This is a genomic window from Micromonospora sp. WMMD735, from assembly GCF_049178995.1.
GTDB classification, from domain to species: Bacteria; Actinomycetota; Actinomycetes; order Mycobacteriales; family Micromonosporaceae; genus Micromonospora; species Micromonospora wenchangensis.
In genome coordinates this window covers 3058308-3519680 of record NZ_JBMHMJ010000002.1, presented here as the reverse complement: position 1 = coordinate 3519680, position 461373 = coordinate 3058308, and the positions used below count along the sequence as shown (strand labels likewise).

Sequence of the window (461373 nt, the reverse complement as noted above, 5' to 3'; positions counted from 1 at the left end):
GGTTCATCAGCGGCGAGCTGAGCGCGTTGAAGGCCACCGTCCTCGCCGTGGTCACCAAGACCGACCTGGTGGACAAGCGGCGGCTGGCCGAGCAGTTGCTCGCGGTCAGCGAGTTGGCTGACTTCGCCGCCGTGGTGCCGGTCAGCGCGGTCTCCGGACACCAGGTGGACACCCTGGTCGACGTGATGACGGGCCACCTGCCGCCGTCGCCGCAGCTCTACCCGGACGACATGCTCACCGACGAGCCGGAGCAGGTGCTGGTCGCCGAGCTGATCCGGGAGGCGGCGTTGGAGGGGGTCCGCGACGAGCTGCCGCACTCGATCGCCGTGGTGGTGGAGGAGATGATCCCCGAGGGTCAGCTCATGAAGATCTACGCCGACGTCTACGTCGAGCGGCCCAGCCAGAAGGCGATCGTGCTCGGCCACCGGGCCAGTCGGCTCAAGGAGGTCGGCACCACCGCCCGCAAGCAGATCGAGGAGCTGCTCGGCACCCGGGTCTACCTGGACCTGCACGTCCGGGTCGCCAAGGAGTGGCAGCGCGATCCGAAGCAGTTGCGCAAGCTGGGTTTCTGATCCCGTACGCCCGGTGGAATTCCGACCCTGATATGGGAAGTTTCACGTCAGGCACCGATTAGCAGCTGTTTCACAGGTCGGGTGCGCAGGGTAGGGGACGTTCATCCCGCCCCCCACATAGATGCAGCCTGATGCGTAACCGATATCTGGATCTGCTCCGGTTCCTGGCCATCGTCCGGGTCGTGGTCTACCACGTCACCGGGCTGGCCTCACTGACGCTGGTCTTCCCGGCCATGTCGGTCATGTTCGCCCTGGCCGGGTCGCTGATGGCGGCGTCGCTGGACCGCTCCGGCGTGCCCGCCGTCGGGCGTCGGCTGCGCCGGCTGCTGCCCTCGCTGTGGGTGGTGGCGGCGGTCTTCGTCCCGGCGATGCTGCTGACCGGGCTGGTGTTCACCCCCCGGGTGGTGCTGTGGCTGTTTCCCATCACCGACCCGCCGGCCAACTACTGGGGTGGGCTCGCGCTCAGCCCGATCTGGTACCTGCGGGACTACCTGTGGTTCGTGCTCGCCTCCCCGGTGGCACTGTGGTTGTTCCGCCGGGCCCCGCTGCCCACCCTGGCCGCCCCCTACCTGCTGTTGATCGCGATCGAGGCGGGCCTGCTGACCACCACCTCGGCGGTGCCGCACCACTTCGGCCTGTACTTCGGTGCCTGGCTGCTCGGCTTCGCCCACCACGACGGGTTGCTGCGCCGGCTGGCCGGCCGGGTGCTGGTGCCGGCGGCGCTGCTGCTGGCCGGGGCCGGCGCCGGCTGGATCCTCACCCACCCCGGGCCACGCGGCTACGACCTCAACGACATCCCGCTGGGCAACGCCCTGTGGTCGGCGGCGTTCATCCTGGTCGTCATCGGCCGGGCCCCGACCGCTGCCGCCTGGGTGGACCGTAACCGGATCGTCGGCCGGCTGGTGACGATCGCGAACCGACGCGCGTTGACCATCTACCTGTGGCACATGCCCTTCGTGGTGGCGCTCACCCCGCTGGTCGGGCTGGTCGGCTGGTCCCCCCGCGACCCGTGGGGGCTGGCGATCCGGGTGGTGCTGGTCTTCCTCCTGGTCGGTGTGGTGACCCTGCTGGTCGGCTGGGTCGAGGACGTGGCGGCCCGCCGCCGTCCCGAGCTGGTCCCCGGCCGGCGGCCGCCCCGACAGGTGCCGGCGACGCCCGTCGTCCCGGCACCCCGGGCGGCCGGGGCCGACGCCGCCGGGGCCAGGGCCCGGTGAGGTACGCCGGGACGCCTCAGCGTTGTACGACCGTCACGTTCCCGCTGCCGGTCTCGAGGTCGAGCACCAGCGACGCCGCCGGATCGTTGGTGACCCCGATCTCGGCCTCCCCCGAGCCGACGTTCGACTTCACCCGGTAGCGGCCCGCCGGCACCGTCAGCTCGACGTCCCCGCTGCCGGCGTGGGCCCGTGCCGAGGCCGCGGCGCTCAGCAGGAGCGTGATGTTGCCGGAGTCGGTCTCGGCGAAGACGTCGCCACCGAGCCGGGTGCCGGTGACGTCGCCGGAGGACGCCCGCAGGTCGACCGGGCCGGTGACGTTGAGCACCTCGATGTTGCCCGAGCCGGTCTCGGCCCGCACCGGGCCGCTGGCGTCGGCGATCCGCAGGTTGCCCGAGCCCAGGGAGAAGTCGACCGACCCGATCCTGGCCAGCTCGACGTCACCGGAGCCGGTCTCGCCCTGCACCCGCACCCCGGGCGGGGCGGTCACCTCGTACGACACCGAGCAGCGGGGGCCGCAGCCGGTGTCCAGCACCAGTTCGTCGCCGGTGACCTGGTACGTGGTGTCGGGCTGGTCACCCTGGTAGCGGAGCACCCGCTTGACGCGTACCCCGGTGGCGGGGCCGGTGGCCCGCACCACGACGTCCCCGGAACCGGGCCGGACGGTGATCCGGGCGATCGTCGCCGCCTCGGTGGTGTCGAAGTCCAGCCGCCGGAACGCCAGTGTGTCGCACCCGGTGACGAGGATGAGGGCGGCGGTCGCGCCCAGGGCGACCACGCTGCGGGGAAGTGCCATGACCAGCAACCTACGACCGCCGCACCCCGGCGCACATCCGGGGCGCAGCGCCCACCCACCCCGATCCGACCCTGATTTCCCACCCCGAGAGAGAATGACCCGATGGCCGGGTACCGCCGACAGCTCTACCGCGACGACGCGGTGGTGCTGCGTGTGCAGAAGCTGGGCGAGTCCGACCGGATTATCACGCTGCTGACCCGCCGGCACGGCCGGCTACGCGCGGTGGCCCGGGGGGTACGCCGTACCACCAGCAAGTTCGGTGCCCGGCTGGAACCGTTCGGGCACGTCGACCTCCAGCTCGCCGGTGACCCGAAGGGCAACACCGGCAGTTCGCTGCACAGCGTCAGCCAGGTCGAGGGCATCGACCTGTACGGCAGGCGCTTCCTCGGGGACTACCCCCGGTACACGGCGGCGAGCGCGATCGCGGAGACGGCCGAACGCCTCACCCCCGTGGAGCGGGAACCGTCGCTGCGGCTGTTCCAGCTCACCCTCGGCGCGCTCAAGGCGCTGTCCCTGGGGGAGCACGCCACCACGCTGGTGCTCGACGCCTACCTGCTGCGCGGGATGAGCCTCGCCGGGTGGGCGCCGGCACTGACCGCCTGTGCGGTCTGCGGCACCCCGGGACGGCACCGGGCGTTCTCCGTACCGGCGGGCGGCGCGGTCTGCCCGGACTGCCGGCCGCCCGGCGCGGCCCACCCCGCGCCGGCCACCATCGACCTGATGTCCGCCCTCACCAGCGGCGACTGGCAGGTCGCCGACGCCACCGCCACCGGGGTACGCCGGGAGTGCAGCGGCCTGGTCGCGGCGCACCTGCAGTGGCACCTGGAGCGCGCGCTACGCTCGCTGCCGCTGGTCGACCGGGGTGGCCCGCCGACCGGTGCGCCGGACACCGGCCCGGTGGCCGGTGTAGCGGTGGGCGGTGCAGCGGTGGGCGGTGCAGCGGTGGGCGGTGGTCCGACCGATGACGACGGCGGTGCGCCGGGTGGCCGGGTGCTGCCGCCCCGGGTCGGTGTGGAGGGTGTGGACAGGGAGATGACCGAGTGATCCGATCGTTGAGGTCCGGCCGGCGGGAGCCGGTGCCGCCGACCCCGCACCCGTCGGGGGCACGTCCACCGGCGTTGCCCGCCGAGGCGCTGCCGAAGCACGTCGCGGTGGTGATGGACGGCAACGGCCGCTGGGCCAAGGAGCGCGGCCTGCCCCGCACCAAGGGCCACGAGCAGGGCGAGTTCAGCCTCTTCGACACCGTGGAAGGGGCGATCGAGCTGGGCGTGCCCTACCTGTCGGCGTACGCCTTCTCCACCGAGAACTGGCGGCGTTCGCCGGACGAGGTCCGGTTCCTGATGGGCTTCAACCGGGACGTCATCCGCCGCCGCCGCGACCAGCTCGTCGACCTGGGCGTCCGGGTGGTCTGGTCGGGGCGGGCGGGCCGGCTGTGGAAGAGCGTCATCGCCGAGTTGCAGACCGCCGAGGAGATGTCCCGGGGCAACTCGACGCTGACCCTGCAGTTCTGCGTCAACTACGGCGGCCAGGCCGAGATCGCCGACGCCGCCGCCGCGATCGCCCGGGAGGTGGCCGCCGGTCGGCTCGACCCGGACAGGATCACCGAGAAGACCGTGGCGAAGTACCTCTACCACCCGGAGGTCCCCGAGGTCGACCTCTTCCTGCGCCCCTCCGGCGAGGAACGGATCTCCAACTTCATGCTCTGGCAGTCGGCGTACGCGGAGCTGGTGTTCCTGGACACCCTCTGGCCGGACTTCGACCGCCGCCACCTGTGGTACGCGTGCGAGCTGTACGCCCAGCGGGACCGCCGGTTCGGCGGCGCGCTGCCCAACCCGGTCGCCCCGCCGCGCTGACCGGCCACGGTTGGTGATCTCCCCGTCGGGGTATCCCCTGGTGAGCAGCCAATCGCGGAGGTGAGCACTCATGATTCAGAAGCGGATCGCACAGTGGGCGGTCATGGCGGTCGCCGTGCCGCTGGCCGCGGCGGGCGCCCGCCGGCTGAGCCACACCCTGGAGGCCCGTCGCGGCCCCAGCGGGGTGAGCCGGATGCTGAGCCGGGGCGCCGACGTGCTGCGCCCGCAGAAGGCCCGCCGTCGCCGGTTCTGGTGACGGTCGGCCGGTCGCGCGCCCGCCGCTGAGCCCCGGCGACGGGCCCGGCGGAAACGCCGAACCCGCCGCTCACCGGTCGGCCCGGAGCATCGTGGACCCGTGCCGGCCCCGGTCGTGAGAAGCGCCCCGCCGTTCCGGTCTGCACCGGAACGGCGGGGCGCTCGTCATGCCTTTACGGCCCCGGGCGGACCGGCCGCCCGGGTGCGGTGCGGTGTGGACACCGCACCGGCATCGACAGGCCGGTCAGCCGGCCACTTCGGAGCGGTCGGCGGTAGCCCACAGGGTGTGGAACGCGCCCTCCCGGTCGATCCGGTGGTAGGTGTGCGCGCCGAAGTTGTCCCGCAGGCCCTGGATCAGGGCCGCCGGCAGCCGCTCCGCGCGCAGCGCGTCGAAGTAGGCGAGCGACGAGGAGAAGGCCGGGGTGGGCACGCCGGCCCGTGCCGAGTCCGCCACCACCCGACGCCAGCTCGGCACGCCGTCGCTCACCGCGTCGGCGAAGTACGGCGCGACCAGCAGCGTCGGCAGCTCCGGCTGCGAGTCGTACGCCTCCCGGATGCGGTCCAGGAAGCGCGCCCGGATGATGCAGCCGCCCCGCCAGATGGTGGCGGTGCCGCCCAGGTCGATGTCCCAGTGGTACTCGCGGCTGCCGGCCCGGATCTGGTCGAAGCCCTGCGCGTACGCGACGATCTTGCTGGCCAGCAGTGCCCGGCGGACGTCCTCGACGAACGCGTCCCGGTCCTCGACCTGCCACTTCTCGCCCGCGTCGCCGAAGGTGCGGCGGGCCGCCTCGCGCTGGCCGGCGTGCCCGGACAGCGACCGGGCGAAGGTCGCCTCGGCGATGCCGGTGATCGGGATGCCCAGGTCGAGGGCGATCTGCACCGTCCAGCGGCCGGTGCCCTTCTGCTCGGCCTGGTCGAGCACCACGTCGACGAACGCCTTGCCGGTGGCGGCGTCGGTGTGCGCCAGCACGTCGGCGGTGATCTCGATGAGGAACGACTCCAGCTCGCCGGTGTTCCACTCCCGGAAGATCTCCGCGATCTCCGCCGGGGTCGCCCCCAGCCCGGCCCGCAGCAGGTCGTACGCCTCGGCGATGAGCTGCATGTCGGCGTACTCGATGCCGTTGTGGACCATCTTGACGAAGTGGCCGGCACCGTCGGGGCCGACGTGCTGGCAGCAGGGGACACCGTCCACCTGCGCGGCGATCTTCTCGAACATCGGCCCGAGCTTCTGGTAGGACTCCGCCGAGCCGCCGGGCATGATGCTCGGCCCGAGCAGCGCGCCCTCCTCGCCACCGGAGACGCCGGTGCCGACGAAGTGCAGCCCGTGCTCGCGCAGCGTCTCCTCCCGGCGGCGGGTGTCGGCGAAGTGGGCGTTGCCGGCGTCGACGACGATGTCGCCCTCCTCCAGCAGCGGCACCAGTTCGTCGATGACGGCGTCGGTGGGGGCGCCCGCCTTGACCATGACGATCACCGCGCGGGGCCGCTCCAGCGAACCGACGAAGTCGGCCAGGGACTCCGACGGCACGAAGGTGCCCTCGTCGCCGTGCTCGGCGACCAGGCTGCGGGTGCGCTCCGGGGAGCGGTTGTGCACCGCCACGGTGAACCCGTTCCGGGCCAGGTTGCGGGCCAGGTTGCGACCCATCACCGCCAGCCCGGTCACGCCGATCTGCGCCGTCGCCTGTTGCGTCATCTCGTACCCGCCACCTCTCACGTCACCTGTGTGCTGCGACCGTATCGCGCGCCCGCGAGGGCCGGCAGGCCGCCGTCCACCCAGTGTCACAGGGTGGTCGCGGCCGTCCGACGGGGGCCGCCGTAGTCGGGCGCGACAGGGACTGCCGCGACGGTTTCGGCCGCGATGGGGCCCGGCCGCGACGGGTTCGGCCGCGATGGGGTCGGAAAAACCGGGTGCGCCGGGTGTGGGGGTGGGTTAGCGTGACGGCATGCGCATCTGACGCCTTCTCTCCAGAGCCGACCCGCCGCCGTGGCCGCGGGTCCGCGTGCTCGGGCGTCCGCGTATCCCACTCCTCCCCGCAGCGGGATGACCCGTGGCCGGCCGTCCGGAGCCGATCCCGTCCGTCGACCGCCCGCCCGCCGTCCGCGCGGCAGGGCGGCCCTCCGCACCTCGTCAGGAGGCAGCGTATGCCCGCCAAGCGCAGTCCGAAGAAGTCCCGTCGTCCCGTACCGTCCCCGGTGGAGGTGGACCCGACGGCGCTCGCGGCACTCACCGTGACGCCCGCGCACCCGGTTCCCCTCGCCGTCGCGTCGTCCCACCCGGACGCCGCCGCCCGGCCGACGCCGCCCCCACCGCCGTCGCGGTCGGGCCGGTCGGTCCGGGCCGGCTCCACCACCGCCCAGGGCCAGAACCGGCGGTACGCCTTCCGCCGCAGCTGATCCGCCTCGGCCGGGGTCCCGCCTCGGCCGGGGTCCCGTTACGCCAGATTGCCGAAACAGCGGTATCCGAGCCCTCGGATACCGCTGTTTCGGCTCAATTGCACCGGCGGCCTGCCGCTCCGGCGGGCCGGGTGGGCGGTCGGGTGGGGCGGGAATCCGGGTGGGTGGGTCAGCCGATCAGGGGGCGGAAGGTGCCGAGGGCGACGCTGACCGCGAGGGCGCTGCCGGCCAGGGCGGCCGCTCCGGCGACGAGCAGCCAGTCGGCCGGGCGGAACACCTGGCGGCGGGCCACCGTACGCGGGGTGCCGGCGTCGAAGCCCCGGGCGTCCATCGCCACCGCCAGCCGGCTGCCGCGCCGGATAGCCCCCACCAGCAGGGCGAACGCCGTGGCGGCGAAGAGCCGCAGCCGGGCCAGCGGGTTACGGCCGGCGTCCACCCCCCGGGCCCGGCGCGCCATGGTCAACATCTGCCACTCCTGACCGAGCAGCGGCACCAGCCGGAACGCGGCCAGCGCGCCGATGGCGAAGCGGGCCGGGGCCTTCGCGTTCTGCACCAGCGCGTCGGCCAGGTCGGTCGGGTCGGTGGTGGCGAAGACGATCACCCCGGGCAGGGCGACCGCGAGCATCCGCAACACCAGTCCCAACGCGGTGACCAGCACCCCCGAGGTGACCAGCAGCGGTCCGGCCTCCCAGAGCACCCGGCCGGAACGGTCGGCGGCGAACAGCACCAGGGTGACCAGGATGCCGACGGCACCGGTCAGCAGCGGCCACGCCCGCCGGGCCAGCACCCGGTAGCGGATGCCGAACAGCGGCAGCAGCGCCAGTTCCATGGCGATCGCCACTGCGGGCGCGACCGGGTCGAGGCTGGCCACCAGCAGGAACGAGAAGACCAGCCCGGCCGCGAGCTTCGCCACCGGGTTGCGCCGGGCCAGTGGCGCACCGGGCGTCGCGACGGGTTCCAGCCCGATCATGCCCGCCTCCGCCGCCCGGCGTGCGGCACCGGCCCACCCACGGTCGCTCCGCGTGGGATGGCCGCAGTGGGATGGCCCACCGTCGTCCCGAGCGGGATTCGGCCGACCCCGTCGGGTGCGGCCGGGTGGCCCACGGCCGCCGCCGGCGCGGTGCGGGGGAGCGGGGCGGTCACGGCTGCTCCCGGGCGGGGCGCAGGGTGACCGTCCGGTCGGCGAGCGCGGCGACGAAGTCCCCGTCGTGGGTGACGGTGACCACGCCGTGTCCGGCGTCGCGCAGGTCGGCGAAGAGGTCGACCAGCTCACCCCAGGTGCGGCGGTCCTGGCCGAAGGTGGGTTCGTCGCAGATCAGCAGCCGGGGCGCGGTGGCCAGGGCGGTCGCCACGCTGAGCCGCCGGGCCTCCCCACCCGAGAGGGTGTACGGGTTGGCCCCGGCGAGCCGGGTCAGCCGCAGCCGCTCCAGCAGCTCGTCCACGGTGGCCCGGACGGCCGGTTCGGGGCGACCCGTCCGGCGCGGGCCGAGGGCCAGTTCGTCGTGGACGGTACGGGTGACGAACTGGTGCTCCGGGTCCTGGAAGACCGAACCGATCCGGCCGGCCAGGGCGGGGGCCCGCCACCGGTGCGGGGGCGTACGGGTGTCCCCGTCGGCCAGGGCGGCGGTGGCGGTCAGCCGGCCGGCCCCGGGGCGGAGCAGGCCGCCGAGCAGCAGCGCGAGGGTGGACTTGCCGGCCCCGTTCGGGCCGAGGACGGCGAGCGCCTCGCCGGCGCGTACGGCCAGGTCGGTGGGGGCCAGTCGGGGCGGCAGGCCGAGCCGGTCGGCGGTGAGCAACTCCGCGTCGGGCGGCCCGGCGGCCCGCCGGGTCACCGTGGGGTGGCCGGGCACCCACACCCCTTCGGCGGCGAGCGTGGCCCCGTGCGCGGCGAATACCGCCTCCGGGGTCCCGTCGGCCCGGACCCCACCACCGGGGGTGAGCACCACCACCCGGTCGACCAGGGGGAGGGCGTCGGCGACCCGGTGTTCGACCAGGACCAGGGTGGTGTCGGGGTCCAACGCGCCGGCCACCGCCGTGCGGACCAGGTCCGCGCCGGCCGGGTCGAGGTTGGCGGTGGGCTCGTCGAGCAGCAGCAGCCCCGGCCGCAGCGCCAGCACGCCGGCCAGGGCGAGCCGCTGCTGCTCGCCGCCGGACAGCGCCGCGGTGGGCCGGTCCCGGTGGTACGGGAAACCGACCCGACGCAGCGCCTCGTCCACCCGGGGCCAGATCTCGTCGCCGGGTACCCCCCGGTTCTCCAGGCCGAACGCGACGTCGTCGCCGCAGCGGGCCATCACGAGCTGGGACTGCGGGTCCTGGAAGACGGTGCCGACCCGCTCACGGGCCTTGGTCGGGTCGAGGCCGTCGATCTCGACGGTGCCCTCCTGCTCGCCGGAGTCCGCCGGCAGCAGCCCGGCCAGTGCGGCGAGCAGGGTGCTCTTGCCGGCCCCGGACGGCCCCAGCAGCAGCACCCGTTCCCCGTGGTCGATGCGCAGGTCGACCCCGCGTACCGCCCAGGCCCGCCGCCCGGCGTGCCGCCAGCCGAAGCCGACCAGCCTCACCCCGGCCACGCCACCGACCCCTCCCCGCTCGCCACCGCGGGGTCAGACGAGCTTGCGGTCGCGGGCGGCGGGGAACCGGTCGAGCACCCCGGTCTCGGCGAGCGCCCGGGTCAGGTACCAGCCGCCGACCCCGGCGACGACGGCGGCGCTGAGCACGGTCAGTGCCGCGTACGGCAGGCGGTAGCTGACCAGGGCGTACTCGGCGTTCCAGACGAAGAAGTCGAACAGGGCGGCGCTCAGCCCGGTCATCGCCCCGGCGAGCACCGCCACCGGCAGCCGGTACGTCCGGTAGCGGAACGCGGCGAAGGCCAGTTCCGCGCCGAGGCCCTGGATCAGGCCCTGGACGATGGTGACGCCACCCCACTCCGCACCGAGCAGCGCGGAGACGGTGGCGGCGACCGCCTCGCAGAACAGGGCCGCCCCCGGCTTGCGGATCACCAGGCCGCCGAGCACGGCCGGGACGAGCCACACCCCGTACATCACGGCCTGGCTGGCCGGTGCGGCGGCGAATACCGGGTCGACGGCCTTCCAGACCAGGCCCCAGGCCCAGAAGATGACCCCGAAGGCCACGGCGATCACGGCGGCGACCACGATGTCGATCGTGCGCCACCGGTTGGTGGTGGTGTGCTGCATGTCGGTGCTCCCAGTCCAGCGATCGAACCAGGAGAAGACGCACGCCGCGCCCGGCGGCAGCCGGACGGCGGCGCGGCTGGAGGTCGACCGAACTCCCTGCGCTGGCATTACCCAGATCAGGTTCGAGGGTCTGCGGGCGGTGCCCGCACTCTCAGCGCTGTGCGCTCCCCTGTCGGATGTGAAGTTGTCTCGGCAGACGCTAGCACCGACCTGCGGCAACGGCCCAGCAGGTCATGGTTCCCGGCATTCGACGCCCGGGCGGGGGTCCGGGTCGCTGGGTAGGCTGACGATCATGCGGGTGGCGGCGCGGGGACTGACGTTCGACGTACGGGCCGGTGGCCCGGAGGGCGGCAACGTGGTGCTGCTGCTGCACGGCTTCCCCCAGCACGGTGGGGAGTGGGACGCGGTGGTGCCCGCCCTGCACGCCGCCGGGCTGCGCACGTACGCACCCGACCAGCGGGGTTACTCGCCCGGTGCCCGCCCGACGGAGGTGGCCGACTACCGGCTGCCGGAGCTGGTCGCCGACGCGGTGGCGGTGCTGGACGCGCTGGACGTCGAGGCCGCGCACGTGGTGGGGCACGACTGGGGCGCGGTCGTCGCCTGGGCGTTGGCCGCAGGGCACCCGGAGCGGGTGCGTACCCTCACCGCGGTCTCGGTGCCGCATCCGGCCGCCTTCGGGTACGCGCTGGCCACCGACCGCCGGCAGCGGGCGCGCTCGGCGTACATGGCGTTGTTCCGCCGGGCGGGCCTGGCGGAGAAGGTGCTGCTGGCCGGGCGGGGGGTGGTGCTGCGCCGGCTGCTGTCCGGCGTCGGCGACCCGGCCCGGGTGGCCGGGTACGCCGGGCCGCTGCGGACCCCCGGCGCGTTGACCGGGGCCCTGAACTGGTACCGGGCGATGTCGGGGCGGGACATGAAGGCGGTCGGTCCGGTGGGCGTGCCGACCAGCTACGTGTGGAGTGACCGGGACGTGGCGATCGGGCGGGCCGCCGCGCAGGCGTGCGTCCGGCACGTGTCGGGGGAGTACCGGTTCGTGGTGCTTCCCGGGGTGACCCACTGGATTCCCGACGAGGCGCCGGGCCCGTTGGCCGAGGCGATCCTGGCCCGGGTGCGCGGGTCGGCCTGACGCTGTCGGCGGAGCGGCCCGATCGGGGTTCGTGAATCGGTTTCGGGCGGTTGCGGATCGGGCACAGGCGTTGCTGCCGACGGGGGGTGCCCCCGTCGGTCGTACCGTCTGAACCGGAGGTAACGCGTGTCGAAGGAATCCGAGAAGCAGCGATGGCAACGCAACTTCGCCGATCTGCTCCAGGAACTGCGGGTCGCCCAGACCGGCGTGCAGATCCTCTTCGCCTTCCTGCTGACCCTGCCGTTCAGTAACGGGTTCACCCGGACCAGCGAGTTCCAGCGGGACGTCTACATCCTGGCCCTGCTGTCCGCCGCCGCGGCCACCGCGATGATCATCTCGCCGGTCGCCTTCCACCGGGCGCTGTTCCGCCAGGGCCGCAAGCCGGAACTGGTCCGCTTCGCCCACCGGATGGCCTCCGGTGGGTTGGCCTTCATGCTGGTCGCGATGGTGAGCGCGGTCCTGCTGATCGCCGACTTCGTGCTCGACACCGGCATCGCCGTGGTGCTCACCGTGATCACCGGCCTGTGGTTCCTGACCTTCTGGGTGATCCTGCCGTTCGCCCGGCGCAACTGGGGCGAGGACGACATCGACGACGACGATGACGACCCGGTGGTGCTGAGCGGCGACTGATCCCGTTCGTCGGGTGGTGCGACGAGTGCGGTGGGCCGGGGGTCCACCCGGGCCGACGGCGGCCGGGGTGGACCCCCGGCCCCGCTGCCGCCGGCGGGTCAGCGGGCGATGGCCCAGGCCAGCACGGCCGCCAGGATGAGCCCGTTGAGCAGCGCCAGTACCAGGTACGCCTGCGGCGGGATCTTGCGGCCGCGCCGGACGAAGCTGACCAGCACGGCGGCGTACGCCAGCAGCAGCACGGCGATCACGATCAGGAAGTAGAGCACCGCACCACCCTAGACGAGCCGGTCGTGGTGCCCGACGACCGAGCACGGCCGGCTACGGCCGGGTGCGGCTGGGCGCGGCCCCACCCGGTGTGCCGGTCCGGCCGGGCGGAGGTGGGAGAGCAGTTTGATATCGAGTAACATCGATTTTTGCCTCCTCTCGTCCCGGGTGCGGCCATCGTCGCGGGGCTCGGGCGGCCGTCCAGATGGGGGCGGGCGACGCCGGCCCGGCACCGGCGACTAGGAGCAGATCATGAGAGCAGCGCGGCGACGGATCGCCGGACTCGGCGCGATCACACTGGCGGTCCTCGCGGGCGGCGTGGCGGTCGCGGCGGGCAACGCCACCGCGGCGGCCACCGGCTGCCGGGTCGACTACAAGGTCACCAGCGAGTGGCAGGGCGGCTTCGGCGCGGACGTCACCATCACCAACCTCGGTGACCCGCTCACCGGCTGGACGCTCACCTGGGCATTCGCCAGCGGGCAGCGGGTCAGCCAGGCGTGGAACGCCACCGTCACCCAGAGTGGGACGGCGGTCAGCGCCACGGACGTCGGCTACAACGCCACCATCGGGAACGGTGCCGGCGTCAGCTTCGGCTTCAACGGCGCGTGGACCACCGCCAACCCGGTGCCCACCGCGTTCGCGCTCAACGGGGTCTCCTGCACCGGCGCGACCCCGACCGTCACCCCCTGCCCGCCGCCGTCCACCCCGCCCACCCCGACGCCCACCCCCACGCCCACCCTCACCCCGTCCCCGACCCGGACGCCGACCCCCACCCCGACGCCCACGACGCAGCCGCGGGTCACCGTGTGGCTGGCGGGGGACTCCACGGTCGCCAACCCGTCGTCCAGCGGGGCCTGCCCGGTGGGCTGGGGCAACCAGTTCGGCCAGTACCTCAACGGCAACGCCACCGTGGTCAACAGCGCGGTCGGCGGGCGCAGCATCCAGACCTGGCTGTACGACCCCAACGTCACCACCACGATGAACGCGGCCGGCGAGTGCGTGGTCAACCCGCAGACCTACTCGACCCGCTGGCAGGCGATGCTCAACGCCAACGGCGGGATGAAGGCCGGCGACTACCTGTTCATCCAGTTCGGCATCAACGACGGCAGCACCACCTGCAACCGGCACGTCGGCTCGGCCCGCTACAAGGAACTGCTCGGCGTGATGGCCCGCGCGGCCCAGCAGCGCGGCGCGTACCCGGTCTTCCTCACCCCGGCCGCCGCGATCACCTGCTCGGGTAGCACCGCCGTGGGCAACCGGGGCTTCCTCACCGAGACCTTCGACGCGGGTCGGGCCAACAACGTCCCCGTCATCGACCTGCACAAGCTGAGCTACACGCTCTACAACACGCTGAAGCTGTGCCCGAACAACGGTGACTACAACTCGGGCGCGGTGGGCGCGTTCTTCTGCGCCGACCACACCCACTTCGAGACGGCCGGGGCCCGGCAGATCGCCGGCGTGGTCGCCACCGCCCTGCGTAACCAGCAGCTCGGCCTCGCGGCCTACCTGCGCTGACGGCGTACGGTCGGGCGACCCCGGGCCGGGGCCGCCCGACCGGGGTCAGGACGGCGTGCAGGCGGTGCCGTTGAGGGTGAAGCCGGCGGGCCGGTTGTTCGCACCGGTGGCGTCGGCGAGGAAACCGAAGCTCGTCGTCGCGCCGGCCGCGATCGTGCCGTTCCAGCTGACGTTGGTCGCGCGGACGGTGCCGCCGCTCTGCGTGTAGCCCGCGTTCCAGGCCTGGCTGATCCGCTGGCCGTCGGCGAAGCTCCACTGCAGCGTCCAGCCGTCGACCGGGGCCGTGCCGGTGTTGCGGATCGTCACCTCACCCTGGAAGCCGCCCTGCCACTGCCCGGTGACCGCGTACCCGACGGCGCATCCGGTCCCGCCGGCCGGCGGCGTGGTCACCGGCGGCGCGGTGGTGGCCGGCGGCGTGGTCGTCGGGGGTGCGGTGGTGGCCGGCGGCGTGGTCGTCGGGGGTGCGGTGGTGGGGGTGGGCGTCGGCGTGGTGGACAGCTTCGCCGCGACGACCGGGGCGAGCCGGGCCGCGATCGCCCGGTGCCCGGCGTCGTTCGGGTGCACCGAGTCGCTCAGCCCGTCGGCCGGCAGCCAACCGGTGGTGTCCACGTAGAACACGTTGCGGTCGCCGCCGCCGGTGACCGTGCTGACGGCGGCGGCGGTCTCCGCGGCGTACCGGCCGCTGAAGGTGCGCAGCGCGAAGATCGCCGCGCGCGGGTACTTGCCCCGCACGGTACGGATGAACGTGGCGTACTGGTTCTGGAAGTCCGCACCGCCCACCCCGTGACTGCGGTCGTTGGTGCCCAGGTTGATCACCACGGCGTCGGCCTGGTAGCGGCTGAAGTCCCAGGCGGGGCTGCTCGCCGCGTACCCGGTGCGGAGGAACTGGCTGGCGACGCTGACGCAGCCGTCGGCGGTGGCGACCAGGCAGCCCCCGCCGTAGCCGAGCTGGGTGTGCTCGGTGCCGAGCTGCTCCCCGGTCAGCCAGCCGTACGCGGTGAGCGCGGTGCGGGACGAGGTGGTGCCGAGGGTGATGGAGTCGCCGACGAACTCGATCAGCCGGGGCCGGACCGCCGCCGGCAGGGTACGCGCGCCCGAGTCGAGGGTGAGCCCCTGGAACACCGCGTCCCCGGTGTACGAGCCGGCGACCACCCGGTACGACACCACCAGCGTGTGGTTGCCGGCGCGCAGCGGGGTCGGGGTCAGGTTGACCGTGCCGCTGACGTTGGTCAGGTAGCGGAAGTCGGCCCCGTCGATGCTGTAGTAGAGGTCGATGGTGCGGCGTTGCCGCAGCTTGACAGTGGTGCCGGTGAACCCGGTCTTCAGGTAGGCGCCGGCCCAGTTCGGCACGTACGCGCTGCTGTTGCTGCGGTCCCAGCGGCCGACGAAGGCGATGTTCGCGTCGGTGGGGGAGCCGTCACCGGTGGCGGCGCTGGCCGGGGGCAGGCCGATGAGGGTGGCGGCCAGCACCGCCACCACCCCGGCGGCTCCCGCCGCGAGGATCGACCGACTGCGGGACACGGGCATGGGGACGCTCCCTCTCCGGGCCGTCCGTGCCGACGCACGCCGACGGCCTGCAGGCGTAAGACATTCACCATCATCTAAGCCTGCGGGCCGGCGGGACACAACAGGCGACGGTGCCTACCGGCCGCCGCGCAGGCCGAGTCGGCGCAGCTCCAGGGCGGCGAGCGCGTCGACGGTGGCGTCGTCGCCCCGCCGCCACGCCTGTGCCACGTCGGGGTCGATCCGGGTCAGCCGGCGCAGCGGCTGACTGGTCAGCGCGCGCAGCGCCAGCAGGTCCCGGCCGGCCGGCCCGGCGGCGAGGGCCTTCGCCGACGCGGCCCGGCGCATCCACCGCAGCCGCAGGGGCAACCAGCCGAACAGCACCAGCCCGAGCGGGAAGACCAGCACCGCGATGGCCAACGCCCACGCGAGCTGACCGACCAGGTCCTGCTGGTCGCGGCCGGCCTCGGCCACCGCGCGGGCGGCGTCGGCGGCCTTGCTGAACGGGCCGGTCAGCTCGTCGCCGACCAGCGGCACCCGGCCCACCTTGCCGCCGGCCTCGGCCAGGTTGTCGGCGAGGCCGCCGCCGGCCCCCTCCAGCTTGCGCCCCGGTACGGCCAGCTTCTCCACCAGGTCGTACAGCCACATCGCGAAGCGGATCGCCGCGTAGACCCAGGCGACGACGAGGAGATCGGTGAGGAGCTGACGGAGGGCGACCGGAAAACGGTCAGCGTAGATCTTCACGGCCGACAGCGTGCCACGACGCGGGCCGCCCGGCACCCCCCGCGCGCCCGGTGGCCGGTGCCCCGGCGGGCGACGGCCCCTCCCCGGCGTGGCTGACCGCGTCGGCGACGATGTGCGCGACGTGCTCGTCGACCAGGGCGTAGGCGATCTCCCGGCCGCGCCGGGAACCCCGCACCACCCCCGCGCCGCGCAGCACCCGCAGGTGCTGGGAGACCAGCGGCTGCGGTGCGCCGAGCTGCTCGACCAGCTCGTGCACGCACCGCTCGCCCTGGGCCAGCTCGCTCACGATCGCCAGCCGGATCGGCGCGGACAGCGCCCGGAGCAGCTCGCCCGCGCCCTCGAAGGCGTCGTAGCCGTGGGTGCCGGTCACCCCGTAACGGTAACCAATACCAGTGACGGTACGCCGGCCGGCGTCACCGCAGCACCACCTCGTGCGGCTCCGGCACGCTGACCACGGCCGGGGTGCCCCGGCGGCGCAGCACCCGCCGGGCGGCGGCGGCCAGCGCCACCACGAGGAACGACGCGATCGCCAGCAACACCACCGAGGCGCCGGGGGCGGTGTCGGCGGTGGCCGCCACCCACACCCCCGCCCCGGCGGCGAACAGGCCGAGCGCCATGGCCGCCGTCATGGTGCTGCGGAAACCCCGGGTGACCTGCTGCGCGGTGGCCACCGGTACCACCATCAGCGCGCTGATCAGCAGGACCCCGACGGCCCGCATGGCGATGGTGACGGTGACCGCGGTGGCGACCGCCAGCAGCATGTTCAACGCCCGCACGGGCAGCCCGGCGACCCGGGCGTACTCCTCGTCGTGGCAGACCGCGAACAGCGCCGGGCGCAACGCCAGCATGAGCACCGCGATGCTCGCGCCGAGCACCGCGATGGTGGTCAGGTCGGCGGGGGAGGTGGTGGTGAGCGAACCGAACAGGTAGGCGTTGAGGTTGGCGCTGCTGGCGTCGGAGAGGCCGACCAGCATCACCCCACCGGCGATGCCGCCGTAGAACAGCAGGGCCAGCGCCAGGTCGCCGGAGGTGCGGCCCCGGGCCCGGACCAGCTCGATGGTGACCGCCCCGAGGATCGCGGCGACCACCGCCACCAGCACCGGGGACCGGTTGAGCAGCAGGCCCGCCCCGACGCCGGTGAGCGCGACGTGGCCGATGCCGTCACCGATCAGGGCCAGCCGCCGCTGCACCAGGTAGATGCCGAGGGCGGGGGCGGCCAGCCCGATCACCAGGGCGCCGACCAGCGCCCGCTGCATGAAGTCGTACTGGAAGAGGTCCATCGTTCAGCTGCTCCACAGCCCGGCGGGCTCCTCGGGACCGTGCGGGTGCACGTGGTCGTGGTCGGGCTCGGCGTGGTGGCCGGCCGGTTCGGGCACCGGGCCGTCGTGGCAGACGCCGCCCTGGTGCACCACCACCGCCCGGCTGATCAGCGGGCGCAGCGGCCCCAGCTCGTGGGCGACCAGCAGCACGGTGCCCCCGGTGCCGAGGAAGTCGTGCAGCGCCCCGGCGAACGCCTCCTGGCTGGCCGCGTCGACCCCGGCGGTCGGCTCGTCGAGCACCAGCAGCTCCGGCCCGCCGGCCAGGGCGCGGGCGATCAGGGTGCGCTGCTGCTGGCCGCCGGAGAGGGTGGCCACCGGGTCCCGGGCCCGGTCGGCGAGCCCCACCGCGCGCAGCGCCGCGTCCACCGCGGCCCGGTCGGCCCGGCCCGGCGGGCGCAGCACACCCCGGCGGGCCAGCCGTCCCGAGGCCACCACCTCACCGACGGTCGCCGGCACGCCGCTGCCGGCCCCGAGGCGCTGCGGGACGTACCCGATCCGGTGCCACTGCCGGAACCGGCGCTGCGGGACGCCGAACAGCTCGACGGTGCCGGTGCCCAGCGGGACCAGCCCGAGCACCGCCCGGATCAGGGTGGACTTGCCAGAGCCGTTGGCGCCGAGCACCGCCACCACCTCGCCGGCGGTGACGGTCAGCGAGACGTCCCGCAGCACCGGCCGGCCGTCGTAACCGGCGGTGGCGTGCGCGACCTGGATGACGGGAGCGGTCACGAGCACCCCAGGGCGGTACGGAGCGTGGTCAGGTTGGTGCGCATCACCGAAAGGTAGTCCCCACCCCCGTCAGCGGAGAGCCCTTCGATCGGGTCGAGCACCGCGGTCTTCGCGCCGACCTCGGCGGCGATCGTCTCGGCGACCTTCGGGCTGACCAGCGTCTCGAAGAAGATCGTGGTGGCGCGGTGCTCGCGGGCCTCGCGGGCGACCTCGGCCAGCCGCTGCGGGGCGGGCTCGGTGTCCGGGGTGAGCCCGGTGAGGCCGATCTGCTCCAGTTGGTAACGCTCGGCGAGGTAGCCGAAGGCGGCGTGGCTGACCACGATCTCCCGGCGCTGGCAGGTCTTCAGGCCGGCGGCGTACTCGGTGTCGAGTTTCTCCAGCTCGCCGCGCAGCGTCCGGGCCCGGGTCGTGTAGTCGGCGGCCCGGTCCGGGTCGACGCTGGCGAGCCGTTCGGCGAGCCTGTCGGCGACGGTGGCCAGCCGGGTCGGATCGAGCCAGAGGTGCGGGTCCTTGCCGCCGCTCTCCTCGGCGTGACCGTCCTCACCCTCGTGCTCGTGCCCGTCGGCTGACGCGTCGCGCAGCGGCGCGACGGTCGTCACGTCGAAGGCCCGGTCGGCGGCGTTCTGCGCGACGGCCTCGTCCACCGCCGGTTGGAAGCCCTTGAGGTAGAAGACCAGCTCGGCCTCGCTGACCTGGCCGACCTGGCGCGGGTTGAGTTCCAGGTCGTGCGGCTCGGCACCCGGCTTGGCCAGGTTGGTGACGGTGACCGCGTCCCCGCCGACCCGTTCGGCGACGAACTGGAGGGGGTAGAAGGCGGCGACCACGTCCACCCGGTCCGGGTCGGCCCCGGCCCCCTCGGTCGAGCAGGCGGTGAGCCCGCTCAGGGCGAGCAGGGCGGTGGCGGCGGTCAGGGCGCGCAAGCGGGTGCGGGTGGTCATGTCGGCAACTGTCCGTGAAAACGAGAATGATTGTCAAAAACGCATGGGTGCATGTCAGAAGAGCTTGACCAGGGCCATCGCCACCAGCAGCGTCAGCATCACCAGCCGGATCAGCCGGGTCTGCGGCGCCTGCACCGGCCAGGTGACCGTCAGCAGGTAGGCCAGCCCGGCGGCCAGCGCCAGCAGCAGCAGCCCACCCACCGGGCCGGGCGCGAAGAGGGCCACCAGCACCAGCGCCAGGGTGGCGAGGAACACCGACGTCGGGTTCGCCCGGGCCAACCGGGCCAGCAGAGGGCGCTGCGTAGGCTGCATCCCACAGACTCTACGAGGAGGAACCCGGTGCTGGTCACCAACCGGTTCGTGGTCGCCGTCGAGGCGGCGGACGACTTCACCGCCCGGGCGCACGCCGCGCTGGCCGCGCTCGCCGCCCGTCCCGGTTACCTGCGCGGTGAACTGCTGCGGGCCCTCGACGACCCCCGGCACTGGTGCCTGCTCACCGAGTGGGAGTCGGTCGGGACGTACCGGCGGGCGCTGGGCGGGTTCGACGTCAAGATCACCGCCGTGCCGCTGCTCGCCGAGTCGGTCGACGAACCCTCGGCGTACGAGACGCTGGCCGGCGCGGCCCCCGACGGCGAGGTGGTGGCGGTCGACAGCGACCGGGCCGCGCGCCCGCACCGCTGACCCGCATCCGGCCGCGTGTCCGGTAGCAGCGGGCCCGATCGGGCCGCGCGTCCGCACTGCTGAGCCGGGGGGCACTACCCTGCTCCTATGACCGCTCCCGGCCCGGCAGCCCCACCGCCGTACCCCGCGACACCCGGCCCGGACGGCGCACCGCCGCCCGCCGCCCCGGGTGGCCCGGGAACCCCCACCCCGCCGGGTGCCCCGGGCGTGCCCACCCCGCCGCCGGACCCGGGGGTGCCCCCGCCGCCCCCGGGGCCCGGGGTCGCCCCGCCGTTCGCCGCCCCGCCCACCGAGGGCAGCCGCAAGCGGCTCTGGCTGGGCCTCGGCGTCGGCGCACTGGCCCTGCTGATCTGCTGCGGCGGCGGAGGCGCGGCAGCCGTCGGGCTGGTGGTCAGCAACGTGCAGGCCATCGAGGAGCAGGGCCAGGCGGTCACCGAGGACTACTACCGCGCCCTGGTCGCCAAGGAGTACGGCAAGGCCTACGACACACTCTGCGAGGATGCACGGCGGCGGGAGTCGCGGGGCGAGTTCACCCGCCGGGTCGCCGAGGAGCCGGCGGTCGCCAGCTACCGGGTGGGCGACGTCGACCCGCAGACCCTGACCGTGCCGGTCGACGTCACCTTCAGCGGCGGCGGGCAGGACACCCAGCAGGTCACCCTCGCCGCCGACCAGCAGAGCGGCGGCATGGAGGTCTGCGGGGTCAACTGAGCCGACCCCGGTATTCTGCAGGGCCCGGGGCGCTGCTGGTCGTACCGTTGTCCCGGGCCGTCCGGTCCCACCCGTCTTCATGGCCACGCCGACCGCCAGCCGGCGTAGGAGGAAACATGCCAGCCGACCGTATCGACGCCGTCGTCAGCCTCGCCAAGCGCCGAGGCTTCGTCTTCCCCTCCAGCGAGATCTACGGAGGCACCCGCTCGGCGTGGGACTACGGTCCGCTCGGCGTGGAGCTGAAGGAGAACGTCCGCCGGCAGTGGTGGAAGGCGATGGTCCAGCAGCGCGACGACGTCGTCGGCCTCGACTCGGCGGTCATCCTCGCCCGCAAGGTCTGGGAGGCCAGCGGCCACCTCGCCGAGTTCGTCGACCCGCTCACCGAGTGCCAGTCCTGCCACAAGCGGTTCCGCGCCGACCACCTGGAGGAGGCGTACGCCGAGAAGCACGGCAAGCCGCTGACCTCGTTGCAGGAGCTGAACTGCCCCAACTGCGGCAACAAGGGCACCTTCACCGAGCCGAAGATGTTCAACGGCCTGATGAAGACCTACCTCGGCCCGGTGGAGAGCGACGAGGGCCTGCACTACCTGCGCCCGGAGACCGCCCAGGGCATCTTCGTCAACTACAACAACGTGGCGACCGCCGCCCGCAAGAAGCCGCCGTTCGGCATCGCGCAGACCGGCAAGTCGTTCCGCAACGAGATCACCCCGGGCAACTTCATCTTCCGCACCCGCGAGTTCGAGCAGATGGAGATGGAGTTCTTCGTCGAGCCCGGCTCCGACGAGCAGTGGCACGAGTACTGGTTGCAGGAGCGCTGGAACTGGTACCTCGACCTCGGACTGTCCGAGGAGAACCTGCGCTTCTACGAGCACCCCAAGGAGAAGCTCTCCCACTACTCCAAGCGCACCGTCGACATCGAGTACCGGTTCCGGTTCGGCGGCACCGAGTTCGCGGAGCTGGAGGGGGTGGCCAACCGCACCGACTTCGACCTGGCCACGCACAGCAGGCACTCCGGCGTGGACCTGTCGTACTTCGACCAGACCCGCAACGAGCGCTGGGTGCCGTACGTCATCGAGCCGGCCGCCGGCCTCACCCGCGCGGTGCTGGCGTTCCTGCTGGAGGCGTACGACGAGGACGAGGCCCCGAACACCAAGGGCGGCGTCGACAAGCGCACCGTGATGCGCTTCGACCCCCGGCTGGCCCCGGTGAAGGTGGCGGTGCTGCCGCTGTCGCGCAACGAGGCGCTCTCGCCGAAGGCCAAGGGGCTCGCCGCCCAGCTCCGCAAGCGCTGGGTGGTCGAGTTCGACGACTCGCAGGCGATCGGCCGCCGCTACCGCCGGCAGGACGAGATCGGCACCCCCTTCTGCGTCACCGTCGACTTCGACACCCTCGACGACGACGCGGTGACCGTGCGGAACCGGGACACCATGGCCCAGGAGCGGGTCGCCCTGGACCAGGTCGAGCGCTACCTGATCGAGCGCCTGCCCGGCTGCTGACCACGACCGCCGTCGTACCGGCCCCGCCCCCGACCGGGGGCGGGGCCGGTCCGTTCTCCGGCATCGGTGCGGAGCCCTGTCCGTCCGCTCCTTGAGCCGGTGGGTGGGACGTGCCAGCATTCCCCGTGCTGAATGTCGACACGGGGGTGGGAATGACGCACGAGCCGCAACCCGACCATGATCATGTTCCGGAGCGTCGCCGCCTGCTGCGCCGGGCCGCCGCGGTCGCCGCGACCACGGCCGGCGCGGGTGTCGCCGCCGCCGTCGGCCTGCCCGGCACCGCCCGCGCCGCCCCGGGCGACCACCTCACCATGGGTACGACCAACGACGCCGGGCCGGCGACCACCACGCTCAGCGTCGGCTACGCCGGGCTCACCCTGAGGAACACCGCGGGTGCGCCGCTGCGGCTGGTGCCCGGCGAGCAGGTCTACCCGCAGGTGCTGGACTCCCCGGTCGGCACCGTCGCGGTGGACCCGCTCGGCGACCTGTTCGTCCAGGCGGGTCGGCCCGGCGACGAGGTCAACAGTTGGCTGTGGACGAGCGAGTGGGCGACCACCTCGGTCCCGGTGCGGCCGACCCGGGTGCTGGACAGCCGGGACCCGGACCTGCGCCGCACCATCGTCGCGGGCGCCTCGACGCTCGACCCGACGGGACGGCTCACCCCCGGTAACCCCATCGTGCTGAGCCTGGACCACCTGGTCCGCGACGGCTACGCCCTCAAGGGCAACGTGACAGTGGTCGGCATGACCGGTCCGGGCTTCCTGACGGCCTGGGGCAGTGGCACCAGGCCGACCGTGTCGACGGTGAACTGGTCGGCCGCCGGTCAGATCCTGTCGAACTTCCTCTTCGCCGAGCTGGGCACCCTCGGCGGGTACCGCAGCGTGCTGACGGTGCAGGTCTCCGCGCCGACCCACGTGATCGTCGACCTGACCAGCCTGCTGGTCGGCCACCCGAGCCAGGTCGTCGCGGTCGGCGGTGGTGCCGCCCCGGCGAGCGCCGTCGATCCGGCCGCGCCCCCGGCGAGCGCCGCCGATCCGGCCGCGCCCCCGGTGGAGCCCGCCCCGGCGGCGGCCGCCCCCGGTGAGCCGGTCGTCCTCGGCCAGCGGAACAGCCCCGGCGTCACCACGGTGACCAGCGCCGCCCCGGACGGTGCCGCCACCCTGGCGCTGCGGAACCCGAACGGGGCGACGCTGGAGCTGACCCACAGCGACCTGCACGTGGCAAGTGATCTCGCCGTGGGCACCCTCGGAGTCGGCGTGTACGGGCTGGAGATCGGCAACGGCACTTCCGTGGGACGAATCTCGGACGCGGCGTTCAGCACGTCGAACGCGACCATGCTGGTGCCGGTCCCGCCGACCCGGCTCCTCGACACCCGCAGCGCCGCCGGCCGGGCCCGGCTGCTGGAGGGCGTCGGCCGGATCGACGCCCGGGGGCGGGTGCTGGCCGAGACACTGCTGATCGTGCACCTGCGCGACATCGTCGAGTACGGCGACGGGATGCTGGGCAACATCACCGTGGCCGACACCACCCAGGGCGGCTTCGCCACGGTGTGGGGGACCGGCAGCCTGCCCACCGCCTCCACCATCAACTGGTGGACCGCCGGCCAACTGCTCTCCAACGGGGTGATCACGCAGCTCGGCGGTTACGAGACGGTCGGCGGCGACTACTACCCGGACGTGGTCGCCATCTACCTGCGCAAGAGCGCGGCGGCGGTGATCCTGGACGCGACCGGCCTGCTGGTGCGCCACCCGGATTCCGCGGTCGTCAATGCCCCGACGTCGACCCGTACCGCCGCCGGCTCCGCCGGCCGTCGGGCCCGGGCGCGGGCGATCAGGCGGGCCGCCGAGCGCGGCGACCGGGCGGTGCGGGCCGATGCGTGACCACGGAACCGGGAAGCGGGACATGAGCACCGACGAGACCCCGTCCACCACCCGCCGTACGGTCATCCGGGCCGGGGTGGCCGTCGGCGTCGGTGTCGGCGCGACGGCGCTGGCCGGCACGCCGGCCGACGCCGCGCCCGGTGCACCGGTGATCGGCGGCCAGCTCAACGACGCGGGCGAGGCCGGGACGGTGCTGGTCGGTGGCTCGTCGGCGAACCCGACGCTGGCGCTGGCCGGCACCGACCCGATGCTGCGGCTGTTCCCGACGCCGGACGACGCCATCCCGGCGGAGCTGCCGACCGGTTCGCTCGCCGTCACCCCCACCGCCGAGCTGGTGGTCGGCGGTCGGGACGGTCGTCGGGCGTACGTCAACACGTCGCGCTGGGCCAACCGCATCGTCGCCGTCCCGCCGGTGCGGCTGCTGGACACCCGGGCGCTGGCCAGCTATTCCGCCAACGTCCTCGCCGGCGCCGACGGGGTGGTGTCGGGCCGGTTGCAGGCGGGCCGGACGCTGTACCTCACCGTGGGCCAGGTCGTGCCGGCGTCCCGCTACGGGCCGGTCGGTGCCTACCTCAACATCACGGTGGCGGACACGGTCTCCGGTGGAGTGCTCACCGCCTTCGCGGCCGGGGCCGCCAGGCCGGACACCTCCTCGGTGAACTGGTGGGGGCCGAACCAGATCCTCTCCAACCTGGTGGAGGTGCCGCTGGGTGCCCACGAGCGTGGCGCGGCCGCGTTCGCCCTGCACGTCCGCGCGGCGGCCACGGTGGTGGTGGACGTCTCGGCCCTGATCCTGAGCCTGCCGGGTTAGGGCTGCCGCCCACCGCGGTGGGCGGGCCGCCGCCGGCATGGGATTCTGGGGTACGTGACCAGTCCCGCTCCGGTTCTGCGCCCGCTCACCATCGGCCCCCACCAGGTGTGGCCGCCGGTGGTGCTCGCCCCGATGGCCGGCATCACCAACGTCGGCTTCCGGCAGCTCTGCCGGGAGCAGGGCGGTGGCATCTACGTCTGCGAGATGATCACCACGGTCGCGCTGGTGCAGCGGAACCCGAAGACCCTGCGCATGATCGCCTTCGGTGCCGACGAACGGCCACGCAGCCTCCAGCTCTACGGCACCGACCCGGAGACCACCGCCCAGGCGGTGCGGATCGTGGTGGAACGCGACCTGGCCGACCACATCGACCTGAACTTCGGCTGCCCGGTGCCCAAGGTGACCCGCCGGGGCGGCGGGTCGGCCCTGCCGTGGCGGCGGCGGCTGTTCGCCAGGCTGGTGCGGGCCGCGGTGGACGCCGCGTCACCCGCCGGGGTACCGGTCACTGTCAAGATGCGCAAGGGCATCGACGACGACCACCTGACGTACGTCGAGGCGGGGCTGGCCGCCCAGGACGCCGGGGTGGCGGCGGTGGCCCTGCACGGGCGGACGGCCGCGCAGCGGTACTCCGGCACCGCCGACTGGGACGCCATCGCCACCCTCAAGCAGGCGCTCGACGTGCCGGTGCTCGGCAACGGCGACATCTGGGAGGCCGACGACGCGCTGCGGATGGTGGCCCACACCGGGGTGGACGGGGTGGTCGTCGGCCGGGGCTGCCTGGGGCGGCCGTGGCTCTTCGCCGACCTGCAGGCCGCGTTCGAGGGCCAGCCGGAGCGTCGGCTGCCGACCCTCGGCGAGGTGGCGGTGACCATGCGGCGGCACGCCGAACTGCTGGTCGACCAGTTCACCGCCGGCTCGCGTACCCCGGCCCGGGGCGAGCGGGACGGCTGCACCGACTTCCGCAAGCACGTCGCCTGGTATCTGAAGGGCTTCCCGGTCGGCAGCGAGCTGCGCCGGGACCTCGCCATGATCGAGAGCCTGGCCCAGCTCGACGACCTGCTCGGCAAGCTCGACGCGGCCGAACCGTTCCCGGTGGCCGCCCTCGGTCAGCCGCGCGGCCGGACGAACTCTCCCGGCAAGGTCTTCCTGCCGGAGGGCTGGCTGGACAGCCGGGACGACGACACCGTCCCCGAGGGCGCCGAGCTGGACGACTCCGGCGGCTGAGGCACCGACCGCGCCCGTCGCCGTCTGCCGGTCGGGGCGTCCGCCGCCCGGCGGTGCCGACGGCGCAGGGCCGACCCCCGAGGGGGCCGGCCCTGCGCGTGACCGACGGGACGGGTCAGGAGGCGTAGCCGCGGCTGGCGATCCAGTGGGCCAGCTCACCGACGTCGATCCGGTAGGAGGCGGTGTCCGGGTTGGCGGAGTCCGCGATCGTCACGACCCGCCCGCCGTCGCGGTAGCCGACGACGCTGATGTAGTGCCCGCCCTCGAAGGAATGGGTGTTGCCGTCGGTGTCGGTGGCGGTACCGGCGATGTTGGCGACCACGGCGCGGCCGTCGTCCACCGCCCGGACGATGTCCGCGCGCAGCTTGTCGATCCGCCTGCCGTCGACCTTGCCGGCCGGGATCTCGGTGCTGCGGTACGCGTCCTTGCGGCCGATCTCCTTGTTCAGGATCGGGGTGATGTCGTTGATGCTGTCGGTGCCGTTCTCGGTGGTGCCCATCTCCTTGGCCATCGCGTCCACGTCGATGTTCTTGCCCTGCACGCTCAGCGCGTTGCGGGCGGCGGCCGGGCCGCAGTAGTAGAAGTTGGGCTGCGCGGCGTAGTCGACCTTCAGCTCACGCTCACCGGCGGGCTTGCGGTCGGTCTGCACGACGGCGGCGGGCCGGGTGGTCTCGGCGGCCTGAGCGGCAAGCGCGGGGCCGGCGATGCCACCGGCGGTGACGGCCAGGCCGGCGGCGGTCAGCACGGTCCTACGCAGGATGTCGGTACGCATGATGGGGTGCTCCTCTGCATCTCGGGGGTGCCACGGCGCGTCCCGCAGGGGGTGCGGCGACGTGGTAGTGCCACTTCGGCAGGTGAAGAGGAAGATCGGACCGGCGATCGCGGGACGCCGGTCGGGGAGGCACAACCGGTTCGCCGGTTCAGGCATTCCACGGTCATCGACCGGGTGGTGGGGGTGACGTGCGTCGCGGGTCACGTCCGGGAGCCGCGCGGGCCTGGGCGGGCCGTGCCGGACCGGGTGGCTCGGCTCTGCCGGCCGGGTGCCGGATGGCGCAACGCCGCCCCGCTGGTCCGGACCGGACCGGGCCGGCGACCGGCCGGGGCGATCGCGGATACCAGGTGTAACGACCCCGGCCGGCCCACGATTCCGCCCCACGGGTGGCCCCCGTCACCCGCCGGTGGGCCGATCCGTCATCGCAACTCCGCTACCGACGACACCCGTCGGCAACCCACCGCCCGGTCACTCAAAGTCACAATCCACCCTCCATGCCACGTACCCCTCCACACGCTTTGCTCTGCTGCCCTCTCCGCGACAGTCACTCCGTGTGCCCGGCGCGTATGGAGCAGCAGAGCAAAGCGTGCGAGGGAGGTATGTGGTGGTTGCTGGGGGGTGGCGAGAATGGGCAGCTCAGGGCTGGTTGGGGTGGGTGGGGTGCAGGTGGTCTCTGATCATGGTCCGAAGATGGTTACTCTGTGTGATGTCTGTGGCTGTTCGGGTCGGGAGTTACTGACGGTGATCGGAGGTGGGGCGGCGGAGGGTCGGCCGGCGCTCCTCCGGCAGGTCGGGTCAACGCGTGGCGGGTGTGGTGGTGTCCCGGCCCGGTGCGGGCTGGTCGGGGGCGGGATTCCGGTGCGTACCTGCGGCGTCGGGGAGATGCGGCCCGGCCGGCGCGGTGGGCCAGGGGATCTCCGGGGACGGGTGGAAGGTGATGCCGGCGGCGTGCCAGCGCGGGCCGTGCCCGGCCAGCCGCTCCCGGAAGCCGGTCCAGCTCCGGGTGGACGGCGCGGACCAGGCCACCTCGGCGAGGGCGGGCAGGCGCGGGAAGACCATGAACTCGATCTCGGCCAGCGAGGTCACCGACTCGGTCCAGAGCGGGGCCTCCACGCCCAGCACCGCCTCGGCGGGGACACCGGTCAGATGGGTCGCCGGGTCCCAGTGGTACGCCCGGTGCACGTCGATCAGGCCGGCCCAGTCGTGCCCGATGGGGGTGTCCGGGGCGTACTTCATGTCCAGGTAGGCGTGGTTGCCGGGGGAGAGGATCACCCGGGCGCCCCGGCGTACCGCCTCGGCCACCGTGGGGTCGTCGCCGTCGGTGCCCCACCACTGCAACACCCGGCCGTCGACCTGCCCGGCGGGGGCGATCTGGTGCCAGCCGATCACGGTCCGGCCGAGCCCGGCGACGATCCGCTGCGCCCGCTCCACGAAACCGGTGTACGCCGTCCCCTTGACCTTGTACGCCTCGTCCCCGCCGATGTGCAGCCACGGCCCCGGGGTCAACGCGGCCACCTCGCCGAGCACGTCGGCGACGAAGTCGTACGTGCGCTCGTCGGTGGGGTCGACGTAGCTGAAGCCCACCTCGGTGCCGGTGTACGGCGGTGGCGCGACCCTGTCCGGGGCCAGCTCGGGGTAGGCGACCAGGGCCGCGTTGGTGTGGCCGGGCAGGTCCACCTCGGGAACCACGGTGACGTGCCGCCGGGCGGCGTGGCCGACGATGCGCCGGTAGTCGGCGGCGGTGTACCAGCCGCCGGGGCCGCCGCCCACCGCGGTGCTCCCGCCGACCGTGGCCAGCCGGGGCCAGGAGTCGACGGCGATCCGCCAGCCCTGGTCGTCGGTGAGGTGCAGATGCAGGTGGTTGAGCTTGTACCGGGCCAGGTGGTCGATCACCCGGCAGACGTCCTCGACGCTGAAGAAGTGCCGGGCCACGTCGAGCATCACCCCCCGGTATGCCAAGCGGGGCCGGTCGACGATCGTGCCGCCCGGCACCACCCAGTGCTGCGCCACCGGGGTCCGGCTCTCCACCGCCGCCGGCAGCAGTTGTCGCAGCGTCTGCACGCCGTGGAACAGGCCGGTGGCGGTGCCGGCGGTGATCCGTACCGCGTCGGGGTCGACGTCGAGCCGGTAGCCCTCGGCGTCGTCGGACACCGTCGCCGCCGGGCCGCGCGGCGCGGCAGCGGCGAGGGTGAGCTGGAGCGGGCCCGGGGTGGGCGGCAGGTCGGCGACCGGGAGCGGGTAGCCGGTGGCGGGGCGGAGCAGTTCGGCGAGGTGCCCGGCGACCTCCCGGGCGGCCGGATCGGCGCTGACCCGTACCGCCGCGTCGGCGGGGAGGACGAAGTCGGCGGCCGGCCGCGGCCGGACCGACGCGGGCGCCGGCACCACGTCACCCAGGCCGACGGTGGGGCGGGTGAGCAGTCGCCCGGCGGCCTGCGCGGCGCTGCGCGCCAGCGTGCCCGCGGTAGGCGCGACCGTGGGCGGGGCGGCCGGGGTGGGACCGGCGTCAGGGCGCGACGGCTGCTCGGGGACGGGGACGACGCCGGTACGTGGGGTGCGCGACACGGGGCGGCTCCGGAGGGTGTATTCGCGAGGGATATGGCAAAGGTCAGGTTTGGCGCAACGGGTGACGTCAAGAGTACGAGGAGGAACCGGAATTGCGTGATCGTGCTCGTGGAAGCGTTCCCAGAAACCGGCGTGAACGCGGATAGTCGTGACGGCTGTGCCTATTGTCACCGAACGGTCCCAGCCCGCCCGATGTTCGCTTAACCTTCGCCCACCGAACGCTGACCTGGCCGGATGGCTGGTGGTCGGCCCCGGGGTAAGTCAGAACTGAACCTTCGTTAAGTGTCAATTCCGGCGCGCGTGGGAGGCTTCTGGTGACAACGCACGAGACGGACAAGTACGTCTACGACTTCGCCGAGGGCAACAAGGATCTCAAGGACCTGCTCGGTGGAAAGGGTGCCAATCTCGCCGAGATGACCAATCTCGGCCTGCCGGTGCCACCGGGCTTCACCATCACCACCGGGGCGTGCCAGGCGTACCTGGCGACCGGGCGGGAGCCGGACGGGCTGGCCGGACAGATCGAGGCCCACCTGGCGGCGTTGGAACGCGCGATGGGCCGCCGCCTCGGCGATCCGCAGGACCCGCTGCTGGTCTCGGTACGCTCCGGCGCCCGGTTCTCGATGCCCGGCATGATGGAGACCGTCCTCAACGTCGGGCTCAACGACCGCAGCGTCGTAGGACTGAGCGACCAGGCAGGGCAGAACGACCGGTTCGCCTGGGACTCCTACCGCCGGCTGATCCAGATGTTCGGCAAGACCGTCTGCGAGGTGCCGGGCGAGGAGTTCGAACACGCCCTCGACGAGGCCAAGCGCGCCAAGGGCACCCACGACGACCTCGACCTCGACGCCGACGACCTGCGCGGGCTGGTGGAGACGTACAAGAAGATCTTCGCCAAGCACACCGGGCGGGAGTTCCCGCAGGAGCCGCGCGAACAGCTCGACCTGGCCATCCGGGCGGTCTTCGCGTCGTGGAACGCCGAGCGGGCGATCCTCTACCGCCGTCAGGAGCGCATCCCCGCCGACCTGGGCACCGCCGTCAACGTGGTGGCGATGGTCTTCGGCAACCTCGGCCCCGACTCGGGCACCGGCGTCGCCTTCACCCGCGACCCGGGCAGCGGCGCGCAGGGCATCTACGGCGACTACCTGGCCAACGCCCAGGGCGAGGACGTCGTCGCCGGCATCCGCAACACCGTGCCGTTGCAGGAACTGGAACGGCTCGACAAGACCTCCTACGACCAGCTGCTCGACATCATGGCCCGACTGGAGGGGCACTACCAGGACCTCTGCGACATCGAGTTCACCATCGAGCGCGGCAAACTCTGGATGCTCCAGACCCGGGTGGGCAAGCGCACCGCCGCCGCCGCGTTCGTGATCGCCGGCCAGCTCGTCGACGAGGGCCTGATCGACCTCGACGAGGCGCTGCACCGGGTCAACGGCGCGCAGCTCGCCCAGCTCATGTTCCCCCGCTTCCAGCTCGACCACGAGTTCGAGGCGGTCGCCCAGGGCATCGGCGCCTCCCCGGGGGCCGCCTCCGGCGCGGTGGTCTTCACCTCCGCCCGCGCGGTCGAGCTGGCCGCCGAGGGGAAGTCGGTGATCCTGGTCCGCCGGGAGACCAACCCCGACGACCTCAACGGCATGATCGCCGCCCAGGGCATCCTCACCTCGCGCGGCGGCAAGACCAGCCACGCCGCCGTGGTGGCCCGGGGCATGGGCAAGACCTGCGTCTCCGGGGCCGACGGGATCGAGGTCAACGTGCCGGCCAAGCGGTTCACCGTCGGCGGGCGCACCGTCTCCGAGGGCGACGTCGTCTCCATCGACGGCACCACCGGCAAGGTCTACCTGGGCGAGGTGCCGGTCACGCCGTCGGAGGTGGTGCAGTACTTCGAGGGCACCCTCGACCCGGAGCGGACCGACGACGCGCTCGTCCGGGCCGTACACCGGATCATGACGCACGCCGACGCGCGGCGGCGGCTGGCCGTGCGGACGAACGCCGACACCGGGGCGGACGCGGCCCGCGCCAGGCGCTTCGGCGCCGAGGGCATCGGCCTGTGCCGCACCGAGCACATGTTCCTCGGTGACCGGCGGGAACTGGTCGAACGCCTGATCCTCGCCGCCACCGACGCCGAGCGCACCGACGCGCTCGCCGCTCTGCTGCCCCTGCAACGCCAGGACTTCGTGGAGATCTTCCGCGAGATGGCCGGGCTGCCCGTCACCGTCCGGTTGATCGACCCGCCGCTGCACGAGTTCCTGCCCCCGCTGGAGCAGCTCGCGGTCAACGTCGCCGTCGCCCAGGAACGCGGCGAGGACGTCGCCAAGGAGGAGGCGCTGCTCGCCGCCGTCCGGCGGATGCACGAGGAGAACCCGATGCTCGGCCTGCGCGGCGTGCGCCTCGGCCTGGTCATCCCCGGCCTGTTCGCGATGCAGGTCCGCGCCATCGCCGAGGCCGCCGTCGCGGTCACCCGCGACGGGGGCACGGCCTGCCCGGAGATCATGGTGCCGCTGGTCGGCGCGGTCCAGGAGCTGGAGACGGTACGTGCCGAAGCCGAGAAGATCATCGCCGAGGTGGTCGGGGACAGCGGGGTCGAGGTGCTGATCGGCACCATGATCGAGGTACCCCGGGCGGCGCTGACCGCCGGGCAGATCGCCGAGGCGGCGCAGTTCTTCTCCTTCGGCACCAACGACCTCACCCAGATGGGCTGGGGCTTCTCCCGCGACGACGTCGAGGGCGCGTTCTTCTGGCGCTACCTGGAACTGGGCATCTTCGGCATCTCCCCGTTCGAGTCGATCGACCGCGACGGCGTCGGCCGGCTGATCCGGATCGCCGCCGAGGAGGGTCGGGCCGCCCGCCCCGGGCTGAAGCTCGGCGTCTGCGGCGAACACGGCGGCGACCCCGACTCGGTGCACTTCTTCCACGAGGTGGGGCTGGACTACGTCTCCTGCTCGCCGTTCCGGGTGCCGGTCGCCCGGCTGGAGGCCGGCCGGGCCGCCATCGAGACGGCCGGCTCCGACAGCCGCTGACCGCCCGCGACGCCCACCGGCCCGCCGCCGGTGGGCGTCGCGCGGCGTCGGTGCCCGGCCGGGTCGCGGGTTCCCGGTGCGCGCGCCCTCCGGCGCGGCGCGGCGTAACCTGGGCTCCCGCGACCATGGGGTACGACCGTGAAGGGGAGGCCGGATGGTGGCATCGCCCGCCCGACCACCCGGCGTCGACGGGAACCCGGCCGACGCGCGACGGTGGGTCGAGGAGACGCCCAAGGACACCGGCCACGGCCGGTCCCCGTACGAGCGGGACCGGGCCCGGGTGCTGCACTCGGCGGCGTTCCGCCGGCTCGCCGCGAAGACCCAGGTGCACGTCGCCGGGACCGACGACTTCCTGCGTACCCGGCTCACCCACTCGCTGGAGGTGGCGCAGATCGCCCGGGAGATGGGTGCCCGGCTCGGCTGCGACCCCGACCTGGTGGACACCGCCGGGCTGGCCCATGACCTCGGGCATCCGCCGTTCGGGCACAACGGCGAGGACACCCTCGACGGGCTCGCCGCGTCCTGCGGCGGCTTCGAGGGCAACGCGCAGACGCTGCGGGTGCTCACCCGGCTGGAGGCGAAGGTGCTCGCCCCGGACGGCAGTCCGGCCGGGCTCAACCTCACCCGGGCCGCGCTCGACGCGGTCAGCAAGTACCCGTGGCCCCGCCGCCCCGGGCTGCGCAAGTTCGGCGTGTACGGCGACGACCGCCCGGTCTTCGACTGGCTGCGCGCCGGCAGCCCCGCCCCGACCGCCGTCCCCGATCCGGCCGGTGGGGCCGTCGACCCCGATCCGGCCGGTGGGGCCCGCCGCTGCCTGGAGGCGCAGGTGATGGACTGGGCCGACGACGTGGCGTACTCGGTGCACGACGTCGAGGACGGCATCCACGGCGGGTACGTCTCGTTGCGTCCCCTCCTGAACGACCCCGACGAACGCGCCGCGCTCTGCGTCGACGTGGCCGCCGTCTACTCCGGGGAGTCCCCGGACGACCTCGGCGGGGTGCTCGTCGAGCTGCTCGCCGACCCGGTGCTCACCCCGCTGGCCGGGTACGACGGCAGTCACCGGGCGCAGGTCGCCCTCAAGGCCACCACCAGCGTGCTCACCGGCCGGTTCGTGGCGACCGTGGTCGGGGCGACCAGGGACCGCTTCGGTCCCGGCCCGCACCGCCGCTACGCCGCCGACCTGGTCGTGCCGCGCCGGATCAGGGCGCAGTGTGCCCTGCTGAAGGGCATCGCCTGGCGGTACGTGATGTGCCGTCCGGACGCCCGCACCCGCTACGACCGTCAGCGGGAGGTGCTCACCGAACTGGTCACCGTGCTCGCCGACCGCGCCCCGGACGCCCTCGACCCGGTCTTCGCCCCGCTGTGGCGGCAGGCCGGAGACGACCCCGCCCGGCTGCGCGTCGTCATCGACCAGGTCGCCTCCCTCACCGACCCCGCCGCCCTGACCTGGCACACCCACCTCACCTGAAAACCGGCCCTGCCGCTCTCCGCTACCTCCCGGCCGTCCTTGTCCGACCGCCCCGTCCCGCCGGGCTGCTCGCCCCTGCCACGCCGCTCGCCCCCGCTCCCGCCCCTCTGCTCCGCTGCGCTCCGCCCGGGTGACGCTCCGGGTGATCAAGAGGTTTGCGTCAGTTGATCAAGAGGTTTGCGTCAAAGTTGATCGCTGGATTGACGCAAGCCTCTTGATCGCCGGGGAGGTTGACGCGAACCTCTTGATCACCGGAGCCGAGCGGAGCCGAGGGGCGGGGCGGGAGCGGGGGCGAGGGGGAGGGGGAGGGGTTGGGGAGTTAGGGTAGCCTTAGTTCTATGGCGGAGCGCTCCAAGATGGTTACTGCGGCGCGGGTGGTACGTACCGAACGGCCCACCCCGCACCTGGTCCGACTCGTTCTCGGTGGAGAGGAGCTGACCGGGCTGCCGGTGGGGGAGTTCACCGACCACTACGTCAAGCTGGTCTTCCCGCCCGACGGGGTGGAGCTGCCGAGGCCGCTGGACCTGACGGCGGTCAAGCGGGAGCTGCCCCGGGAGCAGTGGCCCCGGCTGCGCGCGTACACGGTGCGGGCCTGGGACGCGGCGGCCGGGGAGATGACCATCGACGTGGTGCACCACGGCGACGAGGGGTTGGCCGGTCCATGGGCGGCCCGGCTGCGCCCCGGCGACGAGGTGCTGTTCGTCGGCCCCGGCGGGGCGTACGCGCCGGACCCGACGGCCGACTGGCACCTGCTGGTGGGCGACGAGAGCGCCCTGCCGGCGATCGGCGCGGCGTTGGAGCGGCTGCCCGAGGGCGCCCCGGCGGTCGTCCTCGTCGAGATCGCCGACCCGGCCGACGAGCAGTCGTTGCCCAGCCCCGGCGCGGTGGCGTTGACCTGGCTGCACCGGGGCGGCCGACCGGTCGGCGAGGCGCTGGTCGTGGCCGTACGGGAGCTGGAGTTCCCGCCCGGCCGGGTGCACGCCTTCGTGCACGGGGAGGCCACCTTCGTCAAGGAGCTGCGCCGGCTGCTGCGGGTCGAGCGGTCGGTGCCCCGGGAGGCGCTGTCGATCTCCGGCTACTGGCGGCAGGGCATGGACGACGAGGGCTGGCGCTCCACCAAGCCCGACTGGAACCGCCAGGTGGAGGCCGAGGAGGCAGCCGCCGTCGGCTGAGCGGGGTGACCCGGATCGGTCGTCGCCGCGTGCGGCCCACGACCTCGGCCGTCCACGGGGCGTGGAAATGGGCGGAAAGCGCCCGCTGCCGCGCCCGCCGGCCGGGACGATGTGGCCATGGCTGAGCGGGCGCGGGACGTGGACACGCGAACGGGTGGCAGGCCCGACCCGGTGGTGCTCGCCCTGGGCGTCGGCGGGGTGCTGGCGGTCGTGCTCTGGGGGGTGTCCGCGCGCGGTTCGCTTGCCGACTTCGGCGAGTCCGGGCTGGCCTGGGTGACCGGCACCTTCGGCTGGTTCTTCGTCGTCGCGGCGGACGCCTTCCTGGTGCTCGCGGTGGTCGTCGCGACGTCCCGCTACGGCCGGATCCGGCTGGGCGCCGACGACGACCAGCCGGAGTTCAGCACGCTGGCCTGGGTCGCCATGATGTTCAGCGCGGGCATGGGCATCGGTCTGGTCTTCTTCGCGGTGGCCGAGCCGATCCAGCACTACGCCACCCCGCCGCCGGCCACCGGCGTCGCGGCACAGACCCCGGCCGCCGGGGCGGCGGCCATGCAGTACACGCTCTTCCACTGGACGCTGCACCCGTGGGCGATCTACGCCGTCACCGCGCTGGCGCTGGCGTACTCGACGTTCCGACGGGGGCGGGACAACCGGATCTCGGCCGCGTTCCGCCCGCTGCTCGGCGCGCGGGCCGACGGCCTGGCCGGTCGGGCCGTCGACCTGCTCGCCGTCTTCGCCACGGTCTTCGGTTCGGCCACCAGCCTCGGCCTCGGCGCGCTCCAGGTGGCCGCCGGTCTGGACCTGGTGGCCGGGGTGCCGGACACCCGGTCGGTGGAACTGACCGTGATCGGCGCGCTCACCCTGGCCTTCGTCGTCTCGGCCTTCTCCGGCCTGCACCGGGGGGTCAAGTGGCTGTCCACCGCCAACGTCCTGCTGGCCGTGCTGCTGATGGTCTTCGTGTTCGTGGTGGGGCCGACGATCTACACGCTGGAGGTGCTGCCCGCGTCGGTCGGTGACTACCTCAGCCGCCTGGTGTTCATGTCCACCCGTACCGGCGCGTTCTCCGACCCGGCGTGGCTCGGGTCCTGGACGATCTTCTACTGGGCCTGGTGGATCTCCTGGGCACCGTTCGTCGGCACCTTCATCGCGCGGATCTCGCGCGGGCGGACCGTGCGTCAGTTCCTGGTCGGGGTACTGCTGGTGCCCAGCGGGGCCAGCGCGATCTGGTTCGCGATCATGGGTGGCAGCGCCCTGCGTACCCAGGCCAGCGGCACCCGCGATCTGGTGGCGGACGTCGGGGCGGGCAGCGAGCAGGCGCTGTTCGGGCTGCTGGACGCGCTCCCGCTGGGGACCGTCACCACCGTGCTGGCCATGGTGCTCGTCGCGCTCTACTTCGTGACCAGCGCCGACTCGGCGTCGCTGGTGCTGGGGGCGCTCACCTCGGGCGGCGCACTGCGCCCGCACCGCGTACTCGTGGTGCTCTGGGGTGTGCTGATCGGGGCGGTCGCCGCCGCGCTGCTGCTCGCCGGGGGCCTGGCCGCCCTGCAACAGGCGACCATCATGGTGGCGCTGCCGTTCGTGGTGGTGATGCTCGGACTCGCCGTGGCGCTGCTGCGCGACATGGCCCGGGACCCGGCGGTCGCCCCGCACCCGGGCCGGGGACGCCGGTCCGGCCTGTCCGCCGCCGTGCGGGCCGCCCGGTCGTACGACGAGGAGGACCCGCCCCCGGTCACCCGCTGGCTGCACCGTCCTCCCCGCTGAGCCGGGCGTTGCCCACCCGCCATCCCCCGCCCGACGGATCGTCGGTCCGGCAGGGCAGGATGGAGGGCCGAGGGGGTGGCACCGCATGGCTGGGCGGATCAGGGACGAGGACATCGCGTTGGTCCGCGAGCGCACCTCCATCGCCGAGGTGATCTCGGACACGGTGACCCTCAAGTCGGCCGGCGGCGGCAACCTCAAGGGCCTGTGCCCGTTCCACGACGAGAAGAGCCCGTCGTTCAACGTCTCACCGGCCCGCAACGTCTTCTACTGCTTCGGCTGCGGCGTCGGCGGCGACGCGATCAAGTTCCTGATGGACGCCGAGCATCTGACCTTCGTCGAGTCCGTCGAGCGGCTCGCCGACCGCGCCGGCATCCAGCTGCGGTACGTCGAGGGCGACCAGTCGGCCCCCCGGGCCCGTCCGCAGCAGGGGCAGAAGCAGCGGCTGGTCGCCGCGCACGCCGCCGCCGTGGAGTTCTACCAGGCGCAGCTCACCACGGCCGGCGCGCGTCCGGCGCGGGAGTTCCTGGCCCGGCGCGGTTTCGACCGGGCCGCCGCGCAGCGGTACGGCTGCGGCTTCGCCCCGGACGCCTGGGACCTGCTCACCAAGCACCTGCGCCAGCAGGGGTTCAGCCACGACGAGCTGGTCACCGGTGGGCTGTCCCGGCCGTCGCGCTCGGGCACCCTGATCGACCGGTTCCGCCGCCGGCTGATGTGGCCGATCCGGGACATCGCCGGTGACGTGATCGGTTTCGGCGCACGGAAGCTCTTCGACGACGACGACGGCCCGAAGTACCTGAACACCCCCGAGACGCCGATCTACAAGAAGTCGCACGTCCTCTACGGCATCGACCAGGCCAAACGGGAGATCGCCAAGCAGGGCCGGGTGGTCGTGGTCGAGGGCTACACCGACGTGATGGCCTGCCACCTGGCCGGGGTGCCGACCGCCGTGGCGACCTGCGGCACCGCCTTCGGTGCCGACCACATCGGCGTGCTGCGCCGGCTGCTGCTCGACACCGACGCGGTGGCCGGTGAGGTGATCTTCACGTTCGACGGGGACGCCGCCGGGCAGAAGGCCGCGCTGCGCGCCTTCGAGGACGACCAGCGTTTCGTCGGGCGTACCTTCATCGCGGTCAGCCCGGACAACATGGACCCGTGCGACCTGCGGTTGGCAAAGGGCGACCTGGCGATCCGTGATCTGGTGGCCCGCCGGGAGCCGCTCGTCGACTTCGCCCTGCGGCACGTGATCAACCGGTACGACCTGGACACGGTCGACGGTCGGGTGGAGGCGATGCGCCGGGCCGCCCCGCTGGTCGCCAAGATCAAGGACTTGGAGAAGCGTCCCGAGTACGTCCGCAAGCTCGCCGGTGACCTCGGCATGGAGATCGAGCCGGTGCAGCGGGCGGTGCTGGCCGCCGCCAACTCCCCAGGCGAGCGGGAGGCCGCCGCCCCGCCCCGGGGTCGCACCCGTACCGCCGTGCCCGCCGTGGACAGTCCGGAGTCGATGGTCGAGCGGGAGGCGTTGAAGCTCGCCCTCCAGGAACCGGTCCTCGCCGGCCCGATGTTCGACGCCGTCGAGGCCGCCGAGTACCGGCACCCGGTGCACGTCGCGGTGCGTACCGCGATCGCGGCGGTGGGCGGGGTCGCCGTCGCGGCCGGCGGCGCGGTGTGGATCGAGGCGGTCCGGGACGCCTGCGCCGACCTGGCCGCCCAGGCGCTGGTCGGCGAGCTGGCCGTGGAGCCGCTGCGGCTCGACGGCGAGCCCGACCCGAGGTACGTCTCGATCACCATGGCCCGGTTGCAGTGGGGCTCGGTGACCGCCCGGATCAGGGACCTCAAGTCCAAGATCCAGCGGATCAACCCGGTCACCCAGAAGGACGAGTACTTCGCCCTGTTCGGGGAACTGCTCTCGCTGGAACAGCACGCGCGGGCCCTGCGCGAGCAGGCCGCAGGAGGACTCTGATGGGACTGTTCGGCCGCAAGCGCAAGGTGCCGTCCGCCGTCCGCCCGCCCCTGGCCGCCGGTGAACGCGTCCTGGCCTGGGCCGCCACGGGTAACGGCGCGCCGCCCGCTGACCGGATGGCCGCCGTCGGCGAGGCGTCGCCCGCCGAGGGCGCGTCGGCCGGTGCCGGTGCGGCAGTCGATGGCGGGGTGCTGGTGGCCACGAATCTCGGGCTCTGGCTGCCGGGCCGCAGGGAGCGGTTGGGCTGGCACGACATCCTCAAGGCCGTCTGGTCCGGGCGGGAACTGACGGTCACCCCGGCGGCGACGGCCGCCGAGCGGGACGGCTACCTGGTGGTCGCCGACGGTGCAGCGGAGACGTACCTGCTGCTCGATCCGGGTGACCTGCCGCACCAGGTGCGGGCCCGGGTGACCCGCTCGGTGGCGTACACCCAGCAGCACCCGGTGCCCGGTGGCTCGGGGCGGATCGCGGCCCGGCGGGTGGCCGGGGCGGACGGTCTGACCTGGACGGTCCGCTACGACCCCGGTACCCCGGTCGACGCCGACGAGGTGCGCGCCGAAACCGACCAGCTCGTCGCCGCCGCCCGCGCCGCCACCGCCCCCGCCGACCTCTGACCTCTCGGCGTGGTCGTGGGGCGGCCGATCGCCCGTACCGCCCTCGGCCTGGTCGCGGGGTGGAGATCGCGCTCAGTCGGCGACATAGCGGTATCGCCGCGACCTGATGCCGCTGTATCGGCCCCACTGAGTCGATCATGACCTGACGCGACGGAATTTTCCAAGATCCCCGCGAACCGTGCGTCACCGGTCGGCCGGCGAGGTGTGCCGGGGTGGTCGGGTCACCGGGACCGTGCCCAGGTGACGATGCGGTCGGTGAGGTCGGGTGGTGCGACGCCGTCGTGCAGGGCGGCGAGGTCGTCCATGGCTTCGCCCAGCAGGAGGCCCAGGTAGACGAGCAGGGCGGTGCGATCCTCGCGGTACTCGCCGAGCAGCGCCAGCCGGGCCGGCGAGCACGGCCAGGCCGCCCCGCACACCCGGCAACGCCAGGAGGGGCGGGCGGCCACGTGGGGGCGGTACCGGGGCATCAGCGCCGACCCGGTCGCACGTTCGCACCCGGCCCGGCCCCGACCCGGTCGCAGTGGCCGCCGCCCGACCTGCCCCGGCCGGGATCACCGCAGGTCGGGCGACTGCGCCCCGGCCCGTCGTGGCCCGGCTCGGGCCGATCCGGTCGACCCGCACGGGGGTCGGGGTGCCCCGGAAATCCGCAGCGCGATCCGAAAGCCTGTTGCACGGTCGAGCCTCCGTCGATGGTGGAGGGGAGCGCCCGCCGACGACACCGACGGACGCTCCCGGCCTGGTTCCGCCCACCGTCCGATCCCGGGAGCGGTCCCGCTGGGTGACAGTCTGTTGATGGTCCGACTACGGTGGGAGGTCCGCCGTGCCGACGACGCAGGCGTGGGCCGGTCGACCCCGAGCGGTCCGACAATGTACGGAGGCTGTCTGGTGGAGCGCTCGTCCATGCTGGACCACTTCGCGGAGGAACTGCGGCTCACCCGGGCCGCCCACGGCATGTCCCAGGCGGCGCTGGCCGAGGCGCTGAGCTATTCGGGCGCACTCGTCGCCAAGGTGGAAACCTGCGAACGCCGGCCGAGCCTCGACTTCGCCCGTCGCTGCGACACGGTGTTCACCACCGACGGCCGCTTCGAACGAATCCAACGCCGAATCAGCCGGGAAACCGTGGTGCCCTGGGCGCGGGACTGGACGGCAGTGGAAGCTGAGGCGCGGGCGTTCCGTTGGTTCGAGCCGCTCTATGTTCCCGGCCTGCTTCAGACCGAAGAATATGCCCGAGCCATCCTGGTCGGTGCCGGGCTGTTCGGCGTCGACGAAATCGAACAACAGGTGGCCACGCGAATCGAGCGCCAGGTAGTGCTCACCCGGGAGCGGCCGCCGCTGCTCACTGCTGTCATCGACGAGTACGTGTTGCGCCGCAATGTCGGTCAGCCGGAGGTCATGTGTCAGCAGTTGCAGCACCTGGTGAAGCTCGGCACGACGTTGCCGCGAGTCCGTATCCAGGTGGTGCCACTGTCCGCCGGTGCCTATCCCGGCCTTGACGGCCCTTTCGTCATTGCCACCTCGCCCACTGGTGAGGACGTCGTCTACCTGGAAGGACAGCGCCACGGGCAGGTGGTCGACCGCACCGATTACCTGCGCGAGGTGGTTGAGGTATGGGAGTCGATCCGTGGTGAGACACTTTCCCAGCAGCAGTCCATCGAGTTGATAGGGGAGGTGGCGGAAACATGGACCTGAACGGTGTCCGGTGGCGCAAGAGCACCCGTAGCAATGGCGGTGGCGGGGCCTGCGTCGAGGTGGCGGACGAGCTTTCCGGCGTGGTGCTGGTGCGTGATTCCAAGGACCCGGGTGGGCCGGTGCTGGCCTTCGACCCGTACGCCTGGCGGGCCTTCGTCGCCGCGACGATCAGGAAGGCTTAGCGGACCCGCAGGGAACGGCGGCCCGGATCGCGAGGCGATGCCGGCACGCCCCGGCGGCGGGGGAGTGCCCGTCGTCACCTCTGCCGCTGCTCGGTGGTTAGGCGGCGGCTGTGTCGGGGCATGTCGGAGGGTGACATCCGCAGATCCCCGAGGAGGGGCGATGGCCTCCGACGAGACCCACGCCGACCGCGACGACGCGGCCACCGTCACCGCAGCCCGGCACGACCGGGACCGGTCGGGTGACCGGCGGTCCGGTGACGGCCCGTCGGGTGAGCCCGGGTCCCGTGACCGGCGGCGGGGCGACCGGCGGGAGGCCGACGCGCGTACCCGGCCGGTGGGTCCCGACGACGGCCCGGACAGCCCCACGGACCTGCACCGGGCGGACTGGAAGGCGGCGCTCAAGCGCACCGGGCGGGAGTTCCAGGAGGACAGCCTGACCGACTGGGCCGCCGCGCTGACCTACTACGGGGTGCTGTCGATCTTCCCCGGGATGCTGGTGCTGATCTCGATCCTCGGCCTGCTCGGCGAGCGGGCCACCAGCGGGGTCCGGGACACGGTCGGGCAGGTGGTGCCGGAGGAGAACATCCGCACCATCATCGAGACCGCGATCGACCAGGCCGGCCAGTCGGGTGGGTTGGCCAGCATCGCCGCGATCATCGGTCTGGTCGCCGCGTTCTGGTCGGCCTCCGGCTACGTGGGCGCGTTCATGCGGGCCTCGAACAGCATCTACGACGTGCCGGAGGGGCGGCCGGTGTGGAAGACCCTGCCCATCCGGCTCGGGGTGACCGCCCTGGTGGGGGTGCTGCTGCTCGCCGCCGCGGTGATCGTGGTCTTCACCGGCGGTCTCGCCGAGCAGGCCGGCAACGCGATCGGGCTCGGTTCCACGGCGCTGACGGTGTGGAACATCGCCAAGTGGCCGGTGCTGCTGGTGCTGGTCAGCCTGATGTTCGCGATCCTCTACTGGGCGTCGCCGAACGCCCGGCACGGCGGGTTCCGCTGGGTCAGCCCGGGTGGCGTGCTGGCGGTGCTGCTGTGGCTGCTGGTCTCGGGCCTCTTCGCCCTGTACGTCAGCAACTTCGGGTCCTACAACAAGACCTACGGTGCGCTGGCCGGCGTGATCATCTTCCTGGTCTGGCTCTGGCTGAGCAACATCGCGATCCTGCTCGGTGCCGAGTTCGACGCCGAGCTGGAGCGGGGCCGGGCCATCTCCGCCGGCCACGACCCGGACGAGGAGCCGTACGTCGAGCTGCGCGACGACCGCAAGCTGCGCAAGAAGCGCAACGCCGCCCCCGGCCGCTGACCCGGTCTCCGGGAGGCCCACCGGACCCACCGACCCCGCCCCGCCCCGCCCCGCCGCGTCGATCGTGGCGGGGCGGGGTCTTGTCATGTCCGGGGGCGATCAGGTAATGCTTCCTCCGCCCGCTCCGGGCCCGCCGGGCGGTGTTCACCCGGCCTCGGTAGCAGGTCGTTGTGGAGATTTCTCGGTCTGTCAACCTTTTCTTGATCCACTAGTAGCTTTTGTTCGTTCGGACAAAAGTTGTCGGAGGAACGACCGAAGCTATGGACACGCGCCACGGAAGTCTCCTACTGTGTCGACCACAACACAACGGCGTGACGTCAATGTGAACCCTGAGGCGGAGGTGAGTCCCGTGCGGACGGCAGATCCCCTGCACGTGCAGCTGTTACGGCTGCTCCGTGACGAGGGGCCAGCGTCCCGGGCCGAGCTGGGTGACCGGTTGCAGATGCCCCGGCCCCGGCTCCTCGCCGAGTTGGAACGACTGGTCGGCCTGGGCCTGGTGGCCGAGGCCGGACTGGCCGCCTCCCGGGGGGGCCGCCGGTCGACCCTGGTCGAGCTGAACCCCCACCTGCGGTTCGCCGGCATCGACATGGGCGCCAGTTCGATCGACGTCGAGGTGGTCAACGGGCGACTCGAACCGGTCGCCGCGTACGCCGAGCCGGCCGACATCCGCTCCGGCCCGAAGGCCATCCTGCACCGGGTCAACGACCTGCTGCACAAGGCCCGGGTGGACGGGGCGTACGAGCGGCTCAACGGCGTCGGCATCGGCCTGCCCGGCCCGGTCAGCTTCCGCGACGGGGTGCCGGTCTCGCCGCCGATCATGCCCGGCTGGGACCGCTACCCGGTACGCGAGCTGATCAGCCGCGAGCACGGATGCCCGGCGGTGGTCGACAACGACGTGAACATCATGGCGATCGGCGAGCGGCACGGCGGGGTGGCCCACTCGGTCGACGACTTCCTCTTCGTCAAGATCGGCACCGGAATAGGGTGCGGGATCTACCTCAGCGGCGAGGTCTACCGGGGCACCGACGGCTGCGCCGGCGACATCGGGCACATCCAGGCTGAAGCCGGCGGACCGGCCTGCACCTGCGGAAACGCCGGTTGCCTGGAGGCCGTTTTCAGCGGGGCGGCGCTGGCCCGGGAAGCCTCCATCGCGGCGCGCACCGGCACCTCGCCGGCGCTGGCCGAGCGGCTCGCCGCCCGGGGTGCGGTCTCCGCCCGCGACGTCGCCGAGGCGGCGGTCGAGGGCGACGTCACCTGCATCCAGCTCATCCGCGACGGGGGCCGCCGGGTCGGGCAGGTGCTCGCCGGCCTGGTCAGCTTCACCAACCCGTCGATGATCGTCATCGGCGGCGGGCTGGCCCACCTCGGGCACATCCTGCTCGCCGAGATCCGCAGCGTGGTCTACCGCCGTTCGCTGCCGCTGGCCACCGGCAACCTGCCGGTCGTCCTGTCCGAGCTGGGACCGCGCGCCGGAGTGGCCGGCGCGGCCGTCCTCGCCAGCGACGTCGCCTTCGGGGAGGCATCATGAGCACCGAGTCGCATTCCGCCGCCGGGGACAAGGCCCCGCTGGTCGAGGCGCCCGCCGACACCGTCGCCGGTGAGGTGGTGCTCCGGCTGACCGACGTGGTCAAGACCTTCCCCGGCGTCCGCGCCCTCGACGGCGTGCAGCTCGAGGTGCGGGCCGGCGAGGTGCACTGCCTGCTCGGCCAGAACGGCGCCGGCAAGTCCACCCTGATCAAGGTGCTCGCCGGGGTGCACCGCCCCGACTCCGGCCAGGTGGAATGGCGCGGCCAACCGGCGCACTTCGCCAACCCGCAGGCCGCCATGCGCGCCGGCATCGCCACCATCTACCAGGAACTCGACCTGGTCGAGGACCTGTCGGTCGCCGAGAACGCCTTCCTCGGGCACGAGCCGAAGGTCGCCGGTTTCGTCAGGCGCGGGCTGATGGCCCGGCGTACCCGGGAGATCCTGAGCCGGCTCGGCCACGGCGAGATCCCGCCCGGCCGGATGGTGCGGGCGCTGCCGGCGGCCGGCAAGCAGGTGGTCAGCATGGCCCGCGCACTGTCCCACGAGGCCCGACTGATCATCATGGACGAGCCGAGCGCGGTGCTGGCGCACGACGAGGTGGACAACCTCTTCCGGATCATCCGGGAACTCACCGCCCAGGGCATCGCGGTCATCTACATCTCGCACCGCATGGAAGAGATCCGCGAGATCGGCGACCGGGTCACCGTACTCAAGGACGGCCGGACCACCGCGGCGAACCTGCCGGCCCGCGACACCCCGACCCGCGACCTGGTCGCCCGGATGACCGGCCGGACCATCGAGTACGTCTTCCCGGACCGCCCGACCGCGCCCGCCACCGGCGACGACCTGCTGCGGGTCGAGCGGCTGAGCCGGACCGGCGAGTTCGCCGACGTCTCGCTCAGCGTCCGTCCCGGTGAGATCGTCGGCATCGCCGGGCTGGTCGGCTCCGGCCGCTCGGAACTGCTGGAGACGATCTACGGTGCCCGCCGCGCCGAGTCCGGCACCATCCGGATGGGCGGGCGGACCCTGCGGCCGGGCAGCGTCGGCGCGGCCGTGCGGGCCGGCATGGGCATGGCACCCGAGGAACGCAAGAGTCAGGCGTTGCTGCTCGGCGAGCCGATCCACCGCAACGTCACCCTGGCGACCTTCACCCGGTACGCCCGCCTCGGCTTCACCAACGCCGGGCGGGAGCGGGCCGAGGCGGAACGGATCGCCGACGACCTCCAGCTCCGGCCCAACGACGTGCGCCGGGCGGTACGCACCCTCTCCGGCGGCAACCAGCAGAAGGTGGTGGTCGGGCGCTGGCTGCTCGGCGACACCCGGTTGCTGCTGCTCGACGAGCCGACCCGGGGGGTGGACGTGGGGGCCCGTGCCGAGCTGTACCGGGTGATCCGCGGCCTGGCCGCCCAGGGGGTCGGCGTGCTGCTGGTCTCCAGCGAGGTGCCCGAGGTGCTCGGCCTGGCCGATCGGGTGCTGGTGATGCGGGAGGGCCGGATGGTGCGCGAGGCGCCCGCCGGCGAACTGGACGAGAACACCGTGCTCGACCTCGTCATGGCGGGGTCTCTGATGGAAGGCGCGCCGGCATGAGCGAGCGCAGTGGACATAACGAGGTGACGGCATGAGTGAGTCGACCGGGACCGCGACGCCGGACCGGCCGGCGGACCTGCCGGCGCAGTCCCCGCCGGTAGACCCGGCCGTGACGGCGTCGCTCAAGGAGAAGCCGAGGACTGGCGGGTTGTCCTTCTGGAGCGGCGACGGCGGCGAGGGCGCGAAGCGTAACCTCGGCCTGATCGGCGTGCTGGTGGTGCTGGTCGTGATCGGTGCCGCGACCCGCTGGGACCTCTACTCCAACCCGGACTGGGTGTGGGGCAACACGCTGACCATCCTCAAGCTCGCCTCGGTGGTCGGGGTGGTCACCGTCGGGATGACCTTCGTGATCATCGGCGGCGGCATCGACCTGTCGGTCGGCGCGATCGTCGCCCTCGCCGGGGTGTGGGCGACCACGGTCGCCACCCAGAGCTACGGCGCGGGCGGCATGATCTTCACGGCGATCGTGGTCGGTGTCGCGGTCGGCCTGGTCAACGGGATTCTCATCTCCTACGGCCGGCTGGTGGCGTTCATCGCCACGCTGGCCATGATGGTCGCCGCCCGGGGTCTGGCCGCCCAGATCTCCGGCAAGCAGACCCAGGTGTCGAACAACTCCTTCATCAACGGCATCGCCAGCACCGACCTGCTCGGCATCCCGCTGCTGGTCTACATCCTCGCCGCCGTGGTCGCCGCCGGTTGGGTGCTGCTCAACCGCACCACCTTCGGCCGGCGTACGGTCGCCGTCGGCGGCAACCCGGAGGCGGCCCGGCTCGCCGGGATCAACGTCCGGCGGCACACCCTGCTGCTCTACGCGCTGTCCGGGCTCTGCTGCGGCATCGCCGCGATCATGCTGACCGCGCAGGCCAACTCCGCCCAGGCGGCCATGGCCAACCTGTACGAGCTGGACGCGATCGCCGCGGCCATCATCGGCGGCACGTTGCTCAGCGGCGGCCGGGGCACCATCGTCGGCTCCCTGCTCGGGGTGCTGATCTTCTCCACCATCACCAACCTCTTCGCCATCAACGGCCTGTCCACCGAGGCCCAGAACATGGTCAAGGGCGGCATCATCGTCGGCGCCGTCCTGATCCAGCAGGTGCAGTTCCGCAGCGTCACCCAGTTCCTCAGCCGCAACAAGCTGACCACCCCCGCCTGACCCGGACGCGTCGCCCCACCGGGCGCGTCCCGCCCCTCCGCATCACCGCATTCCGGCGGCCACCGACGGTGGCCGGGATCAGCACAGCCTTTTTCACCCCCACCATCCGTCATTTCCTGGAGGTCGTCATGACCCAGCCCCGTGACCTGTCCCGTCGCCGGTTGCTCTTCGGCGGCGCGGCGGTCGGCGCCGGTGTGCTCCTCGCCGGTTGCACCAGCAACGAATCCGCACCGACCGCGGCGCAGACCAAGGCGGCCGACAACGCCGACGGCGGCAACGCCGCCCCCGGCAAGAAGGTCACCGTCGGCTTCTCCGCCCCCGCCGCCGACCACGGCTGGATCGCCGCCATCACCAACAACGCCAAGGCGCAGGCCGGCGCGTACTCGGACGTGGACTTCAAGACCGTCGAGGCCGGCGCGGACGCGGCGGCCCAGCGGGCGGCGCTGTCCACCCTGGTCGCCCAGAAGCCGGACGTCATCGTGGTGCTGCCGCACGACGGCAAGGAGCTCAACGCGTTCGGTCTGGAGGCGATGAAGGCCGGCATCCCGGTGGTCAACCTGGACCGGGCGTTCCCCGACGCGCTTGCCTACCGGCTGCAGATCATGGGCGACAACTACGGCATGGGCGTGGCCGCCGCGAACTTCATCGTGGCGCAGCTCAAGGCCAAGGGCGTCAGCAACCCGATCATCGGTGAGATCCCCGGCATCGACTCGCTGGAGCTGACCCAGCAGCGGTCCAAGGGCTTCGCCGACACCCTGGCCACGGCCGGGTTCAAGGTGGCCAACCGGCGGCCGGCGGAGTTCACCGCCGACTCCGGCCAGCAGGCGGCCACCGGCCTGTTCCAGGCCCTGCCGAAGATCGACGCGGTCTGGAACCACGACGACGACCAGGGCATCGGTGTCCTGGCCGCGGTCAACCAGGCCAACCGCAAGGAGTTCTTCATGGTCGGCGGCGCCGGCTCGAAGAAGGCCATGGAGGACATCCAGGCCGACAACACGGTGCTCAAGGCGACCGTGACCTACAGCCCGTCGATGGCCTCCTCGGCCATCTCCCTGGCCCGCCTCATCGCCCAGGGCAAGGGCATGTCCGACCTGGTGGAACTCCAGGTGCCCAAGGAGATCGTGCTCGCCTCGGAGACGATCACCAAGGAGAACGCGAGCAACTACCTCAAGCTCGGGTTCTGATACACGGGGGGAGACCCACCTTGTCCACTCACGACAGCGAACTCCGGATCGGCATGATCGGGTACTCGTTCATGGGCGCCGCGCACTCACAGGCGTGGCGCACCGTGAACCGGGTGTACGACCTGCCCGCCCGGGTTCGGATGGCGAAGATCTGCGGCCGGGACGCCGCGAAGGTCGCCGAGGCAGCCGACCGGCTGGGCTGGGACGCGCACACCACCGACTGGCGTGCCCTGGTCACCTCGGACGACATCGACGTGGTCGACATCTGCACACCAGGTGACAGCCACGCCGAGATCGCCCTCGCCGCGCTCGCCGCCGGCAAGCACGTGATCTGCGAGAAACCGCTGGCCAACACGGTGGACGAGGCGCGGGCGATGACCGCCGCCGCGGCCACCGCGGCAGCCGCCGGGGTCCGGTCCATGTGCGGGTTCAACTACCGCCGGGTGCCCGCCGTCGCCCTGATGCGACAGCTCGTCGCCGAAGGACGGCTGGGGACGATCCGGCACGTCCGGGCGACGTACCTGCAGGACTGGATCGTCGATCCGCAGTTCCCCCTGGTCTGGAGGCTGGAGAAGGACAAGGCGGGCTCCGGTGCCCTCGGTGACATCGGCGCGCACATCATCGACCTGACCCAGTACGTGACCGGGCAGCGGATCACCGGGGTCAGCGCCGTGACCGAGACGTTCGTCAAGGAGCGTCCGCTGCCGGGCGCGTCCAGCGGCCTGGCCGCCGAGGTCGACGGTACCGCGACGGCGACCGGCACGGTCACCGTCGACGACGCCGCGATCTTCGTGGCCCGGCTGGACGACGGGGCACTGGCCACGTACGAGGCGACCCGGTTCGCCACCGGCCGCAAGAACGCCCTCCGGGTGGAGATCAACGGTTCGCTCGGTTCGGTGGTGTTCGACCTGGAACGCCTCAACGAACTGGAGTTCTACGACGCCACCCGGCCGACGGCCGAGCAGGGGTTCGCCCGCATCCTGGTCACCGAGGCCGAGCACCCGTACATGGCGGCCTGGTGGCCGCCGGGTCACATCATCGGCTACGAGCACTCCTTCACGCACGAGATGCGCGACTTCGTCGAGGCGGTCGCCAACGGCGTCGACCCGACCCCGTCGTTCGCCGACGCGTTGCAGGTCCAGCTCGTGCTGGATGCGGTGACCCGCTCGGCGGAACTCGGTTCCCAGTGGACCGACGTCGAGCCGGCCCTGGCCGCGCTCGCCGTCTGACCAGCCACCTCCGCCGCCGACCGGCGAGGGACCGGCCGCGGTTGCGCCCCGCGGCCGGGCCGGGGTCGGTGTCGGAGGGCGTGCGCCGGGCCGTCGGCCCGGGGCACGCGCACGTCGGCCGTCCGGTGCGGCCGGACCGGGATTCCCCGGTCGCACCGGAGGGCCGCCTGTTAGAACATAGATGAACGTGATTCGATAAACCGGATCACCGACCACAGTCGTCCGGCCGGAGGCGCGCCGCCGCCATCGGCCGGATGCGGGGAGGCAGGGCCGAGACGCCGAACCGGCCCTGCCTGCCAGCCCCGTCCGCACGCCGTACGGGAACCGGATGCGGTGACGATGCCGCCGACGTCGTCGCCGTGCCCGGTGCCATCCCGAACGACGGGCGGGCGGGGCCACCCCGCGCCCCACCCTACGACTCGACCGACGCGACGTTTCCACCCGACGGAAGGAGCACCATGAGAACGGGTGTCTGGCTGGTGGGAGCGCGCGGTTCCGTCGCGACCACCGCCATCGTCGGGGGCCTCGCCCTGCGGGCCGGTCTCACCGGCCCCACCGGCTGCGTCACCGAACTTCCCGACCTGCGCGGGCCCGCCCTACCCCCCTTCGCCGACCTGGTCTTCGGCGGTCACGACGTGGCCACCACGCCGCTGACCAAGCGGGCCGAGGCGCTCGCCGCCGCCGGGGTGCTGCCCGGCCGGCTGGCCACCGCGCTCGCCGCCGACCTGGCCGCCGTCGAGGAGGACCTGCGGCCCGCGCCCACCGGCGGCAGCCAGGCCGACCGGGCCGCCGCCATCGCCGCCGAGCTGACCGCGTTCCGCGACCGGCACCGGCTGAACCGGGTCGTGGTGGTCAACGTCTCCGCCACCGAACCCGCCCCCGGCACCCACCCCGGCCACGCCGACCCGGACGGCCTGCGGGCCGCCCTCGCCGGCACCGACGAGGTGCTGCCACCCAGTTCGCTCTACGCGTACGCGGCCGTCGAGGCGGGCTGCCCGTACGTCGACTTCACCCCCTCCACCGGGCTGCGCCTGCCGGCGCTCGCGGCGCTGGCCGCCCAGCGCGGCCTGCCGTACGCCGGGCACGACGGCAAGACCGGGGAGACCCTGGTCAAGTCGGTGCTCGCCCCGATGTTCGCGATGCGTCACCTCGCGGTGCGCTCCTGGTCCGGGGTCAACCTGCTCGGCGGCGGCGACGGGGCGACCCTGGCCGAGCCGGGCGCCAACGCCGCCAAGGTGGACAGCAAGCAGCGGGTCCTCGGCGAGACCCTCGGCTACGTGCCGCAGGGCGGCACCCGGATCGACTACGTCGAGGACCTCGGCGACTTCAAGACCGCCTGGGATCTGATCACCTTCGCCGGTTTCCTCGGCACCGGGATGCGGATGGAGTTCACCTGGCACGGCTGCGACTCCGCGCTGGCCGCCCCGCTGGTGCTCGACCTGGCCCGGCTCACCGCCGCCGCGCACGCCGCCGGCCGGGTCGGCCCCCTGCCCGAGCTGGCGTTCTTCTTCAAGGACCCGATCGACTCGCCCACCCACTCGCTCAGCGCGCAGTGGCAGCGGCTCGTCGACTTCGCCCGGGAGCTGCACGCCGGCGGTGCCGGGTGACCAGCCTGGCCGACCTGGCCGAGCTGGTCCGGGCGCCGGCCGCGCTGTCCGTGCCGGGGGACCTGGTGGCCGGGGCGGCGGCGGCCGGGGTGCTCGGCCCGCGTACCGCCGGGCTGGCCGGCGCGTCGGTGCTGCTCTACTGGGCCGGGATGGCCGCCAACGACTGGGCCGACCGGGGGCTGGACGCCGAGGAACGCCCGGAACGGCCCATCCCGAGCGGCCGGATCACCCCGGCCGCCGCCGCCGGGGTCGCCGCCGGGCTCACCGCCGCCGGCCTGGGCCTGGCCGCCGCCGTGGGCGGTCGCCGCGCCGCCGCCGTCGCGCTCCCACTCGCCGCCACCATCTGGGGGTACGACCTCGCGGCGAAGAACACCGCCGCCGGTCCCGCCGTGATGGCCGCCTGCCGGGGGCTGGACGTGCTGCTCGGCGCGTCCCCCGGCCGGCCGGTGCGGGCGCTGCCGGCGGCGCTCACCGTCGCCGCGCACACCTGGACGGTCACCGCCCTGTCCCGACGCGAGGTCAGCGGCGCCGACGCGGCGCTGCCCCGGCGTACCCTCGCCGGCACCGCCCTGGTCGCGCTGGCCGCCACCACCCTGCCCCGCCGCACCGCCGTGTCCCCGCGTCCCGGGGCCGCCACCGCGTCCCCGCGTCCCCTGGCCGCTGAACCGTCCCCGCGTCCCCTGGCCGGGATGGTCGCCGCCGCGTTGCCGGTCGGCCTGGCCGGCTGGTACGTCGCCCGGTACGGCGGCGCGCAGGCCCGGGTCGCCGCCGAGCCCACCGCCGGCCGGGTCCGGGCCGCCGTCGGGGCCGGCATCACCGGGCTGCCCTCGTTGCAGGGCGCGCTCACCGCGCGGGCCGGTGCCGGGCTGGTCGGCGCGCTGGTCGCGCTCGCCGCGCCGCTGGGCGGCCGGTTGGCCCGGAAGCTCTCCCCGACATGACCGTCCCACCGCCCACCACCCCCGCCGACCCCCCGGCCGTCGAGCGGCTGCGGTTCGGTTACGGCACCAACGGGTTCGCCAACCACCGGCTCGACGACGCCCTGACGGTGCTGGCCGACCTCGGCTACGAGGGGGTCGCGCTCACCCTCGATCACGACCATCTCGACCCGTACGCGCCGGGGCTGGCCCGTCGGGTCGACGCGGTGGCGCACCGGCTGGCCGCGCTGGGCCTCGGCGTGGTGGTCGAGACCGGCGCCCGCTACCTGCTCGACCCGTGGCGCAAGCACGCCCCGACGCTGCTGCACGACGAGGCGGCCGGCCGGATCGACTTCCTGGAACGGGCGGTGCGGGTCGGCGCGGACCTCGGCGCGGAGGCGGTCTCGTTCTGGGCCGGGGTCCGGCCCGGCCACGTCCCGGTGGAGGTGGCCCGGGACCGGCTGGTCGCCGGCTGCGCCACGGTGGTGGCCGCCGCCGACCGGGCCGGGGTGACCCTGGGCTTCGAGCCGGAGCCGGGGATGCTGGTCGAGGACATCGCCGGCTGGCGGTGGCTGCACCGGGCCCTCGGCGAGCCGGCGTGCTTCGGCATCACCCTCGACATCGGACACTGCCGCTGCCTGGAGTCGGCGACCGTGCCGGACTGCGTCCGCCAGGTGGCCGGCCACCTGGTCAACGTGCAGATCGACGACATGCGCCGGGGCGTGCACGAACACCTGGAGTTCGGCACCGGCGAGATCGACTTCCCGCCGGTGCTGCGGGCCCTGGCCGACGGCGGCTACCGGGGACTCGTCGCCGTGGAGCTGCCCCGACACTCGCACGCCGCACCCACCGTGGCGGCCCGGTCGCTGGACTTCCTGCGTACCGCCGCCCGGGACGCCGGTCTCGCGGCGGGCGCACCACCCGTGCCCGCCGGCACCACCGGGGCGGACTGACCACCGCCGACCGTACTCACCTGGGGAGGGAAGACGGATGACTCCGGATCGACTGCGGGCCGCGCTGGAGGGCGCACCCGGTCCCGACTGGCTGGACACCGCGCTGCGGCACGTCGCGGCCGAGCCCGACGCGGTCGCGCGGTACTTCCCGGCCGCCGCCCGCCGGTGCGGCCGGCACGAGCTGCCCGGCGCACCCGGCTGGAGCGCCGACGAGGCGGCCCGCGCGCTGCTGCTGGCCGCCCTGCCCGCCGACCGGGCCGCCGGGCAGGTCGAGCAGGTCTACCGGTACGGCGACGCCGCCGAGAAGCGGGCCGTGCTCAAGGCCCTGCCGCTGCTGCCGATCGGCGACGCCGGGGTGCCACTGCTGCACGACGCGATCCGCACCAACGACACCCGGCTGGTCGCCGCCGCCCTCGGCCCGTACGCCAGGCACCTGACCGCCGACGCCTGGCGGCAGGCGGTGCTCAAGTGCGTCTTCATCGGGGTGCCGCTGGCCGTCGTCGACGATCTGGACGGCCGGGCCGACGGGGAACTGGCCACCATGCTCGCCGCGCTCGCCGCGGAACGGCACGCCGCCGGTCGGCAGCTCCCCACCGACGCCACCGCACTGCTCGACCGGCTCACCATCAGGGAGGCGTGAATGCGCATCTTCGACCCCCACATCCATATGACGTCGCGGACCACCGACGACTACGAGCGGATGGCCGCCGCCGGGGTCCGCGCCGTGGTCGAGCCGGCCTTCTGGCTGGGGCAGCCGCGCACCAGCGCCGCCTCCTTCGCCGACTACTTCGACTCGCTGATCGGCTGGGAACCGTTCCGGGCCGGCCAGTTCGGCGTCCGGCACCACGCCACCGTGGCGCTGAACCCGAAGGAGGCCAACGACCCCCGCTGCCGGCCGGTGCTCGACCTGCTGCCCCGCTACCTGGAGAAGGACGCCGTGGTCGCGGTCGGCGAGATCGGCTACGACGACATGACCCCGGCCGAGGACGAGGCGTTCGCCACCCAGCTCGCGCTGGCCGTCGACCACGACCTGCCGGCCCTGGTGCACACCCCGCACCGGGACAAGGCGCGCGGCGTCGAACGCAGTCTCGCGGTGGTCGCCGAGAGCGGCATCGCACCGGGCCGGGTGGCGCTGGACCACCTCAACGAGGTGACCGTGAAGCTGGCCCGGGACAGCGGGTGCTGGCTGGGCTTCTCCATCTACCCGGACACCAAGATGTCGCCGCCGCGGATGGTGGAGCTGCTGCGCACGTACGGCACCGAGCGGATGCTGGTCAACTCGGCCGCCGACTGGGGCCGGTCCGACCCGCTGCTCACCCGGGCCACCGGCGAGGCGATGCTGGCCGCCGGGTTCACCGACGACGACGTCGACCTGGTGCTCTGGCGCAACCCGGTGGAGTTCTACGGGCAGTCCGGCCGGCTCGACCTGACCGACCTGGACACCCCGACCAGCGGCACCTTCGAGGGCAACTCGATCCTGCGCGGCGGCGACTGATGCGGCTGCGGCACGCCGACGGCAGCACCGTCCACCTCGGCTACTGCACCAACGTGCACCCCGCCGAGGACACCGCCGGCATCCTCGCCCAACTCGACACGTACGCCCTGCCGGTGCGGGAGGCGCTCGGCGCGGACCTGCTCGGCCTGGGGCTGTGGCTGGCCGCCCCGGTCGCCGCCGAGCTGGCCGCCGACCCGGCCGCCCGTCGCCGGTTGCGCGCCGAGCTGACCCACCGGGGGCTGGAGGTGGTCACCCTCAACGGTTTCCCGTACGCGGCCTTCCAGGCCCCGGTGGTCAAGGGCGCGGTGTACCACCCGGACTGGACCACCGGGCAACGGCTGCGCTACACCCTCGACCTGGCCCGGGTGCTCGCCGACCTGCTCCCCGACGACGCCGCCCGGGGCTCGGTCTCCACCCTGCCGCTGGCCTGGCGGCACCCCTGGGACAGCGCGCACGCCGAAGCGTCCCGACGCCGGCTCGACGCGCTCGCCGCCGGCCTGGCCGAGGTGGAACGCGACACCGGCCGCCCGGTGCGGGTCGGCTTCGAACCCGAACCGGGGTGCGTGGTGGAGAGCAGCGGGCAGGCCGCCACGCTGCTGGCCGGCCTCGACCCGGACCGGCTCGGGATCTGTCTCGACCTGGCCCACCTCGCCTGCGCCTGGGAGGAGCCCGTCGCGGCGCTGGCCCGGCTGCGCGCCGTCGGGCTACCGGTGGTCAAGGTGCAGGTGTCCGCCGCGCTGGAGTCGGCCGACCCGGTCGCCGACGCCGAGGCGCTGGGCCGCTGGGTGGAGCCGAGGTTCCTGCACCAGACCCGGACCGCCGGCTGCGCCCATGCCGCCGACCCGGCCGATCCGGCGTACGCGGCCGACGACCTGGACGCGGCGCTGGCCGCGCGGCTGCCCGGGGCGTGGCGGGTGCACTACCACGTGCCGCTGCACGCCCCGCCCGAGCCGCCGCTGACCTCCACCGTGCCGGTGCTGCGCGCCGCGTTGGCCGCGCTGCTCGCCGGCCCCACCGCCGGCTGCGACCACCTGGACGTCGAGACGTACACGTGGGGGGTGCTGCCGGCGGCGCGGCGGCCGCGCACCGACGCGGAGCTGGCCGTGGGCATCGCCGCCGAGCTGGCCTTCGCCCGCGACGAACTGGTCACCCTCGGCCTCACCCCGGCCGAGCGAGCCGTCCCGACGACCCTGGGAGTACGACGATGAGCGAGCGTCACCGACCCGGTACGACGAGGTGCCACCGCCGCGCCGGACGCAGCGGGGTGTCGGCATGAGCCGCCGGCTGGTGGTGCTGGACGTGGTCGGCCTGACCCCCCGGCTGCTGGCCCACATGCCCCGGCTGCGCGCCGTCGCCGAGCAGGGGTTCTCCGCCGGACTGGGCACCGTGCTGCCGGCGGTGACCTGCTCGGCGCAGGCCACCCTGCTCACCGGTGAAAAGCCGTCCGGGCACGGCATCGTCGGCAACGGCTGGTACTTCCGCGACCTCGGCGAGGTGCTGCTGTGGCGGCAGCACCATGCGCTGGTCGGCGGGGAGAAGGTGTGGCAGGCGGCCCGCCGGGTCGAGCCCGGCTACACGGTGGCCAACGTCTGCTGGTGGTACGCGATGGGCGCGGACGTCGACTGGACCGTCACGCCCCGTCCCATCTACTACGCCGACGGGCGCAAGGAACCGGACTGCTGGACCGACCCGCCGGAGCTGCACGACACGCTCACCGACGCGCTGGGCACCTTCCCGCTGTTCACCTACTGGGGGCCGGGCGCCGGGCTGCCGTCGTCCCGGTGGATCTGCCGGGCGGCCGAGCGCATCCTCGCCGACCACGCCCCCGACCTGACCCTGGTCTACGTCCCGCACCTCGACTACGACCTGCAGCGCTTCGGGCCGTCCTCGCCCCGGGCCGCCGCCGCGGCGGCGGAGCTGGACGCGGTGCTCGCCCCGCTGCTGGACGCCGCCCGGGCCGCCGACGCCACGGTGGTGGCGCTGTCCGAGTACGGCATCACCGACGTCTCCCGTCCGGTGGACGTCAACCGGCTGCTGCGCGCCGAGGGACTGCTGCGGGTCTACACCCAGGACGGCATGGAGTACCTGGACCCGTGGACGTCGCGGGCGTTCGCCGTCGCCGACCACCAGGTCGCCCACGTCTACGTGAAGGACCCGGCGGACGTGGCGGCGGTGGCGAAGCTGTGCGCCGGGCTGCCCGGGGTGGCCGAGGTGCTCGACGCCGAGGGCAAGGCGGCGGCCGGGCTGGACCACGAGCGGGCCGGTGAACTGGTGCTGGTGGCCGAGTCGGACTCCTGGTTCACCTACTACTACTGGCTCGACGACGCCCGCGCGCCTGACTTCGCCCGGAACGTGGAGATCCACCGCAAGCCCGGGTACGACCCGGCGGAGCTGTTCTTCGACCCGGCCGCGCCGGGTGCGGCGAAGCGGCGGGCGGGGGTGGCGCTGGCCCGTAAGAAGCTCGGCATGCGCTACCTGATGAGCGTGGTGGGTCTGGACGCGGGGGCGCGGGCGGTGCGCGGTTCGCACGGCCGGTTGCCGGCCGACCCGGCGGACGGTCCGGTGCTGCTCTGCTCCGACCCGTCGCCGGCCCGGGACACCTTCGCCGCGACCGAGGTCAAGGCGCTGCTGCTGGAGCTGGCCGGGCTGGGAGCCGGTGCCGACGGGGCGTCGGCGGCCCCGACCGGCCCGCCGGGCGCGGGGGAGCGGCGGTGACGCTCACCGCCGCCCCGACCGACGCCAGTGAGCTGCGCACCCGTTTCGACGCCGAGTTGGTGGCGTTCCTCGACCGGCAGGGCCCGGACTGGCCGGACGGTGCCCCGCGCGGCATCTTCTCGGCCCTGCACCGGTTCGTGCTGGCCGGCGGGAAGCGGCTGCGGCCGCTGTTCTGCTACTGGGGTTGGCGGGGGGCCGGGGGCGTGGATGACCGCCCGATCGTGGTGGCGGCGGCGGCGTTGGAGCTGTTCCACGCGTTCGCGCTGATCCACGACGACATCCTCGACGGCAGCGACCACCGCCGGGGCGCGCCGTCGGTGCACCGGGTCTTCGCCGAGCTGCACACCCGTTCGGCGTGGCGGGGCGACCCGGAGACGTACGGCCGCAACACCGCGTTGCTCTGCGGGGATCTCTGCGCGGCCTGGTCGGACCAGATGTTCCACGAGTGCGGGATGACCTCCGCGCAGATCTGGCAGGGGTACCGGGTCTTCGCCCGGATGCGGACCGAGGTGATCGCGGGGGAGTACCTGGACCTGGTGTCCGGGGTCGGGGACGGCTCGGTGGCCAGCGCGCTGACCGTGATCCGGATGAAGGCGGCCCGGTACACGGTGACCAGGCCGTTGCAGATCGGTGCGGCGCTGGCCGGGGCTCCGGCCGAGCTGATCGCCGCGCTCGTCGACTTCGGTGACCCGCTGGGTGACGCGTTCCAGCTCCGCGACGACGTGCTGGGGGTCTTCGGTGATCCGGCGGTGACCGGCAAGTCGATCCTGGACGACCTGCGGGAGGGCAAGCCGACGGTGATGATGGCGATGGCCCGCGACGCCGCCGACCGGGCCCAGGCCGCCCGGCTGCGGGACCTGTTCGGCAATCCCGAGCTGGATGCGGCGGGCGCCGCCGAGCTGCGGACGATCATCGAGGCGACCGGGGCGCGGGAGAAGATCGAGCGGTTGATCCGGGTCCGGGCCGACGCCGCCCGGGTGGCGCTCGCCCAGGTGCCGCTGGCGGAGCCGGCCCGCACCGCGCTGGCCGCGCTGGCCGACCAGGCCGTGCACCGGCGGCACTGAGCCGTCGTCGCCCCGGCCCGGGCAGCGGTGCGGGGTGTGCACCCGGCGCGGCGGGACCGGCGCGGCGGCCGGTCTTTCATCAGATGTATGTGGGTTCCCGCGCGGGTTTCGGGTGGCCGGGGTGGGGCCTTCATCTGATGAAAACCCACAACGGTGGGCAGAGGGTATGGACATTGATATAGGTCACCATTAATGTTTGTGGCATCACGGGCATGTTTCGTCAAGGTGAACCGGCGGCGCGGTAACCCCTCGGCGAGAGACCTTCCGCCGGGCGCTCCGCGCCCCGGCCGAGGTGCTGACCGGCCGACCGGGACACCCCGGCCGTCCGGCCTGCCCTGCCACACCCCACCACTCCACCCCACCACCCCGGCATCCGGCGCGGCGGCACGCGTCCCGCCCTGGCCGTGATCCGTCAGGAAGGGACAGCCCTCCAATGTCCATAAAGGACTCCACCGGTCACCGTTCCCGACGGTGGCTACCCTCCGCCGCCGCGTTGCTGCTGGCCGTCACCGCCGGCACGGTCGCCGCCACCACCGGCCCGACCGCCCCGGCCGCGGCCCACACCATCAACGCCAGCGACTTCCAGCAGGTCGAGCTGGCCCGGGGCGTCAACGAGATGGGCGAGCCCATGTCGCTGGCCGTGCTGCCGGACCGGTCCGTGCTGCACACCGCCCGCAACGGCACGGTGCGACGCACCGACGCCGCCGGCACCACCCGGACCATCGGCACGATCCCCGTCTACACCCACGACGAGGACGGGATGCAGAGCCTCGGGGTCGACCCGAACTTCGCCACCAACCGGTTCATCTACCTCTACTACGCGCCGCCGCTGTCCACCCCCGGTGGCGACGCGCCCGCCACCGGCAGCAACTGGTCGGCCTGGCAGGGCGTGAACCGGCTGTCCCGGTTCACCCTGAACGCCGACTTCACCATCAACATGTCCAGCAAGGTCGACATCCTCGACATCGGCACCGACCGGGGCATCTGCTGCCACGTCGGCAGCGACATGGACTTCGACGCCGCCGGCAACCTCTACCTGTCCACCGGCGACGACAGCAACCCGTTCGACTCCGCCGGCTACTCGCCGCTGGACGAGCGCACCAACCGCAACCCGGCGTACGACTCCCAGCGCAGCGCCGGCAACACCAACGACCTGCGGGGCAAGCTCCTGCGGATCAAGGTGAACGCCGACGGGACGTACTCGATCCCAAGCGGGAACCTGTTCCCCCCGGGCACCGCGAAGACCCGCCCCGAGATCTACGCGATGGGCTTCCGCAACCCGTTCCGGATCAGCGTCGACAAGGCCACCGGCGTCGTCTACGTCGGCGACTACGGGCCGGACGCCGGCAGCACCAACGCCAACCGGGGCCCCTCCGGCCAGGTCGAGTTCAACCGGGTCACCGGCCCCGGCAACTACGGCTGGCCGTACTGCACCGGCACCAACACCACGTCCGAGACGTACAACGAGTGGAACTTCGCCACCAACTCGACAGGCCCGAAGTTCAACTGCACCGGCGGGCCGACCAACAACTCGTTCCGCAACACCGGTCTGACCACCCTCCCGCCGGCCAAGCCCTCCTGGATCAAGTACGGCGGCGACTCCGGCAGCCCGGCCGCGTTCGGCAGCGGCTCCGAGTCGCCGGCCGCCGGCCCGGTCTACCGGTACGACCCGAACAACCCCTCGGCGACGAAGTTCCCGCAGAGCTTCGACGGGCTGTTCTTCGCCACCGAGTTCGGCCGGGGCTGGGTCAAGCCGATCCACGTCAACGCCGACGGGTCGCCCGGCACCATCGACAGCTTCCCCTGGGTGGGCAAGCAGGTGATGGACTCCGCGTTCGGTCCCGACGGGGCGTACTACCTGCTCGACTACGGCACCGGCTACTACAACGGTGACGCCAACTCGGCCCTGTACCGCTTCGACTACGTCGGCGTCGGCAACCGGGCGCCGGCCGCCCGGGCGAGCGCCGACCGGACCTCAGGACCCGCGCCGCTGACCGTGAACTTCTCCTCGGCCGGCTCCGCCGACCCCGAGGGCGGGGCGCTGACCTACTCGTGGGCGTTCGGCGACGGCACCACCTCCACGGCGGCCAACCCGACGAAGACCTACACCACGGACGGCTCGTACACCGCGACGCTCACCGTGCGGGACCCGCAGGGGGCGACCGGCACGAACAGCGTGACGGTCAACGTCGGCAACACCGCCCCGACGGTCACCATTACCGGCCCGGTCGACGGCTCGCTGTTCTCCTTCGGGGACACGGTGCCGTTCAGCATCACCGTCACCGACCCCGAGGACGGCACGGTCGACTGCACCAAGGTCAGGATGACCTACGTGCTCGGCCACGACCAGCACGGTCACCAGATCTCCTCGGTCAACGGCTGCTCCGGCACGATCACCATCCCGGTCGACGGCGAGCACGACGACGCGGCGAACATCTTCGCCATCTTCGACGCCGAGTACACCGACGCCGGTGGGCTCACCACGCACACCCAGCACACCCTCCAGCCCCGGCACCGGCAGGCCGAGCACTTCAAGACCTCGTCCGGCGTGACCCTCTACGACAAGACCCCCGCCGAGGGCGGCAAGACCGTCGGCAACATCGAGAACGGGGAGTGGATCGGGTTCTCCCCGTACCAGATCGGCAACGTCACCTCGTTCACCGCCCGGGTCTCCTCGGCCGGTGCCGGCGGCACCCTCCAGATCCGCGCCGGCTCGCCCACCGGCACCGTGCTCGGGCAGGCCAGCGTGCCGGTCACCGGCGGCTGGGAGACCTTCACCACCGTCACCGGCACGGTGTCCGGCGCACCCACCGGCACCACCACGCTCTACCTGACCTTCGCCGGTGGCAGCGGGCTGCTCTACGACCTGGACGCGTTCACCCTGAACACCGGCACCGTCCCGCCGCCGACCAACGGCACCGGGCCGATCAAGGGGCTGGGCGGCAAGTGCCTGGACGTGCGTAACGCGGCCACCGCCGACGGCACCCAGGTGCAGATCCTCACCTGCAACGGTGGGGCCGGGCAGACCTGGACGGTCACCCCGAACGGCCCGATCAAGGCGCTGGGCAAGTGCCTGGACGTCAACGGCGGCGGCACCGCCAACGGCACCAAGATCCAGCTCTGGAGCTGCACCGGTGGCAGCCCGCAGGTCTGGTCGGCGCAGTCCGACGGGACGCTGCGTAACCCCGCCTCGGGCAAGTGCCTGGACGTCTCCGGCAACAACTCGGCCGACGGAACCGTGGTCCTCCTGTGGACCTGCAGCTCGTCCGCGGCCAACCAGAAGTGGACCCTGCCCTGACCTGACGGGCGCGGGACCGGCGGTGTCCGGTCCCGCGCCCCCGGCGTACTGGAGCACGACATGAAACTCCTCCGACCGATTCTCGGCGCGGCCACCGCCGTCCTCGCCGCCCTCGCCTGCACCGCCCCGGCCACCTCGGCGTCCGCCGCCGACGCCGCCTACGACGTGCTCGTCTTCTCCAAGACCGCCGGTTTCCGGCACGACTCCATCGCGGTCGGCACCCAGGCCATCCGCGACCTCGGGGCGGCGAACAACTTCACCGTCACCGCCACCGAGGACGGCGGCCAGTTCACCACCGCCAACCTCTCCCGGTTCGAGGCGGTGATCTTCCTCAACACCACGGGTGACGTGCTCAACGCCAGCCAGCAGAGCGCCTTCGAGTCGTACATCGCCGCCGGTGGCGGGTACGTCGGGGTGCACTCCGCGGCCGACACCGAGTACGACTGGCCGTTCTACGGCAACCTGGTCGGGGCGTGGTTCGCCTCGCACCCGGCGATCCAGCAGGCCACCGTACGGGTGGAGGACCGCGCGCACGCGGCCACCGCCCACCTCGGCCCGACCTGGCAGCGCACCGACGAGTGGTACAACTTCCGCACCAACGCCCGCTCCACCGCGCACGTGCTGGCCAACCTCGACGAGTCGTCGTACTCGGGGGGTGGGATGGGGGCCGACCACCCGCACGTGTGGTGCAAGACGTACAACGGCGGCCGGTCGTTCTACACCGGCGCCGGGCACAACCAGTCGGCGTACTCCGAGCCGGCCTTCCGCGCCCACCTGCTCGGCGGCATCCGGTACGCGGCCGGCCGGACGAAGGCCGACTGCCGGCCCGAGACCGGCTACACCGCGCTCTACAACGGTTCCACCAACGGCTGGTCGCAGGCCGGGCCGGGCAGCTTCACCAACTCCAACGCCACCCTCAGCTCCGTCGGCGGGCTGGGCATGCTCTGGTACAGCGCGAAGCAGTTCACCAACTACTCGCTCAAGCTGGACTGGAAGGTCGACGGGGACGACAACTCCGGCGTCCTGATCGGCTTCCCGCCGTCGAGCGACCCGAACTCGGCGATGGACAACGGCTACGAGGTGCAGATCGACGCCACCGACACCGCCGACCGGACCACCGGCTCGGTCTACTCGTTCCAGGCCGCCGACCAGGCCGCCCGGGACGCGGCGCTGAACCCGCCGGGGGAGTGGAACACCTACGAGCTGCTGGTCGAGGGGGAACGGCTCCAGGTCTTCCTCAACGGGACGAGGATCAACGACTTCACCAACACCAACCCGGTGCGCTCGCTCGCCGGCCACATCGGCATCCAGAACCACGGCACCGGCGACGACGCCTCGTTCCGCAACATCCGGATCAAGGAGCTGGGCGGCACCACGCCGACCAACGGCACCGGCCCGATCAAGGGTCTGGCCGGCAAGTGCCTGGACGTCCGCAACGGTGCCACCGCCGACGGCACCCAGATCCAGATCTTCACCTGCAACGGCAGCGCCCGCCAGACCTGGACGGTCACCCCGAACGGCCCGATCAAGGCGCTGGGCAAGTGCCTGGACGTCTCGGGCGGCGGCACCGCCAACGGCACAAAGATCCAGCTCTGGACCTGCACCGGTGGCAGCCCGCAGGTCTGGTCGGCGCAGTCCGACGGCACCCTGCGCAACCCGGCGTCGGGCAAGTGCCTGGACGTCTCCGGCAACAACTCGGCCGACAACACCGTGGTCCTGCTCTGGACGTGCAGCTCCTCCGCCCCCAACCAGAAGTGGACCCTCCCCCAGTAACCCCACCCGGCCCCGTCCCACCCGACCGCCGGCCCGCCTGCCGCCGACAGGCGGGCCGGCGGCCGGACTGAGCATCGGTGATCAAGAGGTTTGCGTCACACGGATCGCCCCGTCGTGACGCAAACCTCTTGATCGTCGTGGGCGGGTGGGTGGGTGGGGGAGAGGGGTTTCGTGGGGGGTGGGGTGGGCTTAGAGTGGTGGGCGGCGACCTGTGGGTGGCCGGTGACCCGACGGGAGGCGCAACCCGTTGGGCCCAGGTGCGTGTGCACCCACCGGTGACCCGGCACGGCCGTCGACGCACCGGCCCGGCCCGGTCACCCTCGCCCCGGTCAGCTCAGGAATCCCCACCACAACAGGGGAGACAGACGATGGCGCGACCGATCACGCTCTTCACCGGCCAGTGGGCCGACCTGCCGTTCGACGAGGTCTGTCGACTCGCCTCCGAATGGGGCTACGACGGGCTGGAGATCGCCTGCTGGGGCGACCACTTCGAGGTCGACAAGGCGCTCGCCGACGACTCGTACGTCGAGCGCAAGCGGGAGACGCTGGCCAAGCACAACCTGAAGGTCTTCACGATCTCCAACCACCTGGTGGGCCAGGCCGTCTGCGACCACCCGATCGACGAGCGGCACCAGGACATCCTGCCCGCCCGGATCTGGGGCGACGGCGAACCCGAGGGGGTACGCCGGCGGGCCGCCGAGGAGATCAAGGACACCGCCCGTGCGGCGGCGAAGCTCGGCGTGGACACGGTGGTCGGCTTCACCGGGTCGTCGATCTGGCACACGCTGGCGATGTTCCCGCCGGTGCCGCCGGCGATGATCGAGCGCGGCTACCAGGACTTCGCCGACCGGTGGAACCCGATCCTCGACGTCTTCGACGAGGTGGGGGTGCGGTTCGCCCACGAGGTGCACCCCAGCGAGATCGCGTACGACTACTACACCACCAAGCGGACGCTGGAGGCGATCGACCACCGGCCCGCGTTCGGGCTCAACTGGGACCCGTCGCACTTCGTGTGGCAGGAGCTGGACCCGGTGAACTTCATCTTCGACTTCGCCGACCGGATCTACCACGTCGACTGCAAGGACGCGAAGGTGCGCACCGGGGACGGTCGGCGTGGCCGGCTCGCCTCCCACCTGCCCTGGGCCGACCTGCGGCGCGGCTGGGACTTCGTCTCCACCGGCCACGGTGACGTGCCCTGGGAGGACTGCTTCCGGGCGTTGAACGCCATCGGGTACACCGGGCCGATCTCGGTGGAGTGGGAGGACGCCGGGATGGACCGGCTGGTCGGCGCGCCGGAGGCGCTGGAGTTCGTCCGCCGGCTGGCGTTCGACGCCCCGACGGCGGCGTTCGACGCGGCGTTCAGCAGCGGCAAGGACTGAGACACCCGTCGGGCCGGTCGCCACGCGGCGACCGGCCCGACGAGTACGGACGATCAGAGGGTGCTGCCGTTGGTGCCGGTGCCCGGCGCCTTCGGCTTCGGGGTGGTGGTGGTCGAGCTGGTCGGGCTGACGCCCGACTTGGCGCCGACGGTGGCCGGGGTGCCGGCGAAGGCGTCGTCGGCCGGGGTCAGCTCCGGCTTGCCGCCGTTGCCGGTGTGCAGCTTCTCGCCGAGCTTCGACTGGCCGAGCTTGTCCTTGCCCTCGCTGTACAGGCGGGTGGCCTGGGCCTGGGCGACCCCGGCTGCCTCCTGGACGGTCGGGTGGTCGAGCACCTTGCGGCCCCGCACGACCAGCTCCTCGTACTTCTCCCGGCCGGCACGGGCGCCCAGGACGAAGCCCGCAGCCAGCCCGCCAAGAAACATGATCTTTCCGCGCATGGCGGCTCCTTCCGTACCTGACGCTCCCGTCGCTCCCGCCGGTGGTGCCCGGTCGGGACCGACCATCGTCGCGCCCCACGTTTTCCTCGGTCGACAGCTAACTACCCATCCTGCTCCGCAGTCATACCTGGTTGTGCCGGGATGACGAATTGTCCGCATTGTGAGCGTAGATCGTTCCGGGCGGTAGCGCGGTGGTCGAATGCGGTAACCCCCTGGACCGAACCCCCCCGAAGTCCTGTACTCTTGTGCCGTCGCCGAGCGCCGGAGAGATCCGGAACGACGCGGCGCAGCAGTCCCCCGTAGCTCAATTGGCAGAGCAGCCGGCTGTTAACCGGCAGGTTTTTGGTTCGAGTCCAAACGGGGGAGCCCAGCCTTCCACTCCCGCCCGTCGGCCCCGCCGACGGGCGTTTCCGCGTATCCCGGCCCCCGCCACCGACGGCCCCCGCTGCTGACGACCCGTGCCGCCGCGACCGGGCCGGATGGGCGGTTTCCGCCCCGGAGAGCGTATCCGGACGGCAGGATGACGGATGTCGACCCGGGCTCCCGCCGCGTCGACCGCCGCGTCGACTAAAGGGGTGGACCGGGATGGCCGGTGGACGGGGCCGGGGCGCGGCCACGCTGACCGCCGTGGCGGTCGTCCTGGCCTGGCTGGTCGTCGGCGGCATCGCCGGACCGTACGCCGGCAGGCTGAGCGACGTCGCCACCAACGACAACGCCGCCTTCCTGCCCGCCGACGCCGAGGCGACCCGGGCCCAGGACCTCGCCGCCGGCTTCGTCGCCCGACCCACCACCCCGGCCCTGGTGGTGTACGCGCGCAGCACCGGCATCACCGGCGCCGACAAGGAACGGGCGATCGCCGACAGCACCCGGTTCGCCCAGGTCAACGGGGTGGCAGGGCCGCTGCCCCCACCGATCCCCAGCCAGGACGGGCAGGCCCTGCAGGTGGTGGTGCCGATCGACGACGCCGAGGGCGAACAGATCGGCCGGGTGGTCGACGAGTTGCGGAGCATCGCCGGGGGCGACCGGGACGGGCTCACCGTGGACGTCGCCGGCCCGGCCGGCCTGCTCGCCGACCTGATCGAGGTCTTCTCGGCCATCGACGGGCCACTGCTGCTGGTCACCCTGGTCGTGGTGCTGATCATCCTGCTGGTCGTCTACCGCAGCCCGGTGCTGTGGGTCTTCCCGCTGCTGGCGGCGGGGATGTCGTACGCGCTGGCGGCGGTCTTCGTCCACCAGTTGGCCGAGCACGACGTGATCAAGCTGAACGGGCAGGCGCAGGGCATCCTCACCGTGCTCGTCTTCGGCGCCGGCACCGACTACGCGCTGCTGCTGATCGCCCGCTACCGGGAGGAACTGCACCGGCACGAGCGGCCCTGGGACGCGATGCGTACCGCCTGGCGGGGTGCCGCCCCGGCCATCGCCGCCTCCGGGGCCACCGTCATCGTGAGCCTGCTCTGCCTGCTGCTGTCCAGCCTCAACTCCAACCGGGCGCTCGGCCCGGTGGCCGCCATCGGCATCGCCGCCACCCTGCTGGTGATGCTGACGTTCCTGCCCGCGCTGCTGGTGCTCGGCGGCAGGTGGGCGTTCTGGCCGCGTACCCCCGGGGTGGACCGGGCGGACCCGCAGGCCGAACACGGGGTGTGGGCCCGCATCGCCAGGTTCGTCGCCCGCCGGGCCCGGGTGGTGTGGCTGACCACCGCCGTGGTGCTGGCGTTGCTCACCCTCGGCCTCACCCAGCTCGGGGCCACCACCCTCGGCCAGTCCGAACTGTTCGCCGACCGCACCGACTCCGTAGCCGGGCAGGAGGTGATCGCCAGGCACTACCCGGGCGGCACCGGCAGCCCGGCGACCGTCTTCACCCGGCAGCAGACCGCCGGACAGGTCGCCCAGGTCGCGCAGGGCGTGCCCGGGGTGGCCGCCGTACGCCCGGTGACCCGGCGGGACCAGACCGGCCCGCCCGACCCGGACGCCCCGCCGCTGGTGGTCGACGGACGGGTGCAACTGGAGGCGACCCTGACCGACCCACCGGACAGCGACGCCGCCGCCCGGACCATCCGCAACCTGCGCGAGGCGGTGCACCGGGTGCCGGACGCCGACGCCGTGGTCGGCGGGTTCACCGCCATCGACGTGGACACCTCCGACGCCTCCACCCGGGACCGCAACGTCATCATCCCGGTCGTCCTCGTGGTGATCACCGTGATCCTGGCGCTGCTGCTGCGGGCGCTGGTCGCGCCGGTGCTGCTGATCGCGACGGTGGTGCTGTCCTTCCTGGCCACCCTCGGGCTCTGCGCGCTGGTCTTCACCCACCTGCTGGACTTCCCCGGGGTCGACGCGTCGTTCCCGCTGTTCGCCTTCGTCTTCCTGGTCGCGCTGGGCATCGACTACAACATCTTCCTGATGAGCCGGGTCCGTGAGGAGTCCGCCCGGCGGGGCACCCGGGCCGGGGTGCTGGCCGGGCTCACCGTCACCGGCGGGGTGATCACCTCGGCCGGTATCGTGCTCGCCGCCACCTTCTCGGCGCTGGCCGTGCTCCCGCTGGTGGTGCTCGTCGAGTTGGGTGTGGCGGTCGCCGTCGGGGTACTGCTGGACACCATCGTGGTCCGCTCGCTGCTGGTGCCCGCCCTGTCGTACGACATCGGGCCCATGGTGTGGTGGCCGAGCCGACTGTCCCGGTCGGCGCGCGACGACACGGAGGTGGCACATGGTCGCTGAGACGGACGTGGTGATCGTCGGCGGTGGTCTCGCCGGGCTGGCGGTCGCCCGCCGGCTGCACCGGGCCGGGGTGCCCTGGCGGCTGCTGGAGGCCGGCGACCGGATCGGCGGCCGGGTCGCCACCGACGCGGTCGACGGCTACCTGCTCGACCGGGGCTTCCAGGTGCTCAACACCGCCTACCCGAGGCTCGGCACCCTGCTCGACCCGGGCACCCTCGACCTGGGCTGGTTCACCTCCGGGGTGCTGGTCCGCCGCGGCGACCGGCTCGACCGGCTGGTCCACCCGGTACGCGAACCCGGCGGCACACCCGCCACCGTGCTCGCCGGCGTCGGCTCACTGGCCGACCGGCTGCGCTTCGCGGCCCTCGCCACCGGCTGCGCCACCCTGCCGGCACACCGGCTGCTCGGCGCGCCGGAGACCACCAGCGAGACCGCCCTGCGCCGGGCCGGGCTGTCCGACACCATCATCGAGGAGCTGATCCGGCCGTTCCTGTCCGGCGTGCTGATCGACCGGGAACTGGAGACCTCCAGCCACGTGCTGGCGATGATCCTGCGGTCCTTCGTCCGGGGCCGGATCGGCCTGCCCGCCCGGGGGATGGCCGCGCTCCCGCAGGCCGTGGCCGCGCCGCTGCCCGCCGACCTGGTCACCTGCGACACCCCGGTCACCTCGGTCGCCCCCGGCCGGGTCCGCACCCCGGCCGGTGAGATCACCTGCCGCGCCGTCGTGGTCGCCGCCGACCCGACGGCGGCGACCACGCTGCTGCCCACCCTGCCCCGGGTACGCACCCACAGCTACACCACCTACTACCACAGCGCCCCCGAGTCGCCACTCGACGAACCGATCCTGCTCGTCGACGGCGACCGGCGGGAACTCGTCGCCAACACGGTGGTGGTCAGCCGGGCCGCGCCGTCGTACGCCCCGCCCGGCCGGCACCTCGTGGCGACCTCCGTGGTCGGTCCCACCGCCCCGCCCGAGCCGACGATCCGGGCCGAACTCGACCGGCTCTACGGACGCTCCACAGCGGACTGGGAACACCTGACGACGGTGTCGGTCCCCGAGGCGCTGCCCGCCGCGCCACCCCCACAGGGACGGCTGCGCAAGCCGGTGGCGCTCGGCGGAGGGATCTTCGTGGCCGGTGACCACCGGGACAGCCCGTCCATCCAGGGGGCTCTGGCCAGCGGCTGGCGTACGGCCGGTTCGGTGCTCGCGGAACTGCGCGCGGCGGGCTGATTCGGGTGCCACCGCAGCCGCTGCTGACTGTTATCCTCGCGTAGCCCATCGTGCCGAACGGTGCCGACGGGTGGCACCGCTTCGGCGGTGGCCGGTGGTCCGTCGGGCGGGTTACGATCCGGCGCGGTACGGGGGCGGTAGCTCAGCCGGTTAGAGCAGGGGACTCATAATCCCTCGGTCGCGGGTTCGAACCCCGCCCGCCCCACCAGCGAACGGATGTCCGGGCCGGCGGGGCGTAGGGGTGCGGAAGCGCAGGCCGCGACCGGTGTGTCCGTGCCCGGTACTGTCAGTCCTGGCCGCCGCGGTACTCGTACAGGCCGTCGATCATCCTGCGTTTGAGCGCCGGCACCCGGTCGACCACGCGCAGGTAGCCGCGCATGCCGGCCAGCGCGACGCGACCCAGCACCGGCTTGTGGACCAGGGCGTCGGCGGTCATCTGCTCCCGCGAGTCGCGGACGGCCTGGAAGCCGTACTCGATCATCCGGGTCTCGTAGTCGTGGACGGCCTCGACCAGCCCCTTGCGCCCGTCGCGGACGAGCGTCAGCTCGTCGGTCAGGCGCTGCGCGTCGCGCAGCGCGGTATTGGCGCCGACCCCCCGGCCCGGTGTCATGGTGTGGATGGCGTCGCCGAGCAGGGTGACGTTCGTGCTGGGCCAGGCCGGGATCGGCACCGAGGTGCGGATGGTGATGGCGAACGCGGTGCTCGGGTCGCCGAGGGTGAACAGCTGGCGCAGCCGGGGGCTCCACGTCGGGGTCATCCGCAGGGCGGCACGGATGAGGTCGTCGCCGCCGTAGGTCGTGATGTCGGCCGGGAACTTGTCGGCTGCCGCCGCGATGCCCCAGTTGAGGTAGTCACGGGTGTTGTCGAACAGCAGGCCGGGCCAGCGCGCCAGCAGTTCGTCGTCGTTCCTCGGCCGGCCCTGCCGGTCCCAGGGGAATTCCATCCAGTGCAGGATGCAGGACTTGCCGCCGGGCGCGAGGACCATGCCGATGCCGGGGAAGAACCGCGTCGGCAGCAGCGCCGTGGTCCGGGGCGTCATCGGCACCTTGGCGGCGATCGCGATGATGCCGGTGTCCTCGGTGCGGGCGTGGGGGAGGTACTGGCGGCGTACCGCCGAGTTGACGCCGTCCGCCGCCACCAGCAGGTCGCCGGTCGCGGTGGTCCCGTCGGCGAAGTGCGCGGTGACGCGACCGTCGGCCTGGTGCTGGTAGCGGACGAAGGTCTTGTCGAAGTGGATGACGTCCTGCATGCCGGTGAAGAGCACCTGGCGCAGGGTCATCCGGCTCACCGACCTCTCGACGTCGACGTCGTCGCTGGCCGGGCGCAGGGGCAGCGCGAGCGTCGGCCGGAGCCGCTCGTCGAAGAACACGAAGTGTTCCGGCGCGCGGGCGCAGGTCGCCACGAACGTGCGGTAGAGCTGGTCGGGCAGGCACGCCTTGAGGGCCCGGCTGCCGTGCGGGTCGATGCCGACCCGGTAGCCGTGCAGGCCGTCGCCGCGGGTGCGGTCCCGCTCGTAGACGGCGACGTTGATGCCGGCTTGCCGCAGGCCGTGTGCCAGGCACATGCCGCCGGTCCCGGCGCCGATCACGAGTACGTCCATGTCCCCGCTCCTCTAGAAACTCTGATTACTAGATAATCTAGATACTGTACGACGGTTGGCTAGAATTTCCCACCATGGGTCTGGCGGAGCAGCTCGGCGAGGCGATGCAGGCGTACCAGCGCGCGGTCGACGTGCTCGATCAGCGCGCCGCCGACCTGCTCGGCCTGAACCGCACGGACATGCGCTGCCTCGAGCTGCTGTTCGCGCCGGAGCCGCCGAGCCCCGGCGAGCTGGCCGCCGCAGCCGGGATGACGACCGGGGGCGTCACGACCGCGATCGACCGGCTGGAACGCGCCGGGTACGCGACCCGGGAACGCGACAGCGCCGACCGTCGTCGGGTGACCGTCCGGCCCACCGAGGCGGCCAACCGGAAGGTCGGCGCGATCTACGGGCCGATCGTGACCGACGGACAGAAGTTCCTGCGGCGGTACGACGACGAGACGCTGGCGCGCATCCTCGAATTCATCACGCACGCCACGCAGAGCTGTCACGAGCACGCCGAGCGGCTGGGCCGGTAGCGGGTCCTCGTGGGTGGTTCACGGCATCGCTGAAGGGCCTTCAGGGGCCGCCTGGCGGCCCCGGCGGCGTGGCGCGGGGCGAGGCGGCGGAGCCTGGTCGGAGGGCTGCCCGGGTGGACGGGCGCGGCGTTCCCGGCGGGCGACGGCGGCGGGGAAACAGCAAAGGCAGGGAGTCAGACTCTCCCTGCCACTTCTAACATATATCGCACCCCGGGCCTTGTGGCAAGACCCCGGTGCCGGTGCAGAATCTCCAGTCGACGCCAGAACCTGGCGAAATCCGAGATTCGCGAAGCATGCGTTGGTTTCGACGTATCAGGCGACGCGAGCAGTCGAACGGGGAATCCATGATCGACGTGACCATCGTGGGCGGTGGGCCGACCGGCCTGATGCTGGCCACCGAGCTGCGGCTGCACGACGTACGGGTGGTGGTGCTGGAGCGCGACGCCGAGCCGACCAGCGTGGTGCGCTCGCTCGGCATGCACGTGCGCAGCATCGAGCTGCTGGACCAGCGGGGCCTGCTGGAGCGGTTCCTCGCGCACGGCAAGCAGTTCCGGATCGGCGGCTACTTCGCCGGGATCGCCAAGGAGTGGCCGTCGGGGATGGACACCGCGCACGACTACATCCTCGGCATCCCGCAGCCGGTCACCGAGCGGCTGCTCGCCGAGCACGCCACCGCGGTCGGCGTCGAGATCCGGCGGGGCACGGAACTGGTCGGGCTGAGCCAGGACGAGGACGCGGTGACCGCCGAGCTGGCCGACGGCACCCGGCTGCGTACCCGCTATCTCGTCGGCTGTGACGGCGGCCGCAGCACGGTGCGCAAGCTGCTGGGTGTCGGATTTCCCGGTGAGCCCACCAGGAACGAGACGCTGCTGGGCGTGATGGAGCTGACCGCGCCACCCGACGAGGTCGTCGCGGTGATGACCCGGGTGCGCAGGACGCAGCTACGGTTCGGGGTCGGCCCGGTCGGGGACGGCGAGGGGCTGTACCGCGTCGTCGTACCGGCGGCCGGGGTGAGTGAGGACTGGGCGGTCCCACCGACCATCGAGGACTTCCGGCAGCAGTTGCGGGCGACCGCCGGCACGGACTTCGGGGTGCACTCGCCCCGCTGGCTGTCCCGCTTCGGCGACGCCACCCGGCTGGCCGAGCAGTACCGGGTCGACCGGGTGCTGCTGGCCGGCGACGCGGCACACGTGCACCCGCCGTTGGGCGGGCAGGGGCTCAACCTCGGTCTCCAGGACGCGTTCAACCTGGGCTGGAAGCTGGCCGCGCAGGTCGCCGGGTGGACACCGGCGGACCTGCTGGACACCTACCAGGCGGAGCGCCGGCCGGTGGCGGCGGACGTGCTCGACAACACCCGCGCGCAGACGGAGCTGATGTCGCTGGCGGCGGGTCCGCAGGCGGTGCGTCGGCTGCTGACCGAGCTGATGGACTTCGAGCAGGTGAACCGGTACCTGATCGAAAAGATCACCGCGATCTCGGTCCGCTACGACCTCGGTGCCGACCACGACCTGGTCGGCCGGCGGCTGCGGGACGTGGAACTGAAGCGAGGACGCCTCTACGGGCTGATGCACCGGGGCCGGGGGCTGTTGCTGGACCAGACCGGGGAACTCTCGGTGGAGGGCTGGACCGACCGGGTCGACCGCGTCGTCGACGTCAGCGGCGAACTGGAGGTGCCCGCGCTGCTGCTGCGGCCCGACGGGCACGTGGCGTGGGCGGGTGACGACCGGCGGGAGCTGCGCGACCGGCTGTGCCGGTGGTTCGGCGTCGCCACCGCGGCCCAGGACCTGTCCGGGCTCGGCCGTTCCGGCCGGTAGGGCCGGCGTCAGGGTGCGTCGGGCCGGGTCGTGCCGTCGCCGCCGTTGCGCTGGGCGGCCCGCAGTGCGGCGTGCATCTCCCAGGGTGCCTGGGGCAGCGCGCGGCCGGTTTCGAGCAGGGACTTCAGGTTGGCCATGACCGCGGGCCAGCCGGCGGAGACCGCGTCGAAGTCCTCGTCGGACGGCAGGTTCACGTGCGTGACGGTCAGCCGGACGATGTCCCGGTGCGGTTCGATGAGGAAGGTGACCGTGGAGGCGTCCGGCCCGGCCTCGGCGTCGACGTCGCCGAAGGTCATGACCAGCCGGGTCGGCGGGGTCGCGTCGAGGACCGTGCCGCCGCCGTCGGCGATGCCCGAGCCGTCGGTGCGTCGGTGTTCCCACCGGGAGCCGGGTCGCCAGTCGGAGACGTTGTGGTGACCCCAGTACGTGCCGGTCAGGTCGGCGTCGGTCAACGCCTCCCAGACCCGCTCCGGGGTGGCGTGGATGTAGGTCACGTACACGAAGGTGGGCTTGGTGACGGTCATCTGCGGCTCCTCGGCCTGTCGGCGGATCGCGTCGAGCACCCGTAGCCGGGGTTCCTCGAACGCGGCGATCCATCGCTGCGGCAACTCGTGGATGGGGACCGGGTTGAGGTAGTGCCATCTCTCCCGGCCGCGTCGGACGGCGTTGACCAGGTTGGCCTCCTGCAACACGCCGAGGTGTTGCGTCACCGACTGCCGGGTGATGGCGAGTTGGGCACAGAGTTGGCCGAGGGTCTGGCCGTCCTGGCGGCGGAGGCTGTCGAGCAACCGGCGACGTGTCGGGTCGGCGAGCGCCTTGAACACCTTGTCCATGTCGCCGGCCATGACCAGCATTATGCAGGCATCTGCCTGCCTAATGTCAAGCGAGGTGCCGTCGGCGGCGGGCAGGGTGGGCGGCCCGCGCACCGGATCCGGGAGCCGGGCGCGGAAAGCTCCCCCGCCCGGTGACCGGGCGGGGGAGCGGATCATCCGGTACGGGCCGCGTGGCCCGTACCGGATGACAGGGTCGCACCTGGAGAGGTGGACCGGGTCGGTCAGGCGACCGTGCAGGCCGCGCCGTTGAGGGTGAACGAGGAGGGCTTGGCGGTGTTGCCGGTGTGGTTGGCCTGGAAGCCGATGTCGATCGAGCCGCCGGCCGGGATGGTGCCGTTGTAGCTGGCGTTACGGGCCGTCACCTGCCCCGACGAGGGGGAGTAGGTGGCGTTCCAGCCGGAGGTGATGCTCTGCCCGCCGGGCAGCGTGAACACCAGGGACCAGCCGGTCACGGCGCTGGAGCCGGTGTTGGTGATGGTGAGGTTCTCGGTCAGGCCGCTGTTCCAGGCGTTGACGCTGGCGGTGACCCGGCAGGCCCCGGAGCTGGGCGGCGGGGTGGTGGTTGGCGGGGGCGTGGTCGGCGGCGGAGTGGTGGGCGGCGGGGTGGTCGGCGGGGGCGTGGTCGGCGGCGGGGTGGTGGGCGGCGGCGTGGTCGGGGTCGGGTTGGTCAGGCCGAAGAACTGGAGGGCGACGGCGGCCATCCCGCCGGAGGGCAGGCTGTGCCCCGCCCCCTGGACGCTGTACGCCTCGACGAGCACGTTGCCGCTGGCGTCGGCGTAGCGGCGGCGGTTCCAGTTGGCCTGGGGGGTGTCGGTGGAGGTGGGCGTCTGGCTGAGCCCGAACACGTTCGTCCACTGCTCGATGGTCTCCTGGAGCAGCGAGTACGGCACCAGGGTGTCGGCGGTGCCGTGCCACAGCTGCACCTTCGGCCGGGGACCGGTGTACCCGGGGTACGCCTGCTGGCGTACCGCGTCGCCCCACTGCTGCGGGGTGCGGTTCATGTTCCCGCCGGTGCACTGGCTGGCGCCGGGCGGGTAGTCGGCCGCGTTGGCGAAGCAGTTGTAGGGCACCCCCATGAAGGCGGCCCCGGCGGCGAACACGTCCGGGTAGACGGCCAGCATGTGGTTGGTCATCATGCCGCCGGACGAGCTGCCGGTGGCGAACACCCGGCGGGGGTCGCCGCCGTACTGCCGCTCGGTGTAGTTGATCATCGAGACGATCGACACGGGGTCGCTGCCGCCGCCCCGGCGCTTCGCGGCGTCCGACCAGGTGTCGAAGCAGTTGCCGAAACCGGCCTGCTGGGTCGCCGACGGGTAGATCACGATGTAGCCGTACCGGTCGGCGAGCGAGGCGAACTCGCTGCTGGAGTAGAAGCCGGGACCGGTGCCGCCGCAGCCGTGCATGGCCACCACGATCGCCGGGTTGGTCGGGCGGGTGTTCGGCACGTAGATGTGCATCCGCATCCGACCGGGGTTGTCGCCGAAGTTTGTCACCTCGACCAGCGACGCGGCGTACGCCGGCTGGAGCGTCGGTACCACCAGGGCGGCTGCCGCCACGGTGGCGACCAGCGGCGCCGCCAGGGCGAGCAGCAGTCTCCGTCTGATTCTCATGGGCGTGACTCCCTCACAGGTTGAGATCGGCCGCGCGACCGTGCGGCACGGGTACGCCCGGATGCCCGTGTCGTCCGCGCCGGCCCACTACGTCCGGCATGCCCTGCCCCGGCCCTAGGGCATTGCATGGCACTTAGTGTTCTCCTCGGTCCCACAAGTGTCAATCGAATGGCCTCGATACACTTGACGGTCACCGGTTCCGCGCCCGGGTCCACCCCGGACCGCGTTCGGTAGGCGGGCACCGGTGCGCCGTCTACAGTCGGTGCCACCGTCGCCCAGCCGAGCCCGGAGCGTCCCAGTGCCACACCCGTTCGACATCGAGGAGATCTTCCCCGACGACGGGGACCACCCGGTGCGGCTGCCCCGCCGGCAGGCCGGCAACTCGCCCCAGGGCGTCGCGGTGACCCTGCTGGCCGACTACACGCTGCGGACCCGGGCGTGGCTGCCGTCCGCCGCCATCGTCGCGCTGCTCGCCGAGTCCGACGTCAGCCTCGCCGGCGCGCGGACCGTGATCAGCCGGCTGGCCCGCCGGGGCGTACTGGAGGGCAGCCGGCAGGGGCGGCGCAGCTCGTACCGGCTCAGCCGGTCCGCCGCGGTCAGCCTCTCCGTCGGTGGCAGCTGGGTGATGGCCGCGACCACCACCACCCAACCGTGGGACGAGTGCTGGACCCTCGTCGCGTTCTCCCTGCCCCAGGAGCGCAGCGCGCAACGACGTGCCCTGCGCGGCCAGCTCCGGTGGCTGGGCTACGCGCCGCTGTACGACGGACTGTGGATCTCGCCGCACGAGCTGACCCCGAAGGCACGGGCCCAGCTCACCCAGCTCCACCTCGGCGCGGTCACCGTGTTCCGGGGCCGCCGGGTCGACCTCGACGCGGTCGCCGGCCGCGATCCGCTCGACGCCTGGGACGTCGCGGCGGTCGCCGAACAGTACGAGAGCTTCCTGCGACGCTGGCGGCCCCTGCTGCCACGGATCGCCGCCGGCCGGGTCGACGGCGCCGAGGCGGTCCGGGCCCGCACCGAGGTGATGGACACCTTCCGGCGGTTCCCCACCCTCGATCCGCAGCTACCGCTGCGGCTGCTGCCCGCCGGCTGGCTGCGCGGCCCCGCCCGGGAGACCTTCGCCGCCGTCTACGACGGGCTCGCCGACACCGCCGAGCGGCACGTCCGGGCCGTCGTCGCCCGGTTCGCCGACGGCACGTACGCCGCCGACGTGCGGGCGCACAGCACCGCCGACCTCCTCGCCGGGGTGTGCGCCACCGAAGCCCGCACTCCCGCCCCACCCGCAGTCGCCACCGACCTGGCGGAGTCGTCCCCGGCGCACTGACCCGGCCACTGCCGGCCCCACGGCCCGCTCAGAGTTTCAGCCCCTCGACGGTGCCCAGGTCGTACCAGGTGAGGGAGAAGGGGCTGTCGCCGGACGGCACGACCGGGAACACGCCCCAGCTCTCCAGGACCGCGCCGGGCCGCAGGGTGAAATCCGTGCCGGGCCGCTGCGACGCGCAGTACGTGTCGACCGGGAAGACCTGCCGCCCGTCGTCCATGGTCAGATGCGACGACCGGAGATCCGCCGTCCGGGCCGGGCAGCTGAGCACCCAGCCGCCGGGGGACCGGGTCGTATAGCGCAGCTGCACCCGCAGCGTACCCGCCGTCACCTCCAGACCCGTGACGGTCGCCGTGTTCTGCCCGTCGTCGTAGAGGAGGCGACTCATCTGCCGTGGGCTGGCCTCCGGCGACGCCGAAGCGACCGCGCCGGGCGCGGCGGTCGACGGGGCGGGGCTGCCGGACGCCGGCTGCGTGGGCCCGGAGGCGGTTGCCCCGGCCGGTGCCGCCGCGTCCCGACCCGGCCCGGTCGGCTCCGGCTTGTTGAGCGTGATCCAGACCACGGCGGCGGCCCCCAGCACCACGATGACGACGATGCCGACGATCAACCCGACCAGATGCTTGCGCAACATCGATGATCCTTACTGCCGGTGAACAGGCTCCTTCCACGCTAGATCCCGGTGGCAAGATCCGCAGGTCGGCGGGGTCGTCGAGCTCACCGGCGGCGGGCCCGTTCCAGCACCTCCTCGACGGTGAGCGGGCTGCGCGGATGGTGACTGAGCGACAGCGGGGTGCGGATCTTCACCGGTGCGGCGCCCTCGGCGGCGAGATAGAACTCGCCGGTGCCGAGCCGGGCGACGTCGAGGATGTCGCCTCCCTTCGCCTTGGCCATCTCCCGGGCGGCCTCGATCTGGATCGGGCTGTTCAGCCGGCCGTAGAGCTGGGTCGCCGCGTTGCCCGGGATGCGGTTGTGCAGCCCCTTGGGCGCCTGGGTGGCGAAGACCAGGCCCAGGCCGTACTTGCGGGCCTGGGCCGCCAGCGCCAGCGTGCTCTGGGTGCACGGTGTCATCGCGCCGGACGGGGCGAACGTCTGCGCCTCGTCCATCACCAGCAGCCCGAGCAGCGGGCGGTCGTTCGCCGGGTGTTTCCTGATCCAGGCGAACAGCGCCATCTGCAACTGGTTGACGAAGCCCTGCCGGGCCTCGTCGGACTGCAGCCCGACGAGGCTGACGACGGAGATCCGGGCCCGCGCGCCGGGGGCGGGGGTGAGCAGCAGGCCCGGGTCCATCGGGCTGCCCTCGCCACCGAACAGCGGATCGTTGACCATCGCCGCCGCCAGCGACTGCGCGATCCCCACGCCGATCTTGTCGGCCCCGTCGATGTCCAGCAGCCCGTCCGGCAGGTCGGCGAGGGTGTCGATCAGGCCCTGCACCCGGCTGCCGCCGCGCCGGCCGTAGTGCTCGACGGCCTTACGCAGCACGGCGAGCCCCAGGTGGACCTTGTTGGTGCGACCGGTCAGCTGGGCGCGGGGCGCGAGCGACGCGACAGCCGCCTCCACGGCCTCGTGGAACTCGTCGGGGTCGTCGCGCACGCCACGGAAGTCCGGCAGCGGCTGGAAGCTCAGCGGGCGACCCGACGACCGGCGTGGCGTCCACACCAGCACGTCGGTCCCGGCGAGGTAGTCCCGGGCCTTCCCGGCGTCCCCGGCGCGCCACTGCGGCGGCGGCTCCGGCCACCCGTCGCCGAGGCGGGCCAGGTCGTTGTTGGGATCGAGGACGATGGCGGAGACCCCGGCGAGGGCACACTCCTCCAGGACGCGCCGGATCAGCACGGTCTTGCCGGACCCGGAGCCGGCGAAGATGGTGGTGTGCTTGCGCAGGGCCTCGAGCGGGAGGGACACGGGTTCGTCGGTGCGGTGGTCGTACCCCACGGTCAGCCGCGGACCGGAACCCTCCGCGTCGACCGGCCGCGGGGCGACCCGTCCCGGGGCGGCGGGCTGTCCGCCGGGCGACCCCACGTCGACAGGTGCCGTTCCGGCCGGACCTGCCGGGGGCGGTGGCGCGGTGACCGGTCCGGCCCGCTTGGGCCCTACCGGCGGACCGGGTTCGCGTTCGCCGGGCGCGGCGGGGAGCCAGTCGGCGACGGAGGCGAGGGCCCGCCGTAACACGGTGAGGTTCCGGGTCGGTCGACGGGCGGCCAGCCAGTCCCGGATGTCGACGGGTGACTCGGCGAGCATGACCCGCAGCGCCCCGAGGATGCGGAGATCCTCTTGGTCCAGCGGCAGGATCGTCCCGCCGGCCTGAGTGAAGGCCGTGACCGCCTGCCGGGTCTTGGCCCCGCTCGACCAGGCCCCGTTGCGGAGCAGGAAGAGCTTGCGGCGGGTCACCCGGGCGTCGAGCCCCGCCACCGTGCACGCCTTGCGGAGCCGGGCCAGCGCGGCGATGGCGTGGTGCTCCTCGCTGACCGCCCGGAAACACCAGTGGACCTGGTCCTCGGTGGCCTCGTCGAGGGTGAGCCGGAGCCGGGCGTGCAGCGGCGGCTGGGCGCTCGGCGGCGGGTCCACGCTGAACGATCCGCCGCCCTCGCCGCGTTCCATGACCCAGGCGGTGAGACCCGCCGCGAGCAGGGCGGGGATCAGACCGTCCTCGCCGTCGCGGGTCAGTGGGCCGGAGACGTCGGCCTCGGTTCTGAGCTGGGCGAACCTCGTGTCGAGGTGTTCCAGGTCGGTGACCGCAGCGGCGTGCGGGCCGGGGGGCCTCGGCCGCGTCGGATCACCGAGCCGGGTCAGCTCCCGCACCTCGCCGGCGGCGACGCAGTCCCGGACGTGCCGGTCGATGTCGATCAGCAGTTCCCGGGGCGTCATCTGCTCGGCCTGCGCGAAGGCGTCGGGCCGCACCGGCCACGACGGGTACGGGGGCACGAAGCCGCGCTCGGCGAACCGGACGGCGAACCGCCGCTCGACGATCTGCCGGGCCAGGGCGGCGTCGTGGATGGTGGTGAGCCGGGGTGCCACCCGGAACCGGTCGCTCACCGTGTCCACCGTCCGGCTCCGGATGATCGTCCACGAGTTCGGCAGGCAGGCCACCAGGGTGAGGGTGCGGCGGGTGAGCTGGCGCAGCGACATCAGGCCGTCGGCGATCCGGGCGTGCACCGCGGCCTGCTCCGGGTCGTCCTGCGCGCCGGGCCGGGCGTGCAGGACGTCACCGGCGGCCACGGACTGCGCGATGAGGGTGTCGATCTGGTCGACGGCGATCACGGACGGCCCGGTCAGGGCCAGCAGCCAGGAGATCTCCTGGACGATCCGCTGCGCGTCGCGCGGTGCCCGCCGCATGCCCCAGGCGCTGCGCTCACCCGCCTCCCCCTCCTCGCCGGAGGTGAAGTAGTTCTCCGCGACGTCCCGGTGGGCGACGTCCTCCGAGGCGCTCAGCGCGAGGGCCCGCGCCGTCTCCCCGCAGACGCGGGCCACGTGCGGCGCGTGCCCGGCGAGCCCTTCGACGAACGCGTCCAGGGCCGCCCGGGTCAGTTCGGTGTCCCCCATCACCGCGCGGCGGGCCGAGCGGGGTGCCCCGACCAGCGAGGAGAGCCGACGCAGCACCAGCCTGAGCTGGCTCTCGCTGCCGGGCACCGGCCGGGACAACCCGTCGAGCACGGCGGCGAGCACGCTGTCCCAGAAGCCGCGCGCGTCGAGCAGCCCGACCAGGAAGAAGTAGCCGCCCTGCTGCTGCACCTGCTGCCGGATCCAGCCCAGCAGGTGGGTCTTGCCCGAGCCGCGCTGCCCCTGCAGCACCAACCCGATCGGGCTGCTGTCGGCGCTGTCGCGGGCATCGGCCACCCCGTCGAGGACGTCGCGGACCACCGCGGTGTGCAGGCCCTCCACGTGGAACGGTGAGGGCCGCCAGACGTCGTCGGGCACCGGTGCCCAGTCGAGCCTGAGCGCCGCCAGGGCCGCGTGCTCCGCCCCGGTCATCCCACCCCGATCGCCAGCAGGTGCTTGTCCTGGCCGCCGAGCCGCAGGGCCGCCGCCACGTCGGCCGTGGTGAGCGCCTTCTGGTTGGATTCCGGGACGATGTCCACGTCCGGCTCGCGCTCCAGATCCCGCAGCGCCTCGTCGAGGTCGGCGGGGTCGACGTCCGCGAAGAACGGCCGCAACCGGGTCAGACTGACCCAGGCCCCCGGCTCGGCGGTCAACGCCGCGTAGGCGTGCCGGACGCGCAGCCCGAGGGCGCGCCGCAGGTCCGGTCGGGGCGTACCGGCCCGCACGTCGGTGAGCGCGAACATCTCGCCGAAGGTGCGGTAGTCGCTGCGGGCCATGACCCGGTCCCGCAGGTTCACCTGCAACGCCGTCAGCGCCCCGCCGAGGATCCGGCCCTGCGCCGACTGGAAGTTCAGGTCCTCCTGCACCCGGACCCAGCCCCGGTCGGCGAGCTGGTGCAGGAAGGTGCTGCCCTCGCGGCGGCTGTCCAGGTAGCCGAGGCGGTTGAGCTTGTCCCGGTACGACTTGCGGATGTCGACGCCGTAGCGCTTGCGCAGCTCGGTGTTGGGCACCTCCCGGGCCTCGGCCATCAGGACGACCAGGATCGCGCTCTCGGAGGGGGTGAGGTCATCGCCGGGCATGGAACGTTCCTTCCGCCATGTCGCGTCGCCGGGCCCGGATGACGGTGCCGATCTGGTGCACCACCGCGCCGACGTCGTGGTTGATTCGGGCATTGGTGAAGCGCAGGACGGCGTAACCGTCCATCTGCAACCGCACGTCGCGCTGCCGGTCCGCCTCGAACCGGTCCGGCCGGCAGTGTTCCGGGCCGTCGACCTCGACCACACACCGCTCCGCGGGCCAGAGCAGGTCGAGGCAGACCGGGGGCGCGAGGGGATGCGACAGGTGGTAGTGGTTCCAGACCCGGCCCGCCGCCCAACTCTCGGCGGCCAGGGCGGCCTCCAGTGCCGCCTCGGTGCTGCTGCGGGGATGGGGACGTCCTCGCACCGTCGGTGCCGTCGCCGGGACCGGCCGGGGTGGCGGGACCGCCGCCGGGGCGAGCGCGACGCTGACCACCCGGTCCTCGTGCCGCAACGGCGTCCCGGTCAGCCACACGGCGACCCGGCCGTGGTGACACAGCCACTCCGCGCCCGCCACGACGGCCCGTTCCCCGGCCGGGTCGAGACCGGCGGGCACCTCGACCAGCAGGCTCACCCCCGGCCGGTCGAAGCCGTCCGCCACCACCCGGGTCAGCCCCGGACAGCGGATCTCCGGCGGGAACGGGTCGGTCGGTGGACGTCGCCCGGACACCGCCACGTCGGCGAGGTGTGCCAGGAACGGTGCGAAGTGCGCGGACTCCCGCGCCCGCCGGCTGGCGGCGGCCCGGACGGCGGCCAGGCCGAACGGGTCGACGCGGGGGACGTCCGCGGCCTCGGGGAGCCAGCCGGGTAGCAGCGCCACCGCCACCCGTTCGAGGTCGTCCAGGACGGCACGGACGAGGGAGCCGGGGGTGCGGGGCGGGCCGGGCCGCAGCACGACGGCGACCGGGCCCACCGGTTCCCCGGTGGTGGCCGCCGCGACCGCGTCGGTGGGTACGCCGACGAGCTGCACGACGCGATCCGTCGGCAACCCGGCGAGCTGCCGGACGAGGCTCATGGCGGGTCACCGGCGTGGACCGCGACCGCCGTTTCCCGGGGGAGGTCGGATCGGGCGGAACTCAGCGGTCTTCATCCTCCCGTGCGGCCATCGGACGAACCCGAACACCCTACGAAGCGGTTCGCCGGGGGCGCCAGCGCCGTACCCGGTCAGTCGTGCTTCGGACAGCCGGACGACGGGCTACCCGGACCTGCCGGGTTTCCCGTCGGCCAGCGACTGCGCCCGGCGGCTCAGCGACTCGACGTGGGTGGTCAGCTCCCGTACCGCCTGCTCGTCGGCGTCGTCCAGGGTCGACAGCCGGTCGAGCAGGGCGGCGTGGTCGGCGGTCAACTGCCGGTAGCGTCGGACGAAGCCGCTGTCCTCGCCGTCGGGGCGGCCGCTCAGCAGGGCGTACGTCGGGTCGAGGTCGATGATCTGCTGGGCCAGGCCGGCGGTGGCGGCGCTGAGCGCGCTGCGGCTGTCGGTGCGTTCGTCGCGACGGACCCGCCGGGCCGCCGCCAGCCGCCCGGCCCGCCGGCCGCCGAGGTAGAGCACCGACGCTCCGGCGACGACCCCGGTAACCGCCGCGGCGGCGAGCAGGAACCGGGGCAGCGACGGGCTGATCGTCCGCGCGCCGTCGGGCACGGTGCCGGCCTTGACCAGCCGGTCGTAGTTGACGGCGATGACCTTCACGGCCTCCAGTGGACGGTCGACGAACGTGTCGATGCCCCGACCGATGATCATTTCTGCGGCGGCGGCCTTGCCCAGGTTCTTCTTCTCGTATCCGGGCACCAGGGCGCAGCCGTAGGTGTCGTAGTCGTCGCCGTCGCGGCTGAGCACCAGCACGACGGTCCCGTCGGCGGCCCGGTGCACCTGCTTGCAGGTGTCCCGCAGGTCGGCCCCGGGGGAGCGCAGGATCACCACCAGCCGGCGGTTGCCGATGACCCGTTCCGCCGCCGCCCGGTCCACGTCGAGCCCGGGGTCGGCGTAGAACGACGTGGTACGGACGTGCCTGGCGATCGGGCCGTCCAGGGCCCCGCCGCTCCACACCGCCCAGCCGGCCAGCACCAGGCAGGCCAGCACGGCCAGGCCGAACGGGGTGCCGAGCAGGCCGGCGACGCGTGCCCGCCCCGGGCGGGCGGTGGCGGTCCGCGGGGATGGGGAACGTGTCATGACAGCCTGCCCCGCAGGTAGTTGTCCGGTCGGTAACTGGCGATGCCGACCTGACGCGCGGTGTCGTCCAGCTCGGCCGCCGCCTCGTCGAGCAGGGTGCGGACGTGCCGGGCGGGCAGTTTCTCCTCCCACGCCGACCGGGCGGCCTGGAGTGTGACGATGCCCCGGGTCAGCGCCGGGTTGCTGCGGGCGTCGGTCAGCAGGGACACCTCGACGGCCAACGCGGTCAACCCGGCCAGCCGGGTCGGCGCGGTATCCCGCCGGCTGCCCGGCCCGCGGTCGGGCCGGCGCAGCGACCGGGCCGACAGCACCATGAACGCCGCCACGCAGCCCGCGAAGAGCCACGGCAACGCCGGTAGCGCCACCCGCAGCGGGTCGGCCGGCCGGTACGGCAGGGGCCGCTCGAACAGGCCCGCGTAGCGGATGTCGGTGACCCGGTTGAGATAGACGCCCAGCACGTTGCGCTGCGGGTAGTCGGTGCGGCTGAGCAGGTTGGCGAACTGGCCGTAGAAGCTCGCCCCGGCCAACTCCGCGAAGTCCGCCGCGCCGGGCCCGTGGTATTCGATCCAGAGCCCGTACATCACCACGATCGGCCGGTCGGGGAACCGGGCGTTCAGGGCGGGACCGTACCGGGGCAGGGGTTCGCCGTAGCGCTGCACGGGCAGCGCGACGTACCAGGCCCCGTCGGGGAAGGCGTTGCGGGCGGCGGTCTCGGGCACGTCGGTGAGGGTCGCGCCGGGCGCGATGTGCCGCCCGGTCGCCCGCAGGTCGGTCAGGACGGTGGTCAGCTCCGGCCCGCTCGGCTCGCGCCAGCGCAACTCGTCTCGGTCGGCCGGGGTGGACTCCTTGCGCAGCGTGGTGATCAGGGCGATCAGCAGATCGGTCACGTCCCCGGTGGCGAACTGCGCCCGCCAGGCGGGCAGCCGGTCGGAGCTGGCCTGGTAGAAGCCGCCGCTGACCTCGGTGCCGATCACCCGGATCGTGGCGTTCTCCACGTCCCGGACCCGCTCCCGTTCATCTTTGTCCAGGCCGGGCGGGGCGACCAGGATCCGGGTGTCGCCGGCCACCTCCCGCACCCGCTGCTCGTTCCAGTACGCCACCGAGCCCGGCAGGCGGACCACCGGCGCGGCGGCCACCAGCGCGGTCATCTCGTCCACCGACGGCACGGTGGCCCGGTCGGAGGTGCCGGCGCCGTCCGTGTCGACCCCGGCCGTCGACGTCGGCGACCGGCCGTAGCTGACGTCGATGCCCTGCTGCCGCTGGGCGAGCAGGAAGACCACCAGGACGAGCACGGCGATCCCGAGCAGCGTCCAGCGCAGCGGCTCGGCCAGCCGGCGGTATCCGCGGGCGGTCACCGGTGCTCCCGCCACAGCCGGTCGGCCTGCCGGGCGTGCTCGGCCGCCGCCCGCGCCGCGTCGACCCCGCCGCGCCGGCCCGCGAGCGACTCGGCGCGGGTCAACAGCCGTTCCGCCTCGGGCACCCGGCCCGGGGTCGCGTCCCGGCTGACGGCCGCGCTGTCGATCGCCGCGCGCGCGGCCGACCAGGCGGTCCGCCGCTGCTCCGCGTGGGCCCGCCGGTGGGGCAGCAGGGTGGTCGCCACGCCCGCGGCCACCAGCAGCACCGCGCCGGCCAGCCAGAACAGGGAGGGGTCTGCCATGGGCTCCAACCGTTCGCCGGGTCCGGGGGACGGCCCCCGGGGGTGGTCCGACCGAGTCTCGCCGATCGGGTCAACCCGCGCCACACGGCCCCCGACCAGGGCGGTTGTCGCTGCGAAGGGTGGCGTGCCGGTGATCGTGAGTACGGGTGCTCATCCGGTGGCCGGCCCCGCCGACGATGATCGGGACGTGCAGATGACGCGTACCCGAACCCTCCTCGGCGGTGTGCTGCTCGCGGCCGCGACGATCGGCACCTGGGCGGCCTGGCTGGGGTGGGAGAGCGGCTACTCGACCGACCCCCGCACCGGCGCGACCTCCGGCCCGTACGCGGTCTGGCAGGTGGTCGGCGCGGTGCTCACCCTGGTCGTGGTCGCCGCCGTCGCCGGCTGGCTGCTCGGCCCGGTGCTGGTGGCGCCGGTGATGACGGTGGCGTTCACGGCCGCCTGGTCGGGGCACGCGGCGGCCACCGACGACTCCGGGCTGTGGGTGGTGGGGGCGGTGCTGGTGCTGTTCGGCACCGGCGTCGGCAGCACCCTGGTCAGCCTCGGCAGCCGGCTCGTCCGCCGCCGCGTCGCCGACCGTCGCCCGCGTACCTGAGCCCGGCTCCCGCCTGCGGGTTCGTGCCGCAGTGGCGGGCATCCGCCGTTCGGCAGGCGGTCAGGCGGTGAATTCGTCGGTGATCCGGACGAGGATGCGGGTCAGGTCGGCTGCGGTCGGGGTGCTCTGCGGGTCGACCAGCGACTGGGCGGCCAGGCCGCCGAGCAGGGTCTGGTAGAACGCGCCGAGGGCCAGCGCCTCGGCCTCGTCGGCCTCGGGGTCGAGCTGGTGGAAGATCGCGGCCAGCCCGAGCCGGGCGCGGTGGTTGGCGGCGCGGAGTGCCTCCCGCAGCTCGGGGGCACGGTCGAGCTGGGAGATCAGCTCGAACTGGACGGCCCAGAGGGGGCGTAGCCGGTCGAAGGACTCGATCACCCGGGTCCAGGCCGCCTCGAACCGTTGCCGTGGGGTGGCGTCCGGGCCGGCGTCGACCGTGAATGCCCGTTCCAGTTCCTGGCCCCACTCCTCCATCGCCTCGAAGAGCGCCTGGTCCAGCAGGGCCCGGGTGGTGCGGAAGTGGTAGCCGATAGCGGCCAGGCTGGTGCCGGCCGCGGCGGCCACGTCCCGCGCGGTGGTGGCGGTGTAGCCCTTCTCCACCAGGCAGCGTTTCGCGCCGGCGAGCAGGTCGTCCCGATTGCCCATGGGCACAGCGTAGCGTGTCCCTCGCACAAGGGTCTTGCACAACCGTCTGACACGTTCGTACTATTGCCTGCATGACGAACGTCCTGATCTCCGGTGGTGGCGTCGCCGGCCTCACCCTCGCCTGGTGGCTGCGCCGGCACGGGTTCCGGCCGACCGTCGTCGAGCGGGCCCCCGCGCTGCGCGCAGGCGGCTACAAGGTCGACATCCGCGGTGTGGCCCTGGAGGTGGTCGACCGGATGGGGCTGGGCGGCCAGGTCCGACGGCGCGACACCGGCATGCTCCGGACCCGGTTCGTCGACTCCCGGGGCGACACCCTCGCCGCCATGGACGCCAGCCTCTTCGGCGGGCGGGAGGGCGACGACGTCGAGATCATGCGCGGCGACCTGGTCGACATCCTGGCCGGAGCCACCACCGACGTCCCCCTCCTGCTCGGCGACTCGATCACCACCCTCACCCCGACCGCCGACGCGGTGCGGGTGGTCTTCGCCAGCGGCCACCGGCAGACGTTCGACCTGGTGATCGGGGCGGACGGGCTGCACTCGCAGGTGCGCCGGCTGGCCTTCGGCAACGACCCGGACCCGGTACGCCCGCTCGACCACCACATCGCCGTGTGCACCGTGCCGGCCGGGTTCGGCCTCGACCGCACCGAACTGATGCACGTCGCCCCGGGCCGCAGCGTCGGCGTCTACCGCACCGCGGGCGCCCCCGACGCCCGCGCCCTGTTCCTCTTCCGGTCCCCGGCCGAGGTCCCCGCCCCCGGCGACGCCGCCGGGCGTCACGCGCTGCTGGCCCGGGAGTTCGCCGGTCTCGGCTGGCAGGTGCCCCGGCTGCTCGCCGCAGCCGCCGACGCCGACGACCTCTATCTCGACGCCATCAGCCAGGTGCGGATGGACCACTGGTCCACCGGCCGGATCGCGCTGGTCGGGGACGCCGCGTACGGACCGTCACCCGCCTCCGGCCAGGGCACCAGCCTCGGCCTGGTCGGGGCGTACACGCTGGCGGCGGCGTTGGCCCGGGCCGGCGGGGACCCGGGCGCCGGATTCGCCGACCACGAACGGCAACTGCGTCCCTTCGTCCGGGCCAATCAGGAGTTGGCCGAGCGCAACCTGCGTGGGATGGTGCTCGGTTCGACCGCCCAGATCCGCGTCCAGCTGACGATGCTGCGGCTGCTGCCCCGGCTGCCCGGCCGGGAACGGATGATCCGCCGGGTGACCGAGCCGATCCGCCGGGCGGCGACCGCGATCACCCTGTCCGACCCGGGCGTGCCCGGCGGAGCCTGAGCGGCCGACCGCCCGGCTCCCTATGCTCGGGGCATGGAACTGCGGATCTTCACCGAGCCCCAGCAGGGCGCCACCTACGACCAACTGCTCACGGTGGCCCGCGCCGCCGAGGACGCCGGCTACGGTGCGTTCTTCCGCTCCGACCACTACGTGGCGATGGGGTCGTCCACCGGCGAACCCGGCCCCACCGACGCCTGGACCACCCTGGCCGGGCTGGCCCGGGACACCACCCGGATCCGGCTCGGCACACTGGTCACGGCGGCCACCTTCCGGCTGCCCGGTCCGCTGGCGATCACCGTCGCCCAGGTCGACCAGATGAGCGGCGGCCGGGTCGAGCTGGGCATCGGCGCCGGCTGGTTCGCCGAGGAGCACACCGCCTACGGCATCCCGTTCCCGCCGGTGGGGGAGCGCTTCGACCGGCTGGAGGAGCAACTCGCCGTCATCACCGGGCTGTGGGCGACCCCGGCCGGTGAGCGGTTCGACCACGCCGGGAAGCACTACCCGGTCAGCAACTCCCCGGCACTGCCCAAGCCGGTGCAGCAGCCCCGCCCGCCGATCCTGCTCGGCGGCAAGGGACCCAGGCGCACCCCGCGCCTGGCCGCCCGCTACGCCGACGAGTTCAACCTGCCCTTCGTCTCGGTCGAGGAGACGGTGGCCCAGTTCGGCCGGGTCCGCGCGGCCTGCGCCGAGGCGGGCCGCGACCCGGGCAGCCTGCGCTGGTCCAACGCGCTGGTGCTCTGCTGCGGCCGGGACGACGCCGAGGTGGCCCGCCGGGCCGCCGTGATCGGTCGGGAACCGGCCGAGCTGCGGCAGAACGGCGTCGCCGGCACCCCCGCCGAGGTGGTCGACACGATCGGCCGGTACGCCGAGGCGGGCAGCGAGCGGATCTACCTGCAGGTGCTCGACCTGGCCGACCTGGACCAGCTGGAACTGGTCGCCGCCGAGGTGATGCCCCAGCTGTGACCCGGCCGGCCACCCATGGCGGCCGGCCGGGACGGTCAGTGGCGGCGGGCGCCCGGCTCGCGCAGCACCGTGTCCAACCGGCCGTCCCGGTCGCTGTCCAGGTAGGTGATGTCCGGTACGCCGTCGCCGTCCAGGTCGAACTGGACCACGTCGGCGATCCCGTCCCCGTCCAGGTCGGTCACCACCTGCGTCGAGCCGTCCAGGTGGTGGGTGACGATCGAGTGCGCCCCGCCCGGTGCCACCCGGGGTGCCGGTGCCGTCGTCGGTCCCGTCCGGTCCGGGTACGCCGACGGCGGGGCGCTCGCCGGCTCCAGGCCGACCCCGGTCGGGTCGATCTCCTCCTCGGACGGGTAGACGTCGCCGTGCAGGATCGGGTCGCGGTAGCTGCTCATCGCGCCATGGTTCCCCGTGGACGCCGTCGACAACCGTGCCGGATGGTGCACCGGACCGCGCTCACCGAGTTCGGCGTCGGACTGCGCGGGTACAGTTCCGACGTGGTCGACACACTGGTGGGACACGCCCGCGCGGCACTGGACTCGGACGACCCGGCGCGACGCCGGACGACCCGCGACGAGCTGGCCGCCGCCAGGGCGCAGGGCCTGCCGGTCAGCCCGCGCGGCTACGACGTCGGACAGGTCGACGCGGCGCTGGACGACCTGCACGCGGCGCTGACCGAGGGCGGCGACGCGTGAGCGGGGTGCCCCGGCACAACTGGGCCGGCAACGTGCACTACGCCGCCCGTGCCTTCCACCGGCCGACCACCCTCGACGAGCTGCGCCGGCTGGTCGCCGGCAGTGACCGGGTGCGGGCGGTCGGCAGCGGCCACTCGTTCAACCGGATCGGCGACACCACCGGCGACCTGGTCTCGCTGGCCGGGTTGCCGCCCACCGTCGAGGTCGACCGGGAACGCGGCACCGTCACCGTCGCCGCCGGGCTGCGCTACGGGGACGTGGCGACCCGGCTGCACGAGCAGGGGCTGGCCCTGGCCAACCTCGCCTCGCTGCCGCACATCTCGGTGGCCGGGGCGGTCGCCACCGGCACCCACGGCTCCGGCGACGGCAACCGCAACCTGGCCGCCGCCGTGGCCGGTCTCGAACTGGTCACCGCCGACGGGGACGTGCTCACCGTCGACCGGTCCGCCGGTGACCGGTTCGCCGGCATGGTCGTGTCGCTGGGCGCACTGGGCGTGGTCACCCGGGTCACCCTGGACGTGCTGCCCACCTTCACCGTCCGCCAGTACGTCCGCGAGGACCTGCCCGTCGGCGCGCTGGACACTGCGCTCGCCTCGGCGTACAGCGTCAGCGGGTTCACCACCTGGCGCTCGACGGACATCGACCAGGTCTGGCGCAAGCAGCTCGCCGACGCCCCGCCGCCGGAGCCGGACTGGCTCGGCACCACCCCGGCCGACCGGCCGGCGCACCCGGTGCCCGGAATGGACCCGGTGAGCTGCACCCCGCAGTTCGGCGAGCCCGGCCCGTGGCACGAGCGGTTGCCGCACTTCCGGCTCGGCTTCCTGCCCAGCAGCGGCGACGAACTCCAGTCCGAGTACCACCTGCCCCGCTCAGCCGGGGTCGGGGCGCTCGCCGCGCTGGCCGGGATGCGGGAGCGGATCGCGCCGGTGTTGCAGATCTGCGAGCTGCGCACCGTCGCCGCCGACGAGCTGTGGCTCAGCCCCAACCAGGGGCGCGACACGCTTGCCGTGCACTTCACCTGGGTCGACGACGCGGCGGCGGTGCAGCCGGTGCTGGCCGAGATCGAGTCCCGGCTCGCCCCGTTCGACCCCCGGCCGCACTGGGGCAAGGTCTTCACCCTCGACCCGGCCGTCGTCGCCGCCACCTTCCCCCGGTACGCCGACTTCGCCGCCCTGCTCACCGAGCTGGACCCGGCCGGGGTGTTCCGCACCGACCTGCTCGACCACTACTTCCCCCGCGCCTGACCACCCGACCGCAGCGGGCACCGGAAGTCGGGTCCGGCAGTTCCCGGTTGCCTAGCGTGGGTCAGGCACGCGGAAGGAGATCAGGTGCTGGAGCGGCTGAACGAGGCCCTGGCGTACGTGGAACGGCACCTCGACGCACCGATCGAGGTGGCCGATCTGGCGCGGATCACCCTCACCTCGGAGTACCACTTCCGGCGGATGTTCTCGGCGTTGGCCGGGATGCCCCTGTCGGAGTACGTCCGCAGGCGGCGGCTCACCGTCGCGGCGGCCGAGGTGCTTGCGGGTGAGCGGACGTTGCTCGACGTAGCGGTCCGCCACGGGTACGGCTCGACCGAGGCGTTCACCCGCGCGTTCCGGGCGATGCACGGCATCGGGCCGGGTGAGGCGCGGCGTACGGGGGCCGTGTTGCACTCCCAGCAGCGGTTGTCCTTCCGGCTCGTCGTCGAGGGGAGTGGCAGCATGCGGTACCGGGTGGTGGAGAAGCCGGCGTTCCGACTGGTGGGTCGGCGGGCCCGGGTGCCCCTGGTGCACGAGGGGATGAACCCGGCGATCGTGGCGTTCGTCAGGGGCATCCCGGCGGAGACGACGGCCCGCATCGAGGCCCTGTCCGACCAGGAGCCGGCGGGCATCGTCAACGTCAGCGACCTGCTCGGTGAGGACCGGTCCGAGGGTGTCGAGCTGGACTACTGGTACGGCGCGGTGACCGGTGCGGACGTGCCGGACGACCTGGAGGCGCTCGACGTGCCGGCGGGGACCTGGGCGGTCTTCGCGGCCTCCGGGGAGTTCCCGGCGGCCGTGCAGCACCTGTGGCGGGACGTGTTCACCCAGTGGTTCCCGTCGAACCCGTACCGGAGCCGGCCGGGCCCGGAGATCTCCAGTGTCCGCATCGCGGCCGGTGGCACTCACGCCGACGCCGAGCTGTGGATCCCGGTGGAGCGGGCCGGCACTCCCTGATCGACACCATTGTCGGCGATGTTGCGTGGTCTGCATGCTGCGGATGCCGCAACATCGGCCCAGTTGCGGACCGCCCGGCGGGCGGCCGGGCGCGGCGGCCCGGCGGTCACCCGGTGGGGTGGGGGTGGAGGGTGCTGCGTTGGACGGCGCGGCTGATGTCGCTGGGGGAGACGATGCCGACGAGTTGGTCGCCGGTCACCACCAGGGCGCGGCCGTCGGAGCACTCGCTGAGGCGGGGGAGCAGGTCGTTGAGCTGCTCCTCCGGCCGGGCCAACACCAGGTCGTCGGCCCGGCAGGCGACCTCGGCCAGCGTGGTGGCGGCCCGCCGGTCGGGCGGCACGCCGCGTACCCGGTCCAGGGTGACCAGGCCGACCGGTCGGCCGTCCTCGGTCAACGGCAGCGCCGTGTGCCGGTAGGCGAACAGGTAGTGGTCGACGAAGTCGGCGACGGTCATCTCCGCCGACGCGGTCTGCGGCTGCGGGGTCATCACCTCACCGACCCGCACGCCGGTCAGCGCGCTGCCCAGCCGGGCCTGGCGCTCCTCCATCCCGGCCGCGCCGATCAGGAACCAGCCGATCAGCGCCAGCCACAGCCCGCCCACCCCGTAGCCGGCCAGGAACTGCCAGATGCCCAGGCCGATCAGCAGCACGCCGAGCACCCAGCCGGCGCGGGCGGCCACCACCGACGCCCTGACCCGGTCGCCGGTGGCCTTCCACACGGCGGCGCGTAGCAACCGGCCCCCGTCGAGCGGGGCGGCCGGCAGGATGTTGAACACCGCCAGCAGCACGTTGATCCCGGCCAGCCAGGACACCGAGCCGAGCAGCAGCCCCTCCTGCCCGGCCAGCGCCAGCAGCACCGCGATCGCCCCGAAGAACACCCCGAGAAGCAGGCTGACCAGCGGGCCGACCCCGGAGATACGCAGCTCCGCGCCCGGGTCGGCGGGCTCGCCGCGCAGTTCCGCGACGCCGCCGAACAGCCACAGCGTGATCCCCTCCACCTGGAGGCCGTTGCGTTTCGCCACCACCGCGTGCGACACCTCGTGGGCCAGCAGGCCGACGAAGAAGACCACCGCCGCCGCGAGCCCGGCCAGCAGGTACGCCCAGCCGGGCCGGTCGGGGTACGAGCGGGGGAACTGGTTGGCCGACAGCACCCACGCGATCAGCACGAAGATGACCAGGACGCTCCAGTTGACCCCGACGGGTACCCCCGCGATCCGGCCAAGCCGGAAGCTCGCCCTCATGCCCCGCTCATACCCGGCGCTGCCGCGCCCATGCCAGGCCGGCGCGACGGGTCCCCGCGTCCGGGCCCGGTCAGGGCCAGGGTCGAGGGCGGGTTGACCGGTCGGGAATACTGGACGGGGTGACGCTGATCGATGAGGGCGACGACCCGTACCGCTGGTTGGAGGAGCTGGACGCGGAGCCGGCCGCCGCCTGGGTCCACGAGCGAAACGCGGCGACAGTCGCGGCGCTGACCGGCGACGACGCGTTCGTCGCGATGCAGGCCGAGATCCGGCAGGTGCTCGACGCCGACGACCGCATCCCGTACCCGGGCTGGCGTGGCGACGGGTTCTACTACGACTACTGGCGGGACGCGGCGCACCCCCGGGGGCTGTGGCGGCGTACCACGCTCGCGGAGTACCGGCGGCCCGAGCCGGCCTGGGACGTGCTGCTCGACCTGGACGCGCTGGCCGCCGCCGAGGACGAGAACTGGGTCTGGGACGGGGTGACGGTGCTGCGGCCCGGCCACCGCCGCTGCCTGGTCAGCCTGTCCCGGGGCGGCAAGGACGCGGTGGTGGTCCGCGAGTACGACCTCGACACCCGCGCCTTCGTGCCCGACGGGTTCACCCTCGCCGAGGCCAAGAGCGACGTCACCTGGATCGACGCCGACCAGATCTACGTCGGCACCGACCTCGGCCCCGGCTCGCTGACCGTCTCCGGCTACCCGAGGGTGATCCGCCGGTGGCGGCGGGGCACCCCGTTGAGCGAGGCCGGCATCGTCTACGAGGGGCAGGACGACGACGTCTCCGCGTACGCCTCGCACGACCCGACACCCGGGTACGAACGGGACTTCGTCGGCCGCAGCCTGGACTTCTACCGGACCCGCAGCTTCCTGCTGACCCCCGACGGCGGGCAGGTCCCGGTGCCGGTGCCCGAGGACGCCCAGTGGGACGTGCACCGGGAGTGGCTGCTGGTCCGGCTGCGTACCCCGTGGGAGGTCGCCGGGGTCACCCACCCGGCCGGGGCGCTGCTGGCGACCCGGTTCGACGACTTCGTCGCCGGGGGCCGCGACCTCACCGTGCTGTTCGAGCCCGACGAGCGGACCGCGTTGGGCTACCACGTCTGGACCCGGCACCACCTGATCCTGGCCACCCTGGTCGACGTACACCGGCGGTTGGAGGTGCTGACCCCCGACGGCGCGTCGGGCTGGCGGCGGACGCCGCTGGCCGGGGTGCCGGAGGGCGACGAGCCCTGGATCGTGGACACCGACCCGGACCTCGGCGACGACTACCTGATCGCCTCCACCGGCTACCTGCGGCCGGCGTCCCTGCGGCTGGGCCGCGTCGGCGGACCGGTCGAGACCCTCAAGCGGGAGCCGGCGTTCTTCGACGCCACCGGCCTGACCGTGCGCCAGTTCTTCGCCACCTCCGCCGACGGCACCCGGGTGCCGTACTCCGTGGTCGGCGACCCGTCGGCCGCCGCCGGGCCGACCCTGCTCACCGGGTACGGCGGGTTCGAGGTCTCGCTGACGCCGCACTACGACGGGGTGCTCGGCCGGGGCTGGTTGGCCCGGGGCGGCACCTACGTGGTGGCGAACATCCGGGGCGGCGGGGAGTACGGCCCGCGCTGGCACCGGGCGGCGCTGCGCGAGAACCGCCCCCGGGCGTACGAGGACTTCGCCGCCGTCGCCACCGACCTGGTGGCTCGGGGGATCACCACCGCGCCGCAGCTCGGAATCGAGGGCGGCAGCAACGGTGGGCTGTTGATGGGGGCGGTGCTGACCCGCTACCCGACGCTCGTCGGCGCGGTGGTGGCGAACGTGCCGCTGCTGGACATGCGGCGCTACCACCTGCTGCTCGCCGGGGCCTCCTGGACGGCCGAGTACGGCGACCCGGACGACCCGGCCGACTGGGCGTTCCTGCGCGGGTACTCGCCGTACCACAACGTGCGGCCCGGGGTGACGTACCCGCCGGTCCTGTTCGTCACCTCGACCCGCGACGACCGGGTGCACCCGGGGCACGCCCGGAAGATGGCCGCCCTGCTGGGTGCGTACGGCCAGGACGTGTCGTACTACGAGAACGTCGAGGGCGGGCACGGTGCGGCGAGCAACAACGAGCAGCGGGCGTTCCTGTCGGCGTTGACGCTGCGCTTCCTGTGGCAGCGACTGAGCGGCGGTGACGGCGGGTCGTGACGGCGACGGGACCGAAGAGCCGGGGGTGTGCGACCGGGATCCGGACGACCGTGGCCGGGGTTCGTCTGAGGTCAGCGGCGGGACGGGCCGCCCGCCGTCGCCGGGGCCTGCGCCATCCGGGTCGCCCAGTCCAGGGCGTAGTCGGCGACCGCCTCCCAGCCCGGCTCGCCCACCGTGAAGTGGGAGCGGCCGGGGAACTCGTGGTACGCGGTGACCGCCCGCGACTTCTGGTAGAGCCCGGCGTTCGCCTTGACCAGCGACGGCGGGGCGACATGGTCCTCGCCACCGGCGATCAGCAGCAGCGGCGGCCGGTCGTCGCGGCCGGTGTCGACGGTCGCGGCGGAGTGCGGATCGAGGTTGGCGAACGCCCCCTCGAACAGCACGTGCCCGGCGGCGGGGACGGCGTAGCGCCGCCAGGCCCGGTCGGAGTCGTCCGGCTGGAGGGTGTTGCCGAAGGCGTACCGGAACTCGTCCGGGCTGATCTGCACCCCCCGGTGCCGGTTGACCGGGCTGCGCAGCACCGGGTACGACGCCCGCAGCGTGCTGATCGGTAGCCGGAGCACCCCCTTGACCGGTGCGGACGCGACCGCCACGACGGCCGCACCGAGCCCCCGGTCGGCCAGCACCTGGGCGACCAGGCCACCGAACGAGTGGCCGATCACGATCGGTGCGCCGGGCAGCTCGCGGATCACCGCCGCGTAGTGGTCGATGATCTGCCGCAGGGTGGTGCCGGCGATCGTGCCGGGGTCGGCGCGCAGCGCGGTCACCTCCCGGTCGAAGCCGGGCCAGGCGGGGGCGAGCACCCGGAACCCGCGTGCCTCGTACCGCTCGACCCACCCCTCCCAACTGCGTGGTGTCATCCACAGCCCGTGCACGAGCACCACCGTGTCGACCTGTTCGTTCGACGCGTTCCCCATGCGGTCCTCCCCGACCTCGCCGCGACTGCGGCGGCATACCCACCTTCCACCGCCCGATGCCCCACGCCGGGACCCGCCTGTCCGCCCGGGATGAGGGGCGAACGGTGCCGGGTGCGGGACGCCGGATGGTGGGAGACCGACATTCCTGTCAGGCATAAAAATGCCCAGCAGGCATACGACTCCGGCGCGGAACGGACACCGGGTGCGACACCGCTGACATTTGTCACGGGTGGAAGGTGACGGGCGGGCCGGGAAGGAGCCGGCCGGCGGGCGCACGCTCGGTGGCATGAGAAGTGAGTGTCCGGCCGTCGAGTTGAGCGGCCTGCGGAAGAGCTTCGGGCCGGTGACCGCCGTCGACGGGCTCGACCTGACCATCCACCCGGGCGAGGTGGTGGCCTTTCTCGGCCCCAACGGCGCCGGCAAGACCACCACGATCGACATGCTGCTCGGCCTGGCCCGTCCCGACGCCGGGGAGGTCCGGCTGCTCGGCGGCACCCCCGCCGAGGCCGTCCGCCACGGCCGGGTCGCCGCCGTCATGCAGAGCGGCGGCCTGCTCAAGGATCTCACCGTCGCCGAGACGGTACGGATGACCGCGTCCTTCTTCGGCCGGACCCGGCCGGTCACCGAGGTGCTGACCCGGGCCGGGATCGCCGACCTGGCCGACCGGCTCGTCGGGAAGTGTTCCGGGGGCCAGCAGCAGCGGCTGCGGTTCGCGTTGGCCCTGCTCTCCGATCCGGACGTGATGGTCCTCGACGAGCCGACCACCGGCATGGACGTCGAGGGACGACGCGACTTCTGGCAGGCGATCCGGGCCGACGCCCGGTCCGGCCGGACGATCATCTTCGCCACCCACTACCTCGACGAGGCCGACGCGTACGCCGACCGGATCGTGCTGGTCCGGCAGGGCCGGGTGGTCGCCGACGGCACCACCGCCGAGATCAAGAACCTGGCCGCCGGCCGGATCGTCCGGGCCACCCTGCCCGACGCCGACCAGTCCGGCCTGGCCGCGCTGCCCGGCGTGGAGGCCGTCGAGGTACGCGGCGACGCCGTGCTGATCCGTACCGGCGACTCGGACGCCGTCGCCCGGCACCTGCTCACCCGCACCGCCGCCCGGGACCTGGAGATCACCTCCCGCAACCTGGAGGACGCCTTCCTGGCCCTGACCGCCACCGACGCCACCCCGCCCGACACCAACCCCGCCGAAGCCGTCCCCACCGCGACCGTTGGAGCCTGAGATGACCACCTCCGCCCTGACCACCCCCACCGCGGACCGCCGGCCGCCGGCCCTCGGCGGGTTCTCCCCGACGGTGCTGCTGATCGAGATGCGCCGGGTGCTGCGCAACCGGCGGACCCTGCTGTTCACGATGGTCATGCCGGCGGTGTTCTTCCTGCTGTTCGGGCTGCCGCAGCGCGGCGAGACACTGCCCAACGGCCGGCAGGTGCTCGCCTGGATCATGGTCAGCCTCGCCGTCTACGGGGCGATGGTGGCCACCACCAGCGCGGGCGCGGCGGTCGCCACGGAACGGGCCCTGGGCTGGAGCCGTCAGCTCCGGCTCACCCCGCTGCACCCGGCCGCGTACGTCGCCACGAAGGTCGCCACGGCGATGGTGCTCGGGCTGGTCGCGGTCGTGATCGAGTTCGCGGTCGGGGCCGCCGCCGGGGTCCGGCTGCCGGTGTCCGTCTGGCTGCTGGCCGGGTCGGCGGCCTGGCTCGGCTCGCTGGTCTTCGCCGCGCTGGGCCTGCTCATCGGCTACCTCGGCCCGGCCGAGAACGTCATGCAGTTCATGGGGCCGGTGCTCGCCCTGCTCGCCATGTTCGGCGGCCTGTTCCTGCCGGTGGAGATGCTGCCCGACGTGATGCAGCGGATCGCCCAGTTCACCCCCGTGTGGGGGGTGGGTCAACTGGCCCGCGCGCCGCTGACCGGTGACCCGGTGAGCGTCGGGGTGCTCGTCAACCTGCTCGGCTGGACGGCGGGCTTCGCCCTCGGCGCGGCCCGGCTGTTCCGCCGCGACACCCGGCGGGTCTGAGCGGTGGCCCGGCACCGGTGGGCCCGGACACCGGCCGGCGGGGACTAGCGTGGACCCGATGGACCTCCCGTTCGACAGGCCGTCGCCGGTGACCCGCCGCTGGCGGGTCACCGGCTGGCTGCTCGCCGGGGTGTGGCTGTTCTTCCTCAACATCCCGCTGTTCACCGCCGTACACCAGGCGCAACCCTGGCGGCGGGCGGTGGGGGTGGGCACCCTGGTCGTCTTCGGCGTGCTCTACGTGCTGATCTTCCAGTGGGCGCGCGGCCTGCGTCAGGCGCACCGGCCGATCCCGGTCGGTCGGGCACGGGCGTCCGTGGGGCTGCTGCTCGCGTTCGGCCTGGCCGGCATCCCCGGCACCGCGGGGGACTGGCTGACCACCCTGGTCTTCGTCGCGGCGGCGGCGGTGTTCCTGCTGCCCCCGATGGACGCCCTGGTGGTGGTCGTGCTGTGCGCGCTGACCCCACCTGTCGCCGCCGCGCTGGTGCCCGGCTGGGAGGCGGAGAGCACCGTCGTCTTCGCGGTGCTGCTCGCCTCGTTCGCCATGTTCGGGGTGAGCCGGCTGGCGCAGCGCAACGGCGAACTGCGGGCCGCCCAGGCCGAGATCCGCCGGCTCGCGGTCGCCGAGGAACGCGCCCGCACCGCCCGCGACCTGCACGACATCCTCGGGCACTCGCTGACCGTGGTGGCGGTCAAGGCGGAGCTGGCCGGGCGGCTGCTGGAGCTGGACCCGGCCCGCGCCGGCACCGAGATCGCCGACGTCGAGCGGCTGGCCCGGCAGGCGCTGGCCGACGTACGGCGTACCGTCGGGGCGTACCGGGAGATCAGCCTGAGCGGCGAGCTGGCCGGCGCCCGGACGGCGCTGGCGGCGGCGGGCATCGACGGTGACCTGCCCGACGACCTGCCGGCGCTGCCGGCGGCGCGGGAGGAACTGTTCGGCTGGGCGGTCCGGGAGGGAGTGACCAACGTGGTGCGGCACAGCGGCGCGCGGCGGTGCGTGATCCGGGTGCACCCGGACCGGGTGGAGATCGCCGACGACGGGTGCGGCCCGGCCGGCGACGGTGGGGCCGGCCCGCAGCCGGCCGGCGACGGCGGGCACGGGCTGCTCGGCCTGCGGGAACGCGTCCGACGGCTCGACGGCACCGTGACGGTCGGCCGGCGGCCGGACGGCACCGGGTTCCTGCTGCGGGTCACCGTGCCGGTGGAGCAGCGGTGAGCGACCCGATCCGGCTGCTGCTCGCCGACGACCAGGCGCTGGTCCGGGGTGCGCTCGCCGCGCTGCTGTCGCTGGAACCGGATCTCGACGTGGTGGCCGAGGTGGGTCGGGGCGACGAGGTGGTGGACGCGGCCCGCCGTACCGGCCCGGACGTGGCGCTGCTCGACGTGGAGATGCCGGGGCTGGACGGGATCGCCGCGACCGCCGCGCTGCGGGCCGCGCTGCCCGGCTGCCGGGTGCTGGTGGTGACCACCTTCGGCCGGCCCGGCTACCTGCGACGGGCGATGGAGGCCGGGGCGGGCGGCTTCGTGGTCAAGGACACCCCGGCCCGGCAACTCGCCGACGCGGTCCGCCGGGTGCACGCCGGGCTGCGGGTGGTCGACCCGGCGCTGGCGGCGGAGACCCTCGCGGCGGGGACGAGCCCGTTGACCGAACGGGAGACGGCGGTGCTGCGGGCGGCCCGGGGCGGTGGCACGGTGGCCGACCTGGCGGCGGCGCTGCACCTGTCCGAGGGGACGGTCCGCAACCACCTGTCGGCGGCGATCGGCAAGACCGGCGCCCGCAACCGGGCCACCGCCGTCCGGCTCGCCGAACAGAACGGCTGGCTGCTCGGCGACTGAACCGGCGTCGCGGTGCCGGGCGGTCGCGGTGGTGGCGGTGCGGGGCGACCGGGCTCAGGACGTGGTCAGGGCGTCGACGACGACGAGTTCGGTGCCGGGGCGTACCTCGTCGAGGAGGGTCCGCTGGGCGCTGCGGGTCAGCCGGATGCAGCCGTTGGTGACGTCCTCGCCGAGGGTGTCGTCGTCCTGCCAGCTGTGCAGGCCGATGTGCGCGCCCCGCAGCCCGGTGGGTACCGCCTCCGGGTCGTCGGGGACGGCGCCGAGGGCGAAGACGTCCACCCCGCCGTAGACCGGTTCGGGGGGTGGCGTGGTGCCGAGGATGAAGGTGCGGCCGAGGGGGGTCTCCTGGCCGGGCTGGCCGAGGCTGACCGGCCAGGTGTGCACCGGCCGGCCGTGCCGGTACCAGGTGAGCTGGTGGGTGCGCCGCTGCACCACGATCTGGTCGCGCAGGACGACCGGACTCCAGCCCCCGTCGGGCAGCCAGGCCAGTCGACGGCTCGCCGAGGGCAGCAGGACCGCCGTCCAGCCGGTACGCCGCTGCACCACCGGCATGGTCAGCTCCACCCCGCTGATGGTGGGGGCGAGCAGGGCGCGGGGGCGTCCGCCCGGTGCGTCGTACGCGGCGATGTTCCGGGTCGGGGTGACGCCCTCGGTCAACGGGGTGACGTCGAGCGGCTGCGGGTCGGCCGGGAAACCGGCGGGGGCCGGGTCGTAGTCGATCACGGGTAGGCCGGGCGGGGCCGGCGCGGCGGGCGGCACGGTCTCGTCCTCGTGCGGGACGGCCACGGTCGGTGGCGGGGCCGCCGCCCGGCGGGTCGGGGCGGGTGCGTCGGAGCGCAGCGCCACCCCGACGAGCAGGGCCGTCACCAGCAGGGCCGGTACGCCGACGACGGCGACGAGCGGCCCCCGGCCCCACCGATCGATCATCCGGTCAAAAGCCACGAAACCACTCTAAGGGGCAGGTAGCTCCACCCGGTGCGAATCGTCCCGACGGGCCCCCGATCCCCGGCCGTCCACGCGCCGGGACGTCGTACGCCGAGCCTTACACGCGTCCCGGACCGGGGTGGTTCGACGATCCGCCGAGAATTTTCGGCGGCGGCACTGATCCGTACGCGCCGGAGGTCCGTACTGGAGGTGGGAGCAGGGTCGGCCGGTGGTGGCGCCGCCGTTAGACGATCGAGGAGCAGATGGCCCGGGCACAGCAGAACGAGAAGGCGGCGACCGTCCGGACCTCCACCAGCAGCCGTGGTGTCCGGACAGTGTCGAAGGGCACGATGGCGCTGATGGTGGCGTCCGCGCTGGGGCTGCTGTGGGCCGGGGTCGAGATGACCGGCAACGGCGCGGCGATGTACGCGTACGGCTTCTTCTTCACCGAGTTCTTCGCCGGGGTGGTCGCCCTGGTGTCGCTCAGCCTCACCGTGATGATGGGCCTGCTCGCCACCGACCGGCTGGTCCTCATGATCCGGCACCGGGTGCTCCTGCAGTCCGCGCACCGGGCCACCGGCATCCTCGGCGTCGTCGGCCTGGTCTTCCACGTCATCACCAAGATCGCCATCGGTCGGGCCGGACCCACCGACGCCGTGGTGCCGTTCATCGGTGGCAGCGGGCTCTACGTCGGGCTCGGCACGGTGGCCGCCTTCCTCATGGTGAGCGTGCTGTGGACCGGCATCGTCCGGGTCCGCTTCGCCGGGGTCGGGCCCAAGTGGTTCTGGCGCAGCCTGCACTCCCTGGCGTACCTGTCCTGGCCGTTCGCCCTGTTCCACGGCCTCAACGCCGGCCGCGCCGCCAAGTCCTGGGTGGTGCTGAGCTACCTGGCCTGCGTCCTGCTGGTGGTGGTGGCGCTGATGGTGCGGCTGTCGGTCTACCTCGGCAAGCGCAGCCGCGAACAGCAGCAGGCCGCCGCGCTGAACAAGGCCATGACCGGCAAGGGCGTCGACGAGGGCAAGGGCCGGACGCTGCTCACCGGGCTCGGCCGCAAGAAGGAGGAGGAGAAGGAGACCCGGAGCAGTTGGGCCGAGGCCGCCCTCGCCCCGTCCTGGAACGCGCCGACCGGCAGCGCCCGGCGTCGGGACCCCGAGCGGTTCACCGTCCCGGTCGTCCCCGAACCGGGCACCCTGCGTGAACCCGTCCGGGGCGGCCGGGGTCGTACCAGCCAGGAGACCGCGCCGGCACCCCGCCGCGAGCGCGACCTGGAACCGGCCGCGCGCCGCCGGACCGTCGAGCGGGACGACCGCGACGAGCGGCCCCGCCGCCGCGACGAGGACGTCGCCCCGGTGTCCGGTGGTCGCCGCTCCCGCTACGAGGAGGACGTGGCCCCCGTCTCCGGTGGTCGCCGGTCCCGCTACGAGGAGGACGTCGCGCCGGTGTCGGGCGGTCGGCGTGCCCGGTACGAGGAGGACGTGGCCCCCGTCTCCGGTGGTCGCCGGTCCCGCTACGACGAGGACGTCGCGCCGGTCTCCGGCAGTCGCCGCCGCGACCGCGACGAGGACGTCGCCCCCGTCTCCGGTGGCCGGCGTACCCGCTACGAGGAGGACGTGGCCCCGGTGTCGGGTGGTCGGCGTGCCCGGTACGAGGAGGACGTGGCCCCGGTGTCGGGCGGTCGCCGGTCCCGGTACGAGGAGGACATCGCCCCCGTCTCCACCGGTCGCCGGGTCCGGCGCGACGACGACGTGGCCGCCCGCTACTCGGCCCCGCCCCGGCGGCGCACCGAGGAGCCGGAGGAGCCGTGGGACAGCCCGCGCCGCTGGGAGGACGCCAGCCGGCCCGTCTCGGCCGAGCCCATCTCCGCCGCCCCGCGCAGCGGCTCCGGCCGGCACAGCGTCGAGGCCGACGTGCCGGAGGAGCCGGACTACTGGCGTCCGCCGGCCCGCTACGTCGCCGACGACATCCCCGTCGACGACACCCCGACCCTGGTCGACCTGGCCTCCCGGCGGGCCCGCAAGGCCACCGGCGACAGCCGCAGCCGGCGCAAGGGCAAGGCCAACGCGGACGCCGTCGACGGGGCGTACTGGGCCGGGCTGCGCGGTGAGGCCAAGTGATGCGCACGAAGGTCCCACCGGTCGCCTGCATCGGCGAGCCCCGGCTCACCGCCGGCTTCGCCGAGTTCGGCCGGCTCGACCTGATGGCCCACGAGATGGAACACGGGCCGATCGGCCCGATGGAACCGGCCAACCTGCTCCGGCTGGCCGAGGCCATCCAGCTCAAGGGCAAGGGCGGGGCGGGTTTCCCGTTCTACCGCAAGTTCAAGGCGGTGCTGGAGTCCTGCGAGCGGCAGGACCTGCCCGCCGTGGTGGTGGTCAACGCCACCGAGGGGGAACCGGCGAGCTGGAAGGACAAGGTGCTGCTCACCCGGGCCCCGCACCTCATCCTCGACGGCGCCGCCCTGGCCGCGTACGCGCTGGACGCCGAGGAGATCGTGCTCTGCGTCGCCGACGACCTGATCGGCCGGGACTCGCTCACCGACGCCCTCGCCGAACGCCGGATGCCGGTGCCCACCACCATCGTCACCGTGCCGCACCGGTTCATCTCCGGCGAGGGCGGTGCGCTGGTCAACGGGATCAACGGACTGCCGCACATCCCGCCGGGCACCAAGAAACGGTCCAGCGACTCGGGCGTCCGCAACCTGCCCACCCTGCTGTCCAACGCCGAGACGTACGCCCAGGTGGCGATCGCCGCCCGGCTCGGCCCGTACGAGTACGCCGCGCTCGGCACCGACGACGAGCCCGGCACCGTGCTGCTCACCGTCACCGGCCAGGCCAAGCGCGCCGCCGTGGTGGAGTGCGCCGCCGGCACCCCGCTGCGGGACATCCTCGACCTGTGCGAGGTGCCGGAGGGGCCGGGCATCCTCATGGGCGGCTACCACGGCCGCTGGATCACCTGGGAGGCGGCACAGCGGGCCGAGATCACCCGCAAGAGCCTCACCAGCGTCGGCGGCACCCTCGGCGCCGGCATCATCATCCCGCTCGGCCGGGACACCTGCCCGCTGGGCGAGGCCGCCCAGGTGGTCCGCTACCTGGCCGGGGAGTCCGCCGGCCAGTGCGGGCCGTGCAAGCGCGGCCTGCCCGACCTGGCCCGCGCCGTCGACCTGGCGGTCTCCGGCAGCGCGCCGGTGGAGGTGGTCCGGGCCGCCGCCGGTGACGTGAAGGGCCGGGGCGCGTGCAGCCACCCCGACGGCACCTCCCGCTTCGCCCTCTCCGCGATGGAGGTGTTCGCCGACGACCTGCGGCAACACACCACCGGTGAGGGGTGCGGCAAGCGGGTCAAGGGCGTGATGGGGCTGCCCGGAGCGCCCGACGCCAACCCCCGCAAGCTCACCCTGGACTGGTCCCGCTGTGACGGGCACGGGCTGTGCGCCCACGTCGTACCGGACTTCATCCGGCTCGACGGCAACGGTTACCCCGCCTTCCCGTCCACCCCTGTGCCGACCTGGCTGAAGGAAGGTGCGATGAAGGCGGTCAAGGTCTGTCCCGAACTCGCGCTGCGGCTGGTCGAGGCCGAGTAGCACCACCGAGAGGAGCACCGGATGCGGTCGTCGTCGTCACCCAGCAACGGGCCGGAGGGTCGACCGGCCGCCCGACTCGCCCTCGCCGCCACCCTGGCCGGCACCCTGCTGGCCGCCTCGGCCTGCGCCGTCGGGCCGACGTCGACGCAGCCGGCCGCCGAGGTGGCCGTCCCGGTCGCCGCACCGTCGTCCGTAGCGCCGTCGTCCGCCGCGCCCGCCCCGACCGGCGCACCCGCCGTGGTGCCCGACGCGCTGCGCTTCACCGCCAGGACCCTCGACGGTACGGCGTTCTCCGCCGCCGGGCTGGCCGGCCGCCCGGTGGTGCTGTGGTTCTGGGCACCCTGGTGCGCCACCTGCGCCAGCCAGGCGTGGACGGTCGCCGAGATCGCCCCGAAGTACCGGGACACCGTGCCGATCGTCGGGGTCGCCGGCCTCGGCGAGCAGAAGGCGATGCGCAGCTTCGTCACCGAGTTCGAACTCGGCGGCACCACCCAGATCGACGACCGGGCCGGCGCGCTGTGGCGGCGCTTCGAGATCGTCGAACAGAGCACCTTCCTGATCATCGACCGGGAGGGGAAGGTCGTCCACCAGGGCTTCCTCGACGGCGAGGACCTCACCCGCCGGGTCGCCGCCCTGGCCGGCTGATGACCGGCCCGCTGCTGCTCGCGCTGACCGCCGGGATGCTCGGCGCGGTCAACCCGTGCGGCTTCGCGATGCTGCCGGCGTACCTGTCGCTGCTGGTCGCCGGGCCGGCGGACGGTCGGGGCGCGGTCGGCCGGGCACTCACCGCTGCGGCCGGCCTGACCTGCGGGTACGTCGTGGTGTTCGGGGCCTTCGGGCTGGCCGTCGCACCGTTGGCGGACTGGCTGCGCCCCCGGCTGCCCTGGCTGACCGTGGCCCTCGGGCTGGGCCTGCTGGCGCTCGGGTTGTGGCTGCTCGCCGGTCGCCGGCTGCCCACCCCGCGCCCGTCGGCCCGCGCCCCCCGGCTGACCCGTTCGCTGCCGTCCATGGCGCTGTTCGGCATGGCGTACGCGCTGGCGTCGCTGAGCTGCTCCATCGCCCCGTTCCTGGCGATCGTGGTGACCAGCCTCCAGGCCGGCTCGACCCTGCGCGGGCTGGCGCTGTTCGTCGCGTACGCGATCGGGATGGGCCTGGTGGTGGCGGTGGCGGCGCTCGGCGTGGCGCTGCTGCGCGGCCGGGTGGTGCGTGGGCTGCGCGGCGTCGGCGCGTGGGTGCCCCGGCTCAGCGGCCTGGTGCTGCTCGTCGCCGGCGGCTACGTCGCCTGGTACGGCTGGTACGAGGTCCGCCTCGCCCAGGGTCGCCACGACGCCTTCGGTGACCCGGTGGTGGTCGGCGCGGCCCGGATCCAACGGATGCTGGTGACGGCGCTGGACACGGCCGGCCCGGCGGTGCTCGCCGGGCTGCTCATCGTGCTGCTGGGGGTGGCGGCGCTGCTGCACCGCAGCCGCACCCGGGCCGGTGACACCGAACGGGTGTGACCGTGAGGCCGGTCGTCGCCGGGTGGTGGGTGCGGTGAGGGGCGGGAGCCCGCAGGCCCCGCCCCTCACCGGACGTCTCAGCGCAGCGGGGTGAGCCGGTCGGTGCCGAGCCGGTCGCGGAGCACCTCGGGCACCAGCACCGAACCGTCGGGCTGCTGGAACTGCTCCAGGATGGCCGGGAAGAGCCGGCTGGTGGCCAGCGCCGAACCGTTGAGCGTGTGCACGAAGCGGGTCTGCTTGCCGCCCGGCTCGCGGTACCGGATGGCGGCCCGGCGGGCCTGGTAGTCACCGGCCCAGGAGACCGACGACACCTCCTTGTACTTGCCGGTGCTCGGCATCCACACCTCGATGTCGAGGGTCTTCTTCATCGAGGCGCTGGCGTCACCGGCGGACAACAGGCTGCGCTGGTAGTGCAGGCCCAGCTTCTCGACCAGGCTCTCCGCGTGGGCGAGCATCTCCTCCAGCGCCGCGTCGGCCTGCTCGGGCAGGGTGAACTGGAAGATCTCCACCTTGTTGAACTGGTGCCCGCGTACGGTGCCGCGCTCGTCGGAGTGCGAACCGGCCGCCTCCCGCCGGTAGCAGGGGGTGTACGCGAACGCCTTCAGCGGCAGCTTCGACGTCTCCAGGATCTCGTCCTGGTAGGCGCCGAGGATCGCCGTCTCCGAGGTGGGCAGCAGGAACTGCCCGCGCGGGGCGGACTCCCGGTCCAGGTGGTAGACGTCGTCGTAGAACTTGGGGAACTGGCCGGCGGCGAAACCGGCGGTGTCGAGCAGCAGGTGCGGCGGGAGCAGGAACTCGTAGCCGGCCCGCACGTGCTCGTCGATGAACCAGTTGATCAGCGCCCACTCCAGCCGGGCACCCAGGCCGGTGTACATCCAGAAGCCCGAACCGCCGAGCTTGACGCCCCGCTCGTGGTCGACCAGGCCGAGCGCCCGGCTCAGCTCCACGTGGTCGCGGATCTTCTCGATGGCCGGTGGCGCACCGAAGGTCTTCACCACCCGGTTGGCCTCCTTGCCGCCGGGCACCACGTCGTCGGCGGGCAGGTTGGGCAGCTCGCTCATCGTGCCGCGCAGCCGGGACTGCACCTCGTCGAGCTGGGACTCCAGCTCGGCGAGCTGCTTACGCTCGACCTCCGGCGCGACGGACTCCGGCGTGGTGCCGGCCCGCTTCGCCTGCGCGTACGCCCGGGCCTCGGCCTTGCGGCGCTGCCGCTCGGCGTCGATCTCCGTGATCAGTGCGCGGCGTTCCTGGTCGAGTCGCTGGATGTCGTCCAGGACCCGGTTGACCTCGGCGGGATCCAGTCGCTTCGCGAGCGCGGTGGCCACCGCCTCGCGATCCTTCCGGATCAACTCCATGTCGAGCATGCTGCTCCGTACGCTCCGTCCAGGCGGTCAGGGTGGGACCCTCCGATGCTACCGTCGCGCCCGCCGGCCCCCGGGCCCCGGTCTGAGCCTGCGAACGCGCCGCCGCACCCCGGGCCCGGCCCGGCCGAGTGCTGCCACCTCTGTCGTTACCCAAGGTGATGGGGCTGGTTCAACTCCTGTTCTCACTCTCGGTGACCGGTATCGGGGCCGTTTTCCTGCCCTGAGCGGGGTCGCCCTCGTGCTGGCGCTTATGAGCAGGGAAAACTTCTCAGGGAGCGGCGCCCCCTGGATAACCTCCTTCGCACGCTTTGCTCTGCTGCTCTCGACGCGACGGTCACCTGCCGTGGTTGTCGCGGTCATGGCAGCAGAGCAAAGCGTGCGAAACACTAATGGCGGGGAGCAGGAGTGGTCACCATGTGTGACCGCACGGCGAGCAGCATTGCCCGGCGCGCCCGCACGGGAGGCAGCGCACCCGAGCGGTCAGAACAGGCGTCCACCGTCCCGAAAGGCCGGAGGTCAGAGCCGGATCGGCATCAGGATCGAGAAGGTGTCCTCGTCGTCGGGCCGGCGCACGGCCAGCGGGGCGATCGGTCCGTCGAGTTCCAGCACCAGCTGCGGGCCACCGGCGGCGTCCAGCGCGTCGAGCAGGAAGTCCCCGTTCACCCCGACCAGCAGGTCGGCCGGGTCCGGCCCGGCCAGTTCGGCGGCGTCGACCAGGCGCAGCCCGTCGCGGTCGTCGACCCCCAGCACCGTCACCGGCAGCGTCACCCCCTCGTGCTCCCGGGTCACCGTGGGGGCGGCCGACCGTAGCGCGCTGCGCAGGGTCGCCACGTCGACCGGAACCCGCCGGGCCGTGGCGTCCGCCGGGCGGCGCAGCAGCCGCCGGTAGTCGGTGAACTCGTACGGCAGCACCGCCGAGCGCGCCTCGACCCCGGCGACGGCGACCGTGACCTCCCCGTCGGCGACGGTCAGCCGCACCTGTCCACCGGTGTCCAGCAGCGCCCGGAACTCGTCGACGGCCGCCGCCGGCAGCAGCGCCCGCACCGGCGGGCCGTCCACCCGGCCGTCGGCGCGGGCCAGCGCCATCCGGTACCGGTCGGTCGCCACCAGCCGTACGCCGTCGGACTCGACGTCCAGCAGCACCCCACCGAGCACCGGCAGGTCGGGGTCGGTGCCGACGGCGAACCGGACGGCGTCGACGGCGGCGGCCAGGGCGGCGGGGGACAGGGTGATTCGGGTGGTCATCCAAGACTCCTCGGGATCGATCAGGGCACGGACCCGGGAGAGTTCGCGGCGGGCGTCGGCGAGACCGTCCTCCAACCGGCGCAGGTGCGCGTCGAGCAGCCGCCCGACCCGCACCGGATCGTCGCGCAGCCGCAGCGCGGCGGTGATCCCGGCCAGCGGCATGCCGACCCGGCGCAGGCCGGCCACCAGCCGGGCCGGCGTCACCTGCGCGGCGGTGTACCAGCGGTACCCGTTCACCGGGTCGACGAGCGTCGGGGTCAGCACCCCGCACCTGTCGTAGAACCGCAGCGCGCTGACCGTCAGGCCACTGGCCCGGGCCAGCTCGCCGATGCTCAGCAGCTCGCTCTCCACGCCCATGATGCTGTCGCCTCAACCAGGTCGAGGGTCAAGCCCGCACCGGCCACCGACCCCGCGACCCGGCGGTCGTCCTCACTGCGGAAGCACCCGGAACGTGATCCCCGCCCGGACCAACCGGTCCAGCAGCGCGTCACCCATCGCCGCCACCGGGGTGAGCTGCCCGGACGCGGCGGGCAACTCGTCGTACGCCAGGCAGAGGGCCGACTCGGCGAGCATCTTGGCGGTCTCGTCGTACCCGGGATCGCCGCCGGCCACCTCGGTGCGGACGGTCCGGCCGCCGCCCTCGCCGACGAACCGCACCCGGAACCACGACCGGGCCCGCTGCTGCGCGCTCGGCCCCTGCCCGGAGGCGACCCGGCCGAGCAGCCAGCGCCGGGTCGGCGGCAGCTTCACCAGCCCGACCAGCCCGGCCATCCCCACCCCGGCCAGCAGCACCGTCGGCAACCGCTTGACGGCGGCGAAGTGCCGGTAACGGAAGTCCGGGCCGTACTCCGGGCGGGCGGCGGCGGACCGGCGCACCACCTGCGGGTCGATGGTGGGCAGCGGCACCGCCCACATGCCGACCGCCGCCGACCGGCCCAGCTTCCCGGCCACCGCCCGGACCCGGCGTCCGTCCGGTCGGGGCTCGACCGACCGCCGGGCCCGCGCCGCCCGCTGCGCCTGCGCGGTACGCGAGAACGCGGTGAGCGCCGAATGATACGTCCCGGCGGAGAACCTCCCCCCGGCCCGGACGAACCCGTCGACGCTGACCGGCCCGTCCGCCGCCAACTGCCGGACGGTGTACCAGACGCCCAGGTCGTGCGGGACCGAGTCGAAACCGCAGGCGTGCACCAGCCGGGCCCCGGTGCGCACCGCCTCGGCGTGGTGCCGCACGTACATCAGGTCCACGAACTCCGGCTCGCCGGTGATGTCGAGATAGTCGGTGCCGGCGGCGGCACACGCGGCGACCAGCGGTTCCCCGTGGTGCACGTACGGCCCGACGGTGGTGGCGAGCACCCGGGTGCCCGCCACCACCGGACGCAGCGACCCGGCGTCGGTGACGTCGGCGGTCAACAGCGGCAGGGTGGCCAGGGCCGGGTCGATGGCGGCGAGCCGGTCGCGTACGGCCGACAGCTTCGCCGGGTTGCGGCCGGCCAGCGCCCAGCGCAACCCCGCCGGGGCATGCCGGGCCAGGTACTCGGCGGTCAGCCCGCCGGTGAACCCGGTCGCGCCGAACAGGACGAGGTCGTACGGGCGGTCGGGGCGCATCCGCCGAGTGTGCCACCCGGGCCCGACCCGCACCGGCTGGACGGGCCACCCGGCGGCTCAGCCGTGCGGGGTGAACACCGCCCGGACACAGCCGTCGGCGCGGTCCCGGAACAGCGCGTACCCGGTCGGGCCCCCGTCCAGGTCGAACCGGTGCGTCGCCAGGTGCTCGGTCCGCAGCTCGTCGCGGGCCATCCGGTCCAGCAGCATCGGAATCCACCGTTGGCCGTGCTGCCGGGCGCTGCGCACGGTGAGCCCCTTGTGCATCACCGCGCCCAGCGGGAAGGCGTCCACGAACCCGCCGAAGGTGCCCGAGATGAAGACCGTGCCGCCCTTACGGCAGGCGTGCACCGCCTCCCGCACCGCCAACGGGTCCTCGACCGGGCCGCCCCGGCCGGTGAACCGGTCGGCCAGCGACGGTGGACGGCCACCGCCGTCGGCCGCCCCGACCGCCTCCACGCACACGTCGGGACCCCGCCCCCCGCTGCGTTCCCGCAGCTCGGCGGGGACGTCGGTGTGCTCGTAGTGCAGCGTCTCGGCACCGGTGTGCCGTTCGGCCATCCGCAGCCGCTCCGGATACCTGTCGATCACGATCACCCGGTCCGCGCCGAGCACCGTCGCCGCCTGCGCGGTGAGCTGACCCACCGCACCCGCCCCCCACACCGCCACCACGTCACCGGGGCGGACCGCACCCAGCTCGGCGCCCATCCACCCGGCGGGAGCGGCGTCCGAGGCGAAGACCGCCCGGTCGTCGCTGACCGGGTCGGGCACGGTGAACGCCCCCACGTCGGCGTACGGCACCCGGACGTACTCGGCGTGGCTGCCGGCGAACCCGCCCGCCGTACGGGGATGGCCGTAGCAGCCGCCTGTGGGTTGCCCCCAGGTCGCCTCGGTGACCGCCGTGCCGGTCGCGCCGTTGTCGCAGCAGGAGTACAACCCCTGCCGGCAGTACCAGCACCTCCCGCAGGCCACGGCGGCGCAGACCACCACCCGGTCGCCGACGCGGTGCCGGCGTACCGCCGGGCCGACCTCGGCCACCTCGCCCAGGAACTCGTGCCCGAGCACGTCACCGGCGGCCAGGCCCGGTACCCGACCGGCGAGCAACGGCAGGTCGGTCCCGCAGGTGGCGCTGCGCCGTACCCGCACGATCATGTCGTGGGCGTTGCGCAGCTCCGGGTCGGGCACCTGGCGCACCGCGAGCCGGTCGACGCCCTCCCAGCACAGCGCCCTCATCCGGGCACCACCGGCCGGTCGGGGGCGGCCCGCTCGACGGCCGGCCGGTCGGCGCGCAGCACCTCACCGGTCTCGACGAGCTGCCGTACCGCGCGCAACACCTGCCGCAGGTAGCCGTCGGGGTCGTCGCCGACCAGGTGGGCGGCCATCCCGGGCAGGGCGGCGAGCCCGCCGAGCGGCCGGACGGCCAGTTCGGTGCCGCGTCCGCCGGGGGCCGGCCGCAGCTCCAGCTCCACGGCACCGGCCAGCGGCCGCAGCGGCTCCGGCCACCGCCCGTCGGGCAGCAGTTCCGCCGCCGGGACGCCGACCGTCACCACCTGCCAACGCCCCGACCCGACCGCCGTGGCGGCGAGGATGACCGCGCCCCGGGTCAGCCGTCCCATCCGTACCACCCGCCTCTCCTGCCGGGACCGGACCACGCCGTCCGGTGCGCCCATCGTCGGCGCGTCCCGGGTGAACCGGGCTCGTCCCGAAGGGGTGAACCGGGCCGCGCCGGGTAACCGCCGCCGACCGGGGAGGAACGCGCCGAGTGGGGGTGGGGTGCAATGCCGCAGCAGCCCGTACGGGCGGTCGACCCGACACCCCACCCCGGCGACGCCGCGAGTACCCCGGCGTCCGTCGAGCCGCCGCTGCTGGCCTCCCGGCTCGCCCCGCCCGCCCCGCCCGAGCCGATGCTGCTGCGGCCCCGGCTGCTGGCCCGTCTCGACGACGGGGTCGCCGGCATCCTCACCGTGGTCCGCGCGCCCGCCGGCTGGGGGAAGACGACACTGCTCACCGCCGGGGCGCGGGCCGCGGCGTCGACCGGGGACCCGGTGGCCTGGGTGCAGGTCGAGGCCGGCGACAGCGGACAGCGCCTGTGGGCGTACCTCACCCGGGCCCTGTGCGGTGCGCTGCGGGCCGGACCGGACGAGCCGACGCACGCCCCGGCCGGTCCGTGGCGGCCCGACGGGCTGGAGGCGCTGGCCGCCGCACTGGCCGCCCGGGAACGCCCCGTCCGGCTGGTCCTCGACGACCTGCACCGGGTGACCGATCCGGACGTCCTCACCGGGCTGGAGTTCCTGCTCCGGCACGCCGACGGGCGGCTGCGCCTCGTCGCCGCCGGCCGGACCGGCCTGCCGCCGGCCCTGCACCGGCTGCGGTTGGCCGGGGAACCGACCGAGATCGGCCCCGACGACCTGGCCTTCACCACCGACGAGGTGGCCGACCTGCTGGTGGCACACGGGGTGCCGGTGCCGGCGGCGGCGGTCGACCGGCTCCGGGAACACACCGGCGGCTGGCCGGCGGGTCTGCGCTTCGCCGCGCTGGCCGCCCGGGGCCAGGCCGATCCGCAACGCTGGGTACGACGGTTCGGCGGCGACCACCCGGACGTCGCCGCCTACCTGCGCGCCGAGGTGCTCACCCCGTTGCCGGGGCCGGCCCGGGAGGTGCTGCGCCGGTGCGCCGTCGGCGGGGCGGTCCGCGCCGACCTGGCCGACGCGTTGACCGGACGTCCCGACGCCGGTCAGCTCCTGGCCGGACTGGCCCGCGACGGCGGTTTCCTGCACCGCGACGACAGCGACCCACCCTGGTACCGGCCACACCCCATGCTCGCCGACCTGCTGCGCGAGGAACTCGCCGGCCTCGACGGGCGGGAACGCGACGAACTGCACCGGCGGGCCGCCGACTGGCACGCCGACCACGGCCGGCCGGCCGACGCGCTGCACCACGCCCTGACCGCCGCGCAGTGGGACCGCGCCACCGAACTGCTGCTGGCCCACTGGCCGGAGTTGGTCCCGTACGAGCGGGAGCCGCCGCCCCTGCCGCCGCCCCCGCCGCCGCCCGCCGGGGCGGTGCGCCGTGACCCGGAGCTGGCGCTGGCCGCCGGCACCGAGCGGGCGTACGCCGGGGACGTGGCGGCGGCGACCGCCCGGCTGCGGGACGCGGTGCAGGCCGCCCACACGCTGCCGGTGCCGCGCCGGGACCGGTTCCGGCGGCTCGCCGTGGCGTTGGAACTCACCCTGGCCCGGCTGGCCGGCGACCCCGCGACGGTACGCGCTGCCGCCGCCCGCCTGCTCGCCACCGCCCCGGCCCCGCCTGCGGATTCGGCCCCGCCTGCGGATTCGGCCCCGCCTGCGGATTCGGCCCCGCCTGCGGATTCGGCCCCGCCTGCGGATTCGGCGCTGTCTGCCGGTGCCGGGCTGCCTGCGGATGCGGGGCTGCCTGCGGGTGCGGGGCTGTCTGTGGGTGCCGGGCTGCCTGCCGGTTCGGCGGTGCCGACCGGCTCGGCGGTGCCCGCCGGTCCTGTGTCAGTCGCCCAGGTTCCTGCTGGCCCGCCGGTCGGCACCGCTGCGTTCGACGCGCCGGCCGGTGCCGACCTGGCAGCCGGCGATGGTGCGGTGACCGGCGACGCCCCCGTGACCGGCGACGATCCCCGGACCGGGAGGGACGACGCCGATGTCCGGGCGGTGGCCGGCACCGCGCTCGGCCTGGCCGATCTGGCCGAGGGGGAACTGGGACGGGCCGGAGAGTCGTTCCGGGCTGCGCTGGCGGCGGCCCGGCGGGCCGGCCGCCCCCGGACCGTGCTGGTCGGCGCGAGCCGGGCCGCCCTGCTGCTCGCCCTCGCCGGTGAGCTGACGCCGGCCGAGGAGACCGCGCGGGTGGCCCTGGCCATGCCGGCCTGTCAGGGATGGTCGGGCCGGGATGACTGCGGTCACGCACACCTGGCGCTGGCACTGGTGGCGGTGCACCGGGACCAGCCCGCCGAGGCGACCGCCGAGCTGGCGGCGGCGGGCGCGGTCACCGGGACGGCCCTGGCCGGGGCGGTGGCGGCGCTGTGCCGGGCCGCCCTGCTCCGCGACGCGGGCGAGCCGGCGGCGGCGATGACGGCGGTGCTGAACGCCCGCGACGAGCTGACCGTCGGCAGGTCGACGTCTCCAGGCGACCCGACGTCCCCAGGTGACCCGACGTCCCCCGGCGACCCGACGTCGCCCGGTGGTGCGGATGCGCCGGGAGCGTCTGGAGTCTTCGGCAATGCGGTGGTGGCCGGCAGTGCTGTGGGGTTGCGCGGTGCGGTGGGGTGCGACGGTGCGACGGTGGCTGGCGGTGCGGTGGGCTTCGGCGGTGCGAGGGTGGCCGGTGGTGCCGGGGAGGTGGCCGACCGGTTGCTGGCCCTGGAAGCGGACCTGCGGGGCGAGCAGGGTGACGTGGACACGGCCCGGCGGTTGCTCGGTGAGCGGGCCCTCGGGCCGGAACCGGTGCCGGTGCTGGCATTGGCGCTGGCCCGGGTGGAGTTGCGGGCCGGTGACCTACGGGCCGCCCGACACGCCCTGCCCGGCTGGGACGCCCCGGGCGCGGCCGACTGGCCGTTGCCGGTACGGCTCGCCGCCGGGGTCCTGGACGCGCTGCTGACCCGACGGGCCGGTGACGAGCGCCGGGCCGGGCGGCTGCTGGAACGGGTGCTGGACCTGGCCGGGCGGCACGGCTACCGACGGGTCTTCACCCGGGCTGAGCCGGAGGTTCGGGAACTGCTCGCGGCCCACCTGGACTCCGGTACGGCGTACTGGCCGCAGGTCAGCGACCTGGTGCGGGACGCCGCGCCGCCGCCCGGCCGGGGGGCGTACGGCACCCGGGGCGGACCGGCCGACTCCCGGCAGGGCGACCCGGAGCGACCCCTGGACGAGCCGCTCACCGAGCGGGAGCTGACCATCCTGCGCTACCTGCAGAGCATCCTGTCCAACGTGGAGATCGCCAGCGAACTGTCCCTGTCGGTCAACACCGTCAAGACCCACGTCCGCAACATCTACCGCAAGCTCGACGCCACCCGCCGCCGCGAAGCCGTCCGCCGAGCCCGCGACCTCCACCTCCTCTGACACCCCCTGCCGTCACCCACCCCACCCCGGCTCGCCCCGCCCCACCCGCCCCCCGCCCCCCTCGCCCCGCCCACCCTCGCCCCCGCCCCGCCCCGGTCTGCCCCCCGCCCCGGTCTGCCCCCCGCCCCGGTCTGCCCCCCGCCCCGGTGATCAAGAGGTTTGCGTCAAAGTTGATCTTCAATTTGACTCGAACCTCTTGATCAACTGACGCAAACCTCTTGATCACCGGGGCGGCGCCGGGCGGGGCCGGGCCGGGTGGGGCGGCGTCGGGTGGGGCGGGGTCGGGTGGGGCGGCGTCGGGCGGGGCAGCGCCGGGCGGGGTGGGGCAGTGCGGCCGGGCGGCCGGGGTCAGGTGGTGGCGGCGTCCACGGTGGCGAGGAGGGTGGGGAGGTCGAGTGGGCCGTCGTGGCGGTCGTCGCCCACGAAGAGCGTGGGGGTGCCGTTGACGCCGCTGCGGATGCCGCCGGTGAAGTCGTGCCGTACCCGGTCGGCGTGCACGTGCCGGTCGACCTCGGCGTCGATCTCGTCCGGCGGGAGCCCCACCTGCGCCATGCCGAGCGACAGGTGCACCGGGTCCAGTTGGTCCTGGTGCTCGTAGAGCCAGTCGTGCATCTCCCAGAACCGGTCCCGGTGGGCGGCCGCCTCGGCCACCTCGGCGGCCCGCTCGGCGTACGGGTGCAGGTTGGTGATCGGGAAGTGCCGGTAGACCAGCCGGACGGTGTCCCGCCGCTGTCGCAGCACCTCGGCCAGGTTCGGGTACGCCGCCCCACAGTACGGGCACTGGAAGTCGCCGTACTGCACGAGGGTGACCGGGGCGTCGAACGGCCCACGGATATGGTCGGTATCGGTCACCGGCGTCCGGAGCCGGGCGGTGACCTGCAACGGGGTGCTCATCGGGTCGTCACCTGCCGTCCGGTGCCGAGCTGCTCCAACGCGTCGAGGACGCCGTCGGCACCCGGGTTGACCTCGGCGGGGGACAGGTAGCTCCAGACCACCGTCCCGGCCGGGTCGAGCACCACCAGGGCCCGGCCGGCCTGCCCCTGCGGGGTGTACGCCCCGTAGCCCCGGGCCACCTCGCCCTTGGGTTCGAAGTCGGACAGCAGCGGGAACCGGACGCCCCTCGCCTCGGCGAACGCCCGGTGCGACCAGAGGCTGTCCACCGAGACGCCCAGCACCATCGCGTCGTACCGCTCGAACTCCGGCATCGCGGCCTGGTAGAGCGCCATCTGGTCGCCGCAGACCGGGGACCAGTCGGCGGGGTAGAAGGCGAGCACCACCGGCCGGCCCCGGAACTGCGCGGGTCCGGTCCGTCGCCCGTCCGGGGTGGCCGGCAGGGTGAATTCGGGGGCCGGCGTCCCGGGTCGGATCAGCCCGTCGGATCCAGTCATGTCGCCCACCGTCCCCCCGGGTCGGGTGAGGGCGGCTCACCCGGGCCGGGTGGTCCTGTCCCGCCCGCGCCGCCAGATCGGATTCGGACCGTCGGAGGGGAGCCGGTGGCGAAATTCGGGCGTTCACGGTGTCGACAACCGGATCGGACTCGGGCAGTCTGACGGACGGCGAAGGACGGGGTGGAGAGATGGACGTCGATCAGATGCGGGTCTTCGGTCGCCGGCTGGCGGGCGTGTCGTGGCGGGTGGCCCGGCACGAGTGGACCCTGGCGGCGCTCGGCGCGCTGCTGCTGGCCGTGGTGCTGACCTGGCCGACCCTGCGCGATCCGGCGAGCACCATCCCGCAGGACACCGGCGACCCGACGTTGCAGGCGTGGCAGGTGGCCTGGGGCGGGCACGCCCTGCTGACCAACCCGTTGCAGGTCTGGCACTCCAACACGTTCTATCCCGAGCCGTACACCTACGCCTACTCGGACACCCTGCTCGGGTACGCCCCGTTCGGCATGATCGGGGACGGTCCGGTGGCCGCCGTGATCCGCTACAACCTGCTCTACCTGCTGACCCACGCCCTCGCCCTGTTCGGGGCGTACGCGCTGGCCCGGCAGGTGGGGGCCGGCCGGGCCGGTTCGGCGGTGGCCGGGGTGGCCTTCGCGTACGCCCCATGGAAGCTCGCCCAGGCCGGGCACCTGCACGTGCTCAGCATCGGCGGGATCGCCCTGGCGCTTGCCATGCTGGCCCGGGGGCACGGCTGGTCGCTGCGGCACGGTCACCGCCCCGACCGGGTCCGTCCGGGGTGGGTGGTCGCCGGGTGGGCGGTCGCCGCCTGGCAGGTCACCCTCGGCTTCGGCATCGGCCTGCCCTTCGCGTACGTGCTGGGGCTGCTCTGCCTCGGCGCGGTGGTCACGTACGGCGTGGTGTGGCTGCGGCGGCGGACCCGGCCGGTGGTGCCGCGCCGCCTGCTCCTGGCCGACCTGGCCGGCGGGATCGGGTTCGCCGGGGTGACCCTGGCGATGGCCGCGCCGTACTTCGAGGTGGTGGCCCGCAACCCGTCCGGCCGGCGGACGGTGGCCCAGATCGAGATGTTCTCCCCGCCGTGGCGCGGGTTCGTCACCGCGCCGCCGGAGTCCTGGTTGTGGGGGGAGCGGCACGAGGCCGCCCGCGCCACGCTCGGTTTCCCGGGCGAGATGACCCTGCTGCCCGGGGTGGTGCTGCTGTCGCTGGCGGTGGCGGGGCTGTTCTTCTCCGCGTGGCGGCTGCGGCACCGGTTGATGCTGGCCGGCGCGGCGCTGGTCAGCGTGGCGCTGGCGGCGGGCACCACGTTCGGTGGCGACGGCAACCCCGGGTACGTGACGCTCGTCGAGCACGCCCCGGGCTGGGACGGGGTGCGCACCCCGGGCCGGCTGGTGCTGTGGACGACCCTGCTGCTCGGCCTGCTCGCCGCCGGGGCGTTGACGGTGCGCGAGCCGGCGCGGGAGGCCGCCCCCGGCGCGGAGCCGACCCCGGACGCGGAACCCGGGTCGGGGCCGGTCGGGGACCAGTCGCCGGGGCCGGTAGGGGAGCAGCGGCCCGGGCCGGCCGTGGAGCAGCCGGCGGGGCCGGACACGGAGCACGGGGCGGGGCCGGACACGGAGCACGGGGCGGGGCCGGCAGTGCCGGCGCTGCGACCGGCGGGAGCGCCCGTGCTGGTGGAGGCGTCCGTACCGGCGCAGGCGGCTGCGGGACCACGGCCGGCGCTGCGGTCGGCGGCGTGGTCCGGGTCGGCGGCCGAGCAGGCGGCCCCCCGGGAGCCGGCCCCGAAGCGGGCCGGCCGGCAGTGGCGGCTGGCCCGGTTGGCGCTGCTGGTGCCGCTGCTGCTGGTCGGCGTGGAGGGCATCAACCGCACCCCGCACGTGCCCGCGCCGGAGCAGCCGGCCGTGCTGCGCGGGCTGACCGGCCCGGCGCTGGTGCTGCCCAGCGACGGCATCCGGGAACTGCACGTGATGCTCTGGTCGACCGACGGGTTCCCCAAGGTGGTCAACGGGCTCGCCTCGTTCACCCCGCAGTCCCAGGAGCGGATCAGGGCGGCGAGCATGACCTTCCCGGACGCCACCTCGGTGGCGTACCTGCGGCAGGTCGGGGTGCGCACGGTGGTGCTGCTGCCCGGCTGGGCGGCCGGCACGCCGTGGGCGGACGTGGCCGCCCGACCGGTGGACGGGCTGGGCATCAGTCGGGAAATGGTCGGCGAGGACGTCATCTACCGGCTCTGATGGCCGAGTTAGTTGGGAGCGCTTCCTAATTCGGCGGCGTACCGGTTACTGTTGGGTTCTTCTTCGGCAGCGGGAGCCAAGCGTGCCGGCGGGGAGCCAGGGCAGCTCTTCGCACCCGTCGACGTCCCCCCACGGGGCCGTCGCACCCTGACCCTGGCATCCCGAGAGGAACCGCAGATGCGGAGAAGTCTCGTCGGCGCGGTCACCACCGTGCTGGCCGCCGCGACAGCCGTCGTGGCCGTACAGTTCACCGTCGCACCCTCCACACCGGCCGCCGCGGCGGCGGCCGAGCCGTACAGCTGGAAGAACGTCCGGATCGACGGCGGTGGCTTCGTCCCCGGCATCATCTTCAACCAGACCGAGAAGAACCTGATCTACGCGCGCACCGACATCGGCGGCGCGTACCGCTGGGAGCAGGCCAGCCAGTCCTGGACGCCGCTGCTCGACTGGGTCGGCGCGGACAAGTGGGGCTACAACGGCGTGGTCAGCCTGGCCACCGACCCGGTGCAGACCAACCGGGTGTACGCGGCCGTCGGCATGTACACCAACGACTGGGACCCGAACAACGGCGCGATCCTGCGCTCGTCGGACAAGGGTGCCACCTGGCAGGCCACCGCGCTGCCGTTCAAGAACGGCGGCAACATGCCCGGCCGGGGCATGGGGGAGCGGCTCGCCGTCGACCCCAACAAGAACAGCATCCTCTACTACGGTGCCGAGGGCGGCAACGGCCTGTGGCGCAGCACCGACTACGGGGTCACCTGGGCCAAGGTGGCGAACTTCCCCAACGTCGGCAACTACCGGGCCGACCCCAACGACACCACCGGCTACCAGAGCCAGAACCAGGGCCTGACCTGGGTCACCTTCGACAAGGGCACCGGTACGGCGGGCAACGCCACGCAGACCATCTACGTCGGCGTGGCGGACAAGGCGAACCCGGTGTACCGCTCGACGAACGGCGGCACGAGCTGGGAGCGGATCGCCGGGCAGCCCACCGGTTACCTGGCACACAAGGGCGTGGTCGACCCGGTCGGCGGCTTCCTCTACATCGCCACCAGCGACACCGGCGGCCCGTACGACGGGGGCAAGGGTGACGTGTGGAAGTTCAACCGGGCCACCGGCGCGTGGACGCAGATCAGCCCGATCCCGTCGTCCAGCAGCGACGCCTACTTCGGCTACTCGGGATTGACCATCGACCGGCAGAAGCCGAACACCCTGATGGTCGCCACCCAGATCTCCTGGTGGCCGGACGCGATCTTCTGGCGCAGCACCGACGGCGGCGCGACCTGGAGCCGGATCTGGGAGTTCGGCAGCTACCCGGAGCGCACCAAGAAGTTCAAGATGGACATCAGCTCGGTGCCGTGGCTGACCTTCGGGGCCAACCCGGCCCCGCCGGAGGAGACCCCGAAGCTGGGCTGGATGAACGAGTCGGTGGAGATCGACCCGTTCGACTCGAACCGCTTCATGTACGGCACCGGCGCGACCATCTACGGCAGCACCGACCTCACCAAGTGGGACACCGGCGGCCAGCTCACCATCAAGCCGATGGTCAAGGGCCTGGAGGAGACCGCCGTGCAGGACCTGATCAGCCCGCCCACCGGGGCGCCGCTGATCAGCGGGCTCGGTGACATCGGCGGGTTCCGGCACACCGACCTCGACGCGGTGCCGCCGATGCTGTTCACCCAGCCGGTCTTCACCACCACCACGAGCCTCGACTACGCCGAGGCGAACCCGGCGACGATGGTCCGGGCCGGCAACTTCACCGACGCCGACCGCCCCAACGACAGCCACATCGCGTTCTCCACCGACGGCGGGGCGAACTGGTTCCAGGGCAGCGAGCCGGGCGGGGTCAACAACGGCGGCACGGTCGCCGCCGCCGCCGACGGCAGCCAGTTCGTCTGGGCTCCCGGTGACGCCGGGCAGCAGGTGATCCGTTCGGTCGGCTTCGGCAACTCGTGGACCGCCGCCACCGGCATCCCGGCCAACGCCGTGGTCGAGTCCGACCGGGTCAACAAGAACAAGTTCTACGGCTTCAGCGCCGGCAAGTTCTACGTCAGCACCAACGGTGGGGCCAGCTTCACCGCCTCCGCCGCCACCGGCCTGCCGGCCACCGGGAACGTCAAGTTCAAGGCGGTCCCCGGCAAGGAGGGCGACATCTGGCTGGCCGGTGAGGGCGGGCTGTGGCGCTCCACCGACTCCGGGGCCAGCTTCACCAAGCTGGCCGGGGTGTCGGCGGCGGTGAACGTCGGCTTCGGCAAGGCCGCCCCCGGGCAGACGTACCCGGCGGTGTTCACCTTCGGCACCGTCGACGGCAAGAGCGGCGTCTACCGCTCCGACAACTCCGGCGCGGCCTGGGTGCGGATCAACGACGACCAGCACCAGTACGGCAACGCGGGCGAGGCGCTGACCGGTGACCCCCGGGTCTACGGCCGGGTCTACCTGGGCACCAACGGCCGGGGCATCCTGGTCGCCGACCGGCTCGGCGGCACTCCCACCCCGACGCCGACCACCCCCGGCCCGACCACGCCGCCGCCGACCACCCCGCCCCCCACGACGCCTCCGCCGACCACCCCGCCCCCCACCACCCCGCCGCCGACCACGCCGCCGCCGACGACTCCGCCGCCCACCGGTGGGTGCGCGGCGACGTACAAGGTGACCGGGTCGTGGCCGGGTGGCTTCCAGGGTGAGGTGACCGTGCGTAACACCGGCGTCAACGGGATCTCCGGCTGGACGGTGAACTGGACGTTCGCCAACGGTCAGACGGTCAACTCGCTCTGGGGTGGCACCTTCACCCAGACCGGGGCGAACGTCTCGGTGCGCGACGCCGGGTGGAACGGTGCGCTCGGGGGTGGCGCGAGCACCAGCATCGGCTTCACCGCCAACGTCACCGGCACCAACGCCGTCCCGGCGGTGACCTGCACCAGCCGCTGACAACTATCAACTATCCGACACTCGCCGGCTCCGCTCCCCGATCGGGGAGCGGAGCCGGCGGCACGTCCGGGCTGAGAGTGATCGACTCGGTGGTGGCGACGTTGCGGCATCAACCTGGAGTCTTTATCGCAACATCGCCCCAACGGGGGTGGATCGAAGACGGCGCAGGCCCCGGTCGACGCCGAGGAGCGTGACCGGGGCCTGCGCGTGCCGTGGAGCGGTCAGTCGTCCAGCCCGACGGGGGAGTTCGGCCGGTCCACGTCGACGAACTCGATGTCGTCGACGGCCCGGTCACCCCGGCTGCCGGCGGCCCGCGCGGCGGTGCCGGCGGCCCAGCCGATCGCCGCGCCGACCAGCGCCGCGCCGATCAGCAGGGTCCAGGGCAGGGCCGGCCGCCGGCCGGCGAGCGCGTCGAAGGCGAGCGTCGCCCGCCGACGGGCCTCGTCGGCGGTCGAGCCGACCAGGTCGCCGGCGTCGGCCAGCCCCGAGTCCCGGACCGACCGGGCGGCGTCCCGGACGCTGTCCCCGGCCGAGTCCACCGCCGAGAGCAGGTGGTGCCAGGCCTGGTCGGCGATCCGCTCGGGCTTGCTGCGGCGCTCCAGAAGGTTGCTGCCGATCATCGTGTTACCTCCTCGAATGCCGAAGTCTGCGGCCAGTTCGGATGTCGTCTCCGTGCCGCGGGACGGTCCTCGCCCCGGCCGGTCACCCGGCCGGTGTCCGAGCAGTGCCCCGCCCGCCCGGGTCGCAAACCCGGTACGCCCCGGTGACCCTCGCCGCTCAGCGCACCGAGACCACGGAGGTGGCGCGGGCGAAATCGTCCCCGTCGTCGTCATCGTCGTCGTCCCCGCCGCCGAAGCCGCAGGCCAGGACGAGAGCGAGTAGCGCGCCGACCCCGGCCAGGCCGAGCAGTCTCCTGAGCATCGATCCGTCTCCTCGATCGTGGTGACCCATCTCTCGCCCACGGTAGGCACCCGGCACAACCTGCACCGGGGGAGCCGGCGGGCCGCGAAGGGGAGCCGGCGGGGCTCGCCCGGCGTACCGCATCCGGGTGTCGGTGGACCGGGGCGGCTACTCTGGGACGGTTGGAACGGCCGAGCTGTGCCGTTCGTCTGAGGTGAACAGGACCAGCAACGGTGCGGAGAGGGACGGTCCGGTCCGTCCGGATCCGCGAATTGCTCATCCCGAGGGGTGGCGACCGAGGCCATCGGAGGAATACTCTCGGTCGCGGCCCGCGTACTGATGAGGCGCCCGGGGACGGGCGAGTGGAGGTGCTCGCGTGAGCCTGTCGATCGTGAAGTCGGTCCTGCCGGCCGGTGTCATCGAAATCGCCCCCCGTGGTGAGATCGACGTCGACACCGCCTACGAGGTACGTGAGGCGATCGCCGAGGTGCTGGCCAAGGGCCGGCCCGCGCGGATCGAGCTGAACATGCGACTCGTCACCTTCATCGACTCCGTCGGGATCAGCGCCATGGTCGCCGGCTTCCAGACCGCCGAGGTCAGCGGCGTCAAACTGATCGTCACCGAGCCGAGCCGGTTCGTGCACCGACAGCTCTGGGTCACCGGCCTGCTCGGGCTCTTCGGCGCCCCGGAGCCGTACTTCGCCGGTGCCGCCACCCCGGAGGTCCTGCCCGGCGCCTGACCGGGCCACCTGTCGGTGTCGACGCCACTGACCAGGGACGTTGCCAGTCCGTCTCCGGTACGGCACGATCGTGCGACCGACGACGGTCAGGAGGCCCGGTGGTCCGGCGGGAGAGCTTCAGCTACACGGTGCAGGCGCACTGCTCACCGGCCGACGCGATGGCGCTGCTGAGCGACCTGTCCCGGCAGGAGGAGTTGCATCCCCTGATCGTCCGGGTGCGCCGGCTGCCCGCCCGGCCGGGTGCCCTGGCCAGCTACGCGATCACCGACCGGCTGGAGCTGGGCCCGCTGCGGTTCCCCGTCACCTACCAGGCCGACGTGCTGCTGGCCGGTGACGACGAGATCGTGACGGTGGCCCGCCAGCAGCCCGGCACCACCGTGCGTAACCACACGCGGTTGCGGATGGAGGGTGACCTGCTGCGGATCGACGTGGAGATCACCCTCGCCGCGCCGGCCCCGCTGTTCGGCTACGCCTTCCGGCAGGCCCGCGCCGCCCACCTGGGGTTGGCCAGCCGACTCGGCGCGGTCCTGGACGGCCGGGCCGGCGACCCGCCACCCGCCGGCTGACCACCGCCGGCACCTGGGCCGCCCGGCCCGGTCGGCACCCGACCCGCCTGTTGCGGCCGGGCCGTGGTCCGGTGGTCCGCCCGCGTCGGACGGACCACCGGGTCGGCTCAGATCATCGACAGGTGTACGTGGTTGGTGTGGTCGCTGGACGGGTCCCCGTTGCCCCCGCTGTACGCCTTCCACCCGCTGCTCGGCAGCCAGATCCGCTTGAACCAGATCACGTAGAGCACACCGAGCCGGTCGGCGTTGCGGATGAAGTACGCGGCGAGGTTGTTGCCGTACGTCCGGTCGCCGCCACTGGCCACCCCGCCGAAGCCGCCCTTCTGGGCGGCGAAGTCGCACGCCCGGCCCTTGGGGTGCTCGCCGGAGCCGCTGGGCCGGTAGCAGGAGACGTACCTGGTGAAACCGGCGGCCTTGGCCTGGTTGAGGGCGTTGAGCGTGCGCGGGGTGATACAGCCGTTGGCCGGCGTCGGGTCGTTGACGCTGCACGACTCGGACGGCCAGGAGCCGTCGGAGTTGCGGGGCGCCCCCTTGGCGTTGCTGGTGGACGTGCCGTCGGAGCTGCCGGAGTCGCGGGAGGTGGAGGTCGGCTTGTCGGCGGCGGCCACCGCCAACGCCCGCTCGGCCTGCTCCTTGCGCTTGCCCATGGTGGCGACCTGCTTGCGCTGTTCGGTGATCTCCCGGGTGACCGCCGCCCGGGTCCGGGTGGCCTGGTCCCGGGTCTCGATCATCGTGCGCAGTTCCTGGTCCTCCCGGGTGGCGACCGTCTCCAGCGCCGCCGCGCGGTCCAGGAAACCGCTCGGGGTGTTGCTGTTGAGCAGGGCGGACATCGGCCCGAGCCGGCCGGTGCGGTAGGCCGCTCCGGCGATCTCGCCGACCTTGGCGGTCTGCGTGACCAGTTGCCCCTCGATGGTCTTGAGCTGCGCGTCGAGTTCCTGCTGGCGCTTGGTGGAGCGCTCCAGGGCGGCCTTGGCCTCCAGCCAGCCCTTGCTGGCCGCGTCGAGCTGGTCGCGCAGCGCCGGGGTGCCGCCCTCGTCGTCGTCGCCGGGGGCGGCGAGCCGGGTGGTGGGCGCGGCGGCGGCCGGGGTGAACGGCGCGGCCGACACGCCCAGGGCCAGGGCCGTGACGACTGCGGCCAGCAGCCGTGTGGTGGTGCGTACGTGCATGCGGATGTCCTTCCGTCAGCCGCCGACCGGGTTAGCTGACGGGTTCGGGACGGAAGATCCCTACCGCTTGCGCGGATGCACCCCAGGAACGTGGTTCCCCGGTTCGCCCGGGCGGGCGATTAGGCGGCGGCCTCTGCCTGGCGGAGACCGGGGCCGAGCCTACCGGTACGCGTGTGACGCCTGCCTACCTCGTGACTGAGGGTACGAGAGTGAATACTCTCAAATGGTTCAAACGACGCAAATTTCCGTGATCTCTGTGCGGGAGTACCCGGCGGGGCTGACTGTCCGGCCCAGGGTGGGGTCACCAGTGGGCGGGGCCGCACGCGCCGGGGCTCGCTCCGGGCTCGACCTGGAGGGTGGCGTGCTCGATGTGGAAATCCTCCCGCAGGGCGCCCCGGGCGGCCGCCAGCACCGTGCCGACCTCGGCGTCACCGGCCAGGGTGAGGTGGGCCGAGGCGACGTCCATGCCGGAGGTGAGCGTCCAGACGTGCAGGTCGTGCACCTCGGCGACCCCGGGCACGGCGGTCAGCCGGTCGTGCACGGCGGTCACCGGCAGGTGCTCCGGAGCGGCCTGGACCAGGATGCGCACCGCCGCCCGGCCGAGCCGCCAGGTGCGGGGCAGGATGAACACGCCGATCGCCACGGCGACCAGCGGGTCGGCCCACCACCAGCCGGTGCCGGCGATCAGCAGCGCCGCCACGATCACTCCGACCGAGCCGAGCAGGTCACCGAGCACCTCCAGGTACGCCCCGCGCAGGTTGATGCTCTCCTTGGCACCCTCCCGCAGCAGGCCGAACGCGACGATGTTGGCGAGCAGGCCGAGCACCGCCACCACCAGCATCGGGCCGGCCAGCACCTCGGGTGGCTCGCCGAACCGACGGACCGCCTCGATCAGCACGTAGACCGCCACCCCGCTGAGCAGGACGGCGTTGGCCAGGGCTGCGAGCACCTCCAGCCGGTAGAGGCCGAAGGTGCGCTGCGGGTCCCGGGCGGCCCGCCGGGTGGCGGTGATCGCGGCCAGCGCCATCCCGATGCCGAGCACGTCGGTGAACATGTGCCCCGCGTCGGAGAGCAGGGCCAGCGAACCGGTGCCGAAGGCGGCCACCGCCTCGACCACCATGAGCACGGCGAGCAGCCCGAACGCCGCCCAGAGCCGGCCCCGGTGCCGGTGCGCGGCGTTGCTCACCGTCGCGCTGTGGTCATGACCTGCGCCCACGTCCACACCTTCCGTCGCCGTCGGGACCACCGTCGCCGTCGCGGACCACCGTCGCCGTCGCGGACCCGCTCCAATCTATGCTCACATCGCTATGTGTGCAAGTGACGGTCGGACGTCCGGCCGGGTGGGCCGGGGTGCCGGTCGGTCAGCCGGTCGGTTCGACGGTGGTGAGGCGCTGGGTCGCCCGGGACAACGCCACGTAGAGCGTCCGTACCCCGGAGCCCGGATCGGCCCGGATCTCGCCGGGGCAGACCAGTACCACCCCGTCGTACTCCATGCCCTTGGCCTGGAGGCTGGTCACCACCTGCAGGCGCGCCCCGCCCCGGTCGCCCAACCAGCCGGCGACCTCGTCCCGGCGGGGCACCGGGGTGATCACGCCGACCGTCCCCGCCACCTCGGCCAGCAACGCGTCCACCGCATCGGCAGTCGTCCGGGCCAGCTCCGCCGCCGGCACGTGCAGCGCCACCGGGTCCACCCCGGTGGAGCGCACCGCGCTCGGCAACTCCAGGTCCGGATAGAGCCGGCGGATCTCCGCCGCCGCCACCGCGAAGATCTCCGCCGAGTTGCGGTAGTTGGTGGACAGCGTGAACCGGTGCCGCCGCCGTCGGCCCAGCGCCTGGTCCCGGGCCCGGTCCAGCTCCGCCTGGTCACCCGTCCAGGCGGTCTGCGCCGGATCACCCACCACCGTCCAGGAGGCGAGCCGACCGCGCCGGCCGATCATCCGCCACTGCATCGGCGAGACGTCCTGCGACTCGTCGACCACCACGTGCGCGTAGTCCCGGTAGTCCTCGGGCCGCTCCCGGGCCGCCGCCCGCGCGGCCCGCTGCCGCTCCCCGAAGGTGCTCAGCTCCCGGACGCCGCCGGCGAGCTGGAACGGGTCCCGCCGGGCCTTCTTTGGGCGGACCGGCTGACCCAGCAGCGCGTCCAGCTCGTCGAGGAGGGCGATGTCGGCCACCGTCAGCCCCTCGGTGTCCAGCGACCGGTACGCCTGCGCCAGCAACCCGACCTCCGCCCGGGACAGGACGCCGGCCGCGTACCGGCGCAGCCGCTCCGGCCGGGCCAACCAGCCCAGCACGTGCCGGGGATGCAGCCGGGGCCACCACGCCTTGAGGAACTCCCGGAACTCCGGCCGCTCGATGATCTCGTCCTCGAAGGCGGGCTGCTCGGGCAGGCCGGCGACGGCCGACCGCCGGGCCTGTGCGTACAACGCGGCGAGCACCCCGTCGAAGCCGACCCGGCGGACCTCGTTGCGGCGGGCCCCCCGGTGCAGCGCCCGGTCCCGGATGCCGTCCAGCTCGCGCCGCTCCAGGCGCAGCAACGCACCCCGGTAGAGCAGCCGCAACTCCTGCGGGCCGTCCGGCACCGCGTCCCGGGCCGCCCGCTCCAGCACCCGACGCATCCGCAGCGAACCCTTCACCGCCGCCACCTCGGGCCCGTCCGTGCGGGTCGCCGACAGGCCGGGGAACAGCGAACCCAGCGAGTGCAGGGTGGCGGTCTCCTCGCCCAGCGACGGCAGCACCGAGGCGATGTACTCCACGAAGACCGCCGACGGGCCGACCACCAGGATGCCGCCGCCGGCGTACCGGCTGCGGTCGGCGTAGAGCAGGTACGCCGCCCGGTGCAGGGCCACCGCCGTCTTCCCGGTGCCCGGCCCGCCGGAGACGATGGTGACCCCCGAAGCGGGGGAGCGGATCGCCTCGTCCTGCTCCCGCTGGATGGTGGCGATGATGTCCCGCATCCCCCGGCCGGTCGCCCGGGACAGGGTCGCCAGCAGCGCCCCGTCACCCACCACCGGCATGTCCGGCGGGGCGGCCTCCGGGTCGAGCAGGTCGTCCTCGATCCGGGTGACCTTCTCGTCCGACGAGCTGATCGTGCGCCGCCGCACCACCCCCAGCGGCTCCGCCGGGGTGGCCCGGTAGAAGGCGGCGGCGGCCGGGGCCCGCCAGTCGACCACCAGCGTCTCGGCGTCCTCGCCCCGCACGCCGAGCCGGCCGACGTGCAGCACCTGACGGTCGCGCAGGTCGAGCCGGCCGAAGACCAGCCCCTCGTGTTCGGCGTCGAGCAGGTGCCGGCGCTGGGCGGCGTGGAAGACCATCGCGTCGCGCTCCACCAGCGCGCCGAAGGTACCGACCCCGGCCAGCCGGTAGCCGTCCCGCTCGGCGCGGGCGGCCGAGCGGCGCAGTTCGGCGAGCCGGGCGTACACCCGGTCGAGATGCCGTTGCTCGGCGGCGATCTCCTGCTCCAGGGTGGTCTGGTCGGTCAACGTACCGGCTCCTGTGCGACGGCGACGCCGGACGCGGGTGCACGCCAGGCGGAATGAGGGTACGGGCAGCCGCCCACCCACCGGCGGGCCGATACCCGTACCGCGACCTCCACCACCACCGCGCGGCCCGCCCGGGGCGCGGCGGCGCGGGGCGACGGCGGATCGGCTCAGCGCGTCGTCCGCCCGGCGGACGCGGGGTCGCCCGGGACGTCGGCGCCCGCCCGGCCGGACGGGGCGTCGACGGGACGACGGGGCCCCGGTGGCGTAGCCCCGGCGGCGGACAGCACCCGGTCGAGCACCCCGGCGACGGCGGCGTTCACCTCGTCCGGACGCTCCATCATCAGCATGTGCCCGGCACCGGGGCAGACGGTCAGCTCGGTGGCCGGCAGCGCCGCCGCGATCGATTCCGCACACGGCGGCGGGGTCAGCCGGTCCCGGTCCCCGACCAGCGCCGCCGCCGGCAGGTGCGCCAACGCGGCGAGCGTCGCCAGCCGGTGCTGGGCGCCGATCGAGGCGCGGAAACCCCCGATCGACCGCAGCGAGGCGCGGGCCACCGCCGAGGTGACCAGCCGGATGTCGGCGCCGGAGCAGCGGTCGCCGAAGAGCATCCACCTGATGCTCGGGGCCAGGGCGCGCAGCAGCGGACGGGGTGGCCGCCAGGAGCCGCACCGGGCCAGTACCCCGGCCCCGGTGGTCTCGGCGAGCCGGATCAGCCGGGCGATCCGCGGCGACAGGCCGTACACCGTGTGGGTGTGGCCTTCGGCGGTGGTGGAGACGAAAACCAGCCCGGCCGTACGGGCGGCGAAGTGGGACGGGTGCCGGTGGGCGTACTCCATCACGCTCATCCCGCCCATCGAGTGCCCGACGAGCAGCACCGGCCCGGCCGGGGCGACCTCGTCCAGCACCGCCGCGAGGTCGTCGCCGAGCTGGGCCAGGGTCGCCGTGCGCAGCGCCATGCAGCTGGACCGGCCGTGCCCCCGGGCGTCGTAGGTGACCACCCGGACCCGGTCGCCGAAGCGGCTGCGCAGGTCGGCGAGCTGCCGGTGCCAGGCCCGACCGTCGAGCGTCCAGCCGTGCAGCAGGACCACGGTCACCTCGGCCTCGACCGGCCCGGTCACCTCGACATGCAGGCGTACCCCGTCGGGCAGCCGCAACTCCCGTTGCTCCGGCATCGCCACCTCCCAGGCACCCGGGACACATTCACCGGCGTAACCCGGCGGTAACACCGGCTACCCGACATCAGACCACGCCAACCGTGTCGGTGAGAAGATTCCCGACCCGCCCGCACGGGGCCAGCCGGGCGGTCAGTCTGGAGCCATGCCGAGACCGCCCACCGGGGCCGCCCGGACCTCCGACGGGCCGCCCGTCGACGCCGGGCCGCCCCGGGCCGCGCGTACCCCCCGGGCGGCGCTGGCCGAGCTGCTCACCGGCAACCGGCGATTCGTCAGCGGCCGACCGGTCCACGGGCACGACGTGACCGCCGCCGCGGCCGTGGCCTCCGGCGACCAGCAGCCGTACGCGGTGCTGCTCGGCTGCATCGACTCACGGGTGCCGCTGGAGGCGATCTTCGACCAGACCTTCGGGTCGATCTGCGTGATCCGGACCGGGGGACACGTGCTCGACCGGGCCGTGCGGGGCTCGATCGAGTACGTGGTGGCGCAGCTCGGGGTGACCCTGGTGATGGTGCTGGGGCACGAACGGTGCGGCGCGGTCGCCGCGACGGTGGACAGCGTGCGGAGGGGCCGGCGTCCGGACGGTGACCTGGGCTACCTGGTCGAGCGGATCACCCCGGCCGTGACCGAGGCGGGGCCGCACGACCCGGGCGTGCACCCGCTGGCCGTACGCCGGCACGTCCGCCGTACGGTGCGGGCGCTGCGCACCGACGACATGCTGGCGGGCCCGGTCGCGGCGGGTGGGGTGGACGTCGTCGGCGCCCTGTACGACCTGGACACCGGCGAGGTCACCCTGCTCGACGAGGAGCCTGACCCGCCGGAGCAGACGTGGTGAGCGCAGACGTGGCGGGCGCGGACGTGGCGGGCGCGGACACGGAACCGCCCGCCGGGGTGACCCGACGGGCGGTTCCGGTCGTGCTGGGGGAGGGGGCTCAGCCCTCGAAGACGCCGGCCTCGACGAGACGCTTCTCGGTCTTGTCCCACCCGTGGTCGGGGTGGGTGGCGGCGAGGTTGCTGATCTCGGCGCGGATCTTGGCGGCGTGACCGGCGGTGGCCAGCGTCCGGATCTCCTCGACGAAGGCGTCGGAGTCGGTACGCAGGTGCGCGGTCTTGCCGTTGGTCAGGTTCCGCACGTAGGCGTGCTTGCCGCCGTTGAGCGGGATGAGGTACTTGAACTCGCCCAGCACGCTGAGGGCGCCACCCTGGCCAGCCTGGCCGGCCCGGACTGACGCGCGCGCGGTCTTCGAGGTGTTGCTCGCCACGGAGATGCTCCTTGCAAGACGTACGGGAGGACGGGGAACGTCCGGGGGCTGTAGCGGGTGACGGCCGGTGGTCGTCTGACGCTCGGTGGTCGTCGGACGCCCGGGTGGGTCGTCGGCCCGCGAAGTGGTGCGACGGCACAGAACCGCCCAGAGAAATATACACGACCACGGTGCCTGGCAGCTCACCGTGCCCGTCGGAGTGCACAACCCCGGTCACCGGTCCGGGTATTTCCCCCCGGCGAATTTTCCGATTCCCTGGCGCACCATCCGTCACAGCAGTCATCATGTGTGGCAACAGCCACTCGGGTGTCGAGGTCGTAGGGGAAGACGCACCTCGCCCTCCGGGAGGTCACCGTGCCAACGCGTGGCGTCGTATACGTCCACTCGACCCCGCTCGCCGTGTGCTCGCACGTCGAGTGGGCGATCGCGCGCGTCCTCGCCGCGCCGGTCAACCTGCACTGGACGGCTCAGCCCGTCGATCCCGGCGCCCGCCGGGCCGAGTGTGGATGGACCGGTCGGCCGGGGACGGGTGCCGAGCTGGCTGCTGCCCTGAGGCAGTGGCCCATGATCCGTTTCGAGGTGACCGAGGAACCCAGCACCGGCGCGGACGGCGAACGCTTCATGCACGTGCCCGGCCGGGGCCTGTTCCGGGCCGCGGTGGGCGCGGCCGGCGACATCCAGCTCGGCGAGGACCGGCTGCGCAGCATCATGGCGTCGGTACGCCCGGAGGCCCTGGCGCACGCCCTGGACAAGGCGATGGGCACCGCCTGGGACGCCGAGCTGGAGCCCTACCGCTACGCCGGGGACGGCGCGCCGGTGACCCTGCTGACCCGGGTCGGCTGACCGCAGCCCGCCCGCGCGCCCTCGCATGTGCCGATGCTGTCGGCGTGGCTGTCCGGGTGTCGGCACCGCCCGCCGCGGCCACCGACACCGCCGAGACCTGCCGGCCCGTCTCCGTGCGATGCCTGCCGCCCACCGGTCTCGTCTGCGGGCACCCGCGCCGACCACCCCCGGGTCGGCTGCTCCCGGAGCCACGTCTCGGGGAGAGCTGTATGCCTGTCCGTCATAAATATGACGGACAGGCATACAGCTCTCGGAGAAGTCGTCCTCACCCGAGGCGCACACTTGCCCGGACCGGCCGACGGCCGTGCCCGTTTTGGCTGGGTTTTCGCGGCGGGCGGCCAGCCAGGGGTAGCCGCCCGACGGGTGGTGGCGCCTGGTGAATCCGCTCACCCGGATCGGCCGCGTCCCGCCCGGGACACGCCCGGGAGCCGGACACCGGGCCGGGGACGGGCACGCCGCACCCACCGTCTGACCTGGCCGGGTTGCCGCTGATCTCCGGCGCGGGTTGGATGGGCCGGGTGCCGATCTCCCCGCGACGTGCCGGCGTCGCCGTCACCGCCCTGACCGCGCTGCTCGCCTCCGGATGTGCGGGGGAGGGGCAGGCTCCCGCGCCGGTCCGCCCCGAAGCCACCCCGACGGCCACCGCGACCGTCGCCGCGTCCGCCGCCGCCGCCGACGACCCGGCCGGCCGGGCCGCCGCGCTGGTCGGCACGCTCGGCGACGAGGACCTGGTGGGCCAGGTGCTGATGCCGTACGCGTACGGCAGTTCGGCGACGACGGTGACCCCCGGCTCGGCCGCCGGCAACCAGGCCCTCGCCGGGGTCGACACCCCCGCCGAGATGATCGCGAAGTACCGGCTCGGTGGGCTGATCCTGGTCGGGTTCAGCGCCGACGACCCCACCTCCGGCAACCAGTCCACCACCAACGTCGACAATCCGGCCCAGGTGAAGAAGCTGACCGCCGGGCTGCGCGAGGCCGCCGGGAAGTTGGCCGCCGGCCCGGCACCCTTCCTGGTCGGCACCGACCAGGAGTACGGGGTGGTCACCCGGATCACCGACGGGGTGACCACGCTGCCCAGCGCGCTGGCCGCCGGGGCGGCCGACGACCCGGCCCGGACCGAGGCCGCCTGGAAGGCCGCCGGCACCGAACTGGCCGCGATGGGGGTGAACCTGGACTTCGCCCCGGTCGCCGACGTCCTCGCCACCCGCAGCACGGTGATCGGCTCGCGGTCCTTCGGCGCGGACCCGAAGCGGGCCGCCGCACAGGTCGCGGGCGCGGTCCAGGGGTTGCAGAGCGCCGGGGTGGCGGCCAGCGTCAAGCACTTCCCCGGGCACGGGCTCAGCGCCGCCGACTCGCACCAGGAGGTCCCGGTGGTCGGCCAGCCCCGGGCCGAGCTGGACGCCACCGCCTTCCCGCCGTTCCGGGCCGGCATCGACGCCGGGGCGATGGCGGTGATGTCGGCGCACCTCGACGTCACCGCCGTGGACCCGGGCACCCCGGCCACCTTCTCCCGCAAGCTGCTCACCGACGTGCTGCGGGGCGAGCTGGGCTTCCAGGGGGTGGTGATCACCGACGGGATGAACATGCCGCCGGCCAAGCGCTACCCGCCGGGCGAGGCGGCGGTGAAGGCCCTGCTCGCCGGCAACGACCTGATCCTGATGACCCCGAACGTCGGCCAGGCGTACGACGGGTTGCTGGCCGCGCTGCGCGACGGCTCGCTGCCCCGGGACCGGCTGGTGGCGGCGGTCACCCGGGTGTTGACCATGAAGTTCCGGCTCGCCGACCGGCCGACGCCGGCGATGTCCACGCTCGACAGCGCCCCGCACCGGGCCGCCGCCACCGCGCTGGCCGCCGCGGCGGTCACCCAGCTGCGCGGGAAGTGCGGCGTCGCGGTGTCCGGCCCGGTCACCGTCACCACCTCCGACGGGCGGGACAAGACCCGGGCGACGCTCACCGCGGCGTTGACCGCTGCGGGCGTACGGGTGGTGGCCAAGGGCGGCACCCGGGTGCACCTGGTCGGCTACGGCGACGGCCCGAAGGATCTTGCCGCCGACGCGGCGGTCACCGTGGCGATGGACACCCCGTACGTGCTGGAGAAGGCGACCTCGCCGACCCTGCTGGCGACCTATTCGTCCAGCCGGGCCTCGATGACGGCGCTCGCCGGGGTGCTGGCCGGCAAGGCCCGCCCGACAGGTCGTTCCCCGGTGCCGCTGACCGGGCTGCCCGCCACGAGCTGCCCGGGCTGACCCCCTGACACCGGCGTGGCCGGCCGCCGACGGAAGTCGACGACCGGCCACGGGTACCGCGGTGCCGGATCAGTTCAGCGGAACCTGCTGGGCCACTGCCGCGCCACTGGACTCGAAGGCGGCCAGCAGCGACGTCGGGGTGCCCCCGCTGGTCGGGACCGTCACGGTGACCCGGTCACCGGCGGCCAGTCGTACGGTGTGCTCGCCCCGGGCCGTGTCGCCGTCCCAGGCGTACAGGTAGGCGGTTCCGGCCCGGTCGGCACGCAGGGTGACCTGCACGCCGTCGGTGACCCGCTGGGCCGAGGTCAGCCGCAGCGCCGAGTTCTTCAGCCTCGGCACGGCGGCCGGGGCCACCCCGTCGACGGCCGACTGGGCGATGGTCTGCGGGCTGTGCACGCTGCGCGCCGAGGTGTCCGGGAACACCGGCGTGCTGGGCTGCCGGGCCGCTGGCTGGTAGCCGGGCAGGGTGGCCAGACCGTAGCGGTACGGGTCGGCCCGGACGCCGGTGAAGGTGGACCAGCCCAGCCGGGACTGCGAGCTGAGGTCCTGGGTGTCCGAGTCGTAGACCAGCACGTTGAAGCCCATCCGGGCCGGGTCCACCGCGTCGGGCAGCACCGCGAAGGGGATCATCGTCTCGATGGTGTACCCGGTGTACGGGGAGCTGACCTTGCTGACCACGGTCATCCCGGGTGCGGTGGTCGCCCCCGGACCCTGCCGGTTGTCGGCGTCGCGCTGCCAGCAGGGCGGGTTGCCGTTGGCCGGGTCGTCGGTGATCGGGAAGATGCCGGCCTTGAACACGGTGGAGGTGTCCGTCGAGTTCCCCTTCGGGTCGACGATGATCTCCACGCTGTCGGTGCGGCGCTGCCGCTTGCAGTCCTGCGGGACCACCTTCTTGCCCAGCACGTCGTCGGTGACCTGGACGATCACCTTCAGCCCGTCGGCGGTCCAGGCGATCCGACCGGTCGCCGAGGCGTCCTGCGGGGTGGTGGCCTGACCCTCCCAGATGCGGGAGAAGTCCAGCTCCGGGCCGGGGTACTCGCCGGGCGAGGCGACCCCGTCGACGGTGCCGTCGCCGGCGCGCGGGACCTCGGTGGTCGGGACGATCTCCAGTGCGCCGGTCTCCACGGTGCTGCCGGCGGCGCTGGTGGTGGTGATGGTGATGCCGTAGTCGCCGTCCGTGCCGCCCTCGTTGGCGGTCGGCAGGGTGGCGTCGGTGTTGGTGACGGTGAAGGTGACCGCCCCGGTCGCGCCGGGGGCCAGCGCGGGATAGCTCTTGGTGGCCGCGTCGGCGGTGAAGCCGGCCGGCAGGCCGAGGGTGACGGTGCCGCTGCGGCTGACCCGGCCGTGGTTGCGCAGGTCGATCCGCACCGACCGCTGCTGTCCGGAGCCGATGGTGAGCACCGGCTTGATCAGGGTGTCCAGCTGCGGGTATCCGCCCTCACCGGCCCAGGTGCGGAACGTGCCGACCTCGGGCAGCGGCTCCAGGGTGCCCCGGACGTCGGCGACCACCCGGACGGCCCGGTCGGTGCGCCCGGCACCCTGGCGGGTGGTCAGGGTGGCCCCGATGAGCTGCTGCTGGCTGGTGGCGGCGTCGGCCGGGACGGTGACGGTGAACTTCCGGGTCCGCTCCTTGCCCGACGGCACGTCGTTGGCGAGCACGCCGGAGCCCTTGGCCTTCCAGCCCGCCGGCAGCCGCAGGTCGATCCGGGGCTTGACCAGGGCGCGGTTCTGCGGGGCGCGCAGGTGCGCGGTGACCTCGACGGTCGCGCCGGGGGCCAGGTCGAACCGGTCGGTGGTGAGGTACAGCTCGGTGCCCTTGGGCAGGCCACCGGTCACCGGCGGCAGCACCGAGCCGCGCAGGATCGCCTCCGGGGAGGTGTCCGCCGGGTCGTACGGGACGCGGCTGTCGATCAGGGTGTAGAAGTCGCACCGGATCTTCGTCGGGTCGGTGGGGGCGGCGGCGGTGCCGGCCCAGCCCTGGGTGACGTACTCCCGGCGGGCGTCGACCTCGATCTCGGCCCAGGTCTTCCCGCTGGCGCTGGGAGTGCCCTCCCAGACGCCGAAGACCTGGTCGGTCGGGACGGTGGGGGTGAAGCTGGTCGCGCACTGCGGCCCGGCGGCGGAGCTGCCGGTGCCGCCGCTGCGCAGGAACTTCGCGGCCCGGAACGGGCTGAGGCCCTCGGCGCTGAGCTGCTCGGGGAAGGCGTTCGGGTCGGCGGCGGCGGCGAACGCCTCGGCGGCGAACCGGGCGGCCTGCTGGTGGTTGCCGTGGTTGCCCGGGGTCGGCGACGGGTTCATCGTCATGATGATCTCGGGACGGGTGGTCCGGATGACCCGGACGATCTGACCCAGGGTGTCGTCGTGGCCCCAGATCTGCTCGGACAGCGGGGCGGACGCGGTGTACCAGAAGTCGACCCGGTCGAGGTTGTAGAGGTTCTCCACACCGGCCTTGCCGATCGCGGTGCGCTCCTCGCGTTCGCGGATGATGCCCAGCGGCGGCCCCTCCTCCAGGCCGACGGCGTTGCCGCCGCCCTCACCGCGGGTGATGGTGACGACGCCGGCCTTGGCGCCGTACTTCTCCTTCCACTGGCCGAGGGTGGCGAGGCTGCCGGCCTCGTCGTCGGGGTGGGCGCTGACGAAGAGCACGTCGAGGTCGACGGCCTTGGCGGGGCGCACGTCGGCCGGGGCGGCGACGGCGGTGGCGGGCGCCCCGGCCACGGCCAGGGCGAGTGCGGTGGGTAGCAGGAAACCCTTGATGCGCATGCGGATCCTTCCGGGACCACGGTGTCCGGGCAGCGACCGTCCGCGTCGGACGCGGCGCGTCCGACGCGGGGTCGTGGATGGACGGTGAGGCGGCGGGAACGGGAACGGTGGGCGTCGTCGGACGCGGTGCACCGGGTACGGCAGCGGTACGGGTTCCGTACACACTGGAAGGCCTTCGCCCGGTGACGCTAGGGACCAGCGCAGCGGCACGTCAATGCTTTGGAAGGTATTTCTTTCTTTGCAGAAGAAATAAAGAGGGCGATGTCCGGGATGTCTTGCGATGCGCCGGAAGGGTGCCCCGAACCCGCCCATCGCTTCCAATTGCGGACGTTTTCGCTGCTCCGGTGGTCCGAGGTGAGCCGGCTGAGACGGACTTGTTACTTGACTCTTTAATTCGTTCGCCGTAGGAAGGAAGTGTGACAGACGTGGTGACGCCACCAACGAGCCCGGTGAGCCGGGAGCGGTCGAAGGAGATCAAGCGGCTTTCCGTGATCTCCACCGCCCGCCAGGTCCGGGTGCTCTCCCGGGCCGAGCTGACCGAGCTCACCGGCCTGAGCCCTGCCACGCTCACCCCGCTGGTGCGGGACCTGATCGCCGAGGGTTACCTGATCGAACGCGGTCCGGGCGCCTCCCGGGCCGGTCGGCCCCGGGCGATGCTGGAATTCAACCCCCGCGCCGAACTGGTCGCCGCCGTCTCGCTGGAGCCGTCCCGGATCAGTTGCGAGATCGCCGACAGCGACGGCGCGGTGGTCGCCCACCGCACGGTCCGGCTGACCGGCGACATCGTCGACACCATCTGCCGGTCGGTGCCCGAACTGGCCGGCGACGGGCTGCCGGCGCTGCGCGGGGTGGCCATCGCCGCGCCCGGCGTCATCTCCGGCGGCGCGGTCCGGCTCGCCCCCTCGGTCGGCCAGATCGAGGGCCGCCCGATAGGGGAGTCGGTCCAGCGGACGCTCGGCGTACCCGTGGTGGTGGACAACGACGTCAACCTGATGGCCGCCGGCGAACACGCCGCCGGTGCCGGCACCGACGTCGCCGACCTGCTGCTGCTGCACGTCGCCGACGGCATCGGCGCCGGCCTGGTGCTCGACGGCCAGGTCCGGCGGGGAGCCCGGGGCGCGGCCGGCGAGGTCGGTTTCCTGCCGCTGGACCCGGCCGGCCGGGGGCACGACGGGATCGGCCCGTTCGAGGCCCGCTGGTCGGAGAACGCGATCGCCGAACAGGTGGTCGCACTGGCCCCCGGCCGCCGCCCCGACTCGCCGGTACGCGCGCTGGTCGAGCTGGCCGCCGACGACCCGCGCGCCGCCGGCTACCTCGACGAACTCCTGAACGCCTGGTCCCGGCTCATCGTCTCGTGCGTCTGCGTGATCGACCCGGGGCGGGTGCTGCTCAGTGGGGCCGCCGCCGACCTCGACGACGACGCCATCGGCCGGCTCCAGGACCTGGTCGCCGCCGCCGCGCCCAGCGCCACCGAGGTACGCCGGGCCGTGCTCGGTGACCGCGCGGTGCTGCACGGCGCGGTCAGCTACGCCCTCTCGGCCGCCGCCGCCGGGCTGCCCACCCTGTTACCGGCCCCTTGACCTGCTCGAACCGCTGATTCTTCCGCCCACACCCCTCGGAGGTACCCCATGAGACGTCGACTTCTGCTCGCCGGAGCGCTCGCCACCGTCCTCGCCGCCGGCACCGCCTGCGGCGGCGGCTCGGACGACACCGCCGCCGGTGAGACGGAGAAGCTGACGATCTACACCGCCCGCGACAAGAAGGTCTCCACCTTCGTCGTGGACAAGTTCACCGCCAAGTACCCCGAGTACAAGGGGAAGGTGGAGATCCTCAACCTGGGTGCCCAGGAGATCCTGGAGCGGGTTCGGGCCGAGAAGGCCAACCCGCAGGCCGACGTCTGGTGGGGCGGCACCCAGCAGGGGCTGGCCGCCGGTGCCGGCGAGGACCTGCTCGCCGCCTGGCAGCCCGCGTTCGCCGGCAAGATGGACGCCAAGTACAAGGACGCCGAGGGCCGCTGGTTCGGGGAGATCCTGCTGCCCGAGGTCATCATGTACAACAACAAGGCGCTCACCCCGGAGCAGGCCCCGAAGGACTGGGACGACCTGCTGAAGCCGGAGTGGAAGGACAAGATCGTCATCCGTGACGTGGCCGCCTCGGGCACCATGCGGTCGATCTACGCCGCGATGATCATGCGGCAGTCGCCGGACGGCAGCAACCCGCAGCCCGGCTACGACTGGCTCAAGAAGCTCGACGCCAACACGGGCGCGTACGCGGCCAACCCGGCCGACCTCTACCTCAAGCTCTCCCGCCAGCAGGGCACGCTGAGCGCCTGGAACCTGCAGGACATCCTGCTGCAGGCCAACCAGTCCAACATGCCGTTCGGCTACGTGATGCCGGCCTCCGGCGCCCCGGTGCTGGTCGACGGCCTGGCCGCGGTCAAGGGCGGCAACAGCGCCGGCGCGCAGAAGTTCATCGAGTTCCTCTTCGACGACACGCTGCGCGCCGACCTGGCCAAGGACTACTACCAGATCCCGGCCGTGGAGATCGCCCAGCAGCCGGAGTGGCTGGCCCAGCTCAACCTCAAGCCGCTCGACGTCAACTGGGACATCATCGGCAAGAACGAGACCGAGTGGATCAACCACTGGAACAGCCAGATCAAGAACAAGGGCTGACCGTACGGGTGCCGGGGGCCGTCCCGCCCCCGGCACCGCCCGTCCCGCCACACCGCCCGGCCAGGTCCGGTACCGCAAAGGAGAAGACATCATGATCGATGTCACGCTGGAGTCGGTGAGCAAGCGCTTCGCGCGTGCCGGCGACACCGCTGCCGTCGACGACGTCGACATCAGCATCGCCGCCGGGGAGTTCTTCACCCTGCTCGGGCCGAGCGGCTGCGGCAAGACCACCACCCTGCGGATGGTGGCCGGGTTCTACTTCCCCACCTCGGGGCGGATCAGGTTCGGCACGGAGGACGTCACCCACCGGCCGCCGAACAAGCGCGACACCGGGATGGTGTTCCAGAACTACGCCCTCTTCCCGCACATGTCCGTCGCGCAGAACGTCGCGTACGGGCTGAAGATCCGCAAGGTGGGGCGGGCCGAGTCCGCCCGGCGGATCACCGAGGCCCTCGGCCAGGTGCACCTCGCCGGTTACGGCGACCGCCGGATCGACCAGCTCTCCGGCGGCCAGCAGCAGCGGGTGGCGCTGGCCCGCGCGCTGGTCATCCGGCCGCGTACCCTGCTGCTCGACGAGCCGCTGTCCAACCTCGACGCCAAGCTGCGCGAGGAGACCCGGGTGGAGATCCGGCGCATCCAGCAGGAGGCCGGAACCACCGCCATCTACGTCACCCACGACCAGTCCGAGGCGATGGCGATGTCCGACCGGATCGCCGTGATGGAGTCCGGCCGGGTCCGCCAGATCGGTGCCCCGCAGGAGATCTACCACCGGCCGGCGACCGCCTTCGTGGCCCGGTTCATCGGCCGCAGCAACGTGCTCAGCCTGCCGGTGGTCACCGCCGCCGCCGACACGGTCACCGTGGGCCTGCCCGACGGCAGCGAGACCGCCGTCGCCGCCCCCGCCGACCACGGCCTGCGCGCCGGGGACACCGCCCTGGTCTCGGTACGCCCCGAGCACCTCGGGCTCACCTCGACCACCGAGGCCGGCGCGCTGCCCGGCCGGGTGACCGAGGTGGAGTTCACCGGCATGGCCACCAACCTCGTGGTCGAGGTGGCCGGCGAGCCGGTGCAGGTCGCCGCGATCGACGTCCCGGACGGCATCGCCGTCGGCGACCAGGTCGGCCTGCGCCTCAACCGCCAGCGCATGTGGGTGGTGCGCCCGTGAGCGCGAGGAGTGAGCCGGTTTTGCGAGCCCCGCAGTCGCGAACTGAGGTGACCCCGTGAGCGCGAGGAGTGAGCCGGTTTTGCGAGCCCCGCAGTCGCGAACTGAGGTGACCCCGTGAGTACCATTCCCGCCACGCCGAGCCCGGCCACCGTGCCGCCGGTCACCCAGGACCCCGTCCCGCCGCCGGCAGCCCGGCCCCGGCGCGGCCTCAACGCCAACTCGCCGTGGTTCCCGTACCTGCTGGTCTTCCCGCTGGCGCTGATCCTCTTCGGCTACGTGGTGCAGCCGATGTTCGCCACCTTCGCCGAGAGCGTCGGGGTGGACGGGGTGGCCAACTACACCGAGTTCGTCACCGGCAGCGGGGTCGCCCGGTCGGCGTTGCTCACCTCGCTGGGGATCTCGGCGGCCAGCGTGCTGCTCTGCGGGATCGTCGGGGTGGCGATGGCCTTCCTGCTCAAGCGGTTCTCGTTTCCCGGCCGGCGGCTGATCGAGGCGATCATCCTGGTGCCGGCGGCGCTGCCGCCGCTGATCGGGGCGATCTCGTTCCAGCTGCTCTACAGCGAGACCGGCATCCTGCCGCGCGGTCTGCAACAGCTGTTCGGCACCGAGAACCCGGTGCTGCCGTTCACCGGCATCGCCGGGGTGCTGGTGGTGCACACCTTCACCATGTACCCGTTCTTCTACCTCGCCGCCTCCGCCGCCCTGGTGGGGATGGACCCGTCGGTGGAGGAGGCGGCCTACAACCTGGGCGCGAGCCGGGTCCGGGTGTGGCGCACCGTGCTGCTGCCGATGCTCACCCCGGCGCTGGTCTCGGCGTCGCTGCTGGTCTTCATGACGTCGCTGGCGTCGTACACCGCGCCGTTGCTGTTCGGGGTGGACCGGACGATGACCATGCAGATCTACATCAACCGCACCAACGGCGACCTGCCGATGGCCTCGACCTACGCGTCGGTGCTGGCGGTGGCGTCGGTGCTGTTCCTGCTCGGGATGCGCTGGTACGAGGGGCGGCGCAGCTACCGTTCCCAGTCCAAGGGCGTCGCCTCGCACCGCCGGGAGATCACCAACCCGTTCGGCAAGTGGCTGGCGCTGCTGGCCTCGGTGCTGGCCACCATGGTGCTGCTCGCCCCGGTGGCGACGATCGCCCTGGTCGCCTTCTCCCGGGACGGCTCGTGGACCACCGAGGTGATCCCGTCGGAGTACACCACCGCGAACTTCGTGACGATCTTCTCGGACCCGGGGGCGTACCGGCCGATCCTCAACTCGTTGCAGATGAGCCTGCTCGCCACGGTCGGCTGCGTGGTGGTCGGTGTGCTGATCGCGTACGCGGTGCGCCGGCTCGACTTCCGGGGCCGGGGGCTGCTCGACGTGGCGGTCATGCTGGCCTGGGCGCTGCCCGGCACGGTGGTGGCGATCAACCTGATCTCGGCGTTCAGCACGGGCAACGCGTTCAGCTTCGGCCAGGTGCTGATCGGCACGTTCTGGATCATGCCGCTGGCGTACTTCGTGCGGTTCCTGCCGCTGGTGTTCCGGTCGAGTTCGGCGACGCTGGCCCAGATCGACCCGTCGCTGGAGGAGGCCGCCCGTAACCTCGGCGCGCCCTGGTGGCGGGCGTTCGGCACGGTCACCCTGCGGCTGATGCTGCCCGGTGTGCTGGCCGGCGCGCTGCTCGCGTTCGTCAACGGGGTGGGTGAGTTCGTCGCCTCGGTGCTGATCTACACCTCGGAGACGGCACCCATCTCGGTCGAGATCAACAACCGGATGTACTCGTTCGAGGTCGGCACCGCCGCCGCGTACGGCATGCTCCAGGTGGTGTTGATCTTCGTGGTGATGGTGTTCTCCGGCCGCCTGCAGAACGGCGGCCGGGCCACCCGGGAGGCGGCGAAGTGGACGGCGTGACCTGGCCGGCAGGTGGCGGGCTGCTGCCCGCCACCCGGATTCCCGGCGGTGAGCTGGCCGCCGTAGCGGCGGCGGCCGACTACGCGGTGCTGCCCGTCGGCGCCGTCGAGTGGCACGGCCCGCACCTGCCGCTCGGCACCGACCTGATCCTCGCCGAGGGCTTCGCCGCCGAGGCCGGCGGCTCGTCGGGCGGGGTCGCCGAGGCCGGCGGCTCGTCGGGCGGGGTCGCCGAGGCCGGCGGCGCGTCGGGCGGGGTCGCCGAGGCCGGCGGCGCTGTCGACCCGGCCGCCGGGTCCGCGTCGGCCGCCGGCTCCCCGGGGGATACGACCACCGGCTTCCCCGGGCCGCGCGGGGTGCTCTTCCCGGCGGTGCCGTACGCGGCCTGCCCGGGGCAGACCCGGCCCTGGCCGGGCACGGTGTCGATCCGGCCGGAGATCGCCGTCGGCTACCTGGCCGACGTGATCGAGGGGATCGTCGCCGCCGGTTTCCCCCGGCTGCTGATCGTCAATGGCCACGACGCCAACATGTCCACCGTGCGGGCCGCGATGGAGTGGGTCTCCGGCCGGCGCACCGCCAGCCTGCTGCTGGTCAACTGGTTCCAGCTGGTCACCCCGGCGGAGACCACCGAGCTGTACGGGCCGCTGACCGCCCGTGGGCACGGCGGCGCGTACGAGACCTCCGGGGTGCTGGGCTTCGATCCCGGCGCGGTCCGCCTCGACGCCGTGGCGGACCTGCCGCCGAAGCCGAAGCTGCCGGTGGGCCACCCGTACGTGCTGGTCGAGTCCCGGCCGGACCCGTGGCAGGGCTGGTCGGGGCACATCTCGCTGGCCTCCGAGGCGGCCGGCCGGCAGGTGCGGGCCACTGCGGGCGCGCGGCTGCGGGAGATCGTCGCCGCCTGGGTGGCCGCCCCACCGCCCGCCCCACCCACCGCCGACCCGCTGCCGACGCCCGACGGCCCGGCCCCGGCGGCGGGTGACCCGGCGGTCGGGCCGACCCCGACGGCGGCGGACGGGGCGACCGGGGGAGACCGATGAGCGTGGACCGGGGACTCGACATCGTCGACTTCCACCTGCACTTCCGGATCGGCACCGACGAGACGATCCACGCCTGCGAGGACGCCGCCGGGATGCACCCGGGCGGGGAACACGAGCGGGCCGTCCGGGCCGCCGGCTCCGCCCCGTACGCGAAGGCCTGGCGGCAGGCGTGGAGCTTCCCCGACCCCGAGCCGCCCGCGCCGCGCTGGCAGGACGAGGCCGACCGGTGGGCCGACGAGCTGCGGGCGGTCGGGGTGCGGCGGGCGGTCTTCGTCACCGGCGGCGGCAACGACACCGTCGCCGACGTGGTCGACCGGCACCCGGACCTGCTGCTCGGCTTCGCCCACCACGACCCGTACTCGCCGGGTGCCGCCGCCGAGCTGGAGCGGGCGGTGACCGGACGGGGCCTGCGCGGGCTGAAGCTGTTCGCCCCGCTGCTGCGCGGCCCGCTGGACCACGCCGACCTGGACCCGCTCTGGTCCACCGCCCAGCGTCTCGGCGTGCCGGTGCTGATCCACATCGGCCACTACGGCAGCGCCGGTGGCCTCTCCTTCGGCAGGTACGGCGGCCCCGACGAGCTGGCCCGGATGGCCCGCCGCTTCCCCGAGCTGGCCGTCGTGGTGCCGCACTTCGGCGTCCAGCACGTGCAGGACCTGCTCTTCGCCGCCTGGGGCTGCCCCAACATCCACGTCGACACGTCCGGCTCCAACCAGTGGGTGCGCTGGATGCCGTACAGGCTGACGCTGGAGGACCTGTTCCGCCGCTGCTACGAGACGATCGGCCCGCAGCGCATCGTGTACGGCAGCGACTCGTCGTGGTTTCCGCGCGGCTACGTCACCCGCTACCTCGACGACCAGCTGCGGGTCTGCCGTGAGCTGGGGATGCCCGACGACCACCTCCGCGCGATCTTCGCCGGTAACGCCGAACGGCTGCTGGGCCTGACCGACCGACCAGCCGAGAACCCGGGACCCGGCCCCCACACCGCGTCCCGGCCCGGAAGGAAGTAAGGAACCGCCATGAGCGAGCTGACCACCTACCAGCGGCACCACCTGGCCCCGACCTACGAGCACCACGTCGGCCACCTGTACCCGGCGATGGTGCGCGCCAGCCAGGCGCACGTGGTGATGCTGACCGAGCAGGGCCTCATCCCGGCCGAGCGGGGGGCTCGGCTGCTGCGCGGGCTGGCCACGCTGCGCGCCGACGGCAAGCCCGCCCCGGCGTTCGACGGCAGCTTCGAGGACACCTACTACCTGCTGGAGAAGACCCTCGCGCAGGCGTGCGGCCTGCCCGCGTCCGAACTGGACGTGCAGATGGCGCGCAGCCGCAACGACCTGGACGCCGGGGTGTTCCGGATGCTCCTGCGCGACCAGCTGCTCGGGGTGCTGGAGAGGGTGCTGGCCACCGGAACGACCGCGCTGGACGTCGCCGACCGGTACGCCGACGTGGTGATCACCGGTTACACCCACCGCCGGCCCGCCCAGCCCACCACCATCGGGCACGCGCTGGCCGGTTACGCCGAGGCGCTGGCCGGTGAGGCCGTCGCGTACGCCGACGTGATCGACCAGCTCAACGTCTCGCCGCTGGGCTCCTGCGCGTTCGCCGGCACCGACCTGGACATCGCCCCGGCCCGGGTGGCCGAGCTGCTCGGCTTCGACGGCCTGGTGACCAACTCCTACGAGGCGGTCGCCGGGGCCGACCACCTGGTCCGGGTGGGCACCCTCAACGCGCAGGCCCTGGCCACCGGCGCCCGGCTCGCCCGAACCCTGATGGACTGGCTGACCTGGCAGTGGGTGGCCACCCCCGGCGACTTCACCCAGGGCAGCAGCATCATGCCGCAGAAGCGCAACCCGGTGGTGCTGGAGCACCTGGTGTCGATGGCCGGCGCGAGCGCCGCCGACGCCGCGTCGGTGCTCAACAACGTCGGGGCGGCCTGGTGGGAGGATTCCAACAACGCCACCACCGACGTGCAGGTCCGGCTCTGGGACAGCAACGACCGGGCGGAACGGTTCTTCGCCCTGGTCGGCGGCTTCCTCGCCGAGCTGGAGCCGCTGCACCCGCCGACCCGGGAGGAGATCGTCGCGTCCGGCGCGACCACCACCGCGGCGGCCGACGCGCTGACCCGGCACGGGGTGCCGTTCCGGGCCGCCCACTCGGTCGTCGGCCGGCTGGTGCGCGCGGGCGCGCCGGACAGCTGGACCGCCGACGGGGTCCGGACCGCCGCCGCCGGGTTGGTCGACGGGCTCACCGACGACGCCGTGGCCGACCTGATCGCCGCCGCCGTCGACCCCGAGCTGGTGCTCGCCCGGGCGCAGGTGGACGGGCCGGGTGCCGCCGCCGTCCGTGCCCAGGTCGGCATCCTGCGGGGCACGTTCGACGGCGTCGCCGACCGGCTCGCCGCGACCCGGGACCGGCTGGCCCGCGCCGACGAGGCGCTGGACACGGTCGCCGCCGAGGTGGCCGGCCGGTGAGCGCGTCGATCCGACGATCCGGTTCCGGTCCGGCCCGGCTGTGCGGCGGGGCACCGTCGCGACCGTGGTCGACGGTGGTGACCGGGCGGTGGACCAGGTGAGCATGCGACTGGCCGGCCGGGCCGTCGCCGGCACCCGCACCGACGAACTGCTGCTGGGCATCGACTTCGGCGGAACGAAGATGGCCGTCGGGGTGGCCGACGGCACCGGCCGGTTGCTGGCCCACCGGCGGATCGCCACGCACGCCGAGCGGGGTGCCCCGCAGGCGTTGGACCGGGCGCTGGAACTGGCGGCCACGCTGGTCGCCGAGGTCGGCGGGCCGCTGGTGGCGGCCGGGGTGGCCTCGCCCGGGGTGGTCCGCCCCGACGGCATCGACCTGGCCCCGAACGTACCCGGCTGGGAACGGTTGCGCCTGGCCGACGCCGTCTCCGACGCCCTCGGGGTGACCCGGGTGGCGGTGGACAACGACCTGAACGCCGCCGCCCTGGCCGAGCTGCGGCTCGGTGCGCTGCGCGACGCCGACCCCGGCCTGGTGGTGGGGATCGGCACCGGCGTGGCGGCGGCGGTCACCGTCGGCGGCCGGGTCCTCGCCGGGCACCGGGGCGCGGCCGGCGAGATCGGGTACGCGGTGGCCGGCGGCCCGTGGCCCGGCACCATGCTGGAGCTGGACTTCTCCGGCCGGGCGCTGGACCGGTTGGCCGACGAGCTGGGGGTGGCCGGGCACGCGGCCGGGCTGGCCGCCGCGGCCGAGCTGCCCGGTGCGGCCCGTGACGCGCTCACCGCCCGGGTCGACGAGCTGGCCCGGCACCTGGTCACCTGCTGCCTGCTGCTCGATCCGCAGCGGGTGGTGCTGGTGGGCGGGGTGGCCGGCAGCGCGCTGATCCGGGGACTGCTGGTCGACCGGCTGGCCGAGGTGCTCCCGCACCGTCCCGACGTGGTGCTGTCCCGGTTCGCCGACGACGCGGCGCTGCTGGGCGCGGTCACCCTCGCCCGGGAAGCGGTGCCGGCACCCCGCTGACCTGACGATCCGTGCGTCCGGGCCGTGAGGGGCGGACCGGTCGAACCGGGTGTCCGGCCCGCGAAGGGGGCGGGCCGGACACCCGGTGCGTCACTTCGGCAGGTTGGCGCTCGACTTCGCCAGCTGGTACGCCGGCAGCATCGCCTCGAACTCCTCGGTGTCCAGGCCGTCGAGGGTGATCATCAACTTGCCGTACAGGGTGGACACCAGGATCGCCCGGTTGGGTTCGCCGTCCTCGGTCCAGGTGGCCTCGAAGGCGTCCAGCGGGCCGGCCTTGGTCCGCCGGTACTGCTGCTCCTTCGGACCGTCGAACGCGGCGAGATACTTGTCCACCGTGTCCTGCGGGTTCAGCGGCGTGCCCCCGGTGATCTGCCAGACCCGCAGGAAGCCGATGTTCCCGGCCGGCTTCGCGTCGATCTCGCACAGCGGCACCGCCGGGCCGAGTTGGAAGTCGGCCCCGCCCTTCACCGCCTTGGCCTTCCACTTCGCCGGCACCGAGAAGGTCATCGACAGCGTGCAGGCGCTGCCCTTCGGGCCGACCGTGGTGGCGGCGGCGGCCGGGGCGACGTCGTCGTACCACGGTGGGCCGGCGACGACCGGCGAGGCGGTGGGGCTGCTCGACGGCGCGGGCGTCGTCGCCCGCTCCGTGGTGTCACCGGCGCAGCCGGCGGTGAGGGTGAGGGTGAGCGCGGCCAGTGCGGTCGTACGTCGGATCATCGTCCCGTTTCCCCGTTGGAGTTCCCGCCGTCGGTTGCGGCGGCCGACGGATGCTAGCCGACGGGTGGCCGGCCCTGCTGACCGTTTGCGGCGACCAAGCCCATGATCTCCGCGGTTCCGCCGGCTGCTCGCAGCCCGACCACGCTGGACGCCGACGGCCCGGCACCCCGAGGGGGCCGGGCCGTCAGGCTGCTGCTGCCGTCAGGGGCGGGTGAAGACCAGGGCGACGTTGTGACCGCCGAATCCGAACGAGTTGTTCAGCGCGGCGGGCACGTCCAGGTGGCGGACCTTGTTCGCGGCCACGTCCATGTCGAGACCGTCGTCCGGGTCGTCCAGGTTGATCGTCGGCGGGATGACGCCGTCGCGGATGGTCAGGATGGTGGCGATCGACTCCAACGCGCCGGCCGCGCCGAGCAGGTGCCCGGTCATCGACTTGGTGGCGGTCAGCACCGGGTGGTCGCCGAGCGCCCGGTGCAGCGCCTTGATCTCGGCGAGGTCACCCACCGGGGTCGAGGTGGCGTGGGCGTTGACGTGCACGATGTCGGCCTTGGCCACGTCCGCGTCGGCGATGGCCTTGGCGATGGCCCGGATCGCGCCGGCCCCCTCCGGGTGCGGCTGCACGATGTCGTACCCGTCGGAGGTGATGCCGGCGCCGGCGAGTCGGGCGTAGACGTGCGCACCCCGGGCGGCGGCGTGGTCGGCCCGTTCCAGCACCAGGATGCCGGCGCCCTCGCCGAGGACGAAGCCATCGCGGCCCTTGTCCCACGGGCGGGAGGCCTGTTCCGGCTCGTCGTTGCGGGTCGACATGGCCCGCATGGAGCTGAACCCGGCGATCGGCAGCGGGTGGATGACCGCCTCGGTGCCGCCGGCCACCACCACGTCGGCCCGCCCGGACCGGATCATGTCCAGGCCGAGTGCGATCGCCTCCGCGCCGGTCGCGCAGGCGCTCGCCACCGAGTGCACCCCGGCCTGCGCGCCCAGCTCCAGCCCCACCCAGGCGGCGGGACCGTTGGGCATCAGCATCGGGATGGTGTGCGGGGAGACCCGGCGCGGGCCGGACGCCTCCAGGATGTCGTCCTGCGCGAGCAGGGTCAGGGCGCCACCGATGCCGGAGCCGACGCTGGCACCCAACCGCTCCGGGTCCAGCCCGGAGTCGGCGAGCCCCGAGTCCGCCCAGGCCTGCTGGGCCGCGATCAGCGCGATCGCCTCGGAACGGTCCAGCCGGCGCAGCTTGACCCGGTCCAGCACCTCGCTCGGTTCGACCGCGAGCTGGGCGGCGATCCGGACCGGGAGCTGGCCGGCCCACTCCTGGGTGAGCGGACCCACCCCGGAGTGGCCGGCGAGCATGGCGTCCCAGGTCGACGCGACGTCCCCGCCCAGCGGGGTGGTCGCGCCGAGCCCGGTGACGACGACGTCGACGTGACTCATCTCAGGACTGCGCCTCGATGAAGCTGACGGCGTCCCCGACGGTCTTCAGGTTCTGCACCTCGTTGTCCGGGATCTTGACGCCGAACTTCTCCTCGGCGGCGACCACGACCTCCACCATGGAGAGCGAGTCGACGTCGAGGTCGTCGGTGAAGGACTTCCCCTCGGCCACGTCGTCCGGGTTCACCCCGGCGACCTCTTCGAGGATCTCGGCGAGGCCGGAGGTGATCTCGTCACGGGTCATTACGGTGGGTTCCTCTCATCGGGGTTGGTTCTCCGCCGGATGGCGGCGCGCCGCGGTCGCCGACCGCGTCGGGTCTTCAGGGGCAGCGGACGACCTGACCGGCGTAGGTCAGCCCGCCGCCGAAGCCGAACAGCAGCACCGGCGCGCCCGAGGGCACCTCCCGGCGCTCGACCAGCTTGGACAGGGCCAGCGGCACGCTCGCCGCCGAGGTGTTGCCGGATTCGACGATGTCCTTGGCGATGATCGCCTGCGGGATGTTGAGCCGCTTGGCGATGCCGTCGATGATCCGCGAGTTGGCCTGGTGCGGCACGAACGCGGCCAGCTCGGACGGGTCGACACCGGCCTTCTCGCACGCCTGCAGCGCCAGCGGGGCCAGCGCGGTGGTGGCCCAGCGGAACACCGACTGCCCCTCCTGCGCGATGTACGGCCGCCAGCCCTCGATGCGTACCGCGTCGCTCTTGTCCGGCGCGGAACCCCACACCACCGGACCGATCCCGGTCGGCTCGTCGCCGGTGGTGGCGGTGACCACCGCCGCGCCCGCGCCGTCGGCGAAGATGATGCAGGTCGAACGGTCGGTCCAGTCGGTGAAGTCGGAGAGCTTCTCGGCGCCGATGACCAGCGCGTTGCGGGACGCGCCGGCCCGGATGGCGTGGTCGACGGTGCCCAGCGCGTACGCGAAGCCGGAGCAGGCGGTGTTCAGGTCGAACGCGCCCGGGGCGGTGATGCCCAGCTTGGCGGCGACCCGGCAGGCCACGTTCGGGCTGCGGTCGATCGAGGTGCAGGTGGCCACGACGACGAGGTCGATGTCGGCGGCGGTGAGGCCCGAGTTGGCAAGGGCCTTGTCGGCGGCGGCGGTGGCCATGTCGGCGACCGTCTCGCCGTCGGCGATGCGCCGGCTGGCGATGCCGACCCGGTCCCTGATCCACTCGTCGTTGGTGTCGACGAACTGGGCGATGTCGTTGTTGGTCACCACCCGGGAGGGTTGGTAGTGCCCGAGGGCGACGATCCGACTGCCGCTCATGCCTGGCCTCCGATGCGGGCGATGGGTCGGCCCGGCGCGACCGGGTCGGCGGGGTGGGCGAGCCACTCGGTGAGCGGGCCGCTGTCGTGGGCGGTGACCTCGACCGGTCCCTGCCGGGTGGTCACCTGGCCGAGCACCTGACCGGCGCTCAGTTCGGCGCCCTCGGCGAGGCCCTCGGCGGGGGTGAAGGTGCCGACGGCGGGGGCGACGACCACCCGGGCGCGGGGGGTCGGGCGGTGACCGGGCGGGCCGCTGTGCCGGGCGATGAGGTCGCGGGCGGCGGGCAGGTCGGCGGGGGTGTTCAGGGTGACGATCTCCGGCACGCCGGTGGCCTTGAGTTCCCGCTTGACCAGCCCGGCGAGGGTGCCGGCCGGGGGGAGTTCGAGCACTCCGGTGACCCCCAGCTCGACGAGCGTCCGCATGCACAGGTCCCAGCGCACCGGGGCGGTGACCTGCCGGACCAGCCGGTGCACCAGCTCCCGGCCGTGCGCCACCGCGGCGCCGTCGAGGTCGGAGAGCAGGAGCCGGGCCGGGGTGGACGGGGTGATCCCGGCGGCGACGGCGGCCAGCGCCTGCTCGGCGGGACCCATGTACGGGGTGTGGAACGCCCCGGCGACCTGGAGCCGGACGATCCGGGCCTTCGCCGGCGGTTCGGCGGCGAGCTTGTCCAGGGCGTCGAGCGTGCCGGCGGCGACCACCTGACCGCCACCGTTGCGGTTGGCCGGGTGCAGCCCGTGGGTCTCCAGGGCGGCGAGCACCTCGTCCGGGTCGCCGCCGAGCACGGCGGCCATCCCGGTGGGGGCGAGCGCGCAGGCGGCGGCCATCTCCCGGCCGCGTACCCCGGCGAGGGTGATCGCGGTCTCGGCGGAGAACACCCCGGCCAGCGCGGCGGCGGCCAGTTCGCCGACGCTGTGCCCGGCGACCAGGTTCACGTCGTGCAGGGGAAGCTGCTCGGCCGCGATCAGGGCCGAGGCCACCAGCAGCGGCTGGGTGCGGGCCGTGTCCCTGATCTCGTCGGCGTCGGCCTCGGTGCCGAGCCGGACCAGGTCGACCCCGGCCGGCACGGACCACCAGCGCAGCCGTGACTCGACGCCGGGCAGGGCGAGCCACGGTGTCAGGAAGCCGGGCTTCTGGGAACCCTGGCCTGGAGAGAGGACGGCGAGCACGTCTATGACTCTTCCCGATACCCCGGGGTAAGCGCTGTGCGGGCTGACACCAAACCGCACTAGAACTCTTGGAGGGTTCCTACAAACATCGGCGATGATCGTCGCCTAGCCGCCCTGCTCACCGGTCACCCGGTGTCATTTCTGGCTCGGGCCGGGCGCACCCGCCGGGACGATCGGGTCCAGCCGGCCGACCGTCAGCGCCACCTGGAGCGCGAACGCGTCCCGGGGGGTCAGCGGGGAGAAACCGGTCACCTCGGCGATCCGACGCAGTCGGTAACGCACCGTGTTGGGGTGGACGAACAGGGCACGGGCGGCGCTCTCCAGCGTCCCCCCGGCGGCGAAGAAGGCGTCCAACGTCTCCAGCAGCTCTCCGCCCGCGCGGACCAGGGCGGCGTACACGTCGTGGCGCAGCCTTCGGCGGGCCTCGGCGTCACCGGCGAGGGCCCGTTCGGGCAGCAGGTCGGCCGCCGGCACCGGCCGGGGTGCGGTCGGCCAAGCCGGTGCCGCCCGGTAGCCGGCCAGCGCCGCCCGCGCCGAGTCCGTCGCCTCGTCCAGGCTGGGTACGGCGGGACCGACCACCACCGGACCGTCGCCGAACCCGGGGAGCAGCTTCTCGGTGGCGGCCATCGGATCGGCCGCGCCGCCGAGCACGATGACCAGCCGGTCGCCGTGCACGCCGCCGATCACCTCCACCCCGATCCGGCGGGCGTACCGGTAGACGGTGTGCAGCACGGCGGACACCTCGCCGCCGGGGGAGCGGCCCACCGCCACCGCCACCGGTGGGGCGTCCGCCCAGCCCAGCGCGGCGGCCCGGCTGGCCAGCACGTCGGGGGAGTCCCCGCGCAGCAGGGCGTCGACCAGCAGCGCCTGCAACCGGGCGTCCCAGGAGCCCCGGGACTCGGCGGCGCGGGCGTACACCCGGGCGGCGGCGAAGGCGATCTCCCGGGAGAACCGCAGCACCGCCTCGCGGAGCTGCTGCTCCTCGCCGGGCGCGGCCAGGTGCGACACCTGCTCCTCGACCACGTCGATGGTCACCTTGATCAGCGCCACCGTCTGCTGGAGGCTGATCGACCGGGCCAGGGCCAGCGGCGCGGTGGCGAAGACCTCGTCGGACACCTCCTGGGTGCTGTCGGTGGTGCCACCGCCGGAACCCAGCCACTCGACCAGCGACCGGGCCCCGGCCTGCGCCACCAGCATCACCCAGGAGCGCTGCTCGGCCGGCAGCTCACGGAACCAGGGCAGGCTCTCGTCCATCCGGGCCACGCTGGCCGTGGCCAGCGCCCCCGCCGCCCGTTCGATCCGGCGCAGGGTGGCCGTCAGTTCCCTCCCGTCCGGTTCGCTCACGGCTCCAGCGTGACATGCCCTGAGCAGGGGCTCGACGTCGGCACCCGACGGCCCGCCAGGGGCGGGCCGTCGGGCGTCGGGGCGCAGGTCGGCGGGTGTGCCGGTCAGTTGGTGACGGTGACGTGCACCACCCAGCGCACCTGGGGGGACGGGCAGGGGGTCGGCTGGTGCCGGCAGAGGTTGTCGGTGATGGTGGAGACGTCGACCCGGCCGGGTGCGGTCGCCACGTACCGGGCGATGAGCGGCTGGCCGCTCGGGTAGCCGCCGGTCACCTCGGCCGGCACCACGACCCCGGCGGGGGAGAGCGTCGGGGGCACGTAGTTGCTGGCCAGGCTCACCACGAGCGTGTCACCGACGCGCAGCGTGAGGTCACGCTGGTTGTCGGGCGCGGAGACGACCACCGTCTGCCCGGCGTCGGTCGGCGGCAGCTCGATGACCGCGACCTGCACCTTCCACAGCACGCTCGGCAGGGTGCACGGCGGGGTGGCGTGCTGGCAGGCGTGGTCGGTGCGGGTGGTCAGCTCGGCGGTGCCCGGGGTCACGGCCCGCAGCGTCGCCACGAGCGGCTGCCCGGTCGGGAAGCCGCCGCTGCTCGACACGGGGGTCAGCGCGTTCCCGGTGGTGCTGACCGGTAGGTAGTCGGCCGCCAGGGTCACGCCCAGCGTCTGCCCGACGTACAGGGTCACGGTGCGCTGGTTGTCGACCTCGCGGACGGTGACGTCGGCCCCGGGCGGCGGGCTGGTGGTGGTCGGCGGGACGGCGTCGTTGGTGCAGCTCGGCGTGGGTGCGGTGGTGGGGCCGGCGAGCTGGACGCCGAAGGTGGTCGACGCGCCAGGCGTCAGCACCCCGTTGTACGGCGCGTTGGTCGCGGTCACGGTGCCACCCGCCGCGCTGACCGAGGTGTTCCAGGACGACACGATCCGCTGGCCGTCGGTGAGCGGCCAGGTGACCGTCCACCGGTTGGCGGTCGCCGACGCGGTGTTGGCGACGGTGAAGGTGACGATCTGGCCGCCGCCCGCGCCGCTGCCCCAGTGGGAGTCGACCCGGACCGTGGCGGTGCACCCGCCGGCCGGGGTGGCGGTGGCGGGTGCGCCACCGGCGACCGTGGTCATGCCGAGGGCGACGACGGTGGTGGCGGCGAGGACGCCGCCGGCCGTCAGGACGGACCGCCTGGACGCGATCATGACGATTCCTCCGATCCCCGTCGGAGCTCCGGTCGGGGGCGGCGTCGGGCCGGCCGCCGGCCTGCGAGCCCATGGTTCCGCTCGCACCCTACGACCGCGCAGGGGTCGCGGTCAATATAGACATAAATCTATGTCATGGTGGCGGTGCGGGCAGTGCCAGCTCCTGCGCCAGGATCGCCGCCTGCACCCGGCTGCGCAGCGCCAACTTCGCCAGCACCCGGCTCACGTGGGTCTTGGCGGTGCTCTCCGCCACCGCCAGCCGGTCGGCGATCTCCCGGTTGGACAGGCCCACCCCCAGGCAGGCCAGCACGTCACGCTCCCTGGGGGTCAGCGCGGCCACGGCGGCGCGGTCGGCCGCGTCGACGCCCGGCGCGGTCGCCGCGAACGCCGCGATCAGCCGCCGGGTCAGCGTCGGGGCGATCACCCCCTCGCCCCGGGCCACCGTGCGCACCGCCGTCACCAGACCGGCCGCGTCGGTGTCCTTGAGCAGGAAACCGGCCGCCCCGGCACGCAGCGCGCCGAAGACGTACTCGTCGAGGTCGAAGGTGGTCAGCACCAGCACGTCGGCGGTGCCGGCGGCGACGATCTCCCGGGTCGCCGACACCCCGTCCAGCCGGGGCATCCGGATGTCCAGCACCGCCACGTCGGGGCGCAGCTCCCGGCACAGCCGTACCGCCGTCTCCCCGTCGGCCGCCTCGCCCACCACCTCGATCTCCGGCGCGCCGGCCAGGATCAGCACCAGACCCGCCCGGACCGCCGCCTGGTCGTCGGCCAGCACGACCCGGACCGGAGCGGTCACGTCCGCTCCCCGGCCGGCAGCGTCGCCCGCACCCGCCAGCAGCCGTCCCGGGGGCCGGCGGTGAACCCGCCGTCGAGCAGGGCGACCCGCTCCCGCATCCCGATCAGGCCCGCGCCCCCGGCCGGCAGTGCCGCGCCGTCGGCCGGCCCGCCGGAGCGGACCGGATTCTCCACCGTCACCGCCACCTCCGTCGGCAGGTACGCCACGGTCAGCTCCGCCGTGCCCGTACCGTGGCGCAACGCGTTGGTCAACGACTCCTGCACGATCCGGTACGCCGCCAGGTCGACCCCCACCGGCAGCTCCCGGGGCGACCCCCGCACCGTCGTGCGGACCCGCAGCCCGGCGTCGGCCATCCGGGCCAGCAGCCGGTCCAGCTCGTCCAGCCGGACCCGGGTGGCCTCCTGTACCGGGTCCACGGACGGCTCCCGCAGCAGCCCGACGAGCTGCCGCATCTCGGCCATGCCCTGCACGCTGCTCTCCCGGATCACCCGCAGTGCCGCGTCGATGCGCGGCCGGTCCAGCCCGGGGGCGGCGAGCAGGGCGGTGGCGTGCAGGGCCACCGCGCTGAGCTGGTTCGCCACCACGTCGTGCAGCTCCCGGGCCATCCGGGCCCGCTCGGCCAGCACCGCCTGCCGCCGGTCCAGCTCGACCAGCCGGGCGGTCTGCTCGGCGCGGGCCCGTTCGGTCGCCGCCTGGTCGCGGTACTGCCGCACGCTGATCCCGGTGACCACCGGCAGCACCCCGAGCAGCGCGAACGGCATCCCGACGGCGGCACCCCGCCAGCCCCACCAGAGCAGGCCCACCACCGTGCCGCCGACGCTGAGCCCAACGGTGACCCGCAACAGCCAGCGCCACCACCGGGACGGGCCGTACACGCACGTGTCGTACAACACCTGGGTGTAGATCACCGTGACGCCCACCGACACGCCGAGCGCGGCGTCGGCGAGCACCGCCACCGTGCCCACCACCAGGCCGGTCCGGGTGGCCACCCGGCGCAGCCCGACCGCCACGCTCACCGCCAGCAGCGGCAGCAGGAAGGACACCCGCGGCACGTCCGGCGCCCAGGGGAACTGGGGTTGCAGGCCGACGCCGTAGGCCGCCAGGCCGCCGACCAGGGACAGCCCGGCCAGCGCCAGGTCGCGTCCCGGCCGGCCGGAGCCGACCCAGCCCGGCATCCGCATGGTCCCGATCCCACCACACCCCGGGCCGGTGCCCCTCCCACCTGCGGAGGAGGCCGCCCGGTCGGCCGTCCGCCGAACGGGGTACGCCGGGCCGCGACTCCGCCGAAGGAGGGACCCGGAAGTCGTCCCCGCCGGTGAGGTGACCACCGGCCCGCCCCGGCACGCTGGACCGGAACGGGGAGGTGGACATGCTGCTGGCGGTCATCGTCGGGTGTGAGATCGGATTCTGGGTGCTGCTCGTGGCCGGGCTGGTCGCCCGGTACCCGCTGCGCCGGCCCCGGCTGGGGGCGGCGCTGCTGGTCTGCGTCCCCCTGGTCGATCTGGTGCTGCTGGGCGCGGCAGCGACGGACCTGCGCCGGGGGGCGACCGCGGACGCCACCCACGGCCTGGCCGCCGTCTACCTCGGGTTCTCGGTGGCGTTCGGGCACTCCATGATCCGGTGGGCCGACCAGCGCTTCGCGCACCGTTTCGCGGGCGGCCCGCCGCCGGTGAAACCACCCAGGTACGGCTGGGCGCGGGCCCGCCACGAGTGGCGGGAGTGGGGCAAGGCACTGCTCGGCTGGGCGGTCGCCTGCGCCCTGCTGGCCGCCGCGATCGTCGTCGTCGGTGACGCCGAGCGCACCCGGGAGCTGGCGAACTGGATCCGCACCCTCACCGTCGCGTTGCTGATCTGGCTGGTCGCGTTCCCGGTCTGGGAGACGATCTTCCCGCGTCGCCCGAAGTCCTGACCCCGGGGGTACGCGCTGCACGGCGCGTCGGTGCCGGCCAGTACGGTGGCACTGCTGCGCCGGGGTGTCGTCCCGGCGGGCACGCGAGTGTGAGGAGACCGGATGGCGCACGGGGAGGCCGACCACGGCTGCGCCCAGGGCGAGCCCTGCCGGCCGGGCCACCACGACCAGTCCGGGGCGGCCCGACCGCACCGCCGGCTGGCGACGGAGCAGGTCTGTCGGGCGGCCGAACGGGCCGACGACGAGCTGGCGCTGCCCCGCCAACGGGGCGTCGAGACGGTCGACGGCGCGACATCCCGACCGGCGGCGGTGGAACCCGGTCCGACCGGCCAGCCGGACCCGCCGGCCCGCGCCTGCCGCAGCGACCTGGCCGGGTGGGCCGGCGCGCACCGGCACGGCCCGGTCCGCCCCGGCCGGCGTCGGCAGCGCGTCCAACGCCCGCCACACCGTTGGTGCTGATCACCTGACGGCCCGTCGGCCGTTAGCGTGGGTGACGTGCAGGCGATCGCGATCGACGGGTGGGGCACGGCCGACCGGCTGACCCTGCGGGAACTGCCCGACCCCCCGGTGGGGCCGGACACGGTGCTGGTGCGGGTACGCGCCGCCGGGGTGAACCCGGTCGACGCGAAGATCCGCGACGGGCTGCTGGCCGACGCGATCCCCGCGCACTTCCCCCTGGTGCCCGGCTGGGACGCGGCGGGCGTGGTGGTGGCGGCCGGACCGGCGGTGACCGGGTTCGCCGTCGGCGACGAGGTGATCGGGTACGTCCGCCGCGACCACCTCCAGTACGGCAGCTACGCCGAACTGGTCCCCGCCCCGCAACGCTGCCTGGCGATCCGGCCGTCCCAGGCGTCCTGGGTCGAGGCGGCCGGCCTGCCGCTGGCCGGGTTGACCGCCTACCAGGCGTTGCGTCGGGCCGGCACCGGCGCGGGGGACACCGTGCTGGTGCACGGGGCGTCGGGCGGGGTGGGGCACCTCGCGGTGCAGGTGGCGCGGGCGCTGGGGGCGACCCGGGTGATCGGCACGGCGGGACCGGCCAATCACGACTTCGTCAGGTCGTTGGGTGCCGAACCGGTCGCCCACGGCGACGGCCTGGCCGACCGGCTCCGCGCGCTCGCGCCCGACGGGGTGGACGTGGCGATCGACCTGTTCGGCGGCGCGGCGCTGGACGTCTCGGCGGCGTTGTTGTCCCGGCCGTCCCGGCTGGTCTCCGTCGCCGACCCGGAGCACGTCACCCGGCTCGGCGGCAGCTACCTGTTCGTGGAGCCGTCCACGGCGGATCTGGGGCTGCTGGCCGCGCTGGTCGACGCGGGCCGGCTCACCGTCCACATCGAGCGGGTGCTCCCGCTGGCCCAGGCTGCGGACGCGCACCGCCTGGTCGAGGCCGGGCACGTCCGGGGCAAGGTGGTGCTGGCGGTGTGGTCGGCGGCGGGTACGGCGGCCGACCGGGCACCGGCCTGACCGGTGCCGGTCGGCCCGGCACCGGGGCGCGGTGCACCGGGCCGGACCGGCGGGGCGGAGGCCGGTACCGGTGGCCGGCCCGTGGTCAGCGGGTGCGGCGGCGGACCAGCAGGGCGATGCCCGCCAGGCCGAGCGTGATCACCAACATCACGCCCACGTTGAGCAGCAGCAGCCGCTGGAGTTCGGCGAGCGCGTCGTCGATGTCCCGACCCGGGTTGAGGGCGTCGTCGGCGAGGGCCCGCTCCTCGCCGCCACCCACGCCGCCGCTGACCGTGTCGAGCTGCCGCTCCAGCGGCACCCCGGCGGCGCGCAGCGTCTCGGACATGGTGAGCCGGCCGAGGAACCAGCCGGCGGTGGTCTTGCGCGCGTCGGGCTGCTTGGCCGGCCGGAAGGCCCGGGGGCCGCCCTTGGCCAACGGGTAGAGGTCGAACGTCTGCGTGGGGGCGTCCCCGGCGAGGACCACGATGGTGTACTTCGGACCGAGGTCGGCGGCCTTGGGGCCCTTGGCCTGACCGGTGCGGCCGAACCAACTGACCTGGTCGATGACCGCGACCACGAGGGTCGGGGCGGTGTCGCTGCGCAGCCGTAGCGGTTCGGTCAGTCCCACCCCGGTGATGTCCACCCCGGCGGGTGGCGTCTTCGGTGCGGCCCGGTGCGCCCCGGCCGCCTGCGCCGCCGGCCCGGTGCCGAGCACCACCGCCGCCGCCACGCCCACCGCGACCACTGCCAGCAGCCGCCTCACCCTGTCGACCATCGCCGCCTCCTCGCCCCGTTCGATGGATGGCTGTGCTGCGGGTCACGCGCGGGTCGGTCGGTATCGGTGCGTGACCGGGCAGCGCCGGCCCCACCGCACAGACTTCCTGGAACATCGCTCGGATGCAGCTCTGGGAACAATATGTGGAACTATCTGCGATCCTGGAACGACCAATTTCTCAGCCGCGTGATCAGCGGGCGGATCGTACCTTTGCGGAGGGCTTCATGGGGGGCAGGGTCCCACGGCTGGTGCGGGCGGTGCCAGTGCTCGTCGGCGTGGCGCTCGGCGTGGCGTTGTTGCCGGCGTCGCCGGCGCTGGCACACAACTCGCTGACCGGGAGCAATCCGGCCAACGGGGCCAAGGTCGCCACCGCGCCGGCCGCGGTCGAGCTGCGCTTCCTGGCCAAACTCGATCCTGGCAGGACGAAGATCACAGTGACCGGGCCGGACAACATCCCGGCCGCCGGTGGCGAGCCGACCTTCTCCGGCAGCCGGGTCAGGGTGCCGTTCGCCCCGGGCGCGGCCGGTCTCTACATCGTCGACTATCAATTGCCGTCCAGTGACGGCCATCCCGTCAAGGGGGAGGTGCGGTTCACCCTCACCACCGGCACCGCCGCCGCGCCCCCGTCGCCGTCGGTCACCCCGTCGGTCAGTCCCACCCCGTCGCCGACGCCGAGCAGCGCGGCACCCGGCTCCCCGTCGACCACCCCGGTCGCCGCCGGTGCCGACGACAACGGCCGGGGCTGGCTCTGGGCGGCGGCCGGTGGCCTGGTGCTGCTCGCCGCGCTCGCCGCCGGCCTGTTCCTGCGCCGCCGCTCCACCCGGACCTGACCGGACACCGACGCGGGGCCCGCCGGTCACCGGCGGGCCCCGCGTCGATGTCGTGGTAGGTAGCTAGACCAGGCGGAGCCGGGCGGCGCGCAGCCGGGTCAGGGTGCGCTCCCGACCGAGCACCTCCAGCGACTCGAACAGCGGCAACCCGACGGTACGGCCGGTGACCGCCACCCGGACCGGGGCCTGCGCCTTGCCCAGCTTGAGGCCGCGCTCCGCGCCGACCGCCTCCAGTGTCGACTTCAGCGACTCCGCGTCCCAGGACTCCAGCGCCGTGTAGCCGGCGACGGCCGCGTCGAGCAGGTCGGCCGCCCCCTCCTTCATCGCCTTGGCCCAGGCCGCCTCGTCGATCGACGGCTCGGCGAGGAAGAGGAAGTCGACGTTGGGCACGATCTCGCTGAGCACCGCGATCCGGGTCTGCGCCAGCGGCGCCACCGCGGCGAACGCGTCGGCGTCGAACTCCTCCGGCAGCCACGGCGGCGGGGCGATGGTGCCGGTGCCGGTCAGCCACGGCTGGCAGGCGGCCACGAACTCGTCGACCGGCAGCGCCCGGATGTACTCGCCGTTGAACGCGCGCAGCTTCTTCTCGTCGAAGAAGGCGGGGGAGGGGTTGACCTCGGTCAGCCGGAACTCCTCCTCGATCACCGACCAGGGCACGATCTCCCGGTCGCCCGAGGGCGCCCAGCCGAGCAGCATCAGGTAGTTGCGCATCGCGGCGGCGAGGTAACCCTCGTCCCGGTACGCCTCCAGGGCCACCTTGTCGCGGCGCTTGGAGAGCTTCTGCCGCTTCTCGTTGACCACCACCGGCACGTGCGCCCAGACCGGCGGCTTGACCCCCAGGGCGTCCCAGAGGAGCTGCTGCTTCGGGGTGTTCGGCAGGTGCTCCTCGGCCCGGATCACGTGGGTGATGCCCATCGTCATGTCGTCCACGACGTTGGCGAGCAGGAACACCGCGGAGCCGTCACCGCGGGCGATGACGAAGTCCTCGATCAGCTTGTTCTCGAACGTCGGCTCGCCCCGGATCAGGTCGACCACCACGGTCGCCCCCTCGTCGGGGGTACGGAAGCGCAGCGCCCGCCCCTCACCCGGCGGCAGGCCCCGGTCCCGGCAGAAGCCGTCGTAGCCCTGGTACTGCGAGCCGGTACGGGCCTGCACCGCCTCCCGGGTGCAGTCGCAGTAGTAGGCCCGGCCGGCGTCGTGCAGCCGCTGGGCGGCGGCCCGGTGCTCACCGGCGTACGCCGACTGGAAGTAGGGGCCCTCGTAGGTGTCGCGGGCGATGCCGATCCAGTCCAGCGCGGACAGGATGCCCTCGGTCCACTCGGGCTTGTTGCGGGCGGCGTCGGTGTCCTCGACGCGCAGCACGAACACCCCACCCTGCTGCCTGGCGAAGATCCAGTTCTGCAGCGCCGAGCGGGCGCCGCCGACGTGGAACATACCGGTCGGGGAGGGGGCGAAGCGCACACGTACCGTCACGCCGTCCAGCCTACGGCCGGCCGCGACCGGGTTCGCCGGGGGGCCGGGACGCCGCCACCCGGCCCGCCGCCGACGGGCGTTGCCGACCTGTGGGCGGCGACCCGGCCCGGACCGCCCGGGTCGCCGCCGGGGGTCAGCGCACGCCCCGGATCTTGAGGACCAGGGCGCTGCCGAGCAGGGTCACCACGGCGGTCACCGCGTACAGCGTGGGATAGCCGCCCAGGTGGACCACGATCGGGGCGGAGAGCGCCGGGCCGAGCACCTGGGGTGCCGAGTTCGCGATGTTGATCACGCCGAGGTCCTTGGCCCGGTCGGTGGCGCGCGGCAGCACCTCGGTGATCAGCGCCGCGTCGACCGACAGGTAGACGCCGTAGCCGGCACCGAGCAGCACGGCCGCGACCAGCGCCATCGGCCAGGTCGGCGCGACCGCCAGCAGCAGCGCGGCCACCGCCATCACCACCCCGGAGACGATCACGTAGACCTTGCGCCGACCGGACCGGTCGGACATCATCCCGGCGACCACGGCGGTGAGCATCATGCCGAGGGTGTAGAGCAGGATCAGCACCAGCAGCCCGCCCTCGGGGTCGGGGTAGCGCACCCCGTCGGTGAGGAAGTACAGCAGGTAGAGGGTGCCCAGGGCGTTGCCGATCTGCACCAGGAACCGGGTGATCCAGGCCCAGGCGAAGTCCGGGTGCCGGCGCGGGTCGATCCACATCGAGGCGACCAGCGCGCGTAGCCGCAGCGGCGGGCGGTGCTGCCGGGGCAGCGGGTCGTCGGGGGTGAGGAGGGCGAACGGCAACGACAGCAGCAACACCGCCAACGCCATCGCGGTGTAGCCGGGCACGGTGCCGCTGACCAGGGCGGTGACCAGTACCGCGCCGAGCACCAGGCCGAGCGCCTGCGGGATGCCCACCCAGCCGGAGACCCCGCCGCGCTGCACCACCGGCACCCGGTCGGGGATGCCGGCGGTGAGGCTGGCCAGCATCGCGTTGAAGCAGACCTGGGCGGCGACCCAGCCCAGCGCGACCCCGGCGATGGTCTGCTGCCGGGCCAGCAGCACCAGCGCCAACGCGCCGAGCACCGCGCCACCGGCCGTCCAGACGTGCCGGCGGCCGAACTCCCGCCCGCCGATGCGCAGGCAGGTGCGGTCCGACAGCGCCCCGGCGAGCGGGTTGGCCAGCACCGCCGCGAGCGCGCCCAGCCCGGTGACGACGGCCAGCATCGCCTCCTTGTGGTCCGGCGAGATCCGTTCCACCTGTTGGGGCAGCAGCACCTGGATGGGGGTGAAGAAGGCCATCCACACCCCGAGGTTGGCCGCGAAGATCAACGCGATCCAGCTCCGCCGGACCGGGACGACCGGGTCGGCGAGCGCCGCCGGCAGCGAGGCCGGCGTCGGGTCGACGGTGGTCACCCCCGGCCGGCCTGGGCCCGGTACCAGGCGTACGAGGACTTGGGCGTGCGGGTCCCGGTGGCGAAGTCGACGTGCACCAGGCCGAAGCGCTTGGTGAAGCCCTCCGCCCACTCCCAGTTGTCCAGCAGCGACCAGACGAAGTACCCGGTCACGTCGACGCCCTCGTCGATGGCGGCCCGCAGGGCGCGCAGGTGCCCGTCGAGGTAGCCGATCCGGTCCGGGTCGTGCACCAGACCGTCGGCGTCCGGGACGTCGTCGAAGGCGCAGCCGCCCTCGGTGATCTGGATCGGCGGCAGCGCGTCGCCGTACCTGTCGCGCAGGCCGACGAGCAGGGTACGCAGCCCGTCCGGGACCACCGGCCAGTCGAACGCGGTACGCGGGTAGCCCTCCAGCGGGACCAGTTCGAACGGCAGCGGGGAGTCCTCCTCGGGGGCGCGTACCCCGGTCGGGTTGTAGTAGTTGACCCCGAGCACGTCCAGCGGTGCGGCGATCACCGCCAGGTCGCCGTCGCGGACCACGCCCGGGTCGAAGCCGTCCGGGTAGCCCCGGCCCAGTAGCGGGTCGGTGAACAGGTGGTTGTGCAGGGCGTCGTACGCCGCCGCGGCGGCATGGTCGGCGTCGGTGTCGCCGTGCCGGAGGACAGGCGAGTAGTTGTTGGCGATGGCCACCGGGGAGCTGCTGCGGGCGCGCAGCGCGGCGACGGCCAGCCCGTGCCCGAGCAGTTGGTGGTGGGCGGCGGGGAAGGAGTCGAAGAGCAGGGTCTGGCCGGGGGCGTGTTCCCCGGTGCCGTGGCCGAGGCTCAGGTGGATGAACGGCTCGTTGAGGGTGATCCAGAGTTTCACCCGGTCGCCGAGGCGTTCGGCGGTCACGTCGGCGTACTCGGCGAAGTGGGCGGCGGTGTCCCGGTTCAGCCAGCCGCCGGCGTCCTGGAGCGGCTGCGGCAGGTCCCAGTGGAACAGGGTGGCGACCGGGTCGATGCCGGCGGCCAGCAGGTCGTCGACGAGCCGGTCGTAGAAGTCCAGGCCGGCGGCGTTGACCGGGCCGGTGCCGCCGGGCCGCACCCGGGGCCAGGCGATCGAGAACCGGTACGCCGACACCCCGAGCCCGGCCAGCAGCGCGACGTCCTCCCGGTGCCGGTGGTAGTGGTCGCAGGTCACGTCGCCGGTGCTGCCGTCGATGATCCGGCCGGGGGTGTGCGCGAAGGTGTCCCAGATGGACGGTCCCCGGCCGTCGGCGGTGGCGCCCCCCTCGATCTGGTACGCCGAGGTGGACACCCCCCAACGGAAACCGGCGGGGAAACCGGGGATCGGTGCGGTCGTCATCCACCCTCCCAGAACGCGAAACGTGTTCGCACTCTAGGGCGCGAAGTCCGCGAGCGCCATAGGTGCGAGGCAATGCGGGCGCAAGGGTTTTCGGCGTGTCTTTTTCCGAACACGTCCCAGTAAGTCCGATTTAGCGCATAGAGTGCGGAATATCGCGGATGTCCTCAGTGGGGGAAGAACAGAATGATCCTCGTCGAACGCAGTGCGCACGTGACGGCGCCGGTGGAAGCGGTCTGGGAAGTCGTCCAGCGGGCCGAGCAGTTGCCCGCCTGGTTGGCCGGGGTCCGGGCCGCCGAGGTCCTCTCGGGGGAGGGCTTCGGCCGTCGACAACTCGTCCAGGCCGGGCGCGGCTCGGCGCACGAGGCCGAGGTGATCGCCTACCAGGAACCCACCCTGATCGGCTGGCGGGAACGCGCCCGGGGCGCCGGGGCCCGCGCCGAGGCGCGCACCGAGATCTACGTGCAGCTCACCGCCGACGAGGAGGAGGGCGGCACCATCGTCCGGCTGATCGTGGTCCGCTGGCCGGCCGGCCCGGTCAAGGGTGCCCTGCTGCGCCTCGGGCTGCGCCGGGTCGGTGCCGACCTGGAGGAGTCGCTGGCCCGCCTCACCGACCTGGCCGCCGTCGGCTGACCCGACCCGGCGACGCGAAAGGGCCCGGCGCACCGCGCCGGGCCCTGCGTCGTACCCCGGGGACTAGCTGTCCCCGCCGGTCTCGCCGACCGGGGCGGCGTTGACGTCGTCGATCGCGTACTTCTTGGCGGCCTCGGCCGGCACGCCGGCCGGCACCGCGCCGCGCATGGCGAGCTGCCGCAGCGTCGCCACCGCCACCGACTCGGCGTCGACGTGGAAGTGCCGCCGCAACGCGTGCCGGGTGTCCGACATGCCGAAACCGTCGGTGCCGAGCGAGGTGTAGTCGCCAGGTACCCAGCGGGCGATCAGGTCCGGCACCGCGCGCATCCAGTCGCTGACCGCGACCTTCGGCCCGTCGGCGTCGGCCAGCTTCTGCGCGATGTACGGCACCCGCTGCTCCGCGCCCGGGTTGAGCAGGTTGTGCTCCTCGCAGAGCACCGCGTCGCGGCGCAGCTCCGTCCACGAGGTCACCGACCAGACGTCGGCGGCCACCCCCCAGTCCTGGGCGAGGAGCTGCTGCGCCTTGAGCGCCCACTGCATGCCGGTCCCGGAGGCCAGGATGTTCGCCTTCGGGCCGTCGACCTGCGGGGCCGGCGCGTAGCGGTAGATGCCCTTGAGCAGCCCGTCGACGTCCACGTCGGCCGGCTCCACCGGCTGGTGGATCGGCTCGTTGTAGATGGTGAGGTAGTAGAAGATGTTCTCCTGCTCCTCGCCGTACATCCGGTGCAGGCCGTTCTCCACGATGTGCGCCAGCTCGAAGGCGAACGCCGCGTCGTAGGCGACCACCGCCGGGTTGGTGGCGGCCAGCAGCAGCGAGTGGCCGTCCTCGTGCTGGAGGCCCTCACCGTTGAGCGTGGTCCGCCCGGCGGTCGCGCCGAGGACGAAGCCCCGGGCCATCTGGTCGGCCGCCGCCCAGAAGCCGTCACCGGTGCGCTGGAACCCGAACATCGAGTAGAAGATGTACATCGGGATCATCGGCTCGTCGTGGGTGGCGTACGCGGTGCCGGCGGCGGTGAACGAGGCGACCGAACCGGCCTCGTTGATCCCCTCGTGCAGGATCTGCCCGGTGGTCGACTCCTTGTAGGACAGGAAGAGGTCCCGGTCGACCGAGGTGTACCGCTGGCCGTGCGGCGAGTAGATCTTCGCGGTCGGGAAGATCGAGTCGAGGCCGAAGGTGCGCGCCTCGTCCGGGATGATCGGCACCCAGCGCTTGCCGAACTCCTTGTCCTTCATGATGTCCTTGAGCAGGCGGACGAAGGCCATCGTGGTGGCCACCTTCTGCTTGCCCGAGCCGCGCTTGACGTCGGCGAACCGCTCCGGCCCCGGGATCGCCAGCTTCTTGTGGCTGGTCCGCCGGGACGGCAGGTAACCGCCGAGCTGCTCGCGCCGCTCCCGCAGGTACGCCAGCTCGTCCGAGGACTCGCCCGGGGTGTAGTACGGCGGCAGGTAGGGGTTGTCCTCCAGCGCCTTGTCCGGGATGTCCAGGTAGAGGCGGTCGCGGAACAGCTTGAGGTCGTCAAGCGTCAGCTTCTTCATCTGGTGCGTGGCGTTGCGGCCCTCGAAGTGCGAGCCCAGCGTCCAGCCCTTGATGGTCTTGGCCAGGATGACGGTCGGCTGCCCGGTGTGCTCGGTGGCCGCCTTGTAGGCCGCGTAGAGCTTGCGGTAGTCGTGCCCGCCCCGCTTGAGGTTCCAGATCTCGTCGTCCGACAGGTGCTCGACCATCTTGCGGGTCCGCTGGTCGCGGCCGAAGAAGTGCTCCCGTACGTACGCCCCGGACTCCGCCTTGTAGGTCTGGTAGTCGCCGTCGGGGGTGGTGTTCATCAGGTTGACCAGCGCGCCGTCGGTGTCCGCGGCGAGCAGCGGGTCCCACTCCCGGCCCCAGACCACCTTGATCACGTTCCAGCCGGCACCCCGGAAGAACGCCTCCAGCTCCTGCATCACCTTGCCGTTGCCCCGGACCGGACCGTCCAGCCGCTGGAGGTTGCAGTTGATCACGAAGGTGAGGTTGTCCAGCTCCTCGCGGGCGGCCACGCCGATCGCGCCGAGCGACTCGACCTCGTCCATCTCACCGTCGCCGAGGAACGCCCAGACGTGCTGCTGGGAGGTGTCCTTGATGCCCCGGTGGTGCAGGTAGCGGTTGAACCGGGCCTGGTAGATCGCGTTCAGCGGGCCCAGACCCATCGAGACCGTGGGGAACTCCCAGAAGTCAGGCATCAGCCGCGGGTGCGGGTACGACGGCAGCCCGCCGCCCGGGTGCGACAGCTCCTGCCGGAACCCGTCGAGCTGGTCCTCGCTGAGCCGGCCCTCCAGGAACGCCCGCCCGTACATGCCGGGGGAGGCGTGGCCCTGGTAGAAGATGTGGTCGCCACCGCCCGGGTGGTTCTTGCCCCGGAAGAAGTGGTTGAAGCCCACCTCGTAGAGGGAGGCGGAGCTGGCGAAGGTCGAGATGTGCCCACCGACGCCGATCTCCGGCCGCTGCGCCCGGTGCACCAGCATCGCCGCGTTCCACCTGACGTACGCCCGGATCCGCCGCTCGATGTGCTCGTCGCCCGGGAACCAGGGTTCCTGCTCCGGGGCGATGGTGTTGATGTAGTCGGTGGTGGTCAGGGACGGAACCCCGACCTGCCGCTCGCGGGCCCGCTCCAGCAGGCTCAGCATGACGTACCGGGCGCGCTTGGTTCCGCGCTCGTCGATGACACCGTCGAGCGACTCGACCCATTCGCCGGTCTCTTCAGGGTCGATGTCCGGAAGCTGGCTCGGCAGACCAGCGGTGATCACCGGGCGCTTGCGTTCCGTAGCCACAGGCGTTCCCTCGGTTGTGTGTGGGATAGGTCTCTAGCGCCATCCTGCCCTCTGGTGGCACCCGTCGTCACGTCTTGCTCCCCCAGACGCGACGCTGAACACAGGTACCCGCCGGTAACTTTGCGTGGGTGACCGCCCGGCCGCACCCCCGGGCCGCCCGGACGCCGGCACCGCCCGGCCGTGCCCGGCATCCGGCCGGCGTCACCCCTCCCGGCCGGCGGCGGTCGCGCGACGGATCCGGCAGAATGCGCCGTATGCGCAGTGAGGTGATCACCGTCCGGACCGGTTCCCGTCCCACCGTCGCCGACATCACGGCAGAGGCGGAACGGTTCGTCGCCGGGCAGGGCGACGGCCTGCTGCACGTCTTCGTGCCGCACGCCACCGCCGGGGTGGCGATCATCGAGACCGGTGCCGGCTCCGACGACGACCTGCTGCGGGCCCTCGACGACCTGCTGCCCACCGACGACCGCTGGCGGCACCGGCACGGCTCGCCCGGCCACGGCCGCGACCACGTGCTGCCCGCCTTCGTCCCGCCGTACGCGACGCTGCCGGTGCTGGGCGGCCGGCTCCAGCTCGGCACCTGGCAGTCGGTCTGCCTGGTCGACCCCAACGGCGACAACCCGTCACGTCAGGTCCGCTTCTCCTTCCTCCCCGGCTGACCCGCACCCGGCTGACCCGCACCCCGGCCCCCGGCCCGACCCGGACGCGGGCCGTTCAGCGCAGCCCGGTCTCCGTCTCGACCGTGTACCGGTCCCGGTCCACCGGCCGGGTGCGGGCGGTGGACGGCGGCCGGTCGTACGTCTGGTGCAGGCCGGGCACCCGGTCCTCGACCACGAACGACGCCCGGGGGTACGCCGGCGCGCCCGCCCGGCTCACGTACGGCAGCACCATGAAGTCCGCGCTGAGCTGGGCCGGGGTGATCGTGGTCCGGACGAAACCGCGCAGGTCGTTCTGGAACCGCAGGTGCGGGTTGGTACGCAGCCAGGGGTGCGAGCCGCTGGCCGAGTCGAAACCGTCCCCGCCCGAGGTGACCGAGGAGCAGACCAGCTCGGTGCCGACCGTCCGCGCCGCCGGGTCGAGGTAGTCCAGCTTCAGGTCGGCCGCCCAGTGCGCGTGCACGTCGCCGGTGAGCACCACCGGGTTGCGGACCCCGGCGGCGACCCAGCCCCGGGTGATCCGGTCCCGGGAGGCCAGGTAGCCGTCCCAGGCGTCCATGCTGGTCAGCCGGGTCGGGCCAGGGTCACGGTCGCGGGCGGCGAAGAACACCTGCTGGGCGAGCAGGTCCCAGCGGGTGTCGGAGCGGCGGAACCCGTCCAGCAGCCACTGCTCCTGGGTCGTCCCGGTGATGGTGCGCCCCGGGTCGGCCGCCGCCGGGCAGTCCCGGTAACCGTCCCCGCACGCCTGGTCGTCGCGGAACTGCCGGGTGTCGAGCAGGTGGAAGGTGGCCAGCCGTCCCCAGCGCAACCGCCGGTACAGCGCGATGTCCGGACCGCGCGGCACCGACGCCCGCCGCAACGGCATGTTCTCGTGGTACGCCTGGAAGGCGGCGGCCCGTCGGGTCAGGAAGTCCGGGTCCGGCTCCTCCGGCACCGCGCCGGCCCAGTTGTTCTCCACCTCGTGGTCGTCGAAGACCACCGCCCAGGGGGCCACCGCGTGCGCCGCCTGCAGGTCCGGATCGGTCTTGTACTGGGCGTGCCGCTGCCGGTAGTTGGCAAGCGTCCGGGTCTCCGGCCCCTCGTGCCCGCGCGGCCGGTCCGGGCCGTACTCCCGGGCGTACTCGTACTGGTAGTCGCCGAGGTGCAGGATCAGCTCCGGGGCGCTCTCGGCCAGCCGCCGGTAGGCGGTGAAGTAGCCCTGCTCGTAGTGGGAGCAGGAGACGAAACCCATCGCCAGCGCGGTGGGCAGGAACGCCGGGTCGGGTGCGGTGCGGGTGCGCGCGGTGGGGGAGAGGTGCCCCTCGGCCCGGAACCGGTAGAAGTACTCCCGGCCCGGCAGCAGCCCGGTCAGCTCGACGTGCACGCTGTGCGCCGACTCGGGCCGGGCGGTCGCCGTGCCCCGCTGGACGACGTGCCGGAACAGTTCGTCGACGGCCACCTCCCACTGCACCTCGACCGTCCGTGCGGGCATGCCGCCCAGGCCGTCCCCGGCCAGCGGCTGCGGCGCCAGCCGGGTCCACAGCACGACCCCCTGGTGGTCGGGGTCGCCGGAGGCCACCCCGAGGGTGAACGGCCAGACCAGCGGCCGGTGCCGGGCGGGGACCACCGGCCGGGCGGGACGCCCGTCGGCGTCGGCGGGCGTGGACCGGCCGGCGGTGGCGCCGGCCGCGCCCAGCGCCGCGCCGGAGAGCAGGACGGTACGTCGGGACAGTGCCATGGGAGCCTCCCCGGGGTCCGGTGCGTTCCTGACCCCGGCAGCGTCGCGACCCACGGTGGCCGTCAGGTGACCACCGGAGACCGTCGCCGCCTCCGGCAGCCGAACAGCGCCCGGCGAACGGGTGCCCGGGAGCCGACGCCGCTGCGGGAACCGGTCGGGTCGGTGTCCTGCCGGGACCGTCCGCCACGGGGTGCGGCGGACCGTCGTATCCCGGTCGGGTCGTGTCTGAGTGGGCGAGCGTGGCCTCCGTCGGTAATGCTGATCGCGTGACCACCCCGCAAGATCTCGACGACCGGTTCCGGGAGACCCTGGGCGCGTTGCCCGAGCCCGAGCGGCGGCGTGACCCCGGGCTACCCGTGCGGCCCGGTGCCGCGCTGACCGGGCGGCAGCTGCTCGCCCTGTTCGACGCGCAGGTGACCAGCCGCCAGCTCGACCTGGCCGCGCGGTGGCTGCGCAGCTTCGACGAGGGCTTCTACACGATCGGCTCGGCCGGGCACGAGGCCAACGCGGCGGTGGCCGCCGCACTGCGCCCCACCGACCCGGCCCTGCTGCACTACCGCTCCGGCGCGTTCTACTGCCTGCGTGCCGCCCAGGCCGCAGGCGACTTCCCCGGCGGTGACGTCGGGGCCGGCGGGGATCCTGCGGCGGTGACCGGTCAGCCGGACGCCGACGACGACCCGCCGGCCGGTGACCCCGACGGCGTCCATGATCCGGCCGACACCCCTGACGGCGACAGTCGGCCGGCCGCCGCCGCCACCGACGGCGGCCGCCCGGCGGTCGACGACGTCCCCGCGTCCGTCGGGGCGCACCACAGCAGCCCGTCCGCCGTAGGTCCGGACACCGGCTCCCGGCCCGGTCACCCGGACGTGCCCGGTTTCCCGGGGGCCCCCGGCTCATCGGCCGCGGCGTCGCACGCCGTCGCCGCGCCGCCCGGAGCCCCGGACGCCGGCGGCCTGTCGACCGGCCTGCCGGACGCCGTGGCCGGGTCGCCGGGAACCCCGGACGCCGGCCTGCCGGACGCCGTGGCCGCGCCGCACCAGGCCCCGGACGCCGCCGGTCTGCCGCCCACGGCCCCGGACGCCGCCGGTCCGCCGCCCACGGCCCCGGACGCCGCCGGTCCGCCGGGCGGGAGCGTGGACGCCGGTCCGCCGGTCGGGTCGGCCGCCGGTGCCGGGTGGGGCGGGGCGACCGGCCCCGGCTCCCCGGCCCACGACCCGCACCCCGCGTCGGTGCGCCCGGCGGACGCGGTCGACGGCCTCGCCGTGCCGCCGTCCCCGGCCGGAGCGGTCGCCTACCGGGTGGGTGCCGACGGCACCGCCGAGCCGGTGCCCCGCCAGCGGCCCGCCGCCCCGGTAGCCGTCCCCGCCGGTCAGGCCGTCACGGCTGCCGGTTCCGCCGCCGGTGGGCCCGGCCCGACGGGAGACCCGGCCGACGCCGGACCCGTCGTACCCGCCGGCCCCCGCCCGGAACCGGCGGTGGACGATCCGGCGGGCCCGGACCTGGACGGGTGGCAGGGGGCGTACGCCGAGGCGGCCCGGGACGTGCTGCGGGGCATCGTCGCCTCGACCCGGGACCCCATCGCCGGGGGCCGGCACAAGGTGTTCGGCCGCGTCGACCTGGCCGTCGTGCCGACCACCTCGACCATCGCCTCGCACCTGCCCCGGGCGGTCGGGCTGGGGCTGGCCGTGGAGCGGCTGCGCCGGATGGACACCGCCGGCCGGCGCGACGACCCGGACGGCCCACCGCGCTCGCCGTGGCCCCGGGACGCCATCGTGGTCTGCTCGTTCGGCGACGCCTCGGTCAACCACGCCAGCGCCACCGCCGCCCTCAACACCGCCGGCTGGTACGACCACACCGGCCTGCGGATCCCGGTGCTGTTCGTCTGCGAGGACAACGGTCTGGGCATCAGCGTCCGGTCGCCGGAGGGCTGGGTGGAGCGGACCCTGCGGGCCCGGCCGGGGGTGCGGTACTTCGCCGCCGACGGCACCGATCCGGTGGCCGTGCACGCGGTGGCCGCCGAGGCCGCCGGCTGGGTGCGTCGGCACCGTCGCCCGGCGGTGCTGCACCTGCGTACCGTGCGACTGTTGGGGCACGCCGGTGCCGACGCGGAGCAGGCGTACCGCAGCACCGCCGAGATCGCCGCCGACGAGGCACGCGATCCGGTGCTGGCCACCGCCCGGCTGCTCGTCGAGGCCGGGGTGGCCACCGGGGAGGAGTTGCTGGCCCGCTACGACGAGCGGGGCTGGCAGGTGCGCCGGACCGCCGAGGAGGTGCTCGACGAGCCGAAGCTGTCGGCCGTGGCCGAGGTGGTGGCCCCGCTGTCGCCCCGCCGGCCGTCGCGGGTCGCCGCCGCCGTGGCACAGTCCGCCCAGCGGGCCGCCGGCCCGGACGCGGCCGGCCGGGTGGAGGCGTTCGGGGGCAGGCCGCCGGAGCAGGCCGGCCCGCTGACCCTCGCGCAGAGCATCAATGCGGCGCTCGCCGACGGGATGCTCAGCCATCCGCAGCTGGCCGTGTTCGGCGAGGACGTCGCCGCCAAGGGCGGGGTGTACGGGGTCACCAAGGGGCTGCGGGAGCGGTTCGGGGCGGCCCGGGTCTTCGACACCCTGCTGGACGAGACGTCGGTGCTGGGGTTGGGGCTGGGCGCGGGGCTGGCCGGGATGCTGCCGGTGCCGGAGATCCAGTACCTGGCGTACCTGCACAACGCCGAGGACCAGTTGCGGGGTGAGGCGGCCACCCTGCAGTTCTTCTCCCAGGGGGCGTTCCGCAACCCGATGGTGGTGCGGGTGCCGGGGCTCGCGTACCAGGAGGGGTTCGGGGGGCACTTCCACAACGACAACTCGGTGGCCGTACTGCGGGACGTGCCCGGTCTGGTGGTCGCGGTGCCGGCGCGGCCGGACGACGCCGGCCCGCTGCTGCGGACCTGCCTGGCCGCCGCGGTCGTGGACGGCACGGTCTCGGTCTTCCTGGAGCCGATCGCGCTCTACCACACCCGGGACCTGTACGAGCCCGGTGACGGTGAGTGGCTGGGATCTTACGCCGAGCCGTCCGCCTGGGCCGCCGGCCACGCGCCGATCGGCCGGGCCCGGGTGTACGGCGTCGGCTCCGCCGAGGACGTCACGATCGTCACGTTCGGTAACGGGGTGCGGATGTCGCTGCGGGCGGCGTCGACCCTGGCCGACGAGGGGATCGGCTGCCGGGTGGTGGACCTGCGGTGGCTGGCCCCGCTGCCGGTGGCGGACCTGATCCGGGAGGCGTCGGCGACCGGACGGGTGCTGGTGGTCGACGAGACGAGGCGCTCCGGCGGGGTGGGGGAGGGCATTCTCGCGGCGCTGGTCGACGCCGGATACGTGGGGGCGGCGCGGCGGGTGGCGGCAGTTGACTCGTTTGTACCATTAGGTCCGGCTGCCCGTCAGGTGCTGGTCTCCGAGGATGCCATTACCCAGGGTGCCCGTACGCTGCTGGCACGGTAAATTCCGTTCCACCCGGTGCGCCACTTGCGCGACGGACCACAACTGTGTGGACTCTGCCTGACGGCGTCACCGCGACGCCGCCGGGCAGGGACGAGATGAGGAGGCACGCGACAGTGAGCGCGACCGCTGGTCAGGCCGCCGACGGGGTACGTCTCCTGGCGGACCGGTTCGGGATCGAACCGGGCATGGTCGTCATGGAGATGGGGTACGACGAGGACGTCGACCAGGATCTCCGGGACGCCCTGACCGACCGCTGTGGAGAACTGGTCGACGAGGACACCGACGAGGTGGTCGACGCGGTGCTCGTCTGGTACCGCGACGGTGACGGCGACCTCTTCGAGCTCCTCGTCGACGCCCTCGGTCCGCTGGCCGACGCCGGAGTCGTGTGGCTGTTGACCCCGAAGGCCGGCCGCGACGGCCACGTCGAGCCGAGCGAGGTCGCCGAGTCGGCGCAGACCGCCGGGCTCCAGCAGACCTCGACCCTCAACGCCGGCAAGGACTGGAGCGGCGCCCGGCTGGTGCTGCGCCGCGGGTCCAAGGGCCGCAAGTAGGCCGTACGCGACTGAGCAGTCCCACACCCCGGGCGTCGCCCGCGGGTGTGGCAGGCTGAACCCACCTCAGACTCGACCCACCAAGGAGTTCGCATGCCGATCGAGGTTGGTGCCGAGGCACCCGACTTCCTGCTGAAGGACCAGAACAACCAGGAGGTACGGCTCTCGGACTACCGGGGCAACCGCACCGTGCTGCTGGTCTTCTACCCGCTCGCCTTCACCGGCATCTGCCAGGGTGAGCTGTGCGAGGTGCGGGACAACCTCAACGACTACGTCAACGACGACGTGCAGGTGCTCACCGTCAGCGTCGACTCGGTCTACGCCCACAAGATCTGGGCCGAGAAGGAGGGCTACCAGTTCCCGCTGCTGTCCGACTTCTGGCCGCACGGGGCGGTCGCCCAGGCGTACGGCGTCTTCAACGACCTCGCCGGCATCGCCAACCGGGGCACCTTCGTCATCGACAAGGCCGGCATCGTCCGGTTCGCCGAGATGAACATGCCGGGTGAGGCGCGCGACCAGCAGGGCTGGCGCAAGGCCCTCGCCGACACGGTCGCCGCCTGACCGGTCTCCGGGCACACCGTTGCGACGGGCCGGCGGCCGGCAGGTAAGCTTGCCAGCCACCGGCCCGCTCGCAGGGGCGTTCCGGGCGCGTAGCTCAGTGGGAGAGCACTCGCCTTACAAGCGAGGGGTCGCAGGTTCGAAACCTGCCGCGCCCACCCTCCGACCAGCAACGACAACGGCCGTCGACCATCGGCGGCCGGATCGTTGAGCCGATGGGACGCCGCCGGCAGGTCTGCCGGGGGCATCGCCGTGGCGGCTCCCGGCGGCCCGTGGTCCGACCCCCGGGAGCATCCCGACGCCGGTCGGAGGTGACATCGTGAGCTACGCGCACGTCAACGGGCTGCGGCTCTGGTACGAGGAACACGGCTACGGCCCACCGCTGGTGCTGCTGCACGGCGGCTACGGCGCGGCGGAGATGTTCGCCCCGATCCTGCCGGCGCTGGCCCGCCGCCGCCGGGTGATCGCAGTCGACCTCCAGGGCCACGGTCGCACCGCCGACGTGGCTCGTCCACTGCGCTACGAGTCGATGGCCGACGACGTCGCCGCGCTGCTACGGCACCTCGACCTGCCCGGGGCGCAGCTACTGGGGTACTCCCTCGGCGGCGGGGTGGCGCTGCGGACGGCCATCCAGCATCCGGACCTGGTACGCCGGCTGGTGCTGGTCTCCACCCCGTTCCGGCGGCGGGGTTGGTATCCCGAGGTGCTGGCCGCCATGTCCAACCAGGACGAGCGGACCGGCGAGCGGATGCGCGGCACGCCCCCGCACCAGCTCTACACGCGGATCGCCCCCCGACCGCAGGACTGGCCGGTGTTGTGGGCCAAGACCGGTGACCTGCTCCGCCGCGAGTACGACTGGACGCCGCAGGTGGCGGCGCTCGCCGTACCGACCCTGCTGGTCTACGCCGACGCGGACGCGATCCCGGTCGCCCACATGGCCGAGTTCTACGGGCTGCTCGGCGGCGGCCACCGCGACCCGGGCGGCGACGGCACGGCCCGCCCGACCTCCCGCCTCGCGATCCTCCCCGGCCTCACCCACCAGGACATCCCCACCACCCCCCTGTTACCCCACGTGACCCTCCCCTTCCTCACCCACCAACTCCACTGACCCGCGCACTGTTCTCTCCCCCCGCCGCCCCACCTCCCGCCCGCCCCGCGCCCCGCCCGCCCCGCGCCCCGCCCGCCCCGCGCCCCGCCCGGTTGATCAAGAGGTTCGCGTCACGGAATCCGCTGCCGGTGACGCGAACCTCTTGATCAACCGGCGCTCTACGGGTGGTCGAGGCGGTGGCGCAGCCAGGGCAGCAGAGCGTCGGCCTGGGCCTGCTGGAAGGCGCGTACGGTGGGAATGTTGGGCGGCGGCGGGCGGCGCGCGCTGTCGGTGAAGAAGCCGGCCAACCCGGCGTAGAAGCCGGTCAGGGCGGCCGGGTCGGCCCCGGCGGTGAGCGGCAGCCGGCGCAGCAGCGCCTCGGTGTCGTGCCCGCCGTGCAACCGTACGTTGACCAGCAGCAGCGCCGTGTCCAGCCAGGCGGGCCCCCGGCAGGCCCACGGCCAGTCCACCACGGTGACCGTGCCGTCCCGGCCGATCAGCAGGTTGTCGGCCCGCACGTCCAGGTGGCACAGGGTGTCCCCGGTCAGCCCGGTCAGCCCCCGGTCGGCCGCCGCGCACAGCTCGTCCAGGTGCCCGGCGACCCACGGGTCGAGCCGGGGCGGCGGGTCGGCGGCGATCCGCCGCCAGCCGCCGAAATCGTGGGCCAACCGTTCGGCCGCGGTCGGCGTGTCCGGCACCGGGTTCGGCGTGAGCGTCCCGGCCAGGGTTTCCAGCGCACGCAGCGTCGCGTCGAGTTCGGCGTCCCGCCAGGGGGTGTACGGGTGCCGTCCGTCGACGTCGGTCAGCACGAGCGCCACCCACTCGCCGTCGTCGTGGCAGCCGAGCAGCCGGGGCGTCGGCGCCGACGGGGGCAGTGCGGCGGTGTGCCGGGCCTCGGCGCGGTGCATCCGGGGAGTGTCCGGGTTCTGCGCCGGGCTGACCGCCTTGACGAACGCCCGGCGACCACCGGTGGTCCGCACCCGGTCGGCGGTGCCCGGGGAGTACCCGCCACTCTGGGAGACCGCCTCGACCACCCGGTCCCCGATGATCCGCTCCACCGCCTGCCGGACATGCCCAGGCAGCTCGTCCCACCCGATCCTGCCCCCACCCGCGCTCACACCGGCCATCCCCCCACCCTGGCGAGCCCCTACACCCCGGGCAACCCGATTACCCCACCCACCCCACGCCGCGCCCCGCCCCTCCCGCACCCGCTCCTGCCCCGGCTCCCGCTCCGGTGATCAAGAGCTTTGCGTCAACAGCCCGGTCCAACCCGACGCGAACCTCTTGGTCACCCCTCCGCCCCCGTCGATGTCCCTGTTGACCAAGAGGTTTGCGTCAGCCAGGCGGGGTGGCCTGACGCAAACCTCTTGATCACCGCCCCACCTCACCGCTGTGCCTGTTGACCAAGAGGTTTGGGCCAGCAAGACGGGGGTGGGTTGACGCAAACCTCTTGATCACCACCCCGCTCCCGTAGGTGTCCCCGGTGACCAAGAGGTTTGGGTCGGGAAGAGCGGGGTGCGGTGACGCAAAGCTCTTGATCACCGGGTCGTGAGCCGGGCGTACCGGGGCGAAAGCGGGGCGCACCGGGGCGGGAGCCGGGCGGGCGGGGCGGGCCGGGTGGGAGGCGGAGGCGGGGCGAGTGCGGGCGGAGAGGGAGGTGAGAGGGGCGGAGGCGGGGCATGGGTGGGGTGGGAGGGGGAATGCGCGCCGGGACGGTCCTGGGGAGGAGTGACGGATGAAGGGTCCCACCGGATTGACCATCGGTGTGCTCGGCTCGTACGGCGGTCGGAACCTGGGAGACGAGGCGATCCTCACCGGTCTGCTGGCCGACCTGCGGGAGCAGGAGCCGAACGCACGGATCATCGTGTTCTCCCGCAATCCGGCGCACACCGCGCTCGCCCATCCCGACGTCGAGGCGGTGCCCTGGGAGGGCGTCAGCCGGGTCGACTCCGCCGAGGTGCTCGGCCAGCTCGACCTGCTCATCCTCGGTGGCGGCGGCATCCTGTACGACAAGGAGGCCCGCCGCTACCTGCGGGTCGTACGGGTCGCCCAGGAACGCGGCCTGCCCCTGCTGACGTACGCGGTGGGTGTCGGGCCGCTCAGCGACGGGGTGGACACCGGCATGGTCCGGGAGACGCTGGCCGGGGCGACCGAGGTGACCGTCCGCGACCAGGAGTCCCGGATGGTGCTGGAGGAGGCCGGGCTGCTCAACCCGATCACCGTCACCGCCGACCCGGCGTTCCTGCTGGAACCGGAGGACTTCCCGGCCCGGCTGCTGCGCGAGGAGGGGGTGCCCGCCGGCAAGCGCCTGGTCGGGCTGAGTGTCCGGGAGCCGGGGCGGGCGGCCGAACGGCTCGACGTCGACGGGTACCACCGGTTGCTCGCCCAGATCGGCGACTTCCTGGTGCAGCGGATCGACGCGCACGTGCTGTTCGTGCCGATGGAACGCGACGACATCCGGCACTCGCACGGGGTGCTGTCCCACATGATCGCCGCCGACCGGGGGCGCATCCTGCACGGCGACTACTCGCCCCGGCAGGTGCTCGGCCTGATGAAGCACTTCGACCTGGCGGTCGGCATGCGGCTGCACTTCCTGATCTTCGCGGCGATGGTCGGCACCCCGTTCCTGCCACTGCCGTACGCGGGCAAGGTCTTCGACCTGGCCCAGCGGCTCGGGGTGCCGGCGCTGCGCGGCGTGGAACGCGAGGTGGAGGGTCCGCTGCTGGCGGAGGTCGACCGGCTCTGGGACGAACGGGATTCCCGCCGCGAGGCCACCGCCCGCCGGGTGGCCGAGGTGTGCGACCAGGCCCGGGGCACCTCCCAGGTCACCCGCGCCGTGCTGGACGGCCTGCGCTCGCGCACCCTGGCCCGGATGGCCGCCTGACCGGCGGCCCGACGGTCGGGATCGTCACGACGCTGGCGGCCCGACGGCCGGGGTCGCCACGACGCTGGCGGCCCGACGGCCGGGGTCGCCACGACGGCGGCGGCCCGACGGCCGGGTCGCCACCACCGGCGACCCGGCCGACCGGCGACCCATCCGACCGGATGTGGTCGTGCCGGCCCCGGCCGTCGGGTCGGCACCACCGCCCACCCGACCGGAAGCGGTCGTGCCGGCCGGGTCAGACGGCCGGGCCGCGCCAGCGGTAGCGCCACTGGTCGCCGGCGGACTCCAGCTCGTAGATCTGGGCGTCGACCAGACCCTGCGGGCCGAGGTGGTGGTGGGTCAGCGGGGGACGTTCGTTGCTGTCCAGCTCGACGTCGACCGCCTCGCCGTCAGCCGGGCCGTCCGCCAGGGGAATCCGTACCGTCGCAGCCATGCGCCCATCCTGCCAAGCCGGCCGCCGGAGCGCAGGGTTTGCCGGCGACAGCGGGCCCGCGGGGGGACAGCGGGACGACACGGTCGCCGCTACCGTCCGGTGATGGCGGAAATCCGGATCGATCCGACGCTCGCCCCGGTGCTGGCGCGCACCGGCGACGAGCGGGCGGTGCTCGACGCGTTCCTCGACTTCCACCGGGCGACCGTGCTGCGCAAGGCACGGGGCCTGAGCGACGCCGAGGCGACCCGTCGGCTGGTGCCGTCGGCCACCACCCTGGCGGGCATCCTGCAGCATCTCGCCCTGGTCGAGCGGAACTGGTTCCCCTTCCTGCTCGATCCGACCCCCGACGACGTCTTCCCGACCTCCGAGGAGGACGCGGCGGCCAGCTTCGCCCTGGCCGAGGGGGTGACCCTCGACCAACTCGCCGACGCCTACGAGCGGGCCTGCGCCCGGTCCCGCGAGCTGGCCGCCCGGTTCCCGCTGGACCATGTCGTGGCGCAGCCGCAGCTCGGCGAGGTGTCCCTGCGTTGGATCATGGTGCACATGATCGAGGAGACCGCCCGGCACGCCGGCCACGCCGACATCCTCCGTGAGCTGACCGACGGCAGCACCGGCGCGGTCTGAGCGGCGGCGCGGTCTGAGCGGCATGGTCCAACCCTCGCCGCCTATCCTGACCCCTGGGCGTCGACGAGGGGGAACGAGTGCTGGTCGTCCACGGGGTGTGGCTGGTGGGGGCCGGTCTGGCGGTGTGGGCGGAGGATTCGACCCGGCCGACGCGGGTGCCGCGCCGTCCCGGCCGGGCCCCGCGCGAACGCCCCCACCCCTTCGCCGCCGCCCCGGACACCCTGGCCGCGCTGCTCGGTGACCGCCCCGCCGGCACCGTGCCGCTCACCCTCCCCACCAGGGCGGGCGCGCCGCTGCACTCGCCGGAGCTGGTTCCGGCCACCGTCGCGGAACCGGCCCGTGGCCCGGTCACCCTCGCCGCCTGGCGCACCCCCGTCCTGCGGTACGCCCCGGACGACGCGTTCGACCTGCTGCGTACCCTCGACGGGCTCGACGCCGTGGTGGGGGCCGGCCTGCGGCATCTCGCCGAGCTGGCGGGTTTCGCGGTCGACCTGGTGGCCCGGGGGCGGCTGCTGCCCGGTGTGGCCGACCACCCGCCCGGGGACGCGCCAGCGGACCGGCGCCCGACCGACCGCCCGGCAGAGGATGGGCCGTCGGACCGGAGGCCGGAAGCGGATGGGCCGTCGGACCGGAGGCCGGCAGAGGACGGGCCGGGGGACCGGAGACCGGACGGCGACGCGCCGGTGGACCGGCGCTCGGGCGGCCGGTCGACGGGGAAGGCGGTCGGGTGGGCGGTGTGGCGGCCCCTGCTCACCGGCGCGGACGCCGCCTGGGCCCGGTCGCTGGCCCTCGCCCTGCCCCCGGCGGTCCGGGTCGCCGTCGACCCCGGATCGCCCCCCGCCCGCCCGCGTCCCGGTGCCGGCCGGACGGCCGGGAAGCGGACCGGCCCCGAGGGGGTGCCCGCCTCGGCGCAGCGCGAGGGAGACGCACCGCCCGCCGGTGCCGGCCCGGCCGGTCGACCCGGCGTGCCCACCGGCGTCGACGGGGTCGGCGGGCTGGTCGCGGACGTGCTGGACCTGCTCACCGATGCCGCCGCCCGCCGGGCGCTGACCGACCTCGACCTGGCCCGGGGCGGTCGGCGCGACGGGGTGACCGCCGGGTGGCTGGCGGCGCTGACCGGCCCGCAACGACGGTTCACCGCCGAACCGGACGGGTTGGCCACCCTTCGCGCCGAGCTGCACGCCTGGCAGCGCGATGCCGTCGGCGGCCCGGTTCGGGCGAGTTTCCGGCTGGTGGAACCGGCCGACGACGAGATCGTCGACGCCCTGACCGTGGTGCCGGCCGACCCGTCGACGGTCATCGGGCAGGGGGGCCGGTGGCGCGTCGAGTTCGGTCTCCAGGCCGCCGACGAGCCGGGCCTGCACGTCGCTGCCGGTGACGTCTGGCGGCACCCGGAGCGGCTACCGGCGCTCGCCGGCCGCTGCGGTGACCCGCAGGAGACCCTGCTGGCCGAGCTGGGCCGGGCCGGGCGGCTCTGGCCGGAGCTGGACGGCGCGCTGCGCACCCCCGCCCCGGAGCAGCTCGAGCTGGATGTCGAGGGGGCGCACCGGTTCCTGCGCGAGGGCGCGCCGGTGCTGCACGCCGCCGGGTTCGGGGTGCTGCTGCCGTCCTGGTGGCGGCGGCCGGCGGCGCGGCTCGGCGCCCGGTTGCAGGCCCGCAGCCGGACCGCCCCGGGCACGGTCGCCGCGACCGGGGCGCTCGGGCTGGACGCGCTCGTCGACTACCGCTGGGAGGTGGCGCTCGGCGACGAGACGGTCGACGCCGACGCGTTGGCCGCCCTGGCCGCGTTGAAGACCCCACTGGTGCGGCTGCGCGGCCGGTGGGTGGAGTTGGACCCGAAACGGCTGGCCGCCGGTCTGCGGCTGCTGCGCGACTCCGGCGAGCTGACCGTCGCCGACCTGCTGCGGATGGGGTTGGCCGGAGCGGAGACGCCGGACGCCCTGCCGGTGCTTGCGGTGACCGCCGACGGCCCGCTCGGTGACCTGCTGGCCGGGCAGGCCGAACGGCGACTCGTCCCGCTGGACCCGCCGCCGGCCTTCAAGGGCACCCTGCGGCCCTACCAGCGACGCGGCCTGGCGTGGCTGGTGTTCCTCCAGTCGCTCGGGCTCGGCGGGGTGCTCGCCGACGACATGGGGTTGGGCAAGACCGTGCAGTTGCTGGCCCTGCTCGCCGGGGACCCGCCGGACGCCGGGCCGACCCTGTTGGTCTGTCCGATGTCGCTGGTCGGCAACTGGCAGCGGGAGGCGGCCCGGTTCACCCCCGGGCTGCGGGTGCACGTGCACCACGGCGCGGACCGGGCCCGGGACGACACGTTCGAACAGGCCGTGCACGCGGCCGACCTGGTGCTCACCACCTATGCGGTGGCCGCGCGGGACGCGGTCGCGCTGGCGTCGGTCGGCTGGCACCGGGTGGTGGTCGACGAGGCCCAGGCGATCAAGAACGCGGCCACCCGGCAGGCCGAGGCGGTCCGGGCGCTGCCCGCCCGGCACCGGATCGCCGTCACCGGTACGCCTGTGGAGAACCGGCTGGCCGACCTGTGGTCGATCATGCAGTTCGCCAGTCCCGGCCTGCTCGGCCCGGCCAGCAGCTTCCGGCAGTCGTACGCGGTGCCGATCGAGCGGCACGGTGACGCCGAGGCGGCGGCCCGGCTGCGCCGGGTCACCGGCCCGTTCGTGCTGCGGCGGCTCAAGACCGACTCCTCGATCATCAGCGACCTGCCGGAGAAGCTGGAGATGGAGGTGGTCTGCAACCTCACCGCCGAGCAGGCGTCGCTCTACCGGGCGATCGTCGACGAGATGCTGGCGAGGATCGAGTCGAGCGACGGGATGGAGCGCCGGGGCCTGGTGCTGGCCACGATGACCCGGCTCAAGCAGGTCTGCAACCACCCCGCCCAACTGCTGCACGACTCCTCGCCGCTGGCCGGCCGCTCCGGCAAGCTGCAACGGCTGGAGGAGATCGTCGACGAGGTGCTCGCGGCCGGCGAGAAGGCCCTGCTGTTCACCCAGTACGCCGAGTTCGGCGCGCTGCTGCGCGGCCACCTGTCGGCGCGCTTCGGCCGGGAGGTGCTCTACCTGCACGGCGGCGTCGGCAAGGCCGACCGGGACGACCTGGTCACCCGGTTCCAGTCCCCGGACGGCCCGGCGCTGTTCGTGCTCTCCCTCAAGGCCGGCGGCACCGGGCTGACCCTGACCGCCGCCAACCACGTGGTGCACGTCGACAGGTGGTGGAACCCGGCGGTAGAGGACCAGGCCACCGACCGGGCGTTCCGGATCGGCCAGCGACGGCGGGTGCAGGTCCGCAAGTTCGTCTGCGCCGGCACCGTGGAGGAGAAGGTGGCCGCGATGATCGCCGACAAGCGGGGGCTGGCCGCGTCCGTGGTGGGCAGCGGCGAGCAGTGGGTGACCGAGCTGTCCACCGGGCAGCTGCGGGAGCTGTTCTCCCTGGACGCCGGGGCGGTGGTCGAGTGAGCCCCCGGGATGCCGGGGCGGAGGGCCCGTTCGCCGGGTTCGGACCGCCGCGCCGGGTTGACGGCGGGCTGAGGGCGCGCAGCACCCGGGGCGCGATCGGGGTCTCGTGGTGGTCCCGGCGTTTCCTGGAGGTGCTGGAGTCGTTCGCGCTGGGCACCCGGCTCACCCGGGGTCGGGCGTACGCGCGCCGGGGTCAGGTGCTCCGGCTCGACGTGTCACCCGGCCGGGTCGAGGCGAGCGTGCAGGGGTCCCGGCCCCGGCCCTACCCGGTGACCATCGCCCTGCCACCGTTCCCGGACGCGCTCTGGGACCGGGTCGAACGGGAGCTGGCCGGGCAGGCGTTCTTCAGCGCCCGGCTGCTCGCCGGTGACCTGCCGGCCGAGCTGGAGGAGTTGTTCGCCGCCGCGGGCGCGCCGCTGTTCCCCCGGTCGGTGGGGGAGCTGACCCAGCGCTGCGGCTGCCCCGACGTCGCGGTGCCGTGCAAGCATCTCGCGGCGACGTTCTACCTGCTCGCCGAGGCGTTCGACGCCGACCCGTTCCAGTTGCTGCACTGGCGGGGTCGCAGCCGCGACGCGTTGCTGGGCCGGTTGCGCGTCCTGCGCGCCGACGCGGTCGGGTCGGCGCACGACGACCGTACGCCGGCCGGCGGGTCCTCCGCCGTCGGGCCGGTGACCGGGCCACCCTCCGCCGTCGGGCCGGTGACCGGGCCACCCTCCGCCGTCGGGCCGGTGACCGGGCCACCCTCCGCCGTCGGGCCGGTCACCGGGCCACCCTCCGCCGTCGGGCCGGTCACCGGGCCGTCCGACCGGACACCGGCGGGCGTACCGTCGGGCGTGGACGGTGTGCGGGCCGTTGCGGCGGGGGCGGGCCGGGTGCTCGCCGACCTGCCCGACGTGCCGCTCACCGGGGCGGTGGACCGGTTCTGGGTGTCGCCGGTGCCGCTGCCGGACCGGCCGCACGTCCTGGCCACCGGCCCCGAGCTGCTGCTGCGGCAGCTCGGCTCACCCGCGGCGGCGATCGGCGGCCCCGGCCTGCTGGAACGCCTACGCCGGGCCTACCGGGCGTTCGACCCGGGCTGAGCCGGCGCGTGGGTCATGATCGACACCAGTGGGGCGATGTCGGGGTGTCCCGTCGCTGCGATGCCGCACCATCGCGCCCCTGGTGTCGATCATGGCCGTGCGGTCAGCGCCAGCGGTGCCGGAAGTGCCACATCAGGCCGGTGTTGGCCGCCAGGACGACGACGCACGCCGCACCGGCCGTCCGTCCGGCCAGGACGGTCATCGCGGGCAGCGACGCCCACAGGATGACGGTCAGCAGCATCAGCCAGCGCCCGCGTCGGGCCCGGATCCGATGGTCGAGTCGCGCGAAGAACTTCGGGTCGTTCTCCCGGAGCTGCCGGGTGATCTGTTCGAACCTGCGCTGATCCTCTTTGCTGAGCATGGCGGTGCCTTCCCCTCAGGCTTCAGCGGTTCGGCGGCTTACCCGCTGCGACGGCCGGTCACGCCCTGCTCCTGCTGCTACTTTCGCCCCCGGGCGCAGCCTGCGGGGCGGGGCCGGGAGCAGCCGGGGACGGGCCGCCCAGACCGGGCCGGGCGGGCGCGGAGCACCTCAGCGTCGGCTTACCGGGGGCTTAAGTTTCGCTGTGCCGGTGAACGCCGCGCGCCGGGACACGTACCGCCAAAACGTTACGGCGGGGGCGCGGCCGGACACGTCGTCCCTGCTGGGGACGGTGCGGCCCGGCCGGGGCGGAACCACCCGGCCGGCACCGCCGCACAGCGGCGCCTTAAGTGCCCCCGCCGACGGCCGTGACCAGCCTTGTCGGCAGCTCAGCCCTTGGCTACCTTCCCGTGGCAACTCCTCCGGCAGCCGCCGCCGCACCCCTCCGCCCCGCCCCGGTCGCAGCGGTACGGCGCATCGAAAGAAAACGGGACCGGTACATGGCCGACCAGAATGTGCCACCGCATCGACCGCACACCCCCGGCGGGCACACCCCGGGGTACGAGGTCCCGGCCGCGCCGTACGGGCCGCCACCGGTGTCCCGGGGCCCACAGTGGGTGGGACCCGAGGGGTTGGGCCGGCAGGCGTTCCACCAGCCGGCCGGCACCGGACTGCCCCACCTGGACGACGACGGCGACGACCGCGACCGGGTCGGCCGGCGGCGCGCCCTGGTCGCGCTGGGCGGCACCGCCGCCGTGGTGGCCGGCGGCGCGGCGCTGGCGATGAGCCCCCAGGTGCGCGGCCTGTTCTTCGACGACGCCGCCGGGGACGCCACCGGCGCGACCACCACCGACGGCACGCCGGCCCGGCCCAGCGGCCAGCAGCCCAGCACGGTACGCACCTACACCGAGCAGAACGAGAGCTACATGGGCTCCCGGGCCGGTGCGGCGCTGAAGAAGAACTCGCCCAGCGGCGGGCGTACCTTCTCCGGCCCGGCCGACGCGGCGGCGCGGACCCCGGTGACGGTCAGGACGGTGCTGGCCAAGGACCCCGTCCGGCACCTGGCCAGCCGGGCCACCTTCGGGGCCACCCCGAAGGTGCTCGCCGACATCAGGCGGATGGGCATCGACGCCTGGGTGCGTCAGCAGCTCGACCCGGAGAAGATCGCGCCGAGCGCCGCCGAGCTGAAGCTCGCCGAGCTGCCCACCCTCGCCCTCACCTCCCAGCAGGTACGCGACCAGCGGGAGCAGCTCAACGAGCGGGGCGCGCAGCCGGAGAAGGAGATGGTCGACGGCACGCTGGCCCGGCAGATCTGGTCGCAGCGACAGCTCTACGAGGTGATGGTCGACTTCTGGAACGACTTCCTGCACGTCGCGGCGGACTTCGACGGCGGTGAGGCGTACCGGAACTCGTTCGACCGGGACGTGGTCCGCAAGCACGCCATGGGCAGCTACCCGGACATGCTGGTGGCGGCGAACAGGCACCCGGCGCTGCTGCTCTACCTCAACCAGAACGACTCCCGGGCCGACGCGGTCAACGAGAACCTGGCCCGGGAGAACCTGGAGCTGTACTCGGTCGGGGTCGACGGCGGCTACACCGAGAAGGACGTCCGGCAGGCCGCCCTGCTGCAGACCGGCCGGGGCGTCGACGACGGCAGGTACGTCTTCCGCCACGACCGGCACTACCGGGGCAAGGTAAAGATCCTCGGCTTCAGCCACCCCAACGACTCGACCGACCCGAAGAAGGCCGACCAGGTCATCGACGCCTACATCACCTACCTCGCGCTGCACCCGTCGACCGCCCGGTACGTGGCCCGCAGCCTGGCCACCCGGTTCGTCTCGGACACCCCGCCGAAGTCCCTGGTGGACCGGCTCACCCAGATCTACATCGTCAACAAGGGCTCGGTGAAGCCGCTGCTGATGTCGCTGTTCAGCTCCTCGGAGTTCTGGGCGGCGGTCGGGCAGAAGGTGCGCCGGCCGATGGAGTACCTGGTCGCCACCTACCGGACGCTGGGCGTCGCGCCGCAGGCCGGGCCGGGCTTCCGGCAGGGCGACAGCAAACGCACCGCGTTCGCCCAGGGGCTGCGCCAGATCCACGACAAGCTGCGCGAGCTGGGCCAGTACCCGATGGGCCAGCCCACCCCCGACGGCTACCCGGACGTCTACGTCGCCTGGACCTCGGCCGGCACGATGGTCAACGGCTGGAACGAGGCCGCCGACCTGATCGCCGGAAACCGTACCCAGTTCACCTATACCAGGCCGGAGAAGCTGGTGGCCAAGCCGCCGACCACCGCCGGGGCGTACGTGGACGCGTTGGCCCAGCGGCTGGTGCACCAGAAGCTGTCGACGCGGGAGCGGAACCTGATCCTCGGGGTGGCCGGGGTGTCCGCCACCGCCCGGGTCGACGCCACGTTCAACGGGGCGATCGCCGCCGTCGCGCGGGCGATCCTCGCGTCCCCCCAGCACCACCTGCGGTGAGGCAGACGATGGAGAAGCCGGTGACGCACCCGATGGAGAAGACCGTGCCCGCGTTCCCCCTGCACCCCGAGTGCCCCGACCTGCGCCGGCTCGCCGACGACCCGGCGCAGGCGCTGCTGCGCGCCGAGGCCGACGTCGTGGCCGCCGAGAACGCCGCCGAGGCCGACCGGTACCGCCGGCTGGAGGACCTGGAGGAGGCGCAGCAGGACGGACGCGGGGTGACCCGGCGGACGTTCGTCGCCGGTGCCGCCGCCACCGCCACCGCGCTGGCCACCGCCCAGTTCGTCACCACCTCCGCGTCGTTCGCGGCGACGAGGACCGGCACCCTGATCCACGTCTTCCTCTACGGCGGACTGGACGGGCTGAGCCTGGTCGCCCCCGCCGGCGACCCGGTGCTCGCCAAGGCCCGCCCCGACCTGCTGCTCGGCGGCGACTCGCTGGCCCTGGGCCGGGGCTTCGCGCTGACCAGCGCGTTCGCCCCGCTGGAGAAGTGGCTCAAGGCGGGTCAGCTCGGCTTCGTCCCGGCGGTCTCCGACGAGCGGCTGTCCCGCAGCCACTTCCAGGCCGCCGACGCCTGCAACCTCGGCGGTCTGCCCAGCGAGACCGGCGGCCGGGGCTGGCTGGACAGCCTCGTCGACTCCCTCGGCAAGGGCACCGCGTTCCGCAGCGTCGGTATCGGCAGCACCCTGCCCCGCTCGCTGGTCGGCACCAACGGCGCGTTGTCGCTCAACAGCGTCGGCTCGCTGCGGCTCAACGGCGACGACCGCTACCGGGCGGCCACCGAGAAGGCGATCCGGGGTCTGTTCACCGGCATCAACCACCCCGTCGAGGAGGCGGTGATCGAGGGGATGGGCGCGCTGTCCACCGCCCAGCAGCTCGCCGCGAAGCCGTACCAGCCGGCGCAGGGCGTCACGTACGAGGGCGTCGGGTACGCCTTCGGGCAGCTCGCCCAGCTCATCAAGGGCGGGGCGAACGTCCGGGTCGCCACGGTCGGGATGGGCGGCTACGACACCCACGAGAATCAGGGCACCCGCTCCGGCGGCCAGCTCCACCGCCGGCTCGGCGAGCTGGCGAAGGCGATGGCGGCCTTCTTCACCGACCTGGGCGACCGGGCCGCCGACGTCACCGTCATGGTGTCCAGCGAGTTCGGCCGTCGGGTCGCCTCCAACGGCGGCGGCACCGACCACGGCCACGGCGGGGTGGTCACCATCCTGTCCGGCCGTAAGCTCGCCGGTTCGCTGCTGGGCCGCTGGGACGGGCTGAGTGACCTGGACTCGGGGGACGTCCCCGAGTACAACAACATGTTCGACGTCTACGGCGCGGTGGCGCAGGGCCGGTTCGGGCTGACCACCGCCCAGGTCGACAAGATCTTCCCGCGTCGGAAGTACACCCCGATGAAGCTCTACGCGTGACCTATCAGGACCTGCCCGCCGCCGGTCGTCGTGCCCGAGGTCCGTCGGAGTACGCCGGCCGGCCGGCTGCGTCCGCACCCCCGCCGCCGGCCCGGCCCCGGCGCGGGTCCGCCGGCCGGCGGGTGCTGTCCGCGCTGTTCTGGGCCGGTCTGGTGGCCGCGGTGCTGCCGTGGTGGCTCGACACCCCGGCCGGTTCGCTGACCGGCACCGCCGACGTGCTCACCGCCGCCGGCCGGGTCACCGGGCTGGTCGCCGGCTACCTGCTGCTGGTGCAGGTGCTGATGATGAGCCGCCTCGGCGTGCTGGAACGCGGGGTCGGCGGCGAGCGGCTGTCCCGGGTGCACCGGGACCTCGGCGCGACCCTGCTGGTGGCGGTGCTGGCGCACCTGTCGCTGCTGGTGGTCGGCTACGCGCGCACCCAGGGCAACCCGGTCACCGCCCAGGTGGGGGTGCTACTGCGCGACTTCGACGACATGGTGTCCGCGTTCGCCGCGGCCGGCATCCTGGTGCTCGTCGGCGGCACCGGCATCCGGGCGGTCCGCCGGGCGATGCCCTACGAACTCTGGTACCACCTGCACCTGACCAGCTACCTGGCACTGCTGCTCGGCTTCGGCCACCAGTTCAGCAACGGCGCGCAGCTCTTCCCCCCCGGCCCGGTGCGCACCGGCTGGACCGCCGCGTATCTGCTGGTCGCCGCCGCCCTCGTATGGGGTCGGCTGGCCGCGCCGCTGCTGCTCAACCTGCGGCACCGGCTGCGGGTGGCCGACGTGGTGGCCGAGAGCCCGGACACCGTCTCGATCTACCTCACCGGCCGCCGGCTGCACCAGCTCGACCCGCTCGGCGGGCAGTACCTGCGCTGGCGGTTCCTGGCCCGGGGCTGCTGGTGGCAGTCGCACCCGTTCTCGCTGTCCGCCGCCGCGAACGGCCGCTGGCTGCGGCTGACCGTGAAGGTGGTCGGCGGGCACACCCGGGACCTGCGTGACCTCGACCCGGGCACCCGGGTCTGGGTGGAGGGGCCGTCCGGCACGTTCACCGCCGCGCACCGCACCCGGGAGCGGGCCCTGCTGATCGCCGGTGGCAGCGGCATCGGCCCACTGCGGGCGATGCTTGAGGAACTGCCCGCCGGAGCGGCCCTGATCTACCGGGCCCGCACCCCGGCCGACGTGCTGTTGCAGCACGAGCTGGACTGGCTGGCCCAGGCCCGGCAGACCTCCGTCTGGTACGTCATCGGCTCCCGCGACGACGCCGGCCCCCGCCAGGTGATGAGCCCCGACGGGTTGCGCCGGCTGGTGCCCGACCTGACCCGCCGCGACGTCTACCTGTGCGGTCCGCAGGGGCTGGTCGACTCCTCGGTGCGGGTGCTCCGGCAGGCCGGCGTGCCCCGCCGGCAGATCCACCTCGCCCCGTTCGAGCTGTAGGAGGGCACCTGACATGCGTCGCGCGTTGCTCGCGATCACCGGGCTGGCCGCCGGCACCACCGCCCTGGTGGTGCTCAAGGGCGCACCGCAGGACCGCCAGGTCGCCGTGGACCTGCCACCTGGCGTACCGGTCGGCACGCCGGACCGTACCGAACCCGCCACCCCCCGCGCGACGCCGCAGCGGACCGCCGCGACGCCCCGACCGACCGGCCGGCCCGACCCCACCGCCGGCCGCACCCCGGCCGCACGGCGGACCACCCCCGACGGGGACACCGGCACCCGCCGCACCCCGGCCGCCGGCCGGACCACCGCGCCGAAGTCCACCACCCGCACGGTCACCGGCCCGGTGGTCTCCACCGAGTTCGGCAACGTGCAGGTGCGGATCACCGTCGCCGGCACGCGGATCGTCGACGCGGTGGCCCTGGAACTGCCCCAGGGCGGCCAGTCCGACCTGCGCAGCGACCGGGTCGACGCCGCCTACAGCGGCACCACCGGCGACGTGGTGCGCCAGCAGGGCGCGAACCTGGACACGGTCTCCCAGGCGACCGCCACCAGCGACGGCTACCGGCGGTCGTTGCAGGCCGCCCTCGACCAGGCCCGCTAGGTGGGCGCGGCGTCGACCCGGCCCGGCCTGCGCCGGGTCGAGCAGGTCATGGGTACGGCGATCAGCCTGGACCTCGCCACTGACCTGCCCGCCGCCGTCCTGCGTACGCTCGCCGACGACACGTTCCGCTGGCTGCGCGAGGTCGACGCCCGGTTCACCACCTACCGCGAGGACAGCGAGGTGCGCCGCCTCGACCGGGGGGAACTGCCGCCGGCCGGGGCGTCGGCGGACCTGCGCGCCGTGCTGGCCCGCTGCGCCGACCTGTGGGGCGACACCGACGGCTTCTTCGACGCGTACGCCACCGGCCGGCTGGACCCCTCCGGCTACGTGAAGGGCTGGGCCGCCCAGGTCGCCTCGGACCGGCTGGTGGCGGCCGGGGCGGTCGACCACTGCCTCAACGCCGGCGGCGACGTCCGGGTACGCGGGCACTCGTCGTCGGGGCGGCCGTGGCGGATCGGCGTCCGGCACCCGTGGGACGCGGACGCCACCTGCCTGGTGCTCACCGGCACCGACCTGGCCGTCGCCACCTCCGGCGTCTACGAACGGGGGCACCACGTGCTCGACCCGCGCCGGGGCGTACCGGCCCGGGGGTTGCGCTCGGTCACCGTGGTCGGCCCGGACCTGGGTGTCGCCGACGCGTACGCCACGGCGGCGGTGGCGATGGGCGTGGCCGGCGTCGGCTGGCTCGACCGGCTCCCCGGCCACCTGCACGCGGTGGTCACCGACGACGGTCGGCTGCTGCGTTCCACCGCCCTGCCGCTGGCCGACTGAGGCGTCCACGTGGTGGCGGGGTCACCTGCCGGTGGGGGAGTTCACCGGGCCGTGCGGTGGGTGCCGGCCGGTCGGGAGCCGGTCGGCCGGGGGCGACCGGGTCGGGAGCCGGCCGGCCGGGTGTCCGACCAGCGGCGGGGCCGTCGCCGGTACGGCGGTTCGGTGCCGCCGGTGTGCCGCATCTCGTCGCTGGCCATGTCGTACCCCCGCTCCGGTGGCGCGTGCGCGCCGTCGTGGTGTGCAACGAGTCCGGCGGCGGCGGGGACGCTGGCGGGAACCCGACCCGGCCCCGTCCCGCCGCTGCCGGCCGGTCGGTGCCCGGCCGGTCAGTGGCCGCGTCGGGGCAGCGGGAGCTGGCCGGGCAGCAGCTCCGGGGTCAACGTCACCCCGTCGGCCCGCAACGTCTCGATCAGGGTGTTCTGCAGCAGGTACGAGTCGGGCAGCCGCCAGCGGGCCTGCTCCGGGGCGACCGCCCAGCGCACCGCGCCCTCGGGCAGCCGGGTGGGGGGTGCCGGAATCCACGAGCCGGTACCGTGCCGGACGACGTGGAAGCAGTGTTCCAGCTCGGGGCGCAGCGGGTCGCCGGGGCGGACCAGGAACATCCACCGTCCGGTCGGGGTCACCACCACCGGCCCCCGGACGCCCGGACCGGCGGGGTGCCCGGGGACGGCGTCGAGCAGTCGCCGGCCCAGGTGCGCCGACACCTCCAGCACGTCGAAGGCGCGGCCGGTGGGCAGCAGCACCCCGTGCGGGCGGCTGCGCCACCAGGTGGCCACCCGGGCCGGGTCGGTGCTCGCCCCCCGCTCCCAGTTCTCCAGCGCGGGATGGCAGCCGACGGTGGGACAACCGGCCCGGCCGCACACGAACCGGCTGCGTGCCAGGCAGGCGCCGGGGGTCACCTCCCAGCCGTGCACCGCGTACCGCACGGCGATCCGGCGCAGCCGGACCCGTTCGATCGGGGCCAGCTGGGCGACCCGTGGCCCGACGTTCCCCCACATGTCCCGTGCTCTCCTCTGGCCTCGACCGGTCACCGCCACCCCTCACGTCGAGCGCCGTCACTGTCGTGATCCGGGCTCGTTGACACCTGACGAACGACTCGTGCAACTTGCACGAAGCTATGAGAACTGGCTGTACGTGTGACGTACACGCTGTGCGACCAGCGACAACCTGGGCGGACGGATCGAAGGCGCCCGGTGTGGTCGGCCGGAGCCCGGCCGGACGGCCCGGCAGGGGGAGGAACAGGAGACGATGGACGAGCTTCCGATCGGGCGACGGGTGGCCTACTGGCGCGGGCGACGCAAGATGTCCCAGCAGGTCTTCGCCGACCGACTCGGCAAGTCCAAGAGTTGGGTCGACAAGGTCGAACGCGGGGTCCGCCGGCTGGACAAGTTCTCCGTGCTGTACGAGATCGCCGTGATCCTGCGGATCGACGTGCAACTGCTGCTCGGCAAGGACCCGGAACGGCGTACCGACGCGTTGAGCTGCATCGACCAGTTCGAGGTGCAGGAGATCCGGGCAGCCCTGGAGCAGTACTCCTCGATGACCGCGTACTTCGACGGGGTGTCCTACCCACCGCCCCTGGCCGACCTGCGCAAGGCCGTCACCCACGCCTGGCTCACCTACCAGTACGGCCGCTACGCGATGCTCACCCGGGCGCTGCCGAAACTGCTGCGCGACGCCCAGGCCGCCGACGCCGGCTACGGCGGCGAGTCGGGGCGGGAGGCCGCCCACCTGCTCGGGCAGGTCTACCAGATCGCCTCCTCGGTGCTGCGCAAGCTGGGCGAGTGCGAGCTGGCCTGGCTGGCCGCCGACCGGTCGATGGCGGTCGCCCAGCGCGCCGACGACCAACTCCTGGCCGGTGTCGCCACGGCCCGGGTCTGCAACGCACTGGTGGCGATGGGTCGGGCCCGACCCGCCCTGGAGCTGAACCTCAGCATCGCCAACCAGCTCGCCCCCGGCGGCCTGAACGACAGCACCCCGGACCGGCTCTCCGTCTACGGCATGCTGCTGTTGCAGGGGGCGATGGCCGCCGCCCGGTTCGGCGACTCCGACGCCGTTGAGGATCTGCTGTACGGGGCGAGCGAGGCGGCGCTGATGCTCGGCAGCGACCAGAACCACTACTGGACCTCGTTCGGCCCGACCAACCTGGAACTGCACCGGGCCGCCGCCGCCGTGGAGCTGGGCGACGGCGGGCGGGCGGTGGAGATCCACCAGCGCATCCCCGAGCCGAGCTTCAACGGGCTGCTGCCCGAGCGGCGGGCCCACCACCTGCTCGACCTGGCCCGGGGCTACTCCCAGCTCGGTGACGTCGCGATGGCGGGGGAGATGCTGCTGCGCGGCGACCGGCTCGCCCCGTCCGAGATCCGCTGCCGACCCATCGCCCACGAAGTGATGACCGACGTGCTGCGTCGCACACGGGGTGCGTTGCCCGCGCCGATTGCGGAGTTGGCTGAGCAGATGGGAGTCGGAGTATGAACACGGCGGCGGCCGGATGAGCGGCAGCCCCCACCAGAGCAGTGAGCACCGCGGAGTGCTCTACGTCATCGCCTGCGGCTCGCCGCTGGCCCGTCACCTCGATCGACTCGTCGGCCTGGCCCAGGACGACGGCTGGGAGGTCTGCGTCGTCACCACGCCCGACGGGGCGAAGTTCGTCGACCGGGCCGCGTTGGCCCGGCAGAGCGGGCATCCGGTGCGTACCGACTACAAGAACCCCGGCGACCCGGACCTGCTGCCCCCGGCCGACGCGATGCTGGTCTGCCCGGCCACCGTCAACACGGTCAACAAGTGGGCGGCCGGGATCACCGACACGCTGGCGCTGGGCCTGCTCGTCGAGGGGCAGGGCCGGGGCGTGCCGGTGGTGGTGGTGCCGTTCACCAACGTGGCGATGGCCGCGCACCCGGCCTTCCAGACCGGCCTGCGACGGCTGGGCGAGTGGGGTGCCACGGTGCTCTTCGGCGACGACGTCTATCCGCTGCACCCACCCGGTACGGGGGAACGGCACCTGCACGCCTTCCCCTGGGAGGCGGCGGTGGCGGCCCTGCCCGGCCGCTCCCGGGCCACCTCGGCCGCCTGACCCGTCGACGGGCGTGGGCGTGACCGCCACCGTGCGCCGGTAAGCTGACCGGCCGTGAGCACAACCGCGTCCCCGCCGTCCGTCGCCGATGTGGTTGCCGAGCTGGATCGGCGTTACCCGCCCGCCTGGGCCGAAGAGTGGGACCGGGTCGGTCTGGTGCTCGGCGAGCCCACCGACCCGGTCCGCCGCGTCTACGGCACGGTCGACGTCGTCCCCGAGACGGTCGCCGAGGCGCTCGCCGCCGGTGCCGACCTGATCGTCGCGCACCACCCGCTGCTGCTGCGCGGCGTCTCCTCGGTCGCCCCGACCACCTGGAAGGGGCGGATCGTGCACGACCTGATCCGCGCCGGGGTGGCCCTATACGTGGCGCACACCAACGCCGACGTCGCCGCGCCGGGCGTCTCCGACGCGTTGGCCGCCCGGTTCGGGTTGGCCGGCCTGCGCCCGCTGCAACCCTCCGCGCCGGGCTCGGCGTCGGCCGGCGGTGGCCGGGGCATCGGCCGGGTCGGTGAGCTGCCCGCCCCGCTGACGCTCGCCGCGTTGACCGAGCGTGCCTCCGCCGTCCTGCCCGCCACCGTCTGGGGGGTTCGCGCCGGGGGCGACCCCGCGCGTATCGTGCGTACCCTCGCGGTCAGCGGCGGCTCCGGCGACGGCTTCCTGGCCGCGGCGACCGCCGCCGGTGCGGACGCGTTCCTCACCTCCGACCTGCGGCACCATCCCGCCGGTGAGCACCTCGCCGCCGGCGGGCCCGCCCTGCTGGACGCCGCACACTGGGCGACCGAACGACCCTGGCTGGACGACGTGGCCGCCCACCTGCGGGCCGGCTTCGGCGTCGAGACCGTGGTGTCCGACCTGGACACCGACCCGTGGACCGTGCACGCCGCCGCACCCACGACGGACGACAAGGAGCCCCGACCGTGAAGGCTGAACCCCAGGTCCAGCGCCGCCTGCTCGACCTCCAGGCGATCGACACCACCCTCGCCCAGCTCGCCCACCGCCGCCGGTCGCTGCCCGAGCGGGCCGAGCTGGAGGGCCTGGCCCGGGAGCTGTCCGCCCTGGAGGACGAGCGGGTCCGCGCCCAGGTCGCCGTGGACGACCTGGACCGGGACATCGCCCGGCTGGAGAAGGACATCGACCAGGTACGGGCCCGCAAGAGCAAGGACGAGGCCCGGTTGGCCAGCGGCAGCGGGCCGGCCCGGGAACTGGAGGCGCTCCAGCACGAACTGGTCTCGCTCAACCGCCGCCAGGGTGACCTGGAGGACGCCGAGCTGGAGCTGATGGAGCAGCGGGAGACGGCGCAGGCGACCCTCGACGGGATCGAGGCCCGCATCGCCGAGGCCCGGGACCGGCGGGCCGCCGTCGAGCAGCGCCGTGACGAGAACCTGGCCGCGATCGCCAAGGAGGAGGAGTTCAAGCAGGGCGCGCGCAAGCCGCTCGCCGCCGACCTCCCCGCCGACCTGGTCACCCTCTACGACAAGATCCGCGAGGACACCGGCCTCGGCGCGGCGCTGCTCACCGCGGGCCGCTGCGGCGGCTGCCGGTTGGAACTGTCCGGCGCCGACCTGGCCCGGATCCGCCGCTCGGACCCGGACGAGGTGGTCCGCTGCGAGGACTGCCGCCGGATCATGGTGCGTACCAACGAGTCGGGTCTGTAGCCCGGTGGCGGTGCGCGCGGTCGTCATCGAGGCCGACGGCGGGTCCCGGGGCAACCCCGGCCCGGCCGGTTACGGTGCCGTGGTCCGGGACCCGGCCACCGGCGAGGTGCTGGCCGAACGGGCCGAGTCGATCGGGACGGCCACCAACAACGTCGCCGAGTACCGGGGTCTCATCGCCGGCCTGGAGGCCGCCGCCGAGCTGGGCGCGGCCGAGGTCGACGCCCGGATGGACTCGAAGCTGGTGGTCGAGCAGATGTGCGGCCGGTGGCAGATCAAGCACCCGGGGCTGCGTCCGCTTGCCGCACGGGCCGCCGCGCTGGTCGACCGCTTCGAGTCGGTCCGGTTCAGTTGGATCCCCCGGGACCGCAACCGGCACGCCGACGCCCTCGCCAACGCCGCGATGGACACCGCCGCCGGTAGGCCCTCCCGGTCGGCGGCGGGTTCGGCCGGCGGTGAGCCGCCCCGGGAGGTGGCGGGTGCCGACTCGCCCGGCCGGGCGCAGGCCCGCGAAGTGGCCGCCCGTGCCGCCACCCGGTCCACCGGCACCGACCCGGCGACCGCCAAGGCGTCCTGGGAGCCGAGGCCGAGCTTCACCGCCACCCGGCTGATCCTGGTCCGGCACGGGGAGACCGAGTGGACCGTGCAGCACCGCTACGCCGGCCGCGCCGACGTGCCGCTGTCCGAGTCCGGTCAGGCCCAGGCACGGGCCACCGCCACCCGGGTGGCCGCGCTGGCCCCGTCCGTCGCGGCCGTGCTCAGCTCCCCGCTGTCCCGGTGTACGGCCACCGCCGAGGCGATCGCCGCCGCGCTCGGTGATCTGCCGGTACGCCCGCAGGACGACTGGATCGAGTGCGACTTCGGGGACTGGGACGGGCACACCTTCGCCGAGGTCCGCGACCGGTGGCCCGGCGAACTGGACGCCTGGCTCGCCTCGACCCGGGTCGCCCCGCCGGGGGGTGAGTCGTTCACCGAGGTCGGGCAGCGGGTCGACCGGGCGATGGTGGCGCTGCGGGAGGCGTACCCGGGGGAGACCGTGGTGGTCGTCTCGCACGTCTCGCCGATCAAGCTGGCCCTGCGCGACGCCCTCGCGGCCGGCGACGCCCTCCTGCACCGGCTCTACCTGGACGCCGCCGGCATCTCGGTGATCGACATGTGGCCCGACGGGGGCGTCGCGGTCCGTTCCGTCAACGACACCGCCCACCTCCCGGTCCGCTGATTGCGGATCGTCCCCCGAACCGGCCCGGGATTCCCGGGCCGGTTCGTCGTCGGTCGATGCGTTCCGCCGTTCGTCGTGCCGTTCGGCGCAGCCGGAACGCCGTTCGGCGCATCGTCAAGCGCCAATTGATCGTGCTTGGCCGCACCGGGTCGTAGCGTCCGGCCGTTACTGGCCGGAACGACGACCGGAGGTGGGTCAGATGACCGCTGGCGAACCGGAGACGCCGCGTGCGGCGTCGTCCAGGGCGAAGGACCACAGCCCCTGGAACTGGTTGCTCTTCATACCGATCGTGGTGCCGCTGATCCCGGCGCTGTTCAACGCGGACTCGCCCCGGATCTTCGGCTTCCCGCGCTTCTACTGGCTGCAACTGGTCTGGATCCTGCTCGGGGTGGCCACCACCACGCTGGTCTACCAGATGACCAAGAAGCGGGGGGCCCGGTGAGCGCGAGGAGTGAGCCGGGTTTGCGAGCCCCGCAGTCGCGAACGGAGGGAGCTGCGGTGAGCGCGAGGAGTGAGCCGGGTTTGCGAGCCCCGCAGTCGCGAACGGAGGGAGCTGCGGTGAGCGCGAGGAGTGAGCCGGGTTTGCGAGCCCCGCAGTCGCGAACGGAGGTGGGCTCTGATGTGGCGTGATCATCTGACCGAGATCATCGTTTTCTCGGCGCTCTTCCTGCTGGTCAGCGCGATGGGTTTCGTGGCGGCGCGGTGGCGGGCGCCGAAGGACATGGCGCACCTCGACGAGTGGGGGCTGGGCGGGCGCAGCTTCGGCGGCTGGATCACCTGGTTCCTGGTCGGCGGTGACCTCTACACGGCGTACACGTTCGTGGCGGTGCCGGCGCTGATGTTCGGGGCGGGCGCGGCCGGGTTCTTCGCCGTGCCGTACACGATCGTCATCTATCCGCTGGTGTTCCTGGTGCTCTGCCGGCTCTGGTCGGTGTCGCACCGGCACGGGTTCGTCACCCCGGCCGACTTCGTCCGCCGCCGGTTCGACTCGCCGGTGCTGGCCCTGCTGATCGCGATCACCGGCATCGTGGCGACCATGCCGTACATCGCGTTGCAGCTGGTGGGCATCGAGGCGGTGCTCAAGACGATGGGGGTCACCGGGGACAGCGCGCTGGCGCGGCACCTGCCGATCATCATCGCCTTCGCGATCCTGGCCGCCTACACCTACCAGTCCGGGTTGCGCGCCCCGGCGCTGATCGCGTTCGTCAAGGACAGCCTGATCTACATCGTGATCCTGGTGGCGGTGATCTACCTGCCGTACAAGCTGGGGGGTTGGGGTTCGATCTTCGACGCGGCGGACGCGAAGTTCGCCGCCTCGCCGAACCCGAACGACGGCATCCTGCTCAACGCCAACAACCAGCTCCAGTACGTCACCCTGGCGTTCGGTTCGGCGCTGGCGCTGTTCCTCTACCCGCACAGCATCACCGGCGTGCTGGCCAGCCGGAACCGGGACGTGATCAAGCGGAACATGTCGGCGCTGCCGGCGTACAGCCTGCTGCTCGGCCTGATCGCGCTGCTCGGCTTCATGGCCATCGCGGCCGGGGTGAAGCCGCTGCCCGGGGCGAAGGAGGGCACCGTCGACAGCAACACGGTGGTGCCGGTGCTGTTCGACCAGCAGTTCCCGGACTGGTTCGCCGGAGTGGCGTACGCGGCGATCGGCATCGGCGCGCTGGTGCCGGCGGCGATCATGTCGATCGCGGCGGCGAACCTGTTCACCCGCAACATCTACAAGGAGTACCTGAAGCGGGACGCCAGCCCGGCGCAGGAGGCGAACGTCTCGAAGATCACCTCGCTGGTGGTCAAGGTCGGCGCGGTGGCCTGCATCGTCTTCCTCGACCCGCAGTTCTCCATCGACCTCCAGCTCATCGGCGGCGTGATCATCCTGCAGACGCTGCCGGCGGTGGCGCTGGGCCTCTACACCCGCTGGTTCCACCGGGGCGCGCTGATCGCCGGCTGGGCGGCTGGCATGGGGCTGGGCATGTGGATGCTGTACCAGATCCCCAACCCGGCGTCGAAGCGCGCGCACTTCGGCGGGTCGGCGTTCCCGCTGTCCGACTTCGGGTTCGACACCAAGAAGACGATCTATGTTGGCATCGTCGCCGTGCTGGTGAACCTGGTGGTGGCGGCGCTGGTCACGCTGGTGCTGCGGGCGGCGAAAGTGGCCGAGGGTGTGGACGGCACCACCCCCGACGACTACTTCGCCGACGAGGGCGACCCCCGCGTCACCCCCGGCCCCGACCGCGACGCCGACTCGGCCCGCGAACCGGTCGCCTGACCCCGCCGTCCCCTCCCGCCGCCTCCCTGCCCCTCGCCCATTCCGTTACTCCCGCCCCGCCCCCGTCCGCCCCGCCCCCGTCCGACCCCGGTGATCAAGAGCTTTGCGTCAACATCCCGCCGAAAACTGACGCGAACCTCTTGATCCCGCGACCGACCCGGCCGTCAGGCCACCCGCCGGCCGGTGGGAGTCGGCGGGAGTGGTGATCAAGAGGTTCGCGTCACCCATCGCGGGTGCAGGTGACGCAAACCTCTTGATCACCGGGGCGGGGCGGGGAGGGGGCGGGGTCAGCGGCGGCGGGTGCGGGAGTCGAGTGCCTGGTTGAGCCGGCCCAGCAGGGTGGCCAGGGTGTCCCGGTCGGTGGGGGACCAGTCGGCCAGGATGTCGCCGTAGAGTCGGGTCCGGGCGGCCTGGACGGCGGCCATCCGGTGCAGGCCGGCGGGGGTGGGGGAGATCACCGTTCCCCGCCCGTCCGCCGGGTCGGGGGCGCGGGCGATCAGGCCGTCGCGTTGCAGCGCCGAGACCTGCCGGGTGACCGTGGAGCCGTCGAGGTTGAGCCGGGCGGCCAGCGCCGAGACGTTCTGCGGGCCGGTGGCGTCGAGGTGCCGCAGGATCACGTACGCCGCCCGGTCGAGGACCCGGTGCTCGGCGCTGCCGGTGGCCCGCCGGGTGGCCTCGCCCAGTCGCATCAACAGGGCGACCTCGGTCTCGATCCGGCCGAGGGTGGCCTCGTCCGACTCCGTTCGCTGCGCCTGGTCGTCGCTCATAGCTGTATGATACAACAGAATTACCTGTACGATACAGCTATATGCGGCTTCGGCCCGACAGGAGGCGGAGTGGACCGGCGAACCGAGCCCCACCGCAGTGCCATCTACGCCACCACGCTGGTGGCCTTCCTCGCCATCGCCGGCATCGCCGTGGTGGACCCCATCCTGCCCGCCATCGGCACCGCGATCGGCGTCACCGCCTGGCAGGTCGAACTGCTGTTCACCGCGTACATCGCGGTGATGGCCGTCGGGATGATCCCGGCGACCCTGGCCAGCGGACGCTTCGGCTTCAAACCGGTGCTCGTCACCGGCGTCTCGGTGGTCGGGCTGGCCGCCATCGCCGCCTCGTTCAGCGACGACATCGTGCAACTGTCGGTGCTGCGCGGCGTGTGGGGGCTGGGCAACGCGATGTTCTTCGCCACCGCCATGGTGGTCCTGGTCAACCTCGCCAACGACCGGGAATGGGTGGTCGGCCTCTTCGAGACCGCGCTCGGCCTCGGCTTCGCCGTCGGACCGCTGATCGGTGGCCTGCTCGGCGAGGTCAGCTGGCGACTGCCGTTCTTCGTCTGTGGCGTGTTCATGGTGTTCGCCCTGCTGGTGGCCGCCCGCAAGCTCCGTGAGCCGACCCACCGGCAGCCGCCCGTACGGCTGGGGCAGATCTTCGCCACCTACCGCCGGCCGGCGTTCATCACCCTCTGTGTGGTCACCGCCGCCTACAACTTCGTCTTCTTCGTGGTGCTCGGCTACACGCCGCTCTTCCTCGGCCTGGACGTCATCCCCCTCGGCCTCGCCTTCACCGGCTGGGGGCTCGGCCTGGCCGCCGGCATCCTGCTCATCGGCCACCGGCTCGCCCACCGGATCGGCGCGGTACAGACCGTCGGGGTGGCGCTGGTCGGCCTGCTGGCCTGTATGGTCCTCTTCGCCACCTCGGCCGGCACCGTCGAGTCGCTGGTGGTGCTCGTCGTCGCCGGCCTGTGCATGGGAATGGCCAACGCCAACCTCACCGACCTGGCCCTCGGCCTCGGCTCCGCCGACCGGCGGGTCGCCACCGGCGCGTTCAACCTGGTCCGCTGGGGTGCCGCCGCACCCGCCCCGATCCTCGCCGGCAAGCTCGCCGAACACGGGCTGGCGCTGCCGTTCTGGGTCGGCGCCGGAGTGCTCGCCGCCGGCCTGCTGGTCTACCTGGCCTGCGCGCACCTGATGGCCGCCGGCTACGGGGAACGGCTGCTCTGGTCCCGCTGGAACCGGGCCGCCCGGCAGGCCGAGCACGAACCCGTCGGGGAGGCGTACTGAGCGGCCCCGGGGCCGCTCAGCCCAACGCCCGCCAGAGCAGGTAGAGGCCGATCGCCGTGCCGAAGCAGACGATCAGCGTCCGGAGCACCACCGGTGGCAGGCGGCGGGTCACCCGCGCCCCCACGTACCCGCCGAGCATCGTGGCCGGCGCGACCACCGCGACCGCAGCCCAGTTGACCGGCCCGAACAGGGCGAACACCACGAGCGTGGTCAACCCCACCACGGCCGACAGCAGGTTCTTCACCGCCGACACCCGGGCCAGCGTCGCATCGAGCACCAGGGCCAGGCCGGCCACCAGCATCACCCCGAGCGCCGCGCCGAAGTAGCCGCCGTACACCGTGCCGACCGCGACCATCGCCTGCACCGTGAGGGTGCGGCGGCGCGGGCCCAACTCGGCCGGATGCCCGACCAGCCGACGCAGCGGCCCCTGGAAGGCCAGGACCGCCGTCGCCCCGAGCACCAGGAACGGCACCACCAGGTCGAACGCCCGCGCCGGGGTGGCCAGCAGGAGCAGGCAGCCGACCCCCGTGCCGAGCACCGCCGTCGGCAGCAACGGCCACAGCGTCCGGCGGGGCGGCAGATCCATCCGGCTGCCCGCCACACTCGCCGCGTAGCCGGGGAAGACCGACACCGAGTTGCTGACGTTCGCCGCCACGGGCGGGATGCCCACCGCGATCATCGCCGGGAAGGTGATCAGCGAACCACCGCCGGCCGCCGCGTTCACCGTGCCCGCGGCGAGACCGGCGATGACCAGCAGAAAAACGTCCGAGAGCCCCATGGTGCCCAGAGGCTAGTACCACGGCCGTACGGCGGGAGCAGGCGGACCGCCGCCCACCGTCCCGTGGGATCCGACGCAGGCCCGTGCGGTCATCTGTCAAGGATCAGGCAGTTCGTGGTGCCGGCAGTCGGCAGAGCCTAATGTCGATGCCTCCCGGGGCGGTCGCGCCGGCCGGACAGCAGCTGCGGAGGGAACCTTGCTCGGGAGATTCATCGCGTTGGCCGGCGCCATCGTCAAGAACGCCATGCTCTACATCCTCATCGCGGGCCTGTGCCTCTACGTCCTGGGTATGTTCCTCTGGCGCGAACTCGGCGCCCTGCAGAAGTACCAGGTGCCGTTCCTGGCCACCACGCTCTTCTTCATCCTCGTCTTCGTGGTGGCGCAGACGGCGGTGCTGGACCGGCACCGCCAGTCGCTGGCCTCGATCGAGCTGAACGTGTCCGGCCTGGCCCTGCTCGCCGAGCAGGCCGGTCGCGCCGTCGACGTGCAGGTGTACGAGGACGACCAGGTCTACGAGGCCACCCGGCAGGCCGTGCAGAACGCCCGCGAGCGGGTCTGCGTCAGCTACCTGCGCAGCCACGGGCCGAACCCGGTGGGCGCGGCGGCCCGCCACATCCAGGCATGCCGGGAGTGGGCGCTCAGCTCGCCGCACCACCGCTTCCGCCGGGTCATCCTGCACAGCGACGAGGAGGCCATGGCCGAATTCCTGGCCACCGAACTCGCGGCCGTGCGGGCGGCCAAAGGCAGGGGCCACCGGTACGGGGTCAGACTGCTGACCGAGTCCCGGCACGCGGCGGAGGCGTTCAGCATCGGCATCTACGACGACGATCTGGTCATCATCACGTACTCCACCGACTCCCACCGGCACGTCGCCTTCAGTATCCGCAGCCGGGACGTGGTGAACCGCTGTTTCCGCTTCTACTTTGAAAGCCTCTGGGGGTCCGCCACCGACATCGAGAAGTGCATCGGTACCCCCGCCGCAGCCGAGCTGCCCGCCCCAGCCGAGATCGACCGGTAGCCACCGCTACGACGCGTCCCGCCGGCACCTCGTTAGGATGGGAGCGCGACGGACGAGTCGACCGGGCGGTCGCGTCGGCGGGCTGCGGCCCGCCGCCGAGGAACGTCCGGACTCCACAGGGCAGGGTGGTTGCTAACGGCAACCCGGGGCGACCCGCGGGACAGTGCCACAGAAAACAGACCGCCGACCCCATTCGGGGACGGTAAGGGTGAAACGGTGGGGTAAGAGCCCACCAGCACCCCGGGTGACCGGGGTGGCTCGGTAAACCCCACCCGGAGCAAGGCCAAGCAAGGGCCGTCACCGCAAGCTGACGACCCGGCGCAGACGCTTGAGGGCTGCCCGCCCGATGTCTGCGGGTAGGCCGCAGGAGCCTGTCGGCGACGGCAGGCCGAGATGGATGGCCGCCGCCGGTGCGGGCCCCGCGAGGGGTACGCGCCGCGCACAGAATCCGGCGTACAGGTCGACTCGTCCGTCGCCCACCAGCTCAGAGCCGTGATCAAGGCTCTGAGCTGGTGCTATGTTCGGGCGTCGATGGTCGTCGTTGGTCAACTTTGGCCGGCGTTTGAAACCCCCCATGACGCCCTGAGCGAGCGCTCAGCGGACTCGGTCTGGCCTACGCCCTGCCTTGTGGCGCCGACTACTGGCCGAAGGTGTATCGCAGGTCGGCGTTGATCAGTTGGTTGAGCCGCTTGCGCAGGTGGCCGAGGAGCGAGGCGTCGGGCAATGGTTCGGTGACCAGCAGACGCCAGCGCACCAGGCTGCCAGACCGGCCATCGGAGGCCAGCTCGAACCGCACCTGGGCGTCCGGCCGGCGGGGCCAGAGGGACGACCAGACGACTAGGTCCGGGTAAGCGGCCTCCAGCACCCGGGGCGGCTGCTCGTCGTCGAGCAGCAGGAGCCAGGGGCGGGTGGGGTCCCGCGGGTGGGTGAGCGCCTCGAACACGATCGCGGGCGGCGGCGGTTGCGCACGTTCGCGGTTACCCACCTCATGCCGGGCCAGCTCGGTCACGACGGCTGTCTCCCTGTCCCGATGTCTGCGCCATCATTGGACCACGCAATCCCTGGGCGGGCGCTGAGGACAGGCGCCGGGGCACGCGTCTGGTCGCGATGGTCAAGCTTGACGGGGAGCGGGAGCGCAAGCCCTAGACCGTGTTGGTCTTGAGTCAGCGGCTTCCTGGTGCGGCGATCAGGGTCGACGGCCACAGCCTTGAGTTCTGCCTACGCCAAATGGTCGCCGCGCTTCATGAGCACTTCCCGGACGAACTCGCGTTGGCCTGAGCTCTGCCGACGTGGGGGCGGTGGCCCGGTGGCTGTCGGCGGCTTGCCGCAGGCGCTACGCCACTCCTACGCCCCGGTGCCGTGCAGTGACCGGTGAAGCGGTAGTTGATCTGCCAGCGCAGCCAGCGGCCCCGGGCGAGGCGTACGGCCGGCGGGCGACGGTGTCGGCGGGGCATGCCCCGGGCCGACGGGATCACCTCGACGCGGATGTGGTCCCCGTCGTGACGGAGCTGGACGGCATCGCGGGCTGGCACGCCGTCGTGCAGGCGGGCATGCGGTTGAAACCCGTCCCGCTCGTGCATGGTGACTTCATGGCCACGATGTCCACCCGATCGATCCTGCCTGCTCCCTGGTCGCCGGACAATCCGATACCGCTCCCGTGGGCGTGCAGGTAGCGACGCATGGGCTCGCTGGTCGCGAGGTTGCCGACGGTGTGACAAGTCTGAGCCGTATTCGGACTCGGCTCAGACTTGTCACACCGGTGCCCCGCCCATCCTTAAATGCGATTTCGGGACAGCTGTCGGAGAATGGTCAGCTGCGTGCCTCCAGCCAGCGGTAGCTCAGGATGACACCGATGGCGGGGCATTCCCTGCGGGAGATGCGGGTCGCCGACGTTCCCGTGTTCTTCCATTCCCCGTAGTAGTCCTGGCCGTTCGAGCAGTGGATGCCCACCCGATGTGTTCCGGTGCCCGACGTGCACTTCGTCGTGCCACCGATCCCCACGCCGTCCTCGTAGATGGTCGCGACCTCGCAGTTGCTCGGGAACGCGTGTGCCGGCGTTGCTCCCACCAGCCCGGCCGCACCGACCATGACGACCACCGTGACCCGGCCGAGTTGACGGCGGACGCCATGGGTCACCAAACTCTTCATTTGCTTTCTCCTCGCCTGCGGGAAAGGACTCGGCGGACGCCGAGGTTCCACATTGAGGATCCCCGTGTATCGTCGTACGACTGCCTGTGACCTTAGCAATCGATGCGGTTTGCGGCCAGGCCCGGGCGCGCACAATTCTTGTCGGATCGTCGCGACAGCGTTTCTGGCGCTGAAAGACAACGCAGAATGGCATGCACGGACAACGCCGGCCGTTGACTGCGGGACTTTCGTGCCATTCCGACCTGCCGCACCGCCAGCACGTCCGTGTCAGTCGTGGTCACGGCAGCCGAGCTGGTCGCCGATCTCCTTCGGGATGCCGTACGGGCTGCACTCCAGCGCGCTGCCCTCGCCGATCTTCTTCCACCCGCCCGCCGAGTGCTCGAACAGCAGCACCCCGTCCCCCTGCTGCGACGGGTCGACGGCGAGGACCCCGGCGGTCGCCCACTGCCGGGCGCATGTGATGTGGTCGGGGTCGATCCGGTGGGTCTTCCTGTCCAGCCCGGACACCTGCTGGAGGGTTGCGGCACCGACCGGGCAGGCCGTTCGGGTGGCCGCCGGGGTGGCGGACGCCGTGCCGCGCGTCGGCGGCGGGCTGCCGGCGGACGAGGGGACGGCGGTGCCGCCGGGCGGGGGCGACGCGGCGTCCGAACCGGCCACCGGGCCGGGGGAACCGGAGCCGGCCACCGGACCGGCCGGCGCGGAGTCGCAGGCGGCCAGTGCCGCCAGCAGAGCCAGGGGTACGAGGGCGCGCAGGGTGTTCAGGAACATCGTTCCTCCAGATCGGATGTCGCCGGGACTCTGTGGAGTACACCCCTGGGCGGTGGTGCGGGTTGACCGCTGTCGGGCATCCGATCGGGCGTGTGGTCGCGGTGCAACGAGTCGTGTGGCAACAAGTCGCGGTGCAACGAGTCGTGTGGCAACGAGTCGTGGCGCAACGAGTCGCAGTGCGACGACAGGAGCGTCCGGGCGTCGACGACGCCCGGACCACCCGTCTGTTCAGCTCAGGTGGTGCACACGCGACCCCCGTCGGCGGCCAGGCTGGCGAGGGAGCACACCTTCAGCAGCGGATAGTGCGGCCCCATCACGGTGGCGGCCGTCTCCGCCGTGCTGTCCACCGGCACGTTCTGGGTGGCGTGCGGGAATCCGGCCACCGGCAGCAGGTTCCGCAGCAGCACCATGTGCGGGGCCACCGGGTACGAGACGGAGAACGGCAGGAAGGTCGCGTCGGCCACCGCCTCGATGGCCGCCCGCTGCTGCTCCCGACCGAGCACGTACGTGTAGTAGCCGTGCCGGTCGAGGCGGGTGTCGTCGTCGTAGCGGCAGCCCAGACTGGCCGGCGCGTCGGCGAACCGGTTGATCACGACGGGCTTGACCTGGCCGCCGAGGTTGGTGCACATCGAGAAGTAGCGCAGGTCGGCGTGTCGGCGCGGCCAGACGCCCGGATGGTTGCCGGCGACCGCCCGCGGTGCCCGACCCCGGATCACCAGCACCTGGTCCGCCGCAGGCGGGGTGACCCAGGTCCCGAGGTAGGCGTTGTCCGGGTTGGGGGCGAGGTTCTCCACCTCCGACGTCCGGGTGAAGAGCTTCTGCCCGGTCTCCTCCGGATGCCCCGGCCCACCCGGATGCCCCGGCCCACCTGGCCCACCTGGCCCACCTGGCCCACCGGGTCCGCCGGGTCCGCCGGGTCCGCCGGGTCCACCTGGCCCGCCGGGTCCACCGGGCCCGCCGGGTCCACCCGGGCCGCCGGGATGACCAGGTCCGCCGGGGCCGGGGCCGCCGGGATGGCCGGGCCCGCCCGGTCCACCGGGGTGGTGTCCCGGTCCGTCCGGTCCGCCGGGATGCCCCGGCCCGTCACCGGGGCCGCCTGCTCCGGACAGCCCCGCCTCGCGGGCGTTCGGAGTCGCCGGGGTGGTGGTGGGGGTGCCGCCGCCTCCCGGGGGGCAGGGCGGCAGGGTCTGCGACACCCCGTCGAGGGTGAGGGTCATGGTGGGCAGGACGACGGTCGCGTCGCCACCGGCCGGCAGGTAGACCCGGAAGATGACCGATGCCTTCGCGCCGGGCAGGGCGTCCTCCCGGGCCAGGGGCATCCGGTTGGTCTGCCCGAAGGTCACGTCGTGGGTGATGGTGAGGGTGAACTTTCCACCCGGCGCGGCACCGGTCTGCCACGGATTCCTGCTGCCCGCGTCCGGCGTGATGAGGTAATCCGGCATGCTGGAGCTGACACCATTGCGGGTGAAGTAGGTGGGCTTGTCGTCGTACACGTTGAAAGATGCGTACCTGGCGTCGGGGAAGGTTCCGGAAAGGGTGATTTCCAGGCCCGGCGTGACCGGATAGATGGTCGACCAGTAGGTGGCGGCGGTGTCCGGCCAGTAGGCGTTCAGGCTCGTCGCCCCGTACTTCGACGACCAGGCGCAGGTGGGCATGGTGACGCCGGAGCCGACGGCGCGTTCTGCCTCGGCGGGGGCGGCTACCAGGGGGGCGGTCAGCGCGAGTAGCCCTGACAGCAACAGAAACCGCCGACGCGTGGCCCGCGTCGCAGGTGCGGATACGGAGAGTGGCATGCGTCGACTTGATCAGAAACATGTGTCGACATAGTTACTTTCACGGTCAATTATCGTTGCTGGGGCGCGCGTTTTCGGCCAATCTGTGATTACTATTTCCCGGCAGTGGAGATTATTTCGGAAAAGCCAGTTCCAGGGGGTCTGGTCGGCTGCTGCGGTGGAGTGTGGACAGAGGTCGGGATTCACCCGCTAATCGGGTCTTCCGTCCCGTACGGCGGAGGCCCGGCCCGCACGGCCGCGCCCCCGCCGTACGGGTCAGGCCTCCGTCGGAACCGGGGTCAGCAGCGCCGCGATCCGGCCGGCCACCCCCGGCGCGTGCAGGTGCAGCCGGGCGACGTTGACGGTGTCCGTGCCGATCACGGCGAGCAGGGCCTGCTCGCTGACCGCGTAGACGCTCAGGTAGCCGCCCTGGTTGCGGACCGTCGACTGTTGGAAGTCGCCCTGGTCGAGCCGCATGCCCACCTGCCGCCCGAGGCCGAAGGTGGTCGCGGCGAGCGCGGCCAGGTCGTTCGGGTCCACCTCGTTCTGCAGGTTGTGCGTGATGAGCAGGCCGTCGACGCCACCCAGGACGCAGCCCTGCACCCCGGGGATCTCGTGCCTGAGCTCCGCCAACTCACGACTGATCGCCGGGTACGGCAGCGAGCGGTCCCCGGCCAGCGACGGCGGGAGCGGCCGGGCGGCAGGCGGGGCGGCGACGCGGGACGCGCGGGCGGCGCGGGCCGAGCGGCGGGGCAGGGCGGTCTCGGTCTTGTCTGCGGTCACAGTTCCAGGCTCTCCTCGATGGTGCGCAGCTGGTGCCGGGCCATCGCCAGGTTGGCCCGGCTCTTGCTCACCATCAGGTAGAGGAAGAGGCCCTTGCCGGTGCGGCCGGTCAGCGGGCGGATCAGATGGTACTGGCTGCCGAGGGTGATCAGGATGTCCTCGATCTCGTCCTCGATCTTGAGCATCTCCAGGGTGCGCATCTTGGCGCGGACGACGTCGGTGTTGCCGGCGGCGGCGACGGTCAGATCTATCTCGCCGGTGCCGCCGGCCACGCCGAGGGTCATGCCGCTGCTGTAGTCGACGAGCGCCACCCCGATCGCTCCGTCGATATTCATCGCGTTCTTCAGGGCGACGTCCAGGCTAGCCACGGTGGTGTTCTCCCGGTTCGGCAGGGCGGCGCCGTCGACATCGTCGTCGTCCCGCCCAGGTGGCGGGCGATGGCAGCGCCGCAAGAGGTCTGACGAGGCTCGCACACACCCCGGGTCGGTCGCATCCGGGGCCGCCGCATCGGGGCTGTCCGGGCGACCCGGGCCGGCCAGCGGTCCCGCCGGGGGGACCGGGTGAGGGATGGTCCATCTCGGGGGTGAGCTGATACCAGGTACCTGGTCCGGATGGTAGGGCCGGAAGTCCCCGACCCGTCGGCCACCGCGCGCCGCGGCCCGGCGGCTGTCCCGCAACGCCGTCCAGGTGCCACGCGCGGTGCGGGCACCCGGGCATCGCCCCCCCCGGAGGGACACCGTCGCCGTGGCGCAGCGCGGACACGTCGCCGCTATGATCACGACGTTCGATTCCGCCGGAGGCGTCCGGCGTCGTACCACCGGCTTTTCGGCCCACCCCGCGCGGCGTCGCGTCGGCCCCGCAAGCCGGGCCGACGCGGTCTCGCGCAGGGCCGGTTCCGGCGACGTCCGGGCAGGTCGGGAGCAATTTCGCGGTTTCGCCTCCGGGGCCGTCGAGCACGTCTACTGTGGATGTGGTCGCGACCAATTGCGGCGATCCGGTGGCGGTCGGGCTGCGCCCGGTGCACAGTGATCTCATGAACGACAGCGGAAGTGGTGGGCACTACTACTGGTGCACCCGACACCACCGGGTCGAGACCGATGCCGACGTGTGCCCTGCCAAGCACGTTCTCGGACCGTATCCCTCGGCTGCCGACGCGGAGAACGCCCTGCAGAAGGTGCAGGAGCGCAACGAGGCGTGGGAGGCCGAAGACGCCCGCTGGGCCGGGGAGGGCAACTGAACGGCGCGGGACGGCCCGCGTCGAGGACTCCGTGCCTCCGTGAGGAGGCACGCGGGAGCATGTCCCCAAGGAGGGAACCGAGATGGCCGAAGCAGCACAGGCCACCACCCGCCCGGCCGCGACGAAGACCGCCGCCGCGCAACGGACCGCAGGCGCGACCCGGAGCACCGCGGCCCGCCGCTCGACCACGACCACGGCTGCGGCCCGCAAGGCGTCGGCCGGCCGGGCCACGGCGAGCGCGGCGGGCGCCGGCTCGGGCCGGACCCCGTCCACCGGCACCGCCAGGAAGACGGCCGGCACGGCGACGAAGGCCCCGGCCGCCAGGAGCACCGCGTCGAAGGCCCCCGCCTCGAAGTCGACGGCCAAGAAGGCCCCTGCGGCCCGCAGCGCCGCGTCGAAGGCCCCCGCCTCGAAGTCGACGGCGAAGAAGGCCCCGGCGAAGAAGGCCCCGGCGAAGAAGGCCGCCAGCAAGACCACCGCCGCCGCCCGGAAGACCGTCGGGGCGGCCAAGAAGACCACGGCCGCCGCCCGGAGCACCGCGGCGAAGAAGACCACCACGGCGAAGCGGACCACCGCTGCGGCGGCGAAGAAGACCACCGCGACCGCCCGGACCGCGGCCAAGAAGGCCACGGCCGGGAAGACGACATCGCCCGCCAGGAAGACGACATCGCCCGCCAGGAAGGTGACACCCGCCAGGAAGACGTCACCCGCCGCGAAGAGCACGGCTGCCAGCAGAGCCACGGCCGTGAAGAAGGCGTCACCTGCCAAGAAGACGACGCCCGCGAAGAAGACGGCGGCCCGCAGGACCACGGCGGCGACGAAGAGCATGCCCGCGAAGACGACGACGACGGCGAAGCGGACCACGACCGCGAAGAAGACCACCGCGGCCACGAAGGCCCCGGCTCGCAAGTCGACCGCCAAGACCGCACCCGCGTCGAAGTCGACCGCGAAGGCGGCGCCGGCCCGTAAGACGAGCGCGTCGGCCACCCGCAAGGCGGCGGCGACGAAGACCACGGCCACGACCGCCCGCAAGGCCACCGCCCGCAAGGCCACCGCCGGTAAGGCGTCCGCGCGGACGGCGGCGGCGCGGGCCACCGCACCGGCGCGCGCCCGCAGGACCACCGGCTGACCGTACGGAGCCTGTGGCCCGATCGCCGACGAGCGGATCACGCGGCACGCTGCCAGGATTGACCCCGTGGTCATCCGACGTGTGCTCGCGCCCCGCATCGACTTCGGCGCGCTGCGCCGTGAGCTGGGACTGCCTGACGGCTTCCCGGCCGCGGCGCAGCGCGAGGCGGACCAGGCGGCCGAGGCCCCACCGCCCGTCGTGACCGACCGTACCGACGTCCCGTTCGTGACGGTCGACCCCGCCACCTCCCGCGACCTGGACCAGGCGATGCACCTCAGTCGTCGGCCCGGCGGCTACCGGGTGCGGTACGCCATCGCCGACGTCGCCACCCACGTACGCCCCGGTGGGCCGCTGGAGGAGGAGACCTGGCGGCGTGGGCAGACCGTCTACCTGCCCGACGGCAACGTGCCGCTGCACCCGCACACCCTCAGCGAGGGGGCCGCCAGTCTGCTGCCCGACGTCGACCGGGCGGCCGTGCTGTGGACCATCGACCTCGACGCCGACGGGGCCACCGTCGCCGTCGGGCTGGAACGCGCCCTGGTACGCAGCCGCGCCAAGCTGGACTACCCGGGCGTGCAGGTAGCCGCCGACGCCGGCCGGCTGCCCGACCCGATCGCGTTGCTGCCCGAGATCGGTACCCTGCTCACCGCCCGTGGCCTGCGTCGGGGCGCGATCAACCTGCCCCTGCCCGAGCAGGACGTCGAGCCCGACGGGGACGGGTGGCGGCTGGTGCTGCGCGGTCCCGGCCCGATGGAGGACCACAACGCCCAGATCTCCCTGCTCACCGGGATGGCGGCGGCGGACATCATGCTGGCCGGCCGGATCGGGCTGCTGCGTACCATGCCGGCCCCGAAACCGGAGGCGGTGGCCCGGCTGCGCGCGGCGGCGGCCCCGTTGGGCGTGCACTGGCCCGACGGGGTACGGGTCGGCGAGGTGCTGGCCGGGTTGGACGCCTCCCAGCCCCGGGCCGCCGCCTTCGTCGACCAGGCGGCCGAGCTGATGCGCGGCGCGGCGTACACGGCGTTCGACGGTGAGCTGCCGGAGCAGCCGGGACACGGCGGGGTGGCCGCCGCGTACGCCCACGTCACCGCCCCGCTGCGCCGGTTGGCCGACAGGTACGCCACGGAGGTGTGCCTGGCCCTGCACGAGGGCCGCGAGGTGCCGCAGTGGGCCCGGTCGGCGCTGCCCCGGCTGCCGGAGGTGATGGCCTCGACCGACCGGACGGCGGGGGCGGCCACCCGGGGCGCGATCGACCTGGCCGAGGCGGTGCTGCTGGAGCACCGGGTGGGGGAGACGTTCTCGGCGGCGGTGCTGGACACCGACGCGCCCCCGAACGGCCCGACGAAGCCCGGCCGGGTCCCCGGCGGGACGGTGGCGTTGGACGATCCGCCGGTACGGGCCCGCTGCACCGGGGAGCTGCCGCGGGGTGAGCGGGTCACCGTACGCCTGGTCACCGCCGACCCGGTCGGCCGCAAGGTGCTCTTCGAACGGGCCTGAACCCGGTCCCGGCGGGTCCGGTCGCCGGCCCGGGGCGGTGCCGCACGGCGGGGCGGTCAGCGTCACAGCGCCTTGCGCTGCTGGTGGCGTGGCGGTTTGCGAGGATGACGCCATGGCATACGACGCGAGCACCCTCCCCGACGTGTCCGGGCTGACCGTCGGCATCATCGGCGGCACCGGCGACCAGGGACGGGGGCTGGCCTACCGGTTCGCCCGCGCCGGCCAGCGGGTGCTGATCGGGTCCCGCTCCGCCGACCGGGCGGCCGAGGCGGCGGCCGAGATCGCCGCGCTGCCCCGGCTGCCCGCCGGGGTCGACGTGACCGGCGCGGACAACGACGAGGTGGCCCGCCGTAGCGACGTGGTGGTCGTCGCGGTGCCGTGGGACGGGCACGCGGCCACCGTCGGCGCGCTGGCCGGGCCACTGGCCGGCAAGATCGTCGTGGACTGCGTGAATCCGCTCGGCTTCGACAAGCAGGGCCCGTACGCGCTGCCGGTCGCCGAGGGCAGCGCGGTGCAGCAGGCGGCGGCCCTGCTGCCCGACTCCCGGGTCTGCGCGGCGTTCAACCACGTCAGCGCGCCGCTGCTGGCCGACCCGGAGATCGACCGGATCGACCTCGACGTGCTGATCTGCACCGAGGAACGGGAACTGGTCGACATCGTCGGCGCGTTGGCCGCCCGGATCCCCGGCATGCGCGGCATCTACGCCGGCCGGCTGCGCAACGCCCACCAGATCGAGGCGTTCACCGCCAACCTGATCGCCATCAACAAGCGCTACAAGGCCCACGCCGGCATCCGGGTCACCGACCTCTGATCCACCACCCGCCGCGATCCTGGAGGGGAAGTGCCCCCGGCGGGGCCGGCTCCCTCCACGATCGCGGCGGGTGCGGTCGTGCGGTGGGGCGCGGTGGTCAGAAGTTGGTGTCGACGCCGGCCTTCCTGCAGGCGGAGTTCGCCATCGCGCTGGTCTTCTGGAACTCGGGGGCGTCGGCGGCGGTGTCCAGGTTCGCCGCGGTCGCTGCCCGGCCGGACGCGACCCCGAACGCGGCCAGCGCGGTGACCGCCTCGCTGGCGGGGGCGCCGGCGGTGGCCTTCGCCAACTTCTGCGCCATCTCCGTGTAGGCCTTGCGGATGGTCGGCGTGAGGTCGCCACCGGACGTCGCGGCCTTCATCACGTCGACCTTCATGGTGTCGGCGATCTTCTTGGCCGTCGTGCAGAGCTTCTTGTCGGCCGCCGGGTCGGCGGCGGCGGTCGGGCCGCCGGTGCTCGGGTCGGTGGTGGTCGGGTCGGTGGCGGCCGACGGGGCGGCACTGGTGGCAGACGCGCCGGCGGACGTCGACGGTGCGGCAGTGGTCGACGGTTCCGCCTCGCTGCACGCCGCGAGGGCCAGCACGGAGACACAGGTCAGGACGACTGTTGACAAGCGAACATGATCCACGGGCGGAACCCTAGCCGTTCCCGCCGCACCAGGGGACCCCCGCCCACAGTGGCTCGTTCCAGAACGGTGGGGCGGGGGCACCGCCCCACCGCCCGTACTCAGAAGGTGTGCTCGGTGGCGGGGAACTCGCCGCCGCGTACCTCGTCGGCGAACCGGCGGGTCGCCTCGGTCAGCGCCCCGGCCAGGTCGGCGTAGCGCTTGACGAACCGGGGGGCCTTCCCGGTGCGCAGCCCGGCCATGTCCTGCCAGACCAGCACCTGGGCGTCGGTGTCCGGGCCCGCGCCGATGCCGACCGTGGGGATCGCCAGTTCGGCGGTCACCCGCTTGGCGACCTCGCCCGGCACCATCTCCAGCACCACCGCGAACGCACCCGCGTCGGCCACCGCCCGCGCGTCGGCGAGCACCTCGTCGGCGGTGTCACCGCGCCCCTGCACCCGGTAGCCGCCCAGGGTGTGCTCGCTCTGCGGGGTGAAGCCGATGTGCGCCATCACCGGGATGCCCGCCCCGGTGATCGCCGCGATCTGGTCGGCGCAGCGCCGGCCGCCCTCCAGCTTCACCGCGTGGCAGCCGCCCTCCTTCATGAACCGCACCGCCGTGCGCAACGCCTGCGTCGGACCCTCCTCGTACGAGCCGAAGGGCAGGTCGCCGACGACCAGGGTGTGCCGGGTCGCCCGGACCACGGCGCGGACCAGTGGCAACAACTCGTCGACCGTCACCGGCAGGGTGGTCTCGTAGCCGAACACGTTGTTCGCCGCCGAGTCGCCGACCAGCAGCGCGGGAATCCCCGCCTGGTCGAAGATCCCGGCCGTGTACTGGTCGTACGAGGTGAGCATGGCCCACCGGTCGCCGCGCTCCTTGGCGGCGATCAGGTCGCGGGTGCGGACCCGGCGGGTGGCCGGCCCGCCGTACAGGGCGGTCACCTCGGTCGGGGTGGACTCCACCATGACTGTCTCCTTTCCTCGAGGCCGCTGTCGCGGTCCCCGGGTTCTGCCGCGATCGTCGCACCGCGCGACCGGTCGACGGCAGGGAACAGTGCAGGATTTCACTCCGCCGGGGCGACGCCGACCGACCGTGGCCGGCCGGCGTCGGGGTGCCCGACCGACCCGGGTCGGTCGGGCTGTGCTGCTCAGCCGACCGGGTCGGTCGGTTCCGGGTGCTCAGCCGAGCGGGTCGGTCGGTTCCGGGTGCTCAGCCGTCCTCGCGCCAGCGGTTGGTGATCGGCAGCCGACGGTCGCGGCCGAACGCCTTCATCGAGATCTTGGTGCCCGGCGCGGACTGCCGACGCTTGTACTCGGCGGTGTCCACCAGCCGCAGCACCTTGTCGACCACCGCCGGGTCGTGGCCGGACTCGACCAGACCCGCCCGGCCCAGGTCGCCGTCGACGTAGCCGATCAGGATCGGGTCCAGCACGTCGTAGTCGGGCAGGCTGTCGCTGTCGAGCTGGCCGGGGCTCAGCTCGGCCGACGGGGGCTTGCCGATGGAGTTCTCCGGGATCGGCGGGGTCTCGCCCCGGCGGGCCGCGTCGGCGTTGCGCCACTTCGCCAGCCGCCAGATCAGCGTCTTCCAGACGTCCTTGACCGGGTTGAACCCGCCGACCGAGTCGCCGTAGAGGGTCGAGTAGCCGACCGCCAGCTCGCTCTTGTTGCCGGTGGTGAGGACCAGGTGGCCCTCCTGGTTCGACAGTGCCATCAGGATCACCCCGCGCACCCGGGCCTGGAGGTTCTCCACCGCCACCCCGGACAGCGAGATGTTCGCCAGGAAGGTGTCCACCATCGGCTGGATCGGCTCGACCCGGTAGTCCAGGCCGGTGCGCTTGGCGAGGTCCTCCGCGTCGGCCCGGGAGTGCTCCGAGGAGTGCTGGCTGGGCAGTGACACCCCGACCACCCGCTGCGGCCCGAGCGCGTCGACGGCCAGCGCGGCCACCACCGCCGAGTCGATGCCGCCGGACAGGCCCAGCACCACCGAGGGGAACCGGTTCTTGTTGACGTAGTCGCGCAGGCCCAGCACCAGCGCCTGCCACACCTCGGCCTCGTCGGCCACCGGGGCCAGCGTGCCGCCGTCGGCCGCCGGCCCGGTCGGGGCCGCCGGCACCACCTCGACGGTACGGCGGACCACCCGCATCCCGTCGGCGAGATCCTCGGTGTCGGCGGCGTGCGGGCCCGCCCCGGCCAGCTCCACGTCGTGCACGAGCAGGTGCTCGACGAACTGCGGCGCGCGGGTGAGCAGCTCGCCGTCGGGGGTGACGATCATCGAGTCACCCTCGAAGACCAGCTCGTCCTGGCCGCCGACCATGTTGACGTACGCGATGGGCGCACCGGCCTCGGCGGCCCGGCGGCGCACCAGCGGCAGCCGGACGTCGTCCTTGTTCAGCTCGTACGGCGAGCCGTTGATGTTGACCACCAGGCCGACGCCGGCCTGCCGGGCCACCGCGAACGGGCCGCCGGCCTGCCACAGGTCCTCGCAGATGGTCAACGCCACGTCCACCCCGCCCACCCGGACCACGGTCAGGGTGTCGCCGGGCACGAAGTAGCGGTCCTCGTCGAAGACGCCGTAGTTGGGCAGGTGGTGCTTGAAGTAGGTCGCGACCACCTCGCCCCGGTGCAGCAGCGCGGCGGCGTTGCGGGCCCCCCGGCCCGGCTGGGCGTCCCCGCTGACCTGCGGCGGACCGTCGGCGTCCAGGTAGCCGACCACGACCGGCAGGTCGCCGAGACCGTCGGCGGCCAGGTCGGCGGCGAGCTGCCGCAGCGCGGCCTGCGAGGCGGCGACGAAGGAACGACGGAAGACCAGGTCCTCGACCGGGTAGCCGGTGAGCACCATCTCCGGGAAGGCGACCAGTTGGGCGCCGGTGTCGGCGGCCCGCCGGGTCCAGGCGCGGATCAGCTCGGCGTTGCCGGCCGTGTCGCCGACGGTCGGGTTGACCTGGCACAGGGCCAGACGCAGGGTGGGCATGCCCTCATCTTGCCCCAGCCGCGGCCGGTCGACCCGGCGGCTGCGGCGAGACGCCGGCCACCCTTTCGTCGCGCCCGGCCGGCCCGCCCCTGGTGGCGGGGCCGCCCGGCGATCCGGCCGTCGGGACACCGCAGGACGGGCGGCGGCAGGTCGCGTAACGTCTGCTTAACCAGGCCGGTGAAGACTGGGCGGTCAGGACGGACCGGCCGACCGGTGCCGGACGTACGTGGCGAGGGGTTGGGGAAGTGGACCGTCAGCAGGAGTTCGTCCTCCGTACGCTGGAAGAGCGGGACATCCGGTTCGTCCGGCTGTGGTTCACCGATGTGCTGGGCACGCTCAAGAGCGTCTCCGTCGCCCCGGCGGAGCTGGAGGCGGCCTTCGAGGAGGGCATCGGGTTCGACGGCTCGGCCATCGAGGGCTTCGCCCGGGTCTTCGAGTCCGACATGGTCGCCATGCCGGACCCGACGACCTTCCAGGTGTTCCCGTTCGAGGGCGGGGTCAGCGGCGAGAGCGCCCGGATGTTCTGCGACATCCTGCTGCCCGACGGCGGCCCGTCCTGGGCCGACCCACGGCACGTGCTGCGCCGGATGCTGTCCAAGGCGGCCGAGAAGGGCTTCACCTTCTACACCCACCCGGAGATCGAGTTCTTCCTGCTGGAGAACGGCCCGCAGGACGGCTCGGTGCCCACCGCCGTGGACACCGGCGGCTACTTCGAGCACACCACGCACGCCGTGGCGCGGGACTTCCGCCGCCAGGCCGTGCTCGCGCTGGAGCGGATCGGCATCTCGGTGGAGTTCAGCCACCACGAGGTCGCCCCCGGCCAGCAGGAGATCGACCTGCGGTACGCCGACGCGCTGACCACCGCCGACAACATCATGACCTTCCGGCACGTGGTCAAGGAGGTGGCGCTCTCCACCGGCGTGCAGGCCAGCTTCATGCCGAAGCCGTTCACCGACCAGCCGGGCAGCGGCATGCACACCCACCTGTCGCTGTTCGAGGGGGAGCGCAACGCGTTCCACGACTCCGGCGACCCGATGAAACTGTCGAAGGTGGCGAAGTCGTTCATCGCCGGCCTGCTGATGCACGCCCGGGAGTACACCGCCGTCACCAACCAGTGGGTCAACTCGTACAAGCGGCTGTTCCCGCAGGCGTTGCCGGACCGGATCACCGAGAGCCCGGCGTACGTCTGCTGGGGGCACCTGAACCGGTCCGCGCTGGTGCGGGTGCCGGCGTACGGCAAGCCGAACTCGGCCCGGGTGGAGGTCCGGTCGCTGGACTCGGCGACCAACCCGTACCTGGCGTTCGCCGTCATGCTCGGCGCCGGCCTCAAGGGCATCGAGGAGGGCTACGAGCTGCCGCCCGGCGCGGAGGACGACGTATGGTCGCTGAGCAGCGCCGAGCGGCGGGCGATGGGCTACGAGGCGCTGCCGGAGAACCTGTCCGAGGCGATCGACGTGATGGCCGGCTCCGAACTGGTCGCCGAGGTGCTCGGCGAGCACGTGTTCGACTTCTTCCTGCGCAACAAGCGGGCCGAGTGGGAGCAGTACCGCCGCGAGGTCACCCCGTACGAGCGGCAGCGCTACCTGTCGCTGTAGCGCGTACCGCCGTCGGCCGGGTCGTCCGCACCCGGCCGGCGGTGGCCCGGCTGCACCGACGGCCCGCGTATCCGCCGCTGCGGGGGTGTCGGGGGTTGCGTGGTGCCGCTATCGTCTCGATCACCGTGCCGGCACCTCCGCCGGGCGCAGGAGGTCGGGAGGCCGTCGGTGCTGGAAGATCTGCTCACCGGAGCATGGCAGAGCGTGGTGTTCGGTGTCGTCGGGGTGGCGCTGATGGCGGCCGGCTTCGTGCTGGTCGACGTGCTCACCCCGGGCAAGCTGCGCGAGCTGATCTGGGTGCAGCGCAACGGCAACGCGGGGCTGCTGCTGGCCGCCAACCAGCTCGGTGTCGCCGGCATCGTCTTCACCGCCATCGTCACCAGCTACGACGACTTCGCCAAAGGGCTCGCCTCGACGGTGGTCTTCGGACTGATCGGGCTGGCCGTCATGGCGCTCGCCTTCGGTGTGCTGGACATGCTCACCCCGGGCAAGCTCGGCGAGGTCATCTGCTCGGACCAGCCGCACCCGGCGGCCCGGGTCAGCGCCGCCACCCACTTCGGCGCGGCCCTGATTGTCTGCGCCTGCATCGCCTGAACCGGGGGCCCGTACCGGCCCTCGTGCGCCCCTGCCGGGGGTGTCGTACCCCCGTCGTAGCGTGCCGGGGGTGAACCGGACGGATCGTCTCTATGCCCTGGTGGAGGAGCTGCGGGCGGTGTCGCCCCGGCCGCGCAGCGCCCGTTGGCTGGCCGACCGGTTCGAGGTGAGCACCCGTACCGTCGAACGCGACATCGCCGCCCTCCAGGGTTCCGGCGTGCCGATCTGGGCCGAGCCCGGCCGCACCGGCGGTTACGTGGTCGACCGGTCGCACACCCTGCCGCCGGTCAACCTGACCGCCACCGAGGCGGTGGCGATGGCGGTGGCCCTGCACCGGCTCGCCGGCACCCCGTTCGCCGTGGCCGGTGGCACGGCGCTGCGCAAACTGCTCGCGGTGCTGCCGGCCGCCGATGCCGCCGACGCACGCCTGCTCGCCGGGCGGGTGCTGCTGGTCGGCTCCGGGCCGGCCACGTCCGTCCCGGCGGTCGTCGCCGACGCGGTCGCCGCCCGCCGGGTGCTGCGCCTGCGGTACGCCGACCGCTGCGACGTGCCCTCGTCGCGCGAGGTCGAGCCGCTGGGCTACCTCGGCAACGACCGGCACTGGTACCTGCTCGCCTGGTGCCGGCTGCGTGCCGGGCTGCGTTGCTTCCGTACCGACCGGATCGTCGGGGTCGAGGCGTTGCCGGAGCGGGTGACCCGGGAGTTCTCCCCGGCCGACCTGGACGTGCCGGCCGAGCGGGTGCGCCGGCTGACCCTGGTCTGATCCGGCGCGGGTCGGCCGCCCGGGCCGGCCGGCGTCGACAGCCCGGCTGGTCGGCGTGGGTCGCCCAGGCTGGTTGGCGCGCGGGCTGTCCGGTCGGATCGGCGCGTGGGCCGGGTGGACCGGGCGGTAAACACCGACAGGACGGTGTCGCGGACACCCGGGAGGCTGGCTGCCGAGCCCGCCGGCCGCCCGGTCGGCGGGGGACAGGAGGCAACGCGTGACCAGTACACCCGTCACCTGGTTCGAGATCGGCACCGACCGGCCGGACGAGGCGCAGAGCTTCTACGCGGAGTTGTTCGGCTGGACCTTCACCGACGAGGGCACGGCCGAGGGCGGTTCCTACCTGACGACCCCAGCGGGGGAGTCGACCGGCATTGGCGGCGGCATCCGGGCTCTCGCCGAGGGCGCGCCCGGCTACGCGATCATCTACGCCGAGGTGGCCGACGTGGCGCAGACCTGCGGGCGGGCCGAGGCGGCGGGCGGCACGGTGCTGACGCCGCCCCGGACCACGCCGAGCGGCCTGACCCTCGCCCTGGTGCGCGACCCGGTGGGCACCCACCTCGGTCTCTTCTCCTCGGACGGCTCCGCCTGACGCCAGGGGGCCGACGTTGCGGTGTCCCAGTGCGTCGGACACCGCAACGTCGGCCCTGGCGTGTCGATCTTCAGCGCTGGCGTGTCGATCGTCGGCCCGCCGGGTCGAGCGGGCCTCCGGTCGGGCGGGCCTCAGCGGGTCACTTGTCGGGCGTACCCTCCGGGCCGCCGTGGTGGCCGCGACCGGCCGGGCCCGGGAAGACCCCGGCCTCGACGGCCTTGGTGATCGCGTCGGCCTGCTCCTGGGTGAGCTTGCCGTCCTTGACCGCCTGGGCCAGCCGCTCCGCCAGCTTCTCCTGCCGGTCCTGCGGCGACGGACGCTCCGGCCGGTCACCCTTGGGCCGGTCCTTGTGCTGCTCGCGCACCTTCTCCAGGGCGGCGGTCACCTTGTCGGTGTCCACCCCCAGCTCCTTGGCGAGCGCCTCGGCGAACTCGTTCTGCCGGTCGGCGCGCTGCTGCTGCCGGTCGGTGCCCGGGTCGGCCTCGCTGCTGACGCCGGCGGTCGGGGTGGCCGACTCCTCGGCGAAGGCCACCGTCGGAGCGGCGATCCCCACCCCGAGCACGCCGGCGGCGGCGAGGCCGACCAGCAGCTGCTTCTTCGACATCGTGCGGGACATCGGTCCTCCATAGGTCGACGGTGCTGTTGACGTCACCGACAGTGACCACTGAACCTGAAAAACCCCCGTCCCGACCCTGTCCGCCAGCTGAAAGTTCCACCCCCTGACCCCGGTGATTAAGAGGTTTCGGTCAGGAATACGCTTTCCTCTGACGCGAACCTCTTGATCACCGGGGCGAGACGGCGCGACGCGGGGCGCGGCAGGGCAGGCCGGGCCGGATTCAGGCGGGTGGGGCGGGTTACCGGACGGCTGGGGTGACGGTCAGGGTGCCGGCGGTGGCGTCGAGGGTGGCGCTGGTGCCCACGGGGACGGAGAGCTGGCCGGGGCCGTGGCCGATCGGCAGGCCGCCGAGGACCGGCACGCCGAGGTCACCCAGCCGGTCGGTGAGCACGTCCACGACGGTGGTGTCCCAGCCGTCCGCGCAGTCGGTGAACTGGCCCACCGCCACCCCGGCCAGACCGTCGAGCACCCCGGCACGGCGCAGGTGGGTGAGCATCCGGTCGACCTTGTACGGCGGCTCCTGCACCTCCTCGACCAGCAGCACCGCCCCGGTCAGGTCCGGCATGTCCGGGGTGCCGAGGGTGGCGGTGATCAGGCAGAGGTTCCCGCCGAGCAGCCGACCCACCGCCCGGCCGGGGACCCGGACCGGATACGTCTCCTCCCCGGGCACCGCCTCGACGGTGACCGGCGCGGTGGTCATCAACGCGGCGTGCAGCGACTCCGCCGAGCGCAGCGGGGTCCGCTCGTCCACCCACGCCGCCCCGGGGCCGTGCACCCCGGCCAGCCGGGCACCCCGCCAGAGCGCGAACTGCAGGGCGGTGATGTCGGAGAACCCGGCCACCACCTTCGGGTCCCGTCGCACGGCGGCCATGTCGATCAGGTCCACCACCCGCTGCGCGCCGTACCCGCCCCGGGTGCAGATCACCCCGCGCACCCGCGGGTCGGCGAAGGCGGCGTTCAGGTCCGCGGCGCGCAGCGCGTCGTCACCGGCGAGGTAACCCCGCCTGGCGTACGCGTTCGGTGCCACCTGCGGGCGCAGCCCCCAACCGGTCAGCAGCTCGATGCCCCGGGCCACCCGCTCCGGCCTGGTCGGCCCGGACGGCGAGACCAGCAGCACCGTGTCCCCCTCCCGCAGCACGGGTGGGCGCAGGACGGACGGGTCGTCGGCGGTCACAGCGGCCGAGCATAGCCGCCCCGCCGGGCGGACCGAGGCGTTCCCGGTGGCGGTCGACGCACCCGCTAGCCTCGACGGCGTGGGAACCGCACTGGTGATCGAGAACGACCCGACCGACGACCCCCGACGGCTGGGGGAGTGGCTGGTGGAGGGGGGCCTTGAACTGCGGGTGCTGCGTCCGCACGCCGGCGACGAGCTCCCCGACGACCTCGACGGGTACGTGGCGCTGGTGGTGCTCGGCGGTGACCAGCACGCCTACCCGGCCCCCGACGGAACCCCCGGCGCACCCTGGTTCCCGAAGCTCGAAGGGTTGCTGCGCAAGGCCGTGCGGCACCGGGTACCGACCCTCGGCGTCTGCCTCGGCGCGCAACTGCTCGCCACCGCGCACGCCGGCCTGGTCGAGCGCAGCCCGTCCGGCCCCGAGGTGGGCCCGGGGGTGGTCGGCCGGCGCGACGCCGCCGAGAGCGACCTGCTGTTCCGGTACGTGCCGCTGATCCCGGACGTGCTCCAGTGGCACACCGACGAGATCACCGAGCTGCCCCGGGCCGCCACCCTGCTGGCCGCCTCGACCCGCTACCCGCACCAGGCGTTCCGGCTCGGCGACCGGGCCTGGGGCCTGCAGTTCCACATCGAGTGCGACACCGCCATGATCGCCGAATGGGCGCACGGCTCCGCACTGCTCGCCGAGCTGGGCTACGACGAGGACCTGGTGGTGGCCGCCTGCGACCGGGTGATGGCCGACGTCGAGGAGGTGTGGCAGCCGTTCGCCGTCCGGTTCGCCGCCCTCGCCCTCGGTGAGCTGGACGACGACACCCGCCGCAGCCTGCCCCTGCTCGGGCACTGAGATGAGCAGACCGACGAGGGGACGGCTGGCCCGCTACGGGTTCGCCGAGGGTGACGGTGGGGTCCGCGCCGCCGATCTGCTCGGCGCGGACGGGCTCGGGCTGTGGCAGGCCGACGAGCAGGAACCCACCGACAGGTCGGCGGCCGACCTGCTGGCCGCGCTCTCCCGGGCCGCCGACCCGGATCTGGCGCTGCGCCAACTGCACCGGATGGTGGAGACCGAACGGCGCACCGCCGACGACGCGACCGGGTCGGAGCTGCTGGCCGCGCTCGCCGCCGACCCGGGGCTGCGCCGCCGGCTGGTCGCCGTGCTCGGCGCGTCCGCCGCCCTGGGCGACCACCTGGTCGCCAACCCCGGGCAGTGGACGGTGCTCGGCACCGCCCCGGACGGGCTGGCCCCCACCGCCGACGGGCGGCTCGACCTGGCGCTCGCCGGGCGGCTGACGACCGCCACCGCGCCGGTGGCGGTGCTGCGGCAGGCGTACCGGCTGGCGTTGCTGCGGATCGCGGCGGCCGACCTGACCGGCGGACGCGGCCTGGAGCAGGTGATGGCGGCGCTGTCCGCGCTGGCCGACGCCACCCTCGCGGCGGCGTACGAGATCGCGGTGGGTGAGCTGCCGGCGGGCACGCCCCGGCCCCGGCTCGCCGTGGTGGCGATGGGCAAGTGCGGGGGCGACGAACTGAACTACGTCTCCGACGTCGACGTGATCTTCGTGGCCGCCACCGACGAGGACCTGCCCGCCGCGACCACCGTCGCCGCCCGGCTGATCCACGTCTGTGGGCTGGTCGCCTGGCCGGTGGACGCCGCGCTGCGCCCCGAGGGCAACCGGGGGCCGCTGGTGCGCACCCTCGCCAGCCACCTCGCCTACTACCAGCGGTGGGCCCGCACCTGGGAGTTCCAGGCGCTGCTCAAGGCCCGCCCGGCCGCCGGTGACCTGGCGTTGGCCGGCGAGTGGATCGACGCGCTCGCCCCGCTGGTCTGGCGGGCGTCCGAGCGTCCCGAGGCGGTCTCCGACGTACGCGCCATGCGCCGCCGGATCATCGACAACATCCCGCCGAAGGAGTTGGAGCGCGAGATCAAGCGGGGTCCGGGCGGGCTGCGGGACATCGAGTTCGCCGTCCAACTGCTGCAACTGGTGCACGGCCGGGGTGACGAGTCGCTGCGGGTGCCGGGCACCGTGCCGGCGCTGCGCGCGCTGGTGACCGGCGGCTACGTCGGGCGGGCCGACGGCGAGGCGCTGCTGCGCGGATACCGCTTCCTGCGCGGTGTCGAGCACCGGCTCCAGCTCCAGGCGCTGCGGCGGACCCACACCGTGCCGACCGAGCCGGCCGCGCTGCGCTGGCTGGCCGCCGCGCTCGGCTACGCCGCCATCCCCGGCCGCAGCGCCGTGGAGAGCTTCCGGGCCGACTGGGTCGCCCACGCCACCGAGGTACGCCGGCTGCACGCCAAGCTGCTCTACCGGCCGCTGCTGGAGTCGGTGGCCCGGGTGCCCGCCGACGGGCTGCGGCTCACCCCGGAGGCGGCCCGGCACCGGCTGGAGGTGCTCGGCTTCGCCGACCCGGCCGGGGCGCTGCGGCACCTCCAGGCCCTCACCGGCGGGGTGAGCCGGACGGCGGCGATCCAGCGCACCCTGCTGCCGGTGCTGCTCAGCGAGTTCGCCGACGCACCCGAACCGGACCGGGGGCTGCTCAACTACCGCCAGGTCTCCGACAAGCTCGGCAGCACCCCGTGGTACCTGCGGCTGCTGCGCGACTCCGGCCCGGTGGCCCGCCGGCTGGCCCGGGTGCTGTCCTCCTCCCGGTACGCGGCCGACCTGCTCGCCCGCGAACCGGAGGCGCTGCGGCTGCTGGCCGAGGAGAACGAACTGACCCCCCGGCCCCGGGAGGTGCTCTGCGACGGGTTCGCCGCCGCCGCGGCCCGGCACGCCGACCCGGTCGAGGCCACCCGGGCGGTACGCGCGCTGCGCCGCCGGGAACTCGTCCGGATCGCCTGCGCCGACGTGCTCAGCCGGGCCGACGGGTTGGCCCCGCGACCCGAGCGCGGAGCGCCGGCCGGCCCGCTGGCCGACGTCACCCGGGTCGGCACCGGCCTGTCGTACGTCACCGACGCCACCCTGTCCGCCGCGCTGCGCGCCGTCCGGGCCGCCCAGCCGGAGCTGCCCGGCCTGCGGTTCGCGGTGATCGGCGTCGGCCGCCTCGGCGGGTACGAGTCGAACTACCTCTCCGACGCCGACGTGCTCTTCGTCTACGACCCGCCGGCCGGGACGGCGGAGAGCGCGGCCAGCGCCGCCGCGCACGCGATCGCCGAGGAGTTGCGCCGGCTGCTCGGTGCGCCCGCCCCCGACCCGGCGCTCGGCGTCGACGCCGACCTGCGCCCCGAGGGACGGCAGGGGCCGCTGGTGCGCAGCCTCGCCGCGTACGCCCAGTACTACGCCCGCTGGTCGCGGGTGTGGGAGGCGCAGGCGCTGCTGCGGGCCCGGTTCGTCTGCGGCGACGCCGACCTGGGCACCGAGTTCGAGAAGATGGTCGACCCGGTCCGTTACCCGGCCGACGGGTTGACCCGGGAACAGGTGGTCGAGATCCGCCGGATCAAGGCCCGGGTGGAGAACGAACGGCTGCCCCGGGGCGCCGACCCGGCCACCCACACCAAGCTCGGCCGGGGTGGCCTCGCCGACGTCGAGTGGGCGGTGCAGCTGCTCCAGCTCCGGTACGCCGGGGCGTACCCGCAGCTGCGCGGCACGCGTACCCTCGACGCGCTCGCGGCGGCCCGGGACGCCAAGCTGGTCGACCCGGCGGACGCCGTCGCGATGACCGCCGGGTGGACCCTCGCCGCGCAGGTCCGCAACGCGTTGATGCTGGTCCGGGGACGCGCCGGTGACCAGCTTCCCCGGCACGGGGTGGAGTTGGCCGGGGTGGTGCGGCTGCTCGGCGCGGACGACCCGGGGGAGTTCCTCGACGACTACCTGCGCACCGCCCGGCGGTCCCGGGCGGCGATGCAACGCGTCCTCGACGCCGGGGTCTGAGCCCCGGCGTCGAGGACGGCTGATGGTACGCCGAATGGACGCGTCAGCCGACGGTGACGGCTCGGTGAATGGTTGTGGGACGCGTTTTCCGCGCTATTTTCGAGCTACGGAGAAAGGTGTTCCGATTGACTCGGGGGTCAGCACCAGATTTGCGCGTAGCTGATCGAGTCGTTCCACTGTAGACCCCAGAACGTCCCGAGGTTGGAGATCTCGGTGCGCGGGCCGACGGTGATGGGGCTGTCGGAACGGTCGCCGTTGCGGTAGAGCTTGTAGGCGCAGTTGCTCCGGTTGCGGACCGAGGTGACCGCGTTGTCGGCGTTGGTGTTGACCAGGCTGGCGCTGCCGTTGAGCACGTCCAGGATGTTGAGGAAGCCGGCGTCCTTGTAGAGGCAGAGCGCGCCGGTGGAGGGGCAGCTCAGGGCCAGTGCGTCCGTCGCGGAGGGCGCTGCGGCCTGGGCCGGGGCGCCGGCGAGGACGGTGGTGCCGACGAGGGCGAGGCCCGCGAGTGCGGTCCCGATGTGTCGCATGGTTTCCTCCCGTGAAGTGGTGGCGGGGGGCATGGCGCGACGCGGCACGTGGCCGGTCAGCGAGCGACCTTCGACCGAGACGTCGACTGTCAATGCTGAGAATTGCGGGTACCCGCATGTGCGGCGGCAGGCGTGCCTGCGCCGTCGTTCAACAGTTCTCCCAGAGGCCCCCGTGGCCTGTTGTCGGTCCTTAACCTACGTGAAGGGAAATGGGGCGTCAATACTTCTCGATTTCTTTGGTGGTCGTCCGGTGATTCCTTCAACCATGCGGATCTCCGGTCGGCTACTCCATAGTGGGCGGAAGTCGGGCCGACCTACCGGCGGCGTGCCAGCACCAGATGGTCGATCAGCGTGCCGGCCACGTCCACCAGGTGCGGATTGGGTCGCCCGCTCCAGTACCGCTCCCGACCCCGGTACAGCTCGTCCCAGTGCCGGGCGGTCGCCGCGTCCACCGCCCCGGCCAGCCCTCCGTCCGCTCCGGGCTGCCCGGTCTGCCCGGTCTGCCCGACCATGGTCCCGACCTGGTCGTGTCCGGCCCCGACCTGGTCGTGTCCGGCCCCGACCTGGTCGTGTCCGGCCCCGACCTGGTCGTGTCCGGCCCCGACCTGGTCGTGTCCGGCCCCGACCTGGTCGTGTCCGGCCCCGACCTGGTCGTGTCCGGCCCCGACCTGGTCGTGTCCGGCCCCTGCCTGGTCGTCCACCGTCCCGGTCCGCTCGGACGCGGGACCGGTCTGCCCGGGTGCGGCCGTGCGTCGTGCGGCGACGGCCCGGTCGGTGTCCTCGGCGATCAGGTCGGCGTTGAGGGCGGCGGCGGCCTTCAGCCCCGCCGCCGCGGCGGCGATGACGGTGGCCTGCGGATCCGTGACGTTGCCGGCCACCCAGACCCCGGGCACCTCGGTCGCGCCGGAGGCGTCGGCGGCGACCCGGTCACCGAAGGCGTGCCCGCCGACGACGAAGTCCTCCGGGGTCAACCCGAGCCCGGCGAGGAAGGCGGCCCGTGCGGCGAACCGGGGCGCGACCACCAGCGCCTCCCGGGGGACCACCAGCCCGGACCGCAGCCGTACGCCGGTGAGCCGGTCGGCGGTGAGCTCCAGCTCGGCCACCTCGCCGTCGACCACGGTTACCCCCCGGGCGGCCAGCCGCTCCGCGTCGTCGGCGGGCAACGGCCCGGTGGTGTGGGTGAAGACCACCACGTCGTCGGTGAGCTGCCGGAACAGCAGCGCCTGGTGGGCGGCCATCGGGCCGGTGGCGAGCACCCCGACGGCCTGGTCGCGCACCTCCCACCCGTGGCAGTACGGGCAGTGCAGCACGTCACGACCCCACCGCCCGGCCAGCCCCGGCACGTCGGGCAGGTCGTCGACCAGGCCGGTAGTGACCAGCAGCCGGCGGGCGTGCAGCACCCGACCGTCGGCCAGCGTCACCGCGAACCGCGCCGGCCCGGCGCTGTCGGCCGGGTTGCTCTCCCCTGCGCCGCCGGTCGGGTTGCTCTCCCCTGCGCCGCGGGTCGGGTTCGCGCCGGTGGTCCCGGGTACGCCGTCGAGCGGGTGGGCGGCGGTGACGGTGGCGTCGAGCAGGGTCACGCCGTACCGGGCCACCTCGGCCCGGCCCGTCGCATACAGGGCGGCGGGTGGGACACCCTCGTTGGTCAGGAAGTTGTGCACGTGGTCGGCCGGGGCGTTGCGCGGGGCACCGCCGTCGACCACCACCACGTCGCGGCGGAACCGGCCCAGGGCGAGCGCACCGCTGAGCCCGGCCGCGCCGCCGCCCACCACCACCACGTCGTGCACCACCGGGTACGTCATGACCACTGCCTCCCTACGGGCGGGTACGTCCCGCCGGTGCTCCGGATCGTCCGCCTGACTCGCCGTACTGCCAAATATCGTTGCCGGAATGGCAAACTGGTGCGGTGACCGGCGACCAGCGGGACCAGAGGGCGGCATCCCGACGTGCTGCCGGCCCACCCCCGGCCCACGGCGCTCCCGGGCGGGCCGCAGCGGGGCAGGGGCCCGGACAAGGACAGTGGGCGGTGCCGGGCGACACCGGCGTCACCACCGAGGACGAGGTGCTCACCACCGTCGGGCCGCGGCTGCGGGCATTACGGCAGCAGCGCGGCGTGACGCTGAGTCAGCTCGGCGCGGCCACCGGGATCTCGGTCAGCACCCTGTCCCGGCTGGAGTCCGGCGGCCGGCGGCCCACCCTGGAACTCCTGCTCGCCCTGGCCCGCTTCCACCGGGTGCCGCTGGACGACCTGGTCGGTACGCCGATGATCGGGGATCCCCGGGTCCACCGCCGTGCGGTCGTCCGGCACGGCGTCACCATCGTGCCGCTGACCCGCCGCCCGGGTGGCGTCCAGGCGTACAAGATGATGTATCCGCCGCAGGTGCCGGCGGGGGAGCCGACCCCGCAGGTGCACGAGGGGTACGAGTGGCTCTACGTGCTCTCCGGCCGGATCCGGCTGCTGCTCGGCGGGCACGACCTCACCCTCGACGCAGGTGAGGTCGCCGAGTTCGACACCCGCACCCCGCACTGGTTCGGCAACCCGTTCGACGCGCCGGCCGAGATCCTCAGCCTCTTCGGCCCCCAGGGCGAGCGCCTGCACGTCCGCGCCCGCCCCACCGCCCCCTCCGCCACCCCCACCTCCGCCACCCGACCGAGTTGACCAAGAGGTTTGCGTCAGGTGAACCGCGACGGATGACGCAAACCTCTTGATCACTCGACCCGGACGGGGTGGTCTGCGGTGATCAAGAGGTTTGCGTCAATCCCAGGCGGCGGGGTGACGCGAACCTCTTGATCAACCCGAGCAGGTGCGGGAGGGGAGGGGGCGGGGCGAGGGGGCGAGGGGGGTGTGGGTCAGGTGTGGAGGGTCCAGGTGCCGGCGTGGGGGACGGTGACCAGGGTCCAGGGGCCGTCGGACGTGACGGTGGCACCGGGGGAGACGGTCAGCCAGCGGGAGTGGCGGACCCGGACCGGCACCTGTCCGGCGGCGGTGGTCCGGAACGTCAGCGTGGCGGCGTCCTGCCCGACCAGCACCCCGGGCGCGGCGACCAGGGGCGTCGGGTCGGTCACCGCGTACAACCGCCAGTGCCGGTCCGACCAGACCTCGGTCAGGTACGGCAACCCCGCCCCGACCAGGTCCGCCTCGGCCCGGCCCACCCAGGACAGCGGCGCGTCGGCGACGGCGACGTACTGCACGGCGTACTCGTCCAGCCAGGCCCGGTAGCTGTCGGCGGTCAACGGCACACCGGTGCCACCGGCCCCCGGGACGGTGGTGAAGAACAGCGGGTTGCGGCCGATGTCGACCTGGCGCAGCCAGCCCCGGGCCAGCGGCACCTCGCCGAGCTGCGCGGCCTCCCAGTAGTTGCGGGTCGGCGGCACCTCCACCCGCCCGGTGAGCCCGCGCCGGCCCAGCTCGGCGGCGAGCGGTGCGAAGTAGCTCCGGTCGGCGGTCGGATCGTCGGCGCTGCGGACGTCGGCGGCGACCACCGGCGGCAGCCACCAGCACACCACCGCCAGCAGCACGGCCAACGCCACCGCGCCGGTCCCGGCGGACAGACCGACCGGCGGGACCGGTCGGGTGGCCCCGCCGGGCCCCGGGGTGGCCCGCCAGCGGGGCAGTCGGGCGGTGAGCCGGGCGGGTGGGCGGGCGGCGGCGGCCAGCACCGGCAGCGCGAACATCGTCACCAGGCGGGTCGCGTTCAGCCCGACCGGGGTGTGGACCAACGCCGCCGCCAGCACCCCGCCCGCCGACAGCAACGCCCCCACCCGCACCGGCCGGTACGCCACCAACGCCGCCACCAGCAGGCTGACCGTGACCGACCGCAGGGTGTCGGAGCCGCTGATGTTCATCCAGCCGCCCTCACCGAACAGCAGCCCGGTGACCGCCAGCGGCACCGCCGCCGCGACCCCGAGCAGCAGGCCGTCGGCCCACCGGCGGGTGGCCAGCAGCGCCACTCCGACCAGACCGACGAACAGACCCGCCACCGGGCTGCTCGCCGACGCCAGCGCCGCGCCGGCCACCGCCAGGACCGGCCGGCCCCAACGCCCGCCCCGGACCCAGCGTCCGCCCCGGCTGCCCGCCCCGCCCGGTCCGCCCCGGCTGCCCGGCGCGAAACCCGGTCCGCCCCCGCTGCCCGGCGCGAAACCCGGCCCGTCCGGGCCACGCCGGTTGGTCGGCAGGGTCAGGGCGAGCAGGGCGGCCAGCCCGAACGTCACCCCGAGGGCGTAGGTGACCCGGCCGGAGACCAGGTTGCCGGTGATCGTCAGCACCCCGACCAGGCTGCCGAGCAGCGGCCGGGGCACCCGGGTACGCACCAGCAGAGCGGCGAACGCGGCGGCCGAGCCGACCAGCGCCAACGCCCCGGTCAGGCGTACCCCGAGGGTCGCCATCAGCGGCGGCGAGACCAGGCTGTAGCCGAGCGGCGTGATGCCGGCGTACCAGCGCAGGTCGACCAGGGCCCAGCCGTGCCCGGCGAAGAAGTCGGCGCGGGCCACCTGGGCCGACAGGTCCGACCCGAGCGGGGGCGACGCCAGCCACACCCCGGCGAGCACGGCGGCGACCACGGTGGCCGACCCCACCACCCTGCTGCCCCGCATGCCCACCTCCGGTCCGCGCCCACGCTACTGGCAGCATGACGGACGTGCCTCACCACCTGTCCCGCTGGCTCGGTCTGTCCGGTTCGGTGCTGCTCGCCGTCGCCGCGTACCTCGGGGGCGCGCTGCCGGGGTCGGAGCTGCGGCCCACCCCGGTCAGCATCTGGCAGAGCCGGCACGGGCCACTGGTCATCGTGCTCTGGCTGGTCGGCACCGGGCTGCTGGCCTGGGCGTGGTGGACGCTGCGCGACCGGGTGCCGTCGGCGCGGTGGGCGCTGGTCACCGCCGGGCTGTGGGTGCTGCCGCTGCTGGTCGCGCCGCCGCTGGCCAGCCGCGACGTGTACGCGTACTCCTGCCAGGGCGCGAGTTACGCGGCCGGGATCAACCCGTACGAGCAGGGGGTGTCGGCGCTGCCCTGCCCGTGGATCGACACCATCTCCTACATCTGGCGGGACACCCCCGCCCCGTACGGGCCGCTGTTCGTGATGATCGCCGGGGCGGTGGTGCGGCTCACCGGCGGCCTCGACCCGGACACCGCGCTGGCCGTCAACATCGCCCTGTTCCGGCTGCTCGCCGTGGCCGGGGTGGCGCTGACCGCCGCCTGCCTGCCGACGCTGGCCCGGCGCTGCGGCGTACCGGTGCCCCGGGCGTTGTGGCTGGCGCTGGCCTCGCCGCTGGTCGGCGTACACCTGGTCTCGGGGGCGCACAACGACGCGCTGATGATCGGCCTGCTGGTCGCCGGCCTGGCCGTGGTGGCGGCCAACCCGGGCCGGCGCTGGCCGCTGCTGGCCGGCGGGGTGCTGCTCGGGCTGGCCGGCGCGGTGAAGGTGACCGCGCTGGTGGTGGTGCCGTTCGCGGTGCTGGCCGCGCTGGTCGGGCCGTACCGGATCAGGGCGCTGCTGCGCGACGGCCTGCCGGTCGCCGTCGGCGCGCTGGTCGCGGTGGCCGGCGCGACCCTGGCGGCGGGCCTGGACTTCGGGTGGATCGCCGGCCTGGAACAGGGCGGCCTGGTGATCGCCTGGACGTCGCCGCCGACCGCCGTCGGGCAGACCGCCGGCTACGTCGCGGCACTGTTCGGCGCGGACGTCGACGCGCTGCCGGTGACCCGGACGATCGGCATGCTGGTGCTGGCGGTGCTGCTGGTCTGGCTGTGGTGGCGGGCCCGCACCCGCGACCCGCTGTGGCACGCCGGCCTGGCGCTGGCCGCGACGGTGGCCCTCGCGCCGCTGTTCCACCCCTGGTACTGGCTGTGGCCGATGGCCGTGCTCGCCGCGACGACCCACCTGTCGACCCGGTGGTTCGCGCTGGTGGCGTTGGTCTCGTCGTTCCTGGTGCTGCCGGACGGCACCGGGCTGCCCCGGTTCACCAAGATGCCCGGCGCTCCGCTGATGACGCTGTTGGTGATCGTGGTGGCCGTGCGGTTGGTACGGTCGGCTCGGGCGGGACGGCGACCCGCCACCGTGGATTCGCCCGCCGACTGAGGAGAGATGGCCGGTGACCGAGGCCGGCGCACCGACCGGGCGGGCCCGCGCGGCACGTCACCTCGGGCTGACCGGGGCGGTGCTGCTCGCCGTGGCCGGTTGGCTGGGCGGGGTGCTGCCCGAGGTGCCGCCGACCGGCCCGTGGCGCGCGCCGCACGGCCCGGCCGCGGTGAGCTGCTGGCTGGTCGGTACGGCGCTGATGGTGGGCGCCTGGTGGGCGTTGCGTGCCGGTGCCCCGTCGACCGGGTGGGCGTACCGCACCGCCGGGCTGTGGTCGCTGCCGCTGCTGCTCACCCCGCCCCTGGCCAGCCGGGACGTCTACTCGTACGCCTGCCAGGGCTGGTCGTACGCGGCCGGGCACGACCCGTACCGGGTGGGGGTGGCGGCGGCCGGCTGCCCGTGGGTGGACGCGGTCGCGCCGATCTGGCGGGACACCCCGGCCCCGTACGGCCCGGTCTTCGTGCTGTTGGCCGCCCTGGCCGCCGGGGTCGGCGGTTCCCTGCTCGGCACCCTGGTGGTGCTGCGGCTGTACGCGGTGGCCGGGGTGCTGCTGGCGGCGCTCTGCCTGCCCGGCCTGGCCCGTGCCGCCGGGGTGCCTACCCGCCGGGCGGCCTGGCTGGGGCTGGCCTCGCCGCTGGTCGGGGTGCACCTGGTGGCCGGCGCGCACAACGACGCGGTGCTGCTCGGCCTGCTCCTGCTGGGCCTGCTGGTGCTGGTGCGTGCGCCCGGCCGGACCCGGGGGCTGCTCGTCGCCGGGGTGCTGCTCGGGCTGGCGGTGGCGGTGAAGGCGACCGCGCTGGTGGTGCTGCCGTTCGCGGCGTTGACGGCGGTGCACGGCCGCTACACCCTGCGGGCCCTGCTGCGCGACGGCGGCCGGCTCGCCGGGGCGGTCCTGGCCACCCTGGCGGCGGTGTCGGCGCTGTCCGGGTTGGGGCTGGGCTGGGTCGCCGGGCTGGCCCGCAGCGGGGACTCGCAGCAGTGGACGTCACCGCCGACGGCGGTCGGCTTCGTCGTCGACTACGTCGGCGAGCTGGCCGGTCGGCGGCCGGACGCGGTGCCGGTGACGAGGGCGGTGGGTCTGCTGGTGCTGGTGGTGCTGCTCGCGGTGCTGTGGTGGCGGGCGTGGACGGCGCTGCGCCGGCTCAACGACGTCCGGCAGCGGGTGCACCGCCTGGCGGCGGCCCGACCCCGGGTCACCCTGGGCGCGGCGGGGGTGGCGCTGGCCGCGACGGTGCTGCTCGCCCCGGTCCTGCACCCGTGGTACGTGACCTGGCCGCTGCTGCTGCTCGCGGTGTCGGCGACCCGGACCACCTGGTTCGTGGTGCCGGCGGCGGTGGCGGCCTTCCTCACCCTGCCCGACGGCACCACTGTCGCCCGCTACACCAAGGCCCCCGGTGCGATCGCGATGACCGCGCTGCTGGTGGTGCTGCTGGTCGGTGTGCTGCGGGGGCGGCGTGACGCAGCGGGCCGGCCCCGCGAACGCGGAGCCGGCCCGGCCGGTGGAACGTGACAGTCGAGGGGGAACCTCAGCAGTCGAAGTACATCGCGAACTCGTGCGGGGTCGGGCGCAGGCGCACCGGGTCGACCTCGTTGGCCCGCTTCCACCCGATCCAGGTGGAGATCAGGTCGGGGGTGAAGACACCGCCGTCGAGCAGGTAGTCGTGGTCGGCCTCCAGGGCGTCGAGCACCTCCGGCAGCGAGCCCGGCACCTGCTTGACGTCGCCCCACTCCTCCGGCGGGAGGTCGTAGAGGTCCTTGTCGATCGGGGCCGGCGGCTCCATCTTGCTCTTGATGCCGTCCAGGCCGGCCATCATCATGGCCGAGAAGGCGAGGTACGGGTTGCTGGACGGGTCCGGCACCCGGAACTCGACCCGCTTGGCCTTGGCGTTGCTGCCGGTGACCGGGATGCGGGTGCAGGCGGAGCGGTTGCGCTGCGAGTAGACCAGGTTGACCGGGGCCTCGTAGCCGGGCACCAGCCGACGGTACGAGTTGACCGTCGGGTTGGTGAACGCGAGCAGCGACGGGGCGTGGTGCAGCAGACCACCGATGTACCAGCGGGCGGTGTCCGACAGGCCGGCGTAGCCGGTCTCGTCGTAGAACAGCGGCTCGCCGTTGAGCCAGAGGCTCTGGTGGGTGTGCATGCCGGAGCCGTTGTCGCCGAAGAGCGGCTTGGGCATGAAGGTGGCCGTCTTGCCGTTGGCCCAGGCCTCGTTCTTCACGATGTACTTGAAGAGCTGGAGCTGGTCGCCGGCGTGCAGCAGGGTGGAGAACTTGTAGTTGATCTCCGACTGGCCGGCGGTGCCGACCTCGTGGTGCGAACGCTCCACGGTGAAACCGCCGTCGACCAGCCGACGCACGATCGAGTCGCGCAGGTCGGCGTAGTGGTCCACCGGCGGCACCGGGAAGTAGCCGCCCTTGTACGCGGTCTTGTAGCCGCGGTTGCCGCCGGCCTCCTCACGCCCCGTGTTCCACGCGCCCTCGACCGAGTCGATGTAGTAGAACGACTGGTGCGCCGAGGTCTCGTGGCGGATCGAGTCGAAGATGTAGAACTCCGCCTCGGCACCGAAGTACGCGGTGTCGGCGATGCCGCTGGCGGCGAGGTAGGCCTCGGCCTTCTTGGCCACGTTGCGCGGGTCCCGGGAGTAGGCCTCACGGGTGAACGGGTCGTGGATGAAGAAGTTGAGCGCGAGGGTCTTCTGCGCGCGGAACGGGTCGATGAAGGCGGTCGCGACGTCCGGGAGCAGGAGCATGTCCGACTCGTGGATCGCCTGGAAACCGCGGATCGACGAACCGTCGAACGCGAGACCGTCGGTGAAGACGCTGTCGTCGAAGGACTCCACCGGCAGGTTGAAGTGCTGCATCACGCCGGGCAGGTCACAAAAACGTACGTCGACGAACTTTACGTCCTCGTTCTTGAGGTATCGCAGGAGTTCCTCGGGATTGGCAAACACACGTCCTCCTGGCACGTCCACTCCGGTGGCTGGGCTCTGGCGACGCTATGACCGCGGGGTTGCTCGCCCGTGTCTCCAATGTTTCTGCCGTGTTACGCCGCTCGCGGAGCGTCATCTACGCCGCTCAGTACCCGCCGGGTTGTCCGTTCGGACGATACCGGCTGAAGCACTGTATCGCTTTTCAGGGTGATAAGACCGAATTTGCACAGACTGCGGGAACGCCCCCGGAGTTCACCTGCTGGTCCGCCTCCCGAGCCGCCCCGGGGCCGGCGGTGGGCTGCGGGGCGGCCCCGGAGCGGCGCTGACTACCCTGGACCACCGTGACGAGTCCGCCCGCCGCGGCACCGGTGCCGCCCGCCACCGACCCCACCTTCGACCCTCCGGGCCTCGGCCGACGGTTCGGTGCCCTGGTGATCGACTGGGTGCTCTGCCTGCTGGTGTCGAACTTCTTCGCCGACCCGGTCCGCGACGGCTGGGCCCCGGTGGTGGTGCTCATCGTCGAGTACGGCTTCTTCCTCGGCCTCTTCGCCCAGACCCCCGGCATGTGGATCACCCGGCTGCGCTGCCTCGACTGGTCCGACGGCGGGCGGCTCGGGATCCCCCGGGCGCTCCTGCGTGGCCTGCTCCTGGCGTTGGTGGTGCCGCCCCTGGTCATGGACGCCCAGCGTCGCGGCCTGCACGACCGGCTCACCGGAGCGGTCGTCACCGACGCTCCCCGCGCCGCCCGCTGACCCCGGTTCGCCCGCTGACCTGACACTGCCGCCGACCCCGGACACGCCGCGAGCCGGGCCCGAACGGACGGGCCCGGCTCGCGGGGCGTACCAGCAGGGGTCAGCGGCCCCGGGTCTGGCGGAACGCGCGGCCCGGCGGCCGCATGTTCTTGGGAATCGCGCCCTTGGGCATCTGCGGGCGGGCGGTGAGCGCCTTGAGCCGTTTGTCGAGGGAGTTGACGTCCTTGCCGTTGAGCGTGCGCGGCAGCCGCATCAGGGTCATCCGCAGCTTGCGGATCGGCAGCTCACCCTCGCCCTGGCCGATCACGTAGTCGTGCAGCGGCGCCGAGCCGATCACCTTGGCCAGCCGGCGCTTCTCCTGGCCCAGCAGGCCCCGGACCCGCTGCGGGTGCCCCTCGGCCAGCAGGATCACGCCGGGCCGGCCGATCACCAGGTGCACCATGTCCATCTGGGTGGTGGAGCTGACCGCCGGGGTGACCCGCCAGTCACCACGCATGCTCTCCATGATCTGCGCCGCCGCGCCGGGCTGCCCCTCGGCCGCGTTCATCATCGCCTTGTTGGACCGCAGGTTGAGCACGACCAGCAGGGCGAGCAGGGCGAACAGGATGCCGATCGGTAGCCAGAGCCAGCCCCAGAGGATCACCGCGACCACGGTGAGCGCGAGCGGGATCAGCACCGCCCCGGCGGCCAGTGGCGCGAACCACCGGTCCTGCTTGGCGGTGAACTTGAACACCATCCCGATCTGCTTCAGCCGTTGGCCGAACGAGACCTTCTCCTGGGGCTTTGCCATGCCGCCGAGTCTAGTGGTCCCCGCCAGGACTGATGATCCCCGGCCGGTGGTCGGCCGGGGCCCGTGCGTGGTGCCGGTCAGCCGGTGGGCGAACGGTCCCCGACCGGCGCGGTACGGGGACGGGGCACCACCGGGGCGGCGCGACCGGTGCCGGCCTCGCCGCGACTGGCGGGGGCGCCGCTGTCGCTGCCACCCTCCTCGTGGTAGTCCTCCTCGACGTTGACCGCCCAGACGTCGTGGTCGGTGCCGTCGAGGATGTTCTCCGCGGCCAGCATCGCGGTGAGCATGGAGTGGTCCTGGTTGTTGTACCGGTGCATGCCGTTGCGACCCACCGGGTGCACGTTCGGCACCGCCTCGGCCAGCCAGCGGCGGATCACCTCGACGGCCTCGGCGTAGCCCTCGTCGTAGACCGGGTAGGCCTTCGGCATCCGCACCACGTACCCGGTGGTGACCGAGCCGGGGCGGACCAGGCCGAGCCGCTCCAGTTCGGCGGTGCCGAAGGCGACCAGCTCCGGGTCCGGGGTCGACCACAGCTCGTCGCCCTCGTTGACGAAGTACTCCAGGCCCAGGCAGGTGCCGCCGGCCCGGACCATCTCCGGCGACCAGGCGCCGTAGTTCTGGATCCGCCCGACCTGCACCCCGGGGGTGTGCACGTAGATCCAGTTGTCGGGGAAACCGGCCTCGGCCGGCACCACCAGCGCCACGGTCAGGAAGTCCCGGTGCCGCAGCGCGTCGGCGGCCTCGCGTACCTCGGTCGGCGCGGGCGGGTCCATCGCCCGGACCAGGGCCGAGATCGGCATGCTGGAGACCACGTGGTCGGCGGCGATCCGCCGCTCACCGGACGGGCCGTCGACGGTCACCGCGACCGCCCGGCCGTCCTCGCGGTGCACGGTGCGTACCGCCGTCTCCAGCTCGACCGTCCCGCCGCCCTTGACCACCAGCTCGGCGCAGCGTTCCCACATCATCCCCGGGCCGAGCCGGGGGTAGCGGAACTCCTCGATCAGGCTGGTCACCTCGGTGCCGCCACGCTGGGGCAGCAGCGCGCCCCGGATCGCCGCGCCGAGGGAGAGGTTGCGGATGCGCTGGGCCGCCCAGTCCGCCTGCAGCTCCGTCGCGGGGATGCCCCAGACCTTCTCGGTGTACGTCTTGAAGAACATCCGGTACAGCCGGGCCCCGAACCGGGCGGACACCCAGCCCTCGAAGTGGCTCTGGTCGGCCGGCGGACGCACCCGCGCCCACAGGTACGACCCGACGCACCGGCACGCCTCCCACACGCCGAGGTTGCGCAGCGCGTTGCCGGCCCGCAGCGGGTAGTCGAAGAGCCGGCCCTGGTAGTGGATGCGGCTCATCCGGGGGCGCAGCAGGAAGTCGTCGTCGGAGAGCAGCTCGTGCCAGAAGGCCTCGACCCGGGACACCTTGGTGAAGAACCGGTGCCCGCCGATGTCGAACCGCCAGCCCTCCCGCTCCACGGTGCGGCTGATCCCGCCCACCACGTCGTCGGCCTCCACCACGTCGACCGGGGCGTGTCGCCGGGTCAACTCGTACGCGGCTGTGAGGCCGGCAGGGCCGGCGCCGATGACAACCGTGTGCGGCTGCGCCATCAAAGACACCACCATCGATGAGTTGCGGGTCAGGGCTGGCGGAATCTAACACGATCCCGCCGTGCCCGGACAGCGTCGCCGAATCGACGCCGAGCTGCGGCCGGACACCCCTTGCGGGTGCCGCCGAGGTCTGGGAAGATCGACACACTCGAATGCCCGGCGGTCGTCGCCGCGACCGGTGGTATTCCGCAGGCGGGCCCGGTGGCGTCCGGGGGTCAGCCGACGGTGACCGAGGCGTCCCGGCGGGCCGTCAACGCCTGCTGGTAGAGCCGCCCCGCCCGGTACGACGAACGCACCAGCGGCCCGCTCATCACCCCGGCGAAGCCGATCTCCTCGGCCTCCTCGCGCAGCTCGACGAACTCCTCCGGCTTGACCCAGCGGGTCACCGGGTGGTGCCGGGGGGTGGGCCGCAGGTACTGGGTGATGGTGATCAGCTCGCAGCCGGCCTCATGCAGGTCGCGCAGCGCCTGGGAGATCTCGGCCCGCTCCTCGCCCATGCCCAGGATCAGGTTGCTCTTGGTGACCAGCCCGGCGGCACGGGCCTGCCGGATCACGTCGAGCGAACGCTCGTAGCGGAACGCCGGACGGATCCGCTTGAAGATCCGCGGCACCGTCTCGACGTTGTGCGCCAGCACCTCGGGCCGGGCGCCGAACACCTCGGCGAGCTGCTCGGGGACGGCGTTGAAGTCGGGGATCAGCAGCTCGACGCCGCAGCCGGAGCGCAGCGCGTGGATCTGCCGGACCGTCTCGGCGTAGAGCCACGCGCCGCCGTCGGGCAGGTCGTCACGGGCCACCCCGGTGATGGTGGCGTAGCGCAGGCCCATCGTGGCCACCGACTCGGCCACCCGGCGCGGCTCGTCGGCGTCGAACTCGGCCGGCTTGCCGGTGTCGATCTGGCAGAAGTCGCAGCGCCTGGTGCACTGGTCGCCACCGATGAGGAAGGTGGCCTCCCGGTCCTCCCAGCACTCGTAGATGTTGGGGCAGCCGGCCTCCTGGCAGACGGTGTGCAACCCCTCGCGCGAGACCAGCCCGCGCAGCTCGGTGTACTCCGGCCCCATCTTGGCCTTGACCTTGATCCACGGCGGTTTGCGCTCGATCGGCGTCTCGGCGTTGCGCGCCTCGATCCGCAGCATCCGTCGCCCCTCGGGGGCGACCGTCGCGGAGCGCGCTGCCTGCTGGGTCGTCGGCGCGGAGTGCTCGATCGTCACAAAACCGAGCCTACGCCCGACGGCGGCGATCGATGCACGTCGGGCGACCGGCGTCACGTCACCGGTCTTGTGACACCGGCCACCCGGCGACCCGAAAAGCCCGTTACAGCCCGGTGGGACGGGTGCTAGCGTGCCGGCAGAGCTGTGACGGAGCCGAGTAACGCCCCGATCCGCCAGTGCAGAGAGCCGCCGGTTGCTGGAAGGCGGTCTGACGCCGGGGCGCGAAGACCCTCCCGAGCCGCGGGAAGAACGGCGCGTCCGCGCGCCCAGTAGAGCCCGCCCGGCTGGCCCCGGTGAAAAGGCGACGAATGAGGCTCCCGCCACGGCGGGGGCGAAGGTGTGGTGGCACCGCGAGGTTCCCGCTCGCCCACACCTCCCGGGGATCGCGTTGCGATTGATCGAGGAGGTAACCGCCGTGCAACGCATCCTTTCCGCCCACCTGCCCACCCGCACCGGCACGACCGTGCGGATCGCCGGCTGGGTGCACCGCCGCCGCCTGCTCAAGTCGGTGGCCTTCCTGATCGTCCGGGACGCCACCGGCCTGACCCAGGCGGTGGTCACCGACCCGGACGTGCGGGCCGCCGTGACGGCGCTGCCCGAGGAGACGGTGGTCGAGGTGGTCGGCACGGTCACCGCGAACGGCACCGCGCCCGCCGGGGTCGAGCTGACCCACCCGACCGTACGACCGCTCGGCCCGCCCGCCGTGCCGCCCCCGTTCGACCTCTACCGGCCGGCGCTCACCGCGACCCTGCCCACCCAGCTCGACCACGCGCCGGTGGCGCTGCGGCACCCGACCCGCGCGGCGGCCCTGCGGATCGCGGCGGCGGCGGTGGCCGGCTTCCGGGCCACCCTGGACGCCCGCGACTTCGTGGAGGTGCACACCCCGAAGGTGGTGGCCACGTCCACCGAGAGCGGGGCGAACGTCTTCACCCTCGACTGGTTCGGCCGGCCGGCGTACCTGGCCCAGTCACCGCAGTTCTACAAGCAGCTGATGGTGGGCGTCTTCGAACGGGTCTACGAGGTGGGGCCGGTGTTCCGGGCCGAACCGCACGACACCGTCCGGCACCTGGCCCAGTACACCTCGCTCGACGTCGAGCTGGGCTTCGTCGAAGACCACCGGGACGTGATGGCGGTGCTGCGGGACACCCTCGCCGGGATGCTCGCCGAGGTGGCCCGGCGGGCCGGTGGCGCGGTGGCGACCCTGGGACTGACCCTGCCCGAGGTGCCGGCCGAGATCCCCGCCGTGCACTTCACCGAGGCGCTGCGGATCGCCGGCGCGCCCGCCGACGAACCCGACCTGGCCCCCGCCCACGAACGGGCGCTGGGGGAGTGGGCCCGCGCCACCCACGGGTCGGACCTCCTCTTCGTCACCGGGTACCCGATGGCGAAGCGGCCCTTCTACACCCACCCCGACCCGGCCCGGCCCGCGTACTCGAACGGTTTCGACCTGCTCTTCCGGGGTCTGGAGCTGGTCACCGGCGGGCAGCGGCTGCACCGCCACGCCGACTACCTGGCGGCCCTCGCGGCGCGCGGCGAGCCGGTCGAGCCCTACGCCGGGTACGTGGACGCGTTCCGGCACGGGATGCCGCCGCACGGCGGCTTCGCGATCGGCCTGGAGCGGTTCGTGGCCCGACTGGTCGGCGCGGCAAACGTCCGGGAGGTGACCGCCTTCCCGTGCGACCTGCACCGGCTGACCCCCTGAGCTGCGGTGCGCTACCCGGTGGCCCATCGGTGGCGGCCTTGCGGTGCCGGCCCTTGCCGGGGTCGCCCGCATGTCGGTCGACGCTGCCGCCTCGGGCGGGTCGAGCACCCTGGGTGACGAAGCGGGCTGAGGTCGCCCGCGATCACCCTGGGTGATCGATTTTCGGGGGTGCCGGCGCTGCCCTGCGTCCGAAATTCGCACTCACCCCGCTGAGCAGGACTTTCGCTCCCATCTCCAGCTGCCCCACCTACCTGCCCCTCCACGCTTTGCTCTGCTGCCACCGACGCGACGGTTACCTTCCGCGCTCGGTGCGCCCAGGGCAGCAGAGCAAAGCGTGTGGGGAAGGGTGGGTGGCAGGGGGAGATAAGTGACGCTACGTAGTGGCGGTGGGGTTGTGGGTGCGGTCGCGCACTGTCGCGCTGACCGGTTCAGACCCAAGCTGATGCTTGCCCGGGATGCGGTCGGACGGCCACCGCCAGTCGCGCCGGGGGTGCCGGGTGGCGGCTGCTGCGCCCGGCCGGGAGCGGGACCGGGAGGGGAACGGGCGTGGGGACGGGCAGCCGCGTGGCGGATGCCGCCCCCGGTTGCTGTGACGGCTCGACGGGGCAGCGGGGTCAGGCCGAGCCGAGCAGATCCCAGCGGTTGCCGGCGATGTCCCGGAACACCGCCACCCGGCCGTACGGTTCGGTACGCGGTGGCCGCACGAACTCAACGCCGGCGTCGACCAGCCGCCGGTGGACGGCGTCGAAGTCGTCCACCTGGAGGAAGAACCCGACCCGGCCGGCCACCTGGTCACCGACCACCGCCTCCTGCCGCTCACCGTCGGCGCGGGCCAGCAGGATGCCGGTCTGCCCACTGGGCGGGCGGACCACCACCCACCGCTTCGGGCGGCCGTCGTTGGTCAGCGACGGCGCGTCCTCGACCAGCTCGAAGCCGAGAATCCCGGTGAAGAACGCGATGGCCGGGTCGTAGTCGGCGACGACGAGGGTGACGAGGTCGATCCGCACCGGCTCAGCCGAGCAGGGTGGGCAGGTGCCGTTCCACCACGGGCAGCACCTCGGCCACCGTCACCGGGCGGCCCAGTTCGGCGGTGAGCGAGGTGGTGCCGGCGTCGGCGATGCCGCACGGCACGATCCGGTCGTAGTACGACAGGTCGCAGTCGCAGTTGATCGCGAAGCCGTGCTGGGTGACGCCCCGGGCGACCCGGATGCCGATGGCGGCCACCTTGCGGGCCGGGCCCCGGTCGTCGTCGGGCACCCAGACGCCGCTGCGTCCCTCGACCCGGCCGGCGGTAAGCCCGAACTCGGCGCAGACGTCGATCAGCAGCTGCTCGGTGCGGCGGACGTAGGCGACCACGTCGACCGGGTCGGGCAGCCGGACGATCGGGTAGCCGACGAGCTGCCCCGGACCGTGCCAGGTGATCTTGCCACCCCGGTCGACGTCGACGACAGGGGTGCCGTCCATCGGCCGGTCCCAGGGCTCGGTGCGCTTGCCGGCGGTGTAGACGCTCGGGTGTTCCAGCAGCAGCACGGTGTCGCCGCGCTCGCCGGCCACCACCGCCTCGTGCAGCCGCCGTTGCTCGTCCCACGCGGCCGGGTAGTCGACCACACCCGCCCGGACGGCGGTCACCCCGGAAGTCGTCACGCTCACCCTGCCACCCTAGCCCCGCCCGCCTCCGCCGTGCCCCGTGAGCCTCGTCGCGCCACCCTGCGTGACCCCCCCCACAGGTGGCGGACCCGTCAGGTGGCGGGGACCGTCCAGAGCCACACGTCGTCCACCCGGCGGGGCTCGCCGAGCAGGGCGGTGGCGGTGCGGCGCAGGGCGTCCTCGTCGAGGTCGTACTTGGCGCCGTGCACCTCGTCGGGCAGGACGACCGCCTCGACCCCCCAGTACCGCAGGTCCGCCCGGGACAGCCGGATGCTGCCCTCGGTGACGATCGGCACCAGCCCGGTCCGCCCGGCCTGGTCCATCAGCGTGTCGAAGGTGCGCGGCGGCGGCCCGATCCGGCCCCGCCCGTCCGGGCCGCCGGGGCCGAGGAAGAAGCCGGCGGGCAACCGGAACTCGCCCTGCCGGTGGGACAGGGCGTACGCCTGCCAGCGTTGCCCGTCGGGGGTGACGTCCAGGGTCAGCGGGATCGGGGTGAGCACCCCGCCCGGTGAGACGTACTCCCGCCAGGTGCCGGCGGTGACGAACTCCGGCACCGGCGGGCGGACGCTGGTCAGCAGCGGGATCGGCAGCAGCGGCAGCAGCGCCGCCACGAACCCCGCCCGCCAGGCCCAGGCCGCCGGGCGACCCGGCGGCGTCGCCCGCAGCCGGTCGACGGTGTACGCCAGCAGCACCCCGATCACCGGCGCCACCACCAGGGCCAGCCGGGACGGCAGGGCGGCGTTGACCACCGGCAGGTCGTCCAGCACCCCGAAGGGCAGCAGTTGGCCGGTACGGCTCCCGTTCCACTTCGCCAGCGGCCCCCAGGACAGCACCGCGAAGACCACGGCGGTCACCCCGAGCGCGGTCAGCGTGGCCCGCCGGCCGGGGCTGGCCCGACGCCACAACCACCCGAAGCAGACCACGGTGAGCAGCAGCAGCGGCACCCCGAAGAAGCTGTTCTCCTCGGTCGGGTTGGGCGCCAGCGTGGTGTCCCAGCCCAGCGCGCCGGCCACCGACCGGCTCGGGTACGCCCCGAACGCGGCGATGTCCTCGGCGTGGATGACCGGGTCGAAGCCGGTGCCGTGGAACCGTTGCGGCCCGGCGAAGTGCAACCACAGCGGGTACGCCAGCAGCACCCCGGCGACCAGCGCGGTCACCGCCAGCCCGCGCAGGAAGTCCGGCAGCGCGGCGCGGGCCTGCGCCCGGCGGGCCGGGTGCAGCGCCCACCCGGCGAGGAAGACGGCGACCGCCAGCGCGGTGAAGAACAACCCCTCGGCGGCGACCGAGAAGGCCACCGCGACCAGCACCCCGAGCACCAGCCCGCCGCGCAACCAGCGGCCCGGCCGGCGCAGCGCGAACACCCCGGCCACCAGCAGCGGCACCAACCAGCCGGCGGTCCAGTTCAGGTGGGCGTTGGCGTGCGCGACCATGCCGGGGGAGAAGGCCACGAACAGCGCCCCGACACCCGCCGCGACCCGACTGGCGACCAGGTGCCGGGAGAGCAGCCAGTACCAGGCCAGCGCGGTGGCGGCGAGGTTGAGGGTGAGGATCACCAGGAACGTGGCCGGCGGCCCGATCAGGTACGTCAACGGGGCGAAGACCACCGCGTACACGGTGATCGAGGTGTTGACGGCGAGGTTCACCCCGTCCGGCACGTTGAGCAGGTGGGTGAAGAGCGGGTTCTCCCCGTGGGTGACCGCGTGCCCGCCGAAGGCGAGCAGCCACTCGAAGAGCGCCTGGTCGCTGGAGTTCACGGTGACCGCCCGCTGGTTCGGGTCGCGCCACAGCCCGCTGGTCACCCAGACCGCCAGCGCCACCGCGACGACCAGCACGATCAGGTCGGCCCGCCGACCCCGGGCGGCGTCCGGGGCGGCGGTGGGCGGCGGGTCGGCGGCCAGGGTCGGGGAAGTCGGCACGGAGCGGACGTTACCAACCGGAACTGGACCGACCGGTCGGACCCGCGACCCCGACCACGGCGGGTCAGTCGTGCAGGGCGGCGTGCAGCGCGGCGGGCAGCTCGGGGTGGGTCCAGGAGAAACCGGCCCGGGTGAGCACGGCGGGCAGGACCCGGGTGCTGGTCAGCGCCTCCTGGGCGAAGCCGCCCAGGGCGACCTTCAGGGCGACCGCGGGGATCGGGACGATCGCCGGCCGGTGCAGTTGACGGGCGAACTCCCGGGTGAACTCGGCGTTGGTGACCGGGTTCGGGCCGACCACGTTGACCGCGCCGGCGACCTCCCCGGCGGTCAGCAGGAACACCGTCCCGTCCAGCCAGTCCCGCAGTGAGATCCACGGTAGCCACTGCCGCCCACTGCCGAGCCGACCGGCGACGCCCAGCTTGAACGGCAGCAGCTGCGGCTTGAGCAGCCCCCCGTCGCGGTGCAACGGCAGACCCGTCCGCAGCCGTACCACCCGGACCCCGGCGTCCTCGGCGGGTCGGGTCGCCGCCTCCCAGACCCGGCACACGTCGGCGAGGAACCCCTCACCCGCCGGGGCGTCCTCCTCGACCACCCGGTCGCCGGTGTTGCCGTACCAGCCGACCGCCGAGGAGTTGAGCAGCACCGGGGGCCGGTCCGCCGCCGGCATCCCGGCGATCGTGACCGCCAGCGTGGTGGTGGTGTCCACCCGGCTGGACCGGATCACCCGGCGGTAGTCGTCGGTCCACCGCCTGTCGCCCACCCCGGCCCCGGCCAGGTTGACCACCGCGTCGGCCCCGGCCACCACGGCCGGGTCGAGCTGCCCGGCGGTCGGGTCCCACCGCTGCTCGTCGGGGGTACGCGGCGACCGCCGGACCAGCCGGACGACCTGGTGCCCCTCGTCGGTGAGACGATCGACCAACCGGGTGCCGAGAAAACCGGACGCGCCGCCCATCAGGATCCGCATACCCCTATCTTCGGGCACGCGCCCCCGATCGGATGCGCCGACCACCAACCCCCACCCGACCCCACCCCCCGACGTCCACCCCCGGCCGGCTCGTCCCGGTGATCAAGAGGTTCGCGTCAGGTTGAAGATCAATCTTGACGCGAACCTCTTGATCAACTGACTCGAACCTCTTGATCAGCGGGGACGGGGCGGCCATCCGCCGAGGCGGGGCGGGGGAGTCGGGGGTGAGTGGTCGGGCGGGAGGCGGGAGGGCGGGGGCCCGTGGTGGCGGGGCCTACCGGGCGGCCGGGTCGCCGGCCGGGGTCGGGCGCAGGTCGGCCAGGAGGCGCTCCACCTCGGCGAACGCGTCCTCCGGGAGTGGGCCGAGGGTGAGGGCGGCGAAGTTCTCCCGGGCCTGCGCCACCGTCCGGCAGCCGGGGATCGGCAGCGTACGGGGGCTGCGGGCCAACAGCCAGCCCAGCGCCCCCTGGGCGAGGGTACGGCCGTCCGCGGTCAACGCCGCCCGGATCGCCGCCACCCGGGCCGACCACTCGGGGGTGGGCCGGCCGTCGCGGAACCAGACCAGCCACTCCGGCGCCCGGCCCCGCACGTCGTCCGCGCCCGGCGTGCGGGTGGCCCCGGTGAGCAGGCCCATCGCCAGTGGCCCCCGGTTGAGGCTGGCCAGGTCGAAGGCGTCGCAGACGGCGAGCACGTCCGGGTTGTCGTTCAGCACCGACTCGTCGTGCTCGACGGCGATGCAGTGCGGCCCCGCCCCGGCGAACGCCCGCGCCGAGTCCGGGTCGTCGGTGCTCCAGCCGTACCCCCGGATCTTGCCCTGGGTGACCAGGCCCTCCAGGGTGTCGACCAGGTCGAGCGCGGCGGACGCCGGCAGGTCGTTGAGGTGCAGCAGGTAGAGGTCGACGTGGTCGGTGCCGAGCCGGCGCAGCGACCCCTCCAGGCTGGCCACCGCGTACGCCGGGCTGGCGTCCACGCCCAGCGCCCGTCGGGTCGCCTCGTCGCTGCGATTGCCGAACTTGGTGACGATCACCGCCTCGTCCCGCCGGCCGGCGAGCGCCCGGCCGAGCACCCGCTCGCTGTGCCCGGCCCCGTAGTTGCTGGCCGTGTCGAAGAGGGTGACGCCCAGGTCGAGGGCCTGGTGGATGGTGGCGACCGACTCGTCGTCGTCCACCTCACCCCAGCCGTACGGCTGACCGTCGTCGCCCCACAGCGGACCGCCGATCGCCCAGCACCCCATGCCGATCGCGCCGACCTCGATTCCGCTGTGGCCCAGAGTCCGTGTCGTCGTCATGCCGACCAGTGTTCAACCTGGAGTGCGCTCCAGGTCAAGCGGTAGCATCCGCCCCATGTACCCGCCCTCGGAGGCCGCCCGGCGCAGTGGGTTCAGCCTCGACACCCTCCGCTACTACGAGAAGATCGGCCTGCTCAGCGGCGTCGGCCGTACCTCGGGTGGCCGTCGGGTCTTCACCGACGACGACCTGAGCTGGCTGGTGATCTTCCGCTGCCTGCGCGACACCGGCATGCCGATCGCCGAGATGTGCCGCTACGCCGAGCTGTCCCGGGAGGGGGAACACACCGTCGCCGCCCGGCAGGAGCTGCTGGAACAGCACGCCGCCCGGGTCGAGGAACAGTTGACCCTGCTCCAGCGCCAGTACGCCCACCTGCGCGAGAAGATCCGCTTCTACCAGGGCATCACCGGGGCGACCCCCGCCCCCTGAGCGCCCATCACGCTCGGGTGGACCCCGCCCCGTCCGGAGCCGGTGGGGCACCGGGCAGCCGGGCCAGCACCGGGACGAGCGGTTCGAGGGCGTCCCGGCGTACCACGAAGCGGGTGACACCCCAGCGACGCCGGTGGGCCGCGACCGCCGCGACGATCTCGTCCACCGTGCCGATCAGCACGAACGGGGTGGCCAGCAGCTCGGTGACGGTCAGACCGATCCGTTCGGCCTGCTCGGCGGCGGCGGCCCCGGCGTCGTCGGTGACCACGACCGTCTGCACCAGCGCCTCCAGCGCGGGCGGGGTGTCCCGGCCGGCCGCCCCGGCGGCCACGTGCGCGAGCTGCGCCTCGATCTGGTCGACCCGCCAACGCGCCTCGTGCCGGTGCCCGTCGGCGAGGGTACGCCCGAAACCGGTCAACCCGACCACGTCGGCGTGCGCGCCGGCCCAGCGCAGCAGCGTCGAGTTGGCGGTGCCCATGGTCAACGGGATGCGGTCCCGCACCGGCCGGGGCGAGGTCAGCCGGGCCTCCCGCGCCACCAGGTCGGGGGAGTCGACAGTCACCGGGTAGCCGTCGAGCAGGGCGCGGACCGCCTCGGCGACGGCCACGCAGCGGCGTACCCGACCGGCCACGTCGGGGCGTACCCGGCCGACGGCGGCCCACTCGGCGGGGGTGTGGCCGGCACCGACACCGAGCCGGGCCCGTCCACCGGAGACCAGGTCGAGGGTGGCCACGTCGGCGGCGAGCAGGATCGGTTCCCGCACCCCCAGATTCGACACGTACGAGCCGAGCCCGATCGTGGTGGTCACCGACGCGGCGGCGGCGAGCGCGACGAACGGGGACGTCACGTCGCCCGGGTGGTCGGCGGCGAGCAGGGCGTCGAAGCCGACCGACTCCGCCCGGCGGGCGAGGTCGACCCAGCCCGCCGCGTCGGTCGGGGTGGCCTGGAGCGAGAAGACGGTCACCGGCCCAGCTTCGCCGTCGCGGGTCGTCCCGGCCATCCCGCAGGCCCGGATTCTGCCGACCGGAGAATCGCCCGCCCCCGCCCCGGGCTCTGCCGGGGCCGGCGTGGAATCGTCGGTGCGGGAGGCGCGGAACCCGGCGGCCCGGCTCACCAGTCCGGCGGTGGGGTCACCCCGAGCAGTTCCGTGGTGTCGCCGGCCCGGTGGCCGAGCGCGTCGAGGGCGGCGGTGAGGGTGCGTTCCTCGTAGCGGAAGTGCGAGGCGAGGATCGCGGACAGGCCCTCCAGCTCGACGCGGACCCGGTCGGCGGCCGCCGGGTCGTCCGCCGGTGGATCGGTGACCAGCGCCTCGATCCGGCGGACGATCCAGTCGACCATGCGGTGGTCCCGGCTGAGCTTGTCGAGCACCGGCCGCAGCTCGGGCACCTCGTCGGCGAGCACCCGGAAGGCACCGGCGTCCTCGCCGGTGTGGTGCCGGGTGAGCGCCGAGCAGAAGCTGAGGCAGTGGGTACGCAGACCGCGCAACCGCGCCGCGCCGGGTGACCCGTGGGAACCGGCGGCGAGGCCGGCCCGGAGCTGGTCGAGCTCGTCGAGCAGCCAGAGGTGGATCTCTACCAGTTGGTGGCCGAGTGCGGTCAGGCGGTCGGCGGGGGTGGAATCGGGGTGCACAGGTGTCCCTGCTGTCCGGCGCCTCCGTGCCCTCGGCGGTCTGTGTGCCGGGTACACCGCGACGCTGACGACGATCCTACGATCCCCGTCGGCGGCGCGACGGCCACACCTGGCGGGTCGGGTCAGGCTCGGCGCAGCCCCGCCATGAGCAGGTCGAGCAGGCGGCCGGCGAGGTCCCGTTGCTCCGGCCCCTGCGCCGCCAGCGACATCCCGCCCAGCCCGGCCAGCACGTCGCCCGGGTCGACGTCCGGGCGGATCGTGCCGGCGGCGACACCGGCCGCGAGCAGCCGGGTCAGCGCGGCGACCAGCAGGTCACGGCTCTGCGCGTACGGGTTGGTGCCGGCGGCGATCACCAGGCGCAGGGCGTCGGCCATGCCCTGCTTGGTGGCGAGGTAGTCGACGAAGCGGTCCATCCAGGCCCGGGTCGCCTCGGCGGGCGGCAGGCGGGTCAGCAGCTCGTCGGCGGCGTCGCAGAGTTTGGCCAGCTCGTTGCGGTAGGCGGCCTCCACCAGCGCCTCCCGGGTGGGGAAGTGCCGGTAGAGGGTGCCGATGCCGACCCCGGCCTCCCGGGCGATCGACTCCAGGGTCACCTCCGGCCCCTGCCGGGAGAACGCCCGGACGGCGGTGTCGAGCAGTCGCTGGCGGTTGCGCAGCGCGTCGGCGCGCAGCGGCCGGGCACCGGACTGCGGCGCGTCGCGGCCCGGACCGGTCTGTCGCGCGTCGCGGTTCGGGCCGGTCTGCGGCGCGTCGCCGTGGGGACTGGTGGGTGGCGCGTCGCCGTGGGGACTGGTGGGTGGCGCGTCGCCGTCGGGGCTGGTGGGCGGCACGTCGCCTCCTGACATCGGGTGCGGCGGGGCCACCGCACGGGTGCGGGTCGGCTGCGGTCGGCCGCCCGTTGCGGTGACGACGGCCACCCGGAGCGGACCGGTCCGGCGACCGGTTGGCAAACGGAGGAACCTCCGGTTAGTCTCGGAGACCGTAACGGAGGGCCCTCCACTTCTCATCGTACCGGCCGGACCGCCCGGCCCGCGCCGCACCGACAAGGACGGATCATGACCACCGACACACCGGTCCACACCCCCTTCGACGCCCGCAGCACCGCCCTGGAGGTGGTCCGCGACGTCGACCTCACCGGTCGACGCGCCGTGGTCACCGGCGGCGCCTCGGGCATCGGCGTGGAGACCGCCCGCGCCCTCGCCGCCGCCGGTGCCGACGTCACCCTGGCCGTACGCGACCTCGACGCCGGTCGGCGCGCCGCGACGGACATCACCGACAGCACCGGCAACGACCGGCTGCTGGTCGCCCCGCTCGACCTCGCCGACCGGGCGTCGGTGGCCGCCTTCGTGGCCACCTGGGACGGGCCGCTGCACCTGCTGGTGAACAACGCCGGCATCATGGCCTCGCCCGAACGGCGTACCCCCGAGGGCTGGGAGTTGCAGTTCGCCACCAACCACCTCGGGCACTTCGCCCTCGCCACCGGGCTGCACCGCGCCCTCGCCGCCGCCGAGGGGGCCCGCGTCGTCGCGGTCAGCTCCGCCGCGCACCTGCGCTCCCCGGTGGTCTTCGACGACATCCACTTCCGGCAGCGCCCGTACGACCCGTGGGAGGCGTACGGGCAGTCGAAGACCGCGAACGTGCTGTTCGCCGTCGAGGCGACCCGGCGCTGGGCCGACGACGGCATCGTCAGCAACGCGCTGATGCCCGGCGCGATCCACACCAACCTCCAGCGGTACGTCAGCGCCGAGGAACTGGAGCGGATGCGGGCCGCCAGCGGGGGCGGCGCGGCCACCTGGAAGACCGTCGAGCAGGGTGCCGCCACCTCGGTGCTGGTCGCCACCTCGCCGCTGCTCGACGGGATCGGCGGCCGGTACTTCGAGGACTGCCAGCAGGCCGCCCCGAACCAGCCCGGCACCCGCACCGGCGTCGCCGCGTACGCCCTCGACCCGGCCGCCGCCGAGCGGCTCTGGACGGTCTCCGAGCAGACCCTGCGCGGCTGAGCCGCCGGTCCGCCGGGAGGTGCCGTGCCGGCGTGTCCGGCGGTCCCGTGACGACGAAGGGCGCCCCGGTCGACGACCGGGGCGCCCTTCGCGCAGGCGGGTGTTACAGGCCCAGCTCGGCCTCGAAGTTGCCGCCCTCCAGCCGCTCCTTGACCGCGACCAGGAACCGGGCCGCGTCGGCGCCGTCGATCAGCCGGTGGTCGTAGGACAGGGCCAGGTAGACCATCGACCGCACCGCGATGACCTCGCCCAGGTCCGGGTCGTTGACCACGACGGGACGCTTCACCACGGCACCCGTGCCGAGCATCGCCGACTGGGGCGACGGCACGATCGGGGTGTCGAACAGCGCGCCCCGGCTGCCGGTGTTGGTCAGCGTGAAGGTGGCCCCGGCGATCTCGTCCGGGCTGATCTTGTTGGTCCGGGTGCGCTCGGCCAGGTCGGCGACGCGCTTGGCGATGCCGCCCAGGTTGAGGTCACCGGCGTTGTGGATGACCGGCGTCAGCAGGCCCCGCTCGGTGTCCACCGCGATGCCGAGGTTCTCGGCGTCCGGGTAGGTGATGGTGCCCGCGTCGAGGTCCATCCGGGCGTTCACGATCGGGTACGTCTGCAGGGCCTCGATGGCGGCCAGCGCGAAGAACGGCAGGAACGACAGCTTCACGCCGTGCCGCTGCTGGAACGAGTCCTTCGCCTGCGCCCGCAGCTTGGCGATCCGGGTGACGTCCACCTCGATCACCGTGGTGAGCTGCGCCATCTCGTGCAGCGACTCCTGCAGGCGGTTGGCGATGGCCTTGCGGATGCGGGTCAGCTTCTCGGTGGTGCCCCGCTTGCCGCTCGGCTGCGGCTTCGCCGCCGGTGCGGCCGGGGTCGCCGCGGCGGCCGGCTGCGCGGCGGGGGCCGGAGCCGCCTTGGCCGCCTTCGCCTTCTCCGCCGCCTCCAGCACGTCCTGCTTGCGGATCCGGCCACCCACTCCGGTGCCGTTGACCGAGGCCAGGTCGACACCGTGCTCGCCGGCCAGCTTGCGGACCAGCGGGGTCACGTAGCCGGGGGCGTCGCCGCCGCCCTGGGCGGGTGCGGCCGGTGCCGCCGGGGCGGCCGGCTGGGCGGCCCGCTCGGCCTGCACCGGCTGGGCCGCCGACTCGGTCTCGGCGGCCGGCTCGCCGTAGCCCGCGCCCGGCGTCGGCTCGGTGACCTTCGGCTCCGGCTTCGCCTCGGCCTTGGGCTGCTCCGCCTTCGGGGCCTGCGCCTTCGGGGCCTCCGCCTTCGGCTCCGGCTTCGTCTCGGCCGGGGCCGCGCCCGCCGCACCGATGATCGCCAGGTCCGCGCCGACGGCGGCGGTCTCGTCCTCGGGGACCTTGATCTCCAGGACGGTGCCGGCGACGGGCGACGGGATCTCGGTGTCGACCTTGTCGGTGGAGACCTCCAGCAGCGGCTCGTCGACCTCGACGGTCTCGCCGACCTGCTTGAGCCAGCGGGTGACCGTACCCTCGGTGACGCTCTCACCCAGGGCCGGCATCTTCACCGGGGTACCCTCGCCCGACGACGCCGGGGCGGCCTGTGCCGCCGGCTGCTCCCGGGCCGGCTCGTCCTGCTCCGGCTCCGGGCCGGTGCCCTCGGCGGCGGCCGTCGGCTCGGGGGCCGGCGCGGCCTGCTCCGGCTCGTCGGCCTCACCGTCGGCCTGCGGGGCGTCCCCGCCGGCCGACTCGCCCTCACCCGAGATGACGGCCAGTTCGCTGCCCACCTCGGCGGTCTCGTCCTCGCCGACCACGATCCGGCTCAGCACCCCCGCGGCGGGGGAGGGGATCTCGGTGTCGACCTTGTCGGTGGAGACCTCCAGCAGCGGCTCGTCGACCTCGACGGTCTCGCCCTCCTGCTTGAGCCAGCGGGTGACGGTGCCCTCGGTGACGCTCTCGCCGAGCCGAGGCATGGTGACCGATACCGGCATGTTCTGAAACTCCTTCGTGGCCTGGTGCGATCCTCGCCCGCTTGCCGCCGGCGTCGCGGAATGAGTGTGGGTCAGGCGTGCGCGTGCAGCGGCTTGCCGGCCAGGGCCAGGTGCGCCTCGCCCAGCGCCTCGTTCTGGGTCGGGTGGGCGTGCACGAGCTGCGCCACCTCCGCCGGGTAGGCCTCCCAGTTGTAGATGAGCTGCGCCTCGCCGATCAGCTCACCGACCCGGGCACCGACCATGTGGACGCCGACCACCGGGCCGTCCTCGACCCGGACCAGCTTCACGAAACCGGCGGTCTTGAGGATCTGGCTCTTGCCGTTGCCGCCGAGGTTGTAGTTGTAGACCTTGACCTTGTCGCCGTACTGCTCCTTGGCCTTAGCCTCGGTCAGGCCCACCGACGCAAGCTCCGGGTCGGAGTAGGTGACGCGCGGGATGCCGGCCTCGTCGATCACGGCCGGGTTCAGGCCGGCGATCTCCTCGGCGACGAAGATGCCCTGGGCGAAACCCCGGTGGGCGAGCTGGAGGCCGGGCACGATGTCGCCGACCGCGTAGACGTTCGGTACGCCGGTGCGCAGCCGCTCGTCGGTCAGCACGTACCCCCGGTCGAGCTTGACGCCCTGCTCCTCGTAGCCGAGGTCGGCGGTGTTCGGGCCCCGGCCGACGGCGACCAGCAGCAGCTCGGCCTCGACGGTCTCGCCGCCGGCGATGGTCAGCTTCACGCCGTTCTCGGTCTTCTCGACCTTCTCGAACGGCTTGCCGACCTTGAAGTTGATCTTCCGCTTGCGGAACGCCCGCTCCAGCGCCTTCGACGACTCCTCGTCCTCGGCGGCCACCAGCCGGGGCAGCGCCTCGACGATGGTCACGTCCACCCCGAAGGACTTCCACACGCTGGCGAACTCGACGCCGATCACGCCGCCACCCAGCACGATCACCGACGCCGGCACCCGGTCCAGGGTCAGCGCGTGGTCGCTGGTGATGATCCGCTCGCCGTCGACCTCCAGGCCGGGCAGGCTCTTCGCGTACGAGCCGGAGGCCAGGATCACGTTGCGGCCGGTGTACCGCTTGCCGTCCACCTCGACGACGTTCCTGCCGACCAGCTTGCCGGCGCCCGCCACGAAGGTGATGTTCTTGTTGCCGCCGACCAGCCCCTGCAGGCCCTTGTACAGCCGGGAGATCACCCCGTCCTTGTACGAGTTCACCCCGGCCATGTCGATGCCGACCAGCTCGGCCTTGACGCCGAACTGCGCCGACTCGCGGGTCTGGTCGGCGATCTCCGCCGCGTGTAGCAGCGCCTTGGTCGGGATGCAGCCGTTGTGCAGGCAGGTGCCGCCGAGCTTGCCCTTCTCGATCAGCGCGACGGAGAGATCAAGCTGGGCGGCACGCAGCGCCGCCGCGTAGCCGCCGCTGCCACCTCCGAGAATGACGATGTCGAAGGTTGCGTCGTTCGGCTCGCTCACGTCCAACTCCCTGGTCGCTTCGCTGCATCGGGGGGTCACGGTGGGGCGCCACGGGCAGACCCCACCTCGGTCATCTTGTCACTAGCGCGTCCGCAGCGCGTACCGAGGTGCCCAACGACACGTCCCCGACACGTACTCTTGGCACCGGTTCCCGACGACGGACGGGGGAGAGGAGTGCCCGGTGGCGCTGTTCCGGCGACGCAAACCGCCGACCCCGGCCAACCGTGACCGGCCGGCCGACCGGGCCGACCTGGATCACCTGGCCAACTTCGCCCGCACCCGCCGGGGGGTCGAGGCGTTCGTCGAACCCCGGACCACGATGACCGACACCACCGTCATCATGATCGCCGACGACGGCGAGTGGACCCGCCGACGCATCGACGGCCCGGACGCCGCCCGTCGTTTCGCCCATGCCCTGGGCATCCCGATCTACGACGTCCGGCTGATGGGCTACCCCCAGCGGATGCGCGACTACAACGAACGCCGCAAGCGCCGCCCCGAACTGTTCTGACTGCCCCCGGCGGGCCACCCGGGAAACGCGGACGGGACGCCCGCAGGCGTCCCGTCGTGGTGTCGCGAATCCGTCAGCCGTTGGCGGCGACGTCCTCGACCAGCTGCAGCAGGGTACGCACCGGCACCCCGGTGCCGCCCTTGGTCCAGTAGCCGGTCGGCTCACCCGAGTGGTAGCTCGGACCGGCGATGTCGATGTGCGCCCACGCCACGTCGTCGGTGACGAACTCGCGCAGGAACACCCCGCCCTGCAGCATGTGGCCGGCCCGGTCCATGCCCGCGTTGACCTGCGAGATGTCCGCGACGTCAGAGTCCATGCCCTTGCGGACGTCGTCCGGCAGCGGCATCGGCCAGGCCGGCTCGCCGACCGTGTCACCGGCCACCTTCACCCGCTCGCACAGCTCGGGGGTGCCCATCACCCCCGAGATCCGCTTGCCCAGCGCGATCACCTGCCCGCCGGTGAGGGTGGACGTCTCGAACAGGTAGTCGGTGCCGTCGGCGCAGGCGCGGGCCATCGCGTCGCCGAGGATCATCCGGCCCTCGGCGTCGGTGTTGAGCACCTCGACCCGCTTGCCGTTGAACATGGTGACCACGTCACCCGGCCGGTAGCTGGTGCCCGACGGCATGTTCTCGGCCATCGGCAGGTAACCGGTCACCGCCACGGCCGGCTTGAGCGCCGCGATCGCCAGCATCGCCGCGCCGACCGCCGCCGCGCCGGCCATGTCGGACTTCATCTCCCACATGCCCTGGGCCGGCTTGATCGAGATGCCGCCGGTGTCGAAGGTGATGCCCTTGCCGACCAGCGCCACCCGCTTGCCGTTCGTCTGGCCCTGCGGGGTCCAGGTCAGCTTGACCAGCCGCGGCGGGGCCTCCGACCCCTGCCCGACGGCGGTGATCCCGCCGTACCCGCCGGCCCGCAGCTGCTCCTCGTCGAGCACCTCGACGTCGAGCCCGGCGGCCCGGGCGGCGGTGGCGACGGCCTCGGCGAAGGCCGGCGGACGCAGCTCGTTCGGCGCGGTGTTGACCCAGTCGCGGCTGGTCCGCACCGCACCGGCCACGGTGGTGGCCCGGTCGACCTCGGCCCGCGCGGTCGCGTCGGCGGCGTCCGGCACGGCGATCAGCACCTCGGCCACCGGCTCCCGCCGGGACGGCTGCGGCTTGGTCTTGTAACCGGCGAACCGGTAGCCGCCGAGCAGCGCCCCCTCGGCCACCGCGCGCAGCGCGGCCGGGGCGTCGGCGTCGTCGGGCAGCGGCAGGCTCAGCGCCACCCGGGGCGCCCCGGCCAGCGCCCGGACCGCCGCGCCGGCGGCCCGGCGCAGGGTCTCCGGGGCGGGGGCGGCACCGGTCGGCTCCGGACCCAACCCGACCGCCACGACCAGCGGGGCGGTGACCGTGCCCAGCGTGGCCAGCTTGATCACCTCACCGGGGCCACCGGTCGCGCCGAGCAGGGCCAGCGTCGCGGTCAGCTTGCCGTCGAAGGCGGCGGCGATACTCTCCGCGCCGTCGGCGAGCAGCAGGGTGCCGGCGGGACCGCTCGTGGCGTCCGGGCCGGTGGTCTGGCTGTGCACGCCGATCACGATCGCGTCGACCGTGAGCTCGGCGGGGTCGGTGTCGACCAGGCTGAGGGTGGTGCTGGACGATGTCACTGAAGCTACTCCGGGCGGGCCGGGCCGGCCGCGGCGTCGCGTACCGGCGGTGATGGTCTCCGGCGGCAACCTACCCGCCGGAGCGCGGGTGCGTCCCGCCGAAGTGCCGACGGGTCCCGCCGATGCTAACCAGCGGGACACCCGGCGGTAAGTTGCCACCCATGACGGACGTGACCTCCGACGCCGCCGCGACCCGGCTGCGCCGTTCCCCGCTGCACGCGCGACACGCCGCGCTCGGTGCCAAGTTCGCCCCCTTCGGGGGTTGGGAGATGCCCCTGGAGTACGCCGGTGGTGGCGTGCTCAGGGAACACGCGGCGGTCCGCACGGCGGTCGGCGTCTTCGACGTCTCGCACCTGGGCAAGGCGCGGGTCACCGGCCCCGGCGCCGCCCGGTTCGTCAACTCCTGCCTGACCAACGACCTGGACCGGATCGGTGCGGGCAAGGCGCAGTACACGCTCTGCTGCGACGACGCCACCGGCGGGGTGGTCGACGACATCATCGCCTACCGGTACGCCGACGACCACGTCTTCCTCATCCCCAACGCGGCGAACACCGCCGAGGTGGTCCGCCGGCTGCGCGCCGCCGCCCCGGCCGACGTCGAGGTCACCGACGAGCACGACCGGTACGCCGTGCTGGCCGTGCAGGGCCCCCGCTCGGCCGAACTGCTCGACGCGCTGGGCCTGCCCACCGGGCACGAGTACATGAGCTTCTCCCCGGCGACGCTGGCCGGGGCCGAACTGACCGTCTGCCGTACCGGCTATACCGGCGAGCTGGGCTACGAGCTGGTGGTGCCGGCAGCGGACGCCGTCGCCGTCTGGGACGCGCTGTTCGCCGCCGGGGAGCGGGTCGAGCTGCGGGCCTGCGGGCTGGGTGCCCGGGACACCCTGCGCACCGAGATGGGGTACCCGCTGCACGGGCAGGACCTCTCCCTGGACATCACCCCCGTGCAGGGGCGCTCCGGTTGGGCCGTGGGCTGGGACAAGCCGGCGTTCTGGGGCCGCGACGCGCTGCGCGCCGAGAAGGCCGCCGGCCCCCGCCGGACGCTGCGTGGCCTGGAGGCCGTCGACCGGGCCATCCCGCGCGCCGGGATGACCGTGTACGCAGGTGACGCCCCGGTCGGCACGGTCACCAGCGGTACCTTCAGCCCCACCCGCAAGCAGGGCATCGCCCTCGCCCTGCTGGACACCGACCCGAAACTCGCGGACGGAGACCTCGTCGAGGTCGACATCCGGGGCCGCCGCGCCCAGATGCGGGTCACCCGTCCCCCCTTCGTCACCCCCTCCGTCCGCTGACCCCACCCCCGTCGCCCCGGCCCCCGTCGTTGCCCCCGCCCCGCAGCTCGCCCCGGTGATCAAGAGGTTTGCGTCACCCCGCCCCTGGATTTCTGACGCAAACCTCTTGATCACGCGGGCGGGTGAGTGCCCGGGCGGGTGAGTGCCGGGGGTGGGGAAGAGGACGGGGTCAGTGGGTGGGGTGGGGGCGTTCGCCGGCGTCGAGGACGGCCTGGGTCCAGCCGCCCTCGATGACGCCGGTGCCGTCCAGGACCGCCCAGTCGACGACCTCGGCGACCGCCACCACGACCGGGGAGCCGATCCGCACGCTGGGGTCGGTGTTGGCGTCGCTGGCGCTGGCCCCGACGATCCGCTCCGGGGCGTCCCACGAGCTGACCCCGGCCCACACGTACTCGGGGCCGTCGTCGCCGGGCAGGCCGTACTTGACCACCAGTTGCGCCTCCGGTGGCAGCCCGTCGGCGAGGAACCGGGCCCGGATGCCGTCCAGCCCGGCGCGGGCGGTGGCGACGGCCCGGCTCATCGCGTCACCGGACCGGGCGTACCGGACGTCCGGCTCGATGCCGGAGAAGAGGGTCGCGCAGGCCGCCGCGAAGTAGCGGCCGTCCGGCCCGGGGTGACCGGGCGGCGGGCGCAGGCTCAGGAACGAGTCGGCCTCCGGGTCGGTCGCCGGGTCCAGTTCCAGCCGCAGCAGCACCGGGGCCGTCGCGCCGTGCTGCTCCGGATTGCCGTACGCCACCGCGATGTCGTGCCCGGTCACCGTGGCCAGCACCGGTAGCTGCACGAACGCCGGCACCTCCTCGCCGGCCAGCCCGTCGGTCCAGTCCCGCAGCAGTCGGCGGGCGGCACCGGTCAGCACCGCCCCCCAGGCCCGGGTGAGATGGTCGGGCACCCCCTGGGTCTGCAACTCCAGCAGCCCGAAGCGGCGCAGCCCCTTGGTGGTGAACCACAACCCCTCGGTGTCCGAGGAGTACGGCACGAGCACCCAGTCGACAAGCCGGATCCGGCCCTGCGCGTCCGGCAGCGACTTCAACGCCGTCGCCGGGTCGAGGAACTGCAACCCGAACACGTCCACCACGTCACCGCCGACGGACTCGGCAACCGCGGCGGCCACCGCGCGGGCCGCCCACTCGTGCGCCGGTGGCCAACCCGGCCGGTACTCGGCCTGCACCACCACCAGGTGACTGGCGGCGGCGAGCCGGCCCAGCTGGGCCTCGGTCGCGCCGAACGCGGTGAGCAGATCCGGCGGCAGCTGCGGGAACTCGTCGATCGACCGGGTGTCCACCGACATCAGCGGACTGTCCAGCATCTGCGTGGCCAGGCCGTACACCGGGTCGGCGAGGCGGCCGGCGAGACCCCGTACCGCCGTTTTCGGGCTCACCGGTGGCAACCCCGCCACCGGTACCAGGTAGGTCGCGCTGAGCGACTCCGGGACCGGTACGGGCAGGAAGTCGTCCGTGATGAGCAAGTCGTCCCCCGGAAGGCCGTGCCGGTGCTGTCGGGGCAAACGCTACCCGGCGCGCCGCGTCGTCCTCAGCCGGACAGCACCAAGCCCAGGTAGACCAGCGTGGTCACCACCTCCACGACGGCCCCCAGCACGTCGCCGGTGATGCCGCCGAGCCGGCGTACCAGATGGCGCAGCAGGCCGGTGGCGACGGCGAGCGCGGCGAGCACGGCCAGCGGCCCCTGCCACGGCCGGCCCGGCACGGCCGGCACCGCCACCAGCGCGACGGTGACCGCGCCGACGACCGGCGCGACGGGCCCGACCGTCCCGGCGACCAGCGCGCCCAGCCCGTCGGGGCGGGCGGCCGGCACCCCCCGGCGGCAGGCCAGGGTCACCCCGAGCCGGCCGGCGGCGGTGCCGGCCAGCACCCCCGCGAGCACCGCCGGCCAGGACCGCCCGGCCAGCTCGGCCAGCGTCGCGGTCTGCAGCAGCAGGACGACCACCAGCGCGGCCACGCCGAACGGGCCGACGTCCGGCTTCTTCATGATCTCCAGTGCTGCCGTGCCCCGCCGGTAGGAGCCCAACGCGTCCACGGTGTCGGCCAGCCCGTCCAGGTGCAGCCCCCGGGTGAGCAGGGCTGCCGCCGCGACGGTCACCCCGGCGGCGACCAGGGGCGGGGCGAGCGCGGCCAGGCCGAGCAGCAGCGCGCCCAGCACCGCCCCGAGCAGCAGCCCGACCAGGGGCGCGAGCGCCATCGCGGTGCCCGCCGTCGCCCGGTCGATCCGGCCGGCCCGGACCGGGACGGTGGTGAGGGTGGTCAGCGCCAGCCGGAGCCCGTCGCCGCGCCCCGACTCAGCCGGCACGCCGGCCGGACGGGTCGGCCTCCGGCTCGGCGTCGGTGGGTGCGGTGGTGGTCGGCCCCGGTCCGGCCGGCGTCGGCTCGGCGAACTCCGGGGTGACGTCGGCCTGCGCCGCCTCGCCCCCGGCGGCCTCCGGCGTGGTGGGCTCCGGCGCGGCGACAATCGGTTCGGCGGCCACCGGCGTGCCGGGCTCCGGTTCGGCGTCGGGGGTGGTCGCGGCGGTACCGGTGGCCTCGTCGTCGGGGCCGCCGTGGTGCGGGTGCGCCGGCAGCGACCCGGCCAGCGCCAGCACCGAGCGCAGCAGCGGCAGGGCGGCCAACGCGTTCGCCCCCTCGCCCAGGTCGAGCCGCAGGTCCAGCAGCGGGGTCAGGCCGAGCACGTCGGCGGCGAGCCGCACCGCCGGGTGACCGCCGTGGTCGACCAGCAGGCACCAGTGCCGGGCCTGGCCGGCCAGATCCCGGGCGACCATGCCGGCGGCCAGCCCGACCGGTCCGTCGAGCAGCACCGGCACCCGGCGGGCGGTCGCCCCGAGCAGCACACCGCAGGCCACCGCCATGTCACCGCCGCCCAACTCGGCCAGGATGTCCTTGGCGTCGCGGGGGGAGCGCCGGGTGCGGTGCAGCGCGTCGCGGACCGTCGCGCACCGCACCATCCAGGCCGCGTCGTCGATCTCGCCGTCGGCGGTGTGCACCCGGCCGAGCACCGTCGGGGCCTCCGCGCCGGCCGTCGCGACCAGCACCGCCGCGGCGGCGGCCTCCGCGCCCGCGCCGCACGCCCCCAGCACCAGCAGCCGTACGCCCGCCTCGGCGGCCTCCTCGGCCAACCGCCAGCCGTAGCGCAGCGCCGACTCGACGGTGTCGGCGTCCAGCGCCGGCCCGTGCTCGATCGGCGCGGCCGGCGGGGCGTCCACCACCTGCAGGCCGGCCCCGTTCTCGGCGGCCAGCCGGGCCAGCGCCCCCCGGCCGGCGCGGGCCTGCCGGGCCAGCCGGGTCGACTCGCCGACCGGTGCCCCGGCCGCCACGCCACCGGCGTGGTCGCCGTGCAGCAGCAGCACCCGGACGTCCGTCCACGGCGTCGGGGTGGGGGTGCCCTGGGTGGCGGCGGCGAACTCGACCACCCGTTCCAGCACGCCCAGCCCGGCCCCCGGCAGGTCCAGGGTGCCGAGCCGCTGCACCGCCTGCGGGCCGGCGTACTCGTCGGGCATCGGCAGTTCCATGCCGGGCTGGATGACCAGGCCCGTGGCGACCACCGGCAGCGCCATGGTCGGCGTGGTCCAGGTCGTGCCGGCCGGGGTCTGCGCAGCCGGCGGCACCGTGGGGGTGAGCACCTCCGGCAGCGGCCCGTCGGCCGGGACCGTGGCGACGGAGGCCGGGGCGCTGGCGTCCAGCCCGTCCGCCGGGGCGGCGGCCCGGGTGGGTACGCCGACCGGCGGGACCGGTGCCGACGGCTTCAACCAGGCCGGCTGGCCGGCGACCACCAGCGCGACCGCGTCGCAGGCGTCCGCGACGGCCCGGTTGGCGGCGCCCAGCGCGTCGGCGAACGCCCGCCCCAGCGGGGTGGTCGGCACCAGCGACAGCCCCACCTCGGGGCTGACCAGCACGATCCGTGCCTCGCTGGCGCGTACCGCGTCGGCCAGTTCGGTGATGGTGGCGACGTCGTCGGCCGGCTGGTGGGCCGGGTCGAGCAGCACGGTCACCCAACCGCCCAGGTCGTCCACGAGCAGCGTCTCGTTCGGCCCGGCCGAGGCGAGCACGTCGGCCAGCCGGCGCGGGTCGTCGGCGGTCTCCTCGGTGGTCCAGCTGCCCGGCCGGCGGGCCCGGTGGGCGGCCAGCCGGGCGGCCCACTCGGTGTCGTCCGGGTCGGCGGCGGCCGAGGTCGCCACATAACGCACCGTGGGCGCGTCGGCCACCAGGGACTCGGCGAACTCCGACTTGCCCGAACGGATACCGCCGAGCACCAGGACCGTGTTCCACCCCTCAACCGACATGCCCGTACCTTAAAGCCGCCCGACCCGGCCCCGCCCGCCGGCCCGGACCCGTCACGCTGGGCGGAACCCGGGCGCGGGGACGTGCGTGCGGTGCGCGGCGGTGCCGGCCGACTACGCTTGCGGGGGTCCGTCCCCCGGGGACGGTTGAGCGGCGAGGGGAGACGCGGCATGGCGTGGAGCTGGCGGTACGAGGGCACGGACGGCGCAGCGGTCGACGGGCCGGCGGAGACGTTCAGCAGCCAGGCGGACGCCGAGTCCTGGATCGGCCAGACCTGGCGGGAGCTCGCGTCGTCCGGCGTCACCGCGGTCACGCTCGTCGAGGACGACCGGGTGGACTACCGGATGAGCCTGCTGCCGACGGCGGAGTGATGGCGGGCGACCGCCCGGGGGGCGAGCCGCTGGTGCTCGGTGTGCCCCGGGCGGCGTTCCGGCCCAGCCCGGTCTTCCTGGCCCTGGTCGCGCTCTTCGTCACCAGTGGCGTGCTCACCTGGAACGGGGTGGGCAACGTCCGGTTCGACGTGTTCCTCTTCGTCGTCTCCGGCTGGCTGGTCTCGCTGTGCCTGCACGAGTACGCGCACGCCGTGGTCGCCTACCGGGCCGGCGACCGGGACATCGCCCACCGGGGCTACCTGACGTTGAACCCGCTGAAGTACACCCACCCGCTGCTGTCGATCGTGCTGCCGGTGGTGGTGGTGCTGCTCGGCGGCATTGGCCTGCCCGGCGGGGCGGTCTGGGTGGACCGGCACGCCATCCCGGGCCGGCTGCGGCACACCCTGGTCAGCCTCGCCGGCCCGGCCACCAACGTGCTGTTCACCCTGCTGCTGGTGGTGGTGCTGCGGGTGGGCATCGACGCGGGCGGCCCGGTCGAGTTCTGGGCCGGGGTGGCGCTGCTGGGGTTCCTCCAGCTCACCGCGAGCGTACTGAACCTGCTGCCGGTGCCCGGCCTGGACGGCGGCAACATGATCCAGCCGTGGCTCAGCCCGCAGTACCGCCGGATGTACGACATCTTCGCGCCGTTCGGGTTCATCCTGCTGTTCGCGCTGCTGTGGAACCCGCGCATCGGCGGCTGGTTCTTCAGCGCCGTGTTCTGGCTCAGCGACCTGCTCGGGCTGCCGCCGTGGCTCTACGGCACCGCGCTGTCCCTGATCCGGTTCTGGCAGAGCTGACCGCACCCCACCCCGCGACGATCCGGGGTGGGGTGCGGTCGGTGCCGGTCAGGGCCGCTTGGCCGGGCTCTCCGTCTTGGCCGGGTCGCGCTCGGTGACCGGGGCGACGATGTCGTCGATGGCCTTGAGCAGGTCAGCCTCCAGGGTCACCCCGGCGGCCTTGACGTTGTCGTGCACCTGCTCCGGGCGGGACGCGCCGATGATCGCCGAGGCGACGTTGGGGTTCTGCAACACCCAGGCGACGGCGAGCTGCGGCATGGTCAGCCCGGCCTGCTCGGCGAGCGGCTTGAGCTGCTGCACCCGGGTCAGCACCTCGTCGTTGAGCCACTGCGCGATGAAGTTCGCGCCGGACTTCTCGTCGGTGGCCCGGGAACCGGCGGGCGGCGGCTGACCCGGCAGGTACTTGCCGGACAACACCCCCTGCGCCATCGGTGACCAGACGATCTGCGAGATGCCCAGCTCCTCGCTGGCCGGCACCACCTCGGCCTCGATGACCCGCCACAGCATCGAGTACTGCGGCTGGTTGGACACCAGCGGGATGCGCAGCTCCCGGGCGAGGGCGTGCGCCTCGCGTAGCTGCGACGCCTTCCACTCCGAGACGCCGATGTAGTGCGCCTTGCCGGCGTGCACGACGTCGGCGAACGCCTCCATCGTCTCCTCCAGCGGCGTGCTGTAGTCGTACCGGTGGGCCTGGTAGAGGTCGACGTGGTCGGTCTGGAGGCGACGCAGCGAGCCGTCGATCGACTCCATGATGTGCTTGCGGGACAGGCCCCGGTCGTTGCGGCCGGGACCGGTCGGCCAGAAGACCTTCGTGAAGATCTCCAGCCCCTCCCGGCGCTCCCCGGCCAGCGCCTTGCCGAGCACCGTCTCGGCCCGCGTACCGGCATAGACGTCGGCGGTGTCGAAGGTGGTGATGCCGGTGTCCAGGGCGGCCCGGACACACGCCAGCGCCGCCTCCTCCTCGACCTGCGAACCGTGGGTGATCCAGTTGCCGTACGAGATCTCACTGACCATGAGGCCCGAGCGGCCAAGGTGTCGGAATTCCATGCTCCGACCCTAGCCCCGTCCGGTGCCGGGCACCCGTCGGCGCAACCGGCGTCAGAGCACGGGGTGGGTGTCGGCGAGCAGCCGGTCGATCTCCGCCACCACCGTGTCCCAGTCGGCGTGCACCGGGGGGATCAGCGGTTCGCCCCGCCGGTCCAGCGCTCCCCAGTGGTTCATCCCGTCACCGACCAGGAACGCCACCGGGTGCACCACCAGTGCCGGGTGCACCGGCCGGACCAGCACGGCACCGGTGCGGTCGAGCACCCCACGCCGGCCGGCCAGCTCCACCACGGCCAGCCCCTCATCGGTGAACCCGTCTAGCCGACGACCGTCGGACAGCGTCGTGTCGATGCCGTGGTAACGCGGCGGGACGACCAGTCGACCGTGCCGGTCCACCGCCCCCCAGCCGCCCCGGCGCACCGCCGCCACCCCGGCCCGGAACGGCCTGACCTCCTCGAACCCCGCCGGCACCACCACCGTCCCGTCCGGCTCGATCGCCGACCAGTCCGCGTCGCCGCCCTGCGACACCCAGGCCAGGCCGTCGGAGAAGGCCAGCACCCGGGCGTACGCGGGACCGAGCAGGGTGCCGCCCGTCTCGTCGATCAGCTCCCACCCGGCCTGGTCGGGGCGGCGTACCCAGGCCATCCGCTCGTGGAACGGCTGCGCCTCGACGTACCGGTAGTCGACGACCAGCTCACCGTCGGTGTCGGCGTACCCCCAGCGACCCCGGCCGTCGTGGGTGGGGCGCGGGGACCGGCGGCCGTGCCGCACCTCGTCGCGACTACGCGGGTACGGCCCGAAGCCGCCCCGGGCCGCCGCGCGGGCGTGCACCGCGTCCAGGCACACCGCGATCCGGTCGGTCAGCTCCGCGTCCTCGGCCCGGTACAGGTCCAGGGCCCGTTCGAAGTGTCCACACGCCTCGATCAACCGGCCCTGGTCGTAGCAGGACCGGCCGGCGTGCTCGTGCAGCGCCGAGCGCAGCCGGTCCGGCAGTTCCGTCGAGTTGGCCTCGGTGAACAGCCGGTCGGCCTCGGTGAACTCGCCCTTCCAGCGCAGCGCCTCGGCCAGCCGCGCCCGGGCCAGCGCGGTACGCCGCAGCTCGCCTGTCGCCTCCGCGTAGGTCAACGCGAGCCGGCCGTCGGCCACCGCGTCGTCCAAGTCGTCGACCAGCCGGGACAGCACCGCCCGCAGGCTGAGCAGCCGGGCGCGGGCCCGGTTGTCCAGGGCCGAGGCGAGCTTCTCGGTCAACCGGCGGCGGATGCTGCGTAGCTCCGCCGGGTCCTCGACCACCTCGCGCAGGGTCTCCGGGTCCAGCCGCCACCGGTAGCCGGCGAGCACCTGCTCCGGGTCGGCCTGCCGGACCGCCGTCGCGGCGTCCCCGGACGCGGGGGTGGCCACGGGCGGGCCCGCAGTGGTGGCCCGGTCCCCGTGCTGCCTGATGCTGGCGTGGTCCCCGCCGGCCCCCTGTTCCGTGGTGCCGGCCCGGTCCGGGTCTGCCGGCCGGTCCGCGAGGGTGGCCTGGCCGTCGGGCGCGGTCCGGTCCGGGGCGGTGGCCCGGTCGGTGCCTGCCGGGCCGTCCGTGGTGCCGGTCCGGTCCCCGGTCGCCAGCGGATCGACGCTGGTGGGTCGGTCCGGGGTCGCCAGCTGCTGCGTAGTCGTGGCCGGGCTCACCGGGACGGTCCGGTCCGGCGACGCGGGTCCGTGCGGATCGCCGACCGTCACCGGGGCCGCCGGATCGCCACCGCCCGTCCCGGTGCCGCCGGTCAGAGCGCTGTCCGGCCCGGTGCCGACGGCTACGGTGCTGTCCGGTCCGGTGCCGACGGCCATGGTGCTGTCCGGCCCGGTGCCGACGGCCACGGTGCTGTCCGGTCCGGTGGCGACGGCCACGGTGCTGTCCGGGCCGGTGCCGACCTGAAAGGTGCGGCGCGGTTCGTCGTCTCCGGTGCCGGTGCCGGTGCCGGTGCCGGCCGGACGGGTGTCGGCCGGACCGGTGCGGGCCGCTGCGTCGTCCTTCGTGGTGGTGCCGCCTCCGGGGTCCGTCGGCCGGGTGCGGTCCAGGTCGTCGCGTCCCACGGCGGTGCCGGCCGGACCGGCAGCGGCGGTGCCTGCCGGTGGGGCCGTGGTGATGCCGGTCGGTGCGCTGCCGGTGAGGGCGGCGTCAGGCAGGACGGTGTCAGGCAGGACGGTGTCGGGCGTGGCGGGGTCGACCGGACCGGTGACGGTGCTGTCGGTATCGGTGGCGGGGGACACCAGGGCGATGCGGTCGGGGACGACCGCCGGGACGGCGTGGTCGCCGTCCGGGTCGCGGCCGGTGGGGGCGACCGGAGTGGACTCCCGCGTCGGGCCGGCGTCGACGTCCGCCGCGCCGGACCGGTTCTCCGGGTCGTCCCTGCCCGGCACGTCCGGCGGGGTGGCCGGGTCCGGTGTCGCGGGAGGACTCCCGGCGGTTCGACGGGTCGCGCCGACCGGATCGGGAGCGTCGGGCAGGGCGGCGGGGGTCGCCGGGACGGGGTGCCCGGCACCGGGCTGCCGGGCGGCGGCTTCGACGTCGGCCGGGCCGTTCACGGGGTGCGCCTCGGTTGCGGCGGCGGCCCGGACACCGGGGTCGGCGGGGCCACCGGCCGGGGCGGTCGACCGACCCGGGTCGCCGGTGGTCGGGAGGAGCGGGCCCGGGTCGGTGGGGTGCGACGGGGGTGCCGGCGAGCGGGGCACGGGAACGTCCGTGCCACCGGTCGGTGCCCCGTCGGGCGGGTCCGGGCGGCCGGTCGTGGCCGGGGCCGGCGCGGCATCGCCCGTCGGTCGGCCGGCCGCCGTCGTACCGTCGGGCGGGGTGGTCGGCGTGGGGGTCGACCGGCCGGGCCGGAACCAGGCCGCCGAGCCTCCCGGCGTGGTCGGGGCGGCGCTGACGGGACGGCCGGTGCCGCCGGGCTCCGGTGCCGGCGGAACGTACCGGCGGGGCCGGTCGGGGGTGATCTCCAGGGCGGGGACGTCGGTGGCGGGGGCCGCCGGGGGGCGTCCAGCGGTACCCGGGTCGGTGGGCCGTGTGGTCCCGGAGTCGGGTGCGGCGGAGGAGCGCCGGAAGCCATCCGGGCCGGTGGGCCGGTCGGTCCCGGAACCGACGGCGGGTGCGGCCGAGGGGGGCCGGGCAGCACCCGGGTCGGTGGGTCGGTCGGTCCCGGGTGCGGTCGGGGAGTGTCCGGCGGGCCGGTCGACCGGTGGCGCGCTCTCCGACGGCCGGCGGAACTCGACGTGCAACCGGCCGGCCGGCGACGCGGAGACCGGGGCGGCCTGGTCCGGGGCGGGGATGGGCGGCCGGCCGGCGGCGTGACGCCTGCGGGTGGGCAGCTCGGTGGGGGACGCGGGGGCGTCCGGTGGTTGGGGGGTCGGCCGGTGGGCCGTCGGTGCCGGTGCGTCGGAGCCACCCGGCCGGGCGCCGGCCGGCGGTGGGGGAGGACCGGGCCGGGGACCCCACGGACCGGTCGCGGGTCGGCCCGCCGTGGTCGTGCCGGGTGGCGACGACGCCGGGGCCGGCGACATCGGGGTCGACGACGCCGGGGCCGGCGACATCGGGGTCGACGACGCCGGGGTCGACGACGACGAGGCCGACGACGCCGGGGCCGGTGACACCGGCAGCCCGGAGACCGGTGCACCGGACACCGGACGGCCGGGCGACGGGTCGAGGAGCGGCGTACCGCCGCCGGCACGACCGTCGCCGGGCTGCCCCGGCGCGGCCCAGGCCGCCGGACGGCCCTCGTGGCGGGCGGGCGGCTCGTGCCTGGTGGGGTACGCCGGTCGCCCGTCGCGGCCGTGGTCCGGTTCCCGGGTCGGGCGGGGCCCGGTGGGGCCGGTACGACCCCACGGCTCGCGGTACGGCTCGTCCTGCGGACGCAGGTCGGGGTACGCCACGTGGCGGGCCGCCGGCTCGTACGGCTGAGCAGGCAGGCGCTCGTCGCGGCTCCGCGGATGCTGCCACCGCTCCTCGGGGATGGCAGGCGTCGTGCCCCGGCCGTCGTGGCGTGGTGGGCGGCCGGGCGGGATGTCGTCGCGGGGGCGGACCGGCGGGGTGTCGTGGAGCGGGCGCTGCCACCGGTCCGCGTGCCCGTGGGCGGCGGGCCGCCGGTCGGCGTCCCGACGGGGCGGGTCGTCCTCCCGGAACCGGGCCGGCAGGTCCCCGCCCGGTGCGGGTCCGGCCGGGTACGGGTCGTACCGGTCGGCGGCGCGGTGGTGTGGCTCGTCGTCGCCCCGGTGACCGGGCATGACGGTGGGGCGTTCGCCGGTGGTCCGCCGCCGGGGCGGGCCCTCGTCGGGGTCGCGCCGCCGGTCCGACCAGCTGATCCGGTCGGCCGGCCGGTCGTCGTGCCGCTCGGCTGCGGGCTGCCGGCGTTCCCGCTGCCAGACCGGCTCGTCCGACGGCCGCCGGTACGCCTCGTCGGCGGGCCGTCGGTACGCCTCGTCGGTGTGCCCCCGGTACGTCTCGTCGGCCAGCCGGCGGTACGGGTCGTGGGCGTGCCGCTCGTCGCGGGGGTCGTCCCGGCGGGGCGGCCCGTCGTCCAGGTCGGACCAGGACCGGCCGAGGTACGTGCCGTCGGAGCGGGTCGGGGCGAGCGGGGGCACCTCGGCGCGGCCGGAGGCGGTGACCCGTCCCCGGGGGTCGGCGTACTGGGAGCCGAGGTCGCCGGGATAGCGCTGCCCGGGGAACTGCGGGTGCCACTCGCCGGTCGGCTCGATCACCCAGGACGGTTCCGCGGGGGCGTCCCAGCGGTCGGACCAGCCCGTCACCTGGGGGCTCCGGGTCCACGCGTGCGGCGCGGCCCGATGCCCGGCTCGCGTCGCTCGCTCACGGCGGTGTCACCTCGTTGCAAATTGTCGTGCAGGGCGCCCCGGGATGCCGGTAGAGTCCCCCGGCCGGCACGGCGGGGCTGCGGAAGGAGGGTAACGGCGTGGGCTCGGTCACCGCCACTGCGGCTCCGTCCACGAGCGCAAACGTTACCCGATGGTTCCGGACATTCGGGGCTTTATCCCGGGCCGGCTTCCGTCGCTACTCCACCTACCGGCAGGCGGCCGTGGCCGGTGCCGTGACCAACACCGTGTTCGGCTTCCTGCACTGCGCGGTGCTGCTGGCCGCGGCCGGTTCCGGGACCGTCGGCGGGTACGACCGGGCCCAGCTCGCGACCTTCGTCTGGATGGGTCAGGGGCTGCTCGCCGTCGTGCTGCTCTGGGGCTGGAGCGACCTCGCCGACCGGATCCGCACCGGCGACGTGGCCGCCGACCTGCTCCGCCCGGTCCATCCGGTGACCAGCTACCTCGCCACCGACCTGGGTCGGGCCGGGTACGCGGCACTGGCCCGGCTGCTGCCGCCGGTCCTGGTCGGGCCGGTCTTCTTCGACGTCTACCTGCCGTCGCGGTGGCCCACCGTCGGGCTCTTCGTGGTCTCCGTGGTGACCGCCGTGGTGCTCTGCTTCGGTTGCCGGTTCCTGGTCAACGCCGCCGCCTACTGGTGGCAGGACGCGCGGGGTCCGCTGCTGCTGTGGACCCTCGGCTCGGGGGTGCTGGCCGGGCTCTACTTCCCGCTGCGGTTCCTGCCGCAGTGGCTGCAACTGCTGCTGTGGTGTGGCACCCCGTTCCCGAGCCTGATGCAGACCCCGCTCGACGTCCTGGTGGAGCGGGACCCGCCGGCGGTCCAGGTCGGCCTGGTCGCGCTCCAGCTCGGCTGGGCGGTGCTGGTGCTGGCCGCCTGCCGGCTGGTGCAGCGGCGGGCCGAACGTCGCCTGGTGGTGCAGGGTGGTTGAGTACCGGGCGACGGTGACCGAGGAACGTCCCGCCCGGCCGGGTGGGACGTTCGGGGCGTACCGGGCGTTGCTCGGGGCACAGGCCCGCGCGCAGACCACCTACCGGGCGTCGTTCCTGCTGGACCTGGTGGGCAACGTGGGGGCCACCGTGTTCGACGTGGTCACCGTCCTGGTGATCTACGGGGTGACCCGGGAGCTGGGCGGGTTCACGCTGCGCGAGACGCTGGTGATGGTGGGGCTGTCGTCCAGCGCCTTCGCGGTGGCGGACCTGCTGGTCGGCAACATCGAGCGGCTGCCCACCCACGTGCGGACCGGCCTGTTCGACGCGGTGCTGCTGCGCCCGCTCGGTGCGCTGCCCCAACTGCTGCTGATGAACCTGCCGCTGCGCAAGGTGTCGCGGGGCGTGTTCGGGGTGGGCGTGCTGGCGGTGGCGCTGACCTCGGCCGGGATCGACTGGACACCGGCCCGGGTGGCGTTGGCGGTGGTCGCCCCGCTGGCCGGGGTGGTGTTCTTCGGGTCGCTCTTCGTGGCGACCGCCACCGTGTCGTTCTGGTGGGTGGACTCCGGTGAGCTGGCCAACTCGGTCACCTACGGCGGGCGGGACTTCACCACGTACCCGGTGACCGTCTTCGACGGGTGGTTCCGGGCCGCCTTCGCGTACGGCCTGGGGTTCGCCTTCGTCAGTTACCAGCCGGCGCTGGCGCTGCTGGGCCGCGCCGACCCGCTCGGCCTGCCGTCGTGGGCCGGCTGGGCGGCGCCGGGGGTGGCGCTGGTCGCCGTCGCCGTCGCGGCGGCGGCCTGGCGCACCGGCATCCGCCACTACCGGAGTACGGGGTCATGAGCGTCATCGAGCTGGACGGGCTGCGCAAGGAGTTCACGGTACGGGTGAAGGCGGGCCGGCTGCGTCGACAGAAGCGGACCGTCACCGCCGTGGACGGCATCGACCTGCGGGTGGAGCGCGGCGAGATGCTCGGCTACATCGGCCCGAACGGGGCGGGCAAGTCGACCACCCTGAAGATGCTCACCGGGGTGCTGAGCCCGTCGGCGGGTCAGGCCCGGGTGTGCGGGCTGCGCCCGGTCGCCGACCGGACCCGGCTGGCGCTGCGGATCGGGGTGGTCTTCGGCCAGCGTTCCCAGCTCTGGTGGGACCTGCCGCTGGCCGACTCGTTCGACCTGCTGCGGCACCTCTACCGGGTGCCGGCCGCCGCGCACGCCGCCCGGCTGCGCCGCTGCCGCGACCTGCTCGACCTGGACGACTTCCTGGCCACCCCGGTCCGCCAGCTCTCGCTGGGGCAGCGGATGCGGGGCGAGTTGACCGCCGCGCTGCTGCACGACCCGCAGGTGCTCTTCCTCGACGAACCGACCATCGGGCTGGACGTGGTGAGCAAGCAGGCCGTCCGGGGCTTCCTCGCCGAGCTGGGCCGTACCGGCGACACCACCCTGGTGCTCACCACGCACGACCTGGCCGACATCGAGCGGCTCTGCGCCCGGCTGGTGGTGGTCGACCACGGTCGGGTGGTGCACGACGGGACGATCGCCGCCCTGCACGCCCGGTACGGCTCCCGCCGGCTCGTCGTCGCCGACCTGGACGCCCCGCTGGCGGTCCCGCCGCGGCCGGCGGGGGCGGCGCTGCACCGGGTCGAGGCGGACGGCCACCGGCTGGTCTACGCGTTGGAGTCGGCGGGGGTGGCGGAGGTGGTCGCCGCGCTGGCCGGGTTGGCCGCGCTGCGTGACCTCTCGATCGTCGAACCGGACATCGAGGACGTGGTGGCCCGGCTCTACCGCAGCCCGGCCCCCGACCCGCGCCACCCGTCCTGACCGCCTGTCAGATCGGGTCGCCGATGTTCACCCGGGGGGCCGGGGCGCGCATCCGGCGGAAGGTGATCGACCGCATGATCGCGTAGAGGTAGAGCGACCCCATCCGCTCGCCGCTGTTGGGGTGGCGTTCCCGCACCAGCTTCTTGATCCGCCGGGAGATCAGCACCGAGTCGATCACCACGCCGAGCGCGAGCGCCCCCCACACCACGTTGGAGGCGAGCCGGATCACCTGCGGCATCGCCGCGTTCGAGCCGATCAGCACGATCAACGCGCCGCCGAAGAACCAGGTGCCGATGGTCCGCCGGGAGTCGACCACGTTGCGGGCGAGCAGCCGTTCCGGCCCCCGGTCCCGGGGGCCACCCTCGCGGCGGAACTCGGCGGCGGCCTCGGTGCGCGCCTTGCGACGCTGCTCCCGGGCCTCCTCCTTGGTCAGCGGCCGGGTCGGGCCGGCCGGCCGGCGACCGGCGACCGGCCGCTTCGGGGTCTCGACGCCCAGTTCCTTCTTGCTCGGGGTGTAGCCCCGGGGGCGCGCGGCGGGTGGCTCCTCGGTCACCACCGGGGCGGTGGCGGAGGAGTCGGAGTCGGCGGACTTGCGGCGAAACAGCGACGGCACGAGGTGAAGGGTAGCCATACGACGGCGCCCGGTGCACATCACGGGTGCACCGGGCGCTCGGTGGAGCGGGTCGGCCGGGCCGACGGCAGGGGTCGGGGCCGGCCGGGGGGACGCGGCTGGTTACGGCCGCTCGACGTGCGCGCCGAGGCTGGCCAGCTTCGCCTCGAAGTCCTCGTAGCCCCGGTTGATCAGGTCGACGCCGTACACCCGGGAGGTGCCCTCGGCGGCGAGCGCGGCGATCAGGTGGCTGAACCCGGCCCGCAGGTCCGGGATGACCAGGTCGGCGGCGTGCAGCTTGCTCGGCCCGGCGATCACCGCGGAGTGCTTGAAGTTGCGCCGGCCGAACCGGCACGGGGTGCCGCCGAGGCAGTCCCGGTAGACCTGGATGTTGGCGCCCATCGTGTTCAGCGCCTCGGTGTAGCCCAGCCGCTGCTCGTAGACCGTCTCGTGGACGATCGACAGCCCCCGGGCCTGGGTCAGCGCCACCACGAGGGGCTGCTGCCAGTCGGTCATGAAGCCGGGATGCACGTCGGTCTCCAGCGCCACCGCGTTCAGTTCGCCGCCCGGGTGCCAGAACCGGATACCGCCCTCCTGGCCCGGGTCACCGAGCTTCGGCGGGCGGGCGTCGGTGACCTCGTACTCGCCGCCGACGGAGCGGAAGATGTTCAGGAAGGTCATCATGTCGGCCTGCTGCGCGCCGAGCACCTCGACGTCACCCCGGGTGGCCAGTGCCGCCGCCGCCCAGCTCGCCGCCTCGATCCGGTCGGGGATCGGCCGGTGGGTGTAGCCGTGCAGCTTCTTGACGCCCTGGATCTCGATCACCCGGTCGGTGTGCACCTTGATGATCGCGCCCATCTTCTGCAGGATGCAGATCAGGTCGATGATCTCGGGCTCGACGGCGGCGTTGCGCAGCTCGGTGACGCCCTCGGCCATCACCGCGGTCAGCAGCACCTGCTCGGTCGCGCCGACGCTCGGGTACGGCAGGGCGAACTTGGTGCCGTGCAGCCCGTTCGGCGCGGACAGGTGCAGACCCTCGGGGGTCTTGTCGACAGTCGCGCCGAACTCGCGCAGCGCCTGCAGGTGGAAGTCGATCGGGCGCGGGCCGATGTGGCAGCCGCCCAGGTCGGGGATGAAGGCGTGGCCGAGGCGGTGCAGCAGCGGGCCGCAGAACAGGATCGGGATCCGGCTGGACCCGGCGTGCACGTTGATCTGGTCGGTGCTGGCGCTCTCGACGTTGGACGGGTCGAAGACCAGCTCGCCGTCCTCGGTGCCGTCGGTCACCTTCACGCCGTGCAGGCCGAGCAGCCCGCGGACCACCTCGACGTCACGGATCTTGGGGACGTCGAACAGCCGGCTGGGCGAGTCGCCCAGCAGGGCCGCGACCATCGCCTTGGAGACCAGGTTCTTCGCGCCGCGCACGCGGATCCGCCCTTCGAGCGGGGTACCTCCGTGTACGACCAGGACGTCGTCCGTCAACGCAAACCTCCAGCGCGCGTCGGGTGGTGCGGGGTGAGTCGATGATGGGGCATGCTGTCCAGCTGTCCGGTACGAGCTGTCCAGGTACCCGGAGCGGGGCCGGCCCAAAACGGTCCCCGCGGTACGTCGCCCCGGCAGCATAGCCCTCCGTGACGAAATGCAAATTGGTCACCGCGCCGGGACGGGAACGAACCGGTGAATCCGGTACGTTCCCGTACCTCGGTGGTGACTTCGGGTAATCAGGCGGTGGCGGGTGGCGGGGTGTCGGCCCCCGGCAGGGCGAGCATCTGGTCCAGCGCCACCCGGGCGTGGTGCGCGGTGTCCGCGTCGACCGTGATCTGGTTGACCACCCGGCCGGCGACCAGCTCCTCCAGCGCCCAGACCAGGTGCGGCAGGTCGATCCGGTTCATCGTGGAGCAGTAGCAGACCGCCTTGTCCAGGAACATGATCTGCTTGTCCGGGTGGGCCAGCGCCAGCCGGCGTACCAGGTTCAGCTCGGTGCCGACCGCCCACGCCGAGCCGGCCGGGGCCGCCTCGATCGCCTTGATGATGTATTCCGTCGAACCGACCTGGTCGGCGGCGGTGACCACCTCGTGCCGGCACTCCGGGTGCACCAGCACGGTGACCCCGGGCACCCGGGCCCGGACGTCCTGCACGCTGTCCAGGGTGAACCGGCCGTGCACCGAGCAGTGCCCCCGCCAGAGGATCATCTTCGCGTCGCGGACCTGCTCGGCGGTGAGCCCGCCGTTCGGCTTGTGCGGGTCGTAGAGCACACAGTCGTCGAGCGAGTAGCCCAGCTCCAGCACGGCGGTGTTGCGGCCGAGGTGCTGGTCGGGCAGGAACAGCACCTTCGAACCCTGCGCGTACGCCCAGTCCAGCGCCCGCTTCGCGTTCGACGAGGTGCAGACCACGCCGCCGTTACGGCCGACGAAGCCCTTGATGTCGGCCGAGGAGTTCATGTACGTCACCGGCACGGTGTCCGCCGCGACGCCCAGGTCGGTCAGCACCTCCCAGGCGCGCTCGACCTGCGACAGCACCGCCATGTCGGCCATCGAACAACCGGCCGCCAGGTCGGGCAGGATGACCCGCTGCGCATCGGTGGTGAGGATGTCGGCGCTCTCGGCCATGAAGTGCACGCCGCAGAAGACGATGTACTCCGCGTCGGGCCGTGCTGCGGCCTCCCGGGCCAGCTTGAACGAGTCGCCTGTGACGTCGGCGAACTGGATCACCTCGTCGCGCTGGTAGTGGTGGCCGAGGACGAACACCTTCGTGCCCAGCGCGGCCTTCGCCGCCGTCGCCCGGGCCACCAGGTCCGGGTCGCTCGGCGCCGGCAGGTCTCCCGGACACTCCACGCCACGCTCGGTGGCGGGGTCGCTGCCACGGCCGAGGAGCAGCAGCGCGGTCGCCGTGTTGGAGGGTTCCACCCAGGTCGAAGTCACGTCCTCATGGTCCCACAACGGGGCGTTCGCACGACCGCTGCCGGTGTGGGCTGCCACACTGCCGCCGCGCCGATGTGGCCTGCCACACTCGGGGCATGCGCGTGCTGCTCTGCCCGGACAAGTTCGCCGGCACCCTGGAGGCCCCGGAGGTGGCCGCCGCCGTCGCCGCCGGCTGGCGTGAGGTGGACGACGCCGTCGAGCTGCTCATCCGTCCCCTCGCCGACGGTGGACCGGGCTTCGTCACGGTGCTCGCGGGCGCGCTCGACGGCCGCCGGGTGCCGGTGCCGACGGTCGACCCGCTGGGCCGGCCCGTCACCGGTGAGATCCTGCTCACCGCCGACGGGGTCGGCTACCTGGAGAGCGCCCAGGCGTGCGGGCTGCACCTGCTGTCCGCCGCCGAACGCGACCCGAAGGCCACCACCTCGTACGGTCTCGGCGCGCTGGTCGCCGCCGCCGTCGAGCACGGGGCCCGGACGGTGGTGGTCGGGTTGGGTGGCTCCGGCACCAACGACGGCGGGGCCGGCCTGTTCGCCGCGCTCGGCGCGACCCCCCTCGACGACGCGGGCCGGGCCCTGCCGTACGGCGGGGCGGCGCTGGGGGCCGTCGCGGCCCTCGACGGGACGCCCCGGTTGCGCGACGCCACCCTGGTCGCCGCCACCGACGTGGACAACCCGCTGCTCGGCCTGCACGGCGCGAGCAGTGTCTACGGGCCGCAGAAGGGCGCCGACCGGGCCGACGTGCTGCTGCTCGACGCCGCACTGGAGCGCTGGGCGGCGGTGCTGGAACGGGACCTGCCCGGCTGCCCGCCCGGCCTGGGCACGCTGCCCGGGGGCGGCGCGGCCGGCGGCCTCGGCGCGGCGATCCTCGCCCTCGGCGGGCGCTGCGAATCCGGCATCGACCTGGTCGGTCGGGCGATCGGCCTGGACGCCGCCCTCGACGACTGCGACCTGGTGATCACCGGGGAGGGCTCGTTCGACCACCAGTCGCTGCGCGGCAAGGTGGTCGCCGGGGTGGCCGGGGCGGCCCGCGACCGAGGGGTGCCCTGCGTGGTGCTGGCGGGGCGGGTGAGCACCGGCCGGCGGGAGGCCGCCTCCGCCGGGGTGACCGAGGCGTACAGCCTGGTGGAGCACTTCGGCGGCGAGGAACGCGGCGGGGTGGCGGCGGCGATGGGCCGGCCCGCCGAGGGGCTGCGGGCGCTCGGCGCGCGGCTGGCCCGGCAGTGGAGCCGCTGAGCTGCCGGGGCCGGTCCGGCGGTGGCCCGGTGACCGGGCCACCGGGAGCGGGCCGTGGCGGCGATCGCGCCGGCCGGGTGGGCTCCGCCGGGGCGGCGTACCATCGGAGCTGGACCGCACCGGGAATCACTGGGCGACGCGTGCTGTTGGCCAGGGTGTCCGGACCCATACCGCGCAGGGAGATTTCCACGTGACCACGCCAGCGCAGACCGACCCGACCGAGGCCCAGGCCCCCACTTCCGTCGTCCTCACCGACGTCGCGGCGCAGAAGGTCAAGGCCCTGATCGAGCAGGAGGGCCGCGACGACCTGCGGCTGCGGGTCGCGGTGCAGCCGGGTGGCTGCTCCGGCCTGCGATACCAGCTCTTCTTCGACGAGCGTTCGCTCGACGGTGACGTCGTCACCGACTTCGACGGGGTCGAGGTCGTCGTCGACCGGATGAGCGCCCCCTACCTGGCCGGGGCGACCATCGACTTCGCCGACCGGATCGACGCCCAGGGCTTCACCATCGACAACCCGAACGCGGGCAGCTCCTGCGCCTGCGGCGACTCGTTCAGCTGAGTCCCGGTCCGTCCGAGGGGGCCGTCCCGCGCCGGGACGGCCCCCTCGTCGTCCCGCCCGGACCGGTAGGCTGACCCGCGCCGTGCTCCCGACCCCGAGGGTTGACATGAAGATCGCCGTGACCGGCTCGATCGCGACCGACCACCTGATGAGCTTCCCGGGTCGCTTCGCCGACCAGCTCATCGCCGACCAGCTGCACAAGGTGTCGCTCTCCTTCCTGGTGGACGACCTGGTGCTGCGCCGGGGCGGGGTGGCCGCCAACATCGCCTTCGGCATGGGGCAGCTCGGGCTGCGTCCGATCCTGCTCGGCGCGGTCGGCGCCGACTTCGCCGACTACCGCTCCTGGCTGGAGCGGCACGGCGTCGACTGCGACTCGGTGCACGTCAGTGAGGTGGCGCACACCGCCCGCTTCGTCTGCACCACCGACACCGACATGTGCCAGATCGCCTCGTTCTACGCGGGCGCGATGAGCGAGGCCCGCAACATCGAGCTGGGCCCCGTCGCGGACCGGCTCGGCGGTCTCGACCTGGTCCTGGTCAGCGCCAACGACCCGGAGGCGATGATCCGGCACTCGGCCGAGTGCCGGGACCGGGGCTACGCCTTCGTCGCCGACCCGTCCCAGCAGCTCGCCCGGATGGACGGCGCGGACGTGGTCTCGCTGATCGACGGTGCCGAGTACCTGATGACCAACGACTACGAGAAGTCGCTGCTGCAGAGCAAGGCCGGCCTCACCGACGCCCAGCTCCTGGAGCGGGTGAAGATCCGGGTCACCACCCTCGGCAAGGACGGCGTCGAGATCGCCACCCGGGACGGGGAGTCGTTGCGGGTGCCGATCGTCCGGGACGCGCGGGCCGTCGACCCGACCGGGGTCGGCGACGGCTTCCGGGCCGGTTTCTTCGCCGCCCTGTCCTGGGGTCTCGGCCTGGAACGCGCCGCCCAGGTCGGCTCGCTGCTGGCCGCCCTGGTGCTGGAGACCGTCGGCACCCAGGAGTACGACGTGCGCCGCGACGTGTTCGTCAAGCGGCTGGCCAACTCGTACGGTGACGCCGCCGCCGAGGACGTTCGGTCGCACCTGGTGCCATGACGCAGCTCCTGGTCGTCTTCGCCGGCCTGCCGGGCGTGGGCAAGAGCACCCTCGCCGGGCAGGTCGGCGTGGCGCTGGGCGCGGCGGTGCTGGCGGTCGACCCGATCGAGCGGGCGCTGGCCCGGCACGGGCTGACCGGCCCCGGTTCGGGCCAGGCCGGCTACGACGCGCTGGCCGGGCTGGCCGAGGTGCAGCTGGGGCTGGGCACCAGCGTGGTGGTCGACGCGGCCAACCCGGCAGCCGGGACCCGGGGGCTCTGGTTCGAGCTGGCCGAGCGGGCCGGGGTGCCGCTGCGGCTGATCGAGGTGTACTGCGGCGATGAGGCGGAACTGCGCCGCCGGGTCGAGGCCCGGCACACCGCCGACCCGCTCGCCCCGACCTGGGAGCAGACCCGGCAGCGCGGCACGGGGTACGAACCGCTGATCGGCCCCCGCCTGGTGGTCGACACCACCATCCCGATCGACCCCCTCCCGGCGATCCTCCGCTACCTCACCTGATCCCGGCCCGACTGGCGGTCCCGGTCCGGGCACCTGGCTGTCCTGGTCCGGGCACCTGGCGGTTCCGGTCCGGGCACCTGGCGTGTGGCCGGTTCGGCTGGCGGCTTGCTTCGGGGAAGGCGGCCCGCGTCGGGCGAGGTCAGCCGGCCTGACCGGGGGAGCGGGCCGGGGTGGCGGCGACGAACGCCGCCCACTGACGGGCGGGGAAGATCAGCACCGGGCCGGACCGGTCCTTGCTGTCCCGCACCGCCACCCCGTCGGGCAGGACGGCACACTCGACGCAGTCGCCGTTGTTGGTGCTGCGGCTGCTGGTGAACCAGCGGGCGGTGGTGAGGTCGGGGGTGCGCACGGTGGCCTCCGAGGGGCGCTAGGCCGCGCCGGCCAACTCCCTGATCAACGCGCGCGACTCGGCGGGTGAGAGGGCGACCTGGCGCAGGTTGTCTGCCACCATGCTATAGGTGCGGACACCGTCCGGGTCCTGCACGTACATCGCCCCGTCGAGCACCTCGGTGTAGGCGATCGGGCGGACGTTGGCGAAGTCCAGCAGGACGAATTTGCCGATCGCACCGGCGGCGTGCGGGCCGTCCTCGGGGCGGAGCACCTGGACGGTGACGTTCGGCAGTTCGGACATGGTGGCCAGGTGGGCGAGCTGGGCCCGCCGGGTCTCGTCGCCGTTGACCCGTAGCCGCAGCGCCGCCTCGCCGATCACCGCGTGCAGGGTGAGCGGGTCGTCGTCGGTGAGCCGCCGGGCCCGGGTCTGCCGGAACGACACGAAACGCTCGGCGTGGTCGGGGCGGACGAATCCGGTGCCCAGGGTCAGCGCCTGGGCGTACTCCTCGGTCTGGAGCAGACCGGGGATGACCATCGACTCGAACACGAACGCCCCGTCGGCCAGCCCTTCCAGCCCGACGTACGTCTTGAACCAGTCCGGCATCACCGCGGCCCAGGGTGCCCACCAGGTCTTGGCGTCGGAGCGGCCGGACAGGGTGGTCAGCCGGTCGATCGCGGGCTGGTCGGCCCCGCAGGCGCGGAGCACGGCCGCGATGTCCTCGGGAAACTGCTGGTAACGGCCGGTCTCCATGTGGCCGAGCTTCGGCTTGCCGATGCCGGTGCTGGCCGACAGTTCGGTCAGCGTCATCGGTGCCTCGCGGCGATACCGACCCAGCTCGGCACCGATCAGCCAGCGCAGCGCCGAAGGATCTGTTCGCCTGCCCATGTATCGCCTCCACCACGTGTACCGACGAGAACATCATGCCGTCGAGTCTTCCAAAGAGCAAGGATAGGGGCTATACGTATAGCAACGACTCTTGGAGGTGGTCATGCCCGACCCCGCGCCGCTCGGCACGCCCGAGGAGTTCCACCTGATGCTCGTCGACCTCGCGAACGAGTTCGCCCCACGCCGGTTCGCGCTCTGCGAGGAGTACGGCGACCGCCTCGACGGCGCGGTCTTCGCCTGGGGCCTGGCCTTCCCCGACAGCGCCCTGCTGCGCCACGACGGAAGAACGTCGACCGGGCACTTCGCCACCGCCGAGAGCGCGTTGCGCCTCTTCACCCGCACCGGCCGCCGCCTCCGCCTGATCTGGATCGACACCCCCACCCCCACCCCCACTCCTGTCGATCATGGAGTTGTGGTGCCTTCGAACCGGCAGTAATGCCGCAGATCGGCCACCACAACTCCATGATCGACGGAGCGGGGCGGGGCGGGGCGGGGCGGGGCGGGGCGGAGCGGGGTGGGGTAGGGCGGGGCGGGGTGGGGTGGGGTGGGTCAGTGGGTGCGGCGTACTTCGTAGCCTGGGCCCTCGGGGGTGGTGGTGACGAACTCCTGGGCGCGCATCCGGCACCAGGCGGGGATGTCGACGGCGGCGGCCGGGTCGTCGGCGAGCACCCGAAGGAGCGTGCCGACGGGCAGCTCGGGCAGCCGGCGGGCCAGCGCGATCACCGGCAGCGGGCAGCGCTGCCCCCGACAGTCCAGCACCTCCACCGGCCCGGTCCCGTCGCCGCCCGCTCCCGCCCCGTCGCCGCCCGCTCTCGCCCCGTCGCCGCCCGGCCCGGTCGGGAGACCGCCCGGGCCGGACGGGAGGTCGTCCGCGCCGGTTCGGCGGCCGTCCGGGCCGGTCGGGGTGGTCACAGGCCCACCACGCCGGCGTCGGCGCGCAGCTCGGCGACGATCCCGGGCAGCTCGGCGAGGAACCGCCGTACGTCCGCCTCGGTGGTCTCCCGGTGCAGCGACACCCGGACGTTGCCGTGCGACAGCACCCCCATCGCCTCCAGCACGTGCGACGGACGCAGCGTGGACGAGGTGCAGGAGGAGCCGGAGGAGACGGCGAAGCCGCGCCGGTCCAGCGCGTGCAGCAGCACCTCGCCGTCGACGTACAGGCAGGAGAACGTCACCAGGTGGGGGAGCCGGTCGACCGGGTCGCCGACCACCTCCACGTCCGGCACGTCGGCGGCGACCCGGGACCGGATCAGGTCCACCAGGGGCGTCAGCCGGGCCGCCTCGGCCGCCGCGTCGGCCGCCGCCGCGCGCAGGCTCGCCGCCGCCGCCACCACCGCCGGCAGGTTCACCACCCCGGGGGTACGCCCGAACTCCCGCTCGTCGGCCGGCCACGGCGACTCCCACCGGGTGCCCTTGCGGACCACCAGCAGCCCGACGCCGGGCGGACCGCCCCACTTGTGTGCGCTGGCGGTCAGCACCGACCAGCCGGTGGGCACCGGCACCCGGCCGACGAGCTGGGCCGCGTCGACGTACAGCGGCACCCCGACGGCGGCGCAGGCGTCGGCCGCCCCGGTGACCGGCTGCACGGTGCCCACCTCGTGACTGGCCCCGATCAGCGTCGCCAGCGCCACCCCGGGGGAGCGCACCGCCACCGACCAGGCATCGAGGTCGAGGCGTCCGAGCCGGTCCACCGGTACGGAGGTGGCGGTCCCACCGGCCGCCACGTGCCGCTGCGCGGCGTGCAGCACCGCCGAGTGCTCGATCGCCGAGTGCACCAGCGTCGCCCCGGCCCGCTGCCGGCCGACCAGGCCACCGAGCACGGCGGAGTGCGCGGCGTGCGTACCGCTGGGGGTGAAGGAGACCTCGTCGGGGCGGACGCCGAGGGTGGCGGCGGTGGCCTCCCGGGCGGCGTCGAGGAGTTGCCCGGCGCGGCGGGCCCGGCTGTAGAGGCGGGCGGGGTCGGCCCAGCCGTCGTCGAGGGCGGCCAGCAGCGCCTGCCGGGCCACCGGGTGCAGCGGCGCGGCGGTGGCCGCGTCCAGGTAGACCGGGTGGGCACTCACGACCGCAGACGCTATCGCGTCGAAGACCGACGGCACCCCCCGATGGGGGCGGACACTGACCCCAAGACCGTCGAGCCCGCCATGGTCGAGTAATCTGCGACCGTCGGTGACGCCTTTGCCGTCGGTGCTGATGGAATACCCCACCGCGGCGCGCTAGGGAGGCAGGACCAGGTGGTCGCAAGGAGTTCGGAGGTACGGCCGTCGGCCGTACGGCACGGTGCTTCCCCCGGAGCCGGTGTGCGTCGGCGGCGTGGTGCTGGCCGGCTCGCCGGGCTCGGTCTCGGCGGAGCTGCGCTGCTGGTTCTGCTCACCGGGTGTGACGTCGGCCGCTCGGTCGACGGCTTCGGCTGGCCGCAGGGCGGCATCACTCCCGAGTCGCACCGGATGTACGACCTGTGGATCGCCTCCTGCATCGCCGCCCTGGCGGTCGGTGTCTTCGTCTGGGGCCTGATCTTCTGGTGCGTCGTGCGCTACCGCAAGCGCGGCAACGAACTGCCGGTGCAGACCCGCTACAACCTGCCGATGGAGTTCCTCTACACCATCGCGCCGATCCTGATCGTCTCCGTGCTCTTCTACTACACGGCCGTGGTCCAGACCGACGTGGTGCGCACGACGAAGAACCCCGACGTCACCGTCGAGGTCGTCGCCTTCAAGTGGAACTGGCAGTTCAACTACCGCGACGGCCAGGGCACCGAGGCCAACACGGTGGCGTCGGTGCTGGGCACCAGCGAGGTCATCCCGGTGCTGGTGCTGCCGACCAACCGGTCCATCCGGTTCGAGGAGACCAGCCGCGACGTCATCCACTCCTTCTGGGTGCCGGAGCTGCTGTTCAAGCGCGACGTGATGCCCGGCAAGATCCGTAACGTGTTCGAGGTCTCCAAGCTGGAGTCCGAGGGTGCGTACGTGGGCCGCTGCGCCGAGCTGTGCGGCAGCTACCACGCCTTCATGAACTTCGAACTGCGGGTGGTCTCCCCGGAGGCGTACGACCAGTTCCTCGCGGCCAAGCGGGACGGCAAGTCGACGCAGGAGGCGCTGACCGCCATCGGTCAGGACCCGTACGCGAAGACCACGCAGCCGTTCGACACCCGTCGTACGAAGGACAACTTCAACCCGGACGACGCGTCCGCGAGCGCGGGAAACTGAGGTATCCGGCATGAAGACCGAGTGGCGAATCTTCCTGATCATCGCCGGGTTCCTGTTCGGCGCGACGGTCCTCTACGGCGCGTGGACGTACGGCGACTCCGGCGGCCAGGTCGAGTGGGTCGGCACGGTGGCCCTGCTGCTGTCCTTCCTGCTCTGCGCGATGTGCGGCGGCTTCTTCTGGTTCGTCTCCCGCCGCATCGACCTGCGCCCGGAGGACCGGCCGGACGGTGAGATCGCCGACGGCGCGGGCGAGATCGGCTTCTTCAGCCCGGGCAGCTACTGGCCGTTCGGGCTGGCGCTGGCCGCCGCGGTCGCCGGTCTCGGCCTGGTGTTCTGGCAGTTCTGGCTGCTCGGCCTGGGCCTGGTGATGGTCATCTTCGCCGCCTGCGGCCTGCTCTTCGAGTACTACTCCGGCACCCGGCGTACCGCCGAGCACTGATCCGACGCCGACGGGCCCGCCTCCTCACCCGGGAGGCGGGCCCGTCGACGTCGGGTGACCGACTCCAGGGGACCGAAGTGGCGGTATCGCCGCGACCTGATACCGCTGTTTCGGCTCAATGGTGTGGATCACGTGGGCCGGGGGGATCAGGCTGGCTCGGGCCAGACGGGTCCCTGGTCGGTCCAGGTGACACCCCGGTTGCGGCAGAGGCAGAAGGGGTGGCCGACGGGGTCGGTGTAGACCCGCCATCCGTAGCCTTCGGGGCCGACGAAGTCCTGCGCCAGGGTCGCGCCGAGGGTCAGGACGCGGCGCTGTTCGGCCTCGATGTCGTCGACTTCGAAGTCGAGGTGGAACTGCTTAGGGTGCTCGCCGTCGGGCCACCGCGGGGCGCGGTACTCCGCCACCCTGATGAAGGCCAGCTCGATCTCGCCGAACCGGATGCCGGCCCACTCCTCGTCGCTGCCCTGCTTGACCGGGCGACCCGTCACCTCGGCGTAGAAGGCCGCCAGCCGCATCGTGTCCGGGCAGTCGATGATGAAATCCGTGAGTCGGAGCATCAGGTGATCCTGTCATGCCGCTCAGCAGACCGGACTCCGCGACCGGACCCCCCGGGCGGCGTCCCGCAGGGGTCAGGCCGCGTGACGGCCGGCTGACGGGCGGCGGCGACGGTCGGCCAGGCGGGTGGGCTGGAAGGCGAATGTGGCGATCAGCACCGCCGCGCCGCAGCCGGTGCAGAGCAGCTCGGGGCAGTCGGCACCGTGGCCGTCGGCGCACGGTGGCACCTCGAACGGCTGAACGCCCTCGCAGGTGTCGCAGTAGAGCTCGCGGTCCGACACGGGCGTCTCCTCTCGCTCCGGAACCCACCGATGGACATCGCCGCCATCGTCGGAAACGGAAGAACTACTCCCGTGTAGTTTCCCACGCCCCTCCGACACTTCCCCGCCAGCCCAGGCCCGGCGCGCCAGCCCAGCCAGCCCGCGCCCGGCAGCCCGCCCCCGCCCCCGGGTCCGGCGCCACCCGGCAGCCCGCCCCCGGGTCCGGCACCGCCCGGCCCGGGGGAGCGGGTCGGGCGGTGCCGGCGGAACGGCGGGTCAGAGGGAGCGGGCGACGTCGACCCAGCGGTCCAGGACGGCCGCCGCCGCCCCCGAGTCGACGGACTCGGCGGCCCGGGCCATGCCGGCGCGGACCGCCTCGGTGAGGTCACCGTCCAGCGGGGTCTGGGTGGCCAGCGCGACGGCCGCGTTGACCAGGACCGCGTCGCGGACCGGACCGGCCTCGCCGGCCAGCAGTCGCCGGGCCACGGCGGCGTTGTGCGCCGCGTCGCCGCCCCGCAGGTCGGCCAGGGTGGACCGGGGTACCCCGAGGTCGGCCGCGTCCAGCAGCGCTTCCCGTACGGTGCCGTGCTGGGCCACCCAGACCCGGGTCGGCGCGGCGGTGGTGAACTCGTCCAGGCCGTCCTCGCCGCGCATCACGATCACCGAGTCGCCCCGGCGGGCGAACACCTCGGCCATCACCGGGGCCATCCGGGCATCGAAGCAGCCGACCGCCCCGGCGTGCGGCCGGGCCGGGTTGGTCAGCGGGCCGAGGAAGTTGAACGCGGTCGGCACGCCGATCTCCCGGCGGACCGGGCCGGCGTGGCGCATCCCGGGGTGGAACCGGGCGGCGAAGCAGAAGCCGATCCCCGCCTCGGCCACGCACCGGGTCACCTGCTCCGGGCCGAGGTCCAGCGGCACACCGAAGAACTCCAGCAGGTCGGCGGTGCCGCACAGCGACGAGGCGGCCCGGTTGCCGTGCTTGACCACCCGGACGCCGGCGCCGGCCACCACCAGCGCGGTCATCGTCGAGATGTTGACCGTGTGGGCGAGGTCACCGCCGGTGCCCACCACGTCGACCGAGGTGCGCCGCAGCTCCTCCGGCAGGGTCACCGGCACCGCGTTGCCGAGCATCGCCTCGACCAGGCCGGCCAGTTCGGCGGGCGTCTCGCCCTTGGCCCGCAGCGCGATCGCGAACCCGGCGATCTGCGCCGGTACGGCGGCACCCGCCATGATCTCGTTCATCGCCCAGGCGGTGTCGGCGGTGGACAGCTCGTCGCCGCGCAGCAGCGCGTTGAGCAGGTGCGGCCAGGTCCGTTCGCCCATGGTGGGCCTCCCGAGGCGGGCGTGGGGTGCGGGTGGACGGGTGCGCCCGTCACCCCGGGCGCCTGGGCGCCGCCGAGTGTCTGCGACTCAGGCGGCGGCGTGCGTACGCAGCAGCTCGGCGACCGTGGTGCCGGTGGTCACCGGGTCGAGCGGGTGCATCAGCACGCCGTCGACCTGCGCGTACGAGGCGAGCCATCGGTCGGCGGCCCGGGCGATGACCACGCACGTCGGCGGGGCGTCGTCCCGGTCGTCCTTGATCTGGCGGGCGATGCCGAGGCCGCCGCCGGGGCTGGCCTCGCCGTCGAGCAGCATCAGATCGATCTCGTAGTCGTCGACCAGCCGGACGCAGCCGAAGTAGTCGGACGCCTCGACGAACTCGATCTGGATGCCCGGCGCGGGACGGGTGCCGACGGCCAGCCGCATCCGGTCCCGGACCTGCTGGTCGTCGCTGTAGAGCAGGACGGTGCAAAGACGCTCGCTCATGCCGGCACTCCGCTTCGCTCCGTGCCGTGATGAGGCACCGTCGCACTGAGCCTGACTCGCTCGCTGCGCTCACTCATGGGCTGTACTCCTCGTTGCTGCCCGTTGATCGTACCGGGCGGTGTGGCGTACCCGACATCCCGCCTGCCGGCCCCCGGCGGACCGGGTGTCGCGGCAGCTCAGGACGGGGTTCCGGGGGCCGCGGCGGGGGTGGCAGGCGGACCTGCGGGGGCGGTGGTCGCGGCGTCGGACGTGGCGGTGGCCACGGCGGGGACTGCGGCGGCCCCGGCGGCACGGTCGCGGGCCTCCTGCCGGTCCAGCTCGCGGTCGACCCGGCGGGCCTCCCGCTCGGACTGCTTGATCCACTGCACCACCAGCACCGCGATCATCGTCACGCTGACGAACTCGCCGCCGGCCCACAGGATGCCGCCGGCGACCACCTGGTCGTTCCACGGGTCGGACCAGGCCAGGTTGAGCGAGGGGTACCAGTCGCCGCCGAACAGCGTGGTGCTCTGCATGATGGTGAGCCCGAGCACGGTGTGGAACGGCACCGACAGCAGCATCAGCAGCGCCCGCGCCGGGTACGGCCAGCGGCCGGGCAGCGGGTCGAGCCCGAGCAGCGGCCAGAAGAACACGCAGCCGGTCATGATGAAGTGCGCGTGCACGAGCTCGTGCGCCCAGGCGTGTTCGAGGGTGTAGCGGTACAGGTCGGTGAAGTAGAGCGCGAACGGGTTGACCACGAAGATGGCGAACGCCACCAGCGGGAAGCCGTAGATCCGGGCGATCCGGCTGTGCACGACCGCCAGCAGCCGCTTGCGCGGGCCGACCGGCAGGGTGCGCAGCGCCAGGGTGACCGGCGCGCCCAGGGCCAGGAAGATCGGGGAGATCATCGACAGCACCATGTGCTGCACCATGTGCACCGAGAGCAGGGCGGTGTCGTAGGCGTGCAGGCCGCTGACCGTGACCGCGGCGATGCCGCCCAGGCCCGGCCCGAGGAAGCAGACGGTACGGATCACCGGCCAGCGGTCCCCGCGCAGCCGCAGCCGGTGGACCCCGTAGAGGTAGAGGCCGGCGGCGAGGACCAGGCCCAGGGCGAGCCAGCTGTCCAGCCGGGTCTCGGTGAAGACCCGGGTGATGTCGAACGGCGGCGGTACCTCGACGCCGCCGGCCGCCAGGCCGGTGGGCGGGGCCCCCGAGGTGGCGGTGAAGATCGAATCGACGTGCAGCACGCTTTTCAGGCTAGGCCAGGCGAACCGGACCGCCACGATCGGGCCATCCCCGCCCCGGGTTTGGCACCCCGCTGATCGCCCGCCCCGGTCAAGGGCAATAATGACCGCGTGACTGCGGCCCCAGCCATTGACAAGAGCCGGATCCACTCTCTGACGCGGCCCAACATGGTCAGCGTCGGGACGATCGTGTGGCTCTCCAGCGAACTCATGTTCTTCGCGGCGCTGTTCGCGATGTACTTCTCGATCCGCGCGGCGGCGCCGGAGCAGTGGGAGAAGCACACCGAGGTCCTCAACATCCCCTATGCGACCACCTTCACGGTGATCCTGGTGCTGTCCTCGGTGACCTGCCAGCTCGGTGTGTTCGCGGCCGAGAAGGGTGACGTCCACGCCCTGCGGCGCTGGTTCACGATCACCTTCGTGATGGGCCTGATCTTCGTGCTCGGCCAGGCGAACGAGTACCTGACCCTGGTGCACGAGGGCGTGAAGATCAACGAAGACGGTTACGGGTCGATGTTCTACCTGACCACCGGCTTCCACGGCCTGCACGTGACCGGCGGTCTCATCGCCTTCATCATCTTCATGATCCGCACCACCATGGGCCGGTTCACCCCGGCCCAGGCCACGTCGGCGATCGTCGTGTCGTACTACTGGCACTTCGTCGACGTCGTGTGGATCGGGCTGTACGGCATGATCTACTGGCTTCAGTGATCTTGGCGTGTCAGGTTCCGCGCCGCTGCTCCGTCCCCTGAGACAAGGTCCAACCGGTTAAGGACACAGGTCATGACTTCTGACAACGACCGCCGACGCGGTCTGCTCGCGCGCCTGCGCGGGCGGCCCGCGGCGCGCAGCAGGGGCCGCCGCCGGCTGGGCGCGGCGTTCCGGCTGATCGCCGCGTTGACGCTGGCCGGCGGCGCCTACACCGTCTTCGCCCCCGGCGTGCAGGCGCAGGAAAACCCGCCGCTCACCGGCGCCGCGGCCGAGGGCAGGGCGCTGTTCGACGTGAGCTGCGTGACCTGCCACGGCCGCAACGCCCAGGGTGTCGAGGGTCGTGGCCCGAGCCTGATCGGGGTGGGCTCCGCGTCGGTCGAGTTCCAGGTCGGCAGCGGTCGGATGCCGATGGCCCGGCAGGAGGCGCAGGCCATGCGCAAGCCGCCGGTCTTCACCGACGAGCAGGTGCGCCAGCTCGGCCAGTACATCCAGGAGCTCGGTGGGGGCCCGCAGGTCCCGCAGGGCAACCTCCGCGAGGGTGCCAACCTCGCCACCGGTGGCGAGCTGTTCCGGATCAACTGCTCGCAGTGCCACGCCTTCGGCGGTGGCGGCGGCGCGCTCTCCTCCGGCAAGTACGCCCCGAGCCTGAACCCGGCCAGCGACGCGCAGATCTACGCCGCGATGCTCAGTGGCCCGCAGAACATGCCGGTGTTCGGCGACAACCAGATCACCCCGGAGCAGAAGGCGGACATCATCGCCTACATCCAGGAGACCCTGAAGGCCGACCAGGACCAGGGCGGCTTCAACCTCGGCCGGTACGGCCCGTCCACCGAGGGCCTGGCGATCTTCCTGGTGGGCATCGTCGCGCTGGTCTTCGCGAGCCTGTGGATTGCGGGCAAGTCGTGACCGGGCGGATCGTCAACACCATTGCCGTGGTGCCGTGCGCCGGCACCGCCCGTAGCGAGGTGACGGCATGAGCACCACGACCGAGCAGCACGCCCCGCAGGACCGGGAGCCGCTCGACGTCCACGACCCCCGGCTCTCCCGGTTCGACATCGTCACCGAGGGCGCCCGCCGCGACGACATCGAGATCGTCCACTACGAGGAGCAGGTCGTCCCGGGCAGCAAGGCCGAGCGCCGGCTGACCCGTACGGTCGCGGCGATGTTCCTGCTCACCGGCCTGGCCGCCACCGCGTTCCTGGTCGTCTACATCTGGTGGCCCTGGGAGTACGAGCCGGGTCGCGGCGGCGACAAGTGGTACACCCCGCTGCTGGGCCTCACCCTGGGCATCGCCCTGCTCGGCATCGGCTTCGGCATCCTCACCTGGGGCAAGAAGCTGCTGCCCAAGGAGGTCTCGATCCAGGACCGGCACGACGGTCCCGGTTCGGCGGAGGACCGGAAGATCACCGGCGAGACCATGCTCTACCTCGCCGACGAGATGGGGGTGCGGCGTCGTCCGCTGCTCGGCGTCTCGCTGGTCGCCGGCCTGCTGCCGGTCGGCGCGGTCGCCGCGGCCCCGCTGGTCGGCGGGCTGATCTCCAACCCGCACAAGAACAACCAGATGTTCACCACCGGCTTCGCCCCGCAGGACGGGAAGAAGGTCCGGCTGGTCCGCGAGGACGGCCGGCCGATCCGCCCGGCCGACGTCAGCGCCGGCGGCCAGCTCACCGTGTTCCCGGGCATCGAGCACGGGGTGAGCAACAAGCACGCCGACTCGCCGACCCTGCTGATCCACCTGCGGGAGACCGACGCGGAGAAGTCCCGGCAGGCCAACTCGCGGGTCGGTCACGGTGACTACATGTGGGGCAACTACGCGGCGTACTCCAAGATCTGCACGCACGCCGGCTGCCCGGCGAGCCTGTACGAGCAGCAGACCAACCGGCTGCTCTGCCCGTGTCACCAGAGCCAGTTCCTGATCACCGACAACGCCCGGCCGGTCTTCGGCCCGGCGAGCCGGCGGCTGCCCCAGCTGCCGATCGAGGTGGACGAGGACGGCTTCTTCGTGGCGAAGTCCGACTACACCGAAACCGTCGGCCCCGACTTCTGGGAGCGGCCATGAAGCGCCGAAAGTTTGACGTAGCAGCGGTGCCGGGCAAGGCCGCCGGGGGAGTGGACGACCGCTTCCAGGTCGCCACCCCGCTGCGCAAGCTGCTCAACAAGGTCTTCCCGGACCACTGGTCGTTCCTGCTCGGCGAGATCGCGCTCTTCTCGTTCGTCGTGCTGCTGCTCACCGGGGTCTTCCTGACCTTCTTCTACGAGCCGGCGATGACCGAGGTGGTCTACAACGGCAGCTACGCCCCGCTGCGGGGCACCCCGATGTCCGCCGCGTACGCCTCCAGCCTGGACATCTCGTTCGATGTCCGGGGTGGCCTGATCATGCGGCAGATGCACCACTGGTCCGCGCTGCTGTTCATGGCCGCGATCGTGGTGCACATGATGCGGGTCTTCTTCACCGGCGCGTTCCGCAAGCCGCGGGAGACCAACTGGATCATCGGCTCGCTGCTGTTCTGGGTCGGCTTCCTGGCCGGCTTCACCGGCTACTCGCTGCCGGACGACGGCCTGTCCGGCACCGGTCTGCGGATCGCCTCCGGCATCATGCTGTCGATCCCGGTGATCGGCTCCTGGGTCACCTCGTCGGTCTTCGGCGGCGAGTTCCCCGGCGAGATCATCATCAGCCGGTTCTTCATCGCCCACGTGCTGCTGATCCCGGGCCTGCTGGTCGCGCTGATCAGCGCCCACCTGGGCCTGGTGTTCAAGCAGAAGCACACCCAGTGGCCCGGCCCCGGCCGGACCAACGACAACGTGGTCGGCGAGCGGATGTTCCCGCGCTACGCGCTCAAGCAGGGCGGCTTCTTCATGGTCGTCTTCGGCGTGATCGCGCTGATGGGCGGCCTGTTCCAGATCAACCCGATCTGGTACTTCGGCCCGTACGAGGCGTGGGTGGTCTCGGCGGCCAGCCAGCCCGACTGGTACGTCATGTTCCTCGACGGCTCGACCCGCCTGATGCCCGCCTGGGAGATCAACATCCCGATCGGCAACGGGTACGTCATCCCGCCGCTGTTCTGGCCGACGGTCGTGCTGCCGGGCATCCTGGTCGGTCTCTCCACGCTCTACCCGTTCGTGGAGGCCCGGCAGCTCAAGGACTACCGGCACCACAACCTGCTGCAGCGTCCCCGGGACGTCCCGGCCCGCACCGCGGTGGGCGCGATGGCCGTCGCCTTCTACATCGTGCTGACCCTCTCCGGCGCCAACGACGTGATCGCCGACAAGTTCCACATCAGCCTGAACGCGATGACCTGGGCGGGCCGGATCGGGCTGCTGTTCATCCCGCCGCTGGCCTACTACGTCACCTACCGGATCTGCCTGGGTCTGCAGCAGCACGACCGGGAGGTGCTGGCCCACGGCGTGGAGACCGGCATCATCAGGCGGCTGCCCGACGGCCGGTTCGAGGAGGTCCACCAGCCGCTCAGCGCCGGTGACGGCCACGGGCACGGCGAACTGGACTACGTCGGCTGGGTGGTGCCGAAGAAGATGAACCGGCTCGGGGCGCTCGGCCCGGCGATCCGGGGCTTCTTCTACCCGATCGAGAAGCCGGTCGAGGCGCCGGTCTCGCCGGGGCACCCGCCGGTGGAACCCCGCCCCGAGCGGGAGGAGATCGGCAGCGGGGATTCCCGCCGCTGACCTGCCCGTACCACTGCGCCGAAGCGCCCGCCGGAGTCCTCCGGCGGGCGCTTCGTCCGTTCCGGTGGCCGTCCGCCGGGCGGCCGGTGGGCGGCGTGACCAGCCCCCAACGGGTGGAAAGCACAGGAATAACCCGCGCCAGCCGGGTATCCGTGCGGTCCAACGAAAACGGGGAGGGAACATGTTGGGTATCAAACGCCTGGGACTGCTGGCCACGCTGGCGGTGGTCGGCCTGGCCCCCGCGGCTGCCGCGCAGGCCGCCGCGCAGCCGTCGGCGCAGGACACCCAGTACCTGCAGGCGGTGCACCAGGTCAACCTGGCGGAGATCGTCACCGGGAACCTGGCCCAGAAGAAGGGGCAGAACGAGCAGGTCAAGCAGTTGGGACAGCAGTTCGTCACCGATCACACCCAGCTCGACCAGACGGTGAAGAGCACCGCCCAGCAGCTGAACGTGACCCTGCCGAACGCGCCGACGGCCGACCAGCAAAAGGTGATCGACAAGCTCAACGGTCTCAACGGCGCCGCGTTCGACAAGGCATGGGTGACCGCTGAGCTGGCCGGTCACGTGCAGGCCATCCAGGCCACCCAGACCGAGATCTCGCAGGGCTCCGAGCAGTCGGTGGTCCAGCTCGCGCAGGACGCGCTGCCGGTGTTGCAGGCGCACTACGACGCGCTGGTCGCCCTGGCCCAGGAGTTGGGCATCCCGGTCCCGCAGACCAGCGCCAGCGGTACCGCGAGCCCGGGTGGCAGCGGTACGCCGGCTCCGGGTGGCACGACCGAGTCCCCGGCCCCGGGCGGCACCACGGAGTCGCCGGAACCGGGTGGTACCACCGAGACGCCGGCTCCGGGTAACAGCTGACGTCCCGTACCACCTGACGGTGGCCGGTCCCCGACGGGGCCGGCCACCGTCGCGCCTGCCCGGCGCGGCGGTCAGTCGGCGCTGGCCAGGCCGATCGCGAACGCCTCCTCCAGGTCGTGCTGCGAGTAGGCGCGGAAGGCGATGTGCGACTCGGTGTTGAGCACGCCCGGGACCTTGGAGATGCTGCCGGCGATGACCTTGGCGATCTGCTCGAACTCCCGGACCCGGACGATGGCGATCAGGTCGACGTGCCCGGCCACCGAGTAGACCTCGCTGACCCCGGGCAGGTTGGCCAGGTTCTCGGCCACCTCGGGGATCGAGTCGGTGGCGCAGTCGATCAGGACGATCGCGGTGATCACTGACGATTCTCCGTTCGTCGTGCCGGGCGCGACGCCGGCCTGGCGTCGCTGACCATGCTAGTGCCGCACGACGCGGGTCAGAGCAGCATGGTGCGCGGGTCGGCGGCCATGGCGCGCAGCCAGGCGGCCGCCTCCGGGGCCCCCGGGCAGCGGGCGGTGTCCAGCGCGGCGGCCAGGGCGTACATCTCGGGCGGCGGGATGAGCAGGCTCTCCTTGCTGCGCAGCCCCAGCTTGACCGTGCCGGTGTCGGTGGTGACGGTGAGCACCGGGGTGCGGGTGACCGCGCCGGTGGCGACCACCGAGCCGTCGCTGGCGACGCCGGTGTGCGCGACGGCCGTGGCCTGCAACGTCACCGACCGGGCGGCCCGCAGGTCGACGCTCTTCGTGGTGAGCCTGACCACGGTGAGCCGGGAGCCCTCCAACCAGGCGTTCGTCCGCACGATGCTCGTGACCAGCAGACCGACGAAGACGATGACCAGCCCGGCCGACAGGAGCGCGACGAGTGCCGGCACCGCCCCGCTGCCCGAGGTGCCCGCACCGACCGACGCGTTCAGGACGGTCCCGAGGATGGCACCCACACAGCCGCAGGTCACCGTGAGCAGGACACCCAGCACCACCAACGAGACGACCCGACCGGTACGGCTCGACCGGTAGCCGATCGACAGGGGGATCCGGGGCACGGAGGGCTGCATGCCGGTGATTCTGACACCGACGATCAACGTCCGCCCGGTACGGCCGCCACGGTGAGCCCGTCCGCGGCCCGGATCACGTCGCGGAGCCGTTCGTGGCGGCCGACCGTCGCGCCGGGCCAGACCACCACGCGCTCCACGTCGCCGCGGACCACCGCGCCCGCGCCGACCACCGCGTGCCGGGCCCGACCGGTGACGGTGGCGTCCGGGGCGACCACAACGTCGTCCCCGGCGGCGTGCAGGTTGGCCGCCAGGTAGTCGGTGGGCGTCCCGGTGTCGAAGAACGTGCCCGGGTACGGCACCACGGTCAGCTCGCCGGCCGCCTCCGCCGGTCGCCACACCGTGCGGACCAGGTCACCGAAGCTCGCCGGCAGCTCCCGCACCCGGTGCCAGGGCAGCAGCGAGAAGCCGGTGAAGACGTGCCCGTCGAAGGTGCCGGGGGCGCGCGGGTCGGGTGCCGGCCGACCCAGCAGGCGTACGGACCGGAAGTCCCACCCGGCCAGCAGCGCCGCGACGTCCGGACCGGGAGCGGCGCCGGGATCGGCCAGGTACGCGTCGGCGTTGCCGACCAGCACCCCCCGCCCGGCGATCCAGTCCCGCAGGTTGCCCAGGCCGCCGGCCGTGCCCAACGGCTCACCCGGCTCCACCGACAGGTGCGCCCGGTCGCCGACGTGCGTCACCACCTGGTCGGCCAGGTAGCAGGCGTTCACCGCCACCCGCTCCGGCCCGGTCAGGCCCAGCCCGGCCAGCCGGTGCAGGGCCCGGTCCAGCAGCGGCACGTTGCCGACCGGGCAGAGCGCCTTGGGCACCCGGGCGGTCAGCGGGCGCAGCCGGGTGCCCTCGCCGGCGGCGAGCACCACCGCGCACAGGCCGTCCGGGGCGGTCACGTCGTCGGCTGGCCGGCCTGCGGCCCGATGCCGTAGTGGCCGAGCAGGTTGGCGGTGGCCCGGCTCAGCCGGGGCAGGTCGTCCAGCGGGTGCCAGGCCGCCTCGAAGACCTCCGCGCCGTCCACGGCCAGCTCCGTCGTGGCGGCGGGCACCTCCGCCTCGAAGACCATGTCCACCCAGCCCCGGGTGTGCACCACCGCGTTCGGCACGGCCGGGCGGAGCTGTTCCGGGGCGAGCCGGACGCCGGACTCCTCGTACAGTTCGCGGGCCGCGCCGACGACCGGGGCCTCCCCGCGCTGGAGCAGGCCGGCGGGCAGCGTCCAACTGTGTCCGGGGGGCTGGCGCAGCAGCAGGAGCCGGCCGGCCCCGTCGGCCCCGCTGTCCCGGACCAGGGTCACCGCGCCGACGACGTACTTCGGCCCGGCGAGCCGGACCAGGCGACGACGCACCGAGACCGGCAGCCGGTAGAAGACCTTGTACGCGACGGCCCGGCCGGTGGCGCGGGAACGGAGGATCATGGTCTCCAGGCTAGGCCGTCGGTGCGCTGTCGTGGGGTGCGGGGCGACCGGTCACCCGGCCAGGGCCTCACTGTCGATGGTCGACCAGGTCGATGAGCTGGCGGACCACGGTGTCCGGTTCGACGGCCCGGTCGAAGACCGCGACCAGCAGGGTCTCCAGGTCGGGATAGCCGAGTTCCTCCGACAGCCGCAGCAGCGGCAGGTCGCTGGCCAGGCCCCGGTCGTGCTTGCGCAGCGCCAGGCCGATGGTGGCCCGCCCGAGGCGGACCTTGTCGGCGATGGAGATGCCGGGCTCGGTGTGCTCGGTGAACCAGCGGCTGATCTGCATCTGCGCGTGCGGCGACTTGACGAAGTCGAGCCACTCGCGGCGGGGCCCACGGGGGGCGACGTCCGCCTCGAAGCCGCTCTCCGCGTCGCTCTCGGTGTAGATCTCCACCACGTCGCCCTCGTCCAGTTCGGACGCCAGCGGCGCGAGCCGGCCGTTGATCCGTGCCGCGAGACAGTGGTCGCCCCGCTCGGTGCCCAGCTCGTAGGCGAGGTCGACCGGGGTGGCCCCGGCCGGGAGCACCACCTGCCGGCCGTCGGCGACCACCTGGATCTGCGCCTCGGCGAGGTCGCACCGCAGCGACTGGAGGAACTGGGCCGGGTCGGGGGCCTCCTGCTCCCAGTCGAGCACCCGGCGCAGCCAGGAGAGCTGGTCGGTGTTGCTGGACCCGGTGGCGGCCCGGGGGAACCGGAAGTCGGCGGCCACCCCGTACTCGGCGCAGCGGTGCATCTCCCGGGTGCGGATCAGCACCTCGACCGTGCGTTCCTGCGGGCCGCAGACGCTGGTGTGCAGGGAACGGTAGAGGTTGTTCTTGGGGGAGGCGATGAAGTCCTTGAACCGGCCGGGGACCGGCCGCCAACGGCCGTGCACCGCGCCGAGGGCGGCGTAACAGTCGGTGGCCGGGCCGTCCACCACGATCACGATCCGGGGCAGGTCGTACGGCACGGCGTGCCCGCCGGCCACGGTGTCCTTCCAGATCGAGTAGAGGTGTCGGGGACGGGCGCTCACCTCGGCGTCGACCCGGCTGCGGCGCAGCGCCACCCTGGCCTGGGCCACCACGTCGTCGAGGTAGGCGTCCCAGCCGGGCCGGTCGTGCACGTGCCGGGCCAGCCGGGCGTGCTCGTCGGGCTCCAGGTGCAGCAGCACCACGTCGTCCAGGTCGCGCTTGAGGGTCTGGATGCCGAGCCGGTCGCAGAGCGGGACCAGCACCTCCTGGGTCTTGCGGGCGATCCGCTCCCGGGAGGCGGCCGAGCGGACCCCGAGGGTACGCATGTTGTGCAGCCGGTCGGCCAGCTTGATGATCAGCACCCGGACGTCCTTGCCGGCCGCGATGATCATCTTGCGGATCGTTTCCGCCTCGGCGGCCTTGCCGTAGAACGCCTTGTCGAACTTCGTCACCCCGTCGACCAGGTGCGCCACCTCGGGCCCGAAGTCCTCGCTGAGCGCCTGGAGGGTGTAGCGGGTGTCCTCCACCGTGTCGTGCAGCAGCGCCGCGACCAGGGTGGTGGTGTCCATCCCGAGGTCGGCGCAGATCTGGGCCACCGCCAGCGGGTGGGTGATGTACGGCTCGCCGCTCTTGCGGAACTGACCGCGGTGCATGTTCTCGGCGATCGTGTACGCCCGGCGCAGCACCGAGGCGTCCGCGCTCGAATGGATGCCGCGGTGGGTGCGGACGAGCTGGGTCACCGGGTCGGCGTCGTTGGCCGGCCAGCTCAACAGGGACCGGAGCCGCCGGGTCAGGGGCAACTCACCCGGCTGGGCCGGGAGCGCACCCCCCAGGGCGGCGCCGTGTCCGGCGTCGACGTCCACGAGGGACACCTCCTCACCCCGGCTCCACGGTCACCGTCGCCGGCAACCGGAAGCAGGCCCACGAAACGGGCAGGACTGCACTCCCTTAACAGACTAAGCGAGGCGGGGTCGTCCGATCGGACACTTGCTCATGAGCGTTCGGTCGAGAGTTGGTGGGACCCGCCGTCCTCGGCCTTCGCCAGCAGGTCACGGAACCGTCCCGCGCCGGCCACCGGGGACGACCAACCGGAGGTCATCTCCACCAGCCGGGTCTCCGGTCGTTCCAACCAGGACAGGATGCGTTCGGTCTCCTCGGCGGTGGCCCGGGGCACCGGCCCGTGCCCGCCCGGCTCCACCGTCTCGGCGGTGGCCCGGATCGCGGTGATCGTCGGTCGGGGGTGGACGCCCGGCGGGGACACCCCGGCCCCGGCGAGCCGCCCGAACCGGACCAGCGCCAGCTCCCAGCCGCCCCCGGCGGCGGGCCGGGCGGCGGCCAGCTCGGCGATCCGGGTCAGACCGGCCAGCCGCTGCATCCGGACGGTGGCCCGCAGCACCGCCGCCAGCCGGGAGCGCACCACCGCCGCCTCCTCGTAGCGTTGCGCGGCCGCCAACGCCTCGATCCGGGCCAGCAGGGCGTCCACCACCACCTGCGGGTCGCTGGTGGTGGCGGTGCGGAACGGGGCGACCGCGCGGTCGTCGTACTCCTGCGGGGTGATCCGGTGCTCGCAGGGCGCCGGGCAGCGGCCCAGCTCGGCCAGCGCGCAGGCCGGCGTGACCGTGCGCAGCGACAACCGGTGGGTGCACTGGCGCAGCGGCACCGCGTCGTGGAACCCGGCGGCGGCCAGCTCGGCGGCCCGGGTGGAACGGAACGGGCCGAGGTAGGCGGTGTCACCGGGGGCCAGGCCGCGCACCACCGACAACCGGGGGTACGGCCCGCCGGTGAGCTTGAGCCACACCATCCGTTCCGGATACTTCGACCGCCTGTTGTACGGCGGCGCGTGCGCGGCGATCAACCGCAGCTCCCGGACCTCCGCCTCCAGCGGGTGGGCGCATTCCACCGCCTCCACCCGCTCGGCGGCGGCCAGCATCTCCGACATCCGGGCCCGCTTCTCGGCGGCGGTGAAGTAGCTGCGGACCCGGGTGGCGATGTCGCCGGAGGTGCCCACGTAGAGCGGCCGGTCGTCGGCGGCCCGGAAGATGTAGACCCCGGGCCCCCGGGGCAGCCCGTCGGCGAGGTGCCGCTTGCGCCGCTGGGTGGGGCTGACCGCGCGGGCGAACTCGATCGCCTCGCCCACGGTGTCGACCCGGTGCCCGCCGAGCCGGGCGATCAGGCCGTGCAGCACGTCCACCGTGGCCTTGGCGTCGTCGAGCGCCCGGTGGGTGGGCTGGGTGGTGGTGCGGAAGTAGGCGGCCAGGGTGCCCAGCTTGCGGTTGGGCACCTCGTCGCGGGTGAGCACCCGCCGGGCCAGCGCCGCCGTGTCCAGCACCCGGGGGTTGGGCCAGCGGTAGCCGTGCTTCGCGCAGGCGGCCTTGAGGAAACCCACGTCGTAGGGCGCGTTGTGGGCCACCAGCACGGCGTCGGCGACGAACTCCAGGAAGCTCGGCAGCACCTGCTCGATCGGCGGGGCGGGCAGCAGCATGGCCTGGGTGATGCCGGTCAGCACGGTGATGAACGGCGGGACCGGCACCCCCGGGTTGACCAGGGTGGCGAGCACCCCCAGCTCCTCGCCGCCGCGCACCTTCACCGCGCCGATCTCGGTGATGCCCCCGCCGTCGGGTGAGCCGCCGGTGGTCTCCAGGTCGACCACCACGAACGTCGTCGCGTACAGCGGCAGGGCCGGATCGACACCGCCGGCCGACCGGTCCAGACCGGCCAGGGTCTGCTGGACGTACTCCCCAGGTGCCACGGGCGGCAGGCTAACCGTTCGGTCCGACACTCCCGTCACCGCAGCCCCAGGGGCCCCTGGCGGCGTAGGATGAGAGATCGGCTCACTCATCCGGCGGTGGGCCCGGTCGCGGTGGGAGACTTGCCCCATGCCCCTCACCGACCCGCACGACGACCACCTCCCGCTGGAGGGGTCGTCCACCGCCGCGCCCGGGGCCGGCGGGGACCCGGGTGCGGGGGCGCCCGAGCCCGGGGCCACCCTGCCCGAGCCGGAGTCCGAGCCCGGCCTGCCCGAGCCCATCCCTCCCACGCCCGACGGATCCGACGCCGGTGAGCCGGTGGACGGGCCGCCGGAGCCGGAGCCCGTCCTGCCCGAGCCGGTCCGGCAGCGGATCGTGGCGCTCACCGCGGCGGTCCTGCCTGGCCTGCCCGCCGACGAGGTGCCGGTGCCGCTGCGCCGGGTGGCGAAGTTCGCCCCCAACCGGCGGGCCCGGCTGGGTGGCTCGGTGATCGCCGCCCAGCTCACCGCCGACCCGCTGTTCCGGCAGCGGGTCACCGCCCGGGTGCTGACCGACGCCGGTGACCTCGGCGCGGCCGTGGTCGAGGGCACCGCGCCGGCCGCCGCCGACCCGGTCGAGGTGGCCGCCCTGGCCTACCTGGTCCGCCCGAAGGGCTGGCGGGAGCTGATCGACGCCAGCGGCGCGGCGGTCCGTGCCGAGGTGGACAGCGCGGTCGTCGCCGAGCTGGTCCGCGAGGCCGAGCAGCGGGCCACCCGGGCCGAGCACGACCGGGCGGTGGCCCGGGTCGAGGCGGACAAGCTCCGCGACGAGCTGGCCCGCGTCCGCGAGGAACTCGGCCAGCTCCGGGAGGAGAACCGCCAGCTCCAGCGCGGCCTGCGGGAGACCCAGGCCCGGGAACGCCGGGCCACCGAACTGCTCGCCACCGAGCGTGGCCGGGCCGCCCGCGCCGCCGCCGACAGCGACGCCGAGCTGCGTCGGGCGCGGGCCAGGCTGGCCGAGGCCGAGGCGGCGGCCGGCGTGGCCAAGGCCAGCGCCAAGGAGGCCCGTTCGGTCGACGACGCCCGGCTGTGGCTGCTGCTGGAGACGATCGGTCAGGCCGCCGTGGGGTTGCGCCGCGAACTGGCCCTGGACCCGGTGGACAAGCTCCCCGCCGACTTCGTGGCCGACGCCTTCACCGATGCCCCGGCCGCCGCCCAGGGCGGGCCGGCCGCCCGCGCCCGGGACACCGACGACCCGGCCCGGCTGGACCAGCTCCTCGCCCTGCCGAGGGCGCACCTGGTGGTGGACGGCTACAACGTCACCAAGCGCGGGTTCGGTGAGATGTCCCTGGAACAGCAGCGCAAGCGGTTGATCACCGGGCTGGGTGGGATCGCCGCGCAGACCGGCGACGAGGTGACCGTGGTCTTCGACGGGGCGGAACGGATGCACGGCCTGCCGCCCGCCCCGCGCGGGGTGCGGGTGCTCTTCTCCCGCAAGGGCGAGACCGCCGACGAGCTGATCCGCCGGCTGGTCCGGGCCGAGCCGCCCGGCCGCCCGGTGGTGGTGGTCTCCTCCGACCGGGAGGTCGCCGACGGGGTGCGCCGGCACGGGGCGTACCCGCTGGGGGCAGACTCGCTGCTGCGCCGGCTGGCCCGCTCCTGACGTGTTGATCACCGGTTGTCCGGTTGTGTCGTACCCGATGGTTAGTGTCCGACCTGACCGACGGTGCTCGGGTGGTGACGAGGGTTTCCGCCCGACGCCGCACTGCGTCAGGAGGCACGATGCTCATCGACTGCGACGGCTGCCGGGTCCGGGGCGCGGGCTGCGCCGGCTGCCTGGTGACGGCCCTGCTCGACACCGACTCCCCGGCGGCCGGCCTGGGTGCCGCCGAGCACCGGGCGATCGAGGTGCTCACCCGCTCCGGGTTCGAGGTGGAGGTGCTGGCCCACGAGACCCGCCCGGCCCGGTCGACCCGCCGCCGGGTCGCCTGACCCCCGCCCCGCTCCGGCGGGGGCCCGGGGTGGACACCACGGCGGAGCCGCGTCGGCGGGCCATAGGATGGGCGCTCACGGCGGGAGGAGCGGCGGCATGACACGGGTACGACGCCACGCCCGCGGACCCGTACCCGGGGTGCCCCGGTGAGCCCGCGCGGCTGGGCGGTGCTCACCCTGGCGGCGCTGGTGCTGGCCCTGGTCGTCCTCGGTGCCCTGCTGGTCCCGTGGAGCCGGCCCCCGGCCCCCCGCGCCGACCAGCTCGCCGCCCTGCGTGACCTGCCCGCCGACCAGGTGGCCCGGGGGCGCGCGTTGCAGGCGGCCCTGCGTCCCGGCCGCTACACCGGGCTCGCCGTCGGCCTGCTGGTGGCCCTGCTGCTCGGGCTGACCCCGCTCGGGGCGAGGCTGGTCGAGCTGGCCGGCCGGCCGTTCGGCGACCACTGGATCGCCCGCGCGGTGCTCGGCGGGATCGCCGTGGTGCTCGTCGCCGACCTGCTCACCCTCCCGTTCGCCGCCTGGCGGCAGTCGGTGCTGACCCGGTACGGGCTCGCCACCCAGGGCTGGGGCGGCTGGACGGTCGACCTGCTCAAGTCGTACGCGCTCAGCGCGGTGCTCGCCGCGACCGTGCTGCTCGGCTTCTACACCGTCACCCGGCTCGCCCCGCGCTGGTGGTGGGCGTTCGGGGCGGCCGGCGCGGCCGGGCTGGTGGTGCTGCTGTCCTTCGTGCTGCCGGTGCTGGTGGAGCCGGTGTTCAACCGGTTCACCCCGATGGAGCAGGGGCCGCTGCGCACCGAACTGACCGCCCTGGCGGCGCGGGACGGCGTACCGGTGCGGGACGTGCTGGTCGCCGACGCCTCCCGCCGCACCCGGGCGGTCAACGCGTACGTCTCCGGTCTGGGGCCGACCCGGCGGGTGGTGGTCTACGACACCCTGCTGCGCGAGGCCACCCCGGCCGAGGTGACCAGCGTGGTGGCGCACGAGCTGGGCCACGCCAGGGACCGTGACGTCTGGACCGGCACGCTGACCGGTGCGCTCGGGGCCGCCGCCGCGGTCGTCGCGCTCTACCTGGTCGGCTCCTGGGCGCCGCTGCTGCGCCGGGCCGGCGTCGACTCGATCGCCGAGCCCCGGGCGTTCGCGCTGCTGATCGCCCTGGTGACGGTCGCCGGGCTGGTCGCCGGCCCGGTGCAGGCGCTGGTGTCACGCCGGATCGAGGCGCGGGCAGACGCGCACGCCCTGGCGCTCACCGGTGACCCGGCCACCTTCGAGGCGATGCAACGGCGGCTCGCCGGGGTCAACCTGGCCGATCCCGACCCGCCCCGGGCGGAGTACCTCTGGTTCGCCTCGCACCCGTCCACGGTGGAGCGGATGGCCGCCGCCCGCGCGTACGCCCGGGAGGCCGGCCGGTGACCCGGACCCTGTTGATCACCAACGACTTCCCGCCCCGCCCCGGCGGCATCCAGTCGTTCGTGCACCACCTGGCGGTTCGCCAGCCGCCCGGCTCGGTGGTGGTCTACGCCTCCAGTTGGCGCGACACCGCCGGGTTCGACGCCGCGCAGCCCTTCCCGGTGGTGCGGGACGCGACCCGGGTGCTGTTGCCCACCCCGCGGGTCGCCCGCCGGGCCGCCCGGCTGGCCCGGGAGCACGGCTGCGACACGGTGTGGTTCGGTGCCGCCGCGCCCCTGGGCCTGCTCGCCGGCGGACTGCGCCGGCGGGCCGGCATCCGCCGCGCGGTGGCGCTGACCCACGGTCACGAGGCCGGCTGGGCGACCCTGCCGGGGGCCCGCGCCGCGCTGCGCCGGATCGGCCGGGACACCGACGTGGTCACCTACCTCGGCGACTACACCCGCATACGGCTGGAGCGCGCCCTGCGCGGCGTCACCGAGCTGCACCGGCTCGCCCCCGGGGTCGACGTGGACACCTACCACCCCGGGGTGGACGGCGCGCCGGTGCGGGCCCGGCTCGGGCTGGCCGACCGGCCGGTGGTGGTCTGCGTCTCCCGGCTGGTCGCGCGCAAGGGCCAGGACATGCTGATCCGGGCCCTGCCGGCGATCCGCCGCCGGGTGCCCGACGCGGCGCTGCTGGTGGTCGGGGGCGGGCCCTACCGGGCGACCCTGGAGAAGCTGGCCCGGTCCACCGGCGTGGAACGTGACGTGGTGTTCACCGGCTCGGTGCCGTGGGAGGCGCTGCCCGCCCACTACGCGGCCGGTGACGTCTACGCGATGCCCTGCCGTACCCGCAACCGGGGGCTTGACGTCGAAGGGCTCGGCATCGTCTACCTGGAGGCGTCGGCGACCGGGCTGCCGGTGGTGGCCGGTGACTCCGGCGGCGCACCGGACGCGGTCCGCGAGGGCGAGACCGGGTACGTCGTCCCGGGGCGCGACGTCGCCGTGCTCGCCGACCGGGTGGCCACCCTGCTCGCCGACCGGGACCTCGCCCGGCAGCTCGGCGCGGCCGGGCGGGCCTGGGTGGAGAAGGAGTGGCGCTGGGAGACCCAGGCCCGCCGCCTGACGGACCTGCTCACCGGCACCGCCGCCCCCGGCTGAACCGCCGACCGACCCTCCGGCCGACCCGCCCACCGGTCGGTCCGGCGCGGAACAGGGCGGCGGGGTGGGCCGCAGGCGGGTGGGTCAGCGGATCTGTTCGAGGATGCGGGCGGCGGGGGCGGGCTTGCCGAAATGCCAGCCCTGACCGGTGTCGCAGCCGATGGAGCGCAGCAGGTCGGCCTGGTCGGCGGTCTCCACCCCCTCGGCGGTGACCGTCAGGTCCAGCGCGTGGGCCAGCGACACCAGCGAGGCCAGGATCTGCTCGTCGTTGCGGCTGGCCGGGTCGACCTGCGGGCTGCGCAACCTGGTCACGAACTCGCCGGCCACCTTCAGCTCGGTGACCGGCAGGTCCCGCAGGTAGACCAGGTTGCTGTAGCCGGTGCCGAAGTCGTCGATGGCGATCCGGACACCCAGGTCGTTGAGCATCCGCAGGGCCCGGACCGGGTCCTCCCCGCCGGTGCTCATCATGGTGCTCTCGGTGATCTCCAACTGGAGCCGCTGCGGCGGCAGGCCGGTCTGCGCCAACAGCCCGCGCACCTCCTGCACCAGGCCGGGGCGGTGGACCTGCCGGACGGCGAGGTTGACGCTGACGAACGGGGCCGGCCCGCCGCCGGCCGCCCAGCTCTCCGCCTCCCGGCACGCCTCGGCGAGCACCCAACCACCGAGCCGGACGATCAGCCCGGTCTCCTCGGCCAGCCCGATGAAGCTGTCCGGACCCAGCACCCCCAGCTCGGGGTGCCGCCAACGGACCAGCGCCTCCACCCCGACCACGGTGCCGTCCCGCAGCGACGTCAGCGGCTGGTAGTCCAGGAAGAACTCGCCCCGGTCCAGGGCGGCGGGGATGGCCGCCGACAGGGCGTACCGGGCCAGCTCGGTGCGGTGCCGGGCCGGGTCGAACAGCGCCCAGCGGGCGCCGCCGGCCGCCTTGGCCCAGTGCAGGGTGCTGTCGGCGGCCCGCATCAACTCGCCCGGGGTGGTGCCGGCCACCGGTCGTTCCACGATGCCGGCGCTGGCGGTGACGGTCAGCTCGTGCCCCTCGACCAGGGCCGGCTCGGCGACCGCGGCGAGCGCCGCCTCCGCCACCTTCACCACGTCGTCGGTGCCGTCGGTGCGCTCGACGAGGACGACGAACTCGTCGCCGCCGAGGCGGGCCACCAGGTGCTCGCCGAGGGCCCGGCTCAGCCGCTGCGCCACCTGCACCAGCAGGGCGTCGCCCAGCTGGTGACCGAGGGAGTCGTTGACCACCTTGAACCGGTCGAGGTCGAGGAAACACACCCCCACCCGGGCCGAACCCCGCCCCGGGGCGGTGAGGGCGGTGGCGAGCCGTTCGGTGAACAGGGTGCGGTTGGGCAGGTCGGTGAGCGGGTCGTGGGTCGCCTGGTGACGGAAGCGGGACTCACTGTCGCGCAGCGCCCGTTCGGCCTGGGCGCGGGCCACCATCGCCGCCCGCCGGATGGACTCCTGCTCGTCGAGGGTCCGGTCGCGCAGCGCGCGGGCGTACCCGGTGGTGATGGTGGCGAGCAACCGGGCCAGCCGGTCGGAGATGTCGTCGCCGACCAGGCCGAGGTCGCGCAGCAGGCGGAGCTGGACGACCTCCACGGTCCGCCCCAGCCCCTCCGCCGAGGCGATGTGCGCGGCCACCAGCTCCGCGCCCACCTGGTGACCGACCCGCGGGTCGAACGGTTCGGCCCGCAGCGCGGCCGCCAGTCGTACGGTGAGCCGTTGCAGCAGCTCCTCCAACTGGGCCTGGGTCATCGGCAGGTAGCTGGTGCCGGAGACCGCCTTGGCCCAGGCACGGGCGAACGTACCCGGGCAGGACGCCCGGGGGCCCGTCGGCTCACCCATCGAGACGCCCGACGCCGCCGAGGAAGACGGCCTGCTCGGCGTTCTCGGCGCTCTCCGGCGTCTCGGGCCGCCACTGCGGCACCCAGACCACCCCGGGGTCGACGATCGTGAAGCCGTCGAAGAACGCGGTCAGCTCGGCCCGGCTGCGGATGCACAGCGGGTTGTCGGTACGCCGGTAGACCCGTTCCGCCTCGGTCCGCTCGGCCCCGCCCCGGGTGTCGTCGCTGGCCTGGGAGAGGACCAGGTAACTGCCCGGGGCGAGCGCCGCGCGCAACGTCCGCAGGATGTCCTCGGGATGGTCTGCGTGCGGGATGAAGTGCAGCACCGCCACGATCATCACGGCCACCGGCTGGGAGAAGTCGATCAGCCGGGTCACCTCGGGGTGCGCCAGGATCGCCTCGGGCCGGCGCAGGTCCTCCTGCACGACGGCGGCGGCGGGGTTGCCGGCGAGGATCTCCTGGCTGTGCGCGACGGCGACCGGGTCGACGTCGACGTAGACCACCCGGGCGCGCGGGTCGGCCCGCTGGGCGATCTCGTGCACGTTGCCGACGGTGGGGATGCCGGAACCGATGTCGAGGAACTGGCGGATGCCGGAGTCGACCAGGTGCTGCACCACCCGGCGCAGGAAGGCACGGTTGGCCTGGGCCATCAGCGGCGCGTCGGGAACCGCCTCCACCATCGCGCGGGCGGCGACCCGGTCGGCGGCGAAGTTGTGCGAGCCGCCGAGGTAGTAGTCGTACATGCGGGCGACGCTGGGGCGTTCGATGTCGATGTCGTCGGGTGCCCAGTTCGGTCGCTGCATCCCCAACCCCTTTGTCGAGTACCACCGCAAACATGGTCGACCGTGCGGTTCACCCGGGTATTCTGCCTGCCCACCGCCCAGGTGCAAAGACCGCGATCAGTGCGCGACCGGTCGCTCACCGGGCGCAGTCGAACCGGTGGTGTGCCGACGGCAGGCCCGGGTCCGGGTGGACCCGGGCCTACCGGCCCGGCGGGGTGGCCCCGCCTCAGAACTTCGGGGCGTCCGGCGCCTCGAGCAGACCCAGCCGCAGGGCGGTCATCAGCGCCTGCGCCCGGTTGGCCGCGCCCAGCTTCTCGTAGAGCTTCGAGATGTGGGTCTTGGCGGTGGACTCGCTGACGAACAGCTGCTTGGCGATGCCGGCCACGCTCATGCCGTCGGCGAGCAGCCGCAGCACCTGACCCTCGCGGGGGGAGAGCTGCGGGCCGGACGGAGCCAGCCGGCGCTTCATCGCCTCGGCCAGGTCGGCGGCGGTGAACGCGCTGGGCGAGGAGGCGGCGTGCCGGGCGGCGGCCACCACCTCGTCGGCCGGGGCGGTCTTGGGCACGAAGGCGCTCGCCCCCGCCTCCAACGCGCCGAAGAGCTGGTCGTCACCGGCGTACATGGTGAGCACCACGATGCCCATCGACGCGCTGGACTTGCGCAGCGCCCGGGTGGCCTCCAGGCCGCTGCCGTCGGGAAGCCGCAGATCCATGATCACGACGTCCGGTTGCAGCGCGCCGGCCTGGCGCACGCCCTCCGCCGCCGTGGCGGCCTCGCCGACGACCTCGAACTGACGGTCCCGCTCGAAGGCGTGCCGCAGCCCCTTGCGGATCAGATCGTGATCGTCGACAAGGAGGACCTTGGTACGGGTGGCCGGTGTCGGGCTTGTGGTCATCCTCGAATTACTCCACTTCTGCTGCTGCGCTGCCACGCACGTTATCGCGCCGGGGCGACGAACCCACCACCACCGCCACGGTCGTACCACTGGGTTGCCGGGGACTGATCTCCAACCGGCCCCGGATACGTTCCGCCCTCTCCGCCATGATCGCAAGGCCGTAGTGACCGTCGGTGCGCTGGTCACCGATGCCGTGACCGTCATCCGACACTTCAATTTGCGCGTACGGGGGGTCCACCTCGCAGGTGACCCAGAGATTCGACGCCCCGGCGTGCTTGCGGGCGTTGGTCACCGCCTCCTGGGCGATGCGCAGCAACTCGGCCTCGGTGGCGGCCGGCAGCCGGGCGGTCGACTCGTCGAGCGACAGGTGCACCCGCAGGCCCCCCGACGCGCCGACGGTGCGGGCGTACTCGGCGATCGCCGCCGCCAGACCGCCGTGCCGGTCGACCTCGCTGCGCAGCTCGAACAGGCTCAGCCGCAGCTCGGTGATCACCCGGGTCACCTCACCGCGCAGGGTGCGCAGCGCCTCGGCGGTCTCCTTCGGGTCCTCGTCGACGTAGGCCAGCGCGTTGTCGATGCCGTAGCCGACCATCACCAGCTCCTGTGCCACCCCGTCGTGGATCTCCCGGGCCAGCCGCTGCCGCTCCTCGTTGGTGGCCAGCGACCGCACCTCGTCGAAGAGCAGCGCCGCCTCCAGGCGCAGCGCCGCCGGGCCGGTCAGCGCGGTCACCCGGGACACCACCGGCGGCGGGTAGGCGTGCGCCGCGTCCGCCTCCAGCACCACCAGGCCGACCGTACGGACCCCGGCGACCAGCGGCACGATCAGCGCCGAGACGTCCCCGCCGCTGTGCGAGCGGGCCTGCGACCGGGCCGAGGTCTGCGGCTGCTGACTGGCCCAGGCGTCGGCGATCGCCGAGTCGGCGTCCAACGTCGTCTCCCAGTCGACCCGGTCGACGCCGACCTGGGCGAGGACCACGAGCCGCCCGCCGCCGCTGGCCGACAGCACCGCGCCCCGGTTGCCGGGGGCGACGGTACGCAGCTCCTCCAGCAGGTGTTCGGAGATGCCGCCCGGGTCGAGGGTGGCCCCGGGCAGCTGCCGGGCGACCGTACGCAGCTGGGTCAGCAGCCGGGTCGCCTCGGCGTAGGGCTGGGGCTTGCCGTCGGCCCGGACCCGCATCACCTGGTGCAGCGTGCCGGCGGCGTAGAGGCCGAGCCCGGCGAGGATCAGCCACTGCGCGCAGACCGCCAGGTAACCGGCCTGGCCGAGCTGCCGCCCACCGTCGACCACGGTGAAGGCGCCCGCCACCAGCAGGGTGGCCGCGGTGACCCCGAGCAGCACCGCGCCCTCGCGGAACTGCCGGCGCAGCGCGGTGACGGTCACCGGCACCGCCAGGTAGGGCAGCACCGCCGAGGCGCCCAGCCCGCCGACCGACGAGCCGAGGGCGGAGGAGACGGCGACCTGGCTGGCGGCCAGCCCGATCACCACCGCCTCGGCGAGCCGGCTCAGCGGGCCGATCAGCCGGTGCTCGGGGGCGAGCAGGGCGGGCGCTCCGGCGACCGCCAGCAGGGCGATCCACCAGAGCTGGGCGGGATCGCGGGTGGCGACCAGGGTCAGTACGCCGACCAGCGCGAGCATCACCGCTCGCGCGGCGGCGGCGACGGGACGCGTCTGGGGGCGGGCGGCTGTGGAGGCGGGCACGTGACGGATCGTAGTCAGCCTTGGTAGATCTCCGCGATCTCGGCCGCGTACGTCTTGTGGACGACCTGCCGCTTGACCTTGAGCGAGGGGGTCAACTCGCCGGTCGCCTCGGTGAAGTCGCGGGGCAGGATGCGGAACACCTTGATCGCCTCGGCCTTGGAGACGGCCAGGTTGGCGGTGTCCACCGCGCCCTGGATCTCGGCCCGCAGCGCGTCGTGCCCCACGAGCTGCGCGACCGGGGTGTCCTCGGGCAGGCCGTGCGCGGCCAGCCACTTCGGCAGCGCCTCCTCGTCGACGGTGACCAGGGCGGCGATGAACGGCTGCCGGTCGCCGACCACCAGGCACTGGCTGACCAGCGGATGTGCCCGGACCTGGTCCTCCAGCACCGCCGGGGCGACGTTCTTGCCGGCGGCCGTCACGATGATCTCCTTCTTGCGGCCGGTGATGCGCAGGAAGCCGTCGTCGTCGAGGTGCCCCAGGTCGCCGGTGCGGAACCAGCCGTCGGCGAGCGCCTCGGCGGTGGCCGCCTCGTTCTTCCAGTAGCCCTGGAAGACCAGGTCGCCGGCGATCAGGATCTCGCCGTCGTCGGCGATCCGGATCGTCACGCCGGGCAGCGGCCGGCCGACCGTGCCGATCTTCGTGCCGGTGGGCAGGTTGGCCGCGGCGGCGGGGGAGGTCTCGGTGAGGCCGTACCCCTCGCAGATGGTCACCCCGATGCCCCGGAAGAAGTGCCCGAGCCGGGCGCCGAGCGGGGCGCCCCCGGAGATCGCGTCCCGGCACCGGCCACCGAGGGCGGCCCGCAGCTTGCGGTAGACCAGCCGGTCGAAGACCGCGTGCTGGGCGCGCAGCGCGAACCCGGGACCGCCCGGGGTCTCCTGCGCCTCGCTCCAGGCGATGGCGACCTTCTCGGCCCGGTCGAAGATCGCGCCCTTGCCGTCGGCCTCGGCCTTCTGCCGGGCGCCGTTGTAGACCTTCTCGAAGACCCGCGGCACCGACAGCACGAACGTCGGCCGGAACTCCTGGAGCTGGGCGACCAGGTCCCGGGTGTCGGCGCAGTGCGCCATCGTGGCCCGCGCCTGCACCACCCCGATCTGGATCAGCCGGGCGAAGGCGTGCGCCAACGGCAGGAAGAGCAGGGTCGAGGCGCCCGGCCGGAACAGGTTCGGCAGCACCGGCACCGCGTTGGCGATGTCGGCGTACATGTTGCGGTGGGTCAGCACGCAGCCCTTGGGGCGACCGGTGGTGCCGCTGGTGTAGATGATCGTGGCGACGTCGGCGGCGCGGACCGAGGTGCGTCGGCGCTCGATCTCCTCCGGGTCGACCGAGCTGCCGGCGGCGACGATCTCCTCCACCCCGCCCAGCTCGATCTGCCAGACGTCGCGCAGCTCGGGCAGCCGGTCGCGGACCCCGGCGACCAGGGTGGCGTGGCTGTTGGTCTCCACCACCACCGCGACCGCGCCGGAGTCGGCGAGGATCCAGGCGGCCTGCTCGGCGCTGGACGTCTCGTAGATCGGGACGGTGACCGCGCCGGCCGCCCAGATGGCGTAGTCGAGCAGGGTCCACTCGTAGCGGGTGCGGCTCATCAGGGCGACCCGGTCACCGGGGGAGACCCCCGCGCCGGCCAGCCCCCGGGCCACCGCGACCACCTCGTCGCGGAACTGCCGGCAGGTGACGTCGACCCCGGCGCGGCCCTCGACGGCGGGCCGGACGAACTGGACCGCGTCCGGCGCGGCCTCGGCGTTGTCCCAGACCGGGTCGGTCAGGTTTGCCGCGTCGCCGATGGTGACGATCGGCGGGACGGAGAACTCGCGCACCTGCACTCCCTCGTGCTCGCACTGGCCGGGCCGACCACGGGCCGGCATGGTCGAAACCTACCCGGCCGGCCGGGCGGACGCCCCAGCCAGGTTGCCCGGCCCCTGCCCGGGGGGTGGAGCGGGGCATCCGTCGGACGCGCCGGGTAGCCTCCCCCCATGGCGGACTCCTCCACCCAGTCGATCGTCATCGGCGCGTCACCGGACCGGGTCGCGGCGGTCGTGTGCGACTTCGCGCGCTACCCCGAGTGGACCGAGGCGGTGCGCCGGACCGAGGTCGTCGAGGAATACGAGGACGGCTACGCAAGCCAGGTCCGGTTCACCATCGACGCCGGGGTGATGGCCGACGAGTACGTGCTGGCCTACGAGTACGCCGAGGACCTGTCCCGCATCGAGTGGCACCTGGTGTCGCCCTCGACGATGCAGAAGTCCCAGCGTGGCTCGTACGACCTGGTCGGCAACCCGGACGGCACCTGCACGGTGACCTACACGCTGGAGGTCGAGTTGTCGGTGGGCATGCTCGGCATGTTTCGCCGCAAGGCCGAGAAAATGATCATGGATACGGCGTTGAAGCAGCTCAAGCGCCGGGTAGAAGCAACCGGTGCGGCGTAGCGACGCGACGGCCGGCGACACGACGGAGGAGCCGACCATGGGCGCAACGGAACCGGGCTCGGCCCGGGAGGAAGCGGAACGGCTGGTCGCCACGCTGCTCGCGACGGCCCGGCTGGCCTCCGCCGGCTCCGGGTCGGCGTCGGGGCCGTGGGGTCCGCTCGGTGGGATCGTCTCGGGTGTCCTCGGTCACAGTGCCGGCCCGTCCCGGTCGGCCGGCGGCAGCCACCGCGCGGCGGGTTTCGCCACCGGATCGGCCGAGTGCTGCGTCTGTCCGATCTGCCGGGCGGTCGCCGCCCTGCGCGATCCCAGTCCCGAATTCGCCGAGCGGCTCGCCACCGGCGCGGGGGATCTGGCGGCCGGTGTGGCCAGCCTGATGCGCGCGTTCGCCCCGCCCGGAGCCGGGGAAGCACCCCCCGGGGATGCCGGCGACGTCGGCGCGCCGACCGGCCCGTCCGATTCCGGAGCCGATCATGTGTGGCGCGAGGCCACCCGTACCGGGCATGATTCTGCGTCGGCGCCGGAGCGGGACGTCTGGTCCGCCGCCACCCGGGCGGAGGACGCGGTCGAACCGGCCGCCGCCGCACCGCCCGTCGACGACGCCGGGCCGGCCGCGCCGGCCCAGCAGGTCCGGCCCGCGGCCGACGGTCCCGTGGTGCCCGCCTCGCGCGCGCCGGCCGGCGCGGACGGGGACGCACCAGGCGACGGGGCCTGACCACCGGACATCCCGGCAGCGTACGGCCGGTTTCGGCCGATGTCGGGCAGCACAGCAGAGGGGAGTGGCCGCGGTGACGCTGACCATCGGAGTCGACGTCGGTGGCACGAAGGTGGCCGGCGGTGTCGTTGACGACACCGGCAGGGTGCTCGTGCAGGCCCGGCGGGACACCCCCGCGGACGACGTCGGCAAGACCCGCGACGTCATCATCGAACTGGTCACCCAGCTCGCCACCGGCCACCAGGTCGACGCGGTGGGGATCGGCGCGGCCGGCTGGATCGACGCGTCCCGCTCCACCGTGCTGTTCGCCCCCAACCTGGCCTGGCGCGACGAACCGCTGCGCGACTACGTCAGCGCCGCCACCGGCCTTCCGGTGATCGTCGAGAACGACGGCAACGTGGCGGCCTGGGCCGAGTTCCGGCACGGCGCGGCCCGCGACGCCGACGACTCCATGGTCATGTTCACCATCGGCACCGGTGTCGGCGGCGGCATCGTCCTCGGCGGCGAACTGGTCCGCGGTGCCCACGGCATCGCCGCCGAGCTGGGGCACATGCTCACCGTCCCCGACGGCCACCAGTGCGGCTGCGGCCGGCTCGGCTGCATCGAGCAGTACGCCAGCGGCAGCGCCCTGGTCCGGTTCGCCCGCGCCGGGGCCCGGCAGGAACCGCAGCGCGCCACCGCCCTGCTGGAGCTGGCCGGCGGCGAGGCCGAGGCGATCACCGGCCCGATGGTCACCACCGCCGCCCAGGCTGGCGACCCGATCTCGGCCGAGGCGTTCGCCCAGATCGGCCGCTGGCTCGGCACCAGCCTCGCCGACATGGCCCAGATCCTCGACCCGCAGGTGCTGGTGGTCGGCGGCGGCGTGGTGGACGCCGGTGACCTGCTGCTCGGCCCGACCCGGCGGTCCTTCGCCGACGCGCTGGCCCAGCGCAGCCGGCTTCCGGTCGCCGAGGTGCGCCCCGCCGAGCTGGGCAACAGCGCCGGCGTCATCGGCGCCGCCGACCTGGCCCGCCGCCGATGAGCGCCGCGCCGACGGGGCCACGCCCGGACGCCGCCGCGCCCGCCGACACCGCCGCCGCGCCCGCCGACACCGCCGCCGCGCCCGCCGACACCGCCGCCGCGCCCGCCGACACCGCCGCCGCGCCCGCCGACACCGCCGACGCGCCCGCCGACACCGCCGACGCGCCGCCGGCACCGGCCCCGACGGGAGCGGCCGGGGCCGGCCCGGCCGACGCCCGGCGGGTGCCGCTGCGGGTGGTGTCGTACAACATCCACAGCCAGCGCGACGACACGGCGGCGCTGGCCAGCGTGGTCCGCGAGGCCGCCCCCGACGTGGTGATCGTGCAGGAGGCGCCGCGCCGGTTGCGGTGGCGGCAGAAGTCCGCCACGCTGGCCGACTCGTTCGGCCTGGTGGTGGCCGCCGGTGGGCTGCCGTCGCTGGGCAACCTGCTGCTGACCAGCCTGCGGGTCCGGGTGACCGGGACGCACTGCCAGCGGTTCCCGCTGACCCCGGGCCGGCACCTGCGCGGCGCGGCGTACGCCCGCTGCCAGGTCGGCGGGGCCCGGTTCCTGCTGGCCGGCTCGCACCTGTCCACCGACCCGGCCGAGCGGCCCGGCCAGGCGGCGCTGCTGCGGCGGGAGCTGTCCGCGAGCGACCTGCCGGTGGTCTTCGGGGCCGACCTCAACGAGGGGCCGGACGGCCCGGCCTGGGGCACCGTCGCGAGCGGACTCGTCGACGCCGCGATCGCCGCCGACGCGGCCGACCGGCACACCTACTCGTGCACCAACCCGCGCCGCCGCATCGACGCCCTCTTCGTCGACCCCCGGGTCGAGGTGGTCGGCTACGACGTGGTGGACACCCCGACCACCCGCCGGGCCAGCGACCACTTCCCGGTCCTGGTCGACCTGCTGCTGCCGGTCGTCGACTGATCGGCCGGCAGCGTCCCCGGGCCGGCCACCGTGGCCGCCCGGGGGCCGTCCCGCGACGCGTCACGACACCTCCGCGAGCCGGGCTGGACAACGGGTCGGGGGCCCGGAAGGATGCCGGTCGAACCGGCGTACCTGGCCGCACATAAGGAGATTCCCGGTGTCCCCCTCCACCGAGCACGGCCGGCCCGAACCGGAGCCCACGACGCTCCCTGCGAACCCGGACGGCCGCCCGGTCTCCGACCGGGGCGACACGGTCTGCGTGATCGGGGCCGGGGCCAGCGGCCTCACCGCCGTGAAGAACCTCACCGAACACGGCTTCGGCGTCGACTGCTACGAACGCGAGACCGGCGTCGGCGGCGGCTGGAACTGGCGGCACGACCGCAGCCCGGTGTACGCCAGCACCCACCTCATCTCGTCGCGGCCGTTCACCCAGTTCCCCGACTTCCCGATGCCGGACTCCTGGCCGGACTACCCGCACCACAGCCAGGTGCTGTCCTACTTCGAGCGGTACGCCGACCACTTCGACCTGCGCCGGCACATCTGGTTCGGCACCGAGGTGGTACGGGTGGAACCCGTCGACGGCCACCGGTGGGACGTCACCACCCGCAGCACCGGCGGGTACGGCCCGGAACGCACCTCCCGGTACGCCGCCGTGCTGGTCGCCAACGGGCACAACTGGTCGCCGAAGCTGCCCCGCTACGAGGGGCTGGAGGAGTTCCGGGGCGAGGTCATGCACGCCTCGTCCTACAAGGACCCCGCCCAGCTACGCGGCAAGCGGGTGCTGGTGGTCGGGGCCGGCAACACCGGCTGCGACCTGGCGGTCGAGGCGGCCCAGCAGGCGTCCCGCTGCTGGCACTCCACCCGCCGCGGCTACTGGTACGCCCCGAAGTACGTCCTCGGCCGCCCCGCCGACCAGGTCAACGACGCGTTGCTGGCGCTGCGGGTGCCGCTGCGGCTGCGGCAGTGGCTCTACCACTGGACGCTGCGGCTCACCGTGGGCGACCTGACCCGGTTCGGGCTGCCGAAACCGGACCACCGGGTCTACGAGACGCACCCGATCGCCAACAGCCAACTGGTCTACTACGTCGGCCACGGCGAGATCACCCCCGTGCCGGAGCTGGCCCGGTTCCACTCCGGCGGGGTGACCCTCACCGACGGCCGGGAGATCGACCCCGAGCTGGTCGTCTTCGCTACCGGCTACCTGCCCCGCTTCGAGTTCCTCGACCCGGGCGTCCTCGGCGACGCCGACGGCTCGGGTCGCCCCCGGCTGTGGCTGCACGCGTTCCCGCCGGGCCACCCGACGCTGGCGGTGGCCGGGCTGTTGCAGCCCGACTCGGGGCTGTTCACCCTGGCGCACTGGCAGACCGTGCTCTTCGCCAGGTCACTGCGGCTGCGCCGGGAGCAGCCACAGCGGGCCGCCGCGTTCGCCTCGCGGGCGGCGGCCGGCGCGGGGGAACGGTACGCGGGGAAGGTCAAGGACAGCAGCCGGCACTGGTTCGAGGTGGGCCACGTCGACTACCTGCGCGCGGTGCAGCGCGCCCTCGACGAGCTGGAGGGCAAGTGACCGGCACGACCGATCAACGGGTCCGGATCATGCGGGGCCGGGAGTGGGCCCACCCGGTCCGTCGGGCCCGCCGCGAGGTGCTCGGCGTCGACCCGGAGCTGGAGGAGGGACGTCCGCCGCTGCTGTTCGTCCCCGGGTTCGGGCACGGGGCGTGGGCGTTCGCCGAACACTGGCTGGAGTACGCCGCGTCGCGCGGTTTCCCCGCGTACGCGATGAGCCTGCGCGGGCACGGCGGCAGCGAACCGGCGCCGGGGGCGACGCTGCGGGCGTACACCCACGACGTGGTCCAGGTGGCGGCGGGGCTGCCCCGGCAGGCGGTGCTGGTGGGGCACGGCGCGGGTGCCCTGGTGGTGTCGCACGCGTTGGCGCGGTACCCGGCCCGCGCGGCGGTGCTGGTCGCGCCGGTGCTCGGCGGCGTGGCCACGGCCGGCGCGGCGCTGCGGGCCAACCCGCTCGGCACCCTGCCCGCCCTGTTCGGTGGCGCGTTGCGGCTGCACCGTCGGCAACTGTTCAGCCGGGAGCTGCCCGAGGCGGACGCCCGCCGGCACCTGGCCCGGCTGGGTCGGGCCGGCTGGCGGGCGCAGTGGCAGCTACTCGCCGGCCGGACGGCGGAGCCGGCGGTGGGCCGCCCGCCGGTGCTGGTGCTGGGCAGCCCGGACGACCGGGTCGTCCCGCCGGCCGCGCTGACCCGGGCGGCCCGCCGCTACGGCGCGGCTCCGTTGCTCTTCCCCGGCATGGGGCACGACCTGATGCTCGACACCCGCTGGCAGGAGCCGCTGGACGCACTCCTGGACTGGCTGGCCAAGGACCCGGGCCGCCGCTGACCGGCAACCGCACGGGCCACGGCGGACGGCGGCCCGTGCGGTGGCCGCCGTCCGCCGTGGCCCAGCTGTCGGTCCCGCAGCCCGGCCGGCCGTGCCGCCGACCGCCGCAGCCCGGGCCGTCGGTCCCGCCGTCCGGCGGGGTCGGGGTGTGGTCAGCCGCTGCTGCTGAGCCGGGTGAGCAGCGAGCCGGTGTCGTCCAGCGCGCTGAGGTAGGAGCGCGCCCAGGCCCGGATGTCGTGCCGGTGCAGGTGGTGGCGCATCGCCCGCATCCGGTCGCCGAGGTCGGTGGGCCCGGCCCGCAGCGCCGACAACAGCCCCTGCTTGAGCCCCTCCAGGTCGTGCGGATTCACCAGGTACGCCCGGTCCAGCTCGGCCGCCGCCCCGGCGAACTCGCTGAGCAGCAACGCGCCGGTGTCGTCGACCCGGGCGGCCACGTACTCCTTGGCGACCAGGTTCATCCCGTCGCGCAGCGGGGTGACCGCCATGACGTCGGCGACCCGGTAGAGCGCCGCGAGTTCGGCCCGGTCGAAGGGCTGGGTGAGGTAGTGGATGGCCGGCTCGCCGACCCGGCCGAACTCGCCGTTGATCCGGCCCACCTCGCGTTCGATCCGGTCCCGCAGGATCTGGTACTGGCCGACGCGTTCCCGGCTCGGCATGGCGACCTGCACCAGCACCGTGTCCCGGACCTTGACGTCACCGCTGGCGAGCAGCTCGCTGTAGGCCTTCAGCCGCTGCTCGATGCCCTTGGTGTAGTCCATCCGGTCCAGGCTGAGGATGACCCGCTCCGGGTCGCCCAGGTCGTGCCGGAGGCGGCGGGCCCGCGCGGTGACGTCCGGCCGGGCGGCCAGCGCCGCCATCTCGGCGGTGTCGATCGAGACGGGGTACGCCCCGATCCGCACCACCCGGTCCTGCACGCCGATCCGCCGGTCGGTGGCCGGCAGGTCGAGGACCTTGGTGGCGAGTTGGGCGAAGTTGTGTGCCGCCTGGGCCCGCTGGAACCCGATCAGGTCGGCGCCGAGCATCCCGCGCAGCAGTTCGGCCCGGCGGGGGAGCTGCATGAACAGCTCCGGCGGCGGGAACGGCACGTGCAGGAAGAAGCCGATCCGCAGGTCGGGCCGCAGCTCGCGGAGCAGGGCGGGGACCAGTTGCAGGTGGTAGTCCTGCACCCAGACCACCGCGCCCGGGTCGGCCACCTCGGCGGTCGCCTCGGCGAACCGCTGGTTGACCCGCTGGTACGCCTCCCACCAGCGGCGGTGGTACTCGGGCTGCTCCACCGCGTCGTGGTAGAGCGGCCAGAGCGTCGCGTTGGCGAAGCCCTCGTAGTGGTCGCGCAGGTCGTCGGCGCTGAGCGGGACGGTCCGCATGTGCACACCGTCCACGTCGGGCAGCACGGGCGCGGGCCCGGTGCCGCCGGCCCAGCCGACCCAGGTGGCCGGGGTCTGCCGGAGCAGGGGGTGCAGGGCGCTGACCAGCCCGCCGGGGCTGCGCCGCCACTCACAGGCGCCGTCGGGCGCCACGCTGTCGTCGATGGGGAGCCGGTTGGCCACCACCACCAGTGAACTCTGTCGCATCTCGGGCATTCCGATCGGCAGGGGACCGACCACGCGAGCAAGGAACAACCGGGCAGTCGGTGGGGGAAGTGACCTACAGCGGTATTCCTACTGACCGTAAGTTACACCACTGTTACGCCCGGCGTCAGGGCTGCGGTGTCCCGGGATGCGGGCGGTGACCGGGGGCCCGACGAGGTGCCGCAGGGTCAGACGACCGCGCCGTCGTCGGGGTCGTGATCCTCCTCGTCGCCGGGACGCAGCCGCCAGATCAGCGTGACGAACCCGGCGAGGATGCCGGTGAAGCCGAGCAGGGTGACCACCGAGGCGTCCACGGGCAGTAACGACGGGTTGAGGAAGAGCACGAAACCGAGCACGATCCCCAGCACCCCGACCACCGCGTACTTCGAGATCCGGGGCAGCGGCGGAGGCGGCGGCGGGGTGTAGCCCTCCTCCGGGTCGTCCGGCAGGTCGGCCCCGAAGGTGTCCAGGCCGTCCAGCAACGACGGCTCGTCCTGCTGCCGGCCCCGGGGGGTCACCGAGATGCCGGAGATGTCGGCCGCGTACGGCAACCGGCGTACGTCGGTGGCGGTCGGACCCGTCGGCTCGTCCGCCCTGGTCGGCGGGCCACCCGCGCGGGCGGCCGGATCGGCCCCGTCGTCGTCGATGTCCTCGGAGGCGGGCCAGGGATGGCTGCCGGCGGCGGGCGCGGTGTGGAAGGCGGCGACGAGACGTTCCCACTCGGCGTCGACGTCCGGCTCGGCGCGGGCCGGCTCCGGCGTCGCCTCGTCGGCGAGTTGGGTCAGGTAGTCCCGGGCGGTGGTCAGGTGCGAACGGTCCACGTAGAGCCGGTCGACCGGCCGGGACGGCACGGTGGTGGTCCGGGTGATCGGGTTCAGGTCGGCGGAGGGCTGGAGGTAGGCGGCGATCCCGCCTGCGGCGAGCACGTCGAGCAGGTGCTCACCGACGCGCGGGTCGACGTCGCCCGCGACGGCGTACTCGCTCGCGTCGAGCCCGTTGTCCCGCCGTCCCCGGCGGGCGCCACCCGCTGACACCGGACATCCTCCTCCGCGCACCTGCCGGTGCGGTCGTGTCGGCGCCCCGTACGCCGTGCTCTGAATCGTGACACGTCGGCACCCGGTTCCGGGAGTGCGTTGTGGCGTGCCGCTCGTGGTTCGTCGGCTCCGCCGTCGGCGGGCGGGCCCGACAGCAGCCCTCCGGGTGACCTACCCGGCACCCTCGCGACCTGCCCGGACGACCCCGGCCCGGGGTCGCCGACGGTGGGCGGGACGGGAACCCGGTGCCGTACCGGCTGGTAGTGCCGCCGCCCGCCGCGCCCTCGCCCCTCACCTGCAAGAAGTCACATTCCGCGCGAAAGCGGAATACCTCCCCGGACCCTGCCCGGGGGCGTCATCCGGGGTGATCGACTCCGGTGAGCCCGAACAGCGCTGTCAGATCTCCCGGACACCGCATCGTCGACCCAGGTGAGTCGATCATCGATCCCCGTCAGCTCCGATCGGCCTCGCCCGGGGTCGATCTCGACCCCCGTCAGTTCGCGGGCGTCACCCGGGTGGCCAGGCGGAGCAGACCGGGCATCCCGTTGCGGTCGGCGAAGTCGCGGACCCGGTCGAGGGTGGCCGCCGCCTGCGCGGGGTCGGTCACGGTCAGGGCCGGCACCGACAGCGCCGTGGTGAGCATGTGGTCGGTGGCGTCGGGCATCCGGGCGTAGCGCTCCGCCGCCGCCGCGAACAGCCGGGCGGCCCGCCGGGCGTCCCCGTCGCCGAGGGCCAGGGTGGCGTCGACGGCCTGCCCGGCCGCCTCCACCCAGGGGGTCGTCCGGGGTGACCGGGCGAAGATGTCGTGCACCAGCCGGGCGGCGTCCGGGCCGAGCACCGCGGCGACGTGCCCCACCGCCGGCACCCACTCGGCGAACGGGATCACCCGGGTCCGGCTCCAGTCCTCGTCCAGCTCCACCAGCAGCCGCATCGCCTCCTCCCGGCGGCCCCGGACCGCCCGGCAGAGCGCCGCGTGCGCCAGCGTCGACTGCAGCACCCGGTGGAAACCACTGCGCCGCGCGGCGACCACCGCCTGGGTGACCAGATCATGATCCCCGCCGGCCTCTCCCGACCCCGACCCCGCGTCGCCCGTGCCGGCCGCCCGGATGCCGGCCGCCCCCACCGGCGTCGCGCCCGGGGCCGTCGCGCCCGGCATCGGTGCGGAGTCGGCGCGCAGGACCCGCATCCAGCCGGAGACCGCCACGATGTGCAGGTCCCACTCGGCGGTCGGCAGCCTGGTGGACTCGGTGCCCAGCTCCAGCGCCGCCACCCAGTCACCGGCGTAGTACGCCCGCGCCCACTGGTCGGCGAAGCTGGTCGCCAGGCTGTGCCCCCCACCCGGGTCCAGCGCACGCCCCTCGTCGACCAGCCGGGCCGACCGGGCCAGGTCACCCTCCTCCTGCGCCGCCCAGGCGAGGTTGTGCACCGCCCGGCGTCGGCTGACCAGCCGGTCCACCCGGCACTGCTCGGCCACCTCGGCCAGCTCCGCGTACGCCTGCTCCTCGCCGGCCATGTAGCGGGCCACCGCCAGGGTGATCCGGGCGTTGGCCCGCACCTCGGGCAGCCGCAGCCGCTCGGCCAGCTCGGCCGCCGCGGAGGCCGCCACGCAGGCCGGCTCGGTCTCGGCGTTGAGCATCCGGACCCGGGCCAGTTCCAGCAGCGCCTCCGCCTTCTCCTCGGACTCCGGCAGCTCGGCGTAGATCGCGTTGGCCCGGTGCAGGCAGCGCAGCGTCTCGGACCGGTCGGCCCGGCTCCAGGCGGCGGTGGCGAGCAGCGTCCAGGCGCGGGCCGCGCCGGACCGGTCCCCGACGGCGGCCAGCCGTTCGGTGAGCCCGGTCAACGCCTCGGTCCCCCCGTCGACCAGGAACGCGTCCCCGTCCCGGAACAGGGCCAGCTGGGCGGCGAACAGCTCCAGCCCCGGGTCGGGCGCCCCGCCGACCTGCAACGCCCTGCCCACCAGCGTGGCCGCGTTCTCCAGCGCGTGCAGCTCGTACGCCCGCCGGGCGGCCCGGTGCAGCGCGGTGCGGGCCGCCACCGCGTACGGCATGGGGTCGAGCCCGACCGTCCGGGCGATCTCGTGGGCGGTCCAACGGTGGTTGGCCAGCACCTCGGCCAGGTCCTGCTGGCCGGCCTGGGTGAGCTGGGCCAGCCAGTCGGCGGTGCGCTGGTGGCGCAGCACCCGCTCGGCCCGGGGCAACCGCTGGTAGCACACGTCGCGGACCAGGATGTGCCGGAAGCGGTACTCCGGCTGACCGGCCATGGTGGAGGTGGGCAGCTCGAAGACCATGTCCCGGCGCTGCAACCGGTCCAGCGCCCGCTCCACCCACTCGACCGTCCGGCCGAGGGCGGCGGCCACGGGCGCCGGCCAGAACTGGACCCCGACCACGGCGGCGGCCTGGAGCACCGCCCGGTCCGCCGGGTCGAGCAGGTCGAGCCGGTTGGCGATGACCGCCTGGACGGTACGCGGCATGTCGGTGGTGCCGGCCGGGTCGAAGGCGGCGCTCGGCTCCAGCAGCCCGCCGTCCATCAGCATCCGGGCGTACTCCTGGGCGTAGAGGGGGTTGCCGTCGGCGAACTCGATCAGCGGTGCCCGCGACGCCGCCGGCAGGGTGGCCTGGCCGAGCAGCAGGGAGTAGAGGGTGTCGATGTCGGTGTCGTGCATCGGCGGCACCGAGATGGACATCGCGCCGCTGATCGTGCCCGTCCAGGCCGGCTGCCGCTCCCGCAGCTCGGGCCGCGCGGTCGCCACCACCAGCAGCGGTACGCCCCGGGCCGCCGCCCCGAGCTGCTCGACGAAGGTGAGCATCGCCTGGTCGGCCCAGTGCATGTCCTCGAAGACCAGCACCGTCGGGCCCCGCCCGGCGAGGGTGAGCAGGAACCGTCGCCAGGCCGCCTCGGTCTCACCCGGGTTGAGTCGTTCCCCGGTCATCCCCAGCAGTGGCCCGAGTGCGCCGGCCAACCGCATCGCGTGCGGGTCGTCGAGCTGACGCAGCCGCTCGCGGAGCCGGTCGCGCAGCGGTTCCGGGTCGTCGGTGTCCGGCACGCCCAGCCACCCCTTGACGATGTCCGCCAGCGCGGCGTAGGTGACGTTCTCGCCGAACGGCGGGCACTGCCCGACCAGCCAGGTGACCCGGTGACCGGGCAGGTTGGCGGCGTGCCGGGACAGCTCGCGCAGCAGCCGGCTCTTGCCCACCCCGGCCGGGCCGAAGACGGTCACCAGCTGGGAGGTGCGTTCGGTGACCGTTCGGTGCAGGGCGCTGACCAGCAGGCCGCGTTCGTGTTCCCGGTCGACCATCGGGGTCAGCTCGGCGGCCTGCGGGTCGGTCCGGGGCCGGGCCCGCACGGCGAGCCAGATCCGGCTCACCGTGGAACGTCCCCGCAGGGTGACCGGCGGCCGGTCGACGTAGTCCAACTCGTGTCGGGTGGCCGACCAGGTGCTCTCGTCGACGACCACCCCGCCGGTGGGGGCCAGCGCCTGCAACCGGGAGGCGGTGTTCACCACGTCGCCGGTGACGAACGCCTGACCGCCGTCACGGGTGGCGGAGAGGTCGACGAGCGCCTCACCGGTGGCCACGCCGACCCGGAAACCCAGCGGCGGGTGCGGGCCGGCGGCCTGCCGGGCCAGGTTCCGTTGCAGCTCCAAGCCGGCCCGTACGCAGCGCAGCGCGTCGTTGTCGGTGGCGACCGGGGCACCGAACAGCGCCATCACCGCGTCGCCGATGTACTTCTCCACCACCCCGCCGTACTGGTGGACCAGCTTGCGGACGGTGGCGAAGTACGCCTGCTGGAGGCTGCGCGCCTGCTCCGGGTCGGCCCGTTCGGCGTACGTGGTGAAGTCGACGATGTCGATGAACAGCACGCTGACCTGGCGGCGGTCCTCCTGCACGCTGACCGCGTGGTCGCGCAGCGGCTGCCCGCAGCTGGTGCAGAAGTTGGCCTCGGGACTGTTGCCGTGCCCGCAGGAGGCACAGTTGAGCGTCAGCGCCTGTCCGCAGCCGCCGCAGAAGCGGTCGTCCGGTCCCGCCGCCCGTGAGCAGTGTCCACACTTGAGGTCGATGACGAACTCCGTACGTGAGGAGATCCCATTATCGCGCCGCGGCGGGCCAGTCGGGTACCCGACGTGCGGGCGGACCCTGCGGCTGGTCGGCCGCCACTAGTGTTCCTCACGAGGAAAACTCACTGTCAGGAGAGTGCCGTGCAGGTGCGATTGTCCGCCTACTGGACCGACCCGGACGGTACCGTCCGGTCCCCCGGGGAGACGGTCGACGTCGACGCGGTCACTCTCGCCAGAATGGAGGAGCAGGGCATGGTCGAGAATCCCGACAGCAAGACGACTTCGGACGCCGGCACTACCACGACCACGACGTCGAAGCCACAGAAGATCGGGCCGGGGCCGGGTACACCGCCGGACCAGATCGGACCGGGGCCGGGCGCCCCGCCGGCCGACGACAACGGCAAGTGAACGACCGGCGCGGCCGGCGGACCGAGATCCGCCGGCCGCGCCGCTGTGGCGTTCCCGCTCACCCGCCGGGGCGTCACCGCCCGGGAGATCTCCTGGTCAGCGGTCGCTCATGCCGGCGCGTCGACGCAGCGCCGCCACGTCGGTGACCACGATCCGACGGCCTTCGGTACGCAGCCAGCCGCGGTTGGCGAAGGAACCGATCGCCTGGTTGACGCTCTGCCGGGAGCCACCTGCCATCTCGGCGAGCTGGCTCTGGTTCAGCTCGATGGTGATCATCGGGGCCTGGCTCTCACCGGCCAGCCGGACCAGCGTCTTGGCCACCCGACCGGGCAGGTCGAGGAAGACGTGGTCGGCGTTCTGCTCGGTGAGCCGCCGGATCAGGCCACCGAGCGAGCGCATCACCGCGTCGAGGATGCGCGGGTTGGAGTGCACCAGCTCCATGAAGGCCGGGCGGGACAGGGCGAGCGCCGCGCAGTCCTCGATCGCCTCGGCCGAGGCGGAACGGGTGGAGGCGTCCAGCAGGGACACCTCGCCCAGCACGTCCGGTGGTCGGATGACCGACAGCACCGCGCGTTCCCCGGTCGGCGCGGTGCGGAACACCGCCACCGCCCCCCGGCGGAGCACGATCAGCGACTCGCCGGGATCGTTCTCGACGAAAAGCAACTGACCTTTGCGATAGGTGCGCGGCACGGCCGCGGCGATCACCCGCTGGCGCACCTCCGGCTCCAGCCCGGCGAACATCTCCACCCCCGTGAGGGCGTCACCCGGCTCCGGCAGGCGCATTTCCACGGCCCCACCCCTCCCCGGTCACGGACCACAATTTTCGCTCACCGGGTGAACCCTGACGGCCCCGCAAGAGGTGAACTGACACCGCTTCGGCGTCCGGTAGCGGTACACATCAGATCATGACGGCCCAGTCGCTTGCTGTACACCCCTGTAAACCTTTCCGTGACCCTGCGCGAGCTGCGACGGACCACCGGGTCGCCGGCGGCGGGGCCGGGTGCGGCCGACGGCGCCGGTGCCCGCCCCGCCCGTCGACGGTCACCGACGGTGGGTGAGGATGGACGGCGATGGTCTACCGCTATTTCTACGACTGTGAATTCATCGAGGACGGCCGGCTGGTCGACCTCGTGTCGATCGGCGTCGTCGACGAGTACGGCCGCGAGTTCTACGCGGTCTCCACCGAGTTCGACGACTCCCGCGCCGTGCCCTGGGTCCGCCGCAACGTGCTGGACAAGCTCCCCTCGCCGGCCGATCGGGCCTGGCGTTCCCGGGCCCGCATCCGCGACGATCTGCACGAGTTCCTGCTGGAGCCGATCCGGGACCGACCGGGCGAGCAGCTGGAGCTGTGGGCCTGGTACGCCGCGTACGACCACGTGGTGCTGGCCCAGCTCTGGGGGGCGATGCCGGCGCTGCCCCGGGAGATCCCCCGGTTCACCAAGGAGCTGCGGCAGCTCTGGGACGACCTCGGCCGGCCCCGGCTGCCCGAGGCGGCGGCCGACCGGCACGACGCGCTGGTTGACGCCCGGCACAACCTGGCCCGCTGGCAGGCGATGACGGCCCGCCCAGGCTGATCCCGGCCTCGGCTGCGCTTGCGGGCTGGTCCCGGTGTCGGCGGCCCGTCCGGGCTGGTCCCGGCGTCGGCTGCGCTTGCGGGCTGATCCCGGCCTCGGCGGCCCGTCCGGGCTGGTACCGGGGTCGGCGGCGCGGTGTCGGCGGGGTGCGGCCGGCGGTGACGACAGCCCGTGACGATCGGCAGGTTTGACCGGCCCCGTCGGGGGCACCGGATCCGGGCGAGCCGATCCGAGGGAGTGCGCCATGGCCGACGACGCGACCACCATCACCGACGCCCGGCGGCGGGTGACCGAGCTGATCCGGGACGCCCGGATCTGCATGCTGACCACCATCGGGGTCGACGGCCGGATGCTCAGCCGGCCGATGGCGCTGCAGGCGGCCGAGTTCGACGGGGACCTGTGGTTCTTCGCCTACGCCGACTCGGCCAAGATGCGCCAGGTCCGGGTCAACCCCGAGGTCAACGTCGCCTTCTCCGACCAGCGTCACCACGCCTGGGTGTCGATCTCCGGCACCGCCCAGGAGGCGTACGACCGGGCGCGGGCCGAGCAGCTGTGGAACCCGGTGCTCAAGGCGTGGTTCCCGGACGGGCTGGACACCCCGGGGTTGACCCTGCTCAAGGTGCACGCCAGTTCGGCGGAGTACTGGGACTCCCCGGGTGGCACGGTGGTCAACCTGCTCGGGTTCGCCAAGGCGGCGGTGACGGGGACGCCGCCGAAGCTGGGGGAGAACCACGAGGTCAGCTACTGACCGGTAGCCGCCCGGGTGGGCGGGACCGGCCGGGGCGCGGTGTCGGCGTGCACCTGAGCCGACTACAGTGCGCACTGACGGCCCGCCCCGGGCCGGCAACGACGCCGATGGTCTGAGCGGACACATATCCTGGGGCTTATCCGGGCTTCACCTGACGTTCCAGGAGGATGAGCAGATCATGCGTATCGGCGTGCTCACCGGCGGCGGCGACTGCCCAGGTCTGAACGCGGTCATTCGGGCGGTGGTCCGTAAGGGCGTAGCTACTTACGGTCACGAGTTCGTGGGCTTCCGGGACGGGTGGAAGGGCCCGCTGGAGGGCCTGTCCAAGCCGCTCGGCATTCCCGAGGTGCGGGGCATCCTGCCGCGCGGCGGCACCATCCTCGGCTCGTCCCGCACCAACCCGTTCAAGATCGAGAACGGCGTGGAGCGGATCAAGGAGAACCTCGCCGCGCAGGGCGTGGACGCGCTGATCGCGATCGGCGGCGAGGACACCCTGGGCGTCGCCACCAAGCTGCACGAGCTGGGCGTCAACGTGGTCGGCGTGCCGAAGACGATCGACAACGACCTGGGCGCCACCGACTACACCTTCGGCTTCGACACCGCCGTCAACATCGCCATGGAGGCGATCGACCGGCTGCACACCACCGCGGAGAGCCACCACCGCACCCTCGTCGTCGAGGTGATGGGCCGGCACGCCGGCTGGATCGCCCTGCACGCCGGCCTCGCCGGCGGCGCCAACGTGATCCTGCTGCCCGAGCGCAAGTTCGACGTCGACCAGGTCGCCGGCTACGTCGAGAAGCGCTTCCAGCACCAGTACGCCCCGATCGTCGTGGTCGCCGAGGGCGCCCAGCCGCTGGACGGCCAGATGGTCCTGCACAACCAGGAGCTGGACGCCTTCGGGCACGTCCGGCTCGGCGGCATCGGCCAGTGGCTGGCCGAGCAGTTGGAGGCCAAGACCGGCAAGGAGGCCCGCACCGTCGTGCTCGGGCACATCCAGCGCGGTGGCACCCCGACCGCGTTCGACCGGGTGCTCGCCACCCGGCTCGGCCTGCAGGCCATCGACGCCGCCCACGAGGGCGACTGGGGCAAGATGGTCGCGATGCAGAGCACGGACATCGTCCGGGTGCCGCTGGCCGAGGCCACCCGCGAGCTGAAGACCGTTCCGATCGAGCGCTACGACGAGGCCGAGGTCTTCTTCGGCAGCTGACCGCAGCCCACCCCTTCCCCTCCGCCCTGCCGGAGGGGAAGGGGCACGGGACCGGACGAACGGGACGGAAGGGTGACATGGGGTCGGCGAAGCACACCGTCGCGGTGATCGGGGCGGGAAAGATCGGCGAGCTGATGCTCTCCGGGCTGTTGCGGTCCGGCTGGCCGGCACAGCGGCTGCTGGCGACCGCCCGCCGACCCGTCCGGGCCGAGGAACTCGCCACCCGGTACGGCGTACGGGTGGTCGACAACCTGACCGCCGTCGACGAGGCGGCGGTGCTGGCGATCGCGGTGAAGCCGCAGGACGCGGGCGTCCTGCTGGACGAGATCGGCCCCAAGGTGCCGGCCGACAAGCTGGTCGTCTCGCTCTGCGCCGGGCTGCCCACCAGCTTCTTCAGCCGCCGGCTGCCCGAGGGCACCCCGGTGGTGCGGGTGATGACCAACACCCCGGCCCTGGTCGACAAGGCGATGAGCGCCATCTCGGCCGGCGCGCACGCCACCGGCGAACACCTGGCCCTGGCCGAGGAGATGTTCGCCCCGCTCGGGGCGACCCTGCGGGTGCCCGAGTCGCAGCAGGACGCGGTCACCGCGCTCTCCGGCTCCGGCCCGGCCTACTTCTACCTGCTGGTCGAGGCCATGATCGACGCCGGCATCCTGCTCGGCCTGCCCCGGCAGGTGGCGCACGAGCTGATCGTGCAGACCGCGATCGGCTCGGCCGTGATGCTGCGCGACTCCGGCGAACACCCGGTCAAGCTCCGCGAGGCCGTCACCTCCCCGGCCGGCACCACCATCTCCGCCGTCCGCGAGCTGGAGAAGCACGGGGTACGCGCGGCGCTGCTGGCGGCGCTGGAAGCCGCCCGCGACCGCGCCCGCGAACTCGCCGCCCAGGCCGACTGACCGGCCCGCCGTGTCAGGGGCCGGGGCGTACGGCACCGCGGATCTCGGCCCGCCGCCCGAACGCGTCGTCGTCGACGTGGAACAGGTACGCCGCCTCGTCGCCACCCAGTTCCCGCGCTGGGCCGAACTGCCGGTCGAGCCGGTCGCCAAGGGCGGCTGGGACAACTGGACCTTCCACCTCGGCTCCGGCATGTCGGTACGCCTGCCGAGCGCCGCCGAGTACGCCGAGGCGGTCGACAAGGAACACCGGTGGCTTCCCCACCGGTGGCCCCCGACCCGGTCGACACAACTGGTACCGGGGTGGCCCGCTGCGCACCTACCACCGGCAGGCCCGCCGAGCGATCAGGGCTCTCGACGGCCGTATCGACGCCGTCCGGGCCGCCGAGATCTGGGAATGCGCCCTGGACGCGCGCTGGGACGGTACCGAGCGCTGGTTCCACGGGGATCTGGCGCAGGGGAACCTCCTGCTCGACGGGGGACACCTCGCCGGGGTCATCGACTTCGGCACCTGCGGCGTCGGTGATACCTCCTGCGACCTGGCTGTCGCCTGGACACTGCTGACCGCCGACGGCCGGCGGGCGTTGCGGGAGCGGCTGCCGGTCGACGACGCGACCTGGGCGCGTGGGCGTGGCTGGGCGCTCTGGAAGACGCTTGTCAGCTACGCCCACGCGCCGGACGACGGCGAGGCCGCAGCGAACTCACGGAGGATCCTCGCAGAGATCTTCGGCGAGTACACCGACGGCGGACGGTCGACCGGGGAAGATCAGCCCTGATCAGGGTGGCGGGTGTCGTCCTGTCGGCGTCGCCTGGTCTCCAGCGGCCACTCCAGGCCGACCGTCTCGGCGATGCCCCGCCTGTCGAAGTACTCCTGGAGTTTCCGCTTCTGTGCGGCGTACCAGGTGATCTGCGCCCGGTGGAGGTCGTCGGGGAGCATCCGGGCGACGCGCTCGTGCCGGGCCGCGATCGACACCGCCATCCCGACGGCGGCGCGGGCGTCGTTCGTGGCGTCGTGGGCGGAACCGAGGGGCACTTCGTAGTACCTGCACAGGTCACCGAGCTTCTGGCTGCCGTACCAGTGGGGTTCGACCTCCTGGTGCAGGATCGAGGGGTCGATGATGACGGCGCGGTCCCAGTCCAGCGACGGCAGGGCGTGCCGGGCCAGCTCGGCGTGCAACGTCGTGACGTCGAAGTGGGCGCAGAAGGCGACGAGCGGCGTACCGTCGGCGATCGCCTTCCCGACGGCCGTGCCCAGCTCGGCCAGCGCCGTCCCGGCCGGCGTCCCGGCACTGCGCACCATCTCGTCGGTGATCCCGTGGATCTCGGTGGTACGGGGCGGGATCGGCACTCCCGGGTTGACCAGCCACCGCCTGGTCGTGCCGTCGGAGTAGACCAGCGCGGCGGAGACGATGCGGGCGTCCAACGGCTCCCTGCCGGTGGTCTCGATGTCGAAGCCCACCACCGGCAGGTGGTGCCACCCACGGTGGGTGCCCGGCGGCGGTGCCGTCTCCACCGGCGCGCAGTCGTCGTGGTATGCGGTCCAGCCGGTGCCGAGCCGGAGCGCCTGTCCGGCCCCGGCCTCCACCCGGCCCCGGCAGGTGCCACAAGTGCCGGCGTACTTGTTGATCACGATGGGACTCCTGGTTCGGTCGTGCGCCGCACCGGCGGGTACGGCGGGAGGGGGAGGCGACGGACCGCGCGCCTGAAGATCATGATCCATCAGCAGCGTCATCGGCACCCGCCGGCCGGGCCGTCCCGCGACCTATGTGGACTGTCGGTGATGATCCTTCATCCACCGTCCCGTCCCGACACGCCGCGGTCTGGCTGGACGCCCTGGCTTCGCCCGACATCCCGGCCTGGCCCGATGCCCCGGTCCGTCCCGACGCGTCGGTCTGGCCGGCGCCGACGGGTTCGTTGGGACGCCGACGGGTCGGTTCGGACGCCTCCGGGCCGGCTGAAGCCGGCGGACGGGTCGGTACGGATCACGCGGGTGCCCCATACTGGCCCCGTGTTCACTCTCGCCCAGGCGCGGTACCTGGTCGCCACCCTGCACCCCCGCATCGACGAGCTGATCGGCATCCGGGCCGACCTGGCCGAGCTGCGGGCCGACCTGGCGGGCCCGGGGATGTCGGCGCTGGGCGGCCGGGCCGAGGTCAAGGCCCTGGAGGCCCGGCTGCACGGCGTGCTGGAGGACCTGAACTCGCACGACATCCAGGTCAAGGGGATCGCCCCGGTGCTACTCGACTTCCCCGGCGAACACGAGGGCCGGGCGGTGCTCTGGTGCTGGCTGGAGGGTGACCCCGACGTGCGCTGGTACCACCGCGTCGAGTGCGGCTTCGCCGGCCGCCGCCCCATCCGCTGACCCCACCCCTCCCGCCCCCACCCCTCCCGCCCCCGGCCCTCCCACCAGCGTCGATCATGGAGTTGTGGTGGGGTGCAAAAGGTTCGATATCCTCGCGAATTTGGCACCACAACTCCAAGATCGCGCGCGCGATGCTCGGGACGAGACCAGGGCTGGCCGGGGCTGGGCGTGTCAGGCCGGGTCGGGGCGGGCCGGGTCGGGGCTGGGCGGGCCAGGGGCGAGGGGCGAGGGCGGGTCAGGGGCGAGCCAGGGGCGAGGGTGAGGGCGGGTCAGGGGCGGGCCAGGGGCGAGGGTGAGGGCGGGTCAGGGGCGGGGCGGGCTAGGGCCAGGGCGAGGGCGGGGTGGGGTTGGCGGAGGCGGGGTCAGGGCAGGGTGGTCAGCATGGTGGGGGAGACGTTGCCGCCGCTGAGGACCAGGATCGTCCGGGTGCCGGGGGCGGCGGTGACCCGGCCGGTGCGCAGCGCGGCGAGGGTGACCGCCGCCGCCGGTTCGAGCAGCAGCCTGGTGGCGGCCATCAGGTCCCACCAGGCGGCCCGGATGTCCGCCTCGGTGACCTCCACCAGGTCGTCGACCAGTTCCCGGACGTGGGCCAGGGTGAGCCGGCCGGCGAACGGGGCAGCCAGCCCGTCGGCCATCGAGACCGGCCGGGTCGCCGGGGCGTCGCCGCCGGTGCGTAGCGCGTGGCCGACGGCGTTGGCGGTGGCCGGCTCGACGCCGACGATCCGGGCGGTCGGCACGGCATCGCGTACGGCGGCGGCCACCCCGCTGATCAGTCCGCCGCCACCGACCGGGACCAGCACCAGGCCCGGCGGTGGACCGTCAGCCAGCAGTTCCCGGCCCAGGGTGGCCTGGCCGGCGATGACGTCCGGGTCGTCGAACGGCGGCAGCAGGTGGTAGCCGCGTTCGGCGGTGATCTCCTCGCATGTGGCGAGCAGGTCGTCGGTGAGTACGACCTCCCCACCCCACCGGCGGACCGCTTCGATCTTGGTGGGTACCGCGTGCGGGGGCATGCAGACGACGGTGGGCAGGCCGAACGTACGTCCGGCGAAGGCCACCGCCATGGCGTGGTTGCCGGCCGAGAAGGCGGTCAGCCCGGTGGGCATCGCCTGCCGTTCGGCCAGCGTGAGCAGCGCGTTCAGCGCGCCCCGGACCTTGAAGCTGCCGGTGTGCTGGAGGTTCTCCGCCTTCACCGCGACGTCGAGCGCGAACTCGTCGCCGAGTTGCGGGCAGGGCAGGAGCGGGGTCCGGACGATCCGCCCGGCGAGCCGGCGTTCGGCGGCCAGGACGTCGTCCACGCTGGTCAGTCGCACTGCCGGAGCCTAGCGGGCGGGACGTGCGGGGCCGTGCCGGTGGGCGGGTCAGTCGGCTGCGGAGCGGGGGAGGGGGTCGACCGGCGGGTCGGCGACGGCGAAGACCACCACGTTGTCCCGGTAGTGGCCGACGCGCCTGTCGAAGTCGCCTCCGCAGGTGATCAGCCGTAGCTCCGGGCCGGGCGTCGGGCCGTACACGGTGGCGGTGGGGAAGGCGTCCTTGGGCGTACGCAGCGTGCCGGTGACCCGGAACGTCACCCGGCGGTCGCCCCGCCACACCTCGATCCGGTCGCCGGGACGCAACTCGCCGAGGCGGGCGAAGACGGCGGGGCCGCGCCGCGAGTCCAGGTGACCGGCGATCACCGCCGGCCCCGGCTCGCCCGGGGCCGGGCCGCCGCCGTACCAGCCGGCCCGGGTGAAGTCCGCCGGGGGGACCAGGGCGCCGGCCCGGTCCAGCCCGAGGGCGGTGAGCGGGGAGTCGACGCCGATCCGCGCGACGCGTACCCGGGTGGGGGATGCCGGGGTGGCGCGGGGGGTGCCGGCCCCGGTGGCGCAACCGGTCCCGCAGCCGGGCTGCCAGGCCCCGGCCACCGCGACCGGCCGGGGTGCTCCGTCCGGGCCGCCGGGGCCGGTGGCGGCGGCGACCACGACGCCGGCACCGGCGGCGAGGCAGCACGCCGCGCCGGCCGCGACCAGGACGGTGGCCGGCGCGGGCCGGGCGCGGTGCCGGCGGATCGCGAAGCCGGGCCGGGTCACCAGACCGGTCGCCGCCGACGCCGCACCAGCACCGTCGTGCCCACCAGCACGGCCCCCGCGAGCACCCCGCCGGCCATCATCGGGTACGCCCCGAGCCCACCCGTGGCCAGCCCGCCGGCCCCCGCCGGCACGCCGCCTACCGGTGCGGTCCCGCCACCCCGGGCGTCCTCGCGCAGCTCGACTGTCAACCCGCCCCGCTTGCCGTCGAGCACCAGCAGCGAGTAGACCCGTCCCCCGGTGAGGGTCACCTCGGCGTCGGTGCCCGGCCCGCCGCCGCCACCGAGGCGCAGCCGCCAGCGTCCCGGCTCGACCTGCCGGTAGTCGGTGGTGGTGGCGAACCGGACGGCGTCGGCGATGGTCGGCCCGTCGTCGGCGGCCACGTCGACCACCGGGGCGCGCACGGACGCCTGGACGACCCGCACCTTCGCCCGGCCGGCCGCCGGGGCGCTGAGGTCGTCGGCGAGCACCCGCAGGCCGAGGTCGGCGTACCGGCCCACCCCGGCCACCGTGTACGCCTCGCCCGCGCGCAGGGCCACCTCGGTGGTGAGCACCGGTGGTTCGCTGGCCGGGGCGCCGGCCTGTCGCATCGCCACCGCGTACCGGCCGACGGCCAGCGGCAGGTACCGGGAGACGACGCCGTAGCCGACGGCGGGGAAGACCTGCGGCGTCGCCGCGCCCGGGGCGGAGAGGTAGACGTCCACGGCCGGGGTGTCGGGGGAGAGGTGGGCGAGCCGGACGTAGCCGACGTCGCCGGCCGCCGCCCCGGCCGGCGTGCCGCCGACGGTGGCCAGTGCGGTGCCGAGTAGGAGGGTGCCGGCGGCGGCGAGCAGCCGGCGCGGCGCGGTACGGAGCTGGGGCATCTCGCCTCCGGAGGTGGTGTCGGTGCCGACCCCCAGCGTCCCGTGGACGGGACCCGGCCGCAAGTTGGTCGATCGTCGTGTCCCCGTCGTTCCCGATCGCCGTGGTGCGGTCGGGAGACCGGTGCCCGCCATCCGGTACCGTCCGTTCGTGATCAACGTTCGACGGGCCGTGGTCGCCGACGCCGGTGAGATCGTCCGCCTGCGTGGGGTGATGCTGGCCGACATCGACCAGATGGCCCCCGCGCCGGGGCCCTGGCAGCAGGCGGCCCGGGAGGTGCTGCACCGGCGACTGGCCGAGCCGGCCGACCTGATGGCGGTCTTCGTCGTCGACGACCCCGACCGCCCCGGCGTCCTGGCGGCCTGCGCGACCGGGACCATCGAGCAGCGCCTCGGCGGCCCCGGCAACCCCGACGGCCTGACCGGGTACGTGTTCAACGTGGTCACCGAGCCGGTGCACCGTCGGCGCGGCTACTCCCGGGCCTGCCTGGAGGCGCTACTCGACTGGTACCGGCAGCGCGGGGTCGGCAAGATCGACCTGCGGGCCTCGCCCCAGGGGGAGGCGCTCTACCGGTCGCTGGGGTTCGTGCCCACCGTCGGGCCGACGCTGCGGCTGAGCCTGCCCGTCGCACACCGGAGGAACTGAACGATGTTCGCGCTGCCGTTGACCGGGGACGCCGAGCTGCGTCCGCTCCCACCGTGGCAGGCCGAGGAGTTCCTGGCCCACCTGGACCGGGCCCGGGAACACATCGCCCCGTGGGTGGGGGCGTCCTTCGTGGCCACCGACCTGGAGTCGGCCCGCCGGGTGCTGCGTCGTTCCGCCGACAAGTGGGCCGACGACGCCGGGGGCATCTGGGGGATCTGGCTCGACGGCACCCTGGTCGGCGGGGTGCTGTTCGTGTCGTTCAGCACCGCGACCGGGGTGGCCGAGGCCGGCTGCTGGCTGGAGCCGGCCGCCGAGGGCCGGGGACTGGTCACCCGGGCGGCGACCCGGATCGTGGACTGGGCGATCCGGGAACGCGGCATCCACCGGGTCGAGTGGCGGACCAGCGTCGGCAACGTCCGCAGTATCGCGGTGGCCCGGCGGCTCGGCATGCGGCACGAGGGCACGCTGCGTCAGGTCGCCCCGGGGCCGGCGGGCCGGGTCGACCTGGAGGTGTGGGCGGTGCTGGCCGACGAGTGGCGGGCCGCCCGCTGACCGCTGCGGGCCGACCGCCGGCCGCGCCGGGCGGGACGGGCCTCGCGGCTGCCGTCCCGCCCGGCGCGGTGGGGCGTCGGTCAGGCGTCGGCGTAGCGGCGGGCGGCGGCCAGGGCGTCCCGCAGCCGCTGCGCGTCGGTCGGCAGGCCCGGCTGCTCGAAGCCCGCCGCCGGGTCGGCCGTGTAGAAGACGCCGTACGCGGCGGTGTCCCGCTGGAACCGCCAGCCCTCGGCCAGCGGCCCCACGTCGACCGCGTCGTACCCGACGGAGTCGATGAACGCGGTGACCTCGGCCTTGGCCGCCTCGTCGTCCCCGGCGACCGGCAGTGAGGTGCGGTCGGCGGCCCCCGCCGGGCGGGCCAGGGCGAGCAGGTGCTTGAAGTAGATGTTGTTGAAGGCCTTGACCACCCGCGACTCCGGTAGGTGCCGTTGGAGCAGCTCGCTGGTGGTGGTCGACTCGTCGTCCAGCTCGGGGAAGCTGCCGTCGCGCTCCGGGTAGTAGTTGTTGGTGTCGATGACGGTCTTGCCGGCGAGCGGCGCGGCCGGCACGTCCCGGTAGGCCCGCAGCGGGATGGTGACCACCACCAGGTCGCCTGCTGCCGCCGCCTCGTCCGGGGTGGCCGCCCGGGCCCGTATGCCCAGCTCGTCGACCAGGTCCTTGAGCGTCTCCGGACCGCGCGAGTTGCTGAGCACCACGTCGTGGCCGGCGGTGACCGCCAGCCGGGCCAGGGTGCTGCCGATGTTGCCGCTGCCGATGAGTCCCACAGTTGTCATGCCGGTGACCAACCGTCCTGATCGGACGCGTATTCCCGACCTGATCGACGGGTCATGCGGTGGATGTCGGCAGTCCGTGCGGGCCGCGGCGGTCGGCCGCGCGTCGGGGCCGTGACGCGTCGGTGAACCCCTAGTCACCCCTGTTGCCCATCGATAATCTTCCGTAAACACGTGATTGAGTGATATCTATCTCCCACCACCACTTCCTCACCCCCAGGAGTGCGACGTGCGGAGATCCCGACTCGTGACCCTCGCCGTGAGTCTCGCGGCGTCCATCGGCGTGACCCTCGGCGCGGCGGTGCCCGTCCAGGCCGCCCCCACCGACCGGTACGTGGCCCTCGGCGACTCGTACGCCTCCGGTGTCGGCGCCGGCAGCTACACCTCCGAGAGCGGATCCTGCCAGCGCAGCACCAACGCGTACCCCGCGCTGTACAACACCAACATCAAGCCGGCCTCGTACAAGTCGGTGGCCTGCTCCGGCGCGACCACCACCGACGTGGTCAACAACCAGCTCTCCGCGCTGACCTCGACCACCACCCTGGTCAGCGTCACCATCGGCGGCAACGACGTCGGGTTCACCACGATCATGTCGACCTGCGTGCTCCAGGGGGAGACCCAGTGCGTGGCGGCCGTGCAGGCCGCCGAGAACAAGGCCCGCGCGGAACTGCCCGCCAAACTCGCCACCGTCTACAACGGGATCAAATCGCGTGCGCCGTCGGCCCGGGTCGTGGTCGTCGGCTACCCGGTCTTCTACCAGCTCGGCACGGTCTGCGTCGGGCTCAGCGCGAACTCCCGCGCGAAGATCAACGAAGGCATCAACCTGATCGACGACATCACCCGCACCGCCGCGACCTCGGCCGGCTTCACGTTCGCCGACGTACGGTCCATCTTCGTCGGTCACCAGCTGTGCAGCTACGGCGAGAAGTGGCTGCACGCGTTGAACTTCGCCAACCTCGGCGTCTCGTACCACCCGACGGCGGCCGGCCAGTCCGGCGGCTACTACCCGGTCTTCCGGTCCGCCGCCGGCTGACCTGAACCGCGTCCCGCCGGCTCCACCGTGACCGCGTCGCCCCGTCCGGGGCGGCGCGGTCACGGCTGTCGGGTGGGCTCTGCGGCATCCGGTCCGGCCGGGTCGGGTCCGCAGGGGTCCCTGTTCCGGTCTGCTTCCCGGACGCAGGGGTGCCGGCCTTCGAGCGGGGGTGGGTCGCCGGTCGAGTGCCTGACGCCGACCCACCCACCGATGTCGTTGCGGGCGCTTTCGAGCTGATGACGTTGACGACTCGCAGCCCGGTCCCCGGTCCCTGACGGCCCGTGCGGGCCGGGTGGGGTGTCGTGATCGGTGGGGGATCACGTGGCGTGTCGTCACCGGGGCCGGGGCGGACGGTACTGCCGGGCGGGGGCCGGGTTTCGCCGTCGGTCCGGCCACCTTCGCAGGCGAGGGGATGGCGTGACTCGCCGGGTCTGCAGGGGAGTGACCCGTCCCTGTTCGAGGGGTGACTCGTTGGCGTCGTCAGCTCGAAAGGGCGTGAAGGGGTCTTCGTGGCGGCGCGGCCGGTCCGTGTCGTGGGCGGGGCTCGGCGGGTGGGGGCGGGGCTCGGCGGGTGGGGCTCGGTGGGTGGGGCGCGCCGTCAGGCGGGGAGAACCTTCTCGACGGCGGCGCGCAGCTCGGCCGAGTCCGGCGTCACCGTCGGCGCGAACCGGGCGGCGACCGAACCGTCCGGGGCGACCAGGAACTTCTCGAAGTTCCACCTGACGTCGCCGGTGTGCCCCTCGGCGTCGGGGGTGTCGACCAGCGCCGTGTAGAGGGGGTGGCGGGCCGGACCGTTGACGTCGACCTTCTCGGTCAGTGGAAAGGTGACGCCGTAGTTGACCTGGCAGAACTCGCCGATCTCGGCGGCCGTGCCGGGTTCCTGCCCGGCGAACTGGTTGCACGGCACGCCGAGCACCACCAGGCCCCGGCCGGCGTACTCGGTGGCCAGCGCCTGGAGGCCGGCGTACTGCGGGGTGAGGCCGCAGCGGGAGGCCACGTTCACCACCAGCAGCGCCCGGCCCCGGTAGCCGGCCAGGTCGGCCGGGCCACCGGCCAGGGCGTCGATCTCGATGTCGAAGACGGTCATGTGGCGAGGTTAGCGCCCGGGCCACCGCCCGCTTCCTTGCCCGGCCCGCTGCCCGGTGCCGCTGATGAATCGATGGATGCGCATCTTGACGAAGTGATGACGGTGTGAGTAGCGTCTCCCCATCGATTTGGAAAGTTTCCTAACTGTTTGAGGAGGCGCCTCATGAAGAGATCGCTCCGCCGCGCCCTCTGGGCCGGTGCCGTCATGGCGCTGACCGTGGCGGCGGTACCGGTGACCTCGGCGTTCGGCGCCGGAAGCGTCACCGCGACATTCGCCTCGGCCCAGGACTGGGGGACCGGGCACGAGGGGCGGGTCACCGTCGCCAACGGTTCCAGCGCCAGCGTCAGCACCTGGCGTATCGAGTTCGACCTGCCGTCCGGCACCACCATCAGCAGCTTCTGGGATGCCGACGTCACCAGCAGCGGCAACCACTACGTGGCGGTGAAGAAGAGCTGGGCCGGGCCGCTCGCCCCGGGGGCCAGCTTCAGCTGGGGCTACAACGGCACCGGACCGTACAAGGCACCGCTGAACTGCACGGTCAACGGCGTGTCGTGCGGCGGGGGCACCCCGCCCACCACGACGAAGCCGCCGACGACCCCGCCGCCCACCACGGCCCCGCCGACGACGCCGCCCCCGACGACCCCGCCGCCCACCACCCCGCCGCCCAGCGGGGACAAGAAGGTCGTCGGCTACTTCGCCGAGTGGGGCGTCTACGGGCGCAACTACCACGTGAAGAACATCGCCACGAGCGGCTCGGCCGCCAAGCTCACCCACATCCTGTACGCCTTCGGCAACACCACAGGCGGGCGGTGCACGATCGGGGACAGCTACGCCGACTACGACAAGGCGTACACCGCGGCCGACAGCGTCGACGGCGTCGCCGACACCTGGGACCAGCCGCTGCGCGGCAGCTTCAACCAGCTGCGCAAGCTCAAGAAGATGTACCCGCACCTCAAGGTGATCTGGTCCTTCGGCGGCTGGACCTGGTCGGGTGGCTTCACCCAGGCCGCGCAGAACCCGGCCGCGTTCGCCGAGAGCTGCTACAACCTGGTCGAGGACCCGCGCTGGGCGGACGTCTTCGACGGCATCGACGTCGACTGGGAGTACCCCAACGCCTGCGGTCTGAGCTGTGACAGCAGCGGCCCGAACGCGTTCAAGAACGTGATCTCCGCGCTGCGGGCCAAGTTCGGCTCGTCGGCCCTGGTCACCGCCGCGATCACGGCCGACGGCAGCAACGGCGGCAAGATCGACGCCACCGACTACGCCGGTGCGGTGGGTAACCTCAACTGGCTGATGCCGATGACGTACGACTACTTCGGCGCGTTCAACGCCCAGGGCCCCACCGCCCCGCACTCGCCGCTCACCTCGTACACCGGGATTCCGCAGCAGGGCTTCAACTCCGACGCGGCGATCCAGAAGCTCAAGTCCAAGGGCGTACCGGCCAGCAAGCTGTTGCTCGGCATCGGCTTCTACGGCCGTGGCTGGACCGGGGTGACCCAGGCCGCCCCGGGCGGCACCGCCACCGGCGCGGCCCCCGGCACCTACGAGGCGGGCATCGAGGACTACAAGGTGCTGAAGAACACCTGCCCGGCCACCGGCACGATCGCCGGCACGGCGTACGCCAAGTGCGGCAGCAACTGGTGGAGCTACGACACCCCGGCCACCATCGGCGGCAAGATGACCTACGCGAAGAACCAGGGCCTCGGCGGCGCGTTCTTCTGGGAACTCTCCGGCGACACCGGCAACGGTGAGCTGATCGGCGCCATCAAGGGCGGCCTCGGCTGAGCCGAGCGCCTGACGCACCACCCGCGCGGGGAGGGACCGGCCACCGGTCCCTCCCCGCCCGGCTGTCCGGCCCGGTCGGCGGCGGCCCCACCTGGCGAAACGCCGACCGGCCGTGACGGGTTGCCACCGTACGGGTGCGGTGTGGCAGACTCGCCGCTCGGCATCCGGTCGACATCCGTACCCGGGGAGGACGCATGGGTCGCAGGCTCCGCACCGCCGGCGTCGTACCGCTGGCCCTGCTGCCGTTCGCCCTGCTCGGCTGCGGCCAGAACGGCGACGGCGAGGCCGACGGCGGGCCCAGCCGGGTGCCCGCCCAGGAGGCGTCGGCCAAGGCCCGGGAGCGGGTCCAGGCGTACCTCGACGCGATGGCCGCCAAGGACCCGGCCGCCGGCCGCAACCAGCTCTGCGCGACGATGCAGGAGGGTTTCGACGCCGCCGCGACCGGGCCGAACGGTGACTTCGCCGACCATTTCCAGGTGCCCGGGGCGACCATCACCGACATCCGTACCGGTGCCCGGGGGCAGGAGGTCAGCACCTCGGTGACCGTTTCGGTGGGGTCGAAGAAGGTCACCCGGCCGCTGCTGTTCACCGTCACCCGCGACGGCGCGGACTGGTGCATCGCGGGCGAGGAACCCGGCGGGCACAGCCCCGCGCCCTCGCCGACCCCCTGACTCCCACCTTCCGGAACCCCGCACCTCGGGGGCGCGGCGTCCGGACCGTCGCCGTACGCTTTCTCCCATGCGCCATGAGTGGCATCAGCTGAGCTACCCCGCCGTGAGCAGCCCCGGGCTGCAGACCAGCCGCCCCACCGTCGACTCGGCCGAGGACGCCGCGCTCGGCCTCGACCGGTGGCGTGACCTGCCCCGTCAGCAGATCCCGCCGTGGTCCGACCCGGCCCAGGTCGCCGAGGTGTGCAAGGTGCTCGACACCGTGCCGTCGGTGGTCGCCCCGTACGAGGTCGACCAGCTCCGTCGCAAGCTGGCGCTGGTCTGCGAGGGCAAGGCGTTCCTGCTCCAGGGCGGTGACTGCGCCGAGACCTTCGCCGACAACACCGAGAGTCACCTGCTGGCCAACGCCCGCACGCTGCTCCAGATGGCGATCGTGCTCACCTACGGCGCGTCCCTGCCGGTGGTGAAGGTGGCCCGGGTCGCCGGCCAGTACACCAAGCCCCGGTCGCTGCCGACCGACGCCCGGGGGCTGCCCGCCTACCGCGGCGACATGATCAACTCGCTGGAGGCCGACCCGGCCGCCCGGGTCGCCGATCCGCAGCGCATGATCCGGGCGTACGCGAACTCGGCCGCCGCGATGAACATGCTGCGCGCCTACCTGGCGGGCGGCCTGGCCGACCTGCACGCGGTGCACGACTGGAACAAGGGTTTCGTCAAGAACTCCCCGGCGGGGGAGCGCTACGAGGCGATCGCCCGGGAGATCGACCGGGCCATCGCGTTCATCCGGGCCTGCGGGATGACCGAGGACGAGGCGCTGCGTACGGTCACCCTCTACTGCTCCCACGAGGCGCTCGCCCTGGAGTACGACCGGGCGCTCACCCGGGTCTCCGACCGCCGGGCGTACGGCCTGTCCGGGCACTTCCTCTGGGTCGGCGAGCGGACCCGGCAGCTCGACGGCGCGCACATCGACTTCATCTCCCGCATCGCCAACCCGATCGGCGTGAAGCTCGGCCCGACCACCAGCCCCGACGAGGCCATCGAGCTGTGCGAGAAGCTCAACCCGGACAACATCCCCGGCCGGCTGACCCTGATCAGCCGGATGGGCAACCACAAGGTCCGCGACGCCCTGCCGCCGATCGTGGCGAAGGTCACCGCCGCCGGGGCGAAGGTGGTGTGGCAGTGCGACCCGATGCACGGCAACACCCACGAGTCCTCCAACGGCTACAAGACCCGGCACTTCGACCGGATCGTCGACGAGGTGCTCGGCTACTTCGAGGTGCACCGGGGGCTGGACACCCACCCGGGCGGCATCCACGTCGAGCTGACCGGCGAGGACGTCACCGAGTGCCTCGGCGGCGCCCAGGGCATCGAGGACCTCGACCTGCCCGGCCGGTACGAGACCGCCTGCGACCCCCGGCTGAACACCCAGCAGTCGCTGGAGCTGGCCTTCCTGGTGGCGGAGATGCTCCGTGGCTGACCCCACGGCGGGCGTCGGTCCGGTGGCCGACCTGCGTTCCGACACGGTGACCCGACCGACCGCCGGGATGCGGGAGGCGATGGCCGCCGCCGAGGTCGGCGACGACGTCTACGCCGAGGACCCGACGGTCAACGCGCTGGAGGCCGAGGTCGCCGCGTTGTTCGGGCACGAGGCGGCGCTCTTCGCCCCGACCGGGACGATGGCCAACCAGATCGCCCTGCAACTGGTCGTCCCGCCCGGTGACGAGCTGCTCTGCGACGCCGACGCGCACGTGGTGACGTACGAGGTCGGCGCGGCGGCGGCGTACGGTGCGATCTCCACGCGGACCTGGCCGACCCTCGGCGCGGGCCTGGACCCGGCCGTGGTGGAGGCGATGATCCGGCCGGACGGCTACTTCGCGGTGCCGACCCGGGCGATCGCCGTGGAACAGACCCACAACCGGGGCGGTGGTGGGGTGATCCCGCTGGCTACCCTGCGGGAGCTGCGCCGCGTCGCCGACACCGCCGGCCTCGCCCTGCACTGCGACGGCGCCCGGATCTGGCACGCGCACGTCGCCGACGGGGTGCCGCTGCACGAGTACGGCGCGCTCTTCGACACCCTGTCGGTCTGTCTCTCCAAGGGCCTCGGCGCACCCGTCGGCTCGCTGGTCGTGGGCAGTGCCGCGCGGATCGACCGGGCCCGGTTCCTGCGCAAGCGGATGGGCGGCGGGATGCGGCAGGTCGGGGTGCTCGCCGCCGCCGGCCGGTACGCCCTGACCCACCATCTCGACCGGCTCGCCGACGACCATGCCCGTGCCGCCCGGCTCGCCGAGGCGCTCGCCCCGTGCGGGGTGCTCGCCGGCCCGGTACGCACCAACATCGTGCCGCTGGACCTGACCGGGCACCGGCTCGACGCGCGGGCCCTGGCCACCGCCGCCCGCGCCGAGGGGGTGCTGCTGTCGGTGCTCGGCCCCCGTACCGCCCGCCTGGTCACCCACCTCGACGTCGACGACACCGCCGTCGACCACGCCGCCAAGATCCTCCCTGACCTGCTCACCCCCTGACCCCCACCGACGCCTTCCGCACCTTCCGCACCTTCCGCGCCGCCCGCGCCTTCCGGCGTTGATCAAGAGGTTTGCGTCAGCCTGGAGATCACATTTGACGCGAACCTCTTGATCACCGGTGGCGTCGAGCCGGTGGCGTCGAGCCGGCGGTGTCGAGTGGGGAGGGCGTGCGGGGGAGGGGCGGCCGTCAGGGGTGGAGGCGGGTGAGGGTGGCGATGTCGGTGGCGTGGCCCTCGTGTTTCTCGGTGGGGGTCTCCACGACGACGGGGATGCCGGCGGTCGCCGGGTGGGCCATCAACTCGGCGAAGGCCGGCTCGCCGATGTTGCCCTTGCCGATGTTCTCGTGCCGGTCCCGGGTCGAACCGCACAGGTCCTTGGAGTCGTTGGCGTGGATCAGCCTGAGCCGGTCCGCCCCGACCGTGGCGACCAGGGTGTCCAGCGTGGCCGTCATGCCGCCCGGCACGGCCAGGTCGTGCCCGGCCGCCCAGGCGTGGCAGGTGTCGAAACACACGCCCAGCCCCGGATGCCTGTCGACCGCGTCCAGGTAGGGGCCGAGGTGCTCCACCCGGGAGGCCAGTGACCGGCCGCCACCGGCGCTCGGCTCCACCAGCAGCAACGGACCGCCGCTGGCCGTGGTCGCGTCGAGCAGCGGCAGCAGCGCCTCGCGTACCTGTCGCATGGCGGTCTCGGCGTAGCCGGCGTCGACCGCGCTGCCGGCGTGGAACACCACGCCCCGCGCCCCGATCGCCCGCCCCCGGCGCAGCGCGTGCGCCAGCGTCTGCGCCGACTTCTCCACCGTCGCCGCCGTGGGCGAACCGAGGTTGACCAGCAGCGACGCGTGGATGTAGACCGGTACGCCCCGGGCGGCGCAGCCCTCGGCGAACAGCGCGTCCTGGGCCGGGTCGCCGGGCGGCAGCGCCCAGCCCCGCGAGTTGGAGACGTAGACCTGCACCACCCGGGAGCCGGTCGCGTCCACGTACGGCAGGGCCGCCCTGGCCAGCCCACCCGAGGTCGGGGTGTGCGAGCCGACCGGCCGGTGGCCGCTCACAGGCAGCCCAGGGTGACCGGGGTGCCCGGCGGCACCTGCGAGTTCTCGCCCGGGTTCTGGAACCGGACGATGCCGTTGGGGTTGAACTGCACGTTCACCGTGAACCCGGCCCCCTCCAACTGCTGCTTGGCCTGCTGGCAGGGCAGGTCGACCACCCGGGGCACGGTCACCTGCGGCGGGCCCTTGCTGACGTCCAGCTTGACCTTGGTGCCCTTCTCCACGCCCGCGCCGTCGGCCGGGCTCTGCCCGAGGACCTCGTCGCGTGGCTTGTCGGATTCCTTGTACGTCTCGACCGGCTCCAGGCCGAGCCGGGACAGGGCGGTGCGGGCGTCGGTGAGGCTCTTGCCGACCAGGTCGGGCACCGTGATCGGGGCGCGGCCCCGGCTGAGGATGACGGTCACCTTGGTGCCCGGCTTCACCTCGGTGCCCACCTTCGGGTTGGTGTCCACCACCACCCCGGCCGGCAGGTTGTCGTCGTAGCGGGGGGTGCCCTTGGCGACCACCAGTTTCGCGCTGGTCAGGTCGGCCTCGGCCAGGTCGAACTCCTTGCCGACGACGTCCGGCAGCGGGAACCGCTCCGGGCCCAGGGAGAGGGTCAGCGTGATGGTGCCACCCTTGAGGATCTTGGCAGCCGAGCCCGGGTCCTGGGCGACCACCCCGTCGCGGGGGATCTTCTCGTCGTAGCGCGGCGTGGCGAAGGCGACCTGGAAACCCGCCCGGTCCGCCTGCGCCTGTGCGTCGGCCCGGCTCAGGTTCACCAGCTGCGGCGCGACCGTGTACCGGCCCACCCCCACCCACCAGCCGCCCATCGCGGCGAGCAGGCCGACCACCACCACGGCCGCCGCGACCGACAGCCGTCCGCGCGGGGTGCCCATCACCCGGGTACGCAGCTCCGCCAGGCGGGACCCCAGGCCGGCGCTCTCGGTGGCCCGCCGCCGGTGCGGGCGCTGCGGGGCGGCCGGCTCGGGCAACCGGGCCCAGGTCGGCCGGGTCACCGGACTGACCGCCGCGACCACCATCGTCGGCTCGGCCACCGCCGGCAGCTCCCCGGCCACCCGGCCCAGCACGGCGGTGTGCGCGTTCGGGTTGCCCAGGTCGTCCCGGGCCACCTGCACCTCGGCCAGCAGGGCGCCCGCGTCGGCCGGCCGGGCGCCCGGGTCCCGCCGGGTCGCCCGCGCGACCAGCTCGTCGAGCACCCGGGGCAGGCCGGGCACCAGGACCGACGGGGCCGGGACGTCCTTGTCGACGTGCTGCCAGGCCACGTCGACCGGGCGGTCCCCGTCGTAGGGCACCCGGCCGGTGAGCATCTCGAACAGCACGATGCCCGCCGAGTAGACGTCGGTGCGCGGGTCGGCGCGTCCGTCGGTGACCAGCTCCGGCGCCACGTACGCGACGGTCGCCATCAGCTGGTTGCCGTCGCCCTCCTCGGCGCTGGCCTCCACCGCGCGGGCCAGGCCGAAGTCGGCGACCTTGACCACGCTGTCGACCAGGTTGGCCACCCCACCGGTGGGCGCCTCCGCGACCAGCACGTTCTCCGGCTTGACGTCGCGGTGGACCAGCCCGGCCCGGTGCGCGGCGGCGATCGCGGCGAGCATCTGCTCCATGATCGCCAGTGCCTCGTCGGGGTTGAGCCGGCGGCGCTCGGCCAGCACCTCGCGCAGGGTGCGTCCCCGGACGTACTCCATGACCAGGTAAGGCAGCCCCTGGTGGGTGCCCTGGTCGTAGACGGCGACCACGTTGGGGTGGGTCAGCCGGGCGATGGCCTTGGCCTCGTCGGTGAACCGGTCCGGGAAGCCCGCCGCCCGGGACCGCGCCTCCGCGGCCTGGGACGGGTGGATGATCTTCACCGCGACGGTACGCTCCAGGCGCTCGTCGGTGGCGGTGTACACGGTCGCCATGCCACCACGGGCCACGCGACCGCGAATGCGGTAGCGCCCGTCGAGCAGCGAGCCCAGCAACGTGTCGGCGACCTGTATGTCCATCGGCAGGGAGTCTATGTGTCCTGAGGGTGAAGGTTGAACAGGATGCTACAGCCGGGGTCGGTGCCGGTCGGTCCCGCCGCGCTCGCCCCGGCCCGACGGGGTGCCGCTGCACGGGCGGCCGGGCGACGTGGCAGGGTGGTCCGGTGACCGAACCCGTACCCGCCGACCAGTCCGCCGGCAGCGACCTCTGCGGCCCCAGCGACCCGGCCGCGTGGCTCACCCTCCCGGACGTCGCCGAGCGGCTCGACCTGTCGATCAGCAAGGTCCACCAGATGATCCGGGACCGCGAACTGCTCGCCGTCCGCCGCGACGGGGTACGCCGGATCCCCGCCGACCTGGTCGCCAACAAGACGGTGCTCAAGCACCTGCCCGGCGTGCTCACCCTGCTCGCCGACGCCGGCTACGACGACGAGGCCGCCCTGCGCTGGCTCTACGAGCCCGACGACACCCTCTCCGGCGGCACGGGCGCGGCCACCCTCGGCGGCGACCACGCCCGCGAGGTCAAACGCCGCGCCCAGGCCCTCGGCTTCTGACCCGCCCCGCCGCGCCGCCTGAGGGGTCAGTCGGCGCGGCGGGTGGCGGCGATGGCGAGGTCCACCAGGGCCTGCCGGGCCTCGGTGTCGAGGTCGACGCCGGCCAGGGCGGCCAGCGCGGCGTCGGTCAGGGTGACGATGCGTTGTTCGGTACGGGCCAGCGCGCCGGTGCCGGCGATCAGCTCACGGAGCCGGGTCACCCCGTCCCCGTCCAGCTCCGGATCGCCGAGCCGGCCGAGCAGCAGCTCCCGGCCGGCCTCGTCGGCGGCCTGGACCGCCGCCGCGACCAGGTAGGTGCGCTTGCCCTCGCGCAGGTCGTCCCCGGCCGGCTTGCCGGTCTGCGCCGGATCGCCGAACACCCCGAGCACGTCGTCGCGGAGCTGGAACGCCTCACCGAGCGGCAACCCGTACGCCGAGTAGGCGGTGCGCACGTCGGCGGACGCGGCGGCGAGCGCGGCACCGAGCAGCAACGGCCGCTCGACGGTGTACTTGGCCGACTTGTACCGGGCCACCTTGCCCGCCCGGTCCAGCGACACCTCCCCGGTGGCCTGGGTCAGCACGTCCAGGTACTGCCCGACGGTGACCTCGCCGCGCATCTCGTCGAAGACCGGCCGGGCCCGTGCCACCGTGTGCGGGTCCAGCCCGGCGGAGTGCAGCAGCTCGTCGGACCAGACCAGGCAGAGGTCGCCGAGCAGGATCGCCGCCGCGTCGCCGAAGGCGTCCGGGTCGCCGCCCCACCCGTGGGCGCGGTGCCGGGTGGCGAACCGCCGGTGCACGGCGGGCTCGCCGCGCCGGGTGTCGGAGCGGTCCATCAGATCGTCGTGGATCAGGGCGCTGGCCTGGAAGAACTCCAGCGCCGCCAGGGCGGTCACCACCTGGTCGGCGTCCACCCCGCCGGCCCCCCGGAACCCCCAGTACGCGAACGCCGGGCGCAGCCGTTTGCCGCCACCGAGCACGAACCCCTCGATGGTCTCGGCGAGCGGCGTCAGGGCGTCGTCGATGCCGGCCATCCAGCTACGCCGGCCGGCCAGGAACTCGGTCAGCGCCTTGTCGACACGCTGCCGTAGGCCGGCACGGTCGACGGGGGAGACGGGAGCAGCGTGGGTCACGCCACGACGCTAGCCGGTCCCCACCGCCACCGCCTCACCAGCGCCTCGGCGCGTCACCCGGTCCGCCGCCTGCCCCGGGTGGGCCGGCCGGTCGGGGCGTCCGGCCGGACGGGACGGAGCGCGTCCGACACCGGGCCGGCCCGACGTCACGCCGGCCCGGCGTCGCTCCGGTGGCGCACCGGCCCCTGCGGACGCCGTTCGGCCCGTCCGCAGGCCGGTCGGCCCGTCGGCCCCGGTGCGGCGGTTCCGGCCCGGACCGGCCCGCCGGGCGCGGGACGACCCGGCGGACGGCGGCCCGATCGGGGCGTCGAGCACGACGGCGAGCTGCCGCCGCCAGCGGTCGCCCGGGACGCGCACCGAGCGTTCCCAGCGGGACACCTCGTGCCGGGTCAGGGTGGCCGTGCCGGCGGCGGCGCAGAGTTCGTCGGCGAGCCGCCGCTGGCTCCAGCCCCGGGCCAGCCGGAGCTGCGTGATCAGCGGCCCGAGCGGGCGGGGGTCGGACGGGGTCATCGGTCCTCCGGCGGATGTCGGCGCGGCCCCGCCCGCCCCGCAGGGCGGCCGGCGTGCCACGGTGGCGTGCTGCCGACCCCCGCGCGTGACCCCGGGCACCGGCCCCCACCGGTGCCACCCGCGCCCCCTCGTTCTACCCCCGGGGTACGACGCCGTCCGCGGCGGCGACCGACGTCAGGTTTCGGTGGGTGTCGATGCTCCGGTGGGAAGTGCGTGAGGGCGGGCGGCGTCGCCCGCTAGAGTCGTCACGTGGCGCTCGGTCTTCCCTCCGTCCTTCCCAATCCCCAGCCGGCGATCGGGGAGCTGATCCGCGACCGCCAACCGACGTTCTCCTTCGAGTTCTTCCCGCCCAAGACGGCGCAGGGGGAGCGGCTGCTCTGGCAGGCGATCCGGGAGCTGGAGCCGCTGCGCCCGTCGTTCGTGTCGATCACCTACGGGGCCGGCGGCTCGACCCGGGACACCACGGTCGCGGTGACCGAGCGGATCGCCACCGAGACCACCCTGCTGCCGATGGCCCACCTGACCGCCGTCAACCACTCCGTCGCCGAGCTGCGCAACGTGATCGGGCGGCTGGCCGGCGTGGGGGTGCGCAACGTGCTCGCCGTCCGGGGTGACCCGCCCGGCGACCCGGGGGGCGAGTGGGTCCGCCACCCCGAGGGCGTCGACTACGCCGAGGACCTGGTCCGGCTGGTCCGCGAGGCCGGCGACTTCAGCGTCGGGGTGGCCGCCTTCCCCTACAAGCACCCCCGCTCGGCCGACGTGGCCAGCGACACCGCGCACTTCGTCCGCAAGTGCCGGGCGGGCGCGGAGTTCGCCATCACCCAGATGTTCTTCGACGCCGACGACTACCTGCGGCTGCGCGACCGGGTGGCGGCGGCCGGCTGCGACACCCCGATCCTGGCCGGGGTGATGCCGGTGACCCAGATCGGCACCATCGAACGCTCGGTGCAGCTGTCCGGCGCGCCGTTCCCGCCCGCGCTGGCCGCGCGGTTCGAGCGGGTCGCCGACGACCCGGAGGCGGTCCGCCGGCTCGGCATCGAACAGGCCAGCGAGATGTGCGCCCGGCTGCTCGACGAGGGGGTGCCCGGCATCCACTTCATCACCCTCAACCGTTCGCCCGCGACCCGGGAGGTGTGGCGCAGCCTGCGGGCCGACGCCCGGGTGTGAACGCGCCGGCCCCGACACCTCGACCGCGCCGCGACGGTTGACCGATGGTGGGCACACAGCTGAAGTGGGACGAGTACGCGACCGCGTGGGCACGGTTGCACGGCGGCTTCGACCCCCGGGTCGCCGCGCCGGTGGTCCGTGCCTGGCTGCGCTTCGCGTACCACGTCGGTTACGTGCTGGGTCGGCTGCGGGTGACCCCGACCGCGGTGACCGTCGGTGGGGTGCTGCTCTGCCTGTGCGTGCCGTTGTTCAGCGCCCGGTCGGGGCAGGGGCCGATCGTCGGCGCGTTGTTCGTGCTGCTCGCCTCGGTCGCCGACAGCGTCGACGGGGCGGTCGCGGTCGCCACCGGCCGGACCACCCGGCTCGGCTACGTCTACGACTCGGTCGCCGACCGGCTCGGTGAGATCGCCTGGCTGGCGGCGTTCTGGCTGGTCGGAGCACCCGGAGCGCTGGTGGTCGCGGCCGGCGCGCTGTCCTGGCTGCACGAGTACGTGCGGGCCCGCGCGGTGGCCGCCGGGATGCGGGAGATCGGCGCGGTCACCGTGGGGGAGCGGCCCACCCGGGTCTGCGTCGCCCTGGTCGGGCTGCTGCTGGCCGGGCTGACCGGGCTGATCGACCTCGACCTGGCCGCCGGCACCATCACCATGGCCACCGCCGTCTGGGTGCTGCTGGCCGGTTTCGGCCTGGGTCAGCTGCTGTCCACCGTCCGCCGCGCCCTGCTCGACGCCGGCTGACCCGCCCGCCCGCCCCCGCCGCCGGCTGACCCGCCCGCCCCCGCCGCCGGCCCCTGTACCCCCGGCACCTCGCCGTCACACTCCCGCCGCCTGGTCGGCGACGCGGCCGGGCGATGATCAACTCAATGTCGGCGAAACAGCGGCCTCCGAGACGCGGGACACCGCTGTTTCGCCGCAACAGTGGCCATCCGGCGGCGACGCGGCCCCGGCCCGGCGGGCCAGGCAGGGCTGGGCCTACCAGGCGGGGCCGATCTCGTCGGCGACGATCTGCGCGGACAGGGTGACCATGGGCAGGCCGCCGCCGGGGTGGGTGGAGCCGCCGACCAGCCACAGCCCGCGCGCCGGGCCCCGGTTGGCCGGGCGGAGCAGCCCACCGGCCGTACCGTAGATCGACCCGCCGGGCGCGGCCGTCGCGGCGTCCAGGTCGGCGGGGGTACGGATCTCGCGGAACACCAGCCGGTCCCGGACGTCGACCCCGCGCGCGGCGAGCACGTCGAGGATCCGGTCGGCGTACGCGTCGGCGAGCCCCGGCCGACGCCAGTCCACGGCGTCCGGTGCGGTGCCGTGGCGGGCGGCGTTGACCAGCACGAACCACGCCTCGTGCCCGGCCGGGCGGACCATCGGGTCGTCGGCCACGGTGACGAAGACCGTCGGGTCGGCCGCCGGCCGGGCCCGCACCCCGCGCCCGGGAGCGCCGAAGACGGCGTCGAACTCGGCGTCGTAGTCGTCGGGGAAGAAGACGTTGTGGTGGGCCAGCCCGGAGTCCCCGCGTACCCCGAGCAGCAGCACGAAACCGGCCAGGCTGCGGTCGGTGAGCGCGGCCAGCCGCCCCGGGTGCGGCAGCAGGTCCCGGTAGACGGTGAGCGCGTCGGCGTTGGCGACGACCACGTCGGCGGGGACGGGCGCGTGGACCCCGGCGAGGCGTACCCCGTGCACCCGGCCCCCGGCGGCGTCGATCCGGGTGACGGTCTCCCCGGTGCGGACCGTCACGCCCAGGTCCAGGCAGCGGGAGAGCAGCGCGTCGGCCAGGGTGCCCAGCCCGCCGCGCAGGTACCAGCCGCCGAAGGTCAGCTCGGCGTAGGGGACGGCGACCAGCGCGGCCGGGGCGCGGCGCGGGTCCGCGCCGGTGTAGGTGGCGTACCGGTCGAGCAGCATCCGCAGCCGGGGGTCGGACAGGTGGCTGCGGCCCAGCCCGCGCAGGGTGCGGCCGGGCCCGATCGCGGCCAGGTCACCCAGCCGCCAGGCCAGCGCCGCCAGGTCGCGCGGCGAGTCGACGGTACGTCGCAGGATGTCCCGGTGCGACGCGGTCCACACCCGGGCGGCCCGCCGCCACAGCCGCCGCCAGTCGGCGGCGGCCCGGTCGCCGAGGGCGGCGCCGATGCGGGCGGCGAACTCGTCCGGGTCGGCGCACGAGTCGAGGGCCGGCCCGCCGCCGGGGAAGACGTGCCGCACGATCGGGTCCAGCGGGGTCAGGTCGAGGTACTCGTCGAGCTTCGCGCCGGTGGCCTCGAACAGGTCGTGGAAGACCTGCGGCAGGGTGAGCAGGCTCGGCCCGGTGTCGAAGTGGAAGCTGCCCGCCGGGGTGTCGTGGACGTACCTGCCGAGCTTGCCGCCGACGGTGTCGGACCGTTCGAAGACGGTCACCTCGTGCCCGCCGACGGCGAGCCGGGCGGCGGTGGCCAGCCCGCCCACGCCGGCGCCGATGACCACGATCCGCGCCATGCCGCGCCTCCTAGCTGACCGGGCGGCCACGCCAGGACAGGCGACGCCGCTTCCGCAGATGGTACGACCGCAGGGTCAGCCAACCGAGCACCACGACCGAGCCGGGGTGGGCCAGCGCGTCGGGCCAGGCCCGGCCGCCGGTGGCGCGGGCGCTGACCACCCGCCCGGCGACTCCCGCCGCGTACCCGGTCAGGGCCAGCCCGGCGGCCGGCGGCGAACCCGCCACCAGCGCGGCCACCGTCAGCAGCGGCGGCGCGGTGTAGAGCAGCAGCAGCGCGGCGACCACGGCCGCGGCGGCCACCGGGTGACCGAAGGTGGCCCAGAGCGACTTGGTGTAGCCGTCACGCAGCTGCGGCCAGGTCTCGTACATCCGGCAGGCGGCCAGCCGGGAGCCGTCGGCCAGCGCGATCCGCCCGCCTGCGCGTTTCACCGCCCGCGCCAGCTCGATGTCCTCCAGCACCCGGTCGGCGACGGCGGCGTGCCCGCCGGCCCGCTCGTAGCCGGCCCGGTCCACCAGCAGGAACTGCCCACCGGCGGCGGCCAGCGACGGCCGTGGCGAGCGTTCCATCGCGCGCAGCGGCAGGAAGGTCAGCCACAACCACTGCAACAGCGGCTGCACCAGCCGGTCACCCACCGTCCGCACCAGGATCCCCGGGTACGCCGACAGCAGCGTCGCCCGCGCCGCGCGTAGCTCGGTCACCGCCGCCGCGACCGCGTACGGGGTGAGCACCACGTCCGCGTCGACGAAGGCGTACACGGTGGCGGCCGGGTCGGCGTGCCCGGCGAGCTGGTGGCAGGCGTACGGCTTGCCCAGCCAGCCCGGTGGCGGGGTGACCCCGGCGCGCAGGGTGACCCGGGGGTCGTCGCCGGCGACCGTGCGGACCACCTCGGCGGTGCCGTCGGTCGAACCGTCGTCGAGCACCACGATCCGCAGCCCCGGCACCCCCCGCTGGGCGAGCAGCGCGCGCAGGCACGGGGTGACCCGGTCGGCCTCGTCGCGCAGCGGCAGCAGCACCGCCACGGTCTCGTCGACCCCGACCGGCCCGTCGACGGGCCGGCGCAGGAAGTACCGGGCGTTGACCCAGGTGTGCGCGGTCAGCGCGGTCACCGCGACGGCCAGCACGAGCGCGACGACGGTCACCGCCGCGCCCCCACCGACCCGGCCGGGTGCGGTCGTCGTCCCGGTGTCGGGTGCCGGCGCGGTGGCGGGGCGGGTCGACCGGACCGGGTGCCGCTCATGCCGGGGTGTCGACGCCGGTGCGGGCCGGTGCCGGCCGGTCGGCGGGCCGGCGTCGGGCACGCAGCAGGGTCACCGCCAGCGGCACCGCCACCACCGCCATGCCCACCGCACCCCACAGCGCCGAGGCGGGCAGCCGGAGGAAGACCGCGTGCGCCAGCACGCTGGAGAAGTACGTCCACAGGTAGAGGGCGAACATCGGGTCGTCGCGGGAGCCGGTGACCGCGACGGCCGGCCCGGCCAGCGGGCGCAGCGCGCTCATCAGCAGCACCGCGAACAGCAGCCAGCCCAGGTAGTTGCTGACCGGGATGCCGGGCAGTCCGGGCAGCGCCGGGGTGGCGTCGCGCCACACCCAGTAGCCCTCGGCCACCATCTGCGGGTCGAGGAAGAGGTCCCAGCCGGCCAGCCCGACGGTGGCCAACGCCACCCGCCCGACGTGCCCCGCCGGTGTGCGGGCGGCGGGCGTCCGGCCGGCGGGCGTGGTCAGCCGGACGGCGGCCAGCCAGGCGGGCCAGGCCATCCAGGTCCAGGCCAGCGGGATGATCAACGGCACCCCGGCCAGCTTCGGCCCCAACTCGCCCGAGTAGTCGTAGCTGCCGAACGGGAAGCCCGTCGCCACCCCCAACGCCTCGATGGCGAACCCGCCGCCGGTGGCCACCGCGACCAGCGCCGCCGCCGTGCGGGGACCCCGGGTGAGCAGCGCGTGCCCCACCGACAGCAGGTAGCCCAGCACGACCGTGGCGACGGTGAGCCGGGCCCGGGTGACCCCGGTGGTGAGCGGGTAGCAGATCTGGATCAGCACCAGCAGGGCCAGCAGCAGCCACGGGACGTGCCGGCGGGTCACGACGCGGCCGGCCCGGACGTGTCGGGCCGGGGCAGCGGCAGGTCCCGGCCGAGCACCCCGAACGGTCGTTCGTCGCCGGGGAAGCGGAAGTGCCGCAGCACGTCGACGAAGCCGAACCGCCGGTAGAGCCGCCAGGCCCGCGACGTCCGCTCGTCGGCCTCCGGGGTGGACAGCAGGGTGGTGCCGCCCTCGGCGAGGCTGAGCAGGGCGGTGAGCTGCCGGGCGCCCAGGCCGTGCCCCTGCGCGGGCGGTCGGACGTGCAGCTCGACCACCTCGAAGCAGTGGGTCAGCCAGCGCTGCCGGGCATCCGGGTCCAGCGCCCGGTAGACCTGGTCGTGCCACCACTGCCCACCCGCGCCGAGGTAGCCGTAGCCGAAGCCGGCCAGGTGACCCTCGGTGGTGAGGCTGGCGACGGCGCGGAACCCGGGCCGGCGGGCGTGGGTGGCGATGTAGCCGCGTCGGGCCTCCAGCAGGTCGCTGCGGTAGCCCATCGCCTCCCCGTACACCGCGACCACGTCGTCGAGCCGCCGGACGAGATCCTCCGGCGTCCACCGCACCAACCTCATGCGTGTCCTCTCACGGTTGCGGACCACCGTCGGCGACCCAGCCCAGCACCGACCGGTCACCGACCACTGCGCGCACCTCGAAGCGCGCGAACAACTCCTCCGCGTACCACCCCTCGGTGGGGGTGCGGGTGATCGCCGCGCGGTGCTCCGGGTGACGGTACGCGAAGGCCACGAGGTCCGTCGGGTCGCGCCACACGCTGACCGTGCCCTGCCAACCCAGCGGCGCCTCACCGACACCGAACCGGGCGAGCAGCCCCGGCGCGGCGTGCAGCGCGGCGGCGACCGGCGGGACGGCCTTCCAGAAGGTGAGCGCCCGGTGGGGGCGCAGCCGGGCCCGGGTCAGCGCCAGCACCGGCCCGTCGACCCGGCCGCCCGCCGGCTCGCCGAACGGCCGCCGGCCCGACCACTCGCCCCGGCTGGTCACCGGGCGCAGCTCCAGCCGGGCCGACGCGTGGGCGATCCGGGCCCAGGAACGACCGACCGGGGAGGCGTCGAAGCCGGCCGCCGCAGCGGGGGAGTCCCACACCACCAGCGCCGCCCACCGGGTCAGGTCGGCGTCCCCCGGGCCGAAGCCGGTGCCGGTCCCGGTGCCGAGCAGCTTGCCGAACCGTACGCCGGGGGTGCGCCGCAGCCGCCACGGGTGCCGGGCCATCCGGGCCAACGCCCGGCCCACGGCGGCCCGGGGCACCCGCCACACGTGCAGGGTGACCAGCTCCGGGGTGGTGTTCACGCCACCTCGGCGGGGGTGCCGCCGGTGATCCGCAGCAGCTCCGGGTAGGTGGTGGGGAAGACCGCCTGCGGTACGCCACCGGCGGCCCACACCTGCGGGTGCCCGGCCAGGGCGGTGTCGACCAGGGTGCGCAGCGGCCCGGGGTGGCCGACCGGGGCGACCCCGCCGATCACCTGCCCGGTGTGCGTGCGGACGAAGTCGGGGGTGGCCCGGCGCAGGTGGGTCACCCCGAGCCAGGCGGCCAGGCCGGCGGTGTCCACCCGGTGCGCGCCGGAGGTGAGCACCAGCAGCGGCGTGCCGTCGGCGTCGAAGACCAGCGAGTTGGCGATGGCGCCCACGGCGACGCCGAGCGCGTCGGCCGCCGCGACGGCGGTGTGCGCCGCCTCGGGCAGCAGGCGGACCCGGCTGGCCGCGCCGGAACCGTCCCGCGCGCCCGCGTCGTCGAGCGCCCGCTGCACCGCCTGCACGTTCGGGTGTGACTGCATGCGGCCCATTCTCCCCGGTACGCCCCGACGCCCCGCACCCGGCCGTCCACCGCCCGTCGTCCGGGGCGGCCGAACCTGATGGCAGGTCGTAGGCCACACGTTGCGTTTTCGTCGGGGTCAGGGTGTACTGTCAGAGCAGTTAGAACGAGTGTTCGATTCACTCGCACACCCGTTCCAACGCCCCCGGGGCGGTGTTTCGCGGCGTCGGCCCGGGCAGGTGCGGTTTCGCGGACCGCACCGGGTTCCGGGCAGTCGCGAGCCCGGTCCCGTCAAGGCAGGTCGTCGCCCGCCGCCCACGACCCCCGGGCGGCGGGCGACGAACCCGCCGGTTCGCCGGCCGGGTGTGGTGTGGGGAAGCATCCGCACCCGGCCGGCCCCCAGCGGTGCGTCTTCCTCCGCACCACCCGCCCCGGGCGTCGCGCCGGTGGACCTCCTCCACCAGGCGTCCCGCCCGAACCGGTCACGCGGAGGAGACAGTCATGCCGACCAACCCGGCCCAGGCGCCGACGGTGCCCGCGCACGCGCTGCCGCACCGCACCCCGACCCAACTCCTCACGGTGGCCCGACACGGGCTGGCCGAGGCCGCCCGGACCCGCCCCGACGGGCTGCGCTACGCCGCCGCCCACCTGGCCGCGCTCCGCGCCGCCGCCGCCCTGCTGGCCGCCCGGGCCCGACCCGCGCCCGCCCGCCGCCGCCGGATCACCAGCGTCTGGGTGCTGCTCGCCGGGGTCGCCCCCGAACTGGACGAGTGGTCCCGCTACTTCGCCGCCGCCGCCGGCAAGCGGGCCGCCGCCGAGGCCGGCATACCCCGGGTGGTGAACGCCCGGGAGGCCGACGACCTGCTCCGGGCCGCCGAACAGTTCGTGACGGTGGTGGAGCAGGCGCTCGGGGTGACCCACCAGCCCGCCCTCGACGGTCTCGCCGCCTGACCCGGCCGTGCCCGGGTCCCCGCCGGGCACCTGATCCGGCCGGCACCGGACCCGCCGCGGCACCGCGACACAGCGCCCCACCGCGGCACAGCGTCCCACCGCGTCCGGGGCGAGCACGCAGTGCACCTGATCCACGCAACGACACGACGGGGGGTTGGTCCGATGGCGGGCCGCATGGTGGTCGGTTCCGCCGCACTGGCCGATCTGGTCCGCCCGGCGAGCGCCCCGGACCCGGCCGGCAGCCACCGGGTGCTCCCGGTGGCACCCGAGTTGACAGGCCTGCTGCCGCACCGGGGGCTGCGCCGGGGCAGCACGGTCGCCGTCACCGTCGGCCAACCCCGGCGCAGCGGCGGCACCTCCCTGGTGCTGGCGTTGCTCGCCGAGGCGTCCCGGGCCGGGTCGTGGTGCGCGGTGGTCGGGGTGCCCACCTTCGGGGCCGGCGCCGCCGCCGAGCTCGGCATCGCCCTGGACCGGCTGGCCCTCGTCCCGCACCCCGGTCCGGAATGGCCGACCGTGGTCGCCGCCCTGATCGACGGCGTCGACGTGGTGGTGACCGCCGTACCGCACACCGTCTCCGCCCCGGTGGCCGACCGGCTGGCCGCCCGCGCCCGGCAACGCGGCTGCGTGCTCGTCCCGTACGGCCGGTGGACCGGTGCCGACGTGACGCTCCAGGTGGTCCGGGGGGTCTGGGAGGGGCTCGGATCGGGGCGGGGCCGGCTGCGCCGACGCGAGGTCACCGTGTCGGCACGCGGACGCGGGGCGGCGGCCCGTCCGAAGGAGATCACGATGTGGCTGCCCGGGGACGCGCTCACCCGGGTCGTGCCCCCCGCCGCGCCGGCCGTCCCCGCCGCAACCGCCGGGCCCCGGCCGGGCGGATTCACCGTGGTCGGGTCCGGGTGACCGGCGCGCCCGTGCGCACCCTGCTGCTCTGGTGCCCGGACTGGCCGGTGCTCGCCGCCGAGATCGTCGACGGGGTGCCCGCCACCGGCCCGGTGGCCGTGCTGCACGCCAACCGGGTGGTGGCCTGCTCCGCACCGGCCCGCGCCGCCGGGGTACGCCGGGGCCTGCGCCGCCGGGAGGCGCAGGGGCGCTGCCCCACGCTGGCCGTCGTCGACCACGACCCCGGCCGGGACGCCCGCGCTTTCGAACCGGTCGTCGCCGCCGTGGAGGAGGTCGCCGCCGGCGTCGAGGTGGTCCGCCCCGGCGTCTGCGCGCTCGCCGCCCGGGGGCCCGCCCGCTACCTCGGCGGTGAGGAGGCCGCCGCCGAGCGGATCATCGAACAGGTCGCCGAGTCCTGCGCGGTGGAGAGCCAGGTCGGGATCGCCGACGGGGTCTTCGCCGCCGGTCTCGCCGCGCGCACCGGTCAGGTGGTGCCGCCGGGCGGGACCCCGGGCTTCCTGGCCGGGCTGCCCGTCGAGGCGATCGGCCGCCCGGCCCTGGCCGACCTGCTGCGCCGGCTCGGCGTACGCACGCTCGGCGAGTTCGCGGCGCTGCCCGCCGGTGACGTGCTGGCCCGGTTCGGTTTCGACGGCGCCCTCGCCCACCGGCTCGCCGCCGGGCACGACCACCGGCCGCTCGCCGTCCGGCAGCCCCCGGTCGACCTGACCGTCACCGCCCACCACGACGAGCCCCTCGACCGGGTCGACGCGGCGGCCTTCGCCGCCCGGATGCTCGCCGAACGGCTGCACGACCGGTTGGCCGGGCACGGGCTGGCCTGCACCCGGCTCGGCATCGAGGCGGTCACCGCGCACGGCCAGGAGCTGCACCGGGTGTGGCGGCACGACGGGTTGCTCACCGCCACCGCCATCGCCGACCGGGTGCGTTGGCAGCTCGACGGCTGGCTCTCCGGCAGCACCGGCCGGGCCGGTGCCCGGCCGGCCCGGCCGACCGCCGGGATCGTCCGGCTGCGGCTGGTGCCCGACGGGCTGCTGGCCCGCGGTGGGCTGCAACCCGGCCTGTGGGGGGAGGCCGGCGAGGAACGCGACCGGGCGCACCGGGCGTTGAGCCGGGTGCAGGGCATCCTCGGCCCAGAGGCGGTAGTCACCGCCGTGCTGGGCGGCGGTCGCTCCCCGGCCGACCAGACCCGCCTGGTGCCTTGGGGCGACGAACGACTCCCCGCCCGCCCCGGCCCGCCCCCACCGGGTGTCGCCGAGACGCAGCCCGGGGGTGCCGGGCGGGCGGTGACGCAGCCCGGGGGTGCCGGGCGGGCGGTGACGGGGGCCGGGGGTGCCGGGCGGGGCGGGCCCCGGCGGCCGGGTGCCGTACCGCCATGGCCGGGGCGGCTGCCGCCACCCGCGCCGGCCGTGGTGCTGCCCGTCCCGCTCACCGCCACCGTGCACGACGCCACCGGCGAACCGGTGCTGGTCAGCGCCCGGCTGGCGGTCAGTGCCGCGCCCGCCCGGCTGGCCGTCGGCGGCACCGCGCCGACGGAGATCGTCGGCTGGACCGGTCCGTGGCCGGTGGACGAGCGGTGGTGGGCCCCCGCCGAGGCCCGTCGCCGGGCCCGGTTCCAGGTCTGCCTGGCCGACGGTGCCGCCCTGCTGCTGGCCGTCGAGGCGGGCCGGTGGCTGGTGGAGGCGATCTATGACTGACCGGTGGTCCGCGCCGGTCCGGTTCGCGCTGGTCCGGTCCGGTCGGTGGGGCTTGCGCTGCCGGTCGGTGCGGCGTTCCGGCCGGGGCCACCCCGCGTCCCGACGATGCTTCCGGGTGAGCGGTATGCCTGTCAGGCATGAATATGACTCAGCGGAATACCGCTCACCGAGCGGACCATTCCCCGCCGCGACGCCCCTGCCGCGCCCCGCAGCCGGTCGCCGGAAGACGGCCGGATGAGCTTCCACAATCCGAAGCTGCCCTGGTCGGAGCTGGAGCGGGTGCTGTCCGGACGGTCCACCACCGACGGCGGCGCAGGCCCCGGCGGGCCCCGGACCGGCGGACCCCAGGGTGCCGGGCGGCGGCGCGCGGAACGGCACCTGCACGTGGTGGACCCGCTCGCCGAGGCCGACGGCGGCGACTCACCGGCCTGGACCCGGCACCGCGAGCGGTACGCGCCACCGGAGCTGGCCCGCCCGGACGACCCGGTGCCCTACGCCGAGCTGCACGCGCACACCAACTTCAGTTTCCTCGACGGGGCGAGCCACCCGGAGGAACTGGCCGAGGAGGCCGTTCGGCTGGGGTTGACCGCGCTCGCCGTGACCGACCACGACGGGTTCTACGGGGTGGTCCGGTTCGCCGAGGCGGCCCGGACGCTGCACCTGCCCACGGTCTTCGGTGCGGAGCTGTCGTTGGGGCTGCCCGGCCCGCAGCAGGGCGAGCCCGACCCGCTGGGCCGGCACCTGCTGGTGCTCGCCCACGGCCACGAGGGGTACGCCCGGCTCGCGTCGGTCATCTCCCGGGCCCAGCTGCGCGGCGGCGAGAAGGGCCGGCCGGTCTACGGCGAACTGGAGGAGGTCGCCGCCGAGCTGCGCGACCACGTGCTGGTGTTGACCGGCTGCCGCAAGGGGCACGTGCCGGCGGCGCTGCTCACCGCGGGGGTCGACGCGGCGGCCCGGGAGCTGGACCGGCTCACCGCGCTGTTCGGCGCGGAGACGGTGGCGGTGGAGCTGACCGACCACGGGCATCCGGTCGACGCCGACCGCAACGACGCGCTCGCCGAGCTGGCGGCCGCCGCCGGGCTGCCCACCGTGGCCAGCAACAACGTGCACTACGCCAGCCCGGGGCGACGGCGGTTGGCGACCACCCTGGCCGCCGTACGGGCCCGACGCAGCCTGGACGAGATCGACGGCTGGCTGCCCGCCGCCGCCACCGCCCACCTGCGCAGCGGCGCGGAGATGGCGGCCCGGTTCGCCGCGTACCCGGGCGCGGTGGCCCGGGCCGCCGAGTTCGGCGCGGAACTCGCCTTCGACCTGCACCTGGTCGCGCCCCGGCTGCCGGCGTACCCGGTGCCGGCGGGGCACACCGAGATGAGCTGGCTGCGCCACCTGACGCTGGCCGGGGCGCACGAGCGCTACGGGCCGCCCGGGGCACACCCGGAGGCGTACGCGCAGCTGGAACACGAGCTGCGGATGATCGACGAGCTGGGCTTCCCCGGCTACTTCCTGGTGGTCTACGACATCGTGGCGTTCTGCCGCGCGCAGGACATCTACTGCCAGGGTCGGGGCTCGGCGGCCAACTCGGCGGTCTGCTACGCGCTGCGGATCACCAACGTGGACGCGGTCCGGCACCGGTTGCTGTTCGAACGGTTCCTCGCCCCGGAACGCGACGGGCCACCCGACATCGACGTGGACATCGAGTCCGACCGGCGGGAGGAGGTGATCCAGCACGTCTACGCCCGCTACGGCCGGGAGCACACCGCCCAGGTCGCCAACGTCATCTCGTACCGGCCCCGGTCGGCGGTGCGGGACGTGGCGAAGGCGTTCGGCTACTCGCCCGGCCAGCAGGACGCCTGGAGCAAACAGATCGACCGCTGGGGTTCCGTCGCGGCGGTCGACGTCGAGGGCATCCCCGAGCAGGTGGTGGCGTACGCCGACGAGTTGCAGACCTTCCCCCGGCACCTGGGCATCCACTCCGGGGGGATGGTGATCTGCGACCGGCCGGTGATCGAGGTGTGCCCGGTGGAGTGGGGGCGGATGCCCGGCCGCAGCGTGCTCCAGTGGGACAAGGACGACTGCGCGGCCGTCGGGCTGGTCAAGTTCGACCTGCTCGGCCTGGGCATGCTCTCCGCCCTGCACTACGGCTACGACCTGATCGGCCAGAGCCTGGACCTGGGCGACATGACGTTGGACGACCCCGAGGTCTACGACATGCTCTGCCGGGCCGACTCGGTCGGGGTGTTCCAGGTGGAGAGCCGCGCCCAGATGGCCACCCTGCCCCGGCTCAAGCCCCGCGAGTTCTACGACCTGGTGGTGGAGGTGGCGCTGATCCGGCCCGGTCCGATCCAGGGCGGCTCGGTGCACCCGTACATCAGGCGCAAGAACGGCCAGGAGCCGGTGACGTACCCGCATCCGCTGATGCGCAACGCGCTGGAGAAGACCCTCGGGGTGCCGCTGTTCCAGGAGCAGCTCATGCAGCTCGCCATCGACCTGGCCGGCTTCGACGCCGCCGGGGCCGACCAGTTGCGCCGGGCGATGGGGGCGAAACGCTCGGTGCAGCGGATGGCGCAGCTCGCCGACCGGCTCTACGCCGGGATGGCCGAGCGGGGCATCACCGGCGAGCTGGCCGACGACGTCTACCGCAAGCTCACCGCGTTCGCCAGCTACGGCTTCCCGGAGAGCCACGCGATGAGTTTCGCCTACCTGGTGTACGCCAGCTCCTGGCTCAAACGGCACCACCCGGCGGCGTTCCTGGCCGCCCTGCTCAACGCCCAACCGATGGGGTTCTACGCGCCGCAGACCCTGGTCGACGACGCCCGGCGGCACGGGGTCGAGGTCCGCCGGCCGGACGTCAACGCCAGCGGGGCCGGTGCGGTGCTGGAGTCCACCCCGCAGACCCGCTGGGGGAGCGTGCCCGGGGAACCGCCGCACGCCTGGGGGCTGGGCGGTCCGGCGGTCCGGCTCGGGCTGGGCGGTGTCCGTACCCTCGGCGACGACCTGGCGAGGCGGATCGTGGCGGAGCGGACGGCGCACGGGGCGTACCGGGACATGCCGGATCTGGCCCGGCGGGTCGGTCTCACCGCGGGTCAACTGGAGGCGCTGGCCACCGCGGACGCCTTCGCCTGTTTCGGGCTGACCCGGCGGGAGGCGCTCTGGGCGGCCGGGGCGGCGGCCCAGGACCGGCCGGGCCGGCTGCCCGGCACGGTGACCGGCGCGGCGGCCCCCGCCCTGCCCGGGATGGAGGCGGTGGACCGGCTCGTCGCCGACGTCTGGGCCACCGGGCTGTCCCCGGAGACCCATCCGGCCCGGTTCGTCCGGGACCGGCTCGACGCGCTGGGTGCGGTGCCGATCGCCCGGCTGGGGCGGGTGGAACCGGGTCGTCGGGTGCGGGTCGGTGGGATCGTCACCCACCGGCAACGGCCGGCGACGGCCGGCGGGGTCACCTTCCTCAACCTGGAGGACGAGACCGGGATGCTGAATGTCACGTGCTCGCCGGGGCTGTGGCAGCGCTACCGTCGGATCGCCCGCACCAGCAGCGCCCTCGTGGTCCGTGGTCGGTTGCAGCGGCACGAGGGGGTCACCAACCTCACCGCCGACCGGCTGGACCCGATCACGCCGCCGGTGGCACCCGCCTCCCGCGACTTCCGGTGAAGTGATCCACATTACGGTTTTCCGAGCCGGGAGACAGGAGAATTCCGGCACGCGCGGGCAGAGCGGCCCGCGTGCGGCAAGGGGGAAGACCAGTGACGATGGACAGTACGTACACCGGTGGACTGGCGAACGCCCGGCGCACCCGGCTGGGTGCCGGTTGGACGCCCGCCCAGGACGCCGAGCCGCGGGAGTACCAGGTGACCGAGGGGCCGGTGGCGAACACCCGCCGGTCCCGTGCCGAGGAGGACCCGGCCGGCGGCGGGGAGATCTGAGCCGGCGACGGCACCGCCGACGGGGGGTCGGGTGGCGTGGGTGACTAGGCTCGACCGGGTGGAACAGAGCACCCGCAGCCGGTTCGCCGAGCCGCCGTTGACCCCCCGTACCGCCGTCATCTGGTCGGTGCTCGCCGCCGAGCTGCGGCGGCGGGCCGACGACACGTTGACCGTGCTCGACGTGGGCGGCGGCACCGGCGGGTTCGCCGTGCCGCTCGCCCAGGCCGGCCACCTGGTGACCGTGGTCGACGCCAGCCCCGACGCGCTCGCCGCCCTCACCCGCCGGGCCGCCGAGGCCGGGGTCGCCGACCGGGTGCGCGCCGTGCAGGGCGACGGTGACGCGTTGACCGGGCTGGTCGAACCGGCCACCGTCGACCTGGTGCTGTGCCACGCGGTGCTGGAGGTGGTCGACGACCCGACGCCGGTGGTGACCGCGCTGGCCGCCGCGCTGCGTCCCGGTGGCGCGGCGAGCGTGCTGGTCGCCGGCCGGGCCGCCGCCGTGCTGGGGCGGGCCGTGAACGGTCACCTGGACGTCGCCGCCGCGCTGGCCGCCGCCCCCGACGGGGCCGCCGGCCCCCGGGACACCCTGCGTCGCCGCTTCGACGCCGAGGAGGCCGCCGCCCTGTTGCGCGCCGCCGGCCTCACCGTCGAGGAGATCCACGGGGTACGCGTGCTGGCCGACCTGCTGCCCGCCACCGTCGCCGACGGTCAGCCGGGTGCCCTGGTCGAGCTGGAGAAGGCGCTGGCCGGGCGTCCGCCCTACCGGGACCTCGCCGCCCAACTGCACCTGTTCGCCCGCCGTCCGGCATGACCGACCGATCTCCGGCCGGGCCGACCGTGCCCCCGGCCGCTGTGCCGGTGGACCGGGCGTCGGGGCCCGTGCCCCCGGCGGACCCGCTCGCGGTGGTGCCGCCGCGCTACGGCGGGGGCAGCCTGGCCGACGTGCTGCCCAGCGCGCTGGCCGTGCTCGGCGTGCCGGGCGCGGTCGACCTGCTCGGGCTCGCCCCCGGCCTGGCCGGGGTACGCCGGGTCGCCGTGCTGCTCGTCGACGGCCTCGGCTGGTACCAGCTGCCCACCGCCGCCCGGTACGCCCCGACCCTGACCGGGCTGGCCGCGACGGTGGGCCGCCCGTTGACCTCCGGTTTCCCCTCCACCACCCCGACCAGCCTGGTGACCCTGGGTGCGGGCACCTCCCCCGGCGCGCACGGCGTGCTCGGCTTCACCGTCCGGGTGCCCGGCACCGACCGGGTGCTCAACCACATCGACTGGCATGGCGACCCGGACCCGCTGCACTGGCAGCCGGTACGCACCCAGTGGCAGCGGGCCCGGGCCGCCGGGGTCGCGGTGAGCGTGGTGAGCCGTCCCGAGTACGCCGGCAGCGGGCTCACCCTGGCCGCGAACCGGGGCGGCGACTACCGGGGCGTCGGCGGGGTGGACGCGCTGGCCCGGACGATGCTGGCGGCGTTGTCCGCCGGGGCCGGTCCCACCCTGGTCTCCGGTTACCACCCCGACCTGGACCGGCACGGTCACCTCAGCGGGGTCGACTCGGCCCCGTGGCGGATCGCCGCCGCCGAGGTGGACGCCCTGCTCGCCCGGCTCGTCGACGGGTTGCCGGCCGACGCCGCGCTGCTGGTCACCGCCGATCACGGCCAGCTCGACGTGCCGGCGGGGCACCGGTTCGACCTGGACACCGACCCACGGCTGCGGGCCGGCATCCGGGTGGTCGCCGGTGAGCCCCGGGTGCGGTACCTGCACGTCGACCCGGGGGCGGTGGACGACGTGGTGGCGACCTGGTCGGCGGTGCTCGGGTCGGCCGCCCGGGTGTGCACCCGGGAGGAGATGGTGGCCGAGGGGTGGTTCGGCCCGGTCGCCGAGGAACACCTGTCCCGGATCGGCGACGTGGTGGTGACCTGCCGCGACACGTACGCGGTGCTGGCCACCCGGTCGGAGCCGCCGGCGGTGTCCCGGCTGGTGGCGTACCACGGGGCGGACACCGCGGCGGAGATGACCGTGCCGCTGCTGGTGGTCCGGGGCTGACCGGGGCCGTCGCCCGTGGGGCGGGCGGGCCGGTTGTCGTACCTGGCGGTTAGCCTGCCGCAATGGGTCGGAGCCAGTCGTTGCCGCGCGGTGGTGACCCGCGGTTCGGGCCCGACGCCGACGACTCGGCCAGTCCGATCCTGCACGTCGACATGGACGCCTTCTACGCCTCGGTCGAGGTGCGCCACCGGCCCGAGCTGCGGGGCCTTCCGGTGGTGGTCGGCGGGGTCGGGCCGCGCGGCGTGGTCAGCTCCGCCAGTTACGAGGCCCGCCGCTTCGGCGTGCGCAGCGCCATGCCCACCGCGCGGGCCCGCGCGCTCTGCCCCGGCGCGGTCTACCTGCCGCCCGACTTCGCCCGCTACCGGGCGGCCTCCGACGCGGTGATGCGGATCTTCCGGGACGTCACCCCGCTGGTCGAGCCGCTCTCCCTCGACGAGGCGTTCCTCGACGTGGCGGGTGCCCGCCGGCTGTTCGGCCCGCCCGCCGCCATCGCCCGGCAGATCCGGGAGCGGGTCACGGCCGAGCAGGGGCTGACCTGTTCGGTCGGGGTGGGTCCGAGCAAGTTCGTGGCCAAGCTCGGCTCCACCCGGGCCAAGCCGGACGGCCTGCTCGTGGTGCCGGCCGACCGGGTGCTGGAGTTCCTCCACCCGCTGCCGGTCGACGCGTTGTGGGGGGTGGGGGAGCGGTCCGCCGAGACGCTGCGCCGGCTCGGCCTACGGACCATCGGCGACCTGGCCGAGGCGCCGGTCGGGATGCTGCGCAAGGCGCTCGGCGCGGCGTCCGCGACCCACCTGCACGAGCTGGCCCGGGGGCGGGACCCGCGTCCGGTCAGCCCGGAGCACGTGGAGAAGTCGATCGGGGCCGAGGTGACCTTCGACGTCGACGTCGTCGACCCGCAGCAGATCCGGCGGGCGCTGCTGGCCCTCAGCGAGAAGGTGGGCAGCCGGCTGCGCGGGGCCGGTCAGGTGGGCCGGACGGTCTCGCTGAAGGTGCGGCTGTCCGATTTCCGCACCGTGAACCGGTCCCGGACGCTCGGCGTGGCCACCGACGTGGCGCGGGAGATCTTCGACACCTCCTGGGGCCTGTGGACCGCTCTCGACCCGGGTGAGCCGGTCCGGCTGGTCGGCGTGCGGGTGGAGGGTCTGGCCGGGGCGGTCGACACGCCGCGACAGCTCACCCTCGGCGCACCCGAGCGGGGTTGGCGGGAAGCGGAAACCGCCGCCGACGCCGCGGCTGCCCGTTTCGGGCGGTCCGTCATAGGTCCGGCCAGTCTGCTCGGCAGGCGTGACGCCCGCCCCGGCGAAAATAGCAGTCGGCCATAGGTCGTCCCGCTTTCCGACGCGCGACCCCCCTCGTAGACTTGGCGGCAAGCAGCCGGTTGGCTGCCACGGTCTGTCGGCCCGACCGGGCCGACCAACGTGACCGGGGAGGAGTGCCGTGCCGCTCTCGGAGCACGAGCAGCGGCTGTTCGAGCAGATCGAGCGGTCGCTTGCCGAGGACCCCAAATTCGCCTCGGCCGTGCGCGCCAGCGACCCGCGTGTCCACACGCGGCGTCGCCTGCTCGTCGCTGCCGGCGTGGTGGTCGTCGGCCTGGCCCTGTTGGTCTACGGCGCGGTGATCAAGACGCCGCCACTGGCAGTGGCGGGCTTCGTCGTCATGCTGGCCGCGCTGGGCTATGCGGTGCAGTCGCACCGGCGGGGGCAGTCACCTGACCTGCACGTGGTGGGCGGCACGACGAGTCGTCGTCGCCCGCGTGGCCGCGGCGGCCGACGGCCGTCGCTGCTGGACCGCATGGAGGACCGGTGGCGTCAGCGCCCGGAGGGACATCGTTGAACCCCGCCCACCCCTGAGGTGGACGGGCGACACCGACGACGGTAGGTGCCGGACATGGTCCGGCCACCTCCGTCGTATCCCCATGTCCGGGGATAGGGGCGAGGTACCCCACGCATGTGGGGCGAGGTAGCGGCATCCGAAACGACTGATACCGCTACCTCGCCCCATGAGCGTCCCGCCGGGCCTGACCCCCCCGGCCGAGGCCGGCAGGTCAGGCCCGGCGGGTGGCCAGCAGGCGGCGGGGGTTCCAGCGCAGCAGCAGGCGACGCAGCCGCCCGGAGGCCGTCACCAGCCGCGCCGAGCTGTCGCCCAGCGAGGCACGCCAGCGCAGCAGCACCGACGGCGGCAGCACGGCGGCCAGCAGCCGGGTACGCCGGTCGGCCCGCGCGGCGAGAGTGTCACGTACCGTCCGCAGCGCCGGGTGCAGAGGCTCTCCGGTGAGCGGGTCCCGGGCGTACCGGGCGCGTTCCTCGGCCCGGCCGAGCAGCCGTACCGCCGTGGCGGAGCCGGCGTCCTCGCCGACCGCCTCCCGGGCCAGGCGCTCGGCGGTCGCCCGGGGCGTCTCCGTCCGGTCGACCCGGACCCGGTAGTCGACCAGGGTGTCCAGCAGCTCGTCCCAGGCGGCGTGGGCGTCCGCGCGGGCCCGCTCGGCGTCCGCGCCCAGCACCGTCATCGGGATGCTCACGCCCGCCCCGTCGTCGGGGGCGGCACCGGCCGCCACCGGAACGGGCCGACGGTGCCGCTGCCGGCGTAGCGCGCGCCGCCGCAGCGCCGGCAGCGCCAGCAGTGCCGCCAACGCCAGCAGCGCGCCAAGCGTCCACCAGGGCCAGGTCGGGGCCCGCTCGACGGGGGCGCCGGTGGTCGGGTCGAACCCGGCGTCGGTGTCCTTGTCGATGGCCTCGTCACGCTGCGGCCCGGCCGTGGCCCCCGGGTCCTCCGGCGTGGTCGGCGCGGCCGTGTCCGACGGCTCCGGGTCCGGGGCGTCGGAGTCCGGTGCCCACGCCGACCGGGTCGACCCCTGGACGCCGTACGCCGGGGTGGCGTCGAACGGCACCCAGCCGAACCGGTCGAAGTAGACCTCAGTCCAGGCGTGCAGGTTGCGGTTGGTCAGGACGGCGGTGTCCCCGTCGACGCTGCTGCCGTTGGTGAAGCCGAACGCCACCCGGGCCGGGATGCCGGCCTCCCGCACCAGCCAGGCCAGCGCCGCCGCGTACTGCTGGCAGTAGCCGACCTTGTTGGTGAGGAAGTCGACGATCTCCTGGCCGCTGGTGCCGCCCTTGGTGCTCAGCGAATAGCTGAACCCGTTCTCCCGGGAGAAGTAGTCGTAGAGCGCCCGGACCCGGTCGTAGTCGGTGGACTTCCCCTCCACCAACCGGTTGACCAGCACGCTGACCTCGCGCACCTCCGGCGTGCGGGTCTGCTGCAGCCGGATCGGGTGCTCGGCCGGCAGCGGGCGGGCCCGGCGCAGCGCCGCCGGGGTGTACGTCGAGCGCACGTACTCGAAGGAGTAGCGCTTGCCCCGGGAGTTGTCCCGGTTGGAGAAGACCACCCCGAGGTTCTGGTCGTACGACCAGTTGCCGTTGAGCCCGTCGAAGCTGACCGGGTCGGTGTAGACCGGCACGAAGGGCATGTTCAGCGACCGGTTCACCTCGACGGTCGCCCGGTAGGTCTGCTGCTCCACCCCCGCCTGGGCCCGGTCGGCCGGGTTGGGCAGGTCCCGGTTCACCGGCCGGCCGTTGGGCGGGCGCACCCGGAAGCCGTCCGGGCGCAGCTCGTCGGCGACGCCGAAGCGCAGGTAGAACGGGTTCTCCTCGGTGGTGGTGACGGTGACCATGTCGGCCACCTCGGACTGGTTGAGCTGCCCGCTGAGGGCGGCGAACAGGTCGATCCGGCCGGGCCCGCCGCCCTGCCCGAGGCGTCCGTTGCCGGTGCCGTTGCCGGCGGTGTTGAACTGGTCCAGCAGCCCGCCGGACATCCCCGGCACGGCCAGCGGCAGCACCACGGCCAGCACCACCCCGACCACCGCCAGCCGGCGGCCGGCGGCGGCCAGCGGGGACGACTCCCAGACGTCCACGTCGCGGCCCTCGCCGGTGAACCGGCGACCGAACCGGCGGACCCGGTCGACGTTGTCGGTCACCAGCAGCCAGAGGTAGCCGGCGGCGCCGACCACGAACGGCAGCGCGGGGACGCTGTCGACGTAGACCGCCACCGGCACCGAGTAGATGGCCAGCATGGGCAGCCCGGCCAGGGCCGGCCGGCGCAGCCCGACGGCGAGCACGTCGACCACGATCGCCACCGAGCCCACCCCGAGCACGCTGATGAACAGCAGCGGGGTGGTGTCGGGCACCTTCACGCCGTAGGAGCGCATGTCCTGCAACGAGCCCTGTGCCAGCTCACCGAAGTGGGCCAGCGTCGCCGGCGTGGGCAGGAAGGCGACCAGCTCGCCACCGCCCGGGAAGAGCCAGGTCAGGGCGAGCAGCAGACCGGCGAGCATGCCCAGCACCTGGCCCCACAGCGGGGCCCGGACCAGCCGGGTGAGCGCCGCCGCGCCGGCCACCACGGCGACCGCGATGGCCGACTGGATCAGCCAGGTCCACTGTTGGAAGATCGACGACAGCGGGGCCGCGGCGAGCAGGGTCGCCGTGGCGGCCACGAAGCCGATGTTCCGGGACGCGTTCACGACGTCACCCTCTCTGTCGGGCGTCGGTGGCGGGGCCGACCGCACGGCGGCCGACGACGGCGGTACGCCCGTCGACGACGCGGCGGACCGGCCGGTGGTGCCGGTGCGGGGCCGGTCGACGGCTCACCGGACGGCCCCGGCGACCGTCTCGGCGAGCGCCGCACGCAGCGCGAAGCCCTGTGAACCGCGGCCGGCCTGCGGCCAGAGCGCCGGGAGTTGGCCGTCGTGGTCGACCCCGATGACCCGCCAGCCGCCCTGCAACAGGGACAGCGCGGCGGCGGCGTGGGCCTGCTCGGACTCGAACCGGGCCCGCTCGGGCAGGCTGAGCCAGGTGGAGCTGTGCAGCACGAAACCGACGCAGGTCGCCCCGTTGCCGCGCAGCCCGCCGAGCAGTTCCGCCTCACTGGTGGTCAGCGAGCCGAACAAGGCGATGATCAGGCCCCCGTCGGCGCGCTGGCGGACCCGCTGCACCAGCGTCGCCACGTCGCCCCGCTGGTCGAGCCGGACGTCGGCGAGGTGGTCGAGGAGCAGGCCGTCCCCGCTGGCCTCGTTGGCGTCGACGTCGACCCCGTCCCCGGTGACCAGGCGCAGCCTGTACCCGGCCTGGCGCAGGTGCACGGCGATGCTGGCGGCGGCGGAGACCGCCCACTCGAAACTGGCCGTCGGGCCGTCACCCCGGTGCCCGTGCGCCCGGGTGTCCAGCACCACCGTGGCGCGGCTCTCCCAGGGCTGCTCCTCGCGGCGCACCATCAGCTCACCGGTGCGGGCGGTCGACTTCCAGTGCACCCGACGCAGGTCGTCACCCCTGCGGTACTCCCGGGTGGCGGCGTCGTCCTCGCCGTGCACCGCCACCGACCGGGCCCGGCTGTCGCCGCTGCCGGCGTACTCGCCGGGCAGCCGTACCGAGGGCAGCGGGGTGACCTGCGGGATCACGGTGAGCTGTTCGGTGCTGGGGAACGCCCGGCTCAGCTCGCACAACCCGAACGGGTCGGTCATCCGGATCACCAGCGGACCCACCTCGTACCGGCCGCGCACGTCGGCGCGCACGGTGTACGCCACCGAGCTGGCCTGGTGCGCCCCGAGCCGTTCCAGCACCACCCGGGGCCGGCTGCCCAGCGCGTACGGCAGCCGGTCCTCCAGCAGCAGGGTGCCGGTGGGCAGCCGGGACATGTTCTGCAACCGCAGCACCACCCGGGAACTGGCCCCGACCGGCACCCGGTGCGGGTCCAGCGAGCGGTTGCAGGCCAGCTTGTACCGGGTCCGGCCGACGTAGAGCGCGGCGAGCAGCGGCAGGACGGCGAGCAGCACCGCCACCCGGAGCAGGTCCCGTTCGCCGAGGATGCCGGCCGAGATCGCGGCGGCGATGGCCGCCGCCAGGAACGAACGGCCCCGGGTGGTCAGGCCACGCAGCCCGTCCCGCACGTCACGGCCTCCGCGGCTCGAACGGCGGGCGGCCGTTGCCGGCGGCGGGGCGGGGGGTGTCGTATCCGGTGGGGCGCTTGCGGTCCGGCGGCAGGGCCAGCCGGTGCACCAGCTCGGCGACGATCGCGTCGGTGGTGCGGCGGGCCAGCTGGGCGTCGGCCGTGGGAATGATCCGGTGGGCCAGCACCGGCACCGCGAGCGCCTGGAGGTCGTCGGGGAGCACGTAGTCGCGGCCCTCCAGGGCGGCCACCGCGCGGGCGGTGCGCAGCAGCTGGAGGGTGGCCCGGGGGGACGCGCCCAACCGCAGGTCGGGGGCCTCCCGGGTGGCGGTGACCAGGTCGACGGCGTACTGCTTGACGGCGTCGGCGACGTGCACGTTGCGGACGGTGGCGATCAGGCGGCGGACCGTGTCGGCGTCGGAGACCGGGCGTAGCTCCTGGAGCGGGTCGGCGGCGCCGTGCCCGTCCAGCATGGCCAGCTCGGCGTCCGGGCCGGGATAGCCCATCGCGATCCGGGCGGTGAACCGGTCGCGCTGCGCCTCCGGCAGGGGGTACGTCCCCTCCATCTCGATCGGGTTCTGGGTGGCGATCACCATGAACGGGGTCTGTAGCTGGTAGGTGACGCCGTCGACGGTGACCTGGCGTTCCTCCATGCATTCCAGCAGCGCGGACTGCGTCTTCGGCGAGGCCCGGTTGATCTCGTCGCCGACCACCAGGTTGGCGAAGACCGCACCGGGGCGGAACTCGAAGTCGTGCGTCTCCTGGTTGTAGACGCTGACCCCGGTGACGTCGCTGGGCAGCAGGTCGGGGGTGAACTGGATGCGCCGCACCGAACAGTCGATGGACCGGGCGAGCGCCTTGGCCAGTTTGGTCTTGCCGACGCCCGGGACGTCCTCGATCAGCAGGTGCCCCTCGGCCAGCAGGACGGCCAGGGCGAGCCGTACGGTCGCCGTCTTGCCCTCGATGACCTGCTCGATGTTGGCCACGATGGCCTCGCTGGCGGCGCGGAACTCGTCGTGCGGCAGCACGCCGCCCACCTCGTCCCAGGTCTGTTGTGTCACGGGCCTTCTCCTCGTCGCGACGGCAGCTCGGTAAAGAGCACCTGGACCCGTCGTTCGGTTCGCAACGGGAAGCCTCGTCTGCCGCAGGAATCGCACTGGTCTCTCAGGCTAACCATGTTTACGGTGAACGCCGAACCCTGCCGGAAGTCGGCCGGTCACCCGGCGGATATTCGTCAGGTCGGGGGACCGGACGCGGCCGGGCGACCACGGAAGGTGACGGTCGCGGGGTGGATGTGCCGGGCGGTCGCCCGACGCCACGGGGTACACTGCGGAACATGACCGGAGTCTTCCTGCTTCTTACCGGGCCGTGCTGATGCGCTGACGCGCGACAGCACGGCGGCCCCTCCTGTGCGAGGGGCTTTTTCGTGCCCGCGGCGGGGTCCTGCGGGCCCGACGCTCCCCAGACCCGACACGACCGCGCCAAGGAGCCAAGGAGAAGGCATGAGCGAGGCAGCCGCACCGGCGGGCGACATCCCCCCGTACCGGTACACCGCGGCCATGGCCGACGAGATCGAGCGTCGGTGGCAGGACACCTGGGAGCGGGAGGGCACCTTCCACGCGCCGAACCCGACCGGCCCGCTGGCCGACCCGGGCCACCCCCGGGCGGGCGCGGAGAAGCTGTACGTGCTGGACATGTTCCCCTACCCGTCCGGTGCGGGGCTGCACGTCGGGCACCCGCTGGGCTACATCGGCACCGACTGCTTCGCCCGCTACCAGCGGATGGCCGGGCGCAACGTGCTGCACGCGATGGGCTTCGACGCGTTCGGCCTGCCCGCCGAGCAGTACGCGGTGCAGACCGGCACCCACCCCCGCACGACCACCGTGGCCAACATCGAGCGGTACAAGGCGCAGCTGCGCCGGCTGGGGCTGGCCCACGACGAGCGGCGCTCGGTAGCCACCATCGACACCGACTTCTACCGGTGGACCCAGTGGATCTTCCTGCAGGTCTACAACTCCTGGTACGACCCGCAGGCGCGGCGGGCCCGCCCGGTCGCCGAGCTGACCGCCGAGTTCGCCGCCGGTGACCGGCCCACCCCCGGCGGTCGGGCCTGGGCCGAGCTGAGCCCGGCCGAGCAGCGGCGGATCGTCGACGACCACCGGCTGGCGTACGTCTCGGAGGCGCCGGTGAACTGGTGTCCGGGGCTGGGCACCGTGCTGGCCAACGAGGAGGTCACCCCGGACGGCCGCTCCGACCGGGGCAACTTCCCGGTCTTCAAGCGCAACCTGAAGCAGTGGATGATGCGGATCACCGCGTACGGTGACCGCCTGCTGGACGACCTGGACACGCTGGACTGGCCCGAGTCGATCAAGCTGCAGCAGCGCAACTGGATCGGCCGCTCCACCGGTGCGCACATCGACTTCGCGACCGGGACCACCGACTCCGGCGAAGCCCGCATCAGGGTCTTCACCACCCGGCCGGACACCGTCTTCGGGGCCACCTACCTGGTGCTGGCCCCCGAGCACGAGCTGGTCGACGCGCTGACCCCGGCGGCCTGGCCGGCCGGGACGCGGGACGCCTGGACCGGTGGGCACGCCGGCCCCCGGGAGGCCGTCGAGGCGTACCGGAAGGCGGCGGCGGCCAAGACCGACGTGGAGCGGCAGGCCGACACGAAGGAGAAGACCGGCGTCTTCGTCGGCGGGTACGCCACCCACCCGGTCACCGGCGGCCAGATCCCGATCTTCATCGCCGACTACGTGCTGGCCGGCTACGGCACCGGCGCGATCATGGCGGTGCCCGCCCAGGACGAGCGGGACTGGGCCTTCGCCGAGGTGTTCGACCTGCCGATCGTGCGGACCGTGCAGCCGGCCGACGGGTTCGACGGGAAGGCGTGGACCGGGGACGGGCCGGCGATCAACAGCGCCGCGCCCGAGCGCGGCCTGGACCTGAACGGGCTGGGGGTGGCCGACGCCAAGGCGGCGACCATCGCCTGGCTGGAGGCCAACGGCCACGGCGTCGGCGCGGTCACCTGGCGGCTGCGGGACTGGCTGTTCTCCCGGCAGCGCTACTGGGGCGAGCCGTTCCCGATCGTCTACGACGCCACCGGTGCGGCCGTCGCGCTGCCCGAGGAGATGCTGCCGGTCGAGCTGCCCGAGGTGGACGACTTCTCCCCGAAGACGTTCGACCCCGACGACGCCGACAGCAACCCGGAGACCCCGCTGTCGCGGCGGCGCGACTGGGTCGAGGTGGAGCTGGACCTGGGTGACGGGCCGAAGCGGTACACCCGGGAGACCAACGTGATGCCGCAGTGGGCCGGCTCCTGCTGGTACGAGCTGCGCTACCTGGACCCGACCAACTCCGGGCGGTTCGTCGACCCGGAGAACGAGGCGTACTGGATGGGCCCACGCGCCGAGGGCGACTGCGGGGGCACCGACCTGTACGTCGGCGGCGCCGAGCACGCCGTGCTGCACCTGCTGTACGCCCGGTTCTGGCACAAGGTGCTGTACGACCTGGGTCACGTGTCGTCGTTCGAGCCGTTCCGCAAGCTGTTCAACCAGGGCATGATCCAGGCGTACGCGTTCCGCGACTCCCGGGGCACGCCGGTGCCGGCCGAGGAGGTCGTCGAGGTCGACGGCCGCTGGTTCCACGGCGAGCACGAGGTGACCCGCGAGTACGGCAAGATGGGCAAGTCGCTGCGCAACGTGGTCACCCCCGACGACATGTGCGCGGCCTACGGCGCGGACACCTTCCGGGTGTACGAGATGTCGATGGGCCCGCTGGAGGTGTCCCGCCCCTGGGAGACCCGGGCGGTGGTCGGGTCGTACCGGTTCCTGCAACGGGTCTGGCGGGCCGTGGTCGACGAGCAGACCGGCACGCTGCGGGTCACCGACGCGCCGGCCGACACCGAGACCCGCCGGCTGCTGCACCGGGTGATCGACGGGGTCCGGACCGACATGGACGGCATCCGGTTCAACACCGCGATCGCCAAGCTGATCGAGCTGACCAACGCGGTGACCCGGCTGGAGCAGACCCCGCGCGAGGTGGCCGAGCCGCTGGTGCTGATGCTGGCCCCGTTCGCCCCGCACGTGGCCGAGGAGCTGTGGCGGATGCTGGGCCACGACACCTCGCTGGCGTACGCCGACTTCCCGGCCGCCGACCCGGCCCTGCTGGTCGCCGACACGGTCACCTACCCGGTGCAGGTCAACGGCAAGGTCCGGGGCCGGATCGAGGTGCCCGCCGACGCCGCGCAGGAGGCCGTCCGGGCGGCGGCCCTGGAGGCGGTCGCGTCCGCGCTGGCCGGCAAGGAACCCCGCAAGGTCATCGTGGTGCCGGGCCGGTTGGTCTCGGTCGTCGCCTGACGGTGCCACCCGTCGTGGGGCCGCGGTAGCGCGCGGTGACGGCGGGCCGGGACAACTGTCGACGTGGAGCGGTATGCCTGAGCGTCATAAACATGACGCTCAGGCATACCGCTCACCCGACCCGACCATTCCGCCGGGACCGTTCGGGCCGCCGCGCACCGGCGAACCAGTTCCGCCCGGTCAGGGGCGCGGGTCGGCGACCACGGACCGGCGGGCGCGCTCCGCCCGCCACCACTGGTACGCCAGCACCGCGCTGGCGATCAGCCCGAGGCTGGCCGGGGCGGCGGCGTACCAGTTGATGCTGCCGGGGGAACTTGCCGCCGCGCCGATGGCGGCGTAGCCGAAGGCGGTCGGGGCGGAGGCCAGCACGCTGCCGACCAGGAACGGCAGCACCCGCGCCCCGGTGGTGCCGTAGCCGTAGCTGACCAGCCCGAACCCGGCGACCGGCAGCATCCGTACGGTGATCACGCCGAGCACGCTCTGCCTGGCGAACCAGCCGTCGAGCCGGGCCAGCCGGCCGCGTACCCGTTCGGCGACGAACTCCCGGCCCAGCACCCGGCCGACGGCGAAGCCGAGCGCGGCGGCCAGCAGTGCCGCGCCGAGCGCGTACGCCGCGCCCTCCAGCGCGCCGAACACGGCCCCCGCCGCCAGCGTGACGAAGGTCCGCGGAACCAGCGCCACCAGCAGCAGCGCCCCGACCACCACGCCCAGCACCGGGGCGTACCCGCCGAGCGAGTCGGCCAGCCGGGGCAGGTCGGCGACGTCCGGGTGCGGTGTCACCAGCAGCAGCACCAGGAAGCCCGCGAGCATGACCAGCAGCAGGGCGAACCGACGTGCCGACGGCTGGCGCAGCAGCCGCCGGACGGCGGAGGTCACGGGCGGGCGGCGGGCGTCACGGGCGGGCGGCAGCGGCCACGGCGGCGCGGCGTTCGGTGCGCAGCCGCTCGGCCCAGGCGTCGTCCAGCGGCGGGAGCTGGTGCGCGCCGGTGGCCCAGCGCAGCAGCAGGTCGGCCAGGGCGGGGTTGCGGGCCAGCGCCGGCCCGTGCGAATAGGTGCCGAGCAGCTTGCCCCGCCACGCGCCCTCGGTGACGCCGTCGTTGCCGACCCCGGCACTGACCCGGGCCAGCGGCGACACGCCGGGGCCGAGGTGGGTCCGGCCGCCGTGGTTCTCGAACCCGGACAGCGGCGGCACGCCCAGCCGGGGGTCGATCTCGCCGGCCAGCTCGCCGACGGCCCGGGTCGGACCCCGGTCGGAGGAGAGGTCGAGCAGCTCCAGCCCGGCGCACCGGGTGCCCTTGGCGAAGAAGGAGGTGCCGAGGAGCTGGTAGCCGGCGCAGACGCCGAACACCACCGAGCCCTGGGCGACGGCCCGGTGCAGGCCGCCGTCGGCGAGCAGCCGCTGCGCGCCGAGCGCCTGCGGGCCGTCCTCGCCGCCGCCGAGCAGGTAGATGTCGGCGGTGGCGGGCAGCCGCTGGTCGGAGCGGACCTCCAGCACCTCGACCGGCATCCCGCGCTGCTGCGCCCGGCGGGCCAGGATCAGCAGGTTGCCCCGGTCGCCGTAGGTGGAGAGCAGGTCGGGGTAGATCCAGACGATACGCAGGCTCTCAGTTGACACGGTCCAACTCCGCTCGGATGTCCTGGAAGGCGGTGTAGTTCGCGATGACCTCCAGCCGGCCCGGCGGGACCGCCCGGACCGCCTCGCCGAACGCCCGGACGTGCTGGAACGGCACCCCGTTGACGTCGAGCCGGACCGCCAGGTCGTACGCGCGGTCGCCGGTGATCAGCACCTGCCGGCCGCGCAGCGGGGCGAAGTCGACGTCGAACAGCCAGGAGGTGTCCAGCCCGTCGGGGTCACGGGCGTTGATGGAGAGCAGGGTGGGTGCCTCGTCGGCCATGTCGAACGCCTCCAGCCAACTGGCCGGGTTCTTGGCCAGCAGCAGCCGGATGTTGCGCCCGTCCCGGTCGACCTGGGCGTACCGGCCGGCGACCGAGGTGACCGTGTGCAGCCGGGAGACGGCGTCGACGGGGCGTACCCCGAACTCGGCGGCGACGGCCAGCGCGGTGGCGGCGTTGCCGAGGTTGACCTTGCCGGGGAGCTGGAGGGTCACCTTGTGCCAGGCCCCGGTGGGGTCGAGCACGCCGTCGTCCTCCACCGTCCACTGGGCGTCCGGGCGGCGCAGCGGGCAGCCGGAGCACCACCACTGCTCGCCGGAGCGCTGGATGGTGGAGCCGCACTCGGGGCAGACCCAGGAGTCGTCGTGCCAGCGCTGGCCGGCGCTGAACCAGGTGACGTGCGGCGGGCGGACGCCCTGCGCGGGGTCGGCGGGTGGGGTGGCCGCCCAGACCACCATCGGGTCGTCGGCGTTGGCCACCACCCGTACGTCGGTGTGCCGGACCAGCGCCGCGCGCCAGAGCTGCGCCATCATGGCGACCTCCTTGGCCCGGTCGAGCTGGTCGCGGGAGAGGTTGAGCAGGGCCACCACGTGCGGCTCGGTGGCCTCCAGCACCTGCGCGAGGTAGTGCTCGTCGACCTCCAGCACCGCGTACGGGGTGCTGCCGGCCTTGGCCAGCGCCGAGGTGTGCCCGGTGGGCATGTTGGCGCCGAACGAGTTGGTCGCGACCCGGCCGAGCACGCCGACGGCGGCGGCGCTGAGCCGGGTGGTGGTGGTCTTGCCGTTGGTGCCGGAGACCAGCGCGATGGCGCGTCCGGCCGAGAGGTGGGCCAGCAGGTCGGGATCGATCTTCAGCCCGATCCATCCGCCGATCACCGAGCCGTCGCCCCGGCCGGCGGCGCGCGACAGCGCCGCGGCGGTCCTCGACACGGAGCTGGCCACCTTCGCCCGCAGGGGCATCTTCGCGTCCGTCACGCGAGCGAGGTTACCGGACCCCCGCGCCCGCCAGATCGCCGCCGACGGCGAACCGTTCGGTCGGGGCCGGCCGGGCGTCCGGTCGGCGGACGCTCCACCGGATGGAGTCGATCTATGTCGGGTAGCGGACGCGGCTGCGGCCCGGCGCGGCCCTCCACTCCGCTCCACCCGCTCTGACGTGCGGTTTTAACCGTGGCGGCGACGCGCCGGGGCGGCGATTCTGGTTGCAGGTGGAGGGAAGTGGAGTAGAGTGGGGCGCAATGGTGAGGCCGGGAGGGCCCACCGGCCCAGGGGGTCAGCGGCGCCGCGAACGCCGCTCAGGGCAAGGGGGTTGGGCCGATGTTCCTCGGCACCCACACTCCGCGCCTGGACGAAAAGGGCCGTTTGATCCTTCCGGCCAAATTCCGGGACGAGCTGGCGGGGGGTGTCGTGATCACCAAAGGGCAGGATCGCTGCCTCTACGTCTTCCCCACGCCCGAGTTCCACCGGATCGCCGACCAGTTGCGCGCGCAACCGATGACGAACAAGGCGGCCCGGGCCTACAGCCGGGTCTTCTTCGCCAGCGCGCACGACGAGGTCCCCGACAAGCAGGGCCGGGTCACCATCCCGTCCCACCTGCGGACCTACGCCGCGCTCGACCGGGACCTGGTGGTGATCGGGGCGTCCACCCGGGTGGAGATCTGGGACCGGACGGCCTGGGAGAACTACCTCGCCGACAGCGAAGACGACTTCGCCGACATCGAGGAGGGGGTGCTGCCCGGCGGTCTGTAGGGCGCGGCGACGCCCGACGTACTGCGAGATCTCCAGCCGCTTTCGAGTTCCTGGCGCCCCTTCCCCGGTGCCAGGGGCACGATCTCCACTCCGGGCGTCGGCCCGGAGCCGGGGCGGGAGCGGATGGGGATCTGGCGGTACGACGGCACGGCGTCGTCCGACGGCGGAGCGCGACACGACGAGACGTATTCCACAGTGGGGGTCGACATGGGGGAGCTACGCGGTACGCACGTGCCGGTGCTGCTTGAGCGGTGTCTCGAGCTGCTGGCCCCCGTGCTGGACCGGGGCGGCCGCACGGTTCACGTCGATGCCACGCTGGGGTTGGCCGGTCATGCCGAGGCGGTGCTGCAACGGCATCCGCACACGGTGCTGATCGGCCTGGACCGGGACACCGAGGCCCTGGCGCACGCCCGGGTCCGGCTGGCCCGGTTCGCCGACCGGATCCACCTGGAGCACGCCGTCTACGACGAGCTGCCCGAGGTGGTGGACCGGCTGGGCTACCCGGGCATCGACGGGGTGCTGTTCGACCTGGGCGTCTCGTCGTTGCAACTCGACGCGCCCGACCGCGGGTTCGCCTACGCCCAGGACGCGCCGCTGGACATGCGGATGGACCAGACCCGGGGGGTGACCGCCGAAGAGGTGGTCAACAGCTACTCCCATCCGGACCTGGCCCGGGTGCTGCGGGTCTACGGCGAGGAGAAGTTCGCCGGCCGGATCGCCTCGGCGATCCTGCGGGAGCGGGAGCGGGGTCGGATCACCTCCTCGGCCCGGCTGGCGGAGCTGGTCAGGGAGAGCATTCCGGCACCAGCGCGACGAACCGGGGGACACCCGGCCAAGAGAACGTTTCAGGCTTTACGCATCGAGGTAAACAGGGAACTGGCGGTGCTGGAGACGGCGCTGCCGGCTGCCCTCGACAAGCTCCACGTGGGCGGTCGCATGGTGGTCCTGTCCTACCACTCGCTGGAGGACCGGCTCACCAAGCAGGCGCTCGCCGACCGGGTCCGCAGTAAGGGCCCGGTCGACCTTCCGGTGGAACTCCCCGGGTCGGGTCCGACGTTCCGGCTGCTCAGCCGGGGTGCCGAGCTCGCCGGGGAGGCCGAGGTCGCCGCGAACCCGCGGGCCGCGTCCGTGCGGCTGCGGGCGGCGGAGCGACTCGACCCGGCCACCGGGCACCAGGGGCGGACCGACCGCGAACGGTCCGGCCGACGGGTCAGGGCGATGCACCAACCGGGCACGGGGTCGACGCGGGGTTCCACAGTGGACCTGGAGGCGATCCCGGGGGACGGCAGGACGGACGAACAGGGGGAGGGGACATGAACGTCAACAAGCGTGACGGCCGCGACGCGGTCGTCGGGCAGCGCGCACCGCGGTCGGGGGGCCGGACCACGGCGCAGCGCACGACCCGTACCACGACGCCGGCGGACCTCGCCGGTCGAGCGGGGGAGGCGCGCCGGGGGGCGCGCGAGTTCCCCACCCAGGGCAGTGCCGCGTTGCGGCCGGCGGAGCAGCCGGCCACCCGTACCGCCACCACCGCCGCCGGGTCGCCCCGGCTGCGGGTGGCGCCGCCGCCGCCGGTCCGGGTGCCCCGGGCCCCGTTCGCGGCGCTGATCGTGGTGCTGGTGGTCGGCGGGGTGCTGGGCATCCTCGCGGTCAACACCAAGATCAACGAGAACGCGTTCAAGCTCCAGCAGCTCCAGCAGCAGCAGGCCCGCCTCGACGTCGACCAGCAGCAGCTGGAGAAGGAGATCGAGGAGGCCAAGGAGCCGGGCAACCTGACCGCGGAGGCCCGCAAGCTGGGCCTGGTCGAGGCGGGCGAGCCGGCGTACATCCGGCTGCCGGACGGTCGGCTGATCGGCGTGCCGCAGCCGGCCGACGGGCAGCCGGCGATCACCAGCCAGCAGGGCAACGGGGGGTAACGCCCGTGCCACCGAGATCCGACGATCCGCGCCGGGACCCCACGGGCTCCCGGCGCGGATCGGTTCGTGGCGGGGCCGCCCGGGGCGGCGGGCCCGGGACGCCGGAACCACGCACCCCGGAACCACGCACTCCCGAGCCGCGCACCCCGGAGCCGCGCGGCGGAGAACCCCCGGCCGCCGGACCCCGCGCCGGTGAGCCCCGGGGCCAGGGCCGTGCCGGTGAACCCCGCACCGGGCAGCCCCGGACCGGGGACGTCGGGGGAATCTCCGACGCGCGGGCGTACACCCCCCGGGGCCGGACCATCCGGGAGAGCAGCGAGGACCGGGGCGGACAGCGGCGTACCCCCCGGGCCGGTCGCTCCGGCGACCCGTTCCGCCCCGCGCTGCAGGTCCTCGACGGCGGCCGGGCCGCCGCCGGGCGGGCCGCCGCCAACCGGGCGGGCCGGCGGGAGGCCGCCCCGACCGGGCGCACCGGCGTCATCCGGACCGTGTCGCCGCGCGCCGTCCCCGACGACGACGAGTTCGCCGAGCCGCCCGCGCCCCGCCGCCGCCCCGGCCGCCGCGCCGACGCCCCCGGCCGGGGCGCCCCGCGCCGGACCGAGGCACCCCGGCGCACCGACCGGCCCGCCGGGCGTAGGCCGGTGCGCAAGCCGCGCCGCCCGCCGAAGCTCGCCGAGCCGCGTCGCCGGCTGCGGCTGGGCACCATGCTGGTGCTCGCGGTCTTCGCCGTGATCGGCATCCGGCTGGTCGTCCTGCAGGCCGTGGACACCCCGGCGTACGCCGGCGGCGGCGTCGACAACCGGCTCGCCCGCATCGACCTGCCCGCCCCGCGCGGCTCGATCCAGGACCGCACCGGCGCCCCGCTGGCCCGCAGCATCGAGGCCCGGTACGTCTTCGCCGACCCCACCATGATCAAGGACCGTACGGAGACCGCGAAGCTGCTCTCCCCGCTGCTCGGCGTCCCGGTCTCCGAACTGGCCGAGAAGATGAAGCGTAAGGGCAAGCTCCAGTTCCGGTACCTGGCCCGGGGCGTGGACATCGCCCGGGCCAAGCAGATCGAGGCACTCGACCTGGCCGGCATCGGCACCCACCGCGACGAACGCCGCGAGGTGCCCGGCGGCGACCTGGCCGCCAACCTGGTCGGCTTCACCAGCCAGGACATGGACGGCCTGGAGGGCCTGGAGGCCCGCTACGACGACGTGCTGCGCGGGCAGGACGGCCGCCGGGTGTACGAGGCCGGCCTCGGCGACCTCAACGCGCCCATCCCCGGCGGATACAGTCAGACCACCGACCCCAAACCGGGCAGCTCGCTGGTGCTCACCATCGACCGGGACCTCCAGTTCCAGGTGCAGCAGATCCTCAGCCGGCAGATGGCACAGACCCGGGGCGCGATCGGCGCGGCGGTGGTGCTCGACGTCAAGACCGGTGACGTGCTGGCCCAGGCCAGCAACCCGACCTACAACGCGGCCACCCCGGAGCAGAGCCGGCCCACCGACCGGGAGGACGCGGCCACCAGCTTCGTGGTCGACCCGGGCTCGGTGCACAAGGCGATCACCTACGGCGCGGCCCTGCAGGAGGGCATCATCACCCCGGACAGCGCCTGGCCCGTCGCCAACACCATCACCCGGGGCGACGTCACCTTCCGCGACACCCACCCGGCCGACGGCAAGAAGCTCAGCGTGGCCGGGATGCTTGCCTACTCGTCCAACGTCGGCACCATCGAGATCGGCGACCGGCTCGGCCCCGACCGGCTGATCGACTACCAGAAGCGGTTCGGGCTGGGGCAGCCCACCGGCGAGGGGATGCCCGGCGAGGCGTCCGGGCGGCTGCTCCCGGCCGACCAGTGGAGCGGCTCGTCCTACGGGTCGGTGCCGATCGGGCACAGCGTCGACGCCACCCCGTTGCAGATGGCCGCCGCGTACGCCACCATCGCCAACGACGGCACCTACGTCCAACCCCACCTGATCAAGGAGGTGGTCGGGGCGGACGGGACACGCACCCCGTCCGCCGCCCCGGTCACCCGCTCGGTGCTCAGCCCGCAGAACGCGGCCGCCCTGCGTACCCTGCTGGAGGCCGTGACCACCGTCGACGGCGCGACCGGCCTGGCCGCCGCGGTGCCCGGCTACCGGGTCGCCGGCAAGACCGGCACCGGGCTGCGCTACGTCGACGGCAAGCAGCAGCCCGGCGAGGTCGGTTCGTTCATCGGGATGGCGCCCGCCGAGGCGCCCCGGTACGTGGTGGCGGTCTTCGTGTGGAACCCCGAGGGCGGTGGTGGCGCGGTCGTCGCCCCGGCGTTCCGCGAGATGATGGGCTTCACGCTGCGTCACTACCGGGTCCCGCCGTCGCGCGGGAAATCCCCCAACTTCGAGGTCTTTCCGCGCTGACCGGGAACGGCGGGACATCATCGGTGAGTGCCGACGAACCACCGGGGCGGCTGTGCGGCCGGAACCGGACGACCGGGTAGGGTCTGACGCCGTGCCCGGCAATCCACGCCCCCGTACCGTGCCCGGAGTCCGGCTCGGCGACCTCGCCGACCGGCTCGCCGTGACGCCGCCGGCCGACGCCGCCGCGCTGGTCGTGACCGGGGTGACCCACGCCAGCCAGGAGGTCCGCCCCGGCGACCTGTACGCCGCGCTGCCCGGCGCCCGCCGGCACGGCGCGGAGTTCGCCGCCGCCGCCGCCACGGCCGGCGCGGTGGCCGTGCTGACCGACCCGGCCGGCGCCGTGGCGGCCGGCGCGACCGGGCTGCCCGTCCTGGTGACCGCCGACCCCCGGGCGGTACTGGGCGAGCTGGCCGCCGCCGTCTACGGCGACCCGACCGACGGGCTGACCGTGATCGGGGTGACCGGCACCGCCGGCAAGACCTCGACGGCCTACCTGATCGAGTCCGGGTTGCGCGCCGCCGGCCACGTCACCGGCCTGATCGGCACCGTGGAGACCCGCCTGGGCGACCTGGTGACCGACAGCGTCCGGACCACCCCGGAGGCCACCGACCTGCACGCCCTGCTCGCCGCCGCCCGGGAGCGCGGGGTGACCGCGGTGGTCATGGAGGTGTCCAGCCACGCCCTGGCGATGGGGCGGGTCGGCGGGGTCCGGTTCACCGTCGGCGGCTACACCAACTTCGGCTCCGACCACCTCGACTTCCACGCCGACTCGGCCGACTACTTCGCGGCGAAGGCGAAGCTGTTCGACGGGCGCTGCCGGGTCGAGGTGCTCAACCACGACGACCCGGCACTGCGCCCGCTGTACCGGCCCGCCACGGTCAGCTACTCGGCGGCCGGTGACCCGACCGCCACCTGGTGGGCCGACCGGGTCGGCGGCGAGGGCTACGCCCAGCGGTTCACCGCCCACGGCCCGGACGGGCTCGACCTGCCCGCCGGGGTGGCGCTGCCCGGCCGGCACAACGTGGCCAACGCGCTGCTCGCGATCGCCTGCCTGGTCGCCGCCGGGGTCGACCCGACGACGGCCGCCGCCGGGGTGGCCGCCTGCGGCGGGGTGCCCGGCCGGCTGGAACTGGTCAGCGGGGACGCCCCGGTGCGCGGGGTGGTCGACTACGCGCACAAGACCGACGCCGTGGTGGCCGCCCTGGCCGCGCTGCGTGACTCGGGCGGCGGTCAGCTGATCTGCGTCATCGGCGCCGGCGGCGACCGGGACCGGGGCAAGCGCCCGGCGATGGGCGCCGCCGCCGCCCGAGGCGCCGACGTGGTGCTGGTGACCGACGACAACCCGCGCACCGAGGACCCGGCGACGATCCGGGCCGAGGTGCTGGCCGGGGCGTACGCCGCCGACACGGCCGCCCGGATCGTCGAGGTGCCGGGCCGGCGGGAGGCGATCGCCGAGGCGGTCCGGCTGGCCGGGCCGGGTGACGTGGTGGCGCTGCTCGGCAAGGGGCACGAACGCGGTCAGGAGATCGCCGGCGAGGTGCACCCGTTCGACGACCGGACCGAACTGGCGGAGGCGTTGCGCGTCCGCTTCGGCGACCTGGCGGGTCGACGGTGATCCCGCTGAGCCTGGCCGAGGTGGCCTCGGCGGTCGGCGGCCGGCTGCACGCCGCCGACCCGGACACCCGGGTCACCGGCCCGGTCGAGTTCGACTCCCGCAAGGTCGCCGCCGGTGCGCTGTTCGTGGCGTTCCCCGGCGAGCGGGTGGACGGGCACGACTACGCCGCCGGTGCGGTCGCCGCCGGCGCGGTGGCGGTGCTCGGCACCCGGGAGCTGCCCGGGGTGCCGATGGTGCTGGTGGACGACGCGCTGGCCGCGCTGGGCCGGCTGGCCCGGGCCGTGGTGGACCGGCTGCCGGGGCTCACCGTGATCGGCCTGACCGGGTCGTCGGGCAAGACCACCACCAAGGACCTGATCGCGCAGCTCGCCGTCCGGCTCGGCCCGACGGTCGCCCCGCCCGGATCGTTCAACAACGAGCTGGGGCACCCGTACACCGCGTTGCAGGCCACCGCGCAGACCCGGTACCTGGTGATGGAGAAGGGGGCGCGGGGCGTCGGGCACGTCCGCTACCTCTGCGACGTGGTGCCGCCGCGGATCTCGGTGGTGCTCAACGTCGGGGTGGCGCACCTGGGCGAGTTCGGCTCGGTGGAGAACATCGCCCTGGCCAAGGGGGAGCTGGTGGAGGCGCTGCCGGCCGACGGGCTGGCGGTGCTCAACGCCGACGACCCGCTGGTCGCCGCGATGGCGTCGCGCACCGCCGCCCGGGTGGTCCGCTACGGCGAGTCCGCCGACGCCGACGTGCGCGCGGTGGACGTCACCCTGGACGGGCGGGGCCGCCCGGCGTACACCCTGGTCACCCCGGAGGGGACGGCCCCGGTGCGGCTCGGCCTGACCGGCCGGCACCAGGTCTCCAACTCGCTCGCCGCGGCGGCGGTGGCCCGGGAGCTGGGCATGCCGCTGGCCGAGCTGGCGGCGGCCCTGGGTGACCTGGGGCTGGTCTCCACCCGCCGGATGGACGTCTTCACCCGTCCCGACGGGGTGACCGTGATCGACGACTCGTACAACGCCAACCCGGCCTCGACGGCGGTGGCGCTGCGGGCGCTGGCCGGGATGCACCGGGGCGGGCGGACGTTCGCCGCGCTGGGCTACATGGCCGAGCTGGGCGCGTACGAGGACGAGGGGCACCGGGAGGTCGGCCGGCTCGCGGCCGAACTCGGTGTCGACCGGCTGCTCGTGGTGGGTGAGCCGGCCGCGCCGATCCACGAGGGCGCGACAGCGGTAAGTGACTGGGGAGGAGAGTCGGTGCTGCTCACCGATCAGGCGGCGGCAGTCGAGGTGCTGCGCAGCGAGCTACGACCGGGCGACGTCGTCCTGGTGAAGGGCTCCCGGTACCGCACCTGGGAGGTCGCCGACGCGCTGCGGGTCGACGCCTCCGGGGCCGGCGCGGGCGCGGGGGGTGCCGCGTGAGGGCGGTCATCGTCGCCATCGGCGTGGCATTCCTGGTGTCGTTGCTGGCGACCCCGCTGGCGATCAGGGTGTTCGCCCGGCTCAAGGCCGGCCAGCCGATCCGGTCGAACCTCGGGCTGGCCAGCAACGAGGGCAAGAAGGGCACGCCGACGATGGGCGGCGTGGTGTTCATCCTGGCCACGGTCATCGCGTACGTCGCCGGTCACCTCGCCCTGACCACCCTGCCGGACGCGCAGATCGCCCAGGTCGAGCCGACCATCACCGCCCTGGTGCTGCTGGGGCTGATGGTCTTCTCCGGCGCGGTCGGCTTCATCGACGACTTCCTCAAGGTGCGCAAGCGGCACAGCGGCGGGCTCAACAAGCGCGGCAAGCTGTTCGGGCAGATCCTGGTCGGCGCGGTCTTCGGGGTGGTCGCGCTGTACTTCCCGAGCAGCATGACCGACGCCAGCGGCGCGACGACCAACACCGAGACCGTGGGCAGCACCACGCTGAGCTTCATCCGGGACATCCCGGCCCTGGAGATCGGCAAGGTCGCCTCGGTGATCGTGATCATCATGGTGGTGATGGCGGCGACCAACGGGGTCAACCTCACCGACGGGCTGGACGGGCTGGCCACCGGCGCCTCGGTGATGGTGCTGGCCGCGTACGCGCTGATCGCGTTCTGGCAGTACCGGCACTGGTGCGCCGACCCGACGTACACCGCCAACCCGAACAACTACTGCTACGCCGTCCGGGACCCGCTGGAGATCGCGCTGATCGCCGGGGCGGCGGCCGGGGCCTGCGTGGGCTTCCTGTGGTGGAACACCTCCCCGGCCCGGATCTTCATGGGCGACACCGGCGCGCTGGGCCTCGGCGGGCTGATCGCCGGGATGGCGATGTCCACCCGGACGGTGCTGCTGCTGCCGATCCTCGGCGGGCTCTTCGTGATCATCACGATGTCCGTGGTGATCCAGATCATCTCGTTCCGGACCACCGGCAAGCGGGTGTTCCGGATGTCCCCGCTGCAGCACCACTTCGAGTTGGCCGGCTGGAGCGAGGTCAACATCGTGGTCAGGTTCTGGATCATCGCGGGCATCGGGGTGGCCATCGCGCTGGGCCTGTTCTACAGCGACTTCCTCGCCAGCATGGGCTGACCGGCCGGCGTACCGGACGGGGGTTCCTCCTACCGGAGGGGCCCCCGTTTCGTATTTCGACACGCCGACCGGGGGGAACGGCCGGAACGGGCCGCCCGCAGCGGCGATGATGGGCGGGTGGGGGAGGACCGAGGCACGAGCACCGGGACGACGACGGAGACCCAGCCGCGGCGGGCCGCGGGGACGGGACGTACCGCCGACCCGCCCGGCGGGCTGTCCGGGCTGGGCCCGGCCGGCGGCCTGGCGGCGCTGCGCGGTCTGCTGGCCCGCCCGCTGACCTCCTACTACCTGCTGCTGTCCAGCGCCGGCCTGCTGCTGCTGATCGGCCTGACCATGGTCTTCTCGGCCACCAGCGTGCGCGACTACGCCGAGGCCGGCGACGCCGCCGCCTCCGTGACCAAGCAGGCCATCTTCGCGGTGATCGGCATCGTCGCGTTCTGGGCCTGCCAGCGGCTGCCGGCCACCACCTTCCGTTCGTTGGGCCGGCCGCTGCTCGGGGCGGCGGTGGTGCTGCTGCTGGTGCTCAACCTGCTGGTCGCCCTGGAAGCGCTGTTCGGGGTGACCTCGGTGGGGCCGCTGCGGGCCCACCTGCTCTGGCTCTACCTCGGGCCGATCCAGGTGCAGCCCGCCGAGCTGACCAAGCTGGCGCTGGTGCTGTGGGGCGCGCACGTGATCGCCCGCAAGGGCGCGGCACTGGGCTGGTGGCGGGAACTGGCCACCCCGCTGTTCCCGGTGGTGGGCCTGCTGTTCGTGCTGGTCGGCTACAACGACCTGGGCAGTATGCTCTGCCTGCTGGCCATCGTGGTCGGGCTGCTGTGGGCGGCCGGGGTGCGGCTGCGGGTCTTCGCCGCCCTGTCCGCGGTCGGCCTGGTCGGGGTCGGCCTGCTGATCGCGGTGGCCTCGCTCGGGGCCGGCTCCGGGGCGCGCGGCCAGGAGAACTACCGGCTGGCCCGGCTCACCTCGTTCCTCGACACGCCCGACCCCAAGGTCTGCGCCGAACAGGCGCTGGAGGGCTGCTGGCAGATGGTGCAGGCCCGCAACGCCATCGAGCACGGCGGCTGGTTCGGCGTCGGCCTGGGCAAGAGCAGCATCAAGTTCGGCTGGCTGCCGGAGGCCCACAACGACTTCATCTTCGCCGTCATCGCCGAGGAACTGGGCGTGGTCGGCTGCACCGTCATCCTGGTGCTGTTCGCCGTGCTGGCCTACACCGGGCTGCGGATCGCCCGCCGGGTCGCCGACCCGTTCCGCCGGCTCGCCGCCACCGCCGTCACCGCCTGGCTGGTCGGCCAGGCCGTGATCAACATCGGTGGGGTGACCAAGCTGCTGCCGCTGACCGGCGTACCGCTGCCGTTCATCTCCGACGGCGGCAGCGCCCTGGTCGTCACCCTGGCCGCGGTGGGCATGCTCGCCTCCTTCGCCCGCGCCGAGCCCGACGCGGCCCGAGCCCTGCACGCCCGTCCGCCCGCCCGATGGGTCCGACTAGTCTGGGCCCCGTTGCCGCCGCTTCCCGGTGCGCGGAGCCGACCGGCGTCGCCACCGGCTGCCCCGGGGTCCGTACCCCGGGCGCGCGGGCGGCGACCCGACGATCAGGCCGTACCGCGCGGCGTCCGGCAGGACCGGACCCGGGGCGGGCCGGCGAGCGAGAGGAGACGCTGATGGGTCCGCTGCGTTCGGTGGTGCTCTGTGGAGGGGGCACCGGTGGGCACATCTACCCGCTGCTCGCCTTCGCCGACTGCCTGCGCCGACACGACCCGGGCGTCCGGATCACCTGCCTCGGCACCCCCAAGGGCCTGGAGAACGAGCTGATCCCGCCGGCCGGCTACGACCTGCGGCAGATCCCCGCCTACCAGCTGCCCCGCTCGGTCAACATGGGGCTGGTCCGCACCCCGGACCGGATGTGGAAGGCGGCCCGCGCCGCCGGCAAGGTGATCGACGAGGTCGCCGCCGACGTGGTCGTCGGCTTCGGCGGGTACGTCTCCGTCCCGGGCTACCTGGCCGCCTGGCGGCGCGAGATGCCGATCGTCATCCACGAGGTGAACGTCCCGCCGGGGGTGGCCAACCGGCTCGGGATGAAGTTCACCAAGAACATCGCCGTCGGTTTCCCGCACCAGCCGGCCCAGGCCGAGGCGCTGCGCGACGCCCGGGTGGTCGGGGTGCCGCTGCGCCGGGGCATCGCCGGGCTGGACCGCAACGCCGTACGGGCCGCCGCCCGCGCCCACTTCGGACTCCGCCCCGACCTGCCGGTGCTCTTCGTCGCCGGTGGCTCGCAGGGCGCCCGGTCGATCAACCTGGCGGTCTCCGGCGCGGCCAAGGAACTGGCCCGCAACGGCGTGCAGGTGCTGCACGTGATGGGCGCCCGCAACGAGCCGGTGCCGATCCCCACCGACCTGCCGGTGCCGTACGTGGCGCTGCCCTACCTGTCCGAGATGGAGCTGGGCTACGCCGCCGCCGACCTGATGCTGGCCCGGGGTGGGGCGATGACCTGTGCCGAGGTGGCCGCCATCGGGCTGCCCACCATCTACGTGCCGTACCCGCACTCCAACCAGGAGCAGAAGCGCAACGCGCTGCCCGTGGTGGAGGCCGGCGGCGGGCTGCTCGTCGACGACGCCGAGCTGACCCCGGCCTGGCTGGAGCGCACCGTGCTGCCCCTGCTGCGCGACCCGCAGCGGCTGTACGCGATGGGTGCCGCCGCCGCCGCGTACGGGCGACGCGACGGCGACGTGGCCCTGCTCAACTTCGTCTACGAGGCGGTGGCCCGGTGAGCCGGTCCAGCGCGACGGGAAGGTACCTGGCATGAACACGGCGCAGTTCACCCCGGCCGGCACGCTCACCGCGGAGGACCTGGGCCGGATCCACCTGATCGGGGTGGGCGGGGTCGGCATGAGCGGCCTGGCCCGGCTCTTCCTCACCCGGGGCCTGCCGGTCTCCGGCAGCGAGCTGCGCGAGTGGCCGTCGCTGGCCGGGATGCGGGCGCTGGGCGGCACCATCCACATGAGCCACGAGGCGGCCAACCTCGACGGGGTGGACACCGTCGTCTACTCCTCGGCGATTCCGCAGGACCACCTGGAGATGGTCGAGGCGCGGCGGCGCGGGCTGCGGGTGCTGCACCGCTCCGAGGCGCTGGCGGCGGCGATGACCGGCCGGCGGACGGTGGCGGTGGCCGGCACCCACGGCAAGACCACCACCACCTCGATGGTGACCATGGTGCTCCAGCAGGCCGGGGTCGACCCGTCCTTCGTCATCGGCGGGGAGATCTCCGAGGTGGGCTCCGGGGCGCACCACGGCACCGGCGAGCACTTCGTGGTCGAGGCCGACGAGAGCGACAGGTCGTTCCTGATCTACCGCCCGTTCGTCTCGATCATCACCAACATCGAGGCCGACCACCTGAACACCTACGGCGACCTGGCCACCCTGGAGGCGACCTTCGCCGAGTTCGCCCGGCTCACCGATCCGGCCGGGTACGTCATCACCTGCGCCGACGACCCGGGCGGGCGGCGGCTGGCCGAGACGCTGCGCGCCGAGGGGCGGCGGGTCTGGACGTACGGCGAGGCGGCCGACGCCGACCTGCGGCTGTCCGAGATGGCCTCGTCGGCCCAGGGGGTTCGCTACCTGGCGGCGCTGGACGGCCGGTCGCTGGGCGAGATCCGGCTGCCGGTGCCGGGGCGGCACATGGGGCTCAACAGCGCCGCGGCGGTGCTCGCCGCCCACCTGCTCGGCCTGCCGGTGGCGGCGGCGGAGGCGGCGCTGGCCGCGTTCCCCGGGGTACGCCGCCGCTTCGAGCGCAAGGGCGTCGCCGACGGGGTGCTGGTCTACGACGAGTACGCCTACCACCCGACCTCGATGACGCTGGCCCTGCAGACGCTGCGGGAGGTGGCCGGCGACGGCCGGCTGATCGTGGTGTTCCAGCCGTACCGGCTCTACCGCACCCGCGACCTGCAGGCGGAGATCGCCGCCGCCCTGGGCATCGCCGACGAGCTGGTGCTGCTGGAGGTCTTCGGCCCCGGTGAGCTGCGCCAGCCGGGCGAGGGGTCGGCGGCGTTGCTGGCGGCGGTGCCGCTGGACGCGGCACACAAGGTCTTCGTGGACTCGTTCGACGACGCGCCGGTGGAGGTGGCCCGCCGGGCCCGCCCCGGCGACGTGGTGGTGACCATGGGCGCTCCGCCGATCTCGCTGCTGGGCGACCAGCTGCTCGACGCGCTGACCGCCCGGGTGACCGGGCCGGCGACCACGTCGGGTCGGGACGGCACGGCCTTCACCACCGGATGAGTCCCGGCCCGGCCCGGGGCCGGACCGGCCGTGCCACGGGCGCGGACGGCGGCCCCCGACGTGGCCCGGCGCGGCGCTGGCAGCTCGTGCGGGCCGGTAGCGACGCCGTCCCGCCGTCCACCCGGCGGTTCATGGCGCGGGCCCGGCAGCGGCGGATGCGGGCCGCCCTGCCCTGGGCGGTGCTGGCCGGGGTGCTGGTCCTCGCCGCCCTGGTGGCCTGGACGGTGCTCGGCTCCGGCCTGTTCGGGGTGCGCGAGGTCCGGGTGGAGGGGGCCCGGCTGGTCACCCCGGTCGAGGTGCGTGACGCGGCGGCGGTGCCGGACGGGGTGCCGCTGGCCCGGGTGGACCTGGCGGCGACGGCCCGGCGGATCGGCGCGCTGCCCCCGGTGCAGCGGGCCACGGTCCGCCGCGACTGGCCGGACACCCTGGTGGTGACGGTGGTGGAGCGCACCGGGGTGGCGGCGGTGCCCCGCGACGACCGGTTCGTGGTGCTCGACGCCAGCGGGGTGGTGTTCCGCGAGCTGCCCCGCGCCCCGCAGGGACTGCCGCTGGTGCGGTTGGCCACGCCGGGGCCGGACGACCCGGGCACCCGGGCGGCGTTGCAGGTGCTGGCCGCCCTGACCCCGCAGCTACGGGCCGTGCTGGTCGAGGTGGGCGTCGAGGGGCTGGCCCGGATCGGGTTGACGCTGCGCGACGGGCGGACGGTGGTGTGGGGCGACGCGACCCGCAGCGAGGACAAGGCCCGGGTGGCGACGGCGTTGCTCGGTCGGAAGGCCGACACGATCGACGTCAGCGCTCCCGACGTGGTGACCTTCCGGTGAGGTCCGCAGCGAACGTGAGTCGTTACGCTCCCGGCGGCGACACGCCGGTGGGGTCCTTGGCTCTCGGCGTGGGGGCGCTTACGTTGCCCCGAAGAGGACCAGTGGTTGACATAACTGTAAGCCTCTAGTAGAGGGTTAGGGTTCACCACTGATCCTCGCTGGTGACAGCTCGTCGACCACCGGTCTGGGCCACGCCGTACCGGGGCGCTGCGAGCCAATCTCGAAGGGAAAGGACCGGAGATGACACCTCCGCACAACTACCTGGCGGTCATCAAGGTCGTCGGCATCGGCGGCGGCGGCGTCAACGCCGTCAACCGCATGATCGAGGTTGGGCTCAAGGGCGTCGAGTTCATCGCGATCAACACCGACGCGCAGGCGCTGTTGATGAGTGACGCCGACGTCAAGCTCGACGTCGGCCGGGAGCTGACCCGGGGGCTCGGCGCGGGCGCCAACCCCGACGTCGGCAAGAACGCCGCCGAGGACCACCGCGACGAGATCGAGGAGGTGCTCAAGGGCGCCGACATGGTCTTCGTCACCTGCGGCGAGGGCGGCGGCACGGGCACCGGCGGCGCGCCGGTGGTCGCCAACATCGCCCGCAAGCTCGGCGCGCTGACCATCGGCGTGGTGACCCGGCCGTTCTCCTTCGAGGGCAAGCGCCGCCAGGTGCAGGCCGAGGCGGGGATAGACGAGCTGCGCAACCAGTGCGACACGCTGATCGTCATCCCGAACGACCGGCTGCTCGCGCTGGGCGACCGGGGGATCAGCATGATGGACGCCTTCCGCACCGCCGACCAGGTGCTGCTCTCCGGTGTCCAGGGCATCACCGACCTGATCACCACGCCCGGTCTGATCAACCTCGACTTCGCCGACGTCAAGAGCGTGATGAGCGGGGCGGGCAGCGCGCTGATGGGCATCGGCAGCGCCCGGGGCGAGAACCGGGCGGTCGAGGCGGCCGAGGCGGCCATCTCCAGCCCGCTGCTGGAGCAGAGCATGGACGGCGCGCGGGGGGTGCTGCTGTCCATCGCCGGCGGCTCCGACCTGGGCCTGTTCGAGATCAACGACGCCGCGCAGCTGGTCACCGACGCGGCCCACCCGGACGCGAACATCATCTTCGGCGCGGTCATCGACGACGCGCTCGGCGACGAGGTGCGGGTCACCGTGATCGCCGCCGGCTTCGACGGGGGCACGCCCGCGTACAAGGCGTCCGAGTCCCCGCGCAAGAGCAACCAGAACCAGCCCACGCCGCAGGCCCCGGCGGTCACCACGCCGGCCGTCATGCCGCCGCCGCAGCAGTCGCCGCGCCGGGTGCTCTTCGACGACGTGGACGTGCCCGACTTCCTCAAGAACGGTTCCTGATCCCGCCGATGACGGACAACCACGCCGGCGACCACGCCACCCCGCCCCCCTCGGGCGGGTCCCTGGTGGGTCGCGCCACCGCGTCGCCGACCGGGCGGCCCGGCCGATGACCGCTGCGCCGGATCCGGTGGGTGCCGACCGTCGCGCCGCGCTCGCGGCCGGGCTGGCCGCGGTGCGGGCCCGGATCGCCGACGCCTGCGCCGCCGCCGGCCGGGACCCGTCCGGGGTGACGATGATCGCGGTGACCAAGACGTACCCGGCCGGCGACGCGGTCGCGCTGGCCGGGCTCGGGGTCACCGACCTGGGGGAGAACCGGGACCAGGAGGCGGCGCCGAAGGCGGCCGGGGTGGCGGCGGCCGGCGCGGCCGTCCGCTGGCACTTCATCGGTCAGTTGCAACGCAACAAGGCCCGCTCGGTGGTGCGCTACGCCGACGTGGTGCACTCGGTGGACAGTGTGCGGCTGGCCCGCGCGCTGGGCACCGCCGCCGAGTCCGGACGGGACCGTCCGTTGCCGACGCTGGTGCAGGTCAGCCTGGACGGTGACCCGGCGCGTGGCGGCGCCCTGCCGGACGCGGCCGACCCCGACCGGGGGCTGCGCCCGGTGGCCGAGGCGCTGGCCGGCGCGCCGGCGCTGCGGCTGGCCGGGCTGATGGCGGTGGCGCCGCTGGGCTGGGAACCGGAACGGGCGTTCGCCCGGCTGGCCGAGGTGGCGGCGGCCTTCCGGGTCGGGTATCCGACGGCCACCATGCTCTCCGCCGGGATGAGCGGCGACCTGGAAACGGCCATCGGATACGGCGCGACACATGTCCGCGTCGGCAGCGCGTTGCTCGGAATGCGTTCCACGCTGCGGTAGCCTGACCGCGGTAGAAGCAAATTACATCAGTGTTGTTCAGGGGTGGCGCCCCCGGTCGGGGGCCGCGACGGGCGAGCCGCGAATCGCACGTCGGGGATTGCCGCTCTGATCCGGTGGGCATGGAGTCCACTCGCGATCATGGCGACACGGCACGGGGGTGCGTGCCGCACGGCGGACGGAAGGGCGCGGGATGGGTGCACTGCGCAAGGCGGGGGTCTGGCTCGGTCTCGTCGAGGAGGACGACGAGCGGGGCTACGACGAGGGCTACGACAAGCCCGGCTACCGCGAGTCGCGGTACCGGTCGAGCCGGTACGCCGAGGAGTTCGCCGACGACGACGAGGACGACGCGGAGGAGCCACCGGCACCGCGTCCGCGCCTCGGTGACCGGGGCCGGCTGAGCGAGCGGTCGAGCCGGCTGGCCGAGGCCGACCGGGCCGACGACGAGCGTCCGGAGCGTGCCGAGCGCCCGGAGCGCCCGGAGCGGGCCAGCGTCCGGTCGATCACCCGGTCCGGGGGTACGGACACCTCGGGCGCGCTGAGCTACCACACCCGGGACAATCTCGCGCTGGCGCCGCAGGCGTCGCCCCGGGAGCGGCCGGTGGTGGCCGAGGAGGAGCAGCGCTACCAGATCACCACCCTGCACCCGACCACCTACCGCGAGGCGCGGACCATCGGCGAGCACTTCCGCGACGGCGTCCCGGTGATCATCAACCTCACCGAGATGGACGAGGCCGACGCCCGCCGGCTGGTGGACTTCGCCGCCGGGCTGGCGTTCGGGCTGCGCGGTACGATCGAGCGCGTGACCAACCGGGTGTTCCTGCTCTCACCGGCCAACGTCCAGGTCACCGCGGAGGACAAAGCCAAGATCGCTGAGGGCGGCTTTTTCTCCCTGAGCTAAGTCCACCCGACCGAGGGACGTCGCTGCCGTGTTGTCGATCATGTTCCAGCTGCTCTACCTGATCTTGTACGTCTTCCTTATCGTGCTGCTGGCCCGATTCGTTCTCGGTGCCGTCCTCCAGTACGGTCGTCGGTGGCAACCGGGGCGTGGCGCGTCCGCCGGACTCGAGTCCGTGTGGAGCGTCACTGATCCGCCTCTCAAGGCGTTGAGGCGGGTGATCCCCCCACTGCGAATTGGTACCGTGAGCATCGACCTGGCCTCCCTTGTGCTCCTGGTTATCCTGTTCGTGCTGATGAGGTTTGTGTTAGATCCGCTGATCAGGAACTTCTCCTGACCAGCGCGCGCTTTCGCGGCCGCAACTGACCCGAGGAGTTTCGATGCCGCTGACACCGGCCGACGTGCACAACGTCGCCTTCAAAAAGCCGCCGATCGGCAAGCGGGGGTACGACGAGGAGGAGGTCGACGCCTTCCTGGACGAGGTCGAGCGTGAGCTTGCCCGTCTGATCGAGGAGAACAACGAGCTGCGCGCCCAGGTGGAGCGCGGCGGTCGTGGCGGGGCCCCTGCCGGCCCCGGTGGCGATGCCCGGCTGGCGGCTGAGCTCAACGACGTCAAGGCCCAGCTCGACCGGGTGCAGCGCGACAAGGCCGCCGCCGAGCAGGCCGCCCGCGCCATGCAGGCCGAGCTGGAGCAGGTCCGCACCACCGGTGGCCCGGCCGTCGGCGGCGACGGCGAGCAGCAGGCGCTGCGGGTGCTGATGATGGCCCAGCGCACCGCCGACGACCACGTCTCCGACGCCCGTCGGGAGGCCGACCAGCTGCTCTCCGAGGCGCGCTCCAAGGCCGAGGAGGTCACCCGCGAGGCGCGGGCCAAGGCCGACGCGCTGGAGCGTGACGCCCGTCAGCGGCACCAGGAGGCCATGGGCGGCCTGGACGCCAAGCGGACCGCGCTGCAGAAGCACATCGAGGAACTCAAGCAGTTCGAGCGCGAGTACCGCACCCGGCTCAAGGCGTACCTGGAGAGCCAGCTGCGGGACCTCGACGGTCGGGGCCAGGGCCTCGAGGCCGAGATGACCCGCGCCGAGGGCACCCGTGCCGTCGGCGGCAACGGCCTCGCCGCGGCCGGCCTCGCCGGCTCGTACGGCGGCGGTCGCTCCGGCGCCCTCGAAGCAGGTCGCTGATCCACGGTCGGCGACCGTCCCCCGACGGTCGCCGACCCAGCCGACGACCCACGACGCGGCGGGGGTGAGCTGTGCTAGTCGCCAGTCTGCTGCTCATCCTCGTCGCGGTCGTCCTGCTGGCGTTCGGTCTCGTCGACGGCTCCAGCACGTTGTTGACCAGTTCCATCGCGGCCAGTCTGCTGGCCGCCGTCGCGTTGGTGGCCGGTGCCCGCCAGGCAGCCGTCACCCGGGCGAGGGCGGCGGACCAGGCGCGGGGTCGGGGCGCGACGGAGTCCCGCCCGACCACCCCGCCGGCTGCGACCACGCCGTCGGACGAACCGACGACGTACCCTGCGGCGACGTTCGGCACCGGTGAGGCCGGGTGGCGGCAACCACCCGGCGCGCCGGTGGCCGGCGACCCCGTCGACGTTGCCACCCGCCCCGACGCCGGTGCCTGGGAGCCCGACGCGGAGGCACCCTGGGAGCCCGTCGTCGTGACCGCCGCGCCGGACCGGACGACCCCGGGTCACGCCGACCCGGCGACCGACCGTGCCCCCGACGGCGACCGGCTCGACCCGGACGACCCCCGGTGGGACCCGGTCACTGACCCCGACCGGCCCGACCCGGACGACCCGGCCTGGGCGGCCGGGGACGATCTCGCGCCACCCTGGGAGCACTCGGACGACGCCGCGTCGCCGTGGGACCCACCCGCCCAGCGGGTCCCGCCCGCCGACGCCGCCCGGGTCGCCCGGCTCGACGCCGAGGTGCGGGTGGTCGACGGGCACCCCCGCTACCACCTGCTCTCCTGCGCCCACCTGATCGAACGGGAGCACGAGCCGCTGCCGGTGCACGAGGCGGTCTCCCTCGGGTTCACCCCGTGCGGCCTGTGCAACCCGGACACCGCCCTGCTCGCCGACACCTACCCCCGCTGAGGCCGGTGTCGATGCCCACGGACGACACGGTGACCGTCGCGGTGCGGGTCAAGCCCGGGGCGTCCCGGCCCCGGGTCGGCGGCTGCTTCACCGGACCGCACGGGCCCGCCCTGGTGGTCGCGGTGACCGCGCCGGCCGTGGACGGCCGGGCCACCGAGGCGGCCCGCCGGGCGCTGGCCGACGCCCTGGGCGTCCGCCCGGCGGCGGTGGCGCTGCGCACCGGCGCGGCCAGCCGGGACAAGCTGTTCCTGGTGGACGGGGCGACGCCGGAGGTCACCGCGCTGCTGCGGCGGCTGCGCGACGGATCGGCCGGGTGAGGAGGCCCCGGGTGGGGCGCCCGTGACGCCGGGACTGGATCTGGCCCTGCTCCTCGGGGCGGCCGTGCTGCTGGTGGCGATCGGCGCGGTGCGGTTCTCCACCCGACTGGGTGTGCCGAGTCTGCTGGTCTACCTCGCGCTCGGGGTGGCGATCGGCGAGGCCGGGCTGGGCATCCGGTTCGACGACGCCGAGCTGACCCGGATGCTGGGGTTCTGCGCGCTTATCGTGATCATCGCCGAGGGTGGGCTCACCGCGCGGTGGAGCACCCTGCGCCCGGTGCTCGGGTTGGCCGGCGCGCTGTCCACCGTCGGGGTGCTGGTCAGCATCGTCGTGGTCGGCCTGGTGGTGCACCTGCTGCTCGGGCTGGACTGGCGGTTGGCACTGCTCTACGGTGCGGTGCTCTCCTCCACCGACGCGGCGGCGGTGTTCGCCACGCTGCGCCGGTTGCGGTTGCCGCCCCGGCTGGTGGCCGCCCTGGAGGCCGAGTCGGGCATGAACGACGCCCCGGTGGTGATCCTGGTGGTGCTGCTGTCGCGCACCGGGCCGGTGGAGCACCCGTGGTGGTTCGAGGTCTTCCTGGTCGGCTACGAGCTGGGGGTGGGCGCGGCGGTGGGATTGGCCGCCGGGCTGGCTGGCCGGTTCGCGCTGCGTCGGGCGGCGCTGCCGTCCTCCGGTCTGTACCCGATCGCCGCCGTCGGGTTCACCGTGCTGGCGTACGCGGCCGGTGCGGTGCTGCACGCCTCCGGGTTCCTCGCCGTCTACGTGGCCGGGGTGCTGCTCGGCAACGCCCGACTGCCGCACCGGCAGGCCATCCTGGGGTTCGCCGACGGGCTGGCCTGGCTGGCCCAGATCGGTTTGTTCGTGCTGCTCGGGCTGTTGGCCACGCCGGAGCGGCTGCACACCGCGCTGGTGCCGGCGGTGGTCACCGGGCTGGCCCTGCTGCTGCTGGCCCGGCCGTTGTCGGTGCTGGTGTCGGCGTTGCCGTTCCGGGTGGGCCTGCGCGAGCAGCTCTTCCTGTCCTGGGCGGGGCTGCGCGGCGCGGTGCCGATCGTGCTGGCCACCATCCCGCTGTCGGCCCGGGTGCCCGGGGCGGACCGGCTGTTCGACGCGGTGTTCCTGCTGGTGGTGATCTTCACGGTGCTCCAGGCGGGCACGCTCGCGCCGGCCGCCCGCCGGTTGCGGGTGACCGCCCCCGCCGAGCCGGCCGAGATCCGGGTGGAGACCGCCCCGCTGGAGCGGATGCGGGCGGACCTGCTCCAGTTGGAGGTGCCGGCGGGGTCGCGGCTGGCCGGGGTGCACGTGGACGAGCTGCGGTTGCCGGTGGGCGCGTCGGTGACCCTGGTGCTGCGCGACGGGGTGGGGTTCGTGCCGGGCGCGGACACCCGGCTCAAGACCGGCGACAGCATGTTGATCGTGGCGACCGCCGGGGTGCGGGACGAGGCGGAGCGGCGGCTGCGGGCGATCAGCCGGCGGGGTCGCCTGGCGCGGTGGTTCGGCGAGTACGGCGAGGACCGGGACGGCTGATCTGCTAGTCTTCGTTTTGCCCCAATTAGCGGTTATTAGGGGCTGAATAGCGGTACGACAGTGCGGCACGTTGTCGGACGCCTGTACGTTCCGTATTCTTGCCAACCTCCGGAGTGCGCGGCCACCGTTGCCGTGCGCCCGTTTTGTTACCCGGGGACGCCACGTCGGCGGCCCCTGTCCGGGCACCGCCGAGCGCCGCGTCCCGCGGCTGAGGGAGCTGACGATGGCGAAGCCAGCCGACACCAGGACCGCCGGTCGCAAACCTGCGGCGAAGGCCACCGCGCAGGCCACCCGCAGCACGGCGGAGACCGAGAAGATCCGGGCGGCCCTGGCGGCCCGACGCGACGAGCTGCGCGCCGAGTACGATCAGACGCTGAGCGAGATCACCGAGCTGCAGCGCGACCGGCTGACCGACTCGGCCGGGGACGACCAGGCCGACACCGGCACCAAGACGTTCGAGCGCGAGCAGGAGATCTCCCTCGCCAACAGCATCCGGGAACGGATCACCCAGGTCGAGCGTGCCCTGGAGCGGCTCGACGAGGGCGGCTACGGATGGTGCGAGCGGTGCGGGAACCCGATCCCGGTGGAGCGGCTCGCGGCCTTCCCGTCGGCGACCCTCTGCGTGACCTGCAAGCAGCTGGAGGAGCGGCGCTGACGTCCGCTCCCCGGTGACCTCGCGAGACGGCGGAACCGCGCCGTCGGGACAGTCGATGGGGAGTCGATGACCACAGCACCGACCGCCGGACCCGGCACCACCGAGCCGGCCGGCCGTACGCCCCGCCGCAGGGCGGTCGTGCTCCTCGTCGGCATCGCGCTGCTCGCGCTGCTGACGGATCTGCTCACCAAGCACCTCGCCCTGCAACAGCTCGACGACCGCCCGCCGGTCCGCCTGCTCGGCGGGGCGGTCTACCTCACCCTGACCCGCAACAGCGGCGCGGCGTGGAGCATCGGCGCCGACCACACCTGGGTGTTCCCGCTGATCACCATCGGGGTGGTCGGCTGGATCACCTGGATGGCGCTGCGGCTGCGCTCGCTGCCCTGGGCGGTCTCCCTGGGGCTGGTGCTGGGCGGGGCGCTGGGCAACCTCGCCGACCGGATCTTCCGCGCGCCCGGCCACTTCGTCGGGCACGTGGTGGACATGGTCAGCCTCTTCGACCCGTACGGCCAGGTCTGGCCGGTGTTCAATCTGGCCGACAGCTGCCTGGTCGCCGGGGTGCTGCTGGCCGTGCTGCTGGAACTGACCGGCCGGCAACGCGACGGACGACGGATCGGGGCCAGGGGCGACACCGCCCCGGAGGCGGCCGGGCCGTCCACCGGGCCGGTGCCCGCCGAGACCACGCCGACCGACGCCGAACCCCGGGAGCGGGCATGACCTCCACCGCCACCGGTGGCGACCACCGGTCCCTGCCCGTCCCGGACGGCCTCGACGGCATGCGGCTCGACCAGGCGGTGTCCCGGCTGTTCGGGCTCTCCCGCACCGCCGCCGCCGCACTCGTCGACGCCGGGGACGCGCTGGTCGACGGCGCGGCCCGGCAGAACTCGCACAAGGTCAGGGCCGGCTCCTGGCTGGAGGTGACGCTGCCCGCCCCGGTCGCGCCGCCGACCGTGGTCCCGCAGGCGGTCCCCGGGCTGACCGTGGTCTACGCCGACGACGACATCGTCGTGGTGGACAAGCCGGTCGGGGTGGCCGCCCACCCCAGTCCCGGCTGGACCGGCCCGACCGTCATCGGTGGGCTGGCCGCGATCGGGCACCGGATCTCCACCAGCGGGGCCGCCGAGCGGCAGGGCGTGGTGCACCGCCTCGACGTGGGCACCACCGGGATCATGGCGGTGGCCAAGAGCGAGCAGGCGTACACCGCGCTCAAGCGGGCGTTCAAGTACCGCGAGGTGGAGAAGCGCTACCACGCGGTGGTCCAGGGTCACCCCGACCCGTCGCGCGGCACCATCGACGCCCCGATCGACAGGCATCCGCACCACGACTACCGCTGGGCGGTGGTCTCCGACGGCAAGCCGAGCATCACCCACTACGACACCATCGAGGCGTTCCCGGCGGCCAGCCTGCTCGACGTCCGGCTGGAGACGGGGCGTACCCACCAGATCCGGGTGCACTTCTCGACCCTGCGGCACCCCTGCGTCGGCGACCTCACCTACGGTGCCGACCCGACCCTGTCGGCCCGGCTCGAACTGCGCCGGCAGTGGCTGCACGCCAGGTCGTTGACCTTCGCCCACCCGCGAACCGGCGACGACGTGACCTTCGTCAGCGAGTACCCGGACGACCTGGCCCGCGCGCTGACGATCCTGCGCGACTGACCGTGCGGCACGACCCGTCGGCCGGCCCGGGGCCGGACGACGACGACACCCCGGCGACCGACGATCCGGCCGCCGGGACGTCCCGGCCGGCCCGGTGGCTGGTCACCACGGCGGTGTTCGCCGTCGGCGCGGTGCTGCTCGCCGCCGGCTGGTCGGCCCGCCGGCCGGCACCCGTCGGTGACCGTACGGTCGGGCAGGTGACCCGGGTCGGGGTGCTGCCCGGGGACTCGCTGCCCGGCTACGCCACCGCCAGCCGGGCCGAACTGGCCGCGCTGACCGCCGGGGCGTACGCGCTGGTGAGTTTCGACAGGTACGTCGCGCCGGACGGGCTGCCGGCGCTGCTGGCCGGCGTCGAGGTCACGGCGGTGGTGGTCCGGGTGCCGCTGCCCGACCGGCAGACCGAGGTGGTCCGGCTGCCGGCGCAGCGGCTGCCGCAGGACGTGACCGCCGGCATGGCCGGCCTCGCCGACCGCAAGGACCGGGAGGCCGCCGACCAGCGCACCCGGGCCGCCGCCGGCACCGACCCGGCGACCCGTCGGGGGTACGAGACCGGGGCGCAGGTCGCGGCGCGGGAGGCGGCCGGTTACCGGTCGGCGTGCGCCTGCGTCTACGCGGCGGTGGTCCGGGCCGAGCCGCCCGCCCTGCGCGCCACGGCCGGGCGGGACGGGGTCCGCGCGGTCGACCCCGCCCCGGAGGTGACCCGGCTGGACCGGACGGTGTTCCTGCCGCCGCTGCCGGAGCAGCGGGACGTGGCCCGGCCCCCCGCCGACACCGCCACGTCACCCGGCTGACCCGCTCCCGACCGCCTGACCCGGCCACCGGGCGTGGAGCTGCCTGTCCGATCTGGCCGGCCCGCGTCGGGCAGCCGGCCGACCTGCCTGGGACGTCCCACCGCAGCGGGTGGACGTCCCATCGACCGGCCAGGACGTCCGGTGGCGGGTTCCGGCGGGGGCGCCGGGATGGGCGATTCGTCGGAAGGAGCACCCGCTGTGATCGGGTCGGCACCGTCGCCGACCGGGACGGGGTGGGGCCGCCCGGCCCCGACCCCCCGCCCACCTCCCCGGACGCCCGTCGCGGTGCGTCTCGCGTCCGATCGCGGTAAGTATTGTCCCCGGCAGATGTGTGCAGACCGGTGTGGTCCGAATAGGGTTTCGTTCGTAGCCTGTCAGGCGGAGATCGACGGCGCGGGAGGGCGAGCCTTGGACGGCACCGAGACCGGCTGGGGCCGGTCGGCCGAACCGGCACCGCGATGGCGGACGCTCTTCGAGCGCGCCCGCCTCGGTGGGCGCGCCGCCGAACCGGCGGAGCCGGACCGCCGTGGCGAGGACGCGCCCCGGGAGCCGCTGCCCGGCCGGGTGCCCGGCGGTGGCTGGTCCGGCCGGGGATCGGCCGCCGTGCCGCCGCCACCCGACCCGGGCTACCACCCCGACCCCGGCTACGGCCCCGACCCCGGCTACCGCGCCGGCACCGGCTACCGGGCGGACCCGGGCCACCGCGCCGACCCGGGCTATCCGGTCGACCAGGGTTACCGGGCCGACCCGGGCTATCCGGCCGAGCCCGGCCACCGCGCCCCCGGCGGCTACCCGGCCGAACCCGGCTACCTGCCGGAGCCGGCCCGGCCGCCGGAGCCGCCGGTCGTCCCGTCCCGCTACGCGCTGCTCGACAGCGGCTACCGGGCCGAGCCGCCGCCCCCCGAGTCCCGGTACGCGCTGCTCGACAACGGCTACCGCACCCCCGGCTACGCGCCCCCGGAGCCGACGTACCAGCCGCCGCGACCCGCCTACCCCGAGCCGGCGGCGTATCCCGAGCCCGGCTACCCGGCGACGCCGACGTACCAGCCGGAGCCGGTCTACCAACCCGAACCGACGTACCAGCCCGAACCGACGTACCAGCCGGAGCCGACCTACCAGCCCGAGCCGACCTACCAACCGGAGCCGGCGGCGTACCCGCCGGCGGTGACCGCCGACCGGGGCTACCCGGCCCGGATCGAGCCGGCCCGCATCGAGTGGCGTCAGCAGGGCCCCCAGGACGAGCAGGAACGGGCCGCCGGGATCCTCCGCCGCGACCTCGGCACCCCCCGGGTGCTCGCGTTCGCCAACCCCAAGGGCGGGGTGCACAAGACCACCGCCACGGTGCTCGCCGCCGCCACCGTCGGCAGCGTCCGGGGCCGGGGCGTGCTCGCCTGGGACGACAACGAGCTGCGCGGCACCCTCGGCCTGCGCGCCGGCAGCGCCCGGCACGCCCGGACGATCAGGCACCTGATCAGCGACCTGGCGCACATCGAGATCCGCGACGGCGCGGAGCTGCTGGAATCCCTCGACGACTACCTGCGGCACGCCTCCGACGGCTCGTACGACGTGCTGGCCGGGGAGGAGAGCCCCCGGTTCGCCCAGCGGCTCGACCAGTTCACCGTCAAGCGGGTGCTGGAACTGCTGCGCCGTACCCACGACGTGGTCTGTGTGGACACCGGCAACAACGTGGAGAGCCCCAACTGGCGCACGGTCATGCACGCCGCCGACCAGCTCGTGGTGACCACCGTGCCCCGCGAGGACGCCGCGTTCAGCGCCGACTGGATGCTCGACCTGCTGCACGAGGAGGGCATGGGCGAGCTGGCCGACAACGCGGTCACCCTGATCTCCTGCCCCACCCCCGGCCGGTCGACGCTCCAGGACGACCTGGAGCGGCACTTCGCCACCCGCACCCGGGCCGTGGCCGTCGTGCCGTACGACCCGGTGCTGGAGACCGGCTCGTCGATCGAGTACCACCAGCTCCAGGCGGAGACCCGGGCCGCATGGCTGCGGGCGGCCTCGGTGATGCTGGAACCGTTCGCCCGGTGAGGGGTGGTACGGGCTCCGCCGCCCCGCCGTGCCGCCCGGCCTGAGAGGATCATCGGGTGAGCCCGGACACCCCCGATCCGCACCGCCCCGCCGACACCCCGGCGGGTGCCGCGCCCACCCCGCACGCCGCCCCCGCCGGGGCACCGGCCGCCCAGTCGCCCGCCGCTGAGTCGTCTGCCGCCGGGCCGTCCGCCGCCCGGTCGCCCGCCGCTGAGTCGTCTGCCGTCGGGCCGCCCGTCGACGAGTCGTCTGCCGTCGGAGCACCGACCGGGCCCGGCCACGACCCGGGCGGGTCCTACCTGCCGTGGCCGCCGCCGTCCGGCTGGCCGGCGCAGCCGGTGCAGCAGCGGCCCCGGCACACCCGGGCGGTGGCGGCCGGCCTCGTGCTGGGCCTGACCGCGTTGGGGGTGCCGCTGGGGCTGCTCTGGGCGGCGCTGGCCCCGGACACCCCCGTGCTCAAGACCGCCGAGGGCGCGGTCTACGCCCAACCCCAGCCGGAGCAGCCGATCGCCGCCGACGGCTGGTTCAGCCTGCTCGGGCTCGGGTTCGGGGTGCTCGCCGCGATCGCGGTGTGGACGCTGCTGCGCCGCCGCCGGGGGCCGGTGAACCTGATCGCGCTGACCGCCGGCGCGCTCGGCACCGCCCTGGTCGCCTGGCAGGTGGGCCGCCGGGTCGGGCTGGACGGCTACCAGCGGCTGCTCGACACCGCCCCCGCCGGCACGTCGTTCGGCAAGCCGGCCGACCTGCGGGCCGGGGGCATCGACCGGCTCTTCGGCGTGCTGCCCGTGCCGTACGGCAACCTGCTGCTGGCCGCGTTCGCCGCCGCCGTCACGTACACCCTGCTGGCCGGCTGGTCGCGGTGGCCGTCGCTGCGTCCGGAGCCGGAGCCCGGCGGCCCCGGCTGGCCGGACCCGCCGGGCGCGTTCGGTGCGCCGGACGGGGCCGGACAGCCTGGTGCGGTCGGACAGCCCGGTGCGGTCGGACAACCTGGTGCGGTCGGCCCGCCGGGCGCGGTGGGTGCGCCGGACGCGGTCGGCCCGGCGGGTGGGGTCAGTTGGGGGCCGGCGGAGACGCCAGCTCCGACAGCGGCACCGGAACCGCCCGCACCTGGCGCAGCAGGGCCGACTCGCGGTTGAGCAGCCGCAGCTCGGCGCGGAGCCGGGCGGCGGTGTCGTCGATGGCGAGCAGCCGTTGCCGGTCGGCCAGGGTCAGCACGGCGGTGGCCGCCACCAGGTGCGACAGCACCGTGGGGTCCTCCGGGAGCTGCTCGGACAGCTCCTGCGGGTCGTCCCGGATCAGGCCCAGGTACTGCCGGAACACCGCGATCACCCGGGCCGCCAGCAGCTCGGCGGCCTCGTCCGGGCCGGCCGGCTCGGGCAGCCACTCGACGTCGGCGGTGAGGTAGGGGGCGGCCTCCCGGTCGACCCCGGCGACCCGGAACCGCCGCCGACCCACCGTGACGATGTCGAAGCCGCCGTCGTCCAGCTCGGTGACCTGGCGCAGCTCGGCGGTGCAGCCCACCTCGTGCAGGGTCACCTCGCCGCCGCCCGGGGTGGCCCGGCCCGCGCCCGGGGCGACCTCCCAGCCGGAGCGGATGGCCACCACACCGAACTCGCGGGGCACCCCCTCGGGCTTTCCGACCAGGTCCCGCACCAGGTGGCGGTACCGCTCCTCGAAGATGTGCAACGGCAGCACCAGACCCGGGAAGAGCACCGTTGCGAGGGGAAACACCGGCAGCCGCGCGGTCACGCGTCCGAGCGTAGCCCGATCCGGCGCGGTCGGCGTGTCCCGGCTCACCGTCCCGCGGTGCGGGCGGCGCGGGTCGCCCTGCGGGCCGCCGCCTAGACTCGGGGGCGTGTTGAAACGGATCGACCTGCGCGGCGGGGTTTCCGACCCGCGTCGCCTGCTGCCCCGTGCCCAGCTCGACGTCTCCGTGGCGGTCGAGCGGATCCGCCCGCTCGTCGAGGCGGTCCGGGACCATGGGTACCCGGCGATCCGGGAGGCCAGCGAACGGTTCGACGGCGTCTGCCCGCCGGTGCTGCGGGTCCCGACCGAGGCGATCACCGCGGCCGAGGGGGTGCTCGACCCCGACGTGCGGGCCGCGCTGCTGGAGTCGATCGCCCGTGCCCGTCGGGTGCACGACGACCAGCGGCGCACCGACCACACCACCCAGGTCGTGCCGGGCGGCACGGTCACCGAGCGCTGGGTGCCGGTCGACCGGGTCGGCCTCTACGTCCCCGGCGGGCTGGCGATGTACCCGTCGACCGTGGTGATGAACGTGGTGCCGGCCCAGGCGGCCGGGGTGCGCTCGCTGGTGGTGGCCAGCCCGCCGCAGCAGGACAACGGCGGCCTGCCCGACGCCCGGGTCCTGGCCGCCTGCGCGCTGCTCGGCGTCGACGAGGTGTACGCCGTCGGCGGCGCCCAGGCGGTCGCCATGCTGGCGTACGGGTCGACCGTCGACGCCGAGGGCACCCGACGCTGCGCGCCGGTCGACATGATCACCGGGCCGGGCAACATCTGGGTGACCGCCGCCAAGCGGCTGCTGCGCGGCGTGGTCGGCATCGACGCCGAGGCCGGACCGACCGAGATCGCCGTGCTGGCCGACGACACCGCCGACCCGGCGCACGTCGCCGCCGACCTGATCAGCCAGGCCGAGCACGACCCGTTGGCGGCCAGCGTGCTGGTCACCCCGTCGGTCGAGCTGGCCGACGCGGTCGACCGGGAGCTGGCCCGGCAGGTGCCGGCGACCAAGCACGCCGAGCGGGTCGGCACCGCGCTCGGCGGGGAGCAGAGCGGCGTCGTGCTGGTCGACGACCTGGCCGACGGGCTGCGGGTGGTCGACGCGTACGCCGCCGAGCACCTGGAGATCCAGACCCGGGACGCCCGCGACTGGGCGCTGCGGGTGCGCAACGCCGGGGCGATCTTCATCGGGCCGTGGGCGCCGGTGTCGCTCGGCGACTACTGCGCCGGCTCCAACCACGTGCTGCCCACCGGGGGCTGCGCCCGGCACTCGTCGGGGTTGTCCGTGCAGTCCTTCCTGCGCGGGGTGCACCTGGTGGAGTACACCCGCGAGGCGCTGCGCGACGTCGCGCCGCACGTGGTGACCCTGGCCACCGTGGAGGACCTGCCGGCGCACGGGCAGGCGGTCGCGGTGCGGTTCGCCGGGGAGGCGTCGTGACCAGCCTCGACGATCTGCCGATCCGCGACGACCTGCGGGGCCGGTCGCCGTACGGGGCGCCGCAGCTCGACGTGGCGGTCCGGTTGAACACCAACGAGAACTCCTACGCCGTGCCCGAGCCGGTGGTGGAGGCGATCGGCAAGGCGCTCGCCGCCGAGCTGCGTGACCTCAACCGCTACCCGGACCGCGAGGCGGTGGCGCTGCGCGCCGACCTGGCCGGCTACCTCGGGCACGGGATCACCGCCGACCAGGTCTGGGCGGCCAACGGCTCCAACGAGATCCAGCAGCAGCTGCTGCAGGCGTTCGGCGGGCCGGGGCGGTCGGCGTTGGGCTTCGTGCCGGCGTACTCGATGCACCCGTTGCTGTCCCTGGGCACCGGCACCCGGTGGGTGCCGGCGCAGCGGGGGGTGGACTTCGGGCTGACCGCCGACGAGGCGGTCGCCGAGGTCCGGGCGCACCGCCCCGACGTGGTCTTCCTCTGCTCGCCGAACAACCCGACCGGCACCGCGCTCGACCCGGCGGTGATCGCCGCCGTGCTCGACGTCGCCCCCGGCATGGTGGTCCTCGACGAGGCGTACGCCGAGTTCGCCCGGCCCGGCACGGCCAGCGCCCTGACCCTGCTGCCCGGGCACCCGCGGCTGGTGGTGACCCGGACGATGAGCAAGGCGTTCGGGTTCGCCGGTGGCCGGCTGGGCTACCTGGTCGCCGACCCGGCGGTGGTGGCGGCGGTGCAGCTCGTCCGGCTGCCGTACCATCTCTCGGCGCTCACCCAGGCCGCCGCCCGCGCGGCGCTGGCCCACCGCGACGTCCTGCTGGGCACCGTCGACGCGATCAAGGAGCAGCGGGACCGGATCGTGACCACCCTGCGGGCCCGGGGGCACCGGGTGGCCGACAGCGACGCCAACTTCGTGCTGTTCGCCGTCGGCGACGACCAGTCGGCGGCCTGGCGGACCCTGCTCGACGCCGGGGTGCTGGTGCGCGACGTGGGCCTGCCCGGCTGGCTGCGGGTCACCGCCGGCACCCCCGCCGAGACCGACGCCTTCCTCACCGCGATGGAGAAACTGTCATGAGTCGTACCGCCCGGGTGGAACGGATCACCAAGGAGACCAAGGTCCTCGTCGAGATCGACCTCGACGGCACCGGCCGGGCCGAGATCAGCACCGGGGTCGGCTTCTACGACCACATGCTCCACCAGATCGCCCGGCACGGCGGCTTCGACCTGACCGTGCGCACCGTCGGCGACCTGGAGATCGACGCCCACCACACGATGGAGGACACCGCGCTGGCCCTGGGCGCCGCGTTCGACCAGGCGCTGGGGGACAAGGCCGGCATCCGGCGGTATGGCTCGGCCACCGTCCCGATGGACGAGGTGCTCGTCCGGGCCGCCGTCGACCTGTCCGGCCGCCCGTACGTGGTGCACGACGAGCCGGCGCTGTCGCCGTACATCGGGCCGGTCTACCCGACCAGCATGACCCGGCACATCTGGGAGTCCTTCGGCCAGGCGGCCCGGGTCACCCTGCACGTGGACGTGCTGCGGGCGGCCCGGCCGGGTGGCCACCCGGACGCCCACCACGTGGTGGAGGCCCAGTTCAAGGCGGTCTCCCGGGCGCTGCGGGAGGCCACCGCGCTCGACCCGCGCACCGCCGGAGTGGTGCCCAGCACCAAGGGCTCGCTGTGAGCGGCCCGGTCGGGGTCGGAGGGCGGCACTGATGGGTCCGGTGCTGCCGACCCTGCTGCTGATCCTCGCCGGCATCCTGGTCGGTGGGGCCTGGTCGTTGTACCGACAGGACGCGCCGCGCGGTGCGATCGTGGTCACCGGGCTGCTCGCCGTGCTGGCCACCGTCGGCGGGGTGCTCTGGCTGCTACCCGGGGAGGGCTGATGGGCACGCAGGGCACCGGCAAGCGGATCGTGGTGCTCGACTACGGTTCGGGCAACCTGCGTTCGGCGCAGCGGGCGCTGGCCCACGCCGGGGCGGACGTGACGGTCACCGCCGACCTGGCCGCCGTCGCCTCGGCCGACGGCCTGGTGGTGCCGGGTGTCGGCGCGTACGCGGCCTGCATGGCCGGGATCGAGGCGTCGGGTGCCGGCCCGGTGATCGCCGAACGGGTCGCCGCCGGGCGTCCGGTGCTCGGCATCTGCGTCGGCATGCAGGTGCTCTTCGCGCACGGCGACGAGCACGGTGTGGTGACCAAGGGGCTGGGGCTGCTGCCGGGCGGGGTGACCCGGCTGCCCGCCGACCGGCTGCCGCACATGGGCTGGAACACGGTGACCCCGCCGGACGGTTCGGTGCTCTTCGCCGGGCTGCCCGCCGACAGCCGGTTCTATTTCGTGCACTCCTACGGGGTGCTCGACCAGGCGTCGTTGCGCGAGGCGGGCGCCCGGGTGACCACCGCCCACCACGGCACGGACTTCGTCGCGGCGGTGGAGTGGGGTCCGCTGTCGGCGGCCCAGTTCCACCCGGAGAAGTCGGCCGAGACCGGTGCCGTGCTGCTGCGCAACTGGCTGGCCACGGTTGGCTGAGACGCGCGGCCGCACCGGACCGGGTGCGCGGTGAGCAAGGAGCGGGCCCGTCGGCGGGCCGTCCGGGAGGCGGAGGCGGCCCGCGACCGCGTCGTACGTCAGCGCAAGCTGGCCCGTCGGCATCGTCGGCGCGCCCTGGTCCGCCGGGTCACCCCGCAGTGGCGGCGGGGCCGGACGGGCCGGTTGGCCCGCCGCACCCGGGGTGAGCGGGCCGCCATCATCGGGTTGACCGCGGCGGCGCTGGCGCTGATCTGGGTGTTCGTCGACGATCTCGCGCTGCGGGTGGTGCTGGTCGTGCTGTTGCTTCTGGTCCTGCCGGCGATCGTGGTGATCGCCCTGGACCGTCGGATCTGAACGAGGAGTAGGAAACGTGACCCTGACCCTGTTGCCCGCCGTGGACGTCGCCGACGGCCAGGCCGTCCGGCTGGTGCAGGGCGCCGCCGGCAGCGAGACCGCCTACGGCGACCCGCTCGACGCGGCGTTGGCCTGGCAGAACGACGGCGCGGAGTGGATCCACCTGGTCGACCTGGACGCCGCCTTCGGCCGGGGCTCCAACGCCGCCCTGCTGGCCGAGGTGGTCGGCAAGCTGGACGTGCGGGTGGAACTGTCCGGTGGCATCCGCGACGACGCGTCGCTGCGCGCCGCGCTGGGCACCGGCGCGGCCCGGGTGAACATCGGCACCGCCGCGTTGGAGGACCCGCAGTGGTGTGACCGGATCTGCGCCGAGTACGGCGACCGGGTGGCGATCGGTCTGGACGTGCGGGGTCGTACCCTCTCGGCGCGGGGCTGGACCCGCGACGGCGGTGACCTGTGGGAGGTGCTGGCCCGGCTGGACGCCGCCGGTGCGTCCCGGTACGTGGTGACCGACATCACCAAGGACGGCACGATGCGCGGGCCGAACCTGGACCTGCTGCGTGAGGTCTGTGCCCGTACCGACGCCCCGGTGATCGCCTCGGGCGGTGTGTCGACCCTGGAGGACCTGCGGGCGCTGGCGACCCTGGAGGAGGCCGGCGTGGAGGGTGTGATCGCCGGCAAGGCGCTGTACGCGGGGGCGTTCACGGTGGCCGAGGCGTTGGCGACGTTGCGGGCCGCGGGGTGACCGACGCGGCGGACCCGGACGACGGGACCGTCACCCGGCTCGGCTCGGGCGGCCCGTGGGAGGCCCGGTACGGCTACTCCCGGGTGGTCCGGGCCGGCCGTTCGGCCTGGACGTCGGGCTGCACGTCGACTGTCGACGGGGTGGTGACGCACGTCGGTGACGCGGCGGCGCAGACCGCCCAGGCGTTGCGGATCGGCCTGTCCGCGCTGGCCGAGGTGGGCGCGGGCCCGACCGACGTGGTGCGGACCCGGATGTACGTGACCGACCGGCTCTTCGTCGACGAGGTGGGCCGGGCGCACCAGGCGGTCTTCGGCGCGGTCCGGCCGGCCGCCACGATGGTGGTGGTGGCCGGCCTGCTCGATCCGGACCATCTGGTCGAGATCGAGTTGGAGGCGCACCTCCCGCCGTCCTGATCCGGCCCGCCCGGTCCGCCGGTCCGCCGGCCCGCCCGGTCTGCCGGCCCGGCCCGATCCGGTCCGCCCGGTCGGCCGGGTCGGGAGACGGCGGTCACTCCCGGCCCAGATAAGTTGTGCGCAATTGAATTGCGGGCTACCTTTGCCGGGTGAGTGACCATCTGGTGTTGCGCGATCAGGTCTGCTTCGCGCTCTATGCGGCCTCCCGGGCGCTCACCGACGTGTACCGGCCCCTCCTCGACGAGTTCGGGCTCACCTACCCGCAGTACCTGGTGCTGCTGGTGCTCTGGGAGCGCGGCGACGACCCGCCCACGGTCTCCGAGCTGGGCGCCGCGCTCCGGCTCGACTCCGGCACCCTCTCCCCGCTGCTCAAGCGGCTGGCGGCGGCAGGCCTGGTGGTCCGCACCCGCTCCGCGCTCGACGAGCGGCGGGTGGAGGTGGGGCTGACCGCCGACGGCGCGGCCCTGCGCCGGCGGATGACCGACGTGCCGCTGCGGGTGGCCTGTTCCACCGGCCTCGACGAGACCGAGCTGGTCGCGTTGCGCGACACCCTCACCCGGGTCACCGAGACGATCCACCGACAGAAGGAGCAGTGATTCCCATGCAGGTGCTCTACACCGCCTCCGCGACGGCCACCGGCGACGGGCGTAACGGCCACGTCCGCACCTCCGACGGCATCGTCGAGCTGGACCTGGCCATCCCGAAGGAGATGGGCGGCGCGGGCGGCGCGGCCAACCCCGAGCAGCTCTTCGCCGCCGGCTACGCGGCCTGCTTCCACTCCGCGCTGCGCACGGTGGCCCGCCGCAGCAAGGCCGACGTCACCGGCTCGGTCGTCGAGGCCGAGGTCGGCATCGGCGCGAACGGCAGCGGCGGCTTCGGTCTGGCCGTCACCCTGGTGGTGGACCTGCCGGCCGTCGAGCGCGCCGCCGCCCAGCAGCTCGTCGAGGCCGCCCACGAGGTCTGCCCCTACTCCAACGCCACCCGGGGCAACATCGAGGTGACCCTCACCGTGCGCGAGGCCGCCGCGGCCTGACCGCCGCACCGGGCCATCACCATCGCGTACGAGAGGACGACACCGTATGACCAGCAACCGTGAGATCCACCTGGCCTCCCGCCCGCAGGGCTGGCCGACCGCCGACAACTTCCGCCTCGTCGAGACCGGGGTGCCCACCCCGGGGCCGGGGCAGATCGTGGTCCGCAACCAGTTCATCTCGGTCGACCCGTACATGCGGGGTCGGATGAACGACGTGAAGTCCTACGTGCCGCCGTTCGCCCTCGACGCGCCGCTCGACGGTGGCGCGGTGGGCGAGGTGGTGGCCGGCGGCGGCGACGGGATCAGCGTCGGCGACACCGTGCTGCACGGGCTCGGCTGGCGGGAGTACGCGCTGCTCGACGCCGGCTCCGCCCGCCGGGTCGACCCCGACCTCGCCCCGGTCACCGCCTACCTGAGCGTGCTCGGGATGACCGGGTTGACCGCGTACGCCGGGCTGCTCGACGTGGCGGCGATGCGACCGGGGGAGACCGTGTTCGTCTCCGGCGCGGCCGGCGCGGTGGGCAGCATGGTCGGCCAGATCGCCAAGCTCAAGGGGGCAGGCCGGGTGGTCGGCAGCGCCGGCTCGCCGGCCAAGGTGGCCCGGTTGACGGAACTCGGCTTCGACGCCGCCTTCGACTACCACGACGGTCCGGTCCGCGACGCGCTGAAGGCCGCCGCCCCGGACGGGATCGACGTCTACTTCGACAACGTGGGCGGCGAGCACCTGGAGGCGGCGATCGGGGCGATGAACCTGCACGGCCGGGCCGCCATCTGCGGGATGATCGCGCAGTACAACGCGGCCGAGCCGCCGGCCGCGCCGCGCAACCTGGCGCTGGTCATCGGCAAGCGGCTCACCCTGCGTGGCTTCCTGGTCGGCGACCACGGCGGCCTGCGCGAGCAGTTCGTCACCGAGGTCGCCGGCTGGCTGCGCGAGGGGAAGCTCTCCTACGACGAGACGATCGTCGACGGCATCGAGAACGCCCCCGACGCGTTCCTCGGCCTGCTGCGCGGCGAAAACCTCGGCAAAATGCTCGTCCGCCTCTAACCCCCCACTGCCCCCGCCCCGCCCCCTGGCCGTGGTGATCAAGAGGTTTGCGTCACGCTTCGAGATCGAACTGACGCGAACCTCTTGATCACCGGCGCGGTGGCGGGGGCGCGGGCCGGCGCGGTGGGCGGGGCAGGACGGTGGGGCGGGGGCGTTGGATAGGCTCGGGGCATGACGGTGGCGGTGCGGGTGATCCCGTGTCTGGACGTGGACGCCGGTCGGGTGGTCAAGGGGGTCAACTTCCTCGACCTGCGCGACGCCGGTGACCCGGTGGAGCTGGCGGCGGCGTACGACCGGGCCGGCGCGGACGAGTTGACCTTCCTGGACGTCACCGCCTCCTCCAGCGACCGGGGCACCATGCTCGACGTGGTACGCCGCACCGCCGAGTCGGTGTTCATCCCGCTCACCGTCGGCGGTGGGGTACGCCAGGTCGCCGACGTGGACACCCTGCTGCGCGCCGGGGCCGACAAGGTGGGGGTGAACACCGCCGCCATCGCCCGCCCCGAGCTGATCGCCGAGATCGCCGACCGGTTCGGCCGGCAGGTGCTGGTGCTCTCGCTGGACGTGAGGCGGGCGCCCGCCGGCACCACCCCCAGCGGTTTCGAGGTGACCACCCACGGGGGCCGCCGGGGCACCGGGCTCGACGCGGTCGAGTGGGCGGCGCGCGTGGCCGAGCTGGGCGCGGGGGAGATCCTGCTCAACTCGATGGACGCCGACGGCACCAAGGCCGGCTTCGACCTCACCCTGATCGAGGCGGTCCGGGCGGTGGTCGACGTGCCGGTGATCGCCAGCGGCGGCGCCGGCCGGGTGGCGCACTTCCCGCCCGCGATCGGGGCGGGGGCCGACGCGGTGCTGGCCGCCAGCGTCTTCCACTTCGGCGAGCTGACCGTCGGCGAGGTCAAGGACGCCCTGCGCGACGCGGGCCACCCCGTCCGCTGACCCAGCCCCGGGCGGGCCACCCCGTGGAGGGTGACCCGCGCCCGGGTGGACGGTTCGGCACCGGTGCAGGCCGGCTCAGCGCCCGCTCTGACCCTCGGGTGAGCGGCGGGGGGCCGGGATCGAGCGCACCACGTACTCCTGGACGGCGGCGGCGTGCTCCTCCTCGGCCAGTTGCCAGTCCGCGCTGCCCGGGGCGTGCCGTCGGACGAGCACCCCCTGCATGCTGTCGACCGTGCCCCCCACCCCGGCCCGGGGCCGGGTACGCCAGAGCTGCTCACCGTCCGGGGTGATCCGGAACCAGCCGTCGGAGACGGTGACCAGCCCCGCGCCGACCAGCCGCCGGACCGCTGTCTCCACGTCCTGTCGTTCGGGTATCGCCTGGTTGAGGTGGTCGGCGGTGGACAGCACGTCGGTGAGCCGCACCCCCTCCGGGCGGCGGGAATCCGCCGCGCGCCGGTGCCGTCCGGCCCCGCTGGCGATCACCAGTGACACGAAGATCCAGGCGTCCGTCCAGCGCCACGCGTTCTCCCCCATGCACGAATGATGCCCGTAGGTGTCCGTTGAGGAAACACCTACTTTCCCCCTGTCCTGTCAGCGCAGCTCAGCGTGCCCAGGTGCGGACGCAGCGCCGCACGGCGGGGTGGGAACCGGTGCCGGGGCACCGGATCGCGGGGTGCCGGGGGCCGTCGCCGGCGGGTCGGCCAGGGCGAAGCGGGGGATGAAGAACTGGGCCAGCGGGCCGATGCCGAGCGCGTACGCGACGGTGCCCACGCCGACCGTGCCGCCGAGCAGCCAGCCCAGGGCGAGCACGGTGACCTCGATCACGGTGCGGACGAGCCGGACCGAGCGGCCCGGCCGGCGGGCGACGTACCCGGTCATCAGGCCGTCGCGGGGGCCGGGGCCGAGCCGCGCGCCGAGATAGAGGCCGGTGGCGGCGCCGTTGGCGACGATGCCGCCGATCAGCAGGGCGATCCGGGCGGGCAGCGGCCACCCGGCCGGCAGCAGGGCCACCGTGGCGTCCACCACCAACCCGATCACCAGCACGTTGCTCACCGTGCCGAGCCCTGGGCGTTGCCGCAGTGGGATCCAGAGCAGCAGCACCACCGCGCCGACCGCGATGGTCACGGTGCCGAACGACAGGCCGGTCTGCCGGGACAGCCCCTGGTGGAAGACGTCCCACGGGTCCAGTCCGAGCCCGGAACGGATCATCATGGCCATGCTGACCCCGTAGAGGACCAGCCCGGCGTAGAGCTGGGTGAGCCGGCGGCCGGGTCGGTGCCGGAGATTGCCAATCGGAGCCATGCATGCCACCCTAGGGTCCAATATCGCCCACTGAAGAGCCAATTCCGAAGGGGTGGCCGTGACCAGCCAGGTGCGAGGGGTCCAATTGGCGCGGTTGCTCGGGCAGTGGCACGCCCTGCCCGGTCGCCGCCGCAGCCCCGACTACGCCGCGCTCGCCGCCGCCGTCCGGGGCCTGCTCGCCGACGGCCGGCTCCCCCTGGGGGTGCGCCTGCCGGCCGAACGGGAGTTGGCCGAGGCGCTGCGGATCAGCCGTACCACGGTCACCGCCGCGTACCGGCAGTTGCGGGAGACCGGCCACCTGGCCAGCCGGCGCGGCGCGGGAAGCTGGACCATGCTCCCCGGCACCCACCGGGTCGCCAGCACCGGCCTGTGGACCCCGCTGGACGACCGCGACATGATCGACCTCGGGGTGGCCGCGCTGGCCGCGCCGCCCGAACTGGTCCCGGCCGCCCGGGCCGCGGTGGAGGACCTGCCCCGGTACCTGTCCGGCGCGGGCTACCACCCGACCGGCATCATCGAGCTGCGCGAGGCGGTCGCCCGGGCGTACACCGAGCGGGGGCTGCCGACCAGCGCCGAGCAGATCATGGTGACCAGCGGCACCCAGCACGCGTTGGACCTGGTGCTGCGGCTGGCCCTGGTGCCCGGCGGGAACGTCCTGGTCGAGTCGCCCACCTATCCGAACGCGCTCGCCGCGCTGGCCGCCCGGCGGGCCCGGATCACCACCCACGGCCTCGCCGTCGACGGGATCGGGTGGGACGCCGACCTGCTGCTGGGCAGCGTCCGGCAGACCCGGCCGAAACTGGCCTACCTGATCCCCGAGTTCCACAACCCGACCGGGCACCTGATGGCCGCCGAGCTGCGGGAGCGGCTGGTCGCCACCGCCCACGCCGCCGGCACCGACCTGGTCGTCGACGAGTCCTTCGTGGACCTGCCGCTGGACGGCACGCCGCTGCCCCCACCGATGGCCGTGTTCGACAGACACTCCCGGGTGATCTCCATCGGCGGGATGAGCAAGCCGTACTGGGGCGGCCTGCGGATCGGCTGGGTCCGCGCCTCCGCCCCGCAGGTGCAGCGGCTCGCCGCCGCCCGGGTCGGGGTGGACATGGCCAGCCCGGTGCTCGACCAACTGGTGGCGGTGCACCTGCTCGCCCAGGCCCCGGCCATCGTCGCGGCCCGCCGGGCACAACTGGTCACCCAGCGCGACGCGCTGCTCGCCGTGCTCGCCGAACGGCTGCCGGACTGGCGTTTCGACGTCCCCCGGGGCGGCGTCACGCTCTGGGTCGAGCTGGACGGCCCGATCTCCAGCGCGCTGGCCCGCGCGGCCGAGGAGGTCGGCGTACGGCTGGCGCCCGGTCCCCGCTTCGGCCTGGACGGCACCCTGGAGCGGTTCCTCCGGCTGCCGTTCACGCTGCCCGTCGCCGACCTGGTGGAGGCGGTCGGCCGGCTGGCCGCGATCCGCTACGACCTCGACCGGGGCGCGGGTCGCCCGCGCTGGCGGGAACCAGCAGTCATCGCCTGACCCGGCCAGGACGGTCCCGACCGGGCCTGCGCCGCACGGGCGACGCGTCGCCGTCGGACGGCCGCGTCGCCGGTCGGGGCGAACCGGCCTGACCGGGCGGCCCCGGCTGGGAGACTGCCGGTGTGGGTGGCCCGGGACGGTGGCACGGGATCCGGCCCGGTGCGCCCGGCTCCCGGACCACCCGGCTGGAACTCTTCTACGACCTGGTCTTCGTCTTCGCGTTCTTCACCGTCACCGCGCTGACCTCGCAGGAGCCCACCGGGGCCAACCTGCTGCGCTGCCTGCTGGTGCTGGGCCTGCTGTGGTGGTGCTGGACCGGTTTCGCGGGTCTGGGCAACGCGGTCCGCGCCGACCAGGGGCCGCTGCCACTGCTCGGCTTCCTCACCGTCACCGCCACCTTCCTGCTGGCGCTGAGCATGCCGGGGGCGTTCGTCGACGAGCCGGGCGGGCTGAACGGCCCACTGGTCTTCGCCGGCTGCTACTTCCTCGTCCGGGCCTGCCAACTGGCCGTCTTCGGCGTGCTGGCCCGGGACGACCCGGCCCGGTGGCGGCAGTGGACCCGGCTCGCGCTGCTGCCGGTGGCCGCCACGGCGCTGCTGGTCGCCTCCGCTCTGCTGCCCCACCGGGTCGCCGCCGACGGCACCGCGACCGTCCTGCAACTCACCCTCTGGACGCTGGCCCTGCTGCTGGAGTACGTGGCCGGGATCCGCCTCGGCGGGACCTACTGGGCGGTGCTCTCCGCCGGACACTGGGCCGAACGGCACGCCCTGATGGTGCTGATCGCGCTCGGCGAGTCGATCATCGCGCTCGGCGTAGGCCCGAAGTTCGTCACCGGCCTGCCGCTGACCTGGCCGGTGGTGATCGCCGCGGTGTTCGGCATCGCCGTCGCGTCGGTGCTGTGGTGGGCCTACTTCGACACCCTGGCGCTCGCCCTGGAACAGGCGTTGCACGGCAGCCGCGATCCGGTGGGCAGGGCCCGGCTGGCCCGCGACGCCTACACCTACCTGCACCTGCCGATCATCGCCGGGGTGATCTTCTTCGCCCTCGGCCTCAAGGACCTGCTGGCCGAGGTGGCCGACCCGGACACCCCGACCTGGGGGGTGCCGCTGGGGGGCTTCTGGGTGCTGGTGCTCTGGGGCGGGGTGGGCCTCTACCTGCTCAGCCTCGTGACCTGCGAGCTGCGGGCGACCCGGGTGCTGCGCTGGCCGCCGGTGCTGGCGGTGCTGGCGCTGGCGGCGCTCGCCCCGGCCGGGGCCCGGGTGCCCGAGGTGGGGGCGCTGGCCCTGCTGGCGCTGGTCTGCGTGGCGTTGGCCGCGGTGCAGACCCGCAGCCAGGGCGGCCGTCGGCGGCAGGTGCGCCGGCTGGCCCTGGCGCAGGAGGAGGCCGTCGAGGAGGCACAGAGCCGGTGGCGTCACGAGCACCTGTGACCGGCCGGCGGCCGTGTCCCGGGACGGGAGGACACGGACGCCGGCCGGTCGGCGGGGATCAGATCTCGGCCAGGCTGCCCTCGTACATCCGGTCGATCTCGGCGGCGAAGTTGCTCTCCACACCGCGCCGCTTGATCTTCAGCGACGGGGTCATCTCGCCGTCCTCGATGGTCAGGTCGCGGGGCAGGACCGTCACCTTCTTGATCGTCTCCCAGCGGTTGAGCCTGGTGTTGAGCTGGGCGACGTGCTCCTCGACCATCGCGCGGGCCTCGGGCGAGGCGACGATCTCGGCGTAGTCACGTCCCTCCAACGGGCCACCCGCCGCCCAGCCCCGGATCGCGTCCGGGTCCAGGCTGACCAGCATGGTGCAGTAGTTGCGGGCCTGGCCGATGACGATCGCCTGCGAGGTGTACGGGCAGATGGCCTTGAACATGCCCTCGATGTGCGACGGCGCGACGTACTTGCCGCCGGAGGTCTTGACCAGGTCCTTCTTGCGGTCGGTGATGCGCAGGTAGCCGTCGTCGTCGAGGCTGCCGATGTCACCGGTCCGGAAGAAGCCGTCCTCGGTGAACGCGGCGGCCGTCTCCTCGGGCAGGTTGTGGTAGCCGCGCATCACCGGCCGGCCGCGTACCAGGATCTCCCCGTCGGTGTCGATCCGGCACTCCAGGTCGCCCATCGCCCGGCCGACAGTGCCGATCCGCAGCCCGTCGGGCGGGTTGACGAAGTTGCCGGCGCTGGTCTCGGTCAGGCCGTACCCCTCGGAGATCGGCAGGTTGGCCGCGGCGAAGAAGGTGGCGATCTCGGCGCTCAGCGGGGCCGCGCCCGAGACGAGCACCCGGATCCGGCCGCCGAGGCGGGCCTGGAGCTTGCTGAACACGAGCTTCTCGGCCACCGCGTACTTGGCCTTCAGCATGCCCGGCACCGGTCGGCCGGCCTGCTCCAGGGCGACCTTCCGCTTACCGACCTCGACCCCCCAGGCGAAGATCTTCGCCTTGGCGCCCCCGGCGTCCTGCGCGGTGGTGACCGCCTTGTTGTAGACCTTCTCGTAGACCCGGGGCGCCCCGCACATCAGCGTCGGCCGGATCACCCCGAGCAGCTCGACGAGCTTGTCCACCCGGCCGTCGACGTAGGTGGGCAGGCCGACGTGCGTCGAGCCGCAGAGCAGCGTCTTGCCGAACGAGTGCGACAGCGGCAACCACAGGTACTGCACGTCGTCGTCGCGCAGCAGGCCCGTCTCGGCCTGCACCACCCCCTCCCAGCACCAGCCACCGTGCAGCAGCTCGACCCCCTTCGGCCGGCCGGTGGTGCCCGAGGTGTAGATCAGCGTGGCCAGGTGCTCGGGACCGACGGGGGCGATCAGCCGGTCCACCAGGCCGGGGTCGGCGGCGAGCGCCCGCGCGCCCTGCTCCTCCAGCTCGGCCAGGGTGAGCTGGGGCACGGCGGCGGTCGGGTCGGGGGTGCCGTCGAAGAGCACCACGTGGGTCAGCGCGGGCAGTTGCGCGCCGGACACCTTCGCCGCCTGGGCCGGGTTCTCGGCGAACAGCACCCGGGAGCCGGAGTCGGCGATGATGTACGTCGCGTCCTGCGGCTCGGTGGTGGGGTAGACGGTGGTGGTCGCGCCGCCCGCGCACATGATGCCGAAGTCGGCGATGATCCATTCCAGTCGGGTGTTGGCCAGGATCGCCACCGGGTCCTCCAGCCCGACCCCGAGCCCGTGCAGGCCGGCGGCGACCGCGTCGGCCCGCCGGCCGACCTGCGCCCAGGTCAACCAGACCGGCCCGGAGTCGTCCGCCGCCGGGTGGGCGAAGGCGCGCTGGTCGGGGGTGGCGGCCACCCGCTTGCGGAACATATCGGGGATGGAACGGTATGGGACATCGAGAGCCATCGAGGTTGCCGCCTTCGGGGGTGGGTGACGTGACGGGGGTCACGTCGCTCTGCGGTTACCGAAGGGTATTGCCTGCACCCGGGCATCGGCTAGCCCTCGAACCTGTGAGGCGGCTGAGTCCCGCCGGGCGCGCCGGCCGGCCCGGCGTACCGGTCCGCCCGCCTCGACCAGTCGTAGGTGGCGCGCAGCCAGGCGCGGCGGGCTGCCAGGTAGGGCGTCACCGTCGGCCCGGCGTGCGCGACCAGGGCCGCCTCCCGCACCAGGTAGCCGGCCAGCCCGTCGTTGAACCATCCGGCGGCCAGTTGGAAAGCCGCCGCCTCGTCCCGCCCGTGCTGCACGGCGAGGACGGTCACCAGGTTGTGCGGGTCGGCCACCGCGTCCCGTTCCTTGCGGTAGGAGAACAGGTCGTTGCACCAGCAGACCAGGTCGACGGCGAGGTCGTCCAGGGCGAGCAGCGCCGGATCGGCCCGCCGCGCCGGGCCGGGCGGGCGGCCGTACGCCAGGTCGGTGAGGGTGAGGCTGGGGCGTACGCCGCCGGTGTGCCGGCGCATCTGGCGGTATTCGGCCAGCCCGGGGACCCGGCGGCGCTCCCGGTTGGCGGCCTCCCACAACAGTGCCAGCAGGTACTCCCGCAACTGGCTCACCAGGCGTAGCAGCAGCGTGGGCCGGCGCTGGTCGACCACCCGTCGACACAGGTCCGCCAGCGCGACGCCGAGCGCCCCGGCCGGCGTGTCCCGGTCGCCCGGGGGGACACCGTCGCCGACCGGCCGGCTCGGCCCGCCCCAGGCCCCGGTCGTTCCGCTCCGGCCGGTCCTTGCGCCGGCTGGTCCGCTCCGGCCGGTCCCCGCGCCGGCGTCGGTCGGCCCGCCGGGCCGGTCGAGCACGTCCAGCAGTGCGGCGACCGTCGGCGCGAGGGTGGCCGGCGCGCTGCCCAGGCCGTCGTCGTCGCAGACGTCGTCCATCACGAACAGCCAGGAGAGCAGGTCGGTGAGCAGTCGTAGCCGGGTCACCGGGGCCTGCGGGCAGGCGCGTCCGGCCAGTTCGGCCGCGCCGGCCCGGTGCAGCCGGGAGGTCGCCGGTCCGACCCCGACCAGACCCTGCCCCCGGGCCCACTCCAGGCTCTCCGCCGCCACCCGGTCGGTGGCGACGTGCCGGCGGCTGACGAACGGTGGCTCGTACAGTGCCGAGACGTCGAAGCTTCGCATGGCGTCCCCAGTCGGCCGCCCCCCACGAGCGGCGTCGCCGGAGAGTACGGCAAGGAGATCGACATCAGTCGTTGCGGAGGAGTCGGGGTGACCGAATCCACCCCTGTCGCGAACAGTGACGTCCTTCACTGCGCCAGGTGATCATCCGACCGCGCAGGGTGTCCGCCGCAGCGGGGAGCCCGCCGACACCCCGGCCCGCGCGGCGGCGTCGCGGGGGCGGTGCCGGCGACCGGGCTCACAACCCCAGCGCTGCCGTCCGCAGCCGTTCGGTCAGCGCCGGTGGGCCGTCGAGCTGGACCCGGGCCACCCGCTGCCGGCCGGACAGGAAGAGCACCAGCTCACCGGGCGGGCCGACCAGCCGTACCCGGTCACCGCCCCGGCCGGCGGTCAACTCGCCGTGGCCGGGGGCCTGCACCAGCAGGTGCGCCGGGAAGCGTCGGGCCCGGGTCCGGGTCAGCAGGGACACCGGCTTCCACAGCCGGGCGGCCAGCCCCGCCGGGACGTCCCGGGGGTGCCAACCCGGGCGGGCCCGCCGGACGTCCTCGTGGTGGATGAAGAACTCCATCGTGTTGGCCAGCTCGTCGGTCAGCGGATTGCTGACCGGGCTCCATACCGGGGGCCGGCGCACCTGGTCGACCAGTTCCGGCCAGGGGCGGGCGGCGACCCGCAGCCGCACCCGCTCGGCGTACCCGTGCAGGGGCGGCAGCATGATGCCGCCGGCGGCGTCGGGGCGGCGCTCCCGCACCACCAGGTGGGCGGCGAGGTCCCGGGCGGTCCACCCCTCATTCAGCGTGGGGGCGTCCGGGCCCACTTCCAGCATCAGGTCGGCGAGCGCCTCGCGCTCCGCTCGGGCGTACCGCGGCATGCAGCGATCGTAGGTCGGCGGGGCGCCATCGGCGCGGCGGAGACCCGCCGCGACGGGCGCGGGCGGGACGTGACGGTGGACATACGTCGCCGGGCGGCGGCGGTGGCCGGGACCGGTAAGGATAAGGGAGATAATTGCGGCTTACGGCGGGGGAGAGCGTGGCGAGCGGGACGAGTCGGGACGTGATCCGCCGGGGGTTGTGGGTCCTCGGCCGGGCGATCCGGGAACAACCGCGCATCTTCGCGGTGGCGGTCGCCGGCAGCGTGCTCTTCGGCGGGTTGGTGATCGCCAGCGCGTACGTGGTCGGCGCGGTCGTCGGCGACGTGGTGGTGCCGGCGGTCGAGGCCGGTGAGGTCGGCACCGGCACGGTGGCCCTGGCCGCCGTGGCCCTGTTCGGGATCAGCGTGCTGCGGGTGGTCGGCATCTTCGGCCGGCGGCTCGGGGCCGGCTACATGCAGTTCCGCCTCCAGGCCGCCTACCGTCGCCGGGTCACCCGCCGCTACCTCGACCTGCCGCTGGCCTGGCACCACCGCAACGCCACCGGCACGCTGCTGTCCAACGCCAACTCCGACGTCGAGGCGGCCTGGTACCCGATCGCGCCGCTGCCGTTCGCGGTCGGCACGCTGGTGATGCTGGTCGGCGCGGTCGGCTCGCTGTTCGTCACGGACTGGGCGCTCGCCCTGGTCGGGCTGGCCGTGTTCCCCGCCCTGTTCGCGCTCAACGTGGTCTACTCCCGCCGGATGGCCCCCCGCCAGGCCCGCGCCCAGCGGCTGCGGGCCGAGGTCAGCGGCATCGCCCACGAGAGCTTCGACGGCGCGCTGGTGGTCAAGACCATGGGCCGCGAGGCCCAGGAGACCGCCCGGTTCGCCGGCCGGGCCCGGGAGCTGCGGGACTCGCTGATCGCGGTCGGCCGGCTACGCGGCGTCTTCGACCCGCTGCTGGAGACGCTGCCCAGCCTCGGCACCCTGGCCGTGCTGGTGGTCGGCACGGTCCGGCTGCGGCAGGGCGCGATCACCGTCACCGAACTGGTCAGCGTCGCCTTCCTGTTCACCGTGCTGGCGTTCCCGGTGCGGGCGATCGGCTGGGTGCTCGCCGAGCTGCCGCGCAGCGTGGCCGGGTGGGACCGGGTCAGCCGGGTGCTCGACGCCACCGGCGAGATGCCCTACGGCGAGGTCACCCTCGACGAGGACGCCGGCCCGGCGACCCTCGCCTTCGACGGCGTCCACTTCGGCTACGAGCCCGCCGAGGCGCACCTGCCCGGGACGCAGGTACTCGGCGAGGTCGCCTTCACCGTGCCCGCCGGGCGGACGGTGGCGCTGGTCGGGCCGACCGGTGCCGGCAAGTCCACCATCGCCTCGCTGGCGGTCCGGCTGGTCGACCCGGACGCCGGCACGGTCACCCTCGACGGGGTGGACGTGCGCCGGCTCACCGCCGCGTCGCTCGCCTCGACCGCCGCGCTGGTCGCCCAGGTGCCGTTCGTCTTCGACGACACCGTCCGGGCCAACATCAGCCTGGACCGGCCGGGCATCGACGACGAGGACGTCTGGGCGGCGCTGCGGCTGGCCGAGGCGGACGGTTTCGTCGCCGCCCTCCCCGACGGGCTGGACACCATGGTCGGTGAGCGGGGCACCTCGCTCTCCGGGGGGCAGCGGCAGCGGCTCACCCTGGCCCGCGCCCTGGCCGGCCGGCCCCGGCTGCTGGTGCTCGACGACGCCACCAGCGCGGTCGACCCCCGGGTCGAGGCCGCCATCCTGGCCGGGCTGCGCGCCCCGGCCCCCGGGCAGCCGGCCGCCGCGTCGATCCTGGTGGTGGCGTACCGGCGGGCGACCATCGCGCTCGCCGACGAGGTGATCTACCTGGAGCAGGGCCGGGTGCTGGCCCGGGGCACCCACGCCGAGCTGCTGGCCACCGTGCCCGGCTACGTCGACCTGGTCACCGCCTACGAGCAGGCCGAGCAGGAACGCGCGGAGAACCGGACGTACGACGAGGTCGCCCCGCTGCCGACGGGCCTGGAGATCGAGGTGGACCGGTGAGCGCGAGGAGTGCAGCGCAGCGGAGCCCCGCAGCCGCGAGCGAGAGGTCGGCACCGGTGGGCGAGGGTGGCGGGGACGAGCCGGTCGAGCGGACCGAGGGGACCTGGCAGACGTTGCGGCGGGGGTTGGCGCTCTCGCCGGAGCTGCGTACCGGGCTGGCCGGCACGTTGGCGTTGGCACTGGTCTACATGGTCGGCCGGGTGGCCGTGCCGGTGGCGGTGCAGCGCGGCATCGACCAGGGGATCGCCGTCCCCGGCGGCCCGGATCTCGGGGTGATTCTCACGGTGGTCACCGCCACGGCGGCGGTGCTGGTGCTCACCACCGTCTGCGGTTACCTGATGATGCGGCGGCTGTTCACCGTCAGCGAGACCGCGCTGGCCAACGTCCGGACGAGGGCGTTCCGGCACGTGCACGACCTGTCGATGCTGCACCAGCAGTCGGAGCGGCGCGGGTCGCTGGTCTCCCGGGTGACCAGCGACGTCGACCAGATCACCCAGTTCCTCCAGTGGGGCGGGGTCATCCTCGTCGTCAACCTGGGTCAGCTCGCGGTCACCACGGCGGTGATGCTGGCGTACTCCTGGCAGTTGACGCTGGTGGTGCTGGTCGCCTTCGCGCCGGCGGTGCTGATCATCCGGTTGTTGCAGCGCCGGTTGGCCGGGGCGTACGGGGTGGTCCGGCAGCGGACGGGCACGCTGCTCGGCACGGTCGCCGAGAGCGTTGTGGGCGCGCCGGTGATCCGGGCGTACGGCGTCTCGGGGCGCACGGCCCGGCGGTTGGACGCGGCGATCGAGGGGCAGCGGTTGGCCCAGCAGCGGGCCATCCGGATCAGCATCATGGGCAGCTCGGTGGGGGAGCTGGCGGCCGGGGTGGCGTTGGCCGGGGTGGTGGTGGTCGGGGTGTCGCTGGGGGTGGACCGGACGCTGTCGGTCGGCCAGCTCACCGCGTTCCTGTTCCTGGTCACCCTGTTCATCCAGCCGGTGCAGATCGCCACCGAGGTGCTCAACGAGGCGCAGAACGCCATCGCCGGCTGGCGGCGGGTGCTCGACGTGCTGGACATCGCGCCGGACGTCGCCGATCCGGGGGAGCAGGGCCGGGACCTGCCGGCCGGCCCGCTGGACATCCGCTTCGCCGACGTGACGTTCGCCTATCCGGGTGGGCCGCCGGTGCTGCACGGCGTCACCCTGGACATCGCGGCGAAGAGCCGGGTGGCGGTGGTCGGTGAGACCGGCAGCGGCAAGACCACCTTCGCCAAGCTGCTCACCCGGCTGATGGACCCGACGCAGGGGCGGGTGCTGCTGTCCGGGGTGCCGCTTGATGAGGTGCGGTTCGACTCGCTGCGGTCCCGGGTGGTGATGGTGCCGCAGGACGGGTTCCTGTTCGACGCCACGGTCGGGGAGAACGTCCGCTTCGCCCGTCCCGAGCTGACCGATGCGGAGTTGACGGCCGCCTTCACCGAGCTGGGTCTGGCCGACTGGCTGGACGGCCTGCCGGCCGGACTGGCCACCCCGGTGGGGGAGCGGGGGGAGGCGTTGAGTGTCGGGGAGCGGCAGTTGGTGGCGCTGGCCCGGGCGTACGTGGCCGATCCGGACCTGCTGGTGCTGGACGAGGCGACCAGCGCGGTCGACCCGGCAACCGAGGTACGGCTGCAACGCACCCTGGACGCGGTGACCCGGGGGCGGACGACGCTGGCCATCGCGCACCGGTTGTCCACCGCGCAGGCCGCCGACGAGGTGGTGGTGGTGGACCGGGGCCGGATCGTCCAGCGGGGTCCGCACGAGGAACTGCTGCGTGATCCGGACTCGGTGTACGCCCTGCTCTACGCGTCGTGGTTGGAGCAGACCCGCTGATCCACGGGCTGCCCAACCGTGGGAATGGCGTCCGGTGGACGTGGTCGCCGCGGTGCTCTACTCTGCGGGTTAGGTAAGGCTAACCTTTTTCGGAGGTGCCCGTGGCTCCGACCCCTGCTGAGCTGATCCGTACCCTGGTGGCCGGTCGGTTACCCGGCCTGGTGCACCTCGCCCACCGCCCCGGTCCGTTCCACGTCCGGCACGCCACCGACGAGGAGGGACGGGTGCTGCTGCTCGTCCCGGTCTTCAGCGACCTCGCCGCCGAGTTGGACCCGGCCGCCGCGCGGGAGGTGGCCGTGGTGCTCGACGTGCTCGACCTGCCCCCGGCCGCCGGTGCGCCGTCGACCGGCCGGGCCTGGGTGTCCGGCTGGGCGGTGCCGCTGACCGGCGATCCGGCCCGCCGGGCGGCCGTCGAATTCGCCGCCGTGGACCCGACCGGCGACCTGCTCGACGTCGGGAGCCGGTTCCGGCTGCACCGCTTCGAGGTGGTCGAGGCCCGGCTGGAGACCGCCGGCGCGGTGCACCGGGTCGATCCGGGCGACTACGCCGCCGCCGAACCGGACCCGCTGCACGCCGACGAGGCCGCCCTGCTGGCCGACCTCGCCGACCACCACGGGCCGCAGGTGACGGCGTACCTGCGCCGTCGGCTCGGCCTGACCGGCGGCGAGCCCCGGGTGGTCCGACTCGACCGGTACGGACTGGTCGTGGCGCTCGGCGGTCCCGGTGACAGGCGTCGCGCCCGCCTGCCGTTCCCGCAACCGGTGACCGACCTGTCGGAGCTGTCCCGGGCGCTGCACCCGCTGCTCTGCACCCGTTCCGCCGCCCATCCCCGCACCCCCCGCCACCCCGCCAACACCCGAACCGACCGCGACTAGCCCCGCCGCAGCCCGTGGCCCCTCCAGCCACGGGCTGTCGCGCGCCCCACCCCGCGCACCCCACCCGTCCCGTCCCGGTCCCACCTTGCCCCGGTCCCGTCTCGCCCCGGTCCCGTCTCGCCTCGGTGATCAAGAGGTTCGCGTCAGGGCAGGCGATCGGCATGACGCGAACCTCTTGATCACCGAGCCGGAGCAGCGGGGGGTGAAGCGGCGGGCGGTGGGGTGGCGGGGGAGTGGGGGAGGGGGGCGGTGAGGTAGCGGTGGATGGTGGGGCCGAGGGTGGCGGCCAGGGTGTCGGCGGTGGCGGAGGCGACCGGCTCCAGCCGGATGACGTAGCGCGTCATGGCCAGCCCGATCATCTGGGTGGCGACCAGCCCGCCGCGCAGCGGCAGCTCCGCCGGGTCCAGGTCGAGGTGGTCGAGCACCCGGCGCAGCACCTGGGTGGTCAGGAACTCGCGCATCAGCCGGGCCCTCCACTCGCTGTTGGTCGCCGAGCGCAGCAGCGCCACCGCCGCCCCACCGGCCGGCGAGTCCCACACCCCGAGGAACGTGCGCACGAGCCGCTCCCCGATCCCGTCCGGGTCGCCGGCCAGCACGGCGGGCAGCAGCACGGCCGGGTCGATCGGGATGTCGACGGTGGCCCGGAACAGCTCCTCCTTGCTGCCGAAGTAGTGGTGCACCAGGGCCGGATCGACCCCGGCGGCGGTGGCGATCTGCCGGATCGAGGCTGTGTCGAAGCCCCGTTCGGCGAACGCCGACCGGGCGGCGGCGAGGATCGCCTCCCGGGTGTCCTGGTTGCCGGGGCGGCGGCCGGTGCGTCGGGCCACCGGGCTCACCCGCTGCGCCGGCGCAGGGTCGCCGCCGCCAGCACCAGGGCCAGCACCGCCGCGCCGGCCACGATCGACACGTCCCGCCACATCAGGCCGGTCGGTGCGGAATGCGCGCCGACCTCCTGCAGGGCCTCCACCGCGTACGACAGGGGCAGCGCGTCGCTGACCGCCTGGAGCCAGCCGGCCATCTGGTCGCGGGGTACGAACAGCCCGCACAGCAGCAGTTGCGGGGCGACCACGACCGGCATGAACTGCACCGCCTGGAACTCGGTGCGGGCGAAGGCGCTGCAGAACAGCCCCAGCGCGACGGCCAGCACCGCGTTGACCGCGGCGATCAGCACGACCAGCCCGGCGGACCCGGCGGTGGTCAACCCGAGCAGCCGGTACGCCGCCGCGGCGGCGACTGTCGACTGCACCACCCCGGCCAGCCCGAACGCGATGCCGTAGCCGAACAGCAGGTCGAGCTTGCCCAGCGGGGTGGTGAGCAGCCGCTCCAGCGTTCCGCTGGTGCGTTCCCGCAGCATCGCGATGCTCGTCACCAGGAACATGATGATGAACGGGAAGAAGCCCAGCATCACCAGGGCCACCCGGTCGAAGGGGGACGGCGCACCGGGCGGGGCCGGCTGGTCGGCGTACATGAAGTAGACCAGGGTGAGCAGCACCGTCGGCACCACCACCAGCAGCGCCACCGTACGCCGGTCGTGCCGTAGCTGACGCAGGATGCGCCCGGTGGTGGCGGCCAGGATCGTCGGGTTCACGCCGCCTCCCCGGTGCCCGTCGGCTCCGCCCCGGCGGCCCGGATCAGCCGTAGGAACGCCTCCTCCAGGTCGTCCACCCCGGTGTCGGCGCGGACCGCGTCCGGGGTGTCGTCGGCGATCAGCCGGCCGTGGCGGATCAGCAGCAGCCGGTCGCAGCGGGCCGCCTCGTCCATCACGTGGCTGGACACCAGCAGGGTGGTGCCGGCGGCGGCCAGGGCGTGGAACCGGGCCCACAGGTCGGCCCGCAGCACCGGGTCCTGCCCGACGGTGGGCTCGTCGAGGACGACCAGTTCCGGCTCGCCGACCAGCGCGCAGGCCAGCGATGCCCGGCTGCGTTGCCCGCCGGAGAGGGTGCCGACCAGTTGGCCGGCGGCGGCGGCCAGGCCGACGTCGGTGACCGCCGCGTCGGCGTCGGCGGCGCTGCGCCCCTGCAGGGTGGCGAAGTAGCGGGCGTTCTCCCGGACGGTCAGGTCGGCGTAGACGCTGGGCGCCTGGGTCAGGTAGCCGACCCGGTGGCGCAGTTCGGCAGTGCCGGCCGGGTGGCCGAGCACGGTGACCGTGCCGGAGCTGATCGTCTGCACCCCGACGACGGCCCGCATCAGGGTGGTCTTGCCGCTGCCGCTCGGGCCGAGCAGCCCGGTGACCGTGCCGCGCGGCACCGTGCAACCGATGCCGTCCAGCACCCGTCGTCGACCCCGGTCGACGACGAGGTCGCGGACGGCGATGGCGTCGTCCATCGCACCTCCCCCAAAAACTCATCACTTGTTGAAATCAACGCTAGATGAATTACCCGTCGGCGCGCAACGGTTGACTTCGAGCGCGCTCGAACTGAGAACCTGGGGCGCGTGGACATCAGCACGCGGGAGAGAGTCCTGTCGGTCGGCGAGGCGGCGGCCCGGGTCGGCCTGACCACCTACACACTGCGCTGGTACGAGCAGGAGGGGCTGGTCGCTCCGGTCGGCCGCGACTCGGCCGGCCGCCGCCGCTACACCGAGGACGACCTGAACTGGCTGGTGCTGCTCACCCGGCTGCGCCGCACCGGGATGCCGGTGCGCGACATGCGCCGGTACGCCGAACTGGCCCGCCAGGGCGACCGGACGCGGGCCGCCCGACGGGCGCTGTTCGAGGCCCACCGGGTCCGGGTACTGGCCCGGATGGCCGAACTGGAGGAGGACCTCAAGGTGCTCAACTACAAGATCGAAACCTACCGCTGCACGGAGGAGGAACGATGATCCGTCGACGGATCGGGGCCGGCGGTCCGGAGGTCTCCGCCATCGGACTGGGCTGCATGGGCATGAGCTTCGCCTACGGCGGGCAGGACGACGCCGAGTCGACGCGTACCCTGCACCGCGCCCTCGACCTGGGCGTGAACCATCTCGACACCGCCGACATGTACGGCTTCGGCGCCAACGAGCGGCTGCTCGCCCCGGTGGTGCGGGCCCGCCGCGACGAGGTCTTCCTGGCCACCAAGTTCGGCAACCGGCCCCACGCCGACGGCTCCGGAGCGTACGTCGACAGCAGCGCCGCCTGGGCCCGCGAGGCCTGCGACGCCTCCCTCGGCCGGCTCGGCGTGGACACCGTCGACCTGTACTACCTGCACCGGCGCGACCCGGGCACCCCGATCGAGGAGACCGTCACGGCGATGGCCGAACTGGTCGGGGCGGGCAAGGTGCGCCTGCTCGGCCTGTCCGAGGTCAGCCCGGCGACGCTGCGTACGGCCCACGCGGTGCACCCGATCGCGGCCGTGCAGATGGAGTACTCCCTGTTCACCCGGGACGTCGAGGGGGAGATGCTGGACACCTGCCGGGAACTGGGGGTGGCGCTGGTGGCGTACTCGCCGGTCGGGCGGGGACTGCTCACCGGGGCGATCACCGGCCGGGACCAGCTCACCGAGGGTGACTGGCGGGCGGCGGCACCCCGCTTCGCGGCGGACAGCCTCGACGCCAACCTGCGGCTGGTGGCCGCCGTGCGGGCGGTGGCCGAGGAGATCGGCTGCACGCCGGCCCAGGCCGCCCTGGCCTGGCTGCTCGCCCAGGGCGAGGACGTGCTGCCGATCCCCGGCACCAAGCGGGTCCGCTACCTGGAGGAGAACGCCGCCGCCGCCGACCTGCGGCTCACCGCCGACCAGCAGGCACGGCTGCGGGAGGCGGTCCCCGTCGACGCGGTGGCCGGCGACCGGTATCCGGCAGCCGGGATGCGGACGGTCGGGCACTAGCCGATCGATCGACATCTTCGGACACTTGGCTTCGGACCGGGCGTCAGCCTTCGGACCGGACAGGAAGTCCGCCTTCGGGCATTGCGCCCCGATCGGACCTACGGCACGATGGCGCGGTGGATCACGCTCCGTTGCCGGAGGCCGCCTTCCTGGCCGACTGGACCGACCGGCTGCGCGCGTCCGCCGAGCACCCGGTGGTCGGGATCCTGCTGCGTGGCAGCCACGCCCGGCGGGCCGCCACCGCGTACAGCGACGTCGACCTCGACGTCCTGGTGAGCACGACCGGGCCCATCCCGGCGACACCGCCGGACGGGCCCGGTCCGGGCCGCGCGTCGACCGCGCCCGTCGCACCCGGGCAGCCCCGTGCGGCGGGCCGGTCCGCGCCGGTGGGACCGCCGGGCCGGGCGGGCGGCACACGGCGCGGCGCGGCGACCGACCCGGCGGACCCACCGGGCGGGTCCGCGCGTGGCCGGTGGCCGACCGGCACGCCGTACGACGCCCGCCGGGCCTACCTCGCCGAGGTCGACGGGCGGATCGTGCACGTGTCGGTGGCCGCCCGGGACGTCCGCACCTGGGTAGACCGGCTCGGTGAACCCGCCGACTGGGCGTTCGGGCTGCCGGTGACCACCCCCACCCGGCTGCTCTGGGCCGACCCGACCTGGCGTCGCCGCATCGACCTGCCGGTGCTCTGCCAGCCCGCCGACCAGCCCCGCCTGGAGGAGCTGGTGGCCACCCTCGGCAAGGTGGCCGGGGCGCTGGCTGCCGACGACCCGCCCGGCGTCCGGCTGGCCGCCGCCGACCTGGCCCGGCTCTGCCCGTCCGTGCTGCGCCCGGCCAACCCGGGGGTACGGGTGGCGTCCCGCCGGGCCGCCTTCGCCGCCGCCCTGGACCTGCCGGTCGCACCGCCCGGCTACCGCGACGACATGCTGCTCTGCCTGGGGGCACGCCCCGGCGGCACCGTCGAGGTCGGTGTCGCCGCCGCCCGCCTGGTCAGCGGGGTGCTCCCGCTGGTGCGCCCGTACGCCGAACGGGTCGCCGAGACCGCCGGCCCGGACCTCGCCCGTGCCCTGTGCGACGGCCGGCTGGAGCGGTACGTCGCCCAGCTGTCCCGGGTGGTCGGGGACGGCCCGCAGGTGCCCGCGCCGCGTGCGGGACAATCGGTAACTGTGCCCGTACCTGACTCTTCCCCCCGCGACGGCGGACCCGGTGGCGCGGTCCGCCCCTCCCGTCTCGACCCGGCCGTCGCCGCCCGGCTGCGCCGCACCCCGGACGGCCTGGTCGCCGCGGTCGTGCGCCAGCACGACACCGGCGAGGTGCTGATGGTCGCCTGGATGGACGACGAGGCGCTGCACCGCACCCTCACCACCGGCCGGGCCACCTACTGGTCGCGCAGCCGGCAGGAGTACTGGGTCAAGGGCGCCACCTCCGGCCACCACCAGTACGTCCGCTCGGTGGCGCTGGACTGCGACGGCGACGCGCTGCTGGTCGGCGTGGACCAGGTCGGCGCGGCCTGCCACACCGGCGAGCGCACCTGCTTCTTCACCGAACTCCCGGTGGTGCAGGGGGTCCGACCGTGACCGACGGAGCGCTCAGCCCGGACCTGGCGGGCTTCGTCGAGGCGGCGGCCCGGTGGCGGGTGGTGCCGGTGACCCGGCGGTTGCTGGCCGACGCGGAGACCCCGGTGGGGGTCTACCGCAAGCTGGCCGGTGGGCCGGGCACCTTCCTGCTGGAGTCCGCCGAGCAGGGCGTCGGCTCGGCCGGCATGGCCTGGTCGCGCTACTCGTTCATCGGGGTGCGCAGCAGCGCCACTTTGGTCGAACGGGACGGCGTCGCGCAGTGGACCGGCACCCCGCCGGCCGGCGTACCGGTCTCCGGCGACCCGGTGCACGTGCTGCGGGAGACCGTCGCGGCGCTCGCCGGTGGGACGCCCGACCCGGCCGCCGGCCTGCCGCCGCTGACCGGCGGCATGGTGGGCTACCTGGGGTACGACCTGATCCGCCGGTTCGAGCGGCTGCCCGAGCTGACCGAGGACGACCTCGGCCTGCCGGAGCTGGGCATGATGCTCGCCACCGACCTGGTGGTGCTGGACCACTACGACGGGTCGGCGATCCTGGTCGCCAACGCGGTGCTGCCGCCGCTGGATGACCCGGACCGGGCCGAGCGGGTCACCGCCGCCTACCACCACGCGGTGGGACGGCTCGACGCGATGACCACCGCGCTGTCCCGACCGATTCCGCCCATGATCTCGACGGTGGGCCGGCCACCGGCCGGTGACGTGGTCAGCCGGACCCCGCACGGCGGGTACCCGAAGGCGGTCGAGGCGGCGAAGGAGGCGATCCGGGCCGGCGAGTGCTTCCAGATCGTGCTGGCCCAGCGGTTCGAGCGGGCCACCGACGCCGACCCGCTGGACGTCTACCGGGTGCTGCGCACGACCAACCCGAGCCCGTACATGTACCTGCTCCGCTTCGACGGGTTCGACATCGTCGGCTCGTCCCCGGAGGCGCACCTCAAGGTCAATACCGACACCGACGGGCAGCGCCGGGCGATGCTGCACCCGATCGCCGGGACCCGGCCGCGCGGGGCCACCCCGGTGGCCGACGCCCGGCTCGCCACCGAACTGCTGGCCGACCCGAAGGAACGCGCCGAGCACGTGATGCTGGTCGACCTGGGCCGCAACGACCTGGGCCGGGTGTGCCGGCCGGGCACCGTGCAGGTGCCGGAGTTCGCCACCATCGAGCGCTACAGCCACGTGATGCACATCGTCTCCACGGTGGTGGGCACCCTGCGCGAGGACCGGACGGCGTTCGACGCGCTGGCCGCCACCTTCCCCGCCGGCACCCTGTCCGGGGCGCCGAAGGTGCGGGCCATGGAGATCATCGAAGGGTTGGAGCCGGTGCGCCGGGGCCTCTACGGCGGCACCGTGGGCTACTTCGGGTTCGGCGGCGACCTCGACATGGCGATCGCGATCCGGACCGCGCTGATCCGCGACGGCCGGGCGTACGTGCAGGCCGGGGCGGGGGTGGTGGCCGATTCCGATCCGGCCGCCGAGGACCAGGAGACCCGGAACAAGGCCGCCGCCGTGCTGGCCGCCATCGCCGCCGCCGAGACCCTGCGACCGGCGCGGTGAGCGGCACCCGGGCCACCGCGACGACGGCGGCCGACGGCCCGTCGACCGGTCGGCGCGAGCTGACGTACGCGGTGCTGCTCTGTCTGGCCGGCGCTGGTCTGGCGGCCTGGGCGGCGACCCGGACCTGGTCGGTGGAGGTGCTCGCCCGGGGGACGCTGCCGCCGAGCCGGCAGGAGCGGTCCGGGGCGGACCTGCTGCCGTGGCTGTCGGCGTTGACGCTCGTCGCGTTGGCCGGCGGCGGCGCGGTGCTGGCCACCCGGGGGCTGCTCCGGCGACTGCTGGGTGGCCTGGTCGCCCTGCTCGGCCTGGCGGTGGCCGCCGGGGGCGGTTACGGGCTGGTCGCCACCGACGGCGTCGAGGTGCACCGGCAGTGGCCGGCGCTCTGCCTGCTCGGCGGACTGGTGGCGGCCGGCGGAGGGCTGCTCACCGCGCGGCGCGGCGCGGCCTGGCCGGCGATGGGCGCGCGTTACGAGCGGACGGTCCGCTCCGACGGGCCGGCCCGGCCGGGTGGCCGGTCGATCGCCGAGGGTGGCAACCGGGAGGCGTGGGACGCGCTCGACCGGGGTGAGGACCCGACGGTCAGCTGACCGGCTGCGGCGCGCGGGCGGCCTGCCGGTCCCGGGTCGCGGCCCGGCCGGCGGCCAGCTCGGCGACCAGGCGGTCCAGGGCGGCACGCTGGTCGGCGCGGGCCCGGTCGGCGCAGACCGCCTCCCAGGCGTTGCCCCGCGCGGTACGCACCCGGCCCTCGCCCACCACGACGCGTTCGACGGTGTGCACCACCTCGACGGCCAGCGCGGCGACGGTCCGGGAGATGGTGGTGAGTCCGATGCCGGCGTTCGGCCCCGCAGTGCTCATAGGTCACCCCGCACGATGAGATCCGATGGTGGGCAGGCGCATCGTCGAGTCTGCCCGACACCGATGCTGCCGGGCTCACGTTTCGCCCGGGTGACGGCCCGGTCAACGGCCCCCACCTGCGTCGCAGGGCCACCCTTGAGCTTGGTCACAGCCGTCGGGCCGGACCGGTCGAGCTGCGCGCCGGGCCCGGACGTGATCTCATAGCGTATGGGCATCGATCGATGGTCCGGGGTGGCTCGGACGACGGGTGTCGATGACACCCACCGACGGGCCCGGTGGCGCTGCGTGACATTCCGTTCACCGGAGGTCCGGCATCATGCCACAGCCCATCTCGTGAGGAGCGCCATACCCCCGGCGTCTGTCGCCAGGTGGCGCCCCCTAGCATCGGCCCATGACACCCGGAGAGGGGAGTCCGTTGGTGACTGCTGAGCATGCGCACGCAGAGGGGGACGGGGCCGGTTCGGCGGCGTCCGCAAGCGTGCTCGACGAGATCCTGGCCGGCGTCCGCGAGGACGTGGCCCGGCGGCAGGAGCAGCTTCCGCTGGAGCGGCTGCGCGAACTTGCCGCCGCCGCGCCGCCACCGCTGGACGCGTACGCGGCCCTGCGCAAGCCCGGCGTGGCCGTGATCGCCGAGGTGAAGCGTTCCTCGCCGAGCCGGGGACGGCTGGCCGAGATCGCCGATCCGGCCGAGCTGGCCGGCGAGTACGCCTCCGGCGGCGCCCGGGCGATCAGTGTGCTGACCGAGGGGCGCTGGTTCGGTGGTTCCCTCGACGACCTGGCGGCCGTCCGGGCCGCCGTGCAGGTGCCGGTCCTGCGCAAGGACTTCGTGGTCTCCAGCTACCAGGTGCACGAGGCGCGCGCGCACGGCGCCGACCTGGTGCTGCTGATCGTCGCCGCGCTGGAGCAGAACGCCCTGGTCGGGCTGCTGGAGCGGATCGAGTCGCTGGGCATGTGCGCGCTGGTCGAGGTGCACACCGAGGAGGAGGCCGACCGGGCCCTGGAGGCCGGCGCGCAGGTGATCGGGGTCAACGCCCGTGACCTGCGTACCCTGGAGGTCGACCGGTCGGTGTTCGAGCGGATCGCCCCCGGCCTGCCCAGCAGCGTCGTCAAGATCGCCGAGTCGGGGGTGCGGGGGCCGCACGACCTGATCCGGTACGCCTCGGCCGGCGCCGACGCCGTCCTGGTGGGCGAGGGGCTGGTCACCCAGAAGAGCCCCCGCGAGGCGGTCGCCGAGCTGGTCAACGCCGGGAACCACCCGGCCACGCCCCGCCCGGCGCGCTGACCCGACGGGCAGATCCGCGCAGCGAGAGGACATCGCGATGAGCGAGCGATTCGTCACCGGCGACGCGACGGTGCGTCGACGCGCGACCGGCCGGGGAGCGACGGCATGAGCGCCGGGGAAGCGGCCGAGCGGTTCCCCGACTCCGCCGGCCACTTCGGCCGCTTCGGCGGCCGGTTCGTCCCCGAGGCGCTGGTCGCGGCGCTCGACGAGCTGGACGCCGCGTACCGCAAGGCGATGACCGACGAGGAGTTCCGCGCCGAGTTCGACGCCCTGCTGCGCGACTACGCCGGCACCCCCTCGCTGCTCTACCCCGCCGAGCGGTTCTCCGCCAAGGTCGGCGCCCGGGTGCTGCTCAAGCGGGAGGACCTCAACCACACCGGCGCGCACAAGGTGCGCAACGTGCTGGGCCAGGCGCTGCTCACCCGGCGGATGGGCAAGCGCCGGGTGATCGCCGAGACCGGCGCCGGCCAGCACGGGGTGGCCACCGCCACCGCCGCCGCCCTGTTCGACCTCGAGTGCGTGGTCTACATGGGCGAGGTGGACACCGAGCGGCAGGCGCTCAACGTGGCCCGGATGCGGATGCTGGGGGCCACCGTGATCCCGGTGACCACCGGCTCGCGCACCCTCAAGGACGCGATGAACGAGGCGATGCGGGACTGGGTCGCCAACGTCGACGACACCCACTACCTGATCGGCACCGCCGCCGGGCCGCACCCGTTCCCGGAGCTGGTGCGGGACTTCGTGCGCGGCATCGGCGACGAGGCCCGCCGGCAGTGCATCGACCTGACCGGCGCGCTGCCCGACGCGGTGCTGGCCTGCGTCGGCGGCGGCTCCAACGCGCTGGGCATCTTCCACGCGTTCGTCCCCGACACCGACGTGCGGCTGTACGGCTTCGAGGCCGGCGGCGAGGGCGTGGAGACCGGCCGGCACGCGGCCAGCATCACCGGCGGCACCTCCGGGGTGCTGCACGGCACCCGCACCTACGTGCTGCAGAACGCCGACGGCCAGACCATCGAGTCGCACTCCATCTCCGCCGGCCTGGACTACCCCGGGGTCGGCCCGGAGCACGCCTGGCTGCACGACACCGGCCGGGCCCGCTACCGGCCGGTGACCGACGCCGAGGCGATGGCCGCGTTCGAGCTGCTCTGCCGTACCGAGGGGATCATCCCGGCGATCGAGAGCGCGCACGCCCTGGCCGGCGCGGTGCAGATCGCCCCGCAGCTCGCCGCCGAACTGGGCCGGGAACCGGTCCTGGTGGTCAACCTCTCCGGTCGGGGCGACAAGGACGTGCACACCGCCGGTGAATACTTCGGCATCCTCGACAAGGAGCAGTGAGACCGTGAGCCGGATCGGGGTGGCCTTCGACAAGGCCCGCGCCGACGGGCGGGCCGTCCTGGTCGGCTGCATGCCGGCCGGGTTCCCCACCGTCGACGGCAGCATCGCCGCGATGACCGCGATGGTCGAGGCCGGGGTGGACGTCATCGAGGTGGAGATCCCCTACTCCGATCCGGTGATGGACGGTCCGGTGATCCAGAAGGCCAGCGACATCGCCCTGGCCGGTGGCGTCCGCACCGCCGACACGCTGCGCATCATCGAGGCGGTCGCGGCCACCGGCGCCCCGGTGGTCACCATGACCTACTGGAACCCGATCGAGCAGTACGGGGTGGACGCGTTCGCCCGGGACCTGGCCGCCGCCGGGGGCACCGGCCTGATCACCCCGGACCTGATCCCCGAGGAGGCCGGCGAGTGGCTGGCCGCCTCGGACGCGTACGGCCTGGACCGGACGTTCCTGGTCTCCCCGTCGTCGACCGACGCCCGGCTGCGGATGACCGTCGAGCACTGCCGGGGCTTCGTCTACGCCACCGCCATCATGGGGGTCACCGGGGCCCGGTCGCAGACCTCCGACGCCGCACCGGTGCTGGTCTCCCGGGTGCGGGAGGCCAGCGAGCTGCCCGTCGGGGTGGGGCTCGGCGTCGGCACCGGTGCGCAGGCGGCCACCGTCGCCGGGTACGCCGACGGGGTGATCGTGGGCAGCGCGCTGATCCGCCGGCTGCTGGACGCGCCGGACCTCGACGCGGGACTGGCCGCCCTGCGTGCCCTCTCCGCCGAACTCGCCGAGGGCGTCCGCAACCCGGCCCGCTGACCCGCCCGCCCCGACGCCGCACGATCGCACCGGCGTGCCGACCGCTCTCCCGACGGCGGCGCACCGGCGTGCCGTGGGCCGCGACGACGCACGCGGATCACCGGGCCGGACGTGGCGGGGCCGGCTGGGCGGGGGCCCGACCGGACCGGGGTGCCACGGCGGGCGTCCGCAGCGGTAGCCTGTTCCCCCGTGACCCTCGTCTCGATGACGCCCCTGGCGGCGCTGCCCAGCCCGACCACCGCCGTCTGGCAGCTCGGGCCGGTCCCGCTGCGGGCGTACGCCCTCTGCATCGTCGCCGGCATCGTGATCGCCTGCCTGGTGACCGAGCATCGGCTGCGCCAGCGGGGCGTCGCGCCCGGCGCGGTGCTCGACATCGCGGTGTGGGCGGTCCCGACCGGCATCATCGGCGCCCGGATCTACCACGTCGTCACCTCACCCGAGAAGTACTTCGGCACCGGCGGCGACCCGTGGAAGGCGTTCGCCATCTGGGAGGGCGGTCTCGGCATCTGGGGGGCCGTGGCCGGTGGCGCGGTCGGCGCGTGGATCGCCGCCCGGCAGCTCGGCATCCCGCTGACGGTGGTGGCCGACGCCCTGGCCCCCGGCCTGCCGCTGGCCCAGGCGGTGGGCCGGCTCGGCAACTGGTTCAACAACGAGCTGTACGGCGGGCGGACCACCCTGCCGTGGGGCCTGGAGATCCACCGGATGGACCCGGACAACCCCGGGCACGCACTGCGCGACGACGCCAACCAGCCCATCCTGGAACCCGGCCTCTACCATCCGACGTTCGCCTACGAGGCGCTGTGGAACCTCGGCGTCGCCGGCCTGGTGTTCGCCCTGGACCGGCGGTTCAGGTTCGGGCGTGGCCGGGCCTTCGCGCTCTACGTGATGGGCTACACCGCCGGCCGGTTCTGGATCGAGCTGATGCGCACCGACGAGGCGAACCGCATCCTCGGCCTGCGGCTCAACGTGTGGACCGCCGGGTTGGTCTTCGTCGGCGCGTTGATCTACTTCCTGCGGGTACGGGGGCCCCGCGAGTACCTGATCCCGGTCCCCACCCCCGCCTCCGGACCCGCCGGGGACGGTGGCGACGTCTCCCAGGTCGACCTCTCCGCCACCGGGAAGGGGGCTCCGACGGCCACCCCGGCCGGGTACCGCGTGGTCGACGAGGAACAGTTCACCGCGTACCGGGAACGCGGGGTGCTGCCCGACGCACCGGGCGCGCCGGCAGCCGACGACCGGTCAACCGGGCCGCAGGACGGTGACACCGACGACCGGACCACCGACACCGACGCCGACGACCGGCCTTCCGGGGCCGACAGCGGCGACGGGCCCGCCGGAGCCGACCGGTCCGCCGGTGCCGCCGGCCGGTCCACCGACCGGGACAGCTGAGCGGGCGCGGCGTGCGCAGCGCGGTGGTGGTCGGCGCGGGCCTCGGCGGTCTGGCGGTGGCCGGCGCGCTGGCCCGCTCCGGGTGGCGGGTCACCCTGCTGGAACGGGCCGACCGGGTGCGCCCCGAACCCACCGCCGTGGTGCTGTGGCCCAACGGGGTACGCGCGTTGCAGGTGCTCGGCGTCGGTGCCGGCCTGGACGCCATCGCGACCCCGCTGCCCGACGGCGGTATCCGCCGCCCCGACGGCCACTGGCTGGTGCAGCCCCGACCCACCCCGGCCGACCGGATGCCGGTGGTGGTGCACCGGGAGGATCTGCACGACGCGCTGATCGCCGGCCTCGGTGACCGGGTCGAGCTGCGTACCGGGGTCGCCGTGGACCACGTCCGGGCCGATGCCGCCGAGCGGCCCGGGGTGGGGTGGAACGGCCAGTTCGTCGAGGCGGACCTGGTCGTCGCCGCCGACGGCACGGACAGCGTGCTGCGCCGCCAGCTCGCCCCCGAGGCCACCGTGGTCAGCTCCGGCTGTGCCTCCTGGCGGGCGGTGATCCCCTGGTACCGGGCCCCCGTGCCGGCCGACCAGCCGGTCGGGGGTGAGGTGCTGGGCGCCGGCTACCGGTTCGTGGCCGCCTCGCTGGGGGAGCGCGGCTCCTCCGGGGCGTCCCGCCGGGGTGGCGTCTACTGGGTGGCCACCGCCGCCGGTGCGCCCCGGCCGGAGCCCCCGCAGACCCAGCTCGCCCTGCTGCAACGCTGGTACGCCGGCTGGCCCGCGCCGATCGGTGAGCTGCTGGCCGCCACCGAACCCGCCGACCTGGTGCAGCAGGAGATCCGGGAGCTGCGCCCGCTGCCCCGGGCGTACGGCTTCCCGGCCGGGCCGGGCGGGGTGGTGCTGCTCGGTGACGCCGCCCACGCCATGCCACCGCACCTCGGGCAGGGCGCCTGCCTGGCGTTCGAGGACGCGGCCACCCTGTCGTCGTTGCTGCGCGAGTCCCGGCTCCCCGACGCGGTGCTGGCGTACGACCGGGTGCGGCGGCCCCGCACGGCCACCGTGGTCCGGCAGACCCGGCGGATGTCGGCGGTGCTCCAGACCCGGGGTCGGCTGGCCCTGCGCGCCCGTGACGCGGCCCTCGGCACGATCACGCCCCGCCTGCTCTCCGGCGCCGCCGCCACCGCCGCCACCTGGCGTCCCCCCACCCCCTGACCCCCACCCCCTGACCCCCACCCCCTGACCCCCACCCCCTGACCCCCACCCCCTGACCCCCACCCCCTGACCCCCACCCCCTGACCCCCACCCCCTGACCCCCACCCCCTGACCCCCACCCCCTGACCCCCACCCCCTGACCCCCACCCCCTGACCCCCACCCCCTGACCCCCACCCCCTGACCCCCTCCCCCCCCCGCGCCCCCGCCGCGCCCCCCGCCGCCCTTCGGGCGGTGGCCGCCTTCGGCCGGTGATCAAGAGGTTTGCGTCACGGTGAGCGGGCGGGGTGGCGCAAACCTCTTGATCAACCCGCAAACCTCTTGATCACCGGGGGGCAGCGCCGGGTGGGGGCGGTGCCGGGGTGGGGTCAGATGAGGGCGGTGGGTTCGGCTATGCAGGCGGTGCCGATGCGGCGGAAGCCGACGCGTAGGTACACCCGGGCGACGTCCTCGCTGCCGGCGGAGAGGAAGACCAGGTCGGTGCCGGCGGCGCGCAGGGTGCGGGCCAGGGTGGCGGTGACCGCGGCGGCGAGCCCCCGGCGGCGGGCGGCCGGCAGGGTGGCCACTCCGGCGATCTCGGCGACGTCGTCGACCCGCATCGCCATCCCGCTGGCCAGCACCCCGTCCTGCGGCGTCCCGGCGACCGCCGACAGCCGGCGGCCGGCGGCGATCGCGGCCCGCTCCTCGTCCAGCGCGGCCACGTCCAGTTCGGTCATCGCGGCGTCCCGTTCGGCCGGGCCGGCGTCGCCGGGGACGGTGCCGGCGGCGGAGAACCCGACCGCGGCGACCGCGCGCCGGGCCGCCACGTCGAGCGCGAAGCCGGGCGCGTCCGGGTCCAGCACCCGCACCGGTACGTCGGTCAGCGTCGCCGCCTCGGGCGGGTCGGCCTGCGGGTCGAGGACCATCAGCGGGGCCTCCAGCACGCTCAGGCCGGCGGCCCGGGCGGTGGCGAGCAGGTCCGGGGTGGTCTCGTGCACCCACTCGAACGCCTCGGGCAGGCCCAGCTCCCGCTGCCGTTCCCGGACGGTGTGCAGGTCGGCCAGCGACGGTGGGGTGTCGGCGTCGAGGCGGGGACGGGCATAGAACGGCCAACCGGCCCCTTCCCGCGCGAACAGCACCAGACCGCCGTGTTCCTCGGCGCGGGCGGCGTCCCGGGGCACCGCGTCGTAGAAGCGTTCCAACCGGTCGAACAGGTCGCGGTGCGCAGGATCCACCGCGCGAGACTACACGTCCCAGAGTCTGGAAGGTGTGATCAATCCGCACTGGCCCTGCCCGGGTCGCCCTAACGTAGACTCAACAGACCGCCCAGGGCCGACGTCGTCCCGACCATGAAACAACCTGAGTGACGACAGGAGACCCGGTGGCCCTTCCGTACCCGCACAGCCCGCAGCCGGTCCCTTCCGCGACCGGTCTGTACGACCCGGCGCACGAGCACGACGCGTGCGGGGTGGCCTTCGTGGCCGACCTCTACGGGCGGCGCTCCCACGCGGTGGTGGCGAACGGCCTCGGCGCGCTCTGCCGGCTCGACCATCGTGGCGCCCGGGGCGCCGAGCAGAACACCGGCGACGGCGCGGGCATCATGATCCAGGTGCCGGACGCGTTCCTGCGCGCGGTGGTGGACTTCCCGCTGCCCCCGGCCGGCCAGTACGCCACCGGCCTGGTCTTCCTGCCCGACGACGACGGCGGCGAGGCCCGCGCCCGTCAGGTGGTGGAGAAGTACGCCCTCGTCGAGGGTGCCGAGGTGCTCGGCTGGCGCGACGTGCCGACCGACCCGAGCGGGCTGGGCGAGACCGCGCTGGCGGCGATGCCCCGCATCCGGCAGCTCTTCCTGGCCGCGCACCGGCTCACCGACACCCCGGCCGGCCCGGCCGGCTCCCCGCTGTCCGGCATCGACCTGGACCGGGTGGCGTTCTGCGTGCGCAAGCAGGCCGAGCGGGAGACCGCCGAGCGGGGGGTGACCGCCTACTTCCCGTCGCTGTCGGCGCGGACGATGACCTGGAAGGGCATGCTCACCCCCGACCAGCTGCCGGAGTACTTCCCGGAGTTGACCGACGAGCGGGTCGACAGCGCGATCGCGCTGGTGCACTCCCGGTTCTCCACCAACACCTTCCCGTCCTGGCCGCTGGCCCACCCGTACCGGTTCATCGCGCACAACGGCGAGATCAACACGATCCGCGGCAACCGGAACTGGATGCAGGCCCGTGAGGCGCTGCTGCGCAGCCCGCACCTGCCCGGCAACATCCGCCGGGTGTTCCCGGTCTGCACCCCGGCCGCCTCCGACTCGGCCAACTTCGACGAGGTGCTGGAGCTGCTGCACCTGGCCGGCCGGAGCCTGCCGCACGCGGTGCTGATGATGATCCCGGAGGCCTGGGAGAACGACCCGGCGATGCGCCCGGACAAGCGCGCGTTCTACCGGTTCCACGCCAGCCTGATGGAGCCGTGGGACGGGCCGGCGTCGGTCGCCTTCACCGACGGTGAGATCGTCGGGGCGGTGCTGGACCGCAACGGCCTGCGGCCGGGTCGCTGGTGGCGGACGGCCGACGGGCTGGTGGTGCTGGGCAGCGAGGCGGGCGTGCTCGACCTCGACCCGGCCACGGTGGTCGCCAAGGGTCGCCTCCAGCCGGGCCGGATGTTCCTGGTCGACACGGTCAACGGCCGGATCGTCTCGGACGACGAGATCAAGACCGAGCTGGCCGCCGCCCAGCCGTACGACGAGTGGCTGCACGCCGGCCTGATCGACCTCGGTGACCTGCCCGCCCGGGAGCACGTGGTCTACACCCACGACTCGGTGCGCCGCCGGCAGCAGACCTTCGGCTACACCGAGGAGGAGCTGAAGATCCTGCTCGCCCCGATGGCCCGTACCGGGGCGGAGCCACTGGGCTCGATGGGCACCGACACCCCGATCGCGCCGCTGTCGACCCGGCCCCGGCTGCTCTACGACTACTTCCACCAGCTTTTCGCCCAGGTCACCAACCCGCCGCTGGACGCGATCCGGGAGGAGTTGGTGACCAGCCTGGCGTCGACCATCGGCCCGGAGGGCAACCTGCTGGACCCGGGTGCGGCGAGCTGCCGGCAGATCGTGCTGCCCTACCCGGTGATCGACAACGACGAGCTGGCGAAGATCCTCTCCGTCGACGAGGACGGCGACCTGCCCGGCTTCAAGGCGGTCCGGGTCTCCGGGCTCTACCGCCTCCGTGACGGCGGGGCCGGCATCAAGGCCCGGCTGACCGAGATCTGCCGGCACGTCTCCGAGGCGATCGAGGACGGCGTCCGCATCCTGGTGCTGTCGGACCGGGACTCCAACGCCGACCTGGCGCCGATCCCGTCGTTGCTGTTGACCGCGGCGGTGCACCAGCACCTGGTGCGGGAGCAGACCCGGACCCAGGTCGCGCTGGTCGTGGAGTCCGGTGACTGCCGCGAGGTGCACCACGCGGCGGTGCTCATCGGGTACGGCGCGGCGGCGGTCAACCCCTACCTGGCCTTCGAGTCGGTGGAGGACATGATCGCCACCGGGGCGCTGGTCGGGGTGGAGCCGGCCAAGGCGGTCCGCAACTACGTCAAGGCGCTCGGCAAGGGCGTCCTCAAGATCATGTCGAAGATGGGCATCTCGACGGTGTCGTCGTACTGCGGCGCGCAGGTCTTCGAGGCCGTCGGCCTGGACACCCGCCTGGTCGACAGGTATTTCCGGGGCACCCCCAGCACCATTGGCGGGATCGGACTGGCCGAGATCCACACCGAGGTCGCCGCCCGGCACGGGCAGGCATGGCCGACGCCCGGCACCGCCGGTTCCGCCCGGCTGGAGGTGGGTGGCGAGTACCAGTGGCGGCGCGAGGGTGAGCTGCACCTGTTCAACCCGGAGACGGTCTTCCTGCTCCAGCACGCCACCCGCAGCCGGCAGTACGACGTGTTCCGCCAGTACACCGCCAAGGTCGACGAACTGGCCGCGCAGGCCGGTTCGCTGCGCGGGCTGTTCACCCTGCGCACCGGGCTGCGCCCGGCGGTGCCGATCGAGGAGGTCGAGCCGGCCACCGAGATCGTCAAGCGGTTCGCCACCGGCGCCATGTCGTACGGGTCGATCTCGGCGGAGGCGCACGAGACCCTCGCCATCGCGATGAACCGCCTCGGCGGCAAGTCCAACACCGGCGAGGGCGGCGAGGACGTCGACCGGCTGCACGACCCGGCCCGTCGCTCGGCGGTCAAGCAGATCGCCAGCGGACGCTTCGGGGTGACCAGCGAATACCTGGTCAACGCCGACGACCTCCAGATCAAGATGGCGCAGGGCGCGAAGCCCGGCGAGGGTGGGCAGCTGCCCGGCAACAAGGTGTGGCCGTGGATCGCCCGCACCCGGCACGCCACCCCCGGCGTCGGCCTGATCTCCCCGCCGCCGCACCACGACATCTACTCCATCGAGGACCTCGCCCAGCTCGTGCACGATCTCAAGTGCGTCAACCCGGCCGCCCGGGTGCACGTCAAGCTGGTCAGCGAGGTCGGCGTGGGCACCGTGGCGGCCGGGGTCGCCAAGCTCAAGGCCGACGTCATCCTGATCTCCGGGCACGACGGCGGCACCGGCGCGTCCCCGCTCAACTCGCTCAAGCACGCCGGCACCCCCTGGGAGCTGGGCCTGGCCGAGGCACAGCAGACGCTGCTGCTCAACAAGCTGCGCGACCGGGTCACCGTGCAGGTCGACGGGCAGCTCAAGACCGGCCGGGACGTGCTGGTCGCGGCGCTGCTCGGCGCGGAGGAGTTCGGCTTCGCCACCGCCCCGCTGATCGTCGAGGGCTGCGTGATGATGCGGGTCTGCCACCTCGACACCTGCCCGGTCGGCATCGCCACCCAGAACCCGGTGCTGCGCGAGCGTTTCACCGGCCGGCCGGAGTTCGTGGAGAACTTCTTCCTCTTCCTCGCCGAGGAGGTCCGGGGCTACCTGGCAGAGCTGGGCTTCCGCAGCATCGAAGAGGCGATCGGGCAGACCGAGGTGCTCGACGTCGTACCGGCGATCGACCACTGGAAGGGCCACGGCCTCGACCTGACCCGCGTGCTGCACACTCCGGAGCTGCCGGAGGGTGCCGCCCGGCGGGGCATCCGCGCCCAGGACCACGGCCTGGAGCAGGCCCTGGACAACGAGCTGATCGCGCTGGCCGAGCCGGCGTTGCGCGACGGCAGCCCGGTCCGGGTGGAGGTGGCGGTGCGCAACGAGCACCGCAGCGTCGGCGCGATGCTCGGCGGCGAGGTGACCCGCCGGCACGGCGGCGCGGGCCTGCCCGACGACACCGTCGAGTTCGTGCTGCGTGGCACCGCCGGGCAGTCCTTCGGCGCGTTCCTGCCGCGTGGGGTGACCCTGCGACTGCACGGCGACGCCAACGACTACGTCGGCAAGGGGCTCTCCGGCGGCCGGATCGTGGTCCGCCCGGACGCCGCCGCGCCGTTCGTCGATCCCGAGGCCGCCACCGGGCAGCGCGCCGAGGACCAGATCATCGCCGGCAACACCATCCTGTACGGGGCCACCGGCGGCGAGTTGTTCCTGCGCGGCCGGGTGGGGGAGCGGTTCGCGGTCCGCAACTCCGGCGCGGTGACCGTCGTCGAGGGCGTCGGTGACCACGGCTGCGAGTACATGACCGGTGGCACGGTGGTGGTGCTCGGCGAGACCGGCCGCAACTTCGCCGCCGGCATGTCCGGCGGTACGGCGTACGTGCACCGGCTCGACACCGGGCGGGTCAACACGGAGCTGGTCGACCTGTCCCCGCTGCGTGACGCCGAGCGGGAGCTGCTGCACGACCTGGTGCAGCGGCACGTCGCCGAGACCGACTCGGCGGTCGGCGCGGAACTGCTCAAGCGCTGGCCGGAGGCGGTTCAGGAGTTCACGGCCGTGGTCCCGAGGGACTACCGCCGGGTGATGGAGATCATGAAGGCCGCCGAAGCCGCCGGCCGCGACGTCGACGACGCGGTCATGTCTGCGCTGACCGCGTCGGTGCCGCCCGTCCCGCGGGTGGTCGCCCAGGAGGTGGCTCGTGCCTGACCCGAACGGTTTCCTGCGCTACGAACGGCGGCTGCCGGCCCGTCGACCGGTGGCGGTGCGGATCACCGACTGGCGGGAGGTCTACCCGCCCGCCGGGGAGGAACTGATCCGCGAGCAGGCCACCAGGTGCATGGACTGCGGCATCCCGTTCTGCCACGACGGCTGTCCGCTGGGCAACCGCATCCCGGACTGGAACGACCTGGTCCGCACCGGCAGTTGGGACTTGGCGGTCGAGTCGTTGCACGCCACCAACAACTTCCCCGAGTTCACCGGCCGGCTCTGCCCGGCTCCGTGCGAGGCGGCCTGCGTGCTGGGCCTGGGCGGGCAGCAGCCGGTCACCATCAAGCAGGTCGAGGTGGAGATCGCCGACGCGGCGGTGGCCCGGGGCGGACTGAACCCCCGCCCGGTGCCGGCGTCGACCGGGCGGTCGGTCGCCGTGGTCGGCTCCGGGCCCGCCGGGCTCGCCGCCGCCCAGCAACTCGCCCGCGCCGGTCACGCCGTCACCGTGTACGAGCGGGACGACGCGATCGGCGGTCTGCTCCGCTACGGCATCCCCGACTTCAAGCTGGAGAAGCAGCACATCGACAGGCGGCTGGCCCAGCTCGCCGCCGAGGGGGTGCAGTTCCGCACCGGGGTGAACGTCGGCGTCGACGTGACCGCCGAGGAGCTGCGGGCCCGGCACGACGCGGTGCTGCTGGCGTGTGGCGCGCTCCAAGGGCGGGACACCCCGGAGACGCCAGGTCGGCCGCTGCGCGGCGTCCACCAGGCGATGACCCACCTGGTCGCGGCGAACCGGGTGGTGGCGGCGGCCGGGGACGGCCGGCCCGCCCCGGCGGTGCTGCCCGACGGTACGCCGATCGACGCGGCCGGCAAGCACGTGGTGATCATCGGTGGCGGCGACACCGCCGCCGACTGCCTGGGCGTGGCCCACCGGCAGGGTGCGGCCGGCGTCCACCAGCTCGACCTCTACCCCGAGCCGCCGCACGGCCGCGACGCCGAGCGGGACCCGTGGCCGACCTGGCCGTGGGTGCTGCGCAACTACCCGGCGCACGAGGAGGGCGGCGAGCGGGTCTTCGCGGTGGCCGTGCAGGAGTTCGTGGACGACGGGACCGGCCAGGTCAAGGGCGTCCGGATCGCCGAGGTGACGGTGGAGCGGCGCGACGGTCGACGGATCGTCACCGCGCTGCCCGGCTCCGAGCGGGAGCTCCCGGCCGACCTGGTGCTGCTGGCCATCGGCTTCGAGGGCACCGAGGAGCAGCCGCTGCTGGCCCAGTTCGGGGTGACCCGCAACGCCCGGGGCGCGGTCGACGCCCGCCCCGACTGGCAGACCGACGCCGACGGCGTCTTCGTCGCCGGGGACATGCACCGGGGGGCGTCGCTGATCGTCTGGGCGATCGCCGAGGGGCGGGCCGCCGCCGCGGCGATCCACTCCTACCTGGGTGGGGTGGGTGACCTGCCGGCTCCGGTCGATCCGGCCCGCCAGCCCCTCGCCGCCCGCTGACCCCCGCCGGCTGACCCCCGCCCTCCTGCCGGTCCGTTCACCACGGAGAGCGGTATGCCTGACAGGCATAACTATGCCTGTCAGGCATACCGCTCTCCGGAACCATCGTTGCCCGGCCCGCCGCCGCCCCGATCGGCACCGACCAGAGCCGGCTCGACCGGACCCGGCCCCGACCAGCCCAGATCCGGCCCCGGACCCGGCGGCCAGACCCCGAGCGGACCAGACCCGACCTCGGGCCGAAACCGCGCCGGGACCGGCCCGGGTGCCGGAAGGTCACGGTCGCGGGCCGGTCCGGGCTGCCCGCGCCGGTGCCGGGGGCGGGCAGCCCGAACCGGGGTCGGTCAGCGCGCCAGCAACTGGTGCGCCGCCCGGATCTGGGTCCACGACTTCGGCTGGGCCGGTGCGGTCGTGGTGCGGGTGGCGGTGGCCGGAGCCGGCCGGCCGGGGGTGAACAGCCAGGTGGTGAAGACCGGGTCCAGGTCGAGGCCGGAGATCTGCTCGGCGAGGGCCTGGAACTCGGCGATGGTGCCGTTGCCGTACCGGTGGGCGGCGGTCCAGGCGGGCAGGATGCGGAAGAAGGCGTCGTCGCCGACGGCCAGCCGGAGCTGGTGCAGCGCCATCGCGCCCCGGTCGTAGACCGCGCCGTCGAACACCGCGCCGGCGCCCGGGTTGCCCGGCAGCACCTGCCAGAACGGGTCGTCGGCCGGGTAGTCGGCGTAGGTGAAGTCGAACAGTTCCTGCGCGGTGCCCTCACCCTGCGCCTCCGACCAGAGCCACTCGGCGTACGAGGCGAAGCCCTCGTTCAGCCAGATGTTGCTCCAGTTCGCCACCGAGACCGAGTCGCCGAACCACTGGTGGGCGTTCTCGTGCACCACCACGTACGCGTTGCTGCCGCGTCGCCAGAAGCCGGGCCCGTACACCGGGCGGGTCTGGGTCTCCAGGGCGAAGCCGAGGCTGTCGATCGGCGCGGCCACGCCCCCCTGCGCCTCGAACGGGTACGGCCCGAAGATGCCGCCGGCCCAGTCGACGATCTCGGCGGTGCGTTCGATGCTGGCCCGGGCGGCCGGCTTCCGGTCGCCCAGGGTGGTGCTGTAGGCGTTGATCACCGGCTGCCCGTTCGGGGCGGTGTCGGTGACGATGTCGTACTGGCCGATCGCCAGGAACGCCAGGTAGGTGGCACCGGGCCTGGTGCTGCGCCAGCCCCACCGCATCCGGTTGCCGGCCTCGGCCAGCGGGGGCCGGGGCTGCACGCCGTTGCTGATCACCTCGACGCCGTCGGGCACCGACACCGAGACGTCCCAGGTGGCCTTGTCCAGCGGGTGGTCGTTGGAGGGGAACCACCACCAGGCCGACTCGGGCTCGTTGACGGCGAGCGCGCCGTCGGCGGTGCGGGTCCACCCGGAGTAGCCGTTGACCAGGGTCTCCGACGGCACACCGGCGTAGGTGACCACGACGGTCATCGCCTGACCGGTGGTGAGGCCACGCGGCGCGGTCACCACCAGCTCGTGGTCGCCCTCCCGGGCGAACCGGGCGGTCCACCCGTTGACCCGCACCGACTCCACGTCGAGCAGGAAGTCGAGGTTGAACCGGGAGAGCTCCTGGGTGGCCGTGGCCAGGATGGTGGTGGTGCCGCTGAGCCGGTCGGTGGCCGGCTCGTAACGCAGCCTCACGTCGTAGTGGTCGACGTCGTAGCCGCCGTTGCCGTAGTCGGGGAAGTAGGGGTCGCCGAGGCCGGGGCTACCGGGTTTCGGGGCGGCCGAGACCGCGACCGACCGGCTCTTGCCCGGTCGGGCGTCGGCCTGGCCGGGGGCACCGGTCACCAGGGTGCCGGCGGTGGTGACGGTCAGGGCGGCGATGGCCGCCGTGAAAACACGTCGCACGGGGTGGACTCCCTCCATCGGGGTGTTCGCACCGACAACCTAATCGACGGCGGTGGAAACGTGCGCCCCGGATGGCAGGGATCGACTGTTCTCATCCCGTCGATGTTTCGCTAGCATTACCGACTAGTAACAACGCCTCACCCCCCTGGCCACGCGCGCGGTCCAGAGGCTTCCCCCGTTGCTGCCCCTGGAGGATCCGTCATGCCCCACCGCGCCCTGCCGCGCCGCGCCCTGGTCCGGGCCGTCACCGCCCTGGCCGCCGTCCTCGCCACCGTCACCGGTGCCCTGCTCGTCCCGACCGCCGCCCAGGCCGCCACCGTCCACTACGTCGCGTTGGGCGACTCGTACTCCTCCGGTGTCGGCGCCGGCCCGTACGACCTGTCCACCTGCCTGCGCAGCCAGAAGTCGTACGCCCCGCTGTGGGCCGCCGCCAACGCGGTGACCAGCTTCGCCTTCCCCGCCTGCGGCGGCGCGGTGACCGCCGATGTGATCAACAAGCAGGTCGGCTCGCTGAGCGCCACCACCACCCTGGTCACCATCACCATCGGCGGCAACGACGCCGGCTTCGCCGACGTCATCACCAGCTGCCGGTTCGGCAGCACGGCGACCTGCACCGCCGCGGTCGACAAGGCCAAGAGCTTCGCCACCTCGACGCTGCCCGGCCGGCTCGACGCCACCTACACCGCGATCCGCGACCGGGCCCCGAACGCCCGGCTGGTGGTGCTCGGCTACCCCCGGCTCTTCGAGACCGGCTCCTGCGGCGTGCTCGCGATGAGCAGCTACAAGCGGACCATCCTCAACGAGGCCGCCGACGTGCTCGCCACGGTCACCGCCGCCCGGGCCGCCGCGGCCGGGGCCACCTTCGCCGACGCCCGCCCGTTCTTCACCGGGCACGGCGTCTGCGCCGCCGCCCCGTGGATCCGCGACGTCAGCGGCGTCATCGAGGCGTACCACCCGAACGCCGACGGCTACCGGTACGGCTACCTGCCGACGCTGACCGCCGCGCTGCGCTGACCCGCCCGGCCGGGTGACCGGCAGCAGCCCACCGGACACCCTCGGTTGCCTCCGTCGTCGACAATGGGAGCCCTTCCTGGTTCCCTGTCGGCGGCGGAGGTGCCCGTATGCGTGAACCGGTGACCCCGCCGCTGCCCCGGCCACCCACCGTGGACGGCAACCCGGTCGGCGGCACCGAACTGCTCGCCCTGCTCACCCGCCTGCTGCGCCGCCCGCGTCGGGGCGACCGCCGGCTGCCGGTGCTCTGGCTGGTCCGGGCCGCCACCGGCGGCGACCCGGGGGCCCTGTTGCGCCGCTCCGTCGGGCGGGGCGCGGGGCGTCGGGTCCCGCACGCCGTGCTCGACCTGGCCGCCCGCCCCGACCTCGCCGACGTCCCGGCGGTGCTGCGGGAACTGCACAGGCAGTTGTCGCTGGAGGCGTTCGGGACGGCCCGGCTGCGGTTCCGCCACCACCCGCTGGCCGACTGGCTGATGCAGCAGACCCTCGACGTGGGCGTCGACGCCGCCGACAGCGGCCGGGCCACCCTGGTCCGCCGGCTGCGCGACTGGCGGGGCCGCCGTCCCGTCGAGGAGCCGCAGGTCAGCGGGGAGTCGGGGGTCGGCACGGCGCTGCAGGTGCTGCTCTGGCTGCTGCGTCGGGCGGTGCCCAGCGCGGTGTTCCGGATCGCCGTCTCCGGCCGGGTGCCGGGCGTCGGCGGCCACTACCGGTGGTTCATGCGGCAGCAGTACCTGGCCCCCCGCCAGTCGGTGACCTTCCTCGGGTTCGCCGAACGGCTCACCGCCGGCTGGCGCGACGGCGAACAACCCGCCCAGGTGGACAAGCTGCTGCTGCACGCGTTCCTGGAGGATCTGCGGCAGGCGTACCGGCGACGGGTGTGGCGGCCCGGGGACTGGCGGCGCACCGCGTACCCGGTGCTGCTGCTCGACGGCGTGGAGGTCGACGGCGTCGGGCACACCCTGGTCCGGCTGCTCACCGACGTGCGCAACGAGACCGGCCGCAACGACCCGCTGCTGGTGGTGGCCCTGGCCACCGCGCCGCCGCCCGAACTGCCCGGCACCCGACCGCTGCGCGAGGCGGACGACGCCTACGACGAGTGGGCCGAGGCGTTGCCCGAGACCCGACGGCTGCGCCGCGCCGCCGCCTGGCTGGTGGCGCTGCGCCCCGACGACGAGGACGCCACCCCGCCACCGGGGGTCGTCCCGCCCACGCTGGTCGCCCCCGACCCGCCGTGGTGGGCACGGCGGTTCCTGCCGGCGGCGGTGGCCGTGGTCCTGCTGGCCGGGACGCTCGTGTGGGCGGACAGCCGGTGGGCGCTGGACTGCCATCCGACGCCGACCGGCCAGGTGCGGGTGCAGGTGCTCGCCGAGGAGTGCGTCGGCTACAGCGACACCGCCGCGCAGGTGTTCAACAGCGAACCCGGCCAGGAGCGGCTACGTGCGGTGCAGCGGCGGATCTTCGCGCAGAACCGGGCCGCCGAACAGGTGTGGCGGCGCAGCGACCAGCGCCGGCCCTACCTCACCCTGGTCTACCTGGGCACCCTCACCGGCAACCGGACCCGGGTCGACGAGGAGTCCTACGTCTCCGAACGCGAGGAACTGGAGGGCCTGGCCACCGCCCAGTACGCCCTGCTCAAGGAGTCCGCGGCGGCCGACGGGGCGGCCCTGCTGCACGTGGTGGTCGCCAACGGGGGCCGGCAGATGCGCCACGCCGGGCCGGCGGTGGCGATGCTGGAACAGTTGGCCCACGACGACCCGACCGTGCTCGGGGTGGTCGGGCTGGTGGAGAGCCGCACCAGCACCGCCGCAGCGTTGCGGGAACTCAACCGGGTCGGCCTGCCGGTGCTCGCCCCCACCCTGTCGGCCGACCGGATGGACGGGAACTCCAGCCTCTACCTGCAGGTCTCCGCGCCGAACTCGGCGCAGGCCGCGATGATCGAGACGTACGCCCGGCAGGTGCTGCGGGTGACCGAGGCGCACGCCTACTACACCACCGGCGAGGACAGCTCACTCGCCGAGGACCTCTACGTCGGTACCCTGGTCGACGGGCTGCGCCAGCGGTTCGGCAGCCGGCTCACCCGGCTCGACGGGTGGAGTACCGGGCGTCGGTTGACCGCCGAGTGCGGCTACCGGGGGGTGCTGGTGTTCGCCGGGCGCTGGTCGGAGTTCGACGGGTTCCTGCGGGCGTTGAAGGAGTGTGGCAACGACCCGCCCCGGCACCTCGTCGCCGACGACTCGGTCAACCGCTACATGGCCAACCCGGGGCTGCGGGTCAGCGCTCCGGGCAACCTGCCGGTGACGTACGTGTCGAAGGCGGCGCTGGCCACCTGTGCCGCGCTGCGGGCCGCGCAGGCCGCCCGGGACGACGCCCGGGGCAGCTTCCTGACCTGGGTCGGTGCCGACGACCTGCTCGACCCGCCGCGCTGCCGCGACGGTGCCGGCGCACCCGTCGGTGAGCGGGTCAGCCTCGCCTACGACGCGGCGATGATGATGGTGCGGGCGCTGGAGAGCCTCGCCGCCCGGCTGCGCCACGCCGACACCGGCCGGCGCTGGGAGCCCCGCTCGGTCAACCCGGTCGGCGTGCACGCCGAGGTGCTGCGGCAGAACGCCGCCGCCGGCTACCCGGGGGTCGCCGGGGTGATCCGGTACGCGCCCGACTCGGGCGAGCCGGTCGCCAAGCGGCTGGCGTTGCTGCGGGTGGCGCGGGTGCCGGACGTGGCCGCCGAACCGGTCGAGGTGTTCCACTGTGGGGCGGCCGACAGCGGGCCGGACCCGGGCTGCCGGCCCGGCTGACCCGTGGGCGGGTCGTGCGTCCCGACCCGCCGGGGCGCTAGGGTTCCCTCGATTCGTCCGCACGTGGGTGGGGAGCAGTGGGTGGGCAGGCTCGCATCGGCGTACGGGCAGGCGGTCGCCGCGCACCGGCAGGCCCGGCAGCGGTGGACGGTGGCCCGTGCCCTGCTGGACCGGCTGGCCGGGCAGCCCGTCCCGGAGCGCACCGCCGATGTGGTGGCCCGGCTGGCCCGGCTGGCCGACGCGCTGGCCGCCCCGCTGCCCGGCAGCACCGACCGGGCCGACCCGACCGTCGCCGCCGGCCCGCCCTCCGGCGGGGTGCCCGGTGGTCCGCCGCCGGGGCACGTCGTCGTATCGCCGGGCGGTCCGGCCCGTGGTCTCCGCGCGACGCCCTCCGACGACGGGCCGGCGGCGGTGCGTATCGGCGAGGCGTCCACGGCGGACGGCCGGTTTCCGCTGCTGCTGCCGCTGGGCGCCGGCCGGCACCTGGCGGTCGACGGCGACGCCCGCGATCCCCGGGTGGCGGTGCTGCTGCGGGTGCTGGTGCTGCGGCTGCTCACCACGGCCGCCCCGGGCAGCGTCCGGGTGGTCGGCATCGACCCGGCCGCCTGGGGGGCCACCTTCATCCCGCTGCGTCCGCTGCGCGACGCCGGGGTGCTCGGCGGCGTCGCCACCACCGAGGTCGAGATCGGCGCGCTGCTGGACGCCGCCGAGGCGCACGCCCGCGCGGGGGAGGCCGAACTGCTGCTGGTGGTGGCCGCGTCCGCGCCCGGCCCGCGCGAGCTGGCCCGGCTCGCCGCGCTCACCCACGCCGGGCCGTCCGCCGGGGTGTGCGTGCTGTTCGCCGGGCGCGCGGTGACCACGCCCGGCCAGGCCCCACCCACGCTGGGCGGCACCACCGAGGTACGTCTCGACGAACGGTACGCCCGGGTCGGCGACCCGCCGGGGTACCCGTTCAGCGCCGACGGCACCGGCCTGCCCGTGCCGGTGCTGCTCGACGGTGACCCGCCCGCCGCGGCCGTCCAGGCGCTGGCCGACCGGCTGGGCGCCCAGGTACGCCGGGACACCGCCCTGCACCTGGCCGACCTGCTGCCCGAGCGACGCTGGACCGGCTCCGCCCGGGGCGGCCTGACGACGGTGGTCGGCCGCTGCGGGCGTACCCCGGTCAGTCTGGCCTTCGACGACGCGACGCCGCACTGGCTGGTCGGTGGCCGCACCGGCGCGGGCAAGACGGTCTTCCTGCTCGACGTGCTGTACGGCCTGGCGGCCCGCTACTCCCCGGCCGAGCTGCACCTGTGGCTGCTCGACTTCAAGGAGGGGGTGAGCTTCACCGAGTTCGTCCCCACCGACCGGGACCCGTCGTTCCTGCCGCACGCGCGGGCCGTCGGCGTCGAGTCCGACCGGGAGTACGGCCTGGCCGTGCTCCGCGAACTGCGCCGGGAGCTGGGCCGGCGGGCCGGGCTGTTCAAGCGGCACGGGGTGAGCAAACTCGCCGACCTGCCGGACACCGAACCGGTGCCCCGCACGGTCGCCGTGATCGACGAGTTCCACGTGCTGTTCGCCGGCAACGACCGGCTGGCCCGGGAGTCCGTCGACCTGCTGGAGGAGCTGGCCCGCAAGGGCCGCTCGTACGGTGTGCACCTGGTGCTGGCCAGCCAGAGCACCAGCGGCGTGGAAGCCCTGTACGGCCGGGCCGAGTCGCTGTTCGGGCAGTTCGCGTTGCGGGTGGCGTTGCCCGGCGGTGAGGCGGTGCTCGGCCCCCGGGCGACCGTCACCGGCCCGACCCGGATCGGCACGGCGCTGGTCAACACCGCCGCCGGGGCGGCCGGCGCGGACACCCTGCTGCGGTTCCCCGACGCGCACGCCGACGCCCGCCAGCTCGCCCGGCTGCGCTACGAGCTGTGGGACGCCCGCCCCGACGACACCGGCCCGCCCGAGGTCTTCCGGGGGTACGCCACCGCCCACCTGGAGGACGAGCCGTCCCCTGCCGCCACCCGCCGCCCGGCGGTGCTGGTGGGCCGGACTGTCGACGTGGCCGGCAGCACCGCCCGGTTCGACCTCGACGCCTCCCCGGGCCGGCACCTGGCCGTGGTGGGCACCTCGACCACCGGCGCGCACGTGCTGCGGGCCGCCGCGCTGAGCCTGGCCGGGCAGCACCGGCCCGGGGAGGCCGAATTCGTGCTGGCCGTGCTGGTGGCCGCCGCCGACGAGGCGGCCGACGACACGGCCGCCGGGCTGAAGGCAGCCGGGCACCCGGTGACCCAGGTCGACGCGGCCGGGCTGCGCGCCCGCATCGCCGGACTGGCCGCCGACCCCGGGGAGCGTGCCCGGACGTACCTGGTGGTCTTCGGGGTGGACGCGGCCCACGCGGTGCTCGCCGCCGCCGACCCCGACACCTACCGCACGGGCCACGACGACCTGCGGGCGCTGCTGCGGGCGGGGCCGGGGCACGGGGTGCACCTGCTCGGCTGGTGGCGGGGCCTGCGCCGGCTCGCCGACGACCTCGGCGGCAGCCAGAACCGCGACGACGTGGCCTGCCTGGTGGCGCTGAACGTGCCCGCCGACGACCTCGGGCTGCACCTCGGGGTGACCGACCTGGTGTGGACCCCCCGCCCCAACCGGGCCCTGCTCGTCGACCGGCACGTCCCGCGCACCGCGCTGATCGTGCCGTTCGTCCGCCCCGGACACCACCCCGACGAGGAGCACTGAGTGGCCCGCTACGACGAGTACGCGGCGGCCGTCCGGCAGCTCTCCGCCCGGATCAGGGAGGGGGAGCGCGGCGCCGTCGCCGAGGCGGAACGCCGCCGTACCCTGCACGCCGGGGTGACCCGGCTCGGTCAGCGGCTGGCCGCCCAGGAACAGCGCCTCGCCCAGCTTGCCGCAGCCGCCGGTCTCCCTGCCGTGGCCGACCCGGCTTCCGGGCCGCCCGCCGTTGCGGAGCTGGCTCCCGGGCCGGGGCCCGCCCCCGGGTCGGACACGGGTCCCGGCGGGCCCGGGATGGACGGCGACCCGGCGGTGGTGCTGGCGGAGACCGGGCGGCTGGTCGACGAGGTCGACCGGCTGGGCCAGCAGGCCGAGGCACTGGCCCAGCGGCCCGCTCTGCTGCCCACCTGGTCGCCGACCGCCCGCGCGGTCGCCGTCTACGCCGGCTGCGCCGCCGTCGGGGCGTTGGTCATGCTGGTGCTGGTGGTCGCCAACGGCATCGGCGTGGTCGACGGGGTCACCCTGGGCGCGCTGACCTGCGCCGGGCTGCCGCTGATCTCCTTCGTGGCCGGTTGGCTGGTCCTCGGCCGGTGGGGGCGGCCGGCCCTGGCGACCACCGACCCGCCCCGCTACGCCCCGCTCGGCTTCTTCATCTGCGCCCTGGCGGTGCCGCTCGCGTACTGCGTCACCCTGGTGGTGTTCCGCCTCGTCCGCTGACCGTGATCGACCCACATGATCGATCCGTTCGCTTGATCGACTCATGTGGGTCGATAATGCGGGGTCCGGCCCGTTCCAATGCCGCTACGTCGGCCCACATGATGCGGACGCGGGGTGGCCGCGTCGGGAGCGGAGCCGGGCGCACCCGGCCACGGGCAGGCCGAACGGGTGCACCCGGCGGCTGTTCCGACGACGTCCGTCGGCCATCCGATGTCGGGTGGCCGACACCGGCGAACGATTGTGGCGCGGCCGGGGACCAACCAGGCATGACAATCTTGTTGCGGGCATCCGCCGCGCGCCGCGGGACCGTGCCGCTGTGCCTCCACCGCCCGATCGCCGCCGCCGGTCTGGCCCTGCTCGCCGGCCTCGCCGGCCCCGCAGCCGCCTCCGCCGCCGTCCCCGCGCCCGCCACCTCCTCCGTCGGCATCGGCCCCGCCGCCGCAACGCCGGCCACCACCCGGATCAGCGTGGACAGCACCGGCGGCCAGGCTGTCGGCTCCAACAGCGAGCCCTTCGGGGTGAGCGCGGACGGCCGGTACGTCGCCTTCACCTCCTACGCGGACAACCTGGTGCCCGACGACACCAACAACAACGCGGACGTGTTCGTCCGCGACCGCCGGACCGGCACCACGAGCCTGGTCAGCCGGTCGACCACGGGAACTCCCGGCAACAGTGCCAGCCTGGGCCAGTCGCTGAGCCCGGACGGCCGGTACGTCGCCTTCGCCTCCGACGCGGACAACCTGGTGCCCGGCGACACCAACGGGGTGTACGACGGCTTCGTCCACGACCGCCGGACCGGCACCACCACCCGGGTCACCCTGACCGACGGCGACACCCAGGCCAACGCCCACAGCTACGCACCGGCGATCAGCGCCGACGGGCGGTTCGTGGCGTTCGCCTCCCAGGCGACCAACCTCGTGCCGGGTGACCCCAGCGGTCTGACCGACATCTTCCTGCGGGACCGGCAGGCGGGCACGACCGTCCAGGTCAGCGGCGAGAACGCCGACGCGCCGTCGGAAGGGCCGGTGATCAGCGCGGACGGCAGGTTCGTGGCGTTCGTCACCGATGCGGCGCTGGTCCCGAACGACATCAGCGGCACGTACGACGTGTATGTCCGTGATGTGCGCACCGGCAGCCTCCAGCGGGTCAACGTGTCCACCACCGGTGACTACGTGGAGGGAATCACCGTCGCACCGACGCTGAGCGCGGACGGCCGGTTCGTCGCGTTCAACACCGATGCGGCCCTGGCCCCCGACGACACCAACTGGGTGAACGACGTGTACGTCCGCGACCTGCGCGCCGGCACCACCGTCTGGGTCAGCTCGGCGGCCGACGGCGGCCCGGCCACCGGTGGCGGCAGCTTCGGCCCGGCGTTGAGCGCCGACGGCCGGTACGTCGTCTTCGGCTCCGATGCCACCGACCTGGTGGCGCGCGACACCAACGGCGTGCCCGACGTGTTCCGGCGGGACCTGCGCGCCGGCACGACGGTCCGGGTCAGCCTGTCGGCCGGCGGCAGGCAGGCCAACAACCACAGTTACCAGGGGGTGGTCACCCCGGACGGCCGCCAGGTCGCCTTCGCCTCGGGGGCCACCAACCTGGTCCCCGGCGACACCAACGGCGTGATCGACGTGTTCCTGCGCCGGTTGGCCGGCTGACCCGGTCCGACACCGCGCCAGCGGCCCCGACCACCCGGGGGCCGCTGGCGCTGCGGACGCGCTGTCGTCGTCCGACGCCTTCGCCGCACCCTCTATCGTGGACGGCGGTGAGAAGCCTACTCAGGCTCCGGGGACACGAGCCGCTTGACGTCAGGACGTACGTTCCGACGATGATCTATCCGCCTGGCGACGCCTCGACGGCGGTGTCCGGCCCGAGGGGTGCCAGGCAGAGCGACGCGTCCTGAGCGGCGTACCGACCGGACAGGGTGGAGGAGATGCTGTGACGGGGATGACCGGGCCGGGTGGGCGCGACGGTGGCGAGCTGGACGGGTTCCACGTCGGGTGGGTGCCGGCCGCGGCGGGCGACCTGGTGTCGGACTTCGCGTCCGAGTGGGAGGACGTCACCTTCGCCAGCCGGGTCTGGGAACGTGCGGTCGAGGACGGTTACCAGGTCGACCTGCGGGTGCACGTGCTACGCGGGGACCGGCTGGCCGACCTGGCGGCGCTGCGCGACTACCTGGCCGAATACCACGAACGCGATCCCGCCGACTGGCCGCTGACCGGGTTCGACCACGCTCAGGGGAGTGGCCTCGTCGGCGGCGGTGAGGCGTTCTGGCTGGTGGGACCGGGTCTGGCGGTCGACGTACTGGTGGATGTGGAGCGGTTCGGCGCGGACGCCGCACGTGCCGTCGCCGAATCGGTCGTCACTGCCGGCTGAAGGGCGAGCGTGGCGCTGGCCCTCCGGGTACGGTCACCAACGCACCCTGGCGGCCGGCCGGTGCGCGGTAGCCGTCACCTGCCGTCTTCCCGGTACCAGCTCGCCGCTCTTCCGAAGTCGTCGTGCTCAGCAGGAGCCGGAGGTTCCACCATGACCGAAAAGACCTATCAGGTCATCGTGCGCGGCAAGTTCGCGCCGCTAGGGGACGTGCAGCGTGCCGCGCTGCTCGCCAGGGCGGATGAGCATGAGGTGTTCGGAGCGAAGTTCACCGAAGAGGGCACGGTGACCTACGAGCGGTCCCTGCTCGCGTTCACCTTCCGCTGCCTGATCCCGGCCACCGAAGACGACGGGGAAGCGGTCGTGATCGGTCGGGCGGAAGCGATGGCCGCAGCCGCCGTCGCCGAACTCGGTGCCGACCACCGTGACCTCCGGTCGGTGGCGACCGACCTCGACGACATCAAGATCCGCCGCCGGGCACGCCCGTAAGGGGCGCTTCCGTCACCGCCAATCGTTGGTCGTGGCGCTGGTCCGAAAGCCGCCCTTATTGGGGAGAGTTGTTGTCGTCTTGGGCGCAACAGATCTCCACAAACATTGCCTGCTTGTCGGTGTGGGGACACGGCTCCTCGAAAGGAACTCGAAACCGTCCGTGCGCCCAAGGGCGCACGGTGCCGGTAACGGTAGCTGCCACGTCTGACGACTCCAGCTAACGGCGTTTCAGGACGGCTCTGGATCCCTGGAGCTGGAGCCATCGTGGTCGGCGCCAGCAATGCGGCTCAGGTCGTCCAGGGTCTGTCTGGCTACTTGACGGCGTTCCTCGAATACCGCTGGTTCCGCCGTAGCAAGCTCGTCGAAGTACTGAACGCCCTCGGCGGTCAAGGCGATGACCAGCTCATCCACGCGGCCGAACAGGAGCGCAATGAACCCAACGTTCCGTAGGGCCAGGGCGAGGTTGGGGAGGTAGGCGTCGCGGTTGGTGCTGGCGAGCTGTCGGTAGAGGTTGACGGCCTCGTGGCTGGTGGTGAGGGCTTCGGTGTGTTGTCCTGCTTCCGCGAGGATGACCGCGTGGTTGATGAGTGACGCGGCGAGGTCGGGGAGGTGGGTGTCGCGGTTGGTGGTGGTGAGTTCGCGTCGGAGGTTGACGGCTTCGTGGCTGGTGGTGAGGGCTTCGGTGTGTCGTCCGGCCTGGGCGAGTCGGACCGCGTGGTTGTTGAGCGACATGGCGAGGTCGGGGAGGTGGGTGTCGCGGTTGGTGGTGGTGAGTTCGCGTCGGAGGTTGACGGCTTCGTGGCTGGTGGTGAGGGCTTCGGTGTGTCGTCCGGCCTGGGCGAGTCGGACCGCGTGGTTGTTGAGCGACATGGCGAGGTCGGGGAGGTGGGTGTCGCGGTTGGTGGTGGTGAGTTCGCGTCGGAGGTTGACGGCTTCGTGGCTGGTGGTGAGGGCTTCGGTGTGTCGTCCGGCCTGGGCGAGTCGGACCGCGTGGTTGTTGAGCGATGAGGCGAGGCTGGGGAGGTGGGTGTCGCGGTTGGTGGTGGTGAGTTCGCGTCGGAGGTTGACGACTTCGTCGCTGGTG

General features: G+C 73.9%; 400 protein-coding genes, 3 tRNA genes, 1 other RNA gene, 6 pseudogenes and 2 riboswitches (2 of these 412 running past the window's edge). Of the genes and pseudogenes, 242 read left to right on the top strand and 168 right to left on the bottom strand.

Going from position 1 to position 461373, the window contains the following annotated elements:
- A protein-coding gene (era, locus tag ACN268_RS14835; RefSeq protein WP_421483714.1) for a GTPase Era crosses the window boundary here: on the top strand, window positions 1–572 show its 3' portion. 325 nt of this gene lie to the left of the window's left edge; the window shows 572 of its 897 coding nt (coding positions 326–897); its start codon lies beyond the left edge, outside the window; its stop codon occupies window positions 570–572.
- A gap of 131 nt (window positions 573–703) precedes the next feature.
- A complete protein-coding gene (locus tag ACN268_RS14830; protein WP_421483713.1) occupies window positions 704–1786 on the top strand; it encodes an acyltransferase family protein in 1083 nt (360 codons plus the stop codon).
- A 16-nt stretch (window positions 1787–1802) separates the two neighbouring features.
- Here the strand turns inward: ACN268_RS14830 and ACN268_RS14825 are convergent, their stop codons facing one another.
- The gene (locus tag ACN268_RS14825; protein ID WP_421483712.1) at window positions 1803–2579 is read right to left on the bottom strand and encodes a DUF4097 family beta strand repeat-containing protein; all 777 of its coding nucleotides are present in this window, start codon (window positions 2577–2579) and stop codon (window positions 1803–1805) included.
- A gap of 102 nt (window positions 2580–2681) precedes the next feature.
- Here ACN268_RS14825 and recO point away from each other — a divergent pair, with 102 nt between their 5' ends.
- The 3 genes from recO (at window position 2682) to ACN268_RS14810 (ending at window position 4688) form a co-directional block, all read left to right on the top strand.
- Entirely contained in the window at window positions 2682–3623 is a 942-nt protein-coding gene (recO, locus tag ACN268_RS14820) for a DNA repair protein RecO (RefSeq protein ID WP_421483711.1), read from the top strand.
- Between the two features lie 32 nt (window positions 3624–3655).
- Window positions 3656–4432 carry an isoprenyl transferase gene (locus ACN268_RS14815; RefSeq protein ID WP_421486895.1) on the top strand — a complete coding sequence of 259 codons (777 nt, stop codon included), beginning with the start codon at window positions 3656–3658 and terminating at the stop codon, window positions 4430–4432.
- Between the two features lie 70 nt (window positions 4433–4502).
- A complete protein-coding gene (locus ACN268_RS14810; protein WP_357024099.1) occupies window positions 4503–4688 on the top strand; it encodes a hypothetical protein in 186 nt (61 codons plus the stop codon).
- 243 nt (window positions 4689–4931) lie between these two features.
- Here the strand turns inward: ACN268_RS14810 and gndA are convergent, their stop codons facing one another.
- Entirely contained in the window at window positions 4932–6377 is a 1446-nt protein-coding gene (gene gndA / locus ACN268_RS14805) for an NADP-dependent phosphogluconate dehydrogenase (protein ID WP_204926303.1), read from the bottom strand.
- A gap of 449 nt (window positions 6378–6826) precedes the next feature.
- Between gndA and ACN268_RS14800 the strand changes: the two genes are divergently transcribed.
- On the top strand, window positions 6827–7078 hold the full coding sequence (locus ACN268_RS14800; RefSeq protein ID WP_204926304.1) for a hypothetical protein: 252 nt from the start codon (window positions 6827–6829) through the stop codon (window positions 7076–7078).
- Between the two features lie 169 nt (window positions 7079–7247).
- Here ACN268_RS14800 and ACN268_RS14795 read toward each other — a convergent pair whose 3' ends face one another.
- The 3 genes from ACN268_RS14795 to ACN268_RS14785 form a co-directional block, all read right to left on the bottom strand.
- Window positions 7248–8048, bottom strand: a complete 801-nt coding sequence (locus ACN268_RS14795; protein ID WP_421483710.1) for an energy-coupling factor transporter transmembrane component T family protein — start codon at window positions 8046–8048, stop codon at window positions 7248–7250.
- Window positions 8049–8217: 169 nt separating this feature from the next.
- Window positions 8218–9645, bottom strand: a complete 1428-nt coding sequence (locus ACN268_RS14790; RefSeq protein WP_421483709.1) for an ABC transporter ATP-binding protein — start codon at window positions 9643–9645, stop codon at window positions 8218–8220.
- Between the two features lie 33 nt (window positions 9646–9678).
- A complete protein-coding gene (locus ACN268_RS14785; protein WP_421483708.1) occupies window positions 9679–10269 on the bottom strand; it encodes an ECF transporter S component in 591 nt (196 codons plus the stop codon).
- Window positions 10270–10344: 75 nt separating this feature from the next.
- Window positions 10345–10450, bottom strand: a riboswitch (TPP riboswitch).
- A gap of 111 nt (window positions 10451–10561) precedes the next feature.
- Here ACN268_RS14785 and ACN268_RS14780 point away from each other — a divergent pair.
- Together ACN268_RS14780 and ACN268_RS14775 are read left to right on the top strand one after the other, a co-directional pair.
- Window positions 10562–11392 (top strand): alpha/beta fold hydrolase, encoded by an 831-nt coding sequence (locus ACN268_RS14780; protein ID WP_421483707.1) that lies wholly within the window; start codon window positions 10562–10564, stop codon window positions 11390–11392.
- Between the two features lie 126 nt (window positions 11393–11518).
- Window positions 11519–12022: a DUF6328 family protein gene (locus tag ACN268_RS14775; RefSeq protein ID WP_421483706.1), complete on the top strand. Its 504-nt coding sequence runs from the start codon at window positions 11519–11521 to the stop codon at window positions 12020–12022.
- Window positions 12023–12120: 98 nt separating this feature from the next.
- Here ACN268_RS14775 and ACN268_RS14770 read toward each other — a convergent pair whose 3' ends face one another.
- Window positions 12121–12288 (bottom strand): hypothetical protein, encoded by a 168-nt coding sequence (locus ACN268_RS14770; protein ID WP_204926308.1) that lies wholly within the window; start codon window positions 12286–12288, stop codon window positions 12121–12123.
- Window positions 12289–12538: 250 nt separating this feature from the next.
- Here ACN268_RS14770 and ACN268_RS14765 point away from each other — a divergent pair, with 250 nt between their 5' ends.
- The gene (locus ACN268_RS14765) at window positions 12539–13801 is read left to right on the top strand and encodes a cellulose binding domain-containing protein (protein WP_421483705.1); all 1263 of its coding nucleotides are present in this window, start codon (window positions 12539–12541) and stop codon (window positions 13799–13801) included.
- Between the two features lie 45 nt (window positions 13802–13846).
- Here ACN268_RS14765 and ACN268_RS14760 read toward each other — a convergent pair whose 3' ends face one another.
- From ACN268_RS14760 to ACN268_RS14730, 7 genes and pseudogenes are all read right to left on the bottom strand, one after another.
- Window positions 13847–15328, bottom strand: coding sequence for a cellulose binding domain-containing protein (locus ACN268_RS14760; protein ID WP_421483704.1), 1482 nt, complete (start codon window positions 15326–15328; stop codon window positions 13847–13849).
- Window positions 15329–15442: 114 nt separating this feature from the next.
- Entirely contained in the window at window positions 15443–16048 is a 606-nt protein-coding gene (locus ACN268_RS14755) for a hypothetical protein (RefSeq protein WP_421483703.1), read from the bottom strand.
- A 79-nt stretch (window positions 16049–16127) separates the two neighbouring features.
- Window positions 16128–16418: pseudogene (locus ACN268_RS14750) on the bottom strand (ArsR/SmtB family transcription factor); the annotation flags it as partial.
- Between the two features lie 43 nt (window positions 16419–16461).
- Window positions 16462–17328 carry a metal ABC transporter permease gene (locus tag ACN268_RS14745; RefSeq protein WP_421483702.1) on the bottom strand — a complete coding sequence of 289 codons (867 nt, stop codon included), beginning with the start codon at window positions 17326–17328 and terminating at the stop codon, window positions 16462–16464.
- A 3-nt stretch (window positions 17329–17331) separates the two neighbouring features.
- Window positions 17332–18093 carry a metal ABC transporter ATP-binding protein gene (locus ACN268_RS14740; RefSeq protein WP_421483701.1) on the bottom strand — a complete coding sequence of 254 codons (762 nt, stop codon included), beginning with the start codon at window positions 18091–18093 and terminating at the stop codon, window positions 17332–17334.
- Complete coding sequence (locus ACN268_RS14735) at window positions 18090–19031, bottom strand: metal ABC transporter substrate-binding protein (protein ID WP_421483700.1); 942 nt, start codon at window positions 19029–19031, stop codon at window positions 18090–18092. Before ACN268_RS14735 ends, ACN268_RS14740 begins: the two co-directional genes overlap by 4 nt.
- A gap of 54 nt (window positions 19032–19085) precedes the next feature.
- Window positions 19086–19343 (bottom strand): DUF6703 family protein, encoded by a 258-nt coding sequence (locus tag ACN268_RS14730; protein ID WP_421483699.1) that lies wholly within the window; start codon window positions 19341–19343, stop codon window positions 19086–19088.
- A 27-nt stretch (window positions 19344–19370) separates the two neighbouring features.
- On the opposite strand from ACN268_RS14730, the gene ACN268_RS14725 reads away from it, so the two are divergent.
- From ACN268_RS14725 to dusB, 6 genes are all read left to right on the top strand, one after another.
- Window positions 19371–19712 carry an antibiotic biosynthesis monooxygenase family protein gene (locus ACN268_RS14725; protein ID WP_421483698.1) on the top strand — a complete coding sequence of 114 codons (342 nt, stop codon included), beginning with the start codon at window positions 19371–19373 and terminating at the stop codon, window positions 19710–19712.
- A 234-nt stretch (window positions 19713–19946) separates the two neighbouring features.
- Window positions 19947–20420: a hypothetical protein gene (locus ACN268_RS14720; protein ID WP_421486894.1), complete on the top strand. Its 474-nt coding sequence runs from the start codon at window positions 19947–19949 to the stop codon at window positions 20418–20420.
- Window positions 20421–20536: 116 nt separating this feature from the next.
- Window positions 20537–21916, top strand: coding sequence for a glycine--tRNA ligase (locus ACN268_RS14715; protein WP_421483697.1), 1380 nt, complete (start codon window positions 20537–20539; stop codon window positions 21914–21916).
- A 152-nt stretch (window positions 21917–22068) separates the two neighbouring features.
- The gene (locus ACN268_RS14710) at window positions 22069–23796 is read left to right on the top strand and encodes a hypothetical protein (protein WP_421483696.1); all 1728 of its coding nucleotides are present in this window, start codon (window positions 22069–22071) and stop codon (window positions 23794–23796) included.
- 22 nt (window positions 23797–23818) lie between these two features.
- On the top strand, window positions 23819–24607 hold the full coding sequence (locus ACN268_RS14705; protein ID WP_421483695.1) for a hypothetical protein: 789 nt from the start codon (window positions 23819–23821) through the stop codon (window positions 24605–24607).
- A gap of 54 nt (window positions 24608–24661) precedes the next feature.
- Window positions 24662–25831 (top strand): tRNA dihydrouridine synthase DusB, encoded by a 1170-nt coding sequence (gene dusB / locus ACN268_RS14700; protein WP_421483694.1) that lies wholly within the window; start codon window positions 24662–24664, stop codon window positions 25829–25831.
- Window positions 25832–25946: 115 nt separating this feature from the next.
- On the opposite strand, the gene ACN268_RS14695 is transcribed toward dusB, so the two are convergent.
- Together ACN268_RS14695 and ACN268_RS14690 are read right to left on the bottom strand one after the other, a co-directional pair.
- Window positions 25947–26603, bottom strand: a complete 657-nt coding sequence (locus tag ACN268_RS14695; RefSeq protein ID WP_421483693.1) for a C39 family peptidase — start codon at window positions 26601–26603, stop codon at window positions 25947–25949.
- Between the two features lie 795 nt (window positions 26604–27398).
- Window positions 27399–29165 carry a beta-N-acetylhexosaminidase gene (locus ACN268_RS14690; protein WP_421483692.1) on the bottom strand — a complete coding sequence of 589 codons (1767 nt, stop codon included), beginning with the start codon at window positions 29163–29165 and terminating at the stop codon, window positions 27399–27401.
- 311 nt (window positions 29166–29476) lie between these two features.
- Here ACN268_RS14690 and ppdK point away from each other — a divergent pair, with 311 nt between their 5' ends.
- The 6 genes from ppdK (at window position 29477) to ACN268_RS14660 (ending at window position 39157) form a co-directional block, all read left to right on the top strand.
- Entirely contained in the window at window positions 29477–32182 is a 2706-nt protein-coding gene (ppdK, locus tag ACN268_RS14685; protein ID WP_421486893.1) for a pyruvate, phosphate dikinase, read from the top strand.
- Between the two features lie 154 nt (window positions 32183–32336).
- Window positions 32337–33650: a deoxyguanosinetriphosphate triphosphohydrolase family protein gene (locus ACN268_RS14680; RefSeq protein ID WP_421483691.1), complete on the top strand. Its 1314-nt coding sequence runs from the start codon at window positions 32337–32339 to the stop codon at window positions 33648–33650.
- Window positions 33651–33988: 338 nt separating this feature from the next.
- Window positions 33989–34822 carry a siderophore-interacting protein gene (locus ACN268_RS14675; protein ID WP_421483690.1) on the top strand — a complete coding sequence of 278 codons (834 nt, stop codon included), beginning with the start codon at window positions 33989–33991 and terminating at the stop codon, window positions 34820–34822.
- Between the two features lie 117 nt (window positions 34823–34939).
- Window positions 34940–36583, top strand: coding sequence for a BCCT family transporter (locus ACN268_RS14670; RefSeq protein ID WP_421483689.1), 1644 nt, complete (start codon window positions 34940–34942; stop codon window positions 36581–36583).
- A gap of 85 nt (window positions 36584–36668) precedes the next feature.
- Window positions 36669–38543: a DNA primase gene (dnaG, locus tag ACN268_RS14665; RefSeq protein ID WP_421483688.1), complete on the top strand. Its 1875-nt coding sequence runs from the start codon at window positions 36669–36671 to the stop codon at window positions 38541–38543.
- The gene (locus tag ACN268_RS14660) at window positions 38543–39157 is read left to right on the top strand and encodes a hypothetical protein (protein ID WP_421483687.1); all 615 of its coding nucleotides are present in this window, start codon (window positions 38543–38545) and stop codon (window positions 39155–39157) included. The genes dnaG and ACN268_RS14660 overlap by 1 nt, the downstream gene beginning before the upstream one ends.
- Before the next feature lie 221 nt (window positions 39158–39378).
- Here the strand turns inward: ACN268_RS14660 and ACN268_RS14655 are convergent, their stop codons facing one another.
- Entirely contained in the window at window positions 39379–39624 is a 246-nt protein-coding gene (locus ACN268_RS14655) for a flavin reductase (protein ID WP_421483686.1), read from the bottom strand.
- Window positions 39625–40042: 418 nt separating this feature from the next.
- On the opposite strand from ACN268_RS14655, the gene ACN268_RS14650 reads away from it, so the two are divergent.
- The 19 genes from ACN268_RS14650 (at window position 40043) to ACN268_RS14560 (ending at window position 64206) form a co-directional block, all read left to right on the top strand.
- On the top strand, window positions 40043–40846 hold the full coding sequence (locus ACN268_RS14650) for a helix-turn-helix domain-containing protein (RefSeq protein ID WP_421483685.1): 804 nt from the start codon (window positions 40043–40045) through the stop codon (window positions 40844–40846).
- A complete protein-coding gene (locus ACN268_RS14645) occupies window positions 40837–41028 on the top strand; it encodes a DUF397 domain-containing protein (RefSeq protein WP_421483684.1) in 192 nt (63 codons plus the stop codon). Before ACN268_RS14650 ends, ACN268_RS14645 begins: the two co-directional genes overlap by 10 nt.
- Before the next feature lie 160 nt (window positions 41029–41188).
- Window positions 41189–42328, top strand: coding sequence for a YihY/virulence factor BrkB family protein (locus ACN268_RS14640; RefSeq protein WP_421483683.1), 1140 nt, complete (start codon window positions 41189–41191; stop codon window positions 42326–42328).
- A 349-nt stretch (window positions 42329–42677) separates the two neighbouring features.
- Window positions 42678–43856 (top strand): ROK family transcriptional regulator, encoded by a 1179-nt coding sequence (locus tag ACN268_RS14635; protein ID WP_204926331.1) that lies wholly within the window; start codon window positions 42678–42680, stop codon window positions 43854–43856.
- The gene (locus ACN268_RS14630) at window positions 43853–45442 is read left to right on the top strand and encodes a sugar ABC transporter ATP-binding protein (protein ID WP_421483682.1); all 1590 of its coding nucleotides are present in this window, start codon (window positions 43853–43855) and stop codon (window positions 45440–45442) included. The genes ACN268_RS14635 and ACN268_RS14630 overlap by 4 nt, the downstream gene beginning before the upstream one ends.
- Before the next feature lie 31 nt (window positions 45443–45473).
- Window positions 45474–46595 carry an ABC transporter permease gene (locus ACN268_RS14625; protein WP_421483681.1) on the top strand — a complete coding sequence of 374 codons (1122 nt, stop codon included), beginning with the start codon at window positions 45474–45476 and terminating at the stop codon, window positions 46593–46595.
- A 128-nt stretch (window positions 46596–46723) separates the two neighbouring features.
- Entirely contained in the window at window positions 46724–47779 is a 1056-nt protein-coding gene (locus tag ACN268_RS14620) for a substrate-binding domain-containing protein (protein WP_421483680.1), read from the top strand.
- A gap of 20 nt (window positions 47780–47799) precedes the next feature.
- Entirely contained in the window at window positions 47800–49008 is a 1209-nt protein-coding gene (locus ACN268_RS14615) for a Gfo/Idh/MocA family protein (RefSeq protein WP_421483679.1), read from the top strand.
- A gap of 458 nt (window positions 49009–49466) precedes the next feature.
- Window positions 49467–50615, top strand: coding sequence for an inositol-3-phosphate synthase (locus ACN268_RS14610; protein ID WP_421483678.1), 1149 nt, complete (start codon window positions 49467–49469; stop codon window positions 50613–50615).
- Window positions 50612–51553, top strand: a complete 942-nt coding sequence (locus ACN268_RS14605; RefSeq protein WP_421483677.1) for an SCO3242 family prenyltransferase — start codon at window positions 50612–50614, stop codon at window positions 51551–51553. The genes ACN268_RS14610 and ACN268_RS14605 overlap by 4 nt, the downstream gene beginning before the upstream one ends.
- Window positions 51550–52482, top strand: a complete 933-nt coding sequence (locus ACN268_RS14600; RefSeq protein WP_421483676.1) for a sugar phosphate isomerase/epimerase family protein — start codon at window positions 51550–51552, stop codon at window positions 52480–52482. Before ACN268_RS14605 ends, ACN268_RS14600 begins: the two co-directional genes overlap by 4 nt.
- A gap of 37 nt (window positions 52483–52519) precedes the next feature.
- Window positions 52520–53122 (top strand): EboA domain-containing protein, encoded by a 603-nt coding sequence (locus ACN268_RS14595; protein ID WP_421483675.1) that lies wholly within the window; start codon window positions 52520–52522, stop codon window positions 53120–53122.
- Complete coding sequence (locus tag ACN268_RS14590; RefSeq protein ID WP_204926338.1) at window positions 53123–53977, top strand: TatD family hydrolase; 855 nt, start codon at window positions 53123–53125, stop codon at window positions 53975–53977.
- Complete coding sequence (eboE, locus tag ACN268_RS14585; RefSeq protein ID WP_421483674.1) at window positions 53977–55185, top strand: metabolite traffic protein EboE; 1209 nt, start codon at window positions 53977–53979, stop codon at window positions 55183–55185. Before ACN268_RS14590 ends, eboE begins: the two co-directional genes overlap by 1 nt.
- 64 nt (window positions 55186–55249) lie before the next feature.
- Window positions 55250–56692, top strand: coding sequence for an alkaline phosphatase family protein (locus ACN268_RS14580; protein WP_421483673.1), 1443 nt, complete (start codon window positions 55250–55252; stop codon window positions 56690–56692).
- Complete coding sequence (locus tag ACN268_RS14575) at window positions 56689–57756, top strand: polyprenyl synthetase family protein (RefSeq protein ID WP_421483672.1); 1068 nt, start codon at window positions 56689–56691, stop codon at window positions 57754–57756. The genes ACN268_RS14580 and ACN268_RS14575 overlap by 4 nt, the downstream gene beginning before the upstream one ends.
- A 433-nt stretch (window positions 57757–58189) precedes the next feature.
- Window positions 58190–61054, top strand: coding sequence for a carbohydrate-binding protein (locus ACN268_RS14570; RefSeq protein ID WP_421483671.1), 2865 nt, complete (start codon window positions 58190–58192; stop codon window positions 61052–61054).
- Between the two features lie 60 nt (window positions 61055–61114).
- On the top strand, window positions 61115–62827 hold the full coding sequence (locus ACN268_RS14565; protein ID WP_421483670.1) for a ThuA domain-containing protein: 1713 nt from the start codon (window positions 61115–61117) through the stop codon (window positions 62825–62827).
- A gap of 368 nt (window positions 62828–63195) precedes the next feature.
- Entirely contained in the window at window positions 63196–64206 is a 1011-nt protein-coding gene (locus ACN268_RS14560; protein WP_421483669.1) for a sugar phosphate isomerase/epimerase family protein, read from the top strand.
- Window positions 64207–64259: 53 nt separating this feature from the next.
- Here ACN268_RS14560 and ACN268_RS14555 read toward each other — a convergent pair whose 3' ends face one another.
- The gene (locus tag ACN268_RS14555) at window positions 64260–64643 is read right to left on the bottom strand and encodes a hypothetical protein (RefSeq protein WP_204926344.1); all 384 of its coding nucleotides are present in this window, start codon (window positions 64641–64643) and stop codon (window positions 64260–64262) included.
- A gap of 293 nt (window positions 64644–64936) precedes the next feature.
- Between ACN268_RS14555 and ACN268_RS14550 the strand changes: the two genes are divergently transcribed.
- From ACN268_RS14550 to ACN268_RS14535, 4 genes are all read left to right on the top strand, one after another.
- Window positions 64937–65009 (top strand) — tRNA-Asn (locus ACN268_RS14550).
- Window positions 65010–65228: 219 nt separating this feature from the next.
- Complete coding sequence (locus ACN268_RS14545) at window positions 65229–67355, top strand: MMPL family transporter (RefSeq protein WP_421483668.1); 2127 nt, start codon at window positions 65229–65231, stop codon at window positions 67353–67355.
- On the top strand, window positions 67345–68586 hold the full coding sequence (locus ACN268_RS14540) for an NAD(P)/FAD-dependent oxidoreductase (RefSeq protein ID WP_421483667.1): 1242 nt from the start codon (window positions 67345–67347) through the stop codon (window positions 68584–68586). Before ACN268_RS14545 ends, ACN268_RS14540 begins: the two co-directional genes overlap by 11 nt.
- Window positions 68587–68717: 131 nt before the next feature.
- Window positions 68718–68794: transfer RNA gene (locus ACN268_RS14535), tRNA-Ile, on the top strand.
- 78 nt (window positions 68795–68872) lie between these two features.
- Here the strand turns inward: ACN268_RS14535 and ACN268_RS14530 are convergent.
- Window positions 68873–70186, bottom strand: coding sequence for an FAD-dependent oxidoreductase (locus ACN268_RS14530; RefSeq protein WP_421483666.1), 1314 nt, complete (start codon window positions 70184–70186; stop codon window positions 68873–68875).
- A 74-nt stretch (window positions 70187–70260) separates the two neighbouring features.
- Between ACN268_RS14530 and ACN268_RS14525 the strand changes: the two genes are divergently transcribed.
- Together ACN268_RS14525 and rox are read left to right on the top strand one after the other, a co-directional pair.
- Entirely contained in the window at window positions 70261–70704 is a 444-nt protein-coding gene (locus ACN268_RS14525; protein ID WP_421483665.1) for a MarR family winged helix-turn-helix transcriptional regulator, read from the top strand.
- 344 nt (window positions 70705–71048) lie between these two features.
- On the top strand, window positions 71049–72518 hold the full coding sequence (gene rox / locus ACN268_RS14520; protein ID WP_421483664.1) for a rifampin monooxygenase: 1470 nt from the start codon (window positions 71049–71051) through the stop codon (window positions 72516–72518).
- An 8-nt stretch (window positions 72519–72526) separates the two neighbouring features.
- On the opposite strand, the gene ACN268_RS14515 is transcribed toward rox, so the two are convergent.
- Both ACN268_RS14515 and ACN268_RS14510 read right to left on the bottom strand, forming a co-directional pair.
- Complete coding sequence (locus ACN268_RS14515; protein ID WP_421483663.1) at window positions 72527–73363, bottom strand: ArsR/SmtB family transcription factor; 837 nt, start codon at window positions 73361–73363, stop codon at window positions 72527–72529.
- Window positions 73364–73572: 209 nt separating this feature from the next.
- On the bottom strand, window positions 73573–74961 hold the full coding sequence (locus ACN268_RS14510) for a PHB depolymerase family esterase (protein ID WP_421483662.1): 1389 nt from the start codon (window positions 74959–74961) through the stop codon (window positions 73573–73575).
- Window positions 74962–75259: 298 nt separating this feature from the next.
- Between ACN268_RS14510 and ACN268_RS14505 the strand changes: the two genes are divergently transcribed.
- The gene (locus ACN268_RS14505; RefSeq protein WP_421483661.1) at window positions 75260–76285 is read left to right on the top strand and encodes a PaaX family transcriptional regulator C-terminal domain-containing protein; all 1026 of its coding nucleotides are present in this window, start codon (window positions 75260–75262) and stop codon (window positions 76283–76285) included.
- Between the two features lie 28 nt (window positions 76286–76313).
- Here the strand turns inward: ACN268_RS14505 and ACN268_RS14500 are convergent, their stop codons facing one another.
- From ACN268_RS14500 to ACN268_RS14470, 7 genes are all read right to left on the bottom strand, one after another.
- On the bottom strand, window positions 76314–76913 hold the full coding sequence (locus ACN268_RS14500) for a hypothetical protein (RefSeq protein ID WP_421483660.1): 600 nt from the start codon (window positions 76911–76913) through the stop codon (window positions 76314–76316).
- Window positions 76914–76996: 83 nt separating this feature from the next.
- Entirely contained in the window at window positions 76997–80248 is a 3252-nt protein-coding gene (locus ACN268_RS14495) for a helicase HerA domain-containing protein (RefSeq protein ID WP_421483659.1), read from the bottom strand.
- Window positions 80245–80895, bottom strand: coding sequence for a hypothetical protein (locus ACN268_RS14490; RefSeq protein ID WP_421483658.1), 651 nt, complete (start codon window positions 80893–80895; stop codon window positions 80245–80247). Before ACN268_RS14490 ends, ACN268_RS14495 begins: the two co-directional genes overlap by 4 nt.
- Entirely contained in the window at window positions 80882–81907 is a 1026-nt protein-coding gene (locus ACN268_RS14485) for an endonuclease domain-containing protein (RefSeq protein ID WP_421483657.1), read from the bottom strand. The genes ACN268_RS14490 and ACN268_RS14485 overlap by 14 nt, the downstream gene beginning before the upstream one ends.
- A 180-nt stretch (window positions 81908–82087) precedes the next feature.
- The gene (locus ACN268_RS14480; protein WP_421483656.1) at window positions 82088–83059 is read right to left on the bottom strand and encodes a hypothetical protein; all 972 of its coding nucleotides are present in this window, start codon (window positions 83057–83059) and stop codon (window positions 82088–82090) included.
- On the bottom strand, window positions 83056–84414 hold the full coding sequence (locus tag ACN268_RS14475; protein ID WP_421483655.1) for a hypothetical protein: 1359 nt from the start codon (window positions 84412–84414) through the stop codon (window positions 83056–83058). Before ACN268_RS14475 ends, ACN268_RS14480 begins: the two co-directional genes overlap by 4 nt.
- Window positions 84411–84716 (bottom strand): DUF6403 family protein, encoded by a 306-nt coding sequence (locus ACN268_RS14470; RefSeq protein WP_302745571.1) that lies wholly within the window; start codon window positions 84714–84716, stop codon window positions 84411–84413. The genes ACN268_RS14475 and ACN268_RS14470 overlap by 4 nt, the downstream gene beginning before the upstream one ends.
- 193 nt (window positions 84717–84909) lie before the next feature.
- Here ACN268_RS14470 and ACN268_RS14465 point away from each other — a divergent pair, with 193 nt between their 5' ends.
- Window positions 84910–85311, top strand: coding sequence for a hypothetical protein (locus tag ACN268_RS14465; protein ID WP_421483654.1), 402 nt, complete (start codon window positions 84910–84912; stop codon window positions 85309–85311).
- A gap of 60 nt (window positions 85312–85371) precedes the next feature.
- Here ACN268_RS14465 and ACN268_RS14460 read toward each other — a convergent pair whose 3' ends face one another.
- Window positions 85372–85950 (bottom strand): TetR family transcriptional regulator, encoded by a 579-nt coding sequence (locus tag ACN268_RS14460; protein WP_421483653.1) that lies wholly within the window; start codon window positions 85948–85950, stop codon window positions 85372–85374.
- Window positions 85951–86021: 71 nt separating this feature from the next.
- Between ACN268_RS14460 and ACN268_RS14455 the strand changes: the two genes are divergently transcribed.
- Window positions 86022–87230 carry an FAD-dependent monooxygenase gene (locus tag ACN268_RS14455; RefSeq protein ID WP_421483652.1) on the top strand — a complete coding sequence of 403 codons (1209 nt, stop codon included), beginning with the start codon at window positions 86022–86024 and terminating at the stop codon, window positions 87228–87230.
- A gap of 33 nt (window positions 87231–87263) precedes the next feature.
- Complete coding sequence (locus ACN268_RS14450; protein ID WP_421483651.1) at window positions 87264–88193, top strand: LLM class F420-dependent oxidoreductase; 930 nt, start codon at window positions 87264–87266, stop codon at window positions 88191–88193.
- Between the two features lie 35 nt (window positions 88194–88228).
- Here ACN268_RS14450 and ACN268_RS14445 read toward each other — a convergent pair whose 3' ends face one another.
- Window positions 88229–88585, bottom strand: coding sequence for a thrombospondin type 3 repeat-containing protein (locus tag ACN268_RS14445; RefSeq protein WP_421483650.1), 357 nt, complete (start codon window positions 88583–88585; stop codon window positions 88229–88231).
- Between the two features lie 42 nt (window positions 88586–88627).
- Here ACN268_RS14445 and ACN268_RS14440 point away from each other — a divergent pair, with 42 nt between their 5' ends.
- The 3 genes from ACN268_RS14440 (at window position 88628) to ACN268_RS14430 (ending at window position 91083) form a co-directional block, all read left to right on the top strand.
- Entirely contained in the window at window positions 88628–88885 is a 258-nt protein-coding gene (locus tag ACN268_RS14440; protein ID WP_421483649.1) for a DivIVA domain-containing protein, read from the top strand.
- Window positions 88886–88890: 5 nt separating this feature from the next.
- On the top strand, window positions 88891–90129 hold the full coding sequence (locus ACN268_RS14435) for an FAD-binding protein (protein WP_421486892.1): 1239 nt from the start codon (window positions 88891–88893) through the stop codon (window positions 90127–90129).
- Between the two features lie 84 nt (window positions 90130–90213).
- Window positions 90214–91083, top strand: coding sequence for an AraC family transcriptional regulator (locus ACN268_RS14430; RefSeq protein WP_421483648.1), 870 nt, complete (start codon window positions 90214–90216; stop codon window positions 91081–91083).
- A 106-nt stretch (window positions 91084–91189) separates the two neighbouring features.
- On the opposite strand, the gene ACN268_RS14425 is transcribed toward ACN268_RS14430, so the two are convergent.
- Window positions 91190–92323, bottom strand: coding sequence for a site-2 protease family protein (locus ACN268_RS14425; protein WP_421483647.1), 1134 nt, complete (start codon window positions 92321–92323; stop codon window positions 91190–91192).
- A gap of 119 nt (window positions 92324–92442) precedes the next feature.
- On the opposite strand from ACN268_RS14425, the gene ACN268_RS14420 reads away from it, so the two are divergent.
- Window positions 92443–94491 carry a prolyl oligopeptidase family serine peptidase gene (locus ACN268_RS14420; protein ID WP_421483646.1) on the top strand — a complete coding sequence of 683 codons (2049 nt, stop codon included), beginning with the start codon at window positions 92443–92445 and terminating at the stop codon, window positions 94489–94491.
- 71 nt (window positions 94492–94562) lie between these two features.
- On the opposite strand, the gene ACN268_RS14415 is transcribed toward ACN268_RS14420, so the two are convergent.
- Entirely contained in the window at window positions 94563–95408 is an 846-nt protein-coding gene (locus ACN268_RS14415; protein ID WP_421483645.1) for an alpha/beta hydrolase, read from the bottom strand.
- A gap of 286 nt (window positions 95409–95694) precedes the next feature.
- Between ACN268_RS14415 and ACN268_RS14410 the strand changes: the two genes are divergently transcribed.
- Genes ACN268_RS14410 through ACN268_RS14395 form a run of 4 tightly spaced genes read left to right on the top strand, consistent with a single transcriptional unit; the run spans window position 95695 to window position 99268 of the window.
- The gene (locus ACN268_RS14410) at window positions 95695–96642 is read left to right on the top strand and encodes an ABC transporter ATP-binding protein (RefSeq protein WP_421483644.1); all 948 of its coding nucleotides are present in this window, start codon (window positions 95695–95697) and stop codon (window positions 96640–96642) included.
- 1 nt (window position 96643) lies between these two features.
- Window positions 96644–97435, top strand: a complete 792-nt coding sequence (locus ACN268_RS14405; protein WP_421483643.1) for an ABC transporter permease — start codon at window positions 96644–96646, stop codon at window positions 97433–97435.
- Between the two features lie 58 nt (window positions 97436–97493).
- Window positions 97494–98648 carry a sensor histidine kinase gene (locus ACN268_RS14400; protein ID WP_421483642.1) on the top strand — a complete coding sequence of 385 codons (1155 nt, stop codon included), beginning with the start codon at window positions 97494–97496 and terminating at the stop codon, window positions 98646–98648.
- Window positions 98645–99268, top strand: a complete 624-nt coding sequence (locus ACN268_RS14395; RefSeq protein WP_088647048.1) for a response regulator transcription factor — start codon at window positions 98645–98647, stop codon at window positions 99266–99268. Before ACN268_RS14400 ends, ACN268_RS14395 begins: the two co-directional genes overlap by 4 nt.
- A 54-nt stretch (window positions 99269–99322) precedes the next feature.
- Here the strand turns inward: ACN268_RS14395 and ACN268_RS14390 are convergent, their stop codons facing one another.
- Window positions 99323–100210 (bottom strand): L,D-transpeptidase, encoded by an 888-nt coding sequence (locus ACN268_RS14390; RefSeq protein WP_421483641.1) that lies wholly within the window; start codon window positions 100208–100210, stop codon window positions 99323–99325.
- Window positions 100211–100455: 245 nt separating this feature from the next.
- On the opposite strand from ACN268_RS14390, the gene ACN268_RS14385 reads away from it, so the two are divergent.
- Genes ACN268_RS14385 through ACN268_RS14370 form a run of 4 tightly spaced genes read left to right on the top strand, consistent with a single transcriptional unit; the run spans window position 100456 to window position 105268 of the window.
- Window positions 100456–102306 (top strand): hypothetical protein, encoded by a 1851-nt coding sequence (locus ACN268_RS14385; RefSeq protein WP_421483640.1) that lies wholly within the window; start codon window positions 100456–100458, stop codon window positions 102304–102306.
- Window positions 102303–103769 carry an NADH-ubiquinone oxidoreductase-F iron-sulfur binding region domain-containing protein gene (locus ACN268_RS14380; RefSeq protein WP_421483639.1) on the top strand — a complete coding sequence of 489 codons (1467 nt, stop codon included), beginning with the start codon at window positions 102303–102305 and terminating at the stop codon, window positions 103767–103769. Before ACN268_RS14385 ends, ACN268_RS14380 begins: the two co-directional genes overlap by 4 nt.
- Window positions 103770–103790: 21 nt before the next feature.
- Window positions 103791–104414 (top strand): TlpA family protein disulfide reductase, encoded by a 624-nt coding sequence (locus ACN268_RS14375; RefSeq protein WP_421483638.1) that lies wholly within the window; start codon window positions 103791–103793, stop codon window positions 104412–104414.
- A complete protein-coding gene (locus tag ACN268_RS14370; RefSeq protein ID WP_421483637.1) occupies window positions 104414–105268 on the top strand; it encodes a cytochrome c biogenesis CcdA family protein in 855 nt (284 codons plus the stop codon). Before ACN268_RS14375 ends, ACN268_RS14370 begins: the two co-directional genes overlap by 1 nt.
- 77 nt (window positions 105269–105345) lie before the next feature.
- Here ACN268_RS14370 and serS read toward each other — a convergent pair whose 3' ends face one another.
- The 5 genes from serS to ACN268_RS14345 form a co-directional block, all read right to left on the bottom strand.
- Window positions 105346–106632, bottom strand: coding sequence for a serine--tRNA ligase (serS, locus tag ACN268_RS14365; protein ID WP_421483636.1), 1287 nt, complete (start codon window positions 106630–106632; stop codon window positions 105346–105348).
- A 516-nt stretch (window positions 106633–107148) separates the two neighbouring features.
- Window positions 107149–108234, bottom strand: coding sequence for a MerR family transcriptional regulator (locus ACN268_RS14360; RefSeq protein WP_421483635.1), 1086 nt, complete (start codon window positions 108232–108234; stop codon window positions 107149–107151).
- A 72-nt stretch (window positions 108235–108306) separates the two neighbouring features.
- On the bottom strand, window positions 108307–109482 hold the full coding sequence (locus tag ACN268_RS14355; protein ID WP_421483634.1) for a saccharopine dehydrogenase family protein: 1176 nt from the start codon (window positions 109480–109482) through the stop codon (window positions 108307–108309).
- Between the two features lie 57 nt (window positions 109483–109539).
- The gene (locus ACN268_RS14350) at window positions 109540–110712 is read right to left on the bottom strand and encodes a zinc-dependent alcohol dehydrogenase (protein WP_421483633.1); all 1173 of its coding nucleotides are present in this window, start codon (window positions 110710–110712) and stop codon (window positions 109540–109542) included.
- A complete protein-coding gene (locus tag ACN268_RS14345; protein ID WP_421483632.1) occupies window positions 110709–111095 on the bottom strand; it encodes a hypothetical protein in 387 nt (128 codons plus the stop codon). Before ACN268_RS14345 ends, ACN268_RS14350 begins: the two co-directional genes overlap by 4 nt.
- Before the next feature lie 162 nt (window positions 111096–111257).
- Here ACN268_RS14345 and ACN268_RS14340 point away from each other — a divergent pair, with 162 nt between their 5' ends.
- Entirely contained in the window at window positions 111258–114560 is a 3303-nt protein-coding gene (locus ACN268_RS14340) for a LuxR C-terminal-related transcriptional regulator (RefSeq protein WP_421483631.1), read from the top strand.
- A gap of 348 nt (window positions 114561–114908) precedes the next feature.
- Here the strand turns inward: ACN268_RS14340 and ACN268_RS14335 are convergent, their stop codons facing one another.
- Together ACN268_RS14335 and ACN268_RS14330 are read right to left on the bottom strand one after the other, a co-directional pair.
- Window positions 114909–115454 (bottom strand): DsbA family protein, encoded by a 546-nt coding sequence (locus tag ACN268_RS14335; RefSeq protein ID WP_421483630.1) that lies wholly within the window; start codon window positions 115452–115454, stop codon window positions 114909–114911.
- Window positions 115451–115948 carry a redoxin domain-containing protein gene (locus ACN268_RS14330; RefSeq protein WP_421483629.1) on the bottom strand — a complete coding sequence of 166 codons (498 nt, stop codon included), beginning with the start codon at window positions 115946–115948 and terminating at the stop codon, window positions 115451–115453. Before ACN268_RS14330 ends, ACN268_RS14335 begins: the two co-directional genes overlap by 4 nt.
- Before the next feature lie 188 nt (window positions 115949–116136).
- On the opposite strand from ACN268_RS14330, the gene ACN268_RS14325 reads away from it, so the two are divergent.
- Both ACN268_RS14325 and ACN268_RS14320 read left to right on the top strand, forming a co-directional pair.
- Entirely contained in the window at window positions 116137–118194 is a 2058-nt protein-coding gene (locus ACN268_RS14325) for a hypothetical protein (protein ID WP_421483628.1), read from the top strand.
- A gap of 177 nt (window positions 118195–118371) precedes the next feature.
- On the top strand, window positions 118372–121122 hold the full coding sequence (locus ACN268_RS14320) for a cellulose binding domain-containing protein (protein ID WP_421483627.1): 2751 nt from the start codon (window positions 118372–118374) through the stop codon (window positions 121120–121122).
- A 221-nt stretch (window positions 121123–121343) separates the two neighbouring features.
- On the opposite strand, the gene ACN268_RS14315 is transcribed toward ACN268_RS14320, so the two are convergent.
- Together ACN268_RS14315 and ACN268_RS14310 are read right to left on the bottom strand one after the other, a co-directional pair.
- Entirely contained in the window at window positions 121344–121742 is a 399-nt protein-coding gene (locus tag ACN268_RS14315; RefSeq protein WP_088647175.1) for a hypothetical protein, read from the bottom strand.
- A gap of 157 nt (window positions 121743–121899) precedes the next feature.
- Complete coding sequence (locus ACN268_RS14310) at window positions 121900–122043, bottom strand: hypothetical protein (protein WP_421483626.1); 144 nt, start codon at window positions 122041–122043, stop codon at window positions 121900–121902.
- Between the two features lie 355 nt (window positions 122044–122398).
- On the opposite strand from ACN268_RS14310, the gene ACN268_RS14305 reads away from it, so the two are divergent.
- Together ACN268_RS14305 and ACN268_RS14300 are read left to right on the top strand one after the other, a co-directional pair.
- Window positions 122399–122761 (top strand): STAS domain-containing protein, encoded by a 363-nt coding sequence (locus ACN268_RS14305; RefSeq protein WP_067309377.1) that lies wholly within the window; start codon window positions 122399–122401, stop codon window positions 122759–122761.
- Between the two features lie 98 nt (window positions 122762–122859).
- Complete coding sequence (locus tag ACN268_RS14300; RefSeq protein WP_421483625.1) at window positions 122860–123327, top strand: SRPBCC family protein; 468 nt, start codon at window positions 122860–122862, stop codon at window positions 123325–123327.
- 107 nt (window positions 123328–123434) lie between these two features.
- Here ACN268_RS14300 and ACN268_RS14295 read toward each other — a convergent pair whose 3' ends face one another.
- The 4 genes from ACN268_RS14295 to ACN268_RS14280 all read right to left on the bottom strand — a co-directional run bounded on the left by ACN268_RS14295 (window position 123435) and on the right by ACN268_RS14280 (window position 129144).
- The gene (locus ACN268_RS14295; RefSeq protein ID WP_421483624.1) at window positions 123435–124493 is read right to left on the bottom strand and encodes a coiled-coil domain-containing protein; all 1059 of its coding nucleotides are present in this window, start codon (window positions 124491–124493) and stop codon (window positions 123435–123437) included.
- Window positions 124494–124497: 4 nt separating this feature from the next.
- Window positions 124498–124629: riboswitch (cyclic di-AMP (ydaO/yuaA leader) on the bottom strand.
- A gap of 165 nt (window positions 124630–124794) precedes the next feature.
- On the bottom strand, window positions 124795–125709 hold the full coding sequence (locus tag ACN268_RS14290) for a cation diffusion facilitator family transporter (RefSeq protein ID WP_421483623.1): 915 nt from the start codon (window positions 125707–125709) through the stop codon (window positions 124795–124797).
- Window positions 125710–125854: 145 nt separating this feature from the next.
- Window positions 125855–127972, bottom strand: a complete 2118-nt coding sequence (locus ACN268_RS14285) for a HelD family protein (RefSeq protein WP_421483622.1) — start codon at window positions 127970–127972, stop codon at window positions 125855–125857.
- Window positions 127973–128139: 167 nt separating this feature from the next.
- Window positions 128140–129144: an alpha/beta fold hydrolase gene (locus tag ACN268_RS14280; protein ID WP_421483621.1), complete on the bottom strand. Its 1005-nt coding sequence runs from the start codon at window positions 129142–129144 to the stop codon at window positions 128140–128142.
- 145 nt (window positions 129145–129289) lie between these two features.
- Here ACN268_RS14280 and ACN268_RS14275 point away from each other — a divergent pair, with 145 nt between their 5' ends.
- The gene (locus ACN268_RS14275; protein ID WP_421483620.1) at window positions 129290–129979 is read left to right on the top strand and encodes a carbonic anhydrase; all 690 of its coding nucleotides are present in this window, start codon (window positions 129290–129292) and stop codon (window positions 129977–129979) included.
- Between the two features lie 97 nt (window positions 129980–130076).
- Here ACN268_RS14275 and ACN268_RS14270 read toward each other — a convergent pair whose 3' ends face one another.
- Window positions 130077–130406, bottom strand: coding sequence for a hypothetical protein (locus ACN268_RS14270; protein WP_088647745.1), 330 nt, complete (start codon window positions 130404–130406; stop codon window positions 130077–130079).
- 354 nt (window positions 130407–130760) lie between these two features.
- On the opposite strand from ACN268_RS14270, the gene ACN268_RS14265 reads away from it, so the two are divergent.
- Window positions 130761–131249, top strand: coding sequence for a DUF3145 domain-containing protein (locus ACN268_RS14265; protein ID WP_088647746.1), 489 nt, complete (start codon window positions 130761–130763; stop codon window positions 131247–131249).
- Window positions 131250–131758: 509 nt separating this feature from the next.
- Entirely contained in the window at window positions 131759–133495 is a 1737-nt protein-coding gene (locus tag ACN268_RS14260) for a glycoside hydrolase family 3 protein (RefSeq protein ID WP_421486891.1), read from the top strand.
- A 69-nt stretch (window positions 133496–133564) separates the two neighbouring features.
- Here ACN268_RS14260 and ACN268_RS14255 read toward each other — a convergent pair whose 3' ends face one another.
- Window positions 133565–136258: a sugar-binding protein gene (locus ACN268_RS14255; protein ID WP_421483619.1), complete on the bottom strand. Its 2694-nt coding sequence runs from the start codon at window positions 136256–136258 to the stop codon at window positions 133565–133567.
- A 416-nt stretch (window positions 136259–136674) separates the two neighbouring features.
- On the opposite strand from ACN268_RS14255, the gene ACN268_RS14250 reads away from it, so the two are divergent.
- The 8 genes from ACN268_RS14250 (at window position 136675) to ACN268_RS14215 (ending at window position 146511) form a co-directional block, all read left to right on the top strand.
- Window positions 136675–137838: an ROK family protein gene (locus tag ACN268_RS14250; RefSeq protein ID WP_421483618.1), complete on the top strand. Its 1164-nt coding sequence runs from the start codon at window positions 136675–136677 to the stop codon at window positions 137836–137838.
- Window positions 137839–137886: 48 nt separating this feature from the next.
- Window positions 137887–138930, top strand: a complete 1044-nt coding sequence (locus ACN268_RS14245; RefSeq protein ID WP_088644864.1) for an extracellular solute-binding protein — start codon at window positions 137887–137889, stop codon at window positions 138928–138930.
- A gap of 91 nt (window positions 138931–139021) precedes the next feature.
- Window positions 139022–140095 carry an ABC transporter ATP-binding protein gene (locus tag ACN268_RS14240; protein ID WP_421483617.1) on the top strand — a complete coding sequence of 358 codons (1074 nt, stop codon included), beginning with the start codon at window positions 139022–139024 and terminating at the stop codon, window positions 140093–140095.
- 114 nt (window positions 140096–140209) lie between these two features.
- Complete coding sequence (locus ACN268_RS14235; protein WP_421483616.1) at window positions 140210–141991, top strand: ABC transporter permease; 1782 nt, start codon at window positions 140210–140212, stop codon at window positions 141989–141991.
- Window positions 141988–143025: a creatininase family protein gene (locus tag ACN268_RS14230; RefSeq protein ID WP_421483615.1), complete on the top strand. Its 1038-nt coding sequence runs from the start codon at window positions 141988–141990 to the stop codon at window positions 143023–143025. The genes ACN268_RS14235 and ACN268_RS14230 overlap by 4 nt, the downstream gene beginning before the upstream one ends.
- Window positions 143022–144032 carry an amidohydrolase family protein gene (locus tag ACN268_RS14225; protein ID WP_421483614.1) on the top strand — a complete coding sequence of 337 codons (1011 nt, stop codon included), beginning with the start codon at window positions 143022–143024 and terminating at the stop codon, window positions 144030–144032. The genes ACN268_RS14230 and ACN268_RS14225 overlap by 4 nt, the downstream gene beginning before the upstream one ends.
- A 9-nt stretch (window positions 144033–144041) precedes the next feature.
- A complete protein-coding gene (locus tag ACN268_RS14220; protein WP_421483613.1) occupies window positions 144042–145493 on the top strand; it encodes an argininosuccinate lyase in 1452 nt (483 codons plus the stop codon).
- A gap of 64 nt (window positions 145494–145557) precedes the next feature.
- Window positions 145558–146511, top strand: coding sequence for an ROK family protein (locus ACN268_RS14215; RefSeq protein ID WP_421483612.1), 954 nt, complete (start codon window positions 145558–145560; stop codon window positions 146509–146511).
- 90 nt (window positions 146512–146601) lie between these two features.
- Here the strand turns inward: ACN268_RS14215 and ACN268_RS14210 are convergent, their stop codons facing one another.
- The 9 genes from ACN268_RS14210 to ACN268_RS14170 form a co-directional block, all read right to left on the bottom strand.
- A complete protein-coding gene (locus ACN268_RS14210) occupies window positions 146602–147228 on the bottom strand; it encodes a lipoprotein (RefSeq protein ID WP_421483611.1) in 627 nt (208 codons plus the stop codon).
- Window positions 147229–147429: 201 nt separating this feature from the next.
- Window positions 147430–148656, bottom strand: coding sequence for a beta-ketoacyl-ACP synthase II (gene fabF, locus ACN268_RS14205; protein WP_204926395.1), 1227 nt, complete (start codon window positions 148654–148656; stop codon window positions 147430–147432).
- Between the two features lies 1 nt (window position 148657).
- Window positions 148658–148897 (bottom strand): acyl carrier protein, encoded by a 240-nt coding sequence (locus ACN268_RS14200; protein WP_067313076.1) that lies wholly within the window; start codon window positions 148895–148897, stop codon window positions 148658–148660.
- 76 nt (window positions 148898–148973) lie between these two features.
- On the bottom strand, window positions 148974–149918 hold the full coding sequence (locus tag ACN268_RS14195) for a beta-ketoacyl-ACP synthase III (protein ID WP_204926396.1): 945 nt from the start codon (window positions 149916–149918) through the stop codon (window positions 148974–148976).
- The gene (locus ACN268_RS14190; RefSeq protein WP_421483610.1) at window positions 149915–151084 is read right to left on the bottom strand and encodes an acyltransferase domain-containing protein; all 1170 of its coding nucleotides are present in this window, start codon (window positions 151082–151084) and stop codon (window positions 149915–149917) included. Before ACN268_RS14190 ends, ACN268_RS14195 begins: the two co-directional genes overlap by 4 nt.
- 135 nt (window positions 151085–151219) lie before the next feature.
- Complete coding sequence (locus ACN268_RS14185; RefSeq protein WP_421486890.1) at window positions 151220–152563, bottom strand: PucR family transcriptional regulator; 1344 nt, start codon at window positions 152561–152563, stop codon at window positions 151220–151222.
- Window positions 152533–153612: a cellulose binding domain-containing protein gene (locus ACN268_RS14180; protein ID WP_421483609.1), complete on the bottom strand. Its 1080-nt coding sequence runs from the start codon at window positions 153610–153612 to the stop codon at window positions 152533–152535. Before ACN268_RS14180 ends, ACN268_RS14185 begins: the two co-directional genes overlap by 31 nt.
- Before the next feature lie 133 nt (window positions 153613–153745).
- Window positions 153746–154411, bottom strand: a complete 666-nt coding sequence (locus ACN268_RS14175; RefSeq protein ID WP_421483608.1) for a response regulator — start codon at window positions 154409–154411, stop codon at window positions 153746–153748.
- Window positions 154408–155592, bottom strand: coding sequence for a sensor histidine kinase (locus ACN268_RS14170; protein ID WP_421483607.1), 1185 nt, complete (start codon window positions 155590–155592; stop codon window positions 154408–154410). Before ACN268_RS14170 ends, ACN268_RS14175 begins: the two co-directional genes overlap by 4 nt.
- A 188-nt stretch (window positions 155593–155780) precedes the next feature.
- Here ACN268_RS14170 and ACN268_RS14165 point away from each other — a divergent pair, with 188 nt between their 5' ends.
- From ACN268_RS14165 to ACN268_RS14155, 3 genes are all read left to right on the top strand, one after another.
- A complete protein-coding gene (locus tag ACN268_RS14165; protein ID WP_421483606.1) occupies window positions 155781–156320 on the top strand; it encodes a hypothetical protein in 540 nt (179 codons plus the stop codon).
- Between the two features lie 102 nt (window positions 156321–156422).
- Entirely contained in the window at window positions 156423–156779 is a 357-nt protein-coding gene (locus ACN268_RS14160) for a hypothetical protein (protein ID WP_421483605.1), read from the top strand.
- 36 nt (window positions 156780–156815) lie between these two features.
- The gene (locus tag ACN268_RS14155) at window positions 156816–157781 is read left to right on the top strand and encodes an NADP-dependent oxidoreductase (protein ID WP_421483604.1); all 966 of its coding nucleotides are present in this window, start codon (window positions 156816–156818) and stop codon (window positions 157779–157781) included.
- Between the two features lie 85 nt (window positions 157782–157866).
- Here the strand turns inward: ACN268_RS14155 and ACN268_RS14150 are convergent, their stop codons facing one another.
- Window positions 157867–158535, bottom strand: coding sequence for a hypothetical protein (locus ACN268_RS14150; RefSeq protein WP_421483603.1), 669 nt, complete (start codon window positions 158533–158535; stop codon window positions 157867–157869).
- A gap of 224 nt (window positions 158536–158759) precedes the next feature.
- Between ACN268_RS14150 and ACN268_RS14145 the strand changes: the two genes are divergently transcribed.
- Window positions 158760–159365 (top strand): copper resistance CopC family protein, encoded by a 606-nt coding sequence (locus ACN268_RS14145; protein WP_421483602.1) that lies wholly within the window; start codon window positions 158760–158762, stop codon window positions 159363–159365.
- Window positions 159366–159428: 63 nt separating this feature from the next.
- Here the strand turns inward: ACN268_RS14145 and gltX are convergent, their stop codons facing one another.
- The 3 genes from gltX to ACN268_RS14130 form a co-directional block, all read right to left on the bottom strand.
- Window positions 159429–160838, bottom strand: a complete 1410-nt coding sequence (gene gltX / locus ACN268_RS14140; RefSeq protein ID WP_421483601.1) for a glutamate--tRNA ligase — start codon at window positions 160836–160838, stop codon at window positions 159429–159431.
- 133 nt (window positions 160839–160971) lie between these two features.
- Window positions 160972–162249, bottom strand: a complete 1278-nt coding sequence (locus ACN268_RS14135) for an MFS transporter (protein WP_421483600.1) — start codon at window positions 162247–162249, stop codon at window positions 160972–160974.
- Entirely contained in the window at window positions 162246–163571 is a 1326-nt protein-coding gene (locus ACN268_RS14130) for a GH1 family beta-glucosidase (RefSeq protein ID WP_421483599.1), read from the bottom strand. The genes ACN268_RS14135 and ACN268_RS14130 overlap by 4 nt, the downstream gene beginning before the upstream one ends.
- 183 nt (window positions 163572–163754) lie before the next feature.
- Here ACN268_RS14130 and ACN268_RS14125 point away from each other — a divergent pair, with 183 nt between their 5' ends.
- Window positions 163755–164201, top strand: coding sequence for an SRPBCC family protein (locus tag ACN268_RS14125; RefSeq protein WP_088644846.1), 447 nt, complete (start codon window positions 163755–163757; stop codon window positions 164199–164201).
- A gap of 63 nt (window positions 164202–164264) precedes the next feature.
- On the opposite strand, the gene aceE is transcribed toward ACN268_RS14125, so the two are convergent.
- Window positions 164265–167003: a pyruvate dehydrogenase (acetyl-transferring), homodimeric type gene (gene aceE / locus ACN268_RS14120; protein ID WP_421483598.1), complete on the bottom strand. Its 2739-nt coding sequence runs from the start codon at window positions 167001–167003 to the stop codon at window positions 164265–164267.
- 254 nt (window positions 167004–167257) lie between these two features.
- On the opposite strand from aceE, the gene ACN268_RS14115 reads away from it, so the two are divergent.
- Complete coding sequence (locus ACN268_RS14115; protein WP_168222548.1) at window positions 167258–167662, top strand: YjbQ family protein; 405 nt, start codon at window positions 167258–167260, stop codon at window positions 167660–167662.
- Between the two features lie 55 nt (window positions 167663–167717).
- Here ACN268_RS14115 and ACN268_RS14110 read toward each other — a convergent pair whose 3' ends face one another.
- Window positions 167718–169376: an alkaline phosphatase D family protein gene (locus tag ACN268_RS14110; protein ID WP_421483597.1), complete on the bottom strand. Its 1659-nt coding sequence runs from the start codon at window positions 169374–169376 to the stop codon at window positions 167718–167720.
- Window positions 169377–170509: 1133 nt separating this feature from the next.
- Here ACN268_RS14110 and ACN268_RS14105 point away from each other — a divergent pair.
- From ACN268_RS14105 to ACN268_RS14085, 5 genes are all read left to right on the top strand, one after another.
- A complete protein-coding gene (locus ACN268_RS14105; RefSeq protein WP_421486889.1) occupies window positions 170510–172846 on the top strand; it encodes a thiamine pyrophosphate-dependent enzyme in 2337 nt (778 codons plus the stop codon).
- A gap of 113 nt (window positions 172847–172959) precedes the next feature.
- Window positions 172960–173397: a DUF3052 domain-containing protein gene (locus ACN268_RS14100; RefSeq protein ID WP_067315614.1), complete on the top strand. Its 438-nt coding sequence runs from the start codon at window positions 172960–172962 to the stop codon at window positions 173395–173397.
- Window positions 173398–173490: 93 nt separating this feature from the next.
- Complete coding sequence (locus tag ACN268_RS14095) at window positions 173491–173958, top strand: peroxiredoxin (protein ID WP_204926412.1); 468 nt, start codon at window positions 173491–173493, stop codon at window positions 173956–173958.
- A gap of 83 nt (window positions 173959–174041) precedes the next feature.
- Window positions 174042–174113 (top strand) — tRNA-Val (locus ACN268_RS14090).
- Window positions 174114–174274: 161 nt separating this feature from the next.
- Window positions 174275–175063, top strand: a complete 789-nt coding sequence (locus ACN268_RS14085; RefSeq protein ID WP_421483596.1) for an alpha/beta fold hydrolase — start codon at window positions 174275–174277, stop codon at window positions 175061–175063.
- Between the two features lie 158 nt (window positions 175064–175221).
- On the opposite strand, the gene ACN268_RS14080 is transcribed toward ACN268_RS14085, so the two are convergent.
- Window positions 175222–176169 carry an aminoglycoside phosphotransferase family protein gene (locus ACN268_RS14080; RefSeq protein WP_421483595.1) on the bottom strand — a complete coding sequence of 316 codons (948 nt, stop codon included), beginning with the start codon at window positions 176167–176169 and terminating at the stop codon, window positions 175222–175224.
- Window positions 176170–176777: 608 nt separating this feature from the next.
- Here ACN268_RS14080 and ACN268_RS14075 point away from each other — a divergent pair.
- Window positions 176778–177926, top strand: coding sequence for a polysaccharide pyruvyl transferase family protein (locus ACN268_RS14075; protein ID WP_421483594.1), 1149 nt, complete (start codon window positions 176778–176780; stop codon window positions 177924–177926).
- A 235-nt stretch (window positions 177927–178161) separates the two neighbouring features.
- Here ACN268_RS14075 and ACN268_RS14070 read toward each other — a convergent pair whose 3' ends face one another.
- Entirely contained in the window at window positions 178162–178359 is a 198-nt protein-coding gene (locus tag ACN268_RS14070) for a hypothetical protein (RefSeq protein WP_088644837.1), read from the bottom strand.
- 102 nt (window positions 178360–178461) lie between these two features.
- Here ACN268_RS14070 and ACN268_RS14065 point away from each other — a divergent pair, with 102 nt between their 5' ends.
- From ACN268_RS14065 to ACN268_RS14055, 3 genes are all read left to right on the top strand, one after another.
- Window positions 178462–178983 carry a DinB family protein gene (locus ACN268_RS14065; RefSeq protein ID WP_421483593.1) on the top strand — a complete coding sequence of 174 codons (522 nt, stop codon included), beginning with the start codon at window positions 178462–178464 and terminating at the stop codon, window positions 178981–178983.
- A 77-nt stretch (window positions 178984–179060) separates the two neighbouring features.
- Entirely contained in the window at window positions 179061–182450 is a 3390-nt protein-coding gene (locus tag ACN268_RS14060) for an SNF2-related protein (RefSeq protein ID WP_421483592.1), read from the top strand.
- A complete protein-coding gene (locus ACN268_RS14055) occupies window positions 182447–183529 on the top strand; it encodes a hypothetical protein (protein WP_421483591.1) in 1083 nt (360 codons plus the stop codon). The genes ACN268_RS14060 and ACN268_RS14055 overlap by 4 nt, the downstream gene beginning before the upstream one ends.
- Before the next feature lie 103 nt (window positions 183530–183632).
- On the opposite strand, the gene ACN268_RS14050 is transcribed toward ACN268_RS14055, so the two are convergent.
- Window positions 183633–183890 carry a DUF3040 domain-containing protein gene (locus tag ACN268_RS14050; RefSeq protein ID WP_421483590.1) on the bottom strand — a complete coding sequence of 86 codons (258 nt, stop codon included), beginning with the start codon at window positions 183888–183890 and terminating at the stop codon, window positions 183633–183635.
- Between the two features lie 497 nt (window positions 183891–184387).
- Between ACN268_RS14050 and ACN268_RS14045 the strand changes: the two genes are divergently transcribed.
- Genes ACN268_RS14045 through ACN268_RS14025 form a run of 5 tightly spaced genes read left to right on the top strand, consistent with a single transcriptional unit; the run spans window position 184388 to window position 190569 of the window.
- Window positions 184388–186364 (top strand): DUF1800 domain-containing protein, encoded by a 1977-nt coding sequence (locus ACN268_RS14045; protein ID WP_421483589.1) that lies wholly within the window; start codon window positions 184388–184390, stop codon window positions 186362–186364.
- A gap of 20 nt (window positions 186365–186384) precedes the next feature.
- Entirely contained in the window at window positions 186385–187776 is a 1392-nt protein-coding gene (locus ACN268_RS14040; protein WP_421483588.1) for a DUF1501 domain-containing protein, read from the top strand.
- The gene (locus tag ACN268_RS14035; RefSeq protein ID WP_421483587.1) at window positions 187773–189194 is read left to right on the top strand and encodes a ferric reductase-like transmembrane domain-containing protein; all 1422 of its coding nucleotides are present in this window, start codon (window positions 187773–187775) and stop codon (window positions 189192–189194) included. The genes ACN268_RS14040 and ACN268_RS14035 overlap by 4 nt, the downstream gene beginning before the upstream one ends.
- Before the next feature lie 13 nt (window positions 189195–189207).
- Window positions 189208–189798, top strand: a complete 591-nt coding sequence (locus ACN268_RS14030) for an FMN-binding protein (protein WP_421483586.1) — start codon at window positions 189208–189210, stop codon at window positions 189796–189798.
- 48 nt (window positions 189799–189846) lie between these two features.
- A complete protein-coding gene (locus ACN268_RS14025; protein ID WP_421486888.1) occupies window positions 189847–190569 on the top strand; it encodes an FAD:protein FMN transferase in 723 nt (240 codons plus the stop codon).
- Window positions 190570–190610: 41 nt separating this feature from the next.
- Here ACN268_RS14025 and ACN268_RS14020 read toward each other — a convergent pair whose 3' ends face one another.
- Window positions 190611–190766, bottom strand: coding sequence for a hypothetical protein (locus ACN268_RS14020; protein WP_421483585.1), 156 nt, complete (start codon window positions 190764–190766; stop codon window positions 190611–190613).
- Between the two features lie 129 nt (window positions 190767–190895).
- Entirely contained in the window at window positions 190896–191567 is a 672-nt protein-coding gene (locus tag ACN268_RS14015) for a bifunctional DNA primase/polymerase (RefSeq protein WP_421483584.1), read from the bottom strand.
- A gap of 250 nt (window positions 191568–191817) precedes the next feature.
- On the opposite strand from ACN268_RS14015, the gene ACN268_RS14010 reads away from it, so the two are divergent.
- The 7 genes from ACN268_RS14010 to mctP all read left to right on the top strand — a co-directional run bounded on the left by ACN268_RS14010 (window position 191818) and on the right by mctP (window position 198788).
- Window positions 191818–193044 (top strand): helix-turn-helix domain-containing protein, encoded by a 1227-nt coding sequence (locus tag ACN268_RS14010; RefSeq protein ID WP_421483583.1) that lies wholly within the window; start codon window positions 191818–191820, stop codon window positions 193042–193044.
- A 16-nt stretch (window positions 193045–193060) separates the two neighbouring features.
- Window positions 193061–193642 (top strand): flavoprotein, encoded by a 582-nt coding sequence (locus tag ACN268_RS14005; protein WP_421483582.1) that lies wholly within the window; start codon window positions 193061–193063, stop codon window positions 193640–193642.
- A gap of 54 nt (window positions 193643–193696) precedes the next feature.
- The gene (locus tag ACN268_RS14000) at window positions 193697–194563 is read left to right on the top strand and encodes a Nif3-like dinuclear metal center hexameric protein (protein WP_421483581.1); all 867 of its coding nucleotides are present in this window, start codon (window positions 193697–193699) and stop codon (window positions 194561–194563) included.
- On the top strand, window positions 194560–195297 hold the full coding sequence (locus ACN268_RS13995; protein WP_363651418.1) for a zinc ribbon domain-containing protein: 738 nt from the start codon (window positions 194560–194562) through the stop codon (window positions 195295–195297). The genes ACN268_RS14000 and ACN268_RS13995 overlap by 4 nt, the downstream gene beginning before the upstream one ends.
- 4 nt (window positions 195298–195301) lie before the next feature.
- Entirely contained in the window at window positions 195302–196513 is a 1212-nt protein-coding gene (locus ACN268_RS13990) for a bifunctional RNase H/acid phosphatase (RefSeq protein ID WP_421483580.1), read from the top strand.
- Between the two features lie 199 nt (window positions 196514–196712).
- On the top strand, window positions 196713–196955 hold the full coding sequence (locus ACN268_RS13985) for a DUF3311 domain-containing protein (protein ID WP_421483579.1): 243 nt from the start codon (window positions 196713–196715) through the stop codon (window positions 196953–196955).
- Between the two features lie 177 nt (window positions 196956–197132).
- Window positions 197133–198788 (top strand): monocarboxylate uptake permease MctP, encoded by a 1656-nt coding sequence (mctP, locus tag ACN268_RS13980; RefSeq protein WP_421483578.1) that lies wholly within the window; start codon window positions 197133–197135, stop codon window positions 198786–198788.
- A gap of 287 nt (window positions 198789–199075) precedes the next feature.
- Here mctP and ACN268_RS13975 read toward each other — a convergent pair whose 3' ends face one another.
- Complete coding sequence (locus ACN268_RS13975; protein ID WP_421483577.1) at window positions 199076–199555, bottom strand: MarR family winged helix-turn-helix transcriptional regulator; 480 nt, start codon at window positions 199553–199555, stop codon at window positions 199076–199078.
- A gap of 69 nt (window positions 199556–199624) precedes the next feature.
- Here ACN268_RS13975 and ACN268_RS13970 point away from each other — a divergent pair, with 69 nt between their 5' ends.
- Entirely contained in the window at window positions 199625–200848 is a 1224-nt protein-coding gene (locus tag ACN268_RS13970) for an MFS transporter (RefSeq protein ID WP_421483576.1), read from the top strand.
- 16 nt (window positions 200849–200864) lie between these two features.
- Here ACN268_RS13970 and ACN268_RS13965 read toward each other — a convergent pair whose 3' ends face one another.
- Window positions 200865–201626 carry a sulfite exporter TauE/SafE family protein gene (locus ACN268_RS13965; protein ID WP_421483575.1) on the bottom strand — a complete coding sequence of 254 codons (762 nt, stop codon included), beginning with the start codon at window positions 201624–201626 and terminating at the stop codon, window positions 200865–200867.
- A gap of 196 nt (window positions 201627–201822) precedes the next feature.
- Here ACN268_RS13965 and ACN268_RS13960 point away from each other — a divergent pair, with 196 nt between their 5' ends.
- Both ACN268_RS13960 and rnpB read left to right on the top strand, forming a co-directional pair.
- Window positions 201823–202644: a hypothetical protein gene (locus ACN268_RS13960; RefSeq protein ID WP_421483574.1), complete on the top strand. Its 822-nt coding sequence runs from the start codon at window positions 201823–201825 to the stop codon at window positions 202642–202644.
- 53 nt (window positions 202645–202697) lie between these two features.
- An RNA gene (gene rnpB, locus ACN268_RS13955) (RNase P RNA component class A) lies at window positions 202698–203116 on the top strand.
- A gap of 165 nt (window positions 203117–203281) precedes the next feature.
- Here the strand turns inward: rnpB and ACN268_RS13950 are convergent.
- The 7 genes from ACN268_RS13950 to ACN268_RS13920 form a co-directional block, all read right to left on the bottom strand.
- Window positions 203282–203653, bottom strand: coding sequence for a hypothetical protein (locus ACN268_RS13950; protein ID WP_421483573.1), 372 nt, complete (start codon window positions 203651–203653; stop codon window positions 203282–203284).
- 800 nt (window positions 203654–204453) lie between these two features.
- The gene (locus ACN268_RS13945) at window positions 204454–204792 is read right to left on the bottom strand and encodes a hypothetical protein (protein ID WP_421483572.1); all 339 of its coding nucleotides are present in this window, start codon (window positions 204790–204792) and stop codon (window positions 204454–204456) included.
- A gap of 267 nt (window positions 204793–205059) precedes the next feature.
- Window positions 205060–205560: a hypothetical protein gene (locus ACN268_RS13940; protein ID WP_421483571.1), complete on the bottom strand. Its 501-nt coding sequence runs from the start codon at window positions 205558–205560 to the stop codon at window positions 205060–205062.
- Between the two features lie 233 nt (window positions 205561–205793).
- Window positions 205794–207299, bottom strand: coding sequence for a hypothetical protein (locus tag ACN268_RS13935; RefSeq protein ID WP_421483570.1), 1506 nt, complete (start codon window positions 207297–207299; stop codon window positions 205794–205796).
- Window positions 207300–207608: 309 nt separating this feature from the next.
- Entirely contained in the window at window positions 207609–208115 is a 507-nt protein-coding gene (locus tag ACN268_RS13930) for a roadblock/LC7 domain-containing protein (protein WP_421483569.1), read from the bottom strand.
- Window positions 208112–208483 carry a hypothetical protein gene (locus ACN268_RS13925; RefSeq protein WP_088644871.1) on the bottom strand — a complete coding sequence of 124 codons (372 nt, stop codon included), beginning with the start codon at window positions 208481–208483 and terminating at the stop codon, window positions 208112–208114. The genes ACN268_RS13930 and ACN268_RS13925 overlap by 4 nt, the downstream gene beginning before the upstream one ends.
- A 407-nt stretch (window positions 208484–208890) precedes the next feature.
- Window positions 208891–210474 carry a hypothetical protein gene (locus ACN268_RS13920; protein ID WP_421483568.1) on the bottom strand — a complete coding sequence of 528 codons (1584 nt, stop codon included), beginning with the start codon at window positions 210472–210474 and terminating at the stop codon, window positions 208891–208893.
- Window positions 210475–210547: 73 nt separating this feature from the next.
- Between ACN268_RS13920 and ACN268_RS13915 the strand changes: the two genes are divergently transcribed.
- Window positions 210548–211978 carry an RNB domain-containing ribonuclease gene (locus ACN268_RS13915; protein WP_421483567.1) on the top strand — a complete coding sequence of 477 codons (1431 nt, stop codon included), beginning with the start codon at window positions 210548–210550 and terminating at the stop codon, window positions 211976–211978.
- Window positions 211979–212090: 112 nt separating this feature from the next.
- Complete coding sequence (gene npdG / locus ACN268_RS13910) at window positions 212091–212789, top strand: NADPH-dependent F420 reductase (protein WP_421483566.1); 699 nt, start codon at window positions 212091–212093, stop codon at window positions 212787–212789.
- A gap of 97 nt (window positions 212790–212886) precedes the next feature.
- Here the strand turns inward: npdG and ACN268_RS13905 are convergent, their stop codons facing one another.
- From ACN268_RS13905 to ACN268_RS13895, 3 genes are all read right to left on the bottom strand, one after another.
- Complete coding sequence (locus ACN268_RS13905; RefSeq protein WP_421483565.1) at window positions 212887–213399, bottom strand: hypothetical protein; 513 nt, start codon at window positions 213397–213399, stop codon at window positions 212887–212889.
- A gap of 113 nt (window positions 213400–213512) precedes the next feature.
- Entirely contained in the window at window positions 213513–214358 is an 846-nt protein-coding gene (gene panB / locus ACN268_RS13900; protein ID WP_421483564.1) for a 3-methyl-2-oxobutanoate hydroxymethyltransferase, read from the bottom strand.
- A gap of 244 nt (window positions 214359–214602) precedes the next feature.
- The gene (locus tag ACN268_RS13895) at window positions 214603–216363 is read right to left on the bottom strand and encodes an NAD+ synthase (protein ID WP_421483563.1); all 1761 of its coding nucleotides are present in this window, start codon (window positions 216361–216363) and stop codon (window positions 214603–214605) included.
- Between the two features lie 245 nt (window positions 216364–216608).
- On the opposite strand from ACN268_RS13895, the gene glnA (ACN268_RS13890) reads away from it, so the two are divergent.
- The 4 genes from glnA (ACN268_RS13890) to ACN268_RS13875 all read left to right on the top strand — a co-directional run bounded on the left by glnA (ACN268_RS13890) (window position 216609) and on the right by ACN268_RS13875 (window position 219907).
- The gene (gene glnA, locus ACN268_RS13890) at window positions 216609–217958 is read left to right on the top strand and encodes a type I glutamate--ammonia ligase (RefSeq protein WP_088644813.1); all 1350 of its coding nucleotides are present in this window, start codon (window positions 216609–216611) and stop codon (window positions 217956–217958) included.
- Between the two features lie 168 nt (window positions 217959–218126).
- Window positions 218127–218552 (top strand): DUF350 domain-containing protein, encoded by a 426-nt coding sequence (locus ACN268_RS13885; protein WP_421483562.1) that lies wholly within the window; start codon window positions 218127–218129, stop codon window positions 218550–218552.
- Window positions 218553–218622: 70 nt separating this feature from the next.
- Window positions 218623–219315, top strand: a complete 693-nt coding sequence (locus ACN268_RS13880; RefSeq protein ID WP_421483561.1) for a helix-turn-helix transcriptional regulator — start codon at window positions 218623–218625, stop codon at window positions 219313–219315.
- A 217-nt stretch (window positions 219316–219532) separates the two neighbouring features.
- Window positions 219533–219907, top strand: a complete 375-nt coding sequence (locus ACN268_RS13875) for a VOC family protein (RefSeq protein ID WP_421483560.1) — start codon at window positions 219533–219535, stop codon at window positions 219905–219907.
- A gap of 139 nt (window positions 219908–220046) precedes the next feature.
- Here the strand turns inward: ACN268_RS13875 and ACN268_RS13870 are convergent, their stop codons facing one another.
- Together ACN268_RS13870 and ACN268_RS13865 are read right to left on the bottom strand one after the other, a co-directional pair.
- Window positions 220047–220523: a hypothetical protein gene (locus ACN268_RS13870; RefSeq protein ID WP_421483559.1), complete on the bottom strand. Its 477-nt coding sequence runs from the start codon at window positions 220521–220523 to the stop codon at window positions 220047–220049.
- Window positions 220524–220761: 238 nt separating this feature from the next.
- Complete coding sequence (locus ACN268_RS13865) at window positions 220762–221697, bottom strand: S66 peptidase family protein (RefSeq protein WP_421483558.1); 936 nt, start codon at window positions 221695–221697, stop codon at window positions 220762–220764.
- A 79-nt stretch (window positions 221698–221776) separates the two neighbouring features.
- Between ACN268_RS13865 and ACN268_RS13860 the strand changes: the two genes are divergently transcribed.
- Together ACN268_RS13860 and ACN268_RS13855 are read left to right on the top strand one after the other, a co-directional pair.
- On the top strand, window positions 221777–222541 hold the full coding sequence (locus ACN268_RS13860; RefSeq protein WP_421483557.1) for a type 1 glutamine amidotransferase: 765 nt from the start codon (window positions 221777–221779) through the stop codon (window positions 222539–222541).
- A gap of 1 nt (window position 222542) precedes the next feature.
- The gene (locus ACN268_RS13855; protein ID WP_421483556.1) at window positions 222543–225563 is read left to right on the top strand and encodes a bifunctional [glutamine synthetase] adenylyltransferase/[glutamine synthetase]-adenylyl-L-tyrosine phosphorylase; all 3021 of its coding nucleotides are present in this window, start codon (window positions 222543–222545) and stop codon (window positions 225561–225563) included.
- Window positions 225564–225700: 137 nt separating this feature from the next.
- Here ACN268_RS13855 and ACN268_RS13850 read toward each other — a convergent pair whose 3' ends face one another.
- Window positions 225701–226090 (bottom strand): peptidase inhibitor family I36 protein, encoded by a 390-nt coding sequence (locus ACN268_RS13850; protein WP_421483555.1) that lies wholly within the window; start codon window positions 226088–226090, stop codon window positions 225701–225703.
- Between the two features lie 338 nt (window positions 226091–226428).
- Here ACN268_RS13850 and ACN268_RS13845 point away from each other — a divergent pair.
- Window positions 226429–226713, top strand: a pseudogene (locus ACN268_RS13845) (hypothetical protein); the annotation flags it as partial.
- A gap of 105 nt (window positions 226714–226818) precedes the next feature.
- Here ACN268_RS13845 and ACN268_RS13840 read toward each other — a convergent pair.
- Window positions 226819–227892: pseudogene (locus tag ACN268_RS13840) on the bottom strand (NAD(P)/FAD-dependent oxidoreductase); the annotation flags it as partial.
- A gap of 224 nt (window positions 227893–228116) precedes the next feature.
- Between ACN268_RS13840 and ACN268_RS13835 the strand changes: the two are divergent.
- Window positions 228117–228749 (top strand): helix-turn-helix domain-containing protein, encoded by a 633-nt coding sequence (locus ACN268_RS13835; RefSeq protein ID WP_421483554.1) that lies wholly within the window; start codon window positions 228117–228119, stop codon window positions 228747–228749.
- Between the two features lie 191 nt (window positions 228750–228940).
- Here ACN268_RS13835 and ACN268_RS13830 read toward each other — a convergent pair.
- Window positions 228941–230122 (bottom strand): annotated as a pseudogene (locus tag ACN268_RS13830) (hypothetical protein); the annotation flags it as partial.
- Window positions 230123–230248: 126 nt separating this feature from the next.
- Window positions 230249–230683 (bottom strand): annotated as a pseudogene (locus ACN268_RS13825) (hypothetical protein); the annotation flags it as partial.
- Between the two features lie 35 nt (window positions 230684–230718).
- Between ACN268_RS13825 and mptB (ACN268_RS13820) the strand changes: the two are divergent.
- Both mptB (ACN268_RS13820) and mptB (ACN268_RS13815) read left to right on the top strand, forming a co-directional pair.
- Window positions 230719–232161: a polyprenol phosphomannose-dependent alpha 1,6 mannosyltransferase MptB gene (gene mptB, locus ACN268_RS13820; RefSeq protein WP_421483553.1), complete on the top strand. Its 1443-nt coding sequence runs from the start codon at window positions 230719–230721 to the stop codon at window positions 232159–232161.
- A gap of 13 nt (window positions 232162–232174) precedes the next feature.
- The gene (gene mptB, locus ACN268_RS13815; protein WP_421483552.1) at window positions 232175–233671 is read left to right on the top strand and encodes a polyprenol phosphomannose-dependent alpha 1,6 mannosyltransferase MptB; all 1497 of its coding nucleotides are present in this window, start codon (window positions 232175–232177) and stop codon (window positions 233669–233671) included.
- 16 nt (window positions 233672–233687) lie between these two features.
- Here mptB (ACN268_RS13815) and glnA (ACN268_RS13810) read toward each other — a convergent pair whose 3' ends face one another.
- Entirely contained in the window at window positions 233688–235112 is a 1425-nt protein-coding gene (gene glnA / locus ACN268_RS13810) for a type I glutamate--ammonia ligase (RefSeq protein WP_088644628.1), read from the bottom strand.
- Between the two features lie 320 nt (window positions 235113–235432).
- On the opposite strand from glnA (ACN268_RS13810), the gene ACN268_RS13805 reads away from it, so the two are divergent.
- Complete coding sequence (locus tag ACN268_RS13805; RefSeq protein WP_421483551.1) at window positions 235433–235843, top strand: RDD family protein; 411 nt, start codon at window positions 235433–235435, stop codon at window positions 235841–235843.
- Between the two features lie 100 nt (window positions 235844–235943).
- Here the strand turns inward: ACN268_RS13805 and ACN268_RS13800 are convergent, their stop codons facing one another.
- The 3 genes from ACN268_RS13800 to lipA all read right to left on the bottom strand — a co-directional run bounded on the left by ACN268_RS13800 (window position 235944) and on the right by lipA (window position 239499).
- Entirely contained in the window at window positions 235944–236633 is a 690-nt protein-coding gene (locus tag ACN268_RS13800; RefSeq protein ID WP_421483550.1) for a DUF4191 domain-containing protein, read from the bottom strand.
- 77 nt (window positions 236634–236710) lie between these two features.
- Entirely contained in the window at window positions 236711–238234 is a 1524-nt protein-coding gene (locus ACN268_RS13795; RefSeq protein WP_421483549.1) for an NAD(P)/FAD-dependent oxidoreductase, read from the bottom strand.
- A gap of 215 nt (window positions 238235–238449) precedes the next feature.
- Window positions 238450–239499: a lipoyl synthase gene (gene lipA, locus ACN268_RS13790; RefSeq protein WP_421483548.1), complete on the bottom strand. Its 1050-nt coding sequence runs from the start codon at window positions 239497–239499 to the stop codon at window positions 238450–238452.
- 358 nt (window positions 239500–239857) lie between these two features.
- Here lipA and aspS point away from each other — a divergent pair, with 358 nt between their 5' ends.
- Window positions 239858–241144, top strand: coding sequence for an aspartate--tRNA(Asn) ligase (gene aspS / locus ACN268_RS13785; RefSeq protein WP_421483547.1), 1287 nt, complete (start codon window positions 239858–239860; stop codon window positions 241142–241144).
- A 614-nt stretch (window positions 241145–241758) separates the two neighbouring features.
- Here aspS and ACN268_RS13780 read toward each other — a convergent pair.
- From ACN268_RS13780 to ACN268_RS13760, 5 genes are all read right to left on the bottom strand, one after another.
- Complete coding sequence (locus ACN268_RS13780; protein WP_421483546.1) at window positions 241759–242151, bottom strand: VOC family protein; 393 nt, start codon at window positions 242149–242151, stop codon at window positions 241759–241761.
- Window positions 242152–242155: 4 nt separating this feature from the next.
- Entirely contained in the window at window positions 242156–242794 is a 639-nt protein-coding gene (gene lipB / locus ACN268_RS13775) for a lipoyl(octanoyl) transferase LipB (protein ID WP_421483545.1), read from the bottom strand.
- A gap of 89 nt (window positions 242795–242883) precedes the next feature.
- Window positions 242884–244707 (bottom strand): DUF2079 domain-containing protein, encoded by a 1824-nt coding sequence (locus ACN268_RS13770; protein ID WP_421483544.1) that lies wholly within the window; start codon window positions 244705–244707, stop codon window positions 242884–242886.
- 64 nt (window positions 244708–244771) lie between these two features.
- On the bottom strand, window positions 244772–245671 hold the full coding sequence (locus tag ACN268_RS13765; protein ID WP_421483543.1) for a TIGR01777 family oxidoreductase: 900 nt from the start codon (window positions 245669–245671) through the stop codon (window positions 244772–244774).
- A gap of 274 nt (window positions 245672–245945) precedes the next feature.
- Window positions 245946–246959, bottom strand: a complete 1014-nt coding sequence (locus ACN268_RS13760; RefSeq protein ID WP_421483542.1) for an aldo/keto reductase — start codon at window positions 246957–246959, stop codon at window positions 245946–245948.
- Between the two features lie 55 nt (window positions 246960–247014).
- Between ACN268_RS13760 and ACN268_RS13755 the strand changes: the two genes are divergently transcribed.
- A complete protein-coding gene (locus ACN268_RS13755; protein WP_421483541.1) occupies window positions 247015–247386 on the top strand; it encodes a MerR family transcriptional regulator in 372 nt (123 codons plus the stop codon).
- Window positions 247387–247393: 7 nt separating this feature from the next.
- On the opposite strand, the gene ACN268_RS13750 is transcribed toward ACN268_RS13755, so the two are convergent.
- The 3 genes from ACN268_RS13750 to ACN268_RS13740 form a co-directional block, all read right to left on the bottom strand.
- Window positions 247394–248350: an LLM class flavin-dependent oxidoreductase gene (locus ACN268_RS13750; protein ID WP_421483540.1), complete on the bottom strand. Its 957-nt coding sequence runs from the start codon at window positions 248348–248350 to the stop codon at window positions 247394–247396.
- 146 nt (window positions 248351–248496) lie between these two features.
- Window positions 248497–249015, bottom strand: coding sequence for a hemerythrin domain-containing protein (locus ACN268_RS13745; RefSeq protein ID WP_421483539.1), 519 nt, complete (start codon window positions 249013–249015; stop codon window positions 248497–248499).
- A 122-nt stretch (window positions 249016–249137) separates the two neighbouring features.
- The gene (locus ACN268_RS13740) at window positions 249138–249842 is read right to left on the bottom strand and encodes a TetR/AcrR family transcriptional regulator (protein WP_421483538.1); all 705 of its coding nucleotides are present in this window, start codon (window positions 249840–249842) and stop codon (window positions 249138–249140) included.
- Window positions 249843–250067: 225 nt separating this feature from the next.
- On the opposite strand from ACN268_RS13740, the gene ACN268_RS13735 reads away from it, so the two are divergent.
- Window positions 250068–251012 (top strand): SDR family NAD(P)-dependent oxidoreductase, encoded by a 945-nt coding sequence (locus ACN268_RS13735; RefSeq protein ID WP_421483537.1) that lies wholly within the window; start codon window positions 250068–250070, stop codon window positions 251010–251012.
- Window positions 251013–251115: 103 nt separating this feature from the next.
- Here the strand turns inward: ACN268_RS13735 and sucB are convergent, their stop codons facing one another.
- Window positions 251116–252954, bottom strand: a complete 1839-nt coding sequence (gene sucB, locus ACN268_RS13730) for a 2-oxoglutarate dehydrogenase, E2 component, dihydrolipoamide succinyltransferase (protein ID WP_421483536.1) — start codon at window positions 252952–252954, stop codon at window positions 251116–251118.
- A gap of 71 nt (window positions 252955–253025) precedes the next feature.
- Complete coding sequence (gene lpdA, locus ACN268_RS13725; protein WP_421483535.1) at window positions 253026–254453, bottom strand: dihydrolipoyl dehydrogenase; 1428 nt, start codon at window positions 254451–254453, stop codon at window positions 253026–253028.
- Between the two features lie 142 nt (window positions 254454–254595).
- On the opposite strand from lpdA, the gene ACN268_RS13720 reads away from it, so the two are divergent.
- Window positions 254596–254925 carry a hypothetical protein gene (locus tag ACN268_RS13720; RefSeq protein ID WP_421483534.1) on the top strand — a complete coding sequence of 110 codons (330 nt, stop codon included), beginning with the start codon at window positions 254596–254598 and terminating at the stop codon, window positions 254923–254925.
- A 73-nt stretch (window positions 254926–254998) separates the two neighbouring features.
- On the opposite strand, the gene ACN268_RS13715 is transcribed toward ACN268_RS13720, so the two are convergent.
- Window positions 254999–256570 (bottom strand): leucyl aminopeptidase, encoded by a 1572-nt coding sequence (locus ACN268_RS13715; RefSeq protein WP_421483533.1) that lies wholly within the window; start codon window positions 256568–256570, stop codon window positions 254999–255001.
- A gap of 161 nt (window positions 256571–256731) precedes the next feature.
- Between ACN268_RS13715 and gcvT the strand changes: the two genes are divergently transcribed.
- The gene (gene gcvT, locus ACN268_RS13710) at window positions 256732–257862 is read left to right on the top strand and encodes a glycine cleavage system aminomethyltransferase GcvT (protein ID WP_421483532.1); all 1131 of its coding nucleotides are present in this window, start codon (window positions 256732–256734) and stop codon (window positions 257860–257862) included.
- Window positions 257863–258031: 169 nt separating this feature from the next.
- Here the strand turns inward: gcvT and ACN268_RS13705 are convergent, their stop codons facing one another.
- From ACN268_RS13705 to ACN268_RS13695, 3 genes are all read right to left on the bottom strand, one after another.
- Window positions 258032–259327 carry a DUF2314 domain-containing protein gene (locus ACN268_RS13705; protein ID WP_421483531.1) on the bottom strand — a complete coding sequence of 432 codons (1296 nt, stop codon included), beginning with the start codon at window positions 259325–259327 and terminating at the stop codon, window positions 258032–258034.
- Window positions 259328–259392: 65 nt separating this feature from the next.
- On the bottom strand, window positions 259393–260166 hold the full coding sequence (gene cobS / locus ACN268_RS13700) for an adenosylcobinamide-GDP ribazoletransferase (protein WP_421483530.1): 774 nt from the start codon (window positions 260164–260166) through the stop codon (window positions 259393–259395).
- Window positions 260156–262150: a bifunctional adenosylcobinamide kinase/adenosylcobinamide-phosphate guanylyltransferase gene (locus ACN268_RS13695; protein ID WP_421483529.1), complete on the bottom strand. Its 1995-nt coding sequence runs from the start codon at window positions 262148–262150 to the stop codon at window positions 260156–260158. Before ACN268_RS13695 ends, cobS begins: the two co-directional genes overlap by 11 nt.
- A gap of 168 nt (window positions 262151–262318) precedes the next feature.
- Here ACN268_RS13695 and ACN268_RS13690 point away from each other — a divergent pair, with 168 nt between their 5' ends.
- Window positions 262319–262519 (top strand): hypothetical protein, encoded by a 201-nt coding sequence (locus ACN268_RS13690; protein ID WP_088644650.1) that lies wholly within the window; start codon window positions 262319–262321, stop codon window positions 262517–262519.
- Window positions 262519–263316: a site-2 protease family protein gene (locus tag ACN268_RS13685; protein WP_357932328.1), complete on the top strand. Its 798-nt coding sequence runs from the start codon at window positions 262519–262521 to the stop codon at window positions 263314–263316. Before ACN268_RS13690 ends, ACN268_RS13685 begins: the two co-directional genes overlap by 1 nt.
- Before the next feature lie 48 nt (window positions 263317–263364).
- On the opposite strand, the gene ACN268_RS13680 is transcribed toward ACN268_RS13685, so the two are convergent.
- Together ACN268_RS13680 and ACN268_RS13675 are read right to left on the bottom strand one after the other, a co-directional pair.
- Window positions 263365–264363: an aldo/keto reductase family protein gene (locus ACN268_RS13680; RefSeq protein ID WP_421483528.1), complete on the bottom strand. Its 999-nt coding sequence runs from the start codon at window positions 264361–264363 to the stop codon at window positions 263365–263367.
- A gap of 51 nt (window positions 264364–264414) precedes the next feature.
- Window positions 264415–269139 carry a WG repeat-containing protein gene (locus tag ACN268_RS13675; protein WP_421483527.1) on the bottom strand — a complete coding sequence of 1575 codons (4725 nt, stop codon included), beginning with the start codon at window positions 269137–269139 and terminating at the stop codon, window positions 264415–264417.
- Between the two features lie 161 nt (window positions 269140–269300).
- On the opposite strand from ACN268_RS13675, the gene ACN268_RS13670 reads away from it, so the two are divergent.
- From ACN268_RS13670 to ACN268_RS13660, 3 genes are read left to right on the top strand one after another with little or no spacing between them, the layout of a single operon-like run.
- Window positions 269301–270149 carry an ABC transporter permease gene (locus ACN268_RS13670; RefSeq protein ID WP_421483526.1) on the top strand — a complete coding sequence of 283 codons (849 nt, stop codon included), beginning with the start codon at window positions 269301–269303 and terminating at the stop codon, window positions 270147–270149.
- 13 nt (window positions 270150–270162) lie between these two features.
- Complete coding sequence (locus ACN268_RS13665) at window positions 270163–270990, top strand: ABC transporter permease (protein WP_421483525.1); 828 nt, start codon at window positions 270163–270165, stop codon at window positions 270988–270990.
- Window positions 270987–271967: an ABC transporter ATP-binding protein gene (locus tag ACN268_RS13660; RefSeq protein WP_421483524.1), complete on the top strand. Its 981-nt coding sequence runs from the start codon at window positions 270987–270989 to the stop codon at window positions 271965–271967. The genes ACN268_RS13665 and ACN268_RS13660 overlap by 4 nt, the downstream gene beginning before the upstream one ends.
- Before the next feature lie 7 nt (window positions 271968–271974).
- On the opposite strand, the gene ACN268_RS13655 is transcribed toward ACN268_RS13660, so the two are convergent.
- The 3 genes from ACN268_RS13655 to nadA form a co-directional block, all read right to left on the bottom strand.
- Entirely contained in the window at window positions 271975–272598 is a 624-nt protein-coding gene (locus tag ACN268_RS13655; protein WP_204927851.1) for a DUF3043 domain-containing protein, read from the bottom strand.
- A 102-nt stretch (window positions 272599–272700) separates the two neighbouring features.
- Window positions 272701–274056 (bottom strand): UDP-N-acetylglucosamine 1-carboxyvinyltransferase, encoded by a 1356-nt coding sequence (gene murA, locus ACN268_RS13650; protein ID WP_421483523.1) that lies wholly within the window; start codon window positions 274054–274056, stop codon window positions 272701–272703.
- Between the two features lie 239 nt (window positions 274057–274295).
- A complete protein-coding gene (gene nadA, locus ACN268_RS13645) occupies window positions 274296–275495 on the bottom strand; it encodes a quinolinate synthase NadA (RefSeq protein ID WP_204927849.1) in 1200 nt (399 codons plus the stop codon).
- A 95-nt stretch (window positions 275496–275590) separates the two neighbouring features.
- Between nadA and ACN268_RS13640 the strand changes: the two genes are divergently transcribed.
- The 4 genes from ACN268_RS13640 to ACN268_RS13625 all read left to right on the top strand — a co-directional run bounded on the left by ACN268_RS13640 (window position 275591) and on the right by ACN268_RS13625 (window position 278867).
- Entirely contained in the window at window positions 275591–276727 is a 1137-nt protein-coding gene (locus tag ACN268_RS13640; protein ID WP_421483522.1) for a glycerate kinase, read from the top strand.
- Window positions 276728–276917: 190 nt separating this feature from the next.
- A complete protein-coding gene (gene erpA / locus ACN268_RS13635; protein ID WP_204959360.1) occupies window positions 276918–277286 on the top strand; it encodes an iron-sulfur cluster insertion protein ErpA in 369 nt (122 codons plus the stop codon).
- A 106-nt stretch (window positions 277287–277392) separates the two neighbouring features.
- Window positions 277393–278370 (top strand): carbohydrate kinase family protein, encoded by a 978-nt coding sequence (locus ACN268_RS13630; RefSeq protein WP_421483521.1) that lies wholly within the window; start codon window positions 277393–277395, stop codon window positions 278368–278370.
- Window positions 278367–278867, top strand: coding sequence for an AAA family ATPase (locus ACN268_RS13625; protein ID WP_421483520.1), 501 nt, complete (start codon window positions 278367–278369; stop codon window positions 278865–278867). The genes ACN268_RS13630 and ACN268_RS13625 overlap by 4 nt, the downstream gene beginning before the upstream one ends.
- A 139-nt stretch (window positions 278868–279006) precedes the next feature.
- On the opposite strand, the gene ACN268_RS13620 is transcribed toward ACN268_RS13625, so the two are convergent.
- Window positions 279007–279216, bottom strand: coding sequence for a DUF397 domain-containing protein (locus tag ACN268_RS13620; protein ID WP_363651516.1), 210 nt, complete (start codon window positions 279214–279216; stop codon window positions 279007–279009).
- A gap of 18 nt (window positions 279217–279234) precedes the next feature.
- Window positions 279235–280083, bottom strand: a complete 849-nt coding sequence (locus tag ACN268_RS13615) for a helix-turn-helix domain-containing protein (RefSeq protein WP_421483519.1) — start codon at window positions 280081–280083, stop codon at window positions 279235–279237.
- Window positions 280084–280186: 103 nt separating this feature from the next.
- On the opposite strand from ACN268_RS13615, the gene ACN268_RS13610 reads away from it, so the two are divergent.
- Complete coding sequence (locus ACN268_RS13610) at window positions 280187–280519, top strand: hypothetical protein (protein ID WP_421483518.1); 333 nt, start codon at window positions 280187–280189, stop codon at window positions 280517–280519.
- Between the two features lie 113 nt (window positions 280520–280632).
- Here ACN268_RS13610 and ACN268_RS13605 read toward each other — a convergent pair whose 3' ends face one another.
- Together ACN268_RS13605 and ACN268_RS13600 are read right to left on the bottom strand one after the other, a co-directional pair.
- Complete coding sequence (locus ACN268_RS13605; protein WP_421486887.1) at window positions 280633–280848, bottom strand: sulfurtransferase TusA family protein; 216 nt, start codon at window positions 280846–280848, stop codon at window positions 280633–280635.
- A gap of 143 nt (window positions 280849–280991) precedes the next feature.
- Complete coding sequence (locus ACN268_RS13600; RefSeq protein ID WP_421483517.1) at window positions 280992–282143, bottom strand: cysteine desulfurase family protein; 1152 nt, start codon at window positions 282141–282143, stop codon at window positions 280992–280994.
- A gap of 171 nt (window positions 282144–282314) precedes the next feature.
- Between ACN268_RS13600 and coxB the strand changes: the two genes are divergently transcribed.
- Both coxB and ACN268_RS13590 read left to right on the top strand, forming a co-directional pair.
- A complete protein-coding gene (gene coxB / locus ACN268_RS13595; protein ID WP_088644664.1) occupies window positions 282315–283286 on the top strand; it encodes a cytochrome c oxidase subunit II in 972 nt (323 codons plus the stop codon).
- A 10-nt stretch (window positions 283287–283296) separates the two neighbouring features.
- Window positions 283297–283725: a cytochrome c oxidase subunit 4 gene (locus ACN268_RS13590; protein WP_421483516.1), complete on the top strand. Its 429-nt coding sequence runs from the start codon at window positions 283297–283299 to the stop codon at window positions 283723–283725.
- Between the two features lie 146 nt (window positions 283726–283871).
- Here the strand turns inward: ACN268_RS13590 and ACN268_RS13585 are convergent, their stop codons facing one another.
- From ACN268_RS13585 to ACN268_RS13565, 5 genes are all read right to left on the bottom strand, one after another.
- Complete coding sequence (locus tag ACN268_RS13585) at window positions 283872–284282, bottom strand: VOC family protein (protein ID WP_421483515.1); 411 nt, start codon at window positions 284280–284282, stop codon at window positions 283872–283874.
- A gap of 72 nt (window positions 284283–284354) precedes the next feature.
- A complete protein-coding gene (locus tag ACN268_RS13580) occupies window positions 284355–284561 on the bottom strand; it encodes a hypothetical protein (protein ID WP_421483514.1) in 207 nt (68 codons plus the stop codon).
- 255 nt (window positions 284562–284816) lie between these two features.
- Window positions 284817–285863, bottom strand: coding sequence for an anthranilate phosphoribosyltransferase (gene trpD / locus ACN268_RS13575; RefSeq protein WP_421483513.1), 1047 nt, complete (start codon window positions 285861–285863; stop codon window positions 284817–284819).
- Between the two features lie 87 nt (window positions 285864–285950).
- Window positions 285951–286346 carry a hypothetical protein gene (locus tag ACN268_RS13570; protein WP_363651528.1) on the bottom strand — a complete coding sequence of 132 codons (396 nt, stop codon included), beginning with the start codon at window positions 286344–286346 and terminating at the stop codon, window positions 285951–285953.
- Window positions 286347–286522: 176 nt separating this feature from the next.
- Entirely contained in the window at window positions 286523–287572 is a 1050-nt protein-coding gene (locus tag ACN268_RS13565; RefSeq protein ID WP_421483512.1) for a cytochrome c oxidase assembly protein, read from the bottom strand.
- Between the two features lie 108 nt (window positions 287573–287680).
- On the opposite strand from ACN268_RS13565, the gene ACN268_RS13560 reads away from it, so the two are divergent.
- The 5 genes from ACN268_RS13560 to ACN268_RS13540 all read left to right on the top strand — a co-directional run bounded on the left by ACN268_RS13560 (window position 287681) and on the right by ACN268_RS13540 (window position 292820).
- Window positions 287681–288280 (top strand): cytochrome c oxidase subunit 3, encoded by a 600-nt coding sequence (locus tag ACN268_RS13560; RefSeq protein WP_088644671.1) that lies wholly within the window; start codon window positions 287681–287683, stop codon window positions 288278–288280.
- 72 nt (window positions 288281–288352) lie between these two features.
- A complete protein-coding gene (locus ACN268_RS13555) occupies window positions 288353–289186 on the top strand; it encodes a cytochrome c (RefSeq protein ID WP_088644672.1) in 834 nt (277 codons plus the stop codon).
- A 67-nt stretch (window positions 289187–289253) separates the two neighbouring features.
- Window positions 289254–290339 carry a ubiquinol-cytochrome c reductase iron-sulfur subunit gene (locus ACN268_RS13550; RefSeq protein WP_421483511.1) on the top strand — a complete coding sequence of 362 codons (1086 nt, stop codon included), beginning with the start codon at window positions 289254–289256 and terminating at the stop codon, window positions 290337–290339.
- The gene (locus ACN268_RS13545) at window positions 290336–291961 is read left to right on the top strand and encodes a cytochrome b (RefSeq protein WP_421483510.1); all 1626 of its coding nucleotides are present in this window, start codon (window positions 290336–290338) and stop codon (window positions 291959–291961) included. Before ACN268_RS13550 ends, ACN268_RS13545 begins: the two co-directional genes overlap by 4 nt.
- A 181-nt stretch (window positions 291962–292142) precedes the next feature.
- On the top strand, window positions 292143–292820 hold the full coding sequence (locus ACN268_RS13540) for a DUF4142 domain-containing protein (protein WP_421483509.1): 678 nt from the start codon (window positions 292143–292145) through the stop codon (window positions 292818–292820).
- A 71-nt stretch (window positions 292821–292891) separates the two neighbouring features.
- Here ACN268_RS13540 and ACN268_RS13535 read toward each other — a convergent pair whose 3' ends face one another.
- From ACN268_RS13535 to ACN268_RS13510, 6 genes are all read right to left on the bottom strand, one after another.
- Entirely contained in the window at window positions 292892–293179 is a 288-nt protein-coding gene (locus ACN268_RS13535; RefSeq protein ID WP_088644676.1) for an Lrp/AsnC family transcriptional regulator, read from the bottom strand.
- A gap of 77 nt (window positions 293180–293256) precedes the next feature.
- Window positions 293257–293871, bottom strand: coding sequence for a hypothetical protein (locus tag ACN268_RS13530; RefSeq protein WP_421483508.1), 615 nt, complete (start codon window positions 293869–293871; stop codon window positions 293257–293259).
- A 23-nt stretch (window positions 293872–293894) separates the two neighbouring features.
- Window positions 293895–294755 (bottom strand): sugar phosphate nucleotidyltransferase, encoded by an 861-nt coding sequence (locus ACN268_RS13525; protein WP_421483507.1) that lies wholly within the window; start codon window positions 294753–294755, stop codon window positions 293895–293897.
- The gene (locus tag ACN268_RS13520) at window positions 294752–295273 is read right to left on the bottom strand and encodes an NUDIX hydrolase (RefSeq protein ID WP_421483505.1); all 522 of its coding nucleotides are present in this window, start codon (window positions 295271–295273) and stop codon (window positions 294752–294754) included. The genes ACN268_RS13525 and ACN268_RS13520 overlap by 4 nt, the downstream gene beginning before the upstream one ends.
- Window positions 295274–295340: 67 nt before the next feature.
- Window positions 295341–297128, bottom strand: coding sequence for a RelA/SpoT family protein (locus ACN268_RS13515; RefSeq protein ID WP_421486886.1), 1788 nt, complete (start codon window positions 297126–297128; stop codon window positions 295341–295343).
- A gap of 128 nt (window positions 297129–297256) precedes the next feature.
- Window positions 297257–299014 carry a DEDD exonuclease domain-containing protein gene (locus ACN268_RS13510; RefSeq protein WP_421483504.1) on the bottom strand — a complete coding sequence of 586 codons (1758 nt, stop codon included), beginning with the start codon at window positions 299012–299014 and terminating at the stop codon, window positions 297257–297259.
- A 127-nt stretch (window positions 299015–299141) separates the two neighbouring features.
- On the opposite strand from ACN268_RS13510, the gene ACN268_RS13505 reads away from it, so the two are divergent.
- From ACN268_RS13505 to ACN268_RS13490, 4 genes are all read left to right on the top strand, one after another.
- Complete coding sequence (locus ACN268_RS13505) at window positions 299142–300653, top strand: NYN domain-containing protein (RefSeq protein ID WP_421483503.1); 1512 nt, start codon at window positions 299142–299144, stop codon at window positions 300651–300653.
- A 119-nt stretch (window positions 300654–300772) separates the two neighbouring features.
- Window positions 300773–300982, top strand: coding sequence for a hypothetical protein (locus ACN268_RS13500; RefSeq protein ID WP_363651542.1), 210 nt, complete (start codon window positions 300773–300775; stop codon window positions 300980–300982).
- Window positions 300983–301129: 147 nt separating this feature from the next.
- Window positions 301130–302389 carry a M48 family metallopeptidase gene (locus ACN268_RS13495; RefSeq protein WP_421483502.1) on the top strand — a complete coding sequence of 420 codons (1260 nt, stop codon included), beginning with the start codon at window positions 301130–301132 and terminating at the stop codon, window positions 302387–302389.
- A complete protein-coding gene (locus ACN268_RS13490; protein WP_421483501.1) occupies window positions 302386–303525 on the top strand; it encodes a glycosyltransferase family 4 protein in 1140 nt (379 codons plus the stop codon). Before ACN268_RS13495 ends, ACN268_RS13490 begins: the two co-directional genes overlap by 4 nt.
- Window positions 303526–303609: 84 nt before the next feature.
- Here ACN268_RS13490 and ACN268_RS13485 read toward each other — a convergent pair whose 3' ends face one another.
- From ACN268_RS13485 to ACN268_RS13465, 5 genes are all read right to left on the bottom strand, one after another.
- Window positions 303610–305370, bottom strand: a complete 1761-nt coding sequence (locus ACN268_RS13485) for a putative bifunctional diguanylate cyclase/phosphodiesterase (protein ID WP_421483500.1) — start codon at window positions 305368–305370, stop codon at window positions 303610–303612.
- Window positions 305363–306172 carry an SAM-dependent methyltransferase gene (locus ACN268_RS13480; protein WP_204927823.1) on the bottom strand — a complete coding sequence of 270 codons (810 nt, stop codon included), beginning with the start codon at window positions 306170–306172 and terminating at the stop codon, window positions 305363–305365. The genes ACN268_RS13485 and ACN268_RS13480 overlap by 8 nt, the downstream gene beginning before the upstream one ends.
- A gap of 205 nt (window positions 306173–306377) precedes the next feature.
- Window positions 306378–307046 carry a response regulator transcription factor gene (locus ACN268_RS13475; protein ID WP_007072219.1) on the bottom strand — a complete coding sequence of 223 codons (669 nt, stop codon included), beginning with the start codon at window positions 307044–307046 and terminating at the stop codon, window positions 306378–306380.
- A gap of 7 nt (window positions 307047–307053) precedes the next feature.
- Window positions 307054–308745 (bottom strand): GAF domain-containing sensor histidine kinase, encoded by a 1692-nt coding sequence (locus ACN268_RS13470; RefSeq protein ID WP_421483499.1) that lies wholly within the window; start codon window positions 308743–308745, stop codon window positions 307054–307056.
- Window positions 308746–308759: 14 nt separating this feature from the next.
- A complete protein-coding gene (locus ACN268_RS13465; protein WP_421483498.1) occupies window positions 308760–310559 on the bottom strand; it encodes an AMP-dependent synthetase/ligase in 1800 nt (599 codons plus the stop codon).
- A gap of 156 nt (window positions 310560–310715) precedes the next feature.
- On the opposite strand from ACN268_RS13465, the gene ACN268_RS13460 reads away from it, so the two are divergent.
- The 6 genes from ACN268_RS13460 (at window position 310716) to ACN268_RS13435 (ending at window position 316197) form a co-directional block, all read left to right on the top strand.
- Window positions 310716–311168, top strand: a complete 453-nt coding sequence (locus ACN268_RS13460; protein WP_204927820.1) for an SRPBCC family protein — start codon at window positions 310716–310718, stop codon at window positions 311166–311168.
- A gap of 37 nt (window positions 311169–311205) precedes the next feature.
- Window positions 311206–311880 (top strand): hypothetical protein, encoded by a 675-nt coding sequence (locus tag ACN268_RS13455; RefSeq protein ID WP_421483497.1) that lies wholly within the window; start codon window positions 311206–311208, stop codon window positions 311878–311880.
- 73 nt (window positions 311881–311953) lie between these two features.
- Entirely contained in the window at window positions 311954–312901 is a 948-nt protein-coding gene (locus tag ACN268_RS13450; protein ID WP_204927818.1) for an ROK family glucokinase, read from the top strand.
- 221 nt (window positions 312902–313122) lie between these two features.
- Window positions 313123–313809: an endonuclease/exonuclease/phosphatase family protein gene (locus tag ACN268_RS13445; protein WP_204927891.1), complete on the top strand. Its 687-nt coding sequence runs from the start codon at window positions 313123–313125 to the stop codon at window positions 313807–313809.
- A gap of 157 nt (window positions 313810–313966) precedes the next feature.
- Window positions 313967–315373, top strand: coding sequence for a flavin-containing monooxygenase (locus ACN268_RS13440; RefSeq protein WP_421483495.1), 1407 nt, complete (start codon window positions 313967–313969; stop codon window positions 315371–315373).
- A gap of 29 nt (window positions 315374–315402) precedes the next feature.
- On the top strand, window positions 315403–316197 hold the full coding sequence (locus ACN268_RS13435; RefSeq protein ID WP_421486885.1) for an alpha/beta hydrolase: 795 nt from the start codon (window positions 315403–315405) through the stop codon (window positions 316195–316197).
- 152 nt (window positions 316198–316349) lie between these two features.
- On the opposite strand, the gene ACN268_RS13430 is transcribed toward ACN268_RS13435, so the two are convergent.
- From ACN268_RS13430 to ACN268_RS13420, 3 genes are all read right to left on the bottom strand, one after another.
- Window positions 316350–317768 carry an alpha,alpha-trehalose-phosphate synthase (UDP-forming) gene (locus ACN268_RS13430; protein ID WP_421483494.1) on the bottom strand — a complete coding sequence of 473 codons (1419 nt, stop codon included), beginning with the start codon at window positions 317766–317768 and terminating at the stop codon, window positions 316350–316352.
- A 185-nt stretch (window positions 317769–317953) separates the two neighbouring features.
- Window positions 317954–318799: a DUF308 domain-containing protein gene (locus tag ACN268_RS13425; protein ID WP_421483493.1), complete on the bottom strand. Its 846-nt coding sequence runs from the start codon at window positions 318797–318799 to the stop codon at window positions 317954–317956.
- A 493-nt stretch (window positions 318800–319292) separates the two neighbouring features.
- Window positions 319293–322856, bottom strand: a complete 3564-nt coding sequence (locus ACN268_RS13420; protein ID WP_421486884.1) for an adenylate/guanylate cyclase domain-containing protein — start codon at window positions 322854–322856, stop codon at window positions 319293–319295.
- Window positions 322857–323090: 234 nt separating this feature from the next.
- Between ACN268_RS13420 and ACN268_RS13415 the strand changes: the two genes are divergently transcribed.
- Entirely contained in the window at window positions 323091–323261 is a 171-nt protein-coding gene (locus ACN268_RS13415; RefSeq protein WP_421483492.1) for a hypothetical protein, read from the top strand.
- A 96-nt stretch (window positions 323262–323357) separates the two neighbouring features.
- On the opposite strand, the gene ACN268_RS13410 is transcribed toward ACN268_RS13415, so the two are convergent.
- Window positions 323358–324050 carry a Crp/Fnr family transcriptional regulator gene (locus ACN268_RS13410; protein WP_421483491.1) on the bottom strand — a complete coding sequence of 231 codons (693 nt, stop codon included), beginning with the start codon at window positions 324048–324050 and terminating at the stop codon, window positions 323358–323360.
- A gap of 281 nt (window positions 324051–324331) precedes the next feature.
- On the opposite strand from ACN268_RS13410, the gene ACN268_RS13405 reads away from it, so the two are divergent.
- From ACN268_RS13405 to proC, 4 genes are all read left to right on the top strand, one after another.
- Window positions 324332–324835 (top strand): polyadenylate-specific 3'-exoribonuclease AS, encoded by a 504-nt coding sequence (locus ACN268_RS13405; protein WP_088644696.1) that lies wholly within the window; start codon window positions 324332–324334, stop codon window positions 324833–324835.
- 244 nt (window positions 324836–325079) lie between these two features.
- The gene (locus tag ACN268_RS13400; protein WP_421483489.1) at window positions 325080–325583 is read left to right on the top strand and encodes a pyridoxamine 5'-phosphate oxidase family protein; all 504 of its coding nucleotides are present in this window, start codon (window positions 325080–325082) and stop codon (window positions 325581–325583) included.
- Window positions 325584–325761: 178 nt separating this feature from the next.
- A complete protein-coding gene (locus ACN268_RS13395) occupies window positions 325762–326790 on the top strand; it encodes a 6-phosphofructokinase (RefSeq protein ID WP_088644698.1) in 1029 nt (342 codons plus the stop codon).
- Window positions 326791–326867: 77 nt separating this feature from the next.
- The gene (gene proC, locus ACN268_RS13390; RefSeq protein ID WP_421483488.1) at window positions 326868–327686 is read left to right on the top strand and encodes a pyrroline-5-carboxylate reductase; all 819 of its coding nucleotides are present in this window, start codon (window positions 326868–326870) and stop codon (window positions 327684–327686) included.
- A 13-nt stretch (window positions 327687–327699) separates the two neighbouring features.
- Here the strand turns inward: proC and ACN268_RS13385 are convergent, their stop codons facing one another.
- Window positions 327700–327864: a hypothetical protein gene (locus tag ACN268_RS13385; RefSeq protein ID WP_421483487.1), complete on the bottom strand. Its 165-nt coding sequence runs from the start codon at window positions 327862–327864 to the stop codon at window positions 327700–327702.
- A 130-nt stretch (window positions 327865–327994) separates the two neighbouring features.
- Here ACN268_RS13385 and ACN268_RS13380 point away from each other — a divergent pair, with 130 nt between their 5' ends.
- Window positions 327995–328459 (top strand): phosphotransferase, encoded by a 465-nt coding sequence (locus ACN268_RS13380; protein WP_421486883.1) that lies wholly within the window; start codon window positions 327995–327997, stop codon window positions 328457–328459.
- Here ACN268_RS13380 and ACN268_RS13375 read toward each other — a convergent pair.
- Window positions 328450–329313, bottom strand: a complete 864-nt coding sequence (locus ACN268_RS13375) for an exonuclease domain-containing protein (RefSeq protein ID WP_421483486.1) — start codon at window positions 329311–329313, stop codon at window positions 328450–328452. The two genes, ACN268_RS13380 and ACN268_RS13375, sit on opposite strands and share 10 nt — an antisense overlap.
- 378 nt (window positions 329314–329691) lie before the next feature.
- Here ACN268_RS13375 and ACN268_RS13370 point away from each other — a divergent pair, with 378 nt between their 5' ends.
- Entirely contained in the window at window positions 329692–330045 is a 354-nt protein-coding gene (locus ACN268_RS13370; protein WP_208568686.1) for a DUF2203 domain-containing protein, read from the top strand.
- A gap of 362 nt (window positions 330046–330407) precedes the next feature.
- Here ACN268_RS13370 and ACN268_RS13365 read toward each other — a convergent pair whose 3' ends face one another.
- The 3 genes from ACN268_RS13365 to ACN268_RS13355 are packed head-to-tail and all read right to left on the bottom strand — an operon-like array spanning window position 330408 to window position 332971.
- Window positions 330408–331355: a threonine ammonia-lyase gene (locus ACN268_RS13365; RefSeq protein ID WP_421483484.1), complete on the bottom strand. Its 948-nt coding sequence runs from the start codon at window positions 331353–331355 to the stop codon at window positions 330408–330410.
- 48 nt (window positions 331356–331403) lie between these two features.
- Window positions 331404–332111 (bottom strand): class F sortase, encoded by a 708-nt coding sequence (locus ACN268_RS13360; protein ID WP_421483483.1) that lies wholly within the window; start codon window positions 332109–332111, stop codon window positions 331404–331406.
- Window positions 332108–332971 carry a DUF4397 domain-containing protein gene (locus ACN268_RS13355; protein WP_421483482.1) on the bottom strand — a complete coding sequence of 288 codons (864 nt, stop codon included), beginning with the start codon at window positions 332969–332971 and terminating at the stop codon, window positions 332108–332110. Before ACN268_RS13355 ends, ACN268_RS13360 begins: the two co-directional genes overlap by 4 nt.
- A gap of 148 nt (window positions 332972–333119) precedes the next feature.
- Here ACN268_RS13355 and ACN268_RS13350 point away from each other — a divergent pair, with 148 nt between their 5' ends.
- Together ACN268_RS13350 and ACN268_RS13345 are read left to right on the top strand one after the other, a co-directional pair.
- Window positions 333120–333614, top strand: a complete 495-nt coding sequence (locus ACN268_RS13350; RefSeq protein WP_421483481.1) for a GNAT family N-acetyltransferase — start codon at window positions 333120–333122, stop codon at window positions 333612–333614.
- 3 nt (window positions 333615–333617) lie between these two features.
- Window positions 333618–334166 carry a GNAT family N-acetyltransferase gene (locus tag ACN268_RS13345; protein ID WP_421483480.1) on the top strand — a complete coding sequence of 183 codons (549 nt, stop codon included), beginning with the start codon at window positions 333618–333620 and terminating at the stop codon, window positions 334164–334166.
- Window positions 334167–334246: 80 nt separating this feature from the next.
- Here the strand turns inward: ACN268_RS13345 and ACN268_RS13340 are convergent, their stop codons facing one another.
- The gene (locus tag ACN268_RS13340) at window positions 334247–334939 is read right to left on the bottom strand and encodes an NADPH-dependent F420 reductase (RefSeq protein WP_363658355.1); all 693 of its coding nucleotides are present in this window, start codon (window positions 334937–334939) and stop codon (window positions 334247–334249) included.
- A 226-nt stretch (window positions 334940–335165) separates the two neighbouring features.
- On the opposite strand from ACN268_RS13340, the gene ACN268_RS13335 reads away from it, so the two are divergent.
- On the top strand, window positions 335166–335969 hold the full coding sequence (locus tag ACN268_RS13335; RefSeq protein ID WP_421483479.1) for an SGNH/GDSL hydrolase family protein: 804 nt from the start codon (window positions 335166–335168) through the stop codon (window positions 335967–335969).
- Window positions 335970–336567: 598 nt separating this feature from the next.
- Here ACN268_RS13335 and ACN268_RS13330 read toward each other — a convergent pair.
- Window positions 336568–337056 (bottom strand): glutathione peroxidase, encoded by a 489-nt coding sequence (locus tag ACN268_RS13330; protein ID WP_421483478.1) that lies wholly within the window; start codon window positions 337054–337056, stop codon window positions 336568–336570.
- A 162-nt stretch (window positions 337057–337218) separates the two neighbouring features.
- Here ACN268_RS13330 and ACN268_RS13325 point away from each other — a divergent pair, with 162 nt between their 5' ends.
- From ACN268_RS13325 to ACN268_RS13310, 4 genes are all read left to right on the top strand, one after another.
- Entirely contained in the window at window positions 337219–338841 is a 1623-nt protein-coding gene (locus tag ACN268_RS13325; protein WP_421483477.1) for a glycosyl hydrolase family 18 protein, read from the top strand.
- A 194-nt stretch (window positions 338842–339035) separates the two neighbouring features.
- A complete protein-coding gene (locus ACN268_RS13320; RefSeq protein ID WP_204927796.1) occupies window positions 339036–339512 on the top strand; it encodes a hypothetical protein in 477 nt (158 codons plus the stop codon).
- A gap of 67 nt (window positions 339513–339579) precedes the next feature.
- Window positions 339580–340986: a class II 3-deoxy-7-phosphoheptulonate synthase gene (locus ACN268_RS13315; protein ID WP_421483476.1), complete on the top strand. Its 1407-nt coding sequence runs from the start codon at window positions 339580–339582 to the stop codon at window positions 340984–340986.
- 22 nt (window positions 340987–341008) lie between these two features.
- The gene (locus tag ACN268_RS13310) at window positions 341009–342028 is read left to right on the top strand and encodes a threonine aldolase family protein (RefSeq protein WP_421486882.1); all 1020 of its coding nucleotides are present in this window, start codon (window positions 341009–341011) and stop codon (window positions 342026–342028) included.
- Window positions 342029–342215: 187 nt separating this feature from the next.
- On the opposite strand, the gene ACN268_RS13305 is transcribed toward ACN268_RS13310, so the two are convergent.
- Both ACN268_RS13305 and pknB read right to left on the bottom strand, forming a co-directional pair.
- A complete protein-coding gene (locus ACN268_RS13305) occupies window positions 342216–343076 on the bottom strand; it encodes a deoxyribonuclease IV (protein WP_421483475.1) in 861 nt (286 codons plus the stop codon).
- Window positions 343073–345058, bottom strand: a complete 1986-nt coding sequence (gene pknB, locus ACN268_RS13300; RefSeq protein ID WP_421483474.1) for a Stk1 family PASTA domain-containing Ser/Thr kinase — start codon at window positions 345056–345058, stop codon at window positions 343073–343075. Before pknB ends, ACN268_RS13305 begins: the two co-directional genes overlap by 4 nt.
- Before the next feature lie 143 nt (window positions 345059–345201).
- Between pknB and ACN268_RS13295 the strand changes: the two genes are divergently transcribed.
- Complete coding sequence (locus ACN268_RS13295) at window positions 345202–345591, top strand: Rv2175c family DNA-binding protein (protein ID WP_421483473.1); 390 nt, start codon at window positions 345202–345204, stop codon at window positions 345589–345591.
- A 26-nt stretch (window positions 345592–345617) separates the two neighbouring features.
- On the opposite strand, the gene ACN268_RS13290 is transcribed toward ACN268_RS13295, so the two are convergent.
- Entirely contained in the window at window positions 345618–346700 is a 1083-nt protein-coding gene (locus ACN268_RS13290; RefSeq protein WP_421483472.1) for a polyprenyl synthetase family protein, read from the bottom strand.
- Between the two features lie 9 nt (window positions 346701–346709).
- Window positions 346710–347210: a helix-turn-helix domain-containing protein gene (locus ACN268_RS13285; RefSeq protein ID WP_421483471.1), complete on the bottom strand. Its 501-nt coding sequence runs from the start codon at window positions 347208–347210 to the stop codon at window positions 346710–346712.
- A 249-nt stretch (window positions 347211–347459) separates the two neighbouring features.
- On the opposite strand from ACN268_RS13285, the gene metF reads away from it, so the two are divergent.
- Both metF and ACN268_RS13275 read left to right on the top strand, forming a co-directional pair.
- On the top strand, window positions 347460–348377 hold the full coding sequence (metF, locus tag ACN268_RS13280) for a methylenetetrahydrofolate reductase [NAD(P)H] (protein WP_088643011.1): 918 nt from the start codon (window positions 347460–347462) through the stop codon (window positions 348375–348377).
- 44 nt (window positions 348378–348421) lie between these two features.
- Window positions 348422–349111 carry a CDP-alcohol phosphatidyltransferase family protein gene (locus tag ACN268_RS13275; RefSeq protein WP_204927790.1) on the top strand — a complete coding sequence of 230 codons (690 nt, stop codon included), beginning with the start codon at window positions 348422–348424 and terminating at the stop codon, window positions 349109–349111.
- Between the two features lie 234 nt (window positions 349112–349345).
- Here the strand turns inward: ACN268_RS13275 and ACN268_RS13270 are convergent, their stop codons facing one another.
- From ACN268_RS13270 to ACN268_RS13245, 6 genes are all read right to left on the bottom strand, one after another.
- Entirely contained in the window at window positions 349346–350833 is a 1488-nt protein-coding gene (locus ACN268_RS13270; RefSeq protein WP_421483469.1) for a phytoene desaturase family protein, read from the bottom strand.
- A 10-nt stretch (window positions 350834–350843) separates the two neighbouring features.
- Window positions 350844–351956 (bottom strand): glycosyltransferase, encoded by a 1113-nt coding sequence (locus tag ACN268_RS13265; RefSeq protein WP_421486881.1) that lies wholly within the window; start codon window positions 351954–351956, stop codon window positions 350844–350846.
- Window positions 351957–352068: 112 nt separating this feature from the next.
- On the bottom strand, window positions 352069–352914 hold the full coding sequence (locus tag ACN268_RS13260) for a carotenoid biosynthesis protein (RefSeq protein WP_421483468.1): 846 nt from the start codon (window positions 352912–352914) through the stop codon (window positions 352069–352071).
- Window positions 352911–353480 (bottom strand): GNAT family N-acetyltransferase, encoded by a 570-nt coding sequence (locus tag ACN268_RS13255; protein WP_421483467.1) that lies wholly within the window; start codon window positions 353478–353480, stop codon window positions 352911–352913. Before ACN268_RS13255 ends, ACN268_RS13260 begins: the two co-directional genes overlap by 4 nt.
- Window positions 353481–353490: 10 nt before the next feature.
- Entirely contained in the window at window positions 353491–354210 is a 720-nt protein-coding gene (locus ACN268_RS13250; protein WP_421483466.1) for a monooxygenase, read from the bottom strand.
- Window positions 354207–354695 (bottom strand): YbaK/EbsC family protein, encoded by a 489-nt coding sequence (locus ACN268_RS13245; protein ID WP_421483465.1) that lies wholly within the window; start codon window positions 354693–354695, stop codon window positions 354207–354209. Before ACN268_RS13245 ends, ACN268_RS13250 begins: the two co-directional genes overlap by 4 nt.
- A 479-nt stretch (window positions 354696–355174) precedes the next feature.
- Here ACN268_RS13245 and ACN268_RS13240 point away from each other — a divergent pair, with 479 nt between their 5' ends.
- The 9 genes from ACN268_RS13240 (at window position 355175) to ACN268_RS13200 (ending at window position 366005) form a co-directional block, all read left to right on the top strand.
- Window positions 355175–355624 (top strand): SAV_6107 family HEPN domain-containing protein, encoded by a 450-nt coding sequence (locus ACN268_RS13240; RefSeq protein WP_421483463.1) that lies wholly within the window; start codon window positions 355175–355177, stop codon window positions 355622–355624.
- A 162-nt stretch (window positions 355625–355786) separates the two neighbouring features.
- Window positions 355787–356524 carry a hypothetical protein gene (locus ACN268_RS13235; protein WP_421483462.1) on the top strand — a complete coding sequence of 246 codons (738 nt, stop codon included), beginning with the start codon at window positions 355787–355789 and terminating at the stop codon, window positions 356522–356524.
- The gene (locus ACN268_RS13230) at window positions 356521–358215 is read left to right on the top strand and encodes a DNA polymerase Y family protein (RefSeq protein ID WP_421483461.1); all 1695 of its coding nucleotides are present in this window, start codon (window positions 356521–356523) and stop codon (window positions 358213–358215) included. Before ACN268_RS13235 ends, ACN268_RS13230 begins: the two co-directional genes overlap by 4 nt.
- A 234-nt stretch (window positions 358216–358449) precedes the next feature.
- A complete protein-coding gene (locus ACN268_RS13225) occupies window positions 358450–361863 on the top strand; it encodes an error-prone DNA polymerase (protein WP_421483460.1) in 3414 nt (1137 codons plus the stop codon).
- Window positions 361864–361961: 98 nt separating this feature from the next.
- Window positions 361962–362135, top strand: coding sequence for a hypothetical protein (locus ACN268_RS13220; protein ID WP_232378670.1), 174 nt, complete (start codon window positions 361962–361964; stop codon window positions 362133–362135).
- A gap of 40 nt (window positions 362136–362175) precedes the next feature.
- Window positions 362176–362946, top strand: a complete 771-nt coding sequence (locus ACN268_RS13215; protein WP_421483459.1) for a methyltransferase domain-containing protein — start codon at window positions 362176–362178, stop codon at window positions 362944–362946.
- On the top strand, window positions 362943–364172 hold the full coding sequence (locus ACN268_RS13210) for an alkaline phosphatase family protein (protein ID WP_421483458.1): 1230 nt from the start codon (window positions 362943–362945) through the stop codon (window positions 364170–364172). Before ACN268_RS13215 ends, ACN268_RS13210 begins: the two co-directional genes overlap by 4 nt.
- Before the next feature lie 62 nt (window positions 364173–364234).
- Window positions 364235–365494 (top strand): DNA polymerase IV, encoded by a 1260-nt coding sequence (locus ACN268_RS13205; RefSeq protein WP_421483457.1) that lies wholly within the window; start codon window positions 364235–364237, stop codon window positions 365492–365494.
- A 115-nt stretch (window positions 365495–365609) separates the two neighbouring features.
- Window positions 365610–366005 (top strand): DUF3040 domain-containing protein, encoded by a 396-nt coding sequence (locus tag ACN268_RS13200; protein ID WP_421483456.1) that lies wholly within the window; start codon window positions 365610–365612, stop codon window positions 366003–366005.
- Between the two features lie 211 nt (window positions 366006–366216).
- Here ACN268_RS13200 and ACN268_RS13195 read toward each other — a convergent pair whose 3' ends face one another.
- From ACN268_RS13195 to ACN268_RS13185, 3 genes are all read right to left on the bottom strand, one after another.
- Window positions 366217–368685, bottom strand: coding sequence for a transglutaminase TgpA family protein (locus ACN268_RS13195; RefSeq protein WP_421483455.1), 2469 nt, complete (start codon window positions 368683–368685; stop codon window positions 366217–366219).
- Between the two features lie 123 nt (window positions 368686–368808).
- Window positions 368809–370107, bottom strand: a complete 1299-nt coding sequence (locus ACN268_RS13190; RefSeq protein ID WP_421483454.1) for a DUF58 domain-containing protein — start codon at window positions 370105–370107, stop codon at window positions 368809–368811.
- A 1-nt stretch (window position 370108) separates the two neighbouring features.
- Window positions 370109–371167, bottom strand: coding sequence for an AAA family ATPase (locus tag ACN268_RS13185; protein WP_088643029.1), 1059 nt, complete (start codon window positions 371165–371167; stop codon window positions 370109–370111).
- 441 nt (window positions 371168–371608) lie between these two features.
- Here ACN268_RS13185 and leuS point away from each other — a divergent pair, with 441 nt between their 5' ends.
- Complete coding sequence (leuS, locus tag ACN268_RS13180; protein WP_421483453.1) at window positions 371609–374464, top strand: leucine--tRNA ligase; 2856 nt, start codon at window positions 371609–371611, stop codon at window positions 374462–374464.
- Window positions 374465–374644: 180 nt separating this feature from the next.
- On the opposite strand, the gene ACN268_RS13175 is transcribed toward leuS, so the two are convergent.
- From ACN268_RS13175 to ACN268_RS13165, 3 genes are read right to left on the bottom strand one after another with little or no spacing between them, the layout of a single operon-like run.
- On the bottom strand, window positions 374645–375373 hold the full coding sequence (locus ACN268_RS13175; RefSeq protein ID WP_421486880.1) for a TVP38/TMEM64 family protein: 729 nt from the start codon (window positions 375371–375373) through the stop codon (window positions 374645–374647).
- Window positions 375357–376079 carry a type 1 glutamine amidotransferase gene (locus tag ACN268_RS13170; RefSeq protein WP_421483452.1) on the bottom strand — a complete coding sequence of 241 codons (723 nt, stop codon included), beginning with the start codon at window positions 376077–376079 and terminating at the stop codon, window positions 375357–375359. The genes ACN268_RS13175 and ACN268_RS13170 overlap by 17 nt, the downstream gene beginning before the upstream one ends.
- Entirely contained in the window at window positions 376069–377316 is a 1248-nt protein-coding gene (locus tag ACN268_RS13165) for a MurT ligase domain-containing protein (protein ID WP_204927884.1), read from the bottom strand. The genes ACN268_RS13170 and ACN268_RS13165 overlap by 11 nt, the downstream gene beginning before the upstream one ends.
- Window positions 377317–377670: 354 nt before the next feature.
- On the opposite strand from ACN268_RS13165, the gene mraZ reads away from it, so the two are divergent.
- The 25 genes from mraZ to ACN268_RS13040 all read left to right on the top strand — a co-directional run bounded on the left by mraZ (window position 377671) and on the right by ACN268_RS13040 (window position 404967).
- Window positions 377671–378102 carry a division/cell wall cluster transcriptional repressor MraZ gene (gene mraZ / locus ACN268_RS13160; RefSeq protein ID WP_421483451.1) on the top strand — a complete coding sequence of 144 codons (432 nt, stop codon included), beginning with the start codon at window positions 377671–377673 and terminating at the stop codon, window positions 378100–378102.
- A gap of 207 nt (window positions 378103–378309) precedes the next feature.
- Window positions 378310–379419, top strand: a complete 1110-nt coding sequence (gene rsmH, locus ACN268_RS13155; protein WP_421486879.1) for a 16S rRNA (cytosine(1402)-N(4))-methyltransferase RsmH — start codon at window positions 378310–378312, stop codon at window positions 379417–379419.
- On the top strand, window positions 379416–380018 hold the full coding sequence (locus ACN268_RS13150; protein ID WP_421483450.1) for a hypothetical protein: 603 nt from the start codon (window positions 379416–379418) through the stop codon (window positions 380016–380018). The genes rsmH and ACN268_RS13150 overlap by 4 nt, the downstream gene beginning before the upstream one ends.
- 704 nt (window positions 380019–380722) lie before the next feature.
- Window positions 380723–382402 (top strand): peptidoglycan D,D-transpeptidase FtsI family protein, encoded by a 1680-nt coding sequence (locus ACN268_RS13145; RefSeq protein ID WP_421486878.1) that lies wholly within the window; start codon window positions 380723–380725, stop codon window positions 382400–382402.
- Between the two features lie 52 nt (window positions 382403–382454).
- Entirely contained in the window at window positions 382455–384017 is a 1563-nt protein-coding gene (locus ACN268_RS13140) for a UDP-N-acetylmuramoyl-L-alanyl-D-glutamate--2,6-diaminopimelate ligase (RefSeq protein WP_421483449.1), read from the top strand.
- Complete coding sequence (locus ACN268_RS13135) at window positions 384014–385426, top strand: UDP-N-acetylmuramoyl-tripeptide--D-alanyl-D-alanine ligase (protein WP_421483448.1); 1413 nt, start codon at window positions 384014–384016, stop codon at window positions 385424–385426. Before ACN268_RS13140 ends, ACN268_RS13135 begins: the two co-directional genes overlap by 4 nt.
- On the top strand, window positions 385423–386559 hold the full coding sequence (gene mraY / locus ACN268_RS13130; protein WP_088643039.1) for a phospho-N-acetylmuramoyl-pentapeptide-transferase: 1137 nt from the start codon (window positions 385423–385425) through the stop codon (window positions 386557–386559). Before ACN268_RS13135 ends, mraY begins: the two co-directional genes overlap by 4 nt.
- 240 nt (window positions 386560–386799) lie before the next feature.
- Entirely contained in the window at window positions 386800–388215 is a 1416-nt protein-coding gene (locus ACN268_RS13125; protein WP_421486877.1) for an FtsW/RodA/SpoVE family cell cycle protein, read from the top strand.
- Window positions 388215–389321 carry an undecaprenyldiphospho-muramoylpentapeptide beta-N-acetylglucosaminyltransferase gene (gene murG / locus ACN268_RS13120; protein ID WP_088643040.1) on the top strand — a complete coding sequence of 369 codons (1107 nt, stop codon included), beginning with the start codon at window positions 388215–388217 and terminating at the stop codon, window positions 389319–389321. Before ACN268_RS13125 ends, murG begins: the two co-directional genes overlap by 1 nt.
- 31 nt (window positions 389322–389352) lie before the next feature.
- A complete protein-coding gene (gene murC / locus ACN268_RS13115) occupies window positions 389353–390825 on the top strand; it encodes a UDP-N-acetylmuramate--L-alanine ligase (protein WP_421483447.1) in 1473 nt (490 codons plus the stop codon).
- Window positions 390822–391646 (top strand): cell division protein FtsQ/DivIB, encoded by an 825-nt coding sequence (locus ACN268_RS13110; protein ID WP_421483446.1) that lies wholly within the window; start codon window positions 390822–390824, stop codon window positions 391644–391646. Before murC ends, ACN268_RS13110 begins: the two co-directional genes overlap by 4 nt.
- Window positions 391647–391886: 240 nt before the next feature.
- The gene (gene ftsZ / locus ACN268_RS13105) at window positions 391887–393002 is read left to right on the top strand and encodes a cell division protein FtsZ (protein WP_421483445.1); all 1116 of its coding nucleotides are present in this window, start codon (window positions 391887–391889) and stop codon (window positions 393000–393002) included.
- A 106-nt stretch (window positions 393003–393108) separates the two neighbouring features.
- Window positions 393109–393855, top strand: a complete 747-nt coding sequence (locus ACN268_RS13100; protein WP_421483444.1) for a YggS family pyridoxal phosphate-dependent enzyme — start codon at window positions 393109–393111, stop codon at window positions 393853–393855.
- 190 nt (window positions 393856–394045) lie between these two features.
- Window positions 394046–394753 carry a cell division protein SepF gene (locus ACN268_RS13095; RefSeq protein WP_421483443.1) on the top strand — a complete coding sequence of 236 codons (708 nt, stop codon included), beginning with the start codon at window positions 394046–394048 and terminating at the stop codon, window positions 394751–394753.
- A gap of 28 nt (window positions 394754–394781) precedes the next feature.
- Window positions 394782–395087, top strand: a complete 306-nt coding sequence (locus ACN268_RS13090; RefSeq protein WP_088643046.1) for a YggT family protein — start codon at window positions 394782–394784, stop codon at window positions 395085–395087.
- A 43-nt stretch (window positions 395088–395130) separates the two neighbouring features.
- Complete coding sequence (locus tag ACN268_RS13085) at window positions 395131–395931, top strand: DivIVA domain-containing protein (RefSeq protein ID WP_088643047.1); 801 nt, start codon at window positions 395131–395133, stop codon at window positions 395929–395931.
- 71 nt (window positions 395932–396002) lie between these two features.
- Window positions 396003–396842, top strand: coding sequence for a hypothetical protein (locus ACN268_RS13080; RefSeq protein WP_421487066.1), 840 nt, complete (start codon window positions 396003–396005; stop codon window positions 396840–396842).
- Window positions 396843–396853: 11 nt separating this feature from the next.
- Window positions 396854–397159, top strand: coding sequence for a DUF167 domain-containing protein (locus ACN268_RS13075; protein ID WP_363652008.1), 306 nt, complete (start codon window positions 396854–396856; stop codon window positions 397157–397159).
- A gap of 22 nt (window positions 397160–397181) precedes the next feature.
- Window positions 397182–398684, top strand: a complete 1503-nt coding sequence (locus tag ACN268_RS13070) for a potassium/proton antiporter (protein ID WP_421483442.1) — start codon at window positions 397182–397184, stop codon at window positions 398682–398684.
- Between the two features lie 223 nt (window positions 398685–398907).
- Window positions 398908–399339, top strand: a complete 432-nt coding sequence (locus ACN268_RS13065) for a TraR/DksA family transcriptional regulator (protein ID WP_204927750.1) — start codon at window positions 398908–398910, stop codon at window positions 399337–399339.
- Between the two features lie 66 nt (window positions 399340–399405).
- Window positions 399406–400056 carry a signal peptidase II gene (gene lspA, locus ACN268_RS13060; protein ID WP_357931161.1) on the top strand — a complete coding sequence of 217 codons (651 nt, stop codon included), beginning with the start codon at window positions 399406–399408 and terminating at the stop codon, window positions 400054–400056.
- Window positions 400053–400994 (top strand): RluA family pseudouridine synthase, encoded by a 942-nt coding sequence (locus ACN268_RS13055; RefSeq protein ID WP_145920972.1) that lies wholly within the window; start codon window positions 400053–400055, stop codon window positions 400992–400994. Before lspA ends, ACN268_RS13055 begins: the two co-directional genes overlap by 4 nt.
- Before the next feature lie 2 nt (window positions 400995–400996).
- The gene (locus tag ACN268_RS13050) at window positions 400997–401785 is read left to right on the top strand and encodes a hypothetical protein (RefSeq protein ID WP_421483441.1); all 789 of its coding nucleotides are present in this window, start codon (window positions 400997–400999) and stop codon (window positions 401783–401785) included.
- A 408-nt stretch (window positions 401786–402193) separates the two neighbouring features.
- The gene (locus ACN268_RS13045) at window positions 402194–403831 is read left to right on the top strand and encodes an AAA family ATPase (protein ID WP_421483440.1); all 1638 of its coding nucleotides are present in this window, start codon (window positions 402194–402196) and stop codon (window positions 403829–403831) included.
- A 56-nt stretch (window positions 403832–403887) separates the two neighbouring features.
- The gene (locus tag ACN268_RS13040; RefSeq protein ID WP_421483439.1) at window positions 403888–404967 is read left to right on the top strand and encodes a DUF2567 domain-containing protein; all 1080 of its coding nucleotides are present in this window, start codon (window positions 403888–403890) and stop codon (window positions 404965–404967) included.
- Here the strand turns inward: ACN268_RS13040 and ACN268_RS13035 are convergent.
- Window positions 404882–405580 (bottom strand): LON peptidase substrate-binding domain-containing protein, encoded by a 699-nt coding sequence (locus ACN268_RS13035; protein ID WP_421483438.1) that lies wholly within the window; start codon window positions 405578–405580, stop codon window positions 404882–404884. The genes ACN268_RS13040 and ACN268_RS13035 overlap by 86 nt on opposite strands.
- A gap of 106 nt (window positions 405581–405686) precedes the next feature.
- Here ACN268_RS13035 and hisD point away from each other — a divergent pair, with 106 nt between their 5' ends.
- The 12 genes from hisD to hisF all read left to right on the top strand — a co-directional run bounded on the left by hisD (window position 405687) and on the right by hisF (window position 414059).
- Entirely contained in the window at window positions 405687–407009 is a 1323-nt protein-coding gene (gene hisD, locus ACN268_RS13030; protein ID WP_204927744.1) for a histidinol dehydrogenase, read from the top strand.
- Entirely contained in the window at window positions 407006–408079 is a 1074-nt protein-coding gene (locus ACN268_RS13025; RefSeq protein ID WP_421483437.1) for a histidinol-phosphate transaminase, read from the top strand. Before hisD ends, ACN268_RS13025 begins: the two co-directional genes overlap by 4 nt.
- On the top strand, window positions 408076–408687 hold the full coding sequence (gene hisB, locus ACN268_RS13020; protein ID WP_421483436.1) for an imidazoleglycerol-phosphate dehydratase HisB: 612 nt from the start codon (window positions 408076–408078) through the stop codon (window positions 408685–408687). Before ACN268_RS13025 ends, hisB begins: the two co-directional genes overlap by 4 nt.
- Window positions 408688–408718: 31 nt before the next feature.
- Window positions 408719–408889, top strand: coding sequence for a hypothetical protein (locus ACN268_RS13015; RefSeq protein WP_168222542.1), 171 nt, complete (start codon window positions 408719–408721; stop codon window positions 408887–408889).
- Window positions 408889–409530: an imidazole glycerol phosphate synthase subunit HisH gene (gene hisH, locus ACN268_RS13010; protein WP_421483435.1), complete on the top strand. Its 642-nt coding sequence runs from the start codon at window positions 408889–408891 to the stop codon at window positions 409528–409530. Before ACN268_RS13015 ends, hisH begins: the two co-directional genes overlap by 1 nt.
- 30 nt (window positions 409531–409560) lie before the next feature.
- Entirely contained in the window at window positions 409561–409884 is a 324-nt protein-coding gene (locus ACN268_RS13005; protein ID WP_421483434.1) for a hypothetical protein, read from the top strand.
- 16 nt (window positions 409885–409900) lie between these two features.
- Window positions 409901–410629, top strand: a complete 729-nt coding sequence (gene priA, locus ACN268_RS13000; protein ID WP_204927740.1) for a bifunctional 1-(5-phosphoribosyl)-5-((5-phosphoribosylamino)methylideneamino)imidazole-4-carboxamide isomerase/phosphoribosylanthranilate isomerase PriA — start codon at window positions 409901–409903, stop codon at window positions 410627–410629.
- Window positions 410626–411042: a RidA family protein gene (locus ACN268_RS12995; protein ID WP_088643062.1), complete on the top strand. Its 417-nt coding sequence runs from the start codon at window positions 410626–410628 to the stop codon at window positions 411040–411042. The genes priA and ACN268_RS12995 overlap by 4 nt, the downstream gene beginning before the upstream one ends.
- 149 nt (window positions 411043–411191) lie before the next feature.
- Window positions 411192–411638, top strand: a complete 447-nt coding sequence (locus ACN268_RS12990) for a MarR family winged helix-turn-helix transcriptional regulator (RefSeq protein WP_421483433.1) — start codon at window positions 411192–411194, stop codon at window positions 411636–411638.
- Between the two features lie 5 nt (window positions 411639–411643).
- The gene (locus ACN268_RS12985; protein WP_421483432.1) at window positions 411644–412075 is read left to right on the top strand and encodes an organic hydroperoxide resistance protein; all 432 of its coding nucleotides are present in this window, start codon (window positions 411644–411646) and stop codon (window positions 412073–412075) included.
- A gap of 46 nt (window positions 412076–412121) precedes the next feature.
- On the top strand, window positions 412122–413120 hold the full coding sequence (locus ACN268_RS12980) for an NADP-dependent oxidoreductase (RefSeq protein WP_357931189.1): 999 nt from the start codon (window positions 412122–412124) through the stop codon (window positions 413118–413120).
- Window positions 413121–413291: 171 nt separating this feature from the next.
- The gene (gene hisF, locus ACN268_RS12975) at window positions 413292–414059 is read left to right on the top strand and encodes an imidazole glycerol phosphate synthase subunit HisF (RefSeq protein WP_204927735.1); all 768 of its coding nucleotides are present in this window, start codon (window positions 413292–413294) and stop codon (window positions 414057–414059) included.
- Between the two features lie 75 nt (window positions 414060–414134).
- On the opposite strand, the gene ACN268_RS12970 is transcribed toward hisF, so the two are convergent.
- Together ACN268_RS12970 and ACN268_RS12965 are read right to left on the bottom strand one after the other, a co-directional pair.
- A complete protein-coding gene (locus tag ACN268_RS12970; RefSeq protein ID WP_145920959.1) occupies window positions 414135–414593 on the bottom strand; it encodes a hypothetical protein in 459 nt (152 codons plus the stop codon).
- 57 nt (window positions 414594–414650) lie between these two features.
- Complete coding sequence (locus ACN268_RS12965) at window positions 414651–415361, bottom strand: YczE/YyaS/YitT family protein (RefSeq protein WP_421483431.1); 711 nt, start codon at window positions 415359–415361, stop codon at window positions 414651–414653.
- Between the two features lie 58 nt (window positions 415362–415419).
- Between ACN268_RS12965 and ACN268_RS12960 the strand changes: the two genes are divergently transcribed.
- Window positions 415420–416880 carry a PLP-dependent aminotransferase family protein gene (locus tag ACN268_RS12960; protein WP_088643138.1) on the top strand — a complete coding sequence of 487 codons (1461 nt, stop codon included), beginning with the start codon at window positions 415420–415422 and terminating at the stop codon, window positions 416878–416880.
- A gap of 122 nt (window positions 416881–417002) precedes the next feature.
- Window positions 417003–418307 (top strand): low temperature requirement protein A, encoded by a 1305-nt coding sequence (locus ACN268_RS12955; RefSeq protein ID WP_421483430.1) that lies wholly within the window; start codon window positions 417003–417005, stop codon window positions 418305–418307.
- Between the two features lie 58 nt (window positions 418308–418365).
- Here ACN268_RS12955 and ACN268_RS12950 read toward each other — a convergent pair whose 3' ends face one another.
- From ACN268_RS12950 to ACN268_RS12940, 3 genes are all read right to left on the bottom strand, one after another.
- Window positions 418366–420192 carry an AMP-dependent synthetase/ligase gene (locus tag ACN268_RS12950; RefSeq protein ID WP_421483428.1) on the bottom strand — a complete coding sequence of 609 codons (1827 nt, stop codon included), beginning with the start codon at window positions 420190–420192 and terminating at the stop codon, window positions 418366–418368.
- Window positions 420193–420281: 89 nt separating this feature from the next.
- A complete protein-coding gene (locus tag ACN268_RS12945) occupies window positions 420282–421397 on the bottom strand; it encodes a terpene synthase family protein (RefSeq protein WP_421483427.1) in 1116 nt (371 codons plus the stop codon).
- A 235-nt stretch (window positions 421398–421632) separates the two neighbouring features.
- A complete protein-coding gene (locus ACN268_RS12940) occupies window positions 421633–422262 on the bottom strand; it encodes a TIGR03085 family metal-binding protein (RefSeq protein ID WP_421483426.1) in 630 nt (209 codons plus the stop codon).
- Between the two features lie 158 nt (window positions 422263–422420).
- On the opposite strand from ACN268_RS12940, the gene ACN268_RS12935 reads away from it, so the two are divergent.
- The 3 genes from ACN268_RS12935 (at window position 422421) to ACN268_RS12925 (ending at window position 427017) form a co-directional block, all read left to right on the top strand.
- A complete protein-coding gene (locus tag ACN268_RS12935; RefSeq protein WP_421483425.1) occupies window positions 422421–424295 on the top strand; it encodes an ABC transporter ATP-binding protein in 1875 nt (624 codons plus the stop codon).
- A 56-nt stretch (window positions 424296–424351) separates the two neighbouring features.
- Window positions 424352–426142, top strand: coding sequence for an ABC transporter ATP-binding protein (locus tag ACN268_RS12930; RefSeq protein ID WP_421486876.1), 1791 nt, complete (start codon window positions 424352–424354; stop codon window positions 426140–426142).
- A 101-nt stretch (window positions 426143–426243) separates the two neighbouring features.
- A complete protein-coding gene (locus tag ACN268_RS12925; protein WP_421483424.1) occupies window positions 426244–427017 on the top strand; it encodes a DUF2470 domain-containing protein in 774 nt (257 codons plus the stop codon).
- Between the two features lie 179 nt (window positions 427018–427196).
- Here ACN268_RS12925 and ACN268_RS12920 read toward each other — a convergent pair whose 3' ends face one another.
- The 3 genes from ACN268_RS12920 to ACN268_RS12910 are packed head-to-tail and all read right to left on the bottom strand — an operon-like array spanning window position 427197 to window position 429342.
- Window positions 427197–427844, bottom strand: coding sequence for a TetR family transcriptional regulator (locus ACN268_RS12920; protein WP_421483423.1), 648 nt, complete (start codon window positions 427842–427844; stop codon window positions 427197–427199).
- 5 nt (window positions 427845–427849) lie between these two features.
- Window positions 427850–428605, bottom strand: a complete 756-nt coding sequence (locus ACN268_RS12915; protein WP_088643074.1) for an ABC transporter permease — start codon at window positions 428603–428605, stop codon at window positions 427850–427852.
- Window positions 428602–429342 carry an ABC transporter ATP-binding protein gene (locus ACN268_RS12910; RefSeq protein WP_421483422.1) on the bottom strand — a complete coding sequence of 247 codons (741 nt, stop codon included), beginning with the start codon at window positions 429340–429342 and terminating at the stop codon, window positions 428602–428604. The genes ACN268_RS12915 and ACN268_RS12910 overlap by 4 nt, the downstream gene beginning before the upstream one ends.
- 108 nt (window positions 429343–429450) lie before the next feature.
- On the opposite strand from ACN268_RS12910, the gene ACN268_RS12905 reads away from it, so the two are divergent.
- The 6 genes and pseudogenes from ACN268_RS12905 (at window position 429451) to ACN268_RS12880 (ending at window position 434534) form a co-directional block, all read left to right on the top strand.
- Window positions 429451–429837, top strand: a complete 387-nt coding sequence (locus ACN268_RS12905; protein ID WP_421483421.1) for a MerR family transcriptional regulator — start codon at window positions 429451–429453, stop codon at window positions 429835–429837.
- Complete coding sequence (locus tag ACN268_RS12900; protein ID WP_421483420.1) at window positions 429834–430820, top strand: aldo/keto reductase; 987 nt, start codon at window positions 429834–429836, stop codon at window positions 430818–430820. Before ACN268_RS12905 ends, ACN268_RS12900 begins: the two co-directional genes overlap by 4 nt.
- A gap of 116 nt (window positions 430821–430936) precedes the next feature.
- Window positions 430937–431827, top strand: a pseudogene (locus tag ACN268_RS12895) (hypothetical protein); the annotation flags it as partial.
- Window positions 431828–431953: 126 nt separating this feature from the next.
- A complete protein-coding gene (hisI, locus tag ACN268_RS12890) occupies window positions 431954–432397 on the top strand; it encodes a phosphoribosyl-AMP cyclohydrolase (protein ID WP_421486875.1) in 444 nt (147 codons plus the stop codon).
- The gene (locus ACN268_RS12885) at window positions 432394–433947 is read left to right on the top strand and encodes an anthranilate synthase component I (protein WP_421483419.1); all 1554 of its coding nucleotides are present in this window, start codon (window positions 432394–432396) and stop codon (window positions 433945–433947) included. Before hisI ends, ACN268_RS12885 begins: the two co-directional genes overlap by 4 nt.
- Complete coding sequence (locus tag ACN268_RS12880) at window positions 433944–434534, top strand: Trp biosynthesis-associated membrane protein (protein ID WP_421483418.1); 591 nt, start codon at window positions 433944–433946, stop codon at window positions 434532–434534. Before ACN268_RS12885 ends, ACN268_RS12880 begins: the two co-directional genes overlap by 4 nt.
- Here ACN268_RS12880 and ACN268_RS12875 read toward each other — a convergent pair.
- Window positions 434527–434802 (bottom strand): hypothetical protein, encoded by a 276-nt coding sequence (locus ACN268_RS12875; RefSeq protein ID WP_421483417.1) that lies wholly within the window; start codon window positions 434800–434802, stop codon window positions 434527–434529. The genes ACN268_RS12880 and ACN268_RS12875 overlap by 8 nt on opposite strands.
- 478 nt (window positions 434803–435280) lie before the next feature.
- Here ACN268_RS12875 and trpC point away from each other — a divergent pair, with 478 nt between their 5' ends.
- The 5 genes from trpC to ACN268_RS12850 all read left to right on the top strand — a co-directional run bounded on the left by trpC (window position 435281) and on the right by ACN268_RS12850 (window position 440815).
- On the top strand, window positions 435281–436084 hold the full coding sequence (gene trpC, locus ACN268_RS12870) for an indole-3-glycerol phosphate synthase TrpC (protein WP_176738808.1): 804 nt from the start codon (window positions 435281–435283) through the stop codon (window positions 436082–436084).
- A 105-nt stretch (window positions 436085–436189) separates the two neighbouring features.
- The gene (trpB, locus tag ACN268_RS12865; RefSeq protein ID WP_421483416.1) at window positions 436190–437419 is read left to right on the top strand and encodes a tryptophan synthase subunit beta; all 1230 of its coding nucleotides are present in this window, start codon (window positions 436190–436192) and stop codon (window positions 437417–437419) included.
- 4 nt (window positions 437420–437423) lie between these two features.
- Window positions 437424–438227 (top strand): tryptophan synthase subunit alpha, encoded by an 804-nt coding sequence (gene trpA, locus ACN268_RS12860; protein WP_421483415.1) that lies wholly within the window; start codon window positions 437424–437426, stop codon window positions 438225–438227.
- A 189-nt stretch (window positions 438228–438416) separates the two neighbouring features.
- Entirely contained in the window at window positions 438417–439616 is a 1200-nt protein-coding gene (gene lgt, locus ACN268_RS12855) for a prolipoprotein diacylglyceryl transferase (RefSeq protein ID WP_421483414.1), read from the top strand.
- Window positions 439617–439627: 11 nt separating this feature from the next.
- On the top strand, window positions 439628–440815 hold the full coding sequence (locus tag ACN268_RS12850) for an FAD-dependent oxidoreductase (protein ID WP_421483413.1): 1188 nt from the start codon (window positions 439628–439630) through the stop codon (window positions 440813–440815).
- A gap of 366 nt (window positions 440816–441181) precedes the next feature.
- Here ACN268_RS12850 and ACN268_RS12845 read toward each other — a convergent pair whose 3' ends face one another.
- Window positions 441182–442027, bottom strand: a complete 846-nt coding sequence (locus tag ACN268_RS12845; RefSeq protein ID WP_421483412.1) for a GNAT family N-acetyltransferase — start codon at window positions 442025–442027, stop codon at window positions 441182–441184.
- 146 nt (window positions 442028–442173) lie between these two features.
- On the opposite strand from ACN268_RS12845, the gene gltB reads away from it, so the two are divergent.
- The gene (gltB, locus tag ACN268_RS12840) at window positions 442174–446829 is read left to right on the top strand and encodes a glutamate synthase large subunit (protein WP_421483411.1); all 4656 of its coding nucleotides are present in this window, start codon (window positions 442174–442176) and stop codon (window positions 446827–446829) included.
- Window positions 446822–448330 carry a glutamate synthase subunit beta gene (locus ACN268_RS12835; protein WP_421483410.1) on the top strand — a complete coding sequence of 503 codons (1509 nt, stop codon included), beginning with the start codon at window positions 446822–446824 and terminating at the stop codon, window positions 448328–448330. Before gltB ends, ACN268_RS12835 begins: the two co-directional genes overlap by 8 nt.
- Window positions 448331–448671: 341 nt before the next feature.
- Here ACN268_RS12835 and ACN268_RS12830 read toward each other — a convergent pair whose 3' ends face one another.
- On the bottom strand, window positions 448672–450210 hold the full coding sequence (locus ACN268_RS12830; protein WP_421483409.1) for a M1 family metallopeptidase: 1539 nt from the start codon (window positions 450208–450210) through the stop codon (window positions 448672–448674).
- A 216-nt stretch (window positions 450211–450426) separates the two neighbouring features.
- On the opposite strand from ACN268_RS12830, the gene ACN268_RS12825 reads away from it, so the two are divergent.
- From ACN268_RS12825 to ACN268_RS12795, 7 genes are all read left to right on the top strand, one after another.
- Window positions 450427–451224, top strand: a complete 798-nt coding sequence (locus tag ACN268_RS12825; RefSeq protein ID WP_421486874.1) for an SGNH/GDSL hydrolase family protein — start codon at window positions 450427–450429, stop codon at window positions 451222–451224.
- A gap of 107 nt (window positions 451225–451331) precedes the next feature.
- Window positions 451332–454013, top strand: a complete 2682-nt coding sequence (locus ACN268_RS12820) for a hypothetical protein (protein ID WP_421483407.1) — start codon at window positions 451332–451334, stop codon at window positions 454011–454013.
- 81 nt (window positions 454014–454094) lie between these two features.
- Window positions 454095–456719 (top strand): FtsK/SpoIIIE domain-containing protein, encoded by a 2625-nt coding sequence (locus ACN268_RS12815; protein WP_421483406.1) that lies wholly within the window; start codon window positions 454095–454097, stop codon window positions 456717–456719.
- Entirely contained in the window at window positions 456720–457430 is a 711-nt protein-coding gene (locus ACN268_RS12810; RefSeq protein ID WP_421483405.1) for a hypothetical protein, read from the top strand.
- A 266-nt stretch (window positions 457431–457696) separates the two neighbouring features.
- On the top strand, window positions 457697–459085 hold the full coding sequence (locus tag ACN268_RS12805; protein ID WP_421483404.1) for a TolB family protein: 1389 nt from the start codon (window positions 457697–457699) through the stop codon (window positions 459083–459085).
- Between the two features lie 289 nt (window positions 459086–459374).
- On the top strand, window positions 459375–459803 hold the full coding sequence (locus tag ACN268_RS12800) for a hypothetical protein (RefSeq protein WP_421486873.1): 429 nt from the start codon (window positions 459375–459377) through the stop codon (window positions 459801–459803).
- A gap of 150 nt (window positions 459804–459953) precedes the next feature.
- Window positions 459954–460289 (top strand): DUF6204 family protein, encoded by a 336-nt coding sequence (locus ACN268_RS12795; protein ID WP_421483403.1) that lies wholly within the window; start codon window positions 459954–459956, stop codon window positions 460287–460289.
- 228 nt (window positions 460290–460517) lie between these two features.
- On the opposite strand, the gene ACN268_RS12790 is transcribed toward ACN268_RS12795, so the two are convergent.
- Window positions 460518–461373 carry the 3' portion of a hypothetical protein gene (locus tag ACN268_RS12790; RefSeq protein ID WP_421483402.1) on the bottom strand. It continues 1658 nt past the right edge of the window, so the window shows 856 of its 2514 coding nt (coding positions 1659–2514); its start codon lies beyond the right edge, outside the window; it ends in the stop codon at window positions 460518–460520.

What these genes read in the sequence shown, in the direction of transcription:
- ACN268_RS14830 (WP_421483713.1), top strand. Translation starts at nt 704, where the DNA reads ATGCGTAACCGATATCTGGATCTGCTCCGGTTCCTGGCCATCGTCCGG.
- ACN268_RS14825 (WP_421483712.1), bottom strand. Translation starts at nt 2,579, where the DNA reads ATGGCACTTCCCCGCAGCGTGGTCGCCCTGGGCGCGACCGCCGCCCTC.
- recO (WP_421483711.1), top strand. Translation starts at nt 2,682, where the DNA reads ATGGCCGGGTACCGCCGACAGCTCTACCGCGACGACGCGGTGGTGCTG.
- ACN268_RS14810 (WP_357024099.1), top strand. Translation starts at nt 4,503, where the DNA reads ATGATTCAGAAGCGGATCGCACAGTGGGCGGTCATGGCGGTCGCCGTG.
- gndA (WP_204926303.1), bottom strand. Translation starts at nt 6,377, where the DNA reads ATGACGCAACAGGCGACGGCGCAGATCGGCGTGACCGGGCTGGCGGTG.
- ACN268_RS14800 (WP_204926304.1), top strand. Translation starts at nt 6,827, where the DNA reads ATGCCCGCCAAGCGCAGTCCGAAGAAGTCCCGTCGTCCCGTACCGTCC.
- ACN268_RS14795 (WP_421483710.1), bottom strand. Translation starts at nt 8,048, where the DNA reads ATGATCGGGCTGGAACCCGTCGCGACGCCCGGTGCGCCACTGGCCCGG.
- ACN268_RS14785 (WP_421483708.1), bottom strand. Translation starts at nt 10,269, where the DNA reads ATGCAGCACACCACCACCAACCGGTGGCGCACGATCGACATCGTGGTC.
- ACN268_RS14780 (WP_421483707.1), top strand. Translation starts at nt 10,562, where the DNA reads ATGCGGGTGGCGGCGCGGGGACTGACGTTCGACGTACGGGCCGGTGGC.
- ACN268_RS14765 (WP_421483705.1), top strand. Translation starts at nt 12,539, where the DNA reads ATGAGAGCAGCGCGGCGACGGATCGCCGGACTCGGCGCGATCACACTG.
- ACN268_RS14760 (WP_421483704.1), bottom strand. Translation starts at nt 15,328, where the DNA reads ATGCCCGTGTCCCGCAGTCGGTCGATCCTCGCGGCGGGAGCCGCCGGG.
- ACN268_RS14745 (WP_421483702.1), bottom strand. Translation starts at nt 17,328, where the DNA reads ATGGACCTCTTCCAGTACGACTTCATGCAGCGGGCGCTGGTCGGCGCC.
- ACN268_RS14735 (WP_421483700.1), bottom strand. Translation starts at nt 19,031, where the DNA reads ATGACCACCCGCACCCGCTTGCGCGCCCTGACCGCCGCCACCGCCCTG.
- ACN268_RS14730 (WP_421483699.1), bottom strand. Translation starts at nt 19,343, where the DNA reads ATGCAGCCTACGCAGCGCCCTCTGCTGGCCCGGTTGGCCCGGGCGAAC.
- ACN268_RS14715 (WP_421483697.1), top strand. Translation starts at nt 20,537, where the DNA reads ATGCCAGCCGACCGTATCGACGCCGTCGTCAGCCTCGCCAAGCGCCGA.
- ACN268_RS14710 (WP_421483696.1), top strand. Translation starts at nt 22,069, where the DNA reads ATGACGCACGAGCCGCAACCCGACCATGATCATGTTCCGGAGCGTCGC.
- ACN268_RS14705 (WP_421483695.1), top strand. Translation starts at nt 23,819, where the DNA reads ATGAGCACCGACGAGACCCCGTCCACCACCCGCCGTACGGTCATCCGG.
- ACN268_RS14695 (WP_421483693.1), bottom strand. Translation starts at nt 26,603, where the DNA reads ATGCGTACCGACATCCTGCGTAGGACCGTGCTGACCGCCGCCGGCCTG.
- ACN268_RS14680 (WP_421483691.1), top strand. Translation starts at nt 32,337, where the DNA reads ATGGTGGCATCGCCCGCCCGACCACCCGGCGTCGACGGGAACCCGGCC.
- ACN268_RS14675 (WP_421483690.1), top strand. Translation starts at nt 33,989, where the DNA reads ATGGCGGAGCGCTCCAAGATGGTTACTGCGGCGCGGGTGGTACGTACC.
- ACN268_RS14670 (WP_421483689.1), top strand. Translation starts at nt 34,940, where the DNA reads ATGGCTGAGCGGGCGCGGGACGTGGACACGCGAACGGGTGGCAGGCCC.
- dnaG (WP_421483688.1), top strand. Translation starts at nt 36,669, where the DNA reads ATGGCTGGGCGGATCAGGGACGAGGACATCGCGTTGGTCCGCGAGCGC.
- ACN268_RS14660 (WP_421483687.1), top strand. Translation starts at nt 38,543, where the DNA reads ATGGGACTGTTCGGCCGCAAGCGCAAGGTGCCGTCCGCCGTCCGCCCG.
- ACN268_RS14655 (WP_421483686.1), bottom strand. Translation starts at nt 39,624, where the DNA reads ATGCCCCGGTACCGCCCCCACGTGGCCGCCCGCCCCTCCTGGCGTTGC.
- ACN268_RS14645 (WP_421483684.1), top strand. Translation starts at nt 40,837, where the DNA reads ATGGACCTGAACGGTGTCCGGTGGCGCAAGAGCACCCGTAGCAATGGC.
- ACN268_RS14640 (WP_421483683.1), top strand. Translation starts at nt 41,189, where the DNA reads ATGGCCTCCGACGAGACCCACGCCGACCGCGACGACGCGGCCACCGTC.
- ACN268_RS14630 (WP_421483682.1), top strand. Translation starts at nt 43,853, where the DNA reads ATGAGCACCGAGTCGCATTCCGCCGCCGGGGACAAGGCCCCGCTGGTC.
- ACN268_RS14625 (WP_421483681.1), top strand. Translation starts at nt 45,474, where the DNA reads ATGAGTGAGTCGACCGGGACCGCGACGCCGGACCGGCCGGCGGACCTG.
- ACN268_RS14620 (WP_421483680.1), top strand. Translation starts at nt 46,724, where the DNA reads ATGACCCAGCCCCGTGACCTGTCCCGTCGCCGGTTGCTCTTCGGCGGC.
- ACN268_RS14610 (WP_421483678.1), top strand. Translation starts at nt 49,467, where the DNA reads ATGAGAACGGGTGTCTGGCTGGTGGGAGCGCGCGGTTCCGTCGCGACC.
- ACN268_RS14600 (WP_421483676.1), top strand. Translation starts at nt 51,550, where the DNA reads ATGACCGTCCCACCGCCCACCACCCCCGCCGACCCCCCGGCCGTCGAG.
- ACN268_RS14595 (WP_421483675.1), top strand. Translation starts at nt 52,520, where the DNA reads ATGACTCCGGATCGACTGCGGGCCGCGCTGGAGGGCGCACCCGGTCCC.
- ACN268_RS14590 (WP_204926338.1), top strand. Translation starts at nt 53,123, where the DNA reads ATGCGCATCTTCGACCCCCACATCCATATGACGTCGCGGACCACCGAC.
- eboE (WP_421483674.1), top strand. Translation starts at nt 53,977, where the DNA reads ATGCGGCTGCGGCACGCCGACGGCAGCACCGTCCACCTCGGCTACTGC.
- ACN268_RS14580 (WP_421483673.1), top strand. Translation starts at nt 55,250, where the DNA reads ATGAGCCGCCGGCTGGTGGTGCTGGACGTGGTCGGCCTGACCCCCCGG.
- ACN268_RS14570 (WP_421483671.1), top strand. Translation starts at nt 58,190, where the DNA reads ATGTCCATAAAGGACTCCACCGGTCACCGTTCCCGACGGTGGCTACCC.
- ACN268_RS14565 (WP_421483670.1), top strand. Translation starts at nt 61,115, where the DNA reads ATGAAACTCCTCCGACCGATTCTCGGCGCGGCCACCGCCGTCCTCGCC.
- ACN268_RS14560 (WP_421483669.1), top strand. Translation starts at nt 63,196, where the DNA reads ATGGCGCGACCGATCACGCTCTTCACCGGCCAGTGGGCCGACCTGCCG.
- ACN268_RS14555 (WP_204926344.1), bottom strand. Translation starts at nt 64,643, where the DNA reads ATGCGCGGAAAGATCATGTTTCTTGGCGGGCTGGCTGCGGGCTTCGTC.
- ACN268_RS14545 (WP_421483668.1), top strand. Translation starts at nt 65,229, where the DNA reads ATGGCCGGTGGACGGGGCCGGGGCGCGGCCACGCTGACCGCCGTGGCG.
- ACN268_RS14540 (WP_421483667.1), top strand. Translation starts at nt 67,345, where the DNA reads ATGGTCGCTGAGACGGACGTGGTGATCGTCGGCGGTGGTCTCGCCGGG.
- ACN268_RS14530 (WP_421483666.1), bottom strand. Translation starts at nt 70,186, where the DNA reads ATGGACGTACTCGTGATCGGCGCCGGGACCGGCGGCATGTGCCTGGCA.
- ACN268_RS14525 (WP_421483665.1), top strand. Translation starts at nt 70,261, where the DNA reads ATGGGTCTGGCGGAGCAGCTCGGCGAGGCGATGCAGGCGTACCAGCGC.
- rox (WP_421483664.1), top strand. Translation starts at nt 71,049, where the DNA reads ATGATCGACGTGACCATCGTGGGCGGTGGGCCGACCGGCCTGATGCTG.
- ACN268_RS14515 (WP_421483663.1), bottom strand. Translation starts at nt 73,363, where the DNA reads ATGGCCGGCGACATGGACAAGGTGTTCAAGGCGCTCGCCGACCCGACA.
- ACN268_RS14510 (WP_421483662.1), bottom strand. Translation starts at nt 74,961, where the DNA reads ATGAGAATCAGACGGAGACTGCTGCTCGCCCTGGCGGCGCCGCTGGTC.
- ACN268_RS14500 (WP_421483660.1), bottom strand. Translation starts at nt 76,913, where the DNA reads ATGTTGCGCAAGCATCTGGTCGGGTTGATCGTCGGCATCGTCGTCATC.
- ACN268_RS14495 (WP_421483659.1), bottom strand. Translation starts at nt 80,248, where the DNA reads ATGACCGGGGCGGAGCACGCGGCCCTGGCGGCGCTCAGGCTCGACTGG.
- ACN268_RS14490 (WP_421483658.1), bottom strand. Translation starts at nt 80,895, where the DNA reads ATGCCCGGCGATGACCTCACCCCCTCCGAGAGCGCGATCCTGGTCGTC.
- ACN268_RS14485 (WP_421483657.1), bottom strand. Translation starts at nt 81,907, where the DNA reads ATGAGCCTCGTCCGGCAGCTCGCCGGGTTGCCGACGGATCGCGTCGTG.
- ACN268_RS14480 (WP_421483656.1), bottom strand. Translation starts at nt 83,059, where the DNA reads ATGACACGTTCCCCATCCCCGCGGACCGCCACCGCCCGCCCGGGGCGG.
- ACN268_RS14470 (WP_302745571.1), bottom strand. Translation starts at nt 84,716, where the DNA reads ATGGCAGACCCCTCCCTGTTCTGGCTGGCCGGCGCGGTGCTGCTGGTG.
- ACN268_RS14465 (WP_421483654.1), top strand. Translation starts at nt 84,910, where the DNA reads ATGACGCGTACCCGAACCCTCCTCGGCGGTGTGCTGCTCGCGGCCGCG.
- ACN268_RS14460 (WP_421483653.1), bottom strand. Translation starts at nt 85,950, where the DNA reads ATGGGCAATCGGGACGACCTGCTCGCCGGCGCGAAACGCTGCCTGGTG.
- ACN268_RS14455 (WP_421483652.1), top strand. Translation starts at nt 86,022, where the DNA reads ATGACGAACGTCCTGATCTCCGGTGGTGGCGTCGCCGGCCTCACCCTC.
- ACN268_RS14450 (WP_421483651.1), top strand. Translation starts at nt 87,264, where the DNA reads ATGGAACTGCGGATCTTCACCGAGCCCCAGCAGGGCGCCACCTACGAC.
- ACN268_RS14445 (WP_421483650.1), bottom strand. Translation starts at nt 88,585, where the DNA reads ATGAGCAGCTACCGCGACCCGATCCTGCACGGCGACGTCTACCCGTCC.
- ACN268_RS14440 (WP_421483649.1), top strand. Translation starts at nt 88,628, where the DNA reads ATGGTGCACCGGACCGCGCTCACCGAGTTCGGCGTCGGACTGCGCGGG.
- ACN268_RS14425 (WP_421483647.1), bottom strand. Translation starts at nt 92,323, where the DNA reads ATGAGGGCGAGCTTCCGGCTTGGCCGGATCGCGGGGGTACCCGTCGGG.
- ACN268_RS14415 (WP_421483645.1), bottom strand. Translation starts at nt 95,408, where the DNA reads ATGGGGAACGCGTCGAACGAACAGGTCGACACGGTGGTGCTCGTGCAC.
- ACN268_RS14410 (WP_421483644.1), top strand. Translation starts at nt 95,695, where the DNA reads ATGAGAAGTGAGTGTCCGGCCGTCGAGTTGAGCGGCCTGCGGAAGAGC.
- ACN268_RS14405 (WP_421483643.1), top strand. Translation starts at nt 96,644, where the DNA reads ATGACCACCTCCGCCCTGACCACCCCCACCGCGGACCGCCGGCCGCCG.
- ACN268_RS14400 (WP_421483642.1), top strand. Translation starts at nt 97,494, where the DNA reads ATGGACCTCCCGTTCGACAGGCCGTCGCCGGTGACCCGCCGCTGGCGG.
- ACN268_RS14385 (WP_421483640.1), top strand. Translation starts at nt 100,456, where the DNA reads ATGGCCCGGGCACAGCAGAACGAGAAGGCGGCGACCGTCCGGACCTCC.
- ACN268_RS14375 (WP_421483638.1), top strand. Translation starts at nt 103,791, where the DNA reads ATGCGGTCGTCGTCGTCACCCAGCAACGGGCCGGAGGGTCGACCGGCC.
- ACN268_RS14370 (WP_421483637.1), top strand. Translation starts at nt 104,414, where the DNA reads ATGACCGGCCCGCTGCTGCTCGCGCTGACCGCCGGGATGCTCGGCGCG.
- serS (WP_421483636.1), bottom strand. Translation starts at nt 106,632, where the DNA reads ATGCTCGACATGGAGTTGATCCGGAAGGATCGCGAGGCGGTGGCCACC.
- ACN268_RS14360 (WP_421483635.1), bottom strand. Translation starts at nt 108,234, where the DNA reads ATGGGCGTGGAGAGCGAGCTGCTGAGCATCGGCGAGCTGGCCCGGGCC.
- ACN268_RS14355 (WP_421483634.1), bottom strand. Translation starts at nt 109,482, where the DNA reads ATGCGCCCCGACCGCCCGTACGACCTCGTCCTGTTCGGCGCGACCGGG.
- ACN268_RS14350 (WP_421483633.1), bottom strand. Translation starts at nt 110,712, where the DNA reads ATGAGGGCGCTGTGCTGGGAGGGCGTCGACCGGCTCGCGGTGCGCCAG.
- ACN268_RS14345 (WP_421483632.1), bottom strand. Translation starts at nt 111,095, where the DNA reads ATGGGACGGCTGACCCGGGGCGCGGTCATCCTCGCCGCCACGGCGGTC.
- ACN268_RS14340 (WP_421483631.1), top strand. Translation starts at nt 111,258, where the DNA reads ATGCCGCAGCAGCCCGTACGGGCGGTCGACCCGACACCCCACCCCGGC.
- ACN268_RS14335 (WP_421483630.1), bottom strand. Translation starts at nt 115,454, where the DNA reads ATGAGCACCCCGTTGCAGGTCACCGCCCGGCTCCGGACGCCGGTGACC.
- ACN268_RS14330 (WP_421483629.1), bottom strand. Translation starts at nt 115,948, where the DNA reads ATGACTGGATCCGACGGGCTGATCCGACCCGGGACGCCGGCCCCCGAA.
- ACN268_RS14325 (WP_421483628.1), top strand. Translation starts at nt 116,137, where the DNA reads ATGGACGTCGATCAGATGCGGGTCTTCGGTCGCCGGCTGGCGGGCGTG.
- ACN268_RS14320 (WP_421483627.1), top strand. Translation starts at nt 118,372, where the DNA reads ATGCGGAGAAGTCTCGTCGGCGCGGTCACCACCGTGCTGGCCGCCGCG.
- ACN268_RS14315 (WP_088647175.1), bottom strand. Translation starts at nt 121,742, where the DNA reads ATGATCGGCAGCAACCTTCTGGAGCGCCGCAGCAAGCCCGAGCGGATC.
- ACN268_RS14310 (WP_421483626.1), bottom strand. Translation starts at nt 122,043, where the DNA reads ATGCTCAGGAGACTGCTCGGCCTGGCCGGGGTCGGCGCGCTACTCGCT.
- ACN268_RS14295 (WP_421483624.1), bottom strand. Translation starts at nt 124,493, where the DNA reads ATGCACGTACGCACCACCACACGGCTGCTGGCCGCAGTCGTCACGGCC.
- ACN268_RS14280 (WP_421483621.1), bottom strand. Translation starts at nt 129,144, where the DNA reads ATGCCGGAGCAACGGGAGTTGCGGCTGCCCGACGGGGTACGCCTGCAT.
- ACN268_RS14275 (WP_421483620.1), top strand. Translation starts at nt 129,290, where the DNA reads ATGCCGAGACCGCCCACCGGGGCCGCCCGGACCTCCGACGGGCCGCCC.
- ACN268_RS14260 (WP_421486891.1), top strand. Translation starts at nt 131,759, where the DNA reads ATGGGCCGGGTGCCGATCTCCCCGCGACGTGCCGGCGTCGCCGTCACC.
- ACN268_RS14255 (WP_421483619.1), bottom strand. Translation starts at nt 136,258, where the DNA reads ATGCGCATCAAGGGTTTCCTGCTACCCACCGCACTCGCCCTGGCCGTG.
- ACN268_RS14245 (WP_088644864.1), top strand. Translation starts at nt 137,887, where the DNA reads ATGAGACGTCGACTTCTGCTCGCCGGAGCGCTCGCCACCGTCCTCGCC.
- ACN268_RS14240 (WP_421483617.1), top strand. Translation starts at nt 139,022, where the DNA reads ATGATCGATGTCACGCTGGAGTCGGTGAGCAAGCGCTTCGCGCGTGCC.
- ACN268_RS14225 (WP_421483614.1), top strand. Translation starts at nt 143,022, where the DNA reads ATGAGCGTGGACCGGGGACTCGACATCGTCGACTTCCACCTGCACTTC.
- ACN268_RS14220 (WP_421483613.1), top strand. Translation starts at nt 144,042, where the DNA reads ATGAGCGAGCTGACCACCTACCAGCGGCACCACCTGGCCCCGACCTAC.
- ACN268_RS14210 (WP_421483611.1), bottom strand. Translation starts at nt 147,228, where the DNA reads ATGATCCGACGTACGACCGCACTGGCCGCGCTCACCCTCACCCTCACC.
- fabF (WP_204926395.1), bottom strand. Translation starts at nt 148,656, where the DNA reads ATGAGTCACGTCGACGTCGTCGTCACCGGGCTCGGCGCGACCACCCCG.
- ACN268_RS14200 (WP_067313076.1), bottom strand. Translation starts at nt 148,897, where the DNA reads ATGACCCGTGACGAGATCACCTCCGGCCTCGCCGAGATCCTCGAAGAG.
- ACN268_RS14195 (WP_204926396.1), bottom strand. Translation starts at nt 149,918, where the DNA reads ATGAGCGGCAGTCGGATCGTCGCCCTCGGGCACTACCAACCCTCCCGG.
- ACN268_RS14180 (WP_421483609.1), bottom strand. Translation starts at nt 153,612, where the DNA reads ATGATCGCGTCCAGGCGGTCCGTCCTGACGGCCGGCGGCGTCCTCGCC.
- ACN268_RS14170 (WP_421483607.1), bottom strand. Translation starts at nt 155,592, where the DNA reads ATGCGGATGCCGGGCTGGGTCGGCTCCGGCCGGCCGGGACGCGACCTG.
- ACN268_RS14165 (WP_421483606.1), top strand. Translation starts at nt 155,781, where the DNA reads ATGCTGCTGGCGGTCATCGTCGGGTGTGAGATCGGATTCTGGGTGCTG.
- ACN268_RS14160 (WP_421483605.1), top strand. Translation starts at nt 156,423, where the DNA reads ATGGCGCACGGGGAGGCCGACCACGGCTGCGCCCAGGGCGAGCCCTGC.
- ACN268_RS14150 (WP_421483603.1), bottom strand. Translation starts at nt 158,535, where the DNA reads ATGGTCGACAGGGTGAGGCGGCTGCTGGCAGTGGTCGCGGTGGGCGTG.
- ACN268_RS14145 (WP_421483602.1), top strand. Translation starts at nt 158,760, where the DNA reads ATGGGGGGCAGGGTCCCACGGCTGGTGCGGGCGGTGCCAGTGCTCGTC.
- ACN268_RS14130 (WP_421483599.1), bottom strand. Translation starts at nt 163,571, where the DNA reads ATGACGACCGCACCGATCCCCGGTTTCCCCGCCGGTTTCCGTTGGGGG.
- ACN268_RS14125 (WP_088644846.1), top strand. Translation starts at nt 163,755, where the DNA reads ATGATCCTCGTCGAACGCAGTGCGCACGTGACGGCGCCGGTGGAAGCG.
- ACN268_RS14115 (WP_168222548.1), top strand. Translation starts at nt 167,258, where the DNA reads ATGCGCAGTGAGGTGATCACCGTCCGGACCGGTTCCCGTCCCACCGTC.
- ACN268_RS14110 (WP_421483597.1), bottom strand. Translation starts at nt 169,376, where the DNA reads ATGGCACTGTCCCGACGTACCGTCCTGCTCTCCGGCGCGGCGCTGGGC.
- ACN268_RS14095 (WP_204926412.1), top strand. Translation starts at nt 173,491, where the DNA reads ATGCCGATCGAGGTTGGTGCCGAGGCACCCGACTTCCTGCTGAAGGAC.
- ACN268_RS14080 (WP_421483595.1), bottom strand. Translation starts at nt 176,169, where the DNA reads ATGGCCGGTGTGAGCGCGGGTGGGGGCAGGATCGGGTGGGACGAGCTG.
- ACN268_RS14075 (WP_421483594.1), top strand. Translation starts at nt 176,778, where the DNA reads ATGAAGGGTCCCACCGGATTGACCATCGGTGTGCTCGGCTCGTACGGC.
- ACN268_RS14070 (WP_088644837.1), bottom strand. Translation starts at nt 178,359, where the DNA reads ATGGCTGCGACGGTACGGATTCCCCTGGCGGACGGCCCGGCTGACGGC.
- ACN268_RS14065 (WP_421483593.1), top strand. Translation starts at nt 178,462, where the DNA reads ATGGCGGAAATCCGGATCGATCCGACGCTCGCCCCGGTGCTGGCGCGC.
- ACN268_RS14050 (WP_421483590.1), bottom strand. Translation starts at nt 183,890, where the DNA reads ATGCTCAGCAAAGAGGATCAGCGCAGGTTCGAACAGATCACCCGGCAG.
- ACN268_RS14045 (WP_421483589.1), top strand. Translation starts at nt 184,388, where the DNA reads ATGGCCGACCAGAATGTGCCACCGCATCGACCGCACACCCCCGGCGGG.
- ACN268_RS14030 (WP_421483586.1), top strand. Translation starts at nt 189,208, where the DNA reads ATGCGTCGCGCGTTGCTCGCGATCACCGGGCTGGCCGCCGGCACCACC.
- ACN268_RS14025 (WP_421486888.1), top strand. Translation starts at nt 189,847, where the DNA reads ATGGGTACGGCGATCAGCCTGGACCTCGCCACTGACCTGCCCGCCGCC.
- ACN268_RS14020 (WP_421483585.1), bottom strand. Translation starts at nt 190,766, where the DNA reads ATGGCCAGCGACGAGATGCGGCACACCGGCGGCACCGAACCGCCGTAC.
- ACN268_RS14015 (WP_421483584.1), bottom strand. Translation starts at nt 191,567, where the DNA reads ATGTGGGGGAACGTCGGGCCACGGGTCGCCCAGCTGGCCCCGATCGAA.
- ACN268_RS14010 (WP_421483583.1), top strand. Translation starts at nt 191,818, where the DNA reads ATGGACGAGCTTCCGATCGGGCGACGGGTGGCCTACTGGCGCGGGCGA.
- ACN268_RS14005 (WP_421483582.1), top strand. Translation starts at nt 193,061, where the DNA reads ATGAGCGGCAGCCCCCACCAGAGCAGTGAGCACCGCGGAGTGCTCTAC.
- ACN268_RS13985 (WP_421483579.1), top strand. Translation starts at nt 196,713, where the DNA reads ATGACCGCTGGCGAACCGGAGACGCCGCGTGCGGCGTCGTCCAGGGCG.
- mctP (WP_421483578.1), top strand. Translation starts at nt 197,133, where the DNA reads ATGTGGCGTGATCATCTGACCGAGATCATCGTTTTCTCGGCGCTCTTC.
- ACN268_RS13975 (WP_421483577.1), bottom strand. Translation starts at nt 199,555, where the DNA reads ATGAGCGACGACCAGGCGCAGCGAACGGAGTCGGACGAGGCCACCCTC.
- ACN268_RS13965 (WP_421483575.1), bottom strand. Translation starts at nt 201,626, where the DNA reads ATGGGGCTCTCGGACGTTTTTCTGCTGGTCATCGCCGGTCTCGCCGCG.
- ACN268_RS13945 (WP_421483572.1), bottom strand. Translation starts at nt 204,792, where the DNA reads ATGAAGAGTTTGGTGACCCATGGCGTCCGCCGTCAACTCGGCCGGGTC.
- ACN268_RS13940 (WP_421483571.1), bottom strand. Translation starts at nt 205,560, where the DNA reads ATGTTCCTGAACACCCTGCGCGCCCTCGTACCCCTGGCTCTGCTGGCG.
- npdG (WP_421483566.1), top strand. Translation starts at nt 212,091, where the DNA reads ATGGCATACGACGCGAGCACCCTCCCCGACGTGTCCGGGCTGACCGTC.
- panB (WP_421483564.1), bottom strand. Translation starts at nt 214,358, where the DNA reads ATGGTGGAGTCCACCCCGACCGAGGTGACCGCCCTGTACGGCGGGCCG.
- ACN268_RS13895 (WP_421483563.1), bottom strand. Translation starts at nt 216,363, where the DNA reads ATGCCCACCCTGCGTCTGGCCCTGTGCCAGGTCAACCCGACCGTCGGC.
- ACN268_RS13870 (WP_421483559.1), bottom strand. Translation starts at nt 220,523, where the DNA reads ATGTCCCGCACGATGTCGAAGAAGCAGCTGCTGGTCGGCCTCGCCGCC.
- ACN268_RS13855 (WP_421483556.1), top strand. Translation starts at nt 222,543, where the DNA reads ATGAGCAGACCGACGAGGGGACGGCTGGCCCGCTACGGGTTCGCCGAG.
- ACN268_RS13850 (WP_421483555.1), bottom strand. Translation starts at nt 226,090, where the DNA reads ATGCGACACATCGGGACCGCACTCGCGGGCCTCGCCCTCGTCGGCACC.
- mptB (WP_421483553.1), top strand. Translation starts at nt 230,719, where the DNA reads ATGACGGACGTGCCTCACCACCTGTCCCGCTGGCTCGGTCTGTCCGGT.
- ACN268_RS13800 (WP_421483550.1), bottom strand. Translation starts at nt 236,633, where the DNA reads ATGGCAAAGCCCCAGGAGAAGGTCTCGTTCGGCCAACGGCTGAAGCAG.
- ACN268_RS13795 (WP_421483549.1), bottom strand. Translation starts at nt 238,234, where the DNA reads ATGGCGCAGCCGCACACGGTTGTCATCGGCGCCGGCCCTGCCGGCCTC.
- ACN268_RS13765 (WP_421483543.1), bottom strand. Translation starts at nt 245,671, where the DNA reads ATGCGGATCCTGATGGGCGGCGCGTCCGGTTTTCTCGGCACCCGGTTG.
- ACN268_RS13760 (WP_421483542.1), bottom strand. Translation starts at nt 246,959, where the DNA reads ATGACGACGACACGGACTCTGGGCCACAGCGGAATCGAGGTCGGCGCG.
- ACN268_RS13755 (WP_421483541.1), top strand. Translation starts at nt 247,015, where the DNA reads ATGTACCCGCCCTCGGAGGCCGCCCGGCGCAGTGGGTTCAGCCTCGAC.
- ACN268_RS13735 (WP_421483537.1), top strand. Translation starts at nt 250,068, where the DNA reads ATGACCACCGACACACCGGTCCACACCCCCTTCGACGCCCGCAGCACC.
- sucB (WP_421483536.1), bottom strand. Translation starts at nt 252,954, where the DNA reads ATGCCGGTATCGGTCACCATGCCTCGGCTCGGCGAGAGCGTCACCGAG.
- gcvT (WP_421483532.1), top strand. Translation starts at nt 256,732, where the DNA reads ATGACGGACGTGACCTCCGACGCCGCCGCGACCCGGCTGCGCCGTTCC.
- ACN268_RS13695 (WP_421483529.1), bottom strand. Translation starts at nt 262,150, where the DNA reads ATGTCGGTTGAGGGGTGGAACACGGTCCTGGTGCTCGGCGGTATCCGT.
- ACN268_RS13690 (WP_088644650.1), top strand. Translation starts at nt 262,319, where the DNA reads ATGGCGTGGAGCTGGCGGTACGAGGGCACGGACGGCGCAGCGGTCGAC.
- ACN268_RS13685 (WP_357932328.1), top strand. Translation starts at nt 262,519, where the DNA reads ATGGCGGGCGACCGCCCGGGGGGCGAGCCGCTGGTGCTCGGTGTGCCC.
- ACN268_RS13680 (WP_421483528.1), bottom strand. Translation starts at nt 264,363, where the DNA reads ATGGAATTCCGACACCTTGGCCGCTCGGGCCTCATGGTCAGTGAGATC.
- ACN268_RS13660 (WP_421483524.1), top strand. Translation starts at nt 270,987, where the DNA reads ATGAGCGTCATCGAGCTGGACGGGCTGCGCAAGGAGTTCACGGTACGG.
- ACN268_RS13655 (WP_204927851.1), bottom strand. Translation starts at nt 272,598, where the DNA reads ATGGCTACCCTTCACCTCGTGCCGTCGCTGTTTCGCCGCAAGTCCGCC.
- ACN268_RS13640 (WP_421483522.1), top strand. Translation starts at nt 275,591, where the DNA reads ATGCGCGTGCTGCTCTGCCCGGACAAGTTCGCCGGCACCCTGGAGGCC.
- ACN268_RS13630 (WP_421483521.1), top strand. Translation starts at nt 277,393, where the DNA reads ATGAAGATCGCCGTGACCGGCTCGATCGCGACCGACCACCTGATGAGC.
- ACN268_RS13625 (WP_421483520.1), top strand. Translation starts at nt 278,367, where the DNA reads ATGACGCAGCTCCTGGTCGTCTTCGCCGGCCTGCCGGGCGTGGGCAAG.
- ACN268_RS13615 (WP_421483519.1), bottom strand. Translation starts at nt 280,083, where the DNA reads ATGGGCAGGCGAACAGATCCTTCGGCGCTGCGCTGGCTGATCGGTGCC.
- ACN268_RS13610 (WP_421483518.1), top strand. Translation starts at nt 280,187, where the DNA reads ATGCCCGACCCCGCGCCGCTCGGCACGCCCGAGGAGTTCCACCTGATG.
- ACN268_RS13590 (WP_421483516.1), top strand. Translation starts at nt 283,297, where the DNA reads ATGAAGACCGAGTGGCGAATCTTCCTGATCATCGCCGGGTTCCTGTTC.
- ACN268_RS13585 (WP_421483515.1), bottom strand. Translation starts at nt 284,282, where the DNA reads ATGCTCCGACTCACGGATTTCATCATCGACTGCCCGGACACGATGCGG.
- trpD (WP_421483513.1), bottom strand. Translation starts at nt 285,863, where the DNA reads ATGGGCGAACGGACCTGGCCGCACCTGCTCAACGCGCTGCTGCGCGGC.
- ACN268_RS13570 (WP_363651528.1), bottom strand. Translation starts at nt 286,346, where the DNA reads ATGAGCGAGCGTCTTTGCACCGTCCTGCTCTACAGCGACGACCAGCAG.
- ACN268_RS13555 (WP_088644672.1), top strand. Translation starts at nt 288,353, where the DNA reads ATGACTTCTGACAACGACCGCCGACGCGGTCTGCTCGCGCGCCTGCGC.
- ACN268_RS13550 (WP_421483511.1), top strand. Translation starts at nt 289,254, where the DNA reads ATGAGCACCACGACCGAGCAGCACGCCCCGCAGGACCGGGAGCCGCTC.
- ACN268_RS13545 (WP_421483510.1), top strand. Translation starts at nt 290,336, where the DNA reads ATGAAGCGCCGAAAGTTTGACGTAGCAGCGGTGCCGGGCAAGGCCGCC.
- ACN268_RS13540 (WP_421483509.1), top strand. Translation starts at nt 292,143, where the DNA reads ATGTTGGGTATCAAACGCCTGGGACTGCTGGCCACGCTGGCGGTGGTC.
- ACN268_RS13530 (WP_421483508.1), bottom strand. Translation starts at nt 293,871, where the DNA reads ATGCAGCCCTCCGTGCCCCGGATCCCCCTGTCGATCGGCTACCGGTCG.
- ACN268_RS13520 (WP_421483505.1), bottom strand. Translation starts at nt 295,273, where the DNA reads ATGATCCTCCGTTCCCGCGCCACCGGCCGGGCCGTCGCGTACAAGGTC.
- ACN268_RS13505 (WP_421483503.1), top strand. Translation starts at nt 299,142, where the DNA reads ATGCCCCTCACCGACCCGCACGACGACCACCTCCCGCTGGAGGGGTCG.
- ACN268_RS13500 (WP_363651542.1), top strand. Translation starts at nt 300,773, where the DNA reads ATGCTCATCGACTGCGACGGCTGCCGGGTCCGGGGCGCGGGCTGCGCC.
- ACN268_RS13485 (WP_421483500.1), bottom strand. Translation starts at nt 305,370, where the DNA reads ATGGGTGAGCCGACGGGCCCCCGGGCGTCCTGCCCGGGTACGTTCGCC.
- ACN268_RS13480 (WP_204927823.1), bottom strand. Translation starts at nt 306,172, where the DNA reads ATGCAGCGACCGAACTGGGCACCCGACGACATCGACATCGAACGCCCC.
- ACN268_RS13475 (WP_007072219.1), bottom strand. Translation starts at nt 307,046, where the DNA reads ATGACCACAAGCCCGACACCGGCCACCCGTACCAAGGTCCTCCTTGTC.
- ACN268_RS13460 (WP_204927820.1), top strand. Translation starts at nt 310,716, where the DNA reads ATGGCGGACTCCTCCACCCAGTCGATCGTCATCGGCGCGTCACCGGAC.
- ACN268_RS13455 (WP_421483497.1), top strand. Translation starts at nt 311,206, where the DNA reads ATGGGCGCAACGGAACCGGGCTCGGCCCGGGAGGAAGCGGAACGGCTG.
- ACN268_RS13435 (WP_421486885.1), top strand. Translation starts at nt 315,403, where the DNA reads ATGCGGGGCCGGGAGTGGGCCCACCCGGTCCGTCGGGCCCGCCGCGAG.
- ACN268_RS13430 (WP_421483494.1), bottom strand. Translation starts at nt 317,768, where the DNA reads ATGCGACAGAGTTCACTGGTGGTGGTGGCCAACCGGCTCCCCATCGAC.
- ACN268_RS13415 (WP_421483492.1), top strand. Translation starts at nt 323,091, where the DNA reads ATGGAGGAGCAGGGCATGGTCGAGAATCCCGACAGCAAGACGACTTCG.
- ACN268_RS13405 (WP_088644696.1), top strand. Translation starts at nt 324,332, where the DNA reads ATGGTCTACCGCTATTTCTACGACTGTGAATTCATCGAGGACGGCCGG.
- ACN268_RS13400 (WP_421483489.1), top strand. Translation starts at nt 325,080, where the DNA reads ATGGCCGACGACGCGACCACCATCACCGACGCCCGGCGGCGGGTGACC.
- ACN268_RS13395 (WP_088644698.1), top strand. Translation starts at nt 325,762, where the DNA reads ATGCGTATCGGCGTGCTCACCGGCGGCGGCGACTGCCCAGGTCTGAAC.
- proC (WP_421483488.1), top strand. Translation starts at nt 326,868, where the DNA reads ATGGGGTCGGCGAAGCACACCGTCGCGGTGATCGGGGCGGGAAAGATC.
- ACN268_RS13355 (WP_421483482.1), bottom strand. Translation starts at nt 332,971, where the DNA reads ATGCCCCAGCTCCGTACCGCGCCGCGCCGGCTGCTCGCCGCCGCCGGC.
- ACN268_RS13345 (WP_421483480.1), top strand. Translation starts at nt 333,618, where the DNA reads ATGTTCGCGCTGCCGTTGACCGGGGACGCCGAGCTGCGTCCGCTCCCA.
- ACN268_RS13340 (WP_363658355.1), bottom strand. Translation starts at nt 334,939, where the DNA reads ATGACAACTGTGGGACTCATCGGCAGCGGCAACATCGGCAGCACCCTG.
- ACN268_RS13330 (WP_421483478.1), bottom strand. Translation starts at nt 337,056, where the DNA reads ATGACCGTCTTCGACATCGAGATCGACGCCCTGGCCGGTGGCCCGGCC.
- ACN268_RS13325 (WP_421483477.1), top strand. Translation starts at nt 337,219, where the DNA reads ATGAAGAGATCGCTCCGCCGCGCCCTCTGGGCCGGTGCCGTCATGGCG.
- ACN268_RS13320 (WP_204927796.1), top strand. Translation starts at nt 339,036, where the DNA reads ATGGGTCGCAGGCTCCGCACCGCCGGCGTCGTACCGCTGGCCCTGCTG.
- ACN268_RS13315 (WP_421483476.1), top strand. Translation starts at nt 339,580, where the DNA reads ATGCGCCATGAGTGGCATCAGCTGAGCTACCCCGCCGTGAGCAGCCCC.
- pknB (WP_421483474.1), bottom strand. Translation starts at nt 345,058, where the DNA reads ATGGACATACAGGTCGCCGACACGTTGCTGGGCTCGCTGCTCGACGGG.
- ACN268_RS13285 (WP_421483471.1), bottom strand. Translation starts at nt 347,210, where the DNA reads ATGACCCCGTCCGACCCCCGCCCGCTCGGGCCGCTGATCACGCAGCTC.
- ACN268_RS13275 (WP_204927790.1), top strand. Translation starts at nt 348,422, where the DNA reads ATGGTGGGCACACAGCTGAAGTGGGACGAGTACGCGACCGCGTGGGCA.
- ACN268_RS13270 (WP_421483469.1), bottom strand. Translation starts at nt 350,833, where the DNA reads ATGGCGCGGATCGTGGTCATCGGCGCCGGCGTGGGCGGGCTGGCCACC.
- ACN268_RS13255 (WP_421483467.1), bottom strand. Translation starts at nt 353,480, where the DNA reads ATGAGGTTGGTGCGGTGGACGCCGGAGGATCTCGTCCGGCGGCTCGAC.
- ACN268_RS13245 (WP_421483465.1), bottom strand. Translation starts at nt 354,695, where the DNA reads ATGCAGTCACACCCGAACGTGCAGGCGGTGCAGCGGGCGCTCGACGAC.
- ACN268_RS13240 (WP_421483463.1), top strand. Translation starts at nt 355,175, where the DNA reads ATGCCGACCAACCCGGCCCAGGCGCCGACGGTGCCCGCGCACGCGCTG.
- ACN268_RS13235 (WP_421483462.1), top strand. Translation starts at nt 355,787, where the DNA reads ATGGCGGGCCGCATGGTGGTCGGTTCCGCCGCACTGGCCGATCTGGTC.
- ACN268_RS13225 (WP_421483460.1), top strand. Translation starts at nt 358,450, where the DNA reads ATGAGCTTCCACAATCCGAAGCTGCCCTGGTCGGAGCTGGAGCGGGTG.
- ACN268_RS13220 (WP_232378670.1), top strand. Translation starts at nt 361,962, where the DNA reads ATGGACAGTACGTACACCGGTGGACTGGCGAACGCCCGGCGCACCCGG.
- ACN268_RS13210 (WP_421483458.1), top strand. Translation starts at nt 362,943, where the DNA reads ATGACCGACCGATCTCCGGCCGGGCCGACCGTGCCCCCGGCCGCTGTG.
- ACN268_RS13205 (WP_421483457.1), top strand. Translation starts at nt 364,235, where the DNA reads ATGGGTCGGAGCCAGTCGTTGCCGCGCGGTGGTGACCCGCGGTTCGGG.
- leuS (WP_421483453.1), top strand. Translation starts at nt 371,609, where the DNA reads ATGAGCGAGGCAGCCGCACCGGCGGGCGACATCCCCCCGTACCGGTAC.
- ACN268_RS13165 (WP_204927884.1), bottom strand. Translation starts at nt 377,316, where the DNA reads ATGCCCCTGCGGGCGAAGGTGGCCAGCTCCGTGTCGAGGACCGCCGCG.
- mraZ (WP_421483451.1), top strand. Translation starts at nt 377,671, where the DNA reads ATGTTCCTCGGCACCCACACTCCGCGCCTGGACGAAAAGGGCCGTTTG.
- rsmH (WP_421486879.1), top strand. Translation starts at nt 378,310, where the DNA reads ATGGGGGAGCTACGCGGTACGCACGTGCCGGTGCTGCTTGAGCGGTGT.
- ACN268_RS13150 (WP_421483450.1), top strand. Translation starts at nt 379,416, where the DNA reads ATGAACGTCAACAAGCGTGACGGCCGCGACGCGGTCGTCGGGCAGCGC.
- ACN268_RS13145 (WP_421486878.1), top strand. Translation starts at nt 380,723, where the DNA reads ATGCTGGTGCTCGCGGTCTTCGCCGTGATCGGCATCCGGCTGGTCGTC.
- murG (WP_088643040.1), top strand. Translation starts at nt 388,215, where the DNA reads ATGGGTCCGCTGCGTTCGGTGGTGCTCTGTGGAGGGGGCACCGGTGGG.
- murC (WP_421483447.1), top strand. Translation starts at nt 389,353, where the DNA reads ATGAACACGGCGCAGTTCACCCCGGCCGGCACGCTCACCGCGGAGGAC.
- ACN268_RS13110 (WP_421483446.1), top strand. Translation starts at nt 390,822, where the DNA reads ATGAGTCCCGGCCCGGCCCGGGGCCGGACCGGCCGTGCCACGGGCGCG.
- ftsZ (WP_421483445.1), top strand. Translation starts at nt 391,887, where the DNA reads ATGACACCTCCGCACAACTACCTGGCGGTCATCAAGGTCGTCGGCATC.
- ACN268_RS13100 (WP_421483444.1), top strand. Translation starts at nt 393,109, where the DNA reads ATGACCGCTGCGCCGGATCCGGTGGGTGCCGACCGTCGCGCCGCGCTC.
- ACN268_RS13095 (WP_421483443.1), top strand. Translation starts at nt 394,046, where the DNA reads ATGGGTGCACTGCGCAAGGCGGGGGTCTGGCTCGGTCTCGTCGAGGAG.
- ACN268_RS13085 (WP_088643047.1), top strand. Translation starts at nt 395,131, where the DNA reads ATGCCGCTGACACCGGCCGACGTGCACAACGTCGCCTTCAAAAAGCCG.
- ACN268_RS13075 (WP_363652008.1), top strand. Translation starts at nt 396,854, where the DNA reads ATGCCCACGGACGACACGGTGACCGTCGCGGTGCGGGTCAAGCCCGGG.
- ACN268_RS13065 (WP_204927750.1), top strand. Translation starts at nt 398,908, where the DNA reads ATGGCGAAGCCAGCCGACACCAGGACCGCCGGTCGCAAACCTGCGGCG.
- lspA (WP_357931161.1), top strand. Translation starts at nt 399,406, where the DNA reads ATGACCACAGCACCGACCGCCGGACCCGGCACCACCGAGCCGGCCGGC.
- ACN268_RS13055 (WP_145920972.1), top strand. Translation starts at nt 400,053, where the DNA reads ATGACCTCCACCGCCACCGGTGGCGACCACCGGTCCCTGCCCGTCCCG.
- hisB (WP_421483436.1), top strand. Translation starts at nt 408,076, where the DNA reads ATGAGTCGTACCGCCCGGGTGGAACGGATCACCAAGGAGACCAAGGTC.
- ACN268_RS13015 (WP_168222542.1), top strand. Translation starts at nt 408,719, where the DNA reads ATGGGTCCGGTGCTGCCGACCCTGCTGCTGATCCTCGCCGGCATCCTG.
- hisH (WP_421483435.1), top strand. Translation starts at nt 408,889, where the DNA reads ATGGGCACGCAGGGCACCGGCAAGCGGATCGTGGTGCTCGACTACGGT.
- ACN268_RS12985 (WP_421483432.1), top strand. Translation starts at nt 411,644, where the DNA reads ATGCAGGTGCTCTACACCGCCTCCGCGACGGCCACCGGCGACGGGCGT.
- ACN268_RS12980 (WP_357931189.1), top strand. Translation starts at nt 412,122, where the DNA reads ATGACCAGCAACCGTGAGATCCACCTGGCCTCCCGCCCGCAGGGCTGG.
- hisF (WP_204927735.1), top strand. Translation starts at nt 413,292, where the DNA reads ATGACGGTGGCGGTGCGGGTGATCCCGTGTCTGGACGTGGACGCCGGT.
- ACN268_RS12970 (WP_145920959.1), bottom strand. Translation starts at nt 414,593, where the DNA reads ATGGGGGAGAACGCGTGGCGCTGGACGGACGCCTGGATCTTCGTGTCA.
- ACN268_RS12965 (WP_421483431.1), bottom strand. Translation starts at nt 415,361, where the DNA reads ATGGCTCCGATTGGCAATCTCCGGCACCGACCCGGCCGCCGGCTCACC.
- ACN268_RS12950 (WP_421483428.1), bottom strand. Translation starts at nt 420,192, where the DNA reads ATGGCTCTCGATGTCCCATACCGTTCCATCCCCGATATGTTCCGCAAG.
- ACN268_RS12945 (WP_421483427.1), bottom strand. Translation starts at nt 421,397, where the DNA reads ATGCGAAGCTTCGACGTCTCGGCACTGTACGAGCCACCGTTCGTCAGC.
- ACN268_RS12940 (WP_421483426.1), bottom strand. Translation starts at nt 422,262, where the DNA reads ATGCCGCGGTACGCCCGAGCGGAGCGCGAGGCGCTCGCCGACCTGATG.
- ACN268_RS12910 (WP_421483422.1), bottom strand. Translation starts at nt 429,342, where the DNA reads ATGGACGACGCCATCGCCGTCCGCGACCTCGTCGTCGACCGGGGTCGA.
- ACN268_RS12900 (WP_421483420.1), top strand. Translation starts at nt 429,834, where the DNA reads ATGATCCGTCGACGGATCGGGGCCGGCGGTCCGGAGGTCTCCGCCATC.
- ACN268_RS12875 (WP_421483417.1), bottom strand. Translation starts at nt 434,802, where the DNA reads ATGAGCACTGCGGGGCCGAACGCCGGCATCGGACTCACCACCATCTCC.
- trpB (WP_421483416.1), top strand. Translation starts at nt 436,190, where the DNA reads ATGAGCGCCGGGGAAGCGGCCGAGCGGTTCCCCGACTCCGCCGGCCAC.
- ACN268_RS12820 (WP_421483407.1), top strand. Translation starts at nt 451,332, where the DNA reads ATGCGTGAACCGGTGACCCCGCCGCTGCCCCGGCCACCCACCGTGGAC.
- ACN268_RS12805 (WP_421483404.1), top strand. Translation starts at nt 457,697, where the DNA reads ATGACAATCTTGTTGCGGGCATCCGCCGCGCGCCGCGGGACCGTGCCG.
- ACN268_RS12800 (WP_421486873.1), top strand. Translation starts at nt 459,375, where the DNA reads ATGACCGGGCCGGGTGGGCGCGACGGTGGCGAGCTGGACGGGTTCCAC.
- ACN268_RS12795 (WP_421483403.1), top strand. Translation starts at nt 459,954, where the DNA reads ATGACCGAAAAGACCTATCAGGTCATCGTGCGCGGCAAGTTCGCGCCG.